General features: G+C 59.4%; 458 protein-coding genes, 7 tRNA genes, 17 pseudogenes and 1 riboswitch (2 of these 483 only partly in view). Of the genes and pseudogenes, 250 read left to right on the forward strand and 232 right to left on the reverse strand.

Features of this window, described 5'->3' with window-relative positions; all coding sequences use genetic code 11:
• From lgt to D3Y57_RS09640, 4 genes are all read left to right on the forward strand, one after another.
• A protein-coding gene (gene lgt / locus D3Y57_RS09625) for a prolipoprotein diacylglyceryl transferase (protein WP_121152801.1) crosses the window boundary here: on the forward strand, window positions 1-413 show its end. Its footprint begins 451 nt before the window's first position; only the last 413 of its 864 coding nucleotides appear in the window; the start codon falls outside the window, past its left edge; the stop codon is at window positions 411-413.
• Between the two features lie 67 nt (window positions 414-480).
• Window positions 481-1,464, forward strand: coding sequence for a class I SAM-dependent methyltransferase (locus D3Y57_RS09630; RefSeq protein ID WP_121155708.1), 984 nt, complete (start codon window positions 481-483; stop codon window positions 1,462-1,464).
• Entirely contained in the window at window positions 1,464-2,228 is a 765-nt protein-coding gene (pgeF, locus tag D3Y57_RS09635; RefSeq protein WP_121152802.1) for a peptidoglycan editing factor PgeF, read from the forward strand. Before D3Y57_RS09630 ends, pgeF begins: the two co-directional genes overlap by 1 nt.
• Before the next feature lie 103 nt (window positions 2,229-2,331).
• Entirely contained in the window at window positions 2,332-3,636 is a 1,305-nt protein-coding gene (locus D3Y57_RS09640; RefSeq protein ID WP_121152803.1) for a cystathionine gamma-synthase family protein, read from the forward strand.
• A 71-nt stretch (window positions 3,637-3,707) separates the two neighbouring features.
• On the opposite strand, the gene D3Y57_RS09645 is transcribed toward D3Y57_RS09640, so the two are convergent.
• Complete coding sequence (locus D3Y57_RS09645) at window positions 3,708-4,379, reverse strand: HAD family hydrolase (protein WP_121155710.1); 672 nt, start codon at window positions 4,377-4,379, stop codon at window positions 3,708-3,710.
• 62 nt (window positions 4,380-4,441) lie between these two features.
• Here D3Y57_RS09645 and D3Y57_RS09650 point away from each other — a divergent pair, with 62 nt between their 5' ends.
• Genes D3Y57_RS09650 through D3Y57_RS09665 form a run of 4 tightly spaced genes read left to right on the forward strand, consistent with a single transcriptional unit; the run spans window position 4,442 to window position 7,939 of the window.
• Window positions 4,442-5,557 (forward strand): ABC transporter permease, encoded by a 1,116-nt coding sequence (locus D3Y57_RS09650; protein WP_121152804.1) that lies wholly within the window; start codon window positions 4,442-4,444, stop codon window positions 5,555-5,557.
• A complete protein-coding gene (locus D3Y57_RS09655; protein ID WP_121152805.1) occupies window positions 5,557-6,387 on the forward strand; it encodes an ABC transporter ATP-binding protein in 831 nt (276 codons plus the stop codon). The genes D3Y57_RS09650 and D3Y57_RS09655 overlap by 1 nt, the downstream gene beginning before the upstream one ends.
• Window positions 6,387-7,340, forward strand: a complete 954-nt coding sequence (locus D3Y57_RS09660; protein ID WP_121152806.1) for an MlaD family protein — start codon at window positions 6,387-6,389, stop codon at window positions 7,338-7,340. Before D3Y57_RS09655 ends, D3Y57_RS09660 begins: the two co-directional genes overlap by 1 nt.
• Window positions 7,337-7,939, forward strand: a complete 603-nt coding sequence (locus tag D3Y57_RS09665; RefSeq protein WP_121152807.1) for an ABC-type transport auxiliary lipoprotein family protein — start codon at window positions 7,337-7,339, stop codon at window positions 7,937-7,939. The genes D3Y57_RS09660 and D3Y57_RS09665 overlap by 4 nt, the downstream gene beginning before the upstream one ends.
• A 182-nt stretch (window positions 7,940-8,121) precedes the next feature.
• On the opposite strand, the gene D3Y57_RS21110 is transcribed toward D3Y57_RS09665, so the two are convergent.
• On the reverse strand, window positions 8,122-8,949 hold the full coding sequence (locus tag D3Y57_RS21110; protein ID WP_121152808.1) for a cold-shock protein: 828 nt from the start codon (window positions 8,947-8,949) through the stop codon (window positions 8,122-8,124).
• A 282-nt stretch (window positions 8,950-9,231) separates the two neighbouring features.
• On the opposite strand from D3Y57_RS21110, the gene D3Y57_RS09675 reads away from it, so the two are divergent.
• From D3Y57_RS09675 to rpoN, 6 genes are all read left to right on the forward strand, one after another.
• Window positions 9,232-10,047, forward strand: a complete 816-nt coding sequence (locus D3Y57_RS09675; RefSeq protein WP_121155712.1) for a TerC family protein — start codon at window positions 9,232-9,234, stop codon at window positions 10,045-10,047.
• Window positions 10,044-10,661: a ribonuclease D gene (locus D3Y57_RS09680; RefSeq protein ID WP_121152809.1), complete on the forward strand. Its 618-nt coding sequence runs from the start codon at window positions 10,044-10,046 to the stop codon at window positions 10,659-10,661. The genes D3Y57_RS09675 and D3Y57_RS09680 overlap by 4 nt, the downstream gene beginning before the upstream one ends.
• 11 nt (window positions 10,662-10,672) lie before the next feature.
• Window positions 10,673-11,317, forward strand: a complete 645-nt coding sequence (locus D3Y57_RS09685; RefSeq protein ID WP_121152810.1) for an LPS export ABC transporter periplasmic protein LptC — start codon at window positions 10,673-10,675, stop codon at window positions 11,315-11,317.
• A 5-nt stretch (window positions 11,318-11,322) separates the two neighbouring features.
• The gene (locus D3Y57_RS09690) at window positions 11,323-11,844 is read left to right on the forward strand and encodes an LptA/OstA family protein (protein ID WP_430739041.1); all 522 of its coding nucleotides are present in this window, start codon (window positions 11,323-11,325) and stop codon (window positions 11,842-11,844) included.
• Between the two features lie 103 nt (window positions 11,845-11,947).
• Window positions 11,948-12,727 carry an LPS export ABC transporter ATP-binding protein gene (gene lptB, locus D3Y57_RS09695; protein WP_121155714.1) on the forward strand — a complete coding sequence of 260 codons (780 nt, stop codon included), beginning with the start codon at window positions 11,948-11,950 and terminating at the stop codon, window positions 12,725-12,727.
• Between the two features lie 2 nt (window positions 12,728-12,729).
• Window positions 12,730-14,175, forward strand: a complete 1,446-nt coding sequence (rpoN, locus tag D3Y57_RS09700; RefSeq protein WP_121152812.1) for an RNA polymerase factor sigma-54 — start codon at window positions 12,730-12,732, stop codon at window positions 14,173-14,175.
• Between the two features lie 62 nt (window positions 14,176-14,237).
• On the opposite strand, the gene D3Y57_RS09705 is transcribed toward rpoN, so the two are convergent.
• Window positions 14,238-14,507 (reverse strand): SWIB/MDM2 domain-containing protein, encoded by a 270-nt coding sequence (locus tag D3Y57_RS09705; protein ID WP_121152813.1) that lies wholly within the window; start codon window positions 14,505-14,507, stop codon window positions 14,238-14,240.
• Window positions 14,508-14,780: 273 nt separating this feature from the next.
• Here D3Y57_RS09705 and D3Y57_RS09710 point away from each other — a divergent pair, with 273 nt between their 5' ends.
• Entirely contained in the window at window positions 14,781-15,209 is a 429-nt protein-coding gene (locus D3Y57_RS09710; protein WP_347400424.1) for a thermonuclease family protein, read from the forward strand.
• Between the two features lies 1 nt (window position 15,210).
• Here the strand turns inward: D3Y57_RS09710 and D3Y57_RS09715 are convergent, their stop codons facing one another.
• From D3Y57_RS09715 to hppD, 3 genes and pseudogenes are all read right to left on the reverse strand, one after another.
• Window positions 15,211-16,218, reverse strand: a complete 1,008-nt coding sequence (locus tag D3Y57_RS09715) for a fumarylacetoacetate hydrolase family protein (protein WP_121152815.1) — start codon at window positions 16,216-16,218, stop codon at window positions 15,211-15,213.
• Window positions 16,215-17,491, reverse strand: a pseudogene (gene hmgA / locus D3Y57_RS09720) (homogentisate 1,2-dioxygenase). The gene D3Y57_RS09715 and the pseudogene hmgA overlap by 4 nt, the downstream one beginning before the upstream one ends.
• Before the next feature lie 185 nt (window positions 17,492-17,676).
• Window positions 17,677-18,729, reverse strand: a complete 1,053-nt coding sequence (gene hppD, locus D3Y57_RS09725) for a 4-hydroxyphenylpyruvate dioxygenase (protein ID WP_205590137.1) — start codon at window positions 18,727-18,729, stop codon at window positions 17,677-17,679.
• 142 nt (window positions 18,730-18,871) lie between these two features.
• Between hppD and leuB the strand changes: the two genes are divergently transcribed.
• Window positions 18,872-19,927, forward strand: a complete 1,056-nt coding sequence (leuB, locus tag D3Y57_RS09730) for a 3-isopropylmalate dehydrogenase (RefSeq protein ID WP_121152817.1) — start codon at window positions 18,872-18,874, stop codon at window positions 19,925-19,927.
• Window positions 19,928-20,035: 108 nt separating this feature from the next.
• Here leuB and D3Y57_RS09735 read toward each other — a convergent pair whose 3' ends face one another.
• Window positions 20,036-21,553 carry a DEAD/DEAH box helicase gene (locus D3Y57_RS09735; protein WP_121152818.1) on the reverse strand — a complete coding sequence of 506 codons (1,518 nt, stop codon included), beginning with the start codon at window positions 21,551-21,553 and terminating at the stop codon, window positions 20,036-20,038.
• 82 nt (window positions 21,554-21,635) lie between these two features.
• Window positions 21,636-21,920, reverse strand: coding sequence for a hypothetical protein (locus tag D3Y57_RS09740; protein ID WP_121152819.1), 285 nt, complete (start codon window positions 21,918-21,920; stop codon window positions 21,636-21,638).
• Between the two features lie 244 nt (window positions 21,921-22,164).
• On the opposite strand from D3Y57_RS09740, the gene D3Y57_RS09750 reads away from it, so the two are divergent.
• On the forward strand, window positions 22,165-23,565 hold the full coding sequence (locus tag D3Y57_RS09750) for an FAD-binding oxidoreductase (protein ID WP_121152821.1): 1,401 nt from the start codon (window positions 22,165-22,167) through the stop codon (window positions 23,563-23,565).
• Between the two features lie 122 nt (window positions 23,566-23,687).
• Window positions 23,688-24,407, forward strand: a complete 720-nt coding sequence (locus D3Y57_RS09755; protein ID WP_239026018.1) for a SapC family protein — start codon at window positions 23,688-23,690, stop codon at window positions 24,405-24,407.
• Between the two features lie 266 nt (window positions 24,408-24,673).
• On the opposite strand, the gene D3Y57_RS09760 is transcribed toward D3Y57_RS09755, so the two are convergent.
• Window positions 24,674-25,489, reverse strand: coding sequence for an N-formylglutamate amidohydrolase (locus tag D3Y57_RS09760; RefSeq protein ID WP_121152823.1), 816 nt, complete (start codon window positions 25,487-25,489; stop codon window positions 24,674-24,676).
• A 108-nt stretch (window positions 25,490-25,597) separates the two neighbouring features.
• Between D3Y57_RS09760 and cpdR the strand changes: the two genes are divergently transcribed.
• Both cpdR and D3Y57_RS09770 read left to right on the forward strand, forming a co-directional pair.
• Complete coding sequence (gene cpdR / locus D3Y57_RS09765; protein ID WP_121155716.1) at window positions 25,598-25,975, forward strand: cell cycle two-component system response regulator CpdR; 378 nt, start codon at window positions 25,598-25,600, stop codon at window positions 25,973-25,975.
• 75 nt (window positions 25,976-26,050) lie between these two features.
• Window positions 26,051-26,125 (forward strand) — tRNA-Val (locus D3Y57_RS09770).
• A 116-nt stretch (window positions 26,126-26,241) separates the two neighbouring features.
• Here the strand turns inward: D3Y57_RS09770 and D3Y57_RS09775 are convergent.
• Window positions 26,242-26,982 carry a hypothetical protein gene (locus D3Y57_RS09775; protein ID WP_121152824.1) on the reverse strand — a complete coding sequence of 247 codons (741 nt, stop codon included), beginning with the start codon at window positions 26,980-26,982 and terminating at the stop codon, window positions 26,242-26,244.
• A gap of 184 nt (window positions 26,983-27,166) precedes the next feature.
• Between D3Y57_RS09775 and D3Y57_RS09780 the strand changes: the two genes are divergently transcribed.
• The 18 genes from D3Y57_RS09780 (at window position 27,167) to D3Y57_RS09860 (ending at window position 41,335) form a co-directional block, all read left to right on the forward strand.
• Window positions 27,167-27,586, forward strand: a complete 420-nt coding sequence (locus tag D3Y57_RS09780; protein ID WP_121152825.1) for a hypothetical protein — start codon at window positions 27,167-27,169, stop codon at window positions 27,584-27,586.
• 62 nt (window positions 27,587-27,648) lie between these two features.
• Window positions 27,649-28,410, forward strand: a complete 762-nt coding sequence (locus D3Y57_RS09785) for a hypothetical protein (protein ID WP_121152826.1) — start codon at window positions 27,649-27,651, stop codon at window positions 28,408-28,410.
• Window positions 28,410-28,763 (forward strand): hypothetical protein, encoded by a 354-nt coding sequence (locus D3Y57_RS09790; protein ID WP_121152827.1) that lies wholly within the window; start codon window positions 28,410-28,412, stop codon window positions 28,761-28,763. Before D3Y57_RS09785 ends, D3Y57_RS09790 begins: the two co-directional genes overlap by 1 nt.
• A gap of 86 nt (window positions 28,764-28,849) precedes the next feature.
• The gene (locus D3Y57_RS20190) at window positions 28,850-29,101 is read left to right on the forward strand and encodes a hypothetical protein (protein ID WP_162987072.1); all 252 of its coding nucleotides are present in this window, start codon (window positions 28,850-28,852) and stop codon (window positions 29,099-29,101) included.
• 13 nt (window positions 29,102-29,114) lie between these two features.
• Window positions 29,115-32,054 carry a phage tail tape measure protein gene (locus tag D3Y57_RS09800; RefSeq protein ID WP_121152829.1) on the forward strand — a complete coding sequence of 980 codons (2,940 nt, stop codon included), beginning with the start codon at window positions 29,115-29,117 and terminating at the stop codon, window positions 32,052-32,054.
• A 71-nt stretch (window positions 32,055-32,125) separates the two neighbouring features.
• Window positions 32,126-32,830 carry a PDZ domain-containing protein gene (locus D3Y57_RS20405; protein ID WP_205590111.1) on the forward strand — a complete coding sequence of 235 codons (705 nt, stop codon included), beginning with the start codon at window positions 32,126-32,128 and terminating at the stop codon, window positions 32,828-32,830.
• Window positions 32,831-32,927: 97 nt separating this feature from the next.
• A complete protein-coding gene (locus D3Y57_RS09810; protein ID WP_162987073.1) occupies window positions 32,928-33,533 on the forward strand; it encodes a DUF2460 domain-containing protein in 606 nt (201 codons plus the stop codon).
• Window positions 33,534-34,400 (forward strand): DUF2163 domain-containing protein, encoded by an 867-nt coding sequence (locus tag D3Y57_RS09815; protein WP_121152831.1) that lies wholly within the window; start codon window positions 33,534-33,536, stop codon window positions 34,398-34,400.
• The gene (locus D3Y57_RS09820) at window positions 34,397-34,840 is read left to right on the forward strand and encodes an NlpC/P60 family protein (protein WP_121152832.1); all 444 of its coding nucleotides are present in this window, start codon (window positions 34,397-34,399) and stop codon (window positions 34,838-34,840) included. Before D3Y57_RS09815 ends, D3Y57_RS09820 begins: the two co-directional genes overlap by 4 nt.
• A 1-nt stretch (window position 34,841) precedes the next feature.
• Entirely contained in the window at window positions 34,842-38,447 is a 3,606-nt protein-coding gene (locus tag D3Y57_RS09825) for a phage tail protein (RefSeq protein ID WP_121152833.1), read from the forward strand.
• Window positions 38,444-38,983 carry a hypothetical protein gene (locus tag D3Y57_RS09830; RefSeq protein WP_121152834.1) on the forward strand — a complete coding sequence of 180 codons (540 nt, stop codon included), beginning with the start codon at window positions 38,444-38,446 and terminating at the stop codon, window positions 38,981-38,983. Before D3Y57_RS09825 ends, D3Y57_RS09830 begins: the two co-directional genes overlap by 4 nt.
• Window positions 38,980-39,261 carry a hypothetical protein gene (locus tag D3Y57_RS09835; protein WP_121152835.1) on the forward strand — a complete coding sequence of 94 codons (282 nt, stop codon included), beginning with the start codon at window positions 38,980-38,982 and terminating at the stop codon, window positions 39,259-39,261. Before D3Y57_RS09830 ends, D3Y57_RS09835 begins: the two co-directional genes overlap by 4 nt.
• Window positions 39,262-39,392: 131 nt before the next feature.
• On the forward strand, window positions 39,393-39,629 hold the full coding sequence (locus D3Y57_RS09840; RefSeq protein ID WP_162987074.1) for a hypothetical protein: 237 nt from the start codon (window positions 39,393-39,395) through the stop codon (window positions 39,627-39,629).
• On the forward strand, window positions 39,626-39,748 hold the full coding sequence (locus D3Y57_RS21115; RefSeq protein ID WP_277873346.1) for a hypothetical protein: 123 nt from the start codon (window positions 39,626-39,628) through the stop codon (window positions 39,746-39,748). Before D3Y57_RS09840 ends, D3Y57_RS21115 begins: the two co-directional genes overlap by 4 nt.
• A complete protein-coding gene (locus tag D3Y57_RS09845; protein WP_162987075.1) occupies window positions 39,738-40,274 on the forward strand; it encodes a lysozyme in 537 nt (178 codons plus the stop codon). The genes D3Y57_RS21115 and D3Y57_RS09845 overlap by 11 nt, the downstream gene beginning before the upstream one ends.
• The gene (locus tag D3Y57_RS09850; protein ID WP_121152838.1) at window positions 40,267-40,560 is read left to right on the forward strand and encodes a hypothetical protein; all 294 of its coding nucleotides are present in this window, start codon (window positions 40,267-40,269) and stop codon (window positions 40,558-40,560) included. Before D3Y57_RS09845 ends, D3Y57_RS09850 begins: the two co-directional genes overlap by 8 nt.
• Entirely contained in the window at window positions 40,557-41,066 is a 510-nt protein-coding gene (locus D3Y57_RS09855; RefSeq protein WP_121152839.1) for a hypothetical protein, read from the forward strand. The genes D3Y57_RS09850 and D3Y57_RS09855 overlap by 4 nt, the downstream gene beginning before the upstream one ends.
• Entirely contained in the window at window positions 41,066-41,335 is a 270-nt protein-coding gene (locus D3Y57_RS09860) for a hypothetical protein (protein WP_121152840.1), read from the forward strand. The genes D3Y57_RS09855 and D3Y57_RS09860 overlap by 1 nt, the downstream gene beginning before the upstream one ends.
• 161 nt (window positions 41,336-41,496) lie before the next feature.
• Here D3Y57_RS09860 and D3Y57_RS09865 read toward each other — a convergent pair whose 3' ends face one another.
• From D3Y57_RS09865 to D3Y57_RS09890, 4 genes are all read right to left on the reverse strand, one after another.
• Complete coding sequence (locus D3Y57_RS09865; protein WP_162987076.1) at window positions 41,497-41,853, reverse strand: hypothetical protein; 357 nt, start codon at window positions 41,851-41,853, stop codon at window positions 41,497-41,499.
• Between the two features lie 188 nt (window positions 41,854-42,041).
• Complete coding sequence (locus D3Y57_RS09875; protein WP_121152371.1) at window positions 42,042-42,635, reverse strand: DUF1643 domain-containing protein; 594 nt, start codon at window positions 42,633-42,635, stop codon at window positions 42,042-42,044.
• Window positions 42,620-42,916 (reverse strand): hypothetical protein, encoded by a 297-nt coding sequence (locus D3Y57_RS09880; protein WP_121152372.1) that lies wholly within the window; start codon window positions 42,914-42,916, stop codon window positions 42,620-42,622. Before D3Y57_RS09880 ends, D3Y57_RS09875 begins: the two co-directional genes overlap by 16 nt.
• 426 nt (window positions 42,917-43,342) lie before the next feature.
• The gene (locus D3Y57_RS09890) at window positions 43,343-44,167 is read right to left on the reverse strand and encodes a hypothetical protein (RefSeq protein WP_121152845.1); all 825 of its coding nucleotides are present in this window, start codon (window positions 44,165-44,167) and stop codon (window positions 43,343-43,345) included.
• A 592-nt stretch (window positions 44,168-44,759) separates the two neighbouring features.
• On the opposite strand from D3Y57_RS09890, the gene D3Y57_RS09895 reads away from it, so the two are divergent.
• The 5 genes and pseudogenes from D3Y57_RS09895 (at window position 44,760) to rfbB (ending at window position 49,932) form a co-directional block, all read left to right on the forward strand.
• The gene (locus D3Y57_RS09895) at window positions 44,760-46,355 is read left to right on the forward strand and encodes an isocitrate lyase (RefSeq protein ID WP_121152846.1); all 1,596 of its coding nucleotides are present in this window, start codon (window positions 44,760-44,762) and stop codon (window positions 46,353-46,355) included.
• Window positions 46,356-46,589: 234 nt separating this feature from the next.
• Window positions 46,590-47,474: a glucose-1-phosphate thymidylyltransferase RfbA gene (gene rfbA / locus D3Y57_RS09900; protein ID WP_121155720.1), complete on the forward strand. Its 885-nt coding sequence runs from the start codon at window positions 46,590-46,592 to the stop codon at window positions 47,472-47,474.
• The gene (rfbC, locus tag D3Y57_RS09905; protein ID WP_121152847.1) at window positions 47,471-48,016 is read left to right on the forward strand and encodes a dTDP-4-dehydrorhamnose 3,5-epimerase; all 546 of its coding nucleotides are present in this window, start codon (window positions 47,471-47,473) and stop codon (window positions 48,014-48,016) included. Before rfbA ends, rfbC begins: the two co-directional genes overlap by 4 nt.
• A pseudogene (gene rfbD / locus D3Y57_RS09910) lies at window positions 48,013-48,869 on the forward strand (dTDP-4-dehydrorhamnose reductase). Before rfbC ends, rfbD begins: the two are co-directional and overlap by 4 nt.
• Window positions 48,862-49,932 (forward strand): dTDP-glucose 4,6-dehydratase, encoded by a 1,071-nt coding sequence (gene rfbB, locus D3Y57_RS09915; protein WP_121152848.1) that lies wholly within the window; start codon window positions 48,862-48,864, stop codon window positions 49,930-49,932. Before rfbD ends, rfbB begins: the two are co-directional and overlap by 8 nt.
• Here rfbB and D3Y57_RS09920 read toward each other — a convergent pair.
• The 12 genes and pseudogenes from D3Y57_RS09920 to D3Y57_RS09975 form a co-directional block, all read right to left on the reverse strand.
• A pseudogene (locus tag D3Y57_RS09920) lies at window positions 49,929-51,241 on the reverse strand (PQQ-dependent sugar dehydrogenase). The gene rfbB and the pseudogene D3Y57_RS09920 overlap by 4 nt on opposite strands.
• Window positions 51,242-51,290: 49 nt before the next feature.
• Window positions 51,291-52,202 (reverse strand): hemolysin family protein, encoded by a 912-nt coding sequence (locus tag D3Y57_RS09925; RefSeq protein ID WP_121152849.1) that lies wholly within the window; start codon window positions 52,200-52,202, stop codon window positions 51,291-51,293.
• A 25-nt stretch (window positions 52,203-52,227) separates the two neighbouring features.
• The gene (gene ybeY, locus D3Y57_RS09930; protein WP_121152850.1) at window positions 52,228-52,731 is read right to left on the reverse strand and encodes an rRNA maturation RNase YbeY; all 504 of its coding nucleotides are present in this window, start codon (window positions 52,729-52,731) and stop codon (window positions 52,228-52,230) included.
• Between the two features lie 21 nt (window positions 52,732-52,752).
• Window positions 52,753-53,748, reverse strand: coding sequence for a PhoH family protein (locus tag D3Y57_RS09935; RefSeq protein WP_121152851.1), 996 nt, complete (start codon window positions 53,746-53,748; stop codon window positions 52,753-52,755).
• Window positions 53,749-55,077, reverse strand: a complete 1,329-nt coding sequence (gene miaB, locus D3Y57_RS09940; protein WP_121155722.1) for a tRNA (N6-isopentenyl adenosine(37)-C2)-methylthiotransferase MiaB — start codon at window positions 55,075-55,077, stop codon at window positions 53,749-53,751.
• Window positions 55,078-55,081: 4 nt separating this feature from the next.
• Entirely contained in the window at window positions 55,082-55,873 is a 792-nt protein-coding gene (locus D3Y57_RS09945; protein ID WP_239026021.1) for a lysophospholipid acyltransferase family protein, read from the reverse strand.
• Entirely contained in the window at window positions 55,845-56,267 is a 423-nt protein-coding gene (locus tag D3Y57_RS09950; RefSeq protein WP_121152852.1) for a Fur family transcriptional regulator, read from the reverse strand. The genes D3Y57_RS09945 and D3Y57_RS09950 overlap by 29 nt, the downstream gene beginning before the upstream one ends.
• A gap of 58 nt (window positions 56,268-56,325) precedes the next feature.
• The gene (locus D3Y57_RS09955) at window positions 56,326-56,751 is read right to left on the reverse strand and encodes a Ros/MucR family transcriptional regulator (protein WP_121155725.1); all 426 of its coding nucleotides are present in this window, start codon (window positions 56,749-56,751) and stop codon (window positions 56,326-56,328) included.
• A 101-nt stretch (window positions 56,752-56,852) separates the two neighbouring features.
• Window positions 56,853-57,314 (reverse strand): GNAT family N-acetyltransferase, encoded by a 462-nt coding sequence (locus D3Y57_RS09960; protein WP_121152853.1) that lies wholly within the window; start codon window positions 57,312-57,314, stop codon window positions 56,853-56,855.
• Window positions 57,311-57,931: a tRNA (adenosine(37)-N6)-threonylcarbamoyltransferase complex dimerization subunit type 1 TsaB gene (gene tsaB, locus D3Y57_RS09965; protein ID WP_239026063.1), complete on the reverse strand. Its 621-nt coding sequence runs from the start codon at window positions 57,929-57,931 to the stop codon at window positions 57,311-57,313. Before tsaB ends, D3Y57_RS09960 begins: the two co-directional genes overlap by 4 nt.
• A gap of 5 nt (window positions 57,932-57,936) precedes the next feature.
• Window positions 57,937-58,527: a malonic semialdehyde reductase gene (locus D3Y57_RS09970; RefSeq protein WP_121155727.1), complete on the reverse strand. Its 591-nt coding sequence runs from the start codon at window positions 58,525-58,527 to the stop codon at window positions 57,937-57,939.
• A 19-nt stretch (window positions 58,528-58,546) separates the two neighbouring features.
• Entirely contained in the window at window positions 58,547-59,116 is a 570-nt protein-coding gene (locus D3Y57_RS09975) for a NifU family protein (RefSeq protein WP_205590112.1), read from the reverse strand.
• A gap of 264 nt (window positions 59,117-59,380) precedes the next feature.
• Between D3Y57_RS09975 and D3Y57_RS09980 the strand changes: the two genes are divergently transcribed.
• Window positions 59,381-60,685 carry a DEAD/DEAH box helicase gene (locus D3Y57_RS09980; RefSeq protein WP_121152855.1) on the forward strand — a complete coding sequence of 435 codons (1,305 nt, stop codon included), beginning with the start codon at window positions 59,381-59,383 and terminating at the stop codon, window positions 60,683-60,685.
• Between the two features lie 157 nt (window positions 60,686-60,842).
• Here the strand turns inward: D3Y57_RS09980 and D3Y57_RS09985 are convergent, their stop codons facing one another.
• From D3Y57_RS09985 to D3Y57_RS10000, 4 genes are all read right to left on the reverse strand, one after another.
• Entirely contained in the window at window positions 60,843-62,411 is a 1,569-nt protein-coding gene (locus tag D3Y57_RS09985) for a cisplatin damage response ATP-dependent DNA ligase (protein ID WP_121152856.1), read from the reverse strand.
• A gap of 7 nt (window positions 62,412-62,418) precedes the next feature.
• Window positions 62,419-62,919, reverse strand: coding sequence for a Dps family protein (locus tag D3Y57_RS09990; protein WP_121152857.1), 501 nt, complete (start codon window positions 62,917-62,919; stop codon window positions 62,419-62,421).
• Window positions 62,920-63,010: 91 nt separating this feature from the next.
• A complete protein-coding gene (locus tag D3Y57_RS09995) occupies window positions 63,011-63,502 on the reverse strand; it encodes a hypothetical protein (RefSeq protein WP_121152858.1) in 492 nt (163 codons plus the stop codon).
• Between the two features lie 4 nt (window positions 63,503-63,506).
• Window positions 63,507-63,830, reverse strand: a complete 324-nt coding sequence (locus D3Y57_RS10000; protein WP_121152859.1) for a hypothetical protein — start codon at window positions 63,828-63,830, stop codon at window positions 63,507-63,509.
• Window positions 63,831-63,987: 157 nt separating this feature from the next.
• Here D3Y57_RS10000 and rpmG point away from each other — a divergent pair, with 157 nt between their 5' ends.
• On the forward strand, window positions 63,988-64,161 hold the full coding sequence (gene rpmG / locus D3Y57_RS10005; RefSeq protein WP_121152860.1) for a 50S ribosomal protein L33: 174 nt from the start codon (window positions 63,988-63,990) through the stop codon (window positions 64,159-64,161).
• On the opposite strand, the gene D3Y57_RS10010 is transcribed toward rpmG, so the two are convergent.
• Window positions 64,162-64,557: a response regulator gene (locus D3Y57_RS10010; RefSeq protein ID WP_121152861.1), complete on the reverse strand. Its 396-nt coding sequence runs from the start codon at window positions 64,555-64,557 to the stop codon at window positions 64,162-64,164. It abuts the gene before it with no gap.
• A 41-nt stretch (window positions 64,558-64,598) separates the two neighbouring features.
• Here D3Y57_RS10010 and D3Y57_RS10015 point away from each other — a divergent pair, with 41 nt between their 5' ends.
• From D3Y57_RS10015 to D3Y57_RS10035, 5 genes are read left to right on the forward strand one after another with little or no spacing between them, the layout of a single operon-like run.
• Window positions 64,599-64,865, forward strand: coding sequence for a DUF3572 domain-containing protein (locus D3Y57_RS10015; protein ID WP_121152862.1), 267 nt, complete (start codon window positions 64,599-64,601; stop codon window positions 64,863-64,865).
• A complete protein-coding gene (locus tag D3Y57_RS10020; RefSeq protein ID WP_121152863.1) occupies window positions 64,862-65,491 on the forward strand; it encodes an HAD family hydrolase in 630 nt (209 codons plus the stop codon). The genes D3Y57_RS10015 and D3Y57_RS10020 overlap by 4 nt, the downstream gene beginning before the upstream one ends.
• Window positions 65,492-65,523: 32 nt before the next feature.
• Entirely contained in the window at window positions 65,524-65,991 is a 468-nt protein-coding gene (locus tag D3Y57_RS10025) for a RidA family protein (protein ID WP_121155731.1), read from the forward strand.
• Window positions 65,963-66,769 carry a glycerophosphodiester phosphodiesterase family protein gene (locus tag D3Y57_RS10030; RefSeq protein ID WP_121152864.1) on the forward strand — a complete coding sequence of 269 codons (807 nt, stop codon included), beginning with the start codon at window positions 65,963-65,965 and terminating at the stop codon, window positions 66,767-66,769. The genes D3Y57_RS10025 and D3Y57_RS10030 overlap by 29 nt, the downstream gene beginning before the upstream one ends.
• The gene (locus tag D3Y57_RS10035) at window positions 66,766-67,929 is read left to right on the forward strand and encodes a GNAT family N-acetyltransferase (RefSeq protein ID WP_121152865.1); all 1,164 of its coding nucleotides are present in this window, start codon (window positions 66,766-66,768) and stop codon (window positions 67,927-67,929) included. Before D3Y57_RS10030 ends, D3Y57_RS10035 begins: the two co-directional genes overlap by 4 nt.
• Here D3Y57_RS10035 and D3Y57_RS10040 read toward each other — a convergent pair.
• Window positions 67,926-68,222, reverse strand: a complete 297-nt coding sequence (locus D3Y57_RS10040; RefSeq protein ID WP_121152866.1) for an SEL1-like repeat protein — start codon at window positions 68,220-68,222, stop codon at window positions 67,926-67,928. The genes D3Y57_RS10035 and D3Y57_RS10040 overlap by 4 nt on opposite strands.
• Window positions 68,223-68,298: 76 nt before the next feature.
• Window positions 68,299-69,138, reverse strand: a complete 840-nt coding sequence (gene panC / locus D3Y57_RS10045; protein WP_121152867.1) for a pantoate--beta-alanine ligase — start codon at window positions 69,136-69,138, stop codon at window positions 68,299-68,301.
• A 97-nt stretch (window positions 69,139-69,235) separates the two neighbouring features.
• On the opposite strand from panC, the gene D3Y57_RS10050 reads away from it, so the two are divergent.
• The 5 genes and pseudogenes from D3Y57_RS10050 to D3Y57_RS10070 all read left to right on the forward strand — a co-directional run bounded on the left by D3Y57_RS10050 (window position 69,236) and on the right by D3Y57_RS10070 (window position 72,499).
• Complete coding sequence (locus tag D3Y57_RS10050; protein WP_121152868.1) at window positions 69,236-70,027, forward strand: division plane positioning ATPase MipZ; 792 nt, start codon at window positions 69,236-69,238, stop codon at window positions 70,025-70,027.
• Window positions 70,024-70,275, forward strand: coding sequence for a J domain-containing protein (locus tag D3Y57_RS10055; RefSeq protein WP_121152869.1), 252 nt, complete (start codon window positions 70,024-70,026; stop codon window positions 70,273-70,275). The genes D3Y57_RS10050 and D3Y57_RS10055 overlap by 4 nt, the downstream gene beginning before the upstream one ends.
• A 75-nt stretch (window positions 70,276-70,350) precedes the next feature.
• Window positions 70,351-71,732 (forward strand): annotated as a pseudogene (gene pgmG / locus D3Y57_RS10060) (phosphoglucomutase/phosphomannomutase PgmG).
• Between the two features lie 81 nt (window positions 71,733-71,813).
• Window positions 71,814-72,161, forward strand: coding sequence for a hypothetical protein (locus tag D3Y57_RS10065; RefSeq protein WP_121152870.1), 348 nt, complete (start codon window positions 71,814-71,816; stop codon window positions 72,159-72,161).
• A gap of 2 nt (window positions 72,162-72,163) precedes the next feature.
• Entirely contained in the window at window positions 72,164-72,499 is a 336-nt protein-coding gene (locus tag D3Y57_RS10070; protein WP_121152871.1) for a DMT family protein, read from the forward strand.
• Window positions 72,500-72,518: 19 nt separating this feature from the next.
• On the opposite strand, the gene dnaN is transcribed toward D3Y57_RS10070, so the two are convergent.
• Window positions 72,519-73,622: a DNA polymerase III subunit beta gene (dnaN, locus tag D3Y57_RS10075; protein ID WP_121152872.1), complete on the reverse strand. Its 1,104-nt coding sequence runs from the start codon at window positions 73,620-73,622 to the stop codon at window positions 72,519-72,521.
• A gap of 114 nt (window positions 73,623-73,736) precedes the next feature.
• Window positions 73,737-74,357: an outer membrane protein gene (locus tag D3Y57_RS10080; RefSeq protein WP_121152873.1), complete on the reverse strand. Its 621-nt coding sequence runs from the start codon at window positions 74,355-74,357 to the stop codon at window positions 73,737-73,739.
• 132 nt (window positions 74,358-74,489) lie between these two features.
• On the opposite strand from D3Y57_RS10080, the pseudogene D3Y57_RS10085 reads away from it, so the two are divergent.
• The 7 genes and pseudogenes from D3Y57_RS10085 to D3Y57_RS10115 all read left to right on the forward strand — a co-directional run bounded on the left by D3Y57_RS10085 (window position 74,490) and on the right by D3Y57_RS10115 (window position 80,422).
• A pseudogene (locus D3Y57_RS10085) lies at window positions 74,490-75,136 on the forward strand (histidine phosphatase family protein).
• Complete coding sequence (locus tag D3Y57_RS10090) at window positions 75,133-75,609, forward strand: hypothetical protein (RefSeq protein ID WP_121152874.1); 477 nt, start codon at window positions 75,133-75,135, stop codon at window positions 75,607-75,609. Before D3Y57_RS10085 ends, D3Y57_RS10090 begins: the two are co-directional and overlap by 4 nt.
• 45 nt (window positions 75,610-75,654) lie before the next feature.
• Window positions 75,655-76,838: pseudogene (rlmN, locus tag D3Y57_RS10095) on the forward strand (dual-specificity RNA methyltransferase RlmN).
• Window positions 76,831-77,589 (forward strand): sulfite exporter TauE/SafE family protein, encoded by a 759-nt coding sequence (locus tag D3Y57_RS10100; RefSeq protein WP_239026022.1) that lies wholly within the window; start codon window positions 76,831-76,833, stop codon window positions 77,587-77,589. Before rlmN ends, D3Y57_RS10100 begins: the two are co-directional and overlap by 8 nt.
• A gap of 61 nt (window positions 77,590-77,650) precedes the next feature.
• A complete protein-coding gene (locus tag D3Y57_RS10105; RefSeq protein ID WP_121152875.1) occupies window positions 77,651-78,400 on the forward strand; it encodes a cytochrome b/b6 domain-containing protein in 750 nt (249 codons plus the stop codon).
• Window positions 78,397-79,158: a molybdopterin-dependent oxidoreductase gene (locus D3Y57_RS10110; protein WP_121152876.1), complete on the forward strand. Its 762-nt coding sequence runs from the start codon at window positions 78,397-78,399 to the stop codon at window positions 79,156-79,158. The genes D3Y57_RS10105 and D3Y57_RS10110 overlap by 4 nt, the downstream gene beginning before the upstream one ends.
• Window positions 79,159-79,189: 31 nt before the next feature.
• On the forward strand, window positions 79,190-80,422 hold the full coding sequence (locus D3Y57_RS10115) for an SAM-dependent methyltransferase (protein ID WP_121152877.1): 1,233 nt from the start codon (window positions 79,190-79,192) through the stop codon (window positions 80,420-80,422).
• A gap of 20 nt (window positions 80,423-80,442) precedes the next feature.
• Here the strand turns inward: D3Y57_RS10115 and fdxA are convergent, their stop codons facing one another.
• Genes fdxA through D3Y57_RS10130 form a run of 3 tightly spaced genes read right to left on the reverse strand, consistent with a single transcriptional unit; the run spans window position 80,443 to window position 83,588 of the window.
• A complete protein-coding gene (gene fdxA, locus D3Y57_RS10120) occupies window positions 80,443-80,781 on the reverse strand; it encodes a ferredoxin FdxA (RefSeq protein ID WP_121152878.1) in 339 nt (112 codons plus the stop codon).
• A 31-nt stretch (window positions 80,782-80,812) separates the two neighbouring features.
• Complete coding sequence (locus D3Y57_RS10125) at window positions 80,813-81,139, reverse strand: RNA-binding S4 domain-containing protein (protein ID WP_430739032.1); 327 nt, start codon at window positions 81,137-81,139, stop codon at window positions 80,813-80,815.
• Window positions 81,132-83,588 carry a helicase-related protein gene (locus D3Y57_RS10130; RefSeq protein WP_121152880.1) on the reverse strand — a complete coding sequence of 819 codons (2,457 nt, stop codon included), beginning with the start codon at window positions 83,586-83,588 and terminating at the stop codon, window positions 81,132-81,134. Before D3Y57_RS10130 ends, D3Y57_RS10125 begins: the two co-directional genes overlap by 8 nt.
• Window positions 83,589-83,786: 198 nt before the next feature.
• Here D3Y57_RS10130 and D3Y57_RS10135 point away from each other — a divergent pair, with 198 nt between their 5' ends.
• Window positions 83,787-85,220: a M23 family metallopeptidase gene (locus tag D3Y57_RS10135; RefSeq protein ID WP_162987077.1), complete on the forward strand. Its 1,434-nt coding sequence runs from the start codon at window positions 83,787-83,789 to the stop codon at window positions 85,218-85,220.
• On the opposite strand, the gene D3Y57_RS10140 is transcribed toward D3Y57_RS10135, so the two are convergent.
• Window positions 85,221-85,922 (reverse strand): RlmE family RNA methyltransferase, encoded by a 702-nt coding sequence (locus D3Y57_RS10140; protein ID WP_121152881.1) that lies wholly within the window; start codon window positions 85,920-85,922, stop codon window positions 85,221-85,223. It abuts the gene before it with no gap.
• 13 nt (window positions 85,923-85,935) lie between these two features.
• Complete coding sequence (locus D3Y57_RS10145; protein WP_121155737.1) at window positions 85,936-87,006, reverse strand: Ppx/GppA phosphatase family protein; 1,071 nt, start codon at window positions 87,004-87,006, stop codon at window positions 85,936-85,938.
• A gap of 141 nt (window positions 87,007-87,147) precedes the next feature.
• On the opposite strand from D3Y57_RS10145, the gene D3Y57_RS10150 reads away from it, so the two are divergent.
• Window positions 87,148-87,221, forward strand: a tRNA-Gln gene (locus D3Y57_RS10150).
• 254 nt (window positions 87,222-87,475) lie between these two features.
• On the opposite strand, the gene acs is transcribed toward D3Y57_RS10150, so the two are convergent.
• The 4 genes from acs to D3Y57_RS10170 all read right to left on the reverse strand — a co-directional run bounded on the left by acs (window position 87,476) and on the right by D3Y57_RS10170 (window position 92,778).
• Entirely contained in the window at window positions 87,476-89,413 is a 1,938-nt protein-coding gene (gene acs, locus D3Y57_RS10155; RefSeq protein WP_121152882.1) for an acetate--CoA ligase, read from the reverse strand.
• Window positions 89,414-89,428: 15 nt separating this feature from the next.
• The gene (locus D3Y57_RS10160) at window positions 89,429-91,447 is read right to left on the reverse strand and encodes a TonB-dependent receptor plug domain-containing protein (RefSeq protein WP_121152883.1); all 2,019 of its coding nucleotides are present in this window, start codon (window positions 91,445-91,447) and stop codon (window positions 89,429-89,431) included.
• Between the two features lie 114 nt (window positions 91,448-91,561).
• Window positions 91,562-92,290, reverse strand: a complete 729-nt coding sequence (locus tag D3Y57_RS10165; RefSeq protein ID WP_121152884.1) for an anti-sigma factor family protein — start codon at window positions 92,288-92,290, stop codon at window positions 91,562-91,564.
• Entirely contained in the window at window positions 92,287-92,778 is a 492-nt protein-coding gene (locus D3Y57_RS10170) for a sigma-70 family RNA polymerase sigma factor (RefSeq protein WP_121152885.1), read from the reverse strand. Before D3Y57_RS10170 ends, D3Y57_RS10165 begins: the two co-directional genes overlap by 4 nt.
• Before the next feature lie 74 nt (window positions 92,779-92,852).
• Here D3Y57_RS10170 and D3Y57_RS10175 point away from each other — a divergent pair, with 74 nt between their 5' ends.
• Together D3Y57_RS10175 and D3Y57_RS10180 are read left to right on the forward strand one after the other, a co-directional pair.
• Window positions 92,853-94,073, forward strand: coding sequence for a S8 family serine peptidase (locus D3Y57_RS10175; protein WP_121152886.1), 1,221 nt, complete (start codon window positions 92,853-92,855; stop codon window positions 94,071-94,073).
• Window positions 94,074-94,141: 68 nt separating this feature from the next.
• Window positions 94,142-94,993 carry a hypothetical protein gene (locus D3Y57_RS10180; RefSeq protein WP_162987078.1) on the forward strand — a complete coding sequence of 284 codons (852 nt, stop codon included), beginning with the start codon at window positions 94,142-94,144 and terminating at the stop codon, window positions 94,991-94,993.
• 69 nt (window positions 94,994-95,062) lie between these two features.
• On the opposite strand, the gene D3Y57_RS10185 is transcribed toward D3Y57_RS10180, so the two are convergent.
• The gene (locus D3Y57_RS10185) at window positions 95,063-96,466 is read right to left on the reverse strand and encodes an amino acid permease (RefSeq protein WP_121152888.1); all 1,404 of its coding nucleotides are present in this window, start codon (window positions 96,464-96,466) and stop codon (window positions 95,063-95,065) included.
• Window positions 96,467-96,572: 106 nt separating this feature from the next.
• Between D3Y57_RS10185 and D3Y57_RS10190 the strand changes: the two genes are divergently transcribed.
• Window positions 96,573-98,324, forward strand: a complete 1,752-nt coding sequence (locus tag D3Y57_RS10190; protein WP_121155738.1) for a DUF885 domain-containing protein — start codon at window positions 96,573-96,575, stop codon at window positions 98,322-98,324.
• Between the two features lie 110 nt (window positions 98,325-98,434).
• A complete protein-coding gene (locus D3Y57_RS10195) occupies window positions 98,435-98,791 on the forward strand; it encodes a YbaN family protein (RefSeq protein ID WP_121152889.1) in 357 nt (118 codons plus the stop codon).
• A gap of 7 nt (window positions 98,792-98,798) precedes the next feature.
• On the opposite strand, the pseudogene D3Y57_RS10200 reads toward D3Y57_RS10195, so the two are convergent.
• Window positions 98,799-101,328, reverse strand: a pseudogene (locus D3Y57_RS10200) (ABC transporter permease).
• The gene (locus D3Y57_RS10205; RefSeq protein ID WP_121152890.1) at window positions 101,325-102,023 is read right to left on the reverse strand and encodes an ABC transporter ATP-binding protein; all 699 of its coding nucleotides are present in this window, start codon (window positions 102,021-102,023) and stop codon (window positions 101,325-101,327) included. Before D3Y57_RS10205 ends, D3Y57_RS10200 begins: the two are co-directional and overlap by 4 nt.
• 17 nt (window positions 102,024-102,040) lie before the next feature.
• Here D3Y57_RS10205 and D3Y57_RS10210 point away from each other — a divergent pair, with 17 nt between their 5' ends.
• The 4 genes from D3Y57_RS10210 (at window position 102,041) to D3Y57_RS10225 (ending at window position 106,912) form a co-directional block, all read left to right on the forward strand.
• Complete coding sequence (locus D3Y57_RS10210; protein WP_205590113.1) at window positions 102,041-102,733, forward strand: arylesterase; 693 nt, start codon at window positions 102,041-102,043, stop codon at window positions 102,731-102,733.
• A gap of 94 nt (window positions 102,734-102,827) precedes the next feature.
• The gene (locus D3Y57_RS10215) at window positions 102,828-104,090 is read left to right on the forward strand and encodes an NRAMP family divalent metal transporter (RefSeq protein ID WP_239026023.1); all 1,263 of its coding nucleotides are present in this window, start codon (window positions 102,828-102,830) and stop codon (window positions 104,088-104,090) included.
• 75 nt (window positions 104,091-104,165) lie between these two features.
• Window positions 104,166-105,599 carry an amidohydrolase gene (locus tag D3Y57_RS10220; protein ID WP_121152892.1) on the forward strand — a complete coding sequence of 478 codons (1,434 nt, stop codon included), beginning with the start codon at window positions 104,166-104,168 and terminating at the stop codon, window positions 105,597-105,599.
• Window positions 105,596-106,912 (forward strand): amidohydrolase family protein, encoded by a 1,317-nt coding sequence (locus D3Y57_RS10225; protein WP_121152893.1) that lies wholly within the window; start codon window positions 105,596-105,598, stop codon window positions 106,910-106,912. The genes D3Y57_RS10220 and D3Y57_RS10225 overlap by 4 nt, the downstream gene beginning before the upstream one ends.
• A gap of 37 nt (window positions 106,913-106,949) precedes the next feature.
• On the opposite strand, the gene D3Y57_RS10230 is transcribed toward D3Y57_RS10225, so the two are convergent.
• The 5 genes from D3Y57_RS10230 to D3Y57_RS10250 all read right to left on the reverse strand — a co-directional run bounded on the left by D3Y57_RS10230 (window position 106,950) and on the right by D3Y57_RS10250 (window position 112,499).
• Window positions 106,950-107,129: a putative glycoside hydrolase gene (locus D3Y57_RS10230; protein WP_121152894.1), complete on the reverse strand. Its 180-nt coding sequence runs from the start codon at window positions 107,127-107,129 to the stop codon at window positions 106,950-106,952.
• Between the two features lie 12 nt (window positions 107,130-107,141).
• The gene (locus D3Y57_RS10235; RefSeq protein WP_121152895.1) at window positions 107,142-108,263 is read right to left on the reverse strand and encodes a glycerophosphodiester phosphodiesterase; all 1,122 of its coding nucleotides are present in this window, start codon (window positions 108,261-108,263) and stop codon (window positions 107,142-107,144) included.
• Window positions 108,264-108,273: 10 nt separating this feature from the next.
• The gene (locus tag D3Y57_RS10240) at window positions 108,274-110,691 is read right to left on the reverse strand and encodes a TonB-dependent receptor (protein ID WP_121152896.1); all 2,418 of its coding nucleotides are present in this window, start codon (window positions 110,689-110,691) and stop codon (window positions 108,274-108,276) included.
• Between the two features lie 113 nt (window positions 110,692-110,804).
• Window positions 110,805-112,250, reverse strand: a complete 1,446-nt coding sequence (locus D3Y57_RS10245) for an oligosaccharide flippase family protein (protein ID WP_162987079.1) — start codon at window positions 112,248-112,250, stop codon at window positions 110,805-110,807.
• Between the two features lie 158 nt (window positions 112,251-112,408).
• Window positions 112,409-112,499, reverse strand: a tRNA-Ser gene (locus tag D3Y57_RS10250).
• A gap of 101 nt (window positions 112,500-112,600) precedes the next feature.
• Here D3Y57_RS10250 and D3Y57_RS10255 point away from each other — a divergent pair.
• Window positions 112,601-113,518 (forward strand): peptidylprolyl isomerase, encoded by a 918-nt coding sequence (locus D3Y57_RS10255; RefSeq protein WP_121152898.1) that lies wholly within the window; start codon window positions 112,601-112,603, stop codon window positions 113,516-113,518.
• On the opposite strand, the gene D3Y57_RS10260 is transcribed toward D3Y57_RS10255, so the two are convergent.
• The gene (locus D3Y57_RS10260; RefSeq protein ID WP_162987080.1) at window positions 113,515-114,027 is read right to left on the reverse strand and encodes a retropepsin-like aspartic protease family protein; all 513 of its coding nucleotides are present in this window, start codon (window positions 114,025-114,027) and stop codon (window positions 113,515-113,517) included. The two genes, D3Y57_RS10255 and D3Y57_RS10260, sit on opposite strands and share 4 nt — an antisense overlap.
• A 95-nt stretch (window positions 114,028-114,122) precedes the next feature.
• Here D3Y57_RS10260 and thrC point away from each other — a divergent pair, with 95 nt between their 5' ends.
• Both thrC and D3Y57_RS10270 read left to right on the forward strand, forming a co-directional pair.
• Complete coding sequence (gene thrC, locus D3Y57_RS10265; RefSeq protein WP_121152900.1) at window positions 114,123-115,514, forward strand: threonine synthase; 1,392 nt, start codon at window positions 114,123-114,125, stop codon at window positions 115,512-115,514.
• Complete coding sequence (locus tag D3Y57_RS10270; protein ID WP_121152901.1) at window positions 115,511-116,380, forward strand: RsmD family RNA methyltransferase; 870 nt, start codon at window positions 115,511-115,513, stop codon at window positions 116,378-116,380. The genes thrC and D3Y57_RS10270 overlap by 4 nt, the downstream gene beginning before the upstream one ends.
• 5 nt (window positions 116,381-116,385) lie before the next feature.
• On the opposite strand, the gene D3Y57_RS10275 is transcribed toward D3Y57_RS10270, so the two are convergent.
• Both D3Y57_RS10275 and ccmA read right to left on the reverse strand, forming a co-directional pair.
• Entirely contained in the window at window positions 116,386-117,027 is a 642-nt protein-coding gene (locus D3Y57_RS10275) for a heme exporter protein CcmB (protein WP_121155742.1), read from the reverse strand.
• Window positions 117,027-117,644, reverse strand: coding sequence for a heme ABC exporter ATP-binding protein CcmA (gene ccmA / locus D3Y57_RS10280; protein WP_121155744.1), 618 nt, complete (start codon window positions 117,642-117,644; stop codon window positions 117,027-117,029). Before ccmA ends, D3Y57_RS10275 begins: the two co-directional genes overlap by 1 nt.
• 34 nt (window positions 117,645-117,678) lie before the next feature.
• Here ccmA and D3Y57_RS10285 point away from each other — a divergent pair.
• Window positions 117,679-117,972: pseudogene (locus D3Y57_RS10285) on the forward strand (4a-hydroxytetrahydrobiopterin dehydratase); the annotation flags it as partial.
• Here the strand turns inward: D3Y57_RS10285 and D3Y57_RS10290 are convergent.
• Entirely contained in the window at window positions 117,969-118,772 is an 804-nt protein-coding gene (locus tag D3Y57_RS10290; RefSeq protein ID WP_121152903.1) for an SDR family oxidoreductase, read from the reverse strand. The pseudogene D3Y57_RS10285 and the gene D3Y57_RS10290 sit on opposite strands and share 4 nt — an antisense overlap.
• A 35-nt stretch (window positions 118,773-118,807) precedes the next feature.
• On the opposite strand from D3Y57_RS10290, the gene D3Y57_RS10295 reads away from it, so the two are divergent.
• The 4 genes from D3Y57_RS10295 (at window position 118,808) to D3Y57_RS10310 (ending at window position 122,774) form a co-directional block, all read left to right on the forward strand.
• Entirely contained in the window at window positions 118,808-119,581 is a 774-nt protein-coding gene (locus D3Y57_RS10295; RefSeq protein ID WP_121152904.1) for an ATP-binding cassette domain-containing protein, read from the forward strand.
• Entirely contained in the window at window positions 119,578-121,107 is a 1,530-nt protein-coding gene (locus D3Y57_RS10300) for an ABC transporter permease/substrate-binding protein (protein ID WP_121152905.1), read from the forward strand. The genes D3Y57_RS10295 and D3Y57_RS10300 overlap by 4 nt, the downstream gene beginning before the upstream one ends.
• Window positions 121,104-122,105, forward strand: a complete 1,002-nt coding sequence (gene galE / locus D3Y57_RS10305; RefSeq protein ID WP_121152906.1) for a UDP-glucose 4-epimerase GalE — start codon at window positions 121,104-121,106, stop codon at window positions 122,103-122,105. The genes D3Y57_RS10300 and galE overlap by 4 nt, the downstream gene beginning before the upstream one ends.
• Window positions 122,106-122,189: 84 nt before the next feature.
• Entirely contained in the window at window positions 122,190-122,774 is a 585-nt protein-coding gene (locus D3Y57_RS10310; protein ID WP_239026024.1) for a GNAT family N-acetyltransferase, read from the forward strand.
• Between the two features lie 9 nt (window positions 122,775-122,783).
• Here the strand turns inward: D3Y57_RS10310 and D3Y57_RS10315 are convergent, their stop codons facing one another.
• The 3 genes from D3Y57_RS10315 to D3Y57_RS10325 are packed head-to-tail and all read right to left on the reverse strand — an operon-like array spanning window position 122,784 to window position 128,415.
• Window positions 122,784-124,046, reverse strand: a complete 1,263-nt coding sequence (locus tag D3Y57_RS10315; RefSeq protein ID WP_239026064.1) for a DUF445 domain-containing protein — start codon at window positions 124,044-124,046, stop codon at window positions 122,784-122,786.
• 50 nt (window positions 124,047-124,096) lie between these two features.
• Window positions 124,097-127,198: an efflux RND transporter permease subunit gene (locus D3Y57_RS10320; RefSeq protein ID WP_121152908.1), complete on the reverse strand. Its 3,102-nt coding sequence runs from the start codon at window positions 127,196-127,198 to the stop codon at window positions 124,097-124,099.
• A 32-nt stretch (window positions 127,199-127,230) separates the two neighbouring features.
• Window positions 127,231-128,415: an efflux RND transporter periplasmic adaptor subunit gene (locus D3Y57_RS10325; protein ID WP_121152909.1), complete on the reverse strand. Its 1,185-nt coding sequence runs from the start codon at window positions 128,413-128,415 to the stop codon at window positions 127,231-127,233.
• Between the two features lie 206 nt (window positions 128,416-128,621).
• Between D3Y57_RS10325 and D3Y57_RS10330 the strand changes: the two genes are divergently transcribed.
• Window positions 128,622-128,882, forward strand: coding sequence for a GlsB/YeaQ/YmgE family stress response membrane protein (locus D3Y57_RS10330; RefSeq protein WP_121152910.1), 261 nt, complete (start codon window positions 128,622-128,624; stop codon window positions 128,880-128,882).
• A 98-nt stretch (window positions 128,883-128,980) separates the two neighbouring features.
• Entirely contained in the window at window positions 128,981-129,700 is a 720-nt protein-coding gene (locus D3Y57_RS10335) for an SIMPL domain-containing protein (RefSeq protein ID WP_121152911.1), read from the forward strand.
• 64 nt (window positions 129,701-129,764) lie between these two features.
• Here the strand turns inward: D3Y57_RS10335 and D3Y57_RS10340 are convergent, their stop codons facing one another.
• From D3Y57_RS10340 to D3Y57_RS10350, 3 genes are all read right to left on the reverse strand, one after another.
• Window positions 129,765-130,022 (reverse strand): GlsB/YeaQ/YmgE family stress response membrane protein, encoded by a 258-nt coding sequence (locus D3Y57_RS10340; RefSeq protein WP_121155749.1) that lies wholly within the window; start codon window positions 130,020-130,022, stop codon window positions 129,765-129,767.
• 154 nt (window positions 130,023-130,176) lie between these two features.
• Window positions 130,177-130,476, reverse strand: a complete 300-nt coding sequence (sciP, locus tag D3Y57_RS10345) for a CtrA inhibitor SciP (protein WP_121152912.1) — start codon at window positions 130,474-130,476, stop codon at window positions 130,177-130,179.
• A 104-nt stretch (window positions 130,477-130,580) separates the two neighbouring features.
• A complete protein-coding gene (locus D3Y57_RS10350) occupies window positions 130,581-130,850 on the reverse strand; it encodes a hypothetical protein (protein ID WP_121152913.1) in 270 nt (89 codons plus the stop codon).
• 81 nt (window positions 130,851-130,931) lie between these two features.
• Here D3Y57_RS10350 and mnmA point away from each other — a divergent pair, with 81 nt between their 5' ends.
• On the forward strand, window positions 130,932-132,053 hold the full coding sequence (gene mnmA, locus D3Y57_RS10355; RefSeq protein ID WP_121152914.1) for a tRNA 2-thiouridine(34) synthase MnmA: 1,122 nt from the start codon (window positions 130,932-130,934) through the stop codon (window positions 132,051-132,053).
• Between the two features lie 48 nt (window positions 132,054-132,101).
• Here mnmA and dapD read toward each other — a convergent pair whose 3' ends face one another.
• Window positions 132,102-132,935: a 2,3,4,5-tetrahydropyridine-2,6-dicarboxylate N-succinyltransferase gene (gene dapD / locus D3Y57_RS10360; RefSeq protein WP_121152915.1), complete on the reverse strand. Its 834-nt coding sequence runs from the start codon at window positions 132,933-132,935 to the stop codon at window positions 132,102-132,104.
• Window positions 132,932-133,603: a pyrimidine 5'-nucleotidase gene (locus D3Y57_RS10365; RefSeq protein WP_121152916.1), complete on the reverse strand. Its 672-nt coding sequence runs from the start codon at window positions 133,601-133,603 to the stop codon at window positions 132,932-132,934. The genes dapD and D3Y57_RS10365 overlap by 4 nt, the downstream gene beginning before the upstream one ends.
• 95 nt (window positions 133,604-133,698) lie before the next feature.
• Between D3Y57_RS10365 and D3Y57_RS10370 the strand changes: the two genes are divergently transcribed.
• Window positions 133,699-135,918: a S8 family peptidase gene (locus D3Y57_RS10370; RefSeq protein ID WP_121152917.1), complete on the forward strand. Its 2,220-nt coding sequence runs from the start codon at window positions 133,699-133,701 to the stop codon at window positions 135,916-135,918.
• Here D3Y57_RS10370 and D3Y57_RS10375 read toward each other — a convergent pair whose 3' ends face one another.
• From D3Y57_RS10375 to D3Y57_RS10415, 9 genes are read right to left on the reverse strand one after another with little or no spacing between them, the layout of a single operon-like run.
• Complete coding sequence (locus D3Y57_RS10375; protein ID WP_121152918.1) at window positions 135,919-136,284, reverse strand: HesB/IscA family protein; 366 nt, start codon at window positions 136,282-136,284, stop codon at window positions 135,919-135,921.
• Window positions 136,281-136,766 (reverse strand): SUF system Fe-S cluster assembly protein, encoded by a 486-nt coding sequence (locus D3Y57_RS10380; RefSeq protein ID WP_121152919.1) that lies wholly within the window; start codon window positions 136,764-136,766, stop codon window positions 136,281-136,283. The genes D3Y57_RS10375 and D3Y57_RS10380 overlap by 4 nt, the downstream gene beginning before the upstream one ends.
• On the reverse strand, window positions 136,763-137,962 hold the full coding sequence (locus D3Y57_RS10385) for a cysteine desulfurase (protein ID WP_121152920.1): 1,200 nt from the start codon (window positions 137,960-137,962) through the stop codon (window positions 136,763-136,765). Before D3Y57_RS10385 ends, D3Y57_RS10380 begins: the two co-directional genes overlap by 4 nt.
• Window positions 137,959-138,633, reverse strand: coding sequence for a SufD family Fe-S cluster assembly protein (locus D3Y57_RS10390; RefSeq protein WP_121155751.1), 675 nt, complete (start codon window positions 138,631-138,633; stop codon window positions 137,959-137,961). Before D3Y57_RS10390 ends, D3Y57_RS10385 begins: the two co-directional genes overlap by 4 nt.
• A 44-nt stretch (window positions 138,634-138,677) precedes the next feature.
• Window positions 138,678-139,421 carry a Fe-S cluster assembly ATPase SufC gene (gene sufC / locus D3Y57_RS10395; protein WP_121152921.1) on the reverse strand — a complete coding sequence of 248 codons (744 nt, stop codon included), beginning with the start codon at window positions 139,419-139,421 and terminating at the stop codon, window positions 138,678-138,680.
• A 2-nt stretch (window positions 139,422-139,423) separates the two neighbouring features.
• Window positions 139,424-139,777: a VOC family protein gene (locus D3Y57_RS10400; RefSeq protein ID WP_121152922.1), complete on the reverse strand. Its 354-nt coding sequence runs from the start codon at window positions 139,775-139,777 to the stop codon at window positions 139,424-139,426.
• The gene (gene sufB, locus D3Y57_RS10405; protein ID WP_121152923.1) at window positions 139,774-141,243 is read right to left on the reverse strand and encodes a Fe-S cluster assembly protein SufB; all 1,470 of its coding nucleotides are present in this window, start codon (window positions 141,241-141,243) and stop codon (window positions 139,774-139,776) included. The genes D3Y57_RS10400 and sufB overlap by 4 nt, the downstream gene beginning before the upstream one ends.
• Window position 141,244: 1 nt before the next feature.
• Entirely contained in the window at window positions 141,245-141,691 is a 447-nt protein-coding gene (locus D3Y57_RS10410; RefSeq protein ID WP_121152924.1) for an SUF system Fe-S cluster assembly regulator, read from the reverse strand.
• 47 nt (window positions 141,692-141,738) lie between these two features.
• On the reverse strand, window positions 141,739-142,605 hold the full coding sequence (locus D3Y57_RS10415; protein ID WP_121152925.1) for an AraC family transcriptional regulator: 867 nt from the start codon (window positions 142,603-142,605) through the stop codon (window positions 141,739-141,741).
• Between the two features lie 314 nt (window positions 142,606-142,919).
• Between D3Y57_RS10415 and D3Y57_RS10420 the strand changes: the two genes are divergently transcribed.
• The 4 genes and pseudogenes from D3Y57_RS10420 (at window position 142,920) to D3Y57_RS20900 (ending at window position 147,547) form a co-directional block, all read left to right on the forward strand.
• Window positions 142,920-143,939 (forward strand): quinone-dependent dihydroorotate dehydrogenase, encoded by a 1,020-nt coding sequence (locus tag D3Y57_RS10420; RefSeq protein WP_121152926.1) that lies wholly within the window; start codon window positions 142,920-142,922, stop codon window positions 143,937-143,939.
• 73 nt (window positions 143,940-144,012) lie between these two features.
• Window positions 144,013-145,920: a gamma-glutamyltransferase gene (gene ggt, locus D3Y57_RS10425; RefSeq protein ID WP_239026025.1), complete on the forward strand. Its 1,908-nt coding sequence runs from the start codon at window positions 144,013-144,015 to the stop codon at window positions 145,918-145,920.
• Window positions 145,860-147,200 (forward strand): annotated as a pseudogene (locus tag D3Y57_RS10430) (AMP-dependent synthetase/ligase); the annotation flags it as partial. The gene ggt and the pseudogene D3Y57_RS10430, both read left to right, overlap by 61 nt.
• Window positions 147,194-147,547, forward strand: a complete 354-nt coding sequence (locus D3Y57_RS20900; protein WP_239026026.1) for a hypothetical protein — start codon at window positions 147,194-147,196, stop codon at window positions 147,545-147,547. The pseudogene D3Y57_RS10430 and the gene D3Y57_RS20900, both read left to right, overlap by 7 nt.
• Before the next feature lie 12 nt (window positions 147,548-147,559).
• Here the strand turns inward: D3Y57_RS20900 and D3Y57_RS10435 are convergent, their stop codons facing one another.
• Genes D3Y57_RS10435 through D3Y57_RS10470 form a run of 8 tightly spaced genes read right to left on the reverse strand, consistent with a single transcriptional unit; the run spans window position 147,560 to window position 153,563 of the window.
• A complete protein-coding gene (locus D3Y57_RS10435) occupies window positions 147,560-147,955 on the reverse strand; it encodes a hypothetical protein (RefSeq protein WP_121152927.1) in 396 nt (131 codons plus the stop codon).
• A 12-nt stretch (window positions 147,956-147,967) separates the two neighbouring features.
• On the reverse strand, window positions 147,968-148,699 hold the full coding sequence (gene gloB / locus D3Y57_RS10440) for a hydroxyacylglutathione hydrolase (RefSeq protein WP_121152928.1): 732 nt from the start codon (window positions 148,697-148,699) through the stop codon (window positions 147,968-147,970).
• Complete coding sequence (locus tag D3Y57_RS10445) at window positions 148,699-149,112, reverse strand: VOC family protein (RefSeq protein WP_121152929.1); 414 nt, start codon at window positions 149,110-149,112, stop codon at window positions 148,699-148,701. The genes gloB and D3Y57_RS10445 overlap by 1 nt, the downstream gene beginning before the upstream one ends.
• 15 nt (window positions 149,113-149,127) lie before the next feature.
• A complete protein-coding gene (locus D3Y57_RS10450; RefSeq protein WP_121152930.1) occupies window positions 149,128-149,883 on the reverse strand; it encodes a tetratricopeptide repeat protein in 756 nt (251 codons plus the stop codon).
• Window positions 149,880-150,605 (reverse strand): alpha/beta fold hydrolase, encoded by a 726-nt coding sequence (locus D3Y57_RS10455; protein WP_121152931.1) that lies wholly within the window; start codon window positions 150,603-150,605, stop codon window positions 149,880-149,882. The genes D3Y57_RS10450 and D3Y57_RS10455 overlap by 4 nt, the downstream gene beginning before the upstream one ends.
• Window positions 150,593-150,844 (reverse strand): DUF6356 family protein, encoded by a 252-nt coding sequence (locus tag D3Y57_RS10460; RefSeq protein WP_121152932.1) that lies wholly within the window; start codon window positions 150,842-150,844, stop codon window positions 150,593-150,595. The genes D3Y57_RS10455 and D3Y57_RS10460 overlap by 13 nt, the downstream gene beginning before the upstream one ends.
• On the reverse strand, window positions 150,841-152,124 hold the full coding sequence (locus tag D3Y57_RS10465) for a dicarboxylate/amino acid:cation symporter (protein ID WP_121152933.1): 1,284 nt from the start codon (window positions 152,122-152,124) through the stop codon (window positions 150,841-150,843). The genes D3Y57_RS10460 and D3Y57_RS10465 overlap by 4 nt, the downstream gene beginning before the upstream one ends.
• 23 nt (window positions 152,125-152,147) lie before the next feature.
• Window positions 152,148-153,563, reverse strand: coding sequence for a UDP-N-acetylmuramate--L-alanine ligase (locus D3Y57_RS10470; protein ID WP_121152934.1), 1,416 nt, complete (start codon window positions 153,561-153,563; stop codon window positions 152,148-152,150).
• Between the two features lie 23 nt (window positions 153,564-153,586).
• Between D3Y57_RS10470 and D3Y57_RS10475 the strand changes: the two genes are divergently transcribed.
• Window positions 153,587-154,411 carry an LD-carboxypeptidase gene (locus tag D3Y57_RS10475; RefSeq protein ID WP_121152935.1) on the forward strand — a complete coding sequence of 275 codons (825 nt, stop codon included), beginning with the start codon at window positions 153,587-153,589 and terminating at the stop codon, window positions 154,409-154,411.
• Here the strand turns inward: D3Y57_RS10475 and D3Y57_RS10480 are convergent.
• Genes D3Y57_RS10480 through D3Y57_RS10495 form a run of 4 tightly spaced genes read right to left on the reverse strand, consistent with a single transcriptional unit; the run spans window position 154,408 to window position 158,012 of the window.
• Window positions 154,408-155,334 (reverse strand): bifunctional riboflavin kinase/FAD synthetase, encoded by a 927-nt coding sequence (locus tag D3Y57_RS10480; RefSeq protein ID WP_239026067.1) that lies wholly within the window; start codon window positions 155,332-155,334, stop codon window positions 154,408-154,410. The genes D3Y57_RS10475 and D3Y57_RS10480 overlap by 4 nt on opposite strands.
• A gap of 7 nt (window positions 155,335-155,341) precedes the next feature.
• Entirely contained in the window at window positions 155,342-155,854 is a 513-nt protein-coding gene (gene ssb, locus D3Y57_RS10485; RefSeq protein WP_121152936.1) for a single-stranded DNA-binding protein, read from the reverse strand.
• 9 nt (window positions 155,855-155,863) lie between these two features.
• Entirely contained in the window at window positions 155,864-157,759 is a 1,896-nt protein-coding gene (feoB, locus tag D3Y57_RS10490; RefSeq protein ID WP_239026027.1) for a ferrous iron transporter B, read from the reverse strand.
• 10 nt (window positions 157,760-157,769) lie between these two features.
• The gene (locus D3Y57_RS10495; RefSeq protein ID WP_121152937.1) at window positions 157,770-158,012 is read right to left on the reverse strand and encodes a FeoA family protein; all 243 of its coding nucleotides are present in this window, start codon (window positions 158,010-158,012) and stop codon (window positions 157,770-157,772) included.
• Window positions 158,013-158,114: 102 nt separating this feature from the next.
• On the opposite strand from D3Y57_RS10495, the gene D3Y57_RS10500 reads away from it, so the two are divergent.
• Window positions 158,115-159,986, forward strand: coding sequence for a CshA/CshB family fibrillar adhesin-related protein (locus D3Y57_RS10500; RefSeq protein ID WP_121155757.1), 1,872 nt, complete (start codon window positions 158,115-158,117; stop codon window positions 159,984-159,986).
• Between the two features lie 35 nt (window positions 159,987-160,021).
• On the opposite strand, the gene D3Y57_RS10505 is transcribed toward D3Y57_RS10500, so the two are convergent.
• Entirely contained in the window at window positions 160,022-160,519 is a 498-nt protein-coding gene (locus tag D3Y57_RS10505; protein WP_121152938.1) for a glycine zipper 2TM domain-containing protein, read from the reverse strand.
• Between the two features lie 116 nt (window positions 160,520-160,635).
• Window positions 160,636-161,286, reverse strand: coding sequence for a COQ9 family protein (locus tag D3Y57_RS10510; protein WP_121152939.1), 651 nt, complete (start codon window positions 161,284-161,286; stop codon window positions 160,636-160,638).
• Window positions 161,287-161,383: 97 nt separating this feature from the next.
• On the opposite strand from D3Y57_RS10510, the gene D3Y57_RS10515 reads away from it, so the two are divergent.
• Window positions 161,384-161,953 carry a urate hydroxylase PuuD gene (locus D3Y57_RS10515; RefSeq protein WP_121152940.1) on the forward strand — a complete coding sequence of 190 codons (570 nt, stop codon included), beginning with the start codon at window positions 161,384-161,386 and terminating at the stop codon, window positions 161,951-161,953.
• 2 nt (window positions 161,954-161,955) lie between these two features.
• Here D3Y57_RS10515 and D3Y57_RS10520 read toward each other — a convergent pair whose 3' ends face one another.
• Window positions 161,956-162,843, reverse strand: a complete 888-nt coding sequence (locus D3Y57_RS10520; RefSeq protein ID WP_488349818.1) for a DMT family transporter — start codon at window positions 162,841-162,843, stop codon at window positions 161,956-161,958.
• Window positions 162,844-162,886: 43 nt separating this feature from the next.
• Here D3Y57_RS10520 and D3Y57_RS10525 point away from each other — a divergent pair, with 43 nt between their 5' ends.
• Window positions 162,887-163,975, forward strand: a complete 1,089-nt coding sequence (locus D3Y57_RS10525; protein WP_121152941.1) for an alkene reductase — start codon at window positions 162,887-162,889, stop codon at window positions 163,973-163,975.
• Between the two features lie 9 nt (window positions 163,976-163,984).
• On the opposite strand, the gene aroC is transcribed toward D3Y57_RS10525, so the two are convergent.
• The 6 genes from aroC to D3Y57_RS10555 are packed head-to-tail and all read right to left on the reverse strand — an operon-like array spanning window position 163,985 to window position 171,209.
• On the reverse strand, window positions 163,985-165,046 hold the full coding sequence (gene aroC, locus D3Y57_RS10530) for a chorismate synthase (RefSeq protein WP_121152942.1): 1,062 nt from the start codon (window positions 165,044-165,046) through the stop codon (window positions 163,985-163,987).
• A gap of 27 nt (window positions 165,047-165,073) precedes the next feature.
• Window positions 165,074-165,877, reverse strand: a complete 804-nt coding sequence (fabI, locus tag D3Y57_RS10535) for an enoyl-ACP reductase FabI (protein WP_121152943.1) — start codon at window positions 165,875-165,877, stop codon at window positions 165,074-165,076.
• Window positions 165,874-166,884 (reverse strand): YihY/virulence factor BrkB family protein, encoded by a 1,011-nt coding sequence (locus D3Y57_RS10540; protein WP_121152944.1) that lies wholly within the window; start codon window positions 166,882-166,884, stop codon window positions 165,874-165,876. Before D3Y57_RS10540 ends, fabI begins: the two co-directional genes overlap by 4 nt.
• Window positions 166,885-166,890: 6 nt before the next feature.
• On the reverse strand, window positions 166,891-167,808 hold the full coding sequence (locus D3Y57_RS10545) for a DnaJ C-terminal domain-containing protein (RefSeq protein WP_121152945.1): 918 nt from the start codon (window positions 167,806-167,808) through the stop codon (window positions 166,891-166,893).
• A 27-nt stretch (window positions 167,809-167,835) separates the two neighbouring features.
• Complete coding sequence (locus D3Y57_RS10550) at window positions 167,836-168,732, reverse strand: transglutaminase family protein (protein WP_121155761.1); 897 nt, start codon at window positions 168,730-168,732, stop codon at window positions 167,836-167,838.
• A gap of 26 nt (window positions 168,733-168,758) precedes the next feature.
• A complete protein-coding gene (locus D3Y57_RS10555) occupies window positions 168,759-171,209 on the reverse strand; it encodes a circularly permuted type 2 ATP-grasp protein (protein ID WP_239026028.1) in 2,451 nt (816 codons plus the stop codon).
• Between the two features lie 157 nt (window positions 171,210-171,366).
• On the opposite strand from D3Y57_RS10555, the gene pdxH reads away from it, so the two are divergent.
• Genes pdxH through D3Y57_RS10575 form a run of 4 tightly spaced genes read left to right on the forward strand, consistent with a single transcriptional unit; the run spans window position 171,367 to window position 174,136 of the window.
• Window positions 171,367-171,945: a pyridoxamine 5'-phosphate oxidase gene (gene pdxH, locus D3Y57_RS10560; RefSeq protein ID WP_121152947.1), complete on the forward strand. Its 579-nt coding sequence runs from the start codon at window positions 171,367-171,369 to the stop codon at window positions 171,943-171,945.
• Window positions 171,918-172,856, forward strand: a complete 939-nt coding sequence (locus D3Y57_RS10565) for a cation diffusion facilitator family transporter (protein ID WP_121152948.1) — start codon at window positions 171,918-171,920, stop codon at window positions 172,854-172,856. The genes pdxH and D3Y57_RS10565 overlap by 28 nt, the downstream gene beginning before the upstream one ends.
• On the forward strand, window positions 172,853-173,644 hold the full coding sequence (locus tag D3Y57_RS10570; RefSeq protein WP_121152949.1) for a PhzF family phenazine biosynthesis protein: 792 nt from the start codon (window positions 172,853-172,855) through the stop codon (window positions 173,642-173,644). Before D3Y57_RS10565 ends, D3Y57_RS10570 begins: the two co-directional genes overlap by 4 nt.
• A 6-nt stretch (window positions 173,645-173,650) precedes the next feature.
• Entirely contained in the window at window positions 173,651-174,136 is a 486-nt protein-coding gene (locus tag D3Y57_RS10575) for a protein tyrosine phosphatase family protein (RefSeq protein ID WP_121152950.1), read from the forward strand.
• A gap of 16 nt (window positions 174,137-174,152) precedes the next feature.
• Here D3Y57_RS10575 and D3Y57_RS10580 read toward each other — a convergent pair whose 3' ends face one another.
• Window positions 174,153-174,722 (reverse strand): TlpA family protein disulfide reductase, encoded by a 570-nt coding sequence (locus D3Y57_RS10580; RefSeq protein ID WP_239026030.1) that lies wholly within the window; start codon window positions 174,720-174,722, stop codon window positions 174,153-174,155.
• Between the two features lie 16 nt (window positions 174,723-174,738).
• Between D3Y57_RS10580 and argH the strand changes: the two genes are divergently transcribed.
• Together argH and lysA are read left to right on the forward strand one after the other, a co-directional pair.
• Window positions 174,739-176,115, forward strand: coding sequence for an argininosuccinate lyase (gene argH, locus D3Y57_RS10585; RefSeq protein WP_121152951.1), 1,377 nt, complete (start codon window positions 174,739-174,741; stop codon window positions 176,113-176,115).
• Between the two features lie 239 nt (window positions 176,116-176,354).
• Window positions 176,355-177,617: a diaminopimelate decarboxylase gene (gene lysA, locus D3Y57_RS10590; protein ID WP_121155765.1), complete on the forward strand. Its 1,263-nt coding sequence runs from the start codon at window positions 176,355-176,357 to the stop codon at window positions 177,615-177,617.
• 46 nt (window positions 177,618-177,663) lie between these two features.
• Here the strand turns inward: lysA and D3Y57_RS10595 are convergent, their stop codons facing one another.
• Window positions 177,664-178,014, reverse strand: a complete 351-nt coding sequence (locus D3Y57_RS10595) for a DUF3147 family protein (protein ID WP_121152952.1) — start codon at window positions 178,012-178,014, stop codon at window positions 177,664-177,666.
• A 65-nt stretch (window positions 178,015-178,079) separates the two neighbouring features.
• Between D3Y57_RS10595 and D3Y57_RS10600 the strand changes: the two genes are divergently transcribed.
• On the forward strand, window positions 178,080-178,838 hold the full coding sequence (locus D3Y57_RS10600) for a precorrin-2 dehydrogenase/sirohydrochlorin ferrochelatase family protein (RefSeq protein ID WP_121152953.1): 759 nt from the start codon (window positions 178,080-178,082) through the stop codon (window positions 178,836-178,838).
• Window positions 178,835-179,788, forward strand: coding sequence for a CorA family divalent cation transporter (locus D3Y57_RS10605; protein WP_121152954.1), 954 nt, complete (start codon window positions 178,835-178,837; stop codon window positions 179,786-179,788). The genes D3Y57_RS10600 and D3Y57_RS10605 overlap by 4 nt, the downstream gene beginning before the upstream one ends.
• Here D3Y57_RS10605 and D3Y57_RS10610 read toward each other — a convergent pair.
• Together D3Y57_RS10610 and ppc are read right to left on the reverse strand one after the other, a co-directional pair.
• The gene (locus D3Y57_RS10610) at window positions 179,763-180,344 is read right to left on the reverse strand and encodes a response regulator transcription factor (RefSeq protein WP_121155767.1); all 582 of its coding nucleotides are present in this window, start codon (window positions 180,342-180,344) and stop codon (window positions 179,763-179,765) included. The genes D3Y57_RS10605 and D3Y57_RS10610 overlap by 26 nt on opposite strands.
• A 60-nt stretch (window positions 180,345-180,404) precedes the next feature.
• Window positions 180,405-183,068, reverse strand: a pseudogene (gene ppc, locus D3Y57_RS21370) (phosphoenolpyruvate carboxylase).
• Window positions 183,069-183,261: 193 nt separating this feature from the next.
• On the opposite strand from ppc, the gene D3Y57_RS10620 reads away from it, so the two are divergent.
• Both D3Y57_RS10620 and D3Y57_RS10625 read left to right on the forward strand, forming a co-directional pair.
• Window positions 183,262-184,302 carry a rod shape-determining protein gene (locus D3Y57_RS10620; protein WP_121152955.1) on the forward strand — a complete coding sequence of 347 codons (1,041 nt, stop codon included), beginning with the start codon at window positions 183,262-183,264 and terminating at the stop codon, window positions 184,300-184,302.
• Window positions 184,303-184,326: 24 nt separating this feature from the next.
• Window positions 184,327-184,950 carry a glutathione S-transferase family protein gene (locus D3Y57_RS10625; RefSeq protein WP_121152956.1) on the forward strand — a complete coding sequence of 208 codons (624 nt, stop codon included), beginning with the start codon at window positions 184,327-184,329 and terminating at the stop codon, window positions 184,948-184,950.
• 1 nt (window position 184,951) lies between these two features.
• Here the strand turns inward: D3Y57_RS10625 and D3Y57_RS10630 are convergent, their stop codons facing one another.
• Window positions 184,952-185,518: an HNH endonuclease gene (locus D3Y57_RS10630; RefSeq protein ID WP_121152957.1), complete on the reverse strand. Its 567-nt coding sequence runs from the start codon at window positions 185,516-185,518 to the stop codon at window positions 184,952-184,954.
• 184 nt (window positions 185,519-185,702) lie between these two features.
• Between D3Y57_RS10630 and D3Y57_RS10635 the strand changes: the two genes are divergently transcribed.
• The 4 genes and pseudogenes from D3Y57_RS10635 (at window position 185,703) to egtD (ending at window position 188,857) form a co-directional block, all read left to right on the forward strand.
• Complete coding sequence (locus D3Y57_RS10635) at window positions 185,703-185,933, forward strand: twin transmembrane helix small protein (protein WP_121152958.1); 231 nt, start codon at window positions 185,703-185,705, stop codon at window positions 185,931-185,933.
• A gap of 9 nt (window positions 185,934-185,942) precedes the next feature.
• Window positions 185,943-186,509, forward strand: a complete 567-nt coding sequence (locus D3Y57_RS10640; protein WP_121152959.1) for a cob(I)yrinic acid a,c-diamide adenosyltransferase — start codon at window positions 185,943-185,945, stop codon at window positions 186,507-186,509.
• Window positions 186,510-186,593: 84 nt separating this feature from the next.
• Entirely contained in the window at window positions 186,594-187,889 is a 1,296-nt protein-coding gene (gene egtB, locus D3Y57_RS10645; RefSeq protein WP_121152960.1) for an ergothioneine biosynthesis protein EgtB, read from the forward strand.
• Window positions 187,890-188,857: pseudogene (egtD, locus tag D3Y57_RS10650) on the forward strand (L-histidine N(alpha)-methyltransferase). It abuts the gene before it with no gap.
• Here egtD and D3Y57_RS10655 read toward each other — a convergent pair.
• Window positions 188,854-189,537: a DUF4893 domain-containing protein gene (locus D3Y57_RS10655; RefSeq protein WP_121152961.1), complete on the reverse strand. Its 684-nt coding sequence runs from the start codon at window positions 189,535-189,537 to the stop codon at window positions 188,854-188,856. The pseudogene egtD and the gene D3Y57_RS10655 overlap by 4 nt on opposite strands.
• Window positions 189,538-189,793: 256 nt before the next feature.
• Here D3Y57_RS10655 and D3Y57_RS10660 point away from each other — a divergent pair, with 256 nt between their 5' ends.
• Window positions 189,794-190,096, forward strand: a complete 303-nt coding sequence (locus D3Y57_RS10660) for a PilZ domain-containing protein (RefSeq protein ID WP_121152962.1) — start codon at window positions 189,794-189,796, stop codon at window positions 190,094-190,096.
• Here D3Y57_RS10660 and D3Y57_RS10665 read toward each other — a convergent pair.
• Window positions 190,093-190,389, reverse strand: coding sequence for a hypothetical protein (locus D3Y57_RS10665; RefSeq protein WP_347400426.1), 297 nt, complete (start codon window positions 190,387-190,389; stop codon window positions 190,093-190,095). The genes D3Y57_RS10660 and D3Y57_RS10665 overlap by 4 nt on opposite strands.
• A 160-nt stretch (window positions 190,390-190,549) precedes the next feature.
• Here D3Y57_RS10665 and crcB point away from each other — a divergent pair, with 160 nt between their 5' ends.
• Genes crcB through D3Y57_RS10695 form a run of 6 tightly spaced genes read left to right on the forward strand, consistent with a single transcriptional unit; the run spans window position 190,550 to window position 194,187 of the window.
• Entirely contained in the window at window positions 190,550-190,924 is a 375-nt protein-coding gene (crcB, locus tag D3Y57_RS10670; protein ID WP_121152964.1) for a fluoride efflux transporter CrcB, read from the forward strand.
• Window positions 190,921-192,033, forward strand: coding sequence for an RluA family pseudouridine synthase (locus D3Y57_RS10675; RefSeq protein ID WP_121152965.1), 1,113 nt, complete (start codon window positions 190,921-190,923; stop codon window positions 192,031-192,033). Before crcB ends, D3Y57_RS10675 begins: the two co-directional genes overlap by 4 nt.
• A complete protein-coding gene (locus tag D3Y57_RS10680) occupies window positions 192,034-192,633 on the forward strand; it encodes an FMN-binding negative transcriptional regulator (RefSeq protein ID WP_121152966.1) in 600 nt (199 codons plus the stop codon).
• Entirely contained in the window at window positions 192,630-193,286 is a 657-nt protein-coding gene (locus D3Y57_RS10685; RefSeq protein ID WP_121152967.1) for an HAD-IA family hydrolase, read from the forward strand. Before D3Y57_RS10680 ends, D3Y57_RS10685 begins: the two co-directional genes overlap by 4 nt.
• On the forward strand, window positions 193,283-193,504 hold the full coding sequence (locus D3Y57_RS10690; protein WP_121152968.1) for a hypothetical protein: 222 nt from the start codon (window positions 193,283-193,285) through the stop codon (window positions 193,502-193,504). The genes D3Y57_RS10685 and D3Y57_RS10690 overlap by 4 nt, the downstream gene beginning before the upstream one ends.
• A complete protein-coding gene (locus tag D3Y57_RS10695; protein ID WP_121152969.1) occupies window positions 193,501-194,187 on the forward strand; it encodes an ATP12 family chaperone protein in 687 nt (228 codons plus the stop codon). Before D3Y57_RS10690 ends, D3Y57_RS10695 begins: the two co-directional genes overlap by 4 nt.
• Here D3Y57_RS10695 and D3Y57_RS10700 read toward each other — a convergent pair.
• The 5 genes from D3Y57_RS10700 to D3Y57_RS10720 are packed head-to-tail and all read right to left on the reverse strand — an operon-like array spanning window position 194,156 to window position 197,594.
• Complete coding sequence (locus D3Y57_RS10700) at window positions 194,156-194,713, reverse strand: hypothetical protein (RefSeq protein ID WP_121152970.1); 558 nt, start codon at window positions 194,711-194,713, stop codon at window positions 194,156-194,158. The two genes, D3Y57_RS10695 and D3Y57_RS10700, sit on opposite strands and share 32 nt — an antisense overlap.
• Before the next feature lie 47 nt (window positions 194,714-194,760).
• The gene (gmk, locus tag D3Y57_RS10705; protein WP_121152971.1) at window positions 194,761-195,402 is read right to left on the reverse strand and encodes a guanylate kinase; all 642 of its coding nucleotides are present in this window, start codon (window positions 195,400-195,402) and stop codon (window positions 194,761-194,763) included.
• 51 nt (window positions 195,403-195,453) lie between these two features.
• Window positions 195,454-195,654, reverse strand: coding sequence for a hypothetical protein (locus D3Y57_RS10710; RefSeq protein WP_121152972.1), 201 nt, complete (start codon window positions 195,652-195,654; stop codon window positions 195,454-195,456).
• Window positions 195,651-197,060: a class II fumarate hydratase gene (fumC, locus tag D3Y57_RS10715; RefSeq protein ID WP_121152973.1), complete on the reverse strand. Its 1,410-nt coding sequence runs from the start codon at window positions 197,058-197,060 to the stop codon at window positions 195,651-195,653. Before fumC ends, D3Y57_RS10710 begins: the two co-directional genes overlap by 4 nt.
• Window positions 197,061-197,114: 54 nt before the next feature.
• The gene (locus D3Y57_RS10720; RefSeq protein WP_121152974.1) at window positions 197,115-197,594 is read right to left on the reverse strand and encodes an SspB family protein; all 480 of its coding nucleotides are present in this window, start codon (window positions 197,592-197,594) and stop codon (window positions 197,115-197,117) included.
• Window positions 197,595-197,673: 79 nt separating this feature from the next.
• On the opposite strand from D3Y57_RS10720, the gene hisB reads away from it, so the two are divergent.
• From hisB to D3Y57_RS10755, 8 genes are all read left to right on the forward strand, one after another.
• Window positions 197,674-198,267, forward strand: a complete 594-nt coding sequence (gene hisB, locus D3Y57_RS10725; protein ID WP_121152975.1) for an imidazoleglycerol-phosphate dehydratase HisB — start codon at window positions 197,674-197,676, stop codon at window positions 198,265-198,267.
• Window positions 198,264-198,875: an imidazole glycerol phosphate synthase subunit HisH gene (gene hisH / locus D3Y57_RS10730; RefSeq protein ID WP_121152976.1), complete on the forward strand. Its 612-nt coding sequence runs from the start codon at window positions 198,264-198,266 to the stop codon at window positions 198,873-198,875. Before hisB ends, hisH begins: the two co-directional genes overlap by 4 nt.
• A complete protein-coding gene (hisA, locus tag D3Y57_RS10735) occupies window positions 198,872-199,603 on the forward strand; it encodes a 1-(5-phosphoribosyl)-5-[(5-phosphoribosylamino)methylideneamino]imidazole-4-carboxamide isomerase (RefSeq protein ID WP_121155769.1) in 732 nt (243 codons plus the stop codon). Before hisH ends, hisA begins: the two co-directional genes overlap by 4 nt.
• A complete protein-coding gene (gene hisF / locus D3Y57_RS10740; RefSeq protein WP_121152977.1) occupies window positions 199,600-200,373 on the forward strand; it encodes an imidazole glycerol phosphate synthase subunit HisF in 774 nt (257 codons plus the stop codon). The genes hisA and hisF overlap by 4 nt, the downstream gene beginning before the upstream one ends.
• A gap of 53 nt (window positions 200,374-200,426) precedes the next feature.
• Entirely contained in the window at window positions 200,427-200,582 is a 156-nt protein-coding gene (locus D3Y57_RS20195; protein WP_162987081.1) for a hypothetical protein, read from the forward strand.
• A gap of 40 nt (window positions 200,583-200,622) precedes the next feature.
• A complete protein-coding gene (locus D3Y57_RS10745) occupies window positions 200,623-200,940 on the forward strand; it encodes a phosphoribosyl-ATP diphosphatase (protein ID WP_121152978.1) in 318 nt (105 codons plus the stop codon).
• A 2-nt stretch (window positions 200,941-200,942) separates the two neighbouring features.
• Window positions 200,943-201,320 (forward strand): histidine triad nucleotide-binding protein, encoded by a 378-nt coding sequence (locus D3Y57_RS10750; protein WP_121152979.1) that lies wholly within the window; start codon window positions 200,943-200,945, stop codon window positions 201,318-201,320.
• Window positions 201,321-201,408: 88 nt separating this feature from the next.
• Complete coding sequence (locus D3Y57_RS10755) at window positions 201,409-203,013, forward strand: amino acid permease (protein WP_121152980.1); 1,605 nt, start codon at window positions 201,409-201,411, stop codon at window positions 203,011-203,013.
• Between the two features lie 139 nt (window positions 203,014-203,152).
• Here D3Y57_RS10755 and D3Y57_RS10760 read toward each other — a convergent pair whose 3' ends face one another.
• The 3 genes from D3Y57_RS10760 to D3Y57_RS10770 form a co-directional block, all read right to left on the reverse strand.
• The gene (locus tag D3Y57_RS10760) at window positions 203,153-204,613 is read right to left on the reverse strand and encodes a glycosyltransferase family 39 protein (protein WP_121152981.1); all 1,461 of its coding nucleotides are present in this window, start codon (window positions 204,611-204,613) and stop codon (window positions 203,153-203,155) included.
• A gap of 159 nt (window positions 204,614-204,772) precedes the next feature.
• Window positions 204,773-205,903 (reverse strand): alpha/beta fold hydrolase, encoded by a 1,131-nt coding sequence (locus tag D3Y57_RS10765; protein WP_121152982.1) that lies wholly within the window; start codon window positions 205,901-205,903, stop codon window positions 204,773-204,775.
• A 101-nt stretch (window positions 205,904-206,004) separates the two neighbouring features.
• Window positions 206,005-206,997 (reverse strand): adenosine kinase, encoded by a 993-nt coding sequence (locus D3Y57_RS10770; protein WP_121152983.1) that lies wholly within the window; start codon window positions 206,995-206,997, stop codon window positions 206,005-206,007.
• Window positions 206,998-207,127: 130 nt separating this feature from the next.
• On the opposite strand from D3Y57_RS10770, the gene D3Y57_RS10775 reads away from it, so the two are divergent.
• Window positions 207,128-207,499 (forward strand): hypothetical protein, encoded by a 372-nt coding sequence (locus D3Y57_RS10775; RefSeq protein WP_121152984.1) that lies wholly within the window; start codon window positions 207,128-207,130, stop codon window positions 207,497-207,499.
• Here the strand turns inward: D3Y57_RS10775 and queG are convergent.
• Entirely contained in the window at window positions 207,456-208,532 is a 1,077-nt protein-coding gene (gene queG / locus D3Y57_RS10780; RefSeq protein WP_121152985.1) for a tRNA epoxyqueuosine(34) reductase QueG, read from the reverse strand. The two genes, D3Y57_RS10775 and queG, sit on opposite strands and share 44 nt — an antisense overlap.
• 104 nt (window positions 208,533-208,636) lie before the next feature.
• Between queG and D3Y57_RS10785 the strand changes: the two genes are divergently transcribed.
• The 4 genes from D3Y57_RS10785 (at window position 208,637) to msrB (ending at window position 212,676) form a co-directional block, all read left to right on the forward strand.
• Window positions 208,637-209,527 (forward strand): ABC transporter ATP-binding protein, encoded by an 891-nt coding sequence (locus tag D3Y57_RS10785; protein WP_121155771.1) that lies wholly within the window; start codon window positions 208,637-208,639, stop codon window positions 209,525-209,527.
• Window positions 209,524-210,774, forward strand: a complete 1,251-nt coding sequence (locus D3Y57_RS10790; RefSeq protein WP_121152986.1) for an ABC transporter permease — start codon at window positions 209,524-209,526, stop codon at window positions 210,772-210,774. The genes D3Y57_RS10785 and D3Y57_RS10790 overlap by 4 nt, the downstream gene beginning before the upstream one ends.
• Before the next feature lie 53 nt (window positions 210,775-210,827).
• Complete coding sequence (locus D3Y57_RS10795) at window positions 210,828-212,105, forward strand: cytochrome P450 (protein WP_121152987.1); 1,278 nt, start codon at window positions 210,828-210,830, stop codon at window positions 212,103-212,105.
• Between the two features lie 76 nt (window positions 212,106-212,181).
• Window positions 212,182-212,676 carry a peptide-methionine (R)-S-oxide reductase MsrB gene (msrB, locus tag D3Y57_RS10800; RefSeq protein ID WP_121152988.1) on the forward strand — a complete coding sequence of 165 codons (495 nt, stop codon included), beginning with the start codon at window positions 212,182-212,184 and terminating at the stop codon, window positions 212,674-212,676.
• Between the two features lie 55 nt (window positions 212,677-212,731).
• Here the strand turns inward: msrB and D3Y57_RS10805 are convergent, their stop codons facing one another.
• The 3 genes from D3Y57_RS10805 to D3Y57_RS10815 form a co-directional block, all read right to left on the reverse strand.
• Entirely contained in the window at window positions 212,732-213,520 is a 789-nt protein-coding gene (locus D3Y57_RS10805) for an SDR family oxidoreductase (protein ID WP_121152989.1), read from the reverse strand.
• A gap of 94 nt (window positions 213,521-213,614) precedes the next feature.
• Window positions 213,615-214,748 carry an acyl-CoA dehydrogenase family protein gene (locus D3Y57_RS10810; RefSeq protein ID WP_121152990.1) on the reverse strand — a complete coding sequence of 378 codons (1,134 nt, stop codon included), beginning with the start codon at window positions 214,746-214,748 and terminating at the stop codon, window positions 213,615-213,617.
• A gap of 4 nt (window positions 214,749-214,752) precedes the next feature.
• On the reverse strand, window positions 214,753-215,925 hold the full coding sequence (locus tag D3Y57_RS10815) for an acyl-CoA dehydrogenase family protein (protein WP_121152991.1): 1,173 nt from the start codon (window positions 215,923-215,925) through the stop codon (window positions 214,753-214,755).
• Between the two features lie 162 nt (window positions 215,926-216,087).
• Between D3Y57_RS10815 and D3Y57_RS10820 the strand changes: the two genes are divergently transcribed.
• Genes D3Y57_RS10820 through D3Y57_RS10845 form a run of 6 tightly spaced genes read left to right on the forward strand, consistent with a single transcriptional unit; the run spans window position 216,088 to window position 223,592 of the window.
• Window positions 216,088-217,371, forward strand: a complete 1,284-nt coding sequence (locus D3Y57_RS10820; protein WP_121152992.1) for an acyl-CoA dehydrogenase family protein — start codon at window positions 216,088-216,090, stop codon at window positions 217,369-217,371.
• Window positions 217,368-218,456 (forward strand): Zn-dependent alcohol dehydrogenase, encoded by a 1,089-nt coding sequence (locus tag D3Y57_RS10825; RefSeq protein ID WP_121152993.1) that lies wholly within the window; start codon window positions 217,368-217,370, stop codon window positions 218,454-218,456. Before D3Y57_RS10820 ends, D3Y57_RS10825 begins: the two co-directional genes overlap by 4 nt.
• The gene (locus D3Y57_RS10830) at window positions 218,453-219,520 is read left to right on the forward strand and encodes a phosphotransferase family protein (RefSeq protein WP_121152994.1); all 1,068 of its coding nucleotides are present in this window, start codon (window positions 218,453-218,455) and stop codon (window positions 219,518-219,520) included. The genes D3Y57_RS10825 and D3Y57_RS10830 overlap by 4 nt, the downstream gene beginning before the upstream one ends.
• On the forward strand, window positions 219,520-220,326 hold the full coding sequence (locus tag D3Y57_RS10835; RefSeq protein WP_121155773.1) for an SDR family NAD(P)-dependent oxidoreductase: 807 nt from the start codon (window positions 219,520-219,522) through the stop codon (window positions 220,324-220,326). Before D3Y57_RS10830 ends, D3Y57_RS10835 begins: the two co-directional genes overlap by 1 nt.
• A complete protein-coding gene (locus tag D3Y57_RS10840; protein WP_121152995.1) occupies window positions 220,323-221,546 on the forward strand; it encodes a serine hydrolase domain-containing protein in 1,224 nt (407 codons plus the stop codon). The genes D3Y57_RS10835 and D3Y57_RS10840 overlap by 4 nt, the downstream gene beginning before the upstream one ends.
• Window positions 221,547-221,564: 18 nt before the next feature.
• Window positions 221,565-223,592, forward strand: a complete 2,028-nt coding sequence (locus tag D3Y57_RS10845) for a 3-hydroxyacyl-CoA dehydrogenase NAD-binding domain-containing protein (RefSeq protein WP_121152996.1) — start codon at window positions 221,565-221,567, stop codon at window positions 223,590-223,592.
• Between the two features lie 53 nt (window positions 223,593-223,645).
• Here D3Y57_RS10845 and D3Y57_RS10850 read toward each other — a convergent pair whose 3' ends face one another.
• Complete coding sequence (locus tag D3Y57_RS10850; RefSeq protein WP_239026031.1) at window positions 223,646-224,836, reverse strand: sensor histidine kinase; 1,191 nt, start codon at window positions 224,834-224,836, stop codon at window positions 223,646-223,648.
• Window positions 224,837-225,110: 274 nt separating this feature from the next.
• Here D3Y57_RS10850 and D3Y57_RS10855 point away from each other — a divergent pair, with 274 nt between their 5' ends.
• Window positions 225,111-225,617 (forward strand): CHAP domain-containing protein, encoded by a 507-nt coding sequence (locus D3Y57_RS10855; RefSeq protein WP_121155777.1) that lies wholly within the window; start codon window positions 225,111-225,113, stop codon window positions 225,615-225,617.
• Between the two features lie 59 nt (window positions 225,618-225,676).
• Here D3Y57_RS10855 and D3Y57_RS10860 read toward each other — a convergent pair whose 3' ends face one another.
• The 4 genes from D3Y57_RS10860 to D3Y57_RS10875 all read right to left on the reverse strand — a co-directional run bounded on the left by D3Y57_RS10860 (window position 225,677) and on the right by D3Y57_RS10875 (window position 229,147).
• Window positions 225,677-225,991: a DUF3297 family protein gene (locus D3Y57_RS10860; RefSeq protein WP_121155779.1), complete on the reverse strand. Its 315-nt coding sequence runs from the start codon at window positions 225,989-225,991 to the stop codon at window positions 225,677-225,679.
• Window positions 225,992-226,031: 40 nt separating this feature from the next.
• A complete protein-coding gene (locus tag D3Y57_RS10865) occupies window positions 226,032-227,162 on the reverse strand; it encodes an extracellular catalytic domain type 1 short-chain-length polyhydroxyalkanoate depolymerase (protein WP_121152997.1) in 1,131 nt (376 codons plus the stop codon).
• A 96-nt stretch (window positions 227,163-227,258) separates the two neighbouring features.
• Window positions 227,259-228,056 (reverse strand): LytR/AlgR family response regulator transcription factor, encoded by a 798-nt coding sequence (locus D3Y57_RS10870; protein WP_121152998.1) that lies wholly within the window; start codon window positions 228,054-228,056, stop codon window positions 227,259-227,261.
• Window positions 228,053-229,147, reverse strand: coding sequence for a sensor histidine kinase (locus tag D3Y57_RS10875; protein WP_121152999.1), 1,095 nt, complete (start codon window positions 229,145-229,147; stop codon window positions 228,053-228,055). The genes D3Y57_RS10870 and D3Y57_RS10875 overlap by 4 nt, the downstream gene beginning before the upstream one ends.
• Window positions 229,148-229,265: 118 nt before the next feature.
• Here D3Y57_RS10875 and D3Y57_RS10880 point away from each other — a divergent pair, with 118 nt between their 5' ends.
• Entirely contained in the window at window positions 229,266-229,862 is a 597-nt protein-coding gene (locus tag D3Y57_RS10880) for an HD domain-containing protein (RefSeq protein WP_121153000.1), read from the forward strand.
• Window positions 229,863-229,922: 60 nt separating this feature from the next.
• Here D3Y57_RS10880 and D3Y57_RS10885 read toward each other — a convergent pair whose 3' ends face one another.
• From D3Y57_RS10885 to D3Y57_RS21375, 6 genes are all read right to left on the reverse strand, one after another.
• On the reverse strand, window positions 229,923-232,934 hold the full coding sequence (locus D3Y57_RS10885) for a TonB-dependent receptor plug domain-containing protein (protein ID WP_239026032.1): 3,012 nt from the start codon (window positions 232,932-232,934) through the stop codon (window positions 229,923-229,925).
• Window positions 232,847-233,245, reverse strand: coding sequence for a carboxypeptidase-like regulatory domain-containing protein (locus D3Y57_RS20905; RefSeq protein WP_239026033.1), 399 nt, complete (start codon window positions 233,243-233,245; stop codon window positions 232,847-232,849). The genes D3Y57_RS10885 and D3Y57_RS20905 overlap by 88 nt, the downstream gene beginning before the upstream one ends.
• Window positions 233,246-233,410: 165 nt before the next feature.
• On the reverse strand, window positions 233,411-234,940 hold the full coding sequence (locus tag D3Y57_RS10890; RefSeq protein WP_121153001.1) for a DHA2 family efflux MFS transporter permease subunit: 1,530 nt from the start codon (window positions 234,938-234,940) through the stop codon (window positions 233,411-233,413).
• A gap of 2 nt (window positions 234,941-234,942) precedes the next feature.
• Entirely contained in the window at window positions 234,943-236,139 is a 1,197-nt protein-coding gene (locus D3Y57_RS10895) for an HlyD family secretion protein (RefSeq protein WP_121153002.1), read from the reverse strand.
• The gene (locus D3Y57_RS10900) at window positions 236,139-237,170 is read right to left on the reverse strand and encodes an efflux transporter outer membrane subunit (RefSeq protein ID WP_347400427.1); all 1,032 of its coding nucleotides are present in this window, start codon (window positions 237,168-237,170) and stop codon (window positions 236,139-236,141) included. Before D3Y57_RS10900 ends, D3Y57_RS10895 begins: the two co-directional genes overlap by 1 nt.
• Window positions 237,167-237,508, reverse strand: a complete 342-nt coding sequence (locus D3Y57_RS21375; protein ID WP_347400428.1) for a hypothetical protein — start codon at window positions 237,506-237,508, stop codon at window positions 237,167-237,169. The genes D3Y57_RS10900 and D3Y57_RS21375 overlap by 4 nt, the downstream gene beginning before the upstream one ends.
• A gap of 164 nt (window positions 237,509-237,672) precedes the next feature.
• On the opposite strand from D3Y57_RS21375, the gene D3Y57_RS10905 reads away from it, so the two are divergent.
• Window positions 237,673-238,299, forward strand: coding sequence for a TetR/AcrR family transcriptional regulator (locus tag D3Y57_RS10905; protein WP_239026034.1), 627 nt, complete (start codon window positions 237,673-237,675; stop codon window positions 238,297-238,299).
• Between the two features lie 3 nt (window positions 238,300-238,302).
• Here D3Y57_RS10905 and lepA read toward each other — a convergent pair whose 3' ends face one another.
• Complete coding sequence (gene lepA / locus D3Y57_RS10910) at window positions 238,303-240,096, reverse strand: translation elongation factor 4 (RefSeq protein WP_121153003.1); 1,794 nt, start codon at window positions 240,094-240,096, stop codon at window positions 238,303-238,305.
• A gap of 128 nt (window positions 240,097-240,224) precedes the next feature.
• Between lepA and D3Y57_RS10915 the strand changes: the two genes are divergently transcribed.
• The 4 genes from D3Y57_RS10915 (at window position 240,225) to D3Y57_RS10930 (ending at window position 243,326) form a co-directional block, all read left to right on the forward strand.
• Complete coding sequence (locus D3Y57_RS10915) at window positions 240,225-241,187, forward strand: CsgG/HfaB family protein (protein WP_121153004.1); 963 nt, start codon at window positions 240,225-240,227, stop codon at window positions 241,185-241,187.
• Between the two features lie 102 nt (window positions 241,188-241,289).
• Window positions 241,290-242,597, forward strand: coding sequence for an FAD-dependent oxidoreductase (locus D3Y57_RS10920; protein WP_121153005.1), 1,308 nt, complete (start codon window positions 241,290-241,292; stop codon window positions 242,595-242,597).
• Window positions 242,598-242,672: 75 nt separating this feature from the next.
• Window positions 242,673-242,749 (forward strand) — tRNA-Pro (locus D3Y57_RS10925).
• 94 nt (window positions 242,750-242,843) lie between these two features.
• Window positions 242,844-243,326, forward strand: a complete 483-nt coding sequence (locus D3Y57_RS10930) for a hypothetical protein (RefSeq protein ID WP_121153006.1) — start codon at window positions 242,844-242,846, stop codon at window positions 243,324-243,326.
• 76 nt (window positions 243,327-243,402) lie between these two features.
• Here the strand turns inward: D3Y57_RS10930 and D3Y57_RS10935 are convergent, their stop codons facing one another.
• From D3Y57_RS10935 to D3Y57_RS10965, 7 genes are all read right to left on the reverse strand, one after another.
• On the reverse strand, window positions 243,403-244,704 hold the full coding sequence (locus tag D3Y57_RS10935; protein ID WP_121153007.1) for a 5-methylcytosine restriction system specificity protein McrC: 1,302 nt from the start codon (window positions 244,702-244,704) through the stop codon (window positions 243,403-243,405).
• The gene (locus tag D3Y57_RS10940) at window positions 244,697-245,821 is read right to left on the reverse strand and encodes a 5-methylcytosine-specific restriction endonuclease subunit McrB (protein WP_121153008.1); all 1,125 of its coding nucleotides are present in this window, start codon (window positions 245,819-245,821) and stop codon (window positions 244,697-244,699) included. Before D3Y57_RS10940 ends, D3Y57_RS10935 begins: the two co-directional genes overlap by 8 nt.
• Window positions 245,818-246,438, reverse strand: a complete 621-nt coding sequence (locus D3Y57_RS10945; RefSeq protein ID WP_121153009.1) for a hypothetical protein — start codon at window positions 246,436-246,438, stop codon at window positions 245,818-245,820. Before D3Y57_RS10945 ends, D3Y57_RS10940 begins: the two co-directional genes overlap by 4 nt.
• Window positions 246,439-246,456: 18 nt before the next feature.
• Window positions 246,457-248,664: a DNA methyltransferase family protein gene (locus D3Y57_RS10950; RefSeq protein ID WP_121153010.1), complete on the reverse strand. Its 2,208-nt coding sequence runs from the start codon at window positions 248,662-248,664 to the stop codon at window positions 246,457-246,459.
• Window positions 248,661-249,752, reverse strand: a complete 1,092-nt coding sequence (locus tag D3Y57_RS10955) for a DNA adenine methylase (protein ID WP_121153011.1) — start codon at window positions 249,750-249,752, stop codon at window positions 248,661-248,663. Before D3Y57_RS10955 ends, D3Y57_RS10950 begins: the two co-directional genes overlap by 4 nt.
• A gap of 175 nt (window positions 249,753-249,927) precedes the next feature.
• Entirely contained in the window at window positions 249,928-250,242 is a 315-nt protein-coding gene (locus tag D3Y57_RS10960) for a hypothetical protein (protein WP_162987082.1), read from the reverse strand.
• A gap of 287 nt (window positions 250,243-250,529) precedes the next feature.
• A complete protein-coding gene (locus D3Y57_RS10965; RefSeq protein ID WP_121153013.1) occupies window positions 250,530-251,573 on the reverse strand; it encodes an IS1595 family transposase in 1,044 nt (347 codons plus the stop codon).
• 106 nt (window positions 251,574-251,679) lie between these two features.
• Between D3Y57_RS10965 and D3Y57_RS10970 the strand changes: the two genes are divergently transcribed.
• Window positions 251,680-252,006 carry a DUF6471 domain-containing protein gene (locus D3Y57_RS10970; protein ID WP_121153014.1) on the forward strand — a complete coding sequence of 109 codons (327 nt, stop codon included), beginning with the start codon at window positions 251,680-251,682 and terminating at the stop codon, window positions 252,004-252,006.
• 292 nt (window positions 252,007-252,298) lie between these two features.
• Complete coding sequence (gene gyrB, locus D3Y57_RS10975) at window positions 252,299-254,851, forward strand: DNA topoisomerase (ATP-hydrolyzing) subunit B (protein WP_121153015.1); 2,553 nt, start codon at window positions 252,299-252,301, stop codon at window positions 254,849-254,851.
• Between the two features lie 83 nt (window positions 254,852-254,934).
• On the opposite strand, the gene D3Y57_RS10980 is transcribed toward gyrB, so the two are convergent.
• Window positions 254,935-256,104, reverse strand: a complete 1,170-nt coding sequence (locus D3Y57_RS10980; RefSeq protein ID WP_121153016.1) for an MFS transporter — start codon at window positions 256,102-256,104, stop codon at window positions 254,935-254,937.
• 97 nt (window positions 256,105-256,201) lie between these two features.
• On the opposite strand from D3Y57_RS10980, the gene D3Y57_RS10985 reads away from it, so the two are divergent.
• On the forward strand, window positions 256,202-257,107 hold the full coding sequence (locus D3Y57_RS10985) for a LysR substrate-binding domain-containing protein (RefSeq protein WP_121153017.1): 906 nt from the start codon (window positions 256,202-256,204) through the stop codon (window positions 257,105-257,107).
• 21 nt (window positions 257,108-257,128) lie between these two features.
• Here D3Y57_RS10985 and ygfZ read toward each other — a convergent pair whose 3' ends face one another.
• Window positions 257,129-257,797, reverse strand: a complete 669-nt coding sequence (gene ygfZ, locus D3Y57_RS10990; RefSeq protein ID WP_121153018.1) for a CAF17-like 4Fe-4S cluster assembly/insertion protein YgfZ — start codon at window positions 257,795-257,797, stop codon at window positions 257,129-257,131.
• Window positions 257,798-257,844: 47 nt separating this feature from the next.
• On the opposite strand from ygfZ, the gene pyrC reads away from it, so the two are divergent.
• Entirely contained in the window at window positions 257,845-258,894 is a 1,050-nt protein-coding gene (gene pyrC / locus D3Y57_RS10995) for a dihydroorotase (RefSeq protein ID WP_121153019.1), read from the forward strand.
• Here pyrC and D3Y57_RS11000 read toward each other — a convergent pair.
• Window positions 258,891-259,691, reverse strand: a complete 801-nt coding sequence (locus D3Y57_RS11000; RefSeq protein ID WP_121153020.1) for an EipA family protein — start codon at window positions 259,689-259,691, stop codon at window positions 258,891-258,893. The genes pyrC and D3Y57_RS11000 overlap by 4 nt on opposite strands.
• Before the next feature lie 165 nt (window positions 259,692-259,856).
• On the opposite strand from D3Y57_RS11000, the gene D3Y57_RS11005 reads away from it, so the two are divergent.
• From D3Y57_RS11005 to D3Y57_RS11025, 5 genes are all read left to right on the forward strand, one after another.
• Window positions 259,857-259,948, forward strand: a tRNA-Ser gene (locus D3Y57_RS11005).
• A gap of 297 nt (window positions 259,949-260,245) precedes the next feature.
• A complete protein-coding gene (locus tag D3Y57_RS11010) occupies window positions 260,246-261,058 on the forward strand; it encodes an FkbM family methyltransferase (RefSeq protein ID WP_121153021.1) in 813 nt (270 codons plus the stop codon).
• Window positions 261,059-261,148: 90 nt separating this feature from the next.
• Window positions 261,149-263,140 carry a threonine--tRNA ligase gene (gene thrS / locus D3Y57_RS11015; protein WP_121153022.1) on the forward strand — a complete coding sequence of 664 codons (1,992 nt, stop codon included), beginning with the start codon at window positions 261,149-261,151 and terminating at the stop codon, window positions 263,138-263,140.
• Between the two features lie 148 nt (window positions 263,141-263,288).
• Window positions 263,289-263,798, forward strand: a complete 510-nt coding sequence (gene infC / locus D3Y57_RS11020) for a translation initiation factor IF-3 (protein ID WP_239026035.1) — start codon at window positions 263,289-263,291, stop codon at window positions 263,796-263,798.
• A 186-nt stretch (window positions 263,799-263,984) separates the two neighbouring features.
• A complete protein-coding gene (locus tag D3Y57_RS11025) occupies window positions 263,985-266,567 on the forward strand; it encodes a TonB-dependent receptor (RefSeq protein WP_121153024.1) in 2,583 nt (860 codons plus the stop codon).
• A gap of 60 nt (window positions 266,568-266,627) precedes the next feature.
• On the opposite strand, the gene D3Y57_RS11030 is transcribed toward D3Y57_RS11025, so the two are convergent.
• The 5 genes from D3Y57_RS11030 to D3Y57_RS11050 form a co-directional block, all read right to left on the reverse strand.
• Entirely contained in the window at window positions 266,628-267,560 is a 933-nt protein-coding gene (locus D3Y57_RS11030; protein ID WP_121153025.1) for a phytoene/squalene synthase family protein, read from the reverse strand.
• A complete protein-coding gene (locus D3Y57_RS11035) occupies window positions 267,557-268,138 on the reverse strand; it encodes an LOG family protein (protein WP_121153026.1) in 582 nt (193 codons plus the stop codon). The genes D3Y57_RS11030 and D3Y57_RS11035 overlap by 4 nt, the downstream gene beginning before the upstream one ends.
• Window positions 268,135-269,616 (reverse strand): phytoene desaturase, encoded by a 1,482-nt coding sequence (locus tag D3Y57_RS11040; protein WP_121153027.1) that lies wholly within the window; start codon window positions 269,614-269,616, stop codon window positions 268,135-268,137. Before D3Y57_RS11040 ends, D3Y57_RS11035 begins: the two co-directional genes overlap by 4 nt.
• On the reverse strand, window positions 269,613-270,773 hold the full coding sequence (gene crtY, locus D3Y57_RS11045; protein ID WP_121153028.1) for a lycopene beta-cyclase CrtY: 1,161 nt from the start codon (window positions 270,771-270,773) through the stop codon (window positions 269,613-269,615). The genes D3Y57_RS11040 and crtY overlap by 4 nt, the downstream gene beginning before the upstream one ends.
• A gap of 88 nt (window positions 270,774-270,861) precedes the next feature.
• Complete coding sequence (locus D3Y57_RS11050; RefSeq protein WP_162987083.1) at window positions 270,862-271,443, reverse strand: PEPxxWA-CTERM sorting domain-containing protein; 582 nt, start codon at window positions 271,441-271,443, stop codon at window positions 270,862-270,864.
• Between the two features lie 500 nt (window positions 271,444-271,943).
• On the opposite strand from D3Y57_RS11050, the gene D3Y57_RS11055 reads away from it, so the two are divergent.
• The 5 genes from D3Y57_RS11055 (at window position 271,944) to thiC (ending at window position 277,025) form a co-directional block, all read left to right on the forward strand.
• Window positions 271,944-272,924: an MlaA family lipoprotein gene (locus tag D3Y57_RS11055; RefSeq protein WP_121153030.1), complete on the forward strand. Its 981-nt coding sequence runs from the start codon at window positions 271,944-271,946 to the stop codon at window positions 272,922-272,924.
• An 88-nt stretch (window positions 272,925-273,012) separates the two neighbouring features.
• Window positions 273,013-273,780 (forward strand): sterol desaturase family protein, encoded by a 768-nt coding sequence (locus tag D3Y57_RS11060; RefSeq protein ID WP_121153031.1) that lies wholly within the window; start codon window positions 273,013-273,015, stop codon window positions 273,778-273,780.
• Window positions 273,781-273,796: 16 nt separating this feature from the next.
• Window positions 273,797-274,138 carry a DUF2141 domain-containing protein gene (locus D3Y57_RS11065; protein WP_205590160.1) on the forward strand — a complete coding sequence of 114 codons (342 nt, stop codon included), beginning with the start codon at window positions 273,797-273,799 and terminating at the stop codon, window positions 274,136-274,138.
• A 57-nt stretch (window positions 274,139-274,195) separates the two neighbouring features.
• Window positions 274,196-275,014, forward strand: coding sequence for a MipA/OmpV family protein (locus D3Y57_RS11070; RefSeq protein ID WP_121153032.1), 819 nt, complete (start codon window positions 274,196-274,198; stop codon window positions 275,012-275,014).
• A 19-nt stretch (window positions 275,015-275,033) separates the two neighbouring features.
• Window positions 275,034-275,141: riboswitch (TPP riboswitch) on the forward strand.
• Window positions 275,142-275,177: 36 nt separating this feature from the next.
• A complete protein-coding gene (gene thiC / locus D3Y57_RS11075; RefSeq protein ID WP_121153033.1) occupies window positions 275,178-277,025 on the forward strand; it encodes a phosphomethylpyrimidine synthase ThiC in 1,848 nt (615 codons plus the stop codon).
• A 173-nt stretch (window positions 277,026-277,198) separates the two neighbouring features.
• On the opposite strand, the gene D3Y57_RS11080 is transcribed toward thiC, so the two are convergent.
• The 5 genes from D3Y57_RS11080 to D3Y57_RS11100 form a co-directional block, all read right to left on the reverse strand.
• Entirely contained in the window at window positions 277,199-277,645 is a 447-nt protein-coding gene (locus tag D3Y57_RS11080; RefSeq protein WP_121155790.1) for a pyridoxamine 5'-phosphate oxidase family protein, read from the reverse strand.
• A 75-nt stretch (window positions 277,646-277,720) separates the two neighbouring features.
• Window positions 277,721-278,035 carry an alkylphosphonate utilization protein gene (locus D3Y57_RS11085; RefSeq protein WP_121153034.1) on the reverse strand — a complete coding sequence of 105 codons (315 nt, stop codon included), beginning with the start codon at window positions 278,033-278,035 and terminating at the stop codon, window positions 277,721-277,723.
• Between the two features lie 2 nt (window positions 278,036-278,037).
• Window positions 278,038-278,166 (reverse strand): hypothetical protein, encoded by a 129-nt coding sequence (locus tag D3Y57_RS21130; RefSeq protein ID WP_277873351.1) that lies wholly within the window; start codon window positions 278,164-278,166, stop codon window positions 278,038-278,040.
• Window positions 278,167-278,203: 37 nt separating this feature from the next.
• Entirely contained in the window at window positions 278,204-278,527 is a 324-nt protein-coding gene (locus D3Y57_RS11095; protein ID WP_121153036.1) for a PilZ domain-containing protein, read from the reverse strand.
• Window positions 278,528-278,702: 175 nt separating this feature from the next.
• A complete protein-coding gene (locus D3Y57_RS11100) occupies window positions 278,703-279,944 on the reverse strand; it encodes a NupC/NupG family nucleoside CNT transporter (protein ID WP_121153037.1) in 1,242 nt (413 codons plus the stop codon).
• Window positions 279,945-280,071: 127 nt separating this feature from the next.
• Between D3Y57_RS11100 and D3Y57_RS11105 the strand changes: the two genes are divergently transcribed.
• The 5 genes from D3Y57_RS11105 to D3Y57_RS11125 all read left to right on the forward strand — a co-directional run bounded on the left by D3Y57_RS11105 (window position 280,072) and on the right by D3Y57_RS11125 (window position 283,561).
• Window positions 280,072-280,716, forward strand: coding sequence for a queuosine precursor transporter (locus D3Y57_RS11105; protein WP_121153038.1), 645 nt, complete (start codon window positions 280,072-280,074; stop codon window positions 280,714-280,716).
• Window positions 280,713-281,612, forward strand: a complete 900-nt coding sequence (gene argB, locus D3Y57_RS11110) for an acetylglutamate kinase (RefSeq protein WP_121153039.1) — start codon at window positions 280,713-280,715, stop codon at window positions 281,610-281,612. The genes D3Y57_RS11105 and argB overlap by 4 nt, the downstream gene beginning before the upstream one ends.
• 176 nt (window positions 281,613-281,788) lie before the next feature.
• Window positions 281,789-282,082: a YggT family protein gene (locus D3Y57_RS11115; protein WP_121153040.1), complete on the forward strand. Its 294-nt coding sequence runs from the start codon at window positions 281,789-281,791 to the stop codon at window positions 282,080-282,082.
• Between the two features lies 1 nt (window position 282,083).
• Window positions 282,084-282,941 (forward strand): bifunctional methylenetetrahydrofolate dehydrogenase/methenyltetrahydrofolate cyclohydrolase FolD, encoded by an 858-nt coding sequence (gene folD / locus D3Y57_RS11120; protein WP_121153041.1) that lies wholly within the window; start codon window positions 282,084-282,086, stop codon window positions 282,939-282,941.
• On the forward strand, window positions 282,938-283,561 hold the full coding sequence (locus tag D3Y57_RS11125; RefSeq protein ID WP_121153042.1) for a MarC family protein: 624 nt from the start codon (window positions 282,938-282,940) through the stop codon (window positions 283,559-283,561). Before folD ends, D3Y57_RS11125 begins: the two co-directional genes overlap by 4 nt.
• A 7-nt stretch (window positions 283,562-283,568) precedes the next feature.
• Here the strand turns inward: D3Y57_RS11125 and D3Y57_RS11130 are convergent, their stop codons facing one another.
• The gene (locus D3Y57_RS11130) at window positions 283,569-285,347 is read right to left on the reverse strand and encodes an AcrB/AcrD/AcrF family protein (protein WP_121153043.1); all 1,779 of its coding nucleotides are present in this window, start codon (window positions 285,345-285,347) and stop codon (window positions 283,569-283,571) included.
• 61 nt (window positions 285,348-285,408) lie between these two features.
• Between D3Y57_RS11130 and D3Y57_RS11135 the strand changes: the two genes are divergently transcribed.
• Together D3Y57_RS11135 and D3Y57_RS11140 are read left to right on the forward strand one after the other, a co-directional pair.
• Window positions 285,409-285,825 (forward strand): GtrA family protein, encoded by a 417-nt coding sequence (locus D3Y57_RS11135; protein WP_121153044.1) that lies wholly within the window; start codon window positions 285,409-285,411, stop codon window positions 285,823-285,825.
• Window positions 285,826-286,554 (forward strand): class I SAM-dependent methyltransferase, encoded by a 729-nt coding sequence (locus tag D3Y57_RS11140; protein ID WP_121153045.1) that lies wholly within the window; start codon window positions 285,826-285,828, stop codon window positions 286,552-286,554. It begins immediately after the preceding gene.
• Here D3Y57_RS11140 and D3Y57_RS11145 read toward each other — a convergent pair.
• From D3Y57_RS11145 to D3Y57_RS11170, 6 genes are all read right to left on the reverse strand, one after another.
• The gene (locus D3Y57_RS11145; RefSeq protein WP_121153046.1) at window positions 286,488-287,504 is read right to left on the reverse strand and encodes a glycosyltransferase family 2 protein; all 1,017 of its coding nucleotides are present in this window, start codon (window positions 287,502-287,504) and stop codon (window positions 286,488-286,490) included. The genes D3Y57_RS11140 and D3Y57_RS11145 overlap by 67 nt on opposite strands.
• Window positions 287,501-289,060, reverse strand: coding sequence for a hypothetical protein (locus D3Y57_RS11150; protein WP_121153047.1), 1,560 nt, complete (start codon window positions 289,058-289,060; stop codon window positions 287,501-287,503). The genes D3Y57_RS11145 and D3Y57_RS11150 overlap by 4 nt, the downstream gene beginning before the upstream one ends.
• Window positions 289,061-289,128: 68 nt before the next feature.
• Window positions 289,129-290,346: an argininosuccinate synthase gene (locus D3Y57_RS11155; protein WP_121153048.1), complete on the reverse strand. Its 1,218-nt coding sequence runs from the start codon at window positions 290,344-290,346 to the stop codon at window positions 289,129-289,131.
• Between the two features lie 51 nt (window positions 290,347-290,397).
• A complete protein-coding gene (locus D3Y57_RS11160) occupies window positions 290,398-290,796 on the reverse strand; it encodes a DUF1489 family protein (RefSeq protein WP_121153049.1) in 399 nt (132 codons plus the stop codon).
• Window position 290,797: 1 nt separating this feature from the next.
• On the reverse strand, window positions 290,798-292,198 hold the full coding sequence (mgtE, locus tag D3Y57_RS11165; RefSeq protein WP_121153050.1) for a magnesium transporter: 1,401 nt from the start codon (window positions 292,196-292,198) through the stop codon (window positions 290,798-290,800).
• 87 nt (window positions 292,199-292,285) lie between these two features.
• Window positions 292,286-293,818, reverse strand: coding sequence for a DHA2 family efflux MFS transporter permease subunit (locus D3Y57_RS11170; RefSeq protein ID WP_121153051.1), 1,533 nt, complete (start codon window positions 293,816-293,818; stop codon window positions 292,286-292,288).
• A gap of 102 nt (window positions 293,819-293,920) precedes the next feature.
• On the opposite strand from D3Y57_RS11170, the gene D3Y57_RS11175 reads away from it, so the two are divergent.
• Together D3Y57_RS11175 and D3Y57_RS11180 are read left to right on the forward strand one after the other, a co-directional pair.
• The gene (locus tag D3Y57_RS11175) at window positions 293,921-294,937 is read left to right on the forward strand and encodes an LLM class flavin-dependent oxidoreductase (RefSeq protein WP_121153052.1); all 1,017 of its coding nucleotides are present in this window, start codon (window positions 293,921-293,923) and stop codon (window positions 294,935-294,937) included.
• A gap of 43 nt (window positions 294,938-294,980) precedes the next feature.
• Window positions 294,981-295,427: a peptidylprolyl isomerase gene (locus D3Y57_RS11180; RefSeq protein WP_121153053.1), complete on the forward strand. Its 447-nt coding sequence runs from the start codon at window positions 294,981-294,983 to the stop codon at window positions 295,425-295,427.
• Window positions 295,428-295,589: 162 nt separating this feature from the next.
• On the opposite strand, the pseudogene D3Y57_RS11185 reads toward D3Y57_RS11180, so the two are convergent.
• A pseudogene (locus tag D3Y57_RS11185) lies at window positions 295,590-296,473 on the reverse strand (LysR substrate-binding domain-containing protein).
• 282 nt (window positions 296,474-296,755) lie between these two features.
• Between D3Y57_RS11185 and D3Y57_RS11190 the strand changes: the two are divergent.
• From D3Y57_RS11190 to D3Y57_RS11205, 4 genes are all read left to right on the forward strand, one after another.
• Window positions 296,756-299,050, forward strand: a complete 2,295-nt coding sequence (locus D3Y57_RS11190) for a CDC48 family AAA ATPase (protein WP_121155792.1) — start codon at window positions 296,756-296,758, stop codon at window positions 299,048-299,050.
• A gap of 166 nt (window positions 299,051-299,216) precedes the next feature.
• Window positions 299,217-300,122 (forward strand): sulfate adenylyltransferase subunit CysD, encoded by a 906-nt coding sequence (gene cysD, locus D3Y57_RS11195; protein ID WP_121153054.1) that lies wholly within the window; start codon window positions 299,217-299,219, stop codon window positions 300,120-300,122.
• On the forward strand, window positions 300,122-302,053 hold the full coding sequence (gene cysN, locus D3Y57_RS11200) for a sulfate adenylyltransferase subunit CysN (RefSeq protein WP_121153055.1): 1,932 nt from the start codon (window positions 300,122-300,124) through the stop codon (window positions 302,051-302,053). Before cysD ends, cysN begins: the two co-directional genes overlap by 1 nt.
• A complete protein-coding gene (locus D3Y57_RS11205) occupies window positions 302,050-302,805 on the forward strand; it encodes a 3'(2'),5'-bisphosphate nucleotidase CysQ (protein WP_121153056.1) in 756 nt (251 codons plus the stop codon). Before cysN ends, D3Y57_RS11205 begins: the two co-directional genes overlap by 4 nt.
• Here the strand turns inward: D3Y57_RS11205 and D3Y57_RS11210 are convergent.
• Together D3Y57_RS11210 and D3Y57_RS11215 are read right to left on the reverse strand one after the other, a co-directional pair.
• Window positions 302,802-303,977, reverse strand: coding sequence for an acyltransferase family protein (locus tag D3Y57_RS11210; RefSeq protein ID WP_162987084.1), 1,176 nt, complete (start codon window positions 303,975-303,977; stop codon window positions 302,802-302,804). The genes D3Y57_RS11205 and D3Y57_RS11210 overlap by 4 nt on opposite strands.
• Window positions 303,978-304,169: 192 nt before the next feature.
• Window positions 304,170-305,780: an FMN-binding glutamate synthase family protein gene (locus D3Y57_RS11215; RefSeq protein WP_239026036.1), complete on the reverse strand. Its 1,611-nt coding sequence runs from the start codon at window positions 305,778-305,780 to the stop codon at window positions 304,170-304,172.
• Window positions 305,781-305,901: 121 nt separating this feature from the next.
• On the opposite strand from D3Y57_RS11215, the gene D3Y57_RS11220 reads away from it, so the two are divergent.
• The 8 genes from D3Y57_RS11220 to D3Y57_RS11250 all read left to right on the forward strand — a co-directional run bounded on the left by D3Y57_RS11220 (window position 305,902) and on the right by D3Y57_RS11250 (window position 311,993).
• Window positions 305,902-306,627, forward strand: a complete 726-nt coding sequence (locus D3Y57_RS11220; protein ID WP_121153058.1) for a DUF2334 domain-containing protein — start codon at window positions 305,902-305,904, stop codon at window positions 306,625-306,627.
• Window positions 306,628-306,630: 3 nt separating this feature from the next.
• Window positions 306,631-307,767: a glycosyltransferase gene (locus D3Y57_RS11225; RefSeq protein WP_121153059.1), complete on the forward strand. Its 1,137-nt coding sequence runs from the start codon at window positions 306,631-306,633 to the stop codon at window positions 307,765-307,767.
• 44 nt (window positions 307,768-307,811) lie between these two features.
• Window positions 307,812-308,759 (forward strand): hypothetical protein, encoded by a 948-nt coding sequence (locus D3Y57_RS11230; protein WP_121153060.1) that lies wholly within the window; start codon window positions 307,812-307,814, stop codon window positions 308,757-308,759.
• A gap of 306 nt (window positions 308,760-309,065) precedes the next feature.
• Window positions 309,066-309,299: a DUF2141 domain-containing protein gene (locus D3Y57_RS21615; protein ID WP_430739042.1), complete on the forward strand. Its 234-nt coding sequence runs from the start codon at window positions 309,066-309,068 to the stop codon at window positions 309,297-309,299.
• Window positions 309,300-309,303: 4 nt separating this feature from the next.
• Entirely contained in the window at window positions 309,304-310,479 is a 1,176-nt protein-coding gene (locus D3Y57_RS11240) for a glycosyltransferase (protein WP_121153061.1), read from the forward strand.
• A 229-nt stretch (window positions 310,480-310,708) separates the two neighbouring features.
• Window positions 310,709-311,446: an ROK family protein gene (locus D3Y57_RS11245; RefSeq protein ID WP_205590115.1), complete on the forward strand. Its 738-nt coding sequence runs from the start codon at window positions 310,709-310,711 to the stop codon at window positions 311,444-311,446.
• A complete protein-coding gene (locus D3Y57_RS20410; protein WP_205590116.1) occupies window positions 311,401-311,580 on the forward strand; it encodes a hypothetical protein in 180 nt (59 codons plus the stop codon). The genes D3Y57_RS11245 and D3Y57_RS20410 overlap by 46 nt, the downstream gene beginning before the upstream one ends.
• 77 nt (window positions 311,581-311,657) lie before the next feature.
• Complete coding sequence (locus D3Y57_RS11250) at window positions 311,658-311,993, forward strand: bactofilin family protein (RefSeq protein ID WP_121153062.1); 336 nt, start codon at window positions 311,658-311,660, stop codon at window positions 311,991-311,993.
• 22 nt (window positions 311,994-312,015) lie between these two features.
• Here D3Y57_RS11250 and D3Y57_RS11255 read toward each other — a convergent pair whose 3' ends face one another.
• Together D3Y57_RS11255 and D3Y57_RS11260 are read right to left on the reverse strand one after the other, a co-directional pair.
• Window positions 312,016-312,312 (reverse strand): glycine zipper 2TM domain-containing protein, encoded by a 297-nt coding sequence (locus tag D3Y57_RS11255; protein WP_205590117.1) that lies wholly within the window; start codon window positions 312,310-312,312, stop codon window positions 312,016-312,018.
• An 884-nt stretch (window positions 312,313-313,196) separates the two neighbouring features.
• Window positions 313,197-313,736, reverse strand: a complete 540-nt coding sequence (locus D3Y57_RS11260; RefSeq protein ID WP_121155798.1) for a hypothetical protein — start codon at window positions 313,734-313,736, stop codon at window positions 313,197-313,199.
• Between the two features lie 119 nt (window positions 313,737-313,855).
• On the opposite strand from D3Y57_RS11260, the gene D3Y57_RS11265 reads away from it, so the two are divergent.
• Complete coding sequence (locus D3Y57_RS11265; RefSeq protein ID WP_121153063.1) at window positions 313,856-315,130, forward strand: MFS transporter; 1,275 nt, start codon at window positions 313,856-313,858, stop codon at window positions 315,128-315,130.
• A 9-nt stretch (window positions 315,131-315,139) separates the two neighbouring features.
• Here the strand turns inward: D3Y57_RS11265 and D3Y57_RS11270 are convergent, their stop codons facing one another.
• Window positions 315,140-316,477: a PAS domain-containing protein gene (locus tag D3Y57_RS11270; protein WP_239026037.1), complete on the reverse strand. Its 1,338-nt coding sequence runs from the start codon at window positions 316,475-316,477 to the stop codon at window positions 315,140-315,142.
• Between the two features lie 266 nt (window positions 316,478-316,743).
• On the opposite strand from D3Y57_RS11270, the gene D3Y57_RS11275 reads away from it, so the two are divergent.
• Both D3Y57_RS11275 and D3Y57_RS11280 read left to right on the forward strand, forming a co-directional pair.
• Window positions 316,744-316,819 (forward strand) — tRNA-Thr (locus D3Y57_RS11275).
• Between the two features lie 307 nt (window positions 316,820-317,126).
• Entirely contained in the window at window positions 317,127-317,801 is a 675-nt protein-coding gene (locus D3Y57_RS11280; RefSeq protein ID WP_162987085.1) for a tetratricopeptide repeat protein, read from the forward strand.
• Here D3Y57_RS11280 and D3Y57_RS11285 read toward each other — a convergent pair.
• The 11 genes from D3Y57_RS11285 to cpaB form a co-directional block, all read right to left on the reverse strand.
• The gene (locus tag D3Y57_RS11285; protein WP_121153066.1) at window positions 317,798-318,310 is read right to left on the reverse strand and encodes a prepilin peptidase; all 513 of its coding nucleotides are present in this window, start codon (window positions 318,308-318,310) and stop codon (window positions 317,798-317,800) included. The genes D3Y57_RS11280 and D3Y57_RS11285 overlap by 4 nt on opposite strands.
• Entirely contained in the window at window positions 318,310-318,783 is a 474-nt protein-coding gene (locus tag D3Y57_RS11290; RefSeq protein ID WP_162987086.1) for a TadE/TadG family type IV pilus assembly protein, read from the reverse strand. Before D3Y57_RS11290 ends, D3Y57_RS11285 begins: the two co-directional genes overlap by 1 nt.
• A gap of 17 nt (window positions 318,784-318,800) precedes the next feature.
• Entirely contained in the window at window positions 318,801-318,977 is a 177-nt protein-coding gene (locus D3Y57_RS11295; RefSeq protein WP_121153068.1) for a Flp family type IVb pilin, read from the reverse strand.
• Between the two features lie 61 nt (window positions 318,978-319,038).
• Window positions 319,039-320,868 (reverse strand): pilus assembly protein TadG-related protein, encoded by a 1,830-nt coding sequence (locus D3Y57_RS11300; protein ID WP_121153069.1) that lies wholly within the window; start codon window positions 320,866-320,868, stop codon window positions 319,039-319,041.
• Window positions 320,865-321,158: a hypothetical protein gene (locus tag D3Y57_RS11305; protein ID WP_121153070.1), complete on the reverse strand. Its 294-nt coding sequence runs from the start codon at window positions 321,156-321,158 to the stop codon at window positions 320,865-320,867. Before D3Y57_RS11305 ends, D3Y57_RS11300 begins: the two co-directional genes overlap by 4 nt.
• Window positions 321,151-322,080, reverse strand: a complete 930-nt coding sequence (locus tag D3Y57_RS11310; RefSeq protein ID WP_121153071.1) for a type II secretion system F family protein — start codon at window positions 322,078-322,080, stop codon at window positions 321,151-321,153. Before D3Y57_RS11310 ends, D3Y57_RS11305 begins: the two co-directional genes overlap by 8 nt.
• The gene (locus D3Y57_RS11315; RefSeq protein ID WP_121153072.1) at window positions 322,081-323,007 is read right to left on the reverse strand and encodes a type II secretion system F family protein; all 927 of its coding nucleotides are present in this window, start codon (window positions 323,005-323,007) and stop codon (window positions 322,081-322,083) included. It abuts the gene before it with no gap.
• The gene (locus D3Y57_RS11320; protein ID WP_121153073.1) at window positions 323,004-324,335 is read right to left on the reverse strand and encodes a TadA family conjugal transfer-associated ATPase; all 1,332 of its coding nucleotides are present in this window, start codon (window positions 324,333-324,335) and stop codon (window positions 323,004-323,006) included. The genes D3Y57_RS11315 and D3Y57_RS11320 overlap by 4 nt, the downstream gene beginning before the upstream one ends.
• Window positions 324,332-325,507 (reverse strand): CpaE/TadZ family protein, encoded by a 1,176-nt coding sequence (locus D3Y57_RS11325; protein WP_121153074.1) that lies wholly within the window; start codon window positions 325,505-325,507, stop codon window positions 324,332-324,334. Before D3Y57_RS11325 ends, D3Y57_RS11320 begins: the two co-directional genes overlap by 4 nt.
• A gap of 2 nt (window positions 325,508-325,509) precedes the next feature.
• A complete protein-coding gene (locus tag D3Y57_RS11330) occupies window positions 325,510-326,847 on the reverse strand; it encodes a type II and III secretion system protein family protein (protein ID WP_162987087.1) in 1,338 nt (445 codons plus the stop codon).
• Window positions 326,844-327,740, reverse strand: coding sequence for a Flp pilus assembly protein CpaB (cpaB, locus tag D3Y57_RS11335; RefSeq protein WP_121153075.1), 897 nt, complete (start codon window positions 327,738-327,740; stop codon window positions 326,844-326,846). The genes D3Y57_RS11330 and cpaB overlap by 4 nt, the downstream gene beginning before the upstream one ends.
• Before the next feature lie 522 nt (window positions 327,741-328,262).
• Between cpaB and D3Y57_RS21135 the strand changes: the two genes are divergently transcribed.
• The 5 genes from D3Y57_RS21135 to galU all read left to right on the forward strand — a co-directional run bounded on the left by D3Y57_RS21135 (window position 328,263) and on the right by galU (window position 332,841).
• On the forward strand, window positions 328,263-328,385 hold the full coding sequence (locus D3Y57_RS21135) for a hypothetical protein (protein ID WP_277873352.1): 123 nt from the start codon (window positions 328,263-328,265) through the stop codon (window positions 328,383-328,385).
• Between the two features lie 226 nt (window positions 328,386-328,611).
• On the forward strand, window positions 328,612-329,730 hold the full coding sequence (locus tag D3Y57_RS11340; RefSeq protein ID WP_162987235.1) for a glycosyltransferase: 1,119 nt from the start codon (window positions 328,612-328,614) through the stop codon (window positions 329,728-329,730).
• Between the two features lie 179 nt (window positions 329,731-329,909).
• Window positions 329,910-331,289 (forward strand): O-antigen ligase family protein, encoded by a 1,380-nt coding sequence (locus D3Y57_RS11345; RefSeq protein ID WP_121153077.1) that lies wholly within the window; start codon window positions 329,910-329,912, stop codon window positions 331,287-331,289.
• A gap of 451 nt (window positions 331,290-331,740) precedes the next feature.
• Complete coding sequence (locus tag D3Y57_RS11350) at window positions 331,741-331,950, forward strand: hypothetical protein (RefSeq protein ID WP_162987088.1); 210 nt, start codon at window positions 331,741-331,743, stop codon at window positions 331,948-331,950.
• Window positions 331,951-331,974: 24 nt separating this feature from the next.
• The gene (galU, locus tag D3Y57_RS11355; RefSeq protein ID WP_121153079.1) at window positions 331,975-332,841 is read left to right on the forward strand and encodes a UTP--glucose-1-phosphate uridylyltransferase GalU; all 867 of its coding nucleotides are present in this window, start codon (window positions 331,975-331,977) and stop codon (window positions 332,839-332,841) included.
• 13 nt (window positions 332,842-332,854) lie between these two features.
• Here galU and D3Y57_RS11360 read toward each other — a convergent pair whose 3' ends face one another.
• The 4 genes and pseudogenes from D3Y57_RS11360 to D3Y57_RS11375 all read right to left on the reverse strand — a co-directional run bounded on the left by D3Y57_RS11360 (window position 332,855) and on the right by D3Y57_RS11375 (window position 335,402).
• On the reverse strand, window positions 332,855-333,466 hold the full coding sequence (locus D3Y57_RS11360; RefSeq protein WP_121153080.1) for a riboflavin synthase: 612 nt from the start codon (window positions 333,464-333,466) through the stop codon (window positions 332,855-332,857).
• A 4-nt stretch (window positions 333,467-333,470) separates the two neighbouring features.
• Window positions 333,471-334,414, reverse strand: a pseudogene (gene ribD / locus D3Y57_RS11365) (bifunctional diaminohydroxyphosphoribosylaminopyrimidine deaminase/5-amino-6-(5-phosphoribosylamino)uracil reductase RibD).
• A 34-nt stretch (window positions 334,415-334,448) separates the two neighbouring features.
• Window positions 334,449-334,850 carry a hypothetical protein gene (locus D3Y57_RS11370; protein ID WP_121153081.1) on the reverse strand — a complete coding sequence of 134 codons (402 nt, stop codon included), beginning with the start codon at window positions 334,848-334,850 and terminating at the stop codon, window positions 334,449-334,451.
• A gap of 60 nt (window positions 334,851-334,910) precedes the next feature.
• Complete coding sequence (locus D3Y57_RS11375; protein WP_430739033.1) at window positions 334,911-335,402, reverse strand: winged helix-turn-helix transcriptional regulator; 492 nt, start codon at window positions 335,400-335,402, stop codon at window positions 334,911-334,913.
• 135 nt (window positions 335,403-335,537) lie between these two features.
• Here D3Y57_RS11375 and D3Y57_RS11380 point away from each other — a divergent pair, with 135 nt between their 5' ends.
• From D3Y57_RS11380 to D3Y57_RS11415, 8 genes are all read left to right on the forward strand, one after another.
• Window positions 335,538-337,631 carry a RelA/SpoT family protein gene (locus D3Y57_RS11380; RefSeq protein WP_121153083.1) on the forward strand — a complete coding sequence of 698 codons (2,094 nt, stop codon included), beginning with the start codon at window positions 335,538-335,540 and terminating at the stop codon, window positions 337,629-337,631.
• 64 nt (window positions 337,632-337,695) lie between these two features.
• Window positions 337,696-339,321: an alkaline phosphatase D family protein gene (locus D3Y57_RS11385; RefSeq protein WP_121153084.1), complete on the forward strand. Its 1,626-nt coding sequence runs from the start codon at window positions 337,696-337,698 to the stop codon at window positions 339,319-339,321.
• A 10-nt stretch (window positions 339,322-339,331) separates the two neighbouring features.
• The gene (locus tag D3Y57_RS11390; protein WP_121153085.1) at window positions 339,332-340,516 is read left to right on the forward strand and encodes an acetyl-CoA C-acyltransferase; all 1,185 of its coding nucleotides are present in this window, start codon (window positions 339,332-339,334) and stop codon (window positions 340,514-340,516) included.
• The gene (locus D3Y57_RS11395) at window positions 340,468-341,073 is read left to right on the forward strand and encodes a sigma-70 family RNA polymerase sigma factor (protein ID WP_239026038.1); all 606 of its coding nucleotides are present in this window, start codon (window positions 340,468-340,470) and stop codon (window positions 341,071-341,073) included. The genes D3Y57_RS11390 and D3Y57_RS11395 overlap by 49 nt, the downstream gene beginning before the upstream one ends.
• Window positions 341,070-341,744, forward strand: coding sequence for an anti-sigma factor (locus tag D3Y57_RS11400; protein WP_162987089.1), 675 nt, complete (start codon window positions 341,070-341,072; stop codon window positions 341,742-341,744). Before D3Y57_RS11395 ends, D3Y57_RS11400 begins: the two co-directional genes overlap by 4 nt.
• Before the next feature lie 101 nt (window positions 341,745-341,845).
• A complete protein-coding gene (locus D3Y57_RS11405) occupies window positions 341,846-342,388 on the forward strand; it encodes a fasciclin domain-containing protein (protein ID WP_121155805.1) in 543 nt (180 codons plus the stop codon).
• Between the two features lie 156 nt (window positions 342,389-342,544).
• Complete coding sequence (gene rpsU / locus D3Y57_RS11410; RefSeq protein WP_121153087.1) at window positions 342,545-342,751, forward strand: 30S ribosomal protein S21; 207 nt, start codon at window positions 342,545-342,547, stop codon at window positions 342,749-342,751.
• A gap of 6 nt (window positions 342,752-342,757) precedes the next feature.
• On the forward strand, window positions 342,758-343,360 hold the full coding sequence (locus tag D3Y57_RS11415; protein WP_121153088.1) for an FKBP-type peptidyl-prolyl cis-trans isomerase: 603 nt from the start codon (window positions 342,758-342,760) through the stop codon (window positions 343,358-343,360).
• Between the two features lie 45 nt (window positions 343,361-343,405).
• On the opposite strand, the gene D3Y57_RS11420 is transcribed toward D3Y57_RS11415, so the two are convergent.
• The 8 genes from D3Y57_RS11420 to pyrE all read right to left on the reverse strand — a co-directional run bounded on the left by D3Y57_RS11420 (window position 343,406) and on the right by pyrE (window position 349,082).
• On the reverse strand, window positions 343,406-343,903 hold the full coding sequence (locus tag D3Y57_RS11420) for a MarR family winged helix-turn-helix transcriptional regulator (protein WP_121153089.1): 498 nt from the start codon (window positions 343,901-343,903) through the stop codon (window positions 343,406-343,408).
• Between the two features lie 34 nt (window positions 343,904-343,937).
• Entirely contained in the window at window positions 343,938-344,906 is a 969-nt protein-coding gene (locus D3Y57_RS11425; protein WP_162987090.1) for a S41 family peptidase, read from the reverse strand.
• A gap of 141 nt (window positions 344,907-345,047) precedes the next feature.
• Window positions 345,048-345,359 carry a hypothetical protein gene (locus D3Y57_RS11430; protein WP_121153091.1) on the reverse strand — a complete coding sequence of 104 codons (312 nt, stop codon included), beginning with the start codon at window positions 345,357-345,359 and terminating at the stop codon, window positions 345,048-345,050.
• A gap of 30 nt (window positions 345,360-345,389) precedes the next feature.
• On the reverse strand, window positions 345,390-346,478 hold the full coding sequence (locus tag D3Y57_RS11435) for an AI-2E family transporter (RefSeq protein WP_121153092.1): 1,089 nt from the start codon (window positions 346,476-346,478) through the stop codon (window positions 345,390-345,392).
• On the reverse strand, window positions 346,475-347,347 hold the full coding sequence (gene lepB / locus D3Y57_RS11440; RefSeq protein WP_430739034.1) for a signal peptidase I: 873 nt from the start codon (window positions 347,345-347,347) through the stop codon (window positions 346,475-346,477). Before lepB ends, D3Y57_RS11435 begins: the two co-directional genes overlap by 4 nt.
• A 10-nt stretch (window positions 347,348-347,357) precedes the next feature.
• A complete protein-coding gene (gene acpS / locus D3Y57_RS11445) occupies window positions 347,358-347,759 on the reverse strand; it encodes a holo-ACP synthase (protein WP_121155807.1) in 402 nt (133 codons plus the stop codon).
• Between the two features lie 13 nt (window positions 347,760-347,772).
• Window positions 347,773-348,510 (reverse strand): pyridoxine 5'-phosphate synthase, encoded by a 738-nt coding sequence (locus tag D3Y57_RS11450; protein WP_121153094.1) that lies wholly within the window; start codon window positions 348,508-348,510, stop codon window positions 347,773-347,775.
• A complete protein-coding gene (gene pyrE / locus D3Y57_RS11455; RefSeq protein ID WP_121153095.1) occupies window positions 348,507-349,082 on the reverse strand; it encodes an orotate phosphoribosyltransferase in 576 nt (191 codons plus the stop codon). The genes D3Y57_RS11450 and pyrE overlap by 4 nt, the downstream gene beginning before the upstream one ends.
• Before the next feature lie 192 nt (window positions 349,083-349,274).
• Here pyrE and coxB point away from each other — a divergent pair, with 192 nt between their 5' ends.
• The 8 genes and pseudogenes from coxB to D3Y57_RS11490 all read left to right on the forward strand — a co-directional run bounded on the left by coxB (window position 349,275) and on the right by D3Y57_RS11490 (window position 355,497).
• Entirely contained in the window at window positions 349,275-350,282 is a 1,008-nt protein-coding gene (coxB, locus tag D3Y57_RS11460; RefSeq protein WP_121153096.1) for a cytochrome c oxidase subunit II, read from the forward strand.
• A 4-nt stretch (window positions 350,283-350,286) separates the two neighbouring features.
• Window positions 350,287-351,960 (forward strand): cytochrome c oxidase subunit I, encoded by a 1,674-nt coding sequence (gene ctaD, locus D3Y57_RS11465; RefSeq protein ID WP_121153097.1) that lies wholly within the window; start codon window positions 350,287-350,289, stop codon window positions 351,958-351,960.
• 71 nt (window positions 351,961-352,031) lie between these two features.
• Window positions 352,032-352,934 (forward strand): heme o synthase, encoded by a 903-nt coding sequence (locus D3Y57_RS11470; RefSeq protein WP_239026039.1) that lies wholly within the window; start codon window positions 352,032-352,034, stop codon window positions 352,932-352,934.
• Window positions 352,931-353,077 (forward strand): hypothetical protein, encoded by a 147-nt coding sequence (locus tag D3Y57_RS20200; RefSeq protein ID WP_162987091.1) that lies wholly within the window; start codon window positions 352,931-352,933, stop codon window positions 353,075-353,077. The genes D3Y57_RS11470 and D3Y57_RS20200 overlap by 4 nt, the downstream gene beginning before the upstream one ends.
• Entirely contained in the window at window positions 353,077-353,634 is a 558-nt protein-coding gene (locus D3Y57_RS11475; protein WP_121153099.1) for a cytochrome c oxidase assembly protein, read from the forward strand. Before D3Y57_RS20200 ends, D3Y57_RS11475 begins: the two co-directional genes overlap by 1 nt.
• Before the next feature lie 44 nt (window positions 353,635-353,678).
• A pseudogene (locus D3Y57_RS11480) lies at window positions 353,679-354,499 on the forward strand (cytochrome c oxidase subunit 3).
• 99 nt (window positions 354,500-354,598) lie between these two features.
• Complete coding sequence (locus D3Y57_RS11485) at window positions 354,599-354,877, forward strand: DUF983 domain-containing protein (RefSeq protein ID WP_239026040.1); 279 nt, start codon at window positions 354,599-354,601, stop codon at window positions 354,875-354,877.
• Complete coding sequence (locus D3Y57_RS11490; RefSeq protein ID WP_121153101.1) at window positions 354,874-355,497, forward strand: SURF1 family protein; 624 nt, start codon at window positions 354,874-354,876, stop codon at window positions 355,495-355,497. Before D3Y57_RS11485 ends, D3Y57_RS11490 begins: the two co-directional genes overlap by 4 nt.
• Before the next feature lie 43 nt (window positions 355,498-355,540).
• Here D3Y57_RS11490 and D3Y57_RS11495 read toward each other — a convergent pair whose 3' ends face one another.
• The gene (locus D3Y57_RS11495; protein ID WP_121155809.1) at window positions 355,541-357,805 is read right to left on the reverse strand and encodes an NADP-dependent malic enzyme; all 2,265 of its coding nucleotides are present in this window, start codon (window positions 357,803-357,805) and stop codon (window positions 355,541-355,543) included.
• Window positions 357,806-357,982: 177 nt separating this feature from the next.
• Between D3Y57_RS11495 and mutS the strand changes: the two genes are divergently transcribed.
• A complete protein-coding gene (gene mutS / locus D3Y57_RS11500; protein ID WP_121153102.1) occupies window positions 357,983-360,544 on the forward strand; it encodes a DNA mismatch repair protein MutS in 2,562 nt (853 codons plus the stop codon).
• Between the two features lie 63 nt (window positions 360,545-360,607).
• Here the strand turns inward: mutS and D3Y57_RS11505 are convergent, their stop codons facing one another.
• The 4 genes from D3Y57_RS11505 to D3Y57_RS11520 form a co-directional block, all read right to left on the reverse strand.
• Window positions 360,608-361,099: an RcnB family protein gene (locus tag D3Y57_RS11505; protein WP_121153103.1), complete on the reverse strand. Its 492-nt coding sequence runs from the start codon at window positions 361,097-361,099 to the stop codon at window positions 360,608-360,610.
• A gap of 94 nt (window positions 361,100-361,193) precedes the next feature.
• A complete protein-coding gene (locus D3Y57_RS11510) occupies window positions 361,194-361,844 on the reverse strand; it encodes a 2OG-Fe(II) oxygenase (protein ID WP_121153104.1) in 651 nt (216 codons plus the stop codon).
• A 70-nt stretch (window positions 361,845-361,914) separates the two neighbouring features.
• The gene (locus D3Y57_RS11515; protein ID WP_205590118.1) at window positions 361,915-362,733 is read right to left on the reverse strand and encodes an RcnB family protein; all 819 of its coding nucleotides are present in this window, start codon (window positions 362,731-362,733) and stop codon (window positions 361,915-361,917) included.
• A 115-nt stretch (window positions 362,734-362,848) separates the two neighbouring features.
• A complete protein-coding gene (locus tag D3Y57_RS11520) occupies window positions 362,849-363,394 on the reverse strand; it encodes a (2Fe-2S)-binding protein (protein WP_121153105.1) in 546 nt (181 codons plus the stop codon).
• Between the two features lie 86 nt (window positions 363,395-363,480).
• On the opposite strand from D3Y57_RS11520, the gene D3Y57_RS11525 reads away from it, so the two are divergent.
• Together D3Y57_RS11525 and D3Y57_RS11530 are read left to right on the forward strand one after the other, a co-directional pair.
• Window positions 363,481-364,278, forward strand: coding sequence for a DODA-type extradiol aromatic ring-opening family dioxygenase (locus D3Y57_RS11525; RefSeq protein WP_121155813.1), 798 nt, complete (start codon window positions 363,481-363,483; stop codon window positions 364,276-364,278).
• Window positions 364,279-364,334: 56 nt separating this feature from the next.
• Window positions 364,335-367,106: a [protein-PII] uridylyltransferase gene (locus D3Y57_RS11530; protein ID WP_121153106.1), complete on the forward strand. Its 2,772-nt coding sequence runs from the start codon at window positions 364,335-364,337 to the stop codon at window positions 367,104-367,106.
• A gap of 7 nt (window positions 367,107-367,113) precedes the next feature.
• On the opposite strand, the gene D3Y57_RS11535 is transcribed toward D3Y57_RS11530, so the two are convergent.
• The 3 genes from D3Y57_RS11535 to maiA all read right to left on the reverse strand — a co-directional run bounded on the left by D3Y57_RS11535 (window position 367,114) and on the right by maiA (window position 368,808).
• Complete coding sequence (locus tag D3Y57_RS11535) at window positions 367,114-367,554, reverse strand: hypothetical protein (protein WP_121153107.1); 441 nt, start codon at window positions 367,552-367,554, stop codon at window positions 367,114-367,116.
• A gap of 161 nt (window positions 367,555-367,715) precedes the next feature.
• Window positions 367,716-368,084 (reverse strand): DUF3597 domain-containing protein, encoded by a 369-nt coding sequence (locus D3Y57_RS11540; protein WP_121153108.1) that lies wholly within the window; start codon window positions 368,082-368,084, stop codon window positions 367,716-367,718.
• Between the two features lie 94 nt (window positions 368,085-368,178).
• Entirely contained in the window at window positions 368,179-368,808 is a 630-nt protein-coding gene (maiA, locus tag D3Y57_RS11545; RefSeq protein ID WP_121153109.1) for a maleylacetoacetate isomerase, read from the reverse strand.
• A 117-nt stretch (window positions 368,809-368,925) separates the two neighbouring features.
• Here maiA and D3Y57_RS11550 point away from each other — a divergent pair, with 117 nt between their 5' ends.
• On the forward strand, window positions 368,926-369,354 hold the full coding sequence (locus D3Y57_RS11550; protein ID WP_121153110.1) for a DUF2147 domain-containing protein: 429 nt from the start codon (window positions 368,926-368,928) through the stop codon (window positions 369,352-369,354).
• A gap of 379 nt (window positions 369,355-369,733) precedes the next feature.
• Here the strand turns inward: D3Y57_RS11550 and nusB are convergent.
• From nusB to hisG, 3 genes and pseudogenes are all read right to left on the reverse strand, one after another.
• Window positions 369,734-370,174 (reverse strand): annotated as a pseudogene (nusB, locus tag D3Y57_RS20420) (transcription antitermination factor NusB); the annotation flags it as partial.
• Window positions 370,171-371,457 carry a histidinol dehydrogenase gene (hisD, locus tag D3Y57_RS11560; RefSeq protein WP_121153112.1) on the reverse strand — a complete coding sequence of 429 codons (1,287 nt, stop codon included), beginning with the start codon at window positions 371,455-371,457 and terminating at the stop codon, window positions 370,171-370,173. The pseudogene nusB and the gene hisD, both read right to left, overlap by 4 nt.
• Complete coding sequence (gene hisG, locus D3Y57_RS11565) at window positions 371,454-372,101, reverse strand: ATP phosphoribosyltransferase (RefSeq protein WP_121153113.1); 648 nt, start codon at window positions 372,099-372,101, stop codon at window positions 371,454-371,456. Before hisG ends, hisD begins: the two co-directional genes overlap by 4 nt.
• Window positions 372,102-372,230: 129 nt before the next feature.
• Between hisG and D3Y57_RS11570 the strand changes: the two genes are divergently transcribed.
• On the forward strand, window positions 372,231-373,268 hold the full coding sequence (locus D3Y57_RS11570) for a DUF2332 domain-containing protein (RefSeq protein ID WP_121153114.1): 1,038 nt from the start codon (window positions 372,231-372,233) through the stop codon (window positions 373,266-373,268).
• 4 nt (window positions 373,269-373,272) lie between these two features.
• Here the strand turns inward: D3Y57_RS11570 and D3Y57_RS11575 are convergent, their stop codons facing one another.
• Genes D3Y57_RS11575 through D3Y57_RS11585 form a run of 3 tightly spaced genes read right to left on the reverse strand, consistent with a single transcriptional unit; the run spans window position 373,273 to window position 375,334 of the window.
• A complete protein-coding gene (locus D3Y57_RS11575; protein ID WP_121153115.1) occupies window positions 373,273-374,160 on the reverse strand; it encodes an alpha/beta fold hydrolase in 888 nt (295 codons plus the stop codon).
• Window positions 374,157-375,053 (reverse strand): pirin family protein, encoded by an 897-nt coding sequence (locus D3Y57_RS11580; protein WP_121153116.1) that lies wholly within the window; start codon window positions 375,051-375,053, stop codon window positions 374,157-374,159. The genes D3Y57_RS11575 and D3Y57_RS11580 overlap by 4 nt, the downstream gene beginning before the upstream one ends.
• The gene (locus D3Y57_RS11585; protein WP_121153117.1) at window positions 375,050-375,334 is read right to left on the reverse strand and encodes a BolA family protein; all 285 of its coding nucleotides are present in this window, start codon (window positions 375,332-375,334) and stop codon (window positions 375,050-375,052) included. Before D3Y57_RS11585 ends, D3Y57_RS11580 begins: the two co-directional genes overlap by 4 nt.
• A gap of 103 nt (window positions 375,335-375,437) precedes the next feature.
• On the opposite strand from D3Y57_RS11585, the gene D3Y57_RS11590 reads away from it, so the two are divergent.
• Window positions 375,438-375,965, forward strand: coding sequence for a J domain-containing protein (locus D3Y57_RS11590; RefSeq protein ID WP_239026071.1), 528 nt, complete (start codon window positions 375,438-375,440; stop codon window positions 375,963-375,965).
• Here the strand turns inward: D3Y57_RS11590 and D3Y57_RS11595 are convergent.
• From D3Y57_RS11595 to D3Y57_RS11605, 3 genes are read right to left on the reverse strand one after another with little or no spacing between them, the layout of a single operon-like run.
• The gene (locus D3Y57_RS11595; protein ID WP_121153119.1) at window positions 375,948-376,421 is read right to left on the reverse strand and encodes an SRPBCC family protein; all 474 of its coding nucleotides are present in this window, start codon (window positions 376,419-376,421) and stop codon (window positions 375,948-375,950) included. The genes D3Y57_RS11590 and D3Y57_RS11595 overlap by 18 nt on opposite strands.
• Window positions 376,422-376,430: 9 nt before the next feature.
• Entirely contained in the window at window positions 376,431-376,784 is a 354-nt protein-coding gene (locus D3Y57_RS11600; RefSeq protein ID WP_121153120.1) for a DUF1428 domain-containing protein, read from the reverse strand.
• On the reverse strand, window positions 376,781-377,239 hold the full coding sequence (locus D3Y57_RS11605; protein ID WP_121155815.1) for a VOC family protein: 459 nt from the start codon (window positions 377,237-377,239) through the stop codon (window positions 376,781-376,783). The genes D3Y57_RS11600 and D3Y57_RS11605 overlap by 4 nt, the downstream gene beginning before the upstream one ends.
• A 72-nt stretch (window positions 377,240-377,311) precedes the next feature.
• On the opposite strand from D3Y57_RS11605, the gene D3Y57_RS11610 reads away from it, so the two are divergent.
• The 3 genes from D3Y57_RS11610 (at window position 377,312) to cobT (ending at window position 380,911) form a co-directional block, all read left to right on the forward strand.
• Entirely contained in the window at window positions 377,312-377,992 is a 681-nt protein-coding gene (locus D3Y57_RS11610; protein WP_121153121.1) for a winged helix-turn-helix transcriptional regulator, read from the forward strand.
• An 85-nt stretch (window positions 377,993-378,077) separates the two neighbouring features.
• A complete protein-coding gene (cobS, locus tag D3Y57_RS11615; protein WP_121153122.1) occupies window positions 378,078-379,082 on the forward strand; it encodes a cobaltochelatase subunit CobS in 1,005 nt (334 codons plus the stop codon).
• Window positions 379,082-380,911 (forward strand): cobaltochelatase subunit CobT, encoded by a 1,830-nt coding sequence (gene cobT / locus D3Y57_RS11620; protein WP_121153123.1) that lies wholly within the window; start codon window positions 379,082-379,084, stop codon window positions 380,909-380,911. The genes cobS and cobT overlap by 1 nt, the downstream gene beginning before the upstream one ends.
• A 70-nt stretch (window positions 380,912-380,981) precedes the next feature.
• Here the strand turns inward: cobT and D3Y57_RS11625 are convergent, their stop codons facing one another.
• The gene (locus D3Y57_RS11625) at window positions 380,982-381,392 is read right to left on the reverse strand and encodes a hypothetical protein (protein ID WP_121153124.1); all 411 of its coding nucleotides are present in this window, start codon (window positions 381,390-381,392) and stop codon (window positions 380,982-380,984) included.
• 366 nt (window positions 381,393-381,758) lie between these two features.
• Here D3Y57_RS11625 and D3Y57_RS11630 point away from each other — a divergent pair, with 366 nt between their 5' ends.
• A complete protein-coding gene (locus D3Y57_RS11630; RefSeq protein WP_277873357.1) occupies window positions 381,759-382,535 on the forward strand; it encodes an esterase-like activity of phytase family protein in 777 nt (258 codons plus the stop codon).
• A gap of 2 nt (window positions 382,536-382,537) precedes the next feature.
• Here the strand turns inward: D3Y57_RS11630 and rpmB are convergent, their stop codons facing one another.
• A complete protein-coding gene (gene rpmB, locus D3Y57_RS11635) occupies window positions 382,538-382,843 on the reverse strand; it encodes a 50S ribosomal protein L28 (protein WP_121153126.1) in 306 nt (101 codons plus the stop codon).
• A 154-nt stretch (window positions 382,844-382,997) separates the two neighbouring features.
• On the opposite strand from rpmB, the gene D3Y57_RS11640 reads away from it, so the two are divergent.
• From D3Y57_RS11640 to D3Y57_RS11655, 4 genes are all read left to right on the forward strand, one after another.
• A complete protein-coding gene (locus D3Y57_RS11640; protein ID WP_121153127.1) occupies window positions 382,998-383,261 on the forward strand; it encodes a hypothetical protein in 264 nt (87 codons plus the stop codon).
• The gene (locus D3Y57_RS11645; protein WP_121153128.1) at window positions 383,261-383,458 is read left to right on the forward strand and encodes a YqaE/Pmp3 family membrane protein; all 198 of its coding nucleotides are present in this window, start codon (window positions 383,261-383,263) and stop codon (window positions 383,456-383,458) included. The genes D3Y57_RS11640 and D3Y57_RS11645 overlap by 1 nt, the downstream gene beginning before the upstream one ends.
• Window positions 383,459-383,477: 19 nt before the next feature.
• On the forward strand, window positions 383,478-383,936 hold the full coding sequence (locus tag D3Y57_RS11650) for a nucleoside deaminase (RefSeq protein ID WP_121153129.1): 459 nt from the start codon (window positions 383,478-383,480) through the stop codon (window positions 383,934-383,936).
• 62 nt (window positions 383,937-383,998) lie between these two features.
• The gene (locus D3Y57_RS11655) at window positions 383,999-385,327 is read left to right on the forward strand and encodes a hemolysin family protein (protein WP_121153130.1); all 1,329 of its coding nucleotides are present in this window, start codon (window positions 383,999-384,001) and stop codon (window positions 385,325-385,327) included.
• Window positions 385,328-385,426: 99 nt separating this feature from the next.
• Here the strand turns inward: D3Y57_RS11655 and D3Y57_RS11660 are convergent, their stop codons facing one another.
• Both D3Y57_RS11660 and D3Y57_RS11665 read right to left on the reverse strand, forming a co-directional pair.
• A complete protein-coding gene (locus D3Y57_RS11660; RefSeq protein ID WP_121153131.1) occupies window positions 385,427-387,244 on the reverse strand; it encodes an ABCB family ABC transporter ATP-binding protein/permease in 1,818 nt (605 codons plus the stop codon).
• A 40-nt stretch (window positions 387,245-387,284) separates the two neighbouring features.
• Window positions 387,285-387,554 (reverse strand): hypothetical protein, encoded by a 270-nt coding sequence (locus D3Y57_RS11665; protein ID WP_162987092.1) that lies wholly within the window; start codon window positions 387,552-387,554, stop codon window positions 387,285-387,287.
• 183 nt (window positions 387,555-387,737) lie between these two features.
• Here D3Y57_RS11665 and D3Y57_RS11670 point away from each other — a divergent pair, with 183 nt between their 5' ends.
• The 4 genes from D3Y57_RS11670 (at window position 387,738) to D3Y57_RS11685 (ending at window position 389,515) form a co-directional block, all read left to right on the forward strand.
• A complete protein-coding gene (locus tag D3Y57_RS11670; protein ID WP_121153133.1) occupies window positions 387,738-388,259 on the forward strand; it encodes a peroxiredoxin in 522 nt (173 codons plus the stop codon).
• A gap of 49 nt (window positions 388,260-388,308) precedes the next feature.
• Window positions 388,309-388,647, forward strand: a complete 339-nt coding sequence (locus tag D3Y57_RS11675; protein ID WP_239026041.1) for a PilZ domain-containing protein — start codon at window positions 388,309-388,311, stop codon at window positions 388,645-388,647.
• A 43-nt stretch (window positions 388,648-388,690) separates the two neighbouring features.
• A complete protein-coding gene (locus D3Y57_RS11680) occupies window positions 388,691-388,897 on the forward strand; it encodes a hypothetical protein (RefSeq protein ID WP_121153135.1) in 207 nt (68 codons plus the stop codon).
• Window positions 388,898-388,963: 66 nt separating this feature from the next.
• Window positions 388,964-389,515, forward strand: a complete 552-nt coding sequence (locus D3Y57_RS11685; protein WP_162987093.1) for an MFS transporter — start codon at window positions 388,964-388,966, stop codon at window positions 389,513-389,515.
• Here the strand turns inward: D3Y57_RS11685 and acnA are convergent.
• The 3 genes from acnA to D3Y57_RS11700 form a co-directional block, all read right to left on the reverse strand.
• Complete coding sequence (gene acnA / locus D3Y57_RS11690; RefSeq protein ID WP_121153137.1) at window positions 389,496-392,168, reverse strand: aconitate hydratase AcnA; 2,673 nt, start codon at window positions 392,166-392,168, stop codon at window positions 389,496-389,498. The two genes, D3Y57_RS11685 and acnA, sit on opposite strands and share 20 nt — an antisense overlap.
• A gap of 109 nt (window positions 392,169-392,277) precedes the next feature.
• Window positions 392,278-392,634 carry a hypothetical protein gene (locus D3Y57_RS11695; RefSeq protein WP_121153138.1) on the reverse strand — a complete coding sequence of 119 codons (357 nt, stop codon included), beginning with the start codon at window positions 392,632-392,634 and terminating at the stop codon, window positions 392,278-392,280.
• A gap of 93 nt (window positions 392,635-392,727) precedes the next feature.
• A complete protein-coding gene (locus tag D3Y57_RS11700; protein WP_121155817.1) occupies window positions 392,728-393,729 on the reverse strand; it encodes a ligase-associated DNA damage response exonuclease in 1,002 nt (333 codons plus the stop codon).
• Window positions 393,730-393,747: 18 nt separating this feature from the next.
• Between D3Y57_RS11700 and D3Y57_RS11705 the strand changes: the two genes are divergently transcribed.
• From D3Y57_RS11705 to pdeM, 3 genes are all read left to right on the forward strand, one after another.
• The gene (locus tag D3Y57_RS11705; protein ID WP_121155819.1) at window positions 393,748-396,165 is read left to right on the forward strand and encodes a ligase-associated DNA damage response DEXH box helicase; all 2,418 of its coding nucleotides are present in this window, start codon (window positions 393,748-393,750) and stop codon (window positions 396,163-396,165) included.
• A gap of 79 nt (window positions 396,166-396,244) precedes the next feature.
• Window positions 396,245-397,162: a retroviral-like aspartic protease family protein gene (locus D3Y57_RS11710; RefSeq protein ID WP_121153139.1), complete on the forward strand. Its 918-nt coding sequence runs from the start codon at window positions 396,245-396,247 to the stop codon at window positions 397,160-397,162.
• 18 nt (window positions 397,163-397,180) lie between these two features.
• Window positions 397,181-397,843: a ligase-associated DNA damage response endonuclease PdeM gene (gene pdeM / locus D3Y57_RS11715; protein ID WP_121153140.1), complete on the forward strand. Its 663-nt coding sequence runs from the start codon at window positions 397,181-397,183 to the stop codon at window positions 397,841-397,843.
• Here the strand turns inward: pdeM and ubiG are convergent.
• Window positions 397,840-398,592: a bifunctional 2-polyprenyl-6-hydroxyphenol methylase/3-demethylubiquinol 3-O-methyltransferase UbiG gene (gene ubiG / locus D3Y57_RS11720; RefSeq protein WP_121153141.1), complete on the reverse strand. Its 753-nt coding sequence runs from the start codon at window positions 398,590-398,592 to the stop codon at window positions 397,840-397,842. The genes pdeM and ubiG overlap by 4 nt on opposite strands.
• A 53-nt stretch (window positions 398,593-398,645) precedes the next feature.
• Here ubiG and D3Y57_RS11725 point away from each other — a divergent pair, with 53 nt between their 5' ends.
• From D3Y57_RS11725 to D3Y57_RS11785, 13 genes are all read left to right on the forward strand, one after another.
• Complete coding sequence (locus tag D3Y57_RS11725) at window positions 398,646-399,911, forward strand: aspartate kinase (protein WP_121153142.1); 1,266 nt, start codon at window positions 398,646-398,648, stop codon at window positions 399,909-399,911.
• Between the two features lie 17 nt (window positions 399,912-399,928).
• Window positions 399,929-400,963 carry an NAD(P)H-dependent flavin oxidoreductase gene (locus D3Y57_RS11730; protein ID WP_121153143.1) on the forward strand — a complete coding sequence of 345 codons (1,035 nt, stop codon included), beginning with the start codon at window positions 399,929-399,931 and terminating at the stop codon, window positions 400,961-400,963.
• An 85-nt stretch (window positions 400,964-401,048) separates the two neighbouring features.
• A complete protein-coding gene (gene ptsP, locus D3Y57_RS11735) occupies window positions 401,049-403,319 on the forward strand; it encodes a phosphoenolpyruvate--protein phosphotransferase (RefSeq protein WP_121153144.1) in 2,271 nt (756 codons plus the stop codon).
• Between the two features lie 103 nt (window positions 403,320-403,422).
• Window positions 403,423-404,262 carry a helix-turn-helix domain-containing protein gene (locus D3Y57_RS11740; protein ID WP_121153145.1) on the forward strand — a complete coding sequence of 280 codons (840 nt, stop codon included), beginning with the start codon at window positions 403,423-403,425 and terminating at the stop codon, window positions 404,260-404,262.
• A 25-nt stretch (window positions 404,263-404,287) separates the two neighbouring features.
• Window positions 404,288-405,244, forward strand: coding sequence for a tol-pal system YbgF family protein (locus D3Y57_RS11745; protein WP_121153146.1), 957 nt, complete (start codon window positions 404,288-404,290; stop codon window positions 405,242-405,244).
• On the forward strand, window positions 405,219-406,196 hold the full coding sequence (gene tilS, locus D3Y57_RS11750) for a tRNA lysidine(34) synthetase TilS (RefSeq protein WP_239026042.1): 978 nt from the start codon (window positions 405,219-405,221) through the stop codon (window positions 406,194-406,196). Before D3Y57_RS11745 ends, tilS begins: the two co-directional genes overlap by 26 nt.
• A 68-nt stretch (window positions 406,197-406,264) precedes the next feature.
• Complete coding sequence (gene ftsH / locus D3Y57_RS11755; protein ID WP_121153147.1) at window positions 406,265-408,211, forward strand: ATP-dependent zinc metalloprotease FtsH; 1,947 nt, start codon at window positions 406,265-406,267, stop codon at window positions 408,209-408,211.
• A 350-nt stretch (window positions 408,212-408,561) separates the two neighbouring features.
• A complete protein-coding gene (locus tag D3Y57_RS11760) occupies window positions 408,562-409,827 on the forward strand; it encodes a glutamate-5-semialdehyde dehydrogenase (protein ID WP_121153148.1) in 1,266 nt (421 codons plus the stop codon).
• On the forward strand, window positions 409,791-410,450 hold the full coding sequence (locus D3Y57_RS11765; RefSeq protein ID WP_430739035.1) for a nicotinate-nucleotide adenylyltransferase: 660 nt from the start codon (window positions 409,791-409,793) through the stop codon (window positions 410,448-410,450). Before D3Y57_RS11760 ends, D3Y57_RS11765 begins: the two co-directional genes overlap by 37 nt.
• Window positions 410,451-410,539: 89 nt before the next feature.
• Window positions 410,540-410,869 carry a ribosome silencing factor gene (gene rsfS, locus D3Y57_RS11770; RefSeq protein ID WP_239026073.1) on the forward strand — a complete coding sequence of 110 codons (330 nt, stop codon included), beginning with the start codon at window positions 410,540-410,542 and terminating at the stop codon, window positions 410,867-410,869.
• A 12-nt stretch (window positions 410,870-410,881) separates the two neighbouring features.
• Window positions 410,882-411,304, forward strand: a complete 423-nt coding sequence (locus D3Y57_RS11775; RefSeq protein ID WP_121153150.1) for a 23S rRNA (pseudouridine(1915)-N(3))-methyltransferase RlmH — start codon at window positions 410,882-410,884, stop codon at window positions 411,302-411,304.
• Window positions 411,305-411,497: 193 nt separating this feature from the next.
• Window positions 411,498-413,261, forward strand: coding sequence for a DNA helicase RecQ (gene recQ, locus D3Y57_RS11780; RefSeq protein ID WP_121153151.1), 1,764 nt, complete (start codon window positions 411,498-411,500; stop codon window positions 413,259-413,261).
• A 14-nt stretch (window positions 413,262-413,275) separates the two neighbouring features.
• On the forward strand, window positions 413,276-413,704 hold the full coding sequence (locus D3Y57_RS11785) for a protein tyrosine phosphatase family protein (protein WP_121155825.1): 429 nt from the start codon (window positions 413,276-413,278) through the stop codon (window positions 413,702-413,704).
• A gap of 130 nt (window positions 413,705-413,834) precedes the next feature.
• On the opposite strand, the gene D3Y57_RS11790 is transcribed toward D3Y57_RS11785, so the two are convergent.
• The 8 genes from D3Y57_RS11790 to D3Y57_RS11825 form a co-directional block, all read right to left on the reverse strand.
• Window positions 413,835-415,292, reverse strand: coding sequence for an ammonium transporter (locus tag D3Y57_RS11790; RefSeq protein ID WP_121153152.1), 1,458 nt, complete (start codon window positions 415,290-415,292; stop codon window positions 413,835-413,837).
• Window positions 415,293-415,308: 16 nt separating this feature from the next.
• Window positions 415,309-415,647 carry a P-II family nitrogen regulator gene (locus D3Y57_RS11795; protein WP_121153153.1) on the reverse strand — a complete coding sequence of 113 codons (339 nt, stop codon included), beginning with the start codon at window positions 415,645-415,647 and terminating at the stop codon, window positions 415,309-415,311.
• A gap of 135 nt (window positions 415,648-415,782) precedes the next feature.
• Window positions 415,783-415,980 (reverse strand): putative signal transducing protein, encoded by a 198-nt coding sequence (locus tag D3Y57_RS11800; protein WP_121153154.1) that lies wholly within the window; start codon window positions 415,978-415,980, stop codon window positions 415,783-415,785.
• On the reverse strand, window positions 415,980-416,897 hold the full coding sequence (locus tag D3Y57_RS11805; RefSeq protein ID WP_121153155.1) for a DUF5996 family protein: 918 nt from the start codon (window positions 416,895-416,897) through the stop codon (window positions 415,980-415,982). The genes D3Y57_RS11800 and D3Y57_RS11805 overlap by 1 nt, the downstream gene beginning before the upstream one ends.
• A 29-nt stretch (window positions 416,898-416,926) precedes the next feature.
• A complete protein-coding gene (tldD, locus tag D3Y57_RS11810) occupies window positions 416,927-418,357 on the reverse strand; it encodes a metalloprotease TldD (RefSeq protein WP_121153156.1) in 1,431 nt (476 codons plus the stop codon).
• Window positions 418,358-418,375: 18 nt separating this feature from the next.
• Window positions 418,376-418,603 carry a zinc-finger domain-containing protein gene (locus tag D3Y57_RS11815; RefSeq protein WP_121153157.1) on the reverse strand — a complete coding sequence of 76 codons (228 nt, stop codon included), beginning with the start codon at window positions 418,601-418,603 and terminating at the stop codon, window positions 418,376-418,378.
• Between the two features lie 54 nt (window positions 418,604-418,657).
• On the reverse strand, window positions 418,658-419,134 hold the full coding sequence (locus tag D3Y57_RS11820; protein ID WP_205590119.1) for a DUF4402 domain-containing protein: 477 nt from the start codon (window positions 419,132-419,134) through the stop codon (window positions 418,658-418,660).
• Between the two features lie 88 nt (window positions 419,135-419,222).
• A complete protein-coding gene (locus D3Y57_RS11825) occupies window positions 419,223-419,747 on the reverse strand; it encodes a DUF4402 domain-containing protein (RefSeq protein ID WP_162987095.1) in 525 nt (174 codons plus the stop codon).
• 111 nt (window positions 419,748-419,858) lie between these two features.
• Here D3Y57_RS11825 and D3Y57_RS11830 point away from each other — a divergent pair.
• A pseudogene (locus D3Y57_RS11830) lies at window positions 419,859-420,784 on the forward strand (ABC transporter ATP-binding protein).
• Window positions 420,777-422,360, forward strand: coding sequence for an L-aspartate oxidase (nadB, locus tag D3Y57_RS11835; RefSeq protein ID WP_121153160.1), 1,584 nt, complete (start codon window positions 420,777-420,779; stop codon window positions 422,358-422,360). The pseudogene D3Y57_RS11830 and the gene nadB overlap by 8 nt, the downstream one beginning before the upstream one ends.
• A gap of 35 nt (window positions 422,361-422,395) precedes the next feature.
• Here nadB and D3Y57_RS11840 read toward each other — a convergent pair whose 3' ends face one another.
• A complete protein-coding gene (locus tag D3Y57_RS11840; RefSeq protein ID WP_121155827.1) occupies window positions 422,396-422,575 on the reverse strand; it encodes a hypothetical protein in 180 nt (59 codons plus the stop codon).
• Between the two features lie 104 nt (window positions 422,576-422,679).
• Between D3Y57_RS11840 and D3Y57_RS11845 the strand changes: the two genes are divergently transcribed.
• Window positions 422,680-423,615 carry a ribose-phosphate pyrophosphokinase gene (locus D3Y57_RS11845; protein ID WP_121153161.1) on the forward strand — a complete coding sequence of 312 codons (936 nt, stop codon included), beginning with the start codon at window positions 422,680-422,682 and terminating at the stop codon, window positions 423,613-423,615.
• On the opposite strand, the gene D3Y57_RS11850 is transcribed toward D3Y57_RS11845, so the two are convergent.
• Together D3Y57_RS11850 and D3Y57_RS11855 are read right to left on the reverse strand one after the other, a co-directional pair.
• Entirely contained in the window at window positions 423,598-424,053 is a 456-nt protein-coding gene (locus D3Y57_RS11850; protein WP_239026043.1) for a VOC family protein, read from the reverse strand. The genes D3Y57_RS11845 and D3Y57_RS11850 overlap by 18 nt on opposite strands.
• Window positions 424,054-424,467: 414 nt before the next feature.
• Window positions 424,468-424,764 carry a hypothetical protein gene (locus D3Y57_RS11855; protein WP_121153162.1) on the reverse strand — a complete coding sequence of 99 codons (297 nt, stop codon included), beginning with the start codon at window positions 424,762-424,764 and terminating at the stop codon, window positions 424,468-424,470.
• 202 nt (window positions 424,765-424,966) lie between these two features.
• Here D3Y57_RS11855 and nhaA point away from each other — a divergent pair, with 202 nt between their 5' ends.
• Complete coding sequence (nhaA, locus tag D3Y57_RS11860; protein WP_121153163.1) at window positions 424,967-426,148, forward strand: Na+/H+ antiporter NhaA; 1,182 nt, start codon at window positions 424,967-424,969, stop codon at window positions 426,146-426,148.
• A gap of 108 nt (window positions 426,149-426,256) precedes the next feature.
• Here the strand turns inward: nhaA and D3Y57_RS11865 are convergent, their stop codons facing one another.
• From D3Y57_RS11865 to D3Y57_RS11880, 4 genes are all read right to left on the reverse strand, one after another.
• Window positions 426,257-427,186, reverse strand: coding sequence for an electron transfer flavoprotein subunit alpha/FixB family protein (locus D3Y57_RS11865; RefSeq protein WP_121153164.1), 930 nt, complete (start codon window positions 427,184-427,186; stop codon window positions 426,257-426,259).
• The gene (locus tag D3Y57_RS11870; protein WP_121153165.1) at window positions 427,183-427,932 is read right to left on the reverse strand and encodes an electron transfer flavoprotein subunit beta/FixA family protein; all 750 of its coding nucleotides are present in this window, start codon (window positions 427,930-427,932) and stop codon (window positions 427,183-427,185) included. Before D3Y57_RS11870 ends, D3Y57_RS11865 begins: the two co-directional genes overlap by 4 nt.
• Window positions 427,933-428,017: 85 nt before the next feature.
• On the reverse strand, window positions 428,018-429,214 hold the full coding sequence (gene sucC, locus D3Y57_RS11875; RefSeq protein WP_121153166.1) for an ADP-forming succinate--CoA ligase subunit beta: 1,197 nt from the start codon (window positions 429,212-429,214) through the stop codon (window positions 428,018-428,020).
• A gap of 76 nt (window positions 429,215-429,290) precedes the next feature.
• Window positions 429,291-429,599 carry a hypothetical protein gene (locus tag D3Y57_RS11880; RefSeq protein WP_121153167.1) on the reverse strand — a complete coding sequence of 103 codons (309 nt, stop codon included), beginning with the start codon at window positions 429,597-429,599 and terminating at the stop codon, window positions 429,291-429,293.
• Between the two features lie 103 nt (window positions 429,600-429,702).
• Here D3Y57_RS11880 and D3Y57_RS11885 point away from each other — a divergent pair, with 103 nt between their 5' ends.
• Window positions 429,703-430,200 (forward strand): sterol desaturase family protein, encoded by a 498-nt coding sequence (locus D3Y57_RS11885; protein WP_121153168.1) that lies wholly within the window; start codon window positions 429,703-429,705, stop codon window positions 430,198-430,200.
• Here D3Y57_RS11885 and D3Y57_RS11890 read toward each other — a convergent pair.
• Window positions 430,197-430,475, reverse strand: coding sequence for a hypothetical protein (locus D3Y57_RS11890; RefSeq protein WP_121153169.1), 279 nt, complete (start codon window positions 430,473-430,475; stop codon window positions 430,197-430,199). The genes D3Y57_RS11885 and D3Y57_RS11890 overlap by 4 nt on opposite strands.
• 96 nt (window positions 430,476-430,571) lie before the next feature.
• Between D3Y57_RS11890 and D3Y57_RS11895 the strand changes: the two genes are divergently transcribed.
• The 5 genes from D3Y57_RS11895 to D3Y57_RS11915 all read left to right on the forward strand — a co-directional run bounded on the left by D3Y57_RS11895 (window position 430,572) and on the right by D3Y57_RS11915 (window position 436,879).
• Window positions 430,572-431,525 (forward strand): isopenicillin N synthase family dioxygenase, encoded by a 954-nt coding sequence (locus D3Y57_RS11895; protein ID WP_121153170.1) that lies wholly within the window; start codon window positions 430,572-430,574, stop codon window positions 431,523-431,525.
• A 12-nt stretch (window positions 431,526-431,537) separates the two neighbouring features.
• Window positions 431,538-432,845 (forward strand): homoserine dehydrogenase, encoded by a 1,308-nt coding sequence (locus D3Y57_RS11900; protein ID WP_121153171.1) that lies wholly within the window; start codon window positions 431,538-431,540, stop codon window positions 432,843-432,845.
• Between the two features lie 55 nt (window positions 432,846-432,900).
• On the forward strand, window positions 432,901-433,872 hold the full coding sequence (gene glpX / locus D3Y57_RS11905) for a class II fructose-bisphosphatase (RefSeq protein ID WP_121153172.1): 972 nt from the start codon (window positions 432,901-432,903) through the stop codon (window positions 433,870-433,872).
• A 120-nt stretch (window positions 433,873-433,992) separates the two neighbouring features.
• On the forward strand, window positions 433,993-436,011 hold the full coding sequence (locus D3Y57_RS11910; RefSeq protein WP_121153173.1) for a transglycosylase domain-containing protein: 2,019 nt from the start codon (window positions 433,993-433,995) through the stop codon (window positions 436,009-436,011).
• A 160-nt stretch (window positions 436,012-436,171) separates the two neighbouring features.
• Entirely contained in the window at window positions 436,172-436,879 is a 708-nt protein-coding gene (locus D3Y57_RS11915) for a Crp/Fnr family transcriptional regulator (protein WP_121153174.1), read from the forward strand.
• On the opposite strand, the gene D3Y57_RS11920 is transcribed toward D3Y57_RS11915, so the two are convergent.
• Window positions 436,871-437,056: a hypothetical protein gene (locus D3Y57_RS11920; RefSeq protein ID WP_121153175.1), complete on the reverse strand. Its 186-nt coding sequence runs from the start codon at window positions 437,054-437,056 to the stop codon at window positions 436,871-436,873. The two genes, D3Y57_RS11915 and D3Y57_RS11920, sit on opposite strands and share 9 nt — an antisense overlap.
• 170 nt (window positions 437,057-437,226) lie before the next feature.
• Here D3Y57_RS11920 and recJ point away from each other — a divergent pair.
• The 6 genes and pseudogenes from recJ to D3Y57_RS11945 all read left to right on the forward strand — a co-directional run bounded on the left by recJ (window position 437,227) and on the right by D3Y57_RS11945 (window position 441,400).
• A pseudogene (recJ, locus tag D3Y57_RS11925) lies at window positions 437,227-438,974 on the forward strand (single-stranded-DNA-specific exonuclease RecJ).
• A gap of 137 nt (window positions 438,975-439,111) precedes the next feature.
• Window positions 439,112-439,186 (forward strand) — tRNA-Glu (locus D3Y57_RS11930).
• A gap of 164 nt (window positions 439,187-439,350) precedes the next feature.
• Entirely contained in the window at window positions 439,351-440,595 is a 1,245-nt protein-coding gene (locus D3Y57_RS11935) for a tyrosine-type recombinase/integrase (RefSeq protein WP_121153176.1), read from the forward strand.
• A 115-nt stretch (window positions 440,596-440,710) separates the two neighbouring features.
• Window positions 440,711-440,899, forward strand: a complete 189-nt coding sequence (locus D3Y57_RS21140; protein WP_277873353.1) for a type II toxin-antitoxin system RelE/ParE family toxin — start codon at window positions 440,711-440,713, stop codon at window positions 440,897-440,899.
• A complete protein-coding gene (locus tag D3Y57_RS21145) occupies window positions 440,896-441,087 on the forward strand; it encodes a type II toxin-antitoxin system RelE/ParE family toxin (protein WP_277873354.1) in 192 nt (63 codons plus the stop codon). Before D3Y57_RS21140 ends, D3Y57_RS21145 begins: the two co-directional genes overlap by 4 nt.
• Complete coding sequence (locus tag D3Y57_RS11945; RefSeq protein WP_430739036.1) at window positions 441,071-441,400, forward strand: helix-turn-helix domain-containing protein; 330 nt, start codon at window positions 441,071-441,073, stop codon at window positions 441,398-441,400. The genes D3Y57_RS21145 and D3Y57_RS11945 overlap by 17 nt, the downstream gene beginning before the upstream one ends.
• 255 nt (window positions 441,401-441,655) lie before the next feature.
• Here the strand turns inward: D3Y57_RS11945 and D3Y57_RS11950 are convergent, their stop codons facing one another.
• The 4 genes from D3Y57_RS11950 to traA form a co-directional block, all read right to left on the reverse strand.
• Entirely contained in the window at window positions 441,656-441,970 is a 315-nt protein-coding gene (locus D3Y57_RS11950) for a hypothetical protein (protein WP_121153177.1), read from the reverse strand.
• 126 nt (window positions 441,971-442,096) lie between these two features.
• Window positions 442,097-442,525, reverse strand: coding sequence for a hypothetical protein (locus D3Y57_RS11955; protein ID WP_121153178.1), 429 nt, complete (start codon window positions 442,523-442,525; stop codon window positions 442,097-442,099).
• A 567-nt stretch (window positions 442,526-443,092) separates the two neighbouring features.
• Window positions 443,093-443,734: a DUF6118 family protein gene (locus D3Y57_RS11965; RefSeq protein WP_121153180.1), complete on the reverse strand. Its 642-nt coding sequence runs from the start codon at window positions 443,732-443,734 to the stop codon at window positions 443,093-443,095.
• A 10-nt stretch (window positions 443,735-443,744) separates the two neighbouring features.
• The gene (gene traA / locus D3Y57_RS11970; RefSeq protein WP_121153181.1) at window positions 443,745-446,681 is read right to left on the reverse strand and encodes a Ti-type conjugative transfer relaxase TraA; all 2,937 of its coding nucleotides are present in this window, start codon (window positions 446,679-446,681) and stop codon (window positions 443,745-443,747) included.
• Window positions 446,682-446,853: 172 nt separating this feature from the next.
• On the opposite strand from traA, the gene D3Y57_RS11975 reads away from it, so the two are divergent.
• Window positions 446,854-447,156, forward strand: a complete 303-nt coding sequence (locus D3Y57_RS11975; RefSeq protein WP_121155833.1) for a conjugal transfer protein TraD — start codon at window positions 446,854-446,856, stop codon at window positions 447,154-447,156.
• Between the two features lie 37 nt (window positions 447,157-447,193).
• The gene (locus tag D3Y57_RS11980; RefSeq protein ID WP_205590121.1) at window positions 447,194-447,430 is read left to right on the forward strand and encodes a conjugal transfer protein TraD; all 237 of its coding nucleotides are present in this window, start codon (window positions 447,194-447,196) and stop codon (window positions 447,428-447,430) included.
• Between the two features lie 4 nt (window positions 447,431-447,434).
• Here the strand turns inward: D3Y57_RS11980 and D3Y57_RS11985 are convergent, their stop codons facing one another.
• The 5 genes from D3Y57_RS11985 to D3Y57_RS12010 form a co-directional block, all read right to left on the reverse strand.
• Window positions 447,435-447,878 carry a hypothetical protein gene (locus D3Y57_RS11985; protein WP_121153182.1) on the reverse strand — a complete coding sequence of 148 codons (444 nt, stop codon included), beginning with the start codon at window positions 447,876-447,878 and terminating at the stop codon, window positions 447,435-447,437.
• Window positions 447,830-448,591 carry a hypothetical protein gene (locus tag D3Y57_RS20205; RefSeq protein ID WP_162987096.1) on the reverse strand — a complete coding sequence of 254 codons (762 nt, stop codon included), beginning with the start codon at window positions 448,589-448,591 and terminating at the stop codon, window positions 447,830-447,832. Before D3Y57_RS20205 ends, D3Y57_RS11985 begins: the two co-directional genes overlap by 49 nt.
• Before the next feature lies 1 nt (window position 448,592).
• On the reverse strand, window positions 448,593-450,134 hold the full coding sequence (locus D3Y57_RS11995) for an ATP-dependent nuclease (RefSeq protein WP_121153184.1): 1,542 nt from the start codon (window positions 450,132-450,134) through the stop codon (window positions 448,593-448,595).
• Window positions 450,135-450,153: 19 nt separating this feature from the next.
• Entirely contained in the window at window positions 450,154-451,893 is a 1,740-nt protein-coding gene (locus tag D3Y57_RS12000) for a hypothetical protein (protein WP_162987097.1), read from the reverse strand.
• A gap of 72 nt (window positions 451,894-451,965) precedes the next feature.
• Window positions 451,966-453,355, reverse strand: the 3' portion of a protein-coding gene (locus tag D3Y57_RS12010) for a hypothetical protein (RefSeq protein WP_121153187.1). 896 nt of this gene lie beyond the right edge of the window; the window shows 1,390 of its 2,286 coding nt (coding positions 897-2,286); its start codon lies off the right edge, out of view; its stop codon occupies window positions 451,966-451,968.

Raw genomic sequence — 453,355 nt, forward strand, 5'->3', positions numbered from 1 at the left:
GGCTCGCGAATTTCGTAAATGGTGAGCTTTGGGGACGCCCAACGACGGTGCCGTGGGGAATCATCTTTCCGGGTACCGGCGACGGCATCCCCCGCCACCCCAGTCAGCTTTATGAAGCAGGACTCGAGGGCGTGGTGCTGTTCACGGTCCTCAGCCTGATGTTCTGGAAAACCGATGCGCGGTATCAACCGGGCAAACTCGTCGGCACCGGCATGATCGGATATGGTATTTCGCGGACGTTGCTCGAAATGGTGCGCCAACCCGATGCCGGGCTGGAACATCTGTGGTGGGGACTGACGATGGGTCAAACCCTGTCGATCCCGATGATTCTGATCGGCATCTGGCTGGTGATGACGGCAAAGGCGCGGCGCGTTCGGGTTGAAGGTACGGCGGGTCTTGCCAGCATCTCCTGAAACCGGCGCACTGCCTGCCAGCGCTTTACCCGAACGTCTCGCCCGCGCGATAACGCTGGGTGGGCCGATGTCGGTCGCCCAATTCATGGCAGCCGCCAACGCCGAATATTACGCGACAAAGGCATCGGTCGGGGCCGCTGGCGACTTCATAACCGCACCTGAAATCAGCCAGATGTTCGGCGAATTGATCGGCGTCTGGCTGACCGATCTATGGGATCGGGCGGGTCGACCTGTGGTCCATTATGTCGAACTGGGACCGGGCCGGGGAACGCTGGCTGTCGATGCGCTGCGGGCTATGGTGCGGAGCGGGCTGGAGCCGGACGTGCATCTCGTCGAAACATCCCCCCGGCTGCGCGCCGAACAGAAACGGGTTTTGCCGAACGCGATCTGGCATGACGATATCGGCACTTTACCCGAAGATGGTGCGCTAATTGTCGTCGCTAACGAGTTTTTTGACGCATTACCGGTACAACAGGTTGTGCGCACGCCCGATGGCTGGCGGCAACGTATGGTCGCTTGTCAGGATACGCTGTTCCTGCCGGTTTCGGGCAAGCTGGTGCCGGATACGATCGTTCCTGAATCGCTAAGGGATTCGCCGGTCGGGAGCATCCTCGAAACATCGCCGCCGGGCGTTGCAACAATTCGCGCGCTTTCTCAACGGCTTGAACGACAGGGTGGCGCGCTTCTGGTCGTCGATTACGGCTATGACGGCCCCGCTATCGGCGAAACCCTGCAAGCCGTCCGCGCACACAAACACGCAAATCCCTTCGACGCGCCCGGCGATGTGGACCTCAGCGCCCATGTCGATTTCGCCACATTGGGCGCGGCGGCGACACTTACCGGCTCCACGGTGCACGGCCCGGTATCGCAGGGCGATTTCCTGGGAACTCTCGGCATCGCCGCACGCGCTGCATCGCTGGCGCGAAAATCCCCCGAACGCGCGGACGAAATTACCGTTGCGCACCAACGCCTTACATCGGAAATGGGAACTCTCTTCCGCGCAATGGCAATCACCGCGAGGGGTTGGCCCACCCCCAGCGGACTCTCCTGATGCCCCTCGAAATCATAATCGCGCCAGCACTCGCCAACACTCCCCACGGTTTCCTCGGTCGCTCCGGCGGAGTCTCAACCGGAATCGTAAACGGCCTCAACACCGGCCTCGGTTCCAGCGATTCCCCTGAAGCAGTAACCGAAAATCGCCGCCGCGCCACCGAAGCCGTCGCACCCGGCTCTCTGCTCACAACGGTTTACCAGACCCATTCCGCTGACGCTGTCACCGTAACAGCTCCCTTCCCCGACGACGCGCGACCACATGCCGATGCGCTGGTCACCGATCGCCCTGGACTGCTTCTCGGCATCGTAACCGCCGACTGCGCACCGATCTTGCTGTCCGATATCGAAGCCGGCGTCGTAGGCGCGACCCACGCCGGATGGAAAGGCGCGCTGAACGGTGTGACCGACGCTGCCATTGCCGCAATGGAGAAACTGGGCGCACGACGCGAACGCATCGCCGCCGCCATAGGCCCCTGCATCGCCCGCGCCTCTTACGAGGTGGATGACGCGTTCCGCCTGCGCTTTGCCGAAACCGACCCAGCCACTGAATGCTTCTTCGCAGACGGCCGTCGCAGCGGGCATTTCCAGTTCGATCTGGAAGCCTATGTCACACATCGGCTGGCGACGGCAGGGATCAAACGGATTGAGGCACTCGGTCTGGATACGTATTCACAGCCCGATCGGTTTTTCAGCTTTCGCCGCGCGACCCATGCTGGCGAGCCCGATTATGGGCGGCAGATTTCGTTGATTGCGGTGGCCTGACTCCGCGAAGGGTCTTCTCGCCTTCCGGTGATTGAGGCGCGGTATCGCCCTGTCGATCCGCGCGTTAGAACCGACTCATGCGAAGATGCGAAGGATTTTAACAATGACAGACGAAGCAGAACTGACGGGTGCCAGCCCGCGCCGCCGTCCCAGGAAAGACATATTGGAAATTGGTGGAAGACGCCTTTCGCCTGAAACTCTGATGATGGGGCATGGCTTCGATCCAGCGCTGTCCGAAGGGTCGTTGAAACCGCCGATTTTCCTGACCTCGACATTCGTTTTCGAAAATGCCGCAGCGGGTAAACGCTTTTTCGAAGGCATCACCGGCAAACGGCCCGGCGGGGCCGAGGGACTGGTATATTCGCGCTTCAACGGTCCAAACCAGGAAATCCTCGAGGATCGACTGGGGATCTGGGAAGATGCCGAGGATGCTCTCGTGTTCTCGAGCGGCATGTCGGCGATCGCAACGGTCATGCTCGCCCTCGTCAAGCCCGGCGACGTCATCGTCCATTCGGCACCTCTCTACGCCGCTACCGAAACCTTGATCGGTCGGATATTAGGCCGGTTCGGCGTGCACTGGCTTGATTTTCCGGCAGGCGCCACACGCGAAGAAATCGACGCGGTGATGGTGGCAGCAAAAGCAAAAGGCAATGTCGCCCTGGTCTATCTGGAAAGCCCAGCCAACCCAACCAATGCGCTGGTCGATGTGGAGGCGGTAAAAGCGTCGCGCGATGCGGCGTTCCCCGACGAAAAGCCGCCGATCGTGATCGACAACACGTTTTTAGGGCCGTTGTGGGCCAAGCCACTGAAACAGGGTGCGGATCTCGTCATCTATTCGCTGACCAAATATGCGGGCGGCCATAGCGATCTGGTTGCGGGCGGCGCAGTCGGCTCGAAGGCAATCATCAATCCGATCCGCATGATGCGAAATACCATCGGTACGATAACCGATCCGCATTCGGCGTGGATGTTGTTACGAAGTCTGGAGACTTTGGAACTGCGGATGAGCCGGGCAGGTGAAAATGCCGCCAAGGTCTGCGAGTTCCTGCGCGAACAGCCGCAAGTCGAAACGGTCGGCTATCTCGGTTTCCTGGAAGCTGGATCGCGGCAGGCCGACATTTACAACCGGCATTGCACCGGCGCGGGATCGACTTTCTCGCTCTATCTCAAAGGCGGCGAGCGGGAGTCGTTCGCATTTCTCGACGCACTGAAGATCGCCAAGCTGGCGGTCAGCCTTGGCGGAACCGAAACTCTGGCAAGCGCACCTGCGGCGATGACCCACATTTCCGTACCGCAAGAGCGTAAGGACGCGCTGGGGATTAGCGATAATCTGGTGCGAATATCGGTGGGTGTCGAAAATGCGGATGACTTGATCGCCGACTTCCGACAGGCGCTGGGCGAAATTTGAAAAGATCGTAATCGGACCGCCTCCCCCAAGCGCCACGGGAGAGGCGGTTTTCCCTGATCTTCCCTCCAGCCTCAGCTCCAGTCGTCGATGTTCCACTTCATGTTCCGCGCGAGTTTCTGCAACGGACCATGCGCATTCACCGCAAAGGCTTCGTCAGCCCATGCCAGCACCGGCGCGTCGGAGACATGGTCGGAGTAAAACCGGATGTGAGCATCTTCACGTGCGACGCCCATGTTTTTCATCCAGGCCGTGACCATCCGTAGTTTGGCGGGGCCGTAGCAGTTTTCGCCATCGATCTTTGCCATGATCCGCGTATCCAGACCGACAAGCGTGTTCGTTGCAATTACGTCGTCGAAGCCCATGCGGGTGCCAATGGCTTCGGCATAAAGACGGTAGGATGCCGTCGCGAGGACGAGAGTATAACCCTCTGCCCGGTCGCTGGCGATACGTGCGACGGCACCCCGGCGAATGTTCTTAACGGCCGTCTTTTCGGCAAAACTATCGACCACTTTTGCCAATCGGGCGGGATCGATCGAGCGGCCCAGCAACAGGCTCTGCATCGTCTCTTTCAGCGTCGCGCGATCGATCAACTTTACCGTGTATAAAAGAATCGCGACCAGAACGACCGGCGCAAGGAGCAAACGCAACGGATTGAGCGTTAGGGCTGCGTGAACAAGAAATGGGGTAAAGGTCGGACGTGCGGTAATCGTCCGGTCCATGTCATAGATTGCAAGGCGTTTCATCACGCCCTCCTAACGTCCGGGCGTCTTGCCGTCGCGGGCATAATGTATCATGTCCGCCATAGATGAGCCAAGCTAGCGAATTCACTGAAGAAGAGCGTGCAGGCAAGCACGAACTTGTTTTTACAGGCGATTTGACGCTCGCGCATTTGGGCGACCTGCCCGCGCGGTTGGCCGGACGCAGCCACGGCAGCGAAGTCGCGGTGATCGACGTGTCCGGCGTCAAACGTGTAGATACGGTCGGCGCGCTAATTTTGCTAAAGCTGGAAAAAGATAGCGGCGCATCGATAAACGGGGCCAGCGGACAAGCTGCGCAGGTGTTGAAACAGGTCGGTGACGCGCAACAGCCGGTCAAGATGCGGCCCGACAATATCAATGCATTCGAACGCGTTCTTGGTGAGATCGGTGCCGCGACAAAAACAGCCGGCGGGACGCTTCTGGGCCTGCTCGGGTTTTTCGGTGGCGTTTGCATTTCGTTTGCGAACACCATTTTACATCCGTCGAAATTCCGCATTCATGCGGTCGTACAGCGGTTCGAGGTTGTCGGTGTCTCGGCGCTGGCGATCATCGGCCTGATGAGTTTCCTGATTGGCATCGTCATCGCGCAACAAGGCGCGGTGCAGCTTCGTCAATTCGGTGCGGAAATCTACACAATCAATCTGATCGGCCGCATCACCACGCGCGAGCTTGGCGTGTTGATGACCGCAATCATGGTTGCAGGACGTTCGGGTTCGGCATTCGCGGCGCAACTCGGCACAATGAAGCTGACCGAAGAAATCGACGCCATGCGGACGATCGGTGTGTCACCGACCGAAGCGCTGGTGTTGCCGCGCGTCTATGCCGCCGTGTTGATGATGCCATTGCTTGGATTTTATGCGTCGATCCTGTCGATCATCGGCGGTGGTCTATTGTGCTGGGTTTCCCTCGGGATACCGCCGGTGACTTATGTCCAGCGCATCCGCGAGGTCGTACCGATGACCGACGTTTATGTCGGATTGATAAAGGCACCCGTGTTCGGGCTGATCATCGCACTGTCCGGTTGTTTTCAGGGTATGCAGGTTAAGGGCAATGCCGAGGAAGTCGGTTCGCGCACGACCGCGGCCGTCGTGCAGGCGATCTTTCTGGTAATCGTGCTGGATGCATTCTTTGCAGTGTTCTTCACGCAAATCGGGTGGAACTGATGGCTGATAACGATCAGGTCGCCAGCATCGCGGCGGAGAACGACGAAATCGCTATTAAAGTGCGCGGGCTGGTCAACAGCTTTGGCGATTTCCGCGTGCACGACGGTGTCGATCTGGACGTTCGCAGAGGCGAGATACTGGGCGTCGTGGGCGGTTCGGGCACAGGCAAGTCGGTGCTGATGCGGTCGATTATCGGACTGCAGATTCCTGATGAAGGCGAGATCACCGTGCTGGGTATCCCGATCGGTGGTGGCGGTGAGCTGGACGATCCATCGCTAAGCAAGCGGTGGGGCATATTGTTTCAGGGAGGCGCGCTTTTTTCGACGCTGACGGTCGCTGAAAATGTGCAAGTGCCCTTGCGTGAATTCTACCCCGACCTTGGTCAGGGACTGCTTGATGAGATTGCTTCGTTCAAGGTGGTGACATCGGGCCTTCCGGTCGATGCCGGGCCGAAATATCCATCCGAACTGTCGGGCGGTATGCGGAAACGTGCAGGGCTGGCGCGGGCGCTGGCGCTCGATCCCGACCTGCTGTTTCTGGATGAACCAACTGCGGGGCTGGATCCGATCGGGGCGGCGGCGTTCGATGAACTGACATTATCGCTAAAGAAAACGCTGGGATTGACCGTTTTCCTTATCACTCACGATCTGGATACATTGTACGCCATTTGCGATCGGGTCGCGGTGCTGGCGGATAAAAAGGTCATTGCCATCGGCACGATCGACGAACTGTTGGCAACCGATCACCCGTGGATACAGGAATATTTCAATGGCCCACGTGGCCGCGCCGCGACCGCCGCGAAAGCTGCGCATGAGAAAGAGGCAGTCTGATGGAAACCCGCTCCAACAATGTGCTCGTCGGCGGCGTCGTGCTTGGCCTGCTGGTCGCACTCGCGGCGTTCATGGTGTGGCTGTCCGGCGTATCGGGCGGCCATATGAAAGAATATGACATCTTCTTCAAACAGTCTGTCGAAGGCCTTGCAAAGGGTTCCACTGTCACATTCTCGGGCGTGCCATCGGGACAAATCATCGAGATCGAACTGTGGAAGCAGAACCCCGAATTCAAGCGTGTTCGTATTCAACTAAAGGATGAAACGCCAATCCTGCAGGGAACGGCAGCGACAATTCTGGGCAGTTTCACCGGACCATCTTCGGTGGTGCTGGACGGAGCCGTTAAGGGTGCTCCACCGATTACAGACGCGGGGCCAATGGGCGTACCGGTCATTCCGACCAAGCAGGGCGGACTTGGCGCGTTGCTGAATTCCGCACCGCAGTTGCTCGAGCGGATTTCGACGCTGACCGAGCGGCTGACCGAGTTGCTTGGTGATAAGAACCAGCAGTCGATTGCCGGAATCTTGGCCAATGTGAACCGCCTGTCGGATTCGCTGGCGGATCGCGGGCCGGAAATTGCGGCCACGCTGGCGCAGGCACGAATTGCCGTGAAGCAAGCTGGCGATGCCGTCGAAAAGATCGGTAATCTGGCGGAAGCGACGAATGGCACGCTGAACGGCGAAGGCAAACCACTGATCGCGGACCTCCGTAAGACCGTGCAGGCAGCGCAGCAGAGCATGGAATCACTGAACGGAGCGGTGAATGACGCACGGCCAGGCATTCAGGCGTTTTCCAAACAAACTTTGCCTGAGGTCGGGCAACTTGTCCGCGATCTTCGCATAATGTCCGAGAGCCTGTCCGCGGTGGCCCTCAAGATTGATCAAGGCGGGGCTGGCAGCATCGTCGGCAGCAGTAAATTACCCGATTATAACGGCCGTGGAGGCAGCAAATGAAGATCCCGCGTATCGCTTCCCTTGGTCGCCTCGCATTGGGTGGCGCTGCCGCGCTTGCGCTGTCGGGTTGCATTAGCTTCGGAGCAAAACCTCCCAAGACACTGCTTACCCTTGTCCCGGCGTCGACAATGACGGCAAACACCGTGCGGCAAGCTGGACCGGGACAGACTTTGACAATCCTGTACCCGACCGCGCCAGCAGCGATCAGCGTGACCCGCGTGCCGGTTTATGAAGCCAGCGGGACGATTTCCTATGTGAAGGGTATCGCCTGGAATGACACGCCGTCGCACCTATTCCAGAATTTGATGTCCGAAGTCGTCGCGGCAAAGACCGGCAAGGTTGTTGTGGACGTACGCCAGTACACGCTGGATCCCGGCACGAGGGTTTCAGGATCGCTTGCGAAGTTCGGTATCGACGCACAATCGATGCAGGCCGTGGTCGTTTACGATGCTATTTTGATGCGATCGGGCGGCACGGCAATCGAAACGCGACGGTTCGAGGGCCATGCTTCGCTGACGTCGATCAATGCGGGAGCCGGGCCAGCGCTCAATCAGGCGGCGAACGACGTCGCGGCTCAGGTTGCTGGATGGGTAGGCTGAACGCTGCCGATCGTTCATTTTCTGGGCGAGCCGAGCGTGAGCCGCAAACCTAAAATCAACAAGCTAATTAATTTTGTCGCCTGTGCCTCGATGGTCGAACTTAGTGAAGCTATAAAAAAACAAAAACCCGGCCTGTTTTCACAGACCGGGTTTGTTAGGTAATTAAGCTGGTCGAAAGTGGCTTACTGAGCCTGACCCGGAACCAGATTAACGGCAGCATGTTTGCCACGACGGTCAACTTCCAGTTCGAATTCGAGCCGGTCACCTTCGTTCAACGTGGTCATGCCAGCGCGTTCGACGGCCGAGATATGGACGAATGCGTCGGGCTGTCCATCGTCGCGCTGAATAAAGCCAAAGCCCTTCATCGCATTGAAGAACTTTACTGTGCCGCTAGCTTTTTCACCGGTCAGTTCGCGCTGTGGTGCGCCACCGAAACCGCCGCCAGCTCCGCCGCGAGGGGCAGGGGCCGCATCGCGATCGCGCGGAGGACCACGATCGGTGACAGCCATCGGCTCGCCGTCGATCTTCAGGTCTGTTGCCGAGATACGGCCGCCACGGTCGACGAGAGTAAAGCCTAGGGGCTGACCCTCGGCGAGACCGGTCAAACCAGCTTGTTCGACTGCGGAAATGTGAACGAACACATCTTCGGCACCATCATCGCGAACGACAAAGCCAAAACCCTTTTGTCCGTTGAAGAACTTTACGATGCCGGTGCCTTCTCCAACAACCTGGGCAGGCATTCCGCCACGAGCGCCGCCGCCGCCAGCGAACCCGCCACCGCCGCTGCCGCCGCCGCTGCGGAAACCGCCGCCACCGCCGCCGCCGCCGAAGCGATCGCCGCCACCGCCGAAACGATCACCGCCGCCGCCGCCGCCGCCGAAACGGTCGCCACCACCGGCAAATCCGCCGCCGTAGCTGCTGCCGCCGCCGCCTTCATCGCCGCCGAAGCTGTCGCGTTTGTCGCGCCCACGTCCGCCGCGTTCACCGCGACCACCTCTATTGAAACCCATGCCCTGCCGTACTCTTTCGAAAATATTCGCCCGCTTGCCGTATCGAGAACATACTACACCGGACGGCGGGCAGCAGTTCCCCGGCGCGAATCCATTAAGCGCCAGTGAGTCGCAATACCCGAACAACGCAAATCCTGCGAGCGATTTTGAGCGCTTAGCCAAAATGTGGCGATTTAGTGGCCCTGAACGGCATTTCCCTAGCAAGGTGTGGCCGATACATCACGTGCTACAGTGGGCGACGGGCTTGCCGCAATGGTTCGGGTCATGCAATTGCAGCCGATCATGACCGACCTCATTACCTTATTCTCCGATCCAGCAGTCTGGGCCGCACTTCTCACGCTGATCGTGATGGAAGTCGTGCTGGGCATCGACAATCTCGTGTTCATTTCAATATTATCGAACAAACTGCCCGCCGAAAATCGCGAGAAGGTCCGTCGCATCGGCATCGGCTTGGCGTTGATCATGCGCCTCGGCCTGTTATCGATGATCGCCTGGATTGTCGGACTGGTCCATCCGGTCTTCGATCTCGGCATATCGGGATCGCTCGACGCGCACGGCACGCCAAGTTTCGAAACCGCTTTTTCGTGGCGGGACATAATCCTGCTGGCCGGTGGACTGTTCCTGATGTGGAAGGCGACGACCGAGATACACCATAGCACAGACGATCATGACAGCGACGATATGCTGGACAAGAATAAGAGTCCGATCGCGCTGGGTATCGGCGCGGCAATCGTCCAGATCGTTTTGCTCGACATCGTGTTTTCGGTCGATTCCATCCTGACCGCAGTGGGCATGACCGATCAACTGCCCGTGATGGTAATCGCAGTTATCGTGGCTGTTACCCTCATGCTCGTCGCCGCCGGGCCACTCGGTAATTTTATCGAACGAAATCCGAGTGTCGTCATGCTCGCGCTGGGTTTCCTGCTAATGATCGGCATGGTTCTGATCGCCGAAAGTCTTGGGATGCACATTCCCAAGGGGTATATCTATGTGGCGATGGCTTTTTCGGGCGGTGTCGAGGGATTGAATATGCGGGCGCGGAATATTCGCGCCAGAAAAGCGGCTGCCCATGGCGCGGCTAATAAGGAAACAATGTGACCGTATATTTTCACGAAGAAGACCTACCTGCCGACGTCCTTGCGTCGGGACCGGTCGCCGTCGATACCGAGACAATGGGCCTGCATCCGGCGCGCGACCGATTGTGTCTTGTCCAGATTTCGGATGGTGGCCCCGACGAACATCTCGTCCGATTCGGACCAGGCAGCGATTTTGCAGCACCCAATCTGCGGGCGGTACTGACCGATCCGGCACGGGTGAAGCTGTATCATTTTGCGCGTTTCGATCTTGCGTCCATCCACGCTTACATGGGAATAATCGCAGGGCCAGTATTCTGCACCAAGATCGCGTCGCGCCTGACCCGGACCTATACGGATCGGCACGGACTGAAGGAACTCGTCCGGGAAATGCTGAGCACAGAGATTTCCAAGGCTCAGCAATCGTCCGATTGGGGAGCTCCCGTGCTGACCGATGCGCAGCGCGAATATGCCGCGTCTGACGTTCGTTATCTCCATCGGCTGAAGGACCAGTTCGAAGTGCGCCTTGCCCGTGAAGGGCGAACCGCGCTGGCTCAGGCTTGTTTCGACTTCCTCCCTGCGCGCGCGATGATCGATCTCGCCGGTTGGGATGAGGTCGATATCTTCGCGCACATCTGACACACGAGACCATGTCCGAACTTGCCGAACAAACCCGCGATCAGCGCCGCCACTGGGCCGCGCCGGGGAGCAACCATGACCGGGTCATCAAGACGGCAATGATTATCCTGCCGTCGGCAATCGGTGCATTGGCAGCGGTTTTACTGATCGCGCCGTTGCTTGCCCGAAGCGAAATCAGCTTTGTGCTGGACAAGGACAAGGTTGCACTGGCGAAAGAGCGGATGCGGGTCAGCGATGCGCAATATCGGGGGCAGGACGACAAGGGGCAGCCGTTCACGCTGCATGCGGGCAACGCGGTTCAGCGGACGTCGCGGGTGCCAGTAGTCCAGATGACCGATCTTTCGGCACGAATGCTATTGGATGATGGCCCGGCTGTTCTGACGACCAAGAACGCGAATTATAATATGACGAACGAAAATATCCGCGTGCCGGGCGAAGTCCTGTTTAAATCACAGGGCGGATATAGCATGATTACGCGCGGTGTTGGCGTTGATATGAAGGCGCGGACGATGGCGAGCGACACGCCGGTAGATGGTCAGATGCCCCTCGGAACTTTCAGCAGTGACCGGATGCAGGCTGACCTGAATGGCCGGATCGTTATTCTGAATGGTCGCGCCCGCTTGCATATCGTTCAAGGTGCGGCCAGAGCAAAATAATGACTATGCGACCTCTTCTCATGCTCGTTTTGCTAACGGCTTCGCCTGCGGCTGCTCAAGCTTTGAAGGGCCATGACACCAACGCGCCCGTCGATTTTGCCGCAGACCGGATCGAGGTTCAGGACAAGGCCAATCGAGCGGTGTTTTCGGGCAATGTGCATGCGATACAAGGTAATATGACTCTCGACGCAGCGCGTATGACAGTTGCCTATACCAATCAGAAACAGGCTAGCAGCCCGAGCGTACAGCGCCTCGACGCTTCGGGCGGGGTAACGGTTCGCAGCCCCGATCAGACCGCGCGCGGAGATTTCGGAATCTACGATCTGAATCGCAAGCTTATCACGATGCTGGGTGCCGTGACACTGGTTCAGGGTACCAATACCGTACACGGTGGCAGGTTGGTGATCGACCTGAACTCCGGACGCTCGGTGATGGACGGCAGCGCAGTCAGTGGCGGCGGCGCAGGCGTTTCGACGGGTGCGGGCGGGCGCGTGACCGGGCGGTTTACGGTGCCTCAGCGCAACTGATCCATGTCGAAAGCATTTCGGACACATCGTTATGCATGAAACCTGCCAATTGCCGCTAAGATAACCTTCGGGTAACGGATGCATGTCACCGGATGGAACTGTAATGGCCGATACCGAAACATTAGACCGCACCCACGCCGCTGCCCCCGATTTATCGCTTGCAGACGGACTTTCTGTGGTTTCCATCGCAAAATCATATGATCGTCGCGCCGTGCTGTCCGACGTGTCCCTGTCTGTGGGTCGCGGCGAAGTGCTGGGGCTTCTCGGACCAAATGGCGCTGGCAAGACGACGTGTTTCTATTCGATCATGGGGCTGGTAAAACCGGATTCAGGCCGCATCTTGCTGGATGGGGCGGATATTACCGGACTACCGATGTATCGCCGCGCGGTTCTGGGGCTGGGTTATTTGCCTCAGGAAACATCGATCTTTCGCGGGATGACGGTCGCTGAAAATATTATGTCGGTGCTGGAACTGGCAGAACCGGACAAAGAGACACGGCTTGCCCGACTGGATGAATTGCTGGGCGAGTTCAGGCTCGACGGGTTACGCGATTCGATGGCAACGGCGCTATCGGGTGGTGAACGGCGACGGTGTGAAATTGCGCGCGCACTGGCGGCGAACCCGTCCATCATGCTGCTGGACGAGCCGTTTGCGGGTATCGATCCGATTTCGATTTCGGACATTCGTGACCTGATCATTCAGTTGAAAAAACGTGGAATCGGTGTGTTGATTACCGACCATAATGTTCGCGAGACGCTCGATATCGTCGATCGCGCCTGCATCATCTATGATGGTCAGGTGCTGTTCGCGGGATCTCCCGAAGATCTGGTTGCCGATGAAAACGTCCGTCGCCTGTATCTGGGCGAGGGTTTCTCGCTTTAATCATGGGTTTGGGGCCGCGCCTTGATTTGAGGCAAAGCCAGTCGCTGGTGATGACGCCACAGTTGCAGCAGGCGATTCGCCTGCTCGCGCTGTCGAACCTCGAGGTTGAGACGTTTCTGGCTGAAGAGATCGAAAAGAACCCGTTGCTAGAGGGAGGACCTGCCGATGAGGGCGACCTCCCAACCGAAGGCCCAGTTCCCGTTGAAGCAGAACCCGTCGCCGACCTGAGCGAGCCGAAACCGGACGATGCGGACTTTTCCGAAGACATTTTCCACCACGACGGCGCGAGCGACGGTGCTGGAGCAAATTCAGGGTCAGCGGGCGAAGACGGCATCGATTTCGACAGCTTCGCCGGCGCAGCTGAAACGCTGACCGACCATCTGATCGCACAGGCGGGCGAAGTGCTGATCGGCGTCGCTCTGTCCATCGCGACCGTATTGATCGATGCCATCGATGAATCTGGCTATTTGACTACCCCCGTGCTGGAAACCGCGCGGCGACTTGGCGTTCCTTTGGGCGAAGTCGAGGCAGTGCTGACGGTCATTCAGGGCTTTGAGCCAACGGGCGTCGGCGCACGCACCTTGTCCGAATGCCTTAGCCTGCAGGCACAGGAGGCCGACCGCTACGATCCGTGTATGAAGACTTTGCTCGATAATCTCGAGCTGTTGGCGGGTGGCAAGATCGCACATCTTCAGCGGCTGTGCGGTGTTGATGATGAGGACATGACCGACATGATCCGCGAACTACGCAGCTACGATCCAAAGCCGGGCCTGCGTTTTGGCTCGGCGCGGGTGGAAACGGTGACGCCCGACCTGTTCGTAAACCGGACGGCAAAGGGTTGGCGCGTGGAGATCAACAGCGCCACCCTGCCCCGTGTTCTTGTCAACCGGCGTTACCATGCCGAGCTGACAAGCAGCGCGAACGATCGTGCATCAAAGGCTTGGCTAAGTGATGCGCTGGCAAGTGCAACCTGGCTGATCAAGGCGCTGGACCAGCGGCAGCGGACGATCATCAAGGTCGCGACCGAAATCGTGAAGGCGCAGGAGGGGTTCTTTCTCCACGGCGTCGCGCACCTAAAGCCGCTGACACTGCGAACGGTGGCTGATGCCGTTTCGCTTCATGAATCGACGGTCAGTCGGGTGACGAGCAACAAATACCTCAGTTGCCCACGTGGTACGTTCGAGCTGAAGTATTTTTTCACCAGCGGCATCGGGTCATCGGATGGCGGCGAGGCGTCTTCCGCATTGGCGGTAAAGGCTGCGATCAAAACGCTGATATCGGCAGAGGCTGCGGATGCTATCTTGTCGGACGACACGCTGGTCGATCTGTTGCGAGAAAAGGGGTTCGATATTGCCCGGCGGACCGTCGCGAAATATCGCGAGGCGCTTGGACTGGGATCATCGGTGCAGCGGCGCCGGGCGCGCGCTATAGAGACGAAGGCCGCTTAAAACGGATCAGCAACCCCCGTTCTGGCCTTAGTGCCGGAACGGGGTGCTAAACTTTTCAGCAATCAGATCTTGCTGAGATGCGCCGACAGATACTTGTTCATTTCGAACATCGTGACCTTATCGCGGCCGAATACAACCTTCAGCTTTTCGTCTGCAACGATCTCACGCTTGTTGGCGGGATTCTGCAGGTTGTGCTTCTTGATGTATTCCCAGATTTTGGAAACCATTTCGCCGCGTGTGACGGTACCATCACCGATCACTGCACCGAGTTCTTTTGAAGGCTTAAGTGGCGTCTGGAGCGCGTTGGGCTTCTTTGCGGGTTCTACGGCCATAGATATTTCCTCCCAAAACAGGTGGCACTTTCTTGTGCTGCGAAGGGGATGTCGGGCCGTCACGCCTTCGTCAAGCACCTCCGAGGAGAAAGCGGCGATTTTGCGGTGATTTGGGGCGATATAGGCCGGAATCGGGTGCAATTGTTACATTCGTAACCACGTTGCTGCACCGGACCGGACGCAACATACAGGTGTTGATGGTCGAAGCGGTGCGGCTTTGAGACGACGGAGGGACGTCAGGCGTTTTAGCGGGCGGGGATGATGAACCATCCTATGCTGCGACATTTCACACTCGCCTGCGTCCTGACCTCCACACTGACAGGGGCTAATTTCGCTATACCCACTCGTATCCAGCAAGCACGCTTTGATTATTGTTTCACCGGAGGCGGTGTGAATTGCGTCGTCGATGGTGACACTTTCTGGGTGAATAGAGAAAAGGTGAGGATCGCCGATATCGACGCACCCGAAACGCATCAACCACGTTGCCCGCAGGAAAGGACGCTTGGCAACGCTGCGACCCGACGGCTGCATGCGCTATTGAACGCCGGACCGTTTCGGTTGGCGAGCATCGATCGCGACACTGATCGTTATGGCCGCAAGCTTCGCATCATCGTGCGGAGTGGGCAATCGCTCGGCGAGAAGCTGGTTGCCGAAGGACTGGCGCGCGAGTGGGACGGCGCGCGCCGATCATGGTGTACGTGAGTTAGATTGTGGCGACGGCCTGTTCGATGACACCGAAGATCGGCCGGTGTTTGTCGTCGTCCATCCAGATGCGGACGGTGTCGCCGCCTTTCAGGAAGGGCGTTTCAGCTTTCCCGCGCAGGATGGTTTCGATGGTGCGGACTTCGGCGATGCAGGAGTAGCCGACGCCGCCGTCGCTGATCGGTTTGCCGGGACCACCGTCGCTACCGCGATTGGAGACTGTGCCTGAACCGACAATCGTGCCTGCTCCGAGACTGCGGGTTTTGGCAAGGTGTGCGATCAGCGTGCCGAAATCGAAAGTCATGTCGATGCCGGCATCGGCACGACCGAAGGGTTTACCGTTGAGATCGACGTTCAATGCGCCGTGGAGTTTGCCATCCTCCCACCGTGCGCCGAGCGCGCCAGGGGTGACGAAGACTGGCGTAAATGCGCTGGCGGGTTTCGACTGGTAGAAACCAAAGCCCTTGCTGAGTTCGCCGGGGATCAGGTTACGAAGTGACACATCGTTAGTCAGGCCGACGAGGCGGATCGCGGCGAGCGCTTCTTCGCGCGATGCTCCCTGTTGGACATCACCCGTCACGACAACGACTTCGGCTTCCATATCGCAGCCCCAGCTTTCGTCGGCCAACGGGATATCGTCGCGCGGGCCGAGAAAGCCGTCGGAGCCACCCTGATACACCAGCGGGTCGTGCCAGAAACTGTCGGGCATTTCCGCGCCGCGCGCCTGACGGACAAGGGCAACATGGTTCACATAAGCGGACCCATCGGCCCACTGAAACGCACGCGGCAAGGGAGCCGCAGCCAGCCGTTCGTGGAAACGGCGCATCGGGATCGCCTCATGCGCCAGATCGGTCGACAGCGCCTCCAGCGAAGGCGACAGCGCGTCCCAATCGTCGAGGGCGGCCTGTAAGGTAGGCGCAATATGCTGCGCCTCCGCATACCAGGCGAGATCGTCCGACACGACAACCAAACGACCGTCGCGTCCATGTTTCAAACTGGCAAGCTTCACTTTATTTTCGCTTTCGGAAAGTCGGCCCATGCCGCGTCGTAATCGGGCTGGGCGGTTTCTAGGGCGTGGGCGGTGGGGCGGAAGGGCCAGCAGCTTTCGACCATGAACGCCATCGTCCCTCTATTTTGTGCGGCTGCAAGTCCGCATCTGTTGCCGCGCGCCAGCTTGCCGCATCGGGGCCGTGCGCGTTCATCATGTTGTGCAACGATAGTCCGCCGGGTGCAAATCCTTCCGCTTTCGCGTCGTAAGCCCCGGTAATCAGGCCCATCGCCTCCGACATGATGTTGCGATGGAACCACGGCGGGCGAAAGGTATTTTCGGCAACCATCCAGCGCGGCGGGAAGATAACGAAATCGGCATTGGCGCGGCCGGGCGTGTCGCTGGGGCTGGTCAGGACGGTGAAGACCGACGGATCGGGATGATCGAAGCTGACCGTGCCGATGGTATTGAACCGCGCAAGATCATATTTCCACGGAACGAGGTTGCCGTGCCATGCGACGACATCGAGCGGACTGTGATCGAGTGTCGTTGTCCAGAGCGAACCCATGAACTTCTGGATCAGTTCAAAGGGCTGATCGAGGTCTTCATAAGCGGCAACCGGGGTCAGGAAGTCGCGGGGGTTGGCAAGGCCGTTCGAGCCGAGTGGCCCAAGTTCGGGAAGGCGAAACAGGCTGCCGTGGTTTTCGGCAACATAGCCATAGGCGCTGCCATCGGGGAGCATCGCGCGGAAACGGATGCCACGCGGGATCAGGCCGATTTCGCCGGGTGAGAGGTCGAGGCGTCCCATTTCGGTGAGCAGCGTCAGGCGGCCCTGCTGGGGGATGAACAGCATTTCGCCATCCGCGTTGAAGAATGCGCGGGTCTGCATGTCGGCGTTGGCGCGGTAGATGTGGACCGCAACGCCTTCCAGACTGGCGGGGTCGCGATTGGCCATCATCGTTGTCATGCCGTCGATCAGGTCGGTCGGCGTGTCGGACAAGGGTAACGGCGACCAGCGCAGGCGGTTCGGAGGCAGCGGGTCTTTCGCGGTGCCGGGCGCGAATTGTTGCGCGGCATGATAGGGGACAAAGGGACGATGGGCGGCACTTGGGCGAAGGCGATAGACCCAGCTTCGACGGTTTTCGTGGCGGGGGGCCGTGAACGCAGTGCCCGAGATTTGTTCTGCATAAAGGCCGAACTGGGGGCGTTGCGGAGAGTTCTGGCCGACGGGCAGTGCGCCAGGGATTGCTTCGGACTGGAAGTGGTTGCCGAAGCCGGATTGATAGTTTTCGATCAAAATGCCCTCCGTTTGTCGCGCTAAATCCGCTGAGCTTTAAATCCGCTTCCCTGCGCCTGTCGAAGGGTTGTCCTGCCGAAAGTTTGAAGAAGGACAGCTCTTCGACAAGCTCAGGGAAACGGAGGAAGATAGGCTCTGGAAAGCGGGGAGATATGTTCGGGGAACCGGTGCTTTGGTTTACATCAGGCGCTTTCTTTGGTCGCCGGGATCACGCCGCGACGGACCTGGTCCAGTTCAAGGCTCTCGAACAGCGCCTTGAAATTACCTTCGCCAAAGCCATCGTTACCTTTGCGCTGGATGATCTCGAAAAAGATTGGGCCAACCATGTTTTCGGTGAAAATCTGGAGCAGCAATCCGCCCCCTGTTTCCGGCGCACCGTCGATCAGAATCCGGCGTTTGCGCATTTCCTCGACATCATGGCCGTGGCCCGGAAGCCGTGCGTCGATCATGTCGAAATAGCTGTCGGGGCTATCCTGAAAGCGGATGCCATTGGCGCGCAGCTTGTCCACCGTGGCAAAGATATCATCGGTGGCGAGCGCCAGATGCTGGATGCCCTCCCCCTTATAATCACGGATGAATTCCTCGATCTGCGAATGTTCGTCCTGACTTTCGTTCAGGGGAATACGGATCTTGTCGTCGGGGGCAGTCATCGCCTTTGAGAAAAGGCCTGTCGATTGCCCCTCGATGTCGAAATACCGGATTTCGCGGAAGTCGAAGATGCGTTCGTAATAATCGCCCCAATAGGCCATCCGCCCACGCTGAAGATTGTGCGTCAGGTGATCGAGCGTGTGGAGTCCGACATCGTGATCGGCAACAGTCGCGCCGGGGACGGGTTCGAAATCTATGTCATAGATCGTCGCGCCGCCGCGTTTATCGACGAGGTACAGATTTGCGCCGCCGATCCCCTCGATCGCGGGGATGTTCAATTCCATCGGCCCGACGCGCCCCTCGACCGGAGTCGCGCCGCGTTCGACGGCAAGTTTCAGTGCGGCATTGGCATCCGCAACCCGGAACGCCATCGCGTTGGCCGATGGGCCATGTTTGCCCCGAAAATCTGCGACTTGTCCGACCGGCTCCATATTCAGCAGGAAGTTGATGTCGCCCTGAGCGTAACGGCGGACGTTTTTCGAACGATGCGTGCCGACATGGGTGAAACCCATTTTGGTGAACAGATCGGCAAGCGCTTCGGGTTCGGAACTGGTAAATTCGACGAATTCAAAACCGTCGAGGCCCATATGATTAACTGCCGGGGCCTTTTGGACACCGTGCGATTGCTTGGTATCGATGGGGGTGAGATCGTTCATGTGAGTCTCCTATCCCCTAACTAACAACTTGCCCTAGGGGTTCAAATCGTGAGTGTGAGAAGAAGGATAGTCAGTGCCTAAATTGCTGTTGTTGCCCGGCGATGGGATCGGTCCCGAAGTTTGCGCCGAAGTGCGTCGTGTCGCTGCCGCGCTAACCCCCGATATCGAGGTCACCGAGGCCATTTATGGCGGCGCAAGCTATGATGCCCATGGAACGCCGCTGACCGATGAAGTGCTGGCGATGGCACTGAGTGCGGATGCCGTGCTGCTGGGTGCCGTTGGCGGGCCACAGTGGGCGAACGCGCCGCGTGCGCTGCGTCCAGAAGCTGGGTTGCTGAAGTTGCGCGTCGAAATGGGCGTGTTTGCAAATTTGCGTCCCGCGCTGTGCTTCGATGCGCTGGCCGATGCGTCGTCGCTGAAGCGCGAGGTGGTTGCGGGCCTCGACATCATGATCGTGCGCGAACTGACCGGCGGCGTGTATTTCGGCCAGCCGCGCGGCATAGAAACGCTGCCCGATGGTCAGAAGCGTGGGTTCGATACGCAGGTTTATACGACGAGCGAAATCGAGCGGGTTGCGCGGGTCGCATTTGAACTGGCGCGCGGACGACGCAATCATGTGACATCGGCGGAAAAATCGAACGTGATGGAATCGGGCGTGCTTTGGCGTGAGGTTGTGACCGAACTTCATGCGCGCGACTATGCCGATGTGACGCTGGAACATATGCTGGCGGACAATGCCGCAATGCAGTTGGTTCGGCGACCGACGCAATTCGACGTACTGGTGACCGACAATTTGTTCGGTGACATTTTGTCGGATGCCGCCAGTCAGGCGACGGGATCGCTCGGGATGCTGCCGTCGGCGGCGCTGGGGATCAAGGGTAAGCCGGGCCTTTATGAACCGATCCACGGTTCTGCGCCGGATATTGCAGGCAAGGGTGTCGCCAATCCTCTGGCGGCGATCCTGTCGTTCGAAATGGCGCTGCGCTGGTCGTTCGGGCGCGGTGATATTGCTGATCGGTTGTTCGCGGCTGTGACGCGGGCGCTGGATGGCGGCGCGCGGACCGGCGATCTGGGTGGGACGATGACCACAGTTGCGATGGGCAACGCTGTGCTGGCGGAGCTGGGTTAACCCAGTTCAACCCGCTTATCTGAGTTTGTCGAAGGGGGCTGCTTGCTTCGTGAGAAGGAGGACAGCCCTTCGACAGGCTCAGGGAAACGGAGGGACAGGAAGTTCCGCTTAGCTACCGAGTTTGAAATTCAGGAAGTCGGGCATCGGGCCGTTCCAGCCGTCATCCGGTCCATCGTCTGAGATGGGGGCTGGACGCGGCGCGGGACGAGCTTCGCGTTCGGGGCGCGGATCGCGATCCTGACGTGCCTGACGTTCTGGCCGAGGCTCACGTTCTGGCCGAGGCTCGCGCTCCGGGCGGGACTCGCGTTCTGAACGCGCTTCACGTTCTGGCCGTGGTTCACGTTCGGCACGGGGTTCGCGCGGCTCGCGTGCTGGGCGCGGTTCGCGGGCTTCCGGAGCCGCAACCTCATTCGACTTTGCGCCGGGTCGTTTGCGGACGCGGGACTTTTTTTCGACAGGCGCTTCGTCGTCGGATACCGCAGCCTTTGAAGGCGCACGGGCAGGAGCGACTTCCGCCTTTGCCACGCGCGGGATCTTGGTCGAGGTCAGCTTTTCGATATTGGCGACCGCTTCGGCATCTTCCGGCGTCGCCAGCGTAAATGCCTTGCCGGTCGCGCCAGCACGGCCGGTACGGCCGATACGGTGGACGTAATCATCAGGGTGCCAAGGCACGTCGTAATTGATGACATGGCTGACGCCCTTCACATCGAGGCCGCGTGCCGCGACGTCGGATGCGACGAGGACGGTGATGTCCCCAGCCTTGAACCGGTCCAGTTCCTTGATCCGGTCGCCCTGATCCATATCGCCCTGAATCTGGCCGGCCTTGAAACCGGCGCGGCTGAGACTGGAAGCGAGATCGCGGACGGTGGTCTTGCGGTTCGAAAAGATGATTGCCGTGGTAACATCGTCAGCGCGCAGGATATCGAGCAGCGCGTCCTTCTTGCCCCGCGCGGAACACTCGACAATGCGCTGTTCGATCTGGAGATTGGCACTGGCTGGCCGCGAAACTTCGATCTGTTTCGGGTTGGTCAGGAATTTATCGGCAAGCTTTTTGATAACCGGAGGCATGGTTGCCGAAAACAGCAATGTCTGGCGATTCGCGGGCAATTTGGTGCAGATTTCCTCGATATCGGGGATGAACCCCATGTCGAGCATCCGGTCGGCCTCATCAATGACAAGCAGCGAACAACCGTTCAGCATGATCTTGCCACGATTGAACAAGTCCATCAGGCGGCCCGGCGTTGCGATCAGGACATCGACGCCCTTTTCAAGCGCGGCCAACTGATCGCCCATCGATACGCCACCGATAAGCAACGCCATCGAAAGCTTGTGATACTTGCCGTATTTCTCAAAGTTCTCAGCAACTTGCGCTGCGAGTTCGCGCGTCGGCTCCAGAATGAGCGAGCGCGGCATACGTGCACGGCTGCGGCCCTCAGCCAGAATGTCGATCATCGGCAACACAAAGCTGGCGGTCTTTCCCGTGCCGGTCTGGGCAATCCCGATAAGATCGCGCATCATCAGCACGCTGGGGATCGCGCTCGCCTGAATCGCGGTCGGTTCCGTGTACCCCGACTCGTTTACGGCGCGAAGGAGCTGGTCGGATAGGCCGAGATCGGCAAAGTTCATGCTGGGCTAATCATTGTTTTGTCCGTGAGGAAGGCGCGTTCGCGTTGTCGGCGGACCCGGCGAAAGTCAAGCAAAACACAGATTAGCGTTGGGGCACCAGCGTTCGTATCTTCACGATTTCGCACTGTCCGCCCGCGCGTGAATGAATGGAATCACGGCCGACGCAGATCCTGCCATCCTCTGTCGGGCGGATATAAAATCCCGAATAAAATGCGATGGACGGGCAATCGTCTTCCAGATGTGCGCGGTACCGCAATCCCCCTTTCAGGAACAGGTCGATGCTGTCGGGCGTGGTGATCGCAAACCCGCCAAGCCCGGTGGTCGGGACACATTTCGGACCCTTTTTTTCTATCCAGCGCTGTCGCATTTCCGGAGGAGGCGGAGGGATAGATCGGGCCGGGGGATACGGATATAAATGCGGCGCTGAATGGTTAGCTGCGCAAGCTCGAGGCCTTCAAGATCGTAGGCCGTTTCGGATTCGGATTCGGATTCCACAACACGCACGTCTCCGGGTGCCGTGGCGGGCACGGTACTTGTCGCCAAAGCGAGCAGGGCGTAGTCAAATATCGTCAATCGCGAGTTTCCACTCCGGCTGTGGCGCATGGGGTCATATGGTTGAACAGACGATTAATTCGATCATTGCGGCTGCAAAAGAATTGATAGGTTCGCGCGGCGTTGTCGAGGATGCAAATGACATCGCGCCATGGCTGACAGACTGGCGCGGCCGGTTTCACGGGAAAGCGGCCGCCATCCTTGCTCCGGCAAACACCGGGGAGGTAGCGGCCATCGTCGCCCTTTGCGCGCACCACGGCGTTCCTCTGGTTCCTCAAGGGGGCAATACGTCGATGGTCGGGGGTGCAACGCCACCGGCAGACGGTTCGGCGCTGATCCTGTCGCTGCGGCGGATGAACCACATCCGCGCACTGGACCCAGCTGCAAACATTGCCGTGGCTGAGGCTGGGGTGATCCTGAGCGCGCTTCACGATGCGGCGGTTGCGCAGGGTCGGCGGTTTCCACTGTCGCTCGGCGCAAAGGGTTCGGCGACGATTGGTGGCCTCGTCTCGACCAATGCGGGTGGCACTCAGGTTCTGCGATTCGGCACGATGCGCTCGCTGGTGCTGGGCGTAGAAGCGGTGTTGCCCGATGGGTCGATCCACGACGGACTGGCTGCGCTCAAAAAGGATAATCGTGGCTATGATCTCGATCAGTTGCTGATCGGGGCAGAGGGTACGCTCGGCATCGTGACGGCGGCGACGCTGCGACTGGTGCCCGCCATCATCGACCGCGCGGTAGCGTGGGTGGGAGTCGATCACCCCGCCACGGCGCTAAAGCTGCTGCGCTATATGGAAAGCCGGTCGGACAACCGGATCGAGAGCTTCGAGATACTGCCCGCCGAATCGCTTCACGCCGTACTGACGCATATTCCGGGCACGCGCGCGCCGCTGAACCGGTCGCATCGGTGGCACATCCTGATCGAATATGTCGGAGAGGGCGCAGCGGAAGCGCTGGCCGGCTTGCTCCAGACCGATTTGATCGAGGATGCAACTGTGTCGGCCAACGAGGCTCAGGCAGAAGCGTTCTGGCGGATCCGCGATTCGATTTCAGAAGCTGAGCGCGCGACCGGTCCGGCGATGCAGCACGACATTTCGGTGCCGGTCGATTCGATGCCCGCCTTCATGATCGACGCGGCGCGAGCCGTTGAGGTCGCTTTCCCGGGAGTCCATGCCAGCGCATTCGGGCATCTGGGCGATGGCAATGTCCATTTCCACGTCCGTGCGCCAGCGGGCGTGGACGGCCCACGGTGGCGGGCGGAGGTGGGGGAAGCAGCCAGTCATATGGTCCACGATCTGGTTACTAAGGCTGGCGGGTCGATTTCAGCCGAGCATGGTATCGGCCAGATGAAGCGCGACGAGCTTATCCGCCTGTCGCCCCCCGCACGCATTGCGACGTTGCGGGCGATCAAAAATGCGCTCGATCCTCTGAATATCATGAACCCCGGCAAGCTGGTTTAGGCAGACGACTTGCGCGCAGGCCGCGCGCACCATAGGGCAGCGCCCATCTTTTCAGTCGTTCGGAGCACGCCGATGGCCAGTCAGGCCCCCAGAATACACTGCCTCTGTTTTACAAAGAATTGGTGCCAATTTCGTCGCAGGAACATGGCACCTGGCGCACCCGCCAGTTGCAGGGCGCACAGTTTGTCCGCACCGAACACGCGGTTCCGATCACGATCGACGAATTTGCCGTCGCTCAGCGATTCTATCCGATCATTTTTGCGACTGGTGACAACCCAGTACCTCTGGCTCTGATGGGCCTGAACGAAGGCGTGAATACGTTTTTCGGCGAAGACGGCATGATGGTGCAGGACGCTTATCTGCCGGCCTATATCCGTCGCTATCCTTACATGCTGGCCCGTCTGCGCCCCGACACGGACGAGTTGTCGCTGTGCGTCGATCCGACCGCAAATGCGATCGGTGCCTTTGACGAGGGAGAACCCCTGTTCGACGGCGATCAGCCAAGCACGGCGGTCAAGGCAATCCTCGAGTTTTGCGAACAGTTCGAACAGGCCGGTCAACGGACCGCCGCTTTCGTTGCGGAACTGAAGGAACTCGACTTGCTGATCGACGGCGAGGTTACGATCCAGACCGACGAGAACTCGCAGCCGTTCATCTATCGCGGTTTCCAGATGGTCGCCGAGGAAAAGCTGCGTGACCTGCGCGGTGACACGTTGCGCAAGATGATGAAGTCGGGATTGCTGCCGCTGGTTCACGCCCATCTGTTTTCGCTAAGCCTGATGCGAGAAATTTTTGGGCGTCAGGTTGCTCAGGGCGCTGTGCCGGAGGCAACTTCAGCCTGATTTCAGCCAGTTAGGGGAAGACGAACTTTTTGGTCAAGTTGCTGCTTGAAACCGGAATGCGCTCCCCTATCTTGGTTTGGACCGGCGCTGCGTTCCCCCCCTTTCGCAGCACGGTCGGCGCATCTGAGGATGCGCCTCCTCCTGAACCTGGCCACCCTGCACGAAAGTGCGGGGTGGTTTTTTTTGGTCGATGCGTGGTTTCATCGGCGAGTCCCGGTCGGCAGGTAACCGGAACCGCTATTCAGCGGCGATTGCCGATGGAGAAATCATCCGCGCTGCCAGGCCATCGACCAGCGTCGCGATAGCCACTTGCAGGCGGAAAAGGCCAGCGCCGGTCTGGTCGAATGCCCCGTCCAGATAGAGGGTGCGATCGACCTCAATCTGCAATGCCTGAATATCGCGGGTGCGATCGGCGTGGTGCGATATGATATGCCCCCCGCATATGGCGCGTTTCGCCCGACGCTGAAGCCCGCATCCGTAAATACCGTTTCAGCAAGTCCGGAAACGTGCGGAGAGGCTGTTCTGCCAAAGCGATCGCCCACAACGATCGTCGGTTTGCCGAAGCCTGCCAGTGGCGGCATCGAGTGGAGATCAAGGAGGATCGCGACTCCGAATCGCGCTTGTGCTGCGGCCAGCATAGCCCTCAGCACGGTGTGATAAGGCCGGTAATGCCCTTCGACTCGTTGTCGCACTTCTTCCCGAGAGAGCGCGACCCGCCAGATATCGCCGACTTCGTTCAGCCTCCGCGGTATCAGGCCCAGCCCGCCCCGCGCCCTTGGGGTGATCATATATCCGGCCGCTGAACGCCCCTCTACCATTGCGGGATCGAGATCACCTTCAGCGCGGTTAAGATCGATGCACAGACGCGGCAGCTTTGAGACGATGGCATTGACCCCGCCAGCAATTGCCCGCTCTGCAAGACGATCGGCATAGCGATCCTCAAGTGCCCGCAACCGTTCGACAGGATGACGCAGCAATTCCGCCAGATCGGGATAATCGCGTCCGGCATGAGGCACCGACACGACCACAGGACTGAGCGGAGTCGCCGGCCCAAAGATTTCGAAAGAGTTGGAACGGTTCATCTTCCATGACGATAAGCGACAGATTGTGTGCCGAACACTGGAAAATATTAACGGGTACGCGCATATTCACTGCCACGGGCGACATGGACAGTCGCTTCGGGGACTATGATGATCCGTATTTTGTTAGCCGAAGATGACGATGCAATGCGTGTGTACCTTGTACGTGCACTGGAAAAGTCGGGCTATTCGGTGGTTGCCTGTGACCGTGGAACAATCGCGCTGGAACATGTCGTGTCAGGCGAAGGGTTCGATCTGCTGCTGACCGACATCGTCATGCCCGAAATGGACGGCATCGAACTGGCGCAGAAAGCCGCGATCGTCGCGCCCGATATGCGCGTAATGTTCATTACCGGATTTTCGGCTGTCACGTTGCGGGCTGGACAAGCTTTACCAAAAGCGAAAGTGCTCTCGAAGCCATTCCATCTGCGCGATCTGGTGCTCGAGGTCGACCGCATGTTCGATGATCGCGCCGTTTACGAACTTTAAGCGGCCATTGTTTTAGCCGTTCGACGTTTAACCAGTTGCCAGCCGGACGGGTGCCGGTTAGGAGCGCCGCAGCGTGGGCGTGTAGCTCAGTGGTAGAGCACTGTGTTGACATCGCAGGGGTCGCAAGTTCAATCCTTGCCACGCCCACCAACTTTCCCCCGGAAATCAGCCATTTTTAAGAACTCCGGGGGGCGCTGACCTGATCGACGCTTGCGGTAAACATGCGGTAAGGTGCCATTTTTGCGGTGTGACGATCGCCTGCGAAATCACGCCACCGCCCTCAAAACAACGAGCCTGAACGCGCCCGGAGCCGCCTTTTCGATATCGTCGATGATGGCCTCCGTTACCGCCAAAGCACGTCCAAGATTGGCCGGATCTGGCAGCGCATAGAAATCGCTGGTTGATGCCTTGTGATGGCCGAGCATCATCTTGCCCTGCACCCAATGCTCCTCGCCAAGCCGCTTGCGCGCGATATGCGATACCGAGCGCCGAATGAGCTTCATGCCCGATTCGCCTGAGCGGGGCAGTTTGAGATCGATCTCCATCGCCTCCCATGCCGACTTCACGCTGGATACCGGGATATATGGCCCTTTGGCAGCTTGGAGGTGCGGCACGAACTGGCGAGGCACGGGAACGGTCGCGCGGTATTTGCGCGTCTGTCGGCGTCCGTCGGGATTGAGCGCCAGCACATGCGAGGTCGGGTGCCACTGACGCCGCTCGCGCCGGGTGTCGATGTCATGGACCGCATCGGGCCGTGCCCAGGTCGCTACCGCGGCGCGCAGGAATCGCAGGAGGTTGTCGCGCTTCTTCTTCGGGGTCATGGCATAGCGGAACATCGCTGCCAGCGTTTCAATGTCGGCGCGGTACTGCGGAGTGCGGACCAGTTCAGTGACCGGGATCGTTCCGAAGGCTGGTGTAACGCCGCCCATTCGGAACGCGGCGGCAAGCTGGATCAGGCTGTTTTCAATAGTACCCGGCGCGCGGACGCGATCGGTGCGCGCTGCCATCCATTTGCGGAACCCCTCAACCCATTGATGCAGCCAAGGCCAAGGCCCGACCGACCGGCGATAGCGACAGGTTCGCCAATGGCACCCCGAAAAAACGCGCGTTCCTCGTCCCGTCGCTGAAGGAATTCGAACAGTCAGGCGCGATCACCAATGGCTTTGAAGCTGCAGCCGAAAGGGCCACCAAATGATCCGCGAGCCGATCTACGCTGCGCTGTTCGATCTCGTGCAGGGTGCACCCGGCCTTGTCACCACAAGCCGCAAGCTCAAGATCTTCACCGACGTGAAGCCCAACCAGCGACCCGCTCTGTTCCAGGCGCAGAAGTCCGAAACCGCAATCCGCAAAACCGGCTTCCCGACGGTCTGGATGATCGACGTCACGCTCTACATTTATGTCTCGACGCAAGGCGCAGTGTCGCCGGGCGAAGTGCTCAATCCGATCATGGATTACCTCGAAGCTCAGCTTTCCGAGCCCGTGCCGGGCTTTTCGCAAACGCTCGGCGGCCTCGTTCAGTGGGCGCGCATCGAGGGAACGACCGTCACATCCGAGGGAACCTTGGGAAATGATGAAATAAGTTTGGTCCCGGTGAAGATCCTCACCGTCTGAAACTCGCCTCTCACCAACCACCCCGCCCCGCCGATGTGCGGGGTTTTTTATGGAGATTTTACATGGCACAGTATAACTTCGGTGCGGGCGCTCTTTGGGGCACCCCCACCACGGATGCGTTCGGCGCAATCATCGCGGTGCCAACGCCACAGCTTCTCGCCACAACGCAGGATGTCTCGATCGACATCAGCGGCGACATCAAAACGCTTTATGGTCAAAACCAGTTTCCGGTTGCAGCCGGTCGCGGCAAAGGCAAGATTTCGGGCAAGGTGAAATACGGCCAATTCAATGGTGCCGTTCTGAACGCGCTATACTTCGGCCAGACGATGACAAGTGCGCTGCTCGCCGATTATGCAGATGTCACTGGATCAGTAATTCCTGCCACACCGTTCACAATCACGCCAACGCCTCCGTCAACCGGAGCATGGAGCGTCGACCTTGGCGTTCGCAATGCGCAGGGCAATCCGATGACCCGCGTGGCATCGGCTCCGACCACTGGTCAGTATTCGGTCACCGCGGGAGCTTATCTTTTTGCTACAGCCGACACGGGGCAGACGGTTTTCATCAGCTATCAATACACAGCTACATCGACCATTGCGAAGACATCGCTCGTGCAGAATATCGCCATGGGTTCGGCACCGACCTTCCGCTGTGACTTCTTCAACCAACTCGGCGGCAACGGTCTTTCGCTCACGCTCTATTCCTGCATTTCGTCGAAGCTGTCGATTGCTACGAAGATCGATGACTTCCTGATCCCGGAGCTTGATTTCGAAGCATTCGCGGATTCAGCTGGTCGCGTAATGTCATGGGGTACGGCTCAGTAATGACAAAGCTGATAATCGGTGGGCGCGATTTCGAGGTCGCGCCCTACAAGATAAAGCAGCTGCGACTTGCGGCCCCCTCGATCGACGCCATCAACGCGCGGGCGGGTGCCGATACACCCATCACGACGCTGACCGAAATGACCGCGATGCTCGTCGATTTCATCGGCGCGTTGATCGTCGGCATCCAGATCGCCGATCCCACCATCACCGTTGACTGGCTCGAGGAAAATATCGGCCTGGGTGACATGGCCGCGCTCCAACGCAGCTTCAAAGATGTCATGGCCGCATCTGGAATGGCAGCCGCATCGGGGGAAGCCGCGGCTCCTCCGGTGCCGGTGGCGGACGGAGCCTAGACGACCGCCTCCGCACGATTGTTTTCGAGCTTGTCGCAGCGGGCATCGAAGGAGGTTCCAAGCGGATCATCGAAGAAGAGTGGGATTTGCACGATGTCTCCGACATTCGGAAACATTGGCGAGAGTGCGGACCGCCAATCCACATCGGTTTAGCGCTCGCTGCCAGCGCCCACGGCATTAAGCTGACCGCCGATGCGGACACACCGGAAGCAGGTAATTTGAAACAGGTCGATCTGCCCGAGGGCGCCGCACAGATCGCCGAAATCGCTGCCGGCATAGCTATGCCGGGGCAGGAATGGATACGCTTGCCGCGTCCAAGGCCATTGCCGATAAAATAATGAAAGGCCGAACATGAGCGACACCGAAGTCAAAGTATCAATCATCGGTGACGCTTCGGCTGTCGCGCCTGCGACTGCGGAAACCAAGGCTCAACTAGAAAGCATCGACGGTGTTCTGGAGAGCCTGAATGCCGGCTTCGCATCCCTTGCTGCCATCATGAAAGAGTCGATGCAGAGCGGCGCGGCCAGCACCGCCGAAATGGTCAGCGAGATGCACAAGCTCGAGGAGGAAACGGAAAAGGAGTCGTTCAGCCTCAAGGAAATGGCTGCCCGCGCCAAGGAAGGCGCAGAGGCCATGGTCGAAATGCGCGAGTCCCTGATGGGCATCGGCGAACTAATCCTTGCTGTGTTCGCTGTTGAGTTCATTAAGGAATGGACCGAGCACATGGCCGAGGCGGCCGAGTTGGTCGAGCACCTCAGCCAGCGGTTCGGAATGGCCACGTCGCAAATTCAGGGATTGCAGGGCGCAGCCCTTGGCACAGGCGTAGCGTTCGACACGATCACAAAAGGTATGGCGATCCTCGATAAGAACTTCGAGAAATCACCTGACAGCTTTGCCAAACTCGGTATCGCTGTTGCTAGCTCCAAAACGCAGATGGATATTCTGCTCGCGACGGCAGATCGGTTCAAAGGCATGGAAGATGGCCCCAACAAGGTTGCACTCGCTATGCATCTTATGGGCCGCAACGGCGCCGAGATGATCCCTTTCCTAAATCAGGGTGCAGATGGCTTACAGGAGCTAATCACCAAGTCCAAAGAATATGGCATGGTCAACGATGACGCCATCGCGAAGGGCATGGCCCTCGCCGAGTCTGTAAACGAAAGTAAGATGGCATGGGCTGGCCTGAAAACGACATTGATGGACGCTTTCGCACCATTGCTCAAAGAGATGGTCGATAACTTCAACAATCTCGTGAAGTCGATGACCGAAAGCTACGAGGCTGGCGGCTTCGTTAAGCAGGCTTTCGAGATCATCGTGACACTGTTCGAAGGTTTGGGCGAAATCATCGATGTGATCGGATCGGCGATTGGCGAATTTTTCTCGCAGACCGGCGCTGACACCGTCGATTGGGCCAATGTTTTCAAGGTAGCGATGGCTGTCGTTGTCGATGCTTTTAAAGCGGTTGCAATCATCTGCGGCTTTCTTAGGCAGGTTCTCGTCGACGCTTTCGAATATATGGCTGTGGTTTGCATCCAGTGGGGCGGCAAGCTTCAGGAAGTTTTCGACGAAATTTCGCTCGGCATAAACGTGCTTGGCGCTTTGATGAAAACCACCGCGATCATCATTGCCGATGCGCTCACAATGCAATGGACCGACATCGCTGCCGACTGGCGCGAAGGCATGAACAGCGTGGATGCCGAGGTGAAGGCCGGTGGCGCCCGGATTGTTGCTGATGCTCGCAAGACCGCCAGCGATGCGAACGCCGAGTTCGCCAAGATTGGCAAGGGTGATGCAGCCTTTCAGGCATGGGCCGACGGCTTGATGAAGCCGGCCGCACCGAAGCCAACCGGCGTCAAGGAGCACGAAGCGCCAAAGGGCGGCGATGCTGGCCCCAACCTCGAGCACACCCCGAAAGCTAAAAAAGAAAAGGACACCGTCGTCTCGGACCTGAACGACATTCTCACCGCCAAGAAGTTGGCGTGGGCAATGGAGCAGGACGCGCAAGGGACCGCCCAGGCATACAGCTTGCAGTCGGAGGCTGATTATTGGGCGCAGGTTCTTACCCGCACGGATCTCAGCACCAAGGATCGCGCGCAGGTCGAGACCAAATATCTGGCTGTAAATTCGCAACTGGTGAAGGAGCGTATCGCGATCGTCATTGACGGTTACAAAGCTGAGTTGGCCGAGGCTGACAAAAACGCGACCGCCAAGCTCGCAATCGCGACCCAAGAGCTTGCTTATGTCGCTCGAATGTATGGGCAAGATTCAGCAGAGTACAAAGCCGCCCAGGCACAGATTGTCACTTTCAAAAAGGCAGCTGCGGCACAGATCCGCGAGATCGATGATATCGCAATCCAGTCGCTCGCTAAATCGACAACAAGCCAGATCAACGCCGCCGACCAAGCCGCTCAGCATCGGGTTGCGATGGGGCGCGAGACAACGGCGCAACTGATTGCCGAGGAACAGCGCTTCGAAGACGCGAAGTATCAGATCGAGCAAGCATCACTGCAACGCGAGAAGGCGCTTATTCCTCCTGGCAGCGATCCGGTTCAAGTCGCTAAGATCAACGCTCAGCTGCTCGTCGCGTATCAAAAATATCAAGATGACAAGACGAAGCTGACCCAGAAGGCAGAGATCGAGCGCACGAAGATCGAAACGACCGCTACGAACGCCACAAAAACCTTGTTTGCGAATAACCTCGCATCAATGCTGACTTTGCAGCAGGGGTTTGGCGGGATGATTACCAGTCTCTACAAGGGGATGGTGTCAGTCATTTCGGGCGCGCTGTCCTCAGTTATTGAGAACTGGCTGTCGCAACAACTGGCGGCGTTTCTGACCAAGCGGGCGATGCAATCGGGCGATGGTGCAATCACAGTGACATCGAACGCGGCCATCGCGGCATCCGCAGCTTTTGCATCGACCGCGGCGATTCCGATTGTTGGCCCCGCACTCGCACCCGCTGCCGCAGCTACGGCGATGGGAGCCGTCATGTCCTTTGCGCCGATGGCGTCGATGGCTGGCGGTAACTGGCAGGTGTCCGACGACATGATCGCCCAGATCCACAAAGACGAAATGGTTTTGCCGGCCCGGCTCGCTGCGCCGCTACGCTCAATGATTAATGGCGGCGGCGGAAACGATAATACCAAAGAGGCCGCCAACTCCAACGGCGACACCCACATTCATCTGAACGTCAACGCGGTCGATGCGAAGTCCGTCAAGCGAATGCTGATGGAGCATAAGGGACCGGTCGCCGACGCTCTCAAGTTGGCATATCGAGACGGCAAAAGGTAAGGCGTGAAGCGCATCGTTTCGGCACGCCGTGTTTAGGCGATATTGACTTGGCGTCCGAAACGATTCCACTGATGCGCATGAGAAAAATACTTTGCGCCATCGCGTTGATCGCGTCGCCTGCTCTGGCGGCCGAACAGGCTCTCACCCAAGCGGACTTCGGGCCTCAACCGACTTTCGCCGATGCTGTCGCAACATCAGAAGCGGCCATCAAAACCCGTTTGGTTGATCCGGGATCTGCGCAATTTAGCTGGCCCTACAACTTCGCGCGCGGCAGCCTCAAAGGGCTCCTTTCGAAGTCGCGCCTCGGATACTGGACGTGTGGGCGTCTTAACTCGCGAAACAAGATGGGCGGATACTCGGGCGAGTCATGGGTCAGGGTCGTAGTGAATGCCGGAATGGCAACGCTGGTTGATATAGGCGAAGATAGCTCGTCGGATCTCACAAACGCATTTTGCGAATATGCTTTGAAGCAGGGCCAGCTTCACCTCGTGGCGAATATGCAAGTCCCTGTTGCGGCTGCCCCGGCTGCGCCAACAGGCCCGCGCCTCGGGGTCGTCTATCAGCCGACACAGATCGGCGTCGTTATCATGACAGTCGCGCCCGGATCGACTGCCGAACGCGCGGGCCTCAAAGTCGGTAACGTGATTTCAGCGGTCAATGGCAAGTCTCTCGCTGGCATGGGGCCGGTTGAAATGACGGCGGCGGTTCGACCGACCGCTTCGACGATGACATATTCCATAATCGGAGCGCCTGACGTGAAGGTCACGCTTCCCTAAGCCTTAGCCCTCAGCCGCTCACCCGGCACACTAAACCAACCCATCAGGGCGGTCAGCAATGGCCGCCCTTTTTCGTGTCCAAAAAGGATCACCTCACTTGTCGAACGCCGTATTCCCCGCGCTTACGGGGCTGACCTTCCCTGTCGTGAAGACCCCGATGTGGTCGACGAAAACGCAGGATTCGGTGTCGGGCAAGGAAACGCGGATCGGCTTTTGGAGCTATCCGAAGTGGAAGTATTCGCTCGCCTACGACATCCTGCGCTCGGACAATGTGAACCTCGAGCTGCAAACGCTGGCCGGGTTCTACAATGCGCGCAACGGCGGCTTCGATACGTGGCTGTTCAATGATCCCGATGATAATTCGGTCACGCTGCAAGGCTTTGGCATTGGCGATGGAGCTTCGACCAATTTCCAGCTGACGCGCTCGCTGGGCGGTTATGTCGAGCCGGTGCTGGCCGTGAACGCAACGTCGGCGCCAGCAATTTATATAAACGGTACGCTCAAGATCGGCGGCACCGATTACACGCTCAACGTCACGACGGGCCTCGTCACCTTCACGACCGCGCCAGCTGTATCAGCGACCCTGACATGGACCGGCAGCTATTACTGGCGCTGCAAGTTCCTCGACGACAGCATCGATCTGAGCAAGTTCATGCAGAACTTGTGGGAGCTTCAAACTCTCAATTTCCAGAGCGTGAAGTAGATGAAGACCATCTCCGCACCGCTCACCGCGCTGTTCAACTCAGGGGCTCAATTTTACAAGGCGGATTTCTACACCTGGAGCTTTGCCGACGGCTCGGTGCTTCGGACCACGAACGCCGATGTCGCGCTGACGTTCGGCGGCTTCGCCTTCGCAAGTTGCGCCCCGATCTGCACGCGCTCGAAGGTGACGCTAAAGATCGGCGTCGAGGTCGACTCGATGCAGGTGACGGTCAGCCCTACGGCAACCGACATGCTGAGCGGACTGCCTTGGCCGCAGGCTGCGCGACAAGGTTATCTCGACGGAGGCACGTTGCTGGTCGAGACGGCGTATCTGACGACCTGGCCAACGGTGATTGGCACCATCCCGATCTTTCAAGGCCAGCTTTCGGACGTTGTGCCGTCGCGATCGGAAATTGCTGTAACGGTGAAGTCAGCGCTCGAGCTGCTGAGCCAGAACTTCCCGCGCAACGTCTATCAGTCGGTTTGCGATCATACTGTTTACGACGCGGGCTGCACGTTGACGAAGTCAACCTACTCATTTGGCTCGTCTGTGACCGGTTCACCCGCTTCGACCACGACCTTTCTCGATACCGGGCTGACGCAGGCTGCGGGTTATTTCGATCAGGGGGTGCTGACGTTCCTCAGTGGTGCGCTCGCAGGCATCAAGCGCACGGTCAAAGCCTATGATGGCGCAGGCGGCTTCACCTTCGCGCTGCCGCTGCCGAGCATCCCAGCCACCGGCGTAACGATATCGGTATTTGCCGGCTGTGATCGCACCAAGGCAACCTGTCTCTCGAAGTTCGCCAACACCATTCACTTTCGCGGAACGCCGTATGTGCCGACGCCTGAATCGGTGCGTTCGAATTGACCGACGCAGCCAAGCGCGCCGAAATCGTTGCCGAGGCGATGACGTGGCTCGGGACCAGTTATCACCATAACGCATCGATCAAAGGCGTCGGCGTGGACTGCGCCCGATTGCCCGCAGCGGTCTATCATGCCGTCGGCCTGATCCCGCAGATCGAGCCCGAATATTCGCCTCAGTGGATGTTGCACCACGATGAGGAGAAGTTCCTCGAATTCGTCATTCCCTATGCCCGCGAAATCGATCGCGCCGCGCTCCTGCCCGGCGACCTCATCATGTGGAAGTTCGGCCGAACCTATAGCCACAGCGGGATCGTCATCGATGACGATGGTCACATCATCCACGCCGTCACCCGCAACCACGCGGTCGTGCTTGGCGATTTCGAACGGGACACTGACCTGACCTCACGCCCTTCGCGCTTCTTCTCATTGTTCGGGAGCAACTGACATGGGCGGTAAAACCATCTCGACCACGGCGACGCAGATTGCGGGCATTGTCATTCAGACGTCGAGCTACGGCATCCCGCGCCCGGTCATCTACGGAACCAATCGCGTATCGGCCAACCTGCTCTGGTTCGGCAACTTCACAGCGATCCCGCACACGACGTCAAGCTCGAGCGGCGGCAAGGGGCTGGGCTCCGTCACGCAAAAGGACACGACCTACACCTACACCGTCGCTGCCATCATGGGCATTTGCGAAGGGCCGATCGTGGGCATTGGATCGGTTTGGAAGGACAAGGACAAGACCACGCTTGCGGCGGTCGGCCTGACCCTGTTCACCGGTACGACAACACAGTCGACGTGGAGCTTCCTGACCGGCTGGAACATATCCACCAACTGGATCTACGATCAGGCGTTCGGCTATGCGGGCCAAGGAACGTCCTTCACCGATCAGGCGATTTCCTATTCGGGCACCGCCTATGTCTGCTCGTCGGCCTATGACCTGGGCGATAGCGCGTCGGTACCGAATCACAGTTTCGAGGTGCAGGGCAAATTCATCTACGGCGGCGCGATCGTTGACGCGAATCCTGCGGTCATCATCCCTGATATCCTGACGGCGCAGGCTTATGGTATTGGGCTGACTTCGGGCCAGATCGCGCCGCTTTCGGGCTATGCGGCATCCTATTCGAATTACTGCATCGCGATGGGCCTGTTCATGTCGCCGGCCTATTCGGATCAGGCGACGGGTGCCGACCGGGTTCAGGAAATCTGTGACCTGACCAACTCCGCGCCATTCTGGTCGGGCGGTCAGCTCAAGATCACCCCGCGCGGCGATACCGCTATCACCGGCAACGGCGTTACCTTCACGCCCGACCTCACTGTTCAGTTTGACCTGAGCGATGATGACTTTCTTGGGGTTGGCGTCGATCCCGTTCGGGTTACGCGCACGTCGCCAGCGGATGCCTACAACCGGATCACGATGGAGTTTTCGAACCGCGTCAACCAGTACAATGCTGAGATTTGCAGCGCCGAAGATCAGACAGCGATTGAAGCCTATGGCCTGAAAACCGGCAGCCAGATCACCGCGCATATGTTCTGCGACAGCACGACGGCCAAGCTCTCGTGTCAGCTGCTGTTGCAACGCAGCCTGTTCGTTCGCAACACCTACGAATTCGAGCTTGGCGCACGGTTCGCGATGCTCGAGCCTATGGATATCGTGACGTTGACCGACGGTCCGCTCGGCATGGCCCGCCTGCCCGTCCGTATCATCGAGATCGACGAGCAAGACGATAGTTTCATGGTGACGGCAGAGGATGCGCCGATCGGCATCGCCTCAGCTGCGCGCTACAGCCATGACAACGGCCTGCGCTGGCAGCAAATCATATCACAGATGCCGCTCAGCTGCGCGGCGCCAATCATCTTTGAAATGCCAAGCCTTGCTGTTGGCGACGGCCTGCACATGGGAATCGCGGTCGGCGGGCAAACGAGCGACCCGCTCTATGGCGGTTGCCGCATCTGGCTTTCGCTCGATGGCACGAACTACACGCAGGAAGGCACGATCTACGGCTCGTCGCGTTATGGGACGCTCAGTGCGGCGCTTGCGGCTCACGCGGCCGGGACCGATACAGCCAGCACCGTTGCGGCGGCGCTCCGATCGAACGCTCAGCTTGTTTCCGCTTCGACGGCGGATCGTGACAAGGGCACGACGCTCATCAATGTCGGCGGTGAATATCTCAGCTATCAGACCGCAACCCTCACGAGCACGAACAATTACAACCTGACGTCGCTGAACCGCGGACTTTACGGCACGACGCCGGGTGGAGCGGCAAGCGGTGCAACCTTCGTCCGCGTCGATGACGCCATCGCTGTATTGCAGGATCTTAACCTCTCGCTGATCGGGCAGACGGTTTTCATCAAGTGCACGGCCTTCGACGTGTATCGGACCTCTGAGCAGGCGTTATCGGCCGCAACGGCCTATTCCTACACGATCACCGGCAACATGAAGGCGCTCGAAACGCCGGTTGATTTTGCTACTGGCGTGGGCGGCATTACCAAGCCAGCGCCTTATGCTGGCACATCACTATCGCTGGTCGATGTTTCCTATTCGGGCACAACGACGATCGTCGCCAATGGCTTCAAGGGTAACGGCTCGGGCGGCGATTGGACCACAGGCGTTGCCGACAAAAACTATTATACGAGTGGCTATGTCGCGGCGCGGATGGCAGGCGTTTCGCAGCGGTTAATGGTGGGCCTGACGTCACAGTCGTCGTTCTCGACAATGATCTACACGAAGATGGAGTATGCAATTTACTCACAGAGTGGCGCAACCGCCTACTTCATTTATGAGCTAGGCAACTCAGTCTATACTGTTCCCACCATCACCACTGCGGCCGGTGATTACTTCGATGTTGTGAACGATGCGGCAGTTGTCCGCTATTACATAAACGGCTCACTGGTTTATAAGTCGCTGGTAGCACCGAATGGCTTGAAGCTACGCGCGTGCATCACCGTTGGGAACGGGTCGCAGGCGACGGCCAACGTCACCGACGTTCAGGCCGGTCCATCGCTCTCCGCCATCGACACGCTGGCAGGCAATGGCGGGCAGAACCTAATCTACAACGGTGGCGCTGAACTCGGCACCACGGCGGGTTGGGTCAAGAACTATGTGGGTGGCACAGGGCCGGTCGCATTTTATACCAACACCACTTACGCACAATCAGGACAGTACTCATTTGTCTTGTCCAAGTCAGCAACAAGCGACCAGATCGGTGCAACCTGCAAGTCGGTCGCCGTCATGCCGGGCGAGATTTACAATATAAAAGTGTTTTTATACGGTATTCTTGGTTCATCAAGCACTGGGCTATACCTCCGAGCCGGAGAAAGCACTACTGACAATAGTCCGACGGGCCCAATAAGCACCCCTGATTTTGTCGCAAACGGACCGGTTACCAGCGGCGCAAGAGTTTACGATCTGGTCTATATCGTACCTGCAGGGGTCTACTTCTTTTCGCTGAATGTCATTGCCTACACCGGTACTCCAAGCATCGCTTTCGAAGCTACTATGTTGAAAACCGTCGACTTCACGAACGGCCTGACCGGCACCGGCAAGCCTGATGCGAACGCGACGAACAGCGCGCTATCCGGCTCACCGATCGGCACGATCACGGCGGGCGCCGTTGCGACAACAATCCTATCGGTCGGTGGCATTGCCAGTGGACAGGTAGGCACGTCGGCCATGGTATCAAACGCCGTTAGCAACGGCTTGATATTGAATAGCGGCACAGTCACAGCCGGAAACAATACGCGCACCTACCACACACTCGTTTCTGGATCGATCACGCTCAGTGTTGCTGGCGTCGTCTATGTGAACTTCACCGCGTCGCAGCAATACTCCACCGGGACCGCGTTCACGTGGGGTGTTATTGTCAATATTGGCGGTTCAGCCTTCAACTCGGCGAGTGGATCGTCCAACGTTCAAACCAATTCTATAGGTTGCTCGGCTGCTGCATCGCTGGCCGCTGGCACCTACACCGTCTCAGTCGTCTATTACGCCGACAATATCTCGGTGAGCGCATACAACGACACCACCTACATCCAAGGGCTGAAAAGATGACGGATTTCGTGAAATATGATCTGGATACCGGGGCTTTCCGCGGCGCTGGGTCAACGTCGGATGACCATGTTGATCAACAGGCATCAACGGGCATCGGCGTGGTCCGCGCTCTCCAAGATGTTCTGATATCAAACACAGTGGACGGCATCACGTTGATCACGGTCGATCTCACTCCTGTTCGCGGCTTCCTGACAGCCAAGATCGATGCCGACGCAGGCGCGTTCCGGGCGCAGTTCATCACCGTCTCGCCGGGGCAAGAGATGACCTATGTCTTCAAAGCTGCCGAGGCAAAGGCTTGGGTCGCAGGCGCTCCCGATGCCGATTTCCCGTTCATGGCTGCGGAGGCCGCGGCAGGCGGGCGAACCATTGCCGATGTTCAGACTGAGGTGGCCTATAGCAGCGCGCTATTCATCAAGCTGGGATCGCGCATCGAAGGCGCTCGGATGGCAGCAAAAGCCGCCGTCACCGCCGCAACCAACATCAAGGACATGGTGGCGGCATCAGCGGTCGATTGGGCCGCGCTGGCAGCGCCATGATCGCCCGCCTGAAAGTCGTCATTAAGGCGATCCTCGTCGGCCTGGATTGCTTCGCCGCATCGCTTTTGTTCGGGGTTGCCTACCTCATCACCAACACTGACCCGGTTAACGGTCGCCAGACCATATCGGGCCATATCGGACGCGCTGCGACGCAGGGGCTTCGCTGGGGCCTGATCGCCGAAACCCCGATCGATTGGCTGTTCGGCCACCTTGGAAGCGCGCCGCTCCATTGCCGCCGCACCTATGCGTTTGAAGTCCGCCACGGAATCCAAAGCTAGCCACCTCCCGTCCCCACATCGCCAAGGAGAATGACAATGCGCACTCTGTTCGCAGCCTCGATGTCGCGCGTCCTGTGACCGTCGGCACCGATCCAACCGAAATCGATAAACCCCAAAGAAGGGATGCGAGCGTGAAACGAGCCGAGTGGGGAGTCGTCGCTTCAATTTGTACCAGTATCGCGACGATGATCTTCACGGTCGGCTTCGTCTATGGCGAGGTTCAGGACCATGGGCGTCGCCTTCTGATCGTCGAAGCCAAGAGCGACGCGATGCAAACAACGATGGCGCGGATCGACGCCAACGTGTCCTTCCTTGCTGACCGCGCCAAGGAAGATCGCGCCACCATCCTCGACCGCGAACGGCGGTGACTGAAGCCGGGGCGCTCGCACTGAGTGCCCTGCTTGCCATCGCCAGCCTGATCTGGGCGGCGATCGTGATCCGGGCCGTTCTGTGGCTCGATGACCAAGGAACCCACAATGACCGATAATCCAATTCTGCCGATGGCAGAGCCGAAGAAGGCTGTCTCGAAGCCAAGCGCGGTCGCTCTCGCCATTGCCGCCGCTGTTGCCATATCGGTGCCGATCACGAGCGGTTGGGAAGGCACGCGGCTCGATCCCTATTGGGACAAGCTCGCCAAGGTCGAAACGGTCTGCCTGGGCGAAACGCGCGTGGCGATGCGCCACTACACGCTGGCTCAGTGCAACGCGATGTTAGCGGATGCTCAGGCGCATACCTACGGCCCCGAGGTTCTCAAGTGCGCGCCCGAGATCATGAATAACCGCTACATCTTCGCGGCCTCGATCGACGCAGCTTACAACGCCGGCAGCGGGGCATTCTGCCGTTCCCCGATGCGCGCGGCCTTCAACGCCCGCCAGTGGCGCAAGGGCTGCGACGCCTTCATCGGCTGGCGCGCGACCGCTCAGGGCGTTCCCGTTCGCGGGCTGGCTCGACGTCGATCAGGCACCCCGAAATCTGAACACGAACTCTGCATGAAAGGATTGCCCAATGGCTGACGCTCAAATCCAGGTCACCGAATCCGCGATGCCCGCGCTGATCGCAATGGGCTTCCGGCAGACCGGCCTGATCGCTGCGGGTGTGACAACCATCGTTGGGCTGGTGAAGTCGCACAACTTCCCTGATATTCTCACCTACATATCGAGCGACAGTGGCAACATATTCATTGCAGCCCTCGCGACCGCCGCCTTCGCCGGATACGGGTGGCTCAAAGCCATCTGGGATAAAGCTACCGCTGTTAAGCTGGTGAACGCCGTTCCTGATAGCGTGGCGGTTCTGAAATGAGCATCATCGAAGACGCGGCTATGTCCGCAATCCCCGGCGTTGGCCAAGCGCGGCTGATATGGGAAGCAGCGAAAAAGCTCCTGCCCGCCTTTGGGATTATCGCCATCGCGGTCTATGCAGCGGTCCAGCACGGTGAGGCGGTGCATTTCCACAAAAAGGCTGACAGCCTCCTCGCGTGGCAAGTCACGGTTTCGCAGGCCGTAACCGACGCGGCGATAGGCGGGCAGGCTAAAAAGCCACTCGCTCCCGCCGATGTCGTACCGCAGGTCAAGGCGATGGGATTGTCGATCGCCAGCCTTCGGGCATCACTCGACGGACAGAACGCGGCCGTCACAGCGCTCGGTGAGAAGTCCGACGCACAACAGGTCGCCGCTCAGGCTGCGATAAAACGGGCAAGGAGCGCCAACGCAGCCACCGAAGCCGCCGCTGCCCATCTTGTGGCTGGCGCGCACGCTGGCGGGTGCAATGCGTCGGCCACTTATGCTCTTGTTCGAAAGGATCTGTGATGCGGTTCATCATACTCGCGGCGTTGCTGCTATCGGGCTGCGGCGTTGCCACCCCTCACCCGGTCGTCGAGCATACGGTCGTCGAAAAGGTGCCGGTCGCTGTCACCTGCTACAAGGCGGCTGATCTGCCGGTCGAACCCGCCAAGGTGGCGAAGGATCTGACCGGCGATGCCATGCACGATCTTGATTTGATCAGCGCCTCGGCGCTCCGCTTGCGCCGGTGGGGCCAGTCCGAAGCTGCATTGCTGGCTGGCTGCACCGTTAAATAATTGCCGATTTCGTCGCGCGAGGCTCACTTCCCTTCGGGGAGGTGGGCCTCTTTTTTTGTGTCTGGCGAAGATGGGGTGGCCGCTAACAAGCCTCTACGTAGCGGCTAATCATGGCAGGTGACGCGACATTGCGACCGGCCAGTCGGGTGCGCGGCGGGCGGTCATAGCGGCTGCTCCAATAAAGCGGCGGCTTCGATCAGTAGCTCCGCCAACCGCTGTTCTCTTTTGGCTATCGCCATCTCTCGCGGTGCAAGTGCCACCGATTCAAAGGCCGTTCCGTTAAACCGGCTGCGGTTTAAGGCGCATATGGCGGAATCGTTCAAAAGGAACGCCTCACCGCGCAGACGGCCAGCCATCGCATTGCGAGGGTCCGACATATGTCGAGCGAGCTTATTCATTTCTCCGGCAATCTGTTCATCGGTAGCACCCGGAACACGGTCAACATGCCAGCGTCCCACGCCCTCCTTGGCATGTCGCGCTTCCATCTCAAGCCATTCTGGGCCGCGCGTTCCGTCCATCACAAACCCCCTCAGCATGAAACACGACCCCAACCAGCGCATCATCGGCGAATTGGCGGATAACCCTAAGACGCGTCGGTTTAAGCAACTCTGCATCTTGAGCGCTGAAAGGCTCTGGATTGGTCATGCGGATTGGCCCGTCTTGGTTAAACGCCGTGCGGCCTTGCCAGTTTGGCGGGATGGTGGTGTCAGGCATTGCATCCTCCATATGGCGAGGGCTTCAAATCGGCGCGCAGGTAAAGCGGATGCGCCGGAAAGCCATGCTTCGTGACCTTCAAGGCGTGGGGGATCGGGTCAGCCCAATGTCCGTCGATCCAGCCAAGCATCGTTTCGTCCTGCCCGATATGTCCACCGTGCGCGCCCCAAGCGCAGACAACTAGGCCCGCGTCATCCAACGCTAATTCGACATGGCGCTGGTTGTCGCGACCGATCGGATCGCCTTTCGCGGTCATCGCCAGAACTTCGCTGGGGTCGGTGGCTCGCCATGCAAACAGATTCACCACCTCCATGCGATCATAACCCCAAGCCTTAGCGAAGGCGACGCAACGCCGGATTGTTGGATCATCCTGTTCGGCGTCGGCGGTAGATGGATTGAGCATGATGAACAGGCACGACTTTGGTTCGCCCCATTGCTCTCCAGCACCATCGACTATCGGCTTACCCGCCTCGTCGGTGAACATATCCCAATGCGGGCTATTACCGAGACGCCACTCTCGCCAAAGCCGATAGCGGTATTTCCCGCAATGGCTGAGAACAGCGCCCGCTTTCAAATATTCCCCCATCTCAAGCCACCCGCGCGCGGGGTGGCTTGAGGAGTGGTATAGCTGATGCGACTGCCACGATTGTTGGCCCGATACTCGACCCGGCGACCATTTTCGTAATCCGCAACAAGGATACGCAGTGCGCCATCATCGTCAAACCAAGCAACGGCCTCGGTTGGGTCTTTGTATTCGGACGGGACACCTTTTCCCCGGAGCAGTCCGCCTGTGTTGCCTCGGCCCATCGAGCAGTGGTCCCACTCTTTGCGGACGCCGATTGGCCTATAGTTTGGGTACAGTGCCATGCTCAAACCTCCCCATCTTCCCGCTCACCATCGAGGCGGGGCGGAGTGGACAGGGCGGGATCAGCGTTTACGTGCACGGCCATGTAATCTCTCCTGTTTCATATTCTTTTTCGCCGTAGGTGCAGCACTTTGGGCAATAGACCTCCACGCGGTATTCATTGCTGAACTGCGACGAAACACTCTCTTGCCAATCATGGGAGCAAATCTGGTTTGGGATGCTTCTCACGTCCTCCTTCTGACTCTCAACGACCTCCGACGCGCCGGACAGGGCGGCGCGGGTGTTCCAAGCTGTGGCTGCGTCGTTTTTGCTGGACCATTTACCGGGGCCGTGAGTGCCGCACTTAGTGCACTTGCCCCAATGCAGATCGCTGTAACCAACTATGGCTACATCACCCGCACAAAACGGACATGTTTTTAGATCGCGGCTCATTTCACCACCTCGACAAACGCGCCGCCGATGCTTTCACCGGGGCCGTGGTCGATGGGATGGGTGCGGATGGCGGCGGCTATCCGATCAGATAGTTCGACTTGAGTATCGCAGCGGCACAAATCACCTAGCGAGCAGTCGCGCACACCGGTTTCTGAACACATAAAGCCTACATTTTCGCATGGCCCCGGTGCGCCTTCTTTTAAGGCAAGCGCAGCACACCGCTCCCGTTCACCCCTGATCGCGGCGTCTATGGTCGGTTGCAGATTGTCCATCGCCCGACCCATCAAGCCAATTGCCCGTCCGATCTCAAAACGCGTTGAAGCGGTCGCGCCATCATCGACTTTGATGCTGTCGAACAAGGCTTGGCGACAGTCGGCCAACAACAAAGAAAGACCGCGACCTGTTGAGGTAGGCCGCATGGCAGTGATGGCCGCTTCGGCTTGCGCGAGGAACAATCTCTGTGTGCCAGCGGGCACGTACTCCCACGCGGTATCGTTCCAGCTATCCTCAATGCCGTGCAAAGCCCGCGCCACCCGCTCGACATCACACTCCCGCGCCTGTTCAATGTCCCCCTCGACAGGCTGCGCGGTGGGGGTGGCTAGGGCGGCGATCCAGTTCGCATCGCCGGCAATCCGATTAAGGCGACTGCGCGCATCCTCCCGCTCAGCAATGACGCGGCTCAGTTCATATCGGAGGCGCGTATGGTCTGCCACAACCTCGTCGACCGCCTGCCGCGATACGCCGACAAGGGTGCCATCGACGTCGAGCTGGCGCTGGTGATCGGTTAATTGGGCGAGCGCCTGGATAATTTGAGTCTTCATTTCGGGTTGTCCTGTTTCCGCCATTCGGCCTGTTGATCTTCGGTGACGTTGGCCATGCCGCCAGCTTGGAGGTTGCGCTCGCGGCAGTAGCCCCATGTCGAGCAGGCCATCGGCGCGCAGCAGTTGCGCGGATCGCCAGTGGTCCAATGGCTGGCGCCTCGGCAGATCATCGTGCGGCCCGCGCGGTAAACCTGCGGTAAACACGCCCGATGTTCGCCCGATGTTCACGGTATTTTGCCCGAACCTTGATTCCAACAATGGCGCAAAACTGCCAAAAACTAGCAACCGCACTGTGTTGACATCGCAGGGGTCGCAAGTTCAATCCTTGCCACGCCCACCATTTTCTCCTCGTATCAGCCAAATATTTCCCCTCGTGGGAACGCACCGGCGCAAATGCCGTCGTTGGAACATTGTAATCCATCTGACCTGCTGGCGAGCCGATTTAAGCCATCAACGCATCTGTAAATCATTTACAGAATATCAGAATAGATCGCCCTATCTGCGACTCGTTGACGCTAATCTCCCTAGCAATACACTGTAAATTTCCGATCCCTTGTCTAATTCCGCTGAACGGTTTCAAGCGGAGCACGGCATGACTTACCAAAACGATATCGGGCGATTGAGCGATCTGATCGGCAGCAAAAACGGGACATGGGATGGCATCGACGCCGAATCCGTATCACGTATGCGGTTGCAAAACCGGTTTCAGACCGGCCTCGACATCGCGCGCTACACGGCAAAGATCATGCGTGCCGACATGGCCGCCTATGACGCCGACGCTGCCAATTATACCCAGTCACTGGGATGCTGGCACGGGTTCATTGCCCAGCAGAAAATGATTTCGATCAAAAAACACTTTGGCACGACCGACCGTCGCTACCTGTATCTGTCGGGTTGGATGGTTGCGGCGCTGCGTTCGGAATTCGGCCCCCTTCCCGATCAGTCGATGCATGAAAAAACTTCGGTGCCCGCCCTGATCGAAGAGCTATATACGTTCCTGCGTCAGGCCGACGCTCGCGAACTCGGCATGATGTTCCGCGACATCGATGCCGCTCGCGATTCGGGTAATCAACTCGAGGAACAGCGTCTGCTCCACGCCGTCGAGAATTATCAGACTCATGTCGTGCCCGTTATCGCCGATATCGATGCCGGATTCGGCAATGCAGAAGCGACCTATCTGCTGGCGCGTAAGATGATCGAAGCCGGTGCGTGCGCGCTTCAGATCGAGAATCAGGTTTCGGATGAAAAACAATGCGGCCATCAGGACGGCAAGGTCACCGTGCCGCACGAAGACTTTCTCGCGAAGGTTCGCGCATGTCGCTATGCGTTTCTCGAACTGGGCGTCGAGGATGGCATCATCGTCACGCGCACCGATTCGCTGGGCGCGGGCCTGACCAAGCAAATCGCGATCAGCCACACGCCCGGCGACCTTGGCGATCAGTATAATGCTTTTCTCGACTGCGAGGAGATCACGCCAGAGAACGCCACGAACGGCGATGTCATCATCAATCGCGATGGCAAGATGATGCGTCCAAAGCGCCTGCCCAGCAATCTATACCAGTTCCGGCCGGGAACGGGTGAAGACCGCTGCGTGTTGGACAGCATCACATCGTTGCAAAACGGGGCCGACCTGTTGTGGATCGAGACGGAAAAGCCGCACATCGAACAGATTGCCGGAATGGTCGATCGCATTCGGGAAGTCGTTCCGAACGCCAAGCTCGTTTACAACAACTCGCCATCGTTCAACTGGACGCTGAATTTCAGGCAGCAGGTTTTCGACGCATGGTCGACGGAGGGTAAGGACGTGTCGGCCTATGATCGCGCTCGCCTGATGAGCGTCGATTACGATACAACCGAACTCGGTAAAGTGGCCGACGAGCAGATCCGCACTTTCCAGTCGGAAAGCGCAAAACGGGCGGGCATATTCCATCACCTGATCACGTTGCCGACCTATCACACGGCGGCGTTGTCGACCGACAATCTCGCCAGAGAGTATTTCGGCGAAGCGGGGATGCTCGGCTATGTCCTTGGGGTGCAGCGGCAGGAGATTCGCCAGGGTATCGCCTGCGTCAAACACCAGAATATGTCCGGTTCCGACATCGGCGACGACCATAAGGAATATTTTGCGGGCGAAGCGGCGCTGAAGGCCGGTGGCGCGCATAACACGATGAACCAGTTCGCGGCCTGATAAGTTGCGAATGACAGACGGCTCCGGCGATCAACGCGGGGGCCGTTTTGTTATGAAAGCGTGAGGCTGGGACGCCGGTTAACTATCAAACCGCGCGAACACTGTCCCGATCTTGTCCAGTTCACGCTCGACTCGGTGTACAAACAGGACGCGCCGTGCGCCCTTGTGCGTCGCAGCACATTGCCCGGTATGATCGATAGCCCTAGACGGGACATCGACGGCAAGGAGCAATCTGTGCGCAAAGGTATTATTCTCGCAGGCGGATCGGGTACGCGGCTTTATCCGCTGACCAAGGGCGTCTCGAAACAGCTGATGCCGGTTTATGACAAGCCGATGATCTATTACCCGCTATCGACCCTGCTGCTGTCGGGCATTCGTGAGATCATGGTGATTACGACGCCACACGATCAGGCGGCGTTTAAAGCTGTGCTGGGCGATGGCAGAGATCTGGGGCTGTCGTTGCAATATGCTGTCCAGCCAGAGCCTGCGGGACTGGCGCAGGCCTATCACATTGGCGCGGATTTCATTGGCACCGATCCATCGGCGCTCGTCCTTGGAGACAATATATTTTACGGTCACGGGCTGGTCGAACTGCTCGAGCGAGCCAGTGCTCGGGAAACCGGCGCGACGGTATTCGGCTATCACGTCAGCGATCCGAAAGCCTATGGCGTGGTGTCGTTTGACGCCGACGGTCGCGCCGAGACGATCGAGGAAAAGCCTGAGACGCCAAAATCGAATTATGCCGTCACCGGTCTGTATTTCTACGATGGCAACGCCGTCGAAATGGCGCGCACACTAAAGCCGTCGCCGCGTGGCGAGCTGGAAATTACCGACTTGAACCGCCTTTATCTGGAGGCGGGGAAACTGGCGGTCGAGATCATGGGGCGCGGTTACGCGTGGCTCGACACGGGCACGCACGAATCGCTGCTCGATGCGGCGCAATATGTCCAGATTACCGAAAAGCGACAGGGTCTGAAAATCTGTTGCCCCGAAGAAATCGCGTGGCGTCAGGGGTTTATCGACGACGCGCAGTTGGAGCGAATTGCCGCTCCTCTCATCAAAAGCGGTTATGGCGCATATCTGATCGGTCTGCTCAACGGCCAGGGAGGCCCGGCGTGAAACTGATCGAGACGGCCATCCCCGGACCGACGATCATCGAACCGAAAGTGTTCGGCGACGACCGGGGTTTCTTTCTGGAAAGCTGGAACGCGCGCGCCTTTCGCGACGCTGGTCTCGACCTCGACTTCGTGCAGGACAATCACAGCCGTTCGGCCAAGGGTGTCCTGCGGGGTCTGCATTACCAAAAACCCAACCCACAGGGAAAACTCGTCCGCGTCACTGCCGGGCGCGTTTGGGACGTCGCGGTCGATATCCGCCGTTCGAGCCCGTTTTTTGGTCAATCGGTGGGAGTGGAGCTGTCCGCAGCCAACAAGCGGATGTTCTGGGTTCCTCCGGGCTTTGCTCATGGATTTGTCAGCCTGGAGGATGGCACCGAATTTCTGTACAAATGTACGGCAACCTATGATCCATCGGCCGAACATTCGTTGTTATGGAACGATCCTGCGCTGGCGATCGACTGGCATCTGGATGGCATGGAACCGCTGCTTGCCGCCAAGGACAAGGTCGGGCTGAAACTCTCTGAAATCGACGCGTTCGAATGAAGGCGCTGATTGTCGGCAGCAAGGGACAGTTGGGACGCGCGTTGGTTGCATCGGCACCGGTGGGCATGGAAATACTCGCCTATGCGAGCGACATGCTGGACATCACCGACGAAGCTGCGGTGAATGCCGCCGTGCAGGTTGCACAGCCAGACTTTGTGTTCAATGCCGCCGCCTACACCGCTGTCGACAAGGCCGAAAGCGACGAAGCCAGAGCACTTGCCGTCAACGCTACCGCCGTTGGCGTACTGGCCAATGCAGCACGGAGCGTTGGCGCGAAGTTCGTCCATGTATCGACCGATTTCGTTTTCGATGGGCTATCGGGCGTTCCTTATTTGCCCGGATCGGCAACCAATCCGGTCGGAGCCTATGGTCGCACCAAACTTGCGGGGGAGCAGCTTGCAGGAGTGGATGCACTTACTGTCAGGACCGCATGGGTTTACGCGCCACAGGGCAATAATTTCGTGCGGACGATGCTCCGGCTGATGGCCGAGCGCCCGGAAGTCAAAGTCGTCGCGGATCAGATCGGTACACCAACCTATGCCCCCGGCCTGGCTGCGGCGTTGTGGAAACTGACTGCGCAGGGTGTGCAGGGCATCCATCACTACACCGACGCCGGTGCCGCAAGCTGGTATGATTTTGCCGTTGCGATTCAGGAGGAAGCTCTGGCTATCGGCCTGCTTGCAAGGGCAGTCCCGGTCATCCCTATCGGGACCGCGGACTTCCCCACCCCTGCCCGCCGCCCGCATTATTCGGTACTGGACAAGTCATCGACTTTTGCCGCCCTGGGTGGTCCGGCCCCCATTGGCGGGCAAACCTGAGACTTATGCTGAGCGAGATAAAGACCAATGGCTAATCTGATCGTCACCGGCGGCGCAGGCTTTATCGGGGCAAATTTCGTTCATCACTGGCGGGCCGTCTCTCCCGATGACAGCATCGTCGTGCTCGATATTCTAACCTACGCCGGAAACCCCGCAAATCTCGATGGGCTGGACGGCGTTGAACTTGTGGTCGGGGATATCTGCGATACCGATCTGGTCAGCACGCTGATCGCCGATCACGCGGTCGACACGATCATCCACTTCGCTGCCGAGAGCCACGTCGATCGTTCGATCACCGGGCCAGATGCGTTCGTGACCACCAATGTCATCGGAACGCACAGCTTATTGAAAGCTGCCAAAACCGCATGGCTCGACAAAGGGTCGGGCAAACCGCACCGGTTCCACCACGTTTCGACCGACGAAGTTTACGGATCGCTGGGACCGGACGATGCCGCATTCAGCGAGACGACCGCCTATTCACCCAACTCACCCTATTCGGCGTCAAAGGCGGGTTCGGATCATCTGGTCCGCGCTTATCACCACACGTTCGGGCTCGAAACGACGACAAGCAATTGTTCGAATAACTATGGGCCGTTCCAGTTCCCCGAAAAGCTAATCCCGTTGTTCATGCTCAACGCATTGTCGGGTCGCCCCCTGCCGATTTACGGCGACGGCATGAACGTCCGCGACTGGCTGCATGTCGAGGATCACTGCCAGGGCATCGAGCGCATCTTGCGCAAAGGACGCATCGGCGAAACCTATAATGTCGGCGGCGGTCAGGAACTGCCCAACATTCAGGTTATCGAGGAAATCTGCCGCGGCATCGATGCGAAATTTTCCGCCGACCCCGAACTGGCAAAGCGTTTTCCCGATGCTCCGGCGGCACAGGGACGACAAACCGCCGAGCTGAAAACCTATGTCGAGGACCGCAAGGGCCACGACCGCCGCTACGCAATCGACGAGCGTAAAATCCGCACCGAACTCAACTACGAACCTGCGCGAGACTTTCAGCAGGGGTTCGCCGAAACACTCGACTGGTATCTCAACCGCGAGGACTGGTGGCAGCCCCTGATCACCAAGGCTAAACTGGCGGCTTAACGAGCGGCGCTGACCCGCCAGATACGGTTGCCGACATCATCGGCAACCAACAGGCTCCCGGCCTTGTCGACCATCACACCGACCGGGCGGCCCTGTGCTTTTCCGTCCTTGTCGAGAAACCCGGTCAGCACATCCTGCATCTTGCCGTCGGGAAAGCCGTGCGCGCCGAAGTGGACGAACGTCACCTTATATCCCGACACGGGCTTGCGGTTCCATGAGCCATGCTGGCCGATGAAAGCGCCATCCTTGAACGACCCAAGCGACCCGAATGCCAGCCCGAGCGAGGCGGTGTGCGGCCCCAGCGCATAATCGGGGCGACGCGTATATTGGAGGAGATCGGGACGCGATTCGACACGAGGGTCTTCATACCCACCCCAATAACTATACGGCCAGCCGTAAAAGGCACCGAGTTCGACCAGCGTCAGATAGTCAGGGGCCAGATCCGATCCGAGCATATCTCGCTCATTCACGACGGTCCAAAGCTGCTTCGACTTCGGCTCCCAACCCATACCGACCGGATTACGAAGCCCGGCGGCATAAATCCGTATCGCATGCGTTTGCAAATTATATTCGAGAATATTTGCACGGTTCTTTTCCGCATCCATCCCGTTATCGGCGATGTTCGTCGATGAGCCGACACCGATATACAGCAGCTTGCCGGTCGGATCGACGACGATGTTCTTCGCCCAGTGATTGCCACCACCGGGCAGCGCGACGATCTTTTCTGCCGGAGCGGTGATTTTCGTATCCCCGACCTTAAACGGATAAGCCACCAGCGCATTGTGATTGCCGACGAACAATTTGTCACCGACCAACGCCATTCCAAACGGCGAATCGAGTCCGGGCCCGGTCAGCAGCACCGATCGAAAATCTGCCACGCCGTCACCATTGGTATCGCGCAAAAGCACGATCCGGTTAGGCGAAACGCCCCCGCCCCAACCTTCGACATCAGGGTCTTCATGATGAAACCCTTGATGCCGCCATCTTCCCGCTTCGGCGAATTGGTCTCTGCGACCAGCACATCGCCGTTTGGCAATTCGTACAGCCAGCGCGGATGATCCAGATCGGAAGCGAAGGCGTTGACCGTCAACCCCGCCGCTGCGACGGGCTTTGCGCCGCCCTGCCATCCAATCACGTCGGCGGTATCGATCGTCGGGATCGTCTGAACGCGCGGACTGGTGATCTGCGGTTTATTGCCGGAGACCGCATCCACGCTCAACCGCGCCGTGTCTGCGCGCCCGAAATAAGCCCAAAGGCCGCCTAAAACGACGAGGATCATAACGACGATGATGAAGATACGGCTGCGAATGGTCATGCGGCCTTTATGGTGATTGCCGACGCGTCTTGCCAGCGGAATGCTACTTGCCCGCGGGTGTAGCGTCCTCGACCATCGGCGGGTGCAGGCGAACGCGCGTTGCCCGCCGCGTATCGCCCTCGGTCACCTCGATCCGCCAGCCGCTCTCATGTGTCAGGCATTCGCCGGGCTGGGGAACATGGCCCGCCAGCACAAAGGCCAACCCACCGATCGTATCCACGTCGCCGTCGACTTCACCCAGACGCGGGTCGATTGCCGCAGCAATATCTTCGAGTTCGGCACGGGCATCGGCTTCCCACAGACCATCGTCGAGTGCGACGATCAGCGCTTCGGGGGCATCGTCATGCTCATCCTCGATATCGCCAACGATTTCCTCGACCAGGTCCTCGATCGTGACCAAACCCTCGGTCCCCGAATATTCGTCGATGACAATGGCCAGATGGACGCGCTGCAACCGCATTTCGGCCAGCAATTCCAATACCCCCATCGATTGCGGAACATAAAGCGGCTGGCGAATCAGACCGGCTATCGTTTCCGGATGCGGCCCCTCACCGGCGAGAATCGCAAACACGTCCTTGATGTGAATCATGCCCACGATGCTGTCGAGACTGGTCTGATAAACAGGCAAACGACTATGGCCCGCGTCTGCGAAACAGGCGACCAGTTCGGCAAATCCGGTGGTGTCGGGAACCGCGATAATATCGCTGCGGGGGACAGCCACATCGTCCACCGTGCGTTCGCCGAAATGCAGCAGGTTGCGCACCATCTGTCGTTCGACGGGGGACAGATCTCCTTCGGTTGTCGGCTCCGGGTCGTCCTCGTGTTCAGCAATCGCTTCTTCGATCTGATCGCGCAAAGTCGGTTCGGAATGTTCCCCGAACAGCATTGCCCGTAACCCGCTGAACAGCCGCCCGTTCTCTACGGGCCTGTTGGTCCTACTATCGCCTTCTTTCATTGGGGGTGGCCAGTCATGCCGGTAATCAGTCCTCGATGGGGTAAGGGTCGTGAAGGCCGAGCGTAGCCATCGCGGCCTGCTCGATACTCTCCATGGCGTCGGCTTGTACGTCGTCCATATGATCATGGCCTAGCAAATGCAGAACGCCATGCACAATCAGATGTGTGGCATGATCCGCCAGCGCAACGCCGCGCTCATCGGCTTCCCGCGCGCAAACGCCATGCGCGAGCACGATGTCACCAAGCAGGATTTCACCATCATCGGTATTGTCGAGCGATTCGATCAAGTCGGCCTGAACCATCGGAAAGGACAGGACGTTGGTCGGCTTGTCCTGCTGCCGGTACTGCTTGTTCAGCGTGTGAACTTCTTCGTCGGACGTCAGCCGGACAGAGATTTCTATTGTGGCGGACGTGGCGGCGAGTTGAGCCTGTGGGCTGGCCTTTAATCCAGCAGCACAGGCGCGCTCGCTCAACGCCTGCCAGTCATGTGCAGGCCAGGGGCTTTCAATGAGTAAAGCAACGTCGATCATCGTTTAAGCATCCGGCATCGTTTAAGCATCCGGCCCTTCATATGCCTGAACGATGCGACCCACGATCGGGTGGCGCACGACGTCGGCAACACCGAAACGCACGGTCGCAATCCCGTCCACGCCTTCCAGTTTGGATACGGCATCGGCCAGTCCCGACTTGGTGATATCGGGCAAATCGATCTGCTTCGGATCGCCGCAGACGACCATCCGGCTGTTTTCACCAAAGCGAGTCAGGAACATCTTCATCTGCGAAGGTGTCGTGTTTTGCGCTTCATCAAGGATGATGAACGATCCCGCCAGCGTCCGCCCACGCATGAACGCGATCGGGGCGATTTCGATTTCGCCACTGGCTATGCGCCGTTCGACCTGTTCGGCGGGCAGGCAATCGTAAAGCGCGTCGTACAGCGGGCGAAGGTAGGGATCGACCTTCTCCTTCATATCACCGGGCAGAAAGCCGAGCCGCTCACCAGCCTCGACCGCAGGCCGCGACAGGATAAGGCGATCGACCGAACCGGTAATGAGTTGCGACACAGCCTGCGCCACCGCGAGATAGGTTTTACCCGTACCGGCTGGTCCAAGGGCAAAGATGATGTCGTGTTTGACCAGCGCTTCCATGTAGCGGATCTGCATGGCCGAACGCGGCACGATGGTTTTCTTGCGCGTGCGGATCATCACCGTCGGCGATTCGGAAACATCGTGGCGGATGATGCCCTCGAGCGTCGGTTCGGACGACATGGCGATAACCGCCTCGACCGCGCCGTTATCGATATCCTGCCCCTGCACGATGCGATTATACAGGCCGGTCAAAACGTCGCGAGCGCGGGCGGCAGCGGACGCTTCTCCCTCGATCTGAAGCTTGTTGCCCCGTGCGGCGATATAGACGCCCAGCTTATTCTCGATGGCGACCAGATTCTGGTCGTATTCCCCAAACACCCGCCCCAGTAATTGCGGTTTATCGAACATTACCTCTAGTCGCGAACGGTCTCCGGCTTTTGCGGGAACGGGTTTACGCGACATTCAGGCCGCCTTTCTTTTCTCAGGGGGAGTCCCGGTAACAGAATTGGGGCCAGCGGCCGTAATTGCAACATCTATTAAATCGCCAACGACGATGCCGGGCTGAACGATATGAACCGACTGCATCCACGGCGACTTGCCGAGCATCTGCCCGGGCAGTTTGCCGGCGCGTTCGATCAGGATGTTCGTCTGCGTCCCCACTGACGCGACATTGAACGCATGTTGCTGCGTATTGATGACTGCCTGCAAACGTTGCAGCCGTTCGCCCATCACTTCCTTCGGAATTTGATCGCACATCGTCGCAGCAGGGGTACCGGGGCGCGGCGAGTATATGAAACTGAACGCCTGTGCGTAACGCACTTCAGCGACAAGGCTCAGCGTGTCCTCAAAGTCCGCATCGGTTTCGCCGGGAAAACCGACGATGAAATCACCTGACAGGGCAATATCTGGCCGGGCAGCGCGAACGCGGTCGAGCAGTTGCAGATAACTGTCGCGCGAATGGCTGCGGTTCATCGCTTTCAGAATGCGGTCGCTGCCCGACTGCACTGGCAAGTGCAGGAACGGCATCAGCTTTTCAACATCGCGGTGCGCGTCGATCAGCCCTTGCGTCATGTCGTTCGGGTGGCTCGTCATGTACCGAATGCGCGCAAGTCCGGGGATTTTGTCGAGCGCGACCGCAAGGCCGTGCAGCCCAATCCCGTTATCGTCCCAGGCGTTCACATTCTGCCCGAGCAAAGTAATCTCGCGCGCACCGCCATCGACCAGCGCTTTTGCTTCATCGAGGATCGCGCCGAACGGCCGTGAAACTTCGGCACCGCGCGTGTATGGCACGACGCAATAGGTGCAGAATTTGTCGCATCCCTCCTGAACCGTCAGGAAAGCAGAGGTCCGTTGCCCCTTCGAACGAACCGGCAATGCGCCGAATTTCGACAGAATGGGCATATCGGTGTCGATCGCCGCCTTGCCACTACGCGCCGCAGTAACGAGTTCGGGAAGGCGATGATAAGCCTGCGGTCCGACGACGATATCCACTTCGCGCGCGCGCTTGGCGACTTCGGCTCCCTCGGCCTGCGCAACGCACCCGGCGACCGCGATCATCGGGCGCGTGCCGTCTTCGCGCTTCAGCGTGCCGATTTCGGAATAAACCCGGTGCACCGCGCGTTCGCGGATGTGACAGGTGTTGAGCACCACCAGATCGGCGGCGTCGGACGTCGTTGCGACCATGCCTTCGCCGGTCAGCAACTCGCTCATGCGATCACCGTCATAGACGTTCATCTGGCAGCCGAACGATTTAACGTGGAATGATTTGGGTTGCGGGCGAGTCAAGATCAGACGGCTATACAATCGCAACGCGGCTCAAGGAAGCGGCGAGCGCATCTGCGATACGTTTTTGTGATTCAGCGGCGATCGCCTTGCGATCAGGGAAGGCAGCGGGGTCGATCGAATCGAGAAATATCACGCAAACCGGGAACGTTCCGCGCCGGCTCAACAGCCGCACCGCGTTCTGACCGACGCCTTCATCATCGACCCAAGCGAACTCTGGCACCATATTTCGATAATCGATCAGCACCGGCTGGACCATCATCGGGCGGGGCGGCGGCGTTACCACGGCGAACAGCGGTGGTTTGAACGGCAACAGGCTTTGCCCATCGGTCGTCGTGCCTTCGGGGAAAACGACTATGGGTTGATGATGATTAAGGGCATCACGCAAGGTTTCGACCTGTTGCGCAATCGTCATGCGATCGGCGCGTGCCACGAATACGGTGCGGTTTAGTTTGGACAGCCACCCGATCAACGGCCAACCCGCAATCGCAGACTGTGCAACGAACGCCGCGCCGGTTGCCCCCGCAAGCACAGGCACATCAAGCCAGGTAATATGGTTGGAGACGTAAAACACATCGGATTTCAGCCGCGCGCCCTGCGTGGACACGACAGCCCCGCAAATGCGCGCCACAGATTTAAGAAAGAGGCGCGGACACGGCGACTGGAAACCGAGCGTTCGAAATAAAAAATGGAGTGGCAGGGCCATTGCCAGAGCGAGAGCAAGAAAAGTCAGCCGCATCGCAAGCCGGAAATTCCCTGCAAACTTCCCGTCGCTGTCAGCCCTTGCGGTCGAGCGCGACGCCATAGAGCTCCATGCGATGATCGACGAGGCGGAACCCCAGCTTTTCTGCGATAATCTTTTGCAGCGCTTCGAGTTCGGGATCGACGAATTCGATGACCTTGCCGGTTTCGACGTCGATCAAATGGTCGTGATGTGCTTCGGCGGCGGCTTCATAGCGCGAACGGCCATCGCCGAAATCATGACGTTCCAAAATGCCGGCTTCTTCGAACAGGCGCACGGTCCGATAGACGGTGGCGATCGAGATACCCTTGTCGATGGCGGAGGCTCGCGAATGGAGCACTTCGACGTCGGGATGGTCTTCTGCCTCGGAAAGAACACGGGCAATGACACGCCTCTGTTCGGTTATCCGAAGACCTTTTTCGGCGCATAGCGCCTCGATATCGATTCTACGTTGCATCGCGGTGACGCTAGCCGAATGCCAGCGTCACCGCAAAAACAAATCGTCTTTATTCCGATCAGCGTGCAGTCGTCGCTTTCCGACGCTTCGTGCCGAGACCGATTTTTTTCGCCAATGTGCGGCGCTGTTCGGCATAGTTTGGCGCGACCATCGGATAGTCGGCGGGCAGGCCCCATTTGGTGCGGTACTGGTCAGGCGTCATCTGATAATGCGTCATCAGGTGGCGTTTTAGCATCTTCAGCTTCTTACCGTCTTCGAGGCACACGACATAGTCGGGCTTGATCGAAGTGCGGATCGAAACTGCAGGCTCCTGCTTGACGGCTGGCGCAGCTACGGGCTGGTCGAGCTTGCTCAGCGCACCATGAACATTCGCAATCAAGGCGGGCAGATCGTTAACCGAAACACTGTTGTTGCTTACATGTGCCGCAACGATGTCGGCTGTAAGAGTGATAAAGGTTTCTTGCATTTCGGACATCTCAGTCATGTTATATTCCATTTCGTGATCTCTGGCGCGCTCGTGAACGATTGTAGTCATTTCCCGTGCTCGCAACCTACGCCATTATTGCGTATGTTAAAGGTGCAATTTTAACGCAGCATGAAGCGATAGGTCTCAGCGTCGAACGTTTCACCTTTATTGCCGCGATAATATCGCAGCCGCAATCCGACTTTCTCGAACCCTGAACGAATATATAGCTCAGTCGCGGGGTTACCGGATCGAACTTCAAGAAATACTGCCGAAGCCTGTTCAGAAGTTGCAATAGAGACAACGTTATTTAACAGACTTAAACCAACTCCCCGTCGTTGCGTGGCCGGATCGACGCCCAACATCATCAGTTCACATTCATCGACGACGGTCCGTATCAGTGCAAAACCGAGCAAAGTTTCGGCGCGGGCAAGTATCAGTCGCGTGCCCGGCATGGTCATCAGCGCAAGGCACTGGCTCGCCGTCCACGCTTCACCAAAGCGTGGATCGAACGCGGCCGTCATAACTGCCATCAGTTCCGGCAGATCATCCGGCGATCCGACGTCGATGCGATGACCGGTCATGACGAGTGCGCCGTGACCGCCATGGGTTTGGCGTCCGCGCCCCGGCCGTAAATCGGAACTGCTGGCAACGCGGAGAGATTTGGCGACAGGAACACCGCATCGCGTGCGTCGGGAGTACGTTCCACCGCCTGTCCTGTGCCGCGTCTATCCACGATGTCAGCAGCGGCATTGCCGACCACGACATTGCACGCGACCGCAACGGCGGCATCGGGAAACAGTGAAGCCAGAGCATCGAGTTCAGCCACCGGCGCACACTCGAAAGACTGGACAAATATTTGACCGTGGCCTGCATTGATCGCGACTGTGACGGCCTCATCCGGGTGCAAAGCCAAATGCCCGGTCGCCAGTAACGCCAGCGACGAAAAACCGCTGACAGACACACCCCAGCCCAGTCCAAGTCCACGCGCCGCTGCGACGCCGACGCGAATGCCGGTAAAACTGCCGGGGCCACAATCGACCAGTATCGAAGATGCCCGGCCTCCATCGGGAAGGGCTGCGATCATCGGAAGCAGTCGTTCGGCATGTCCACGCCCGACATTCTCGTGCGCCGCCGCAACGACTGCTCCATTCTCAATCAAGGCAACCGAACAGACCGACGTTGCCGTTTCGATCACCAGAGTTCTCACTTTATCGTGTTGAACCGTTCGAAGCCCGGACGCGGAAGGCGCTCGAACACGCTGGTCGGCTCACCATATCCGACAGTCGAGATAAAGTTTGACTTGAACGTCGTGCCTGCAAAAAATTCAGCATCGACAGAAGCGTTGTCAAAGCCTGACATCGGCCCGGTATCGAGACCGAGTGCACGAGCAGCCATGATGAGATAGGCACCCTGCAACGACGAGTTACGCATCGCACTGATTTCGATCAGCGCATCGTTGCCGGCAAACCAGCTTCGTGCATCGGCAGGCGGGAACAGTTCGGGGAGGTGATTATAGAACTCCAGATCCATACCGACGATCACCGTCACTGGCGCACTCATGATCTTGGCCCGGTTCGCTTCGCTCGAAAAACTGGCGAGCTTTTCTTTGGCTTGCAGACTCTCACACCAGATCAGGCGCGCAGGCAGCATATTTGCCGACGTCGGGCCGAACTTCATCAGTTCCCAGATGGCGTCCATCTGTTCGTGGCTGACTGGCTTGTCGGTATAACCATTATAGCTGCGCGCGGTGCGGAAAAGCTGGTCGAGTGCGGCATCATTAAGCGGTGTGGCCATATTCATCTGGTCCTTTGCGTCAGACCGCGAAAACCCCGGTCACCTCCGGCACATAGTGTTTCAGCAGCGATTCGATACCTTGTTTCAACGTGGCGGTCGAAGAAGGGCATCCGGCGCAGGCACCCTGCATCTTCAAATACACGTTACCGTTATTGAAGCTCTGGTAAATAATGTCGCCGCCATCTGCTGCTACGGCAGGCCGCACGCGGGTTTCGATCAGGTCTTTGATCTGGTCGATGATGTCGGCATCTTCGGGGTTGTCGGTCGAAGGTGCATCAGAGACCGCGATACCGCCAGCCGTCGCGGGTTTGAACAAGGGCATACCGCCACTGAAATGATCGAGCAGGATCGACAGCACATCGGGCTTCAGGTCGGCCCAGTTGCTTCCGGGCCCCGCCGTAACCGATACGAAGTCGCGACCGAAGAACACGCCCTGGACATCGCCCAGCGTAAACAGCGCCTCAGCCAATGGCGACGCATCGGCTTCTTCCGGTGTTGCAAAGTCGCGGGTTCCCATGTCCATAACGGCGCGGCCGGGCATGAATTTCAGCGTGGCGGGATTCGGGGTTGTTTCGGTTTCGATCAGCATAGGGAGTATGTGGGCCGCCACAACGTCGCGATCAACCCATAGGTTGCAATTCACCTATTAAGCTGCCATATCCTGTTGCAGCGCAGCGAAGCGATACTCGTTTTCGCAGGTTGGCCAGCGTGATTTTCCGTTCATTCGGACAGGCTCAACCCCATGACGCTCTCAGCCAATCGGCTTCCCCTTTCACGCGGGTTGTCACAACCTCCCGCTTGTCCAGCGCGCCCTTTCGGTATGCGCTTGCCACGCCATATTTGAAAGTTACCCATGACTAAATTTTCCGATCTCGGCCTTTCGCCGCAGATTCTCGATGCCCTTTCGGCCAAGGGATATGATGTTCCGACGCCAATTCAGGCGCAGGCCATCCCTTCGCTGCTCGAAGGTCGCGACCTTTGCGGTATCGCGCAGACCGGCACCGGCAAAACAGCGGCATTCGCCCTGCCATCGCTGATGCGTCTGGCTGCCTCGGGCAACAAGCGTATGCCCGGAGCCTGCCGGATGCTCGTCCTGTCGCCGACCCGCGAACTTGCGGCTCAGATTGCCCAGTCGTTCAGCGATTATGGCAAGGGTATGAACCTGGCCGTCGGCGTTGTGTTCGGCGGTATGCCGATCGGACGTCAGATCAAGATGTGCGGACAGGGGCTCGACATCCTCGTCGCCACGCCCGGCCGTCTGATCGATCTGATCGAACAGCGCGCATTGAACCTGCGTCACGTCGAAATCTTTGTTCTCGACGAAGCCGACCAGATGCTCGACCTCGGTTTCATCCATGCGTTGAAGCAGATCGACCGCCTGTTGCCAAAGCAGCGCCAGTCGCTGTTCTTCTCAGCCACCATGCCCAAGTCGATTTCCGAACTCGGCGACCGCTTCCTGACCGACCCTGTGAAGGTTTCGGTGGCTCCGGTTTCATCGACCGCAGAACGCGTCGATCAATATGTGACGTTCGTGAACGCTGCCGAGAAAATGGCGCTGCTGACGATCGTCATTCAGAACGAACCAATCGACCGCGCGCTGGTGTTCAGCCGCACGAAACATGGCGCCGACAAGATCGTGAAGTTCCTGGCCGCCGCCGGCATCCGTTCGGCAGCAATCCACGGCAACAAATCGCAGAACGCCCGCATGGACGCGCTCGACGCGTTTAAAAAGGGTGACATCAAGATCCTGATCGCAACCGACATCGCTGCACGCGGCATCGACGTTTCGGGTGTTAGCCATGTATTCAACTTCGACCTTCCAAACGTCGCTGAACAGTACGTCCACCGTATCGGTCGTACCGCACGCGCCGGAGCCAGCGGCATCGCCGTCAGCTTCGTCGATGGTGAGGAAAAGGGCTGGTTGAAGAGCATCGAACGCCTGACCGGCGTTGCGCTGACACCAACTCCGCTGCCTCCGCAGTTCGATGAGTTGCGCTCAAAGCTGCCTAAGCCTGTCATCACCCGCAATGCGCCGAATGGCCGTGGCGGCACGCGCAGCGACGCACCCCGCACCGACGATACGCGTCGTCATTTCCCACGTCGTCCCGGCGGCGTTGGCGCCCACAAGTCTGCCGTAAAGCGTACCGGCGGGCGGTAATATGATTAGGGTTTGGTGTTTGGGCGAAGAATTCCCAGACTCCAAACCCACTACCGCTTCCCTGAGCTTGTCGAAGGGCTGTCCTGCTTGCTTCGACGAACAGAAGGACAGCCCTTCGACAAGCTCAGGGAAACGAAGAAGTTTTAGCGCGCGGAAGTCACGCAATCATCCGCTTCAGCGTCGCGATCATATCCGCTTCAGCAGCAGGCTTATCCGTCCGAATCCGCGAGATTCGCGGAAACCGCATGGCAATCCCCGATTTATGACGTTTCGATTCATGGATCGAATCGAACGCGACCTCCAACACCAAAGTCTTCTCGACCTCGCGCACTGGCCCAAAGCGGTTGAGCGTGTGCTGGCGAACAAATCGATCCAGCCCTTTCAACTCTTCATCGGTGAACCCTGAATAGGCTTTGCCCACGGGCAATAACGCGCCCTCCTCGGTCCAGCACCCAAACGTATAATCCGAATAAAATGACGACCGTTTTCCATTGCCGCGCTGCGCATACATCATCACGCAATCGGCAGTCAGCGGATCACGTTTCCATTTGTACCAAAGCCCAGCGCGCCGCCCGCCAGTATAAATACTGTCCCGCCGCTTGAGCATAACGCCTTCAATAGCCGCATCTCGCGCGCCAGCTCTGATCGCCTCCAGCGCATCGAAATCCGCAGCGTCGATCACCGCCGATATATCGAACCGCTCTGGGTCGAAGCGCGGCAAAGCCATCTCAAGCCGCGCCCGTCGCTCGGTCCACGACAGGCCGCGCAAGTCCTCCGGCCCGTCGAACAAAATGTCATACAGCCGCACGAACGCCGGATATTCCGCCCGCATCTTGGCCGACACAGTCTTGCGCCCCAGCCTCTGCTGAAGCGCATTGAAACTCGCCGCCTCGCCGCCCTGAACCTCCCCGCGCACCAGCAATTCGCCGTCGAACGCGCCGTCGACCGTCACCGCCTCGGCTACGTCGGGAAAGCTCCCCGTAATATCGTCGCCACCGCGGCTATAGAGCCGCACCTGCCCCCCGGCCCGCACGATCTGGACGCGGATGCCGTCCCATTTCCACTCCGCTGCATAATCAGCCAGATCGACCCGCGCGTCCTCCAGCGGGTGTGCGAGCATGAACGGGCGGAAAACCGGCGTATCGAGCGCGGTCGGCTGCGCAATCCGTCCCTCTGCCCAATCGAATATCGGTGTGTAGGGCGGCGCAATGCCGTGCCAGACTTCCTCGACCGCATCGACATCAAGGTCGAACGCCTGAGCCAGCGCCGTCTTCGCCAGCCGCGACGACACGCCAGCCCGCAGCCCGCCCATCGCCAGTTTCAGCAGCGCAAACCGCTCGTCCGCAACCAGCACATCGAGCATCGCCGCCATCGCAGCAGGCGCTTCGACCCGCCCCAGCGTCAGCAGTCGGTCGATCACATAGCCCAGCTTCAGATCACCGTCCGGCTCCCCCCGCGCAGGCCACAGCAGCGCGACCGTCTCCGCCGTATCGCCCACATAGTCGCGGCTCATGCGGAACAGCACCGGGTCCACGCGCTTCTCGATCAGCGCACGCACGACCGCAGGCTTCACCCCCGGCAAATCCAGTTCACCGGTCAGCGCGGCGAGCGCCCAACCCCGGTCAGGGTCAGGCGTCGTCCGTAAGTAATCACCGATCAGTCGCAGCTTGGTATTGCGGCTCCGCGTATAGATCAGGCGGTCGAGGAGATCGGCAAAGGCACGCATTGGCCCATTAAACGGCCTGAGCAGCCTCGAACAGGAACCATGCACGCTGTTCTGCGTCATCGGTCCAGTTGTCGATAACCGCCGAAGTGGCATTGTCCTTGGCGTCGTCGGCCAGGTCTTTTGCCGCACGCAGCGATTCGACCAGCTTCAGATTGTCGTCACGCAGTTCGGCCAGCATATTGGCTGGCGACACGAAATCCTGATTATTGTCTTTCGAAGTCTGGTGCCGCGAAATATCACCGATCGATCGCAGCGTCGTGTTGCCGGTTTTGCGCACACGCTCTGCAATCAGATCGGTCGTCGCGAAAATCTGCGTAGCCTGATCGTCGAACAGCAAGTGATAGTCGCGAAAATGCGGCCCCGAAACATGCCAGTGAAAATTCTTCGTCTTGAAATACAGCGCAAAGCTGTCGGCCAATATACCGTTCAGCGCGTCAGCCACGGTCGCAACCGCGTTGCTGCCCAGGTCGGTTGGCGTCTTCAGCTTGGATTTAGGAGTTTTTGCCACGTCGGATCATCCCTTCGATATGTTTCGGCTGCATAACCATTTGCCGGACGAAAAGCTCCCTGGCGATCGTCTTTTGTTATCTGGGCGCTCGTCAGACGAGTCGCAATCCGCTCAACACAGCGAATAGTCCCGCGATACACAGAATGATTCCTGCGCCGATGCAAAGACCCCTTCGGACAGTGAATCCCAGCGATCCGACGGCGGCGGCCACGCCCACCCCGATCATCGCCCCCGTCCCCGCGCTGATCGGCGCGGTCATCCATGCAGCGAAAGCAAACGCCAGAAACGGAGCGGGCGAACGATAAAGCGTCATCGCACTTGCCAATATCGTCGGTGTGCCGGTGACGACAGCTCTGCGGCCAAACTGGGCCACGCCTGCGAACAACAACGCCAGCCCAAGCATCAGCAATCGCGCAGGACCAATCAACAGCGCGGCAATCGACCAGCCGCCAATAACCGCGACGACGATCAAAACAATCATGGCGAGTGCAGCCGAATTTCGCCGCTCCCGGCCAAATATCGCCAGAGGACCGCCGATTTCGGCCAGCAACACCGCGACGAATACAGGAATAAGGGCGTTCACGGCTTTACCCGTGGATGCGCAGGCCCACCGATGCAAGGAAGCTCGCCGCCACGGCCGGGTCGATGCTTTCGCACGTTACCGCATCGCTCATCGCTTCGAGAAAGGGCAGCACCATCGTCGCGCCGCTCGATTCGGAAATCGCGTTTTCAAGACCTCGGGCGAGTTCGGCCAAAGGGCGCAAATCATGGTTGGTGGCGGTTCGGCGAATGTCGTCGACGGCAAAGGCCAGCGAACTTGCCGACATTTGCGGCAATGCTTTTGCCAGACTGTCGATGCGGTTGCTCAACTCGGCCTTCACGACCAGTCGGGCGTCTGCTCCCATTCCCATCGAATTTGTCCCTCTTTATCCCTTGAGAGAGAGACTGCGCCTGCCATGGTGAAGAAGGGATTAACGGATTGGACGCGGCTGTTACTTGACTTTTTGCCCCCTGCCCCTCATTGGCCCGCCTTTCCCTACAGACACCAGAATCGAAAGTGCTTCAGGCATGGCCAAGCCGACAACCATTAAAGTTAAGCTCGTCAGCACGGCGGACACCGGGTTTTACTACACCACCAAAAAGAACCCGCGCAGCCTGAACACGACTGAAAAGCTGTCGTTCCGCAAATACGACCCAGTCGTACGCAAGCACGTCGAGTTCAAAGAAGCCAAGATCAAGTAATCAGGCTTCTGTAGTGGCTGGCGCAATCGTTCGGTTGGCCAGCCCTTCGACCGTTTCTATAAAGCGCATCAGCGAAATTGGCTTGGACACATAGGCGTCGGCACCTGCCGCGCGAATCCTGTCCTCGTCCGCTTTTCCTGCATAAGCGGTGACCGCCATAATCGGCATGGTCCGCAATGTTTCATCGGCCCGGATCGCCTCGGTCAATTCAAGACCGGTAACGTGCGGCATCTGGATATCCATGACAATCAGGTCCGGCATGAACGCGCGGGCACGATCCAGCGCCTCCCGTCCATCACGCACCCCCTCTGTTTCGTAATCATGCGCCCGTAGCAGGTCACAAAATAACCGTAGATTGAGTTCGTTATCCTCGACAACGAGCACTCTTTTTGCCACGCGCCTATCAACCCCCTGTCAGACTGGAGCCGACTTAGGCCATGAGCGCGGAACAGACAAATAACGCAATGGATCTGGCGCTTTCGGCGCTGGTCTGGATTTTGCAGGATGAGGAACGCGCCGATCGCCTGCTCGCGCTGACCGGGCTCGATGCCGACGGTATTCGTTCGCGCGTCACTGACCCGACATTGCTCGAAGCCGTCCTCGGCTATCTCGAATCGCATGAACCCGATCTCATCGCTTGCGCAAAGACGCTCGATGTTCCTCCAGTCGCGCTGGTACTGGCGCGTGAAAGCCTTGCTCAATGACACGCCCCCTTTTGATCACCGATTGCGACGAAGTTCTTCTCCACATGGTCAGCCATTTCGGTGAGTGGCTTTCAGAAGCCCACGACATCGACTTTTCTCATGGCACCAGCGACTTTGCCTATGCGCTGAAACGCCGGGGCAATGGTGAACTGGTCCCACGCGAACAAGTCTGGCCGATGCTCGACGCGTTTTTCCATACCGAAATGAACCGGCAGACGCTGGTGCCCGGCGCGCGTGAAGCACTCGCAACGCTCGCCGAACACGCTGACATCGTCATTCTCACGAACCTCAATCATAATTTCAACGAGGCGCGGGCCGAACAGCTCGGCAAACACGGTATCTGGCACCGGGTCGTTACGAATCAGGGTGGCAAGGGCGACCCGGTGGCAAAACTCGTTGCCGAATTTTCACCATCGGCCACCGTGTTCGTCGATGACCTTCCCCAGCATCACGACTCGGTCGCACGCGCGGCACCCAACGTGTTTCGCCTGCACATGATTGCCGACCCTCTGGTCGCATCCATAACGCCGCCTGCTTCCGCCGCTCACGCGCGAATCGATGACTGGAACGACGCGCTGACGTGGATTCAGGCCCGTTTTTCGGGGGTTTCGCTCGAAGCCGCTTGACCGCGACTGCCGGGCGCGCTTTGGCTGGCATCATGAACGACAAAATCGACGCCATCCTCGCCAAACGCGGCCTGAAACTGCCGACGCCTGCAGCTCCGGTCGCCGACTATGTGCCGGCCGTTGAGGTTGGTGGGTTCCTTTATGTGTCGGGTCAGCTTCCCTTCCTCGATGGCGTCGTCATGACCGGTCGCCTTGGCGAAGATCGTGACGTTGCAGCGGGCCAGCAAGCCGCAGAGGCTTGCGGCATCATGCTGGTCGCCCAGATAAAGAAAGCGCTCGGCTCGCTCGATCGCGTCGAACGTATCGTCAAACTCGGCGTGTTCGTTTCCAGCGACCCACGTTTTACCGACCAGCCAAAAGTTGCCGATGGGGCATCCTCGTTGATGGTCGAACTGTTCGGCGATGCGGGCCGTCATGCTCGCGCGGCAGTCGGCGTGCCGGTATTGCCGCTGGGCGCCATGGTGGAAATCGATGCGGTTGTCGCTGTTCGCCCCGCTTGAGGGGCTGATCGCACCCGCGCCGCTTGCGCAGCGCGTTGCATTTCTAAAGACGCAGCCGTTCGCCCATCGCGGACTGCATAGCGCCGCCAGTTCGAAGGGCGCATCGAAAGAGGATTGGCGTGTCGAAAACAGCCGCGCCGCGTTCCGCGCTGCGATCCTGCTGGGTCATGGTATCGAACTCGACGTGCAGGCTGCTTCCGGTGGCGAAGCCTTTGTGTTTCACGATGCCGAACTGGAACGGCTGACGTCCGCGCGTGGCGCGTTCCGAACCAAATCGGCGATCGAACTGGACGCAATCAAGCTGGCCGGAACCGAAGAAGCCATCCCGCGCCTCGAGGAAATTCTGAAACTGGTCGGCGGGCGGGTGCCGGTGCTGATCGAGGTCAAGACGAAGGAACGCCACGTCGCGGCGCTATGTCTGTCGGTCCGCCGCGCGCTGGAGGGATATCGCGGGGCGGCGGCGATCATGTCCTTCAATCCAGAGGTCGGACACTGGTTCAACACCCACGCACCCCGCATCGTTCGCGGTCTCGTCGTCACCGAAGAGGGTGAGGTGACGCGAAAGGAGCGGCTGAAAGGCTGGTTCAAACGCTGGGCTTCGATGGCACGCGCAAAACCCGACTTTCTGGCTTATGACGTTCGTGACTTGCCCTCACGGTTTGCGGTCTCTGCCCGATCGCGCGGCATAACCGTGTTGACGTGGACCGTGCGCGATGCAGCCGACGAACAAGCCGCTTTCGAACATGCGGACGAGGCGATCTACGAGAAGATTGCGTGAGCGAAGGCGATAACAGCGGATACACAGACAGCGGCGCGGTAACCGCTCGCGTCGGCAATGGCGTTGCCTCGTTCGACGCCGCTCAGTGGGATGCCTGCGCAGGCTCCGACAACCCTTTTGTCAGTCACGCCTTCCTCAGCGCCCTCGAACGGTCAGGCAGCGCCACGACCCGCGCGGGCTGGCAACCAGTGCCTATCGCCATCGACGCGCCCGACGGCACGCTGGCGGGCGTTCTGCCTGCCTATGCAAAGAGCAACAGTCAGGGCGAATATATCTTCGACCATGCATGGGCCGACGCATGGGAACGTGCTGGTGGAAATTATTATCCCAAGCTGCTGATTGCGGTGCCGTTCTCACCCGTCCCCGGTCCCCGAATCCTTGCCCGCGACCCGGCACTCGCCCCTGCCCTGATTGCCGCCGCAGAGGCGCTGGTGGACAGCAACGGCCTTTCGTCCGCGCACGCCAATTTTCTCGATGAGGATCAACTCGAGATTTTTCGCGATGCCGGCTGGCTGATCCGCGAGGGAACTCAATTCCACTGGGCAAACGATGGTTACGCCAGTTTCGACGACTTTCTTGCTGCCCTCGCCTCTCGCAAACGAAAGGCCATTCGCAAGGAGCGCGCGGCGGCAGTCGAGGGGCTGGAGATTGTCCACCTGACCGGCGACGAAATCACCGAGGCGCATTGGGACGCGTTCTGGCATTTCTATCAGGATACCGGCGCGCGGAAGTGGGGAACGCCTTATCTGACGCGCGGATTCTTCTCGATGCTGGGTGCGACGATGAGCGACAGGGTGCTGCTGATGCTGGCCCTGCGCGATGGTCGTCCAATCGCGGGGGCGCTGAACCTGATCGGCGCGGATACGCTGTACGGACGTTATTGGGGCTGTTCGGAGGACGTGCCATGCCTCCATTTCGAACTCTGTTATTATCAGGCGATCGACGCCGCCATTGCGCGCGGCTTGTCCCGTGTCGAAGCGGGCGCGCAGGGCGAACACAAGCTCGCTCGCGGTTATGTGCCGGTCGCAACATGGTCGGCCCATTATATCCCGAACGCAGGTTTTCGTGCCGCAATATCGGAATTTCTGGCCCGCGAACGTCGCGCAGTCGAAGAAAACGCCGCTTTTTTGGAAACAATGACGCCCTTTAAGAAGGGTTAGGCGGCCCGCCGGGTCGTCGCACCAAGCCATGCCCGGGCCTGTCGCTGTGCTTCAGCGATCTCGCGTGCCGTCATATCGTCGGCAATCTCTGCCCGGCATTCCTGCGCGCGCTCATTTCCTGAAACGGCGGCCAGATTGAACCATTTATGCGCCTGGATCAGATCTACGCCGACGCCGCCCGAACCCGATGAGTACGCAATGCCGAGTTCGTAAAGCGCACGAATGTCGCCCGCTGCCGCATCGGTCATCCGGCTTTCAAGCAGGAAATCCGCGCTTTTGATACTGTGTGCCATGTTGCCAACCCCTTTTGACGAACTGTCGATTGCCGACTTTCATCCAAAGGGTTTCAACAAATGGTTAACGCGAAAATTACTTTAAGCTTGTGGGGGATACCGCGAAGTTATCGATCAGCCGCGTCGTCCCCATTTTCGCCGCCCCCAACAGTCTTGCCTCTCTCGTCAACGTCGCGACCGGCAACAATTGATCATCGACCAATTCTATATAATCAATAACAAACCCCGCCCCAACCAGTTTTGCGCCAGCACTCGCCAACTCTCGCCCAATCTCTGCTCCCCCTTCGATCGCCGCCACCGCCGCCTTCAAAGCCTGCGGCAAAACCAGCGCCGCCTCGCGCTCCGCCGCCGACAAATAAACATTGCGCGATGACCGGGCCAAACCGTCACCCTCTCGCTCGGTCGGAACCCCGGTGATCTCGATACCGAGATTGAGGTCGATCGCCATCCGCCGGATAACCGCCAGTTGTTGCCAATCCTTTTCGCCAAAATACGCACGGTCAGGACGCACTTGCCCGAACAGTTTTGCAACCACCGTCGCCACCCCATCGAAATGCCCCGGCCGCGCCGCGCCATCCAGAACGTCACCCAGTCCCGACACCGAAACCTTCGTCGCAAAGCCTTTCGGGTACATCGTCGCAACATCGGGCAGCCACAGAATCGCCACTCCTGCCGACTCCAGCAACGCCGCGTCCGCCGCCTCTTGCCTTGGATAGCGCGCCAGATCCTCGTTCGGCCCGAATTGCATCGGGTTCACGAATATCGTTGCCACCACGTGATCCGCGCGCTCCCTGGCGGCAGCAACCAAAGCCAGATGCCCGGCATGGAGCGCGCCCATCGTCGGCACGATCGCGACAGTCCCGGTCAGCTTGGCGCGGGCGGTGCGGAGGTCGTTGAGGTTACGGATGGTTTGCACGGGGAAGGCCGCTCCGATATGGCAAGAGCGATTGCCTTGGCAGAGTCCGGGGCGCGAAATCAAGCTAGCCCGGGGGCGGTCAAGTAAAGTGAAGTCGATGAAACGCGCGCACAGAATCGTCTTTGCCAACGAAAAGGGCGGCACGGGGAAATCCACGACTGCCGTTCACGCCGCAGTTGCGCTTGCAGCAGCCGGGCATAGCGTCGCGGCGCTCGACCTCGACGTCCGGCAAAAAACACTGGTCCGCTATCTCGAGAATCGCGCCGCTACCATGCGTCGTCGGCAACTCGATCTGCCGATGCCGAACCACGGCGTCCTCGACCTGTTGACCCCGGCGGGTCTAGATCAGGAAGTGGCACGGCTTGGTCATGGCTGTGAGTTCATCATTATCGACACGCCGGGCCGCGACGATCCACTGGCCCGCGCGGCCATTTCGCTGGCCGACACGCTCGTCACGCCCATCAATGACAGCTTCGTCGATCTCGACCTGATCGGGCAGGTCGATGCCGAAACCTTCCGCGTCAAGAAACCCAGTTTTTACGCTGAGCTGATCTGGGATCTGCGCAAGGTTCGCGCAAAGACTGACGGTGGCACGGTCGACTGGGTCGTCCTCCGCAATCGTCTCCAGCATCTGGAGGCTCATAATATGCGCCGGGTCGGAGCCGCCCTTACCGAATTGTCGAAGCGTGTCGGTTTCCGCGTTATTCCGGGGCTTGGCGAGCGGGTAATCTATCGCGAACTGTTTCCAAAGGGACTAACCCTGATCGATGTCGGCGCGATCGAATCGGTCGGGCTCAGTCACATCGCTGCCCGTCAGGAATTGCGCGAGATGATATCTGGCTTTGCCCTTCCCGCGCGTGAAGACCAGCCGTTGCAGCTCGCCTTATGATCAAGCTGATCTTTTTCGGCGCGCTCCTGTACGCGCTCTATTATTATGGCAAACGATACATTGCCGTCCCCGGCACGATGGGTAAGTCCGAAGCTGCCAAATTGCTGGGGTTAAGCAGCGACGCGAGCAGCTATGCTGTCATCGACGCTCATCGCCGACTAATCACCAAAGTTCACCCTGACGCGGGCGGAAGTGTGGAACTCGCCTCTCGCATCAATCAGGCACGCGACGTAATGCTCCGTCCGTAAGACGGAGGCCTGCAACGAAATCGTCACTTCTAGGTTATAGCGACGCCCATGAATTCGTTTTGCGAAAGCACATCTATGACCCACAGTTTCAATTCGACCGCCCTCCGCGAATATGACATCCGGGGATTGTCGGCGAAACTTTGGGAGAGGCCGATGCCTATGCAATCGGTCGCGGGTTCGGCACGCGCGTCCGGCGCAACGGTGGCACCCGCGTCGCGGTTGGTTACGACGGTCGGCTATCATCGGTTTTGTTAGAAGGTGAGCTTGTTCGCGGGCTTACCGAAACCGGCATCGACGTGGTCCGCATTGGCCTTGGACCAACCCCAATGCTGTATTTCGCGGAATCCACGCTGGAGGTCGATGGCGGCGTCCAGATAACCGGCAGCCACAATCCCGGCGAGTATAACGGCTTCAAGATGGTGCTTGCCCATGCGCCATTTTACGGGGCGGACATTCAGGACCTCGCCAAACTGGCCGATGCTGGCGACTGGGAAGAAGGCGCTGGTTCGGTCTCGAACTATGTCATCATCGAGGATTATGTGAACCGGCTGGTCGAAAAATACGACGCCGGCCCGTATCGTATCGGCTGGGACGCGGGCAACGGTGCCGCTGGCGAAGTGATCGAGATGCTCGTCAAGCTTTTGCCCGGCGAACACCACACCATCTTTACTGAAATCGATGGCAACTTCCCCAATCATCATCCTGATCCGACCGAAGAAAAGAACCTGGCCGATCTGAAAAAGCTCGTCGCCGACAACAAGCTCGACTTCGGACTGGCTTTCGATGGCGACGGCGACCGTCTGGGCGCGATCGACGGGCAGGGCCGCGTTGTTTGGGGCGATCAGATTCTATCCATTTTGGCTGAACCTGTTTTGCTTGCGGAACCGGGCGCGACAATCATTGCCGATGTGAAGGCATCACAAGCGCTTTATGATCGCGTTGCCGAACTCGGTGGCACGCCGCTGATGTGGAAGACCGGCCACAGCCTCATCAAGACCAAGATGAAGGAAACCCATTCGCCGCTTGCTGGCGAAATGAGCGGCCACATCTTTTTCGCGCATGAATATTACGGGTTCGACGACGCGCAATATGCCGCTGTTCGCCTGATCCGCGCCGTACATCAGCTTGGCGGGTCGCTGACCGCATTGAAGGATGCCATGCCCGCGATGGTCAACACACCCGAAATGCGCTTTCAGGTCGATGAAAGCCGTAAGTTCGCGGTTATCGACGAAGTGCTCGACCGGCTTGAAACCGAGGGTGCCGAAATCAACCGCACCGACGGCGCGCGCGTGAATACACCCGACGGCTGGTGGCTGCTCCGTGCTTCGAATACGCAGGACGTTCTCGTTGCCCGTGCAGAAGCCAAGGATCAGGCCGGACTCGACAGGTTGCTGGCGATGATCGATGCGCAACTGGCCGCGTCGGGATTGGTCCGTGGAGAGCAAGCAGGCCACTGACAGCCTGCTATCTGGCAAACGCGCAACCATCCACAGCCGGCTTCGTTTGTGGATGGGGTATTTTGCAACGGGTAGATTCGCATGAAAACTATCATCTTCACCACGGTCATATGTGGAATCGCGTCGCTTGGCGGATGCACGTCGAACGATCCCAAGGAACGCGCCGCCGACGCAATCGAATCAAATGCCAGCGCACAGGCAAGCGAAATCAAGGCGACGGCCGCACAGCGCGCGGAAGTGCTTCAGAATCAATCGAGCCAGTTAGCAACTGAGGCCGATAAGGCTGGTGGTTATCAAGGTCAGACGCTCAACGTTCGTGCCGATGCGCTGAAAAAAGAAAGCCACATCGTCAAAGCACAGGCGTCCGCTCAAGCAGATGCGGTGAAAGCCGCAGGCGACGCGCAGGCCAAAGCCATCCGTAGCCAATAACCATGCCGACGGTGCTGCTGCTCACGCTGTCGAACTTGTTCATGACGACGGCGTGGTATTGGCATTTGAAAGCTGGCTCGACCAAGCCTTTATGGGTGGTCATCCTGATAAGTTGGACGATCGCGCTGGTCGAATATTCACTGGCCGTGCCCGCCAACCGAATCGGCTACGCCAATGGCTGGAGCGCGGGACAGTTGAAGATCGTTCAGGAAGCCATCGCCCTGATTATCTTCGGTGGGTTCATGTCATGGGTGCTGGGTGAGCCGGTAACGTGGCGGCATCTGGCAGCATTCGGGTGTATAATGGGCGCGGTCGGGTTTTTGTTCGTGGGGAAGTGATCCCCACGAACAGCCAAATTCAAACCCGCATTGGCATCAGTACATAAAGCGCCGCAGCCTTGTCGTTTTCACGCAGCAGTGTCGGTGCAGCAGCATCAGCAAGATGCACCTCGACCGAATCGCCTTCGATCTGCGCCAGAATATCCATCAGATATTTCGCGTTGAAACCGATCTCAAAGCCCGTTGCCGAATACTCGCCGGGCACCTCTTCAGCCGCCGTGCCGTTCTCCGGCGATGTTACCGACAGCGTAATCTTGTCCCGGTCGAGCGCCATTTTCACCGCACGCGTTTTTTCCGACGCGATGGTGGCGACGCGATCGACGCCCTGCATGAAGCTCTTGGGATCGATCTTCAGGATCTTGTCGTTGCCGGTCGGAATCACGCGGCTGTAATCGGGGAAGGTGCCGTCGATGAGCTTGGAAACCAGAACGGCATGACCCAGTACGAAGCGGATCTTGGTGGCGGACAGTGAAATCTCGACCGACCCCTCGACCTCGTCGAGCAGCTTGCGCAGTTCGCCGATGCATTTCCGCGGGATGATGATGTCGGGCATCCCTTCCGCGCCATCGGGCCGCGCCACGGTCACGCGTGCCAAACGGTGGCCGTCGGTCGCAGCCGCCTTCATCACGTCATCGACCACGTGCAGGAAGATACCGTTCAGATAATAGCGAGTCTCCTCTGTGGAGATCGCGAATCGTGTCTTGTCGATGATCTGGCGCAGGGTTGCGGCTGGCAGTTCGAACTTGGTCGGCAGTTCACCCTCTGCAATAATCGGGAAATCATCGCGGGGCAGCGTCGGCAGGTTGAAGTTGGACCGACTGGCCTTGATCGCCATCTTACCGTCCGCAGCGTTCAGCGAAACCTCGCTTCCCTCCTGCAGTTTACGCGCGATTTCGAACAAAGTGTGTGCAGAAACCGTCGTGGTTCCGGCTGTTTCAACCTTCGCGTCGATCGTCTCTAGGATTTGCAAATCGAGATCGGTCGCCATCAGGCGGATGCCGCCTTCGGGCAGCGCCTCGATCAGGACGTTGGACAGAATCGGAATGGTATTGCGCCGCTCGACCACCGACTGGACATGTCCCAGGCTTTTCAACAGCGTCGCGCGTTCGATCGTCGCCTTCATCGGTCTAAAACCCCGGGTCTTCTAAAGCAAAATGCAAGGTTGGACTAATGGACAGAAAAAAGGGCCGGGGCAAGCGCCCCGACCCTCTGATCTCACTTCAATACGATCTGTGCGTCAGAATCGTATGCCGACGCTGCCGACAACCTGATGGCGATCGAAATCGGTATCGATATTTGCGTTACCGATATTCAGGTTCTGATAGTTCGAATAACGATATTCGGCCTTCACGAACCCGCCGGGTCCGAACACCCGGAACTTCTGTTCAATACCGGCACCAAGACGGTAACCATCGGCATTGGCGTGACCGCCCGAAAAGTTGCCGACGCCATCATCATAGCGCTGCCCAAAGCGAGCATTGGTATAACCGCCCTTGATGTACAGCAGCGTTGCAGGAGCAACCGCATAGCCAAGACGTGCACCGACATACAGGTCGCGACCGGCGCTGACCCGCGTGCTGTCACCCGCCACAAGAACGTTGTTAGCCCGAACCTTGTTGGTGGAATCTGTGACTTCGCCTTCGAGCCCGAGGATCACGCCGCCGACCTGAGCATCGTAACCGCCGCCGACACCATAGACGAAACCATCCTTGTGTCCGCCATTACCGTCGCTGCCAGTCAAACGATCCCAACCGCCGGTCACTTCAATGTGCGGTCCGGTAAATGGGGCGCGCTCCTGAGCGAGTGCTGGGGTGGCAAATGCCGACGCCAAAAGCGCGGCTGTGAAAATGGTACGCATTACGCAACTCCTTACTGATCCCCGAACGTGGGGATGATGCTCAAATAGGGAGCCCGATCGTTTGTTGCATGAACCTCAGATAAACAGGAGAAACCGTTGCATTTCTGCCACAAACCGGGGAATGGGCTTGACATGAATTTACCCGGAAAGACCTTTATCGCCCGGCATGGGGAAACCGTTTTCAATGCGGGTCGACGTTTGCAGGGCGATAACCTCCACACGCCGCTCACTCGTGCGGGGTTTGCTCAGGCCGACGCGATGGGAGCAGATCTGCGTAAGATTTTAGGCGTAAAGCCTGCGCTTGAACTATGGTCGTCCCCTCCGGGCGTGCTTTGCAGACGCTGGCGATCATCGCCGAGCATCTGGAACTCGATTGGCACGAAACGCACGTCGACCCACGGTTGGTGGAAATCGGCATGGGCAGTTGGGGTGGGCGTTATTATGCGGATGTCGTCGCCAAAGTTGGCGCGATCGTGGACCCTGCAACGATGCTGCTGAAACCAGCACCCGATGGCGAAACTTACGACGAAATCGCGGGGCGTGTCACCGATTGGGCGAACGACGCTGCCCGCGAAAGTCAAACCTCCGCGCTCCAGGATCGTCTTGTCATCATGCACGGCATCTCGAGCCGCGTTCTTCGCGGTGTGCTGACCGATTTGCCGACCAACGCGGATTACAGCGCACCGATCGCCGCAGGCTTATCGCAAGGGTCGGTGGTCGTCATCGAGAATGGGGTTGAAACGGTCGCCATTCGTGGGACCGGCGGCGGCCACGCATGAAACGGCTGCTGTCTGCGCTTGCACTTCTGGCCTCACCTGCCGCGGCGCGAACATCCCTCGGGACGTTCGAAGGATGGGGCGCGTTTCGTGACGAACAGCCCCTCCGCTGCTTTGCAATAGCCGAGCCATATCGCGGCGGCGGTGGCAAATGGCGACCATTTGCGACTGTATCGACATGGCCTCAGGCGGGCGTGCGCGGGCAGGTTCAAGTCCGGCTGGGGCGCGCGCTGATGATCGACTCTCCGGTGTTGCTCACGATCGGCGCGCAAAGGTTCGTGATGGTCGCAGGCGGTGCCGACGCATGGGCTCCCGACGCCCGCATCGACGCCGCTCTGGTGGCTGCGATGCGCAACGCACAAGGTTTCACCATAAGGGCGCGCGCCGCTACGGGGAGCAGCTTTTCGGAAAGCTATGCGCTGAAGGGTGCGGCGACCGCCATCGACGCCGCTGCGCTGGGTTGCGCACGAAGATAGCGTTTTGGTGGCTGCCGCCCTATATCGCGCGGCATGAACGCCCTGATGCAAAGCCCCGGGAATATAGATCCCGTCACCGTCCCCGCGCGCCTACGCTAAGGGCCGATGGTCGGATCGATCTGGTCGGCCTGACCAAGGACCAGCTTCGCGAACGGCTGACCGATGCTGGAATGGAGCCAAAACAGGCAAAACTTCGCTCCAAACAGGTCTGGCACTGGATATATAATCGCGGTGCCACCGAATTCGCGACGATGACCGACCTCGGCAAAACACTGCATCCGTGGCTCGACGAACGCTTTGTCGTTGGTCGGCCAGAGATTATCGAAGCGCAGGTTTCGTCGGACGGCACGCGCAAATGGCTGCTTCGGTCGCCCGATGCGCAGGACTATGAGATGGTGTTCATTCCCGACGCCGATCGTGGAACCCTATGTGTATCCAGCCAGGTCGGTTGCACGCTGAACTGCCGTTTCTGTTTCACCGGTACGATGCGGCTGGTCCGCAACCTGACCGCCGGTGAAATTGTCGGACAGGTCATGCTGGCCCGCGATTCGCTCGGCGAATGGCCTTCGGGTGAGGAGGGCCGGATGCTCACCAACATCGTCATGATGGGCATGGGCGAACCACTCTATAATTTCGAAGCCGTGCGCGACGGGTTGAAGATCGTCATGGACGGCGACGGCCTTGCCCTCAGCAAGCGCCGCATCACGCTCAGCACGTCAGGCGTGGTCCCGATGATGGCCCGCGCGGGCGAAGAGATCGGCGTCAATCTCGCCGTTTCGCTCCACGCGGTAACCAAGGAAGTCCGCGACGAAATCGTGCCGATCAACCGCAAATATGGCATCGAGGAATTGCTTCAGGCGTGCGCCGACTACCCGCAGGCCAATAACGCCCGCCGCATCACGTTCGAATATGTGATGCTGAAGGGCAAGAACGACAGCGACGATGACGCGCGCGAACTTGTCCGCCTGATTCGCAAATATAAATTGCCGGCAAAGGTCAATTTGATCCCGTTCAACCCGTGGCCCGGTGCGACCTATGAATGTTCCGACCCCGCCCGCATTCGCGCGTTCAGCACGATCGTTTTCGATGCCGGGATCAGCGCACCGATCCGCACACCGCGCGGTCGCGACATCATGGCAGCCTGCGGGCAGTTGAAATCGGCAAGCGAAAAGAAAACACGGGCGCAACTCGACGCGCTTGCAGAAGAAAAGCAGGCTGCGCTTGGTTGACGCCCTGACGCTCGCGCTGGCGGGTGTTGCAGGCATTATCGGCGGTTCGATGAACGCACTCGCCGGTGGCGGGTCGTTCGCAACCATGCCTACCCTGATCGCGCTTGGGTTACCGTCGCCGATCGCCAACGCGACCAGCAATGTCGCGCTGCAACCCGGCGCGGTCGCAAGTGCCTGGGCTTATCGACGCGGCCTCGGCACCATTGCCGGGATGTCGATAAAGCGGCTGTCGATCATCACATTTATCGGCGGACTGATCGGCAGTCTTTTGCTCGTTGCCACGCCTACCCGCACTTTCGACGTTATCATTCCGTGGCTTTTGCTACTTGCTACAATTGCGCTCGCCTTTGGACGCCATGCTGCCGACTGGCTTAAAGCACGGACCTCCATCGGCCTGCGGACGCTGATCGTCGCTCAGTTATCGCTGGGCATTTACGGAGGATATTTCGGCGGCGGTGTCGGGCTGATGATGACCGCGACATGGGGACTGCTGGCCGGAAGCGCACCACATCAGCTTGCCGCCCCGCGTACGTTGATGCTCGCCATAGCCAATGCCGCTGCAACGATGGTTTTCGTAATACTCGGTATGGTAAGATGGAATTTATGCCTGCCGATGCTGGCCGGGGGGATCGTCGGCGGTCATTTCGGCGCAAGACTGGGCCTGATTTTGCCACCCTGGGCGATCCGCGCGTGGACGCTGGCAATCAGCACGGTGACAACAATCGTGTTTTTCTATCGCGCTTATTCGTAACTTTCTCGCGCTTTACAGCGAACTAATGTTGGCGGACAACATAGCCCCGAGGAGATAGTCGATGGCGGTCGGTATAGCGGACGGCGAAGTGAAAGGCGGCGAGCTCGTAAAACGTCACCGGGTTTCGACCCGCGTCTGGCACTGGATCAACGCCATCGCGATCTTCGTGATGCTGATGTCCGGTCTGACGATCTCCAATGCTCACCCCCATCTTTATTGGGGCGAATATGGCGCGAACTTTGACCATGCCTGGTTCAACCCACCGCATTTTCCCGCTTGGACAACCATTCCGTCGAATTACAATCTCGCGCTCGCTCGGGAATGGCATCTGGCCTTTGCGTGGATATTGGCTTTCGGATTGTTGTTTTACCTGATTGCCTCGCTCATCACACGCCACATCCAGCGCGATCTGACGCTGACTAAGGCCGAGATCAGGCCTTCGCATTTGTGGGCTGATATAAAGGATCATGCCCGCCTGCGCTTCCCAACGGGTGCCGCCGCACTTCGCTATAACATCCTGCAAAAGCTGACATATATCGGCGTCATCTTCATTTTGATTCCGCTGTTGATTCTCACCGGACTGGGCCTGTCACCCGGTTTCAACGCGATTTTGCCGATCCCAACCCTGTTTGGAGGCCGGGCGACGGTGCGCTCTATCCACTTCATCTGTGCGGGCGGCATCGCACTATTTATCGTCGTCCACCTGCTGCTTGTCCTGCTTGCTGGTCCTTATAATGAAATCCGTTCGATGATCACCGGTCGCTACCGTATACCGTCCGATCCGATCACGCCCGTAGGGGGTACAGCATGAGCAAAATTCTTACCCGTCGCGCGCTCGTCGGCAGCCTCGTCGCGGGAGCAGGCACGCTGATCAGCGGATGCGATAAACTGGGTGATAATCCTGATTTTCAGAAACTGCTCAAGCAGGGCGAGCGCGGCAATTACGGGCTGCAACGACTGTTGCAGGACAATACCGCTCTCGCCACCGAATACGCTCCTAACCAACGCTCACCGATCTTTCGTTCGAACGGCACGGCAATGCCCGTCGGTGAAGACTATGCTCGCCACGTCGCCGCCGGTTTCGCCGATTGGACGCTTGTGATCGACGGCATGGTCGCCCGGCCGCAAACGATTGCCCTGAACGAAATCCGCAACCTGCCCCACCGAAGCCAGATTACCCGCCATGACTGTGTCGAGGGCTGGAGCGCGATTGCCAAATGGACCGGAACGCCACTGAAACTGTTGCTCGATCGTGCAGGAGTCAGCCCTCAGGCAAATTACGTCGTATTCCACTGCGCCGATGCGAACGACGGCGCGCCTTATTATGAATCGATCGACCGGATCGACGCCGCCCATCCGCAGACGATGCTGGCATGGGCGTTAAACGACCAATATCTGCCGGTCGCAAACGGCGCGCCCCTGCGCCTCCGCGTCGAACGGCAATTGGGATACAAGCACGCCAAATACGTCAACCGCCTCGAACTTGTTTCTTCATTAAAAGGGATACGTGGAGGCAATGGCGGGTTTTGGGAGGACGCTGCCGGTTACCAATGGTACGCCGGGATCTGAAGTTATCTATAAGCAGGTAAATCATCGTCACATGTCTTTGTTCGACAAATATGTTTCCGCCGCCTTTCGTCAGGGCGAACTCACCATCATCGACCACAAGGGGGTTGCAAAGACCTTCGGCAAATCTGTTCCGGGCTTCCCCGACGTAACGGTGCGTTTCGCCGATTCCCGCGTCCCCCGCGATATCGCGCTTGCCCCGGATCTCGGAGCGGGCGAAGCCTATATGAACGGTCGCCTGATCTTCGAACGTGGCGATGTACTTGATCTCATCTCGCTGATCCGATTGAATAATCCGTGGGAAAAAGGGGGAACCACCGGCAACCCCAATATCTGGCGTGACGCACTGCACCGGGTAAAGGGGCGCATCGACCGGATCAACTGGGCGCGCAAATCGAAACGCAATGTCGCACATCATTACGACCTGAGCGATCGGCTCTACGACCTCTTCCTCGACGCCGACCGCCAATATAGCTGCGCCTATTTCACTGATCCAGCCAACTCGCTCGAACAGGCACAGGCCGACAAAAAGGCGCACATTGCGGCAAAGCTTGCGCTGAAATCGGGTCAGCGGGTGCTCGACATCGGTTGCGGCTGGGGCGGTATGGCAATGTATCTGAACCGCGTTGCCGATGTCGAGGTGCTGGGCATCACACTCAGCGAAGAACAGCTAAAGGTCGCGCGCAAACGGGCCGAGGCTGCTGGGGTTTCCGACCGCGTGAAATTCGAACTCATCGATTATCGCGATGTTACTGGCACGTTCAATCGCATAGTTTCGGTGGGGATGTTCGAACACGTCGGACCCCAACATTACGAAACGTTTTTCAAACAATGCCGCAATCTGTTAACCGACGATGGCGTCATGCTGCTCCACACGATCGGCCGAATGGGAGAACCTGGCGTAACCGACACATGGACCGCCAAATATATTTTCCCCGGCGGCTACAGCCCTTCTTTGTCAGAAATCATATCCGCGAGCGAGACGACGCGGCTAATCCCCACCGACATCGAAACGCTGCGCCTGCATTATGGCCTGACGCTTCGCCACTGGTACAAACGCGTGGTCGAAAAGCGTACCGAGATTGAGGCGCTCTACGACGACAGGTTTTTCAGGATGTGGCAATTCTATCTTGCGGGGGCAGCCGTAGCCTTCGAAGGCGGGTCGCTATGCAATTACCAGCTACAATACTCCCGCCGTCGCGACACTTTGCCCATCACGCGGGATTATATTCAGCGAGAAGAAGAACGCCTGCGAAAGCTGGGGTAGGATGGAAACTGAAGCAGGGCTTAGTCGCCCTGGCCCGGCTCCGGTGAGAAGAACTTCTCGAACTTGCCCTCGACACTTTTGAATTCATCGGCATCGGCGGGTGCCGCACGGCTGCGCGTGATGTTCGGCCATTGCGCGGAGAAGGTCGTGTTCAACTCGAGCCACTTCTCCAACCCGTTCTCGGTATCGGGCAGGATCGCTTCGGCTGGGCACTCAGGCTCGCAAACACCACAGTCGATGCACTCGCTGGGGTTGATGACGAGCATATTGTCGCCTTCGTAGAAGCAGTCGACGGGGCAGACCTCGACGCAATCCATATACTTGCACTTGATGCAGGCGTCGGTGACGACGTAGGTCATGGCCGTAAAAACTCCCTGTAATCCGGGACCGTTAGGATTCCGGAGCGGTCCCGTCAATCACCGTTGCCGCTTTTCCGTACCCAACCAGATCCGTATAACATTCCCGCGCCTCTGGAGCAGGCCCACGTCGCACCGGTAGTGTCTCGATCCGTAAGACCCGAACGCGTGGCCCGAGCGGAAACGCGATGACCTGCCCGGCACGGATGGAAACGTGAGCACGGTCGATGGCGCGGCTGTCAATACGGAGGTGGCCACTCGCCGCAATCGCCTGCGCCGCGCTGCGCGTCTTGGTCAGGCGCGCGAACCACAGGAATTTGTCGAGGCGCATCGTGCTGGACGATCGGGAGTTTTCAGACACCGCTTGCCCAGCCCTTCAACGCGGCGAAATGGGGTGATTGTGGTGCCGGTTTCGGTGGAGCGGCGCGTGGACGGCTGCGCCAGACCCAATTGCCTCCGCTCTCCGCCCGAAACCCACAGGCCCGCAAAATATGATCGAATGTCCTCGCATCGACGCCGAACGATGTCGCCAGCGCCGGGTCGGGAATAAACGGCAATCGCGCCTTTCGCAGGTCGTGCAATGCGCGCGCAATCCGTTCGATCAGGTCGATCCGCACCTGTTTTGCGCCGAACTTTCGGAAACCGGGCAGCGGCTCGGGAGCATCGGTTACGGTTGTCCCTGGCGCAGGCAAAGCAGGCATCATCGATTTTGCCCGCACCGCGCGCAGGGCAGCAATCAGGCGCAATGGTTCGGGTTTCAACAGTCGCGCATCGAACAGGTCGAGCGTTCCCACCGTCAGTCCCGCCGCCCGCAATATTCGCCGATCATCGGCATCAAGCGCGTTCAGGGGAGCATCCATTGCGGCTCGCTCAATGCTACCCCCACTCGCAGCGAGCGGCGCCAGAAGAGCGCGCACCCGCGGTGGTGTGAACAGATCGCCGCCCGTCGTCGCCATCGCAATCAACGGCGAAAGATACCGTTGCAGCGTCACCGTCAGCCAGTTCTCGACCCGCTGGCTAACACGCTCACGGTCAGTAGCGGTCAACAGGCCGATCGCTGGATCGGGGATAACACGCGGTTCCAACAGCGCCCGACCAGGAACGAGCCTCGCTACGGTCGTTCCGCGCCACGATATGCCGATAGGCTCTGCGGTCAGCACAAACTCCTTGTCGGGCGCGTCGACCAATGCCTGCGCGCGCCGTGCGCGTTCCTTTGGCAATCGCCGCTCTGCCGCCGCCAGCAACCGCTTGCGTTCACCCACACGAGCCGAAGGATCGACGGTGAACGCAAACCCATCCAACCGCCCGATCGGCTCGTCCTCAACGCTAACGACGCCATCGTCGGCTACTGCCACATCGAGCATAGCCGGATCGGCACCGATCTCGCGCATCAACACCGTCGTCCGCCGATCGACAAATCGGTCGGTCAGCTTTTTGTGAAGAGCATCGGATAGCTTTTCCTCCAGCGCCTCGGTCCGCGCCGCCCAGTGTTTCGGGTCCGCCAGCCAGTCCGCCCTGTGCGCGATATAGGCCCATGTCCGCGCCGCCGCGATCCGGCCGCCCAGCGCCGGAATATCGCCACCGACTTCATCCAACCTGGCAATTTCGGCGGCAAACCAGTCGGTCGGGATATGCCCGGCGCCTTCGGTCAAATGACGATAGATGCGCGCAACCGTCTTGGCATGATGTTCGGGGCCAACCTTGCGGAAATCGGGCAAGCCGCACGCCTCCCACAATCGCGCCACCCGCACCGGATGCCGGGCGCGTTCGGCAACCAGAGGATCGTCGGCCAGCCGCTTCAACACGGCAAGATCGACTGCCTCGGGCGCGGCACGCAATTGTGGCCTTTCGGGCCGTGCCTCCAGTGCCGCTATCAGCGCGGACAGGGTCGAGACATCGGGATCACCGTCGCGCCAGTAAAGATGCTCGATGCGTGGAAAGCGATGCTCCTCGATCGCCTCGACTTCCTCAGGACGGAACATCTCCTCTCCACCCAGCGAACCGAACGTGCCATCACGCTGATGCCGCCCCGCGCGCCCTGCAATCTGCGCCATTTCCGAAAGCGTAAGCCGCCGCTGGCGATGCCCATCAAACTTGTTGAGCGACGCAAACGCGACGTGCGACAGGTCCATGTTCAGGCCCATGCCAATCGCGTCGGTCGCCACCAGATAATCGACCTCACCCGCCTGAAACATGGCAACCTGCGCGTTGCGGGTGCGTGGACTGAGCGCACCCATCACCACCGCCGCGCCGCCCCGCGCCCGGCGAAGCATCTCTGCCACGGCATAAACTTCCTCGGCACTGAACGCGACGATGGCCGACCGTTTGGGCAACCGCGACAGCTTTTTCGCGCCCGCATAACTCAGCGTTGAAAACCGCGGACGCTTGGTAATTTCGGCCTTGGGCATCAGCGCGCGAACCATCCCGCCAAGGCTTTCTGACCCAAGGATCATCGTCTCCTCGCGCCCCCTGGCATGCAGCATCCGGTCGGTGAACACATGACCGCGTTCAGGGTCAGCCCCAATCTGCGCCTCGTCCAGCGCAAGGAAAGCGACGTCACGGTCCATCGGCATTGATTCGGCGGTACACAGAAGCCAGCGCGCCTTCGGCGGCAGGATTTTCTCCTCGCCGGTGATCAGGCCCACCTCGCCCGCGCCTTTTATCGCGACGACCCGGTCGTAAACCTCGCGCGCCAGCAACCGCAGCGGGAAGCCGATCATACCGCTGGAATGCGCGCACATCCGCTCGATAGCGAGGTGCGTCTTACCTGTGTTGGTAGGCCCAAGGACGGCGACCAGCTTCGAATCCATAACCACAAGATGGCGCAGAATTCCTGCGTTGCAAGCCGAAGCTGTGGATCGGTTAGTTTGACATTAACGAAATCTGTCCACAGTGCAGATACCTGGTGCGGCGGCAACGTCGTGGGTGGGCAGCACTCGAGCGTCAGGGGCGCGCAAGACTTGTATCAGGTTAGCGAAGCAAGGTTTGGTAGTCTGGGCAGTGCGGCCGTGCTGTCGCCAGACAATACGCTACCGGCAAATGCTCCACGATTCGGGTCAACATTCGGGCGCGCCGACACCGCTTTTCCGACTCCTTTTTTCGATCGCTTCGAATTCGCTCCCGACCTTGGTGCCGACATCGGTTCGCGCAAATGGTGGCGCGGCCTCGCAACGTGCGCCGCTTTGTGCGCAATGACTTATACGCTGTCGCCGGGCCTGCGCGCCCTGCCCGCGTCAACACCCCCAGCCATGGGCGCCGACGCATGGGAAGCCGCACGTGCCCAATCCATTGCTCCATTGGCGTGGGGCGGAGATACCGGAAGCCGGATGGCGGCAACTGACGCCGTCCACAGCCTGACCGACACCCCCGAACGTCCGACATTGCAGCTAAACGCCACGATCGGACAGGGCGACGGCTTCGCCCGCGCTCTGGAACGTGCGGGCGTCGGCGCGGCTGAAGCGGCTCAGGTCACTCGCATGACGGCTGAAGTTGTCGACCCTTCGCAAATCGCACCCGGAACCGCGCTTGGCCTGACACTTGGCCGCAGAGAGAACCGCAACGATGCACGCCCTCTCGATGATCTGAATTTCCGCGCTCGATTCGATATGAAGCTGTCGTTCACGCGCGTTGGCAACGCACTGTCGATGCAGCGCCAACCGATCGCCGTCGATCACACCCCAATGCGAATTGCCGGCACCGTGAACAACGGGGTTTATGTTTCTGCGACAGGCGCTGGTGCACCACCAAAGGCGGTCGAAACCTACATCCGCGCTATCGCTTCCAAGGTTCAACTGGGAAACCTCGATAACGGCGCACGCTTCGACATGGTCGTCGAACGTGCACGCGCTGCTACGGGAGAGGTCCAGTTCGGCAAGCTACTCTATGCTGGGCTGATTAACGGTAATCAGGCAACCCGGATGATCCAGTGGACCATAGGTGGCCGCACCGAATGGTATGATGCCGCAGGCGTCGGCCAGCAGCACGGGGGCTTTGCAATGCCTGTCATCGGTCACAAGACCAGCGGCTATGGGATGCGGTTTCACCCCATTCTTGGCTATTCACGGATGCACCAGGGCGTCGATTACGGGGCAGTTTACGGGACGCCCATCCACGCCGCCACCGATGGCATCGTGTCCTTTGCCGGATGGCATGGCGGCCACGGCAACATGGTAAAGCTGAACCACGCTGGCGGCCTTGGAACAGGCTACGCGCACATGAGCCGCATCGCAGTCGCGCCGGGCACGCGCGTTTCGCAGGGGCAGATTATCGGTTATGTCGGATCGACTGGCCTTTCTACCGGCCCACATTTGCATTTCGAGGTTTATCGTAATGGCAGCGTCGTCAATCCGGGGTCGGTGAATTTCTCTGCCACCTCGCTATTGAGCGGTTCCGAACTGGTTGCATTCAACAACCGGTTGAAACAGTTCACCGCAACGCGCTGATTATTCTAGGTTCCGTTCTGCGGCACGTTGATTGCGCAATTCTTCGCCCTTGAATCCCTGAGCCACCACATACCATTCGGATGATTCTTTCCGGCTGGCGGCGGGCTTTGCGTGCTTTACAGTCGTGAAATTACGCTTCAGGTCGGCAACCATCGCGCTGTCTGCCCCGCCAGCAAAAACCTTTGCCACGAACGTTCCGCCGGGCTTCAGCACATCATAGGCAAATTCAGCCGCCGCCTCGACCAGCCCCATCGTCCGCAAATGATCGGTCTGGGTATGACCCACCGTGTTTGCCGCCATATCCGACAGCACCAGATCGGGAGCCGAACCGAGCGCGTCGATCAGCAGCCCCGGCGCTTCGTCCAGCATGAAGTCCATCTCAAGGATCGTCACGCCCATTATCGGGTCGACCGGCAACAGATCGATGCCCACGATCGCGGCCTTCGGAACCTGTCTGCGGACGACCAGAGACCAGCCGCCTGGCGCGATGCCGAGATCGACTACAGATCGCACACCGCGCAGAAACCCGAATCGCTCGTCCAACTCGATCAGCTTGAATGCGGACCGGCTACGAAGTCCTTCGGCATGGGCGCGCTTCACATAAGGATCGTTCAACTGGCGCGCGAGCCAGCGATTCGAGGACACCGTGCGTCCCCGCCCCGTCTTTACCCGCGTCCGTCCGCCACTACCGCCTCTGCTCACATTATACCCCTAATCACCGAGCGGACGACGCAATGAGCGCCCGCAATATACCTTCGCGGATACCACGATCGGCAATCCCGACCCGTGGGGCCGGCCAAATATCCAAAATGGCGTCCAGTATCGCGCAACCTGCGACGACGAGGTCAGCGCGCTCGTTGCCGATGCACGCAACCCGCGCACGTTCCGCCACCGTCTGTCCGGCCAGGCTGGCACTGATTGCGCGCAGCGAATCGGATGGAACACGCAACCCATCGACTGCGCGCCGGTCATAAACGTTTAAACCCAGATGCACACTGGCGAGGGTCGTCACCGTCCCGCTGGTCCCCAGCAACCGCAACGAAAAAGGCTCAGCGATGGTTTCCGGACTGACGAAATCGGTAATCGCCTCTGCAAACCGCTCGCGCATACGGTCATAAGCTGCCAGTCGCCCCTCGCGATCGGGTGCATCGTGCGGCTCAACTTCGGAAAGCGACACAACGCCCCACGGCACGCTGCGCCAGGCAACAATGCGCGGCTCATCTTCACCACGCTCAACGCGGACCAATTCAGTCGATCCCCCGCCGATGTCGAAAATGAGCGCCGGACCATCGCCCGGTTCAAGCAAAGCATGGCACCCGGCAACAGCCAGTCGCGCTTCTTCGCCAGCGTCGATGATATCCAGGGCTATGCCGGTTTCCCGGTAAACCCGGTCCACAAAATCTTGCCCGTTTTCGGCGCGACGACAGGCTTCCGTCGCAACCGCACGCGACAGATGAACGCCACGCCGCACCAGTTTATCAGCACACACCGACAATGCCGACATGGCTCGTTCGATTGCCGCATCGCTTATCCGTCCGCTGCCAGCGAGTCCTTCGCCCAACCGGACAATCCGCGAAAAAGCGTCGATAATCGTGAAACCGTCGTTTTCGGCCGGGCGGGCGATCAGCAACCGACAATTGTTCGTGCCAAGGTCGAGCGCGGCAAATGTGCGACGCGCATTCGACCACGGCTGGCGATGCGCAGCCGAAGCCGTTCCCTGATTGGCCGCATTACCGTTCCGTTTCCCACCAGAACCCTGCGGCAACGGGACTGTTACGTCCGCCATGCCGATACCTTCGAAAATCACTCGCGCAAAAGCTCGCGCGCAGCACTTGGGGCGATGCTACCCGAGTGCGATGGATCGAGCAACCGATGCGTCGCACGACCGTTGACTTGAAAACATGTGCGACTTATTGAGCCTCGCAATTGCCCCGTCGTCTAATGGTAAGACACCGGTTTCTGATACCGTTTATCGAGGTTCGAGTCCTTGCGGGGCATCCAGTTTTATCGGCGCTAACGTGCCGCCGCTCGTTTTTTAGGGCGAGCGATTTAAGACGAGGGCCGATTCGAGTAGGTTGGCATCCACACAGCAAGAATCACTGCCACAACCCGCAATTGATCCGCCTGCCCGACTTTGCTTGCGAAGCAATCCTTCGGGGCTTGGGTATCACGCCAAAGATCATGAGTCGCGAGAGGTAGTTTGCCGCCCCCATACGGCCCGGCGAGCAAGAGACCGGGCCGCATCGATCAAAGCTTCAGCTCACCCGGTTTGCGATCAAATCATCGACGACCGACGGATCGGCGAGCGTGGATGTGTCGCCCAGGCTCGAAACATCCCCCTCGGCAATCTTGCGGAGGATGCGCCGCATGATCTTTCCGCTGCGGGTCTTCGGCAGGCCGGGCGTGAACTGGAGAGCGTCGGGCGTGGCGATCGGGCCGATCTCCATGCGAACCCATTTAACCAGCTTCTGACGCAATTCGTCGGTCGGTTCTTCGCCGACGTTCAGCGTCACATAGGCGTAAATGCCCTGCCCCTTGATATCGTGCGGAAAGCCAACAACCGCAGCCTCTGCGACGCTGCGGTGCAGGACCAGCGCCGATTCAACCTCGGCGGTACCCATCCGATGACCGGAGACATTGATAACGTCGTCCACCCGGCCCGTGATCCAGTAATAACCATCGCCATCGCGGCGGCACCCGTCGCCAGTGAAATAAGTGCCGGGATATGTGCTGAAATAGGTTTGGAAAAAACGCTCGTGGTCGCCCCACACGGTGCGCATCTGGCCGGGCCAGCTTCGCGTGATGACAAGGTTGCCTTCTGCGGCACCTTCCAGAATCTTGCCGTCCGCATCCACAAGCTTCGGTTCGACGCCAAAGAACGGCACTGTCGCGCTGCCGGGCTTAAGCGCTGTCGCACCGGGGAACGGACTGATCATATGGCCGCCGGTCTCGGTCTGCCACCATGTGTCCACGATCGGGCAACGCCCTTGGCCGACGACCTCGTGATACCAGCGCCATGCCTCGGGATTGATCGGTTCGCCCACTGTTCCCAACAGTTTCAGCGATGCCCGACTGGTCTGCATCACAAAGCTGTCGCCTTCGCGCATCAGTGCGCGCAGGGCGGTCGGAGCGAGGTAGATCTGGTTGACCTTGTGCTTGTCCACGACTTCCCAGATCCGCGCAGGCGTCGGCCAGTTCGGCACGCCTTCGTACATCAGCGTGGTCGCGCCGTTCGCCAGCGGGCCATAGACGATATAGCTATGACCGGTGACCCAGCCGACGTCGGCCGCGCACCAGAAGATGTCGCCGTCGCGATAGTCGAAAACGAGATTGTGCGTCAGGCTGGCCCAGAGCAGATAGCCCGCAGTGGTGTGGACGACTCCCTTTGGCTTACCGGTCGATCCGCTGGTGTAGAGCAAGAACAGCGGGTCTTCGGCGCTCATCGGTTCAGGTGGGCAGTCCAGCGAGACCGCCGCCATCACATCGGCATAATAATGATCGCGACCTGTCTTCATCGGCACATCGCCGCCGGTCACCTGCACAACGATAACGGCATCGAGACAGGTCACCAGTTCGGCAGCGGCGTCGACATTGGCCTTTAACGGCACGGCCTTGCCACCGCGACGGCCTTCATCCGCAGTGATGACAATGCGGCTGTCACAGTCGGTAATGCGCCCCGCGAGCGCATCGGGAGAAAACCCGCCGAACACGATCGAATGGATTGCACCGATGCGCGTGCAGGCCAGCATCGCCACCGCCGCTTCGGGGATCATCGGCAAATACAGGGTAACACGGTCGCCCTTGCGGACACCCTGCGCCTTCAGCACATTGGCGAGGCGACAGACATCGGCGTGCAGTTCGGCATAAGTGATGTGACGCGGGGCGGCGTCCGGGCTGTCGGGTTCCCAGATAATAGCGACCTGATCGCCGCGCGTTGCTAGATGGCGGTCGAGGCAATTGGCCGACACGTTCAGCACGCCATCGGCGAACCAGCGTACCCCGAAATCGGCCTCGGCAAAGCTGCTCTCATCGGCGAGCGTGGGCGGCGTGATCCAGTTGAGTGTCTTTGCCTGTTCCAGCCAGTAACCGGATGAATCGGATAGCGATCGCGCGTAATCTGCGGCATAGCGTGCTGCATCGATTTTGGCTTCCTGTGCCCAGCTGGTCGGCACCGGATAAATCTCGTCGTTCACTTTGATTCCCTTTACTCAGTTTAGCCGGACGCCGACCCACAAAGTCCGTGGCGTGCCCAAATCAATAGAGCCTGCCTGATTGCGCGTGACCACCGTTTCGTTGAACAGATTTTCTCCGCGAACGACCAGTGCGACATGCTTTGTGATGCCCACTCGTGCAACCCCGTCGACGGTCAGCGCATCGGGCAAAACATCGGTCTGGAGGTCGTCTTCGAATTGCTTGCCGACGTAGCGCACAGTCCCGGACAACAGCCAGTTAGTGCGCGGTACCCAGCCAAAAGTCGCGCTGGCCGCATGGCGCGGGCTTTGCGACGGCGCGAAGCCGTTGAGACCTGCCGATGGGCCAGATCCGTGTACGACACTGTCACTGAACGTATAGGAGGCGTCGAGCGATACCTGTCCGTGCGTGACACCGGCGGTGACCTCAATGCCCTTTGCAACGATCGCATCGACGTTCTGGCGCTGGCGCGTGATCGTGTCGATGGTAACGTTGGCGATCGCATCCTCCAGCCGGTTGTAAAAAGCGGTTATGCTGATCTTTACGCCACGCGCCGGGGTCAGGTCTATGCCGCCCTCAAAACCGCGCAACTTCTCAAGGCCCAGGGCGGCGTTCGCCTTCGTCGTGATAGGAAAGACGACGAACGGGCGATACAGCTCGTTCAGCGTCGGCAGGCGAAAACCGCTATAACCCGCGACGCGTAACGCCACCGCATTGCTCACGTTGAACAAGGCTCCGGCCCGACCGGTTGCCTCCACGCCGTCGCGATCGGGATAACTTTGGCTGGTCGTCAAGCTGCCAGTCGCGTTCCTTTCGCGGAAAAAACCGTTGGTAATCGTCCAGCGATCGGCGCGTACGCCTCCGGTCAGGATCAGCTTGCCGATCGTCCAGTCATCCTCGACAAACAGCCCGGCGGTGCTGGTCTTGCCGCCCGCATTGCGCCGCGTCATAACCAGACCCGCCACGTTATAAGCATCCTCGTACAACTCGCCATCAGCCAAGCGGGCATCGACGCCGATGCGCATCACATGGTCGGGACCGACCGGTGGCCGCACCTCGATCTTGCCGCCGATCCCGGTCGAGGGCGTATTACGCTGATCAAGGGTCAGTCGGAAATTGGTGCTGCTGATCACCTTGTTGCTGAAATTCCGCGCCTGAACATAGGCCAGTGCATCGACCTGCCACCCGCCCCGATGAATGAGGCGGATACTGGCGTCTTCGCCTTCGGAGGAACTGTCTGCCCCTTTGAAACGCAAAGTTCGGTTGTCGCCGAACGACAGGCCGCGAAACTGCAATTCGGTCTGCGCATCGATCGGCGCGACCGCACGCAGGTCAACCGACCAGTCGCGATAACCCGCACGCACTGTGGCCGGAACGCGCTGATTGACCGGCGTCGTGAAAAACCCGTCGCCACGTTCGAAACGACCGGACAGCGTGGCATAGCCGCCCCCGAGATCGGGCGAGACCGAACCCGCCACGCTCATCGCATCATTGCTGCCGTAAAAAGCGCTGCCCGTGTAAACAGGCAGGTTCGCGCGCGTGGCACTGACCAGTTCGACCGTCCCGGCAACCGCTCCCGCGCCGAACGGCCCGGAACCGCCGCCCCGCGTGATGCGCGCGCCGGAAAGCCGGTCGCCCGACAGTGCATTGAACGGGATATAACCAAAGAACGGGTCAGCCAAAGGCACGCCATCAAGCAGCACCAAGGTACGGCTCGACGCGTTGCCACCAAGTGCGCGCAGCGTGACACCCTGCGCAGATGGATTGGCCGAACGGCTGTCCGAACGGCGGAATTGCTGGAACCCTGCGACATCTTTCAGGACGTTCTCGACCCGGTCGGACGCCTCGTCGGTCAACCGCTCGTGGTCGATGACCGACGACCCATAAGCCGGTGTGCCGGGCGCAAGCGGCAAGCCCGTACCGAGCACGACAATTTCACTTTCGCCATCATTTGCCGACGTTGACGGAGGCGCGGTCTGGGCCAGGGCTGACAGTGGGAAAATCAGGAGAAGCGACAGACTACAAAGACTACGCATGAAGGAGGAAAACTTTCGATACGGCCGGAACGACCCAAAGCACGAACCGCTATTTTAGCCGTGAACGAACGCACTGGAATCGTCTACAGACATTGACCGTTTTGCCGTGCGCTATCAGCAACGCGTCGGTCGAACATTGCTGGTCGACGGTGGGCATTTGGTGACCCATTCGGTCAATCGCGCGTCTTGCTCCTCGGCGGCGCTGAGCGGGTCGCCAGCCATCAGGTTTTGTGCCTCGCCCATCAACACGCTGTCACCGGACCCCGCCTGCCGATACGCCGCACTGTCTCGCGAACTCCCGGACTCAGTGCGGATAAGTTGCCAGCCCCCGGGCTTCTTACAGGCAATGCCGTCGAGCGCCTGTCCAGCGAAGACGCGACAATAATCACCGCTCTTGGTGCGAAAGCTGACGAGCATTCGCGGATCTCCCGCAGCGGATGCAACCTGTGTTTCCAATGCTCTGGCAAGTGTCCCAGAGGCGATCAGCATGCCGCCGCCGCTTTTCACCTGATCGCTCTGCCACCGCGTCCCGACCGCAACGCCAGCGACTAGACAGGCGGCCAATCCAGCAACCTTCAACCAGCGCGGCCTCGACGGGCGAGTGTTGACGGGCATTGCGACGACAGTGTTTGACTTGATCATGGCAACAAGCGGATCGGCCAACCGATTGGGTCGCGTATCGAGAGGGTAGGCCGCCGCCATTTTCTCCCTCAGCGATAGGTGCGCAGCGACCCGTTCTGCCACCGCCGGGTCAGTCAAGATCGCCTTCTCGACGCGTTTTGTCGTGATTGGATCAAGCTCGCCATCGGCAAAAGCCATTAACGTCTCGTCGTCAAAGGTCATGCCGCCTCTCCCAATCCGGCGAGCAACGCCTGTCGCCCGCGCACCAGCCGCGATGTGAGTGTGCCCATCGGAATGTCCAGAACCGCCGCAGCGTCCTTATAAGCAAGTCCTTCAACCAGCACGAGCGCAACCGCTTCGCGCTGCTCGTCGGGCAGCTGGCGCATTGCCGCTTCGACATTGGTCAGTTCGACGCGCGCCTCGATGGCTGCATCACCGCGATCACCAACACTCATTCCCGCCTCTTCGCCGACAAAGGTTTGTGCAGCCCGGCTTCGCGCGCGGGCGGTGTCGATCCAGGCGTTGCGCATGATACGGTACATCCAGCTATCCATTCTCGTTCCGGACTGCCACTGCCCGCGACCGTTGAGCGCCTTCTCAACCGTCACCTGACACAGGTCATCGGCATCGGCAGCGTTGCGCGAGAGCGAACGCGCGAACCGTCGCAGTTGCGGCAACAGCGCGACCAATTCATCTTCGAACTGCGTCAAACCGGCTTGTCCTTGTTCGGGGATTAAACGGGCGCCGGTGGTCGTTTAATCCATATGCTGTCATATTTTCCATCATGACCAAACTTAAACTTCTATGCGCCGGGCTCGTTCTGGCTGGTCTGTTGACGGCTGCGGCCAGCGGACAACTGCTTCAGCCCGGTCCGGCACTCGGCGGCGTGATGCGCCAATTGGGGCCAATCGGTGCTATGGTGGACAGCCTGCCAGCGCGCGCGACCGAGACGCTGGCAAATGCGCGCCTCGACCGGATTGGAGCGCTCGTTCGCGCAAATCCTAACCGCATCGCACTCGATCAGAACGGTTTTCCGGCGCGCGCGGGAGAGATTTTGATTGATGATCCCGACGAGGCGCTGCTTTCAGTTGCCACCCAGCACGGATATCGACTGATCGAGCGGAACGATGTGCTGGGCGTTCGCTATGCCCGGATCGCGACCCTTCCCGGCCAATCCCTGACAGCAGCGATCCGCGCTTTGAAAAAACTTGGGGCAAAATCTGTCTCCGCCGATCAGCTTCACCTTGAAAGCGGCATTGCCGGTTCGCCCGTCACCGTCGGCTCAACCGGCAGAGGTGCCCCCATCGGCATCATCGACAGCGGTATCGCCGGTCGGATTACCGCCCAGCGCGGCTTTGCCAGTGGGTCGCCAATGGCCGCCAATCATGGTTCTGCAATAGCTTCGCTTATCACCGGGACGGGGCAGATTCGGGGCGCGTTACCGACGGCGCGTATATATTCCGCTGACGTGTACGGCACCGACCCGGCCGGTGGAAATGCCAGCGCAATCGCACGGGCGATCGGATGGCTGGTCGGCGAAGGCGTGCCCGTCCTGACCATCAGCCTTGTCGGCCCTGCCAATCCAATCCTTGCCCGCGTTGTCGCCGCCGCTCAGGCGCGCGGTGCGATTATCGTCGCGGCGGTAGGCAATGATGGCCCAGCCTCGCCACCAAGCTACCCTGCCTCCTATCCCGGCGTCATCGCCGTCACGGGTGTGGATAGTCGCGACCGGGTGCTGATTGAGGCGGGCCATGCGACGCATCTCGATTACGCAGCCCCCGGAGCCGATATGCTCGCCGCCAACGCAAAGGGGGCAAGTATCGCCGTCAGGGGAACATCCTTTGCCACCCCGCTGGTCGCAGCCACGATTGCAGCAGCTTATCCCGCACTCGATCCGTCGAAACGTCGCGCCGCCTTTGCCAGCGTCGATGCCGGAGCGCGAAAGATGGGAAGCCGCTATGGTCACGGCATCGTATGCGGCAAATGTCGCACGCCGATAAAATAAATTTGCGAACGCGGGATTAAACCACATTCGGCCTCCGTTCTCCTTTCAGAATTCAAAGGAGAATGACGATGACGAAGTTTCTGATCGGCGCTGCGGCGCTTGCATTGCTTTCGGCCAACCCGGCGTCCGCGCAGCTTCTTGGCGGCGGTGGCGGTGGTGGGATGCTCGGCGGCGGCTTGGGTGGCCTTGGAGGCGGCGCTGGCGGCGCGCTCGGTGGTGTGGGTTCGCTTGGTGGCTCGATGGGCGGGATCGGCCGTTTGCCGGATACCGCGACCAACACGGCAGGCAGCACATCAAGTTCAGGTCGCGTCAACAAATCGGTCAATCGTCGCAATGGCCACGTCAGCGCATCGGGCAGCGGGTCGACCGACTCCGCGATCGCCAACACCACATCGGTTGCAGGGCGCTCGATCGGCGGCAACGGTGCCACATCGGCATCGGGAAGCGGCGGCACGAATGCCCAGTTGATCGGCACCGACAATGTGCGCGGCATCGCCGGACAGACCGTCGGCACGACGCGGGGCGCAGTCCAGCAGACACGCGATACAGCCAACTCGGCGGCATCCAGCGCACAGGGCTACACCAGCAACGCAAGCGGCAGTGCGACAGGAACTGGCGCGGGAGCGCTATCGGGCGGAACGGGAATGCTCGCACTGGCCGGGAGTGCCGCGGGTAGCGGGACAAGTGCCTTCAACGTGATGCCGGGCATGAACGTGACCGATACAAAGGGCCATATCATCGGCAAAGTACGCGATCTTAAATCGACATCGACCGGTCAGGTTCATGATGTGGTGATGACGGTCGGCAACCGCACTGCAAGCCTGCCCGCCAGCAACTTCTCCGGTTCGGGCAATGCGCTGGTTTCGGCGATGGGCAAGGGCGATGTCACAAGCGCCGCCAAGGATCAGGCAGCCAAATAAGCCGCTCCCTGTCTGACAAAATCAGGATGCGCATCCGTTCCTCGGGTGCGTATCCTGTTTTAATTCGCCCTATGCCGCGCGGCGCGAACCGACGGCCCGCCACAACGCATAGCAAACCAGACCGATAAGGTTCCAGATCAGGAAGAAACCCTGCGTCTGATGTGGCAGGCTGTAAAATAGGTAGAGGCAGCCCAGAATAGCCAGCGGACCGACAATCCAGGCCAGCGGCGTCCGAAACACTCGCCGTGCATTTGGCTCACGACGGCGTAGGATAAGCATACAGGTCGCCACCGCAATGAAGGCAAGCAGCGTCCCGGCATTGGCAAGCGCAGCAATCTTGGCAAGCGGTGTAACACCCGCCAGCGTCGCCACCACCACCGCCGTCAAAATGGTGATACGTACCGGTGTACCCGTGCGCGCATTGACCTTCGCCAGCCCGGAAGGAAGCAACCCGTCACGTGCCATCACAAAGAAGATTCGGCTCTGCCCGAACAGGAAAGCCAGTATGACCGTGGGCAGCGCAACCACCGCCGCCGCACCGATCAGAACAGCGGCGCTCGGATGTCCCAGCGTCCGCAGTATCAGCGCAAGCGGCTCCGAACTCCCCGCATAAAGGGTATATGACATCGAGCCGACGGCGGTTGCCGCAACACCGACGTAAATCGCCGTGCAGACGATCATCGATCCGATAATTCCGATCGGCAGGTCACGCTCAGGATTTTTGGCTTCCTCGGCCGCAGTCGAAATCGCGTCGAAGCCGTAAAATGCAAAGAAGATAATTGCGGCCGCCGCCATCACCCCGCTTGGCGTGCCATCGACTGTGTGACTGGCAAATCCGTTCGGCAGGAACGGGTGAAAGTGCGCCACGTTGAACGCCGGAACCGCTGCCACCACGAACACGAGCAGGGCAACGATCTTCACAACAACGAGGATCGCGTTGACCGTTGCGCTTTCCTTCGTGCCCAGCGCCAGCAATCCGGCAACCACGAATACGATGATGACCGCTGGCAGGTTCACCAGTCCGCCCGCCGCCGGTCCCGCCAGAATGGCTGCTGGCAACGGCATCCCCAGCGATGCCAGAAAGCCCGCAGCATAGCCCGACCAGCCAACGGCAACCGCGCTGACTACCAGCGAGTATTCGAGGATCAGGCTCCAGCCGACGACCCAGGCAACGCTCTCGCCAATCACGACGTAACTATATGTATAGGCGCTGCCCGACGCCGGGATCATCGTCGCGACCTCGGCATAAGCGAGCGCGGCGCAGCAGCAAACGGCTCCGGCGATGATGAACGACAGGATCACGCCCGGCCCGGCAAGACCCGCTCCGATGCCCACCAGCGTGTATATCCCTGTGCCGACGATCGCCCCGACACCCAGCGCCAGCAAATGCCACCAGCTTAGTGTGCGCTTCAGGTGCGTTTGACCCACCTCTGGCTCCGATGAAATGACCTTGCGATACATCAGACCGGCCATTCGCGTTCTCCCGCTGCTCTCGATCAATGGCGAGATGCCCCTGTCGCAAACCCTATCGCGAGTATCCGTTCGACGCTAGCATCGCGCCAATAACAAGGGGGATATGATGCGCCGTCTTTTATTAGCAGCCGTTTTCGCGATTTCGTCGGTGCCCGCTGCCGCAACACCAACCGATGACCTGCACGGCCTCATCACAGACCATTGGGCCTGGTTCCTGAAATCCAATCCCATCTATGCCAGCGCGCTGGGCGTCCACACTTATGACGACCAGATCGGCGATTTCAGCCTTGCCGAAGCGGACCGCCAGGCGGCGCAGGCGGCGCTGTTCATCAAGCGGCTCGATGCTATCCCCGCGACCCAGCTTTCCCCGGCCGACGTCACCAATCAGGCTATCCTGCGTCGCCTGTTGTCGGAACAGGTCGAAGCCAATAGCTTCGGCGAACGGACAATGACGTTCTCGACGCTCGGCAGCTGGTTCCAGAATTTCGCCGGTCTTGCCGACACGGTCCCGGTGCGTACAAAAGCTGAATTCCAAAGCTATCTCGGCCGCCTCGCGCAGTTTCCCAAAGCGAACGCCCAATCCCTCGACGTCACGCGCCAGGCCGTCGCTGGCGGCTTCATGCAGCCCTGCGTAACCCTCTCAGGCTTCGAACAGAGCATCACCGGCGTCATCACCGCCAATCCCGAAGACTCGCGCTTCTACGCACCATTTAAGGGCAATAAGCCGGTCGGCATCACCGATGCCGAATGGGCGGGCATGAAGGCGCGGGCGGTGACCCTGATCTCCGGCACGCTCAATCCCGAATACCGCAAGATCGACGACTATTACCGCACCAGCTATCTGCCGAAATGCCGCCAGACCTACGGCATTTCGGCGCTGCCCGACGGACAGAAATATTATAATTTCCTGATCCGCCAGCAGACCACGACCACCCTGACGCCCGATCAGATTCACGAAATCGGGCTAGGCGAGGTGAAACGCATCCGCACCGAGATGGACGCGCTCGCAAAGAAAGCCGGCTATGCCAGCCGCGAAGCCTTTATCCACACGCTTCGCACCGACCCGAAATATTACCCGAAGACAGCGGCGGAACTGATGGGCGCGGCGGCATTGCAAGCAAAGATCAACGACGGCAAAATGCCGACGCTATTCGCCACCCTGCCACGCCTGCCCTACGGCGTCCGCGCCATCCCTGCCGAGACCGCAGAGGGCAACACCACCGCTTATTACATGCCGGGGTCGCCCGCCGCCGGAATCGCGGGCACCTATTACGTCAACACTTCGAAACTCGACCAGCGCCCGCTGTACGAACTGGCGGCGCTGACCAGTCACGAAGCGGTCCCCGGCCACCACAACCAGATCGCGCTGCAGCAGGAAATGGACCTGCCCGACTTTAGGAAATACGCTTCGCAATTCACGGCCTATGTCGAAGGATGGGGCCTGTATTCCGAACATCTCGGCATCGAGATGGGCATTTACGACACGCCCGAAAAGGACATGGGCCGCCTGTCATACGAGATGTGGCGCGCCTGTCGCCTTGTGGTCGATACCGGTCTGCACGCAAAAGGCTGGACCAAGGATCAGGCTGTTTCCTTCATGAAGGAAAACACCGCGCTGACCGATGCGAACATCGACGCAGAGGTTAACCGCTACATCAGCAGTCCGGGGCAAGCGCTGGCCTATAAGCTCGGTGAGCTGAAAATCCTGTCATTGCGGCAAAAGGCCGAAACGGCGCTCGGTGCAAAGTTCGACGTTCGGCGTTTTCACGACGCGGTGCTTGGACAGGGAGCCGTGCCGCTCGACGTGCTCGAAGCACAGATTACGAGCTGGATCGCGCACGAAAAGACGGCATCTTGAACAAAATCTGCTAGGTGCCGGGCGACGAGGAAGTTACGGCAACGACCGTGCCCGTTTTGCCTGACCCCCAGCTCCCGCCTCAGCGCCCCTCGCGAAACAGAATTGCACGAATGGGATGGCTGGCGCTGGGCCTGTTGTGCGTCCTGCTCGGCATCATCGGCGCTATCCTGCCATTGATGCCGACGACGATCTTCCTGATCCTCGCCGCCGGATGTTTCGCCCGATCCTCTCCCCGCCTTGAGGCATGGCTGCTCAATCACGCGCGTTTTGGTCCCACGCTCCGCGCTTGGCGGGCGGACGGCGCGATATCGCGACGGGGAAAGATTGCCGCGTGCAGTGGTATCACCATCGGCTTCGTGCTGTTCATGGTCGGCGCTCACCCGCGTCTGTGGCTGGCTCTGACGGTCGCGGCGTTTATGCTGGCATGCGCCTTTTACGTGGTGTCACGTCCGACAGCGACCGACTGAACCCCCGTCAAACCCGCCGCAACGCCTGCGCCGGCCGCAGCGACAGCAACGGCAACGAACCGAGCAACCCGATACCAAACGTCAGGACCGCACCACCCGCCAGCGTCCCCAACACGACCCACCAATCCGGTGCCCATGTGAATGTGAACACTTCGACGATCACATACCACGCCGCGCCGATGCCCAACGCAAACGCGACCAGTGCAAGCAGCGCCGCCAACACCGCATATTCCAGGCCCTGTGCCGCAAGGATCTGCCATCGCGTCGCGCCCAGTGTTTTCAGGATAACGCTGTCATAGCTGCGCGACTGTCGAGACGCCGCAATCGCACCGATCAGCACGGCGATCCCCGCCAATATCGCCACCGATGCAGACAGCATGATCGCGGTCGCCATCTGGTCTAACATGGTGCGGACCTGCCCGATGACTTCGCTGACCGCTATAATCGACGCCGACGGGAATGCGCCAAGCAACGCTCGCGACACCGCACCCTCATGCCTCGCCTGAATATCGATGGTTGATGTCAGGCTGTGCGGCGCTTTTTCCAACGCGTTGGGAGAGAAAACCAGCACATAATTGAAACCCATCGTGTTCCAGTTGACCTTGCGCAACGACGCAATCCGCGCCTCGATCTCTCGCCCAAGCACGCTGACGGTAATCGTATCGCCGACCTTCAGCTTCAGGATATCCGCCGCAGCCTGATCGAGCGAGACAAGGGGTGGCCCGGCATATTGCTTCGGCCACCAGCTTCCTGCGGTCAGGTCGCTGCCCTCCGGCAAAACATCGCTATAAGTCACGCCGCGTTCGCCACCCAGAAACCAAGCTCCTTCGGGGATTTGCTTCAGGTCGGCGACCGGCTGTCCCCCATAAGCGACGATCGTGCCGCGCATCGACGGCACGATGTTCAGTTGCGCTTCGGGGGCAACCCGGCGGACGACATCAACGAACTGGCTGCGCGCTTCGGACGGAATGTCGAGAACGAACTGATTGGGTGCCTTTTGCGGCACGGTACGCGTTATCTCTGCATTAAGGCTGGTCTGGATCGCGGCAAGCGTCACGAACAGCGTCAGCGCCAGCCCTAACGCAACCACCAGCGCAATGGTTTGCGATCCCGGTCGGTGGAGATTGGCGAGGGCAAGGCGCAGCAAGGGGCGGCGCAGACGCGGCAACCGGATCGCCAACCTTCGTATCGCCCAACCGATACCGACCAACAGCAACAGGACCGCCGCAACCGACCCCAGCACGATTCCGCCAAACATCGGCTCACGCGCCGTGCCGAGCGCCAACAGGACAACGAGCGCCGCCGCGCCAAGAACCATCATAACGGTACGTCGGTCGATACGAACGTTGCCATCCACGACACCCCGAAACTGTGCAGCAACAGGCTGCATCCGGGCACGCGCCAACGGAGGAAGCGCAAAGGCAAAGGCGATCAGCAGACCATAAGCGGCGCTGACGGCAAGCGGCATGGGGAATATGCCGACACCGGGCTGAACCGGCAGCACATCACGCGCCAGGGCGATGAGGGCGATCGGCAGGATTGCCCCCAACACCAACCCGAAAACCACCGCCAGCAATGCGACGATACCGATCTGCATCAAATAGATGCGGGAGATGTCGCCCGACGTCGCCCCAAGGATTTTCAGAGTCGCAATGCCATCGCGTTTGATCGCGAGATAGGACGCCACCCCGTTGCTCACCCCGATCCCGGCGATCACCAGCGCCGCAAGCCCGATCAGTGACAGGAACTGCCCCATCCGTTCGAAAAACCGCGTGGCACCACCCGCAGCCCGGTCGCGGTGCTTATATTCCCAACCAGCAGACGGATAATGCGCGTTCAACTGGCCAATCGCTTCGAGCGGCTGGATATCCGGTTTCAGGCGAACACGATATTTCGTCTCGAACAACGCACCGGGCTGCAACAGCTTGGTGCGATTCAACCCTTCGAGCGATACCATGGCAACGGGGCCAAGCGTAAACCCTTCACCCACACGATCGGGTTCAGCGGCGATTATGCCCCAATCCGAAAGTCCGCCTCACCATAACGAAGCGTATCTCCCACCCGCAGCAACAGGCGGTCGGCAAGCGAGCGGTCGATCACCACCGCATCGGGAGCAAGCGGGCGATAACGACCCTGCTCCAACGTCAGCGTGCCATAAAGCGGGTAATGGCTATCGACGCCTTTCAACTCGGTCAGGACGGCCTCCGGCGCGCCGTTACGCGCGGCCCCACGCACCAACACCACCCGTGCCATCGAACGCAGCCGTATCGTATCGCTGACCTGTCCCAATGCCTCCAGCGAAGCGTGTTCGCTCGCCGAGGTCTGCCGCTGCATCATCCCGATCTGGATGTCGCCGCCCAGCAACGTGCGACCCCGCGCGGAAAGCTCGCCGGTGATCGAGGCGGTAAGGCTGCCAATCGCGGCCAGCGTCGTGACACCCAGTAACAGGCAGACGAACAACAGCCGAAGCCCACGAAAGCCCCCTGCAAATCCCTCCGCGCGATCCGCCAGCTTGCACCCCACCCAAGCGCGTTCACGCGGTGCGGTCCGATACGATCCGGCCATCCTGCATTTCGAGAACCCGATCGCATCGCTCCGCCAGTGACGGGTCGTGCGTGATAATCAGCAGCGTCGCAGCGGCAGCAGCCTGTCGCGCAAATAACAGGTCGATGATCGAACCGCTGGTTGCGCCATCCAGATTGCCGGTCGGTTCGTCGGCAAATACGATTTCCGGTCGCCCTGCGACGGCGCGGGCAATGGCAACACGCTGTTGCTCACCGCCGGATAGCTGAACCGGATAATGGTCGATACGATGGCCTAACCCGACTGCCTGCAACTCGCTCGTGGCCCGCGCAAAAGCATCGGACGCGCCCGCCAACTCTAGCGGAATAGCGACGTTTTCCAGCGCGGTCATTGTCGGCAACAGGTGGAAACTCTGAAGGACAATGCCGATCCGCCCGCGTCTCGCACGCGCCAGTGCGTCCTCGTTCAACCCGCGATACCCGACGCCCGCCACGACCACTTCGCCACCGCTCGCCTGTTCAAGACCGGACAGGATAGCCATCAACGACGACTTGCCTGACCCCGACGGTCCAAGGATCGCGACGCTGGCCCCGCGTTCGATGTCTAGGTCGATCCCCTTCAATATCTCGGTCGGGGCTTCACGTGTCCCAAGCGTGAGGGTGACATTGCGCGCACGGATTGCGATATCGGCATCTGAGTTGACTGGCATCGCTGGAGTTTGCGCCCTTGTTCCGAAATTTACCCCCATATGTGGTCGCGCTGCTGCTGCTCCAACCGTTGGCGGGGTGTTCGGATCAAAATAGTGCTGCGAACAGGTCGACAAACGTACAGACTGCCGCTGAACCTACACCAAAAGCGACGGCAAAACTCGTCGTTGCGTTCGGGGACAGCCTTTACGCAGGCTATGGTGTTTTGCCGTCGGAAAGTTTTCCGACTGAGTTGCAAAAGGCGCTGACGGCACGGGGCGTTTCGGTGACGGTGCAGAACGCGGGCGTATCGGGTGATACGAGTTCAGCCGGCTTGCGGCGTCTGGCATTCACTCTGGATGGCCTGACGCGGAAGCCCGATCTGTTCATGGTCAACCTCGGCGGCAATGACATGTTGCGTGGGATCGCCCCTGCGGAAACCCGGACAAACCTCATCGCTATCTGTAAGGAGCTGAAAAAGCGGGGCATCCCAATCATGCTGACAGGCATGGTGGCCGCACCCAATATGGGCGGCGATTACGCACGCGGGTTCAACCCGATCTACGCCGATCTCGCAAAAAAGTTCGATGCCACGCTATACCCCTTTTTTCTGGATGGCGTCGTATCCGACCCGGCGTTGATGCAGGCAGATCGGATGCACCCCAATCCGCATGGCGTGGATGTCATCGTCAACAAGATCACACCGCTGGTCGCGTCCACACTCGGCAAATAACCAAACCATTCTATCGCTTGCAAAAAACTTCGGGACTACGGCAAAAGATGCGCTATGGCCGACCCCGGAGCAGACAAGTGAAGGATTGCCTTACGTGAAGCTCCCCAAGCGCACCCGGACGATCGCCCTGTTCGAGAAATTGGGCCCAGGCCTGATTACGGGTGCCGCCGACGACGATCCCAGCGGTATCGCGACCTATTCACAGGCAGGGGCGCAGTTCGGTTTCGGGTTGTTGTGGACGCTGGTGCTCACCTATCCCCTGATGACGGCGATCCAGCTCGTCAGCGCGCAGATCGGGCGCGTTACCGGCAACGGCCTTGCCCGCAACATGGACGATATCCTGCCGCGCTGGCTTGTAACCGCACTGGTTGCCCTGCTGTTCATTGCCAACACGATCAACATCGGTGCCGATATCGCGGCAATGGGCGATGCCGCCGCGCTGGTGGTCGGCGGCGGCTCTCACATCTTCACGATCGTTTTTGCGATCGGCTCGTTGCTCCTCCAGATGTTCGTGCCTTACCGACACTATGCCAAGATCCTGAAATGGATGACCCTCGTGCTGTTTTCCTATGTTGCGCTGGTCTTTATGGTGAAAGTCGACTGGGCGGCTGCGGGCAAGGGCATGATCTGGCCGACCATCGCGGGAGCGGGGGCCGTCACCATGGTCGTCGCGATTTTCGGTACGACGATCAGCCCGTATCTCTTCTTCTGGCAAAGCTCGCAGGAGGTCGAGGAGATCAACCAGTCCGATGCCATGAAACCGCTCATCGAGGCTCCACATCAGGCAAAACGGGAATTTACCCGGATGCGGCTCGATACGTTCAGCGGCATGGCGATATCGAATGTCGTTGCGATCACGATCATGATCGGGACGGCAGCAACGCTCAACGCCGCCGGTATCACGGAAATCAATACGGCGGCGGATGCAGCTAAGGCGTTGCAGCCGGTTGCCGGGCAATTCGCATTCCTGCTGTTCAGCCTGGGAATCATCGGCACCGGCCTGCTCGCGGTTCCTGTGCTGGCGGGGTCGGCCGCCTATGCGGTGGGCGAAACGCGCGGCTGGAAATCCGGGCTGGAATATACACCCATGCAAGCGCGGGGCTTTTACACCGTGATCGCTGCATCGACGCTGCTTGGAATCGGTATCGACTGGTCGCCGCTTGACCCGATCAAAGCCCTGTTCTGGAGCGCGGTCATCAACGGCGTGGTGGCCGTTCCGATCATGGCCGCCATGATGATCGTCGTTTCGCGAAAATCTGTGATGGGCGCATTCACGGCGACTGGCTGGCTGCTCTTTTTCGGATGGATGGCGACTGCGGTCATGGCCGCCGCTGCGGTTGCCATGTTTTTCGTTTGACCAGGCCATTCGAAACCACTTGATCGGCAGCACTCCCCTCACCTACCCCGTGGCATACGAGTTCGGAGCGCTGAAATGAGAACATTGGGTGCCGCATATCGTTTCTGCCTCAACATCGCTGCCGTCGGCGCCCTTGCGCTAACGCTGGCGGCTTGTGCGGCGTCCTCGGGCCATGTGAAACCCGCATCGTCCGGCCCTGGTATCGGCAAGGGATTTTCGCACGATCCCTACCCCTCCACCTACAAAGCATATCCCGGCATGCCGACGCTGGTGCGTAACGTTACCATATACGATGGCGAAGGCGGCCGTATCGACGGTGGTGAAGTGCTGTTTGCGGATGGTAAGATTGTCGGCATCGGGCACGACATCGCCGCTCCTGCTGGCGCGACTGTTATCGACGGGACCGGTAAATGGATCACCCCCGGCATCATCGACATCCACAGTCATCTCGGTGATTATCCATCGCCCAGTATACGCGCGCTGTCGGACGGCAACGAAGCCACCGACCCCGTCACACCCGAAGTATGGGCCGAACACAGCGTCTGGCCACAAGACCCCGGCTTCGGTCGTGCACTCACCAATGGCGGCGTCACCACACTCCAGATTTTGCCGGGATCGGCAAACCTGTTCGGTGGCCGGTCGGTCGTCCTGAAGAACGTGTACGCCCGCACCGTTCAGGGAATGAAATTCCCCGGCGCACCCTATGGTCTGAAGATGGCGTGCGGCGAAAATCCGAAGCGCGTTTACGGGTCCAGAAACCGGGAACCATCGACGCGGATGGGCAACATCGCCGTCGACCGCATCACATGGGCAAAGGCGGTCGAATACAAACGGAAATGGGACAAATACGAAAAAAATGGCGGTGCCATCCCCGATCGCAACATCGCAATGGACACATTGCGCGGCGTTCTGGCGGGCGAAATCCTCGTCCATAACCACTGCTACCGCGCCGACGAAATGGCCAATGTGATCGATATGTCGAAGGAATTTGGCTATCATGTCACGGCATTTCATCACGCCGTCGAAGCCTATAAAATCCCTGACTTGCTAAAGGTCAACGGCGTCTGCGCTGCGGTCTGGGCCGACTGGTACGGCTTTAAGATGGAAAGCTATGACGGCATCGCCGAAAATCTCGCGCTGCTGCAAAAGGCCGGGGTTTGCGCGATGATCCATTCCGACGATGAAAACGGCATCCAGCGGCTCAATCAGGAAGTTGCAAAAGCACTGGCGGCGGGTCGTCGTGCGGGGATCGAGATTTCGGACGCCGTTGCTTGGGAATGGCTTTCCTTCAACCCGGCAAAGTCGCTCGGCATCGCCGATCGCACGGGTAGCCTGAAACCGGGCAAGATGGCCGATGTCGTGTTGTGGAACGGCAATCCGTTGAGTGTCTATACACGCCCTGAAAAGGTCTGGATTGATGGCGCGCTGCTCTATGATGCCACAAATCCGAAACTTCGACCGGTGTCGGATTTCGAACTTGGCTTGCCCGGATCGGGAGATGTGAAGTGAAGCCTGTCCAGCTTGCCCTCCCAGTCGCCCTGCTCCTGACCGCCCTCATTGCCGCTCCGGTGGAGGCCCAAACCGTCGCAATCGTCGGCGGCACCGTCGCAATCGGTGACGGCTCACAACCTATCACCGACGGCACCGTCGTTTTCCGCGACGGCAGGATCGTCGCCGCAGGAACCGGGGTCGCCGTCCCCGCCGGGGCGACCGTCGTCGATGCACACGGCAAATGGGTTGCGGCAGGCATGGTCGCTGGCTTCACTAATCTGGGGCTGGTCGATGCGGAAGGGATCGAGGAAAGCAATGACGTCAACGCCAAATCATCGGTGTTCGCCGCCGCCATCGACATCGCTCCGGCGATCAACCCCAATGCCGTGGCGATCGCAAACGAACGCGCGGGTGGCATTACCCGCGCACTGGTTTCTCCCGCGACCGCCGGTTCGATCTTTGCCGGACAGGGCGCGGTGATCGACCTCGGTCATGATGCCGATCCGATAACACGGGCGCGCGCGTTCCAGTTCGTCGAGCTTGGCGAAGGTGGTGGCCGGGACGCAGGCGGCAGTCGCCCAGCCGCCTATGCCATGTTGCACGATGCGCTTGCAGAAGCCGAAGATTTCCGCCGTAGCCCCTCCACATTTGGCGGCCGCGAAAAGGCATCGTTGCTGAAACGCGGCGATGCAAAGGCGCTGCTAGCGGTCCTTGACGGGACCGTCCCCCTGCTCGTCCATGTCGAGCGTGCGAGCGATATCCGTTCGGTGATCGCCCTTATACGCACCTATCCAAAACTGAAACTGGTGCTGGTTGGCGCCAGCGAAGGCTGGATGGTCGCAAAGGATATCGCGGCGGCGCACGTGCCCGTTATCGCAGCCGCGCTGGCCGACCTTCCGGCACAATTTGAATCGCTGGCCGCGACCGAATCCAATGTTGGCCGCTTGACTCAGGCGGGCGTGCCAGTCGCGATCTCGACCGTCGGGGCGAATACCGCGCCCGGCGAACACGTCCTGAAACAATATGCAGGAAACCTTGTCGCGATAACAAAGGTGCCGGGTTCGACGGGGCTGAACTGGGGACAGGCATTTGCGACGATCTCGTCCCTGCCCGCGCGAGCTTTGGGCATGGATGGAGAGATTGGCTCGCTCCGTCCGGGGCGTCGTGCCGATGTTGTGTTGTGGGACGGCGATCCACTGGAACTGTCCTCGGCTCCGGTCGCAATCTACATCGACGGCCAGCCGCAGCCTATGCGGTCACGTCAGACCGAATTGCGCGACCGTTACAGCAAGCCGACCGAAGGAAGCCTGCCCAAAGCCTATGATCGCTGAAACCTGTCCGGGCGATGATCCCCGGACATAGCCAACTTTAATCGCGGCACTTGTCCATCGGAACTGACACGTAGTCGAGGGGGACGTCGGAAATCGACAGAACGAGGGGCACGGACAATGTTTTCATATCGGCACCACGCGCCGCAAAGCATTTTAGCGGTACGGCGAGAACATTCCATTCGCCGGACTTTGCAGCATTGATCGTCCGGGTAAGCACCGCAGTCGAGCATTAGCTGTCGACAGCAGCACGGCCGAGAGCAGGATCATCGGTAAAAAAGCCGTCTATGCCTGTCGCCAGATAGCGTTTGATCTCTGCAATCGACCCCATTGGATTGCGTACACCATCGCCGCCTTCATTCTTGAAGTCAGCGGCGAGAAAGTAGTTTTCCGGGCGAAATGTCCAGACGCGAACCAAAAGTCCCGCCTTATGAGCATCCGTCACGATCGACCTTGGTGTTCCGAGTCGCCCTTCAGGAGTTAAAGGGATTACGCCTCGAATTTGGGGTGCGACGACATCGGCATAGGTCGCAATCTCCTTCAAACCAGCGGGGGTCGTCATATCGCCAAAGGTCAGTTTTCCACCCACTGCGACGACATCGGCAGCAACCTGTTTGTCGTCACCGACCAATTGCATCAGCCGAACATTTGCTGGGCGCCCAAGTTTTCGCCGGAGGTATCGCAGATTGGCAATCTCGAACGACTGAATTTCCACAGGCGCACGGCGGGTATATTCATGCGCGCCCAATATACCGAGGAAGCGATCCTCCAGTGGCATTCCGATCCCGGCAAAGAATGTCGAATGTTTCAATTCGGGTACCAACCCCACCGTCCGGCCCCGCGCCGCAGATTCGGCGGCGGTAAAGTCGATGATTTCTTCGAACGTCAGCACCTGAAACTGACCGTCATAGCTTTTGCTTTCCGGTCGCAAACTGCCGAGACGCTCGATCGCGCGCAGGGTTTTTAGTTCATCCAGCGTGAAGTCTTCGACGAACCAGCCAGTCTGTTGCTGACCATCGATCGTCTTGGTCGTGCGCCGTCCGGAAAACACCGGATGTCTCGCGACATCGGTGGTTTCCGCGATATTATTCTCGTGCCGCGCGACCAGTACACCGTCCTTGGTGATGACCAGATCGGGTTCGATATAATCCGCACCATCCTGAATGGCCTTGGCATAAGAACCGAGCGTGTGTTCTGGCCGGAGAGCCGAGCAGCCCCGGTGCCCAAAAACAAGCGGCTTGGCGCGCACGGGCGCCGCAAACGTCGCCCGTGCGCTGAATGATCCGGTGATCAAGGCCGCACCGGCAATACCGGCCGCTGCCTTGATCGTATCCCGACGGCTGAGGGCGTTCATCGAGATTTCCCTAAAATCCAACACTGACCGTCCCGAATACCTGTCGCGGCGCAAGCGGAAACGCGTTGAACGTTCCCGATGCTGCACCAATGCTCAATGTCGATGCCGCTTGCTTGTTGGTGATGTTTGTCACGTTCAAGCTGACCGCCAACCGCTTGATACGCGAGCCGTCCGAGATTGGGATCGTTGCAGCAATCCGACCGGCCAGCGTGAAATATCCGGGTACCGAAAGATCGTTGGTGAACGTGGCAAAGCGTTTGCCGAGATAGTCCCCGATCAGTTGCACGTCGAATATGCTGTAATTTGCAGAGACAACGGTCTTGTTCGTCCATTCAGGCGACCCTGGAACCTTTTTGCCAGCGGTGGGCACGGTGACGGTCGGAATACCGATTTGATAATTATCCTGATAGCGCGAATTATTGTAGGATAGCGCGTTGTAGATCGAGAAGTGCGATCCAAAATGTAGCGTTCCTGCAAAATCGACACCGTCGGTCTTCACGCTACCCACGTTCTTCAAAATTGCCGCACCGCTGATGATCGATGTGATGACCGTCGTCGGACTGATCGCCAGCAGTCGATTGCTGAAGTCAACGTGATAGTAGCTAATCTGGCCTTCGAAGCCAGTGATCGGACCAAAATTAAACGACCGTTGGGTCCGCGCTCCGATTTCATAGGTCCAACTGGTTTCAGGCTGTACGGTATTCTTGAAATCTTCGAATACCTGCTGGCTGCCCAGAGCGAATGGGGACAGTCCCGCGGCCGCACTGGTCTGAAACCGGCGAATATTTTTCTGTGCGTTCACGAAAATTTGATCGCTGCCGGTAACATCCCATAAAGCACCGAGTTGGGGCAGGAAAACCTTGCTGGTGTTGATGCTGCCAATCGGAAGTGCGGTCGAGTTAGAAAAGGAACCTGGGATAGGCTGAACAGGAACCTGCTGGCTGGCCTTTTGAAAAGTGCTTTTGAAGCCCACGAGCAACGTCAGCGTCGGCAGAACGCGCCAGCTATCCTGAATATGCGTCTGAATTTCGTCGACACGCACTTCGCTGCCATATTGCGTAATTAACGGGGTCAACGTGTCACCGGGACGCTGATACGGCGTCGACGGGTTGTTGACATCGAGCGCGTACCAACGCCGGAACGACGACGAGCTTTGATGTTCGTACCAGCCGCCCACTTCGATGTGATGGTTGCCAAGTTCAAGCCGTAGCGTGGAAATCAACCCCCCGCGGTCGATGCGATATTCGGTGGTGCGGGTCGCAAAGCCCGAGCCGCCGAAGATGGTGCTAAGCCGGGCCAGATTGGCGGGCGTCGTCGGAGCGCCGACACCGCCCGGAAAATAGAATGAGAAAAGTCCCGGCAGGCCCGCGACGTCGATTGGTCCCGCAACCACGCCGACACCATCGTCGTGATGATAATAAGCCTGGTTCGACCAGGTGATCTTGTCGGAAATGTTCCAGTCGTATTTGATATAGCCCAGATAATCGGTGCGCTGCGCATCGCTGTAATAGTTGCGATAATTTGACCCCGCCGCCCTATAGGCACCCGATGATAGATAAGTCTGGGCAGCGGCAAAATCGGGATAGAGGAATGGCCGGACATAGGGTGCAGTCGCACGGTTGGCGACGGTGATAACAGTGGCGTCCTCGTTCGGCTCGGTCTTGTCCGAATAGGCGGCGTAGATCGTCAGCTTTCCCGTAGGATCATCATGCACGAACTTGCCATTGGCCTGATAACCGCCCTGTTTACCGTTGAAATCCCACGCACGACCATCCTGCCGCACGCCTGACAGATATAGCGAATTGCCGTTGCCGAAGGTGCCGCTGTCGACGCGGACGAAGGTGCGGAAGCTCGAATAGCTGCCGACCGTCTGATCGATCGTCGCACCCATTTCCGTCTTGGGATCGCTGGAAAAGGTGTCGATCGTGCCGCCCAGATTACTGGTCGAGGCGGTCCCGAGATCGCCCGCGCCCGAAGCCAGCGTCACGCGACCAACATTCTCCGAAATGATCGCGCGCTGCGGCGACAGGCCGTTGTAATTGCCATATTGCTGATCGCCGAGCGGCACACCGTCGAGCGTGTAGCCAAGCTGCTGCTGGTTGAAACCGTGCACGAACAGCGAGATATTCTGTTCGTTATTACCCCATGGGTCGGCGGTCAGGAACGTCACGCCGGGTAATGTTTGGAGTGCCTTTAGTGGGCTGACGCCAGGTAGTATCTTCTGGATTTCAAGACTCGAAACCTGGGTGACCGAACGGGTCGTGCGCCCGGTAACGATAATGTCGTCACTTGCCTGCGAGTCCGCATCGGCTTCAGCATCTGAAGCGGCAGGCGCGGCTGCCGCAGCATCGGCGGCACGAGCAGGCGCGGTCGAAATTATCGCAAGCGAGGCTGCTCCCACGAGCAATTGAATGGCGAGTTTTTGCATTGTTAGTCCCCGGCTTCGCCCGATAAGCCGGACGTCAAAGCGGGACCGCTAGCGGTGCTAAAAGACTGGCTGCCTACAGAAATAAGGCATAAATGTTGCGATGCGAAAAGCGGTTATGCCGAATCTGCGGTTTTTGTGGACAGCTTTGCCACGATCAGCCGGGTAAAGTGGCGCATCTCCATCGCCAGTGGATGCGAACGCGTAAACAAAAGTAGAAACCAGCCGCACCCGCCAAGCAGAACAGCAGCGACAATTTGAATCACGGATGTCCCCGCTGACCAGTCATTCATATACATCAGAACAGCGGCAGGCAGGCACGCAACGACCGTAAGCGAAAACGCTTCCAGATAGATTTTCACCAGTTCGCGATGATTCGAATCCGCCAGTCGGGGCATCATCGGCACATATAAAGCGATCGAAAAGAAAGCAGTCACGACTGTGGATGCTGCCGCCCCGATAATCCCAAAAAAGCAACCGATGGTCTGGGCCATCACGCCGAAAATCGATCGGGATACTTCATATTTCACTTGCAGACCGAGCTTGTCGCGGACTGCAAAGAGTTCCCAGTTCATCGCGAAGGTAAGCGAGATAAATTGCGCGACCATGAGCAAGCTGAGCACAGGCGCAGCGCCAAGCCATTTTTCCCCGTACAGACCGGCTATTAACGGTCGGGCAAGGACCGCGATGCCGATAAGCACAGGCCCCATGAAACCGGCGATCATCCGCAGGCCCAGCAGGAACGTATCCCTGACGACTCCGCGCTCTCTAAAATCCTTGGCGAGTTGGGCGTACACGACCCTCGTGCCTGTTCCGTAGAGATTGCTGAATATCATGTTCGAAAGGTTGGACGCCCGCGAATATAGCCCAAGCGTCGTCAGGCCCAGCAGTCGCCCCAGAACAAGGTCGGAAATGCGAGCGGCAGCGACCGAGACACCACTGACGGACATAATCTGAAAGCCGAACTTCGCTATGGGCCGCCATTGGGCAAGCGAAGTTCGGAAATTGACGTGATGCGGGGCAACGGACACGAAAGCGATCGTGCCAAAGACGGCGGATGCGACTGTTCCATAAGCTGGGCTCATGTAACTGGCCCCCATGGCCGCACTGGCGACCGTGACGATGATACTTATCGCCAGCTTCATCACACCAATCAACGACAGAGCGCCGAATTTCATCTCTCGCTGCAAAACCGTTGCTGGCCGAAATTCGGGAATAGATAATAGCGGGGTAAGCGCAAGCACTTGCAACACCGAAGCAACCGCGCTTTCCCTAAGAAAGATTGCCGTCGGATAACTCGCGCCCGCGATGATGAGCGCGAGCAAGATCGCCAACAGGGTGTTGATCGTGAAAGCGGTGTCGAGCGTTTTCTGCGATAACTCGACTTCGCGAATGACATAGGCACCCACCCCGAACGTAGAGACCAATTGCAAAAGGCCAATCGTCGCCGCGGCAACGGCATAAATTCCCATTTCGCGCGGCGACAACAATCGGGCGACCGCGATCGACCCAACGAATCCGATAAAAAAGGAAGCGAACTGAGCCGAGAAAGTCCAGATCACCGCTCGCCTTACCATCGCACCCTCAAATTTAGACGAGATCGTCGCTGTACAGCCTGTCGCGCCCGGGCACTACACGCGTTTTCACGCGTTTGCACAGCGGGCCTCAGACCCATTCGACCGCAACTAGATCTTTATGATCAATAGCGGCCGAGGGAAAATGGCGGAGCGGCAGGGATTCGAACCCTGGATGGGCTTTTGACCCATACTCACTTTCCAGGCGAGCGCCTTCGACCACTCGGCCACCGCTCCGCATGCACTGGAAGGGGTGCGCCCTAGCTGGCGATAGCTCTGAGCGCAACCGGCAGGGCGAGTGTCTTTTGTTTCAAACACAACAGTGTCAGGATATCGCGATGAAACGCGCCGCCCTCATCGCCGCTGCCCTGCTATTGCCCGCCGCCGCAACGCCTCTTCCTCCTCCTGCTGCTGCCCCCTCCGAAATCATTGCCGCAGCCCCTGTCGCGGATTGGGTCACGATTGCCGACGCTGACCTGCTCATCATGAACCTCGCGTCCAACAATTCGGGCCATGCACGACAGGTAATAATCCAGTTGATGCCAGCACCGTTTTCGCAAGGATGGGTTGCCAATGTTCGCATGCTGGCGGCGGTGCATTGGTGGGACGGGACCTCGGTCAATCGGGTGCAGGACAATTATGTCGCGCAATGGGGTGATGCGACCGGGAAGAAAACATTGCCCAGCGCGCTGATCAAAGTCCCACCAGCGGATTATACCACTCCGCGCACCGACAAATTCGGACAGTCCGCTCAGCTCAGCGCAGACAGCTATGCTCCCGAAACCGGTTTCATTGCAGGATGGCCCTATGCGTCCGATGGCCACGAAGCATGGTCCGTCCACTGTTATGGCATGGTCGGCATTGGGCGCGATATGTCGCCTGACACCGGCTCTGGGGCCGAACTTTACGCAGTCATCGGGCAAGCACCGCGCCACCTCGATCGCAATATCGCGCTGGTCGGGCGTGTCGTGTCGGGTATCGAAAACCTGTCGAGTCTGCCGCGGGGGACTGGCGCACTCGGCTTTTACGAAAAGCCCGAACAGCGTGTGACAATCAAATCGATCAAACTTGCAGCAGAGTTACCCGAAGCCGACCGCCCGCGCTTTCAGTATTTGTCCACCGAAAGCGCCAGCTTCGCGAAATATGCTGACGCCCGCGCCAATCGCCGTGATCCGTTTTTTATCAGACCCGCAGGCGGGGCCGATATCTGCAACGTGCCCGTTCCGATCAGGAGCGTTCCGATCAAATCTCCCTAGCGCAATACCATTCGGTCGCCTGCAATCTGTACGTTGCCGACCCGCCGCAACCAGCTTTGCCCAAGCAACGAAATGTTCATTTTGCTATCCACCACGACGGCATCGACATTGCGCGCCTCAACCGCGCCGATACCGACCCGATCAAGGGTCACAGGTTTCAGCTTGATATCGCCGCCCGCTGTCTGCGCCGTTCCGGTAAAGTCGCCTTCTGAAAATTGCAGCCCCGCCGCCTGAGCATCTGCGCGACTGAGCGCCACAGTTGTCGCCCCGGTATCGACCAGCACATGGATGGTCGCGCCATTGATAATTGCGTCGGCATAAAAATGCCCGTCGGCGGATCGGGTTAACGTCACATCCGCCAGTCCATTACCCGCCGCCTCGGCGACCGGAAGCGCGTGCACCGTCATCACAGCCTGCACGGGCGCAACCGGGACATGCTGCCCGCCGTACGGCGAGATTAGAGCAACGGCGAATGCGGCGCCCACAACCCATAGTGCGAACTTCATCATAGCGATGAAATACCGCACCATCCCTTACGCAGTGTTAAACAGTAACGCTTCCATCCGTTGCGGTCGCGCGCGCTCCCCGCTAGGCGACTTTCACGATGGATTATATCAGCACCAGAGGCAGCGCACCGGCGCTCGGATTCGAAGATGTGACGCTTGCGGGCCTCGCCAGCGACGGTGGGCTTTATGTGCCCCGCGTATGGCCGATGCTTAGCGCCGATGAAATCGCCGGGCTTGCGGGTGCCTCCTATGTCGAGACCGCCATCACCGTCATGCGGCCATTTGTCGTGGGCGCGCTCGACGATGCTGCCCTGCGCGATCTCTGTACCCAGGCTTATGGGCGTTTCAATCACGATGCCGTTACGCCGCTTGTCCAGCTCGATTCGCAGAACTGGCTGCTCGAATTGTTTCATGGACCGACGCTGGCGTTCAAGGACGTCGCGCTGCAACTGCTCGGCCTGTTGTTCGAACGCTTCCTGACGAATCGCGACACCCATTTGACCGTGGTTGGTGCGACGTCCGGCGACACGGGCTCTGCTGCGATCGATGCTCTGGCCGGACGTGCCAAGGTCGATGTCTTTATGTTGCATCCTGCGGGTCGCGTGTCGGACGTTCAGCGTCGTCAGATGACCACGGTATTGTCACCCAACATCTACAACATCGCGGTCGAGGGCAGCTTCGACCACGCGCAAGCCATCGTAAAGGCCATGTTTGCCGACCCGGAAACAACGTCGCGCGTAACGATGTCGGCGGTCAATTCGATCAACTGGGCACGATTGATGGCCCAGGTTGTTTATTATTTCTACGCTGCAGTCCGCCTTGGGGCACCCGATCGCAAAGTCGCCTTCGCCGTTCCGACGGGTAACTTCGGCGACGTGTTTGCCGGTTATGTCGCATCACGTATGGGTCTGCCCATCGAACGGCTAATCGTCGCGACCAACGTCAACGACATCCTTCACCGTGCGCTATCGACTGGCGATTATTCCTGCGGCCTCGTCACTCCCACCGCGACCCCCTCGATGGATATTCAGGTCAGCTCGAACTTCGAACGGCTGTTGTTCGACCTATCGGGACGCGATGGCCTCGCACTTGCTGGAATGATGCGCGGGTTCGAGCAATCGAAGGCCATGACCATACCCGAAAACATGCTGAACGGTGCACGTGGCCTGTTCGCCAGTGCGCGGATCGATGGCGACGACATGGCGAGCGCGATGCGATGGGCGCATGATCGTGCTGGTCAGTTGCTCGACCCGCACACCTCTGTCGGCCTTGCCGCTGCACGCAAGGCAGGCATCGCTTCGGACGTGCCGATCGTCACGCTCGCCACCGCGCATCCGGCCAAGTTCCGCGATGCCGTCGAACGTGCAACCGGTTTCCGACCCGCCATGCCCGCGCGACTCGGTGGCCTGTTCGACCGCGAGGAACGCTTCGATACTTTGCCAGCTACGCTCGAAGCCGTGCGCGCTTATGTGCTTGAACGCTCCAAATGAAGCTAACGACGCTGATCGGCGAACCGTGGAGTGATTACGGCCTGATCGACAGCGGCGACGGTCTGAAGTTCGAACGATACGGACCCTATCGATTCGTCCGCCCCGAACCACAGGCGATGTGGGCACCGGCGCAACCCGCATGGGATAGCGATGGTGCATTCGTGCCGGGTTCGGATGAGGATGGCGGTGGTCGCTGGATCTTCGAACGCGAAACTCCCAAAGCGGGGTGGAAGCTTGGTTGGGACGATATTTCATTCACGGCGCAAACTACGCCCTTTCGCCACCTGGGCTTTTTCCCTGACATGATGCCGGTCTGGGAATGGGCACGCGGAAAGCTAACGGGGAAGGCCGACCCCACATGCCTCAACTTGTTCGGCTATACCGGCGTCGGCAGCCTTGCTCTCGCCAGCGCTGGCGCCATGGTCACGCACGTCGATGCATCGAAAAAATCGGTCGAAGCGGCAAAGGGCAATGCCAGACTTTCCGGCCTGTCCGATAAGCCGATTCGCTGGCTGATCGACGACGCGACCAAATTCACCGCTCGCGAAGTCCGTCGTGGTAAACGTTATGACGGGATCATCCTCGATCCCCCAAAATACGGACGCGGACCAGAGGGAGAAGTCTGGCAGCTTGAAACCGATCTGGCCGCTTTGATCGCCAACGTCCGCGCGCTGGTCGATGAAAACTCGTCGTTCGTGTTCCTGACCGTCTATGCAATCCGGATGTCGGCACTCAGCATCGGTGAGTTGTTGCGCCAGTCATTTGCAGACCTTCCCGGCACCGTTGAATGCGGCGAGCTTGGTGTACGAGAGGAAGCACGTAGCCTGATCCTGCCAACAGCGATCTGGGCGCGCTGGTCGGCCTGACCCGCTTATTCCCGCAATGCCCGCATCGCCGCACCAGCAGCGAACGGCGCAATCCCGACAAGCAGCAACGAAGCAGCCGCCAGTAGTTTCAGACCCCCAACGCCCGATGGTGCAAGGCTCCCCGCTCCAAAAATTAGGATTGGTATGGCGAGCGGCAACATTAAAAGTCCTGCCAGCGCCGAAGTTCCTCGCAACCCAGCGGTTAGCGCCGAGGTCATCAGTCCCAGCGCCGCCAGCCCCGGCGTACCGAGCAACAAGCCGACTTCGACAACCCAAAGCGTTGCTCCGTCCAGTTTCAGCAACCCTGCCGCCGGAACAGCCGCCAGCATCAGCGCAGGTCCGAAACCCAGCCAGTGCGCACACAGTTTTGCCAGCGCCACGACCTCATCGGCGATTCCACGCACCGCAAACTGATCGAGAACGCCATTCGAGACATCTGGCGCGACCAGCCGATCGACCGGCAGCAGCGCCGCCAGCAATGCCGCTACCCACAACACCCCGCCCCCTGTCCGCGCCAGTAAAGGGCCGTCGGGACCCACCGCAAACGGGTATAACGTCGCCACCATAAGAAAGAATATCACCGGCAGAACGATGCCGTTGTTTGCAAATGAACGCGTGAAGTCGCGCACAATAAGGCGAATTATAATCACGCGTTGGTTACTTCGTTTGAGACAAGGGAACCCAGATGAAGAAGCTTGGCACCCGGCACATTCAGTCCCTGATGAGAAGCCACAACCACGATACCGCCACAACCACGGTGCCCGGCAATCAATCGCTCCAGCATAGTCACCGAAGCCACATCCAGTCCGTTGCCCGGCTCATCAAGCAACCAGATATCAGCCCCGCTTGCGAACGTCCGTGCCAAAGTCGCCCGCCGCCGCTGCCCAGTGGACAGCATTCGTACCGGCACCTCGCCCAGATGTGCCATCCCAACCGCGCTCAGAGCAACACCAGCATCACCGCCGTCAAGTCCCACCCAGAACCCCAGCGCACGCCCCAGCGGCAGCGTGAGGTCAAGCGCGGGGTGTTCGTCTGCCAACGCAATCGCGCCGCTCCGTTCGATCCGCCCCTCCGTCGTCTCCAGCAACCCCGCCGCCAGTCGCAACAGGCTCGATTTTCCGACGCCGTTCGGACCACTGACGATCAACGCGTCACCCGGTCCCAGCACAAACGACACATCGGCAAACAGCGTACGCCCGCCACGCCGACAGGCGACACCGTCGAACACCAGATTTGCTTGCGTAGATTGACCCGACCCCTGCATGGCTGCGACATAGCTTAGCAACAGCGAAGGGCAAAACATGATCGAACAATTGAATGAAGCCGAACGGGCGACCGCGCTCGACAGTTTGTGCGAATGGGATTTCGACGAAGCACGCGATGCCCTCACCCGGCAGTTCGCGTTCGCCGATTTCTCCGAAGCATTCGGATTCATGGCACGCGTGGCTTTGCTCGCAGACAAGGCCGACCATCACCCCGAATGGTCGAACGTTTATAACCGCGTCGACATCTTGCTCACCACGCACGACGCGGGCGGACTGTCACACCGCGATGTCGATCTGGCGACCGCGATCGATAAATTAATCGACTAAGCTGTGCCCGGCCCCGCTGCTTTCGCCAACGTGCGTCCACGTTGCATCAGCAGCCCCGGAGCCCAACGCGCAAGAAACGCGATCTTTCGCGCGGTCTTTCCGATGGGCAGGAAAGTATGGTTCCCGTGGGCGGCTTTCCATACCGCCTCGGCAACTTTTTCGACGGGCGTAAACTCCAGACCGGCCGCACGCACCATCTCACGAATGCTGAGGTTTGATCCAGTGCTGCTGACATCCAGCAGCGGCGTGTCGATAAAGCCCGGCATGATCGCCCGCACCTTGATCCCATGTTCCGCCCATTCCTGATCGAGCGACTGGGTCATCGCCCGCACCCCAAACTTGGTCGCCGCATAGCTTGACATCCTGGGGCTGGCGTAAAGCCCGGCTGCCGATGATGTGTTCACCAGCGCCGATCCGGCGGTCGCCTTCAGATATTTGAACCCCGCCTGCGCACCATAAAAGACGCCCTTCAGATTGATGTCGATGATCCGATCAATCTCCTCCGTCGGCGTTTCGCTGAGCGGCCCACCCGCGCCAATGCCCGCATTATTGAACAGCAGATCGATCCGGCCATCGGTTTTTTCCGTAAACTCGGCAAGAACCCGATCCCATTGCTCGCGGTCGCGAACGTCGAGAATATGGCTGGAACTGCCACCGGCGGGCAACAGCGCCGCGGTTTCCGCCATGCCTGCCGCATTCACATCGGCAAGCCCGACAAACCAGCCCTTGGCAGCAAAATATTCCGCCGTAGCCCGACCTATGCCAGATCCGCCGCCTGTAATGAAAATCGCCTTCATCATTGCCTCGCCTTTTTTCTACCTTCACAACGCAGGGCGTGACCGATGGCAACCTAAATCGCGGACCGGGCGTGCGTCTGAAGGATGTCTCGCGGATATACGCCGGACGCGCCGCCGTCGATGCGATTACTCTGGACATCGCGGCAGGCAGTTTTGTTGCGCTGGTAGGATCTTCCGGGTCGGGCAAATCGACTTTGTTGAAAACCATCAATCGGCTGGTTAAGCCCAATACCGGCACCATCGAAATAGACGGCGTCAATCCCACCGACGCAGCCTATTCAGTCCGTCGAAAGATTGGCTATGTCATTCAGGGTACCGGACTTTTCCCACATCTCGATGTTGCTGCCAACATCGCAATGGGCTTGCGCATCGCCCGAGTCCGCGACCCGCAGAGACGTGTGAACGATATGCTGAAACTAGTGGATCTGCCGCTAGATTACGCTTCCAGAATGCCCGACACGTTGTCCGGCGGACAGCGACAGCGGGTCGGTTTCGCCCGCGCCCTTGCCACTGGGCCCGGCCTGATGCTGATGGATGAGCCATTCGGTGCGCTCGACCCCGTCACGCGCGATAACCTTAGCACCGCGTACCGCGCGCTTCATGACAGGCTTGGCCTGACCAGCATTATGGTGACACACGACATGGCAGAGGCACTGCTGATTGCAGACCGTATCGTCGTGCTGGACACCGGGAAAATCGTGGCTGACGCGGCTCCAGTTGACCTTCTGAACAACGGCGGCGGCCCGATTGTCAACGCTCTGATCGCAGTCCCACGCGGCCAGGCCGAACGCATCGCGAAAATGCTGACATGAACTGGTCCTCCGCCTTAGAGCGCCTGCCTCCGCTGCTTGCCTCACACATCCTGCTTGCGGCGTCGGCGCTATTGCTAGGGTTGATCATCGCCCTGCCCGTCGGGGTTTACGCCACCCGGCACCCACGCTTCGGCCGCATTGCGCTGGGCTTTGCAAGTCTTGTGCAGACCATCCCGTCGCTAGCGCTGCTCGCGCTGTTCTATCCGTTGCTGCTGGCGATTTCCGCATTTGTTTCGGTTCCGGCGCTGGGGTTTCTTCCCTCTCTCCTCGCGCTCGCGCTCTATGCTCTGCTACCGATCCTGCGGAATACGGTAATCGCTCTGAATGGCATCGATCCCGAAGTTATCGAAGCCGCCGACGGGATCGGCATGACATCCGCGCAAAAACTCCGCATCGTCGAAGCACCGCTCGCACTGCCGGTTATCATGGGCGGTATCCGCACCGCCGCCGTCTGGACAATCGGTGCTGCGACGCTGTCCACTACAGTCGGTCAGCCTAGCCTTGGCGATATCATCTTCTCTGGCCTCCAGACGCAAAACTGGGTTCTTGTCCTCACCGGCTGCATTGCCGCCGCTGGCCTCGCGCTGGCGGTCGATGGCTTGCTTGCCGTGGCGGAACGTGGACTGGCGACCCGGCGGCGCTGGTTATGGATCATACCGCTTGCCGTGGCAGTCCTCGTCCCGACAGCAATCGCAGTATCGCGCGCAGCCCCGGCTCCAACGATCACCATCGGAGCAAAAAATTTCTCCGAGCAGTATATCCTCGCCCGTGTGATCGGCCACCAACTGGAAGCGGCGGGTTATCGTGTCCGCTACAAGGAGAACCTCGGTTCGGCGGTCGTGTTCGACGCACTCAGCGGCAACGACGTCGATGTCTATGTCGAATATGCAGGCACGTTATGGACCAGCGCGATGAAGCGGAGCGACGTGCCATCGAAACCCGACATGGACCGCGCAGTCGGTCAATGGGTGCTTCGCAACCACGGCGTCACCAGCCTCGGCCCCCTCGGGTTCGAGAATGCCTACGCGCTGGCCCTGCCGGGTGATCTGGCGCGCCGCCGTGGCCTGAAATCCCTATCGGACCTGACCGCAGCGGCGCCCGACCTGACGCTGGGTGCCGACCTCGAATTTCTCGACCGCCCCGAATGGGGTGCGATCCGCCGTGCCTATGCCCTCGACTTCAAGGGAACCCGCGCCTTTGCCCCAACCTTCATGTATGCCGCGCTAAAGAGCCATGATGCCGACGTTATCTCCGCCTTCTCCTCCGATGGACGTATCGCGGCGGACGGGCTGGTCGTTTTGACCGACCCCCGGAATGCCATCCCCGGTTATGACGCCTTGTTGCTTATCGGCCCAAAGGCCAGCGGCAATGCCCGCCTGCTGGCAACGCTCCGTCCATTGGTCGACGCGATCCCCGTCGATGCCATGCGCCACGCAAACCTGATGGTGGATGGCCCTGAAAAGGCGTCGACCGAAGCTGCGGCGGCTTGGCTCGAAGCAGCAATCGCGGCTAAGCCCGCGCGATGACCCCAGAAAGATTCCCAGTCCTTGTCACCGGTGGCGCCGGATACATCGGAAGCCATGCCGTTCTGGCTCTGCGTGACGCGGGCTGGCCTGTCATCGTCATCGACAACCTCAGCACGGGCTTCCGCTGGGCGATTCCTGATGACGTAACGCTGGTCGAAGGCGACCTAGCCGATACCGCACTGGTCGACACCGTTTTACGAAGCCACAAAATCGGCGCGATCATTCATTTTGCCGGGTCGATCATCGTACCCGAATCCGTCGACAACCCGCTTAAATATTATCGTAATAACACCGCCAACAGTCGTGGCCTGATCGAATGCGCGATCGATGCCGGCGTGAAGCATTTCATCTTTTCGTCGACCGCCGCCACCTATGGCATTCCCGAAATCGTGCCCGTTCGCGAAGACATGCCGACGGTTCCGATCAATCCGTATGGCATGTCGAAACTAATGACCGAGGTGATGCTGCGCGATGTCGCGGCAGCCCACCCGATCAATTATTGCGCGCTGCGTTACTTCAACGTCGCGGGTGCCGATCCGCTAGGCCGGACGGGGCAATCGACCGCCGGCGCAACACATTTGATCAAGGTCGGCGTCGAAGCCGCCATCGGCAAACGCGACCATGTCAGCGTGTTCGGCACCGATTATCACACGCCCGACGGCACCGGCGTGCGCGATTACATCCATGTCAGCGACCTTGCCGACGCCCATGTGGCCGCCCTCGATAAACTGATTGCCGACCCAGCGACCAGCCACGTCATGAACGCCGGATACAAGCGCGGATTTTCAGTCAACGAAGTGCTGGATGCCGTCGATCGTGTGACCAACATGACGATCGAGCGGCGCTATGGCCCCCGTCGCGCGGGCGACCCCGATACACTGATCGCCGACAATGCCCGCATATTGGCGACGCTGGACTGGACCCCGAAACGCGCCGACCTCGACGGCATCGTCCGCGACGCTTTGGCGTGGGAACGGAAGCTGGCGGAAAAAGCTTAAATGGACCCACTCAGTCGCCCCGCCTGGCACGCTCTTAGAGGACGACAGGCAGACTTTTGCATCGGAAACGATCGCGCAGTCCGCATGGCCGAACATTTCGGTCCCTTCGGAGCAGCGGCCGACGGATCGACCGAAAACCTAAACGCGCTTGCCGCACTACTTCCTCCAAAAGGCGAAATCTGGTTGGTCGAATCCGACCCCGTCGATCTGCCGCCAAAATTTGCGATCATTCGCGAAGCCCTTTGCGTTCAGATGGTTGCTCCTGAAATCACCCCTTCGTCGTCGCACTTCGAAATCTCACCCCTGACGCAGGCTGATGCTCCCGAAATGCAAACGCTGGCCAAACTGACCGAACCCGGCCCGTTTCACGCGCGAACCAACGAATTGGGCCGATTCGTGGGAATAAAGATCGACGGCAAGCTCGCGGCAATGGCGGGCGAACGATTGCGCCCGCCCGGTCATGTCGAAGTCAGCGGCGTCTGCACATATCCCGAATTTCGTGGGCGCGGATATGCGGCCGCCCTCATGCGCCATGTCGCCCAGCGAATCGTGGACGATGGCGAAATCCCGTTCCTTCACGCCTATGCCAGCAATACTGGCGCAATCGCTCTCTATGAATCGCTTGGGTTTCGGACCCATCGGATGATCAAGACTATCGTCGTCGGTTGAACCTGAACCCTAAAACCACACGTCCACTGCGTGAATGGCGACACCAACCAGCCCGCCGACAACCGTACCATTCACCCGGATATACTGCAGGTCCCGTCCGACCGCATTTTCCAGACGACCAGTAATCGTGTCCGCGTCCCACCCGCGAACCGTGTCCGAAACCAGCCTGACGATCTGGTCGCCGTAGCTAGCGGTAACACCGATCGCAGTGCGGCGAGCGAAGCGATTGATCGTCGAGCGCAGCCGGGCATCCTCCTGTAACGTCGTCCCCAATTGCTTCAGCATCTCACCGAATTTGCCAGCCAGTGCCGCGTCCGGGTTTTTCGCCGCACGCAACATCGCCGCCCGCGCCTGCTCCCACAACCCATCGAGCCAGCGCAACATCGCCGGATTCTCCAGTATCTCGTCGCGAAAACCGGCAACCCGCTCCCGCATCCGCTCATCGAATTGCAAATCGGCAGCAAGTTTCTGCAACCCTTCCTCTGCCTTGGCGCGCAACGGATGTTCGGGATCATTCGCCATATCATCGAGCATTTTTTGCAGCCCGGTAACGATAGCACTGGACAGCGTCTCATCCAGTCCGGTCCAGCGCATGATGCTCCCCGCGCGCTTGTGAACCATGTCGCGAATCAGCGCATCATTGTGCAGTAACGTCTTCCCCGCCCAGCGGATCAAACCGTCGAGCAAGGGCATATGGCGGTGTTCGGCAATCGCAGCACTCAACGCCTGACCCAGCAATGGTGCCAGATCCAAACTGCGTATCCGCGCCGAAATCGCGCCCTTCACCATGCCGCCCAGCCGTTCCTGATCGAGCGATCCGATCATATGGGCAACCAGCCGCGAAGCACCGTCGCGCATCCGCCCGGTGCTATCCGGCGGTGATGTCAGAAACCGGCCTGCTGCGGACGCCAGATCGAGTTTGCGCATCCGCCGACCGACAACGGCGGGGGTCAGGAAATTATCGCGCAGGAACAGTGCCAGCGTATCGCCGATCCGATCCTTGTTCCGCGGGATGATCGCCGTGTGCGGGATCGGCAGCCCAAGCGGGTGCCGAAACAATGCCGTAACCGCGAACCAATCGGCCAACCCACCAACCATCGCCGCCTCGGCGAAGGCCCGGACGAATCCAACTGCCGGATAAACCTGGCTGAACGTGCGTGCGATCGCATATACGACCGCCATCAACACCAGCAAACCGGTCGCAACCATTCGCATACGACCGGGGCCGCCCTGCATGGGAATCAATCTCAAACCGGCGATACGGGTGGCCATCATTTCAATCCAACGCGCGCCCGCGCTGCAGGTTCACCAACGCAGGCGATTCACTCGGCGGGCCGAACGACGGGAGGCTCTATCGGCGGTCCTTTGTCGCCATGCTCGCCGCCATTCGTCAGCTTGCGTGCCAACCAGGGACCGACATGTTCCTCTATCCCGACCGCCATGCTGAAAGTCGCTGGCACGATCAACAATGTTAGCAACGTCGATACGATGAGGCCACCGATTACGGTGATGCCCATCGGCGCACGAAAGCTGCCGTCACCGCTTAACGACAGGGCAACAGGAACCATCCCTGCGACCATGGCCACCGTCGTCATCAGGATCGGCTGCGCACGTTTATGGCCTGCGTCGAGGATCGCCGTGAACTTGTCCACGCCCTTGGACATCTCTTCCAGTGCAAAATCCACTAGCAGAATCGAATTTTTCGCCACGATGCCGAGCAACATGAGGAAACCTATAAGCACCGGCATCGAAATCGGCGTGCCGGTCATTCGCAGGGCCAGTGCGCCGCCAAGGGGTGCCAGCAATAACGAACCCATATTCACGAACGGAGGCATCACGCGCTTGTACAACAACACAAGCACTGCAAAAACGAGGAAGACGCCCGAAATCACAGCGATTATAAAGTTCAAAACCAATTCCGCCTGCCACTTCTCCTGACCCAGATGGAGTTCCTTGATTCCTTGAGGCAGGTTTTTCAACGCGGGCAGCGCAGCAATCTTGGGCATTGCTTCACCTGAAACGAGTCCCGGTGCCAGATCGACACCGATCGACAGTCTCCTGATCTGGTTGGTGCGTTGAATAACCGTCGGGCCAGCACCGAATCCGACATCGGCAACGACATTCAGCGGAACCGAGCCACCGCTCGCCGTCGGCACAGGCAGGTTTTGAATGGTCGCAAGGCTGCGGCGGGCATCTTCACCGATCAGCGTCCGTATTGGAATTTGCCGATCGGACAGTGAGAATTTCGCGGTATTCTGATCGATATCACCCAACGTCGCGATACGGATCGTCTGGCTCAGCGCCTGTGTGGTCACACCCAGCTCGGCGGCGAGATCCATACGCGGATGAATCGTGATTTCGGGACGTTGCAAATCCGCTGCCGTTCGCGGCGCACGCAACTCCGGCAACGTTTTCATCTGTTCGACGATCTTGTTGCCCTGCGCCAGCAAGGCGTCCGGATCATCCCCACCGATAGTGATCGTGATGTCTCGTCCGGTATTGCCCGGGCCGCCCTGCGACTGCGACTGGAACGCGACCCGTGCATCGGGGACGAGGTTCAGTTTGGTCGCCCAACTCCGCTCGAACTGGACGCTGGTCACCGACCTCTTCTTTTTCAAAGTCAGATAGATGTTCGCAGTGCCGACGTTGATATTCGCAAACGCCGATTGCACTTCGGGCGCGGTGGAAATCTCCTTGGTGACGGCATCGGTAACCGCAGTCGTCTGAGCAAGTGTCGATCCGGGAGTCAACTCGATCCGGATTTGGCTGTAATCGGTGTTGATAGTCGGCTGAAACGTCATGGGCATGCCCCAGAACGTCAGGATCGTCGCGAAAAACGCCACGACGCCAACGGTTATCGTTTTCCAGCGATGGATCAGCGTCCAGCGCAGCGTCTTCATATACCAGTCCATCAGCCGCCCCTCGCCATGCGAAGCGGCGCCATGGCTTTTCAGGAAATAGGCGGCGACCATTGGCGTAATCAGGCGCGCAACAGCCAGGCTCATCAGCACCGATGCGACGACCGTCAGACCGAAGTTTTTGAAAAACTGACCCGAAATTCCGGGCATCAGGCCAACGGGCAGGAACACCGCCACGATCGCCATCGTCGTTGCCAGCACCGCCAGCCCGATCTCATCGGCGGCGTCGATCGAAGCCTGATAAGCGGTTTTACCCATGCGCATATGCCGGACGATATTTTCGATCTCGACGATCGCGTCATCGACCAGCACACCGGCCACAAGGCTGAGCGCCAACAAGCTTAGACCGTTCAGCGAAAATCCCAAAAGGTCCATGAACCAGAACGTCGGTATGGCAGACAGCGGGATCGCGAGTGCAGAAATGATCGTGGCCCGCTTATCGCGCAGGAACAGATAAACGACCAGCACGGCCAGCACCGCGCCCTCAACCATAGCCTCGAGAGCCGATATATATTGCTCCTTGGTATAGCCGACGTCAGTGTAAAGTTCGACGAAATGAACCTTCGGATTTTCTTTTTCGAGCTTCACCAATTCCTTTTGGACCGCATCGTAAACAGAAACGTCGGAGGCACCCTTTGCTTTCTCGATCGAGAAGCTCAGCACTTGTCGACCGTTCATTTTGGCGATCTTGCGTTGTTCTGCGTAACTGTCGCGGACCGTCGCAATTTCGGCGAGCTTGATCGTCCGGCCTGCACCGACTGCAATCTGGGTTTGCGAAAGGGCAAAGGCGTTCTTTGCGTTACCGATTACACGAACTGCCTGCTCGGACCCGGCGATCTCAGCACGGCCACCGGCGGCATTGGTATTGACCGCTCGCAACTGCGCGTTGACCTGAGACGCAGTCACGCCATGAGCCTGTAACTTTGCGGGGTCGAGCACGACCTGAATTTCACGATCGACGCCGCCGCTTCGATTGACGGCCGCCAGGCCGGATATGCCAAGAATCCGCTTGGCCACGGTATTGTCGACATACCAGCTCAAATCCTCGATCGTCATATCAGTCGCCTGTGCGGATATGAATGCGATGGGATCGCCCGAAATATCGACGCGGCTCACCTGTGGTTCCAATATGCCGTCGGGTAAATCGGACCGAATGTTGGAAATGGCATCACGTACATCGTTCACGGCGCGATCTATCGGTGTGCCAATTGTGAACTGGACAAACGTCTGTGATGTTCCCTCGCGCACCGTCGAATTGATTTCATCGACGCCGCTGATCCCCCGGATCGCCGCTTCAACCTTTTGCGTTACCTGCGTTTCCAGCTCTGTCGGAGCAGCGCCGGGCTGCGAAACCAGGACGATAGCCGCAGGAAAATCGATGTCGGGATTGTTGTTCACCCGCATCTGCATGAAACTGAAAATGCCAGCCAGAGACAAGGCAATGAACAGCACGATCGGCGCAACAGGATTGCGGATCGACCATGCCGAAATATTACGAAAATTCATTGCCGCAAAAAGCCTTCAACCGGGTACGCGGGCTATTTCGGAACGGTCGCCCGGGTCGGGATTACAGTCTCTCCCGGGTTAAGGAAACCTCCTGCGGAAAGGACAACTTGTTCCTGACCATTCAGTCCACCCAATATGGTAACGCCGGTGTCGCTGACGTCGCCGACTTTCACGTCCCGACGCGCCACCTTTTTGTCGGCACCAATCACATAAACGTAATTGCCCTTTGTATCGCTCTGTACCGCCGATTCTGGAAGCTGCGGCACATCCGCCGCGCCGCCGATGATTCGAGCGGCGGCAAATCCGCCCGGACGCAGTGCCGTATTATACGGTAGTGCGACGCGTGCGATACCTTGTCGCGTCTGCGGATCGATAATCGGTGACACCTGCCAGATTTGCCCTGAAAAACTCTGCGTTGACCCTACCGGCGTAACCGAAGCCTGTTGCCCCACTCGCATCCGCGCAAGATCGCTTTCGCCCAGCCGCGCCAGTAATTCCAGCTCGCCGCCCTTCGCCACGCGGAACAACACGCCCGAAGCGGCACCGACGACTTGCCCCGGCTCAACCGACCGCGTCAGGACAAGACCCGCCGCTGGTGATCGAATGTCCAGACGAGCGGTCGTTGCCTGAGCCTGACCGAGTTGCGCCCGTGCAACATCGACCCGCGCGCGCGCCGCGTCACGGATCGCCGTTTTGCTGTCGACATCGGCTTTCGAGATAAATCCGCGCGAAACCAGTTGCATGGCGCGGTCCAGATTGGACTGGGCAATGCGGGCATCCGCCTGCGCCACGGTAATCGAAGCAGCAAGCGAATTGCCAAGTTGTGTCTGAACCCGACGATCGACGGTTGCCAGTACCTGTCCCGCATTCACCCACTGGCCCGGCTCGACCAGAACCTGCGTCACCATGCCACCTTCACCGGCAACACCTACCGGCATCTCACGGCGTGCGGCCAGATTGCCGGTGGCGGTGACCACGGCATCAACGGTGCTGCGACCCGGCACGACGACGGTAACTGTCGGAACCTGCTTGGCGCTGGCATCCGCATCCACAGGCTTTCCGCTACGAAACATGAAGAACGCTGCCAACAAGACGACCAAGGCGATGACGCCGCCGATTATCAGGTTACGCCGGCGACGCGAGCGCGCGACAACACCATCTTCGGCGACATAAGACCGTGCATCCGTGTCATGGGTAAAACCGGATTCGAAATTCATCGCCAAATCAACCTCGTCGACACGCTACAGCGCAAATTGCACCGCCCAGTGTGTTACCTTAATAAGTCACTGCACTCAATAGGGCGCATCATTTGCAGTCTAATGATCGGTTAGAGGGCGACGGGCAAGTGAAGCCGACCTTAATCCGTGCTTGCTTTCGACCTTTCACCGGCGCAGCTTTCGATCAGCAATAAGGGAGGAAATATATGGACCGCGGTTTCTTTGGTTGGATCGTTATCGGTATCGTTGCGGGCGTACTCGGCAAATTGCTGATGCCTGGTAAGGATCCGGGCGGATTTATCGTCACTATTCTCATCGGTATCGCGGGTTCTCTGCTTGCAGGATTTCTGGGTCAGGCGATCGGATTTTATCGGCCGGGTCAGGCTGGTGGCTGGGTCGGCGCAACCGTCGGCGCGATTATCCTGCTGTTCCTTTATCGTTTGGTGACGCGCAGCCGCACTGGCTGAACGCACGCTGCCGGATCAGTTCATAATCGGTGCAGCCGCGACATGCTTGAGAGCCTTTCGCGCGCTGCATTGATGCGTCGCGTTTTGGGAGTGAAATCATGAAATATCTTATCGCCGCTGCGGCCACGATGGGGACGCTGGCTTCGGTCGCGGCCCCAGAGGCTGCAATGGCCGACGTAGCACAGGCCATTTCAGGGACGAGACTGGACATCGTCGCTCGCGGGGAAGTCACTCGCGTACCCGACATCGCGGTGATTTCGGCTGGCGTAGTGACACAGGCAAAGGACGCCCAGACCGCGCTGAGCGATAACGGCGCACAGATGACCCGCGTCCTTGCGGCATTGAAGCGCGCAGGAGTTGCCGACCGCGACGTATCGACGTCGAGCATCGGCCTGTCCGCGCAATATCGTTATGCAGACAATCAGCCACCTGTTGTCACCGGTTATCAGGCGAACAACAGCGTCTCGATCCGGTTTCGGGACGTCGCCAAATCAGGCACGATCCTCGATGCCTTGGTCGCTGCGGGCGCAAACCAGATCAACGGTCCCAACCTGATGATCGACAAGCCTGCCCCGGCAATCGACGAGGCGCGCGTGCAAGCTATGGCCCTCGCACACAGTCGTGCCGAACTTTACGCAAAGGCGGCCGGCCTCACGGTAAAGCGCATCGTTTCGATCGGCGAATCTGCCGACGAGCAGGGTCCACGACCTTACCCGGTGATGATGATGGCCCGCGATTCTGCGGCTCCAAAAACCCATATCGCACCAGGTGAACAGCAAATTGGCGTTACTTTGTCAGTTACCTTCGAATTGAACTGACTTTCACAAAAAAAGGGGCGCCGGTCACATGACCGACGCCCCTTTTTCGTTAACAGTCGAATGTTTAGCGAACCCGACCGCGACGAATTAGATTGATGATTGCGAGCAGGATGACAGCGCCAAGAAAGGCTGCGATCAGTGCTGGCGCGCTGAACACGTTGTCGTTCATTTCGCCATGACCGAAGATCAGTCCGCCGATGAACGCGCCGACGATGCCGACGACGATGTTGAGAAACAGGCCCTGTTGGCCGTCAGTCCGCATGACGATGCTGGCGAGCCAGCCGATTATGCCGCCGACGATCAGCCACATTAGCAAACCGATCATAGTATTCCCTCCTGCTCCAACACGCGAAGTATTCGCGCGCTTCGTTACAGACTGATAATACGCGCAAAAGCCGCTGCGGTTCCCTTTTGCGTTGCATATGCGCAACGATAGAGCGAACCGAGCGGGAGGACGAACGGTTAATATAAGCTGGTCAGAACTTCTGCTGACGCTCGTAAAGCGATTTATAATGCTGGATACGTGTAACGCGCAGGCCGGGCATCCCCGAACGATCCACTGCACGCTGCCATCCCGCAAACTCCTCGAGCGTCAGGCCATAGCGATCGCAAACATCGTCAACTGACAGCAGACCGCCAGCGACCGCAGCCACGACTTCTGCCTTGCGCCGGACAACCCACCGGGTGGTGCCCGCAGGCGGAAGCGTCTGCATGGTCAAAGGTTCGCCGAGCGGACCGATAACTTGAGCAGGGCGAATTTTCTGGTTCTCGATCATTTAATTCCTCATGCCACTGGAGTGGCGATCACGGTCATTCGCTAAACAGGCTTCTACCGCCCGGGCATTGAACGAACGCTGAAACGCCAAGGTAAACGTGAAGGTCATGATCGTTCACGCGGGTTAACGGGTTTGTCGGAGATTTCGGAAAAGCTGGCCGAAGACGATGGACCCAACTGCGGGCGGTCTGCGGCAAAGAGACTGATTCGCGGATCGTCCTGGGGAACAACCCGTGCTTCATGATCGGCCGATGCCGCTGCGCGCGCGGTCGGGGAAGCCGACTGACGCGCTGCTGCTGCCGATAACAGGCTTTGCAGATCGGGCGTTCCGGCGACCTTTGCGCCTTTGCGGCGTCTGGTAAAACTTAAGTCCATTACCGGTTTATGACAGCGATGGGTGAAGACCCGGTAAACCGCGTGCGAAAACTACCTTCATCGTCTATGAACATTTTTCTTATGCAGGATCTGTTTCAACTTGGTGGCCCGAAAGGGTCTGACGGTGCGGGCAAACGCATCGTTGTCGCGATGTCGGGCGGCGTGGATTCATCAGTCGTGGCTGCACTCGCCGCCAAAAGTGGCGCCGAAGTGATCGGTATTACGCTCCAGCTTTACGATCATGGTGCGGCCACCAAACGCGCGGGAAGCTGCTGCGCCGGGCAAGACATCCGCGACGCACGCGCCGTCGCCGACCGCCTCGGCATCGCGCATTACGTGTTCGATCATGAAACACGTTTCCGCGATTCGGTGATCGACGGGTTTGCCGACGAATATATGGCGGGCCGCACCCCCATCCCCTGCGTACGCTGCAACATGGGGGTGAAGTTTACCGACCTGTTCCGACTGGCGAAGGAACTCGGCGCGGATTGCCTCGCGACCGGCCACTATGTCCGCCGCGTTATGGGTGCCGACGGCCCCGAACTCCACCGCGCCGTCGACCCGGCCCGCGACCAGAGCTATTTCCTGTTTGCAACGACCACCGACCAACTCGACTACCTCCGCTTCCCGCTTGGCGGCATGGAAAAATCCGCCGTGCGCGCGCTTGCTGCCGACCTGACACTCAGCGTAGCGGCCAAGCCCGATAGTCAGGACATCTGTTTCGTGCCCGACGGCGATTATGCCTCACTCGTCAAGAAACTCCGCCCCGAAGCGGCGATCGGTGGCGACATTGTCGATCGCGCAGGTGCCGTACTCGGCAAGCATGACGGCATAGTGGGTTTTACCATCGGCCAACGCCGGGGACTGGAAATCGGCGGACAGGCAGAACCACTATATGTCGTGCGCGTCGAACCCGAAACGCGTCGCGTTGTCGTGGGACCACGTCAGGCCCTTGCGGTCAGCGGCGCGCGGCTTTCCGAAATCAACCTGATCGGTGCACCCGCATCAGGCCCGTTGACCGCCAAAGTGCGTTCGATGGCAAAGCCGGTCCCTGTCACGATGGACGGCGAATGGCTTCGCTTCGACAAAAACGAATATGGCGTCGCCCCCGGACAGGCAGCGGTCCTTTACAGCGGCGAACGCGTAATCGGCGGCGGCTGGATCGAAGAAACCCTGGCCGCCGCGTTGGCGGAGGCTGCATAACCCCTTTCGTCACCCTGAAACCAGTTCAGGATGACGATATTGGGAGGGTCAGTCCCGCAGCAGTTCGTTGATCGACGTCTTCGCGCGCGTCTGGGCATTGACCTGCTTCACGATAACTGCGCACGAAAGACCCGGCCCCGGCGATCCATCGGCCAGCGGCTTACCCGGCAAGAACCCTGGAACCACGACCGAATAAGCAGGCACCCTGCCGACGAAAATCTCGCCGGTAGCTCGGTCGACGATCTTCGACGTCGATGAAATAAATACACCCATAGAAAGCACGGAACCGCGCTCGATCACCACGCCCTCGACCACTTCCGAACGCGCACCGATGAAGCAATCATCCTCGATGATCGTCGGGTTTGCCTGCAATGGCTCCAGCACGCCGCCGATCCCGACGCCGCCCGACAGATGCACATTCTTGCCGATCTGCGCACAACTGCCGACTGTGACCCAAGTATCCACCATCGTGCCTTCGCCGACATAAGCGCCAAGGTTCACGAAACTCGGCATCAGCACGACGTTCTTGGCAATATGCGCGCCGCGACGGACGATGCTCCCCGGCACTGCGCGAAAACCGGCCTCCCGAAAACTGCTTTCATCCCAGCCATCGAATTTCGAAGGAACCTTGTCCCACCAGCTCGACCCGCCGGGTCCTCCGGGGATCATCGCCATGTCGTTCAACCGGAAACTCAGCAGCACAGCCTTCTTCAGCCACTGGTTGACCTGCCAGCCATCACCAACCGGCTCCGCAACACGCGCTTTACCCGAATCGAGCAAGCCCAGTGCAGACTCCACGGCGTCCCGCACCGCGCCCGTCGTCGCGGCACTAACGGTATCGCGCGCATCCCATGCAGCTTCGATGGTGGCTTCCAATGTCATGCTAACTCCCCAGTAAATTTTCCGAGCCAGCGGCTCAGATCGTCGGTTTCAAAATCCACAAACGACGGACAACTCGCCGCGTTCGCCTGCTCGGACCCATTATTGATCCACAATGTCGTCATTCCGATTGCCTTGGCCGGCTTCAAATTCCGAACCATGTCCTCGGCAAACAGAGCCGTCTTCGGGTTCACGCCCCAGCGATCGCACATGCCAGTATAAGCCGATGGATCGGGTTTCGGTACCAATCCCATCGCGTGGATATCGTGGATCGCCTCAAAGCTCCCACCCAGTCCCAGCCGGTCAAGCACCCGCTGCGCATAGGGGGTGTCCCCGTTGGTGAAGACCAGCTTGCGTCCCGGCAAACGTGCGATTGCCTCTACCAGATCCGCGTCGTGGTCTACCCGGTCCAGCTCGATATCGTGAACATATGCCAAAAATTCATGCGGGTCGGTGCCGTGTGCCGCCATCAGCCCGGACAGCGTCGTGCCGTGTTCGTAGAAATACTCTTTCTGCATCCGTCGCGCTTCCACAGCATCGACGCCGAGCAAATTCGATATAAACTGGGTCATTCGCACATCGATCAGCGCAAACAGATCGGTTCGCGCCGGATACAGCGTATTGTCCAGATCGAATATCCAGCTATCGATGTGGTGCAGTCCGGGGTGCATGGGGAGGCCATAGCGGGCGGTCCTCTCATGTAAAGCTTGGCTCGAACATTCGACCGGCTAGCCTGCCGGTGCTTTTCTTCCGGGGGGGATGAAAAATGTTACATTCGCGCGCTTTATTGTCATCCAGCGCCTTATTCTCGTTGCTCGCGCTGACGGCATGCGGCGGAAGTGGTGGCACGCCCGTCGCTTCGACGCCGCCCCCTCCAGTCGATTATAACACTGACGAATATAAACGCTCGAATGCTGCCGTTCAAGCTCAGGCCCTTGCCGCCTATCAGGCTGGATCGACGGGTGCAGGCGTTACGGTCGGCGTTATCGACAGTGGCGTCGATACCACCAGTGCGGAATTCACCGGTCGGATCAGCTCGCTATCCGCCGACCTCGCCGGATCGCGCGGGCTTCAGGACGAGAGCGGTCATGGCAGCGCGGTTTCCGACGTGCTTCTCGGCGCAAAGAACGACGTCGGTATCTCAGGCATTGCTTTCGCTGCGACATTGCTCGTGTTGCGGACCGATACGCCCGGAAGCTGCGCAACAGCAACGGTCGGTGCCGGTTCGGACGGCTGCACGCATTCCGACACCGCGATCGCCCGCGGCCTCGATCTCGCTGTCACAGCACGGGCCCGCGTGGTCAACATTTCGCTGGGCGGCGAAGCGGCGAACAGCAATTTGCGCGCAGCGATCGATCGCGCCACGGCAGCCGGGGTCATCATCGTTATTTCAGCAGGAAACGAAGGCAAGACCGACCCCGGTGCCGCAGCAAACCCCGATCCGCTGGCGCAAATCGCCATCGACCCCATTGCGCGCGGCCTTGTCTTGATTGCGGGTGCCACCAACGCTGCCCAAACGCTTGCCGACTTCTCCAACAAGGCGGGCAATTCGTCGGCATTTTACCTGACCGCGCTCGGAGTTTCGGTTCGCGCCAACAATAACAACAACATGCCCTTCCTCTGGAGCGGCACGTCGTTCTCCGCTCCCGTGATTTCCGGTGCGATCGCTTTACTGGCACAGGCATTTCCCACTTTAACACCAGCGCAAATTGTCGACCTTCTACTCCGCACCGCGACCGACCTTGGCGCGCCAGGCGTCGACAGCACCTACGGCCACGGCGAACTCAATCTGGCAAAGGCGTTCGCACCGCAGGGTTCACTCTCGCTCGCCAACGCCACAGTCCCGGTTTCGCTAACCAACAACGGCACATTGTCGACCGCGATGGGCGACTCCGGGCAGGGTAATCTCGGCGCGGCGATCCACGATGGATATGGACGCGGTTACAGCGTCGATCTGGGCGGAACGCTCCGCGGCGCACCCCGCGCGAATCGCTTGACCGGTGGTCTGGATTTATCCTCGCATACCGCGGCGACCGCATCCGGCCCGACGACCATCGCACTTTCGATCGCCGGAGCAACTGACAGCCAGCCGCTGCGCCTGTCCGGCCGTGACGCGGAGGGGGCACGGGCACTTGCCGCATCCGTCGTCACCCGCATCGACGCCCATACTCAGTTCGCGCTCGGCTTTGCCCAGGGGAGCAACGGCTTGACCAATAGCCTGACAGGTCAAAGCGCCCCCGCATTTCTGGTGTCCGACGGGGCCAGCGGATCACGCGGCTTCGATCTCGCTCCTAAGGGCGCATTTGCCGTCCGGCGCCGCCTCGGTGGCATCGGCTTCACTCTCGCAGCAGAAAGTGGTGATGTCCGGCTGTGGGAAGTCGGCGACAATGGCCCGACGAGCGACCGATATCGTCGCTATGGTTATGGCGATGTGTCGATAGGTATCGACGCCGCGAAAGGGCCGCTTTCGGTTACAGGCCGTCTATCGCACATGAGCGAACGCGATACCGTGCTCGGTGCGCGCTTTTCCGCAGCACTCGGCGGCGGCGGCGCGACAAGCTGGTTCGCTGACACTCAGGCTGCGCTCAAGCTCAGCGAGAGCGCACGATTCAACGCTGGCTGGCGACGTGGCTGGACGCAGGTCGCGTCAGGATCGGTTCGCGCAGGATCGACGTTGATGACTCAGGCGATGTCGTTCGATTTCGAACGTGAAGCCGTACTGAAATCGGACGACAGCATTGCAATCCGCTGGTCCGAGCCTCTGCGCGTGACCTCTGGAAGTTTGGCGCTGACGGGTTTGGGCGAAGACACCGTCCAATTCGGACTCGCGCCCGTGGGCCACGAACGCGACCTGGAGGGCGTCTATTTTGTGCCGATCGGTCCCGGCCAGTTCACCGGCAATGTGTATTGGCGGCAACAACCCGGCAATTACGCCGCCGCGCCCGACGATCTGGGTGCTGCGATCCGCTATACATTCGGATTCTGATCAGACCGTAAAGCTCTCACCGCACCCACAGGCACCCTTGGCATTCGGGTTTTCGAACACAAACCCAGCCGTAAAATCGTCCTCGACCCAGTCCATCCGGCTGCCGATCAGATACAGAACCGAAGCGCCATCGACAAAGAACAAGCCGCCCGGTGTCTCGATCTTCTCATCGAGCGGCGCAGCCTCAGTCACATAATCGACCGAATACGCCAGTCCCGAACACCCACGTTTAGGCGTCGACAGCTTAACCCCGATCGCATCTGCCGGAGCCTTTGCCATCAAATCGGCAATCCGCTGTTCAGCCGTGCCGCTCAGCGTCAAAGCAGCAGGACGCGCCCGCACCGGCTTGGTCATCACGTCGGTCATAGCATCCCCAATTCGAGCTTCGCTTCATCGGACATTTTCGCCGAATCCCACGGTGGATCCCAAACGAGATTAACCTCGGCAACGCCAACTCCCGGCACCGCCCCGACGCGCATCTCAACCTCCATCGGCATCGATTCCGCGACCGGGCAATTCGGCGTGGTCAGCGTCATGTTGACCTTCACATGGCCCTCATCGACCTCGATCCCGTAAATCAGGCCGAGCTCGTAAATATTCACCGGAATTTCCGGATCGTAGATTTCTTTCAGCGCATCGACGACCGCTTCATACAAATCGCCACCGGGCTCACCGCCAGCCAGCTTCGGCGGTTCAGCCTTCAAAAACCCCGCAAGATAATCCTTCTTCCGCACGAAATTCTCGCCCAGATCACTGGCGGGCTTGGAAACATCCTGCAAATCCACGCGCGCTCGGCGGGGCTGCTCGACGCTTTCGACTTCTTCGATCCTGATACCGTTATCACTCATCCGAACAGCTTCCTTACCCGCTCGATTCCCCGGACCAGCGCGGAAATGTCATCCGGTCCGTTATAAACTCCGAAACTCGCCCGCGCCGTCGCATCGACGCCCAGCGCCGCCATCAGTGGCTGCGCACAGTGATGCCCAGCGCGGATCGCCACGCGTTCCTCGTCCAATATGGTGCCGACATCGTGCGGATGCACCCCCTCGACATTGAAACTGACGATTCCGGCGGCGTCCTCCGGTCCATAAAGATGCACCGAATTCAGCGACCGCAGCACCGCGCGCGTCTGAGCAACCAGCGCCGTTTCATGCGCGTGGATCGCGTCCAGCCCAATATCGGCCACATAATCAATCGCCGCGTGAAGCCCCAGCGCGCCGACAATATGCGGCGTCCCCGCCTCGAACCGCGCAGGCGGCGGTGCATAAGTCGTCCGCGCAAACGACACCTTGTCGATCATCGCGCCGCCACCCTGCCACGGCGGCATCGCATCAAGGATTTCAGCCCGCGCCCACAGCACGCCAATCCCAGTCGGGCCGTATAATTTATGCCCCGAAAACACATAGAAATCGCAGTCGAGATCGGCGACATCGACCGCCATACGCGGCACAGCCTGACACCCATCGAGCAGCAATTTCGCACCAACCTTATGCGCCAGCTTCGCCGCCCGCTTGGCATCCAGCACCGACCCCAGCACATTGGAAACATGGCCAAACGCAACCAGCTTATGCTGCTCGGTCAACATGGCTTCCGCCGCGTCCAGATCGATCCGCCCGTCCGCCGTCAATGGGCAAACGTCAATCTCCAGCCCAGCCAACTGCCAAGGCACGATGTTCGAGTGATGCTCCAGCGTGGACAGCAAAACCCGGTCACCCGGCTTCAGCGATTTCGCCCAAGTCTGCGCGACCAGATTAATCCCCTCGGTAGCGCCACGCACAAACACGATCTCGTCCGCGCTGCCCGCCCCGATAAAGTCCGCAATCCGCTGCCGCGCCGCTTCATAGGCAATCGTCATATCCGCCGACCGACTATAAACCCCGCGATGCACGGTCGCATAAGTCTCTGCATAAGCACGCGTAATCGAGTCGATCACAACCTGCGGCTTTTGCGCGGTGGCTCCGGTGTCGAGGTACGACCAGCCCTCTGGAATGGCCGGAAAGTCCGCCACCCGGTCCAATGGCCGCGTCAGGGTAAGCACACTCACGACAGTCGCTCCAAAGCACCCAAAGCCGCAGCCTCCAGCACGTCCTGCGCCTCAACGCCGGCAAAAACCTCCGCCACAAACGCCCGCAGCAACAAAGTCTGCGCCTCGGCAGGCGGCAGCCCCCGGCTCGCCAGATAAAACATCGCCTGCTTATCCAGCTCGCCCACAGTCGCCCCATGCGCGCACTTCACATCGTCGGCGTAAATCTCCAGCTCCGGCTTCGCATTGGCGGTCGCCGTGCGGTCCAGCAACATCGCCTTCACCGACTGCACGCTGTCCGTCTTCTGCGCATCCCGCGAAACCGCGACCTTGCCCAGATAAGACCCCGTCGCCTGTCCACCAAGGACCGATCGCACCACCTGACGGCTCGTCGCGTTCGGCTCGATATGGCGCACCGTCGTGACGATCTCCAGCGTCTGTTCGCCCCCGCCGACCTGCACGCCACCAAATTCAAAATGCGCGCCGTCATGCAACGTCACATCGACCGCAATCCGCCCATAACCAGCGCCCGCGTTCAGGACATGAAAGTCCATCCGCCCGCCCGCACCGATCTCAATCGCATAATCATGGATACCCGGTTCCGCGATCAAATGCTCGACGCGAGTCTCCCCCGCCGCCACCGAAATCGCGGTCGCAGGGCCAACCGGCCACAGCCGCGCGACCGCATCCATGTCGCTGTACCGCCAGGCCTCATCCTTGCGGGTCGGAAGGGTTGTCACGCGGCCAGTTCCTTATACCCGTCACGTTCCAGTTCGAGCGCCAGTTCGGCACCACCCGTCCGCGTGATCCGCCCACCGTCCAGCACATGAACGAAATCGGGCCGCACATAATCGAGCAACCGCTGATAATGCGTGATCAGCAGCACAGCCTTATCGGGCTTGCGCATAATCCGGTTGATGCCATCGCCCACAACCCGCAGCGCGTCGATGTCCAGTCCGGAGTCCGTCTCATCCAAAATGGCCAGCGCCGGGTCGATAATGCCCATCTGCACCATCTCGTTGCGCTTCTTCTCGCCACCCGAAAACCCGACGTTCACCGGGCGTTTCAGCATGTCCATGTCCATGCCCATATCGCCAGCCTGCGCCCGCGCTATCTTCAGGAACTCAGCCCCCGACAACGGAGCCTCCCCGCGTCCTTTGCGCTGAGCGTTCAAACTCTCACGCAAGAACTGCACGTTGGAAACACCGGGAATTTCGACCGGATACTGAAACCCCAGAAACAACCCCGCCGCCGCCCGCTCATGCGGCGCAAGGCTCAGCAGATCCTGCCCCTGAAACGTCACCGACCCTTCAGTAACCTCATACCCCGGCCGCCCCGACAGGACATAACCAAGCGTGGACTTCCCCGCCCCGTTCGGTCCCATGATGGCATGAATCTCACCGGGATTGAGCGACAGCGTCAGCCCCTTGAGGATCGGCTTGTCACCAACATTGGCGTGGAGGTTTTCGATTTTAAGCATTGTCATTTCTCATGCATGAGGACGTTGACCGTCCGACCGCCAGGATCGCGAACGTAAAAGCGCCGAACGCCCCAAGGCTCGCTGGTAAGTGGATAAACTATATCGTGGCCCGCACTCATCGCACGTGCATGGGCATCTTCGACGTCATCGACCTCGATCGAGATTACCGGCACTTCGGTTCCCGCTCCGCCGTGCGTCATAAGACTCAATTGCGGGCGCATGGACTCTTCCGAAGCAAGGTTCACGATGAATCCCTGATCCATTACGACATCGACCCCGAACAAGTCGGCGTAAAAGCGCGCCTGTTGTTGCGGATCATCGGCTTGAAAATTGGGAACGATACGAAGAACCGTCACCCAACCGAACCTTCCAGCGAAATCCCCAGCAACTTCTGCGCCTCGACCGCAAATTCCATCGGCAGTTGCTGCAACACTTCCTTCGCAAACCCGTTCACGATCAGCGCCACCGCTTCCTCCTGCGAAAGCCCGCGCTGCATCGCGTAGAACATCTGGTCCTCCGAAATCTTCGAAGTCGTCGCCTCATGTTCGATCTGCGCGCTCGGGTTCCGCACCTCGATATACGGCACCGTATGCGCCCCGCTCAGCGACCCCAGCAGCAGCGAATCACACTGCGTAAAGTTCCGCACATTCTCCGCCGTCGGCCCGACCCGCACCAACCCGCGATAGGTGTTGTTGCTATGCCCCGCCGAAATCCCCTTCGACACGATGGTCGAACGCGACCCCTTGCCAAGATGGATCATCTTCGTGCCGGTATCGGCCTGCTGGTAATTGTTCGTCACCGCGACCGAATAAAACTCGCCGACGCTATTTTCGCCCGACAACACGCACGACGGATATTTCCACGTCACCGCGCTCCCGGTTTCGACCTGCGTCCAGCTCACCTTGCTGTTTTTGCCCTGACACAGCGCGCGCTTGGTCACGAAATTATAGATGCCGCCCTTGCCCTCGGCGTCGCCCGGATACCAGTTCTGCACCGTCGAATATTTGATCTCGGCATCGTCCAGCGCGACGAGTTCAACCACCGCCGCGTGCAACTGGTTCTCGTCGCGCATCGGCGCGGTGCAGCCCTCCAGATAGGAGACATACGACCCCTTGTCCGCAACGATCAAAGTCCGTTCGAACTGCCCGGTATTCTCCGCATTGATCCGAAAGTACGTCGACAATTCCATCGGGCAGCGCACGCCCTCTGGGATGTAAACGAACGTACCATCCGAAAACACGGCACAGTTCAAAGTCGCAAAATAGTTATCGTGCATCGGTACGATCTTGCCGAGCCATTTGCGCACCATGTCCGGATATTCACGGATCGCCTCCGAAATCGACCGGAAGATAACCCCCGCCCGCTCCAGCTCGGCGCGGAACGTGGTCGCGACACTAACCGAATCGAACACCGCGTCCACCGCAACCCGACGCGCGCCCTCGACACCGGCGAGAACCTTCTGCTCCTCGATCGGAATGCCCAGCTTCTCGTAAACCCGCAAAATCTCCGGATCGACCTCATCCAGCGACCCCAGTTTCGGCTTCACCTTAGGCGCGGCGTAATAATAGGCGTCCTGATAATCGATCGGCGCAATGTCGAGCTTCGCCCAGTCGGGCGCCTCCAGCGTCCGCCACATGCGAAACGCCTTCAGACGCCATTCGAGCATCCATTCGGGCTCGTTCTTCTTGGCCGAAATGAAGCGCACCGTGTCTTCGGTCAGCCCCTTTGGCGCGAAATCCTGTTCGATGTCCGAATGGAAACCCCATTCATAATCCGCCGATTTCGCAGCCGCCGCCTGAGCTTCGAGGTTCTTTGTCGCCATATCAGTTCACCATTTCAATCACCGGTGCCACTCGGGGAGCACCCGACACCGCAGCCAACTGGCTCAGGGAGACACCCGCAAGCGCTCCGCGAACCGCACCGTTCACGACCGCCCAATGCGGCCGGACAGCGCAATGATGGTCGAGCGCACAATCCTCGCGCCCCTCGTCCACACAGGCAGTCAGCGCAATCGGTCCCTCTACGGCTTCGATAATGTCCGCCAGAGAAATTGCCGCAGCGGGTCGTGACAGCGAAAACCCGCCGCCCGTCCCGCGAGCCGAAGTCAGTAACCCCGCCCCAGCCAATTTTTGCATGAGCTTTTGAGCTGTCGGGAGGGGAACATGCGTCTCATCGGCCAGCACAGCCGCCGACAGCCGCGCCCCGCACCCATGGCGGGCGGCTGCGCTCATCATCACGACGGCGTAATCGGCAAGACTCGATAATCGCATAAGTCTATAATCGGACTAAATCAGTCTGATTTCAACCCCTGAGCGGTTCAAGTCCGTATAATCAGCGGGGCCAGCTCTTCGAATTCGGTTCGCTTCAGCGTCAGTTTTGCCAGAACCGAAAACTCTTCGGTGATCTTACCCGGCGTCAGGCCCGTGAAATGCTTGATCTCGCGGATGAAATGCGACTGGTCATAAAACCCGTCATCGACCAGATCCTGGGTAACGCCCTGTCCCTTGGCAAGAGAGATCGCCGCCTTCAGCGCACGATATTTGCGCGCCAGCAACTTGGGGGGCGACCCATAAAATCGTTTGCAGTATCGCTCGACCTGACGCCGTGAGACGCCGGATGCGCGAACCAGCTCCTCGACCTCGGGCGACGGTGACGACGCCAGCCACTGGTCGACAATCCGCGTGAATGCCGAAGCACCGCCCCTGTCCCGCGCCACCATTTCCTGCGCCAAAGCGTTGCCGATCGCCACTCGCTCCTCAAAGCTGCCGGCGTCGCGTAATGCCTGCGCGGTGACGTTCAGCCTGGTACCGAAGACATCGGTCGCATCGATGACCCGATTGACCAGTACAGACGCTTCGAAATCGAGCAGCGCGCCCCAACCTGCGGGAAGCAGGCCGACGCCGAACATATCGACCGGCCCCTCGACCCGCACCGCAGTCGGGCCTGTGGAAGGCCCCAATATCTGGATTGCGGGAGCCGCCATCACCACGCCATCGGTGAAAGTATAACGGCCCTTTCCTTTAAGCACAAAACGGAACTGGGCCAGATCAGCACGCTCGACATCTTCGAATAGCGGTACGTTGGCGCGGAATTCGTAGAACACGGAAAGGAAATCACGGAGCGACTCATCCGGCGTCGCATAGTCGAGCGTCACTGCCCCCGCTGCCGTCCCGTACGTCGTCATAAAAGCGCGCCCGTGTTTTATATGGCTATATAATAGCTTAGTCCAAAAACACGTTAAAAGAAAGCGGCCCGGACGTTTGCACGTCCGGGCCGCAGTTAAAGGTATTCCGGTTACCCAGAAGCCCTTCGGGTCGCGAAAAGGCCGGTACTCGGGGTCAAACGATTCGTATTGTATGGAATCGACATGACGCAAATATTGAACGACACGAGCGGCAACGGAGATTGATTGTTACGCGCCACCTGACCAATTCCGTTCGGATTCGGCGTGGATCGAGAAGAAATACCCATCCGCCGAAAATTCGTTAAAGCGCCGCTATGATCTTCTCCGCTCTCCGCCCGCTGCTGTTCCAACTCGATCCCGAACGCGCCCACCGCCTGACGATCGCAGGACTGCGCCTTTTGCCAGCATCCCCGCCGAGCTTCGATCCGCGCCTGACTATCGAGGTTGCTGGCCTGCGCTTTCCCTCACCGGTCGGCCTTGCGGCGGGTTTCGACAAGGATGCCGAAGTCCCCGACGCCATGCTCCGCCTTGGTTTCGGCTCAGTCGAGATCGGCACGATCACGCCCCTGCCCCAGATCGGCAACCCGAAGCCGCGCCTGTTCCGACTGGCGCAGGATGAAGCGGTCATCAATCGCATGGGGTTCAACAATTCGGGCCAGCCCGTCGCGCACATCCGGCTCGCTGCACGCCATCGAACCGGCATCGTCGGGGTCAACATCGGCGCAAACAAGGACGCCACGGATCGGATCGCCGACTATGCCAAGGGCGTCCACAACATGGCCGACGTCGCGGATTACCTCACCATCAACATCAGCTCGCCCAACACCCCCGGCCTGCGCGCGCTGCAAGATGCGGGAGCACTCCGCGAACTTTTGGCCGCCATCCAGGCCGCACGATCCCCGAACGGCCCGCCGGTATTCCTGAAAGTTGCTCCCGACCTCGAGCCAGCCGATATCGACGACATCACGCGCGCCGCCATCGATCACGGCATCAATGCACTGATCGTCGCCAACACCACGATCAGCCGTCCGCCGCTCCATTCAAAGGATGCAGGCGAAAGCGGTGGACTGTCGGGTGCGCCTCTGAAAACTCTGGCACTGGAGCGCCTGCGCGACTTCCGGCGTGCAACCGGCGGCCAGCTTCCGCTGATCGCAGCAGGGGGTATCGCCAGCGCCGACGACGCCTATGCCCGCATCCGTGCCGGAGCATCGCTCATCCAGCTTTACAGCGCATTGGTCTATCACGGCCCCGGTCTTGCCCGACGGATCACGGCCGGGCTTCTCTCTCGACTCGACAGCGACGGGTTTGCGACCCTTACAGACGCAGTCGGCTGATATCCCTCGCCCATAAAAACATAGTTACAAAACAGCCCTTGCCGCGCGGGCCTCCGGGCTTAGTGTCTGCACGATGAACCGTTCAACCATCGCGCTAATCGCCTGCCTCCTTGCCGCGCCAGTGGCGGCCCCAGCCGCTGCCAAAGTCCCCACAACGACAACAGGCGGCGTCGTCACATCCGCCGATCCCCGCGCAACTGCTGCGGGACAGGAAATGCTTCGCGCAGGCGGAACCGCCGCCGATGCCGAAATGGCGATGATGATCGCACTGACGGTTATCGAGCCACAATCTTCGGGGATCGGCGGCGGTGGCCTCATCCTTTATCACGATGCGAAATCGGGAAAGCTGGAGACCGTCGACGGTCGCGAAATGGCACCCGCTGCCGCTCGCCCCGACCGTTTCCTCGGTCCCGACGGAAAGCCGCTGCCCTTCATACAGGCATGGCCGGGCGGATTGTCAGTCGGCGTTCCGGGCAATATCCGCCTCGCCGCCATGGTCCACCAACGCTGGGGCAGGCTCCCCTGGGCAAAGCTGTTCGAACCCGCCATCCGCCTTGCACCATCCTATCAGGTTAGCGCCAGCATGGCCCAGCGCCTCCACGAAGCCGCAGGCATCATGAAGGACTATCCAGAGGCCCGCGCGCTGTTCTGGGATGGCGATGCCCCGAAACGGGCAGGCGCCACCGTCCATAACCCCGCCCTCGCCGCCATCCTTCGCCGCATCGCGACCGAGGGACCGGATGCGTTTTACACCGGCCAGAATGCAAAGGCGATCGTCGATGCCACGCACCGGACGGCACACAATCCCGCCGACATGACGTTGGCAGATCTTGCCGCCTATCGTGCCAAGGATCGCCCGCCGGTCTGCGCGCCATACCGGCAGTACCGCGTTTGCGGCATGGGGCCGCCGTCGTCGGGCGCGACGACCATCATCCAGATGCTCGGTATGCTCGAACGGTTCGACATGAAAACGCTTGGCCCGAACAGCCCGGTTAGCTGGCATCTGATCGGTGAGGCGATGCAGCTTGCCTATGCCGACCGTGAAAAATGGATAGGTGACAGCGACTTCGTGTCCGTACCGGTAAAGGGGCTGATCGACCGCAACTACCTGAAATCGCGTTCGGCGCTCATTTCGGAAACAACCTCGCTCCCCGCCTATGTCGCGGGCAATCCCCCCGGCGCGCAGCCACGCACCGCCGGGATATCGAGCGAAGTGCACGGGACCACGCATTTCGTTGCCGCCGATTCCCAGGGCAATGTCGCGACAATGACATCCACTGTCGAAAGCCTGTTCGGCAGTCAGCTCATCGCAAACGGCATGATCCTGAACAACGAACTGACCGATTTCACCTTTATCCCCACGCTGAACGGACAGCCTGTCGCCAATGCCGTCGCTCCCGGCAAACGTCCCCTTTCCTCAATGTCCCCCACGATCGTCTATGACGCAAAAGGCCGTGTGATCTTTGCAGTCGGATCGGCGGGTGGAAAGCGCATCATCATGCATGTTATGAAGGCGCTGGTCGGCAAACTCGATTGGGGTCTATCCGCGCAGGACGCCATCGCGCTGCCCAATATTTTCTTCGGCGGAAGCGCGCTTCTGCTGGAGAAAGGCACTTTTCTTGACGAATTGCGCCCCCGGATCGCCCAACTCGGCCAGACTGTAGTGTCGGCCGATCAGGGATCAAAGCTGAATGCCATCGAACGCACGGCTACTGGCTGGCGTGGTGCCGCCGACCCCGTGGCGAGGGTGACGTGCTCGGGGACTGAACAAGATATTGAATCGACATGGGAATACCCGGTCGGTTATTTGGAGGGACAATGCGCGAGTTCGAAAACTTTCCCAATCTGGTGGCAATGTTCTTTGCGCGCGCCAAAGAACGGAATGGCGCGCCGTTTCTCTGGCACCGGGACTCTGGCCGCTGGATTTCGCAAAGCTGGACCGAGGTTGCGTTACAGGTTTCCGCCCTCTCCGAAGCCCTGAAACGCGTCGGCATTGCGCGCGGCGACCGAGTAATGCTGGTCAGCGAAAATCGTCCCGAATGGTGTATCGCCGATCTCGCGATCATGGCGGCAGGCGCGGTAACGGTGCCGACCTACATCACCAATAACGAACGCGATCACCTCCATATCTTGCAGGATTCCGGCGCAAAGGCAGTCATCGTTTCGACCGCAAAGCTTGCCCGTTCGCTGATGCCCGCCGTGCTTCGTTCGACCAATTGCAAGACGGTAATCGGCATCGAGGATATTCGCATCGGCCAATCGGGCGATGTCGCATTCCACGACTGGGCGAAACTGATTTCGGTCGAAATGGCCGACCCCGATGCAACCGCAGCCTCCGCCGACTTTGCCCGCGATGACCTCGCCTGCATCATCTACACCAGCGGCACCGGCGGCGCGCCGCGCGGCGTTCGCCAGCATCATGGGGCGATCCTCCACAACGTCGCTGGATGCATCGACATCATCGCCACCGACTTTGGCTGGGACGAAGAGGTGTTCCTGTCATTTTTGCCCCTCAGCCACGCCTATGAACACTCTGGTGGTCAGTTCTTCCCGATCGGTCTCGGTGGTCAGATCTACTATTCGGAAGGGTTGGATAAACTGGCATCGAACCTGGAGGAGGTACGCCCGACCCTGATGGTGGTCGTGCCACGCCTGTTTGAGGTGCTGCGTGCCCGCGTCATAAAGACCATCGAAAAGCAGGGTGGCCTCGCCCCCGCGCTCCTGCAACGAGCATTGTCGCTCGGCGAAAAAAGTCTCGGCGACGGAATTCCGTTCTGGGATCGCCCGGTCGATTACTTCATCCGCAAGACGCTCCGGCCAAAGGTTCAGGCGAAATTCGGCGGACGGATCAAGGCGCTTGTTTCCGGCGGCGCACCACTCAATCCAGAGATCGGCATTTTCTTTCACTCGCTCGGGCTGACGCTGTTGCAGGGCTATGGCCAGACCGAGTCTGGCCCGGTAATTTCCTGTAACCGACCCAAAGTCGGCTTGAAGATGGACACGGTCGGGCCGCCGATGAAGGGAACAGAGGTCCGCATCGCAGAGGATGGCGAAATCCTCGTTCGCGGTGAACTGGTGATGCACGGCTATTGGAACAACGAGGCCGACACCGCGCTGGCGCTTCAAAACGGCTGGCTGCACACCGGCGATGTCGGCCATATCGACGCGCAGGGCCGGATCGTCATTACCGATCGCAAGAAAGACCTGATCGTCAACGACAAGGGCGACAATATCGCCCCCAAAAAATCGAAGGGATGCTGACACTCCAGCCAGAGATTATTCAGGCGATGGTGGTCGGCGACAAACGCCCGCATCTGGTTGCGCTCGTCGTGCCCGATCCCGAATGGCTGATGGAATGGGCCGTGGCGAACGGGGAAAAGCCCGACTGCCCGGACCTGTGCGCGACGCCAGCGGTTCAGCGGGCCGTGATGGCGGCCGTGGACCGAGTGAACGCCGATGTTTCAACCACGGAGAAAGTGCGCCGCGTCGTCCTGTCCCCCAATGCTTTCACGATCGACAACGAACAACTGACGCCTTCGATGAAAATCCGCCGCCATAAGATCAAGGAGGTTTATGGCGAGCGGCTCGATGCCCTTTACAAAGCCTAGCGCGCCGGGCGCTTATTTAGCGAGCGTCTGATACGGAATGAAGTCTCCGTACGAGCAGCTTCCCGACGGGAAGCCGCTGCCGCGGTCGACCATATTGACGATTTCGCCACGGCAAATCTGCGAGCCGCGCACGTTGGTCACCAGAATATAATCACTCCGTAAAAACGGGCATTTACCCAGATCGTTTACATAGCTCAGCTTGCTGTTGACCCGGTAAACAATAGCGTTGCGAAAGGTCGTGCTATCACGCGTATCGGTCACTGAGATGCAGCTACGTGGCTTTCCGGCTATTTTGCCCGCAATCGCCTTTGCAAAGGCCGTGTCGGGACCCTCATCGCGAGCGGCAACCGTCGTTGCACAGGCCGACGCCGCCAGCAAAATCGCGGTCGAAAAGATACGCATCATCATCGAACGTCTCCTCTACCCTTTGAAACTGTCCTTCGCCGCTCGCCGTTCCGCCAACTGCGCAACACTGGCCGCGCGCATGAAAGGATTTGTAGCACGTTCCAGACCGATCGTCGTCGGCACAGTAGCTTCACCGTTCGCACGCGCCGTATCGACCCGCTTCATCCGCGCGGACAAGTCCATATTGTCGGGTTCGGCGACCAAGGCATAGCGACCATTGCTCTGCGTATATTCGTGCGCGCAATAAACGGCGGTTTCGTCTGGCAGCGCCTCCAGCTTGCGCATATTGTCGAACATCTGTTCAGCGGTTCCTTCGAACAGTCGCCCACAGCCCATGGCAAACAGCGTATCACCGACAAACACGGCCTTCTCTGTGGGCAGAGAGAAGGCAATGTGCCCCGCCGTGTGCGCTGGCACATCGATAACCGTCGCTTCGATCTTCCCAAGCCGCACGATGTCGCCCCCGGCAACTTTCACGTCGAGGGTCGGGATACGCTCCGCCTCTGCCATCGGCCCGGTGACTGTGCAGCCGGTTGCCGCCTTGATCTCGGCATTTCCGCCGGTGTGGTCGGGATGCCAGTGGGTGTTCCAGATCTGCGTGATCTTCCAGCCGCGACTTTCGGCTTCCGCCAATACCGGGGCCGCAACCGCGGGATCCACGACCATCGTTTCATCCGATGCCGCATCGTGAACCAGCCAGATGTAATTATCGCTCAAAACCGGGATACGGACTATTTCAAGACTCATCACCAATGCCCCGTATTCGGCATGGAAAGCCACGGCTCAGCCGGAGCCAGACGACCATCCTGCAACAATTCGACTGAGATATTATCGGGGCTGCGCACAAACGCCATGTGCCCGTCGCGCGGCGGGCGGTTTATCGTGATTCCATTGTCCATCAGGCGCTGACACGTCGCGTAGATATCATCAACCTGATAGGCGAGGTGTCCGAAATTACGCCCTTCGCCATAACCGGCCTCGTCCCAGTTGTGCGTCAGCTCGACCTGCGCCGCCTCATCGCCCGGTGCCGCGAGAAAGATCAGCGTATAGCGGCCAGAGGCATTATCCATCCGATTGACCTCCTCCAGCCCCAGCAGCTCGAAAAAGCGAATTGTTGCGGCAGGGTCCGATACCCGGATCATCGTATGGAGATATTTCATACTGCCGATATAGGTTTACTGACCCAGTCTAGCCAGCGCCTCTGCGGCCGATTTCCCCGAAATACTATCGGGCGCGTTTTTAACCGCCGCTGTCCACGCTGTGCGGGCGGCATCTTCATGCCCAGACAGCAGCGCGATATTCCCGGCCTCCAGCGCGACAGAAGCATCGTCGGGCGAGCGCGCTGCTGCTTCGGCAATGTCCGTCCGAGCGCGTGGCAAGTCCTGCATCTTGCGGGCAAGCGTCGCCGAAAGCAGCCAGCCAAGCGGGTCGGCTGGAACCAGTTTCAGTGCTGCATCCAGATCCACTCGCGCACCCTTCAGGTCGCCCAGCGCCGCCAGCGCCCGCGCCCGATCGAGATGCGCCTCGCCTCCGGCATCGCCGATCAACTGACCGCGCGCCAACGCCGCATCAAGGAAGGATCGAGCCTTTGCAGGATCGTTCGCCGCCAACGCCGCATTGCCCGCCTGCACCCAAAGAATCGCCGCGCGGCCATCTCCCGTCGTTTCCGCGAGCCTTGCCGCACCCTCGAACGCAGCGGCAGCAGCCGGCCAGCGCCGTTGCTCTCCATAAGCCAAGCCAACACACTGACGCGCCAGCACTCCACCACCCTTGAGCTGCCAGCTCGACGCCTGATCAAGCGCCTTGGCCGGATCACTGTCGATCATCGCGACACATGCATCGTACCGCGCTTCGTCCGCGCCAGGGGCGATAACAGGCGCGGCGGCGGGCGGTCCGGCAGCGGCGGCGGCAAGAACTAAAAGCAAGATCATGAAAACTCCGGCAGGGCTTCGATTGTCGCGATCAGCAGCGCAATATCCTGCGGTCGCGACAGACGGTGATCGCCGTCCTTGACCAGTGTGACCTGCACATCCGCTGAACGCAATTGCCCGGCCAGATGCGGCGAGTGATGCCACGGCACATCGACATCGCGCTGACCATGGATCAACCGGACGGGCGCGTCGATGGCGATCGCGTGCTGAAGCAGGCGGTGCGCCTCACCCGACTGCCAGAACGCACGCGTCGTTATCAGGGGCGGCCCATATTCGGAATGTTCGGCAACCTGACCATCGCGGAGCAGCACCAGTTTCTGGTCCTGTGTAAAACCCCAGTCGGTAAAATCGAGAGCAGCCGCCAGGCCGATCAGCGCGGCGACCCGATCCGGTCGGGCCAGCGCCGCCAGCAACATGATCCACCCGCCCATCGACGACCCGACCAGGGTCAACGGTCCCGGCACGCTGTCGATCACCAGCAGCGCATCGCTCAACCAGTCGGCAAGCGTCTGGTCGGCAAACGCCCCTTCGCTCACCCCACAGCCACCATAATCGAACCGCACAAAGCTGCGGCCAGTCCGCTCTGCCCATGCGTCGAGCGCGACGGCTTTGGTTCCGGCCATGTCGGATGCGTAACCGGGCAGGAAAATGATGGTCGGTCCTCGCCCGGATCGGGAGTGTACGGCGATCCGGGTGCCGTCGGCGCGGTTCAGATCACCCATTCGATTGCCAACATTTCGGCCAAGTCGCGTTTCGCCCCGCGCTTTTCCACCATGATCTTATGGAGTTTCCGAATCGTGTCGCTCGCACTCGTCTGGCAAAGGTTTGGGAACACCGCGTGCACCAGTGCCTTCGAACCGCCGATCAACATCTCGATCCCAAAGTGCGATGCGACTCCGAAATGCTCCCAATAACCCTCGCCCACGGTGCGTGGGTGAGCGAGAAAGATGCGGCGAATCATGTTTTGGCTCCATGGTGGGTTGGGGCGTGAGGAGGTTCGACTTCCGGTGCTACGGGCGCGTCGTAAGCACCCTCCCATTTGGCGACGACCGCCGCCGCGACGGCATTGCCGACGACGTTGGTCGCGCTGCGCCCCATGTCGAGGAAATGATCGACGCCGAGGATGAGCAGCAGTCCCGCCTCCGGGATTTTGAACAGGGGCAAAGTTGCAGCGATCACGACAAGGCTGGCGCGCGGCACTCCGGCGATGCCCTTCGACGTCACCATCAGCACCAGCAACATGGTGATTTCCTGCGTCAGCGTCAGTTCGATGCCATAGGCCTGCGCGATAAAGATCGCCGCAAACGTCATATAAAGCATCGAACCGTCGAGGTTGAATGAATAGCCGAGCGGCAACACAAAGCTGGCGATGCGGCGTGGCACTCCGAACCGGTCCAACGCCTCCAGCGTGCGTGGATAGGCGGCCTCCGACGATGCTGTCGAAAATGCCACCAACAGCGGTTCACGGATATAACGAACGAGGTATTTGGCGCGTGGCCCAATGAACACAAACGCCGCGCCGATCAAAACGCCCCACAGGATAACCATGCCGAGGTAAAAACTGCCTATGAACTTTCCATAGGTGAAAAGGATCGAAAGCCCCTCCTTGCCGACGACCGCCGATACTGCGGCAAATACCGCGAACGGCGCGAACCGCATAACATAGGCGGTGACCTGAAGCATGACCTCAACCAGAGCATCTACACCGCGAACGATGGGTTTTGCCTTCTCCCCGACGGCGGTGATCGCGACCCCGATAAACAGCGAAAAGACGACGATCTGGAGGATTTCATTGTTCGCCATCGCGTCGAAGATCGACTTGGGGAAAATGTGCGTGATGAAATTGGAAAGCGTGAATGTAGTCTGCTCAATACCGCTCGATGCAGTGATCGGCGGGATGACGAGGCCAACGCCGATGCCGGGCTTCAATATGTTGACGAGGATCAGGCCGAGGGTCAGCGATGTCAGGCTCGCAGTCAGGAACCAGCCGATCGACCGCCCCCCGATCCGTCCCAGCGCCGCTGTATCACCCATATGCGCGATGCCCGCGACCAGCGTGCCGAACACCAGCGGCGCGATAATCATCTTTATCAGGCGCAAGAAAACGTCGGTGACGATGCCGAAATAGCCAGCAACCTCCGCCAATCGTACAGGATCGGAAATCGACCGGTTGATCGCGAAGCCGACAATGATGCCCAGCACCAGCGCAATCGATATGTAGAGTGTCAGCCGCTTTGCCATAATGCTCCTGTTCAGAGACAGTCTTAGGACGCGGAGAGCGTGTCCAGCAACCCGGCAGCGAAGGTCGATAAAGTATCGTCGCGCGCACCCATGATGACGATGCGATCGCCGGGTCGGGCCAGCGCCATCAAACGCGCACTTATCTCAGGACGCTGAGCAATATGTTCCGCTTGTGGACCGACCATCGCCACCAGAGTGTCGCTACCAATGGACCGATCGACGGTACCACCGAAATAGGCCGGATCGCTGACGATCAGGCGGTCATCGGGCTTCATGTTCGCAATGAAGCTGTCAGCCAGTTCGCGGCTCATCAATTTCAGGGGACCATAGCCGTGCGGTTGGAAGAACAACAGCAAGCGGCCGGGGAAAGCATGGAGCGCGGTCAGCGTAGCAGCGATCTTATCGGGATTGTGCCCGAAGTCGTCGATGACCGTGACGCCATTGGCGGTCCCAACCAGATCCATGCGGCGACGGAGACCCGAGAACGACGCGAGCGCTGAAATAGCCTTCGCCATCGGAACGCCCGCGAGCATCGTTGCTCCAATGGCAGCCATCGCATTGGAAACATTATGGCGACCGGGAACAGCGAGCCGAGCCGCCAGTGCCTCTCCCGAACGGTGGTCGGTAACTTTGAAATCCACACCGTCCGGGCGTTCGGCAATGTCCCCGGCGGTAAGGTCCGCAACAGCGGTCAAGCCAAATGTCACAGCGTTATCAGGTGAGATAGCCACCGCCTCCGCATTGTCGGCATTCACGACGCAGGCCTCGGCACGCGTCAGGAAATCACCGAACAAGATGCGAAGTTCCTCCATCGACTTATGATCGACGGCGACATTGTTCAGTACCGCAACCCCTGGACGATAAAGCGCAATCGACCCATCGCTTTCATCGACTTCGCTGACGAACAAAGCGCCAGCCCCAACCCGCGCGCCGCTGTCGAAATCCTTCATCACCGCGCCGTTCATGATCGTCGGATCGCGACCCGCCTCGGACAATATCCAACCGATCATACCGGTAACGGTGGATTTTCCACTGGTGCCCCCGACCGCGATACTCACCGACGCCGCGTTGAAAAGTTCGGCGAGCAGTTCGGCCCGGCTCAATCGTGCGCAGCCCAGTTCGGTTGCGCGGACGATGTCGGGAACAGTCGCTTCGATCGCGGCAGAGGCGATGACGATCTGGTCGGCCGAAACCACACCACTACCGTCTTGCGCGAACAGTGCGATGCCCTGCGCGCGCATCGCTTCGAACTTCGGCCCAATCCGTCCCTGATCGAGCGCCCGGTCCGAACCGGCAACATGGTGGCCCGCTGCGGCGACGATCTGGGCAAGCGGCATCATTCCAGAGCCGCCGATCCCGCAAAAGAAATATGATTTTTGCACGGCCAACCCATGCCGACTGTCTGTTACGAAGTCGAGCAGCCTGTCTCGACTTCGCATCCTACAAACGGCAGGGTGGCATAATGATGGGGCGCAAGATGCGGATCGCGGTCGTGGGACCAAGCAACATGCTGGCGCACGATGTGCCGCCACGCATCGCTGCGCTGGCAGACCAGCGCTATGGTGCCGATGCGCCCGAAATCGCCTTTCACCCCCAGTGTTTCATGTCGGACGGCCATTTCGCGGGTCCAGACAGCGCGCGCGAAGACGCATTGGTCGAAGTCGCAAATGACCCGGACGTCGATGCGGTTTGGTTTGCGCGCGGGGGCTATGGCGCGAACCGAATCGCCGAACGCGCGATTGGTCGGATGGGCGACGCGGCCCGGAACAAACCCTTCCTCGGCTATAGCGACGCCGGATTTGTTCTCGCCGGACTGCTGGCAAAGGGCATCGGCCGACCGGTTCACGGGGCGATGCCTGCCGATATCAACCGGCCGGGCGGGGAAGCAGCAGTTGCACGGTCACTCGACTGGCTGATTGCAAACAGCGCACGTCAGAACACGCAGGATGCGCAGAAGTACGCAGCGTTCAACCTGACCGTTTTTTCTCAGTTGCTCGGCACTGGTTTGCAGCCTGATTTGAGCGACCGCGTGCTGATGCTGGAGGAGGTGGATGAACCGATGTACCGGATCGACCGCAGCTTTTTCCATGTCACAGGGAACGTCGCGGTTCGCAAAGCTGTCGGACTGATGCTCGGTCGCTGCACACCGATCACCCCGAATACGACCGAATTCGGCATCGATGAAGTCGCCGTCGCACGACACTGGTGCGACGTATCGGGCATTCCGTATCTGGGTCGCGCCGATATTGGGCATGACGCCGACAACAAAGTCGTCGCGTTCGGCTAAACCCGCAATGCAGCCTTTGCGTCGTCGCAATCGCGGGCAATCTGGGCTTTCAGCGAATCCAGATCATCATATTTCGCTTCGCCGCGCAAAAACTCGATCAGTTCGACTTCGACCTCGGCACCATAAAGATTACCGTCGAAATCGAAGAAATACGGCTCGAGCAACTCTTTCGGCGGGTCGAACGTCGGCCGGACGCCGAGGTTGGCAACGCCATCCAAGACGCGACCGTCGGGAAGACGACCACGGACTGCGTAAATCCCATACCGTGGCCGCAGATAATCGCCCATGTCGATGTTGGCAGTCGGAAACCCAAGTTCACGCCCAACCTTGTCGCCATGTTGCACGGCATTCTGAACCGCAAACGGACGCGTGAGCAGTCGTGTCGCGGACCGACAATCTCCCGCCTGCAACGCCTTGCGGATTCGGCTCGATGAAATTGCGCCCTCGGCATCACGAACGGGATCGACGGTTTCACAGTCCATCCCAAGCGGTGGGCCCAATTGCTTCAATGTCGCGACCGAACCCCGCCGGTCCTTGCCAAAGGTGAAATCATTGCCCGTAACGACGCCCGTCGTGCCCGTTTGCCCGACCAGCCAGTCGCAAACGAACGCTTCGGGCGTGACGTTGGCCAGCATCTCGTCGAAGCGCAGGACGAGCATTGCGTCGGCTCCGGCAGCCGCAAACAGGCGCTGACGCTGATCGAGCGTCGTCAGTCGAAACGGTGGCACTTCGGGTCGAAAGTAATGGACCGGATGCGGATCGAACGTCGCGACGATCGCGGGACGCCCTTCCGCGCGCGCAAGATCGACGGCTCGCCCAACCACAGCCTGATGGCCGAGGTGGAATCCGTCGAAATTGCCGAGCGCAATTATGCCGCCGCGTAGGGAATCAGGGACATTCTTGCCCCCTTCAAGCCGCTCCACCAGACAATCAGAACGGGACGTCGTCGTCGAGATCGCTGTCGAACGCCGCCGGACGACCATCGCCGCTGGTTCCGCCGCCACGGGCGCCACCGCCACCGAAATTGCCGCGTGGCGCACTGTCCTGATTCCAGTCGCCGCCGCCACCGCCCGATGATCCGCCGCGCTCACCGCGTTCACCGAGCATTACCAGCGTGCCGTTGAAGCGTTCGAGCACAACCTCGGTCGTATATTTGTCGTTGCCCGACTGATCCTGCCACTTACGCGTCTGAAGCTTTCCTTCGACGTAAACTTTCGAACCCTTTTTCAGATATTGTTCGGCCGTCCGAGCGATGTTTTCGTTGAAGATCTGGACATTGTGCCACTCGGTCTTCTCACGCTTTTCGCCGCTGGCCTTGTCGTTCCAGTTTTCGGACGTGGCGAGCGTGAAGCTCACGACCTTGCCACCGTTTGCGAAGCTGCGCGACTCTGGGTCCTTGCCCAGATTGCCGACGAGAATAACTTTGTTGACGCTGCCAGCCACCGGGATCTCCTATAGACCGGCGAAGACCGCCAGCCAGTATGTTGCTCCGGCTGCGATATAGGCCAGCGCGAAGAGATACAACAGCATGAAGCCCGGCCATTTCCAGCCATTGGTTTCACGACGCACGACGGCGATGGTCGAAATGCACTGCGGCGCGAATACGAACCAGGCCAGAAACGCGAGCGCGGTCGGCAGCGACCATTTGCCACGCAGCGATTGTTCCAGCGTCTGGTCGCGCTTTCCCTCGTCGGGAGTGTCGATCGCGTTGACGGTAGCAAGCGCAGAAACAGCCACCTCACGCGCCGCCATCGCGGGGATCAGCGCCAGCGCGATATCGCGGTTGAAACCGATCGGCTTCACCACATAGGCAAGACCGTTTGCAATCTGACCGGCGATACTCTGGCTGACCTGCGTTCCCGGCGGACTGCCGACCGGCGCGCGTGGAAAACTCAGCAAAGCCCACAAAACAATGGTCGTGAACGCGATGATCGTGCCCGCGCGGTGGAGAAACGCATAGGCGCGGCTCCACAGACCAAGCGCCAGATCGCGCGGGGCCGGCCACTGATATTTTGGCATTTCCATCATAAAGCCTTGCGCCGGCCCCTTGGTAACCGTGCGCCGAAGCAGCAGCGCCGCGAGCAACGCGCCGAGGATACCGGATAGATACAGTGCGAACAGCACCAGCCCCTGCAAACCGATCCCCAGCCCCACGCTGCGCGCCGGGATAAAGGCCGCAATGATGACCGCGTAAACCGGCAGTCGCGCTGAACAGGTCATCAACGGCGCAATCAGGATCGTTGTCAGCCGATCCTTCGGATCATCGATCGTCCGCGTCGCCATGATTCCGGGGATCGCACAGGCAAAGCTCGACAGCAGCGGGATGAAGGCCCGGCCCGAAAGTCCGACGCGCGACATCAGCCGATCCATGAGGAAAGCCGCGCGCACCATGTACCCCGATGCTTCCAAAACGAGAATAAACGCGAAAAGAATCAAAATTTGCGGCAAAAACACGACCACCGCGCCCACGCCCGCGATCACACCATCCACGATGAGCGATCGAAAAATCGTGTCGGGCATCGCTGCGATGACCGCATCCTGCAACGCTTTCATCCCGCCATCGATCATGTCGGCGGGAACCTGAGCCCCTGCGAAAACCGCCTGAAACATGGTGAACAGCAACAGCGCCAGAATGAACGGCCCCGCAATTGGATGCAGCACAACCCGGTCGATCGATTCAGTCCAGCGATGCGCCGGATTGTTTTCGACAGTGACGCTCTGCGCAATCCGCCGGGCATGGCGCTGGCGGTCGATCAACGTGTCGGTGGGTGTGCCCTCGCCTGCCCTCAGGCGTACCGCTCCCTCGCCCAACAATGGAGACAGCGCAGCGATCAATTCCTCCAGTCCACGTTTTCGAACGGCGACCGTCGGTATCACCGGCACCCCCAACGACTGGCTGAGCGCAGGCACGTCAATCGTCAGTCCGTCACGCGCTGCAAGGTCGAACATATTGAGTGCGATGACGATGGGCAGGCCTAGCGCGATCAGTTCGAGCGCAAACCGCAGATGATTGTCGAGGTTGGATGCGTCCAGCACCACGATGATTGCCGAAGGGAGCCGCTCCCCCTCCTGCACCCCTAACACAACATCCCGCGTAACCCGTTCATCAGGGCTGGATGGCGTCAGGCTGTAAGTTCCCGGCAGATCGACCAGTTCGACTGGCCTGCCATCGGCCAGCGAAATGCGACCTGAGTGTCGCTCGACGGTGACGCCGGGATAATTACCAACCTTTTGCCGCGCGCCCGTCAGTGCATTGAACAGTGCCGACTTCCCCGCGTTCGGGTTGCCGACGAGCGCCACCATCGGCAGAGTAGTATTCGCCGCCACAATCGGCATCGCAACGTTCATGCGCGTCGGCTCATGATAGAGGCGCGACCGATATCGCGGCAGCATGAGCGCGCCGGATCGCCACCGTCATCCGACCGATTCGCACCGCGATTGGATCGCGAACCATGAACCCCGCGCCGTGCAGCGGTTCAATGGCGACGCCCTCATCGAAACCGAGTTCACGCAAGCGGCGTCCGTCGCGCTCGGACAGCGAATCCCAGTCGATCGCGGTAATGGTCGCCTCATGCGAAAAAGGAAGATCGTCGAGATGCACTGCGACTGATTATCAATAACCCCGCGTTCCGCTAGTCACTTCGGTATATTGGCCGTTAACCTTTCTATCATATAGGTTTAGCAGCTTTGATGTGGGGTGACGGTGGGCGTCGGCTTAAAAATTATCCGATTCTGGGTGTCGCGGGTTGCTGCTTCGCTGCTTTTCGCCTGCGCTTCACCTGCACTTGCAGCGACGTGCGCACCCGCGACTTCCGCCGGAACCGCAGCGGCCAGTTGGCAAACCTATTGCTGGCTCGATTTCAGTTCGTATGTCGATGCGACCGCACGTTCGGCGTCTGGGCAAAACTTTTCGATCACGCTCACCGACGGTGCCACGCTTACCTTCAACCTGAAGGCGACCAGCACCGGCGCAACTGCGGTTACGGCAGTGGCTTCGCCGTCGTGGAGCGGCGCTGCGGTGGGTAACTCATCCTTCCTCGGTATCCCTGGTAAACCGGTACTATATACCAATATCAACGATACGACCGTCGTCCTGACGATCTCCAAGATTACGATCACGCCACCAGCGGGGGTGACTGCAGCGACATCCTATGCGGTGGTTGCCGCCGATGCCGAATCGACAAACGGAGCCGAATCGCTTTCGTTCACGACAAACGGGGGCAACTGGACCCTCCTTGATTCAGTGCCGGCGATCTCGGGCAGCGCTTATCCCGCGATGACGAATAGCGGCACGACGTTCACTGAAACAGGCGCAGACGGCAATGTCGGCGGCTATATTGTAGGGTCGAACAATCCGACGACGGTGACGACCACGCTCGTTGCAGGCGGACTACAGGGGGCTATGTTCGCCGTCCGCTTTGCATCGCTGGCGCTGAATAAAACGATCACCGGCGTGCGTTTCAATGCCGCGGACCAGTTTACTTATCGTCTTGCGACCACATCGAGTGGCGCGATACTGGCCTCCGGGACAACTTCAGGCACTGCGACCGGACCATTTGCCAATGCGACCGTCAGCTTCGCTTCCGCGCTTCCCGTTACGATCAGCGAAGTCATGGCAACGGGCAGCGTCGGTACGCTGGCCAATTACAATTCCAAACTGACGTGCACCAACGGCAACGGCGCTTCGACAACCGTGCTGCCAACGAATGTGACTACGACATCGTATAACTTTGGGGGACTGGCGTTCGGTGACGCCGTTTCCTGCAAATTTACCAACGCCGTGATCCCGCGACTGGCACTAGCAAAGGCGTTGGGGGGGGCGCGGGTCTTCACCGCCGACCAGTTTGCCATAAACCTGACGACTGGTTCCACGACGACCGCCACCACGACCACGACCGGCACAGGTTCGACAGTTACAAACGGTGCCATTCCCGCCACGGTCGTTTCCGCTGGCACCGCCTATGGCCTTGCCGAAGCGGCCACGGGGACGACAGTTCTGACGTATTATACGGCGGGTATCGCATGTACGAATACCTACACCGCCTCACCTACCGTGTTGCCGACGACGCTGCCCGGGACTGTAACGCCCGGTTATGGCGACAATATCAGTTGCACAATCACCAACACGCCAAAGCCAGCGACGGCGACGCTGACCGTCGTTAAGACATCGACGGTTGTCTCGGATCCGGTCAACGGCACGACGAATCCTAAAGCTATCCCGGGCGCTATCGTTCGGTATGGGGTAACGGTCACCAATACTGGGACGGCGGCTGTCGATGCGAGCACGGTTGTCATCACAGATCCGCTCCCCACCGGTATAAGCCTCTCGGTCGCTTCCCCAACAGTTGCATTTACCGATGGCACGCCGATCAGCGGTCTGCTCTTCAACTCGGCAACAAACGTCACTTATTCGAATCAGGCAGCAGGGGGAGCACCCTTTACATATCTACCAGTGGGCACGGGTTACGACGCGGCCGTCAAAGGCATTCGGATTGCTCCGACAGGCACGATGGCCGGAACGACGGCAGCAGGGTCACCCAGTTTTACAGTCACTTTCCTGACGCGGATAAATTAAAGGCGCCGCGTTTCCGCAGCGCCTCAATTTTACCCTTAGCGACAGGTTGGGCGGTTGTTGCCGCTGTCCCGTCCAATCGCTTGGCCGATTAGCGCACCCGCGCCACCGCCGATAACCGTGCCAAGCACCTTCGACCCACCCGGAGCGATGGTATTGCCAAGCAATCCGCCAGCAAGGCCGCCGATTACAAGCCCCGTCGTGCCGTCGTTTCGGCGACAATAATAGCGATTGTCCTGACCGCGATAAATTCGTTCGTTCGAATTCATCACGCGCGGCCGATACTGATTGCCCTGAACGTAATAACGGTCGGCACGATAGTTTCCATAACGCGGATCCGGGCGATTATAGTCGTATCGACCATAGTTTCGCTGATCATTGCGGCGCGCATCATTGCGATCGCCGCGACGATTGTCGTTACGGTCGTAACGTCCATCATTCTGATTATATTGTGGTCCGCCCTGAGCCTGAGCCGGCGCAACGGCCAAGGGAAGCGTGAACGACGCAAGCGCCGCCGCGAGAATAAACTTACGCATTTCGATCTCCCAACCCCGAATGAGGTATGCGATTAAAACGATACGCCTGCGAAATAGTTGCGTGAACCGAAAACTACAGCCCGTTCATCAGCCAGTCGGAATCGATACCCAGTTGCTCAGACGGCTGGATAGCGCAGCCGGCCAAGAAACCGGGCTAGGCTCAACCGTTCGGGAGCACTGTGCGTGAATCGACCTTTCAGTTTCTCAAATTGCATGACTCCATCGACCCGACGCCCCAAAAACGCCCGTGTTTCGGCAAGCCCTTCGCTTTCGTCATCGAGCATAGCCATGATCGTTGCCGTATAAATTCCAGCGAGCAACGTGCGTTTGGAATAGTGATTCAGGTCAGTCGAAGTGTCACCCGCGGCGCGCCATATTGTATCGGCTGCGCGCCAGCCGAGTTTCGCAGCACGCGGCAGGTTTTGAGGAAGCGCAAGGATCGCGAGCGCGCGGCGCAGCGCCTCGATATCGGGAGCTATCAAGTCGATCCTTGCTTCGACCAGCGCGATGATCCTCGCGCGGACTTTCATTGTCGAAAGCTGTTCGGCCGGGACCGCCAGCGCCATTGCACGATCGACCCCTGAGAACCAGCCATCGATCATTTCAACACCGCCGCCGGGAAAAGCCAGCGTCGCAATTGAAGGGTCGACCCCCGCCGCTCCTGCGGCTATCGCCAGTGCAGCAGGCGTCCAGCCATCGAACGCGGCGTGGCGGGGAAGTTCCGCGCTCAGTCTTTCGCGCATTTCATCGAGCGTGGGGTCGGTCATGCTGGAACCTTTTCGTAGCGGTGACACCCGCGACATGGGATGCTAGACCTCCTCCGTCAATTGCCACTTCAGAGTGGCGCAAAGGGGACGTGAAAGAATGGCAAAGTTTTTCGGAAATTTGAATGCGGTCGTGGCCGTCGGCTTCGTGGGCGCGCTGGCGCTTTTATTCTGGACGAACTCCCTCAACAATCTGCCTGGCTGGATGACTTTCCTGCACGTTATCTCGGGCGTTATGTGGATCGGCCTGCTCTATTACTTCAATTTCGTTCAAATCCCGACGATGCCCGCCGTGCCTGCCGAACTGAAGCCCGGTGTCACAAAGTACATCGCTCCCAAGGCGCTGTTCTACTTTCGCTGGGCAGCTCTGGCGACGGTCATTACCGGTCTTCTGGTCGCGATTCTGAAGGGTTATGCGCATGAAGCGTTCACCTTTCAGGAAGGCTTTCGCCTGATCGGCGTCGGCATGTATCTCGCGCTGATCATGGCGATCAACGTGTGGTTCGTGATCTGGCCGAACCAGAAAAAGGCTCTTGGACTCATCGAAGCTGCGCCTGAAGTGAAAGCCAAGGCCGCTGTTACCGCGATGGTCTTCAGCCGGATCAATACCCTGCTTTCTATCCCGATGCTGTTCGCGATGGTCCTGCAGAACCTTGGTGGCGCGCTTTAGACCTAACTCTTTTCGGGCTGGCGCACGAGCACGAGTGCCAGCCCGATTAAAACCGCACCTACGATATCGGAAGTGCCCAGCCGCTCGCCGAATATAAACAGTCCGATGATCGCGGCAGCCACCGGTTGAGCCAGTAACCCAAGTCCGATGACGAGCGGGCTAAGGCGTCCGAGGACGTAGGTCATCAGTCCCTGACCGAGCAGTTGGCTGCACAATGTCAACAGCAACAGCGGCGTCCAGTTGGTCGGCAATATCCGTTCGCCGAGCGCAAGTGCGAGCAGCAACAGCGGTACAGTGCTGGCCAGCGTCGAGATCGCAAGCAGAGGAAGCGGTGCCAGCGAACTCCGTGCTCGCGCGATCATCACGAAGTAAAAGGTGTAGAACAGCCCGGCCAGAAGGCAGAGCAGATCGCCAAACAGATTCTGGGGCGACAATTCGTACGACCGACCCATCAGCAAGATCGCACCCACCGCCGCGATGCCGAGCGCTCCTCCCTGTCGGCCCGTCGGCCACGCGCGCGCGGCGATAAAACCATAAATCGGAAACATCAGGCTTGCGGAATTTCCGAACAGTGTCGCGTTGGCGAGTCTGGTACGCATGATACCGAGGTGCCAGCTCGCAAGATCGGCCGCGAAAAACAGCCCGGACACGATGATCGCAACAAGCATTCCGCGTGAGAGCTTGATCGGACCACCACGCGAAGCAAGCAACGCAAGGATCGGAAAGGCCAATCCCATCCGCCAAAAGCCCGCAGCGACCGGACCGACATCCGCGGTCCGAACGAACATCGGACCGGTTGCCAACAGTATGTTTGCAAGGACCAGCGCAGCAAAGTCTAGTTTGCCTGGGCGAATAGATTCTAGTTGGTTGGACATCTCGGTCAGCCCCATATCGCAGGTCCGTAATCAAGTCGCGTTTCAAAAGGAAACCTGCATGCCCACGCTGTTCGACCCTATCGATCTTGGTGCGATCAATGCACCCAATCGTATCCTGATGGCACCACTGACCCGCGCGCGGGGTACGAAGAACCATGTTCCGACACCCCGCATGGCGACATATTATGCCCAGCGTGCCTCGGCAGGGCTGATCATCAGCGAGGCCACCGGCATTTCACAGGAAGGTCTCGGCTGGCCGTTTGCGACGGGAATCTGGAGTGACGAACAGGTCGAAGCATGGAAACCGATTACGGACGCTGTACATGATGCCGATGGACGGATCGTGGCCCAGTTGTGGCACATGGGCCGCATCGTACATCCCGATTATATTGGTGGTGCCCAGCCGGTATCTGCGTCAGCCACTACCGCCCCCGGAAAGGCGCATACCTATACCGGCAAGCAACCTTATGTCGAAGCGCGAGCGCTAAGAATCGATGAAATCCCCCGCCTGTTGAGCGAGTATGAGAAAGCAGCAAAGAATGCGATTGCCGCCGGCTTCGACGGTGTTCAGCTTCATGCCGCGAACGGGTATATGATTGACCAGTTCCTGCGCGATAATTCCAACTTCCGCGACGACCAATATGGGGGCCCGATCGAGAACCGCATTCGTTTGCTGGAAGAGGTTGCGCAACGACTGGCCGATACCATCGGTGCAGACCGGACGAGCGTCCGACTCTCTCCGAACGGCGATTCACAGGGGGCAAACGACAGCCATCCCTACGAACTGTTCGGCGCGGCCGCGGCTGCGCTCGACAAGATCGGCATTGGCTTCCTCGAACTGCGTGAGCCGGACTTCAAAGGCACGTTCGGGGCGGGTGAAGTCGAGCCGGTCGCGCCGACAATCCGCAAGGCGTTCTCCGGGCCCCTGGTGTTAAATTCCGATTATACCACGGAAAAGGCGCAGGCGGCGCTCGATTCCGGTGTCGCCGACGCAATTGCATTTGGGCGCACATTCCTCGCCAACCCCGATTTGCCCGAACGCCTGAAGATTGGTGCTTCGCTTACTCCCGACGAGATGGCGACATGGTATGCGCAGGGTGACGAGGGATATATCGACTATCCCGCGCTCGAATCCGTCCCGGCCTAACCGTCGTGTCTAACCAACCTGGCCTCGGTGGCGCAGCTTGTGATCGGCCAGCACCAGCGCCACCATCGCCTCTACCACAGGGGCGCCTCGTATTCCGACACAGGGATCGTGGCGCCCCTTTGTCATGATGTCGGTTGCATCGCCTTCGCGAGTGATGGTTTCGACAGGGGTCAGGATGGACGAGGTAGGCTTGAATGCAACACGGACGATCACGGGCTGGCCGGTCGAGATGCCGCCAGCAATTCCGCCAGCGTGATTGGCAAGGAACTCCGGGCCGTCAGTTCCGGGGCGCATAGGGTCCGCATTTTCCTCGCCGCGTAACCGGGCCGCGTCGAAACCCTCGCCGATTTCCACGCCTTTGACCGCATTAATGCTCATGCAGGCGCTCGCGATATCGGCGTCGAGTTTGGCATAAAGGGGTGCACCCCAGCCCGCAGGGACACCGATTGCAATACATTCCACTATTGCGCCGAGCGATGAGCCTGACTTTCGGGCTTCATCGACGAGGACTTCCCAACGCGCGGCAGCGGCTGCATCGGCACAGAAAAACGGGTTGGCGTCGATCTGGGCCGCATCGAATGTTTCCGCGCGATCGCCTCCGATTTCGACGACGTGCGCAATAATCGTCACTTCAGGGATCACCGCGCGAGCAACCCCACCGGCGGCGACGCGGGCAGCGGTTTCGCGTGCCGACGATCGGCCGCCACCGCGATAATCGCGCAAGCCATATTTCGCGTCATAGGCATAATCCGCGTGGCCCGGACGATAAGCCTTGGCGACCTCGGAATAATCCTTCGAACGCTGATCGACGTTCTCGATCATCAACGAAATCGGAGTGCCGGTGGTCCGTCCCTCGAATACCCCCGACAGGATTTTGACCTGATCAGGCTCCTGTCGCTGGGTAGTAAAGCGCGATGTGCCCGGACGGCGTTTATCGAGGAACGGCTGGAGGTCGGTTTCGCTAAGCGCCAATCCTGGCGGGCAGCCGTCCACGACCGCACCGAGCGCGGGGCCGTGGGACTCGCCCCATGTCGTGAAGCGAAACAAATGGCCGAAACTGTTGTGGCTCATAAACCCCTCTCCTCCCCGGAGAGGCATTTAGACAAGTGCAATATCCGGGGCGTCTTCGGCTTTCATCCCGATAACATGGTAGCCCGCGTCAACATGGTGCGTCTCACCGGTTACGCCGCTTGCAAGGTTGCTCAGCAGGTACAATCCCGCACCGCCGACATCTTCGATCGTGACATTGCGCTTTAGCGGACTGTTGTATTCGTTCCACTTCATGATGTGGCGGAAGTCCCCGATGCCACTTGCTGCCAGCGTCTTGATCGGCCCGGCGGATATCGCGTTGACGCGGATATTATCGCGGCCGAGATCAACGGCCAGATATTTCACCGAAGCTTCGAGCGCCGCCTTTGCAACGCCCATGACGTTGTAATGGGGGATAACCTTTTCGGCACCGTAATAGCTCAACGTCACCAGAGCTCCGCCATCCGGCATCATTGCAGACGCTCGTTTGGCAACTGCAACAAACGAATAGACGCTGATGTTCATTGTCATCAGGAAGTTGTCGAGACTTGTGTCGACATACGTCCCGCGCAGTTCGTTCTTGTCTGAATAACCGATCGCGTGAACAACGAAATCGATCGTCGGCCAACGCGCCGCCAACACTTCGAAACCCTTGTCGAGTTCGGTCATGTCCGACACGTCGCAATCAATCAGGAAATCGCTGCCCAGCGATGCTGCGAGGGGACGGACGCGCTTTTCCAGCGCCTCACCCTGATAGCTGAACGCAAGTTCGGCACCCGCTTCGCTCAGCTTTTGGGCGATACCCCACGCCAGCGAGCGATCGTTGGCGAGGCCCATGATCAGTCCCCGCTTGCCCTTCATCAAACCAGTCATTGTGTCTCTAAATCCCTCCGTTGATCTTTCTTTAGCGTCGAGATGGGCGGTTCCGCCAGTGCTGCGTTAAGATGAGCCCCGATCACAATACCCAATCCCACGAACCAGAAGAAGATCAGTGCGATAATGACGCCCGCCAGACTGCCATAAGTCGCGTCATAATTCGAAAGTTTCGATAGTATAAAAGGCAAGACCGCCAGCGAACCGAACCACCAGACCGCCGTGAAGAGCGCGCCCGGCCACTTCGGACATTTCGAGAACCGATAATGGCTGGGCGTAAGTGACCAGAACAGCAGGTAGAGCGCGACGAATGCGACGAACAATGGCACAAGCCGCGAAAGCTGGATCCAACCAACAAAACGCCCAGCAAACGGAATAACATGATAGATGAACTGTTCGGCGGCGGTCATCACGACCTGCGCTGAAAACGCCAGCATCATCAAAATGACGGCGGCAATGATAATGCCGATCGAAGTCAGCCGATATTGCCAGAATGGATTGGTATAGGCCGAACCATAAGCACGACGAAGAATATCACGGATCGTTTCGATGAAACTACCGGCCGTCCACAGCCCAACTAGCCCACCGATCAGCAACAGCCAGCCAGTCTTTTGCGTCAGGACATCATGGATTGGTTGGCGCAAGAGGGTCTGCACGGTGGGTGGCATTCCAAGCAGGACAGAATTTATCGCGTGGATGCTGTCTTCGCTCCGCCCGAAGACGCTGGCAAGCGCAGCGATGACGATGAAAAACGGGAATAGAGTGAGCAGGGTCAGATATGCGAGATTGCCTGCATGGATGAAACCGTCGCTGAAAACGCCGACTACCACGCGCTTCGAAACCTCATATGCTGTGGCAAACGGACCTAGATTGCCGAGCTTGTGCTCAACCGCCTCTGAATTGCCGGCATCGGCCTGCTCGCGCCGCGCCTCGGGCGACTGCGGCGAGGTATCCGGCGCATGGCAAGCGGCATCTGGGGAGTTCTTCGGGGGGCAATTATCTGACACTCAGCGCTAAACGCCTAATCCAGCGCGCGGGTTGCCGAGGTTTTCACGTGCGCTTTCGGACCAGGTTTTCAACGCTTCGGTGGTCGGATCGTCTGCCGCAGGAACGCTGATCATCAAAGTAACGAGTTGATCGCCCCGCAAGCCGGTTTTGCCCGTGAAGCCGCGCCCCTTCAAGCGGAGAACTTTGCCCGAGGACGACGCCGCGGGAATGTTCAGCATGACGGGCCCATCGACGGTCGGGACTTTGACCGGTCCACCGAGAACAGCCTCTGCAATCGTAACCGGCAAATCGAGGCGCACGGCATCTCCATCGCGCTTGAAAAAGCGGTGGTTGCTGATTTCGATCGTGACGACGGCATCGCCCGGACCGCCGGGGCCGGGTTCGCCCTTGCCGCCGAGGCGCATCTGGGTGCCGGTTTCGACGCCGCTGGGAAGCTTCAGGTCAATCGTCTTGCCATCGCCAAGCGTGATCCGCTGAGGCGCAAGCGAAGCTGCGTCTTCGAAGCTGACGGCAAGACGATAACCGATGTTCGCGCCCTTTGGCGGAGGTGCCGCACGGCCACCGAAGCCACCGCCGCCTCGCCGTCCGCCGAACAGACCCTCGAAAATGTCACCGAAGTCCGCGCCGCCCTGTTGTTCGAAGCCGCCTGGCTGCCCACGGAAGCCGCCACCACCACCGCCATAACCGAACGGAGCAGCCGGGTTGCCGTCGCCGTCGATTTCGCCGCGATCGAACCGCGCACGCTTGTCCTTGTCCGACAACAGGTCATAGGCCTGAGTGACCGTGGAAAAGCGCTCGGTCGCCTTCGGATTGTCCTTGTTCTTATCCGGGTGCAGCTCTTTGGCGAGCTTGCGATATGCTTTTTTAATGTCAGCTTCCGTGGCACCGCGCGCCACACCGAGGGTCGTATAAGGATCAGCCATGCCGGTCAGTTATGCGCTGACCAGCGCTTATGCAACGGAGGCGTGCAGGCGCAACGGTGCGACATCGACGCTGACCGTCATTGTCTGTGCACCAGAGCCAAGAAAGATACCGTCGATGGGCGCGACCTCGGAATAATCGCGCCCGATTGCAGTAACGATATGGTCGCCAGCCATCCAGATGCCGTTGGTGGGATCGACACCGACCCAGCCACGATCGGGACCACACCACAGCAATACCCATGCATGGGTCGCGTCAGCACCGACCAGCCGTTCCTCACCCGGAGGTGGGATGGTGCGAATATAGCCCGAAACATAGGCCGCAGGCAGGCCGGCAGAACGCAGCCCCGAGATCATGATCTGGGCGAAATCCTGACACACGCCACCGCGCTGCGAAAATGCTTCGGCTGGCGTAGTTTCGGTCTTTGTTGCATCGGGATCAAAAGCGAATTCATCTTGTATTCGGCGCGCGAGTTCGATCGCGGCTTCCAGTGAATTACGACCGGGATGCAGGCTTTTAGCGCACCAGTCGGCAATATTCGAGTCGAGCGCGATCATCGGCGATGGAAACAGATAATTGGTCGGCGAAACTGCAAGCACGCTGCGATTGGTGCGCGCAAGTTCGGCGACGGTGGCAAGATCGGGGTCGCTCGCCAGCGGCATCGGAATATCGCGGTTCACATCAATGGTGGCTGTGCTGACGATAGACAGGTCGGTTACCGCTTCCGAAATCACCAGTCGTGTAACATTGGCAAGCGAGGCGTCGGCGCGGGCAAGCGAGAAATGACCGCCGGGTTCGACAGAGAGCGTGTGATCGATGAGCGTCTGTCCCGACCAGATGATCGGCTTCAGACGCAGATTGCAGCGCGCGAAACTAACCGGCCGAGCATAGGTAAACCGCGTTTCGTGGCGGATTTCGTAACGCATCGGGCCACCGATGACTGTGTCGCCGGTCATGCCAGCGTCATTCCGGTCGCGCGGAGAGGAGCTCCACCACGCAGGAAAAAGCGATTGGCAATGGCATCGGACAACGCGAACAGCCGGTTTTCCAGTCCCTGAATCTGGTGGAGATCAAGTGTTGCCGCGGTCAAGGTTGCAACAAACGCGGCGATAGCAGCGGCAGCACTCTGTTGCTCTTCGGCCATGCCATCATCTGACAGGCGCGGCAGAGCATCGAGATGGCCGACCATCGCCGCCACCTGAAACGCAAGGCTGCGGGGGTTTCCGGCGTCGAGCCCAACGAGATCGCGGACCGCTGCTGCGGAAACGCCCGTCGGGTAACGCTGGCGATATCCGATCTGGCTGTTGGTGAGTTCGAGCAACATGGCTAGGTCGTCAGCGGTGGCATCGGGACCGGAGAAGGCGCGAAGCAGCCGGCAGACGGTACCTGCACGTTCGATCCGGCGACCACAGTCTAAAAAGCGCCAGCCAGCCGTGCGGCCCATGTTTTCAGCGGATAACCCAGCGAGGGCAGCGAAACGCTGGTGCATTTCCGACGCACTTTGCCCGATACGGTCGGCATTCGGAAATGGTGCCTCGAGAAGGTGCCAGACATCAGTGGACAGACGTTCACGCGAGCCTTCGCCTATGTCGCGGGCACGGTAGAGTAGTGCACGGACACTGTAGTTTTCGTCCGCATCGCTGAGAGCAGCGCTGGCGAGCGCCACGGTTGTAGGATTTGGACTATTGGCGCGTTTGGTTGCGGCTCCACTTCCGATAAGCAACGATTCGAGACGTTTCAGTGTCGCAGAAGCGATGGGCGCACCGCCATCGACATCAACCGAACCGCCGATGCTGGCACGGACCAGCGCCAACACCCCCTCGGCGCGTTCGAGATAGCGCCCAAGCCAAAAAAGATTGTCGGCGACACGACTGGGCAGAGTGCCCGGATTGCGGCGGATCGCGATGGCATCGGTTGCGGCAACCAAAGTGACGGGCGCAACCGGCTTCGTCCCAACAATGCACACATCGGCGGAAAAGGCTCCCTCCCCCATAACCGCTGCACGAATATCTGTTTCAAGACCGATGCGCGCGAAACCGCCGGGCATGACCTGCCATGCACCATAAGAATCGCGAGTGGCAAAGACACGGATCGTGAAGGGGCGCGGCTCGAGACCGTTCTCGCCAACGGTGGGAAGCGTAGAAAGATGGACGGTTTCCTGCCCAACATAATCAATGCCACGACGATAGATATCGTCGATCAGGTTACTACGTTCGATGGCCGACAAATCGGCACCGATGCGCGCGCCATTAGGGAGGCCGCGCGGATTGGTCTTGAAAGCGGGGGCAATGATGAAGCGATCGAGGCGTTCGATCACCTGATCGCGCTGACGGTCCTGCCCACACCACCAAGTCGCGATGTTAGGAATTCGGAGGTCTTCGCCGGTCATGCGCACCGAAAGTCTCGGCAAAAACGCGGCGATCGCGGATGATTCAAGCACACCTGCGCCGGGCGAATTGGCGATCACGACATTGCCCGCAGCCATCGCGTCGATCAGGCCCGGGACCCCGATGCGCGAACGTGAATCGAATGCCAGTGGGTCGAGCAAGCGTGGATCGACGCGGCGCCACAAAGCATCGACGCGCTTCAGCCCCTCGATCGTGCGGAGGTAAAGCTGATCGTCATGGACCGCGAGATCCTCACCCTCGACCAGCAGCAGTCCGAGATAGCGTGCGATATGCGCCTGTTCGGCATAGCTTTGATTATAGCGGCCCGGCGTCAACAGGCCGATGCGTGGGTCCGAACGGTGGCACGACGCGGCAATCCCGGCGCGAACATCGGCGAAAAACGGGGCCAGTCGCGCGATGTGCAGCCGCGACTGAAGCTGATCGAACACGCGCGACATCGCCAGCCGGTTTTCGAGCGCATAGCCCGCACCCGTTGGCGTGCGCGTATGATCCTCGATCACTCGCCATTCGCCGTCCGGACCGCGCCCGATATCGACCGCGAAGAAGTGTAGGTGCCAACCTCCGGGCGGCTCCAGTCCCATCATCGGGCGCAGGAAATGCGAGCTTCCGTTGATGACAGCAGCGGGGAGCAGACCGCCTTCGGTCAATCGTTGGGGGCCATAAATGTCAGCGAGCAACAACTCCATCAGATTGGCACGCTGGACTACGCCATCGGCGATGCTTTGCCATTCCGGCGCGTCGATCATCACCGGCAGCGGAGATAGCGGCCATTTACGGTCATCCCCATCGCCGGGCAGGCGGAAGCCAGTGCCGATCTCATCGGCTTGACGTTGAATTCGGGCGCGAGCCAGCGACAGGTCGCCACCCGACGCAACGGCGACCTCGGTCAGCATCGCCTGCCACATCTGCGGATTTGCGGTGTCGCGCAACACATCACCGCGCGGCGCGGTGGCACGATAACTGGCAAGCCAGTCGGAGGCGATTTCTTCGCTCACAGGGAGAGATGCAGGGCTGGCCACAGCGTCAAAACGATCCGGTTATCCTTATCGTGCGATGCGCACCCCTGCTTCACCACACCATAAAGGCTGTTGCGTTGCAACACGTCGATAGAGCCGGCTCGACATTTCCGGACCGCAATTCTAGGCCCGGCGCATGAGCACCGATCCTATAACTCTGTTTTCCGAATGGCTTGTCGAAGCGGAGGCGAGCGAACCCAACGATCCCAATGCAGTCGCATTGGCAACAGCGAATGCAGAGGGCCAGCCCGCGGTTCGCATGGTTTTGTTGAAGGGTCATGATGCGACGGGCTTTATATTTTATACCAACCAGCAGAGTCGCAAGGCCGACGATCTGACAGCCGATCCAAAAGCGGCGCTCCTTTTTCACTGGAAATCGCTGCGCCGACAAGTTCGCGTCGAAGGCTCCGTGAGTGTTGTCGACGACGCAACGGCTGACGCCTATTTCGCAAGTCGATCGCGCGTATCGCAGCTTGCCGCATGGGCTTCGGACCAATCACGCCCGTTGCCCGACCACGGCACGCTGAGCGCGCGGTTACAGGAAGTAACGCGGCGTTTTGAGGATATGGACGTGCCGCGCCCGCCGCATTGGTCGGGGTATCGTGTGAGCCCCACAAGCATCGAATTCTGGCGCGACGGTGCGCACCGGCTCCATGAGCGGCGGTTGTTCACTCGTGAAGGCGATAGATGGAGCGAAGGATTGCTGTACCCGTGAACCGATCCACTCTGACGACCCGCGCCGCCCTCGCCAGTGCTTCGGTTGCGCTTGGGCTGCTGGTCCTGAAGGGGTTTGCCGCACACGAGACCGGGTCGGTCGCGATGTTAGGGTCACTTGCCGACACCGGGCTGGACCTGATCGCATCGCTGGTAACTTTGTGGGGCGTTAGACTGGCATCTCAGCCTGCCGATAACGAACATCGGTTCGGACATGGCAAGGCAGAGGCGCTGGCAGCGCTGTTTCAGGTCTTCGTGATCGCGCTTTCCGGCGTGGCAATTTTTGCACGCGCTGTTCAGCAGTTGCTGGCAGGGCAGATCACCACGAACGCTGAATATGGCATCGGCGCTTCGGTGATCGCCATCGTCGCAACAGTCGGCTTGTTGGGTTATCAGAAGTTCGTGATCGCACGGACAGGATCGGTCGCGATCGGGGCCGACCATGTTCATTATCAGTCGGACGTGTTGCTGAACATCGCCGTTATCGCCGCGCTGGCGATCGATCAATATGGCGGCATCAAAGGGGCCGATCCGCTGTTTGGCATCGTAATTGCGCTGTGGTTGATGTGGGGGGCGTGGCGGGCGTCGGCCCAGGCGGTCGATCAGTTGATGGACAAGGAATGGCCCGCCGAACGCCGTGCCGCTTTCCTGAAAGTGGCGGAACAACATCCCGAATTGGTTGGTATTCACGACCTGCGAACGCGGACAAGTGGGACGCATGATTTCGTCCAGTTCCATGTTTGGATGGACCCGAAAATGACACTCGACGACGCGCACCGCGTGATGGACGAGGTGGAGGAGAAGCTGATGCTGGCATTTCCGGGAACCGAGATCCTAATCCACCCCGATCCGGAGGGCCATGTCGATCGTATGAGCCTGCCAATGGAACGGTTTACGGAGACGATACATTGAAACTGCCATTCGTTCAGATCGACGCTTTTGCGGACCGGCCCTTTACCGGCAATCCAGCGGCGGTGATGCCGTTGGAGGCGTGGTTGCCCGACGAGGTGTTGCAAGCGATCGCTGCCGAGAACAACCTTGCCGAAACCGCGTTTATCTTGCCCACGATGGGAGATGCGGATTTCGAATTACGCTGGTTTACGCCCGTCGCCGAAGTCGTGATGTGTGGCCATGCAACATTGGCAAGCGGGCATTATGTGCTGTCGAAGGACGCCGCGCTGGGGGGCGTACGGTTTCGGACGCGGAAAGCCGGGGTTTTATCGGTGGCGCGCGACGGGGTCGGCTATGCGCTGAGCCTGCCCGCGTGGAAGCCTTCGCCCAAGGCAATGCCGGAATTTCTGGCGGCGCTGGGGGTAGAGTCAGCGGTCGAAACCCTTTGGCACGAAAACCGATATGGGGTGGTCGTGCTGGAAAATGCTGCCGCCGTGCGGGCTGTCGCTCCTGATTTTCCGGCGCTGGCGGTTCCGGGCGACTGGCTGACCATTGTGACCGCGCCGGGCGACGACACCGACATCATCAGTCGTGCCTTTGCTCCGGGCGCGGGAATTGACGAAGACCCAGTGACGGGGTCCGCCCATGCGGTCGTCGTGCCTTATTGGGCGGAACGGCTGGGACGGGATCGGATGACGGCGTTTCAGGCTTCGGCACGGGGCGGCTATCTGGATTGCACGCTGACAGGAGACCGGGTGGTGCTCGGCGGCAAATGCGTGACGGTGATCGAGGGCGTGTTTTCGGTTTGAAGGGTTATGCGCGTGAACGATTCCATTGAGATACTGAACTGGAGCCGCTTGAGCGACGCGATCACGACGTCGGGTCAACCGACGGAAGCGCAACTCGCTGCGATTCATGATCTGGGCGTGGTTGAGGTGGTGAACCTCGGTCTGCATACGCATGAGAAGGCGTTAGCGGATGAAGCTGCTACTGTGGTCGGACTGGGGATGACTTACACGCATATTCCTGTGGATTTCAGCAACCCCGTCGAGGCGGACTATCAGCGATTCTGCGATGTGATGGCGGCGGTTGGCGAGCGAACGGTTCATGTACACTGTATCGTGAATGCTCGGGTGACAGCCTTTTTCTATCGATATCAAACCGAAGTTCTGGGGATCGGAGAAGCCAAAGCGCGGGCCATGATGGAAAAGGTCTGGCGACCCGGCAGAGTATGGGCGGCTTTCATCGGCGACGATGGCGCAGCGAATCGTGAGCATCAATATGCACGGCGGGATTATTAGCGCACGTTTCGCGCTCCTATCCCACAAACTCCGCCAATAATGTATTTGCGCGTGGGCCGTCCCAGTCCATCCCGCCGATAACGCGCCACACTTCCTTACCCTTGGCGTCGTACAGTATCGTAGTGGGCAACATCCCGCTGGCATAGGCAAAGCCCAGCGCGTTGGGGCCATCGCGGTAAAGCACCAGATGTGGAAGGGGATGCGCTGCCCACCAGCCGGGAACAGGATCAACAGCCTGTTTCGTATCGTCCTGATTGACCACCAGAACCTGCAATTTGGCCCCAGCGCGGACGGCGAGGCGGTCGAGTGAGGGCAGTTCCTTCACGCATGGGCCGCACCATGTCGCCCACAAATTGACGATAAAAGGCTTGCCGATGAACGCGGAAAGGGTCGTGGGCTTGCCGTCGGGACCGTTGAAGGACTCTGTCGGAGGAGCCTTCCCACGCTGGCTGATGTCGAGCGTCCCTGCGGCCTCGGGTTCGGTTGGTTTTGCAGAATCCGCGACGTTGGCTTGCGGGGCGGTGTTGGTTTGCCTATCGCACGCGGCGAGCAAGGCAAGCGGGAGAAGAGCGATTACGGCGCGCAAGAGCGACTCCAATGCAATGTGGGGCGGGCGCTTCTCCGAAGGCCCGGATGCAGTCATGCGTGCGATAAATGCCTCGCTGCCATTCGACAAGCGTTTGTGGCGGCAGGACATTGCAGGGTCACAGGCCCATGTCGCCATGCTCGGTGCGCAAGGGATATTGTCCGTCGCCGATGCAAAGACGATTTCGGATGGTTTGGCGGCGGTCGCGGCCGAGTATGAGGTCGATGGCCCACCCGACGACCTGAGCCTTGAAGATATTCACATGGCAACCGAAGCACGGCTGGCCGAACTGATCGGTCCCGTTGCAGGGCGATTGCATACGGCACGGTCGCGGAACGATCAGGTTGCGACCGATTTCCGGCTCTGGGTGCGTGATGCGATCGATCAAACCGATGCTGGCTTGCGAGCTTTGCAAGAGGCTTTGGTTGGCCGTGCGGACGAGCACGCCGAGACAGTAATGCCGGGCTTCACCCATTTGCAGAGCGCGCAGCCGGTCACTCTGGGTCATCATCTGATGGCATATTTTGAGATGTTTGCGCGCGACCGTTCGCGGTTTGCCGATGCGCGAGCACGGTTGAATCGGTCCCCTTTGGGGGCTGCGGCGCTGGCGGGAACGGGGTTTGCGATTGATCGCGCGGCGACGGCGGCGGCGATGGGTTTCGATGGACCGACCTCAAATTCTCTGGACAGCGTTTCGGATCGCGATTTCGCCATCGAATATCTGACGGCGGCGGCGCAAGCGTCGTTGCATTTGTCGCGGCTGGCGGAGGAATTCGTGATCTGGGCGTCGCAGCCGTTCGGGTTCATCGCATTACCGGATCAGTGGTCGACGGGGTCATCGATCATGCCGCAGAAGCGTAATCCCGATGCAGCGGAACTGGTGCGCGGGCATAGCGGGCGGATCATCGGTTGCCTGACCGCGCTGATGGTGACGATGAAGGGCCTCCCGCTCGCCTATTCGAAGGATATGCAGGACGATAAGCCGCCGGTTTTCGAGGCACATGACCTGCTGGAACTGTCGCTTGCGGCGATGGCTGGAATGGTCGGCAGCGTAACGTTTCGCGCTGATCGGATGCGGGCGCTGGCGGAAAGTGGCTTTGCGACGGCGACCGATCTGGCCGACTGGCTGGTGCGGGAGGCAGACGTTCCGTTCCGCGAGGCACACCATATTACTGGGCGCGCGGTGAAGGCCGCCGAAGACCGGGCTTGCGGGCTGGCCGATCTGCCGCTCGACGTATTGCAAGAGATCGACGCGCGGATCGACGAGCGGGTGTTCGGCGTGCTGACGGTCGATGCTTCGGTGGCCAGCCGTACCAGTCATGGTGGAACCGCGCCGGTGCGCGTAAGAGAAGCTGTTGCTGCGGCACGTGTTTCGCTAGGGACGCACACATGAAAGCTGTTTTCGCTCTTGCCCTGATCGTCGCGCTGTCGGCGTGTGGTTCGCGCCAGAGGTTGAAACCGGAGGCTGGGCACAGCCTGCCCCAGAAACCCTATGCGGCGAAGACCGTGCCGACGCCTGAACAATTGATGACACCGACTAATCAGGCCAGACCGCAGCGGATCGACGAACTGCTGTCCCATTCGGAAAAGCGCAAAGCCGATCCGTTCGACCTCCCCCACCGGGCTGAATTTATGAACCATTTCGATTACCGTAACGGCATCCTCCACTGCGAGGATGTGCCGCTAACCGACATTGCGCGCCATGTCGGGACACCTGTTTACGTCTACTCACGTGCGACGCTGGAACGCCACGCGCAGGTCTTTCAGAAAGCCGTGGCCCAGGCAGGGAAGGTCGATGTCGCATTTGCGGTAAAGGCTAATCCCAACCTTGCAGTGCTGCGAGTATTGGCTCGGGAAGGCATGGGCGCGGACGTTGTTTCGGGGGGCGAACTGGAACGCGCACTGGCCGCAGGCATGGCACCGGAGCGGATCGTCTTCTCGGGAGTGGGCAAAACCGGAGTCGAACTGGCGCAGGGGCTGGATCGCGACATCGGCCAGTTCAATATCGAATCCGAAGAAGAAGGCATGGAACTGGCGGCAATCGCCGCGGCAAAGGGGCTGGTCGCGGATGCCGTGTTGCGGGTTAATCCCGATGTGGACGCCGGCACGCATGCAAAGATTTCGACGGGCAAGGCTGAGAACAAGTTTGGCGTTCCGATCGGTCACGCGATTGCGATTTACACGCGGCTGGCGGCGCTTCCCGGCCTGAATATGCGCGGCGTTGCACTGCATATCGGGTCGATGCTGGAAAATCTGGAGCCGCTGGCGGCGGCATTCGGTCGGATCGGCACGCTGGTCGAAACGATCCGGAGTGGCGGGCTATCGGTTAGTCACGTCGATCTGGGCGGCGGCCTTGGTGTGCCGTATCGCCCTGGCGAGAATCCACCGACGCCGGAGGATTACGGCGCGATGGTGGCGCGCGTAACCAAGGGCTGGGACGTGACCCTGATGTTCGAGCCGGGCCGCGTGATCGTCGGCAATGCGGGCGTATTGCTGACCAGCGTAATCCGCGTGAAGCCGGGCATCCAGCATCCGTTTGTGATCGTCGATGCGGCGATGAACGATCTGGCACGACCAGCGCTTTACGATGCTTATCACCATTTCGACCCTGTCGCCCAGACGCGCGAAATGATGACAGCCAATATCGTGGGGCCTGTTTGCGAGAGTGCCGACACCTTCGCGATGGCGCGTGAGTGCGGTGCGGTGCGGGCGGGCGATCTGGCGGTGTTCCGGACGGCGGGCGCTTATGGCGCGACGATGGCGAGCACTTACAACAGCCGCGCGCTGGTGCCCGAAGTGCTGGTCGACGGTGGACGGTACGCCGTCGTTGCCGACCGGATTGCGGCGGCGACGATCATGGGTGCGGAGCGTGTGCCCGAGTGGTTGATGTCCTGACAGTGGTGGTTAGTGCTGGCGTGATCGCTATTTCGCTGTAGGACTTTTAGAGGCGCAGTCCGAAGCGTGGGCCGATGAATACCATGGCGAGATAGAGCGCGATTGTGAGCAGGCAGCCGGCACTAAGAGCACTCCAGAACCCGAAACCGTGACGTAAAAGGTACGGAATCAGCAGAAACATCGGCAAAGAGGGTATTACGTACCAGAAAGTGGCTCCGGCATGGGCCGCCATGCGCGTGGCATCATGCGTATCGCGCCACAGCCAGATCATGCCGAGTATCGAGACGAGCGGGAGCGAGGCCACAAGCGCACCGGCCGTCGGGCTGCGTTTCGCGATTTCAGAGATCAACGCGATGATGACCCCGGATATCAACGCCTTGATCATGAGATAGAGCATGACCCGCCTAAAGCATTTTGCGCGGCAACTTGCTACCGGTTCGGTTCTTAGGCAGTCCGGCACCAATGCACAGTCTCCCGATATTTGTTCACCTTGACGGTCGCCCGGTCATTCTGATCGGCGAGGGCGAAGCTGCCGATGCGAAGCGGCGGGTGTTGGAGCGCGCAGGAGCTGTAGTCATTTCTGAAGGCACTGCGGCGCTGGCTGTCGTGGCGCTGGAAGACGATGCGGAGGCAGAAGCCGCCGTGGCCGCATTGAAAGCGCGGGGGATATTGGTGAACGCTGTCGATCGCCCGGCACTATGCGATTTTACCCTGCCCGCCATCGTCGATCGCGACCCTGTCCTGATTGCAATTGGAACCGGCGGCGCTTCGGCGGGACTCGCGAAGATCCTGCGTCAGCGAATCGAAGTTTTGTTGCCGCCCACCGTGGGTCCATTGGCGCGGGCTTTGTCTGCGGCCCGCGCAGCGATAAGGGCACGATGGCCCGATGCAGGGCAACGGCGGCGCGCACTGGATGCGGCGCTGGCGGCGGGCGGTATGCTCGATCCGGTGGCCGGAACGCATGACGTCGCTGCGTGGTTAAAGTCCGACGTGGAGACGGGGGACCGGACGATGACCATTTGCCTGACATCGCCCGATCCCGACGACCTGACGCTGAAACAGGCGCGCTTGCTGGGCGAGGCCGACCGCGTCTATGCCGCCCCTGATGTTCCGCCCGTTATCCTTGCCCGCGCCCGCGCCGATGCCGTTAGGATGAGCGGTCCTCCCTCCTCCTCTCCGGGTCCGGGATTGACCCTCACCATCGAAATGGCCGCTTCATGAGCGCACGCAATTATGTCGTTACCGGAAACAATGCCGCGGCAGTAGGACGCGACGAAGCCACCGCCGCAATGGGAACCGCGGATCTGGTCTGGGTTCATCTCGACGGGAACGACCCCGCATCACTCGACTGGCTGAACACGCAGGATCTGCCGAATATCGTCGTCAACGCGCTGATTGCCACCGAGACGCGCCCACGCACCGATCTGGTCGATGGCGGTGCAATCCTGAACATGCGCGGGCCGGGCGAAGAGGCTGCGGATTTCACCGATATGCTGACTTCGGTTCGGATATGGGCATCGCATAAGCGCGTCATTTCGCTGACGATGCGCGATCTGATGGCGCTGGAAACACTGGATCAGGACATATTGGCGGGAAAAATCCTCGATCCCGGCGATCTGGTCTGCGTACTGGCGACTACGATCACCGCCGAACTCGATCCCGATGTGGCCGAACTCGGCGACACGCTGGACGATTGCGAGGAACTGTTCGACGCCAAAAACGCGTTTTCGATGCGCCGGACCATTGCGGCGACGCGGGCAAAGGCCATTGCCTATCGCCGGTTCGTCGCGCCTCAACGGCAGGCGCTGGAAAAGCTGGCCCGAATCGACGCCGCGTGGTTGACCGACGACGATCGCGCGCATCTGGGCGAAGCTGCGGATCGTGCAGCGCGCATGGCCGAGGAGCTTGAGGCGATACGCGAACGTTCGGCGCTGATGCACGAACAACTGACCGATTTACGCGCGGAATTGATCGACACGCGCAGTCTGGTGATTTCAGTGGTGGCGCTGGTGTTCCTGCCGCTGACGTTTTTGACCGGGCTGCTCGGCATGAACGTCGATGGCATACCCTATGCCCACGAACCCTGGGCTTTCATGACTGTCTGCGCAGTCTGTATCGCAGTAGCCGTCGCCGTCGGCGCTTATTTTATCCGTGCCAAGTGGTTTCGCTGAGCGCCTGATATTGCTGTTGAAGCTCGCGGTGCGCGGCTTCGGCTTCGGCGAGTTCGGCGCGGACTTCGCTCAATTCGACGGCGCGGTGAGCGATTCGCGCGTCGAGCGCGGCGTTGGCGCGGCGCAGTCCTTCGAGTGTGCGCGCACGGTCCAGTAATCGTTCGATACGGGCACCCAGTGTATCGAAATCAAATGGTTTGACGACATGATCGTCGGCCCCGGCTCCAAGTGCGTCGATTGCGGCCCCCGGATCGCTGCGCGCGGTAATCATCAGGACAGGCATATACCGCGTCATCGGCTCGGCGCGGATTTCACCCAAAACCGAGATGCCCGACATCAGAGGCATCGTCATATTGAGAATCATCAGGTCGAAACGTTGCGCCTGAATCATATCGAGCGCGGTAATCGGGCCGTCGACCAGCGTCGTCGCATATCCCATGCGCGTCAGTCGAAGACCCATCACCGAAAGGTTGGTGCGGTTGTCATCGACAACGATAATCTCTCCGCGACCGGTCGCGGGATTGGTCTGGGGCAGGCTAGGGAGAAATTTGTCCATGAACATAAGCTAGACGGAACTGGTTAACACGACGTTGCCTTAATCGTCGTTTTGACGGGTTTAACCACTATTCCGCAAAGCCGTCGCAATCGCGTTGATCGACAACTGAATACCCTCTGCAATGCGGGTATCCTCCTCTCCGGCGCGATGACGTTTCAGAAGTTCGATCTGCAACAGATTGAGCGGTTCGATATAGGGAGTGCGCAGGCGAATCGACACGTCGAGCGAAGGATTAGCCGCCAGCAAACGTGACTGGCCGGTGATCGACAACAGACAATCATGAGCTTTTGCCCAGCCATCGCGAATCGTGCCGAACGTCGCATCGGCCATCGTCCGATCCTCGACCAGCGCCGCATAACGCGCGGCGATGTTCATGTCCGATTTGGCGAGGACCATTTCCATATTGGCGAGGACCGATTGCAGGAACGGCCAGCCCTGCGCCATCTCGGCAAGCAGCCCCTTGTCGGCAAACCCTTCGAGCGCATGGCCGACGCCGTACCAGCCCGGCAGCATGACGCGCGCCTGCGCCCAACTGAAGACCCAGGGGATCGCGCGCAAATCCTCGATCCGGTCCGACTTGGTGCGACTGGCAGGGCGCGAACCGATTTTTAGCGTGGCGATCTCCGCGATCGGCGTCATCTGGTGAAAGAAAGTGCGGAAATCGGGCGTGTCGTACACCAGTCCGCGATAGGCGCGGAAAGAAGCGGCGGAAATTTCGTCCATCGCATCGGCAAACCGTTTCGCGTCGACAGCGGGCAGCAGTTCGGGTTCGAGACTGGCAAGCAAAGTCGCAGCCGCCATCGCTTCCAAATTGACGGCGGCACTCTCTCGCGAGCCATATTTCGCGGCGATGACTTCGCCCTGTTCGGTGATGCGAATGCGCCCCCGCACGGTGCCGGGGGCTGGGCGCGAATAGCGGCGAAGGACGATCCCCCTCCCCGCCCGACTGCACCACCGCGACCGTGGAATAACTGCATCGCGGTTCCGACATTTTCGAAAACGGGGCGAGCGCGAGGCTGGCCTGAAACAAGCTCCATGTGGAAGTCAGATATCCGCCGTCCTTGTTGGAGTCGGAATAGCCAACCATGACTTCCTGATGCCCGCGCGTGACGGCGAGGGTCGCCATTTCGGGAATCGCGAAAAAATCGCCCATGATGCCGGGACCGGCTTCCAGATCGGCGATGGTTTCGAACAGTGGGACAACGCTGACCGTGGCGGATGGCGTCGCGCCGGGCATGTAAAGGCCGACTTCTTTCAGCAGGACATAGACTTCGAGCAAATCGGAGACGCTGTCGGCCTTTGAGATGATCGCGCGGGCAATGGCTTCATCGCCGTAACGAGCCTTGGCATCAGCTGCGGCCTTGAAGATGGCAAGTTCCTTGGCCGTTTCCTCGCCATAGCTCAGGTGCGGCCCTGACAGGGGGCGCGGGCTGACGAGTTCGCGACGAAGCAGGGCGACACGCGCGGCTTCGTCAAGGCTGAGATAGTTGACTTCGACGGCGGCGACTTTCAGCAGTTCGGCGACGACGCGTTCGTGAACATCGCTGTTCTGGCGAAGATCGAGCGTGGCGAGATGGAAACCGAAGATATCGACCGCACGGATCAGACGAGCGAGCGCGCCGCCCGTCGCCAGAGGGCCGCCCGAAAGCGCCTTTGCCAGCGCGTGAAGATCGGCACGAAAGGCTTGCGGATCGGCATAGGCTTCACCGCTCAACGAGGATGTCCGGGCCGGTGCCTTACCGACAATTACTTCGAATGTGGCGCAAAGCCTTGCGTAAATACCGGCGACAGCGCGTCGATAGGGTTCGTCGGCGCGGGTGGCGGACATATCCCCGCTGGCCTCTGCCAGGGCGAGTACGCTTTCATCGACGGTGGCGAGTTCGGTTGAGATCGAAAGCTCGGCGCCAAGGGCATGAACAGCGTCGAGATAAGCGGTCAGGACGGTTTCGGCAGAACGTCCAATAGCAAGTTCGAGCGATGCGGCGACGACATTGGGGTTGCCGTCGCGGTCGCCGCCGATCCAGCTTCCCACGCGCAGGAAGGATGCCACATGCTGTCCCAGCGCGCGGTCCCAGCGGGCATAAAGAGCAGGCAGCGTCGGCAGGAAGACATCGCGCAACCATGCGAGCGCGTTCTCAACCTCATCGGCAACGTACAGTCGTTCACGACGCAACGGACGCGTTTCCCACAACAGCGCGATCTGGTGCGAGATCGCTGCCTCCACTTCGTCGCCATCGACCGTTTCGACAACGCCGGCGTCGCGGAGCCGCATGAGTTCGGCAATGCGATTCCGATGGTCGATCATCGATTTGCGACGGACTTCGGTCGGGTGGGCGGTCAACACCGGCATGACGAGTGCCGATTCGAGCATGGCGGCCACTTTGTCAGCGCCGACCCCATCGTCTGCGAGGCGGGCGAGGACGTGGGCAACATCTGCCCCTCCTCTATCGCGACCCCCTGACGATCCTCTGCCAGATTGGCGAGCATCGAGAAAAGCATGAAGCCCCGAACGAAATTCAGCGTGTCATCGAGTGTCAGGACGCCAAGGCCGTTGTCCACATCTTCCGCGCCGACCAGCCCACGGTGGCGATCGACTGACGCGGACCGGATGTATTCGATCCGCCTGAACAGCGCTTCTCCGCCAAAGCTGCGAATGACATCGCCGAGCAAGCGGCCCAGAAAACGAATGTCGGGATTTTGCGTGATCGGTGCGGATGATGCCATGCCTCATGCTGCACTGCACCGGCAAACCGGTCAATCGTATCTGCGGGGCGATTTGCTTTCGTGACGAGTCTGTTCCAACGCACTAATACGGCACTTCATCGCACGGCGCTCCTGTTCCGGTTGCCCCGCCGCTGGTCAGGACGCACGGCAAGCCATTAACCTCCTTCGTAAAATCAGGGCGCATCTCGACACCATGTATATCCCCAAGTTTTTGAGATTTGCGTCACACGATATGGCCATCGACCTGGGTACGGTGAACACCGTGGTCTATGTGCGCGACAAGGGTATCGTCCTGAACGAACCGTCGGTGGTCGCCATCGAAACCCGCAACGGCGTAAAGCGCGTCAAGGTTGTCGGTAACGATGCCAAGTTGATGATGGGCAAAACCCCCGACGACATTCAGGCGATTCGGCCAATGCGCGATGGCGTGATTGCCGACATCGATGTGGCCGAACAGATGATCAAGTTTTTCATCGACAAGGCATTGGGTGGCCCTGCCACGCTGCCCCGCCGCCACGAAGTCGTCGTTTGCGTGCCGTCGGGATCGACTTCGGTGGAGCGCCGGGCAATCCGTGACGCGGCTTCGAATGCGGGAGCCTCACGCGTGTTCCTGATCGAGGAACCGATGGCTGCGGCGATCGGTGCGGGCTTGCCGGTGACCGAACCTATCGGTGCAATGGTCGTGGATATCGGTGGCGGAACGACCGAGGTCGCGGTGCTGTCGCTGCGTGGGCTCGCCTATAGCAATTCGGTGCGCGTCGGTGGTGACAAGCTCGACGATGCAATCACGTCCTTCATTCGCCGCAAGCACAATCTGATGATCGGCGAGGCGACGGCCGAGCGCATCAAGCACACGATCGGCAGCGCGATGACGCCAGAAGGTCCGGGCACGAGCATGCAAGTGCGTGGGCGCGACCTGATGACGGGGCGGCCGACCGAGATCACCATCACGCAATCGGAAATCGCCGAAGCGATTGCCGAACCGGTCACGCAGATCGTGTGGGCGGTCCGCAAGGCGCTGGAACACACAGCGCCTGAACTCGCCGCCGATATCGTCGATCAGGGCATCGTCCTGACCGGTGGCGGCGCCCTGCTGGGACATATCGACGAGGTTATTGCAGCAGCGACCGGTCTGCCCGTTGTCGTTGCCGAAGATGCCCTGATCTGTGTTGCACGCGGCGCTGGACTCGCGCTGGAAGACCCGGCTTATAAGGGCGTTCTAACACTGGCGTAAATGACCGGTTTGAAGGAGAGAGCCATGCTTACCGTCCACCACCTGAATCAATCGCGTTCGCAGCGGATATTGTGGCTGCTCGAAGAGCTGGGCGCTCCCTATGACATCAAATTTTACAAGCGGGATGCCACGACCAACCTGGCACCGCCCGAACTGAAGGCAATCCACCCGCTGGGCAAATCGCCTGTTATCACCGACGGCGGGGAGACGATCATCGAATCGGGCGCGATCGTCGATTACATCATCCGCAAATATGACGAAGGCCGGTTGCAGCCTGCCGAAAGCAGCGCGGACTATACGTCCTATGTCGAATGGCTGCATTATGCCGAAGGTTCGGCGATGCTGCCCTTGATGCTGAAACTTTACACGGCCCGGCTTGGCGAAGCCGCAGCTGCGCTCCAGCCGCGGATCGACAGTGAGATGGCAAACCACCTTGGCTATATCGATGACGCGCTGAAGGATCGCGAATATCTGCTCGGCGACCTGACCGGGGCCGACATACAGCTCAGTTTTGTCGGTGAGTTCGCATCGGTGTTCGGGCAGCGCGCGAATCATCCGAATATCGACGCCTGGGTAAATCGGTTTCAGGCGCGGCCTGCGTATAAGCGCGCGCTGGAACGCGGCGGACCTTATTCTTTCGCGAATTAAATCAGGCGAGCAGTTCGATGTCCCAGTAAAGCCAGTCGCGCCAGCTCTGATGCAGATAGTTGGGTGGAAAGCTTTTCCCGTGATCCTGCAACTGCCAGCTAGTCGGACGGATGGGTGCGATGTGCAACGGCATCTTGGCTTCTTTCGGCGTGCGGCCCCCTTTTCGCAGGTTGCACGGCGAACAGGCGGTCGCGACGTTTTCCCAGGTCGTCCGCCCACCCTGCGCGCGCGGGATGACATGGTCGAACGTCAGTTCGGTGCCGGTCCCGCAATACTGACACTGGAAACGGTCGCGCAAAAACAGGTTGAATCGCGTGAAGGCGGGATAGGCCGACGGCTTCACATAGGATTTGAGCGCAATGACCGAGGGCAGTTTGATCGAATGCGTGGGCGACCGCACCTCTCGCTGATAATGATCGACGATGTCGACGCGATCGAGGAACACAGCCTTTACCGCAGTCTGCCACGGCCACACACTGAGCGGATAATAGCTTAACGGCGTGTAGTCGGCGTTAAGGACGAGCGCCGGACAACCGTCAGGATGGCGGATAAGATCGGGATGATACATGAGAAACGCCTGTCCCCCTGCCTTCTTTGCCTTGTCGTCCTAATACACCCTTTAAGGCGATTTGAATGACAGCGCCATGACAGCACAGGCAATGACTCGCGGTCAACCGTCGATTTATTCGAGAAGGGCCGATCATCGGCGGTTTGGCATTGGATTTTGCCCTCTGACGGCCTAGATATCATTCATGTCCACATTTCTCGTAATCCTCATCGTGTTGGCCATGGCGGCCACGCTGTTCGCGCTCATCAAGGGGATCGTGACATTCCTGCGAACAACCGAAGCCGATTTGCGGGCCGGTCCCGATGGACCGAGCGTATCGAGCAAACAGCAGAACAAAATGATGTCCGCACGTATCGCGTTTCAGGCGGTCGCAATTTTGCTGGTTGCGTTGCTGTTGCTGATATCCCGCCACTAGGCGGCGACGTTGGTTAAACTCAACAAGATATACACGCGAACGGGCGACGATGGCACGACCGGGCTTGTCGATGGCAGCCGCATTGCAAAAGATGCCTCGCGGATGGCGGCGATCGGCGATGTCGATGAAACCAACAGCTTGATCGGTGTCGCTGCGGCCCATGCAGAGGGCGAAATGCTTGCGCGCCTACGAACGATCCAGAACGACATGTTCGATCTGGGAGCGGATCTTGCAACGCCCGGCGATGATTTCGAGCCGGATGAAATGACGCTGCGAACGCTCGCAGGGCAGGTCACGCGGCTTGAAGACGAGATCGACGCGATGAACGTCGCGCTGACACCTCTGCGCAGTTTCATATTACCCGGCGGGTCGTCATTGGCGGCAACGCTGCACGTTGCGCGGGCGACGGCGCGCCGGGCGGAACGTTCGGCTGTGACGGCCTCGGGTGACGCGGCACTGAACCCACACGCACTCATGTATCTCAACCGCCTGTCTGACTGGCTTTTTGTCGCGGCGCGGGTCGCGAACGCCAATGGTGCCGACGATATTTTATGGGTGCCGGGCGCGTCACGCTGAGTTAGAGGAACCAAACGGAAACGAAATCGCTTTCACTCTTTGGCGTGTCACGCGAGGCTCGCATAACACGGGGCTAGGCTGGCTATGGCGAAGATTTCCCAAGACCTTCTGCACGATTCTGAAATACCGACCGAGGATCTGGCCGCTCTGTTTGCCAGTACTCGTGCGCGAACGCTGGCACTGGCAGACACATTGTCGGATGCCGATGCGACGGTTCAGTCGATGCCTGACGCGTCGCCGGCAAAATGGCACCTTGCGCACACCACATGGTTTCTCGAAACCTTTGTCCTGCGCGATTTCGTTCACGGCTATGCGCCGTTCGACGAATCCTATCATTTCCTGTTCAACAGCTATTATGAGGGCGAGGGAGAGCGTCATCCACGCGCCCGGCGCGGCATGATTACGCGCCCATCGCTCGACGATATCCGCGAATATCGCGAACATGTGGACTATGCGATCGGCACCGTTTTCGACGCGCTGCCCAAGGGGGCGCACGAACTGATTGAACTTGGTTGCCATCACGAGGCTCAGCATCAGGAATTGATGCTGACCGATATGCTTCATCTGTTTGCACAGAATCCCACCGACCCCGCCGTATGGGATCACCCGCGTAACGTACCCGCCCCGATGCCCCAGCCACTCCGCTGGGTCGAGGGGCGACAGGGCACGGCCGAAATCGGCCATGATGCGACAAATTCCAACCAGGGGTTCGCATTCGATTGTGAAGGGCCACGCCATACCGTCTGGCTGCGACGTCACGCGCTGGCGGATCGCCTTATTACAAACAGCGAGTGGCAGGCGTTTATCGAGGATAGCGGATACACGCGCCCCGATCTGTGGCTGTCGGATGGCTGGGCATGGGTGCAGGCGGAAGGCATCGCTGCGCCGCTTTACTGGCGTTCGAGCGATAACGGCTGGCGCGCCTTTGCGCTGGACGGCGTTCACGCGCTCCATCCCGCCGCCCCCGTGGCGCACATCAGCCACTATGAAGCGGATGCCTATGCCCGTTGGGCTGGTGCGCGGTTACCGACCGAAGCCGAGTGGGAAAGCGCGGCACAAAGCTGTGACCCGTGTTTCGGAAACCAGTTGGATACCGCAGGCCCGGTGCGACCGCGCGCCGCGCGCGCCGCAGACGGTTTGCGGCAAATGTTCGGCGATGTCTGGCAATGGACCGGATCGGCTTTCCTGCCTTACCCCGGATTTGCCGCCGCCGAGGGCGCAGTGGGTGAATATAACGGCAAGTTCATGAGCGGGCAGATGGTGTTAAGGGGTGCCAGTTGTGCGACCCCGCGCGGATCATCACGGGTTAGCACGCGCAATTTCTTTCCGCCGAACGCGCGCTGGCAGTTTTCGGGGCTACGGCTGGCCCGAGACCTTTAGATGTTGCGCCACGAAACGCCCGAGATCACGGTGGATGCCGCCTTTCGCAGCGATGTTCTGGCGGGCTTTGCTGCCCGCCCCGCGCCATTCCCGCCCGATGGTTTTACGATCGGGCCGGTTCCGAACTGTTCGAGGCGATCACAGCTTTACCCGAATATTACCCAACGCGTGTCGAAACCGCGCTTTTGGAAAAGCATAGCGGCGATGTTGCGCGAATTGCCGGAGAGGGTCGCGCGGTCGTTGAATTCGGGTCGGGGTCGTCGGTAAAAACGCCGCACCTTCTGCGCGCGGTGTCGCCCGCGGCCTATGTGCCCATCGATATTTCGGGCGATTTCCTGCGCGCATCATCGGCCGAACTGGCAAAGGGGTTTCCGGGACTTTCGGTATTGCCCGTCGAAGCTGATTTCATGAAGCCCTTTGCTCTGCCCGACGCGATTGCCGTCACGCCGAAGCTGGGGTTTTTTCCGGGTTCGACGATCGGCAACATGATCGCGCGGACCAGCGTCGACCTGCTGCGGACGATGCGCGAAACGCTTGGGACCGGCGCAATGTTGTTGATCGGCATGGACCGGGTGAAGGATGAGAACATCCTGACCGCCGCCTATGACGATGCGGCGGGCGTTACGGCGCGGTTCAATCTCAACCTGCTGGTGCGCATCAATCGCGAGCTTGGCGGCACGATCCCGATCGAAGCTTTCCGCCACCGAGCCATCTGGAACGATTATTACGCACGCATTGAAATGCATCTCGAAGCGATCCGCGACGTCGATTTCATGATCGACGGACAGCCATTTGCAATGACCAGCGGCGAAACGATCCACACCGAAAACAGCCATAAATATGGCCCACGCGACGCGCGCGTGTTGTTACGCGCGGGTGGTTGGTCGCCGGTGGCCGAGTGGACCGACAAAAATTGCCAGTTCGCGCTTATCCTTGCCGAGGCCCGGCCTCAACGTAACGCCCCCTAGGTCGCCGGCTTAACGACCTGCACGGGTGCATCGGGCAGTAATTCCATGACATCGAGCTTGGCTTCGGGCGTCGACCCCGGAATCACCATTCGCCAGCGAAAGTCACCGATGTGTTCGACGACCCCAACCTGATTGCTCATTGGGTCGTCGCCATAGGCTGGAAGCGGTCCGTCAGGCTTTGCTGAAACGCTCCCGAGGAAAACCATGCGTGTGTCGCTATCGTCCCATAACCGACCGCCCGGACGATGCGTGCCGGTCCCTTTGGTAAAGGTGAGCAATGGACCTTCGACAGCCACGAAACAGAAGAATGGCTTGAACACCGCCCATGCCTTGGTGCGGTTTTCTTCTGTCAGCCCAAGCCGGACAACACGGCAGTGATAGACACCCGGCGGAGGTGCCGGACGTGGCAATGCAGCTTTCGGATCGAGCAACGCGCCCTCGGCCGCGATCGCTTTCGCGCCGCCATGTGCGCGAACGTCGGCAAGTGCCGCATCCCAGCTTGATCCGATCTTGCCGATACGCGCCGCATCGACGTCGCTCACGATCAACTGCCAATCGTTGGCACGTGGGGCGTCGTCAGATGGCACCACGGCGACCGTCCCTGGAGACTGCACGGTCGCCTTACATCCCGCCAGACTCAGCAGAGTGAGCGCTGACAAAACTGTCAAAGTGCGGAACATAACGCCGATTTCCTTGCCACCACGCTTACTCTGCGTCGCGCTTGAATCATTAACGAAGTATGAAATTAAAAAGTTACCAATTGGTTAACAACTGACTGTTCCCGACCTGACTCCAAAGGAGGCGACTGTCGGGCTTTTACCGAGGCATAGGCAAGCTGTTGTTTTTTCGTAGAAAAAATCTAAGCGCCATTCATAATAATTTATTCACCCCTTCAGGATAGCTTCGTTTCGACGCCGATTGGGTGGGGGATTTAAAATGAAGACAGCACTTTATACGCCGATCATTGAAGACGACCGCCGCATCGACCGGTCGGAGATGGCGATTGCCGCTGGACTGCGTACAGCACGCGGACGCCGCATTGCGATCACCGTGCGCAATATATCGACCAATGGTTTCATGGCAGAGGGCGGCGGCACGATGGTTCCGGGAATTCCGGTCACTCTCGATCTGAACGGGGTCGTACTGGAAGCGCGAATCGTCTGGAAACGCGCAGGCCATATCGGCGGCGCCTTCCTCAGCCCGATTGCCGGCGAAGTTCTAAGCGCGATTGGCGGTTAAAATATACCGCCGCCGAGCAGCAGGCGACCGACACCGACCAGAATGACAATGATATTGAGATTACGGCCCGATCGGTGTGACGAAAACACGCCGAAAACGAGGCCGACCACCGCGATCGGGATTACGAGCCAATAGGCCCAGCCGAGAAATGGCAGGAAGGCCGGGATGGCAAGCAATAGCGCCACGAGGCCGATCAGGATCGATATTACGTTGAACATAATGAGAGATTGGGTGCAGCGAGCCTTGCTGACAAGCCCTGACGGTGCAATTTGTTCTCGTTCGAAGAAATTCATTGCCTATCCTGAAGTTCAGGATCGCAGTCTGCCACGCCGTCCATTCGTTGCGCTGCCGGACGACGCGCGCATCCACCTGATGAGTAACTGCGGGCGCTAAGGGTGGCGGAAATGTGTCTGGCGCGCTAGGCGCATCACCATGCCCCCTCTCGCACTCTCGATGCCCCCACTTGTTCTCACGATGGCGGGCGGCGCTATCGGCGCTGGTGTTCGCTATATCGCGAGCACAGGTGCTCTGCGCGCCTTTGGCATTCAGTTTCCGTGGGGAACCCTCGGCATCAACATCATCGGCGGCTTTTTCATGGGCGTGCTGGTCGCCACCCTGTCGCGGTTCGGTGACAATGGAGAGCCCTGGCGGCTTTTCTTAGGCGTCGGCGTGCTGGGTGGCTTTACGACTTTCTCTGCCTTCAGCCTTGAGACATGGGCTATGATCGAACGTGGTCAGGCAATTCCTGCAATCGGCTATATCGCCGCCAGCGTCATCGGCTCAGTCGCCGCGCTCGCGCTGGGCCTCACATTGGTACGCACATTATGAGCAACGACGTCCGCCAGTTTACCGTCGCATCCGACGACGATGGCATCCGCCTCGATCGCTGGTTCAAGCGGCATTTGCCCGATTCGAGCTTCAATCTGGTTTCGCGCTGGGCGCGGACGGGGCAGTTGCGCGTCGATGGGGCACGGGCAACACCGGGTGATCGGGTTCAGACCGGGCAGGTTATCCGCGTCCCACCCGCCGACGCCGCGATTGCAAAGACCGCGTCCGAACGGCCAACGCGCAAGGTCAGCACACTGACCGAAGACGAGATCGAATTCGCGCAGAGCCTTGTGATCTACAAGGACGATGCCGCCATCGTCATCAACAAGCCGCCGGGCCTTGCGACGCAGGGTGGGACGGGCACGACCGAGCATATCGACAAGCTGCTCGATGCGCTGAACTATGAGTTGAAAGGCCGTCCAAAGCTGGTCCACCGGCTCGACAAAGACACAAGCGGCGCGCTGCTGGTGGCGCGCACGCCAAAAGCCGCCGCCCATTTTGCGACTTCGTTTTCCAGCCGCACCGCGCGCAAGGTTTACTGGGCAATCGTCGTCGGCGTTCCCGAAGTCCACGACGGCATGATCGAGCTGCCGATTGCCAAGCAGCCCGGATCGGGCGGCGAGAAGATGCACGTGGACGAAAAGGAGGGCAGCCCCGCCCGCACCCGCTATCGCGTGATCGAACGCGCCGGAAACGCGGCGGCATGGGTTGAATTGCAGCCCTATACCGGGCGGACGCACCAGTTGCGCGTCCATATGGCGGCAATCGGCCATCCGATCGTCGGCGACGGCAAATATGGCGGCAAGGCGAGCTTCCTGACCGGCACCGTCAGCCGCAAGATGCACCTCCACGCGCGGCGCATCCGGGTGGATCATCCGATCGATGGCCAAATCGACGTAACCGCCGAACTGCCGCCGCATTTCGCCGAAACGATCGACGATCTGGGCTTTGACATGGAACTGGCCGACGTGCTGGTGCTGGATGAAGTCAAATTCTCGCAGACTCCCGAGGGCAAGCGCCGCGCGGCGCTCAACAAGGCGAAGTCGGCGCGCAAGGAACGCAAGGGCGAGCGACGGTCACGCGGTCAGGAAAGAAAGGGAGCACGCTGAGTGCATCCCGACCCCCGGTTCAGGATAAATGACGAAGCCGTAATGCGCGCCGTCGTACTGCGTGAAGGCATGGTGCATCTGTTCGCTGCCACGCCTGCGGGACCGATGGTTGCCCATGTTCCTGTGACGATGACCGATGAAGGGCATTTTCGGTTTCACTTGGCGCGGAGCAATCGGATTGCACCGCATCTGAACGGTGCGCGCGTGCTTGCGAGCGTGATGGGGCCGCATGGTTATATCAGCCCGGACTGGTATGCGGATGGCCGAAATCAGGTTCCGACGTGGAATTATATCACGGTAGAGATCGACGGAACGGTGGTCGAACTCGACCGCGATGCGCTGATCGAGCAAATCGAAACGCTGGCCGATCATTACGAAGCAAAGCTCGCGCCCAAACCCGCATGGACGATAGCGGCAGTCGATCCGGTCCTGCGCGACAAAATGCTGGATGCGCTTTGTGTATTCGAGCTGGGGGTTGAAGCCATTCGTGGAACAGCCAAACTGAACCAAAACAAGAGCGACGCCGATCGGGCGGGCGTGCGGGCTGGCCTGAACGCACAGAATAACCCGGCGTTGGCCGCCATGATGGTGTCATCATGAACCGCCTTGCGCTGTTCGACTGCGACGGCACGCTCGTTGATAGCCAGCACACCATTTGCACCGCAATGGACGATGCCTTCGTTGCTTCGCGCCTCGACCCGCCGGGTCGTGCGGCGACATTGCGCATCGTGGGCTTGAGCATTTTCGAAGCGATGCAGGCGCTTTTGCCCGAAGCCGACGATGCGCTCCACAGACAATTGGCACAGGATTACAAGGCGGCGTTTCACCGAATGCGCGGCAACGGGCTGGTCGATGAACCGCTCTATGACGGAATCGCTGAGACGATCGAGGCGCTGGACGCGGCCGGATGGATGCTAGGCGTGGCAACAGGGAAATCGGATCGCGGACTTGCGCTGTGTCTCGCACATCATGGCCTGTCAGCGAAATTCGTAACGCTCCAGACCGCCAACCGCCACCCATCGAAACCGCATCCTGCAATGATCGACGCTGCCATGGCGCAAGCGGGCGCGTCGCCCGAGACGACCGTGATGATCGGCGATACCAGTTTCGACATGGCAATGGCGGTGGCGGCCGGAACGCGCGCGCTCGGCGTGGCATGGGGTTATCACCCCACAGAGGAATTGCGGGCGGCAGGCGCGGACACCATCGCCATGCATCCACGCGACATATTGACCGAACTGGAACCCGCATGACCGATCCAACCCCCGACCCCGCACGTGCACGGTTCTTTATTCTGGGGCTGGTTCGCCTCAGCGGAGTCGTGCTCGCGTTTCTGGGTATTTCCATAATGGCGAAACACTGGATCGAGCCGGCAGATATTATCGGCGGCGCGTTTATCGTGATGGGAGCCATCGAGGTTCTGGTTGTGCCGCGAATCCTTGCCCGGCAATGGCGATCGCCCACTCCATGAAGCGTTTCTGGAAAGACGTGACGGTCCAGGACCGGGGAATTCGGCTCGACGGTAAACCGGTGCGGACGCCGGGCCGATTGCCGCTGATCCTGCCGAACGACGCGCTGGCGCAGGCCGTCGCCGACGAATGGCGCTCGGTCGAAAGCGAGATCAAACCACATGAAATGCCGCTGACCGGCCTGTCCAATGCGGCGATCGAGCGAATCGCCCCCGATACGGCAACCTATGCAGCGGGCCTTGCAGTTTATGGCGAAACCGACCTGCTCTGCTATCGCGCAGATGCGCCGCCGCCTTTGGTCGAGCGGCAGGAGGCAGTCTGGAACCCGCTGCTCGACTGGGCGCGCCAACGCTATGATATCGCGTTTACCGTGACGACGGGGGTCATTCACACGCCCCAACCACCGGAAACCGTCGCCCGCCTTTCCACAGCGGTCGCCGCGCACGATGCGTTCGAACTTGCGGCGCTATCGCCGATTGTCACGATCGGCGGGTCTCTGGTCATTGCACTGATGATTGCCGACAACGCGATCGACCCCGATGCTGCGTTCGACGCCTGCCATCTCGACGAACTGTGGCAGGCCGAATTATGGGGCGAAGAATGGATGGCCGCCGACACACGCGCAGCCCATCGCGCCGATTTCGTCGTGGGCGCTAAGCTGTTGGCGCTGCTTCGCGCGGCATAAACCAGCGGATCATGACATAGGCACCGACCGAAAACGCGAGGAAGTCGGTCACCGCCAGATAAATCCACCAGTCCCACGGCAGATATTCGTTGAACACGGGCATCGCGATGAGGAAATACAGAACCGTCGCGGTTGCAAAAAGCAGCATCACTTTAAAGCGTGCGGCAAAATCCCGCACGCTGGAAAGCGCCATGCCCACCAGCAACATCATGACGATCGACAGGATCAGCCCTGACCCAAGCGCCGTTACACTCATCGGGGGAAAGCCGCCGGTATTGAAATGGACGAGCGCAACCGGACCATTGCCGAGCATCACCGTACCCGCAGCCGTATCGGGTGATGGAATAAAATAGGTTCCAGTCCCGGTGGGAGCCAGCGTCCGCCTAAGCGCCGCTTGCAAATCCGCAGTTGGGGCATCCCCCACCGCTTTGAATGCCAGCATACCGAGCGGAGTTGCCCATGCAATGGCACCGATAATGAACTGAATCAGCCCTGCAACAACGGCACCGACAAGAATACGGATCATCCAGCCCCTCCTATTTTCTCAGGAGACTACGCCTCTTCAAGAAGTCGTCAAGAAGGCCGCGTCATGCTCCGAATAAAGCCGATCAGAGTTGTCTGGCGGCTGCGTTTCAGACGTTCGGCGGCCAATATCGTCTTTACCTCGATAAAGCAGCGTTCGACGTCATCATTGACCAGCACATAGTCGTAACCGTCCCAGTGGCCGATTTCCGAAGCCGCACGCGCCATGCGGGCGTCAATGACTTCGGGTGCGTCGGTTGCCCGCACGATCAGACGGCGGTGAAGTTCGTCCATCGAGGGGGGCAGAACAAATACGCGGACGACGTCGCCGCCCGCCTGCTGGTAAAGCTGCTGTGCGCCCTGCCAGTCTATGTCGAACAACACGTCGCGCCCGTCGGACAAGATGTCATCGACCGGTTTGTGCGGTGTCCCGTAACGATGATCGAAAACATGCGCCCATTCGAGGAAGTCACCGTTCGAAACCATCTCACGGAACCGCTCGAGATCGACAAAATGGTAATCGACGCCATCGACTTCGCCGGGGCGAATCGGGCGTGTCGTTGCCGATACCGACATTTCCAGCCCATCGTCAGCCGCGAGAAGTTTTCGCGCTATCGTCGACTTTCCCGCACCAGAGGGGGACGAAAGGACGAAAAGCAGGCCGCGGCGGGCGAGCGGAAATGTGACGGGCATGGGCGCTCCTTCCCCAAAGCGCGGGGAAGGTCAACGCCCAGCTTTAAGTTTTCAGGCGTCGGTTGATGCGTTCGCCGTTCGCTTCATGATCGATTTGGCAACAACAACGCCGCCGATCAACAGGGCCAGCGGACCCAGCCTGCGAGCCGCGCCAACGGCCAACGCTCCGATTGCAGCACCTTTTACCCCGCTATCGCCATCGCTCCTGTCGATCTTGCTGCCGAGAATTGCGCCGAGAATCTTGCCGATCATTTGTGAGAACCTTCGTTGTTGCCGATCATGGTCTCAGGACGCACGAGCCGATCAAAGGTTGCGGCATCGACGAGGCTCAGGGCCAGTGCGGCCTCTCGCAATGTCAGGTTTTCGTGATGAGCGTGCTTGGCGATCTTTGCGGCATTATCATAACCAATCTCGGGTGCGAGTGCCGTCACGAGCATCAATGACCGGTCCACCAGTTCAGCGATCCGGTCGCGATTCGGTTCGAGCCCGTCGACGCAGCGCGCCGCAAAACTGTCCATTCCGATCGCCAACAGGTCGATCGAACGCAGCAGGTTCGCACCGATCATCGGTTTGAACACGTTGAGTTCGAGATGCCCCTGCATTCCGCCAACCGTGATCGCAAGATGATTGCCTATCACCTGAGCCGCCACCATCGTCAGCATCTCGCACTGAGTCGGGTTGACCTTGCCCGGCATGATCGAACTGCCTGGTTCATTTTCCGGCAGATTGAGTTCGCCGATTCCCGCGCGCGGCCCAGAACCGAGCAGCCGAATGTCGTTGGCAATTTTGGTCAGCGCAACGGCCAACGTGTTCAGAGTTCCCGACAGGTGAACGATCGGATCGTTTGATGCCAGCGCTTCGAAGCTGTTTTCCGCCGGCAGAAACGGCAGGCCGGTCAGATCGGCAATCGTCGCCGCCATTTCACCGGCAAATCCATGTGGCGCATTCAGGCCGGTGCCAACTGCCGTGCCCCCCTGCGCGAGTCGGCACATTCCGTTTATGATCGCCGGTTCGATGCGCATGTGGCAGCGATAAATCTGGTTGGCGTACCCTGAAAATTCCTGCCCCAAAGTCAGCGGAGTCGCATCCTGCAAATGGGTTCGGCCGATCTTTACAATGTTCCCCCATGCCTTTGACTTAGCCCCGAGCGCGCCGCGTAATCGCTCGAGCGCCGGATAGAGTTTGTGCGTAACCGAAGCCGCCGCCGCGACGTGAAGCGCAGTGGGGAAACTGTCGTTCGACGACTGGCTCATATTGACATGGTCGTTGGGATGGACCGGGGTTTTGCCGCCGCGAACTCCCGACAGCGCCTCGTTCGCGATCCCGGCTACAACTTCGTTCACGTTCATGTTCGACTGAGTGCCCGAACCTGTCTGCCAGATAACCAGCGGAAACTGATCGTCATGCTCGCCTGTTGCAACCGCAGCCGCAGCCGATTCGATCGCATCAGCCAGCTTTGCATCCAGCCCGTGCGCACGGTTCACGCGAGCCGCCGCCTGTTTCACGATGGCAAGTGCGTGGACGATTTCGATCGGCATCGCCTCACGCGCGCCGAACGGAAAATTCTCGATACTGCGTTGTGTCTGCGCGCCCCAATAGGCCGTGGCGGGGACTTCGATAGGGCCGAAGCTGTCGGTTTCGGTGCGGGTGTTGCTCATATGGAAAGGCTCGTCATGCTGAAGCGAATTCAGGGTAGCTGCCTGTGGGGACGGTCACTTCTTCCGCTTGAAGTCCACCGACACGACATTCGATCCATCCTCGACGGGTTCGAACGGGGCATCGTTACCGGCGGCATCATGTTCGGCCGGCCCTTCGCCATCGCCCGCGACCTGAAACTGCAGTGCGAAATTGACTGCCGGATCGACAAAGCCGGTGATCGACGAAAACGGCACGAACAACCGCGCGGGAATTGCATTGAAACTCAGACCCACCTCAAACGCGGCATCATGAACTTTCAGGTCCCAGAATTTATTCTGGAGCACGATCGTCATTTCATCGGGGAAACGCGCGATCAGGTGCGAAGGAATATCGACTCCCGGAGCGCCAGTCTTGAATGTGATGTAAAAATGATGCTCGCCGGGCAGCATCCCCTCATGCTGAATGCTTCCCAGCACACGGCCCACGACGGCGCGCAACGCCTCCTGGACGATTTCATCATAGGGAATCAGGCTGTCGGGCAGAGTGTCGGTCATATGCTGCCTAGGTGAACGCGTGACGCGAAAGGGTCAAGATGCGTTGCACAGCGACGCTCAGCGGTTATAGGCACTCGCCATGCGCACAGGCTCGGTTCATCGCAAGACCAGTGAAACTTCCATCGACGTTGAGTTGAACCTCGACGGCACTGGGATTTACGACGTCTCCACCGGAATTGGTTTTCTGGATCACATGATGGAGCAGCTATCGCGCCATTCATTGATCGACCTGAACCTGAAAGCGGTCGGCGATCTGCATATCGATCAGCACCACACGACCGAGGATAGCGGCATCGCGATTGGTGAGGCGTTCTCGCAGGCGATGGGCGACAAAAAGGGCATCACGCGATTCGGCACCGCTTATGCGCCGATGGACGAGACGCTGACCCGCGTTGCGCTCGATATTTCAGGGCGGCCGTTTTTCGTCTGGAAAGTGAAGCTCGACAGCCCGCGCCTCGGTGAATGGGATACCGAACTGATCGAACACTGGTTCCATTCGTTTTCGCAGAGTGCAGGCCTGACCCTGCACGTCGAAAACCTATACGGGTCAAATAACCACCATATCGTCGAAAGCTGCTTCAAGGGATTGGCGCGGGCGTTGCGGCAGGCGGTCGAGATCGACCCGCGCAAGGCAGACAGCATTCCTTCGACTAAGGGGACGCTGGGCGGATGAAGTCGGTTGCGCTGATCGATTATGGCGCGGGTAATCTTCATTCGGTCGCCAATGCTTTGAAGGCGGTTGGCGCGGACGTTCTTGTCACCGCCGATCCCAAAGATGTTCTGGCCGCGACGCGCATTGTCTTGCCAGGCGTCGGAGCATTTGCGCATTGCATGAGCGCATTGTCCGCAATCCCCGGCATGATCGACGCGCTGGGCGACGCGGTTTTGCGGAATGAAACGCCGTTCCTCGGGATATGCGTCGGGATGCAATTGATGGCTGGCGAGGGTCGCGAACATGGCGTGACTCCCGGCCTTGGCTGGATCGCCGGGAGCGTGGGGCCGGTTGCGCCAGCTCCCGATTTGAAGATTCCGCACATGGGCTGGAACGATGTCGATGTATCCGGGCTGCATCCCGTCCTGCAAGGCGGGGAGGCGTATTTTCTGCACGGCTATGCTTTTACGGCCGATGACCCGGAACAGGTTCTGGCGCTGACTGATCATGGCGGACCGATTGTTGCTGCGATCGGTCGCGACAATATGTTGGGGGTGCAATTTCACCCAGAGAAGAGTCAGGCTTACGGTCTGGCGACGCTGGCGCGTTTTATGGAGTGGCGGCCTTGAGCCTTATCGTATTTCCCGCAATCGACCTGAAGGGTGGGCAAGTCGTCCGTCTGGCTGAAGGTGATATGGATCGCGCAACCGTTTACGGTGACGATCCGGTCGCGCAGGCAATGATCTTTGCCAATCAGGGCGCGGGTTATCTTCATGTGGTCGATCTCGATGGCGCATTTGCCGGGCATGGCGTCAACGCCGACGCGGTAGCGCGGATAGTCGCGGCATTTCCGGGCCATGTTCAGGTCGGTGGCGGCATTCGGACGATGGCTTCTATCGAGGCATGGTTCGCGGCGGGTGTATCGCGGGTGATTATCGGAACCGCCGCGCTGACCAACCCGCAACTGGTGCGCGATGCGGCAAAGGCATTTCCGGGCGGCGTCGTCGTCGGAGTCGATGCGCGCGACGGATTTATCGCGACGCAGGGTTGGGCCGATGTTTCCGATGTCGAGGTGATCGATATGGCGCGGCGGTTTGAGGATGCGGGGGTCGCGGCGTTGCTGTTCACCGATGTTGGGCGCGACGGGATGTTGAAGGGGTGCAACGTTCAGGCGACGGTCGATCTGGCGCGGGCGACCAACATTCCGGTTATCGCGAGCGGCGGTGTCGCGGGGATCGCGGATATCCGGATGCTGGCGATCCACGCGAAGGATGGCATCGAGGGCGTTATCACCGGGCGGGCTCTTTATGACGGGCGGCTCGACCTGAAGGTGGCGCTCGAACTGGCTGCGCTTTGAGCGTTCGGGTCCGCGTTATCCCCTGCCTCGACGTCGCCAATGGGCGGGTCGTGAAGGGCGTGAACTTTGTCGATCTGCGGGATGCTGGCGATCCGGTCGAGGTTGCGCGCGCCTATGACGCGGCGGGGGCGGACGAGCTTTGCTTTCTGGATATCGGAGCGAGCCATGAAGGGCGCGACACGATCATCGATGTCGTGCGCCGGACCGCCGAAGTTTGCTTCATGCCGCTGACCGTCGGCGGCGGAGTGCGGAGTGCGGACGATGCGCGGGCGTTGCTGCTGGCGGGGGCGGACAAAGTAGCGGTCAATTCTGCGGCGGTCGCGCGGCCTGAACTGGTGGCCGATATCGCCGAGCGGTTTGGGAGCCAGTGCGTTGTCGCGTCGGTCGATGCCCGGCGGGTCGGTGACGGCTGGGAAGTCTTCACGCATGGCGGGCGCAAGGCAACGGGGCTGAATGCTATCGAGCACGCGATCAGGCTGGCCGAACTGGGCGCGGGTGAATTGCTGGTGACTTCGATGGACCGCGACGGGACGCGCGATGGTTATGACCTGGAACTGACCCGGACGATTGCCGATGCCGTCGCGGTTCCGGTGATTGCCAGCGGTGGCGTCGGGTCGGTGGATCATTTGGTGCAAGGGGTGTCGAGAGGCCACGCGAGTGCGGTTCTTGCCGCGTCGATATTTCATTTCGGCGACGTAACGATTGCCGAGGCGCGCCGTGCGCTGGGAAATGCCGGGTTTCCGGTTCGGCACTGTCCCGAAACGGCATAGCTTCGCAGATGCAGCAACTGGCGACTCGGGGCGATTCGTGACATGAGCTTTCCATGCTCCGCGCGGTTTCCTTTCTGACAATATTTTGCGTCGCCAGCCCCGCTTTGGCGTTTGGCAGCGTTGAGATCCCCGAACCGGGCGAATTCGGCCTGTTCGCGCTGGGTGTCGTCGGCTTGATAATCGGCCGTCACGTCAGTCGCCGTCCCTAGCAGGCTTGACGTCGGCACCAGTCCGCCGCTTAACAACCCCGTGACCGACACACTGACACTATTATCCCGCACCATCGCCGCGCGCCGCGATGCCGATCCGGCGACGTCCTATGTGGCGAAACTTCACGCCGGTGGCCCACCGCTGATCGCACGCAAGCTGGGTGAGGAAGCTGTCGAAACGGTCGTTGCCGCCCTGACCGGCGATGCGAAGGATCTGACCGGGGAAGCCGCCGACCTGATCTTTCACCTGCTCGTTTTGCTCGATGCCAGGGGCGTCGCGTTTGCCGACGTCACGGCCGAGCTGGACCGGCGCGAAGGCATGTCGGGAATTGCCGAAAAAGCTGCACGAAAGACCTGAGTATGCCCGTCGACGCCACCCTGCCCTATGACGACCAGAACATTTTCGCGAAAATCCTGCGCGGCGAGATTCCTTCGAAAACGGTCTTCGAAAATGAATTCGCACTGGCGTTCAACGACATAGCGCCACAGGCTCCGACACACATATTGGTGATCCCAAAGGGAGCCTATGTGTCGTGGGACGATTTTTCCGCCCGCGCGCCCGACGCCGAAATCCTGGGGTTCGTTCGGGCCGTCGGAGAAGTCGCGCGAGCCGCCGGTCTGGTGACTTCGGGATATCGACTGCTGGCGAACACCGGGCTGGATTCACATCAGGAAGTTCCCCACCTTCATGTCCATATTTTTGCGGGCCAACCGCTTGGGCCGATGCTCATTCGTTAGCGAAAAGCATGGTCCACGCTAAACGCTTGCCTACACGCGATTACTGGCTAGGCTCCCGGCCAATAACAAGATTTATGGGGGCTCCCGCATGATTTTCGACCGCGTCAAATCTCTCGACGCCATTCTCGCTACGGCCGAGAAAAAGGGGCTGCACCGATCATTGGGTGCATTCCAGCTTACGATGCTTGGCATCGGTGCCGTCATCGGAACGGGTATTTTCGTTTTGACATCGGAGGCCGCGCAAAAGGCGGGGCCGGGGATGTTGTTGAGCTTCATCGTGGCGGGTTTCGTCTGCGGCGTCGCGGCACTTTGCTATTCCGAACTCGCCTCGATGGTGCCGGTTTCGGGGTCGGCATATACCTACACATACGCAGTCACCGGCGAACTGCTGGCGTGGATGGTCGGCTGGGCGCTGATCCTCGAATATGCGGTCGGCGCGAGCGCGGTTGCGGTTGGCTGGTCGAACCACGCGGTAGGGCTGTTACGCGGGCTGGGATGGAATTTCCCCGCCGTGTTAAGCAATGGCGACGCCCTGATGGCAAAGGTGTCACTGGCTTTCGGAGCAGAGGCAACGCCCGATCTCATCACCGCGACGCAGGTCGGCGGTTATTTCAACTTGCCAGCCGTTATCATCTCGATCCTCGTCACCGGCCTTCTGATCCTTGGCACGACTGAGAGCGCGCGCGTCAATGCGGTGTTGGTCGCGATCAAGATAGCGGCGCTGACAGCATTTATCGCCCTCACCATTCCCGTTCTGAAATCGGAGAATTTCACGCCGTTCCTGCCAACGGGCGGCACCGGCGTATTGGGCGCGGCGGCTTCAATCTTCTTTGCTTATGTCGGTTTCGATGCGGTTTCGACCGCTGCCGAAGAAACCAAGAACCCACAACGCAACGTGCCGATCGGCCTGATCGCCAGCCTTGGCGTGTGCACATTATTCTATCTGCTGGTTGCAAGCGGTGCCATTGGGGCGATTGGCGCGCAACCCGTCATGGATGCAAGCGGAGCGGTTCTTGCACCGGGTTCCGCCGAAATGGCCGGACGTTGCGCGGCGATTACCGCAAGTGGGATTCTCGAACCGCTGGTCTGTTCGAAGGAAGCACTCGTCCATGTCCTCGACAGCATCGGCTGGCCGGTGATGGGTCGTCTCGTCGGCCTCGCCGCCGTGTTAGCACTGCCTTCGGTCGTGTTAATGATGATGTTCGGTCAAACCCGTGTGTTCTTTGTGATGGCCCGCGATGGTTTGCTTCCCGCAAAGCTCGCCAGCGTCCACCGGAAGTTCAAGACGCCGCATGTCGTGACGGCGGTAACGGGCGTGGTCGTGACGATTGCCGCCGCCGTCCTGCCGGTCGGAAGGCTTGCCGATTACTCGAACTCAGGAACGTTGTTCGCATTCCTGATGGTCGCGATTGCAGTGCTGGTCCTTCGTCGGAAAGACCCGACGCGCAAACGTCCGTTCCGCGTTCCCGCAGTCGGCATCATCGCCCCTCTGGCGATTATCGGCTGCGTCGGATTGTATGTGTCGCTGCCGCTGCTCGCGATTCTGGTTCTGCCGGTCTGGGGCGGGATCGGGCTGATCGTGTATTTCATGTATAGCCGCAAACGCAGCCATGTCGGGTTGGGGCTGGATGATGTCCATGAGGACGATAGCGATATTCCACCCATGCCGGGGGCTGCTCCGCCGGTTTATTGAGGCGGCGGCGGCCCGTTCCGATGGTGTGTCGGGGGCGTTCGAAGGAGATGTCGAACGACCCCTTGCCCAGAATGCGTCATTCATCCGGCTAGGTTGGCATTCTGACAATAGACAGTGGGTTTCGACCGCTGGGGGACTTTCAGCCCACCGGGCGCGACAATGCCATCGTAGGGTTGGGCGCGAAAAGCCGCCTGCCGATTCGGTCCGGTACGAAGCGCGCGAGCCCGATCATGGTGATCATGCGGCCCAACGGCGTCGCTGGCGAAGGATAGTGCGCCACCACAACGGCATTTGCCGGGCGCTCCGCCTCCATCGAGAAATAAAGCGCGCCAACCTGCGGATTGCCTACGGTGATCCCGGTCAGCCCGTTCCAGCCGATCGGCAGCGATGCTCGGTGCAAGATTTCGGCATTCGTTACGATCGGTTGGCCACGATAATCCCGCCCGGCTTGCACAAGGGCTTCGGCAGGCCAGCGCGGAAACGCATTCTCGGCGCTCAACATCAACAGGTTGGCTCCGAGCGCGACGATGAGAATCATCGCACGCGGGGTCGCGCGCATCCGATCCAGCCAGATCGCCACCGCGATCGAGGCGGCAATTGCCGGGAGCACGAAGTAACGAGGATTGAGCACCAGCTTGGTATAAAGTCCGCCAACCAGCAGAAAGGCTGACAGTGCAAGCATGAAGAGGATATGCATCCGGGCGCGGCCCGCAGCATCGAGGCTGTTATGGAAACGCATCGCCACCGCCGCACCCGCCAGCCAAAACAGCAACGCGAAATCATTATTGACCAGCAGCACCAGCAGCGGATCGATCGCTGGATGGACGAGAAAATTGCCTTCGAGATTGGCCGCGCGATCGATGTGGCTGTCGTGATGGAAGGCGAGCGTCCAGCGATTGAGCGGATCACCCGTCAGCAGGAATTGAAACAGAGCCTCGCCAGCGAGCAAAGCAGCGCAGGCCAGCCCCATAAGGATCAGGGAACGGCGCGACACAGGGCGGCCGATCAGAAACAACGGCACAAAACCCAATAGCGCGAGCGATGTCGTCTCCCGGCACAGGATCGCCGTGCCGAACGAAAGGCCGGCAACGATAGGCAGCCACTGTTTATCCCTATCTATCGCGGCATCGCCGATTAATCGGATGCCGAGGACCAGGAATATGGCCTCGGTGAGATCGCACGACACGGTTGTCGCATTGGTGATCACCACAGGCATCGTGCCGACTAGCATCGCCGCCAGCCACCCGGCGCGCACACCACCGATCCGTGTAGCCAGGCTGTGGATAGCGAGCAGGAACATGGCGTACCACAGCAAAGCCGTCATATACATCGCGAGCGCGCCATCGCCGATCACGCCGATCATGGCGGCGAGCGTTAACACCAGCGGGAAGCGCGTCGCCCAGTGGTCATGACCGGGAAAGGGCGCGCGATACAGCCATTCGAGCGCGGCGGCATGATAGGCCGCATCGTCCGACGCCGAATAACCAACCCAGCCAATCGTGAGCGCGACAAGCGCGACAATGAGCAGAAGTGCGGGCCACAATAGCCGTGGCGATACAGGAAACCGCGTCGGCGCAATCCGAGATTCTTGGTCGATCATGCTTGCCGCTCTATGCGGACTGCCGTTAACAAAACGTGGGCCGAACCTCCAAGGACCGTAGCAGCCCGTTTTTCGAGAGCGCTCCTGACGTCTGCTACGGGATAGGCGCCGCCCAAAAGCGGACTGTCGCTTTTCCACCAAGATCGGACGAAGCCAATGTCAGCAACTCGACGCAGCGGGTTTCCCCGCGAACCGATCACCCAGCCAGTTCACCGTCTCGGGCGCCGATCGTTTTGCGACCGACACATGATCGCCCCCTTCGATAGAGATGAACCGCACATTGGCCCGCCGAGCGCAAAGTTTATCGACGAGCGCACGCGTGACTGCCGGTGCGACGATAACGTCAGCGGAACCCTGAACCACGAGCAGCGGCATCGTGAAGCCAGTCGGGGTTACCGAATTCTGCTGCATTAACGCTCCCGAGCGGGGCGATTCCGCGAGGTTCACATTGCGCAACTGACGCGCCAGCCGCAGCATCCCGATCTTCGTGCGAAGCGCAAAACCGTCGAGCGACACGCAGTTCCGGGCGATGGCTGTGATGAGCTTGGCAGTCGCGGGTTTGACGGCGGTCGTCAGCGGCACGTCGTAAACACGCGACCAGCTTTCGGCGGCGTAGGATGTCAGGAAAGCGCGCACGGCGGCGTTGGTGCCGCCGGTCAAATTGGCCTTTAGATCGGTCGGAGGCGCAGCAGCGGCCACACCGACCAGAGTCAGTTCAGGCGCATAGCGGGCGGCGAGTTTGCCCGCCCACAGCACGGAAAAGCCGCCCAGCGATTCACCCCATAGCGCGTAACGCGATGATGCCTTCGCACCCGGAAGCGCGCGGGCCGCCCGAACCGAATCGAGAACAGTATGCGCGCTTGCGGTGCCGACCAGAAACGGGTGCGGGCCGGTGTTACCCAGCCCCTGATAATCGGGCGCGGCGACGACATAGCCAGCCGCCAGCAAGCTGTTCAGCCCCGCGATCTGACCGAACAGCCCCGGTTTGTCGGAAAGCCCGCAATTTTCCGCAATACCCGATGCACCATGCGCCCAGACGACGACCGGACGTCCGCCTGCCGGCGCCGGACCGGCGGGTACGACCATGGCGCCACTGACGACGATCGGGCGGCCATCCTTGTCGGTCGATCGGTAATGAATGCGATAAGCTGTGGCACCGTCGGGCGCGCCGGCGATCCGGGTCGATGAGACTATTTCACCGACCGCAGAAGCCGCTGTCGGCAGGCTAACGGCCCCGATTGCCAACACGCAAAGGGCGCGGCGGATTGCTGGAGGAAACAAGGATGCCATGGCACTTCTCCACTGAACAGCAGTGGAACACCAGTAACGCAGTCACATTCGACGAGCAAACTACACCCCATCCCATAGTGTGGGACGGGGTGCGCGCGGGATTAGCCCAGTCGTTTTGCGACGAGAGCTTTCAGATCGCCCTCTGGACGCGGACCGTAATGCGAGATGACTTCGGCTGCGCAGACTGCACCCATAATCAAACTGTCCTCGAGCGAACGGCCTTGTGCCTGTCCGCTGAGGAAGCCTGACGCGAAGAGATCGCCTGCGCCGGTGGTGTCTACGACCTGAGCAATGGGTTCGGCGGCGATGCGGGCGTGCTGGCCGCCGCAATGCGCTTCGGCTCCGTTGGCACCGTGGGTGACGATGAGGGTGGGAACCTTTGCCGACAGGGCGGTGACGGCGCTGGCGACATCGGCCGTGCCCATCAACGCGTGAACTTCGCCATCATTGGCAAACAGGATGTCGATATCCCCTGCGTCGATCATCTTGCGGAAATCGGCACCGTGGCGGTCGATCACAAAGGCGTCGGACAGAGTGAAGGCGACTTTGCGGCCGTTGGCCTTTGCCGTGTCGATCGCGGCGCGCATGGCGGCGCGGGGCTCTTCAGGGTCCCAGAGATAGCCTTCGAGATACAGGATTGCCGAGTCTGCGATCAGATCATGGTCGATGGCGGCGGCAGGCAGGAATTGCGATGCACCGAGGAAGGTGTTCATCGTGCGCTGGCCGTCGGCGGTAACGAGGATGAGGCAGCGGGCCGTGGGTGGCTGTTGCCCGCGCTTTGCAGTGTCGAAACGGACACCAAGCGCGCGGATGTCATGGGCGAACACTTCACCAAGCTGGTCGTCGGCGACTTGTCCGATGAACGCACATTTCTGACCGAGCGCGGCGAGCCCGGCGATGGTGTTGCCAGCCGATCCGCCGGAAACTTCGCGGCCCGGAGCCATGCGGCTGTAGAGTTCGGTGGCGCGATCGGCGTCGATCAGCTGCATCGATCCGCGCGTCAGGTTTTCGGACGCGATGAAAGCCTCATCCGCGCTTGCGATCACATCGACGATCGCATTGCCGATCGCCACAACATCGTATTTCGCCGTCATAAATGCCTTTGGTATGCGAGCTTGGGTTTTGCACCGTTCGCCCTGAGCCTGTTCAACCCCTGCCTTTACTTGGCTGGTTCAAAAGGGGAAGGGCAACTCGTTCGACACGGCCAGTTCGACGGAGCCAGTAATGCGTTATTTCCCGGTTTTTCTTTTTCCACCGCTGATCCTTGCCGGTTGCGTCTCTACACCGACGGCGCGGCCCGTGGTCATCCCGACACGCAGCGCGCCGATGCGGGCGACCGGGCTGGAGCGCGTGCTGGGCGAAAATGCGCGGGGGCTGGTCGCATTGTTCGGGCCTGCCGATCAGGACGTGCACGAGGAAGGATCGCAACGGTTGCAATTTCGCGGGCCGATCTGCGTGCTGGATGCGTATCTTTATCCCGAAAGCAGGGGGCGCGATCCCGTCGTGACCTATATCGATGCGCGGCAGCCCGATGGACGCGATATCGACCGGGCTAGCTGTGTTGCGGCCCTGACGCGGCGGCGAGAGGCGCGGTAAGGACACTCAGCGCCCAGTGTGCGGCTTCGGCGACGGTTTCGGATTCGTCGTTCAGCAGAAGTTTGAGCGGTTCGATCAGCGCCGTCGAGCCACTGTTTCCCGCAGCCACGGCCGCATTTCGGACCATCCGTTCGCGACCGATGCGTTTGATCGGGCTGCCGGAAAACACCTGTCGAAACCCGGCATCGTCCAGTCCCAGCAGATCGGACAATTCGGGCGCAGCGAGTTCGGGACGACCCAGAAACGCGCGGTTGGCGTGGGCGGCGTCGGCAAACTTGTTCCAGGGACAGACGGCAAGACAGTCGTCGCACCCGTAGATCCGATTGCCGATGGCCGCGCGAAATTCGTGCGGGATCGGCCCCTTATGCTCGATCGTCAGATAGGAAATGCAGCGCCGCGCATCGAGACGATAGGGCGCGGGAAAAGCGTTGGTCGGACAGGCGCGCTGACATGCGTCGCAATTGCCGCAGGTGTCGGCGTGGGGGCTGTCCGCCTCAAGATCGAGTGTCGTCATGATACAGCCGAGGAACAGCCAGCTACCGTGTTCGCGACTGACCAGATTGGTGTGTTTGCCCTGCCAGCCGATACCCGCCGACTGACCAAGCGGTTTTTCCATGACGGGCGCAGTATCCACAAAAACCTTGAGCTGGCCGCCGCCGTTTTCTACGAGCCAGCGGGCAAGCGCCTTCAGGTTGCGCTTTACGACATCGTGGTAGTCCGCGCCCTGTGCGTAGACCGAGATGCGCCCGATGCCGCCCTCTCCGGCCAGCCGCATGGGATCTTCGGCTGGGGCGTAGCTCATCCCGAGCGCGATCACGCTGAGTGCTTCGGGCCAAAGCGATTGCGGTGCGGCGCGTTGGTGGGCGCGTTCTTCCATCCAGCCCATCGTGCCGTGTTGCCCAGCCTCGATCCACGCGCCCAATGCTTCGCGCCCGTCGATGGCATCGGCACGCGTGACACCGCACGCCGCGAAGCCTAGGCGCGCGGCTTCGTCCTTTAAAGCTTTCGTCAGTCCTGTCTTGCTACGCGGCATAGCGTGTCGCTATCACGGCACAGGTCGCCTTTCGCCAAGGAAATTACCGGGTGAGTATCGAATTGGCGGTTTCCGCCCAGGGATTGGTCAAGAATTTCGGCGATATGCGTGCGGTCGATGGCATCGACCTCGCCGTCCCGCCGGGAGCGATTTATGGCGTGCTCGGTCCAAATGGGGCGGGCAAGACGACGACGTTGCGGATGCTGCTGGGCATAATCGATCCCGATGCTGGAACACGCTCTCTGTTGGGATACGACCGCCCGCTGGAGGCCGCGCCGCTGGTCGGGTATCTGCCGGAGGAGCGCGGACTGTATCCAGCGATGCAGGCGCGGGAGGCGATTGCGTTCATGGGCGCGCTACGTGGGTTGCCGCTGGCCGAGGGACGGCGGCGGGCCGATGCGTTGCTGGAAGAATATGAGCTGGGCCATGCCGCGAAAAAGACGATCCGAACGCTGTCGAAGGGCATGGCGCAGACGGTGCAACTGCTCGGCACGCTAATCCACAAACCAAGACTGATCGTGCTGGATGAGCCGTTCTCGGGACTTGATGCGCTCAATCAAGGGCGATTGGAAACGATGATCCGTGCGCAAGCCACAGAGGGCGCGACGGTGCTGTTTTCGACGCATGTTATCGCCCACGCCGAACGGCTGTGCGAGCGGATTGCGATTATCGCGGGGGGCAAGGTCCGGTTCGAGGGGCGCGTCGATGAAGCGCGCGACCGGCTGCGTCCACAAGTGCGGCTGCGGACGCGTGCGACAAGTGGGCCGTGGCGGAGTGCAATCCCGGCGGATGCAGTTCAGAACGGCGCGGACTGGAATTTCGAATTGCCCGATGACGGTATCGAACCGCTGTTGAACGCGCTGATCCAGGGTCAGGCGGGCATCGAAAGCCTGTCAATCGAGCGCCCCGGCCTCCACGATGCCTTTGTCGCGATAGCGGGTGCGAAGGCGGCGGCGGATATGGCGGCACCGACTGTTGCGGAGAAAGTGGCATGAACCGGACGCGCTTTCCAATTCTGGCTTCGATATGGGTGATCGCGCGGCGCGATTTCACCGCCACGGTGTTTTCGCGAACGTTCCTATTGTTTCTGCTGGGGCCGTTGATGGCGTTGGGTTTCGGCGGCTTGTTCGGCGTGGTGGGTGGTCGTGCAGACGATGCGGCGCTGCGTTCGTCGGTCGCGGTTATCGGAACGGCGCGCGACCTTGGTCCCATTCGTCAGGCCTATGATCGACTGAACCCGATAATGAACGGCGCGCTGCCCGACTTGCGCCTGATCGAACCAAAGGGCGATCCAATCGCACAGGCGCGCGGCTTGTTGTCGATGCAAAAGAATGGCGCGACGATCGTGATGACGGGTTGGCCGAAAGCGCCTCGGTTGATCGGCCCCAGTCGCCAGATCGACAGTTTGCAGGACGATGTGCGCCTGATCCTCGACGAAGTGGCAACCGAAAATGCGTTGAAGCTGGCACGGGTGACACGTTCAGAAATCAAGCTGGAGCGGACGGTGATCGACCCGGCGGGCGGCGGAACGTCGGCGGCGCGGCATATCGTCGCACGCGGGGCGCAATCGCTGCTGTTCATGCTGACGTTGCTGCTGGCCGGGATGTTGTTGTCCAACATGGTCGAGGAAAAATCGAGCAAGGTGATCGAGGTACTCGCCGCCGCGGTACCGATCGACGCGATTTTCTATGGCAAGCTGATCGCGATGCTCGGCGTATCGCTGACTGGCATCATCGTGTGGGGATCGGTCATCGGATTGACCGTGGTTAGCTTCATTCCGGCGGGCATTCCGCTGCCCCTGCCCGCGATGGGCTGGCCGTTGTTCATCGCGCTTGGCGCGGCTTATTATATCATGAACTATATGTTGCTTGGCGGCGCGTTCATCGGGATCGGAGCGCAGGCGAATAGCGCGCGTGAAGTCCAGACGCTGTCGATGCCGATCACCATGTCGCAACTTGCAGTGTTCGCGCTGGCGTCTGCGACGGTCAACGATTCCAGCGGGCCGCTGGCGACGTTTGCGGCAATATTTCCCTTGTCGTCGCCGCTGGCGATGCTGGGACGGGCGGCGCAGGATGCGACGATCTGGCCGCATCTGGTCGCGCTCGTCTGGCAGGGATTGTGGGTGGCGATCATCGTGCGCTTTGCCGCCAAACGTTTCCGTAGCGGTGTATTAAAGTCGGGCGGACCGAAACGGAGATGGTTCAAGCGATCCAGGAAGGTTGCAGAGTCGGGCGGCCTTTAGCGCCGTTGACATTCATGTTAATAGGCGCATCCTGATCGCTCAGGAGAGAGATTATGGCGACCATAGCAGCAGGAGTTGGACAGTCGGCTGAGCCCAGGGCATTCGACCCGACGGCCATCGACCCACTCGACGTCACGCGCGCCGAGCTGTTTCGCGATCACAGTTGGCCCGAACCCTTTCGTCGCCTCCGCGCCGAGGCACCGGTCTATTACTGCGAGAACTCGAAGTTCGGCCCCTATTGGTCAGTTTCCACTTACAAGCCGATCGTCCATATCGAGGCTCTGCCAAAGATATTTTCCTCATCATGGGAATATGGCGGGATTACTGTGGCGGGCGACACCAATTCCGTTCTGGAAGCCGAAGTCCGTATGCCGATGTTCATCGCGATGGACCCGCCAAAGCATCAGGCACAGCGGCGCACCGTCGCGCCCGCCTTCACCCCCAGCGAGATCGAGAGGATGCGGATCGAGACTCAGGCGCGAACCGGTGCAGTGCTGGATTCGCTGCCGATCGGTCAGGCGTTCGATTGGGTCGACAAGGTTTCGATCGAACTGACGACGGGTATGCTCGCCAAGCTGTTCGATTACCCCTGGGCAACGCGCCATGACCTGACGCGCTGGTCGGACGTGCTTGGCGATGTCGAGCTGTTCTCTACACTGGAAAAGCGCCAGTTCCGGCTCGGCAATGCTTTCGAAATGGGAACGGCGTTCAAGGCTTTATGGGATGCCAAGGCAAGTCAGCCGCCCGCGAACGACCTCATCTCAGTCATGCTGAATTCCGACGCGATGGCGCACATGGACGAAGGCGAGTTCATGGGAAACCTGATCCTGCTGATCGTCGGCGGAAACGACACGACGCGTAATTCAATGACCGGGCTGGCTTACGGCCTCGACAAATTCCCGGCAGAGCGCGCCAAGCTGGAGAACGACCCGTCGCTGATCGTGAATACGGCAAGTGAGATCATCCGGTGGCAAACCCCGCTTTCCCATATGCGTCGCACGGCCATGGAAGACGCCGAAGTCGAGGGGCAGATGATCCGCAAGGGCGACAAACTGGCGTTGTGGTATGTGTCGGCAAATCGCGACGAGAGCGTGTTCGATGACGGCGATGCCATCCGCGTGGACCGTGAGAATGCGCGGCGGCATCTGTCGTTCGGCTATGGCATCCATCGCTGCGTCGGTGCGCGCGTTGCCGAATTACAGCTTATCGTGTTGATGGAGGAGATGGCGAAACGGCGGCTGCGGGTGAACGTGCTGGCAGAGCCGGAGCGGGTCGCGGCGTGCTTCGTTAACGAGTATAAATCAATGCAGGTCGAGCTTTCGCGTTATTGATCCTCCTCCGCTGGTCACGCGGTGCAACTATCCCGCCTGCCCTGCGTATCTGATTGGACAGAAGGAGAGTTTTTAGATGACGTTTAGCCGCCGCGCTTTCTTGAGCAGTTCGGGCGTTGCCCTTGCCGGTGCGACACTGGCAACGGGGGCTTGCGCGAAACCGACGCCGAAGGGCCGGTACGAAATCAACCTGACCGATGCCGAGTGGAAAAAGCGGCTGACGCCCCAGCAATATGCGACGCTGCGTCAGGACGCGACCGACATTCCGTTCAAGAGTCCGTTCCTGAACGAGCATCGCGCAGGAATTTTTTCCTGTGCGGGCTGCGACCTGCCCGCGTTTTCATCGCGCACGAAGTTCGAGAGTGGAACCGGGTGGCCGAGCTTTTACGATTTCCTGCCGAACGCGATCAAAACCGAAACCGATACGACGCTCGGGTTTTCGCGGGTTGAGGTTCATTGCCGACGATGTGGCGGCCATTTGGGGCACGTCTTTGACGATGGACCCCAGCCCACCGGAAAACGTTATTGTATGAACGGCACCGCGTTAAAGTTTGCACCCAGCAAGGCTTGAAGTTCTCCCTCTCCGCCCCTCGCCCCCTAAGCGGAGAGGGGGAAACCGCAGCTTATCAGGCGTCAATGCTGTTGCCGAGTGAAGCGTTGACGATCCCTCCGTCAACGAAAATCGTGGAACCAACCACATAATCTCCCGCTTTGCTGGCGAGGTAGATTGCGGTCGCCGCCATATCTTCGGGGTTACCGATCCGGCCCGACGGAATCCGTTTTGCAACGTCTTCGCCGTGATCGCGAGCCGCCTTGTTCATGTCAGATGCAAACGCTCCGGGCGCGAGCGAGGTGACGTTGATATGGTCGGTGACAAGGCGCGCGGCGAGGCGTTTGGTCAGATAGATCAGCGCCGATTTCGACGCGTGGTAGCTATAGGTATCCCAGGGGTTCAGCCGCTCACCGTCGACCGAAGAAATATTAATGACCTTTGCCGGTTGATCGGAACGCGCAGACGCTTTCAGCAATTCGTGCAGAGCCTGCGTCAGAAAGAACGGTGATTTCAGGTTCAGGTCCATAACCTTATCCCACCCGCTTTCGGGAAAGGTTTCAAAGGGCGCTCCCCATGCGACCCCGGCATTGTTCACCAATATGTCGAGGGATGTTTCGTGTTCAGCGAACTGAGCGGCAAGCGCCTGACAGCCAGTAACGGTAGAGACATCCTGCGGCAAAGCGATGCAGTTGGGACCGAGTTCTTCAGCCGTTGCAAAGCAGGCATCGGCCTTGCGCGATGAGATATAAACCTTTGCACCCTGAGCGATAAACCCTTCGGCGATCCATTTACCGATGTTGCGCGAGCCGCCCGTGACAAGAGCAACGCGGCCGTCGAGGCGAAAGAATTTGCTGGTGTCCATTGTGCGTCCTTTAGCAGTCGGTTTTGAAGGAGCGGCGCACCGCATCGATCGGGGCATCGAAAAGTTCAGAGTCGAGGTGCACGGGCGTGATTTTTTAATATCCGTTCAGGCGCGCGACCCGATCGGCATGAAAGCGCGCGTCGCCGAAGAATTCCTCCAGCGCCCGGTCGCGTTTCATATAAAGTCCGATGTCATATTCATCGGTCATGCCGATGCCGCCATGCATCTGGACGCCCTCCTGAACCGCGAGCGCGCAGGCGCGGCCAGTCTTTGCCTTTGCCACCGCAACGGCGATTTCGGCGCGGGGGTATTCGGCATCCAGCAGTTGGGCCGCCTTGAGGACGGTGGCGCGAGCAACCTGCATTTCACCGTACAAATGTGCAGCCCGGTGTTGCAGCGCCTGAAATTCACCGATGAGGCGTCCGAACTGCTTACGGGTCTTGAGGTAATCAACCGTCGCGTCGAGTGCCGCACCACCGACGCCGAGCATTTCGGCAGCCGCGCCGACACGACCGGCATCCAGCAATTTGGTCAGCGGCCCCCAGCCGCCATCGACGTCACCGAGCACTGCGTCGGCATCGACCTGCACACCGTCCAAGCGGACATGCGACGCCAGCGAGGAGTCGGCGAGCAGCACCGGGTTGGCGGATAGGCCGGCAGCATCCTTCGGCACCGCAAACAAGGTGATGCCATCGGGTTCGCCAACAGCCCCTGCAGTGCGCGCAGCGACGATCAGCATGTCGGCAACATGGCCGTTGATGACGAAGTTCTTTGTACCGGTCAGTTTGAAACCATTGCCGGACCGCTCGGCTGTCAGGGCGATGCGGTCGGGGCGGTGCTTGGCGCTTTCCTCGATTGCCAGCGCGACGATCGCGTTGCCGCTGGCGATCTTTGGGAGCCATTCTGCGCCAAGCGTTGCAGAAGTCTTGAGCGCTTCGACGGCGGTGACGGCGGTTGTAAGGAACGGCGACGGGGTGAGGTTCCGGCCAATTTCCTCAAGCACGATGCTCGCTTCCACATGACCAAGGCCAAGCCCCCCTTGCGTTTCGGGGACGAGAATGCCCGTAAAGCCCATCTCTGCAAATTGCTTCCACAGGTCGCGGCTGAAGCCGGTCCTGTCGTGCGTATCGCGAAGCTGGCGGAGGTGCTTGACGGGCGCAGCGTCGGCAATAAACGAGCGTGCGGTGTCGCGAAGCATCGTCTGATCGTCGGTATGATACAGTGGCATGGGCTCAGGCTCCGGGCAATTCGAGGATACGTTTGGCAACGACGCCGAGCATGATCTCGCTCGTGCCGCCCTCGATGCTGTTGCCCTTTGTCCGCAACCAGCTACGCGCTTTCACGCCGCCGCCGGATGCTTCGCTATCCCATTCGAGAGCATCCGAACCGCCAGCCGCCATGATAAGTTCAAAGCGTTTCTTGTTCAGTTCGGTGCCGATGTATTTCATCATATTGGGTTCGGCCGGGTGGTTCTTACCCGCCTTCATTTCATCGACGAACTTTTCGCTCATCGCGCGGAAAGCCATAACCTCGACGTCAAAATTCGCCATTTCCGCCCGCAACACGGGTTCGTCGGCAGCAACGTCTTTGAATTGCGCGCCGATCGACATCATGTCGGTGCCGAGACCACCGCCAGAGATCATCTCTCGTTCATGGCCGAGCAGATATTTGGCAACGTCCCAGCCACGATTCAGTTCGCCGACAATCTGGTCCTTTGGCACGACGACATTGTCGAAAAAGGTTTCGCAGAACGGGGAACTACCGCTGATCAACAGGATCGGTTTCGTGCTGACGCCGGGCGTCGTCATGTCGAACAGCAGGAAGCTGATACCCCGGTATTTGTCCGTCTTGTCGGTACGGACGAGGCAGAAAATCCAGTCGGCCTTGTCGGCATAGCTGGTCCAGATCTTTTGGCCGTTGACGACCCAATGATCGCCCTTGTCCTCTCCAAATGTGGCGAGCGAGACGAGATCGGACCCTGATCCGGGTTCGGAATAGCCCTGGCACCAGCGGATTTCGCCACGGGCGATCTGGTTGAGGTAATGGACCTTCTGTTCCTCGGTGCCGAATTTCAGCAGCGCCGGTCCGAGCATCCAGATACCAAAGCTGGACAGTGGCGCGCGACAGTGAAGCGTCGCCATTTCCTGACGCAATATCTTTGTCTGTTCGGGCGTCAGTCCGCCGCCGCCATATTGTTTCGGCCAGTCGGGCACGGTCCAGCCCCTTCCCGCCATTATATCGAGCCACTGTTTTTGCGCAGGCGATTTGAACACAAAATTGCGGCCGCCCCAACATGCATCGGTTTCGTCACGCACCGGCTCGCGCATTTCGGCAGGGCAGTTCGCCTCAAGCCAAGCACGCGTCTCAATACGGAAAGTTTCAAGCGCTTCTTGTGTCTCCGGCATCGTCTCTCTCCAAAGTCGATTCTGAAGGCAAAGCTATGACGGCTTTACGTGCCCGGCAAGCGCGCTCGCAGGAGTGCCGCTTTCCGTAGCGGCAAAGTTTTGCCGGTTGACCGCTCCCGAATCGCTGACCTAGCAAGCTGCAAAATAATGAGGAGAGCGACGATGGATTTCGACCTGACGGAACGCCAGAGTTACTGGCGCGACCGCGTTCGCAGCCACATGGCTTCCCACGTTTTTCCGCGCGCGCAGGACTATTACGATCAGCAGGCAAAGGGCGAGCGCTGGAAGGTCTTGCCCGTGGTCGAAGAGGAAAAGGCACGCGCCAAAGCAGCGGGCATCTGGAACCTGTTCATGCCGCCGACCGCCGGTCGCGCGCACGTCGACGACAGCTTTGAATTCGAAGGGCCGGGACTGACCAACCTCGAATACGCGCTGTGTGCCGAGGAGATGGGCCGGATCGGCTGGGGAGCGGAAGTTTTCAACTGTTCGGCTCCCGACACTGGCAACATGGAAGTGCTGCACCGCTATGGCTCGCGCGGGCAGAAGGACCGCTGGCTGAAACCGCTGATGAATGGCGAAATCCGGTCGGCATTCCTGATGACCGAACCCGATGTCGCATCGTCGGACGCCACCAATATCGAGACTTCGATCAGGCGTGAGGGCGACGAATATGTCCTGAACGGCGTCAAATGGTGGTCATCGGGCGCGGGTGATCCACGCTGCAAGATCGCCATCGTGATGGGCAAAACCGATTTCGAAGCGCAGCGCCATTCGCAACAGTCGATGGTGTTGATGGAGCTGGACGCGCCGGGCGTGAACATCCTGCGCCACCTGCCGGTATTCGGGTTCGATGACGCCCCGCATGGTCATATGGAAATCGAACTGAAGGACGTCCGCATCCCGGCGACCAACATGTTGCTGGGCGAGGGTCGCGGGTTCGAAATCGCGCAGGGACGCCTTGGGCCGGGCCGTATCCATCACTGTATGCGCACCATCGGAACCGCCGAAGTTGCGTTGGAAAAAATGACCAAGCGCCTGCTTAGCCGTGTCGCCTTCGGCAAACGGATTGCCGATCACAGCGTCTGGGAACAACGCGTTGCCGCCGCCCGCATCGACATCGAATTGAACCGGCTGCTTTGCCTGAAAGCTGCCGACATGATGGACAAGGTCGGCAATAAATCAGCACAGGCCGAAATTGCGATGATCAAAGTTTCGGCCCCCAACATGGCGCTGCGGATTCTGGACGATGCCATTCAGGCGTTCGGTGGGGCCGGTGTGTCGAGCGATGCTGGACTGGCCGAGGCCTATGCCCATCAACGCACGCTGCGCATCGCGGACGGCCCGGACGAGGTTCACGCGAGGTCGATCGCGCGGATCGAATTCGGGAAATATGGCGAAAAGGCCACGCGTCCGCTTTCGAGCGGGGACATGGGGGCCACCCGATGAAAGCGGCAGTCCTTTATAACGCAAAGACCCCGCTGACGATCGAGGATCTGCGCGTCGATAATCCGCAGCCGCGTGAGGTGTTGATCCGCACCGCAGCCTGTGGGGTTTGCCGGTCCGATCTGCACTTCATCGATGGATTTTATCCGCACGAGATGCCGTGTGTTCCGGGGCATGAGGCAGCAGGCATCGTCGAAGCGGTCGGGAGCGAAGTCCGCACGGTCAGGGTGGGCGATGCCGTCGTCACATGCCTTTCCGCCTATTGCGGACATTGCGAATTTTGCGTGACTGGGCGGCTGTCGCTGTGCCTTGGCGGAGACACGCGGCGTCAAAAGGGTGCATCACCGCGGATTGTCCGTAGCAGCGACGATACTCCGGTGGCCCAGATGTTTAACCTGTCGGCCTATGCCGAAATGATGCTGGTCCACGAACATGCGTGCGTCCGCATCAACCCCGAGATGCCGCTCGACCGCGCGGCCATTCTGGGCTGCGCTGTCGTGACGGGTGCAGGTGCAGTGTTTCATGCCGCCGATATTACGCCCGGCGATATCGTGGCGGTTATCGGTTGTGGTGGCGTTGGGCTGGCTGCGGTCAATGCAGCGAAGATTGCCGGGGCCGGGCGGATTATCGCCTGTGATCCGGTTGCCGACAAGCGCGAGCTGGCCCTGAAGCTGGGTGCGACCGATACCGTCGATGCCGGAGTAGAGGATGCGGCCAGGCAGATCGTGGAAATGACAAAGGGCGGCGTCGATCATGCGATCGAGGCGGTCGGACGACCTGCTTCGAGCAAGCTTGCGGTCGACATACTGAAACGCGGGGGCATGGCGACAATCCTCGGCATGATGCCGCTGAACGAGAAAGTCGGCCTCAGCGCGATGGATTTGCTGTCGGGCAAAAAACTACAGGGTGCTTTGATGGGGGCGAACCGGTTTCCCGTCGACATTCCAAAGCTAGTCGATTTCTATATGCGCGGGCGGCTCGACCTCGACACGATCATCGCCGAGCGTATCCCGCTCGACCGGATCAACGAAGCCTTCGATACTTTGCGCACTGGTGACAGCGCCCGCAGCGTGGTGGTGTTCGGATGAGCATCGATGCTTCTGTCGATATGGTCGGAACCGTTGCGGTTCCCGAACGCGACCGGCTCGACGAAGGACGGCTGACCGCGTGGATGAACGCCTGTGTCGAAGGCTTTAAAGGGCCACTGACGCTGTCGAAGTTCGCCGGCGGGCAATCTAACCCGACATACCGTATCGACTGTCCCTCGGGGCCTTATGTGCTCCGTCGCAAGCCGTTCGGCGTCCTGTTGCCGAGCGCTCATGCGGTGGATCGTGAATATGCGGTCATATCGGGACTGTATTCGGCGGGTTTCCCAGTGCCGCGCCCTTATGGCCTGTGCACCGACGACGCGGTGATCGGGTCGATGTTCTATGTGATGGGTCTGGTCGTCGGACGGACGATCTGGGATGGCGCTCTACCCGATGTCGCGCACGATCAGCGGCGACCGACGTATGAGGCAATGATCGACACGCTCGCGGCGTTGCACTCGGTCGATTACGAAGCGGCGGGTCTGGGCAACTATGGCAAGCCCGGCAATTATTTCGAGCGCCAGGTCGGGCGCTGGACCAAGCAATATCGTGCGTCGGAAACCGAACACGTGCCCGATATGGAGCGGCTGATCGAGTATCTGCCGCAAACCATCCCGCCGCAAACGCGAACCAGCATCGTGCATGGCGATTTCCGTATCGACAACATGATCTTCGACGCTGCTGAACCAAAAGTGCTGGCGGTGCTGGACTGGGAATTGTCCACGCTCGGCGATCCGCTTGCCGATGTCGCCTATCTGTTGATGAACTGGGTGACTCAGCCAGAGGGGCGTTCGGGATTGCTGGGTTTGGATCTGGTTGCGCTGAACATCCCGACGCTGGATCAAGCCGCAGCGCGTTATTGCGAAAAGACCGGGCGCGACGGGATTCCCGATCTGAACTGGTATTTCGCCTATAACATGTTTCGGTTGGCCGGGATCGTTCAAGGCATCAAGAAGCGCGTGGTCGATGGCACAGCGTCGTCGGCATTTGCTGCCCAAACCGCCAAACGCGTTCCTGCATTGGCGGCGACGGCATGGGGCTTCGCACAAAAGGCAGGTAAATGATGAACGGACGACTGACAGGCAAGACTGCGATTATCACCGGCGCGGGGTCGGGAATCGGCCGTGCGACAGCGATTCTGTTCGCCAGTGAGGGCGCGAACGTGGTGATCGGTGACTTGTCCGACGGCGTACACGCCACGGCACGCGCGATCGAAGCGGCGGGCGGAACGGTGGCGGCGGCCCAGATGGATGCAGGGTCCGAAAATGACGTGGCAGCGCTGGTCGCCGCCGCGATATCCAGACATGGCGCGGTCAATGTCGCCTATGCCAACGCCGGAATTTCGGGCGGGATGCCGGGGATATTCGACCTTACCGTCGAAGATTGGACAGAGATTTTGCGGGTGAACCTGATCGGCCCCTGGCTGATGGTGAAACACGCTGGCCGTGCCATGATGGACGCGGGGAACGGCGGGTCGATCATCTGCACCGCCAGTGTAGCCGGGCTGCGTTCGGGCGCGGGCAGCCCTGCTTATTCGGCATCGAAGGCGGCCGTAATCAATCTGGTACAGACCAGCGCACAACAGCTTTCGGGCACCAACGTTCGCGTCAACGCAATCTGTCCGGGTCTGGTCGAAAGCGGCATGACCGAACGGGCCTTTATCTATGCGCGCGAAAAGGGCGTGATGGAAAAAGTCGGTCGCCTCAATCCCTTGCGCCGCGCGGGTCAACCGGTCGAGATCGCCCAGACGGCACTGTTTCTGGCATCCGATGCGTCGAGCTACGTCAATGGACAGGCGATCGTCGTGGATGGCGGACTGTCCTCGTCGCACCCTGTCACACGGCAGGAAACGGGGAAGAGCGCAGCATGATGCCGACCGTTTCGGACCCTGAAGAGCTTGGTTTCGATGCAAGTCGCCTTGCGCGGATCGATGATCTGTTGCGAAGCAAATATATAGAAGGCGGACGGTTTCCCCATGCCGCTTTGTTGATCGGGCGCGGCGATGAGGTCGCGCATCTGTCCGTAATGGGCGATGCGCGTGCTGGCGAACCCTTGCAGGCGGATGCGATATTCCGCATCGCGTCGATGACCAAGCCGATCACGACGATCGCGTTCATGCAACTGGTCGAACAGGGAAAGATCGCCCTGTCAGATCCCGTGACAAAGGTGCTGCCCGAATTCGCAGACATCGGGGTTTTCGTGTCGGGTGGCGGCAACACACCCTTCGTCACGCGTCCCCCCGCCAACCCGATGAGGATGGTCGATCTGCTGCGCCACACGTCCGGACTGACGTATAGTTTTCAGGACCGCTCGAACATCGACGCCGCTTATCGCAAGGCCGGATTCGAACGGTTCGACGGGGGATCGTTGGAAGAATTCGTGCTAGCTGTGGCAAAGCTGCCGCTAGAGTTCGACCCCGGTTCTGCATGGAATTATTCTGTTTCGACCGACATTGTGGGGGCAATCGTTCAGCGCGTGTCGGGACAGTCGCTCGATGCCTATTTTGCCGAACATATCACCGGCCCGCTCGGAATGGTGGATACGCATTTCCAGATACCCGCCGAAAAACTGGCGCGCGTTCCCGACTGTTACGTCTGGACCCCGGTCAAGCCGATGAAGATGTACGATCCCGGCGAAGGCACAGCCTGGGGGCGGGCACCCAAGCTGCTGTCCGGTGGTGGTGGACTGGCCTCGACACTGGCGGACTATCACCGGTTTGCGCGGATGTTACTCAACGGTGGTGAGTTGGACGGTGCGCGCATCGTATCGCCGCACACCATACGGATGATGACGGCGAACCATCTGCCGGGCGGTCGCGACCTGACGCAAATGTCCAAATCGATGTTCAGCGAGGCCGAAAATGCAGGCGCGGGTTTCGGACTCGGTTTCGGCGTCGTGACCGATCCAACCGCCACGATGTTACCGGGCAATGCCGGTAATTTTTATTGGGGCGGAATGTTTTCCACAGGGTTTTTCGTCGATCCGGTCGATGACATCATCATGGTTTTCATGACGCAATTGATGCCGTCGAACGCCTACCCGGTCCGCGGCGAACTCAAAACAATGGTTTACTCGGCCCTGATCGGCTGATTTTCGGAGAGTTTAACAATGACTTCCCCCGTCACAACCGAGCGCCATGACGATGTTCTCGTCATCATTTCCAATAATCCACCGGTCAACGCGCTAGGCGCGAACGTCCGCATCGGGCTGGACGCTGGCATCAGGGAAGCGTTGGCCGATGAAAGCATAAAGGCTGTCGTCATTCGCTGCGACGGACGCACTTTCTTCGCTGGCGCAGACATTACCGAATTTACCAAGCCTCCGGTCGAACCCGGCCTGCCTGATGTCGTGAACACGATCGAGGCATCGACCAAACCGGTAATCGCGGCGATCCACGGTACGGCACTCGGTGGAGGCTGCGAAGTTACACTGGGCTGCCATTACCGGATTGCCGTGCCTTCGGCGAAAATGGGCACCCCCGAGGTGAAGCTGGGATTGTTACCGGGCGCGGGTGGCACCCAACGTCTGCCGCGCGTTGCTGGCATCGAGGCTGCGGTTGAGATGTGCGCAACGGGAACGCCGGTCGGCGCAAAGAAGGCACTTGAGATCGGGTTGATCGATCGGCTGGCAGGTGAAGACAGCCTTGCGAAGGACGCCATTGCATTCGCGCGTGAAATGATCGCCAAGGGACCACGTCCGTCGCGCAATCTTCCGGTAAAGGGCGATGTTGCCGCCATTGCTGCTTTTGCAAAGGTCAATGCGCGCAAGTTTCGCGGTTTCGAAGCACCCGCCGCCAACATCACCTGCGTCGAAGCGGCGACGCGTCTGCCGTTCGAAGAAGGTCTTGCGTTCGAACGCGAACAGTTTTTCAAACTGATAATGGGCGTTCAATCAGCCGCTCAACGTCACATTTTCTTCGCCGAACGTCAGGCACAAAAGATCGATGGCATCGCGCCGGACGTGAAACCACGAACCATCAACCGCGTCGGTGTGATCGGGGCGGGCACGATGGGTGGCGGAATTTCGATGAACTTCCTGAGCGCAGGCGTTGCGGTGACAATCGTCGAGATGAAGCAGGATGCGCTCGACAAGGGCACCGGCATCATGCGCAAGAATTACGAGGCGAGCGCGGCCAAGGGTCGCATGAAGCCCGAGCAGGTCGAAGCTGCAATGGGCCTGTTGAAGCCGACACTCGCGTTGGAAGAACTGGCCGATTGCGACCTTATTATCGAGGCGGTTTATGAAAACATGGACGTCAAAAAGGAAATTTTCGGCAAGCTCGACAAGATCTGCAAGCCCGGTGCCATCTTGGCCTCGAACACCAGCTACCTCAATATCGACGAGATCGCCGCCAGCACGAGCCGCCCGCAGGATGTGCTGGGAATGCACTTTTTCTCGCCCGCCAATGTCATGAAACTGCTTGAAGTCGTGCGGGGGGCAAAGACTGCACCGGACGCGCTGATGACCGCGATGGGACTTGCCAAAAAGATCGGCAAGGTCGCCGTTGTTGCCGGCGTATGCCACGGCTTCATCGGCAATCGTATGCTCGAGCCGCGTCAAATGGAAGCGATGAAACTGTTGATGGAGGGCGCAACGCCCGCCCAGGTCGATCGGGTCCACGTCGAGTTCGGAATGCCGATGGGACCGTTTCAGATGGCCGATCTGGCCGGCGTCGATATCGGCTGGCACCGCGACCCGACCCGGATTGAAAATATCCGCGATGCGCTCGCCGCAGTGGGGCGCTGGGGTCAGAAAACCGGCAAGGGATTCTATGACTATGATGAAAAGCGTAACCCGACCCCGTCGGTCGAAACACAGCAGATTATCGACGACTTCTCGGCAAAGGCTGGCCTGACCAAGCGCGAAATCAGCGATCAGGAGATCATCGAACGGACGCTATACACGATGGTCAACGAAGGCGCGCGGATACTGGAAGAAGGCATGGCGCAACGGGCTTCGGACATCGATGTTGTGTGGATCTATGGCTATGGCTGGCCGGTCTATCGCGGCGGACCGATGTTTTGGGCCGATACCGAAGGCAATGACAAGATCGTCGCCGGTCTGGAAAAGCATGGCTTCGCAATCGCCCCGCTTCTCAAAAGGCTGGCGGAGACCAAGGGGCGGTTCAATCGATAGAGCGGCACACTAAAGGACGCGCTTTGATAAGCGCGTCCGCTATATTGTAACCATTAAAGTTCGACGCCCTCTCCGGCTGGCATTCTGAATGTAAACCGCGTGGCGGCGTCGGTGGATGTTACGGTTATCGCGCCGCCATGTGCGCTCGCGACCTCGGATGCGATATACAGACCTAGTCCCAGCCCCTGTTGGTTGGACCTGATATCGCCACGCGCAAAAGGTGCGAACAGACGATCCATCGCTTGGGGTGAGATAGGGTCGCCGGCATTTTCAACGGAGAATTCGAAACTATCGTCGATCGTTACCGCGCGAACATGGACCGGGGATTCAGGACTGCCATGTGTAATGGCGTTGGCCATCAGGTTCGAGAAGAGTTGTGCCAGTCGCGCCGGATCGCACAGCAATTTTTCCATTGGCAAGAACTCTTCCGTGATGATCTTGTCCGGAAAAGCGGCGCGCAATTCGGCGGCAACGTGTTGGACCACCTGGCCGATAACAACCGGTTTTCGCTGCACGATGATTCCATCACCCATGCGCGTGCGAGCGAAGTCGAGAACATCATCGATCAGTTTGGACATACGCCGCACCGCGCCCTTGGTGAGATCTATCACGCTTAAGCCACGGGGGCTCAATGAATCACGTCCAAGTGTCTGAATACCTGCGTCGATCGCAGCCAGTGGATTGCGCAGATCGTGACCCAGCACCGCAATGAACTGCTCACGCAACGCCGACATTTCGCGTTCGTTACTAAGGCTCGCCTCGCTAACGGCCACCCGGTCGATCGCATCGAGGTGAAAGGCGATCAGTTCGGCAAAGAGTTTGAACATCGCAACGATTTCGGGATTTTCCAACTGCGCCGGGCGTGGGTCGATGGCGCATAACGTTCCGAAAAAGCGTCCGTCGGGCAGGACGATCGGCATCGAGATATAGCTTTTGAAGCCATAAAGCGCGGGCGTCGGATGTGTGAGAAAGGAGGATTTGTCGACATCGTTAATGATGACAGGTTCGCGATGTTCACGGATCTCATTGCAAATCGTTGTTTCGATTTTAAGCTCGCCGCCGGGTGCCAGCCCAAAAGCGATATCGTCCTTTACGCTGCAGGCGACCCAGCGATCTTCGGTTACGCGAGCAACGGCGGCGAAACCCATGCCAGTCGTGCGACAAATGACGTCAAGGATCGATGGCACTGCGGGTATTCGAGCGATTGCGGCAACGTCGCGCGCAATCCAGTCATCCGCCATCATTCTTCAGCCCCCTGTCGGCTCCAACTCGCTTAAAAGGCCAGCCATAATTACCTAGTGCAGCGTCGCATGATCGTAAATATCCGAAACAAGCAGGATATTCCCGCAGTTTGTCAGGCTGAAAATCGCTTCGTCCTGCTCGTCGCGCGGCTCATCGCGGGCGAGCCCTCCCATCTATTTCCTCTTAACCAATTGCCCGCCACTAAGGTTCCAGAGAACGCAAAAGGGGTTTGCAACAGTGCGGTTTTTGGCACCGATTTTCGGATTGAGCGTATTTATGCTCTCGATATTGACCCCCGCACCTGCTCACGCTCAGTTTTATCAGTGCGTTGCTTATGCGCGCGAAGTCACCGGCGTCGAAATTCGTGGCAATGCCAACACCTGGTGGGGACAGGCCGAGGGCCGCTACCAGCGCGGCAAGGCTCCCAAAGCGGGTGCGATACTCGCCTTCAAATCAATGCATGGTATGCCTGCGGGCCATGTTGCCGTCGTTGCGAAAGTCTTGAACGATCGCGAAGTGCTGCTGGACCACGCCAACTGGTCGAGCCGTGGCCGTGTCGAACACGGGGTACGCGCTGTCGATGTTTCGCCCGAGGGCGACTGGAGCCAGGTTCGCGTATGGTACGCTGGAATTGGCGATCTAGGCACTCGGACCAATCCGACCTTCGGGTTCATTTACCCCGACAGCCGCCCTGCCCCGGTTTATGCCGACGCCGCGCCGCATAAGGCTCGCGGATCACTGGTGAGCCAGGATGTTATTCAACTGGCGATGCTAGAGCGCTGAACCAGCGACTTTACTGTCAAGACGGGTTCGATCAACGAACCCGCTCAACTTAATCTCATTTATTCCGAAGCGTTAGTCTGTTCGGCAGGAGCCTCGGCGTCCCCGGCATCGGCAGACTTATCAGTGCCTGACTTGTCGGCATCCAGATACCAGACCTCGATCGGCCCGGTCAGCTTGATCGTCAGCGGATTGCCCTTGCGGTCGACCTTTTTGCCGAGCGAAACGCGGATCCAGCCTTCGCTGATGCAATATTCGTCGACATCGGTGCGCTCTGTTCCCTTAAAACGCACGCCGATACCACGGCTGAGCAAATCAGCATCGTGGAATGCGCTGGAGGGATTGATGGCGAGGCGATCTGGCGGTGTATCTGTCATGATACGCGCCATGCCCGCGAATGGCGCTTATTTCAACCGATCAGCGCAATAGGCCCGCTGCACGCAGGGCGTCGTCGATGACCTTGTTCACGCTTGTCGCAACGGGCGTGTTCGACCGGGCCATCTTGACGGGCGGCATCTTAGTTTTCGCTGGCACATCGGCACCAGCTTTTGGCCGAGCGCGCTTTGCTGAAGTTTTAGAAGCGGTCGTCAAACCCCAGAACGCCGCAATGTGCCGTGTCGATGCGATACCCGCGTTGAGCATGTAAGGGCCAGCTACACCACCGCCAGCCGCTGCCCCGGCCACGGGATCGAGCGGTGTGCCATGTCCCATCCCGGCGATCCGGTAATCCTCGATAACCGCACGTCCTGCGGCGTCGATCCATGTCCTGCGCGGTTGCCCATCGACAATCTCGGCGTGCGTTGGTTCGGGAGGCAGGTCGTGCAATGCGCGCCATTGATCGACCAACAGCGCGGCATTCGAATGATCGACCGTATTATCGGCATCGCCATGCCAGACGGACAATGTAGGCCAAGGCCCCTTATGCTCAGAAGCGTTTCGCACCAACGAACCAAGCGCCGCAGCATCCGGCCCACGGCTGCCCCGCATACGATCGAACGCTCCCGACATTGTCGTCGCCGTGCCATAGGGTATTCCCGCAATTACTGCACCGCCGGCAAAAACATCGGGGTAAGTTGCGAGCATGACCGCCGTCATCGCCCCACCGGCGGACAGGCCGGTGACATAGATGCGCGCAGGGTCGAGACCATAAGCGTCGATCATGCCGGCGACCATCTGGCGGATCGATAAGGCCTCGCCACTATCGCGCCGAATGTCCTCGGAAACGAACCAATTGAAGCAGACATTGGGATTATTCGCGCGCCGCTGTTCGGGATACAGGACGGCGAACCCGTGCGCATCGGCCAGTTCAGACCAACCGGAACCAAGATCATAAGCCGCACTGTTCTGCGTACAGCCGTGCAGGACCACAACGAGCGGAGCCGACGCGGGCAAGCCTTCAGGAACATAGGTACGCGCGACCAATGCCCCGGGGTTCGATCCGAAGTCGGTCAGTTTTCCAAGGCGGCCTGTCCCACTTGCCACCGACCCGAAGGAATCAAGGCCGCGAAAGGCCGAAAGTCGGGCAATGGTGTCCGACAGATTACGCATGAACGGTCTCCGGCGGCGCTGCACCAAGCGGCAGCGAACGCTGTTCAACGATCACTCTAGCTCATCTATTGCTGCGCTGCACAATAAATATGCAGTCTAATGAACGAATCTTGCCACCACGTCGCGATATGAGCGACTGACTTTTACCTGCGCTCCCGAATCCAGCACCAGAAAGCATTCGCCATTGGTGTGCGGCTTCACCTGTTTGACAAGGTCGAGATTGACGATCGTCGAGCGGTGGATACGCTGGAATCGACGCGGATCGAGGCGTCTTTCGAGATCCTTCATCGTCTCTCGAAGGATCAGCGTGTTATCACCGGTGTAAATGCACATGTAATCACCGGCAGCGTCTATCCGCTCGATCGTGTCCACATCGACACGGAAAATCTGACCGCGATCCTTGATATTAATCAGCTTTTCGAAACGGTTGGCGGCCGGTCCTTCGCTGTCGGCCATTTCCTCGGCCGCATCGGGAGCGTGCTCGGTCAGAGCTTCCATCAGGCGGCCCGCTTCCTCGACACCCTTTTTCTCGGCAAGGCGCTGGCGCACCCGGTCCAGAGTATCGGCAAGACGCGCTTCCTCGACCGGCTTCATCAGATAATCGGTTGCCTGTGCCTCGAACGCGCGGATGGCGTGGTCGGAATAGGCCGTCACGAACACGAACAGCGGCGGCTCGACTTCCATCAGGCCAGACACGACCGAAAATCCGTCGAACCCAGGCATCTGAATGTCGAGAAACACCAGATCAGGCTTATTCGTCTTGATCGAACGGATCGCCTCTCTCCCGTTCATGCACGTATCGACGATTTCCACGTCGGGATGATTGGCGAGCCTAAGCTCCAGACCCTGGATAGCCAGTTTCTCGTCATCGACCAATATTGCTCTGATTGTCATGCGACCTCTTGGCTTGCGTCTTCGACCAGGAACGGAATTTCCACCGTCACGACAAACCCGCTTTCGGGATTATTGCGAGCATCGAAACGGTGATCCGGTCCATAAGCCTGCGCCAGCCTGTCCCGAATATTGGCAAGGCCGACGCCGGTTGAATAGCTGGGGCGGACGCTGCCGTCGTTCAACCCCGGACCGGTGTCGGACACGGTGATCTGCACTCGTTCGCCGACCAGTCGCGCCGCAACGGCGATTTCGGCACCTTCTTCCATCGGCGTCACCGCGTATTTGATGCTGTTTTCGACGAGCGGCTGAAGCAACAAAGACGGAATGCGCGCGCGCGCGGCCAACGGATCAAGATCGAAAGTCGCGCGCAATCGTTCCTCGAACCGCATCTTTTCGATGTCCAGATACAGTTTCAGCGTTTCGAATTCCTGATCCAGCGTCACCTGAAACTGCGGCTCGTTGACCAAAGTGTAGCGCAGGAACGACGACAGCCGACTGAGCATCGCATTCGCGCGGTCAGTTTGCTTCAACAGGACCAGCGTCGAGATGCTGTTGAGCGTGTTGAACAGAAAGTGCGGGTTGAGCTGATAGCGAAGCATGGCGAGTTGTGCCGACGAAGCCGCACCTTCCAGCTTGAAAAGCTGGACGCGCTGATCCTCGGCAATCAGGAAAAAGTTGATACCGTAATAAAGCGCCGACCACGCACCCAGCAGCAGACCATCGATCAGCACCGACGCTAGCAGCAGCGCCCCTTCGAAAGCACCACCGCGATTGACCATCGAAAACACAAAGGCATCGATCACCGAATAGGCAGCGACCGCCAGCACGACCGCAGTCAACGACCCGGTCCAGATGATGATCGGAGGTTTACGGATCAGCAAACGGAACGCCGCAGCAATGACGAGCGTCAGCGAATAGCCGGTGGCGGTCGAGACCAGCACCGGGATGAAGAACGAAATGCTCATCCCGTTGGCAACGCCCTGTGCCGCACGCAGCAGGAGATAACCGGCCCATCCGGCACCCTGAAGCATCCAGAAAGCACGGTTTTTGTCGTCGAAGAATGTCTGGGGTCGAGGTTGAACGGTGGCCATCGCGCCGACGCTAGCGTTTTCAGGAGGCTGGGAACAGTCGGAGCCGCGGAAACGCGATCTATCAGTGACAAAACTGTCGATCGCGCGTTATCTTGCCAAGAGAGAGAGGAGAGCCAAATTGGCCGATACTGAAACTCCGGGCCGGGCCGGGTTCCGCAATTTCAATGAGAGCACGCAGGAAGACTGGTCGATAATCGCGCGCCATTTCCGCGCGTTCGCCGGCGGACTTGCCGATCGGGTGTTGGCCCATCTGAAATTACTCGACGGAGATTACGGCGGCTTTCCGATCGATCGACTGCAACATAGCCTCCAAACCGCAACACGCGCGCACCGTGATGGACGGGGCGAAACTTATGTCGTGATGGCTCTTCTCCACGACATAGGGGACACGCTGGGCGCGTATAATCACCCCGATATAGCAGCCGCTATCGTGCGACCGTTCGTGACTGAGGAGGAACACTGGATCTGTGCCCGACACGGCGAGTTTCAGGGATATTATTATTTCCACTTCCTCGGCGCCGATCGCAACGCACGCGAGGCGTATCGCGGCAATCCATATTTCGAGGCGTGTGAGGAGTTTTGCCAGAAATACGATCAGGCAGCGTTCGATCCCGACTATAATACCGAACCGCTGGGCTTTTTCGAACCCATGCTCCGCCGCGTTTTGTCACGCCCGGTAAATGGCATGATGGCGCGGGCGATCGCCGAGGAATAGCTCAAACGAAAACCGCCGCCCCTTGGGTAAAGGACGGCGGCCTATCGTCGCGATTGTATTTTAGAAGCTGATGCGAGCGCCGATGCGGATCGCGTAAAGCGACGATCCGTTGGCCGTTACCAGCTGGTCAGCCAGAAGGTTGGCCGGGGTCGGTGAAGAATACTGATATTGCGCGCAGGTATTCGCTCCTGCGGCAACACACGTCACACGCACCACGGATTTGTTGTAGTTGAAGGTCGCACGAAGCTGCTGACCCCATTTGTGATTAAGCAGGTTAGTGAAGTTTTCGATATCCCCGAACACCGTGAACTTGCTGCCCAAAGGTAATGGAAGCTCCTGCTCAAGATGCAGATCGATCTTTGTGAACGCCTTCGAACGGAAGGCATTGCGAGGTGCGATCTGGCCCCGATATCCTGCAAGGCCGCTGCCCGTGATGATCGCTTCGACAGCAGCCTGTGTAGCAACGCTGTCATAAGTAACCCGTGGATCGTTTACCGTGGGTACATAAAACAGATAACGCGAGTTGCTTCCGGTCGTGCCAAAGACGCTGCTGCGATTGCCGGTCGCATCCTGGAACGTGTAGCTGAACGGCGATCCGGCACGCGTTTCACCGAACAGGTTGAGCCGCGTGTGATTGTCGCCAAAGAGCTTCCGATCAAAGCCGACGCCATATTTGAATGACCACTTCACCTGATCGTTGGACGGGCCATAAGCCACGACGTTCGGATCGAGATAGGCGCCATTGCTGTAATTCGACAACGCGACAGACGACGTGGCAGGGTTCTGATCCTTTACGTCCTGCCTCGTATAGCTGCCAAAGAAGTTGACGCCGAAGTCGAAGGTTTTCTCAAACCTGACGACACCGACATAGCTCCGACCCAGCTTGGAATTCGTCAGCAAAATATCGTTGTTACCGTCGGTATTGGACACACCGGGAATGGCGTTCTGATAGCGCTGACGACCATCAGGGGTAAACGATCCGGCCACCGGAATCGACCGAATATCGGTGAAGAGGACCTGATTGCGAACCTTCGAATAGAAGAAGTCAGCTCCAAAGTTCCACCCGTCGCCCAACGGGCCGAGATTCGCACGATAGTCGGCCGACAAGGTTGCCCTGAACTGGGAGGGAGCCTTGAAATTCGGATCGAGCGCCGCAGTGCTGGTGCGGTTGTTCAATACGGTCTGTACACCGGCAGAAGGCGATATCTGCGAGATGTTGACGTTGTTCAGGATCGACTGGCCATTTGCTGTCGTCGTGTTCGCGCCATTGACCTGATAAGTACCGCCATTGGTGAGAACTGCACTCAGGCTATTTTGCAGCACGCCGCTGTTGGCAAAGCTGTTCGACACATAGACGTCGGGAGTACCGCCGCCGAAAATACCGCCGCCGCCGCGAATGCTAATCCGTGAAATCGGGTGGAAGTCGAACCCGACGCGCGGCTGAAACAAGCCAAGACCGTTGATGTAACTGGTATTGGTGAACCCATAGCGTGACTGGAAGAACGGGTTAGTGGCAGGCCGACTGGAAAAACCGAACAGATCATAGCGCGCGCCATAAGATACATTAAGCATGTCGTTTACACGCCAGTCGTCCTGAATACCGAACGTGTACGTCTGGTATCGGAAGCTCGCTGCCGCGTCCTGCTGGTTCAGCGAAGCCGCATTGCTGTAGTTAAAGCTTTGCGCATTACCTGCCTGATAGTCGGCAATTGAATCGAAATAATAGGTGCCGTTCCCGGGACTCACGAACAGGTTGAACGTATCGACGTTTTGATAGTCCGCCAGTAACCGCAGATTATGGTCGTTGAGCGAAAGACGCGTGACCAGCGAACCGCCCCATGTCTTTGTGCGCAACACGTTGAACTGGCTCGGACCGCCAGGGCCGATCAGTACGCTGGGCGTTCCAACCGGACAAACTGTAGACAGGTTGGTTTGGGCAGGAAGGCCTGCAGGGTCCGACCGATCGGAGGTCGGCGCAGTGCAGATCGTAAACTGCGCACCGTTGGCGAGCAGGGGTATCTGGCCGCTCTTGTAATCCTTGTACAGAACGCGTGCTTCGGTCGAAAATGACGACGACCATTGCGAGTTTAGCTGGAAAATACCGGCATGAACCCGGTTCGGCTTGGTATAGGCATTGGATTCGAGGCCAAGGGACGTGTTGCTGTTGGTCGTTGCCGTGATCAACGAATCCTTGGTGTAGATATAAGTCAGCGACGCACGCTGCGTGTCAGAAATGTTCGCATCCAGCTTTGCGACCAGGCGGTCGTCCTTATCGCCGTTGCTCCGTAACACGCCGCCAGCATCATAGCCGTATTTCGTTTTGGCGATGCCGACGATCTGGCTGACAATGGCGTCGGTTACGCCAGGAACGGGCGATCCCGCATTGGTTTCAACCGTGCCCGAATTGATCGGCTTGCTGGCGCGGACCCGTTCGCCCGCAACCATGAAGAACAATTTATCGGCGATAATTGGGCCGGAAAGTTCAGCACCAAAGTCGCGATCTTTGTACTTCGGTGAATTGATGATTCCGGTCGTGTTCGTGATGTACGGCTTTGTGCGCGACCCGATCAAACCATCGGAACTGTATGTGTAAAACGCCGTGCCGTGGAAATTGTTCGTACCCGACTTCAGGATCGCATTGACCGTACCGCCCTGGAAAAACCCGTCACGGACGTCATATGGCGCGATCTTCGTCTGGAACTGTTCGATAGCATCGAGTGGCACGGGGCCACGACGCGAGGGAAGTCCATCGGGGTTAAGACCGAAACCGTCCGTGATCGGAACACCGTCGATCGTGAAACGATTGTAGCGCGCATTCTGGCCCGCAAAGCTGACGTTCCTGCCACTGGTGCTGCTGGTGTCGAGCGTTGCAAATGGATCGCGCCGCATCAGATCGCGGATATCGCGGTTGATGCTGGCGATCTGGGAAATCTGCTCACTGCCAAGAACCGTTGCAGGCCCCTTAGAGACCGTTCCGGCATTCGTCACTTTCGAAGCGGTAACGATGATGTCCGCACCACCGGTGGCGATATTGATAGGCAGATTGAACGACTGCCCGGCGACTGTGTACACATCGGTAACCGACGTTCCATTGACCGTAACGGTGAATGGACCGTAACGGTGAATGGACCGCCGACCCGCAGTCCGCTGACGCTGAAATTGCCGTCTGCACCCGTTTTCGCCGTCGAGCGCGTGCCCGATGGAACGTGGGTGACAACGACCTCAGCGCCAGACACTGCGGCGTCACCTTCCGTCACCGAACCCTGTATCGATGACGTCGTTTCCTGCGCACTGGCCGTGTTCGGTGCAACCAGCGTAACGATCGCAAAACCAGGAATCGCGAGCGCAAACAGCGCCGCGCTCGATAAAAGCTGCTTCTTCATAAATATGGTACCCCCAAGTGGACAATGATGCCCCTGCACAACGCCGCCCTGCGTTATGTCATCGCCCTTGGGATCATTCTGTTGCGGTTCAATGACAGCCGCAACACTTTGGTAGAATGAAGTAAAAGACTCTTTTGCTGCGTTGCAAAAAAGCCACGTTTTTGACTAATGGCCGACAGCAGGCGCTCCACCTTTCACACTGGGTGCCATCCACACGACCATTGCGGCAATCAGGAATATCGATGACGCGATCAGGAATACGTTGAGCATACCGAGGGTCGATGCCTGGATATCCACCAGGTGATCCAGCGATGCCCGTGCCTGTTCATAAGTGAGCCCACTCTGCTGCATTGCGCTAACCGTAGCTGCCGGATCGTTCAGTGAAGCAACAGCTTCGGACCGGGACACACGACTCGCATTATCCCATGCTGTCGTCGCCAGAGCCGTCCCGACCGCGCCCGACAATGTCCGCATGAAGCTCATCAATCCCGCAGCCGACACGGTTTCGCTGGGTTTCACACTTCCAAGCGTCAACGCCGTAAGCCCGATGAAAAAGAAAGGCATACCTGCGCCCTGCAAAAGCTGCGGTAACGATAGCGTCCAATAGTCGGCACCCGAGGTCCACCCGGCCCGCAATGCGGAGGTTGCCCCCAAATACAATATTCCTGCGCTGACCATATAGCGCAGGTCGATTTTACCGATCATTCTGGCGGCAAGGGGAGAGAGAAGTACCGCAAACAAGCCGCCCCATGCCACCGTATATCCGGAATCGGTCGCGGTATAACCAACCACCTGCTGGAGCCAGAGAGGAGTCAAAACCACGGTTGCGAAATAGGCGCCGAACCCGAGCGAGATCGCAACAGTGCCCGCCAGAAAACCGCGATGCCGAAAGATGCGGATATCCACGATCGGTTCGTCGGTAGTCAGCTCCCAGATAATGAACGCCACAAATCCGACCAGCGCGATAAGGCCGAGCGTGACGATATAGGCCGAATTAAACCAATCGTTCTCGCGCCCTGTATCGAGCATGATCTGGAACGCGCCGACGAACAGTACGAGCAATGCCAGTCCGCCCAGATCGATACGACGTTTCACCACCGTCGTTTCATATGGAGTGACCAGCCGCGTTACACCGAAAATACAAATGGCGACGACGGGCAAATTGATAAAGAATATCCACGGCCACGACCAGTTATCACTGATCAGACCGCCGAGAATTGGCCCAAGGATCGGAGCGCACGTCGTTGTCATCGCCCATATACCGAGTCCCACCCCGCTTTTATTCTTGGGAAATATCCGCAGCAGCAATGTCTGCGATAATGGCATCAAGGGACCACCGGACAGTCCCTGCAGAATACGGAATGTGATGAGCATCCCAAGCGTACCCGAAACGCCGCACAGGAATGAAAACACGGCAAAGCCGCACAACGATATAATGAACCAGCGCACACTGCCGAACCGCGCGGACAGCCACCCGGTCAGTGGAACGCTGATCGCATCGGCGACGGCATAACTGGTGATGACCCAGGTGCCCTGCGTCGGCGAGACCGCAAGGCCGCCCGCGATGTGAGGCACCGATACGTTGGCAATCGTCGTGTCGAGCACGACGACGAAATTGGCGAGCGCGAGCGCAAATGCGGCAAGCAACAGCTTTGCCCCGGTAAGCGGTTCCGGCTCGGCAGGCGCACTTGCCATGATTATTCGCGCCCTGTGTCGCCGCGCGTATCGATTATTGCATCCATCGACAGGCCGACGCGCAATGGATGATCCCGAAGCTCACGCGCATCGAGCGTGACGCGAACCGGTAAACGCTGGACAACCTTGATCCAGTTACCCGTCGCGTTCTGCGCGGGAATCAACGAAAACGCCGCGCCGGTCCCGCCCGCATATCCGGTTACGCGACCATGATAGACCACGCCGCTGCCATAGAAATCCGACGTCAGTTCGACCGGCTGGCCGATCTTTATCCGCCTGAACTGGCTTTCCTTGAAATTGGCATCGACATAAACCGATGCCAGCGGGACCAGCGTCATGATCGGGGTACCCGCCGCAACCCGCTGTCCGACCTGGACCTGACGGTTCGTCACGACACCATCGATCGGCGCACGGATGATCGTGCGTGACAAGTCGAGTTGCGCCTTGTCCAGACGCGCGCGGGCCGATGCCACGTCAGGCGTAGTCGAAACGTTCGTGCCGCGCGTCAAAGCTTCAGTGGCAGCAACATCGCTCAGCGCCGACGTGCGTGTCGCCTGAGCCGTCGCAATGCCCGCCGCTGCAAGATCGCGATCGGCCTTGGCCGCAGAGTAAGCCGCACGGGCCGATGAAAGCTCTTCGCCCGATACGGCACCGCTACCCACCAAGGCTTCCCGGCGTGACAAATCCACGCGTGCCCGCTCCAGCTGGGCCACAGAATCGGCAGCTTTGGCGCGCGCCTGCGCTATGTCGGCGACGCGAGCATCGACTTTGGCGCGGGCCGCACCGACGTTGGCATCTGCCTGTCCGTATCGCTGCTGCGCTGCGAACAACGCTGCCTGTGCGGTCGCAACATCGACCTTTGCGTCGGCATCGTCGATCACGACCAATATGTCGCCCTTGTGAACGACCTGCGTTCCTCCGACGCGCACTTCCTTGACGGCCCCGGCAACCAACGGCGTGACCTGCGCCGTGTCTGCACCGACATAGGCGTTATCGGTGTGAACGCGGCCCGCCTGCGTTACGAAATACCAGATGCCCCAAAGGATCGCGATTACCGCGACCACGATCGCAAGGATCAGAAACAGCTTTTTCCGTTTTGCGTTGTTTTCCCTTGGGGGAGCCTTGTTCTCCGCCTGATCGTTGGCGGAGGGGCTTTCCTCTTGAGCAGCGGTCATTTCGGATGGGTTTGCGTCGGCCATTATCTGGCTCCTGATGAAATTCGGGTGTCACGGTAACCACCGCCAAGGGCACGGATGAGGGCGATGTCGAGCGAAAGGCGACGCGCTTCCAGATCGGCGACGGCGCGTCTGCTGATCAACACCGTGTCATCGCCGTTCAGCACCGGCAACTGGTTGGAAAGTCCGCCGCGATATCGAAGTGCTGCGATCTTGCGCGCTTCTTCCGCAGCGGCAAGTGCCTGACGCTGATCGTTCAGGCGCACATCTGCCGCTTGCCGGCTCGACAAGGCATCGGCGGTTTCCCGTAACGCCGCGATCAACGTCGAATCGTACCGCGCAACGGCTTCGTCATATTCCCCGCGAGCTCCGCGATAGCGCCCGGCAATCCGGCCACCGTCGAATATCGGCAAGCTGAATGCCGCACCGCCAGTGCCATAGCTGGAACCGCTGTTGAACAATTGACCCAGGCCCAGCGACTGCAAGCCCACAACTGCCGACAAGCTGATGTTTGGGTAGAAATCGGCCTTCGCGACTTTGATCCGCTTGGCCGCGGCTTCTGCACGGAGCCGTGCAGCAACGATGTCCGGACGTCGCCCAATAAGATCGACTCCGGCATTCATTGGCACCCCGGTGGGAGCATCGCGCAGCACGGGCCGTGCAATCTGCAATCCCCGATCCGGCCCCGCACCAAGCAGCGCGGCGAGGCGGTGTTGGGTCAGTACGATCGCCTCGTCCAGCGCGGCGATGTCGGCGCGGGCCGAAGGAACGCGTGACTCCGCCTGCCGCAAGCTACCGCGCGTATCGACGCCCACGGCGACACGCTGCGATGTCAGGTCGACAGTGGACTGACGAACTTTAAGCGCATCGACCGCAACATCACGCTGGACGTAATATTGCGACAGATCGGCATAGGCCGACGCGATGCCAGTGCTGAGCATCAGGCGGGCCTGTTCGAAATCGACGCGTGCGGCTTCGGTTTCTGATGTGGCGGCCGCAAGCGCCGCACGGTCCCTGCCCCACAGATCGAGGTTGAACGAGAACGTGCCGGTCACACGTCCGGTGTCCTGAATGCCTTTCGGAACGAATGCGGGGGGATGCCCAGATTGTAACTCTGCTTGGTTCCGCCAGCCATACCATCGAGCGTTGCACTGGGCAGCAATGCGGCACCGGCCTGCTGTGATAATGCTTCGGCTTGCCGGATGCGAGCGGTAGCTGCGGCGACATCGGGGGAATCCTTCATGCCCTCGTCGATCAGACCGCTTAACGCAGGATCTCCATAAGCGGTCCACCATTCGGTGGTCGGCCAGTCCGAATGCGTGTGCGGCAGGCTGGTCGCCGATGCCAAAGTTTCAGGCGCGCGAATCTGCGGCGTTGCACCGAGGTGCGACACTGTTGCGCACCCGCCAAGGCAGACGAGAATTGAAAGGGCAGAAAACGACAAACGCATAGAGAAATGGACCGTACTATCTGGTACAAAAATTTGATTGCGGCCCACTCGCGCGATTCCGACCAGTTGTCAATTGCAATGATACTCGATAGTACGGAAATATGGTTATGACAGCTTCGCCAATCGAATGTGCGCAAGACGCTCGCCGCAGTGCTTTTGTTACAGCAGCCCGCAACGCGTTCTTTCAGAACGGTTATGCCGGAACCACTATGTCAGCGATCTCGGCGCAGGTCGGTGGATCGAAAACAACTTTGTGGACCTATTTTCCCTCGAAGGAGGATTTGTTCACGGCGGTCGTAGATGATGTCGTCGAGCAATATGGTTGTGCACTATCAGTAGTTTTATCGCCCGAACGCCCGGTTGCAGAGGTGCTCGAACACTTTGCAGCCGCGATGCTTTCGACGATGTTGTCGCCACCGATTATCAATCTGCATCGCGTCGTAACGGGAGAAGTTGGCCGTTTTCCCGAACTTGGCCGCCTGTTCTTTGAACGCGGTCCAAAGCGGGGCAAAGCGCGTCTCGCCGAATATCTCGCTGCAATGATGGACGATGGCCGGCTTCGTAAAGGCGACCCCGCGCTGGCATCGCGGCAGTTTTCGTCGATGTGCCAGTCGAACTCGTTTCAGCACGCGCTTTTCGGCATCGAAGCCCCCGCCCCCGATGCCGTAGCACGCGATATTACGGCTGCCGTCGATAGCTTCCTTCGGGCCTGGGGACCAGAGACTAAGGCCTAAACCCTATGTGTCGTCGCCCATGCGCAGGGCTGCGATAAAGGCCTCCTGCGGGATGCTGACGCTGCCATATTCGCGCATCCGCTTTTTGCCCTCTTTCTGCTTATCCAACAGCTTCTTCTTGCGGCTGATGTCGCCGCCATAACATTTCGCGGTCACGTCCTTGCGCATCGCGGCAATCGTTTCGCGCGCAATCACCTTGCCACCGATTGCAGCTTGAATCGGAATCTTGAACAAATGACGCGGGATCAGATCTTTCAATCGCTCGCACATCCCTCGCCCGCGCGCTTCCGCCGTGCCGCGGTGAACGATCATGCTCAACGCATCGACAGGCTCGGCATTGACCATGATATTCATCTTCACGAGATCACCTTCACGGTGGCCGATCTGATGATAATCAAAGCTGGCATAGCCGCGTGAAATCGACTTCAGCCGGTCATAGAAATCGAATACCACTTCGTTAAGCGGCAGTTCGTAAGTCACCTGCGCACGGCCACCGACATAGGTCAGGTTCTTCTGTATACCACGACGGTCCTGACACAGCTTCAGGATAGACCCGAGATATTCGTCCGGCACATAGATCACAGCCTCGATCCACGGCTCCTCGATAAAGTCGATCCGGCTGGCATCGGGCATATCGGCCGGATTGTGCAGTTCGATCGTTGCCGCACCATGATTCATATGGATTTCATAGATCACGCTGGGTGCGGTCGTAATCAGGTCGAGATCATATTCCCGAGTCAGGCGCTCCTGAATAATCTCCAGATGTAGCAGCCCTAGGAACCCGCAACGGAAACCAAAGCCCAATGCCGCGCTGCTCTCGGTTTCAAAACTGAAGCTGGCATCGTTCAGACGCAGCTTGCTGATGCTTTCCCGCAGTTTCTCAAAATCGTTCGCATCGACCGGGAACAGGCCGCAGAACACGACTGGCTGAACTTCCTTGAAGCCCGGCAGGGCCTCGAGTGCAGGCCGCTTCGAATCAGTAATCGTATCGCCGACTCGGGTCTGTGCGACTTCCTTGATTTGCGCGGTGATAAACCCGATTTCGCCTGCAGCCAGTTCGGGCAAAATCTCCATCTTGGGCCGCATACAGCCGACGCGGTCCACCAAATGCTTGGTGCCGGCCGCCATGAACTGGATTTCCTGCCCTTTGCGCAAGACGCCGTCGATCACGCGAATCAGGATAACGACACCCAGATACGGATCGTACCAGCTATCGACGAGCATCGCCTTTAGCGGCGCCTCTCGATCGCCCTTCGGCGGCGGAATACGCTCGACGATCGCGTCCAGCACTTCCTCGATACCGATGCCCGATTTAGCCGAGGTCATGACCGCGCGCGACGCGTCCAGACCGATGACTTCCTCGATCTCCTTGCGAACCATTTCGGGTTCCGCTGCGGGCAAATCGATCTTGTTGATGACAGGCACGATCTCGTGATCATGCTCAATCGACTGATAAACGTTGGCAAGCGTCTGCGCCTCGACGCCCTGCGCGGCATCGACCACCAGCAGCGCCCCCTCGCACGCGGCAAGGCTACGGCTGACCTCATAGGCGAAATCGACATGGCCCGGCGTGTCCATCAGGTTGAGCTCATAGCCCTTCCATTCCAACCGCACGGTCTGCGCCTTGATCGTGATCCCGCGCTCTTTCTCAATATCCATGTTGTCGAGAACCTGAGCCGACATCTCACGCGCGGTCAGGCCGCCCGTGGTCTGGATCAGCCGGTCCGCCAAAGTGGACTTACCGTGATCGATATGGGCGATGATCGAAAAATTACGGATCTTGTCGAGAGGTGTCATTCGTCAGCGCCTAGCAGGGCATTACGCGCAAGTCAGCCTCTGTACGCGAAGGGTCGCTTTTCCGAATAATTGGCGGCATAGCGAATCGCAAAGGGCGCAACAGATTCACATTCAGGACGGGGAATAAAATGATTAGAAATGCAATGCTTGCCGGAGCGGCGTTCTCGCTCGTGGCAACCTCACCTGCATTCGCGGGCCCAGCCAGACCGTCTGGCACACAACGCACGCAGGAAGCGGCCCTGACCGATGTTCCGCACTGCACACGCAAGCTCGGCACAGTTTCTGTCATGGATGGCGATGATCCATCGGGTTGGACGCAGTTTCAACTGACCGGTCCGCAGAAACTCATCAAAGTTCTGGTTCAGCGCTCGGGTTGTTTCAATCTCGTCGACCGTGGCTCGGGCCTTAGCGCCGCACAACGTGAGCGTGACATCGGTGGCGACCTTGGCCTCCAGCGCCGGTCCAACGTCGGACAGGGCCAGATCAAGGCGGCCGACTATGTTCTCGTTGCCGAAGTTCAGGCTTCGAATCGCAATTCAAGCGGCAGCGGTATTGGCGCTGGCATCGGCGGCCTCGTTGGCGGACGCTTTGGCGGACTGGTCGGCGGAATCGGCAGCAAGAAAATGGAGGCCAACACCGTCCTCTCGCTCACCAACGTTCGCACGACCGAAACGATTGCGGTGCAGGATGGCTATGCCGTCAAGAATAGCCTCAGCTTCGGCGGCGGCGGCGGAATGGGCTTTTTCGGCGGCGGCGCTGCTGCCGTTGGTGGCGGATACGACAATACCGACATTGGTCGCATCGTGACGCTCGCCTTCATTCAGGCCTATTCGAAAATGGTAATGGATCTGGGTCTGGTTCGTCCCGGCAGCGTCGGCACTGCCGAAGCAACCCCGACCAAAACCTATACGGCGATGGGTGCCGTGGCGATGCGCGCAACGGCCGCCCCCGGTGGCCGCGTCGTCCGAACAGCGCCTGCGGGAACGATCCTTTATCCGACAGGTCGCAAAGAAGGCCTGTGGTGGGAAGTCACTGACGAAAACGACAATACGGGTTGGGTTATCAACACGCGATTGACGCCTTCTCAGTAAGTTCAATTTGGCCCCTTCGGTATCATATCGAAGGGGCTGCCTTGCACACCGCCGCAATTGCCTTAGCATCACCTCCGACAATGACGTCGGGAGAGCAAAACATTGCGCCACATTGCCATCATCGGGTCCGGTCCGGCCGGATATTACACCGCAGAAGCCTGTCAGAAGGCGTTCGGCGATGACGTCCGGATCGATATCATCGACAGGATGCCGGTTCCCTATGGCCTGATCCGCACCGGCGTCGCGCCCGATCACCAGTCCATCAAGGCCGTTGCCAATCGTTTCGAAAGCGTGTCGCTCAGCGATAACGTGCGCTTTGTCGGCAATGTCTCCGTTGGCAGCGATATCAGCATTTCCGAACTTCAATCTCTCTATGATGCAGTTGTGCTTGCCACCGGCGCACCTGCCGACCTGACACTTGGGATCCCCGGCGACGACCTGCCCGGCGTCACCGGATCGGCGGCATTTGTCGGTTGGTATAACGGCCACCCTGATTTCGCCGACCTCGATCCACCGCTCGCTGGTCCCGGTGCGGTGGTCGTGGGCAACGGCAATGTCGCTCTCGACGTGGCGCGCATATTGGCCAAGACACGCGGCGAATTCGATGGATCGGATATCGCCGCCCATGCGCTCGATGCTCTCGATCATTCGGCGATATCGCGCGTGACGTTGCTCGGGCGACGCGGGCCACACCAGATTGCCATGACGCCGAAAGAACTTGGCGAACTCGGCCGTCTCGAGCGCGCCCAACCCTTTGTGGCGTCTCATCATTTGCCCCATCCTGACAGCGACGCGCAGTTGGAACCCGGTGTACGCAAATCGGTGGGCCATCTCCGCAACTTCGCGATCATAGAGCCTGCGGGAAAACCCATCGGCATCGACTTCGATTTCTTTGCGCGGCCAATCGCGATCGAGGGCGATGGCAAGGTCGAACGCGTGATCGTCGAACGCACGCGACTGGACGAGGATAACCGATCGGTAGGCACCGGCGAAACCTATGTCGTGCCCGCCAGCCTAGTCGTTGCCTGTATCGGATATCGCACACCACCAATCGACGGCGTGCCCTATGACAAAGCCCGTGGACGCTTTGCCAATGACGATGGCCGCATTCTCCCCGGTCTTTACTGCGTGGGCTGGGCACGGCGAGGTCCAAGCGGAACGATCGGTACCAACCGCCCCGACGGCTATATGATTGCCGATCACATCGTTGCTGATATCGGTGATGGAGCAGGCAAAGACGGACGCGCCGCCCTCGACGTGTTGCTGGACACACGCAAAGTCGAGGTTGTTACATTCCGCGACTGGCAAAAAATCGAAACCGCCGAAGCCGCCCGCGCCCGCGCTGGCGCACCGCGTGAAAAGTTCGTCGATGTCGCCGAAATGCTTGCCGCCGGCCATTCGGAGCAGTGATGATTTGTCAGGCTTGATGGGCCGCAACCGCTCCGCTAAAGCCGCTGCCTTGCCGCGCTTGGCGCGACGATCGGTCGGGGAATAGCTCAGCCCGGTAGAGCACTGCCTTCGGGAGGCAGGGGCCGGAGGTTCGAATCCTCTTTCCCCGACCAGTTTTCCGGTATAGTGTAGCAGACTAACCAAGCTACATTTACCGCCTGGTATGATCCAGCTGCTATGGTCCCACGCACACTACGGTAGGGAATCATGGGCGCGAGCAATCTCCGGGAATCTCTCGAAACCAAGATGGGGCACTGGGCCGCGGAAGCCCGTGAGCATGCGGAAGAGATAGCGCGCATCGAATCGCTGTTTCAGCGCCTCGATGGATTGCGTGACCGGGAAGGTCGTCTTCGACACGTGCTGCAATGCGCGGATGTGGTGATGCAGGAGATCAACCCCGAATGGGTGGCTGGCGCGGTCAAGCCGATCAAGCAGCATGTTCACAAGTCATCGGTGCGTCCAGGTCAGACGACGAGGCTAACGCTCGATATCCTACGGGAGGCGGCGGCTCCGATACCTACTCGCAAGATCGCCTTGGAGGTGTTGAGGCGCAACGGCGACGAAACGCCCGACAAGGCCCAGATACGCAGCACCGTCAATGCCGTAGACTCAACCCTGCGGGCCAAGGAGAAGGACGGCATCGTCAAGCACACAGACGACTACGGTCGAAGCTGGTTCATCGCGGTGTAGCCTCGTGCTGGCGCGCTGACCAGCCGTGCAGAGGCAGGCACCGCGGTTTCAGGTACGGCGATCGGGGCGATCGTCGTTAGGTGGTCGCGATGACGTGGCTTGAAAGGGCGATCACTTCGTTCAGACGCGACCGAAGTCTGGTCATTCCCTGCGGGTGCGACAGGCCCGACACGCCGATTGCGACCGCGCTTAGATTGCCAGTCGGAAGCTCCTCGCGCTGCACGATCTGCACGGGTTCATCGACAGACACACCATCGATGCTCGGATACAATAGGATGGCGTCCTCGGCACCGGTCGCCATCATGAAGGCCATCGCTTCATACCGGTCTGCAGCGGAAATCGGCTCGTAACCGCGTCCATCAGACCTCCATCGGCCTTTATACTTGGCATCGACCACCAATGGTCGACCGACGTCGACAATGGCGTCCGGAATCACCGTAACCGTCGAGATGCGACCGTTCCTGTCTAGCCTACCGAGGCTTGTCTCCTTCTGTAACTCGACACGCGCCGCGCCCAATGCGGCAACAAGCCCGCGCTCGATCAGCGTCTCCCAAGCCCGCCACATGTCCAAGGTGAACTCGAACGTCGCCTGATGGCCGGCACCAGGGCTCATGCTGGCCCCCTGCGCGAGTTCGAAGCACAAATCGTATGGCGATTGCCATACGGACAACCGGGGCGGCAGCAGCCTATGGAACCGACTGGGTGGCGTCGTTGGTCGCCCCCAACGCGTTACCGTATCGCTCAGTCTGGCGGCGATCTCGGCGTTGCGAACGTGAGGCAGCAGAACGAGCGCGCCGCGATGAATGGTTGCCCAATATTCGTTGTCCCGGCTCATGGCGTAGGAATGCTGACGCCATCCTTCCTCACCCGGATTGAGCAACACGTCGGGGTCCATTTCCCCCTCGGGTTCGAAACTCTCGATCGTCCTCGCGCGTCGCGTTCGCAGCGGTGCTCGCTGATTGCGTTCGATCGACAGGATGACGACGCGGGCGACCAGGTCAGCCAGACTGTTCGCCTCGGAAACAAGGGACGATATGGAGGAGGCGGTATCGATGTGTCCATGTCTGGTGATGACGGCAAGAAACACCAGATCAGCGTGCCAATCAGATCCGGGCGCGGCGAACTTCGGCCTGATCTCGAGCTCAATACGCGGGGACAATGCAATCACACCCGCGATGCCTTTAGCGGTCACGCCGTCGCTGCGGATCTCGATCGGGTTTTCCTTAAGCCCGTGGCGACGCTGCAGTCGCTCGCCATGGCGCCTGAGTAGCGCCTCGGCTTCCGATGCTGTTGACCGTGCCGCTGCTGCGATCTCCGCGATTACCGGTTCCGGCGTGCCGTATTCGGCGATGGTGATCCTGACGACGGGGCTACGCACCGGAAACGCGCTTCAGCACGCCGTAGATCGTTGACGGGTCGATGGTTGGCTCCACGATCCGCTGACGCTCGTCCTGACCATATGGGGCGTTGAGCAGCTGATATCCCGCAGGATCGGTTCCGGCGTTCAAAGCCACTCCAACGCCGAGCACGTCGCCGTAGAAGACCTCGCGCACGTGGGTGTGGATCTTGCGCCACCAGCCTGTAGCGAGCTCGAGCGCTTCCTGGATGGTCGCTGGAGCGTTCGGTTGCCCGAGGAAGATGCCGTGCCCAAGTTGGTAGTCGGCGGAACGGCCGATGGTGATCCGCTCGTTCACATGTTCCCATGCGCGGACGGCGGCCTCCGTCACGTGTGCCGGCCCGACTGGAGCTGGCGGCAGCGCAACTCCGACCCCGGCGGCAGCGAGATGAACTCTCGCCAGTGCCGGATCCGGCATGACCGGTATCGTCTCGAAACGGCGAAGGAATGCGACGTCCAGCGGCTCGATCGACGTGTCGGCCATATTGATCGAGGACAGGATGTAGAGATGCCGTGACAGGTAGACCGGCACCGTCGTGCCGCTCTTGTCGAGGACGCGCATAGGCCAGCTGTTCAGCGTCGTCTGATCATTGTGGTCGAGTCGCTTGTCGGTTTCGATCGAGACGATGGCATCGCCGAAAAGCTGAACAGCGGGCCCTCTGTTCAGTTCATCGATCACCAGCAGCGCTGCGCCCCCTGACAACGCCTGATCGTTGGCACGGATCAGAGCGCCAGTCTCGACCATAAAGCCGATCGACGCGCTACCCGACGCGCCCACCATAGGCACGAACGCGCTAGTGAAATCGCGTGCCTTGGTGTTCGCGGAGAAAGCGATGCGCTCGACATGCCTCCCAGACCGTCCCGGACTCGGCATTGTCGGGATCGGCCCCTGTGGGGTGGGTGTGTTCGCCGGGATCGCGATGCGTGCCGAAGCGGAACGAGGGCCGCTGGACGGCGCCACAGGCGCCCAAATTGAGAATGCGTTCGCGACCGCCTGCATCAAGTGCGTTTTGCCACTCGACGGAGGTCCTGACAAAAGGACGTTCTGTCTTTCCGACAAGGCGCGAAGCACCGCATCGATGGTCGGTGTCGCGCTCACGGCTCCTTGGTCCACGACGTCTTGTTCACGAAATCCTTGTATCCCATCACGGCGTTTGTGGTCGCGGGCGTCTCCAACAGCTTCTCGAAGAAGTCGTTGATGCTCTTCTCCCAGCTCTTGGCCTTCACGTCGTGTTCGGTCACGAACGCTATTCGCGGGGTGAGCGCCGTATCGTCCTCGAAGATCAACAGAAAGACTCTGCCCTTGTCGGAAGGCGGGGCAAGGTCGAGCTTGCTCACTTCGCCAAGACGACCCTCGTTGGCGCGGACCTCGGTAGGAGGCCAGTATCTCAATGTCTGGACCAGGTAAGGCTGATTTTCGTGCTGCATCTCCTTGGAAGGATTGGTCCGGTGCGTATCATCGGCGTGGACAGCGATGGGCGAAACGTAGACCGTCAACTGTTCGGTCGTGCCGTCCTTCTTCTTTCTGTTCCTGTGTTCCGGCTTGCCCTTGAACATGGCGTTAAACACGTCGTCGAATTTGTCGTACGGGCTGAACCTCTGGTCACGCGCTCCACCACCGCTTGTGCTGTCGGCGGAGGTCGCGCTGAACTTGCGCAGATCACCAGATTTCAACTCCTTAAAGACGAACCGCTTGACCGCACCGCTACCTGACATTTCAATCCGCTCCCCGTCTTACGATTGCGCGGTATGGTTGGCGGAAGAAGCCTCGCGGTCAAGTTCCACCTGCGATGGAACATAGGCCACAGCGCCGATGCGTTCGGCTTCGGCATTACGCTGCCCCGCTCGAACGCGCTGCCTGCCGGGCAGGGCTGCCAACAGGAAGTCGACCGTAACCGTCGAGCGCCGTTCACCCGGAAGCGCTGGCTGGCTGCGATCGATGCTCGGGAAATCGCGGGCGATCAACTCCAGATCGTTGCCGTCGAGACCATAGGCCCGAAGGCAGATCAGGTCGATGTCGCGCCGTGCCGTTGCGATGATCGACGGGGCGTCAGCGCTGCCGGACACGTCGGCAGCGACGATACGCTTTGCGGCGTCGATAATGCGCCGTGCGGGAAGCGACCCGGGCGTGATCGGTGGCAGCGGAACGCTCTGCAGAAGGAAATAGTTGACCGTCGTCGTGAGCACCCGGCGCAACAGCCAGTCGAATGCCATGCTGTTGACCATTCCGCACCACAGGTGCAGCGCATCCTCGCCGGGGCTATTCGGAAACAGGACCGTGGGAACCTTGTTGCCGCAGGCCGCTCCCGCTGGCACGACCGCGGCGAGCATGGAGCGCTCGTTAGTCTGGCCGGCGATATCGCAGAAGGCGGCGCGAACGGTTCTGGCCCGCGTGCGGCTCGCACCGGACAGATGGACTGGATCGATCCAGAACTGCGGACGAACCGAAGCGGAACCGAGCGGCGCGGCGTCCCAGATCGCCTTGCGGCCCGTCCCGTGGACGTAGCTCTTCGCCCCGAAACGATGCTGATGAACCATCCGCCCTTCGACTAGCGGGAGGGTGTTCTTTGCGCGCTGTTCGAGGAAGTGGCGGCGTTCACGCGTCATATCCACTTCGCGGCAGAACTCCGGATACCACACGTCGCCAGGTGTCTGCCAATCGACGCCCCGCTTGGCCATCTTTAGATAAAGGCGCCATTCTGCCGCATCCTTCACCTCGGGTACGGTCATATCCGGACGCAGGCCACGCAACGTCGTGACTGGAACCTCGGTCGTTTCGCCGACGCTGCAACGGTCATCTAGACCAATTCCATGTTCCAGGGCGATGCGACCTGCGACCCGACGTCCGGTTCGGGCCTCTCCTGTCACGGCCAGAAACTTGAAGCGCGTATCGATCGCGAAGAATCGGGCGCGGTTGTCGAAGATCGTGATGCCGACGCGGTCGTATCGGTCGAGAAGCCGACGACGCAGTTCCTCGGTCCCACGCGATCGGATAAGGCCGGCCGGAAGCAGGGCGGCCATGCCGCCCCCCTCCGCAAGCTCCATCATCAGCTGGGTGAAGCCTGCGAAAAGATCCACCTCGCCGCCGCCGACCTGCATTCTGCCAGCAACCGAACGGGCGTATTCCCTGACTTCGTCCTGCCGGCGGAAGAGGTCGGGCGTTTCGCCAACGGTGTGGGCGGCGCCGTAATGCCTGACCTGCCCGTTCGCCAACGCCTCCTCATGCCGATGGACCTTGAGCTTTTCCCAAGGCGGGTTGCCGATGACTGAGCCAAACCCGGTCGGCGCGCCAGCCAGCCATTCGTCCGCAGGCCGAAGAAGGCTGTCCCCGACATACCATGCGCTGGTCATCGACCGCACGGCGCCGAGATCGCCGGTGAGGGATGCCAGAGAGAGACGCGCACCGCGCAGAGCTTCAGCCGACAGGTCTGCGGCGACGACGCGATCCGCAAGGAAACGCGCCGTTTCCTTGCGATCAGAACCGCAGGTGGCGACGGCCGTAGCGACGAGCAGGATTCCGGATCCTGCCGCCGGATCGATGACCGGGCGACGATCACGGTTAAGGGCCGCGACCTTGCCACCGAGGAACGCGGCCAGCCGAAAATCGGTGTAGTGTGCGCCCGCCTTGCGCTGGTCCTGCGTGGAAAGACGTTCCCGGGCAAGCGCCGCGAGGGCGAGCGACGGATGCATCGGCGCATTCTTTATGAGGTCGAGGATGGCCCCTGCCGTGTCGTCCAGTGCCTCCCACGGCTCGATCGTGTCGATACCGAATGCGGCGTGGTATTCCAGAAGGTCGAAACCTCCGAGGCGGGCGGCTACGGCCTCGATCGCCTGTATGCGTCGTTCCGCGACACCACCCATGCGACGCGTCTGGACGAACGCCTCGAGACGGCGCTCGGCCGGCAGGAGCAACTGCTGTTCAAGCGGCAATGGTGCGCTCATGCCCTCAACTCCTGCATGGTCGTGGTGGCGTCCTGGCGAGTGGCCCGCGCCGCGGCCCGGTGGGCGCGATAGGTGATCACGTATTCCGTAACCGTGTCACCGCGGCTGCTTGCCGTTCTGTTCGGACGATACCGTCCGATCCCATCGATGTCGGTGCACGCCACATCGCCGGTAAGATCGAGTGCGGTAAGCAGATCGTCCAGGTCAACGTGACCTTCGGAACTGTAGGACAGGATTACCTGCCCGCAGGTGTAGCCAGTCACGGTGTCGATCAGAGCCTGCAACGCCTTACGCTTGTAGCAGAAGACGGAAGCCTTGGCATGCCAAGGCCTCAAGCCACTGACGCCCTGCACCTCCGGCTTGTCGTCCAGCACGATGCTCTCAAGGATGTGGTAGTATGACGCATACTGCCGCTTCGTGTATGGCGGGTCGAGATAGACCAGATCGTCTTTCCCCACCTTCAGCCCCTCTGCATTACCGGTAGTCGCCTTCCAATCCACCGGTTGCGTTCTCAGCAGACGCGGCGTCATGGCGAGATCACGAAGAGCGTTGGGCTGCCAGCGCGACATGAAGCAGCCATAGGTTCCGGCAATGTTTGCAACCCTGTTAACCGCGCCGATGAGGTCGCCGAGCAGCAGCGCCTCCTCGTTTTGGTCGATCATCCCCGCAAGGCGCCAATCTGCAATGCGATCCCTGATAGCATCGAGCCGACATGCGTTCGGCTCCGAAAGATACATGCGGGCAATACCACCCCCCTCGGACCGACTGGACGCAGGGCTATAGGTGGCGTGAAAATAGCCGTCCACCGGTGCGAGGCCGTTAAGATCCTCCACGGCGGCCTCGTAACCACCCAATGGCTTGAATTGCGTTTCCGAAGCCGAGAGGAGTCGGGCGTGAGACATGACCATCGCGCTGGTCAGGGCATCGTTGACCCACACTGGCCAGCCTTCATCCGCTGCGGCCGACGCGACGGACCCTGTTCCGGCGAATGCATCGACGAAACGCCCGCCATCCTTCAGGAACGGCCTGATCGCGACTGAGAGTGGCTGGGTCAGCCTCGCCTTCGAGCCGATGTATCGAAAGGTCATGGTCGCTCGTCCTCAATCTGAATGCCTGTTCCGTCGCCGGGAACGACCGTGTGTTGTTCTAGGATGGCATCGCGGCATCCGCAAACGAGCTCGCGGCCCATCAACAAAGAAAACCCCGAGGTCGCAGAGCCACGGTGGGTGCCGTTTTCAATTTCCCGAGATGAACCGCGCACACTCATCGGGACAGATCCATGGTGGTCCGGCCCAGTGACGAATGCGGACTACCGGGCCGTCTGATCTGCTGGGCACGGCGCAACACCGCTATCTGCTCGACGATGAGGCGGGCGTCGTAACCATCGGCGAGATACATGTGAATACCGTTCACCGCTTCGCTGGCGTAATCGCCGACGACTTCCTGGTCCGCTCGCTCCTCGATAGTGGAACGGGCGCGTGGGTCGGATGTGCTGGCCTTGTTGGCATCCTTGGCGCCCCGCCACCTATCACCTGCCTCACTCGCGTGGTGAGCCACGCGCTCAGCGCGGACTCGCATAACTGCATACCTCCGGAGATGCGTGACGCGATCCGTTATGCGGATCAGGCGTCTGTTGGCAGCCCTTGATACGAATGGCTGATCGCACCCGACCTCACGTGCAATCACCTCCTGGACCGGAAGAAACGGACTTTCGAGAAGCAAAGCCAATCGCTTGAGGATCATCCAGGATTTTTTAGGACGAGTCGTCATGATACGAAGAATACCACATAATCCGTATAAAGACTATGCGAATTATGCGGTATTATGGTTTTAACTTCATTTGCGAGAGATAGAGACGCGATGCATCACTGGACCCAGCCCGCGAAAGGATTGTCGTCGGTGCCACGCCACAAGTTGGCGGCACCGAACTGGTAATAGCCGCCGAACGTGCGCGAAGGTGGGGCCTGCATGATGCATCCCAACGCGCGCTCCAGCTTGGCGCGATCGTCGAGCTCGCGGTTGTTCTCGCGCCAGACGCCGTCGCACGCGTAATAGGCGAGATACTTGCCCGAGATGTGGTGGTGGGTGCCGACCTCGAACCGACGGAGACGGGAGAACAGGCTCTCCATCTGGTTCGTGTTGATGAAGCCGTCCTTCTGGTATTCCTCGGAGTGGTTGACCTGCAGCAGCTTGTGCGAGGCGAGCAGATTGTCCCACTGGCCTTCGTCCGAATAGACGGTCGAACTCCGATCGAGGTGTTCACGCAGCCAGGGAATGGATTGCCATTCCTGTTCGAACACGCGTGCGATCGCACGGCCATGGCGCCCGCGTTCACGAGCACCGACGACGACCAGGCGCTTACCGTTGAGGTTCTCCTTCAACCGGCGGTCCACGCGGTTGATCTTGCGGTTCTCGGGCTTGATGTATCCACCGAACCAGGCGCCATCGATCTCGACCTCGCCTTCCAGCGTAATCTCGTCGATGCAGTGCTTCAGGCCGTCACGGAATTTCTGCTGGAGCAGGAACGCCGTCTTATACTGGATCCCGACGTCCTTCATCAGGGTGCTAGTTGCGTTGCCCTTCGACCCGAGGATGAAGGTGCGCAGCGCTTTGAGCAGCGTCGGCAACGGCAGCTTGGTATGGTGGAAACCGGACCCGCTGGTGATACTGAACTGCTTGTGGCAGCCCTTGCACTTCCAGCGCTGTTGGTTCTCGAGCCACCAATGATCGAGGCCCTTGCATTCCTTGTTGGGACAGACCGGCTCACCGTCGGTTTCTGGCCAGCGCATGCGGCGGAAGAGGCGTTCGTAATCCTCCTCCTTCATCGCATACAGGTCGTCGAGCGTGAACGTACGGTTCCGCTTCGCCTGTGTGTGATGTTGTGGCCGTTGCCGGCCCCCGCTTGCCATTGGAGACGTGTTTCCGCTACTGAACGTCGCACATATGCTACTTCAACGCGGCTAAGGCAAGCAGAAAGACGCATATCCGCTACCTTTGGCATCGGAAACGCGACGAATGGCTGACGAATCTGGGATCACTGACGCTGACTGGGAATCGGTCGCGAAGAATCTGCTGCGAGGTCAGCTGATGACCAAAGGGCTATCCTACGCCAAGCTGGCAGAGGCGATGGCTGGCATCGGCGTCGAGGAGACAGAGGTCAGCATCAAGAACAAGGTGGGGCGTGGGCGCTTCACCTTCATGTTCTTCCTGCAGGCGATGACGGCGATCGGCACGAGCAGGATCCTACTGCCGACATTGGCCGAACTGGAGCAAGGTCATGGCGTCGGCCGAGGCGGTGCCCAGACGTTCGCAAAAAAAGTAAGTCTCTCGGATACCGACTGACCGAACGTCGGCCTATAACCACGCGCGTCCCCCTTGACGCGTTACGACATGGTCCGCGCTGGGTCTGGCTTCGCCAGCCCTCAGCTTCAACCATGCCGACTGGTTAAGCTGCTACACTATACCGCAGTTTTCAGATTGTTGTGACGACCGTCATTCACGGCGTAATGATCATGCTCGCTCTACAAGCGGACATTGATGAATGACCCTGTCGCCGGTTGAATGGTCAAGCTTGAAACCCCGGCAATGTGCGTTTTTTAGTGCGTTTTCCGCGTAATTTCCCTATGACCATTCAATGACAGATACACCGACTGATGCCCTCCCCGAAAACGTCCCCAATGCCAATGAATATGGCGCAGATTCCATCAAGGTTCTCAAGGGGTTGGACGCCGTTCGCAAGCGCCCCGGAATGTACATCGGCGATACCGATGACGGGTCGGGCCTGCACCACATGGTGTTCGAAGTTTCGGACAACGCCATCGACGAAGCACTGGCCGGACATTGCGACCGGATAGAGATCACGCTGAACCCAGACGGCTCGGTCACGGTCGAGGATAACGGCCGCGGCATCCCGACCGGCATTCATGCCGAGGAGGGCGTTTCGGCAGCCGAAGTCATCATGACCCAGCTTCACGCCGGGGGTAAGTTCGAGAACACGTCAAACGACAACGCTTACAAGGTTTCAGGCGGCCTGCACGGCGTCGGCGTCTCGGTCGTCAACGCACTCAGCGAATTTCTCGACCTGACGATCTGGCGTGACGGGCAAGAACATTTCATGCGCTTTGCCTTTGGCGATGCCGTGGCTCCGCTGAAACTGGTCGGCCCCGCGCCGGTCGGCAAAAAGGGTACGAAAGTCACCTTCCTGCCGTCGCCCGCGACGTTCAAGATCGTCGAATTCGATTTCGACAAGCTCGAGCACCGCTTCCGCGAGCTGGCGTTTCTGAACTCGGGCGTGCGCCTGTTCCTAATCGATGCGCGTCACGAAGAGCGCAAGGAAGTCGAACTTTACTACGAGGGCGGAATTGCCGCGTTCGTGAAATATCTCGACCGCGCAAAGTCGCCATTGTTCCCCGAACCGATCTCGGTCACCGGCCAGCGCGACGATGTCAGCATCGAGGTCGCGCTTGAGTGGAACGATTCATATTATGAAAACGTGCTGCCGTTCACGAACAACATTCCGCAGCGCGACGGCGGCACCCATCTGGCCGCATTCCGCGCCGCGTTGACGCGCACGCTCAACAACTATGCCGAGAAATCGGGAATGTTGAAAAAGGAAAAAGTTACGCTGACCGGCGACGATATGCGCGAAGGTTTGACCGCGATCGTTTCCGTCAAACTCCCCGATCCGAAATTCAGCAGTCAGACCAAGGATAAGCTGGTTTCATCCGAAGTCCGCCAGCCTTTGGAAAGCCTGATGGCCGACAAGATGGCCGAATGGCTCGAGGAAAACCCCGCTCACGCAAAGAGCATCATCCAGAAGACTATCGACGCCGCTGCTGCGCGCGAGGCGGCCAAAAAGGCGCGCGAACTGACCCGGCGCAAGGGCGTAATGGACATTGCCAGCCTGCCTGGCAAACTCGCCGATTGTCAGGAACGCGACCCCGCGAAGTCCGAACTGTTCCTGGTCGAAGGAGACTCCGCAGGCGGCTCAGCCAAACAGGGCCGCGACCGCCATTATCAAGCAATCCTTCCCCTGCGCGGTAAGATCCTGAACGTCGAACGTGCGCGTTTCGACCGAATGCTGTCGTCGCGGGAAATCGGCACGCTGATCCAGGCGATGGGCACCGGCATCGGGCGGGACGACTTCAACCTCGCCAAGCTTCGCTATCACAAGATCGTCATCATGACCGACGCAGACGTCGACGGCTCGCACATCCGCACGCTGTTGCTGACGTTCTTCTATCGCCAGATGCCCGACATCATCAACGCCGGGCACCTCTACATCGCCCAACCCCCGCTTTATAAAGCGGCGCGCGGACGCAGCGAAGTCTATCTCAAGGACGATGCCGCGCTCGACGATTATCTGGTCGAAGCAGGCGTTGCCGGAACCCGCCTTGAAAGCGCTGGCGGCGCTCGTGCGGGTGAAGATCTGAAGATGCTGGTCGATCATGCCCGCCGGATGCGCGCGTTGATGAAGTACGTCCCACGGCGTTACGACCCTGCCATCATCGAGGCATTTGCCCTGATGGGTGCACTCGATCCGAATCTCGCCACAGAGGGGCGTCAGGAGGCCGCAAACCGTTCGGCACAATGGCTGAACCGCGCCGATCCCGAAGCCAAATGGAGCGCGCGTATTGCGGCAGAGGGAGGCTATCACCTCGAGCGCTTGTGGCGCGGCGTGACCGATCACCACATCATTGAATCCGCGTTCCTGATCTCGCAGGAAGCCCGCCGCCTCCACACACTGGTTGCCGAACAGGCCGAAAGCTATGCATCAATCGCGCGACTGGTGACGATAGCGAAAGCGCCGGCACCATCGACCGTTGAGATCGTGGTTCCGAAAACAGGCGTTGCAGATGGCGACGATGCGGACGTCGAAGTCGAAGACACCGCTCCGATCAATGCAAAGGGCATTCATATCACGCGCCCGTCCGACTTGCTCGACGCAATCCTGACCGCAGGGCGCAAAGGCCTGTCGATCCAGCGTTACAAGGGTCTTGGCGAAATGAACGCCGAACAATTGTGGGAAACCACTCTCGACCCACAGAATCGCGCGATGCTCCGGGTCGAAATTTCGCAAGCCGACATGGCCGACGAGATTTTCACGCGATTGATGGGCGATGTCGTCGAACCACGCCGCGAGTTCATTCAGGAAAATGCGCTTAACGTGGCGAATCTGGACGTCTGAGAATTCAGAAAACCACGCATCCTCGGCCAACTGGCAGATGATGCGTGGCATTCTCGCTACGGCTCATCCCCGTCGCATCGGCACTAGGCCGTAAGTTCTATCGCGGTCCTGCTATCCCGCCGGCGCAGCATCAGAACCAGCGCAAGCCCGCTTCCCGCCATTAACGCACCGGCCAACGAAACTGCCGGATAGCCAAGCCCGGCGCTTATAACGGCCCCGCCGAGCGCTGCACCGATCGCATTTCCCAGATTAAACGCCCCGATGTTCATCGCTGAGGCAAGATTGGGCGCTTCCGCCGCCTCCGTCATCACGCGCATCTGAAGTGGCGGGACCAGCGCGAAACTCGCCACCCCCCACAGGAAAATCAGCACCACCGCGACTGCGGGCCAGTTCATTCCAAAGGCGAACAGGATCAACAGCCCCATCAGGCTCGCCAGCGTCACGATCAAAGTGCCATCGACCGAACGATCGGCATAACGCCCGCCCAGCCAATTCCCCACCGTCAGTCCGATGCCATAGATGAACAGCATCGCCGCAACGAACGCGGTCGAGGCATGTGCCTGCGTCTGAAGAATCGGTGCGATATATGTGAAGACCGTAAACATCGCGCTCGATCCGATTACGGTCAAAGCCAACGCCACCAACACAGGCCCCCGCGCAAGCACGCGCAGTTCGGCCCGCATATCGCTGCCGCTATCTGCCGGGATCACTGGTAACGCGAAGCGCAATGACGCCATCGCTATCAGACCAAGGCCAGTAACTCCCCAGAACACTGTCCGCCAACCGAATTGTTCGGCGGCCCAGGCAGCGAAGGGCACGCCACCGACATTGGCGATCGTCAGTCCCATGAACATCGCGGCGACGGCACCGGCGCGCTTGTTCGGCGGTACCAGACCCGCTGCAACCACCGATCCCACGCCGAAAAATGCGCCGTGGTTAAACGATGTAAAAACGCGCGCGAACATCAACGTCGCATAGCTTTCCGAAAGCGCCGCCAGCAGATTTCCGACGGTGAAAATACCCATCAAGGCGATCAGCAATGTCCGCCGAGGTACCCGCGCGGTCGTCAACGTCATCAACGGCGCGCCGATCAGCACACCGATCGCATAGGCACTGACCAACAGCCCCGCGGTCGGGATCGAAACGCCCAAATCGGTCGCTACGATTGGCAGCATTCCCATTGGTGCAAATTCGGTGACACCGATGCCAAACGCTCCAACCGCAAGGGCCAGAATGGCGGGATTAAATTTCATGGCAATTTCCGTAAATGTTCACGCAGCACAGATGGTCGTTCCGTCCACAACGCGGTAGATCGATTAACGGACCAACAGTTTTGCTGGGAAATCACAAATGAGCCGATCAATGGTGGATCGAGCGGGCGAAATGGAAGCGTTCGACGCGGTCGCTCGCACTGGGAGCTTGTCGGCGGCGGGTCGTTTACTTGGGCTTACCCCATCGGCGCTCAGCCGGATCATATCGCGCATTGAATCCCGGCTGGGTGTGCGCCTGATGATTCGCACAACCCGCACATTGTCGCTCACCCCCGAAGGCGAAGCTTATCGTTTGGCTGCGCGCCGGATTCTGGCGGATATGACGGAGTCCGAAGGCGCGATCTCGTATCAGGCGTCGCCACGCGGGCGACTGCGCGTCAGTGCATCGCTTGCCTATGGTCGGCTTACAATCGTGCCTCTGCTGGGTGAGTTCGTGGCCCTCTATCCCGAGATATTGGTCGATCTCAGTCTTGGGGATGAATTGACCGATGTGCTCGGCGGAAAGGCCGACGTCGCCATCCGGTTCGGTCCGCTGTCCGACAGCCCGCTTACCGCGCGGCGGCTCGGTTCGAACGGTCGCACGATCATTGCGTCTCCTGAGTATCTGAAGCGAGCGGGGACGCCGACCGTGCCAGAAGACTTGCTCGATCATAACTGCCTCAACTTCAACTTCAGGCGCGCGGACCCCGGCTGGCCGTTCATGCGCGATGGTCATCAGATCGCCCTGAACGTCGGCGGAAATATCGAAGCGAACAACGGGGAAACGCTGGTTCAACTGGCGCAACGGGGCGTCGGCATCGCTCGCGTCGGCAGTTTTCATGTCGAGGCTGATATTGCCGCAGGCAATCTCATCGCATTACTGCAACTCTATAATCCCGGTGACACCGAAGACCTGAATGCTTTGTTCGTCGGGGGTGCCAGCACGCCCCGCCGCGTGCGCGTATTCGTGGATTTTCTGGTCGAACGATTGGCCGAGCAACGTTGACCCGGCCGACGTGCTGCAAAATCAGCTGATCCGCTGATGCATCACAGCCAGTTTCAATTCCGGATACCAGGCCCGTGCACCCTCCGGTTCGACTTCGCTTGCGACGACGGCCAACTGGCGATTAACCTTCGAACGGTGATGCATCCGCGCGGTGTTTTCCTGACCGATGTAACAGCCTTTGGTAAAGCTCACCCCGTTCAACTCGCGCGCGTTGGCTTCCAGCCACAGCGTCTTGTCCTGCCCCAGTTCGTCTGCTCCTTCGGCCACGCCCAATGCCAGTCGATGCTCATGCCAGCCGGTCGCAACTCCATCCGGCGCGGAGATCCAGCGATACCCGAGCGCAGAGTTGCGCGGATCCGGCGTCGTTCCCTCGGTCAACGACCAATGCACCGCCAGCCCCGGATCCTTCGCAATCGTAATCGGTCGGCGCAATCGATAGATCGACAGTCGGCGGACCAGCGCATCGGCCTGCGCCGCCTCGCAGTCGATCAGCAGATCGGCACCATCCGACCAGACAATAAAATCGAACAGCGCCTTACCCTGCGGTGTCAGTAGCCCTGCCCAAACCGGCAACGGCCCCGCGACATCGTTCGTCACCAACCCTTGCAGAAACTCGCGGACGTCCTCGCCGGAGAGTCGGATAATGGCGCGGTCTGCCAAAGTCGTGGCGGGTGATGTTGTTTCAGTCATGCCGCTAATCTAGGGACTGGCCAGCGGAAACCCAAACCGGAGCCCCGATGACTGCTCAGCCCGTAACCAATCTGACGATTCGCCGACCCGATGACTGGCACGTCCACCTCCGCGATGGCGCAATGCTCGGCGGGGTTGCGGGCTATACGGCGCGCCAATTCGCACGGGCGATCGTGATGCCGAACCTTGCTCCACCTGTGACCACAGCAGCAGCCGCCGCCGCGTATCGCGCGCGCATTATCGACGCGTTGCCACCGGGCACCGACTTCACACCGTTGATGACCTGTTACCTCACCGATGCCGCCGACCCGGACGAGATTGCGCGCGGGTGGGAAAGGGGCGTCTTCACGGCCGCCAAACTCTACCCCGCTCATGCGACGACCAATTCCGCGCATGGTGTAACCGACATCGGCAACCTGACCAGCACATTGGAGCGTATGCAGCGGATCGGAATGCCTCTGCTGGTTCATGGCGAAGTTACCGATCGCGCGACCGATATCTTTGACCGCGAATCCGTTTTCATCGATCGGACACTCGTCAAACTCATCCGCGATTTTCCCGCGTTGAAGGTCGTTTTCGAACATATCACGACAGCCGAAGCGGTCGCTTTCGTGGACGCTGCCGGCCCACAGGTCGCCGCGACGATCACTCCGCATCATCTGATGCTGAACCGCAATGCGATGTTCGACGGCGGCATTCGCCCTCATGCCTATTGCTTGCCCGTCATCAAGCGTGAGCGTCACCGTCTCGCCCTGCGGAATGCGGCGACTTCGGGTTCGTCCAAATATTTCCTCGGCACCGACAGCGCGCCGCACGCGGTTTCAGCAAAGGAAACGGCCTGCGGCTGCGCAGGTATTTTCAACGCGCCCTATGCACTCGAAAGCTATGCGACCGTGTTCGACGAAGAAAACGCTCTCAACCGGCTTGAAGGATTTGCCTCCGAACACGGCCCACGTTTCTACGGCCTGCCACTAAACGCGGGCACAATTACTCTGGAGCGCGCGCCTGTTGCCATTCCCGCAAGTCTGCGCTGTGGTGAAACCGATGTTTCCCCGTTTCACGCCGGGGAAACGATCGGTTGGCGCTTTATAGCTTAGAACGGCAACCAGCGGCTCTTTTCGGTGAACTTCATATAACCGATATTGGCACCCAACCTCATCCCGACGCCGAGCCTGACCGGGATCAACACGATATTGCCGCGCCGCAGATAGGTCGCAGAGAATCCGCCTACGAAATAAGCCCGTCCTTCGACTTGTGGATATCGGCGGAACAGATCCTGACTGTCATACAGGTTGTAGACGAGCGTAAAGACTTTGGTCGCATCACCGCCGACATCGAAACCGACCGAGGGGCCGGTCCAATACGCCGGTCGCTGGCCTTCGACCTTGTGGCTGAGCGTACCCGAACCGTAGCGCAAGCCGACGACGAACGCTCCTGATGCTTCCCGGCCTGCGATATAGGCGTTCGGTTCGCCCTGATCCTTCAGGATTTTTTCGAGCAGTCCCGCAAGCCCCGCTGCGCCCTTGCCAAACACACCCTCTGCCGCACCGATCAGATCGTCCTTGTGATAGGTTGGCGTGGCCTGTGTCGCGAGCGAACTGGCAGGAGCAGTCCCTGCCGCCCCTGTCGTCTCAACAGGCACCGTCGTTGTGTCCGCAGGCGGAGGTGTTTCGTATTGTGGCCTGTCGTACTGTGGCCTGTCATTCTGTGGCTTATCATATTGCGCCTGGGGTGGCGGCGCTTGTGTCGCATAGCCACGTTCGCCCGGAACAGGTTGAGAAACATCGGCCTGGGCGGCGGCGTTGGGATCGACCGTCCGAACCTGGGCCAGAACGGGTGTTGCTACCAACGCAAATGCGGCGGCGATTAGTGAAAATACAGGCTTGCGTAACATGATCGATCCCCGGGACGCGCTCTTGGTCAGACGGTTAACCGCGTTCGCCCTGTCCGTGCAATGAACGACGCGCTGGTGCGAGTCGATTTTGCGCCAGCTTGCTTATGCCGATGGACGGTTGAATGCTCAGCAAGCCCCCGCTATAGGCGCAGTTCGCTACCAGCCGGAGACGTGGGTGAGTGGCTGAAACCAACGGTTTGCTAAACCGTCGTAGCGAGTAATCGCTACCGCGAGTTCGAATCTCGCCGTCTCCGCCAATAACCATAGTATGCAGATTCGCGCCCGGTGCGGCGGGTGTTCACTTGGTAATGGTGGCCAATCCGAGACCAGCTCAATCGTTATCGATAGTTTTGATCGAAACTTTTGCTATCTTTCACGGAAATAAGCGGCACACTCATCAACAGAGCCAACCAGCCGCAGCTATGGACATATACGACGTGTAGCTGATTTTTGGGCCGCTTTATCGACAACATATTGAAACGGCCGGTCGAAGTCGCAAATGCTCAAGCTTGAGGGGGTGCTGATCACTGAAAGAGTAGGTCAGGGACACTTGCATGAGCTTAGCGCGTAAAGTCGGCGGCAGGATTTTCAAAACATTGCGGGGCGTTCGATCGCCCGTGCCGGATATCATAGGTCATACCGAATACAGGTCTTTGCTGAAGATGCCGCCATTCACCCACGGCAGCGGAATGCTCTTCGATCGGCCCATCGCATTCGCTGACATCACCGGATATCTGCATTCAGTCGCCGAAATCTTTGCCGAAGAGGTGTATCGGTTTAATTGCGAGACAGCCGCACCGCACATCATCGACGCCGGCGCGAACATTGGTCTGAGCGTAATATATTTCAAGCAACTGTTTCCTGGTGCCACCATTGTTGCTTACGAACCCGATCCTGAAATGTTCAGGCTGCTGGCTCAAAACATCAGCAGCTATTCAGGGATATCGCTTCGACAGGCTGCTGCGTGGGTCGAGGATACGGAACTCACTTTTTACACCGAAGGATCGCTTGCTGGGTCGAGCGAGGTAGACTTTCTGAACACTGGGGCCAGCACGACGGTGGCCGCTGTCCGGCTGAAGGACGAGTTGCGTAAAAAGCACGTAGATTTCTTGAAGATCGACATCGAAGGAGCGGAAAATAGCGTCTTGTTCGACATTGAGGACGAGTTGGATAACGTCGGCCTGCTGTTTTTCGAATATCACAGTCCACATACAAAGCCGCAACTTCTTGGTGAGATGCTAAAGATGGTCGCGTCAAAGGGTTTTCGTTATATCATCAATGGCGCACACGCTCCCCGACTCCCCTTCATCGAAAAATTGGCCTGTGGCTTCGACCTCCAGCTCAATGTGTCGTGCTTCCGACCCTGATTACGTCAAACAGGTTTGCGCGAAAGTCGTAAGCACTCGATAACACTCGGCGACTTGCCCCGACGCGTCGCGCCCGGCATACGCGCACCTATGTCAGAACTCCTCAAGATCAGCCTTCCCGACGGTTCCGTGCGCGAAGTTCCACACGGCACAACCCCTGCCGATATCGCTGCCGCAATCGGTCCGGGCCTTGCGAAGGCCGCACTGGCCGGACGCGTCAACGGTGAAGTCCGCGACATCATGCGGCCATTTGATGGCGATGCTACGCTGGCGTTGATCACTTCGCGGGATGAGAGCGACGCGCTGGAACTGGCGCGCCACGACTTCGCGCACGTCCTCGCCGAAGCAGTGCAGAACCTGTTTCCAGGCACACAGATCACGTTCGGACCATCGACCGACGACGGCTTTTATTACGACTTCGCCCCCGCTGGCGAGCAGTTCACCGAAGAGGACCTGCCTGCGATCGAAGCCGAGATGCGCGCCATCATCGGTCGCGACGAAAAGCTCATCCGCGAAGTCTGGGCCCGTGACGATCTGATCGCAAAGTGGCAGGCCGAGGGCGAAAGCTTCAAGGCCGAATGGGCTGCCGGACTTCCGAGTGGCGAGGAACTGACTGTTTACCGTGCGGGCAACTGGATGGACATGTGCCGCGGGCCTCATCTTGCCTCCACCGGCAAACTTGACCCGCAGGCGTTCAAGCTGACGCGCGTTTCGGGTGCGTATTGGCGTGGTGACCAGAACAACGCGATGCTCAGTCGCATCTATGGCACGGGTTGGCTGAACAAGAAGCAACTCGACGCGCATCTCCTCCGTCTGGAAGAAGCCGCCAAGCGCGACCACCGCCGCATCGCTCAGGAAATGGACCTGTTCCACCTCCAGTCCGAAGCGCAAGGCTCTATCTTCTGGCATCCCAAGGGCTACATTCTGTGGCGTCAGTTGGAGGCCTATATGCGCCGCCGCCTCGACGCTGCGGGCTATGCCGAGGTCAAGACACCACAGCTTATGGACGCGCGTCAGTGGGAAGCATCGGGCCATTGGGGCAAATATCGCGAAAATATGTTCGTGGTGCCCGATGAGGTTCCGAATATCGAGGACGAAGGCCCGATCCTGACCGGTGAAGGCGACCTCATGGCGCTGAAACCGATGAATTGTCCGGCGCACGTCCTGATTTTCCGTCAGGGCATCAAGTCGTATCGCGACCTGCCGATGCGGCTTGCCGAATTCGGCTGCTGCCATCGCAACGAGCCGCATGGCGCGCTGCACGGCATCATGCGCGTCCGCCAGTTTACGCAGGACGACGCGCACATTTTCTGCCGTGAAGACCAGATCGTCGAGGAAGTGCGCCTGTTCTGCGATCTCCTCGATGTTGTCTATAAAGATCTCGGGTTCGCCAACTATGCGATCAAACTCGCGCTGCGACCTGAAAAGCGCTTTGGTTCAGAGGAAATGTGGGACCGCGCCGAGAATAATTTGCGCGATGCCGTCCGTCAGGCTGGCCGCGCGGGCGAAGAATATGGCTGGGAAGAGTTACCCGGCGAAGGTGCCTTCTATTCGCCCAAGCTCGAATTCCACCTAACCGACGCGATCGGACGGACGTGGCAGTGCGGCACAATCCAACTCGATTACGTCCTGCCCGAACGTCTCGACGCGTCATATGTGGGAGAGGACGGTGCCAAGCATCGCCCGGTCATGCTCCACCGCGCCATCCTCGGCACGTTCGAACGCTTCATCGGAATATTGATCGAACACCATGCCGGACGCTTTCCACTGTGGCTTGCCCCTGTACAAGCGGTCGTTGCCACGATCGTTTCCGAAACCGACAGCTACGCGCATGAGGTCGTCGCCGCACTCACGGCGGCGGGCATTCGCACAGACATCGATCTGCGGAATGAGAAAATTAACTACAAAGTCCGCGAACATTCGCTGGCCAAGGTGCCGCATTTGCTCGTGGTCGGAAAACGGGAGGCCGATGAGCACACCGTGGCAATCCGGACACTCGGATCGGACGGCCAGCGCATCATGAGTCTCGACGAAGCCGTGGCTATGCTTGCATCGGAGGCTCGCGCCCCCGATATGCAGTGAAGCAATCTCGCCACATCGTCTGTGGATTCGTGCGCGTGGGCTTTGCCAAAATCCCCGCGATCGCGTAAAGATTGATCGACATAACTGAAACACTGGAGTCCGCGCTATACCACCCCCAATGACTCGCCGCCCCATGGGGCAGGCGCCAATGCCAAACAACGGCCCCCGTTTCAACGAATTCATCCAGTCGCAGAAGGTGCGGGTGATCGATGAGAACGGTGAGAATCTGGGTGTGATGCTAACGCGCGAAGCGATGGAAGCTGCGCGTGAAATCGGACTGGACCTCGTTGAAGTGTCTCCAAACGCCGATCCACCGGTCGCAAAATATCTCGACGTGGGTAAGTTCAAGTACGAGGCGCAGAAAAAGGCGAACCTCGCACGCAAAACTCAGCACACGCAAGAGATCAAAGAGATCAAGATGCGTCCGAACATCGACGATCATGATTATGATACGAAGATGAAGAAGATTTTCGAATTCATCGGCGACGGTGACAAGGTGAAGGTTACGCTGCGATTTCGCGGACGTGAGCTTTCGCATGGTCAGCTCGGCATGGCGCTGCTTCAGCGTGTGCAGGCCGATATTGTCGAGATTGCGAAGATCGAACAGCATCCGCGCTTCGAAGGGCGCCAGATGTTGATGGTCGTTGCACCTAAATAATCTAACGGCCCCGATCCCATTGGATTGGGGCCTTCGATTTCCGTAACGTCACCTCCGCAACACTGTTGCAAAAAAGCCGCGATGACATTGAAAATGTGGCCGCATCGGGCACATCGCTAGCACGACTTCTATAAACCAGTCATTCTTTCCTCAAGGGACCAAAGCGTCCAAAACGAGGAGAGAGAAATGTACATACAATCCAGTGGTAAACTGCGTCTTGTTGTATCCACATTCGCTTTGGCCGCAGCGCTGAATGCTATTCCGGCCCTGACTGAATCGGCGGCGGCCCAATCGGCACCCCAGTCAACCGACAACACACCGAATGCCAGCACGTCGCAATCGACGCAGATCAATTCGGTCGATGAAATCATCGTCACCGCTACGAAACGTAGCCAAAGTCTGCAAAATGTGCCGATCGTCGTAACGACGGTCAATCACCAGCTCCTGCAGGATACGGGAGTGAAAGATATCAAGGACCTTGCGCTCCTTGCACCGGGGCTGCTTGTCACCTCTACGAGCAGCGAGGCATCGACCACTGCCCGCATTCGCGGGATCGGAACCGTTGGTGATAACCCCGGGCTCGAATCTTCGGTGGGTGTCGTCATCGATGGCGTCTATCGCTCGCGCAATGGCGTTGGCTTTGGCGATCTTGGCAATGTCGATCGCATCGAAGTGCTTAAAGGGCCGCAAGGATCTCTGTTTGGGAAGTCTGCCACTGCAGGCGTTATCAACATCATCACTGCGCTTCCCCAATTCACCTTCGGTGCCAACGCTGAATTTACGGCGGGAAATTACGGTGCCTATGGAGGCGCTGCTGAAATTACCGGTCCGATCATCAGCGACAAACTGGCCGCCAGCATCTACTTCGCCGATCGTCAGCGCGATGGGTTTTTCAACGTCGACACCGGGCCCGGCCCACGGACGGAAACCAAGGATACCAATCGTAACTTTTACACGATTCGCGGTCAGTTGCTCGCCAGGCCCACACCCGATCTGACGCTGCGACTGATCGGAGACTATTCCAATCGGAAAGAAAATTGCTGCATCGCTGTGATTACACGAGCCAGCCAAGCACCTGCGCCGAACCTCGCCAACAACATTGTCGCGGCGCTCGGCGGCAATGATGGCAATCCCAATACGCCCTATGATCGGAACGCCTATGCGAACCGCCCTGACAATCAGCGAATTCACGATGGCGGTGTTTCGCTTCAGGCAGACTGGAACATTGGCCCCGGCACACTGACATCGATCACGGCATACCGTGACTGGAAAACAACTGGCGGGTTTGACGCTGATTTCTCCACCGCCGATATCGACTATTTACCGTCGGATGACAGCAACTCGTCGCAATTCCGAACCTTCAGTCAAGAACTCCGCTATGCTGGTTCGACCGACAAGCTGGACTATCTGGTCGGCGGATTTTTCTCGAATGAAAAGCTACGTCAGAACACAAGTGTTCTCGTCGGCACTCAGTTTACGCCTTACCTAAGTCTGCTCTTTTCTTCGCTGGTAGAGGGCGCGCCCGATCCGCATTTTCTCCAGACAGGCCTGACATTCCCCTTCGTCGGCGGCGTGAATTATGTTCCCGGATCTGGATCGGTCGACCAATACCGGCAACGTGATAACACCTATGCAATTTTCACGGACAATACATATCATGTAACGAGCAAGTTCGATCTGAATGTCGGCCTTCGCTATAACATCGACAATAAGTTTCTAAACCAGAACAGCACGAACATCGGAGGGGGCGGTGGATGCTCTTCGGCCAATGCTGCCTTTGGAATCCTGAATGCGGTTAATCCTGCGGCAGCCGCTCAATTGGCTGCTGTCAACGGCACTCTGTGCCTGCCGTTCTTAAGCCCGGGTTATAACAACTTCACGAACCAACAATCGAACCACGAGGATGCGCTGTCAGGTACGGCGAAGGCCGCTTATCGCTTTGACAGGAATTTCCTCGTCTACGCCTCATATGCCCGAGGCTATAAGGCAGGTGGCTTCAACCTCGACCGCGTTGAATGCACCGTAGGCCAACCCGGTTGCGCGCCGGGTAGCGCAGCTGTGAATACGCCAATTCTTGACACACGATTTGGAGCCGAACGTAACAATTCATTCGAGATCGGCGAAAAGGCGACACTATTCGATCGTAAGTTGCTGCTGAATGCGACCCTGTTTTACCAAAAGTATAACAACTTCCAGCTCAACACCTTCAACGGTCTCGTGTTTGTGGTCGATTCGATTCCGCACGTTGTCAGCAAAGGTATCGACGCTGACTTCGTCTGGTTCGCCAGCAACAAACTGAGCTTCCAGGGCGGCCTAACCATCGCCGATACGCGCTACGATCTTACGGCTTCCCAACTCGCGGACCTGGAACTGAAAACCGGCTTTCTGGGAGGGAGCCATTCGCGCTTGTCGCTGGCACCACTGTATTCCGCGTCATTGTCGGGAACCTATACTCAGGATCTTGGCGAGCGATATAAAGCGCGCTTCAACATGGGCGCGAAATATTCGTCGGGGTATAATACAGGCTCGGACCTCGATCCCGGTAAATATCAAAAGGGCTATGTTCTGGCGAATGCGCGAGTCGCATTCGGACCGCAAAACGATCGCTGGAGCGTGGAGGTCTGGGCCGACAATTTGTTCGATACCGATTATAAGCAGGTTGCCTTCAACTCGGGATTTCAGAATGTCCCGACCAACGCGACAGGTGTCCTTGATGCCTTTCTTGGAGCGCCCCGGACATTCGGCGGAACGCTTCGTGTGAAATATTGACAGGCGAGCACGCTAACTTGCGGAGCAGCGTACCTCTGGTGTAAAAGGAAATTGCATTTTCTAGCTTTGGGAGAGGCGTGGTCGGGTCCAGAGCCCATCGCGACCGAAGCTTGGGGTAGGTCGAAAGGCCTGCCCCATTGCTTTTACGACCCAGCCAAGCTTTTTACGCTTCGCTATAACTACGCGGCTATCCCACGCGGCTTGATCGAGCGAATCGACCTTTCGAGCAATATCGCCGTAAATCCCCGCTGCCGCCAGCACCGCCCAACGTGACCGGAATGGCAATCGGGCCGCGCCTACCCGCGCCGAGTTTTCATAGTCGCCAACCATATTCGCCAGCCACCACGCCATATCGGCAAGGCGCCCACGAAAATGAGGGCGCATATGTTCGCCGGGCGGAATATCGGCCTCGACCAGCCAGTCCATCGGGAGGTAGCAGCGCCCGACGGCATCATCCTCAGATATATCGCGCGCGATATTCGCAAGCTGGAACGCGAGGCCAAGATCGCAAGCCCGATCAAGGGTTTCCTCGTCATCGGGAGGTACGCCCATGACGACCGCCATCATGCAGCCGACAACGCCCGCAACATGGTAGCAATAAGTTAGTAGATCGTTTTCGGTGCGCGGAGACCAGTCGGCGGAGTCCATCGCAAAGCCAATAACCAGATCGTCAATAAAACGGCGCGGCATGTTGGTTTCACGCACCACCTGCCCGATCGCATCGAACGCCGGATCGCCGGTAGGTTTTTCGGTCAGCGCCATTGCAGTCAGATCGCGGATTTTTGCGATCCTGGCTTCGGGATCGGTAACAGCCGCGCGCGCGCCGCCGTGATCCTGACCGTCGGCAATATCGTCGCACTTACGGCACCAGGAATAAAGCAGCCACGCCCGCTCACGCGTTTGCTTGTCGAACAATTTGCTCGCTATTGCGAACGACTGGGACCCGCGCGCGATGGAAAGCCGCGCCGTTTCGACAAGCGCGGCACGGTTCACAGGTTTGCTGCTGTCATTCGAAAAATCGTTTCGTGCGGATGATAAGCAGCCATTTTAGTCAGCAATCCGTCGAGTTCATCGCCCACTATCAGGATGCCGCTATGCTGGGGCCGGATGAAACCGGTGGCGATCATGTGCGCGTTGAACGAAATCAGTCCATCGTAAAAACCTGCGACATTCAACAGGCCAACCGGTTTTTCGTGGTAACCGAGTTGCGCCCAGCTTACCGCTTCCCACAATTCATCCATCGTCCCGACCCCACCGGGCAGCGTGATGAAACCATCGGATAGTTCGGTAAACAATGCTTTGCGTTCGTGCATATTCTCGACGACGCGCAGTTCGGTGCAGCCACGATGCGCGACTTCGGCATCGACCAGCGCACGCGGGATAACGCCGATCACTTCGCCCCCGGCAGCCAACGCCGCATCGGCGATGGCACCCATAAGGCCCAGCCTGCCACCGCCGTAAACCACGCCGATGCCGCGCTCCGCCAATGTTCGGCCCACGTCACGCGCGACATCGATATAGATGGGATCAGCAGGCGTCGCCGAACCACAATAGATCGCGATACGCTTCATCGAAGATCGGCCATCATTAGCGCAGCGGTGGCTTTCGCACTACCGACGACGCCCGGAATGCCCGCCCCCGGATGCGTGCCTGCACCGACGAAATACATGTTGGAGATCACATCGTCGCGGTTATGGACACGAAACCATGCACTTTGGGTCAGCAGTGGCTCAAGCGAAAATGCACTGCCGAGATGCGCGTTCAGGTCGCGCCCGAAGTCGGCGGGAGAGTAGAAAAACTCGGTCAAGATTCGCGACCGGATGTCGGGAATCAGGCGCTTTTCTATCTCGTCCAAAATGCGCTCTTTCAACACTTCGCCGACATGACCATCCCAGTCGGCGGGGAACTTACCGGTGTGCGGCACCGGGCACAGCGCGTAAAACGTAGAGCACCCCTCTGGTGCCATCGACGGATCGGTGACGGTCGGATGGTGCAGATAGAGCGAGAAATCCTGCGACAGCACGCCGTTTTTATAAATGTCGTCGAGCAACCCCTTATAGCGGGGGCCGAACAGGATCATGTGGTGCGGAATGCCTGGCCACGTCCCTTTGATGCCGAAATGCACCACGAACAGCGATGGCGAGAATTTCTTGTGCGTCAGCGACCGCCCTGCTCGCCGTCCACGCGCCGATCGCTTCAACAAGTCGCGATAGGTGTGAACGATATCGCCATTGCTCGCGACCGCGTCAAAATCGCCATGCCAGCCGCTCGCTGTCGATACGCCGGTTACGACATCGCCCATCGTTTCGATCTCCGTCACCGCATCGCCCAGTCGCAGCGTACCACCGAGCCTTTCGAAATGCGCAACCATCGCCGCTATCAGACGGTTCGTGCCTCCCTTGGCAAACCAGACACCCCCGTCTTTTTCGAGCTTGTGGATCAGCGCATAGATCGCGCTTGTTGTCATCGGATTGCCACCGACAAGTAACGTATGAAACGACAATGCCTCGCGCAGTTTTTCGCTCTGCACGAAACTCGACACCATCGAATAGACACTGCGCCAAGCCTGATATTTGGCGAGAGCGGGCGCAGCTTTTATCATGGAGGCGAAGTCGAGGAACGCGACGCTCCCCAGCTTTTCATACCCCTCGTGGAAGACACCCCCCGCATATTCAAGAAACCGCGCATAGCCCGCCACGTCGTCGGGGTTCAGCTTGGCGATTTCAGCATTCAGCGAAGCCTCGTCGTTTGAATAATCGAAATTCGTGCCATCCGGCCAGTTCAGGCGATAAAACGGCATGACCGGCACAAGTTCAACGTCATTGGACATCTTGCGCCCCGACAATGCCCAAAGCTGTTCCAGACAATCGGGATCGGTGATGACGGTCGGCCCGGCGTCAAAAGTGAAGCCGTCTTTTTCCCAATAATAACCACGGCCGCCCGGTTTATCTCGCGCTTCGATAATGGTCGTCTCTATTCCCGCCGATTGCAGCCGAATAGCGAGCGCAAGGCCACCGAAGCCCGCCCCAATGACCGCCGCGCGCTTCATAATTTTCTTCCAATAAGCAGCGCTTTCATGGCGCGACCGATAGGGACCGGCGGTCGTCCCGCCAAGATACGCATCTTATCCAAAATAGTGGAATGTCCTGAGTAAAAACGCCCTATTAATGCAGGGCGCAGACCATAGAAACGCTGCAACACACGGTATCGTTGCGGTGGGTCGGCAGCTTTGAATAACATTGTTGTCAGCAGTCGATAATAACGACCCGATCGCCAGTGCGTGCGGGCATACGTGTGCGTTGCAGTCGCAAGCGTCGGGCCATCGAATCGCTCGCCTCGCGCCAGATTGACGGCAAAGCTCACTGCGTCGGGCAGAGAATAGCTGGTGAGCGGATGGAAAAGTGCGGCGCGGACCCCCGATTTCGCAACGCCAACGCCCGTCGAATCCCAATAGCACTCGAAATCGCCACCCATTGCGACCGGTAGAACACCTGTTTCCTGACGCTCGGTTGCTGCGACCCGCCAACCCCGTGCTGCTGCATAGTCATCGATCCTTGCGCCCAGTGTTTCCACATCGAGCGTTGGACTATCGCTGTAATAAGTATCCTCGATGAAAACACGATTCGTGTCGAAAGGAAGGAGATAGACGAATCGATAGCCTTCCGCCTGATCAACGGTCGCATCCATCACGACGGGTCCGGTCAGGCCGTGGCCTCCATCGATCGTTAGCAACCGACCCAAGAATTTCTGCCACCCGCAGACCAGCATTGAAAGATCGCCAACCCCGCGCGCGTCAATCACCGCGCCTGCCGATATGGTCCGTCCATCGGCAAGAGTGATGCCGTCCGTCCGCACTTCAATGACATTGCCCCGAATGATGCCGTCGCCCATTGCGCCGCGCACGACTTCATCCAGACGCTCCGACTCAATCGAATTATATCCGGCAGCGAATCGGCGTGAGAATCCCGGAAAGGCCACATCATATTCCGCCCAGCGATGGCCAATCAGTGGATCGACCAGCCAGCGGTCCTCCGGTGCAACGTCGCTGTCGAAAAAGGACCAGATATGATTGCCGCCGATCGTCGATGCTGCCTCGACAATCCCGACGGAGAGTTGCGGCTGCAGCCGGGCAAGTGCCAGCGCAATTAGCCCGCCCGAGAGTCCGCCACCGAGAATCAGAATGTCGAACCGGTCTTTGTCGCCCATCACACGGCATTAGCGGCTGTTGGATGGAGATCACAGACAGCAAAATGCCGCCGGCCCTTCGACCGACGGCATCCTGCTGTCGACTGATTTAGGCGGCTTGTGCCTGCCCATAAGATACGCGGCGGCGACGCAGCGAATAGCCTGCCGCTCCGAAACCAAAGATCATGAAAGCCCATGTCGCTGGCTCAGGCGCGGCAGAGCTAATTGCATTCAGAGTGAAGTTGGCCTTGACCGTGCCGCTACCGCCAATGCCCTCACCTAGGCCACCCAGTCCGAAGTTGAACGACGTATCGTTCAGGTGGACCTGCAATTGGCCGCCATTACCGAAATCGAATACCGCGTTTCCGCCATTATTCCAGTGCACGACGCCATTTTGGAAAAGGCCAAAAAAGGACCGCTCGCCGACGGTCGTTCCGTCAAGAACTCCTCCAAAGGCTGGCGACGTGAAAGTAAAGCCAACCTGTATTGCCTGACCGACCAGATCGTCCGCGCCGACATCTGTCTCGTTCGTGTAAATCTTGAACAAGTCGGAAGAAACAGTCTGGCCGACGTTGTTGAGGGTAAATTGCAAATCAGGTGCCAAGCGCTGCGTGTTGATCAGCAGGCCAGAACCACTGGAATTAACAGTCGTCGAGTAATTTCCCGTAAAGTCCGTGGCATACGCTGGCATTGACCAAGCAAGTGTAAGAATAGCAGCACATGCAAATTTTGAAGACGTTTTCATAAAAAGCTCCCCTTAAGAATCGAAAAATGTATGATTGACGTTCGCTTAACCTGAACATTGAATCAACTGCTTGATCCGGGGCGTTTGTGCCTATTTGGGCCACGCGAGACATTAACCATGTTTCGAAATTGGGGCTTTTAGAGAGATGATATCCTTCTCTTTTTCCGACCGGTCAGCGCCAAAGAGTTAAAATCGCGGCCCTACGGTTGCAGATGGTGGGTGCCAAAGTTAGAAACCTCAGTTACGATAATATGTCAGCGTCGGCTTGCGGGAGTCGATCGAGGTGATGGCAAATTGCAGGGGCCTCGGCCCAACGACAAGCCGAATACTTCGCGCGGACAGGACGTCGGTTATAGTTGCGGTCACGGATTCTCTGATGACACGGGAGCAGTACATGAGGGAAACACACCGGGTGACATCATAACGATTTTTCGGAGGTGGGGAGAGTGACCGTCACGGTGTTGCTTGCTGCGATGTTGTTTGTCACCTCACCAGCTACCCCCGATGCGGTACAATCTTCGCCGTTGGAAATGCCGGGCGGTACGGTATCGAACAACCAGCCTGCGTCGATAACAGCTTTGGGCGCTGAGGTAGCCGCACCTGTGGCTTCGGTTGCGCCAGCGACGGAGCAGACGACATTATCTGCCTCGCCTCCCCTGCCCTCACCAATCGGAACAGAACCACCACCGGTTCATCCCACCGTTTCGGAGGAGCATGACATCGTCGTCCGCGCACGTGCGCACTCCATACCGGGCGATCCGTTGCAAGCGGTCAATGCCAAGTCCTATGCGATCACTCAGTCAGTCGATGTGGCTGTCATTCGTCCGGTTGCGCTGACGTATCAGCGAATTGTCCCCGATCCAGTCCGCAGCGGGATTCGAAACTTCATCAACAATCTTCGCGAGCCGGTCGCCTTCCTCAATTTCATGCTTCAGCTAAAACTCGGCAAAGCAGTGGAGACAGTCGGTCGGTTCGGCATCAACACCACCGTCGGTGCCGCCGGGCTGTTCGACGTGGCACGCCGCAAACCGTTCAAGCTGCCACGTCGGCCCAACGGCTTTTCCAATACGCTGGGCTATTATGGCGTAAAATCGGGGCCGTTCCTCTTCCTGCCGATCGTCGGACCGACGACCGTGCGCGATTTGCTGGGCGATAACCTCGATCGACTGATACTGCCCGTTGCGGTCGGCAAGCCATTCACCAAACTGTACGTCGCTATCCCGTTGGGCGCGTTCAGCTCGCTCGACCAGCGCGCCGAATATGACGAAAAGCTGCAAACAATACGCGAGGGAAGTATCGATCCCTACACCGCGCGACGGGAGGACTATCTGCAAAGCCGCCAGAATGCGATCGATGCGCTTCACAGTCAGAAATGGCGAGACAAGCATCCGCGTGCGTGGCTAAATTTGGTGCCGGGGGTGAAATAAGACCGTCAGTTTTTTCACGTTTGAGGCTGGAATTAGGCCAGTGTAAAGCTAACTCGCGCCTCTCCTTATCACGCGCTAAACTGCGCTCATGCTCGCAATCGCACTTTCTGCCCTCGCAATGACGCTGATTGTCGGCGTGCGCTATTTGTTAACCAGCGGAGCCTTCGCACTGGTCACCAGCCGGGTCCGCCCCGGCCTTTACGATGGTCTGGCCCCACAGATGCGCCGGGAGGTTATGTGGAGTCTAACTTCCGCTGCGATCTATGGCGTCCCGGCCGGCCTGGTTGCATGGGGCTGGCAGAACCGCGGGTGGACTCTGATTTACACCGACGTTCACGCACATCCGCTCTGGTATCTGCCGGTTTCGGTGTTCGCATACCTGTTTGCGCACGATACGTGGTTTTATTGGAACCATCGCTGGCTCCACCGGCCCGGCCCTTTTAGACGCGCGCACGCAGTTCATCATGCCAGCCGCCCGCCGACCGCATGGGCCGCGATGAGCTTTCACCCATGGGAAGCGCTGACCGGGGCTGTGGTTATTCCGTCACTGGTGTTCGCAATTCCGATCCACGTCGGCGCGCTGGCGGTTGTCCTGACGGTGATGACGGTTATGGGTGTCACCAACCATATGGGGTGGGATGCGTTTCCGCGGTGGCTCGTTCATGGGCGGTCAGGAGCTTGGCTGATAACAGCGAGCCATCATCAACGTCATCATGCCGAGTACAGGTGCAATTATGGGCTCTATTTTCGTTTCTGGGACAGGCTTTGCGGCACCGACAAGGGCCTTGGCAGCTTTGGGGATACCCATATTTCTGTGGGCCTCCCTGATCGGCGCGACCGCTCCCGGATCGATTGATGCAGGCGTAGAGGGGTTGCGTTCGGCCAAGGGACAGGTGCTGGTCTGTCTAACAATGCGGCCCGACCATTTCCCCGATTGCCAGGGCGATCCGCAGGCGCGGCGACTGACGGTGCCGACGGCGAAGGCTGCGGCGCTACGGTTCACCGATCTGCCCACGGGTGGCTATGCAATTGCGCTGATCCACGACGAAAATGGTAACAACAAACTCGACACGTTTTTCGGGATACCGAAGGAGGGCTTCGGCTTTTCGCGCAATCCCGTGATCCGATTCGGCGCACCCAAATTCGCGGCGGCGCGCTTCGATGTTGCCAGTGGGAACGTCGATGAAATGGTACGTGTAAAGTATATGCTCTGAAACCAAATGCCCGCTTGGCCGTTACGACCGCGTAATACGACAGGGAAAACAATTAAAATGCGTTATGCTTTTCTGCTTTTGGCCGCCACGACCATAGCTACTCCCGCTCTTGCCCAGGATGCTGGCCCGCCCAAGGATTCGATCACGATCGGCGTTGGAGCAGCCTATGTTCCCCGGTATGAGGGATCGTCGGACAACACCGTCACCCCCGCCGCCGCCGCACGCGGCACGATCAGCGGCATCGGTTTCATGCTGATCGGCACCACGCTCTATACCGATTTCGTGCCTGAGACTTCGGCGACCGGCGGCAAGCTCGTTCTCGGCCCCGTCGTTCACGTTACACTGAACCGCACGAGCAACAAGCGCACTCGCGACTTTCAGGTCGCGGCTCTGGGTGAACTCGACCCCGCAGTCGAGATCGGCGGCCAGATCGGTTATTCGCAGACTGGCGTAATCACATCCGACTACGATACGGTATCGTTGACCGTCGGTGCGGTTCACGACGTTTCGGGCGTGCATGACAGCTATATTATCACGCCGCAGTTCTCCTATGGTACGCCGCTCAGCCCGAAGATCTATGTCGGCCTCAACGTGTCGGCGGATTATGTCGGCGGCAAATATGCGCAGACTTATTTCGGCGTGACACCGGGGCAGTCGATAGCAAGTGGCCTCGCTACTTATACCCCCGGCGACGGCTTCAAGGATGTTTCAGCAGGGCTTGGGGTGAACTATTCGCTGACTGGTGATCTGCGTCATGGCCTGTCGTTGTTCGCTGTCGGCAGTTATGAGCGGCTTCTTGGCGACTTCGCTCGCTCGCCGGTCGTCAACGATCGCAGTCAGCTTATCGGTGCGGCTGGACTGGCCTATACTTTCTGAACCAGCGGCCTTAGACATCTGCCATTCCCCGGGGAGCCGTAAGGGCTGAGAGGTGCGGTGCAAATCCGCGCGACCCGCTGAACCTGATCCAGTTTACACTGGCGTAGGGAGGGAGCGGCAAATGATCCCGCACCCTTTCTCCGCCCGAGAAGGAAACGCAGACATGGCCGATTACGAAACACCGAGTGAGCCTAAAGTAACCACGGGTGCGATCCGGGGCAGTCGCAAAATCAGTGTCGGGCCACTCGGCGTGAAGATGCGCGAGATCCATCTGGAGCCGGGCTGCGGTGAACCGCCCTTGCGGGTTTACGACACCAGCGGTCCCTACACCGATCCCGATGAGCGGATCGACATCAACAAGGGGCTGAATCAACACCGCCGCGACTGGATTATGGCGCGCGGTGATGTCGAGGAATATGACGCCCGCGAATTGCAGCCCGAAGATAATGGACAGACCGGCCCGGACCGCAGCGGCGGCGTTGCGCAGTTTCCAAACCTGATAAAACGCCCGTTGCGCGCCAAAACAGGCCAAAATGTCAGCCAAATGCACTATGCGCGGCAGGGAATCATCACTCCCGAGATGGAATATGTCGCAGTTCGGGAGAATTTGGGCCGTGCGCAGCTCGCCGAAGCAGCCGTCCGCGATGGCGAAGACTTTGGTGCAGAAATCCCCGATTACGTCACGCCTGAGTTTGTCCGCAGCGAAGTCGCCCGCGGCCGCGCGATCATCCCCAACAACATCAACCACCCCGAATCCGAACCGATGGCGATCGGACGCAACTTCCTCGTCAAGATCAACGCCAACATCGGCAACAGCGCGGTCGCATCCGATGTCGCCACCGAAGTCGACAAGCTGGTCTGGTCGATCCGCTGGGGCGCGGACACCGTCATGGACCTGTCGACGGGCCGCAACATCCATGACACGCGCGAATGGATCATCCGCAATTCGCCCGTCCCGATCGGCACCGTGCCGATCTATCAGGCGCTGGAAAAAGTCGGCGGCGTGGCCGAAGACCTGACGTGGGAAATCTTCCGCGACACATTGATCGAACAGGCCGAACAGGGCGTCGATTACTTCACGATCCACGCAGGCGTGCGGCTGGCCTATGTTCCGATGGCGGCAAAGCGCGTCACCGGCATCGTCTCACGCGGCGGCTCGATCATGGCGAAATGGTGCCTGTTCCACCATAAGGAGAGCTTCCTCTACGACCATTTCGAGGACATTTGCGAGATCATGAAGGCGTATGACATCGCCTTCTCACTGGGCGACGGCCTCCGCCCCGGCAGCATCGCGGATGCCAATGACGAAGCCCAATTCTCCGAACTCTATACCCTTGGTGAGTTGACCAAGATCGCATGGAAGCACGACATTCAGGTCATGATCGAGGGACCGGGCCACGTCCCGATGCACAAGATCAAGATCAACATGGAAAAGCAGATCGAAAGCTGCGGCGAGGCGCCCTTCTATACATTGGGACCGCTGACCACCGACATCGCGCCGGGTTACGATCACATCACGAGTGGCATCGGTGCCGCGATGATCGGCTGGTTCGGCTGCGCGATGCTTTGTTATGTGACGCCCAAGGAGCACCTCGGCCTGCCCGATCGCGACGATGTGAAGGTCGGCGTGGTAACGTACAAACTGGCAGCACACGCGGCCGATCTGGCAAAGGGCCATCCGGCAGCCCGGATGCGTGACGATGCCCTGTCCCGCGCGCGCTTCGAGTTCCGTTGGCGCGACCAGTTCAACCTGTCACTCGATCCCGACACGGCGGAAAGCTATCACGATCAGACTTTGCCAGCAGAAGGCGCAAAGACCGCGCATTTCTGTTCGATGTGCGGGCCAAAGTTCTGCTCGATGAAAATTTCGCAGGAAGTCCGCGAGTTTGCGGCCAAGCAGAATGCTGGGGCGGAGACATTTATTGCCGCCGAGGAAGCCGAGGCCGGGATGGCGCGGATGAGCGAGACGTTCAAGGAAAAGGGCGGGGAACTGTATTTGCCTGCGGAGTGAGGGGTTCGAACCATCACGCCATCTTCAAAAAATCTCTCCGCTTCCTTGAGCCTGTCGAAGAGTTGTCCTTCTTGCTTCGATGAACAGAAGGGCAGCCCTTCGACAAGCTCAGGAAAGCGAAGGGCGGAAGCGGGGTGTGGTGGTGCGCCCGCTTACGCTGAGTTGGGCGTTATTTAGACGCCCACAGTCCCCTCATCCTCACCATCCCAATAATGTATCCGCCCGGCACGCACCCGGATCAGTACCATTCCCGGCGTATCGACACCCTGTTCGAACCACTGGTCGAGATCTTTGGTCCAGTGCGCTTCGAATTGCGCCTTGTCGCGGATCAGGTCGGCAATGCCGTCGACGGCAATGAACAAAGGACGGGAGGCCAGGAAACCGGCCTTGCCCTGATAGCTCAACCCGACGGCGGGGTTGGCTTCGATTTCGGGGACCATCAAAGCGGTTTCGTCGGTAAAGAACCAACTGTCACCATCATAGTCGACTTCGCGGTTGTTGCTCATCGGACGCGCGGCGATGCCGCCGGTGCTGGTGTGTGTGTTGAGCATACAGAAATCCACGTCGCGCATCGTTTTGGAAATGTCGGACAAGGTTTTAGTCGTCTGAGTCTTGGTCATCACTGGCTCCCATAAGTTGCCAGCGTTGAACGCAGTGTGCCGCCAGATGATCCATGCCAAATGGCGGCCCGCAGCTTATCGCTTCTTCACGAACTCCGCGCGCAGGACGAGACCCTTGATGCCATCGTAGCGGCAGTCGATTTCCTGCGCGTCGCCGGTCAGTCGGATGCTCTTGATGAGCGTGCCGCGCTTCAGGGTCTGGCCTGCGCCCTTTACGGTCAGGTCTTTGATAAGTGTGACCTGATCGCCGTCGGCCAGCAGATTGCCAACGGAATCACGGACCTCGACGGTGGCGGACTCAAGCTGCTTTACAGCCAGGTCCGCGCCGCTGATCCACTCACCGCTGGCTTCGTCGTATACATAATCGTCGCCAGAATCGTTATCGGCCATGTTTAGCTTTTCAGCGTGACTAGGCCGGACGTTCCGCCCTTTGTGCTGGGGTTCGACACGTTGGTCTTCTTGGCTTTCTCAGCCTTTGGCTTCCGCGTTTCTTTGTTCGACTTTTTCTGGGCTTTGGCCATGACTGGCTCCTCTACGGGCAGGTTGCCCGCCGTCTGTCTATCCGATCGGCACGCCGGGAGCAAAGCGCGCAGCGATCATCGCGACCACGGCCTCGTGCAGCGGTTTTTGAAACATGCAGCCATAGGTGAACACGTTGCGCCACGCGATCACCGCCTCGAACGGGGAGAAGGTCGGGATCGTTACGAACACGCGCTCGCCGATGCTGAGGCCGTAAAAGGTTTCGCAGCGGAATCCGGTGGCTGACAGATCGAGCAACGCAATGTCGAAGCGCGCAGTGCCGGGCACGCGGAGTTGCGCGGGGATCGCAACTGGAGAGCGAGGCGTCTGGCGCATATCATTATAGTCGTGGGCAACGTTCATCACCGTCCTTATCGGCCGTCGGATGGTCCCCTAAAACATTCTTAAACGCCTATGGTTGCTGAGAGCTTAATGAGCGCGCCTTGCAGAGCAACAATCGACACGAATGCACGACCAAACGCAGAGGGTGAGACATGGCGACCCGCGATATCGGTTTAGCGGAGCCAGTGCCAACGCGTTAAGCCGGGATCAACAACCCGGCCAGCGCGGCGGACATCAGGTTGGCGAGGCTGCCCGCTGCCAGCGCCCTCAGCCCAAGGCGCGCGATGATGGGGCGTTGGTTGGGGGCGAGGCTGCCGGTGACCGCCATCTGGATCGCGATCGAGCTGAAATTGGCAAATCCGCACAAGGCAAAAGTGATGACCGCCACGGTGTGGGGAGACAGCGTGTCCTTTGCGTGGCCGAGGTCGATGAACGCCACAAATTCGTTCAACACGATCTTTGTCCCGAACAATCCACCGGCGCGCACGGCTTCGTCCCACGGCACGTTCAACAGGAACATGATAGGCGCAAAGACACCCCCGATGATCGCCTGAAAGTTGAGGTTCGGATAACCGAACCAGCCACCGATACCACCAAGCAAGCCGTTCGCCAGCGCGACCAGAGCCACGAACGCCAGCACCATCGCGCCAACTGCCACTGCCAGCTTTACGCCGGTCTGCGCGCCCTCTGCCGCCGCCATGATGATGTTGGCGGGACGTTCTTCGCCGAACGGAATATCGCCGACGACGCTGGGTTCCTTGCCCTGATCGGCGGGATTATCGGGCATGATGAGTTTGGCCATCAGAACACCGCCGGGAGCCGACATGAAACTGGCTGCCAGCAGATACGGCAAAAGCTGCGGACCGAGCATCGAGGCATAAGCGGCAAGGATCGTACCCGCGACCCCGGCCATGCCAACAGTCATGATGCAGAATAATTGCGAGGGCGTGAGTTCGGCGAGATAGGGGCGGATCACAAGCGGAGCCTCGCTCTGCCCGACGAAGATGTTGGCAGCGGCTCCCAGTGATTCGACCTTGGATATGCCCGTCACATACTGGATCGCGCCACCGATCCAGCGGACGACGAATTGCATCACGCGCAGGTAGTAGAGGATCGAAATGAGTGCCGCGAAGAATATGATGACCGGCAGCGCAGCGAGTGCAAAGCTGTGGCCGCCGAGTTCAGGTTTGGCGAGAGGGCCGAAGATGAAGTCGATCCCCGCCTGCGCATAGCCGAGCAGATTGGTGACGCCATGCGCCATCCCCTCGATCACCGTTTTCCCGAACGGCACATAAAGGACGAGCGTGGCGATACCGGCCTGCAATGCGAAGGCAGCACCAACGATGCGCAGGCGAATCGCGCGGCGGTTCGACGACAGCAACACCGCGATGGCCAAAAGCAATGCAATTCCGGCAATGCCGACCAACAACCTGTTCATTCGGCACGCGCCCCTGTCCTGATGCCGCCAAACGGCAGCGCCGGGACGTTACACGCTCGCCATGGGGCGGCAACCCCCGATGAACCTCGGACTTTCGCTCGGGAGCCAAACCCGATAGCAGGCCGTCATGAACTCTCCGGCGCTCCCGATTTCCCGCTCGCTCTTTGCATTCTCCGTTTTCTATGGCGGGATGGTCTGCATTGCAGGCGTTCTTGGCGTCAAACAGGTCGCGCTGGGGCCACTGGCGGTCGAGGCCGGGATTTTCGCCTTTTTGTTGCTGGTCGTTATGTCGAGCGCGATTGCTGAACTTCATGGGCAAAAAACTGCGACGGCACTGGTCCGAACGGGATTCGTGCCGCTGATCGTGTCCGCGCTGCTGATACAGTTCGTGCTGGTCCTGCCACACGATCCGGGGATGTACCCGCCCGCCATCGACGCGTTTCCAATCGTCGTCGGACAAAGCGCGCGGATGATGATTGCCGGGCTGATTTCCTATGGCACTTCGCAGACGCTGAACGTGTTCATCTTCGACAAACTCCGAAGCAATACCGGCAAGCTGGTTTGGCTGCGCGGCATGATTGCCAGCATCGTGTCGCAAATCGCCGATACGATCTTGTTCATCACCATTTCGTTCTACGGCGAGCGGCCGATCCTCGGGCTGATGGAGGGGCAGATGCTCACCAAGGTTGTGTTGTCGATCGTGCTGGTCCCATTCCTGATTACCGGGTTCGTCGCACTTGGCCGACGGCTCGACCGCGGAGCCATAAAATGAGCCGTCACGATCCAGACCAGACTTTATTGGCGAAAGCCGAAACGCTGACCGAGGCGCTGCCGTATATGCAGCGGTACGCCGGTCAGATCTTTGTCGTGAAATACGGGGGTCATGCGATGGGCGACCCCGTAGCGGCAAAGGGATTTGCCGCCGATATCGTGCTGTTGAAGGCGGTGGGCATCAATCCCGTCGTCGTTCACGGCGGAGGCCCACAGATCGGCGCAATGCTGAAAAAGCTGGGCGTCGAAAGTTCGTTCGTGAACGGGTTGCGAGTGACGGATGCCGAAACGGCCAGCATCGCCGAAATGGTCCTGTCGGGCGCAATCAACAAGGAAATCGTCGGCTGGATCACGCGGGCCGGCGGGCGCGCGGTCGGGCTGTCGGGCAAGGATGCCGGGCTGGTGACAGCAGAGAAGGTCGGCGGCCGCGAAGCCGATCCGACACGCGGGATCGAACGTCATGTCGACCTGGGTTTCGTAGGTGATCCGGTGGCGGTCGATCGCGCGATACTGGACACGTTATCGGCAGCGGGCGTCATCCCGGTGATCGCCCCGATCGCTGCGGGTGTGGACGGCGCGACATACAATATCAACGCCGACACAATGGCGGGCGCCATCGCCGCTGCACTGGGCGCGACGCGGCTGTTCCTGCTGACCGATGTGGCGGGTGTGCTGGACAAGGATGGCGAATTGCTGACCGACCTGACGCCTGCACAGATCGAAGCTCTACAGGCCGACGGGACCGTGACGGGCGGGATGATCCCGAAACTGGAAACCTGCGTCAACGCGGTCAAGGGCGGGGTAGAAGCCGCAGTTATTCTGGATGGGCGCGTTCCCCATGCCATGCTGGTCGAGATATTCACCGCCAAGGGCGCGGGTACATTGGTTCGCGCGTGAGGGCGTTGCGGCGCGTTGCGACAACACACCAACTTCGCTAGAGCGCGGCAAGACAAACTTCTCCGCTTCCCTGAGCTTGTCGAAGGGCTGCCTGCTCCCTTTTCGAAGAGACAGAAGGACAGCCCTTCGACAAGCTCAGGGAAGCGGAAGTGAACTGACGAAACTTAGGAACCGCCATGCTCATTTCGATCGTCCAGATTCTTTATATCCTGTTGAGCATCATCTGGTGGGTCATCGTTATTCAGGCGGTCATGTCGTGGCTGATCGCCTTTAACGTGATCAACACGCACAATGATTTCGTTCGGTCGATCTGGCAGGCACTCGACCGGATTACCGAGCCGCTTTATCGCCCGATCCGCAAGATTCTGCCTGATTTCGGTGCCCTCGACCTGTCGCCGCTCGTCGTGCTGCTCGTACTCTATATTCTCCAAACAGTGGTTCTGCCGAACCTTCTGATGTCGGCAAGCTGAGATGATTATCGACGGCAAGGCTTTTGCTGCCGCGTTACGCGCCGAAGTCGCAACGGGCGTTGCGCTACTGTCACGCGTCCCCGGCCTCGCAGTGGTGCTTGTCGGCAGTGATCCGGCGAGCGCAGTCTATGTGCGGTCAAAGGGGAAAGCCTGTCGCGAAGCGGGCATGGCAAGCTTCGAACATCCACTGCCTGCCGAGACTTCACAGGCCGATCTGGTTGCGCTCGTCCACCAATTGAACGCCGATCCCGCCGTCGATGGCATCCTCGTGCAGCTTCCCCTGCCCGACCATATCGATGCGAATGCCATTATTGCAGCGATCGACCCGGAAAAGGACGTGGACGGCTTTACGCCCGAAAACGCCGGTCGGCTGGCTACGGGGCTGGAGGGGTTTGTGCCCTGCACGCCGCTGGGCGCGATGATGATGTTGAAGGCCACGCGGGGCGACCTGACGGGGCTTGAAGCGGTCGTGATCGGACGGTCGAACATCGTTGGTAAGCCGATGGCGGCACTGTTGCTCGGCGAAAGCTGCACGGTGACGATCGCCCATTCGCGAACGCGTAACTTGCCCGCCGTTGTGCGCCGCGCCGACATCGTGGTGGCCGCCGTCGGCCGTCCGGAAATGGTGCGTGGCGACTGGATAAAACCCGGCGCGACCGTAATCGACGTCGGGATCAACCGCGTCGATGCGGCTGCCAGTGACACAGGCGCTAAAACGAAACTGGTGGGCGATGTCGCCTTTGCCGAAGCCGAAGCCGTCGCGGGCGCGATTACGCCGGTGCCGGGTGGTGTCGGCCCGATGACAATCGCCTGCCTGTTGAAGAACACGCTGACATCGGCGCAGCGGCGCGAGCGGTGATCGCCCTTTTCGTCTCTGCTTTCGTCACGTTCTTTGTGGTTATCGACCCGCCGGGCTGTGCGCCGATCTTTGCCAGCCTGACATCGGGAGCGCCCGCCCAGCATCGTCGCAACATGGCGATCCGGTCGGTTTTGGTCGCAAGCTGCATCCTGTTTGCCTTTGCTTTGGGCGGCAAACCGTTTTTGAAATCAATGGGCGTCAGCCTTGAAGCTTTCCGCGTCGCGGGCGGAATCATGTTGTTCCTGATCGCGCTCGAGATGGTTTTCGAAAAACGCACCGAGCGTCGGGAAAGTCGCGCTCAGGACGTAAAGACATCCGAGGAACTCGACGACATTTCGATCTTTCCGATGGGCATACCGATGATCGCCGGGCCGGGTTCGATCGCCAGCGCCATGCTGTTATGTTCGCGCGTCGATAACTGGTTCGACCGTGGCATCGTGCTGGCCGCGATGGCGGCTATCCTGGTGCTGACGATGGCATCGCTATTGCTGGCAGGACCGTTGATGAACCTGCTCGGCAATCGGCTCGAAGCGATGATTACCCGTGTATTGGGGGTCATCCTCGCCGCACTGGCAACTCAATTCGTGATCGACGGGATCAAGACCAGCTTCGGCGTCTGATCTCGCCTTAACGAATGCGCCACAACAAAAGTGGCGAGCCCGCTGGCAACGGCATCGGTTCGAGCCATGCAAATTTTTCGCCCTTAGCCAAGCGTGAGTAGAACCCGTTGGGCGAACGCGAACGATAGATCGTTGATTCGCTCATGTTCGGACACGTCAGAAGCAATGTTGCGCCATGTTTCACCATGATCGCGTGCGCGGTTTCCGGTGTGCCATCAAAGGCGTGGTGAACATCGAGGATCGCATCGCCATTGCGATGATACGGTCCTGCAATCGCCTTTTGCGGAGTGACGTTGATCAAACGCGGCCCCATATCGACAAAGGTGAAAATCGTGGTTGCGGGCAGCCGCGCAATCGGTGCCAGTGCAGGCAATGTCGCGCAACGCGCGTTTGCCCGACCGATCGCCTTGCTGCGTGCGGTCACCGGAGCGGCGGGGAACTGATCGACGGCCACCGGCACGGCGACCCCTGAAACCAGCAATATCACCGCAACGACGCCCACCGTCCGCATCAGCATCGACCCGCTGTTGCGAAATTTCGGCACCAGATACCAGACCAGAGCCGTCGCACCCGGAACCGCCATCAACTGCGCCGCAGGCCCCTGACGGGTCTGCCACAGCACCAGAAGCAACGAGACAAGCGAAACGAGCGCGACCGGTGCCCATGCTCCGAAACGCCCCTGAGCGCGCGCGTGCCATGCCGTCCAGAAACTGCCGATAACGCCAACCACCGGAAGCGCGACAACCATCACAAATGTGGTCCACGGCTGTGTATAGAGCGGCTTTGCTTCACGGATATTGTTGAACCATTTTGACGCCAACTCAGGCGAAATCTGTTCAGGACGACCGAGGCATTGCGGCCATACCAGCGCGAACGCCGCGACGAGAAACGCACCGCCGATTGCCGCTGCGCCGAGCCGAATCCGGGTGTTGGCCGCGGTCAGATACGACAGGCCGAAAGCAAGAACCCCAGCCGTGACCATCGCAGACAACCAGACCGGCGACAGCACATCGCACCGCGCCACGCTGCTGGCATAGGACGTAAAACCTGCATAGCCGAGCGCGCATCCACCGGCCAAAGCAAGCGCATAGCCACGCAACCGCGCAGCTTCGTCCATGTCCCAGACCCAGCGTAGCACGCTTGCCGCACCCGCGATCACAAGGAACGGCATCAGCTCCAGTCCGATCGTCAGAGATACCGCGCTCGACAAGCCCATCGTCAGGCCACCACGCATCGTGTTCCGATCGGCCAGCCCGGCAATCGTCAGCACCAGCATCGCCAACTGCCACCCGTGATGATCGACGCGCAGGGGCGAAAACATCAGCATCGCAGAGGAGCAACAAAGGATCAGCCCGGCGGCAACCGCGAATGAATCGCGCGCGACAAGCCGACGCACCGCAAGCCCCATCGCAGCCATCGCGACCCATAATGGCAACATCGGCGCGATGGCCGCGGCAGTTTTTTCGGCAACGGCCGTTCCGGCAAAGGGACGAACGAGCAGTTCGATCCCTGCGATCGGCAGATCGACAAGGCGGCTCCAGTGAATGTCGAAGCCGAGCGGCGGATTGAGCTTATACTGGCGAAGGTCGTACCATCCCTGCCCGTTCAACAGCGCGTGCACCTGCGCCATCCGCATATTATCGTCGGTATCGGGCAGGCTGTACCAGTGGATCGCAGCCCAGCGAAAATAGAGCATGAACGCACAGGCGATAATCCAGATCAGCGTCTGCCAGCGCAGCCAATGGTAAATCCGGCCTTCGGGGACGGCATCAGGTATCACGCTCATCACTTCCCCTTAACTCGGTGGCGTCTTAAGGGGTCGCTTCTCATGTGCCAAGCGGACACCGATGCTTAAAACTCTTTCCCTCGACGATAATCAGCGCGCCTTGCTGGCGCAGATACTGCGCTATGCCGTGACGGGCGGGTTCGTGACCGTGCTGGGCGTGGTGGTTTACGCGCTGTTCGTGCGCGTCGTCGGTACGGCGCCCCTCGTCGCCAACGTCGCCGCTTATCTCGTGGCGATGGCCGCCGGCTATTTCCTGCACAGCCGCTTCAGTTTTCGCGATCAGGGCTCGCGCGGTAAACCCGCGCAGGTTGGGGCGAAGTTTTTCATCACATCCGGCATCAGCTTTTCGCTCAACAGCTTTTTCGTCTGGTTGTTCACCAGCATTTTTCACTGGGACAAGCTGACACCGATTGGCGCGATGGTGTTTATTACGCCGGTGATCTGCTTTGTAATCTATCGGAAATGGGTCTTCGTCTGAATGGATCGCTCGATTTATGACGCGATGGCCGCGCAGGACAGCGTCCACTGGTGGTATGTCGCGCGCCGCGACGTGCTGCACGATCTGATCGCGCGGTACATCCCGCTGCCGACGGACGCGCGGATATTGGAGATCGGCTGCGGAACCGGCCACAATCTGGCGATGCTGGCAAAGTTCGGCACCGTCGAAGGAAGCGAACTCGATCCAGCGTCACGCGCGATGGCGATCGAGCGGTTCGGTCCTGTGATCGGCGATGCACGCTTGCCCGAACTCGATGGGATCGCGGACGGGCGTTACGATATGGTGGCGCTGCTCGATGTACTCGAACACGTCGGGGACGACGTTGCCGCGCTGAAGGGGATCGCCAGGCGGTTAAAGCCGGGCGGGAAGATACTGCTGACGGTGCCGCAATATCCGTTCATGTGGTCGGGTCACGACGTCGCCAATCACCACTTCCGGCGCTACACCAAAAAGACGCTGGAAGCTGCGATCGCAGCCAGTGGGTTGCGTCATGAAAAACTGACAAGCTTTAACAGCCTGTTGTTTCCGCTGGCCGCCGCGAGCCGCGTTGCGGCGAAAATTCGGGGCCGGGAAGGCAGCGATGATACGCTGCCCCCTGCGCCGGTAAATGGCTTGTTCCGAACGATATTCGGACTGGAACGTCACCTGATCGGCCGTATTCCGTTGCCACCGGGAATTTCGCTGGCCGCCATCTTGTCGCCCCGATAACCGAGAACTGTGTCCTCACGGGCGGTCCCGATGACATCGGCGACAATATAGAGCGGGCGCTTTTTCGATTCGATATAGAGTCGACCAAGATATTCGCCGATCATGCCGAGAACGAACATCTGGACCGCGCCCAGACCGACGACGACCAGCATCAGTGAGGTCCAGCCCGCCACTGCCGTGCCGGTCAGCCAGCCGACAGCGATATAGGCCAGGATCAGAAACGAGAAGCCGGTCAGCGCCAGTCCCGCGTGACTGGCAAAGCGCAATGGCGCAGTCGAAAAACCCGTCACCGCATCGAACGCAAGGCTCAACATCTTGGCGAAAGGATAATGGGTTTCGCCCGCATGACGTTCCGCGCGATCATAGGCGAAAGGCACCTGTCGGAAGCCGATCCACGCAACCATACCCCGAATGAAACGCGCCTGTTCGGGCATGGCGAGCAGCGCATCCAGAGCGCGCCTGCTCATCAGGCGAAAATCCCCGGCGTCGAGCGGGATGCTGGTATCGGTCAGCTTGTCGAGCAACCGATAAAAAATCGCCGCCGAAGCCCGTTTGGCAAGGCTTTCCCCCGCGCGCTGGCGACGCACTGCATAGACGACATCGGCACGCTGGCTGTCCATCGCGGCGAGCATGTCGGGTAGCAGTTCGGGCGGGTCTTGCAGATCGGCGTCAAGTATCAGGATGCGCTCGCCGCGAGCCAGATCAAGCCCCGCCGTCAGCGCAAGCTGGTGCCCGTGATTGCGCGACAGGTTGATCGCCATGACCTGAGGATCGGCGGCGGCGATGCGGGTCATTGCTGCCCAGGTGCCATCACGCGAACCATCGTCGATCAACACGATTTCATGGTCGTCCCCCGCCACGGCGCGCGCAACCGCCGACACCCGCCGATGCAGTTCGTCGAGACAGGCTTCTTCGTCAAAACAGGGGATCACGATTGAAAGAAAGGTCATGGCGTTGCCTGTAGCACGGCGGGCGCATGTCGCATCGTCCTGTCGTCGATCCGATAAAGCCGATCGCTGCCAGCTTGCCAGATGAGTGTCATGCCCTTTGTCAGCACAGGATCGAACACCGGCGGGTCCATGAGCCAGACGTAATCGAATGCGTCCCGGGGTAAATTTCGCAGCGACCAGTTCAGCGGTCGCCAGCGGTTACGGCATGGCCCGGCGGTTACGACCTGCGAGGGGTCGGCCTTGAAATACAGCGCGTCGGGCTTGTTCGTCGTCAGCAACTGCGCACCGGCCATGTCCCACTGGTCGTTCGAATAGGCGCGTTTTCGGACGATGGCGATCGCGCCAAGATGCTCCATACGATTGGTCGACCACAGATCACGGCAGTCGTGGCCTGAAAAGCTGACCAGCCGCGCGTTTTCAGGGACATAGTTGAGGGCGGTCAGCGCGCGATCAAATCCTGCTGAGGCAATGGCAAAGCTGACGGTGTTCGACGCGATACGCACCCCGAAAAACACCAGCCCTGCAATAGCCAGCGCATTGGCGAACCCTGTCGTGGCGCGTGGTCGCAGCCTGATACCGATGATCGGGATGGCGAGCAGATAGGGAGTCAGTCGCATATCGGCATAGGCGGACCCAAAGACGATGCGCGGCAGGCATATGAAAACGACCAACAGGAACAGAGCCGTCGCACCCAGATTGCGCGAGACTTCGAGCCGACGGCTGCCAATCGCGGCAACGAACAGCGCGCAAAGCACAGCCACCGAAGCCTCGTCAAACCATTGCCAGCGATCGCGCAGGGTCTTCTGGAACCATTCCCATTTGCGCGCCCAATGAAACCAGTCGGCGGTCTGGCCGGTTACATGCCCGCTGCGCCAGAGGATCATCAGCAGTATAGGGGGTGCCAGAGACAGGCACTGGATACCCGCATGAAAAAAGGCGCGGAACCAGCCGACGCCCCGGTCATGCTGCCGGATGAGTTCTGCCGAGAATGCAAGGACACAGAGCATTCCCCAGCCAAACGTGTGCGTCACCCAGATCAGCGGTGCGATCAGGAGGAAAACCGCCGCGCGCAGTTTCTGTCGCCCCAGTCGCGCAAGGCGTAACCAAAGCCCGAAAGCCAGCAACGCAAACGCCATCGACAGTGAAAAGTTGACGAACCCGAACAGGAAAGGGTGGCCGTAAGCCAGCGGCAAAGCAAACAGTGCAGTCGGAGGGATGCGCCCATGAACCTCGCGCGCAATCCACAGCATTCCGGCCACGGTCAAGGCAGGGATCGCCATGACAATCAGCTTGACGCCGAACTCCAATCCGAAAATCTTTGCCATCGGCACGATCAGCAAATCGACGCCAAGGTTGCCGATCAGCGCCCATTGGAAATTGTAGAAATGCCGGATTGCCGATCCGTCACCATCGAGCTGAACACGGTAACGCCCCATGTGCCCCGGCAAATCGACCAGCGGCGCGATCGTCGGCCACAGCAACGGGACCATCGCAAACAGCGTCAGCGCAACAACCGTCGCGCGACGTTCCCACCAATTCAGATCACTTTGCCCCATCGTCGCAGCTTTAGCGGTGAGGTGCGAAGTTCGGCAAGGCGCGTAAAAGACTTTCGTCGTTACGCGGATCAGGGTTGATCGCGCCGTCCAAGCAGGCGCAGGCGCAGGGCGTTCAGCTTGATGAACCCTTCGGCATCGCGCTGGTCATAGGCGCCGGCGTCGTCCTCGAACGTCACGACCTTTTCGCTGTACAGGCTATTCGGCGACTTGCGGCCAGTTACGTTAACGCTGCCCTTGTACAGTTTTAGCCGGACGGTGCCTGAAACCTTCGCCTGCGAATGGTCGATGGCAGCCTGAAGCATCTCACGCTCGGGGCTGAACCACATGCCGTTATACAGCAGTTCGGCATAGCGCGGCGCCAATTCATCCTTCAGATGCGCTGCGCCCCGGTCAAGCGTCAGTTGCTCGATACCGCGATGCGCCAGATGGAGAATCGTGCCGCCCGGTGTTTCGTACATGCCGCGCGATTTCATGCCAACGAAGCGGTTTTCCACCAGGTCGAGACGGCCGATACCGTGCGCACGGCCGAGGTCGTTGAGTTTGGCGAGCAGCGTTGCAGGCGACATGCCGACACCATCGATCGCAACTGCATCGCCGCGTTCGAAATCGACGGTGATCGACTGCGGCGTGTTGGGCGCGTCTTCCGGGTTTACGGTGCGCGAATAGACGTAGTCGGGGACTTCTTCCCACGGATCTTCGAGAACCTTGCCCTCAGAGGAAGTATGCAGAATGTTGGCATCGGTCGAGAACGGGCTTTCGCCGCGCTTGTCCTTGGCAACCGGAATCTGATGCTGTTCGGCAAAAGCGATCAGCGCGCTGCGGCTCGTCAGATCCCACTCACGCCAGGGTGCAATGACCTTGATATCGGGAGACAGCGCGTAATAGCCGAGCTCGAAACGAACCTGATCGTTGCCCTTGCCGGTCGCACCGTGGCTGACGGCATCGGCTCCGACCAGACGCGCGATCTCGATCTGGCGCTTGGCGATCAGCGGGCGCGCGATCGACGTGCCGAGCAGATACAGCCCCTCGTACAACGCATTCGCGCGCATCATCGGGAAGATGTAATCGCGAACGAACTCTTCTTTCAGATCGTCGATAAAGATGTGTTCGGGCTTCACACCCATCATCTGCGCCTTGGCACGCGCGGGTTCGAGTTCCTCACCCTGCCCCAGATCGGCGGTAAAAGTGACGACTTCGCAATTATAGGTCTGCTGAAGCCATTTCAGGATGACGCTGGTGTCGAGCCCACCCGAAAAGGCCAGCACTACACGCTTGATGTCGCTCATCCGTCATTACTCCGCTTAAATTTGATGCCGCCCCTTTAGGGAGGTTAATGCCTAGAGCAAACCCATAGCGGCAAGTTCTCCCGCAAGCGCGGCTGGCATTTCATCGCCTTCCGTATCTCCGGGCCTCCAGTCGGGTGGCGCGGCATCGGCTTCCAGATAGCGCCAGCCCTGATGTGCGCGGCGCGGCATGGGACGCACGGGGATCACTTCGGAACCGATCATTATGTCGATTCGCCCATCCTCACTGTCGGCAAATCCAAGGATTTCACTGCGCGCGACCAGCTTGTGCTTCAATATCCAGAACAACGATCCGCCGATCAGTTCTTCATATCGCTTCGGTCGATACCGCGTCGTCAGGCGAACCGGCCCCATCTCTGCTCGCGCCGCAATGCGGGCGGTCAGAAACTCCAGAGAATCACATCCGAAGGCAACTTTGGTAAGGTAAAGCATGTCAGCCCGACAATCCTACCACCGAGGCGAGCCCGAGGAAACTGAAGAAGCCCATCACATCGGTCATCGTCGTTACGAACACCGCCGATGAAACGGCAGGATCGACGTTGAGTTTTTCCAGTGTGACCGGGACCAATATACCGGACAGGCCAGCGACCATATTGTTGATGACCATGGCTGCCGCGATCACCCCGCCCAATGCGGGATTGTTGAATATGAGGGCAGTACCAGTGCCGATCAGCAATCCAAGGACGAGGCCATTTGCCAGTGCAATCCGAAATTCACGAAAGATCATGCGGACCGTGTTCGAACTGGTGAGCTGATTGGTCGCCAGCGCGCGTACCACCACGGCCAGCGTCTGCGTACCTGCATTGCCGCCCATGCCCGATACGATCGGCATAAGCACCGCAAGCAGCGCGAACTTGCCAATCTCACCCTGAAACAGTCCAACGACCGACGCCGCGAGCATCGCTGTGCCCAGATTGACGACGAGCCAGGTCAAGCGCGTGCGAATCGTCAGCAGGATAGGCTGGTTGATGTCGCCATCACCGGCACCCGACAGTTTCAGGACGTCCTCGCCTGCTTCCTGCTGGATGACATGAACCATGTCATCCACCGTGATCATGCCGACCAGCCGTCCGCCGCCATCGACCACGGCCGCCGAAATCAGCGCGTATTTCTGAAAGCGCAACGCGACTTCCTCCTGATCCATATCGACCGGGATCAGTGTTTGCTCACGCTTCATCACGTCGGACATCGCAATCTCTCGCGGCGTGCGGAGCAGCCAGGAAAGCTGCACCGTGCCGACCGGGCGATGCTGTGGATCAACGACGAAGATTTCCCAGAAGTCAGTGGTCAATTCCGGGTTATCGCGGAGGTAGTCGATGGTTTGACCGACCGTAATATGTTCAGGGACCGCGATCAGCTCGCGCTGCATCAATCGCCCGGCGGATTCTTCCGAATAGGAAAGCGCAGCTTCAATCGCGGCACGGTCGTCCGGGTCTAGCGCACGGAGCACGGCGGCCTGATCGCCGGCCTCCATGTCCTCGATGATCGCAACCGCGTCATCGGTGTCGAGTTCGGATGCCAGATCGGCAACCTGATGCGGTTCCAGCGCGTCGATCAGCCCTTCGCGGACGTGATCGTTCATTTCGGACAGAACATCGCCATCGACAATATCGCCGAGCGCGACCGCCAGCGCTCCCCGGCGATCCTCCGGCGTCAGTTCGAACAAATCGGCGATATCGGCAGGGTGCAGCGGCCCTACGAGATCCCGAGCACCCTGTTCATCGCCATCTTCGACACAGGCCAGCACGTCGCGAACGAAATCCGGCCGAAGCCGATCGTCCTCGTCCAGTTGCGTTTCGTTGATCGTTTCGCCCTGAAGGTCGGTTTCGCTCATCGCGCTGCCTCCATGCTGCAGTCGGGTCCGGGTGCGAGGGCGGTCTAGGCCCGGCTAAGCTGAAAAGGCAATCTCAAACTGGCTACGTCAGTGGCCGTCGGGCATCGGCATTTCCTCGCCGGGTTTCGCGCCTTTTAAAAGTAAGATCAGCGGAATCACGCACAGAGCGGCCCACATCATCAGCCAGTAATCGTCGATATAAGCGATCATCACAGCCTGACGATTAACCTCTGCATCGATGAGCCCCATAACGTCGGCCCCGTTTATACCGACCCGCTCGAGCAGCCCCACCGTGAGAAAGGGTGCGCTGATCGTCGTAATATGCGCGCCCAGATCGGCATGGCTCGTCTGCGTATTGCTCGCGATCAAGGCGGTCATTACGGAAATCGCCACCGATCCGCCGATCGAGCGCGAGAGATTATAGAGCGAGGCAGCCTCGGTCCGCAGGCGGGATGGCAAGGTTGCAAGAGCGAGCAGATTCATCGGCAGCACGACAAAGCCAAAGCCAAAGCCCTGAACCACGCCGCTGGATATCACCAGGCTTTGATCCATGCTGAGGTCGAAGCCCGTCATCATCCACAATGACCCCGATAACAGGGCCATACCGGTAAAAATGAGCAGGCGAGGATCGATGAACTTCGAAACCCGTCCGGCAATAAGCATCCCGATCATCGTTCCCGCCCCGCGCGGCGCGGTTAGCAGTCCGGCAGCCAGCACGGGATAATTCAGTAATCGCTGGAGCATAGGTGCCACGAGCGCCGCACCGGCAACAAGAATCCCGCCGATAACGGTAATGGACATGATCGCCATGACGAAATTACGATCAGCGAACAGTTCGCGGGGCAGGATAGTGTCCTTATTCGTAGCGGTATGGACAATGAACATCCAAAACGCTGAAACGGCAACGCCGAGTTCGATCCAAATTTCCGGCGAATCGAACCAGTCGAGCGTAACCCCGCGGTCGAGCATCAACTGCATACCGGACAGCGAAAGCGCCAGCAGGGTAAATCCCAGCAAGTCGAACTTACGCTTCTCCTTTCTCTCGTTGCTCAATAACAGCCAACTACCGATAGCGGCGCTGATACCGATCGGTACGTTGATGAAAAACACCCAGCGCCAGTCGAAATTATCGGTCAGCCAGCCGCCCAACACCGGACCGGTAACCGGACCGACCATGATGACCATTCCCCAGATCGTCATGGCCTGAACATGTTTGTTCGGCGGATTTATATCATACATGATGGCCTGGCTCATCGGAGCAAGGCAGGCACCGAAGAGCCCCTGGAGTACGCGCGCAGCGACCATCAACGGCAGGGTTGCCGCAACCCCGCAAATCGTCGAGGAAATCGTGAAACCGATGATGGCAAAGGTGAAGAGGTTACGACGACCGAACCTGTCCGAAAGAAAACCCGTCAGTGGCAGCGCGACGGCACTGGCAAGAATATAGCTGGTCAGCACCCACGATATAGTATCGGACGTCGCGCTAAGCGACGCCTGCATATGCGGCAGGGCAACATTGGCGATCGTGGTATCGAGCACAACGATCATTGTCGCAGCCATGACCACGATTGTTACCAGCAGCCGCTGGGTCGGGGCGAGAACGATCGTAGGTTCGGACATCAATGGCGCGATAGTCGAGAAGATCAGCAAAAAGAACAGTCTTCAACAACCCTCTGGAAAGTCGGGGCTGGTTTAGCCCGCCGTGCTCCCTATCTTTCGTCCATGACCTATCGACTGTCCGTTCTAGATCAGACTCCCATCGCCGAGGGTGCGACCGCCGCCGCAGCGCTTGTTAACACACTCGACCTTGCCCGCACGTGCGATGCGCTGGGGTATGATCGGTACTGGCTGGCCGAACATCATGCGTCGCCGGGTCTTGCAGGTGCTGCTCCCGAAGCGCTGATCGGCCCTGTGGCCTTAGCGACAAAGCGCATCCGTGTCGGGTCCGGCGGTATCATGTTGCCACATTATTCGCCGTTCAAAGTGGCGGAGACCTTTGCATTATTATCGGCTCTCGCTCCGAATCGCATCGATCTGGGTGTCGGGCGTGCACCGGGCAGCGATCAGCGTACCGCCTTTGCGCTTCAGCGTGATCGATCGAAACGGATGCCGCACGACGATTTTCCGAACAATCTTGCGGAAATGATCGCCTATCTCGACGATGCGATGCCCGCCGATCACCCGTTTGCCGCACTGGGCAATACGATGCCATCGGGCGGTGGCGAGACGCAGGTCTGGCTTTTGGGGTCATCGACTGACTCCGCAATCTGGGCCGGTGAAGCGGGCTTACCCTATTGCATCGCGGACTTCATTAACTCGGACGGAGTGCCGCTGGCGCGCATCTATCGCGAACATTTCAAACCATCATTGCATCTGGCGAAACCACATCTGATGGTCGCGACATGGGCAATCGCCGCGCAAACCCGTGCTGAGGCGGAGCGCTTGTCGCTGCCAGCGTCGATGATGTTTGCGCACCTTATCCGAGGTGAGCTGATTCAAGTTCCCTCGGTCGAAAAGGCTCAACAATGGTCCGTCGCCAATCCCGCCGCCCCCGCACGTCGCCGGGTGACACTGGGTTCGCCGTCAGAGGTTCGCACTCAACTGGATGCGATGGCTGCGGATTATGGCGCAGACGAGGTGATGCTGGTCAATATTATGTCCGATCACGGCGCCCGCATGCGGTCATATGAGCTGATCGCGGCAGAATATGGACTGGCGGCGCTGGCGCAGGCTGCGTAAGGGCCGCCCCAATCCCTGAAATCAATCAACCGAAGGATGAAACATGGCTGAAACGCTTACACTCACACTCGATACCGGTGAAGTTACCATCAAGCTGCGCCCCGATCTGGCCCCCGGTCACGTCGAACGGATTGCCGAGCTCGCTAACGAAGGCTTTTATGACGGCGTGGTTTTCCACCGCGTTATTGCTGGTTTCATGGCACAGGGCGGCGATCCTACGGGCACCGGCATGAGCGGATCGAAGCTTCCCGACCTGAAGGCAGAATTCAACAAAGAACCGCACAAGCGCGGCATCTGCTCGATGGCCCGTTCGTCGAGCCCGAACAGCGCGAACAGCCAGTTCTTCATTTGCCTCGACGATGCACGTTTCCTCGACAACCAGTACACCGTCTGGGGTGAAGTCACTTCGGGCATGGAAGCCGTCGATGCGCTGCCAAAGGGCGAGCCACCACGGACTCCCGGCAAGATCGTCAGTGCGAAGGCCGTCTGATTTTTTACTGCTCCCCTTCACGGGTTCGTGAAGGCGGGGCGGCATTTTGAAGCGAATGCCCGCTTTCCTGAGCCTGTCGAAGGGCTGCCCTGTTTCAACCTTTAGAAGGGCAGCCTTTAGACAGGCTCAGGGAAACGGTTTTTATACTTAAATTATCGCGACCTAGGCAGACATCGCCCCGACCAGCCAGTCGTGAAACAGCTTAACCGGGCGCGACTCCAGTGCGCGTGGTCGGCACACGAACCAGTAACTGTACGGGCTGACGACTTCGATATCGAACAGCGGAGCAAGCCGCTCGTCACGTGCATCACTTAAATGCGCCTCATGCATGAACGCAACGCCCAATCCCTGCGCGGCGGCGTCGAGCATCAATTGTCCCGAATCATAATGATCGATCGCCGCCGGCTCGATCCCTTCCAATCCAACCGCCTTGCGCCATTCCTCGAATGTGTCGGGCATATCCCGGTGGATCATCACCGTCAGATCTTTAAGCTGCTCGGGCCGCGTAATCGCGCCGGGACCGCTGCGAAAATGACGCGCGGCAATCGCGAACACCATGTTACGGTCGAGTCGCTGTGCATACAGCGCTGGATCGGTGTCGCGTGCGAGAATAATCGCGGCGTCGATCCCGTCACCCAGCCGTGACGCTGCATGAGAAGCGGTGTCGATGTCGAGATGCAGGGTCGGATAAGCTTCCCGTAGCTCTGCCAGTCGGGGATGAGCTTTTGTGCGGCAAACAGTGGCAGCACGCCCAGTCGCAACCGCATAAGATCGCTCTGGGCACTCGCCAGCGATTCGATCGCGTCTGACAATTGATCGAGCGCGGGGCCGACGAGAATCATCAACCGTTCGCCATCCGCGTTCAGGCGCATCGACTGATGACCGCGCGTAAACAGCGAGCGACCCAAAAAACGTTCTAGTGACTGAATTCGGCGACTGAGCGCGGGAGACGACAGCGAAAGTTCGTCCGCAGCCGCCTTCACTGACCCCGTGCGCGCAACCGCAACAAAAGCCTCAACCCCCGACAGTGATGGCAAACGTCGCATGAGCCGCCCCAAATTTGTGCAGCGCATCCATTGTTAACCGCGCTGCCACTCCAGCCACATGTTGCCTCAGTTTGAGGAAACTACAAGATGCAATTTCTGCAAGTGCGATTTTTGTTTTCGCACTTGCAGCATAATATGCTGCAGTGCACATAGAGCAGGCCTTTCAGGCATCCTCTCCTATAAACTTTCAAGGGTCGGCCTCCGGGTCGACCCCTTTTTTTTGCCTATCTTTTTTGTTGGGCGCAGCGTCGCTATCTATCTCACTCACCAGTTGAGGGCATGATGGCAGACAGCGAAATCTCAGGAACGCGGCTACAAGTCGCCAATGCACGCCCCGAAGATGCTGGGCGAGGCCTTGCCCGCGTCCCACGCTCGATCATGGCAGCGATGACGCTGGCCGAGGGCGATGTTGTTGAAATCACTGGCAAGCGCGTCACCGCCGCCCGCGCCGTTTTCCCCTATAGCGAAGACGAGGGTCTGGAGATTCTTCGCCTCGACGGTTTCCAGCGTGCCAATGCCGAGGTCGGTTCAGGCGACTTCGTAACTCTGCGCAAAGTCGAATCGAAAACTGCGCAGCGCGTCGTCTTTGCCCCGGCTCAGCAAAATTTGCGCCTGCATGGTTCGGGCCATGCCCTGAAGCGCAGCTTTGCCGGTCGTCCACTGGTCGCTGGCGACACCGTCGCGACCGCCGGGCAACAGCAAGTCGATCGCACCGACTTGCCGCCACAGCTTCGCCAGATGCTCGCTGCCCCTGCCTATGCGCTTCAGGAAGTACGCCTGACGGTGGTTTCGACTGTACCGAAGGGTATCGTTCACATCGATTCCGAAACCGAAGTCGAATTGCTTGCCGAATATGTCGAGCCAAAGGACAGCCGCCGCGCCGACGTTACCTATGACGACATTGGCGGCATGGGCGACACCATCGACCAGTTGCGTGAAATGGTCGAACTGCCGCTCCGTTATCCCGAATTGTTTCAGCGCCTCGGCGTCGATCCACCAAAGGGTGTTTTGCTGCATGGGCCACCGGGAACGGGAAAGACGCGCCTTGCTCGCGCTGTTGCCAATGAAAGTTCGGCCGAGTTTTTCCTGATCAATGGTCCGGAGATCATGGGTTCGGCCTATGGCGAGTCCGAAAAGAAGCTACGCGAAGTGTTCGAGGCGGCGGCAAAGGCTGCGCCCTCAATCGTCTTTATCGACGAGATCGATTCGATCGCACCCAAACGCGGTCAGGTTTCGGGCGAAGCGGAAAAGCGCCTGGTCGCGCAACTGCTTACCCTGATGGATGGGCTGGAAGCGCGCGTTAATCTGGTTGTCATTGCCGCGACCAACCGGCCCGAGGCCATCGACGAAGCATTACGCCGCCCCGGTCGTTTCGACCGCGAAATCGTGATCGGTGTCCCGGATGAGCGTGGCCGTCGTGAAATCCTCGGTATCCACACCCGTGGCATGCCGCTGGCCGAAGGCGTCGATCTCGCCGAACTGTCGCGCGCGACTTATGGTTTCGTCGGTGCCGATCTGGCCGCGTTAACGCGTGAGGCCGCAATCGAAGCCGTCCGCCGCATCATGCCCAAGCTGAACCTTGAGGAAGGCACGATCCCGCCCGAGGTGCTCGACACATTGTCGGTCACGCGCGACGATTTCATGGCCGCGTTGAAGCGCGTCCAGCCGTCCGCAATGCGCGAAGTCATGGTTCAGGTTCCGAACGTGGGCTGGGACGATATCGGTGGCCTCGACGCCGCAGCCGAAAAGCTGCGCGAAGGTGTCGAACTGCCGCTGAAGAACCCAAAGGCTTTCCGCCGCCTGGGCATCCGTCCCGCCAAGGGCTTTTTGCTCTATGGTCCGCCCGGAACCGGCAAGACGCTGTTGGCAAAGGCCGTGTCGAAAGAGGCTCAGGCCAATTTCATCGCGATCAAATCCTCCGACCTGTTGAGCAAATGGTATGGCGAGAGCGAGCAGCAGATTGCCCGACTTTTTGCCCGCGCCCGGCAAGTTGCGCCGTGCGTAATTTTTATTGACGAACTCGATTCGCTGGTTCCTGCACGCGGCACCAGCGCAGGCGAGCCGCAGGTGACGGAGCGTGTCGTCAACACGATCCTCGCCGAAATGGACGGACTGGAGGAATTGCAGTCAGTCGTCGTGATCGGTGCCACCAACCGCCCCAATTTCGTCGATCCTGCGTTGTTGCGACCGGGGCGTTTTGACGAACTGATCTATGTGGGCGTTCCGGACAAGCCGGGCCGGCTCCACATTCTTGGCATCCACACAGCCAGGATGCCGCTCGACAAGGACGTCGATCTGGCGGCGCTGGCGGAGCGGACGAATCGGTTCACAGGTGCCGATCTGGAGGATCTGACCCGTCGCGCAGGGCTTGCCGCTCTGCGTGGCTCGCTCAAAGCAAAGACGGTGACGATGGCCAATTTCGAAACGGCGCTGATCGATACGCGCGCGTCGGTTACGCCTGAAATGGAGGCCGATTACGCGCGGATGTCGGACACGCTGAAAGTCAATGCGATGACGCCGCAGGGCATCGGATTTATAACGCCGGGGATGCTGACTCCGCGAGGTCCGAAACCCTGATCAGATCACATTGATCGACAATTTTATATGCATATTTTGACAAAGAAAATCCGATTTAGATAAGATGAAGATGAGATTGTGTCGGGCGGAGCATATGTTCGTTGCTCCGCCCGCACACATGGCCATTATGCCCCTGTCACCAAGAGAGTGACGGGAGAGAATTACCTTGCAACAAAACCTTACTCATCTTCAGCGCCTCGAAGCTGAAAGCATCCATATTTTACGGGAGGTTGTGGCAGAGGCTGAAAAGCCGGTGATGATGTACAGCGTCGGCAAGGATTCTGCCGTGATGCTGCATCTCGCACGCAAGGCCTTCTACCCATCACCACCGCCATTTCCACTGCTCCATGTTGATACGACGTGGAAGTTCAAAGCGATGTACGAACTGCGCGAAAAGGCGGCGCGCGATGCGGGGATGGAGTTACTGGTTTACCAGAACCCCGAAGCCATCGCGCGCGGGATCAACCCGTTCGATCATGGCGCGCTGCACACCGACATGTGGAAGACCGAGGGGCTGAAACAGGCGCTCGATAAATATGGTTTCGACGTGGCATTCGGTGGTGCGCGGCGCGACGAGGAAAAGAGCCGCGCGAAGGAACGCATTTTCTCGTTCCGTTCGGCCAGTCACGGCTGGGACCCGAAGAACCAGCGGCCCGAACTTTGGAACCTCTACAATTCGAAGAAGGCCAAGGGCGAAAGCATCCGGGTCTTTCCGATCTCGAACTGGACCGAGCTGGATATCTGGCAATATATTCAGCTGAACAACATCGACATCGTGCCGCTCTATTTTGCGGCGAAGCGCCCAACCGTCGAGCGTGATGGGATGCTGTTGATGGTCGATGATGACCGCTTTCCGCTGAAACCGGGCGAAGTGCCGGTCGATCGTTCGATCCGGTTCCGCACCCTTGGCTGTTACCCGTTGACGGGTGCGGTCGAGAGCGAAGCGGCGACGTTAAGTGAAGTCATTCAGGAAATGCTGCTGACCACCACGTCGGAGCGTCAGGGTCGTGCGATCGACAAGGACGCAGGCGGCGCGGGCATGGAGAAAAAGAAGCAGGAGGGGTATTTCTGATGTCGGACGTTATTCACAGCAACACCCAGGACCTCGACAGTGCCTATCAGGTCGAAAACCTGATCGCCGAAGACATCGACGCCTATCTGGACGCGCATCAGCATAAGACGATGCTGCGTTTCATCACCTGCGGGTCGGTGGATGACGGCAAGTCGACGCTGATCGGACGGCTGCTTTACGACAGCAAGATGATCTTCGAAGACCAGCTTGAGGCACTCGAAGCCGACAGCAAGCGCATGGGCACACAGGGTCAGGAAATCGACTTCGCGCTGCTGGTCGATGGCCTCGCCGCCGAGCGCGAGCAGGGCATTACCATCGACGTCGCCTATCGCTTTTTCTCGACCGAAAAGCGCAAGTTCATCGTCGCGGACACACCGGGGCATGAGCAGTACACGCGCAACATGGTCACGGGGGCCTCGACCGCCGACCTCGCGGTCATCCTGATCGACGCGCGCAAGGGTATCCTGACGCAGACGCGACGGCATTCCTATCTCGCGCACCTGATCGGTATCCGAAACATCGTTCTGGCGGTGAACAAGATGGATCTCGTCGGTTACGATCAGGCGGTCTATGACAAGATCGTTGCCGATTACACCGAGTTTGCAGCGGGTATCGGGCTGACGGTTTTCACGCCGATGCCGATCTCTGGCTTCAAGGGCGACAACATCACCCTGCCCAGCGAGAACACGCCCTGGTACACCGGGCCATCGCTGATGCAGCACCTCGAAACAGTCGAGGTCGATGCGACGGTCAACGCGCAAAAGCCGTTCCGCATGCCGGTCCAGTGGGTCAACCGCCCAAACCTCGATTTCCGCGGGTTTTCGGGCCTGATCGCAACCGGCACGATTGCGCCGGGCGACAAGGTGCGCGTCCTGCCGTCGGGCAAAACCAGCACGGTGTCGCGGATCGTGACGCTCGATGGCGATCTTGAACAAGCAGTTGCCAATCAGTCGGTGACGATCTGCTTCGAGGACGAGATCGATTGTTCGCGTGGCGATGTGATTGCGATTTCGGACAACCCTCCGGAAGTTTCGGATCAGTTCGAGGCGACCTTCGTGTGGATGGCCGACGAGGAAATGCTTCCCGGTCGGCCCTATTGGCTGAAACTTGGCACGCAGATGGTTTCCGCCAATGTTCAGGCACCGAAGTACCAGGTCAACGTCAACACGATGGAACATCTGGCGGCCAAGACGCTGGAACTGAACGCCATCGGTGTCGCGAACCTGTCGACCGACAAGCCGATCGTGTTCGATGCCTACGCCGACAATCATACGCTCGGCGGGTTCATCCTGATCGACAAGATCACCAATGCGACCGTCGCTGCGGGGATGATCAATCACAGCCTGCGTCGTGCGGACAACGTGCATTGGCAAGCGACCGATGTTAGCCGTGAGAACCATGCGGGCCTGAAGAACCAGAAGCCAGCGGTGCTATGGCTGACGGGTCTGTCGGGTGCGGGCAAATCAACGATCGCCAACATCGTCGAGAAAAAGCTGGCGCGCATGAACCGTCACACCTTCCTGCTCGACGGCGACAATGTGCGTCATGGGCTGAACAAGGATCTTGGCTTTACCGATGCCGACCGCGTGGAGAATATCCGCCGTGTGGGGGAAGTCGCCAAGCTGATGACCGATGCCGGTCTGATCGTCATTACAGCGTTCATCTCTCCCTTCCGTGCGGAGCGAGAGATGGTGCGTCAGATGATGGCTCCGGGCGAGTTCGTCGAAGTTCATATCGACACATCGCTTGCCGATGCCGAAGCCCGTGACGTCAAAGGCCTGTACGCAAAGGCGCGCGCAGGACAGCTCAAGAACTTCACCGGGATCGACAGCCCCTATGAAGCGCCGGAGGCTCCCGAAATCCGTATCGACACCTCAGCCTTGACGGCGGAAGAAGCGGCAGATGCCATCATCGCGCGGCTGATCCCATGAGCGACCATGCGATCATCCGCGACGATGCCGAACTGGCGGCCCATCTTGCCGAAATCACGGGCAAGATACTGCTCGAAGTGCGGGACAGTGGTCTGTTCTCGCAAAAGGCACTGGGTAAAGCGGGGGACCAGACCGCTAATCAGTTCCTCGTCCACGCGTTGCGCGAACAGCGGCCCGACGACGGCCTGCTGTCCGAAGAAATGAAGTGCGATGGCGCTCGCCTTGGGATGAGCCGCGTCTGGATCGTCGATCCGGTCGACGGCACCCGCGAATATGGCGAGGGGCGCGAAGACTGGGCGGTCCATGTCGGGCTGGTTATCGACGGCGTTGCTGAAATCGGCGCTGTCGCTCTCCCCGGGCTTGGCCTCGTGTTGCGAAGCGATCGCCCTGCCCCGTTACCTGCGTCACCCAAACGGCTACGCCTCGTCGTCAGTCGAACGCGACCGGCCGCCGAAGCAACGGCAATCGCCGAACGCCTCGGCGCCGAACTCGTGCCAATGGGATCTTCGGGTGCAAAGGCGATGGCGATCATCCGGGGTGAGGCCGACATCTACCTTCATTCGGGTGGACAGTATGAATGGGACAGCGCCGCACCGGTCGCAGTCGCCCGCGCGTATGGCTTGCACTGTTCACGCATCGACGGCAGCCCACTGCTCTACAATCAGGAAGACGTGTATTTGCCAGACTTCCTGATCGCGCGCGAGGAAGACGCGAAAACCGTTCTCGGACTGCTCAAGGAAATGGCGATCTAGGCAGCTTCGCCGGCCACGGTGAGGGCGGGTGAGGTGGCAACCACCTTACCCGCCCCGGCCTTACCACCAGACCGTTTACTATAGGCAACGAACGGTCGCTCGACGAATACGAAACATAGCGTCGCGATCACCAAAACCACACAGCCTCCCACCGCAAGAATGAGCGTGCGTTCGACAAATCCCATTGACTGGACTGTCGCTGGCGAAATGAACAACGTGAAGATAATCCAGATAACCGGGTAGTGCAGGATATAAACGCTATAGCTGATCTCTCCCACAAAGCGGATCGGCTTCCAGCTTAGCGGCCGGAATATTGCGCCCTGAAGTGCGATTGCCGCCAGCATGGGAACCAGCAACACCGCCTGCAATACGGCATTCGTGTGGCTGGCTGTCAGAACAAGCACGGCGATCGATATTATGCTGCCGATTTGCCAGACGGTGGCTGCACGTGGATGGCGCCAGCCCAACGCAGCGGCCGCAACCGCGCCTCCGGTAAAAAAGATGAACGGCCACGAAAAAAAGCTGATCAGCGCCAGTCCCGCAATCAGGACAAAGCGTGAATTCAATCGGCGTTGGGCAAAGGCGAGTATGGGCAGGCTGGCATAAAACAGGATTTCATAGCGCAGCGTCCAAAGCATACCATGAGAGCCGGAAGCATTTACGCCATTGATATCATAGCGCTGTACAAAGTCGAACAAGGTCCACCGAACCATCTCCTTGATAAGACTGAGCGGCGCGACGCGAAGATGAAAACCCGAGATATAGAAAACGGCCGCAACGATAAGAACGATTGATACGATATAAGCGGGTACGAGACGGAAAAAGCGGCGGCGAATAAATGCAAATGTATCCAGCTTGCCTTTGGATGCGAGCAGGCCTCCCCCGAACAGCATTGCAGTTAGCGCAAAAAAGGGCGCGACGAAGAAGCCCGAGGTCACAAGAATTTGAAGTGCACTTGGCAGCGGCTGCCACCCACCATTCTGCAGAACCATCGCTGGCCCGATATTCAGATGATGGGTCAGCACCCATAAGCTCAACAACCCGCGAGCACCGTCCATCGTATGGTTACGCGAGGCATCCTGTTTGCGAACCGTCCAATCCCACACTTTAGGGAAAAATCGGAGCACCAGCGCGACCACGACCAACATGACCATGGGCAAAAAGATGAACAACAGGCCAAGTTCGGTACCGCTTTCGTGCCGAATAATGGCCTCCTTTTAATAGCGAGCCGTCTGATGGCATCCAGAACGGTCTGGCACCAGACATGAAATAGGCCTGAAGTTTCACCATGGGACAGCAAGTTAAGTAAATTCACAGATCCTGCGTTCCATGCTGCTTGCAAAAACCTGCCCCGGCGATTGCAATCAGCCGGTTTCGGCGAAACTATCCGCCCGCGCCCGCGCCCAGTTATCACGGAAATAGGGTAGCTCGCATTCGCCCCGCACCAATTGTCCTTCTTTCAGGAAATGATGGACCTGATCGAACTGACGCACCTCGGTTGTGCTTATCCGGTGGACGAGATGATGTGGTTCCAAATCGTCGGGGTGAGACAGCCCCGCCGCCGCCAGCATATCAGCCAACGCATTGACCGTCCTGTCATGAAAATGAGCCACGCGTTCTGCCTTGTCGGGGACGACGAGCGCCCGTTGCCGCGTCAGATCCTGTGTCGCAACGCCTGTTGGGCAGCGATTGGTGTGACAGCTCATCGACTGGATACAGCCGAGAGCAAACATATAACCACGCGCCGCATTCGCCCAGTCCGCGCCAATGGCAAGCACTGTCGCAATGTCAAATGCGCTGATCAGCCGTCCTGCCGCACCGACTTTGATCCGGTCACGCAGCCCTGCTCCGACCAACGTATTGTGTACGAACAGCAATCCTTCCCGCATGGGCGATCCGATATGGTCGCTGAATTCCACGGGTGCCGCACCGGTCCCGCCCTCGCCGCCATCGATCACGATGAAATCGGGAATGACGCCACTCGCCAGCATCGCCTTCACGATCGCCATGAATTCATGCGGATGACCGACGCAAAGCTTGAAACCGACCGGCTTTCCACCCGACAGCGTCCGCAACTGCTGGATAAACGCCATCATCTCCAGCGGGGTCGTAAATGCCGAATGGCGCGACGGCGATATGCAATCGACGCCCATCGGCACGCCGCGCGTTTCAGAAATTTCCTTCGTCACCTTCTTTGCTGGCAGGATACCCCCGTGGCCGGGTTTGGCACCCTGGCTAAGTTTGATTTCGATCATGCGGACCTGATCGGTGGTGGCCTGTTCGGCGAATTTTACGGGATCGAACTTCCCATTTGCATCGCGGCATCCGAAATACCCGCTCGCGACTTCCCATACGATGTCGCCGCCGTTTTCGCGGTGATAGGTGCTGATGCTTCCCTCGCCGGTATCGTGATAGAAATTGCCTATCGCCGCCCCCTTGTTCAACGCGCGGATGGCGTTGGGCGACAGGGAGCCAAAACTCATGGCGGAAATGTTAAAGATGCTTGCGGAATAGGGCTTGGCGCATTGATCGTTGCCGATGGTGATACGGAACGACTTGGGATCAGCATCATCGGCTGGACGCATAGAATGGACGATAAATTCATAATCGTCCGCATAAACGTCGAGGATAGTGCCGAACGGGTGGTCCGAAGAAACGCCCTTCGACCGGCGATAGACCAGTGATCGCTGCGCCCGTGAAAATGGCGTGGCTTCGTTCTCGTCCTCCAGAAGATATTGGCGGATTTCGGGACGCACCATTTCTACCATCCAGCGGACATGCCCGATCACAGGATAGTTGCGGAGGACCGAATGCCACGGCTGGCAAAGATCCCATATGCCGAGCAGAACCAGCAATCCGGGAATGGCGACGAGTATGCGGCCCCCCAAACCGACCGGAGTCAGCATAAGCCCAAGTGCAAACAGTGCGACGCACAGGACCAAAACCGTGTAGCGCCCGAGCCGAAATTTCACCATCGCATCATTCCCCTGTCGGCTTCCTTGCTAAGCCATATGGTCGCCGCTTCTTCTTGGCGAGTAAACTGTAAGTCACAACGACGCCATTTCACCTCAACGGAAAACCCATTAGGGCCGATTTATGACCCGTCGCCTGCTGGCCTCCATCCATGACGTTGGCCCTCGGTTCGAGGCGCAGATCGACGCACTGACCGACAGGCTCACCGACTTGCTGGGCTGTCGCCGCTTTGCGATGCTGGTTGTCCCCGATCATTGGGACGAAGCGCCTTTGTCAGCGTCCCCCGCATTTGCCGCCAAGTTGAGAAGTTGGGCCGACGACGACGTCGAAATGTTCCTGCACGGCTGGCGTCACCGCGACGATTCGTCGGACAAGGGTTTTGCCCAGCGCCATATGACCGCTGGCGAGGGTGAGTTCGCTGGCCTTTCCAAGGTCGAAGCCGCCGCCCGCATCGCCGATGGAAGAAAGGTTGTGGAGGATGCAATCGGGCGACCTGTGACAGGGTTCGTGGCCCCGGCATGGCTCTATTCACCCGGCGCGATCGAGGCGGTGCAAGAGGCTGGTTTTGCGCTGGCGGAGGATCATATGAAGGTCTGGAACCCGCAGAAGGATCAGGTTCTCGCAAGAGGTCCGGTCATCACCTGGGCCAGCCGCAGCCCCGCACGCATCCGCAGTTCGCTCATGTTTTCAGGCCTGGCGCGCGCAGTTCTCCCTATCATGCCGACCGTCCGCATTGCCGTGCATCCGGGCGACGTTGCCGTGCCTGCGTTGCTGGACAGCATCGATGCGACGTTCAGGCGTTTCACGCGGACCCATGCGCCGTCACGCTATGCCGACCTGCTGCGCTAACGAATGCGGATACTCGTTTTCCTGCACAGTTTCGAACCCGGTGGCGTGGAGCGCGTTGCACTGCGGCTCTGCAAGGCATGGGTCGATAGAGGTGCCGATGTGCACCTCGTGCTTGGTCGCGCCGATGGCGCCATGCGCTGCGAAGCCGATGGACTGACTTACGAGATATTAGCCAACGACAAGATTGCCACCGCACATTGGGAAACGCTGTGGATGATCCTGCGCCTTCCCGGCGTGATCCGGCGCACGCGACCCGATGTGATATTTTGTGCAGGGAATAGTTATTCGATCGTCTCGGTCATGATGAAACTGTTGCTCGGTCGCAAATGTCCGCCGATCGTTGCAAAGATCAGCAACGATCTGGAACGTGCGGATTTTCCTCTTCCGGTACGCTGGCTCTATCATTGTTGGCTCAGGATACAGGCGCACTACATTGACCGGTTCGTTGGCATGGCACCCCCGATGCGTGCTGAAATTGCGGGGGCAACGGGTCTTGCTGCCGATCGCGTCAGTATCGTCGATGATCCGGCGCTCTCGATGGCCGACATCCACCGATTTTCAAAACCTCGAACTCAGTCTCAACAACGCCATCGCTTCATCACCGCTGGGCGCCTTGCCCCACAGAAGAACTACGCCCTGCTTCTCCGCGCATTTGCAAAGATCGCCCGTGACGACGACAGCCTGACCCTTCTCGGTGACGGCCCGGAACGCCCAAAGCTCGAAAAACTCGCCACTGATCTGGGCATCACAGATCGCACAATCTTTGCCGGGCACGTCACCGATCTCGCCCCATGGTTCGCAAAGGCGGACATTTTTGCACTTTCATCCGACTATGAAGGCGTGCCAGCAGTCATAATCGAGGCGCTTGCCGCCGGTCTTGCCATTGTCACCACCGATTCCAGTGTCAGTATGCGCGATATGCTAAGGGGCGGACGATATGGGAGCATCGTCGAAACAAGGGATTTGGACGGGTTTGCCCGTGCCCTCGATCACATTCGCTCTGTCGCGCTGGACACAAGGGGTATGCGATCTCAGGCCGAACGGTTCACTGTCGAGAAAGGAGGCCCAAGATACCTCGAAATTTTTACGAAAACCGTCGATGGGTCCGTGCGACTTACGTCCACGCCGAAAGAGCGCTAAAGCCTAATGCAAGTCGGACCAATTAACACAGGTATGTCGTAGCCGTGAATTCCGATCCCCTGGTGTCGTCGCCCACGGCCGTTTGGCCGGGTGACCCATCACCACTGAAAACACGCGCGAATTTGCTCGTACGGTGGCTGGCCCCGGCGATTTCGCTGGCTATCCTGATTGCCGTGCTCTTTGCCCTGCGCAACGTTCGCTGGCACGAAGTACGCGATGCCATCCCTACTTCGATCGAATTCTGGATCGTTTTTGCGATTTATTATTTCGTTCCGGTTATCCTCGACTGGGCGATATTCCGTTACTTATGGGGCATCCCCGCATCTGGATTCACGGCTCTGTTGCGCAAACTCGTGAGCAACGATCTGCTGTTCGGCTATGTCGGCGAAGTCTATTTCTACAGCTGGGCACGCAAAAAGATGGAGATGGTCGCGTCGCCGTTCGGCGCGGTCAAGGATACCGCCATTTTATCGGCATTGGCGGGCAACATCGCCACGCTTATTATGATGGCGTTCGCCTATCCGCTGGTCCAGCAGCTTCAATTCCACATCATCAGTGAACGGCTTCGGGTTTCGGAAACGATGCTGTGGGTCTCAGTTTTCATGGTCGTCGGCATTCCGACACTGGCGATCGTATTCGGCAACCGCTTGTTCAGCCTGACACGCGTGCAATTGTGGGTCGTTGGATCTTTGCAGATGGCTCGCGTGGTCGCTACCACAGGACTTTCCGCACTGGCCTGGAGCCTGGCGCTCCCACAGGTAGCATTCAGCGAATGGATCGTATTGGCGACCATACGGCTTATTATTTCGCGGCTGCCCTTCGTATCGCAAAAGGATCTCGTTTTCGCAGGAATTGCGGTGCTGACCGTTGGCCGCGATTTTGAAATCGCGGCGTTGATTACGTTCTGGGCCGCCATTCAATTTGTTGCGCACATGTTTTTCGGTGGCGTCCTCGGCATAGGATATTTCGTGAATATGAAGGTGAAAAAGTGAAAAAGCTCGCAATCACCATGGCTTTGCTGACGCTTTCAGTCTCGATTCTCCCCGGCGCAGCCAGTGCCGACGTCCCCCTTCACCCAGTCTGGGCACAGCCGAGGGCCATTGTCGCCCGAATGAACCCGGTCCCGCTTTCCTGCTGACGGTTGTTGGTTTGAAAGACCGGGCTGGCCTGATGAAGGTGGAGCTATATCCTGCTGACGACGACGATTTCCTGAACGACGACAATGTGTTGGTCAACAGCGGAAAGGTGTTTCGTCGCGTGGAAATTTCCGTTCCCCCACCGGCCCGGTCGTACTCTGCATTCGCGCGCCGAAGGCCGGAGCTTATGGCCTGTCATTGCTCCACGATCGGGACAGCAACCGGAAACTTGGCCTGTCGATTGATGGGGTAGGCTTCCCCGGAAACCCTGCAAGTCTCGGCCCGAGTAAACCACGGATAGCAGTGGGGCGCGCGGTCGTTGGAAACGGCCTGACTCCGTTGACCATCCGCCTGTTGTATCGCCGCGGACTGTTTTCCTTCGGACCGATCCGTTAATTCGATGCGGATCGTCGATGTCTGCGCCTTTTACTCGCCCGATGGTGGAGGCGTTAAAACCTATATCGATCGCAAGCTTGCAGCCGGGCCAGTGGCAGGACACGAAATCATCGTCATTGCCCCCGGTGAAACGACGCGGGTCGAAGAACGCGGACCGAACGCACGAATCGTCTATCTGGAACAGCCACGCTTCCCGCTCGACCGAAAATACCATTATTTCCGCGACGAAGTGGCGCTGCACGCGACGCTCGATGAACTTCAGCCTGACATCGTCGAGGCTTCGTCCCCGTGGCGAAGCGCGCGACTGGTCGGGGAATGGAAAGGGCTCGCACCCCGCGTGCTGATCATGCACGCCGACCCATTGTCCGCCTATGCCTATCGATGGTTTGGGAAAGTCGCCTCACGCGGTATGATCGACCGCCAGTTCGGTTGGTTCTGGCGGCATTTGCTTCGGCTGGACAAGCAGTTCGCCGCGACCGTGACCGCCGGGCAAAGTCTGTCGGATCGCCTGATCGAAGGGGGCATGACCGACGTCGTGACCAATCCGATGGGCGTCGCGGATGCGGTGTTTTCCCCGGAACTGCGCGACGCGGGCCTGCGCGCCCGATTACTCGACCGATGCGCGCTTCCCGAAACCGCTACCTTGCTGATCGCGGCAGGGCGACACGCGCCCGAAAAGCGTTGGCCGATGGTTATCGAAGCAGTGACCGCTGCGGGGGCGAATGCGCCTGTCGGTCTGGTTCTGGTGGGCGACGGCAGGGAACGAGCCAAAGTCGTGCGCGCGGCGGCCGATAATCCTCACATTCACCTTGCGTCCTCGATCAATGATCGCCTCGAACTGGCGCGACTGTTTGCGAGTTGCGATGCGCTGATCCACGGTTGCGAGGCAGAGACGTTCTGCATGGTGGCAAGTGAGGCGCGTGCGTCGGGCTTGCCGCTTATCGCGCCTGACGGTGGCGGCGCAGCGGATCAGGCGCGAGAATCGAACGGATGGACCTATGCATCGGGCGACCCTGCATCCGCCGCAGCCGCAATCGCCGCTTTTCTAGCCTCCGACCGGCAAGTAATTCGGACACGTTCTGTAAACAATTCTAACCATGTTCGTACAATGGATAGTCATTTTTCCGACCTATTCAGCTATTATGAAGGTCTGGTTGGCCCGATTCGTCGGGCCGCCTGATCAATGCGCTGAACGGGGGTTTAGTATGACTGCAATTGGAGCAACACGGGGCACAAATCATGCCCGACCTGTTCGCAGAGCATCTATCCCCACCCCTTTGCGAAACACCAGGGCCGCCGAATGCGCCTGTGCCGGCATTGCCGGTCGCGTATTGATGTGGGCAACCCGACACGGCTGACGCTGGACGACACGCGCGCGACACGCCACACTCAATGCCATGATTAAGCCTTTGATCGGTGCTGTTGAACTGGGCGGCACGAAAATCAACGTTGCTGTCGGGACCGGGCCGGGCGACCTGCGCGCCACTGCCCGCATCCCCACGACATCTCCCGATCAAACATTGCAGGCGGTCATCGCATTTTTTCGCGCTCAACCGCCCGTGTCGGCGGTCGGCATCGGGTCGTTCGGACCGGTAAATCTGAACCGGGCCGATCCGGCGTGGGGCAGTATCACAAAAACACCGAAGCCCGGCTGGGCGCATACCCCCGTCGCTGTCACGATCGCCGATGCACTCGGCATGCCGGTGGCCTTCGACACCGACGTCAATGCCGCCGCACTGGCTGAATATCGCTGGGGAGCGCTGGCTGACTGCCAGACGGGACTTTATCTGACCGTCGGCACCGGCATCGGTGGTGGCGTCATTATCGATGGCCGCCCTCACCACGGCCTGATCCACCCCGAGATGGGCCATATTCGCGTTAAGCGAGCCCTGGGCGATAATTTCCCCGGAGTCTGCGCATTCCATGGTGATTGTGCGGAGGGGCTCGCCAGCGGGCCTGCGATCGAAGCACGGCTTGGTGCATCGTTGAGCAAAAGCGCGCCGGACGATCCCCGCCGGGTCCATATATTCGATACTCTGGGTCAGGCGCTCGCCAATTACCTTTTTACATTATCGCCCGACCGGATCGTAGTTGGGGGGGCGTGTCAAAAGCACCGGGTTTTCACGAGGCATTGCGCATCAGCCTGAAACGCTGGGTCGCCGGTTATGTCGATGCGCCGCAACTCGACGGCAACGACTATGTGATTGCGCCGACGCTCGGCGATGAAGCGGGCGTACTCGGCGCAATCGCGCTGGCGCTCGACATGTTAAACGCACGATGACCCAGGGGGATAAATACTATGTTCGGCAAGGGTGACAGAAACACAGGCCGACCCGACGGGGGAGCGGTTTCAGCTTTATCGGCAGCGACGTTATCATCACTGGTAACATCGGGGGCCGCGGCAATCTTCATGTCGACGGACGTGTCGATGGAGACGTAGTTTGCGCCACGCTCACGTTGGGGGCTGATGGCGTCATAGCCGGCAATGTCACCGCCGATGATGCGACCATCGCAGGCGCTATCGACGGGACCGTCGCCGCCAAAATCCTGACCATAGAGGCCACTGCCCGCGTTAATGGCGATCTGAGCTACGACGCGGTAAGCATCGCGACCGGCGCAATCGTGGAAGGCCGGGTCAAGCGACTGACCCGGGAAGACAATGGCGGCGCGCTAAGGCTGATCGCTGGCGAATAACGCGCCGCCCCTGTCGTTGGCGTTAGCGACAGCGGCGCGAACCGCCCCGATCGATTGCGCGACCGGCAAGCGCCCCGAGCGCCGCACCGCCGATGGTGCCGACCGCACGATCGCCACGCGTATCGATGGCCCGGCCCAACAAAGCACCGCCAACGCCGCCGACGATCAGGCCGGTCGTACCGTTGTTGCGGGTGCAATAGCGCTGGTCATGGCGACCGTCCCGCTCGCGATAGTGTCGGCGCGCTTCTGCCGGGCTGCTGATCGCCAGCGTCGGCGCAATCATCGCCACCGCACTCAATACCATTATCATCTTACGCATATTCCGCTCCTTTGGAATGAATCGTTCCCGTAGAGCGGCGTCTATGGCGGGGGCGATCTGAACGACGGACAACCCAGGCGACATGAAACTGTAAGGTTTGCGAAAAACTATCCCCGATATCCTCGTTATCCACAGGCCAGCGGGGCGAATTAAGTCTTTTCCGACTCATCGGACCGTGTCAGCTTTTGTTCGTCAGAAGGAGCGATCGGACGCGGAAACGCAGAGGATTTTAACGGATGATCGAGCCGATAACGAAGGCCTGACAGAGACGCAAGTATCTGAAAAGGCGGTGCGATCGGTTCGGGTTCGGACGATGTCAGGCAAGCGGAATGGCCCGGGAAACCGACCGTCGCGCGACCCGCACGGCAGAAAACGAACCACGCTGCAGAGGATTTTGCGCGAAAGCGTGAATAATCTGGGCAAAACGTCTGGAGTTTATCGTCAGTTTCGACTGCGAGGTCATGAAGCTGCGATGATAAGGTCCGACACTGTGGGGGTCAGCGGAAACGCTGGCCCCTATTTAGTTGGAGCGGAGTCAGAAACCGCCCGGCTTGGAATGCAAAGCCCACAAATGAAAAAGGTTGCCGAACCCGAAGGCCCGGCAACCCCTAACATGGTCAGCGGCCGGAGACATATCTCAAGCGCGGGAGACCATGGGCAGCCATAGGATTAACCCTGGCTGCGCATCCCCCGAACGAAACTACCCGACCCCTGTGCTGAACCATGAGACATCGGATCACCTCCTTTCGCTAGTTGAAAAAGCCGTACCCTGCGTTGGGTACAGGTGAAACATGAGTCATCACGAGTCGCCGATCAAGTCTTGTTAAAAAAAATAAATGTCGTCATGATTCGAGTTCTGCGCTTTTGAACAAGGCCCGTTACCTTCAACCGCGGCAGTCCTCGATTACCCTCGCCACCTCGGGCCAACTCGGCACGACAACATCGACCGCGCCACTCAACCCAACGAGGAACCTCCCGCGGCTGAATGCTAACGCATCAAGCTGCGGATCGGTCGGTGTGAGATCAGCCGCTACATAGGGCACGGTGCCAGCAGTCGGTCTCGCAGCATAGGCCCGGGCACCGCTTGTCGCTCGCAACGTCATCGACCCGGCCACGCTGCCCATCCTCGATATAAAAACGCGCCGCGCCGTTGTGTCACACCGAATACTGAGCACCGCATTGCTCCCGGCGATACCATACAGGGCAAGGCCTCCCCGCGAGTCACGGGTATAAGTCCACCTTCCCGGAGTGAGCAGGCCATTTTCCCAGTTCGCGACAGGAGGCGCAGGAGGTGTCGGTGCAGGACGCACAATCGGCGCAGGCGCACGCGCTGGCGGCGCGACCGGTTTTCCCACGCAGCCAGCGAGAACGAGCGGCACCAGAACGAATGGAGCTCTGACGAGCGTTGTGCGAATGGATGTCATCGCCACGGTCCTAACGCGACCACCCCGCCCCGCCAAGTCGGGCGGGTTGTGCACGGCCATAGCTTCATCGCATAACCGCCACATACTGGCTGCGGGCGAGGCAGCGATAGGGGCAGACGATGTCAATTAACTCCAAACGTCTGAAATCGATTGTCGGCGGATCGGCAGGCAATCTCGTCGAATGGTACGACTGGTACGCCTATTCCGTGTTGACCATCTATTTCGCCCCCTCCTTCTTCCCAAAAGCCGATCCTACCGCCCAATTACTAAATGCCGCCGCGATCTTTGCCGTCGGCTTCCTGATGCGTCCGGTCGGCGCGTGGATCATGGGTATCTATGCCGACAGACATGGTCGCAAGGCCGGGCTGGCGTTGTCGGTAGCGCTGATGTGCGGCGGCTCGATACTGATCGCGGCGTCGCCAACCTATGCGCAGGCCGGTGTTGTCGCACCCGCTCTGCTGGTCTTTGCCAGAATGATGCAGGGTTTGTCGGTTGGCGGCGAATACGGGGCCAGCGCCACTTATCTGTCGGAGATGGCGACGAGGGAGCGGCGCGGTTTCTGGTCCAGTTTCCAATATGTCACGCTCATTGGCGGACAGCTTAGCGCGCTTGCCGTGCTCCTCATCCTGCAAAGTTTGCTGACAGAGGCCCAGTTGGAATCATGGGGCTGGCGTATTCCCTTCGTTATAGGATCGGCGCTGGCGCTGGGCGTTTACATCCTGCGACGTAGCCTTTCGGAAACGGCGGCGTTCGAAGCACAAAAGACCGACCGGCCAAAGTCTTCTTTCGCAAACCTGTGGCGGGATCATCCGCACGAATTCCTGATCGTAGCGGCAATCAGCGCGGGCGGATCGGCCGCATTTTACGCCTATACAACCTATCTCCAGAAATTCCTCGTCAACACCACTGGCTTTTCCAAGCAGACCGCGACCGAGATCATGACCGCAGCATTGATCGTGTTCATGCTGCTCCAGCCGCTTTGGGGGCTGGTTTCCGACCGGTTCGGGCGCAAGCCGCAACTGTTGCTATTCGGGATCGGCGGGATGATTGTCTCGGTACCGGTTTTTACGGCTCTCGGTTCGGCAACAAGTCCCTTTGCCGCATTTGGTCTTGTTCTGATCCCGTTGACGTTGCTTGCCGCCTACACGTCGATCGGGGCGCTCATCAAAGCCGAACTGTTTCCACCGCATATCCGCACACTGGGTGTTGCCCTGCCCTATGCGATCGGCAATGCAGCCTTTGGCGGAACCGCAGAATATGCGGCACTATGGTTTAAAAGCGTCAGTGCTGAGAGCGGCTTTTACTGGTACATCACGGGGCTTATCGGATTGGCGACGATCGCCTTCATCATGCTGCCCGAAACCAAACGAACGAGCCTTATCACCGAAGACTGAGCCCGCTTATTATGCCGTGATTGCCTTCAATGCGCGGTCGAGCATCGGCTTATCGCCATCGACCACGCCGATTACGGCAACGCGTTCGCCATCGACGCGGCGCGCGATCAGAACAATGAACTCATCGTCGCCTGGCAGCGTCAATATCGCCTGACCTTCCAGCGCACGAGCAGCTTCGCGCGTCAGGTCGACCTTGAGCGGCTTGTCGGCGGGCCGACGCTCGCGCCGCTCGGCTGCGACGACCGCCTTCAACCCACCGGGATATTGATCGAGAAAATGACGCATTCCGCCTGCGGGCAATTCGTGCCGCTTTGCATAGCTGAGCGCCGCAGCAAATTCGGTGATGCGGGTCTTGTCATAATCCGACCCAAAAACGAGTTTGACGATCGGAGTCATCGGCGCACGAACCTGCGCAACGATCTGGGTATATTCCAGAAGTTCGGCATATTCATCGGCGCGAACGTCCGCCAGCAGAGCGAAATCATACGCCTGGCCAAGTGCGTGATAGAGCGCAGCACGACCACGACTGTCGGCGGTACGCACGGCATCGGCACTGGCACGGGCCGCAGCCAGCCAATCTGCAAGCCCGGTCCCATCGGGGATAGGAAAGAATTCGAAATCGTCCTCGGCTTGCTCGGGAAAAGGGCCAGAATCAGGCGCGAGTATTTCAGCACGAAGCGGCACGATATTGCGAGCTTCATGTCCCGTAGAGGCACTCGGACCGTCGGCCCAGACCGGCATCGTCGGGCGGTGAAGCTGCGAAGCCAGCGCGGTCGCGATCTCCGTTTCGAGAGCGTCGGCCTGAGGCAAAGACGCAATCTCTTTCCAGTTGATCACACCATAAATAAAATCAATCGTGTCGTCGTCCGAAGACAGTGGCATCAATATGCCACGATACATGGTGTTGTAACCGCGTGAGTTGACGAATTCGGCTTCGAAGCCAACCGGCGCGCGATTGGCGATGATCTGGAGATAATGGTCGGTAAGACGGGATAAGAGTGAACGCGGCGGCACATCGGCAATCGCATCGGCTTCGCCCGGAAGGTCGCACTCGGCGCGCAACTTCTGGCCCAGCCACGCGATCGACGGTGACGATGAACCGCCGGTAAAGTCGAGCAACACGCTGTGCGGGGCGAAATCCTGACCATCCTCAGGGTGAAGATCCTCGACCGAAGGATAGGCGCGACCGTTAAGCAACGATGCCCAGTGGTTATAGGCACGGACATGCATCCGGCGTTCATCGGTGCCGATCACCACCGGCGCGTCGATGCCCTGCTCGATTGGACCTTGATCATAGGCGTCCGAAACATCGGGCGCATAATCTCTGTCATCCCGAAATTCGCGCATTCTGTCCATTCGTTGGTCCCACGGAAAATTAGTCGCATCCTAAATGCCCGAAGGATGGTTATGAACCCGTTAACGCCTGCATTCGACACCTGAAGGGTTGCCGCGCGCCCGGACCACTGATAAGCGCGACCCCGCTATCCGGGCCGCCTTAGCTCAGTTGGTAGAGCATCGCATTCGTAATTAGCGGGTCTCCGCGGAAAAACCGAATGTTTCCAATAAGGTGGCCAGACGGCGAGAAGTTTAGTAGTGGATTAGTAGGGTAATTAGCCGCCTTAGCTCAGTTGGTAGAGCATCGCATTCGTAATGCGGGGGTCGTAGGTTCGAATCCTATAGGCGGCACCACTGCTTTCAGCAGGGAAATCCAAACACATGCGCTGAAAGTGCTCACACGTGGGGACGGGTTTGGATACTGTTTAGCGCGGCGCGGCAGTATCAGGCAGTCGAGGTCACCACGGCGGACAAGGAGCAGCTTGCTCGGCGCTGTTGTGCGATGCCTTTCAAGGATCTACGTTGCCGGCCAGTTCACTTTTGACGATCGCCTATATTTTAATACAGACATCAATGACTTGAGTAACAAGAAATGCGCCACTTCGTCTTCTTAAGTTGTAGTTTTCTTGTCATTGTCTTGACGCTTCCGACGAACAGCACGTTGGCCGCGAAGGCGAATCCTGCGCCCGTTGTCGGAGACGCTGCGGGCAAGTTTCTGCCTGAAGGGCGAAGCGCGCAGTCGCGGGCGTTATATCTCACGCTAATTGACGACATGCGAAAGTCTGGACGCACACATGCTGCCCTGGCCCACCTCGATGCGTTCGAACAGCTTTATCCGCACGGGACAGATGCAGCGGTCATGCGCGGCAACTGCTTCGTCGATATTGGCGCGTTCGAGCAGGCTGCAATCATATATCGCAAGCTCTTGAAGACCAAAGCCGCCGCATCGGCTTATGCAGGGTTGGGCCGGATCGAAGGGCTCAACGATCGCTGGACGGCAGCGGCTGGAGAGTTCAGCCAAGCGGTAAGCCGGATGCCGACTGACCCGGACTATCTCAACGACTATGGGTATGCGCTGCTTAGACAGGGGCGTCTGGAAGAAGCTTTGTTCAGGATCAGGCAGGCGGCAGAACTTGCCCCTGCGAATGTTCGCGTACGTAATAATCTAATTTTGGTGCTATCGGCTACTGGCGACACCGCCGGTTCAAAATCGCTGTTGGACAGTATAGCGGATACCACCGAGCGCGCCGATATACAGGCCGCCCTGAAGGCGCAATCTGCGAAGCTGGTGTTGCAGGCGCCCGACGTAGTGCGGACGCCTGTCGTCGACCGTTAACTTGCTGGTGCGACGATGATCGCCGGTGAAGTCTTGTTGGCCTGAGATACTGTCCCCAAACCGTAAACGACCAGCAGGCCAGCCGCCAGAAATGGCGCAAACGGGATAGCACCACGTAAATCGAGCCGTCGCCACGGAGAACGCGCAACAATAAAGCCCACCGAGAACAGGCTGGCGATGACAAAGACTGCCGTGCTGCCAATAAAGCCGACCCAGAGGCTGGCGGCTGCCAGGAACTTCACGTCGCCAAGGCCGAGCGTTCCCTGTCGGCGCAAGAGCTTCATAATTGCGATGAGGCCGAGAAACAGGGCAATGATCGCGACAGGAGCGGTCAGTCCGATCAGCGCGGCGCGAACCGATGAGGCAGAGATAGTTTGAAAGAGGAAACCGGCGGTCGCCAACAGCACGTTCAGCGCGTTCGGGATGCGGCGTTCCTGTAGGTCAAAATGAACGATCGGGATCAGGATCAGGAGAAGAACCCCGAGAGCGATGAAACTTGTTGCCGGCATCAATAGCCTCCGTTGGCGATTGTCACCGAATATCCGATTTTTTGTGGCTGGGCCGCGTTGCCCTTACCCACGGCGGTAAGCAAATTGTAGAACGCACCGAATTTGAAATCGTTAAGCGGATACTGAACAGTCACTTTAAACATGGCACCCGGCACCGCCTGCGTCTGGACGTTGACGAGGGCCGGTTTCAGCAGCGGTGAATATGCCGTGAAGATGTACTGGACACGGGCCACTGCCAACTGCCCACGTTCGACGTCGCTGATGCCTCCAACCGATGCCCTCGCGCCCTCGTTCGCGCCGTGGATGACGGCGACGAACGTTGCAAAATAGAGCGCGAAGACCATCGTTCCGAATATCAGCAGCAGAAAGAACGGCACGATCAGGGCGAATTCAAGCGCGACGACACCAGCATCGGACGACCAATGCCGCAGCATCGAATGTCTTTTGCGATATCGGATGATCCGTATCTCCATGGTGCCGTTCCTCGCCACTAACCGGCTGGTTTTAGAAGCAAAGCAGAGATCGCATCAAAGGCGGCCTTTAGGCCCGAACCGAAGCTGCCCAAAGCCACAACGATAGCGCTGATGATGAGCACCGCGAGAACCGCATATTCAACTGCGGTCACGCCCTCTTCGTCGCGAACGAACATCCTGAGATAGTTGATCATAATAAAGTCCTGTTTGGGGGATGGGGTGGGTCCACCAGCGCCCCCTGCAACGCTGGTTTATTCATGAAACTAGAACCGGCAGTCCGCAGCGGACTCCGGTGACCGAAACATCGACGTAACCAAGCTGAACACCGAGGGTTTGCAGAAGGCCGTCGAGTACGCTGTCCAGCCCGCTCAGCACGGGATCGAGGACGTTGAACAATGGGCCGACCCCGGCCCCGGTCAGGGTAATCGGCAGCAAGCAAAGGTTAAGTAAGCTTGCCGTACACACCTTTGCCTCTAGCGTTTCGGCGAGGCCACCAAGAAGGTTAGACGTAAAGCCCGTACTGATCGCGCGCGCCCATACGGCGGGGGATGCGGCGACGCCATTAAATGCGGGTCGTCCGATAATGCCCTTCGTGCTCGGAGGAACGGGTTGCACGACGCTGCCCGTCGGTTGCACGAACGTCAGCGCCGTTCCCGGGCCAGTCGTCGATCCAATGGCGACGTGTGCCTTTGCGACCGTGCTGGAAAGCGTCAGTATCCCCGGAAGTCCAATGTTGAGTATTTGGACCGGCGTGATGGCCGAGGCAGCGACGGGCGCGCTGAAGTTGCGCATGGCATCGTCGGTCGGCGCACCGATATAGATATTGGCAACACCGCCATGCGCCGTCACTCCGACCTTTGCGTCTGTTGCCGGAGCACCCGAGCATGAAATCGTGTCGACGCGCGCGTCGCCACTGCCCACTTCGACATAGAGCGGGACTTTGACACCGAGGCCGATCTGAGGGACGAGGTTGAGAACGTCCAAATCCAGCTTCAGACGTACCTGCGCAGTATGAACGCTGATCCCCTCCGGACCAAAGGCAAAATAGCCGCGAACGGGCGGCTCGATTGCCGTGGCGGCAATCTTGATGCTGACAACGCCCGGGACGCCGATTGACGATGCAGGGATGGTCGCGAAGTTGTTGCCATTAGCCAGTTGCAGGCTGAAGGTCGTTAGCTGCCAAAGGTTCAAACCGGCATGAAGCGCGCTGCTCGAGGCGCTGCCGCCGACCGGCGTATCCGCCCAGAGGCCGAGGTCGAACAGCTTGCCGAGTGCAACCTGCTGGTTCCCGGGAATCTGCCCCTTAATAAGGGTCAGCCCGGCGATTGCCGCAACAACATCCGCAGTTTGTTGCTGCTGACCAAGAGCCGCGATCTGGGCACCGATAAGGTCGCCGACACCGATATTGCTATCCAAAACATTCGAATAAGTGCCCGCAGTCAGATTAAGCTTGGTTGCCAGCGCATCGAAGAATGTCAGCGCATCCAATTTGGTTTTGAGCAGACCATCATATTGGACCGCGCTGAGTGCAATCGATCCGCCGGTCAGTGCCGATAGCAGCGCATTGGCAACACCGCCGTTGAGGCTCGCAACGCCGCTGCCAGCTTCAAGCCCGGCCTGATTGACACGCGCAGCCGTTGCGCTGGTTTCGATACGCCGGTTTCCGCTGATCGACATTTTCGACAGGAACAGTGGCGAATCTATGGTTGTCGATATCTGCACTGCCGTGTCGGTGGTTGTCGCCGCCCCCAGGCAACCGCCAGGATGGAAACGATTGTTGACGGTCGTTGCAATGTCCGGGCAATAGCTTCCCGTCTGGACCGCGAGCAGCGCCGTAGGATCGAGGCCATTACTCGTCAGAACCGAAACCGCCTTGGCGCGCGCCATTTGCAAGTTGGCCGCATACGGTGCCGCAGCCAGCGCGGCGGCATCGGTGACACCCTGCAACTGACGCCGTTGCGCAAACCAGACGCTGGTATCTGTCACCATGCCGACCATGCCGATCAAAACCGCCATGACGACCGCAGTCGCGGGCGCAATAACGCCCGCATCTTCGATCAGGCAAAGGCGGCCCGTTCGTTTCATCTGCCGCCGCTGCGCCCGGTGTCGGAATTGTTTTCAACTTCAAGCAACACGCCGATGCGGTTGAGATAGCGATCCTGAATACGTTTGACCTCTGCGCTGTTCAGGCGAACGCCCGTATTGGTATCATGCGCTTCCAGTTGTTTTTCGACGACCATGCGCGCTGTGGCCGGGGCGGCAGGCTCTGGCGTCGCGGGCTGCTTTTTGGCCTCCGCAGCGACCGGAAGCAGACAGAATGTCAGCGCAACCAGTCCGACAAGATGCCTGGATAGATAATTGGCTTTTTCAGTCATGTTTGATGGCCTCTTTAGAAATCTTCTTGAGCGTGCTGCCGAGGGTCGAGACCGCTGGTCCTGCCAGCACGATCATCAGGGCGGGCATCAACAGGACGAGCATCGCGACGGTCATCTGCGTTGTCTTTTTGCCGATCGATTCCCGAGCAACGAAAATGCGGCGCTCGGAGAACTCGCGTGAGAATTCACGGAGCGCGGAGGCCAGTTCGGTGCCGTGATTAAGGGATTGGCGAAGAACCCCGGCAAGTTCGCGCGCGCCGGCAACGCCCAGCCGTTCGGACCAGCGGGCCAGCGCAATGTCATAGGACATGCCGCGCTGGATATCCTCGACCAACAAGACAACCGCTGTCTGAACGATCGGTGCCGCGCGACCTTCCGAAGTCGCGAAAATTCGAAAACATTGATCAAGGCTCGCGCCGCTCTCAACCATCATCACGAAGATATCGAGTGTGAAGGGTAATTCACTGGTAATCTTGCGTGAACGTCGGGCGCTGCTTGCCTTCAGAATATATTTGGACACCAGAAAGATCAGCGAAGACGCCGCGATCGGGATCATGATATTCACGACGGATGGCGGACGCGTCAGTGTCATCGTCACATAAAGCAACAGGCCGGTGCCGACGGTTGCAACTAAGCGGATCAGTCCAAAGTGGAGGATCGTGTTGGTCGGACTATAACCTGCAGCCGCCAGATCCCGCTCGATCTCGGCGCGCGCCTCGCCGCCCCCAGCAAGCAACGTCGCCAGTAGTCCGGGCTGAACAGGCATCCCGTCGTCAACCTGTAACGCTATGTCCGTCTGGAGGAGGTCGAGCCTGTGCCCCAGCGCACGCTCCCCGCTCAACTGCATCGTGCCACCGATAACAAGCCCAAGACTGGTTGCGATTGCGATGCCGACGGCGATGATTTCTATCCAGCCCGACATCTAGAAATCCAGCCGCATCAGGCGACGCATCGTCACCATTCCGAGCGCCTGAAAGCCAAAGCCAAACATCAACAGGTGACGACCGGCCTCCGTCTCCCAAAGGTATTTCATATACCCGAAGTTGATCACTGAAATCAGCACCATGGCGACAGGCGGCAATGCGCAAAGGATGATCGCACTCATCCGGGTCTCGGCGCTCGCGGCAGCAAGTTCGCGGAGCACCCGCGCGCGACTGCGCAGCAGATTGACGAGGCCGGCAAGCGGCGGCCCGACATTTCCGCCAAACCGTGCATTCGTCCGTACCGTTGCTACGATCATATATAGCTCGGGCAAGTCGATGCGTTCGGCTACCGTGTCGATTGCGTCGGGCACCGGTGCACCATTGGCGATGCGACGCATTGCCGGCTGCAAATAGCGCTGGACCGGCAGGCCCGCGTTGTCGGTTGATTTGATCAAGGCCTGCTGGAACGAATTGCCCACAGCGAGAAGTTGACGGATCGAATCGAGATAATGGGGAAGGAGTTCGACGAACGCCGACATGCGCCGCGCCGCGAGCCGTTGAAGATAGAGCGGCGGCAGGATCATGCCCACCATTATGACAACCAGAGGAGCCATCACGCCGTGCCAGCGCAGCCAGAAAAGCGCCGCGAGCGCCGTTACGACAATCGCGTAGATCATCAGCGGTCGCGCCTTGATCGTCACATCGGCACGGGCCAGCGCACGGTGAAACCCTGGCGGCGCTCGAGCGATGAGTTGCCCAATCCACGCAGCCTGCCCCGACGGCAATTCTGCGAGAGAGGGTGTCAGCGTTTGCAGTCGCTCGGTCAGTAGCGCCCCTGCCTCCCGCTGTTCTCGTCCCTCACGCGAGGAAAGGATTACGACCGACGCGAGCAGCACTATGCCGGCAAAAATGATCAACACGGTCATGGCGTGCCAGGGCGCGTTGCATAAGTGATGGGTCGCTTCAGCCGATGTGCAAAAAACGGACGACGCGACATGACCTCGAACACACCGTCGCCGCTTAACGGCGAATCTGGCGCAAACCGGTATAGCTGGTTCAGCGTGATCGTATCGCCTTCGAGTCCGATCACTTCCGTGATGGAAGTGACACGGCGGCGTCCGTCGGTGGTGCGCTGGACATGAACGATCAACTGGATGCTGCTGGAAATATAGCGCCGCAACGTCCGTAAATCGGCCTGTAGTCCGCCAAAGCCGAGCAGCATTTCGATACGGAAAAGGGCATCGCGATCGGTGTTGGCATGGACGGTCGCCATCGAACCGTCATGACCGGTGCTCATCGCCTGCAGCATCTCCACCGCTTCGGCACCGCGAACCTCGCCCAAAATGATCCGATCGGGCCTCATCCGCAGCGCATTGCGTACGAGGTCGCGGGCGTTGACTTCGCGCGTGCCTTCGATCGTCGGCGGGCGTGTTTCGAGACGCACGACATGAGTCTGGCGCAGTCGCAATTCGGCGGCATCTTCAATCGTTATCAAACGCTCGCTGTCGCCGATGAAACCGCTCAGCATGTTGAGCAGCGTCGTCTTGCCCGAACCCGTGCCGCCGCAGATCAGCAGGTTCAGGCGGGACTCGACAGCGTTCGACAGAAAGTCGAGCATCGAGTGGTCCATGGCACCGGTCCGGACATATTCGTCACCGGTTATGGGCTCAGGCCGGAATTTGCGGATCGACAACATCGGGCCGTCGAGCGCAATCGGCGGTATGATGACGTTGACGCGCGAGCCATCGGCAAGGCGCGCATCGACATAAGGGGATGACTCATCGATACGACGCCCGATCGGGCTGACAATGCGCTGAATGATCGTCATCAGATGCGCGTCGTCGCGAAACCGGGCTTGCACGAGTGACAGCGTACCCCCGCGTTCGACGTAAACCCGACGGGCACCATTGACGATGATGTCGTCGATGAGCGGATCACGCAGCAGCGGTTCGAGCGGTCCAAGCCCTGTGATCTCGTGATAGACATCATCGGCGAGCCAGACGCGCTCAAGCGTGTTGAGCGCGAGACCTTCGCGAATGCCATAAGCGTTGATAGCCTCGTCGATCGTCGTCCGGATCTGTCGTGCCGAGCTCGCATCGGCGCTGATATTCTGGTTCTCGAGCAGTTCCAGAACGACGTCGAATATCTTGAACTTGGTTGCCTGATAGGTATCCGACGCGCTGAATGTATCGAGCGACGGAGCGGCTGAATCGACGGAAGCGACAGCCGCAAGACCGAAAGAGGGGCGCATCATACGGGGCGACCTTTCAACCGACCCATCAAGAGCTGGAACAAGCTACGCGACGATTTGGCGACGACGGCAATCTGGTCGCCAGCAGCCGCCCTGATCGCCAGAGCATAAGGTGTTCCGGGCTTAGCGAGAATGTACGGTCTTCCGAAATTGAGGCCGTTTATCAACTCCGTGCGCGATGCCGGCAGGCTGATGACATCGTCGAGTCCCAGTGCCGCAAGCATCTGGGCGGGTGAGAGTGTAATCACCGGATTATACTCATCCACGACCAGAACGATCCGCCTTGCGGCATCGGCTGGCAGAGTCTTCAGCAAAGTCTTGGTATCGCTGAGCGCCGTGAATTTCTGCGGGCAAACAACGTAAATGGTCGAGGCCCATTGCGACAGCGTGTTCAGCAATATGGGTTCGCGGATATCGGCTGCGTTCAATATCGTTTCCGTGAACAACGGCCGGATGGCACGAAGCACCTTTAGAAAGCTTTCCGAGGAAAGGCCGTTATTGGCGTCAGCGTGCAACGAGAGCGGCAGCACCCGCAGTCCCGACGCATCGTGCCGTGCCATTGCCGAAAGCAACAAGGTGCGATCGAGCCGATCAACGTCGCGGACTGCATCAGCCAGCGAATAGGTCAAGGCGATGTTGAGCGCCGCACCGGCTTCGCTTGCCGGCAATTCACAATCAATGAACAATGCTTCGCCGCTGCGGCGCGCGCGCGTCATTGCCAGATTGAGCGCGAATACTCCTGAACCGCCGCCTGGCTGCGCGTTGAAAACAACCGAATACGTGTTGGGCACATCGCGGTCGACCGCAGTCAAGATTGTCAGGCGCCGTGCCAGTCGATCCCGCAACGCACCAAGCGCTTCTTCACGATCGATGAAATCGGCCGAACCTGCGCGGACTGCGGCCAGCACGTCACCAGCATTTTGCGCATTTCCGATGACAACGATGGTGAAACTGACATCGATCGCGGCCAGAGCAGCAAAGCTATCGACCAGGAACTTGGGGTCGTGCTCACCCTCCAATTCGAGCAGGACGAGCGTTGGTGCAATTTCAGCTATAGCCTGAGTGAACGACGCTGGTGCGGCAGGCAGCATCATTACATTGGCCAGGCCATCCGCAGCGGCCTGAATGCGACCGTAGAGGAGTGCGTCGCTGCCCAGGAAAACAATTGTTCGCATCGTTAGCGGCTCAGTCCGAAAGCTGCGGCACGGCGTTCCGTGGAATTCTTGTTCATGATCGTTTCGCTGAGTGCGGGAGATGCGATCGAGGTCGGCAACATCTGCTTGACCTCTTCTTCCTTGAGCGGCGTTACCAATCGCGGTGTTGCGACGATGATCAGTTCGAGCTTCTCGAGACTCCGCTCGGTCCGGCGAAACAGGGTGCCAAGGATTGGAATGTCACCGAACAGCGGCACCTTGCTCTCATTGGTCGTGCCATTGGAGTAATTGAGTCCGGCGATCACAAAGCTCTCGCCGTCGCCAAGCTCGACAGTCGTGTTGGCGGAACGGCGGCGAAATCCGGGTATGTTGAAACCCTGGATCGTGATCCGGTTGGTATAGTCGAGTTCACTGACTTCGGGCGCCAGCTTCAGCACGATGCGCTTGTTGCTCAGGACATAGGGTTCGACACTGAGGCGCACGCCATATTGCCGATATTCGATGGTGATGGCACCCGCCGCGCTTCCGGCCTGCGGAACCGGAATGGGCACTTCTCCGCCCGCAAGAAACTCCGCCTTCTCACCCGAACGGGCCAGCAGCGTCGGTTGCGCCAACACCTGCGACAAGCCCGCGTCGGACAAGGCGCTCAATGTTCCGAGAATGCCGCTGCCACGTCCCGCCAAAAACAGGTTGAAGGCATTTTGCAGCGGAGGTCCTGCCGCGACCTGCAGTCCGCTGGCGGCTGAAAACGATGAACTGGTGAGGCTGTTCGGGCTGACCAGCGCCCATTGAAAGCCACCGGAGAGTTTGGAGAAGTTGAGACCCAGCGACTTGAGCGTCGTGTCGGACACAGCCACGAAACGGACATCGACGGCGACCATCTGGTTGCCCGCGACCTCGATCAGGTCGGTAACATCCTTACCGCCGAGCGCGGTTGCCAAAGCAACGCCGCGAACATGAGCCGCGAGATCGGGCACCGACCCCGACACTATGAACTTGCCGTCGCGACGGTCGACGTGAACGCCTTCCAGATCCGGCTGCGAACCCAGACGACGACGGAGTTCGTCGACATCGCCCGAACCGGCAGCATTAACCCGTATAGCGTAATTCATCTGCCCCTGAGCGGTCACGAGCGTGACTTGCGCCTGCCCCTGCCGAACCCCCGTAACGAGAAGTTGGCGGTCGCCAGGAGCCATGGTTTTGATGATATCGGGTACGTCGATCACAACCTTGGTGATCGGGCTACGCGCGGTAAGTGTACGGCTTCCCCCAACATCGAGATCGATGGTCTGCGCGGCAACGGCAGTGTGAAATCCTATCGTCAGCACAAAAATGCTGAGCAAGCGAAGAAATTGTGTCATCGACGAGTACTCGCTTGCGGATAAAGAATCTGGCGCTGGCCCCCGACGACCAGCTCGATTGCGCGGGGCGATGCTGCGCGGCGTGGCTGGCGGGGGGCGGCTGAAGCGCCACGGACGGCACCGGCGTTGCCACGAAGGTTAGCCAATACGGCGCGTCCGTCGGGAACCGCGTCTCGATCCTCGGGATTGCGCAACAGCAAGTAAAAGTGGCCAAGCTTGCGCGCCAACACGAAGGCAGCGATCTGGTCGGGGTTCATCGCCAGGGTTAGCGCCTTGGCGGTCGGTCGATCCTTGCCGTCTTCGGTCTTGCCACCGGGTTGCCCGAATGTCGGCCCTACGGTCAACACGCGGATGTTTTGCAACAGGGTGCGAGCCTCGCTGCGATCACCGCCCGTAGCCTGACCGGCGATCACATCCTGAGGCAAAACGATCTCAATATCGACGACATCGCCCGGACGAATAAAACCGCCGACCGCAATGTCGTCGGTGACGTCGGTACTGATGACCCGCTGCCCAATCGGAACCAGCATGGCCAGACCAGCTGCGCTGGCATCATTCGAAATCAACGTATCGAGGATTAGCTGATGGGGCTGGATGTCGACGATGGCGATTTTGCCATCCGCCTGTGTCGGCGAGGTCAGGGCACCAACGGGCACGATCCCACTGATGGCCGTCGATGTGAGATCGCCCGACTGGATCAACTGACCCCGGACCAGGGTCTTCGCAGCGGTCATAACCTGCGTGACCTTGGTTGCCGGAAGGGGAACACCCACAACCGGACGCTCGCTCGCGGCAAATCGCCACACTCCATAAAGGATTAGCAAGAAGCCGATAGCACCGCCGAGCCCGACGAGAACGCGCCCTGCGGAAAGTGTTTTCCAGCGTGAGATCATGTGAACCGAATTCGTTGATCAGCATTCGAAATCGAACACACTGAATTCAGAAAGAAAGCCGGTCGTATTCCCGTGGTAAGGCAAGTGTTTTTTGCTATTTTCGTATTGGCGCTTTCAAAAACATCGCTAACAATACGTAATATCATCTTACCACATTTGGGTATTCTCCCGCTATCTCGATAGACCCCGTTGCTACTAATCATATATGCCCCCGCATATGGTAAATCTTTGCCCTGATTGTCATCTAAGTATCAACGATATAAAATTGCAATATGATCTAATTCGGTTACTTAAATTTTAAAGCACTACTAAATTACTCAATTATTTGGAAAAAATCTGTCTAATTTGGATCATTATTTATATTTTTTCCAAAATAACTAATTTTTAATCTATTAATATTTGAAGTATCGATGATATTTTACGTATTTTGTGTTATTTCATTTTTTTGCAGGCAGATTTGTCATCGGCATCTGCAATTTCGCTCTCGCAAGTTCATGATTTCACTGCGGTGAGGATGAGGGCATGGGCGCGGTCTATTCGCGGTGGAAACCGGTCCATCGGCTGCTGACAACGATTTATAAGGACGGCACTCCCAGCGACGCAGCGCACTTTGGCGGCGTTGGTCTGCAAACGGTGCGCGATTGAGTGTTGCGCTTCAACGCCACCGGTCCTGCTAGGCTGATCCCGGCATCATAGTTTTGTGACTATCCAAACAAACCGAGCCACCTCTCATTGCTCTCTGTCGCTAACCCGCTAACAAGCGGCGAGCTTACATTCTTTAAGGGTAACGATGACCGAGGCGCTCGATGACTCACCCGTAGGCGCGAATTCGGTCATCGCGGACGGCAAGAGTTTTGTGTTCGAAACGGGCATGCTACCAGCGGAATTATCCGTGGTAGTGCCCACTTACAACGAAGCGAAGAACGCCCCGCTGATCGTTGCCGCCCTGTCGCGCGCGCTGGTGGGTATTCGCTGGGAAGTGGTATTCGTCGATGACGACTCCCCTGATGGAACGGCTTCCCATGCTCGCGCGCTGGCGCTTGGCGACCCGCGCGTTCGGGTTGTTCACCGATACGGGCGGCGAGGGCTGGCGTCCGCCTGCGTCGAGGGTATTCTCGCGACCGCCGCTCCTTATGTCGCCATTATGGATGGCGACATGCAGCATGACGAAACGATCCTGCCGCAAATGCTGGATCGCCTGTCGAAAGGCGATGTCGATCTCGTTGTCGGCAGTCGCTATGTAGAGGGTGGCGGCATGGGCGACTGGAATAAGCGCCGCGTCGCGATGAGCCGGTTTGCAACAATGCTCGCTAACAGGCTGACAAAAACCGCGATTGGCGATCCGATGAGCGGCTTCTTCATGATCGCCCGCGCCCCATTCATGGCGGCATTACCGGGGTTATCGTCGATTGGTTTCAAGATCCTGCTAGATATCGCTGCCTCATCGCCGACACCGCTCCGCGTGGCAGAGGTACCATTTACCTTTCGGAATCGACAGCATGGCGAAAGCAAGCTCGACGGGTTGGTGCTGTGGGAATATCTCCAGCTTTTAATCGACAAGGCTTTCGGCCACATCGTTCCGGTGCGTTTCATAAGCTTTGCGCTGGTTGGTGGGTCAGGCGTTTTCGTTCACTTTTTCGTACTGACGGTGACTCTGGAAACACTGCTCGCGATTAACGGTGCTTCCCTGGAAGGGCGCTGGTTCGTTATTGCCCAGGGTGCCGCGACGCTTGTGGCAACGACGACCAATTTTCTTTTAAACAACCTCCTCACCTACCGCGATCAACGTCTCAAAGGAGCGAAGCTGGTTTGGGGCTGGATAACGTTCAATCTGGTTTGTGGATTTGGCTTCGCCGCCAATGTCGGCGTCGCGAGTTGGTTGTATCAGCGGCATAATTATCTGATCGTGTCGGCCCTTGCAGGTATCGCGGTCACCACTGTCTGGAACTACGCGATGTCTTCGATATTCACATGGCGCAAGCGGGGCTAATTCCAGTGACTTTATGACGGTTATCGCATTTCTGGCTCCGGTAGCCAGAGCGGCAAACGGTTCTGCTTTGCCATTCTGCCGACACCAGTTATTAACCTCGGATCACGCAAGCGCGAATACGACGTGATTGACCGCACAGACCCGGGTGCAATCTTTATTGGCTATGGAGCGTAATTCTCATGTCCCGTGGCGCTTTTCCCGACGGACGCATGGCATCGCGCGCTCCCCGTTTTGAACGGTATCTGGACGTCGTTCCTACGTTTCGGCTTTCGCCCGAAGCGCTTGCATCTATTGCAATAATGGCATTGAGCCTAACTATCCTCATCGGCACGCTAGGCGCGCTAGTGTTCATATTGAGCACCCTTGCTCTGGCGGCTTACGACCCAGCACGCAGCCTGCAGAATATTGCGCGCTATTCCCCGTTTCTGATTTTACCGATTTTAGCGGTGCTATCGACTTTCTGGTCAACATCTCCAGCAGCTACGATGCGCGGAAGCCTTGAGCTCTTTATTACTGTGGTCGCTATGATCCTGATGGTCTGCAACATGCGAGCCTCGCGGATGATCTTGTGCGTTTTTATAGCCCACTTCATTATCTGCCTGATAATTCTGCCAAGCGTGCCGCATAGTCTGTCTTCTGGAAACGCGCTTTATGTCGGGTGGCTCGGTAGTAAAAATCAGGTCGGCAGTTGTGGGGTAATGTTGGCCGCGATGGCAATGCCGGTCATGATCGACAAAACTCAGCCATTCCTTGCTCGCTTATCGACCCTCATTGCCCTTCCTATGTCCTTACTCATCATATATCTTGCACAATCGGGCGGTTCGATCACATCGATGGTTTTGATGCTGGTGGTTTTCCCGCCACTTGCAGCATTGACGCTCATTAAATTCCCGCTTCGCGTAGGGTTGGTCATCTTCACGCTCGGTATGCTCGCAGTTTGCAGCTTTTTTATAGACGACATCACAAACGCGATCGTCAATTTCAGAGTGAACGTTCTTAATAAGGATGCCACGCTGACGGGTCGAACATATTTGTGGGACTTTGCAGCACGCCTTTCGGCAAACCATCCTTATCTCGGTACGGGATTCAATGCATTCTGGCAGCAAGGAAATATCGAAGCAGAAGGTCTTTGGCGTTGGGGCGGGATCGCCAATCGATCCGGTTTTAACTTTCACAACGCATTTGTCGGAATGCGCGTGTATCTCGGTCTGGTAGGACTTATCCTGCTTATCCTGACTTGTGTCTGCGTGACGTTGGCAGGGCTTTTTCGCCAACTGTGGAAACCCTCTATTCCAATCGCGGGACTGTTGAGCATGTTGGCAGTAAATTATGCAAAATCGTTCGTCGAAGAAGGACTGCTAAACGCCTTTAGCCTGATCACAGTATTATGGCTGGCGACGGGGGTATATGCGTTTCGCCCTGCTGCCGATTCCAAAAACAACAATGAACCAGTCTCGTTCGGGCGTGGTGTAAACCGGAAACGTGTCAGCGAAAAGTTTGGCGCGCGCGAAGCAGCCCATTTGCGCTCTGGCGATAGGCCTTTCCGAATGGTGGAATGACGCACGCGAAGCTTGAAAGGCGTTTCAGCCACCTGACCAAGCGCCTCACTTCGGGGATAGTCATTAGCAATATTGTAACAGCGCCGACGCTGTGACAGTGACGACTGCGATAGCGAGGCAATCACCAAGAAACATGGGTGAGCAAGCGGTCACGACCAGCGTCAGAACAGGATGCCCCGCCGATACCGGATTTTTGCCCCCAAGTCCGACGTATGGATCAGCACCTCCGCAATAAATGCGATGACCCGGAAAAGGTTGATACCAACCAGACGACTGCCCTGTCTCTGTCAAACCCGATCCCCGAGATCTCGCAACTCTGGTAAGCTAATCATTTCAACCTACAATGCTTTCGGCTGCTCTCTCCGGTCACGTACTCAATCGGGAAAGGGTTGACAGTTTCCATGGTCGGGCGTTGGAACGTTACGCTCAGCTTTATGTTATAACGGACGCCATGACCGATCCTAAAAAAATGAAACCTGCCAAACCGGCAAAATCAGAATCTTCCAAGTCGGATCGATCCAACACCCGTTGGGTCGCTGCTGGCGCGGCAATGGGAATTGGTTCGGCAGCGCTTGTTGCCGCATTACTGTATTCGAACCGTGATAAGCGTGACGGTAAGCCGATTGTTAACCATGACGGTCCAAAACCCGAATCCGACTAAAGCGACGCACGTGGGGACAGTTTAGTGAAAAAAATTCGCAAGGCAGTATTCCCTGTCGGTGGATTGGGAACCCGGTTTCTTCCCGCAACGAAATCCATTCCGAAAGAGATGCTGCCGGTGGTCGATCGGCCGCTCATTCAATATGCCGTCGATGAAGCACGAGAGGCTGGCATCGAGCAGATGATCTTCGTCACAGGTCGCGGCAAGTCAGCGATCGAAGACCATTTCGATATCTCCTTCGAGCTGGAAAATTTGCTGACTTCGCGCGGCAAATCGCTCGACGCAATCGAGGATACTCGCTTCAAACCGGGGGAGGTCATTTACGTTCGTCAGCAAGACCCGATCGGCCTGGGTCACGCAGTCTGGTGCGCGCGTCACATCATCGGCGACGAACCCTTTGCCATCTTCCTGCCCGACGAACTGATGGTCGGGTCACCCGGTTGCATGGCACAGATGGTCGCCGCCTACGAAAAGGTCGGCGGCAATCTGGTGTGCGGCTATGAAGTCGCACCCGGTGAGACATCGAAGTACGGCATCATCACCCCGGGCCGTATAGATGGGCAGTTGGTCGAAGTCGTCAATCTAGTGGAAAAGCCTCCGCTGGGCACGGCACCGTCCAATCTGATGATTCCCGGTCGCTATATCCTTCAGCCTGAAGTGATGGCGGTGCTGGAAACGCAAAGCCGGGGCGCTGGCAATGAGATCCAGCTTACCGATGCGATGGCGCAGATAATCGGCAAACAACCCTTCCACGCTTGGGCGTTCGATGGGCAGCGGTACGACTGTGGCGACAAGGCCGGCTTCATCACTGCAAATATCGCGCTGGCGCTCGCTCGCGATGACGTTGGGCCGACGGTGGCTGCGTTTTTGAAAGATCAGAAGATCGTTTGAAGGACGGGCGCGCTTAACGGCGCGCCATCGCCTGTTGCATCCGGGCAAGGTATCGAGCCAGTACGTCGATTTCCAAGTTGACGGTTTCCCCGGCTTTTAGCGCGCCCAGAGTGGTCTTCTCGGCAGTGTGCGGAATAATATTGACCGAAAATCGTGCTGTTCCATCGGCCTGATCGTCGATCCCATTCACCGTTAGTGAAACCCCGTCGATGGTTATCGAACCTTTTTCAGCAATAAATGGAGCAATCATCGCGGGAACAGAAACGTCGATCTTTAACGAATCACCGTCTGGAGAAATATCGACAACCGTGCCGATGCCGTCCACATGGCCGGTGACGATATGGCCCCCAAGCTCGTCACCAACCCGGCAAGCGCGTTCCAGATTCAGGCGCGCGCCCTTTCTCCACATTGCCGATGCCGTTCGGTTCACACTTTCGGCCGATACGTCGACCGTAAAACTGCCCGTCCCCTTTTCCACGACCGTAAGGCAGACGCCTGAGCATGCGATAGACGCACCCATGTCCACCGTTTCCAAATCGTAGCTCGTATCGATGATCAACCGCATATCCCCGCGCGCCTCGACGCTGCGGACGATACCCAGATCTGTAATGATGCCTGTGAACATAAAGCTACTCCCGAAGCCGTTGGTAGATGTCGAGCCGGTCGCTGCCAAGGGTCCGCGAATCGGTTAGGCTCCATCTTCCATGGGCGTTTGCAAGATCATCCAGCCCAATGTTACCGATTGACCGCCCCCGCCAATCAGGATGGGTGCTCGATATACCAAAAGTCGATCGACCATATCTGTCCCAAGAAATGCTGAAGCCGTCCTTGCGCCCCCTTCGACCAGCAGATCATTGCCGGGCAGCCCATCAATCCGATTGGGCGAATTTACGGTCAGCCAGCCACTGGGTGCAGACTTTTGCGTCAGCATGGCACGGGCAGGGCTACGGCTCTCCAGACCGGATAAACGGACATCCAGCGCGGGTACATCAGCGTCGAATGTGCCGCGCCCGATTAGAATAACATCACATCGTGCGCGCTCGAGATGCCCATGTGCACGCGCCTCCGGACCTGTGATCCACTTGCTACGCCCGTCGGTCATCGCGACGCAGCCATCAAGGGATAATGCCAGTTTCAAAGTTACGTGTGGCCTATGGTAGCGACAGCGTATTAGGAAACCGGCCATCGACCGGCGGGCTTCTTCGCGACGGACCCCAGTAACGACGTCGATGCCAGCCGCGCACAACCGGTCGAAGCCGTGCCCGTTGGTTCGCGCATCGGGATCGCCGATCGCTGCGACAAGGCGCGCAATGCCGCGCGCTGCAATGAGGTCGGCACAGGCCGGCCCCCGTTCGCTAACATGAGCGCAGGGTTCGAGTGTGACATACAGCGTTGCACCGCGCGAAGCTTCGCCCGCTTCTTCCAAAGCCATGGCTTCGGCGTGAGGGCGTCCCCCCGGTTGGGTCCAACCACGACCGACGATGCGACCGTTGCGGACGATGACGCAGCCGACGTTAGGATTCGGAAACGTTTGCCCGCGGCCGCGTTCGCCAAGGGCAAGCGCGGCCGCCATGAAACGATCGTCGCTGTTCAACATGCGTCTCGGATCAAATGCCGACGCTGCGAAGGGCATCCCGCGCCCGTTTGAATTGCGCCCGGCGTTCGGCCTGAAATTCTTCGATCTGTTTCTTCTTTGCAAGTTCGGCGGGGAGGTCACGTGCTTGTTGCGCTGCGATTTCGGCGCGTGTCCGCTCCGCCGACCATTGCTGGACGTACATTATTTCTGGCGGGTGCCATTCGGGCGGCCGATTGAATTCGTTGATGAACGCCAGAATGACAAGGATCGGAATGCCTATCGCAAGTGCCGCAAAGACGATCTGATGCGGTCGCCGCTGACGCATGAACGAAACCGCATCGCGCCAGGCGACACGCGGTGAGGTGGGACGAGGAATAAACGACATGTTATGAAGATAGGCGGGCATGGAGAACTGTGCCAGCCCTTGGTTCATGCTGTGGCACCGAAGTGCGATCGAGAGGTGGCGCGATTAACCCCCTCGGCGAAAGTGAGATTAGGCCGCCTGCGCTATTTTTAGACGCACAAGCGGACGGACGTCCTCAGCATGGGCCCAGCACAGATCCGGCAACTCCAGAACCCGTCCATCTTGAGAATAGATCCCGATCGAACGGATTGGATGATGAGTCAGACGATCCACAAGCACAGGTGTCGATGGGCTACCGGACGCCCATTTTTCGCCCCATTGGCGCAGTGCAACGACGGAAGGTAAAAGGGCTTCCCCCTTTTCGGTCAGGCGATATTCCACTTTGCGGCGGTCATGCGCCATCGGTTCGCGCGACAATATGCCATGTTTTACAAGAGTGGCGAGGCGATTGGCGAGAATGTTACGCGCAATGCCCAGCGTGGACTGAAATTCTTCGAAGTGGTGAAGTCCGTTGAAGGCCCCGCGCAGAATCAGAAGCGACCAGCGCTCGCCAACAGCCTCTAACGCTGCTGGCAATGCGCAAACCGCCATGTCGCAGAAGTTATCTTTCACTATCTCCATAATTTTTGGTCTTATATTATTTTTCGTTTTTCGCCAACCCGCAGAGGTTGCTGAATGGTGCATTGCAAAATCTAATTTTCCGATTGGTTAAAGCGCTGCTTGCCAAGCCCATATGCCACCCCCCATCATAGGGAAGTGCTTCGTCAATATGAACTTGTAGAACGGGTTAAATCCTACGACCCCGATGCCGATGAGGCGCTGTTGAATCGCGCCTATGTTTTTTCGATGCAAATGCACGGATCACAAAAAAGGGCGTCAGGTGATCCATATTTTAGCCACCCCATCGAAGTTGCGGGGATCCTGACCGACCTCCATCTCGACGACGAAACGATCGCGACCGCGATCCTTCATGATACGATCGAAGATACGCTGACGACGCACGAGGAGATCGTGGCGAAGTTCGGCCCCGCTGTTGCGCGGCTTGTCGATGGCGTGACAAAGCTCAGCAAGATCGAGGCGCAGACCGAAAACGAGCGCGCAGCGGAAAATTTGCGCAAATTCCTGCTGGCGATGTCCGACGACATTCGCGTGCTGCTGGTGAAGCTGGCCGACCGGCTGCACAATATGCGGACGCTGCACTTCATCCCGGACGAGAAGAAGCGGCGGCGCATCGCCAAGGAAACGATGGATATCTATGCGCCACTTGCTGAGCGCATCGGTATGTATGAGTTCATGAACGAGATGCAGACTCTGGCATTTCGTGAACTCGAACCCGAAGCCTATGCGTCGATCACCAAGCGGCTGGCGCAGTTGCACGAGGGCGGCGGCGACCAGATTTCACGCATCGGATCGGGGCTGAAGCTGGTTTTGAGCCGCGCAGGGATCGAGGCCGATGTCTCTGGCCGCGAAAAACATCCCTATTCGATCTGGAAGAAGATGGCCGAGCGCCATATCAGCTTCGAACAGCTATCCGATGTGATGGCTTTTCGCGCGATCGTGCCCGATGCCGACGCCTGTTACCGCGCGTTGGGCGTCATTCATCGACGCTGGCCGATGGTTCCGGGCCGGTTCAAGGATTACATCTCGACACCCAAGCGCAACGGCTATCGTTCGCTGCACACTGCGGTCATCCATTCGGAAAAGATGCGAATCGAGATCCAGTTGCGGTCGTCCGAAATGCACGCGCAGGCCGAATATGGGCTGGCGGCGCACTGGACCTATAAACAGGGTCAGAAACGCCCCGACGTGCCGGTACGGTGGATCAGCGATCTGGTCGAGATCCTCGATAACGCGGACAGCGCCGAGGAGCTGCTCGAACACACACGCATGGCGATGTATCAGGATCGAATCTTCGCCTTCACGCCAAAGGGCGAATTGACGCAGTTGCCAAAGGGTTCGACGCCGGTCGACTTTGCCTATGCGGTGCACACCACGCTGGGCAATGAGGCCGTCGGTGCCAAGATAAACGGACGTGTCGTGCCGCTGCGCACACAGATCGAGAATGGCGATCAGGTCCAGATTTTGAAATCGAAAGCGCAGGAGCCACAGCCCGCGTGGCTGAACTTTGCTGTGACGGGTAAGGCGCGGGCGGCGATCCGGCGCTTTGTCCGCAACAAGGAACGCGGTGAAAACATCGCATTGGGTCAGAAGATTTACGACGAACTGGTGCACCGCCTGCCCGCGCCACTGGGCAAGGAAGCCATGAATGCCGCGCTTAAGCGCCTGAAGCTGGTCAATGAGGCTGCGCTGATGGAGGCGATCGCACGCCGGACGCTGACCGATGCGCAGGTTCTGGAGGCACTGATGCCGGGTTCGGCGGGTCCGGGGGATGACATCCGCGTGGCCCCGCAACAGCGTGAGGCAATCTCTATCAAAGGGTTGACCGCGGGCGTTGCGTTCAATCTGGCACCCTGCTGCCACCCGGTTCCGGGTGACCGCATCGTCGGGCTTCGGCGCGAAGATGAACCCATCGTCGTCCACACCATCGACTGCCCCAAACTGGCCGACGGCATCGATGCCGACTGGGTCGATCTGGCATGGGGCGATGGGTCAGACGGCGGTGCCGCGCAATTGCTGGTGGTGCTGAAGAACGAACCCGGCGCGCTTGGCGTGATGGCGGGGATATTCGGACAGAATCGCGCCAATATTCTGAACCTGAAGCTGGAAGCACGCGATTCGGGATTTCACACGTTCCGCGTCGACCTCGAAGTGCACGACCTACAGCACCTGACCCGGATATTGGCGGCGTTGCGAGCGGTGGATGCCGTCAGTCAGGCCGATCGGGTCTAGGCAACGGACTCTGTCACATAGGCGACATCAACCGCGCGCAACGGCGGTTTGAGGAGTATTATCGATGATCCGGATCGACCGCCGCCAATTGATCGCCACATCTGCGCTTGGCCTTGGAGGCCTGCTGCTGCCCGGAGGCGCGTTGTTTGCGCAGTCGCTATCGGTCGCGCGCGGCTTCACCCACAATGTCGCCAGCGGCGAGCCTGCGACCGATTCTATCCTGCTCTGGACGCGCTTTGTCGGCGACGGCGATAGTGCGCACATTAAGGTCGAAATTGCCGACACGGCCAACTTCACGCGAATCGTATCGGGCGGTGAGATGATTACCGGGCCATGGCGCGACTGGACGACGAAGATCACCGTCGATGGCTTGTCGCCCGGTAAAACCTATCACTATCGTTTTATCGGTGAGGACGGCAGCAAATCCCCGGTCGGCCGCACCAAGACGCTGCCCACAAGCGGCGTTGAGCAATTCAAGATCGGCATTTTTTCATGTTCGAACCTGCCGGTCGGCGAATTCAATGCTTATGGTCATGCCGCGGCACGCGACGACATCGACATGATGCTGCACCTCGGCGATTATTTCTACGAATATAAGCGCGGCACCTATCCGCCCGAAAGCCCCCGCTGGGATCGTATCCAGCCAGCAGAAGAAGTAGTCGGCCTCACCGATTATCGGCTGCGCTATGCAAGTTATCGCACAGATCCCAATCTTCAGGCTTTGCACAACCGGCACCCGATGATCCTGTCGATGGACGATCACGATTCGGCAAATGACAGCTGGGAGGGCGGAGCGCAGAATCATCGGGCGGATGAGGGCGACTGGACGCTTCGAAAGCTGGCGGCGATACAGGCGTATCGCGAATGGCTGCCCATCGACGATATTCCATACCAGACGTATGACATCGCCGATCTGGCGACCCTGTTTCGAACCGACACCCGATTGCTGGCGCGAAGCCATCAACCATCGACCGCCAGAATGTTCGAATCAGCCGATGTGCCAGCCGCTCTGGCCGCGTTCAAAAAGGGGCCGTGGCGCGATCCGGCGGTGACCATGATGGGAACCACGCAGGAAAATTGGCTGGCTCATGGTTTGAAAGCATCGACGGCAGCGCGAAAAAAATGGCAGTTGGTCGGTGTCGGCACGATTGTTGGAGAGACTTATATGCCACCCGAAGCAAGCGGGTGGCTGGCCGCCGATGCGACGGCATCGTCCAAACGCTACACACTGGGAGGGCTGGAGCTGGCAAAAGCCGGTCTGCCGTTCAACTATGATAATTGGGGCGGCTATCCTGCTGCCAGAGCGCGCCTGTTGGGCGCAGCGCAGCGGGCAAATGCCAATTTGGTGATCGTGTCGGGCGACAGTCACAACGCCTGGGCTTATGATCTCAAAAACGAAGGCAAGCGTGCCGGCGTCGAATTCGCAGGCCACTCCGTATCCTCGAATGGCTATGAATCTTCGACGAAAGGCACCGATCCAAAGACCATCGCAGCAGCAATGGTCCGCGCCAGCCCCGAACTGAAATGGTGTGACACCTCGCAAAGGGGCTATATGATGCTTACCTTGACACCAACGACTGCTACGAACGAATGGGTATTCATGCAGACCGTCGCCACGCCGTCCATTGCCACATCGACACCGCACACCATGCGCGTTCGTGTGGGCAGTGCGATGCTTGAAACAGTATAGAAAGATCGTTTTGACCCAAGATCCAGTTGTTATCGTCAGCTTCGCTCGCACGCCGATGGGCGGATTCCAGGGCGTTTTAGGACCGCTATCGGCAACCGCACTCGGATCGACCGCAGTGAAAGCCGCCGTCGATCGCGCGGGCATCGACGGTGCCGATATCGGTCAGATTTTCATGGGCTGTGTTTTGTCCGGCGCGTTGGGTCAGGCCCCTGCACGTCAGGCAGCGCTGGGTGCCGGCCTTCCGCTTTCGGTAGAGGCAACAACCGTCAACAAAATGTGCGGTTCGGGAATGCAGGCGACAATCATGGCGCATGATGCGCTGATCGCCGGAAGTGCCGAATACATTGTGTCGGGCGGCATGGAATCGATGTCGAACGCGCCATATCTGATGGCAAAACACCGCAGCGGCGCGCGCATGGGCCATGATGTGATCAAGGATTCCATGTTCCTCGACGGTTTGGAAGATGCCTATGAACCCGGTCGCGCCATGGGTTCGTTCGCGGACGAAACGGCAAACGAATATCAATTTACGCGCGAAGCACAGGACGAATATGCGCTGCGTTCGTTGACTCGGGCCAAGGATGCAATCGCATCGGGCGCATTTGCCAAAGAGATCGTCGCCGTCGAAGTGAAAAGCCGCGCTGGCACAACCACGATCGACACCGATGAACAGCCCGGTAACGCGCGCCCGGAAAAAATCCCGACACTGAAGCCCGCTTTTACCAAGGACGGCACGGTCACGGCCGCCAACGCTTCCTCGATCTCGGACGGTGCAGCAGCGCTCGTCCTGACGCTCGAATCGACGGCTAAGGCTCGCGGTCTGGCTCCGGTCGCGCGGATCGTCGCCCATGCCGCCCATGCGCATGAGCCAAGCAAGTTTACCACCGCGCCGGTTCCCGCGATCCGTAAGGTTCTCGCCAAGGCGGGCTGGACGGTCGACGATGTCGATCTGTTCGAGGTCAACGAAGCCTTTGCGATCGTCGCGATGATCGCTGCCCAGGAATTGGGTATTCCGATTGAAAAACTCAACGTCAACGGCGGTGCCACCGCTCTTGGTCACCCGATCGGAGCTTCGGGCGCTCGCATCCTGACGACTCTGGTTGCCGCTTTGCAGGCACGTGGGTTGAAACGCGGCGTCGCTGCACTTTGCATCGGCGGCGGCGAAGCCACGGCAATGGCAGTGGAATTGATCTGACCGGAGACGTCGCCTCGATTGAACGTGCAGCGCTGGTAACGGCGCTGCAACGTGTCGCTGCGGGTGATTCTGGCGCTCTGCAAGATGTGTATCGGCGGACGTCGGCGAAACTATACGGGGTCTGCCTCCGTATATTTCCTGACACCGACGAAGCGGAGGACGCGTTGCAGGACGCCTTTATCAATGTGTGGCAAAAGGCGGGATCGTTCGATCCTGCGCGTGCGAGTCCAATTACCTGGCTCGTCGCATTGACCCGCAACAAGGCGATCGATCGGCTGCGCGCACGCGGAAAACACATCATGGCGCCGATCGACGCCGCTGATGAAGTTGCCGACACGCGCCCCGACATCGAAACCTGCCTGATCGGCGCGCAGGCCGATGCCCGCATCCTCGCGTGTATCGAGGCTCTGCCGCGTGGCGATGCGACGTTGATCAGGACTGCCTTTTTCGATGGTTCTACCTATGCCGATATCGCCGAACGTGCCGGCGCGCCCCTCGGCACGGTAAAGAGCCGCGTGCGTCGAGCGCTGCTGAAACTCCGCGAGTGTCTGGCGTGACCGACGACGACGACATCCTCGCCGCCGAATTTGCCTTAGGGCTGCTCGACCGGGCGGAAAGTGAAGCCGTGCAGTTGCGCGTCAGATCGGATGCAGTGCTGTCATTGCGCATCGCCTGGTGGCGCGATCAATTGGTGCCGCTCGTCGCAGAGGCAGAGGTTGCTCCACCCGAACGGTTGTGGGCAAGGATAGCGAGTCAGCTTCCGGTCAACGATAATTTACCCAGGTTAATGAAGCGCTGGCGGGCACTGGCTATCGGCGCGACCGGTATTGCAGCCGCGCTTGCAGTCTTTGTGGGATCACGCCAGCCGACTCCCCTGCCGCTCACGCTGCAACCGGCACCGATGGTCGCCACTTTGTCCGGTGAAACAAACCCCGCGATCGTCACCGTCAGTTACGATGCAACTTCGGGTCAGATGACGATCGCGCCCAGTGCCCTGACTGCGGGCGCGGGCGATGCCGAATTGTGGATTATTCCCGAAGACGGCAAGCCACGATCAATGGGTGTGATCGACACCAAATCGCCAGCGGGCCATGCCGTGGCGATAGAGCGGCGCACGTTCGTCCATCCGGGCGCGACATTTGCCATCTCGCTCGAACCGAAGGGCGGATCGCCAACCGGGTCGCCGACCGGATCGGTCATTGCGACAGGCAAAATTATAAGGGTCTGACCCGGCATCGATGCATCCATGCCATGGGGTCGTGCGTATCTCTCCGCAGACAGACTGCTTTGCCAAAGAAGCAGCTGCGCTCAGGAAAGAAGGAAGCCCTTATGAAGAAGCTCACATTCCTCGCCGCACTGGCGATTACTGCCGCTGCTGTTCCCGCTTTTGCCAAAAACCCGATGGTTGGCGGCGCTGAGATGTATCCGACCAAGAACATCGTCCAGAACGCAGTCAATTCCAAAGATCACACCACGCTGGTTGCTGCCGTAAAGGCTGCAGGGCTGGTCGATACCCTGTCCGGCCCCGGTCCGTTCACCGTGTTTGCACCAACCAACGAAGCGTTCGCCAAACTGCCCACCGGCACCGTCGACACGCTGGTGAAGCCTGAGAACAAGAGCACCCTCACCTCGATTCTTACCTATCATGTCGTCGCCGGTCGTATGACGAGCGCAGACATTGCAAAGGCGATCAAGGCCGGTGGCGGCAAGGCCATACTGACGACCGTACAGGGTGAGCCGCTGACCGCCACGATGATGGGATCGAAGTTGGTTTTGACCGATGCCAAGGGTGGTAAATCCACGGTAACGATCGCCAATGTCATGCAATCGAACGGCGTCATTCACGTCGTCGACACGGTCTTGATGCCATAATCTAGCGTCACGCGAACGGCCCTGCCCGCTCTTTTACGAGGGTGCGGGGCCACTAGCGGGTTGAAAGTTTTCAAATCGGCTGCTACCCGCGCCTTAACGCCACCGCTTCGTAGCGCGTGGCGATTCTTTTTTGTGAATTCGGAGCCGACCTCTTTTATGCAAATCATCGTGCGCGACAACAATGTCGACCAGGCGCTGCGGGCGCTCAAGAAGAAACTGCAGCGCGAAGGCGTGTATCGTGAGATGAAGCTTCGTCGTCATTACGAAAAGCCATCGGAAAAGCGTGCGCGCGAGCGTGCCGCTGCTGTCCGTCGTGCTCGTAAGCTTGAGCGTAAGCGCGCCGAGCGCGACGGCGTTCGGTAAAAACCAATGTCCGAAATCACCGCCGTGCCGCTTCGCCCCGTTAAAAAGGGTACCATGACGCGGCTGTGGATCGGAGTTGCGGCGGCAGTTGCCATCGCTGGTGGCTTTGCCTGGGCGGGTACGTCGAAGGTCGTCGCGACCACCGGCACCGCCGAACAGTTCCTTAGCTGGCATCAGGGACGCGCAGGCGTCACCACGACAGCTTCGGGACTGCAGTACGAAATCGTGAAGAAGGGCACCGGCCCCACGCCGACCGATGCCGATGTCGTGCTGGTGAACTATAATGGTTCGTTGCGTGACGGTTCGGTCTTCGACAAGGCCGAGCGCGCGCCTTTCCCGGTGACGGGCGTCGTTCCAGGCTTTTCCGAAGCGCTGAAGCTGATGAACCGGGGCGCGAAATATCGTTTCTGGATTCCACCGGCGCTTGGTTACGGTGAAACATCCCCTGATCCAAAGCTGCCCGCCCATTCGGTGCTGGTGTTCGATGTCGAACTGATCGATTTCAAGAATGCCGCCGAAGTTCAGGCGCAGATGCAGCAGATGCAAATGCAGCAGGCTCAGGGTGGAGCAGTCCCCGGAATGCCGGGTGGACCTCCTCCGGGACATTGATCGGTTAAAGGCCTCTATCAGGGGGTCTTTAATGACAAGCGGTGGTCAACGTCCAAAGTCCGGCCCAAGTAATCCTGAAATCCGATCGAATAGCGACGCTCGCGTCAATGCATCGTCGAGGCGATCAAGCAGTTTGACCACATCGCCGGCTTCCTCATTCAACTCTGCGGCTGCCGTGTCGAATGCTGCCCACAGCGGCGCGAGGCTGTGCACAAGCGCCTGACCATCAGGTGTAAGCGATAGCACACGTCGGCGGCCATCGAAGGCGTCGGGTCGCGACACGACGATCCCAGCCGCCTCCAACGAACGCATAGCCTGGCTGACAGACACATGAGTGATACCCAGCCTCGCCGCGATTTCGCCGATCGCCAGCGGGCCGTTCCGAACGATCTGATTAAGGGGACCGAACCAGCGCTGTTCGAAATCTATCCCACGAACAGCATAAATCCGCGTCGCATCCCGATCTATCTGCTCAGATAACCGTCTTAGCCGCGCGCCTAAAGCCTTACTGCCCGCGTCGCGATTAAAATCACGATTGGTCATTGCCGCGCCTCCCCAGGAAAAACCGCCAAATCGATCATTTTTTCGCGCCGTCCTGATTCTTTCGCAGAAATTCCCAAGCCAGCATTTTTGCGTCCTTTGGCCCAGCTTCAATGTCTGGTTGCACACCAACTCCCTCCCAGTCGGTATGACTAAGACGACCCTCATAACGGTACTGGGGAATGTAGAGCGCGAAGCCACCGGGCAATGAGACGGCATCACGCAAAACGTGAGCGGCCCCGGCAGAACGAGTACCGATAATCGTTGCCCGCCTTTCTTCACGTAGCGAAAAGGCCAGCGCCTCCGAACCCGATGCGCTTTCACGGTTGATCAGAACGATCAATGGCATATCCAGCGGGAACCGGGGCCATTCGGGCTCCTTGCTTTCTTCCCATTTGGCAGGCTTTCCCGCCCGGTCAAAAGCCCGCAATGTCGAGGGCGCTCCAATCGGCAGGAACGTCCGTTCCACCAGATTTACAGTGTCACCATCGCCACCGGGGTTACCACGCACATCTATGATAAGGCCGGTAGAGTCCCGGAGCAGCGCAAACGCATTTGCCAATCGCGGTTCGGCCCAAGCTATCGGTGCCCAAGTCGACAGGCGTATGTAGCCAATGCCGCCCGGCAATCTGCTGACATCCTCAATGCCCAGATTATCCACAAGGGCATCGACATCAGGTTTGGCCGGTGGCTCGCTAGACTCAGGAGCGCCGAATGCAACACGGAGATGAAGATCGTTCAGCACACCACGCGTGGCGCGGGTCAATGCAGCCGCTTTGGCAGGACCGTCGCCACAGATATGCGAGACATCACCACGACGCGCGGCAGCCCGAAGCCGGGTTGCCCCTTCCGCTCCGCGTGCAGGCAGAACATATCGACTTTCCAATATCACGGCGATCGCCTCGACCGTCGGGCGGAGATCGGCGCACGATACCGCCAACGTCTCAACTGACACAGTTGGCATAGCCATTGCGAACATCAATGGAATTGCAAGGAAGCCGGTCAATGACATTCTCCGAAAACGCGTGAATATATGTAGTCACCTACATATGTATGCTGATAGCGTCAATACTGGTCGATTGAGATTTCGAGCACACGAGGGGACCCGCCACAAGCTCCGGCTAAGTGGACATCAGCGCCTACGCGATTAAAATGGCACGGACACCGTCGCCATCACGCGATTGGTCGGGATGGGGCCAACATTACCCTGCTCCCCTGAAATTTTACCGCGAAGTTTTCCGAACAGCTTGAATTCGGCTTTAGGCAGGAGTTCTTCGACAGGCATGGCCTTAACAGGGATATCATCCGGCGCACGACGTTTCGCGCATACAATGATTTCTCCACTGGCGGCGGCAGTTTCCGAATTACATCCGGGCGTTGCAGGCGCCATCTTGCCAAGATTGAAATTTAGTACCGGTGAGACGACCGCAAGCTGAGCCAAAAGCATAAAGAGCGACATTGACGACTGCTCCCTCAACCTCTGCGACGATTATGCGGACGGCACTTCAATCTCTCCGGCATTTTCAGCAGCTTTTTTCGACCCGCGTTCCAACCCGACCTTAACCATCGCGACGATGGGGTCGGCAAACATCAGGCCGAGCAATCCGAACAATGCGCCCAACAGCAACTGCGCGCCCAGGACCAGTGCCGGTGCCAAATCGACCGACTTTTTCGCCACCGTAGGCACGACCAGATATCCGTCAACGGTCTGTACCACGGCATAGACACAGAATGCATAAACGCCTGCGTTCCAGCCACCCGAGAAACCCACAACGGTAATCAGGACGCCCGAAACGATCGCGCCAATGTTCGGCAGAAACGCCAGCAATCCGGTCAACACACCGAGCAGCGCCGCCATCGGAATGCCGCCCGCCCACAACAACAACCAGACACCAACGCCCTCAACCGACATGCCGACGAGGCGACCTGCCATCAACCGCCGCAGCGTGAAGCCCATTGCCGACATTGTTTCGTAAAAACTGTCGCGGCTCCGTACCGGGAACATCCACGCGACGCCACGTTCATAAAGGCGTGGTTCGACCGCGAGGAAAATACCGATCACGACGATCATAACACCGCTGGTCAGCGCACCCGCAGCCGTCCCCAGCGCCGATGTCACGCGTCCGATCGACCCCATGACCTGTTTGCCAATTTCACCCGCGCCGCCTGCGTTTTCGAGCAGGTGATTCATCTTTGCCCAGCTCATCAGCTTGTCGACCTGCGTCGTCACGACATTGGTCAACGTTTCGGCCTGCGCCGTCAGTTCACTGCCCGCCAGCATGACCACCCAGACGAGGAATGCGACGACACCAAGCACCACGATCAGCAACCGCCACCCGCGGCCGATCTTTATAACCCGTCCCAGCAACCGCGTGCCGCCATCGAGCATTGCCGCGAACACGACCCCACCGAATATGATGAGCAATGGTTGCGACAACAGGGCGATCAGCGCGACCGCCACGGCCATCCCGATCCAGACCGCCGCGCGCTTCAGTTCCTGCCGCACGAACGGATCGCGCAATTCGTTGGGACCGGGAGCCTCTGGACGTTTGTCGGGTGTGATTACCGCGTCGCTCATCCAGTTGTCCTTTGCGGGTGAAGTGAATTTCCTGCGCGCGATCCCCTGAGCGCAGTCAGCCAGCTAACGGGGTTCCACCACTTGCTGGACCCATCGAGCGAGAACGTGATGAATTCGGCCCGACCACCGATGTTTTCCCACGGAACCGGACCACCAAGGCCCTTTTCCGCCAGCGGGAAACGACTGTCCGCCGACAGATCCCGGTTATCGCCCATCAGGAACACACGATTGGCGGGAATTTTGATAGCGGCGTAATCGTCCGCCCGCCAGTTATAACCCAGATCGACGGTATCATAGCTGCGACCGTTGGGAAGGGTTTCACGAACGATCGGCAACTGACAATATTCCAGTCCATCGCCACCGCGAATCTTTCGTCCCGGATATTCCAGGTCACTGCACGGCTGGTTGGCATCGACCGGAATGCGACGCTCGCCCATATCGACACGTTTCACGGGCGTTCCGTTCAGGATCACCGTCCCGCCGCGCACTTCCAGCGTATCGCCGGGCAAACCGATGACGCGCTTGATATAGTCTTCCTTGCTGCCCGGCGGCGTCACGATGACGACATCGCCGCGTTCGGGGAGGCTACCCAGCAAACGCCCCTTCATGAAGGGCAACAGGTGAAACGTCGCCGACACATAGGACCATCCGTACGGATATTTGGTCACAACCAGTCGATCACCGACGAGTAATCCGGGCACCATGGATTCACTGGGGATATAAAACGGCTTCGCGATAAGGCTGTGAAAGATCAGCACAGCGAGGATCAGCCCGAATATGCCGCGAAGTTCGCCCAGCCAATCGGTCCCAACCTTTGCGGGAGCAGTTTCTTTGGCAGGCGTGAGATCTGTCACAGCGTCGGGCGTCACTCGGGAACCTTCAAACGGGCAACGCTTCGATGATGACAAAGGCCTGCGCCCAAGGGTGATCATCGGTCAACGTCAGATGGATATGGGCTTTATAACCTTCGGGAATCAGGGCGTCGAGGCGCTCCTTCGCTCCGCCGGCTAGTGCAAGCGTCGGCGCACCGGATGGTGCATTGACGACGCCGATGTCTTTCATGAACACACCGCGCTTGAACCCGGTTCCGACCGCCTTGGAAAAAGCCTCTTTTGCGGCAAAGCGCTTGGCGTAGGTTCCGGCGCGCGTGAACGGACGGCGCTCGGCTTTCTTGCGCTCGACCTCGGTAAACACCCGCTTTTCAAAACGCTCGCCAAAACGATCGAGTGACGCCTGTATCCGTTCGATATTGCACAGATCAGAACCCAGCCCGACGATCATCGACCAATACCCTTCATCGAGCAGCATCCATCAATGCGCGCATATGAGCCACGCTGCCCGCAAGGCCGCCGAAGATCGCCTCCCCGATCAGGAAATGGCCGATGTTGAGCTCGGCCAACTGCGGGATCGCGGCAACCGGCGCGACGTTATCGAACGTCAGTCCGTGCCCTGCGTGGGGCTCTATCCCGTTCTTGACCGCCAGCGCCGCTGCGTCGGCAATGCGCGCCAGTTCGGACCCGCGCAGGTCCTCCGTCAGATGCGCGTATCGACCGGTGTGAAACTCCACGACCGGCGCGTGCAGACGGATTGCCGCCTCGATCTGTCGAGCGTCGGGTTCGATAAACAAGCTGACCCGGATATTTGCCGCCAGCAGTTTTTCGATGAACGGCAACAGATGGTCGACTTGCCCGGCGGCATCCAGCCCGCCCTCTGTAGTCCGCTCCTCACGCCGTTCCGGCACGATACAGGCGGCATGTGGGCGATGTTTCAACGCGATCGCCAGCATTTCATCGGTCGCCGCCATTTCAAGATTCAGCGGCAGGTCGATCTCACCCATCAGGCGCGCGATATCCTCATCACGAATATGTCGCCGGTCTTCGCGCAGATGGGCGGTAATGCCATCGGCACCAGCCTCCGCCGCGATTCGCGCTGCCTTCACGGGGTCGGGATGGTCCCCGCCCCGTGCGTTGCGGATCGTGGCGACGTGATCGATATTGACGCCCAGCCTCAGTGTGTTGGGCTTTTGATTCATGCCGCCCGGCTGCCCGGCTTGATCGCCGGGATTGCGCTGAGTTCAGGAGGTAGCGAATCAGCCGCATAAGTAGGCACCGACAATCGAATCAGCGGATAGAACGGCACACCCAGATCGGCATTTCCGTCGGATCGGTCCACCAGCGCGGCCCCGGCAACAACGATTCCGCCCGCCCGGCCGATCGCGGCAATCGCCTCACGCGACGAAAGTCCGGTCGTCACGACATCTTCCATCATCAAAACGCGCTGACCGGGAATCAGCCGAAATCCCCGACGTAATTCGAAAACTCCGTCAGGCCGCTCAAGAAACAATGCCTCGACGCCAAGTGCCCGGCCCATCTCATGCCCCGCGATAACGCCGCCCATCGCTGGCGACACAACGATATCGATGTTCAGGTCGGCGGGCAGCTTTGCCACCAGCGCTTCGGCAAGACGTGCGGCTCGCTTCGGGTCGGACAACACGCGTGCACACTGAAGATAGCGGCTACTGCGCAAGCCCGAAGACAGGATGAAATGTCCTTCGAGAAGCGCCTCTGCAGCGCGAAATTCGTCAAGCACGTCCTCGTCGGTCAAGCGATCTGTTCCTCATCGTATTGGTGGTTGCTGATACGTTGCGACAACCACGGTGACAACGGTTGCAAAACGCGCGTGTGAAAAACGCGGCATCTCACTCTTGAGGCTCGGAGAAACCGAGCGTATAGCGCAGCGCATCGGGGCCACGCTATCCGCAGCATCGCCTCACAGTTCAGGGATTACGCAGCTGCGATGAATGCCATCAAGACAATAATTTTCGCCCTTGGCCTTGCACTGGCCCCCGCTGCGATCGCCCAATCTCCGGCAGTGGCGCCTTCGGCCGTCGTTGCTCCTGCACCGGCGGCGGCCGCGCCCGCAAAACCGGTTTCCAAGGTTGCCGACATTGCGCGCACCGCGCCCGATGCGACAATCGGCCAGCCCGTTCCCCGCGGTTATGAAATCCAGCAGCAGGTGACCCCGATCGGCAAACGCGCCGTCTGGATGCACAATGCCTTGCTGATGCCGATCATCACCGTGATCTGCCTATTCGTCCTCGCGCTGCTCTTCTGGGCATCGTATCGTTATCGCCGCAAAGGCAATCCGATCCCGTCGAAGGTGTCGCACAACACCCTGATCGAGGTGATCTGGACGACCGTCCCGGTGCTGATCCTGCTGATCATCGTTTTCCCGTCGATCAGCCTGCTCGCTGCTCAGTACAAGCCCGTCGGCAAAGACGCGTTGACGATCAAGGCGATCGGCAACCAGTGGTACTGGACCTACGAATATCCCGATAACGGCGGATTCGAGGTGGTTTCGAACATGCTTCCTGACGCTCAGGCGAAGGCGAATGGCGAACCACGGCTTCTTGCTGTCGATAATCGCGTTGTCGTGCCTGTCGGCACGCCGATCCGCTTGCTGGTTACATCGAACGACGTAATTCACGCTTGGTACGTCCCCGCATTCTGGACTCAGATGGACGCCGTCCCCGGTCGCGTGAACGAAGCTTCGTTCACGGTCGAACGCCCCGGCGTCTATTATGGCCAGTGCAACAACATCTGCGGCGCGCGCCATGGCTTCATGCCAATCACGGTTCAGGCCGTCAGCCCTGCGGACTTCGCGCAGTGGATTTCAGCACATGGGGGCACACCAAAGGGTGCAAAACCCGGTGCCCCGGCCGTAGTGGCCCCAAACACTGCCGCTAATACGGCGGCTGCACCGACAACTCCGGCGCCAGCCGCCGCTCCCGTTACCAAGGGCTAAGCCAATGACCGATATCGCTCTCAGCCCAACCGGCGCCAGCGCTTTTCAGGCGCACGCAGATGATCATCATCACGATGCCGATCACAAACCTGCGTTCTTTGCGCGCTGGTTCATGTCAACCAATCATAAAGACATCGGAACGCTGTACCTGATCTTCGCGATTTTCGCAGGGATCATCGGCGGCACGATTTCGGGTATGATGCGCCTCGAACTTGCGCACCCCGGCATTCAGTATCTGACCACCTGGGTAGGCACGGGCAAAAGTCTCGACGAAGCCTATCACCTCTGGAACGTGCTGATCACCGCGCATGGACTGATCATGATCTTTTTCATGGTCATGCCGGCCATGATTGGCGGCTTCGGTAACTGGTTCGTGCCGATCATGATCGGTGCGCCCGATATGGCGTTCCCGCGCATGAACAACGTGTCGTTCTGGTTGCTGGTGCCTTCGTTCATGCTGTTACTTGGATCGACATTCGTATCCGGCGGCACGGGCATGGGTGCTGGCGTGGGCTGGATCCTGTATCCGCCACTCTCGACAACAGGTTCGGCCGGTCCCGCCATGGATATGGCGATCCTGTCTATGCATCTTGCCGGTGCGTCGTCGATCCTGGGTGCCATCAACTTCATCACTACAATCTTTAACATGCGTGCGCCGGGCATGACCCTGCACAAGATGCCGCTGTTCGTCTGGTCGATCCTCGTCACCGCATTTCTGCTGTTGCTCGCACTTCCCGTGCTGGCTGCTGCAATCACGATGCTGCTGACCGACCGTAACTTTGGCACGACCTTCTTCGACCCTGCCGGCGGTGGTGATCCACTGCTGTATCAGCATCTCTTCTGGTTCTTCGGTCACCCTGAAGTTTACATCATGATCCTGCCGGGCTTCGGCATGGTCAGCCAGATCATCTCGACCTTCTCGAAAAAGCCGATCTTCGGTTATCTCGGCATGGTCTATGCCATGGTTGCCATTGGTGCTGTCGGGTTTATCGTCTGGGCGCACCACATGTTCACCAGCGGCCTTTCGGGCAACGTGAAGCTTTACTTCACCGCAGCGACGATGGTGATCGCGGTTCCAACCGGCATCAAGATCTTCAGCTGGATCGCAACGATGTGGGGCGGTTCGATCAGCTTCAAGGTTCCGATGATGTGGTCGCTCGGCTTCATCTTCATGTTCACCGTCGGTGGCGTGACCGGCGTCGTTCTCGCCAACGCGGGTATCGATACTTACATGCACAACACCTATTATGTGGTCGCGCATTTCCACTATGTGCTGTCGCTGGGTGCTGTGTTCTCGCTCTTCGCGGGGTTCTACTACTGGTTCCCGAAGATGAGCGGACGGATGCTCAACGAGGCTCTCGGCCATATCCACTTCTGGGGTTTCTTTATCGGCGTGAACGTCCTGTTCTTCCCGATGCATTTCCTGGGGCTGGACGGTATGCAGCGTCGTATTCCGGATTATACCGACGCGCTGTCATACTGGAATTACGTCGCTTCGATCGGTTACGCGATCATGGCAGTGTCGATGGGCGTATTCTTCATCAACCTGTTCTGGTCGATGTTTGCCGGTAAGAAAGCTGGCGACAGTCCCTGGGGCGACGGCGCGACGACGCTCGAATGGACGTTGTCGAGCCCACCACCCTATCACCAGTTCGAAACGCTGCCCCGCATCGGGTGACGCGCTAAAACCCTCAACCCTCCTCCGTCTCGAACGGGGGAGGGCTTTGAAGCTTTAAAATGACCCCCGTTTTGACCAAGACAGCGACCACAGTTAAATCCCCGGCACTCCCGGCCGAATGGCGCGACTTCCTCGCGCTGACCAAGCCGCGCGTGATGGTGCTGGTCGTCTATACCGGCATCATCGGGATGCTGATGGCACCAGTCGCTTTGCCGCTGGCGCTCGGCTTCACTGCCATACTTTGCATCGCGCTCGCCGCTGGTGCCTCGGGCGCACTCAACCAATGGTATGAGGCCGACATCGATGCGCTGATGAAACGCACGATGAAGCGCCCGCTCCCCGATGGCCGCATGGATGCTCAATCCGCTCTGCACTTCGGTGTTGGGCTTTCGGGCTTTGCCGTGCTCACCATGGGTTTCGCGCTGAACTGGCTGGCTGCTGGCATATTGCTCGGCTCGATCCTGTTCTACGTCGTTATCTATACCGTCTGGCTGAAACGCCGGACCCCGCAGAATATCGTCATCGGCGGGGCCGCAGGAGCTTTTCCGCCACTGATCGGATGGGCTGCGGCAACCGGACAAGTCTCTGCGCTGCCTGTCCTGATGTTCGCCCTGGTATTCTTCTGGACACCGCCGCATTTCTGGTCGCTGGCACTGTTCATGGAGGCCGACTATGGCGCAGCCGGTGTCCCGATGATGCCCAACGTCGCTGGCGAGCGTTCCACACGACGCCAGATCCTGTTTTACACGCTGCCGATGGCGGTTTGCGCGATTGCTCCCTGGGCGCTCGGCATGACCGGTCTGGTTTATGGCATCGCGGCAATCGTACTAACGGCGATATTCGCCGCGCTCGCCTTTCGCGTATCGAAACGTACTAGCGACGCCGCGATGAAGGCTGAACGTCAACTTTTCAAATATTCAATTTTGTATCTTTTCGCGCTGTTCGGCGTGCTTTTGGTGGACAAGTTTATATGACCGACCCCGAAAACCCCGCTGCTCCCGATTTGGATCGCGTCGAATTCGACCGTCGCCGCAAATCGCGCTCGATCGTCACCGGCGTTATTCTGGTCGGGGTGGTCATCCTGTTTTACTTCATCACCATCGCCCGGCTTAGCTGATGAGTGGCATTGCGCTCGATCCCCGGCGACGCACGGCGCTGTTTGCGGCGCTGGCAGGGCTGGCGATGCTCGGTCTCGGTTATGCAGCCGTGCCCCTTTATCGGCTGTTCTGCGTCGCAACCGGCCTGAACGGCACGACACAACGCTCCGTCGATGGTGAAACACCGGGTGCCGTCGATGGCAAAACCATCCAGATCCGGTTCGATGCCAATCATTCGCCAAATCTGCCCTGGGCGTTCAAGCCAGAGATTGCGTTGCAGACCGTCACAATCGGTGCGCGCAACATGGCGTTCTTTACGGCCACCAACAATTCAAGCCATTCGATTACCGGCACAGCGACTTATAACGTGACGCCGGTCTCCGCGGGCCTGTATTTTACTAAGATACAGTGTTTCTGTTTCACCCAGCAAACGTTGAAACCGGGCGAGACGGTGCGGATGCCCGTGATCTTTTACGTCGATCCGAAAATCCTGAAGGACCCGGATGCGAACGATATCTCCGAAATTACGTTAAGCTATACATTCTACCCGGTGGACGAGACGAAGAAGGCGAGTTAATCGCCTCTTTTAAAGACCACCCGACGAACAGGGAATCAGACGTCATGGCCGGTGCCAAGAACCACGAATATCACATTCTGCCCCCAGCATCTGGCCGCTGATCGGCGCGTTTTCTGCGTTGATCTTGGCCTCCGGCGGCATCATGTGGATGCACTCGCAGCCATTCGGTGGGCCTGTGTTCTATCTCGGCGTCGCCGGTCTGGCGTACGTATTCTACAGCTGGTGGTCCGACGTGATCCGCGAGGCAAAAGCTGGCGACCATACGCCGGTCGTTTCGCTTCACCTGCGCTATGGCATGATCCTGTTTATCGCTTCCGAAGTCATGTTCTTCGTCGGCTGGTTCTGGGCATGGTTCGATTTCGCATTATTCCCCTCGGCCGTGGAAGCGGTAGGCGGGACATGGCCGCCAAAGGGCATCGAAGTCATCGATCCATTCGGCTTTCCGCTGCTTAACACACTGATCCTGCTGTGCTCGGGCACGACCGTTACCTGGGCGCATCACGCACTGATCCACGGTGACCGCGATGGCCTGAAAAAGGGATTGTGGGCGACGATTTTGCTCGGCCTGCTGTTCTCCAGCATTCAGGCGTATGAGTATATCCACGCTCCGTTCGCCTTTAAAGGACTGAACTATGGCGCGGCGTTCTTCATGGCGACCGGCTTCCACGGCTTCCACGTCATCGTCGGTACGATCTTCCTGATCGTCTGCCTGCGACGCGCCTATAATGGTGACTTTACACCGCGTCAGCATTTCGGGTTTGAAGCGGCTGCGTGGTATTGGCACTTCGTCGATGTGGTTTGGCTGTTCCTCTTCGTCAGCATCTATGTCTGGGGCGGATGGGGCGCGCCGATCCACGCGGGCTGATAAGGGTGTGACATCGCTTTCATAGCACCATCAATAGGTCGGGCGGCGCTTCAGGGATTATGTCCCCGTTGCGGCGCCCGAACCTTGTTCAGGGGGCTGTTGAAGGTTGCGCCGAAATGCACCGGATGCCAGCTCGACTTCACCACCTTCAATGTCGGTGACGGTGCCACGGTCTTCGGAACACTCATCGTTGGCGGGATTGCCGTCATCGGGGGCGTGACGATGCAGATCCTCTATGATCCGCCACTCTGGCTCCAACTCGTTATCTGGCTGCCCGTGGCGACGATTGGCGTGATCGCATTCCTTCGGATTGCGAATGCCGCGCTGCTAGCTTCGGAATACCGTAATGCCGCGCGAGAAGGGCGATTGCAGCCATGAAGCGAATTCCGATCGTTGCGACGACAGTCGTAACCCTTTGCGTCGCTGCGATGATTGCGCTTGGGATCTGGCAGCTTCAGCGTGCGACGTGGAAAGATGCACTGATCGCGCGTTATTCCACCAACCGAAATCTGCCGCCAATGGCGTTTCCCAAACTCGCCCCCGTGTCGGACGACGCGATGTTCCGAAAATCACAGGTGAATTGCCTGCGGGTTGTCGATTGGCGCACCGATGGCGGGGTCACACCCTCCGGGCAAGCCGGATACCGTCACATCGCCGCCTGTTCGACGGGCGCCGAAGGGCCGGGTGCTTTGATCGACATGGGCGTCGCGGCCGATCCGCAATTCAAGCCAGTCTGGACCGGCGGACTGGTCGATGGGATCATCACCACCGAGCCGTTGCATGAAAGTCTGATCGGCCGGCTATTTGGAAAACATGTACCGCCCCGCCCGATGTTGGTGGCGGATCGTCCCGCACCCGGCCTTGCTGCCAGTGCGCCACCAAGCACCGACGAAATATCGAACAACCACCTCGGCTATGCCGTGCAATGGTTCCTGTTCGCAGCCGTCGCGGCGGTGATCTACGTCATTGCGCTGCGAAAGCGGCAGCAGCGCACTTAAACTCGCCATCCTGAACACGTTTCAGGATGGCGAACCCTCTCAACTATCGAGCGATCCCACCCGCAGCCAGTACGGCCAGCGTAACCAGTTCGCTTGCCGTCGATGACATGGTTGCGATCTGGACCGGTTTTTCCATGCCGATCAGCATCGGTCCGATCACGGCGTCACCCGCAAGCTCACGCAACAGCTTTGCACTGATGTTCGCTGACTGCAGACCCGGCATGATCAATACGTTTGCCGGTCCCGACAGGCGACTGAACGGATAATTCGCCATGACCTTTGGATTCAGCGCTACGTCGGGTGCCATCTCGCCTTCGAATTCAAAGCCGACCCCGCGTTTCTCGAGGATTTCCACCGCTTCGCGCAACGGGTTGAGCCAGTTGCCCGGAGGGTTGCCGAACGTCGAGTAACTGAGAAACGCAACGCGTGGCTCATGACCCATCGCCCGTGCAACCGCGGCGGTACCCTCGGCGATATCGGCCAGTTCTTCCGAAGTGGGCCGCTCGTTAACCGTCGTATCGGCCATGAAAATCGTGTGGCTTTGCCCGACGAGTACGTGAACCCCGAACGGCGTGCGTCCAGCCGCCGGATCGATGACACGGCGCACGTCGCGGATCGACTGCGCATAGGTCCGCGTCACGCCGGTGATCATTGCATCGGCTTCACCCATTTTCAGCAGCAGGGACGCGAAAATATTGCGGTCCTGATTGACCAGACGTTCGCATTCACGACGCAGATATCCGCGCCGCTGAAGGCGCTCATACAGCTTGTCGACCATTGCCGGCACCAGCGGCGAATTGCGGCTGTTGTGCACCTCGAAAGATTCGGGGTTATCGACACCGAGCGCACTGAGGCGTGCATGAACATCGTCGCGTCCAACAAGAACCGGAATGCCATAGCCGCCATCGCGAAAGGCAATCGCCGCACGCAGGACGACTTCTTCTTCGCCCTCGGCAAAAACCACGCGTTTAGGATGGGCCCGCGCGCCTTCATAAGCCAGCCCCAGGACCGAAGTCGTCGGATTTAACCGGCTGCGCAGCGAATGGCGATAAGCGTCCATGTCGAGGATCGGGCGTGTCGCAACACCCGAATCCATCGCCGCCTGCGCGACTGCCGCCGACACAATCTCCATCAGGCGCGGATCGAAGGGGGCAGGAATAATGTAATCGCGCCCGAATGCAGAGGTGCGCCCGCCATAAGCAGCCGCCACTTCCTCCGGCACCTGCTGGCGCGCGAGTTCGGCGATCGCATAGGCTGCCGCGATCTTCATTTCCTCATTAATCGCGGTTGCCCGGACATCGAGCGCACCACGGAAAATGAAGGGGAAGCCCAGTACGTTATTGACCTGATTCGGATAATCCGAACGCCCGGTCGCGATGATGCAATCGGGTCGCACAGCCTTGGCATCGGGGGGCGTGATCTCGGGATCTGGATTCGCCATCGCAAAGATAATCGGGTTCTTCGCCATCTTTTTCAGGAAAGCCGGGGTCAGCGCACCCGCTGCCGACAGCCCCAGAAAAATATCAGCGCCGTCCAGCGCATCTTCGAGCGTGCGAGCGTCCGTTTTCGTAGCGTGGGCCGATTTCCACTGGTCCATGCCCTGTTCGCGACCCTGATAGATTACCCCGCTGCGGTCGCACATGATGACGTTGTCGGGGCGCACGCCCATCGCCTTTATCAGCGCAGTGCACGCGATTGCCGCTGCACCCGCGCCATTGACGACGACTTTGACGTCCTTCAGTTCGCGCCCGGTCAGGAATACGGCGTTGATCAGGCCAGCGGCACTGATGATCGCGGTGCCGTGCTGATCGTCGTGCATCACCGGGATTTTCATACGCTCTTTCAGCGCCTGCTCGATGATGAAGCATTCGGGTGCCTTGATATCCTCAAGGTTGATGCCGCCGAATGTCGGTTCCATCAGAGCGACGGCATTGATGAACGCTTCTGGGTCTTCGGTCGCCAGTTCGATGTCGATCGAATCGACGTCGGCAAAGCGTTTGAACAGGACAGCCTTGCCCTCCATCACCGGTTTGGAAGCCAGAGCACCCAGATTGCCGAGGCCGAGAATCGCGGTGCCGTTCGAGATAACCGCGACCAGATTGCCCTTTGCCGTATAATCATAAGCGGTTGCGGGGTCGGCGGCGATGGCGCGCACCGGAACCGCGACACCCGGCGAATAGGCCAGCGAAAGATCGCGCTGAGTTGCCATCGGTTTCGTCGCGACAATCTCGATCTTGCCGGGCCGACCTTCCGAATGGAACAACAGGGCTTCGCGGTCCGAAAACTGGACGTTGGATTCCTCGGTCATATATTTTCCCATTTGCGCTTCGGTACGACCGACTGCTTCACCCCCCTGTTAGGGGCAGCGGCCCGTCAAGCCAATCACTTCACAAACGAAAACCCGCCTGCACCCCCTTCGCGCGCCAATTAACTCTGTGTATCGAAGGCGCGCATGGCAACGCCGAACACCTCCCCCCCCACACCGATGATGGTCCAATACCTCGCGCTGAAGGCTGAGGCTGTCGATTGCCTGCTTTTTTACCGAATGGGCGATTTTTTCGAACTGTTTTTCGATGACGCCCGCGCCGCCGCTGCCTGCCTCGATATCGCCCTCACCTCTCGCGGTGAACATGATGGTGAAAAAATCCCGATGTGTGGCGTGCCGGTCCATGCCGCCGACGCCTATCTGGCACGGCTGATTCGGGGTGGGTTCCGCGTTGCGATTGCCGAACAGATCGAATCGCCCGCTCAAGCCAAGGCGCGCGGCGGCAAAACACTCGTCGCACGTGCCATAGTCCGGGTGGTTACGGCGGGAACCCTTACTGAAGACACGCTGCTCGATTCGAAATCGAGCAACTGGCTGGTCGCGATTGCTCAGGCCGGTGGCGTCTATGCAATTGCCGCCGCCGACATATCGACCGGTCGCATGGAAATGGGCGACGTTGCCGACGGCGCACTCGAAGCCGAACTCGCGCGCCTTGGAGCCGTTGAAATCATTGTCGCCGAAGGAGTGGCGGTCAGCGGCATCACACGGCCCCGTGCGACCTTTGACAGCGCAAAGGGTGAAGCCGCGCTTAAAGCATTGCACGGCGTAGCTACGCTCGACGGCTATGGCGCATTTTCACGCGCGGAACTGGCAGCGGCGGGTGGTTTGCTCGCCTATCTCGACCATGCGGGCAAGGGAGCGCTGCCGTTTCTGGCCGCTCCCATCCGGCGCACGGTGGGTGAACATCTAATCATCGATGCGGCCACGCGCGAAAGCCTCGAACTTACCTCCACACCTGCAGGGCGATCCGGTAGCCTGCTCGACTGTATCGACCGAACGGTGACGGGGGCAGGTGCGCGGATGCTCGGCGGCGACTTGTCCGCACCGTTGATGGACCGCACCGCCATCGACGATCGCCTGAACCTCGTGTCGCACTGGACCGCAGAAAGTGCAGCACGCGAGCGATTGCGCACCGACCTTCGCAGTCTGCCCGACATTGCCCGTGCGCTGGGTCGTTTGTCGGCCGGGCGCGGCAGTCCACGCGATCTGGCTCATCTTCGCGATGGCTTGTCCAAGGCATGGGATCTCCGCGAGCGCCTGTCGACCATCGACCAACCGCCAGCACTGCTCGTAGCCCTGCTCCCCGCCCTTGCCGGGCATGGGGCGCTGATCGACCGTTTGACCCGCGCTATTGTCGAAAGCCCGTCGATCGACGCGTCACAGGGTGGCTATATTGCTCCCGGTTACGACGCCGGACTCGACGATCTGCGCGACGCAGGCGGCATGGGACGGCGCGAGATCGCCGCGCTGGAAGCACGGTTCAAGGGTGCGACGGGCATTACCGCCCTGAAAATACGGCACAATGGTGTGCTGGGCTATCATATCGAGGTTCCCGCGCGCTCGGCCGATCCGTTGATGGTGGCTGATTCGGGATTCACCCATCGGCAGACACTCGCGGGCGTTGTCCGTTTCAACGCCCCGGAACTCCATGAGGTCGCGTTGAAGGTGACACAGGCCGGAGCACATGCACTCGCCGCCGAAGCCGCGCATTTCGAGGAATTGACGGCTCTTGCACTGGGTTCGGCTGCCGCGATCAGCGCGACTGCCGATGTACTGGCGCGGCTGGACGTGGCCGCCGCCAATGCCGAATGTGCAGTCGAATTGAACTGGTGCCGCCCCACACTGGTCGATCACGCCTGCTTCGAGATTACAGGTGGGCGTCATCCCGTTGTCGAAGCTGCAGTTGCCAAATCGGGCGGGCGTTTCGTCGCCAACGATTGCAGACTTTCGGCCAGCGACCGGCTCTGGCTCGTCACCGGCCCGAATATGGGCGGTAAATCGACGTTCCTCCGCCAGAATGCTCTAATCGCGGTGCTTGCTCAGGCAGGGTGTTTCGTACCTGCTGCCTCTGCGATCCTCGGGCTGGTCGACCGCCTGTTCAGTCGCGTCGGTGCGTCCGACAATCTGGCGCGCGGGCGTTCCACGTTCATGGTCGAAATGGTCGAAACTGCTGCCATTCTGGCCCAGGCGACCGACCGTTCGTTCGTTATCCTAGATGAAGTCGGGCGCGGCACTTCGACCTATGACGGTCTCGCCATCGCATGGGCAGTCGTGGAGGCTGTGCACGAGGTTAACAAATCGCGCTGCCTGTTCGCCACCCATTATCACGAGCTGACGCGCCTTGCGGAAAAGCTGAACAGCTTGTCGCTGCACAATGTTCGCGCACGCGAATATAAGGGCGAACTCGTACTGCTCCATGAAGTCGCCAACGGTCCTGCCGATCGCAGTTACGGGATTGCCGTAGCCCGCCTTGCCGGGATGCCGCCCGCCGTGCTGTCGCGTGCCAAGTCCGTGCTGGCAAAGCTGGAAGCGGGGCGAGCCGCCACCGGGGGGCTTGCCGCCGGACTGGACGACCTCCCACTGTTCGCCGCACTGGTGGAGCAGACTCCGACCGACCCATTGCGCGAAACACTCGCCGCAATTCATCCCGATACGCTCAGTCCGAGAGAGGCGCTCGAGGCGCTCTATCGGCTAAAATCCGTCGAGATCGACGATACATGAAAACGACCCCGACGACATGAAGTCACCGGGGCCGTTTCCTTGGCTTCCTACCTGCGCTGTCTCTTACAGGTAGAAATTGCGAAGCACGTCTATGACCCGGCCACCGCGCACATCGACAAGCAGGACGTCGTTGTAATGGCGAACCCAGCGCTGATTATAACCGGGGCGTGGCAAGCGATAACGTGCGTAATCGTTGATATAATAACGGGGCGCGTAATATCCTGACGTTATACGAAGACCGGGGCTGAACGAGCGGTAACGGAAATCCGCATTCCAGTTGCCGCGCGAGTAAAGCCCCCGATTCGTGTTGCGATATGAACGCCAGTCATCACGACGCCATTCACGGTTATCGTGGCGCAATTCCTGACGAGCATCCTGAAGCTGGCCGCGCTCGTGACGCACGTCGCCCCGATTTCCATTTTCACGCGCACGCTGAACATCGCGCTGTTCCTGGCGAACATCCTGACGATCGTGACGCAATTCGCTGTTTTGAGCGAATGCAGCCGATGGCAGGAGCGTGGCCGCCATCAATGTTGCAAAAATAATCTTACGCATGAAATCTCTCCTTCGTCGTTTCCGTGACAAATGAGGATTTAGATGATTCGCAATGAACGGATTTCGAACGCCGCTGTCAGGAAAATGAAAGGGTTCAGGTTACCCAATATCGTTCACGAAACCATTTCGTGACGACGTTCTTGAGACCTTCGGTGATTGGCAGGCTTTCATGCAGCGCCTGTACATTTTCGGCACCGGTGCGATCCATATTGTTCCATGTCAGGAGCATTGCTGTTCGAGGACTGACTTTCAATCCTCCGGCGCTGAACCAGGTTTCGCCGCCGCTTGTCGGTTCATCCAGATAGATCATTGCCGTCCACGTCCGCTGTCCGCCGCGTTGTTTCTGCTCCGACCAATATGGCTCACCGACATGGAAATAATCATGGTGCGCCTTGAACTGCTGGCCCACGTCATAGCGCTGACCCTGCATCGTTTCACCCTGTCGCGGCTTCATACCCATCAGCGCACAGATCCGTCTGTCAATCCCGTCGACAAACGGATTCCAGCGGTCGAGGTCACAGCTTTCGCTGGTGCGAAACTCGGCATCGTCCGTGGCAGATAGAAGCTTCGACGGCTTGCGATCGGCGTCAATCATCGCGACCAGCCCGCCGCATTCCTCCAACGTCAGAAAATTTTGATAAACGTAAAGGTCGATGCCTTCCCCCGCGACCATCTGGACGGCGGGATTGCGGTTCAGTCGCGCGGCGGTCGCGCGTCCGATTTCGGCTAAACGGTCTTTGGCCATGTCGCCCGCTAACGAAACGACCCGGGATCGCCAAGACCCCGGGCCGATAATCACGCAATAGACAGTCTACTTAATCGAAGATGTCGTAAATCGTATCGACGACATAGCCCGTGTCCTCATCGACCAGCAGGGCGTCGTTGTAATATCTCACCCAATGATAGGGCGGATAGGCTTCGGGAAGGCGATATTCGTAAGGATCGTCGATCCAGTAATTTTGGCTGAACAACACGCTGTCCAGATAGACGCCAATGCCAAACCGCTGATATCCGTAGCCATAGCCGTAGGGGGATTGATAGCGCGGCAAACGATAGAAGTTGCGGTGGCCCGAACGATAGCTCTGCCAATTGTACCGCTGGTCCCGCCGCCAGTCACGATTCCACGATTGCCCGCCACCGCCATTATTGCCACGCCAGTTACCGTCCCGCCCGCCGTTGCGGTTATTGTTTCCGAAGCGCGGGTCGTTGCCGCCACGATTGCCCTGCCAGTTGCGAACGCCGTCGCCGCGCTGTTGCTGAACCTGAGCGGGCGCAGGACGCTGTCCATTCCACTGACCCTGCGGACGTTGCTGTTGGCCCTGTACGTGTCCCTGACCCTGCACTTGCTGGCCCTGCACCATTCCGGGGCGACCGCGACCCTGCCAGTTGGGCTGACCGCCGGGGCGCTGCCCCTGAACCGCTTGTGGGCGCTGCCCTTGTTGTGGAGCCGCTTGCTGCTGATGTGGGGCCTGAGCGGCCTGCGGGCGACCTTCGCCGCCACGATGAGCGCCGCGGTCACCGCCTCCACGCTGTGCCTGACTGTCGTTACCACCGCGCCCACGATCGTCCTGCGCCAAAGCCGGGGTCGCTGCTGCAGCCGCGAGTAACGCGGCTATAATGATCTGCTTACGCATATTCTTCGCTCCAAGCGGATGCGCGAACAAGATCGTCGCTTCATCCTTATGCCCTATTAAACGACACACCGGCTGAGCCGATCCTTAATCACCCTGTCAGCATCCTGAAAGGAAACTAGCGGGTTATCGAGGGCGTCAGTCCCGGAACGGCACGTGCAGCGTCGGCGGGGTCGATACCCGGGGGCGGTGCCGCGACGATCGTTTCCTCGCCCCGGATGGCGGCGGCGGCATGATGAATAGCGCGGCGCACGCGGTTATATGTTCCGCAACGGCAAATGTTGGTGATTGCCGCATCGATGTCGGCATCGCTCGGGCGCGGGTTGTTCTTAAGCAGAACCGCGACCGCCATAATCATTCCCGGCTGGCAAAAACCGCACTGGACGACGCCTTCCGCGACCCAGGCCTGCTGTACAGGATGGCTTCGGTCGCGCGATAATGCTTCTATCGTCGTGACGAAGCTGCCCTCAACCTGACCGATAGTGACCTGACACGATCGCACAGCCCGGCCATCGATGTCGACGGTGCACGCGCCGCAATCGCCCGTCCCGCAACCGTATTTCGTGCCCGTCAGGTTGGACGCGTCACGCAACGCCCATAGCAATGGCGTTTCGGGGTCGAGCGCATAGCGGATCGGCTGATTATTGACGGTGAGCGCAGTCATGGCGGCCGGTCTAAAACAATGTGCGCTTCAAGGAAACGCATCGTTTCGCGCTTGCATCAACCACCGCGCGTGCCGATCTCCACTTCATGAAACAACCCACGCTCTTTATCCCGCACGGTGGCGGCCCCTGCTTCTTCATAAACGAGAACGCGCCGTGCGATCCGATGTGGCAGCCGATGGAAGCCTATCTGAAAACCATCATTGCCGACCTGCCTGAACGTCCGACCGCGATCGTGATTGTGTCGGGCCATTGGGAGGAGCCGCTGTTCACGGTACATGTAGGCGAGAAGCCGGGATTACTATTCGATTACCACGGCTTCCCCGAACACACTTACGATCTGCGCTTCGACGCTTCCGGAGCGCCTGATGTTGCCCGCGCGGCCGCGACTCTGCTCAACGAAGCCGGGTTTGCGACGGCAGAAAACGCGACGCGCGGCTGGGACCACGGCGTTTTCATCCCATTGATGGTTGCCCTCCCCAATGCAGATATCCCGGTCGTACAGCTTTCGCTGCGTGCAGATCTCGACCCCGCCGCACACATCGCCGCCGGTCGCGCACTGGCACCGTTACGCGAAAAGGGCGTTCTGATCATCGGGTCGGGCATGAGCTTTCACAACATGGGAGTACGCGGGGGACAAGCTACGGCTCCAGCCGATCAATGGGATGCTGCCCTGACCGCCGCTGTCACCGACCCCGACCCACAGGCCCGCGCAGCCCGCGTCACCGCATGGACAGACCTGCCGAACGCGCGCTTTGCGCATCCCCGCGAAGAACACCTTCTGCCGCTGATGGTGGCCTTGGGCGCGGGGCAGGACGACACCGCCGTCCAAACCCACCATGGTCACGTTTTGGGTTGGGCAATTTCGGGGCACAGGTTCGGATGACCCGGTTGATGAATTGGCGTTTGGCGTCCGCGCAACGCTTGCCGTAAAGGGGCGCAATGTCTGACCGTTTCGACGCAATCCCCAGCCGCCGCGCCATCATCGACCGGCGGGTGCTTGCCGACACTCTCGCCGCCCTCGACGGTGATACCGGTGCCCTGCGCGGAATGGCCGGAGCGTTGCTGAAACCTGCGTTGGAGGCAGGCCGCGCCGAAGTCGCCCGTCGCCTCGCCGAACATCCCCAACGCGGGCGCGAAGCAACACAGGCTCAGGCATTCCTGATCGACCAGATCGTCCGCCTCGCCTTTGATTTCATCACGCACCGGCTTTACCCCACCAACAATCCGACATCGTCCGAGCGCCTCACAATCGCTGCCGTTGGAGGCTATGGCCGCGCCGAGATGGCACCGTTTTCCGATGTCGACATCGGGTTTCTGACACCGTGGAAGCAGACCGGATGGACCGAGCAGGTCATCGAATCGATGCTCTACCTGCTCTGGGATCTTGGCCTGAAAGTCGGCCAGAGCAGCCGTTCACTGGACGAAATGGTCCGCATGGCAAAAAGCGACCTGACCATCCGGACGGCCTTGCTCGAGGCTCGATATGTGTGGGGCGATCAGGCGCTGTACGACGAAGCCGCCGCGCGCTTCGACGCCGAAGTCGTAGCAGGGACCGCACGCACCTTCGTTTCTGAAAAGCTGGCCGAACGCGATGCTCGCCATAAGCGAATGGGTGACAGCCGCTATGTCGTCGAACCCAATATCAAGGAGGGCAAAGGCGGCCTGCGCGATCTGCACACGTTGTTCTGGATCGGAAAATACGTCCACCGGGTTCGATCAGTCACCGAGTTGGTGGACAAGGGGCTACTGACCAAGGAGGAGCTTCGCCGCTTTCAAAAGGCGGAGAATTTCCTGCTCGCCGTCCGCTGCCACCTCCATATCGTCGCAGGGCGTGCCGAGGATCGCCTGACGTTCGACGTGCAGCCGGAAATCGCGCGCCGTATGCAGTATAACGATCGGCCGGGGCGCTCCGCAGTCGAACGATTCATGCAGCATTATTTCCTGACCGCGAAAACCGTCGGCGACCTGACCGGCGTGTTCCTTGCGCATCTCGACGACAGCATGGCACCCAAGGGTCGGCGCTTTACCCTATCGGGTTTCAGGCGATCCCCGCGCAAATTGTCGGGTTTCGTTCTCGATCGCGGACGATTGGCCCTGCCCTCCGAGGACTGGTTTCAGAAAGACCCCGTCCGCCTAATCGAAATGTTTGCACTCGCCGACCTTCACAATGTCGAGATTCATCCGCAGGCGATGCGGATCGCCAATCGCGATGCTCGCCTGATTACCGCCAAAATACGCAACGACCCGCGCGCGAACGCCCTGTTCATGGATGTACTGACGTCCCCGCGCGACCCGGAAACCGTACTGCGCTGGATGAATGAGGCCACTGTGTTCGGCCGTTTCGTTCCTGACTTTGGCCGCGTCGTCGCCCAGATGCAGTTCGATATGTATCATCATTACACCGTGGATGAACATTCGATCCGCGCGATCGGACTGTTATCGCGCATCGAACACGGCGAGCTGAAACAGGATCATCCACTGGCGACGACGATCATGCAGCAGATCGTTTCCCGCCGCGTGCTGTACGTCTCCGTCCTGCTCCACGACATCGCCAAGGGTCGCGGCGGCGATCACTCCGTGCTGGGTGCCGAAGTCGCAATGAAACTTTGCCCGCGGCTCGGCATGACCCCGGCCGAAACGGAAACCGTGGCGTGGCTGGTTTCAAAGCACCTCATCATGTCGGCCACCGCATTCAAACGGGATCTATCGGATTTCAAGACGATCATCGATTTTGCCGAACAAGTGCAGTCGCCCGAACGACTGCGCCTCCTGCTCGCGCTGACCATCGTCGATATTCGCGCGGTTGGTCCCGGCGTCTGGAATGGGTGGAAGCGCCAGTTGCTCGGAGATCTGTACCAATCGACCGAGGAAGTCCTTCGGCTGGGTCATAAACAGACCGGCCGCGCCGAACGGGTCAGCAATAAACAGCAGACATTGGAAGAGGCACTCGGCTGGGATCAGGCGCGCTTCGATATTTACCGCAAGCGCCTACCCGAAAGCTACTGGATCGCTGAACCCGACGACATCATCGCCAGCAATGCGCGGGTTATCACCGAAGCTGGCGACCGGTCGCTGCACGTCGCCGCACAAGTCTATCCGGCACGGGGTGCCACGCTCGTCACCGTTTATGCCAGCGATCACCCCGGCCTGTTCTACCGGCTTGCCGGGGCCATCCATCTGGCTGGCGGAAGCATCATCGACGCGCGCATCCACACAACCCGCAACGGCATGGCGCTGGATAATTTTCTTGTGCAGGATCCGTTCGGCCGCCCCTTCGATGATGAGGGTCGACTCAAACGACTCGAGGTCGGTATCGAGGACGCGCTTGCCAATCGTAATCGCCTGAACGACCGGTTGGCTGCACGGCCGCTGGCGCGCCCGCGTGCCGATGCGTTTGAAATCGCGCCGAACGTGCTGATCGATAACAAGGCGTCGAACCGGTACACAGTCCTCGAAGTCCATGCCCGCGACCGGCCCGCGCTGCTCAATGCGCTCGCTTATGCGCTGTTCCAGTCGCGCGTGACGATAAGTTCGGCGCACATCGCGACCTATGGCGAGCGCGCGGTCGACACCTTTTATGTAACCGACCTAATCGGCGACAAGATCGAGGGAACGGCGCGGTTAAAGGCACTGGAAAAGCGTCTGCTGGACGCATCGGGCATTCCCGCGACGCTGGCCCCCTCTCCCGAAGGAGAGAAGGCCGTCGCCTGAACGCTCGTTATTTGAGCAAGACTTCCTGAAGCGTCATCGAACCCATTTGGGTCCGCATCGGTCCACGTCCGGCGGATGCAGCATCCATCTGGTGCTCGTCCATCTTCATCATCGCCACGAACTCATCCTGACGACGCTTTGATTCAGCTGTTGTCGGCCAATCCTTGAATTCCATCACGAGAAAAAGATCGGGCTCTCCGGCACGTGGATCGATCGCCGACAGCACGTGATAACTGACCAGATAGCCCTTCTTTTTCGCAAATTCGTTTTGTTTTTTCCACTGGTTCGCCAGGAAATCCATATAGTTTTCGAATTGGCCCGGCAGTACCTTGATCATCGAAATCGAGGTGTAATTACCCGGTTCGCTATTCGATCGCTGAGCCACAGCAGGCGTGACGGCGATTGCAGCTGTCGCGAGCGCGAAGCTGATCAGAGCATGAATTTTCATTATAAACTCCCCATGTTGAAACGCACCGTTTGAGAGGCGCGAGGTTGCAGACGCACGAAACCCGATCGGGATTATGCGCCCGCTAACCCAACATGAGTCGCGTTTACCCGGTCACTCTGGAAAAGAGCATTGAAACGCCAATGTTTCAAGCAACTTGAAAATTATGCGCCCTGGGTTGCCAGACTCTTCATGACTTCGCTGTGAAGCCAGATGTTCATCGTCGCCGAATCATTGGTATCGCCGGTATAGCCAAGTTCATTGGCAAGCTCGGTACGATTGGAGAGGCTTGAATCGAGCCCCAGCAATTTCATCAGATCGACAATCGACGTTTGATAGTTGGATTCGACCCCTTTCGATGCCGCAATCGCGGCAAGGCGGGCATCGATTTCATCTGGAGTCGCAGTGGCGGGTGCAGCTGCAGGAGCCGGTGCGGCTTCTACAGGAGCAGGCGCGTCGGCGGGCGCTTCCGCAGGTGCCGCTGCTGCCGACTGGCCGAAGATCGCGTCTTTGATCGAACCGAAAATGCTCATGGCTTAATCCTGTCTGTTGAGTCGAAAGCGTTAGTGCTGAACGAAACTAACCGCGCAAGGTGAAGGTTGCGAGACCGTATTGATATTCCTTTGCCTAAGGGGCGACCGCATCTGGGTGTGCCGCCTTAAAGGCAGGCAGCGTACACGCCCCCGCATCGATCCGCACCAGAGTCGGATAAGGCGTCAGATCGACAGCCAGTCGCCGCGCATTATACATTTGCGGGATCAGGCAAATGTCGGCCACGCCCGGCGTCGTTCCCGACAAGAACGCCCCTGCTCCCGCAGCCATTGCTTCGAGCGCCGCGAATCCCTCCGTCACCCAATGTCGATACCAGTCGTCCCGTCGTTCCTGCGCAATGCCCAGCGCATCATCGAGATGGCGGAGAACGCGCAAATTGTTCAGCGGATGGATGTCACAGGCAATTACCAACGCCATCGCCAGCACGTGCGATCGTGCGGCCGCATCGCGCGGCATCAGTGGTGGTTCGGGATGTTTCGCGTCCAGATAGTCGATGATTGCGAGACTTTGCGTCAGTTTCAGGCCATCGATCTCCAACATGGGCACTAACCCCTGCGGGTTTTTATCGACAAAGTCCGGTTCTCTTTGCGCGCCCTTGACGATGTTGGTCGGCACCGTTTCATAAATGATATTCTTGAGGTTCAGCGCGATACGAACGCGATAGCAAGCCGAGGATCGAAAATAGTCGTAAAGCCGAACAGTCATCTGGGATCCTTGGAAAAATATTTGAAAAAATACCGATGGCTTGGACCAGACAGTTGCCATTCATGACCACAAGCTATCGCACCGTCGCATCCGTTCGCCAACCCGGAGCCAAGCCCAATGAAATACCGACACCTGCTCGCCAGCGTTATCACAATGCTCGCCGCACCAGCATTTGCCACAGCGCCGATCTCGGGAAAGTGGCTGACCACCGAACGCGATTCGATTATCGAAATCGGACATTGCGACGATGCGCGCGGCGGATCGCTGTGCGGGAAAGTTGCCCATGTTTTCAAAATGGGTGACGACGGCAAGGCAATGCTCGATTTCCACAATCCAGCGACCGAACTGCGAACGCGCTCCATTCAGGGCATCAACGTTTTAACTGAATTAGCGGATAGCGGATCGGATTGGCGCGGTAAAATCTATGATCCAAAGTCGGGCAAGAGCTATAAATCAATTGTAACGCGTAACCCTGACGGAACCTTGCTCGTTCAGGGTTGCGTCTCGTTCATATGTAAAAGCTTTGTCTGGACGCCAGCACGCTGACACCCAGACCTGTCATGAATTATTTGGACCTTTGCAGTGCCTCTTCGGCGGCGGCGTCGAAACCTGACGAAGGCAAAGGGTCACCCGAATCGCCAGGAGCGACTGCTGCTGGCGGATCGGAGGCATCCATCGATTCATCCAGACCGCGATCAAGTTTCGCATCTGGATCGCTGGGATCACGCTTCAGGCGACGAGCGATGTCGGTATCCTGCCCGGCACTCTGATCGGGATGCGTCACCGGTGTTTCTTCACCCGGAGCGACTGATGCCCGCTCCATATCCTTCTCGGGAATAATCTGTGTGTCTGCCATGGCCGTCTCCTCTTCACCGTTAGAACGGTCAGGAGTGTCGGGGTGTTCCACACGGGGATTTATGGTCGGGCGAACGCGTTTCGCCATGCCGTCGAGCAAGCCGTTCACGAACCCCTTTTCGCGCTTGGCATAAAACGCGTCGGCGACATCGACATATTCGTTGATGACCGACTTTACCGGCACATCGTTGCGGGCAAGTAATTCATATGTTCCGGCACGCAGAATCGCGCGCATCGGGCGATCCAGCCGATCCATCGTCCAGCCCGACGCCAGCAGCGCCGTGATATGCCCATCTATCTCGCCCCGCCGGGCATCGACGCCCTTGACCAAATCGTCGAAGAAATCGAATTCGGCCTCGTTATATTCATCATCGCCGATGGTCGCCCCAAGCCGGTGCTGGTGGAACTCATGCAACAGTTTGATAAGAGGCGTTTGCTCCATTTCGAGCTGATAAAGCGCCTGAACCGCGGCTAGCCGCGAGGCGGAACGGGATTTTGAACGAATTTTCATGATAATCGCGCCCTGACCGATGCAGCGTGCGCGGGCAACCCTTCTGCGCCCGCAAGCGCAATTGCCGCCGGTCCCAGATGGGCAATTGCCGCCGCATCACACTGCAAAAAACTGGTCCGCTTCATAAAATCGAGTACCGACAGCCCCGACGCAAAACGCGCCCGTCGCCCAGTCGGCAACACATGATTCGGCCCGCCCAGATAATCCCCGATCGCCTCTGGCGTGTGCCGCCCCAGGAAAACCGAGCCAGCGTGACGCACCCGCGCAAACAGGATTTCGGGTTCGTTTACAGCCAGTTCCAGATGCTCAGGAGCAAGACGGTCGATCAACCCAACCGTATCGCCCAGATCCGCGACCAGAACGACAGCGCCATAAGTTTCCCAACTTGCGCGGGCGACCTTTTCAGTCGCCAGTGTCGGTAAAAGCCGTTCCACCGCCTCGATCACCCGATCGGCGAAATTTGCATCGTCGGTCATCAATATCGATTGGCTGGTTGGGTCATGTTCGGCCTGACTCAAAAGATCGGCTGCGATCCAGTCGGGATCGTTTTCGGAGTCGGCTACTACCAGAATTTCCGATGGTCCTGCTACCATATCGATGCCGACCCTGCCGTAAAGCTGCCGTTTCGCTTCGGCGACCCAAGCATTGCCCGGGCCGACGATGGCATCAACCGGCGCAATCCGGTCAGTTCCGTAAGCCAGAGCAGCGACAGCCTGAGCCCCGCCGATCCGCCAGACTTCGTCCACCCCCGCCAGCGCCGCTGCTGCCAGCACGAGCGGATTGATCTCTCCGCCCGGAGTCGGCGTCATCATTACCAATCGCCCAACCCCGGCAACTTTCGCCGGAATCGCATTCATCAGGACCGAGGATGGATAAGCCGCCCGACCACCGGGAACATAAAGTCCGGCGGCATCGACCGCCGACCAGCGCGCGCCCATCCGCACCCCGACAGCATCGGTCGTTTCCGAATCCGCTGGCCGCTGAGCCTTGTGATAAGCCGTAATCCGGTCGGCCGCCAGTTCCAGCGCACCCCGCAATTCAGGGTCCAGTGCCTTCAGAGCAGCTTGGCATTCCCCCAGATCGACCTGCCAGCCAGTTGCCTCCAGATCATGTCCGTCGAAACGCGCTGTCAGGTCGGTGACTGCTGCATCGCCCTCCGCCCGTACCCGCGCCAAAATCGCGGCAACATCCCGTGAAACATCGGCGTCGCTGTCTCGTCGGTCGTCGACCAGCGCCGCGAATCGCGCTTCGAAATCACTATCCCGCGTGTCGAGCCGAATCACGCGACCGCCGCCCGGAAAGCCTCGATCAGCGGCGCGATATCTTCGCGAGTCTTGAAGGCGGCACGATTGACGATCAGCCGCGCGGAAACGTGTGCGATCACTTCGACCTCGACCAACCCGTTGTCCTTCAGCGTCCGCCCCGACGAAACGAGATCGACAATCCGGCTCGACAGCCCAAGTGTCGGTGCCAGTTCCATCGCACCGTTCAGCTTTACGCACTCCGCCTGTACGCCCCGCGCCTCGAAATGCTGCCGCGTCAGATTCGGATATTTGGTTGCTACCCGCACATGGCTCCAACTCGCCGGGTCGTCGGTTGCCGCCAGATCGACCGGTTCGGCCACCGAAATCCGGCAATGCCCGATACCGAGATCGACCGGCGCATAAACTTCGGAATAATCGAATTCGAGCAGAACATCGGAACCCACGATCCCCAGTTGCGCCGCACCATGCGCAACGAACGTCGCTACATCGAATGCGCGCACGCGGATGATGCTGACATCCGGCCGGTTGGTTGCGAAACGCAATCGCCGATCGTTCTCGTCACCGAACCCGGCTTCGGGTACGATTCCGGCGAGCGCCATCAAGGGGAGAGCTTCGCTCAAAATGCGCCCCTTGGGCACGGCTATGACAATGGGTGTAGACACGCGCGTTCGCTTAGGCGGCGGGCTCGCCCTCGGCAAGTTCGGGGTGACGGCGCATAGACGGAGCAGGGTTACACGGCTCTCTTTCGACGTCGCTCGTCGTCGGGATCGCCAGATTAAGGAAGGCAGACAATGAACTTTCGCCAAGCGATGGAATATCAAGCGCAATTTTGTGAAAACAGCGGCGCGCCGATCACCGCGCGGGTTTGTCGGGCATTGGCAGAGGCGATCGATAGTAAGAGCGCAACTGGCGCGCGAGCGTTGGGCTGGACGGGTAATTACATCGCCGATGCAGTACCATTGCGACTCGTCGCGCCGTTTCATTTTCTGTTTCGTAAGGGGAGTTGCGTGGCTCTCGATCCGCTTTTCAGGGGCGAAGATTGCGACGACGTGGCTGCGATCCACCGTGCTATTGCCGAGCACGATGCGGAAATCCTGCCATGGCTGGATGGGCCGCCGCAAACCAATGAAGCGGCACGTTCGGCCACATTCATGGCCGCACTGCTGGTTCTTGCCGACAGGTTTGGACATGAATTCGAATTGTTCGAAATCGGGTCCAGTGCGGGTCTGAACCTGCTGATCGACCGGTATCGCTACGACCTCGGCGGGGTGTCGGTCGGTCCCGCCGACAGTCGAATCGTCATCAGGCCGGAATGGAAAGGACCACCACCACCGAACGCTTCTATTAGGATCAGCTCATTGCAGGGCGTCGATATCGCGCCGATCGATGTTCGCGATGCTGCTGCGGCCGAGCGGTTGCTGGCTTATGTGTGGATCGATCAAAAAGATCGGTTTGCCCGGACCGAAGCCGCCATCGAAATGATAAAGGCTGACGGTCCCCATCTCGAAAAGGGTGATGCGGCGGACTTCGTGGAAGCAAGCTTAAGCAAACCACAGACCGGGGAGACTACGCGCGTACTCCTGCACAGTATTGTCTGGCAATATTTGCCTGAGGAAACACAGCAGCGAATCACGACGGCGATGGAGGCGGCGGGTGCCAAAGCCACAGTCGAGCGCCCACTGGCCTGGATCGCGTTCGAGGCCGATCGGACTCTGAAACAACACACCGTCCGTTTGCGAATTTGGCCGGGCAATACGGATTCGGTCGTCGGCCTTGCTCATCCCCATGCAAGCTGGATCATCTGGTCCAGCCTTCAGGAAGCATCCTAACCGGTCACCGCAGGAAAGATCGTATCGCCTCGATCACTGCCTGCGGCTGTTCCCAAGTTACGAAATGCCCGGCGTCCGGGATTTTTACGATTTTCAGGTCTGCAACCAGGGCGTCGAGCCCGTCGAGTTGTGCAGGCGTCAGCGCCTTGTCTGCCATGCCCCAAATGACGAGTGTAGGCATTTGCACGACCGGGAACGGTGCGGCCAGATATGCGGGGCGGGCGGGCGTCTCATCCATCGCCGGCACGATGATCTGCGCCGCGCGATACCAGTTCAGCATCGATAAAATCGCGCCTGGCTGTGACCATTCGTCAATATAGGCGGCGCGTTCCTCGGGAGCAGCTGTGCTACCGATACCCGAAGGTCCGAAAATCCGATCGAAAAATGCCCCGAGGTCGGCCGCCAGAAAATTCTCCATCCCCGGCGTTCGGAATGCGCGAATGTATTGCGACCCCTCGCGCTGGGTCATGTCGTCGAACAGGGATTTCTGGAAAACGAATGGATGCGGCGCGTTGAGGATGACGAGCCGTTCGATGCGTGCCGGGTTGCCAAGTGCCGCCCCCCACGCAATCGCCCCGCCCCAGTCGTGGCCGACAAGGGTAAACTTGTCGATGCCAAGCGCATCGGCCAGCGCAAACAGGTCGGCAACCGGTTTGTCGGGCGTATAGTTTTCGACGCCTTCGGGTTTGGACGACCGCGCATATCCGCGCTGATCGGGAGCAACGACACGAAAGTCCCTCGCCAGATCGTCCAACTGAAACCGCCACGTCCGCGCGCTTTCGGGAAAGCCGTGCAAAAAGATGATCGCGGGCGCGCCCTCGGGTCCACCGATGGTGACGTCCAGTTCGACTCCCGTCGATAAAGCAAAGCGTTCGCGGCGCAGTTCGGTCATAAATAACTCACTGTCTTGGCGATCTCGGGGATCGGGATAAACTCCTTGTCGTCTCCGGGCACGGTCGGGAAGCGGCCTGCTTTCCAGTCGTCCTTGGCAACGTTGATCCGGTCGCGCGAGGACGACACGAAATTCCACCAGACATGGCGCGGGGTTGCGAACGCGCCACCGCCCATCAACATCGCGCGAATCGGCGAAACGGCACGCAGGGTCGCCGCGCTGCCGGGCTTCAGCACATAGAGTACGAACGGCGTCAGCGGTTCGCCATCGAGCGTTGCATCGCCTTCGGTAACGAGGATCGCACGCTCGTCCGCATCGGCGTCGATCGGCACGCGGGCTCCGGCCTCTAACGCAATCTCGGCATAAATCGTCGGCGCGTGGCAGGTCGTTGCCGCCGTCTGCCCCCACAACGTCCCCATGATAATCCGCGCCCGAACACCGGGCGTTTCCAGCAGCGGAAGCTGGGCTGGCGCGATCTGTTCGAATGCCGGTTCGATCTCTTCCTTGCCATCGGGCAACGCGAGCCAGGTCTGCATTCCGTAAAATGCCGGACCATCCGCGCGCATCGATTGCGGCGAGCGTTCCGAATGGACGATACCGCGCCCCGCCGTCATCAGATTGACCGCGCCGGGTTCGATGACCGCGTGGCTGCCAATCGAATCGCGATGCTCAATCGCACCCTCGAACAAATAGGATACCGTCGACAGGTTGATATGCGGATGCGGACGAACGTCCATGCCGCGACCGGCGGGCAACCGCGCAGGGCCAAACTGATCCACAAAGATAAACGGCCCCACCATCGTGCGGGTCTTCGCAGGCAACGTCCGCCGCACCTTGAAATCGCCGAGATCGTGCGTGACGGGCAGTATCGTTTCGATCAACAGATCGCTCATTCGCCGGGTGCCTTTGCCTTGATCGCCAGCGCGTGGACGCGTTCGGCCAGCAATTCGGCAAGCGCGCTATTCACCATCCGCTGTCGCGCAACCCGCGACTGGCCGGTGAAGGCATCACTCTCGATTTCGACAGTGAAATGCGATTCGCCGCGCGGGTCATGGCCCGAATGACCAGCATGTTTATCGCTATCATCGATAACGGCGAGCGATATTGGCGAAAGCGCGGCGATCAGCCGCGTTGCGATTTCGGCCGCGACAGGCCCTTTAAGGTTGGTGTCCATCGACCCTATATAGCCCAATTACGCGAAAAAGAGACACTGTTTGCCGATCGAAAACCCCAGACGCCACACCCGCTTTCACGGCAGGGTCGAAAATGCCGCAGCGATGTGTGGAGAGGCAGGCTGTGCCGCGCCGGGCGAATTTCGCGCGCCACTGGAACCGGGTAATTTCGACGGACCAGGGGCTTGGCGCTGGCTGTGCCTCGATCATGTCCGCGAATTCAACGCCCGCTATAATTTCTTCAATGGCATGAGCAGCGACGAGATTGAGCAGCAGCAGCGCCCGTTCGCCGGATGGGAACGCGAGACCCGCGCGTTTTCCTCTGTTGGTGCCGATCGCCCACCAAGCTGGGCCGACTTCACCGATCCGCTCGAAGCCATTTCCGCCCGGTTCAAACGCACCATGCCACAGGACCGCACCGATGGTCGCCCTTTGTCGGGCGAGGACCGCCGCGCACTGAAGGAACTCGGCCTCGACGTAAACGCCGATCGCAAAGCCCTGCGAACGAGCTATTCCGAACGCGTTCGCCGCTTCCACCCCGATCGCAACGGCGGCGACCGGAGCCATGAAGTTGCGCTTCAACGGACAATCGCCGCCTATAACCAGTTGCGAAGCTCAGCCGCCTTTGCCTGAAACAGATTCTGACAGTTCAGCCAACTGATCGGCAACCGCATTCCAGCCGCCAACGAAGCCCATCGCCTCATGCTGCTTCAGGGCAGCCTCGTCCCAATGCCGCGCGCTGCCCCGGTAACATGTCCCTTTGCCGTCAGGGGTGATCTCCATAATGCCCACCATAAACGCCTTCTGCGGCACCCAGCCGCTGGTGAAAGCATCTGTGAAGACAAAGCGCCGATTGGGCGTGACTTCAAGAAACACGCCATCGGATGGCGCTTCTTCGCCATTCGGGCCGCGCATAATCATCGCGGACCGACCACCGGCGCGCCAATCCTGTTCGACGATCTCGGTCATCCACGGCTTGGGACACCACCATTCGGCGGTGCGTTCGGTCATCACCCGCCAAACGATTTCAGGAGGGGCCGCGATGTATTTTTCTACAACGAGTTCATTGATTTGGTGCACGTCAGTCATCGTCTGCCCTCAGGCTGTCAGGTCCACGACAGGTTCGAATCCACCGAAGACCATGCGTTGGCCGTCGAATGGCATCGGTTCGGCCATCATGCGCGGATCGGTGCGCATCTTTGCCATTGCTGCATCGCGTGTCGCCTTGTCGGGCCACTCGATCCACGAAAAACACACCGTTTCGCCCGGCTTTGCCTGAACAGCTTTACCGAAATCGGTTACTTTTCCTGCGGGAACGTCGTCACCCCAGCCCTCGACTATGCGGGTTGCGCCTAGTTCTAGGAATATCCGGTCGATGATATTTGCGTGATCGATAAATTTTTGCCGATTCTCGTCAGACACAGCAATCAGAAAGCCGTCGATATAGCTCATGATGCAGATCCTTTGATCGTCGCCGCGATGGCCCATGTATATCCGAATGGATCTTCGACATGGCCATAGCGGTCGCCCCAGAACATATCGGCAAGCGGCATCTGCGCCGTTGCGCCCGCCTTTACCGCACGGTCGTACCATGTGTCGGCATCATCGACGTAAAGATGCAGCACGATTGCAGCCGGCTTGGGTGACGTCGTGCCGCCATGATATTCCGGGAAGTCGTCGTTCAGGATCAGCGATGCTCCGTTCACGAGCAGGTGCGCATGCATGACGCGGGTATCGTCGGGCGTTTTCGACGGTTCCGGCCCCATGGGTTGGTTCGCAAGAAGCCGAACTCGCTCTGTCGCCCCGAATGCCGATTTATAAAAATTGATCGCCTCTTTCGCGCGATTATCTGGAATAGAAAGGTGAGGCGTCAGCCCGCTCGTTACCTGTGGCGTTGCATCAGTCATGTCATCCTCCATTCGTGAATTTTGCGAATCACTGTTTGACGGTTCTGCCGATCTTAGTTAGAAAACACAACTATGAAGTTAGATAAAGTGACTGAAAAACGCGACCGTTGGTATGATGATGCGTGCGGCACCGCTCATGCGCTTGAACTGATCGGGGAACGCTGGGCATTGCTCATCGTGCGCGAAATGATGCTGGGTGGCCGCCGCTTCGGCGAACTGCGCGCCAGTCTTCCGGGGATCAGCGCGAATGTCCTGACCGTGCGACTGGCTGGCCTCGAACGTGACGGCATCGTTCAGCGTCGCACTCTTCCGCCCCCGGCATCGGCGCAGGTGTATGAACTGACTGAATGGGGATATGAGGCTGAACCTGCCATTCAGATGCTCGGGCGATGGGCAGCACGCTCGCCCGATCATGACGCAACCCTGTCTTTCAGCGCAGTATCGCTGATGCTTTCCCTTCGCACCATGCACAGTCCGGCCAGCGTCGCGGACATGGACGCCCACATCGGCTTTATCCTGAATGACGACCACTTTATCGGCCACCTGACCAGCGCGGGGCTTTCCGTGGAGCGCGGCAACCCTGCGGGAGCCGATGTCGTATTCACCGCCGCGCCGCCGGTCATGGCAGGGGCAATCTATGGCGGCGCACCCCTTGCCTCGCTTGAGGGCGAGGGACTTCTGACGATAGAGGGGAACCGCACGCTGGCCGAACGGTTCGTCACCCTGTTCCCTCTGCCGACAAAAGCCTTTTAAGCGCCGCCTTCCCCTCGACTTCGCGCATATCGGTCGGTTAGGAGGGAAGCGAGTTCCATGCCAGTTCCTCACGGATAACCCGACTATGACCGACATTTCCAACGTCCAGCCCGACAGCCGCACCGAAACGGTGATGGAAGCACCCGACCTGAAAGTCTCGGTGCGTGAGATGTTCGGTATCGATGTGGACATGGAAGTCCCTGCGTTCAGCGAAGCGGACGAGCGCGTTCCCGATCTCGACCCGTCCTATGTATTCGACGCCGACACAACGCTGGCGATCTGCGCGGGCTTTGCCTTCAACCGGCGTGTCATGGTTCAGGGCTATCACGGCACCGGCAAATCGACGCACATCGAACAGGTTGCCGCCCGACTGAAATGGCCGTGCATCCGCATCAACCTCGACGCGCATATCAGTCGCATCGACCTTGTAGGGCGCGATGCCGTTGTCCTGCGCGACGGTCAGCAGGTCACCGAATTTCGCGAAGGTCTGCTGCCCTGGGCTTTGCAGACCCCGACCGCATTGGTGTTCGACGAATATGACGCCGGACGCCCGGACGTGATGTTCGTGATCCAGCGCATTTTGGAAGCAGAGGGCAAACTGACTCTGCTCGACCAGAATCGCGTGATCCGCCCAAACCCGTGGTTCCGCCTTTTCGCCACCGCCAACACGGTAGGCCTTGGCGACACGAGCGGCCTGTATCACGGCACGCAGCAGATCAATCAGGGTCAGATGGATCGCTGGAACGTGGTCGTTACGCTCAACTACCTGCCCGCCGCAGTCGAAGCGCAGATCGTGTTGGCGAAGTCGGGCGAATACGACCAGCCCGATGGCAAGAAGACCGTCGACAATATGGTCAAGGTCGCTGACATGACGCGGCAGGGTTTCATCAACGGGGATATCTCGACGGTGATGAGCCCGCGCACCGTCATCACCTGGGCGCAGAACGCGCTCATCTTCAAAGACGTCGGCTTCGCATTCCGCCTGACGTTCCTGAACAAATGCGATGAAGCCGAACGCAGCCTCGTCGCCGAATATTATCAGCGGGTATTTGGTAAAGACCTGCCCGAAAGCGTCGTCGGCAAGGCCTGATGGCCGACCAGACTCCTCTTGAGGCGTTCAAGGCTGTCCTGACCGGCACGGCACGCGCTTTGGCGCATGAGCCGGAGGTGGAGCTTGCCTTCACCGCCGATGCACCCACTCAGGTGGGGAAGAATATCAAGGTGCCGATGCCCGGTCGCGCGCTGCCCGCCGATCAGGTCGCCGAAGCCCGTGGGTTTGCCGATGGGTTTGCGCTACGGTTGCGGCATCATGATGCTGCGGTTCATGCGAGGAACGCGCCTTCCCCGCCAATCGCCCGTGCGGTTTTCGACGCTGTGGAAACAGTGCGGGTCGAGGCTTTGGGTGGTCGGGCGATGGCGGGCGTTCGGGCCAATCTGAACCATGCGCTCGAAATGCGGATGCGGTCGGACCCGATTGCGCGGGCAAAAGCGCGTGACGAGGTTCCACTATCCACCGCAGTAGCCCTGTTGCTACGCGAACGGCTGACCGGGCAGGCCCCTCCGGCAAATACCGAACACGGCCTGTCGATGGTCCGCGACTGGATCGAAACGGCCGGCGGTGCCGATCTCGACGCGCTGGGGATGGTGCTCGACGATCAGGCGGCGTTCGCGTCGCTGGCAACCAAATTGCTCGAAGATCTTTCGCTTATCGAAGGGGACATGATCCCCGACGATGAACAGGATGATGGCGACGACGACGGCGATCAGGACGGGCAGGACGAAACCGAAACCGGTGAGGATGATGCCGAAGGTGCTGGCGACCTCGATCAGCGCGCCGAAACGACCGAAACCGACGACACCGACGGCGATGGCGAAACCGAAAGTCAGGAGTCTGCGGAGGACGATACCGCAGATGGCGGTGACGGCGATCAAGAGGGGATGCTCCCCGTTCGTCCAAATCGCCCGCCTGCCGACCTGACGCCGGGGTTTGATTACAAGGCATGGACGACGGCGCACGACGAAGTGATCGCCGCCGACGAACTCTGCGACGCCGAAGAACTCGTCCGGCTACGTCAGTATCTCGACCAGCAGCTCATCCATTTGCAGGGAGCGGTGACAAAGCTTGCCAACCGTTTGCAGCGCAAGCTTATGGCGCAACAGTCGCGGTCATGGGATTTCGATCAGGAAGAAGGGATGCTCGATGCCGCGCGACTGGCGCGGATCATCGTCTCTCCGGGCCACTCGCTCAGCTACAAGATCGAACGCGAAACCGATTTCCGCGATACCGTGGTTACGCTGCTGATCGACAATTCGGGATCGATGCGCGGACGCCCCATTTCGATTGCGGCGATCAGCGCGGACATCATGGCGCGCACGCTTGAACGCTGCGGCGTGAAAACCGAAATTTTGGGCTTCACGACACGCGCGTGGAAGGGTGGGCAGGCACGCGAAAGCTGGCTTGCCGCTGGGCGTCCCGCCATGCCCGGCCGCCTGAACGACCTGCGCCACATCATCTACAAGCCCGCAGACACGCCCTGGCGGCGCGCACGGACATCGCTTGGCCTGATGATGCGCGAAGGGTTGCTGAAGGAGAACATCGACGGTGAGGCGCTGCTATGGGCGCACAGCCGCCTGTTGGCGCGACCCGAAGAACGCAAGATCCTGATGGTGATATCGGACGGCGCGCCGGTCGATGACTCAACGCTCAGCGTAAACAGCGGCAGCTATCTGGAAAAGCATCTTCGACAGGTTATCGGCTGGATCGAAAACAAGTCCCCGGTCCAGCTTGTCGCCATCGGCATCGGCCACGACGTAACCCGCTATTATGCAAAAGCCGTGACGATCATGGACGCCGAACAACTGGGCGGCACGATGGTCGAACAACTCGCCGGACTGTTCGACACAGAAAACGCGCGCTGATCAGACATAATTCGGGCCGGACGGTTGCCCGCCCGGCCCTTCCCTCGTTACGCAACCCGAGGGTAATTGATCAGCGACAGTTGCCACTTTTATCGATGGCGCGACCGGCCAGTGCGCCGGCACCCGCACCAAGGATCAAACCCGTACCGCTTGGGCGATTATAGCGCCCGCCACGTCCGACTTCGCGGCCCAGCAACCCACCGGCAATCGCGCCGATGATCGTGCCCGTTGTGCCTGAGCTTTGGCGGCAATCGCGATAGCTGCGGCGATAATCGCGACGGTCGTTGCCGTGCCAGTTGCCGCCACGATCGTAATACCCATTGTCGTTCTGATTGCCGCGGTCCGGATAGCCCCGATCTCCGTTGCCATTGCTCTGATAATAATCGCCCGAACGGTCACGGTCCTGTGCCAGCGCGGGTGTCGCAAAGCCGGTCAGCACGATACTGGCGGCGGCAGCGATTTGGATCAGTTCTTTCTTCATCGCCCGTCTCCTTGGTAACGACAGTCCCGTCGTCGTTGCTCTTAACCGCAAAGCGATCGTTGTTGCATTCGCTCTAAACCGATTCGCATGGAAATTGTCTGAACGGTTCGGTTATCCGATGTTCACAAAGGAACCCTGCGTTAAAGACATTGCGATGCGCTGGACCGTTTTGCTTTATGTTTTACTGCTTGGTCAGTGTGTTCGAAGCTCGACGACACATGACCTGACGCCCGTAAGTTCTGAGCCAGTCGAGATACACGTCGACCCAGTCGCGCTATACCCGGACAATGCGGAGCGCCGCCAGTTGGGAGCGTTGAGCTATCTGGGGGCTGGAAACTCGCCAGCGACAACCCGGCGTTCGGAGGGCTGTCATCGCTGAACGTCGAAGGAAACCGGCTGACCGCCCTCAGCGACGCGGGTGGACTGGTTCAATTTCGCATCGGCCAGTTCGGGCACATTTCACAGGCAAAGATCATGCCGGTGCCCACAGAATGTGGAGGAGGCAAGGAAAAGACCGGTCGCGACACCGAATCGCTGGCCCATGATCCGCAAAGCGGGCGCTGGTGGATGGGGTTCGAATGGCGAAACGTCATTTGCCGAACGAATGAAGATTTTACCGTTGGCGAACGTGTCATACAGCCGCCGGAAATGGCGAACTGGCCCCACACGAAGGGAGCGGAGACGCTGCTGCGACTCAGAGACGGTCGGTTCGTCGTCATTGCTGAAGGTGCGCCGAACGGCGGCCCGATTCGTCCGGTCGTGCTATTCAAGGGCGATCCCGCCGAAACGAACACACCACGCACGCGGCTTGGTTATTTGCCGCCCGATGGCTTTAGTCCGACCGACGCGACCGAACTGCCGGATGGGCGAATCCTGATCCTGAATCGCAGCTTTACCCTGACATCGCTATTCACGGCATGTGTCACGATCATCGACCCGCGCACGGTCCACGCCGGAGCGGTGCTAAAAGGCGCAGTCATCGCCCGCTTCGAACCACCCGCGATCACCGAGAATTTCGAAGGCATAGCATCGGGTACAGAGAACGGCAGGACCGTCGTCTGGATCATATCCGATGACAATTTCGCAAGCTGGCAGCGTACCTTGCTGCTAAAATTCGCCCTGACCGAAGCCAGAGCGAACTAAATTCAGGCTGCTACTGCCGCAGTCGCCGCTACGATGGCCTTAGCCACTTTGCGCTTCAGCCGCTGTGCCTTGAGGCTAAGCTGTGCTTCGCTGGTCTTGTTCAACCAGTTATCCAGGCCACCGACATGTTCGACCGAACGAAGGCCGTGCGTCGAAACGCGCAGCTTCACCGATTCGCCGAGTACGTCGGAGAGCAAGGTCACATTCTGCAAATTGGGCAGAAAAGTGCGCTTGGTCTTGTTGTTAGCATGGCTCACATTGTGCCCTACCATGCGACCCTTGCCGGTCAGTTCGCAAATGCGCGCCATCGCTCGTTCGTCCTGAATTACTGTGTTCTGAAAGGAGGCGCGCCTAACTGCAATGTGGCGCTTCGTCAACCTCTGAACCCTGGGCTCCACCCGTCACGCAACCCTCACGCGATCCGTTCGTTAAGGACCTATCGCTATACAGGGAGAGACGAAAATGCGCGCAATCTTGGGAATTCTGCTGGTGATAGTGTTGGTGGCGATCGCCGCATTCGCACTGGGCTTCATCAACATCGACAAGACCAAGGACGGCAAATTGCCCGCGATTCGCGCCGAAGGTGGTCAGATGCCGGGCTACGCAGTGACGACGGGCAAGCTCGAGGTGGGCACAACCAACACCACTGTCGACGTACCGAACGTCGGCACGCACAAGGAAACCGTGCAGACACCGACCATCGGCGTAAAGAAAGCCGCCGACTGATGGCGGCCGACCTGACGAAAAACGGGCGGGTTCGTCCACTTGCGGTGGTGGTGGCAATCTTTCTGCCACCACTGGGCGTGTTTCTCGACCGCGGGATCGGAAGCTCGTTCTGGATCACCTGCCTGTTGACGCTGATCGCATTTGTGCCGGGTATGGTGTTCGCCTTATACCTGACGCTGATCTCCCCGGCGGGCTGAGCTTCTGCTAGAGCGGGGAATGGTCTTTCCACTTCCCGCCCCGATGAGGCTCGCGCTCGACGCGGCGATTGCGGCAGCAAAGGAGAGTGAAGTCCCGGTCGGAGCCGTCATTACGCGTGGCGAACAGGTCATTGCCGTCGCCGCCAACGCCACACGCACGACCAACGATCCCACCGCCCATGCCGAAATTGTCGCCATTCGCGCAGCCTGCGCAAAGCTTGGCACCGATCGCCTTGTCGGCTGTACATTGTGGGTCACGCTGGAACCTTGCGCCATGTGCGCCGGCGCAATCACCCATGCGCGCATCGAACGCCTCTATTACGCCGCATCCGACCCGAAAGGAGGCGGCGTCGAACATGGCGCGCGCGTCTTTTCCCACTCGACCTGCCACCACAGACCCGAAGTCACTGCTGGTCTGGGTGAGCGCGAAGCGGCCGATCTGCTCCGCGATTTCTTTCTGGAAAGACGTGACCGATAGATGCCGACCACCGCAGTTCTTGTGAATTTCTGTAAAACCCGCCAGGACTGCGGCGACTGACAATGTCCACAACCATCCCCCCAGCCCCCCTCACGCCATTCCCGTGGATCGACGTCGCCATCATCATTGCGCTCGTGATGCTGAACGGTGTGTTCGCGATGTCCGAACTGGCGATCGTTTCCGCTCGTAAGCCCAGACTCGAGGCGATGGCGCGAAAGGGCAAAAGTGGTGCGCGCGTCGCACTGGAACTCAGCGCAAACCCCGGCAAATTATTATCGACAGTACAGATCGGCATCAGCCTGATCGGCGTCGTCGCCGGTGCCTATTCGGGCGCGGAACTGGGTGGCCCGATGGGCGACCGGTTACGCTGGCTTGGCCTGGATGCTCATACGGCATCGACTGCGGGCTTCATCGTCGTAATCGGGCTGACGACGTTCGTTTCCCTGATAATCGGAGAGCTTGTTCCCAAACAATTTGCGCTCCGTAAGCCAGAACCGATTGCCGCGATCATGGCACGCCCGATGCTGTGGCTATCCCGCGCCACCGCTCCGATCGTGTGGGTACTGGACGGCACCAGTGGATTGATTTTCCGCCTGCTCGGCCTCAGTCGCGAATCGGAAAGTCACGTCACCGCCGAAGAACTCCACCTGATCTTTGCCGAAGCCTCGAAATCGGGCGTTATCGAAGAAAGCGAGCGCGCAATCATATCGGGCGTCGTTCGCCTCGCGGACCGGCCGGTCCGCGAAGTGATGACACCGCGGACTGAGATCAACTGGATCGACATCGACGCCGATCACGAAACCCTGCTTACCGTCCTTGCCACAATGCCGCACAGCCGGATGCCCGTCGCAATGGGTTCGGTCGATGAAATCGTCGGTGTCGTGCAGGCGCGCGATATCGTTGCTCGACTGGTCACGGGCGAACCCATCGACCTGCGCGCCCTGATGCGTATTCCGCCGATCGTGCCGGATCAGGTCGATGCAATGGATGCTCTGGAGGCCCTCCGTCACGCTGACGTGCCGATGGCGATGGTTCGTGATGAATACGGCCATCTGGAGGGCATAGTGACGCCTGCTGACCTTCTGGCGGCAATCGCAGGGGCATTTGCATCCGATCAGGACGATGAAACCGATCCGCCGATCTTCGAACGCGAGGACGGTAGCCTGCTGGTATCGGGCTGGGTCGCTGCGGATACTCTTGCCGAACGGATCGGACTGAAGCTGCCCGACGATCGGGATTATGCGACGGTGGCGGGTCTTGCCCTTGCCGAGATGAAACGGCTGCCCAGCGTCGGCGACCATTTCGCCAGCGGCGGCTTTCGATTTGAAATCGTCGACATGGACGGACGCAAGATCGACAAACTGCTGATCGCCGAGATCGAAGAAGCCTAAGAATACGGCCCGTCACCCCGGAGAGAGCCGGAGTCTATACGGGCATCCGAAAGAAATACATCCGCCCTGCCCCCCATCCTTCGGGCCAGTGCCGCAAAACTACTCCGCTGCCGCCATCGCTTCGAGGTCGTGTTCGGCCGCCTGACGCATCCACATTTCGGCATACAGGCCATTTTTTGCCAACAGCGTCGCGTGCGTGCCGCGCTCGCAAACCCGGCCCGCTTCAAGCACCACGATCTCGTCGGCATCCACGATCGTCGAAAGACGGTGGGCGATGACGATGGTCGAACGACGCGCGGCTATCGCCTTCAGCGTTGTCTGAATCTCTGCTTCGGTCCGGCTGTCCAACGCGCTCGTCGCCTCGTCCAGTATCAGGATCGGCGGGTTCTTCAGCAGCGTGCGCGCAATCGCAACGCGTTGCTTTTCTCCGCCCGACAGCTTCAGACCGCGCTCACCGACCTTGGCACTATATTGGTCAGGCAAGGACGCGATGAAGCCGTGGATCGCCGCACCGCGCGCAGCATCCTCGACCTGATCCTGCGTCGAGCCCTCACGGCCATAGGCAATATTATACCCGATGGTATCGTTGAACAGAACGGTATCCTGCGGCACGATTCCTATGGCGGCGCGCAGACTGGCCTGACTGACCTTGGCAATGTCCTGACCATCGATCGTAATCCGGCCGCCGGTCGTATCGTAAAAGCGGAACAACAGCCGCGCCAGCGTGGATTTACCGGCGCCCGATGGTCCAACCACCGCCAGCGTTCCCCCGGCGGGTATCTCGAAATCGACGCCGTGCAGGATCTGGCGATCCTTGTCATAGGCAAATGAGACATTTTCGAATCGCACCACGCCCTCACCGACGATCAGCGGCAAAGCGTTCGGCACATCGACGATTTCGGCAGGCGTATCGATCAACCCGAACATCGCCTCCATGTCGATCAACCCCTGACGAATGGTGCGATAGACCATGCCCAGCAGATCGAGCGGGCGAAACAGTTGCGACAACCAGGTGTTGACCAGCACGACATCACCCGTCGTAAACCGCCCCTTCGACCAGCCCCAGACGACAAAGCCCATCGCTCCTGCCATCATCAGGTTGGTGATTAGCGATTGCCCGACGTTCAGCCATGCCAGCGAGTTCTCCGACTTCACCGCTGCGTCGGCATAGGCTTTCGCAGCGCCAGCATAACGCGCGGTCTCACGGTCCTCGGCGTTGAAATATTTGACCGTTTCGTAATTCAAAAGCGAATCGACGGCCTTGGCAGCAGCCCCGGTGTCCATCGTATTCATGTCTTCGCGAAGTTTCGCCCGCCAGTCGGTCACCGCACGCGTAAACCAGATATAGGCGACGACCATCAGCAACGTCGCGGCAACCAGAATGAAGCCGAATTTCACCCAGAAAAAGATCGAGACGACGATCAGTTCGATCACCGTCGGCGCGATGTTGAACAGCAGGAAATACAGCATCGTATCGATGCTCTTGGTTCCGCGTTCGATAATCTTTGCGACCGCTCCGGTCCGGCGGTCGAGGTGAAAGCGCAACGACAGCGCATGAAGTCGGCGGAACACATTGCTCGCAAGATGCCGGGTCGCATCCTGTCCGACGCGCTCAAAGATCGTGTTGCGAAGATTGTCGAACAGCACGCCGGCAAAGCGCGCGCCAGCATAAGCTACGACCAGCGCAATCGCGATTTGCGCGCTGGCCTCCATGCCCGGCACCATCCGGTCGATTGCCCATTTATAGAGCCAGCCCATCGAAAGCGTGATGCCCTTGGCAACCAGCACGAGCACCAGCGCAATGACGACACGCATACGAAGCGCTCGATCATCGGCGGGCCAGAGGTAGGGCAGGAACCGCCGCAGCGACGAAAACCCGGCGACGGGACTATTTCCAGTTTCAACGACGGGTGGCATGGCGTCGCATATGGTGCGCTTTGCCTCGTTTTGCTACCGATTAGGGCAGGTCGAACACAATCAGTGTGCAGCGCACCGGATTGGCGGCGTCGCAAAGTCGAATGGTGCGCTTGGGCCCGATCGCCATATCTGCCCGCATTGCCAGTTCAAGTCGTGGCGCGTTCGGGCCGATTCGGAGAATAGCAGGCCGCAGGATCGTGGCGCGCGCAACGGCCTGGGCTGACACGGGCCGGTCGGTTTGAGCCTGCGCGGTGGCGATGCCAGATGCGACGGCAACAAACGCTGCAATGGTAAATACTTTGCCAACCATAAACTGGCACTCTGCGAATTTCGCGGCGCTCGCCATCGGTCATTGCGTCGCGGACGTCCCGAATATGGATCGTCCTCGTTCGGCACGAACCAAAAGCGAACCCAAACTGGCCGCGTTAATGTTGGAAGACGTCCATATTGCGTCTAAGTTCGCCCCAATTCCGCCCGCCAAAGGATTTTTTCGATGCGCGTTTTGCTTTCCGCCCTCGCACTCGCTGCCCTCCCCATGCCCGCCCTCGCCGCATTACCGGTCGGAGCGGCAGCACCCGACTTCACCACGATGGGCGCAAAGGGAGGCAAGACTTTCCAGTTCAGCCTGGCAGATGCTCTGAAAAAAGGTCCGGTTGTCCTCTATTTCTTCCCTGCGGCATTCACATCAGGCTGCACCGTCGAAGCCCATGAATTTGCCGAAGCCAGCGATGATTTCGCAAAAGCCGGCGCAACACTGATTGGCGTTGCTGCCGACCCAATCGACAAGCTCGCCAAGTTTTCGGTCGAGGAATGCCGCAACAAATTCGCCGTCGCCGTCGCCAGTCCGGCAATGATTTCAGGCTATGACGTGAAACTGCCCCTGCTCGGCCGTTCGAACCGGACATCGTTCGTGATCGCACGCACCGGCCGAATTGCTTTCGCCTATAGCGCGATGAGCCCAGAGGGGCATGTGTCGGGCACGTTAGCAGCGGTCAGGGCTTTGAAAGCGCGCTGAAATTAACGACCTCGCAACTTCCCCGCCCTAGCCTCCCCATGCATGCGTTGTGCAGGGGACTGAGACGAACATGGGGCGGGAGGCGTTAAATCAACGCGACAATCGTCGCGCAATGCGGCTGGACGTGCGTCTGGCGGCGGGGTTGCGAGAGCCGGGTTCGTCACAGCGGTTCGATGTCGATGTCATCGACTTGTCGGTCGTGGGATTTCGGTGCGAAACCAGCTTCACGCTCGTAACCGGTAGCGCGGTATTCGTGACAATACCGGGGCTTGGTCCCCTGGAATGCACGGTCGCGTGGCGACGGGGCTATATCTATGGCTGCGAATTCGATCGCCCGCTTCACAATGCGGTGTTCGACCATATCGCGGCGCAGCACCGAAAACTTTGAGCACGTTGACGATCCATTAGCCTAACGCTGCTACAGGATAGTAATGTGGCCGTTCACCTCTCGACGCATCATGGGCAATCGCTGGTGGGCGATCGCGTTCGTGATCTTCGTTTGTTATCAGGCCATCGACTTTATCGGCGCGGCTCCAGCAGCAGATAACACCGACAACGCAACAATAACCGATATCTCGGGAGCACCGGTCGATAACGATCAGTTGCACAACGCGGAAGAAGCTCTCAAATCGCTGTAGATGAGACGCGCGCTTGCTCGGGGATTGATCCCTGTCTTCATTGTCCAGTTTTTTGCCTGGACCGGCATGTTCGCGCTATGGATCTACACGACGCCCGTCGTGATCGAGCGCCTCTCCCCCGGTGCGACCAGTGATAGTCCCGAATATCTGAATGGATTGACATGGGTGGGCATATGCTTCGCCTGCTATGCCCTGCTCTCCGCTGTTCTGAACTTCGCGCAACCGTGGGTCTTCGCCAAAATCGGACGGATGCAGGCTTATGCGGCCGCGCTTCTGCTGGGCGCATCGGGCATCGGCCTCGTGCCCTTTGCCGAAGGACCATCCGCTCTGCTCGGCTGCTTCGCCCTGATCGGCATTGCGTGGAGCCTGATCTCCACAATCCCCTATGCCGTCGGGTCCGAACTCGCGCGCGAGGATGAGATCGCGAAGGTGATGAACATCATAGCCTTCTCCGTCGTCATTCCTCAGGTCATCGCGGTCCTGCTGTTCGGACTTGTCACCCGCTCGTTATTCTCAGGCCATGTCGCCGCGACGATGGAACTCGGCGCGGCGTCGATGGCTGTTGCGGCGGTGGCCGTACTTGCGTTGCGGGTCGGGGTTAAGCCGCCAGCTTCCTGAGCACATATTGTAGGATGCCGCCGTTGAGGAAATATTCCAGCTCGTTGACGGTATCGATCCGGCAGCGCGTCTGGAACTCCTCGACCGTGCCATTTGCGCGGGTCAGCGTGACCGTCACGTCCTGACGCGGGCGCAGTTCGGCGACCTTCATGATCGTGAAGCTCTCCGTACCGTCCAGCTTCAGGGTCTTGCGATCGACGCCATCGGCGAACTGCAACGGCAGCACGCCCATGCCAACCAGATTCGAACGGTGAATACGCTCGAAGCTTTCGGTAATGACCGCACGCACGCCCAGCAGGTTGGTGCCCTTCGCTGCCCAGTCGCGTGACGAACCCGTGCCATATTCCTTGCCCGCGATGACGATCAGCGGCGTACCGTCTGCCTTGTGGCGCATCGCTGCGTCATAGATCGGCATAACCTCGCCTTTATAGCTCGTCATGCCGCCTTCGATGCCGGGGATCATTTCGTTCTTGATGCGGATGTTGGCGAATGTACCGCGCATCATCACTTCATGATGACCACGGCGCGCGCCATAGCTGTTGAAGTCGGCCCGCGCGACCTGATGTTCCTGCAACCACGAACCGGCGGGCGAATCCGCCTTGATCGAACCGGCTGGTGAGATGTGATCGGTCGTAATCGAATCGGAAAAGATCGCCAGGGGACGCGCTTCGATGATGTCAGCCACCGGAGCGGGCGTCATCGACATGCCCTCGAAATACGGCGGGTTGGCAACATAGGTGCTGCCTGCACGCCATGTGTAGGTGTCCGACCCTTCGATCTCGATCGCCTGCCATTTGCTATCGCCTGAGAACACCTGCGAATACCGGTTCATGAACATGCCACGGTCGATATTGGCGGCCATCACTTCATGCACTTCGGCATTCGAAGGCCATACGTCCTTCAGATAAACGTCGGTGCCGTCGGTCGCCTGCCCCAGTGGTGTGTTCGTGAAATCCTCGGTCACCGTCCCCTTCAATGCATAAGCAACGACGAGCGGTGGCGATGCGAGGAAGTTCGCGCGCACGTCCGGCGACACGCGGCCTTCGAAGTTGCGATTGCCCGACAGGACCGACGCAGCAACGATATCGTTATTGTTGATCGCATCCGAAATCGGCTGAGCCAGCGGCCCCGAGTTACCGATGCAGGTCGTGCAGCCATAGCCGACGAGGTTGAACCCAACCGCGTCGAGATCGGCCTGAAGACCCGACTTCACCAGATAATCGGTCACAACCTGCGAGCCGGGAGCCAGCGATGTCTTGACCCAGGGCTTCGGCTTCAGACCAAGAGCATGGGCCTTGCGCGCGACCAGACCGGCAGCAACCAGCACGCTCGGGTTCGACGTATTTGTGCAGCTCGTGATCGCAGCGATAACGACGTCGCCATCACCGATATCATGGTCGCGGCCTTCGACGGCGGCGCGCTTGAAGCCAACGTGCTTGTAAACCGACTCCAACTCACTGTTGAAAATGTCATCGACCTCGGTCAGCGCAACCTTGTCCTGCGGGCGCTTCGGGCCTGCAAGCGAAGGCACAACACTCGTCATGTCGAGTTCGAGCGTGTCGGTGAACACCGGATCGGGCGCATTCGAATAACGCCACAACCCTTGCGCCTTGGCATATGCCTCAACCAGAGCAATCGCGCTTTCACTGCGGCCAGTCAGTTGCAGATACGTAAGTGTCGCATCATCGACACCGAAGAACCCGCACGTTGCGCCGTATTCAGGTGCCATGTTAGCAATCGTCGCACGGTCGGCAAGCGACAATGCGTCCAGACCGGGACCAAAGAACTCGACGAACCGTCCGACAACACCCTTGGCACGAAGCATCTGGGTAACCGTCAGCACCAGATCGGTGGCGGTAATACCTTCAGCCAATGTCCCGATCAGCTTGAACCCGACAACTTCGGGAATCAGCATCGAAACCGGTTGCCCAAGCATCGCGGCCTCAGCCTCGATCCCGCCGACACCCCAGCCGAGCACGCCCAGACCGTTGACCATCGTCGTGTGGCTGTCGGTGCCAACGCATGTGTCGGGATAGGCGACCAGATCGCCATTGCTGTCCTTCGAAGTCCAGACCGCCTGTGCGATATGCTCCAGATTGACCTGATGGCAGATGCCCGTTCCCGGTGGCACGACCTTGAAATTGTCGAGCGCCTTCGATCCCCATTTCAGGAATTCATAACGCTCGCCATTGCGGGCGTATTCCAGCTCGACGTTATTATGCGCGGCCTGTGGCGTACCGAATTCATCGACCATGACCGAGTGATCGATGACCAGATGGACCGGAACCAGCGGGTTGATCTTTTGTGCATCGCCACCGAGCGCGTTCATCGCATCGCGCATCGCCGCCAGATCGACGACGCAGGGAACGCCGGTGAAATCCTGCATCAGCACGCGCGCGGGGCGATACTGGATTTCGCGAGTCGATTTCGGATCGTTCTGCCAATCGATCAGCGCCTGAATGTCGGCTATCGTCACCGTTACGCCGTCTTCGAAGCGGAGCAGGTTTTCGAGCAACACCTTCATCGAAAAAGGCAAGCGTGAGACGTCGCCCAGTTTCGCAGCGGCTTTCTCAAGCGAGTAATAAGCAACCGACTGTCCGCCCGCCTCCAGGGTCGTGCGAGTGGCGAGTGTATCTTGGCCGATTGCCGTCATGGATTTTTCCCTGATCCGATGGAGTCGGGGTCGCCTTAGCAAGCAGAGTCACTAACGAAAAGGGAGCCACGTCACCGCAGCTCCCCTTGAATTGCATTATTTGCGATTATCAGGTGCGTTGACCCATGCCACCTGACCCTGCCGATGCGCCGCTCTGCGAATTGGGTCCGTCACCCATTGTCGAACTGAACCCGGAGTTTTTGGGAGCTGTTGGATCGCCCTTTTCCGGGGCTGTCGGATCGGCGTCGATCAGGTCATCCGACGCGCTGCCAGTTGCACCTGCTGTCGACCATGCCGTGCCACCGCCATTTTGCGTCTCGCCGGTGACCTTGGCATCTTCGACCCTCTGATCGAGTCCACCTTTATTACCGTATCCGCCCTGCTGCGCTTGCGTCAGTTTCTCGGTACGGTCGGCACCGTCCCGCATGTCATCGATGGCGCTCGGCTGATTGATATTCTTGCTCATCTTATCTCTCCGCAAATCACCCGCTTCGAAGGATAAAACTGCTGACTCCCTTCGACGTTCCGGCACCGCAAGCGCAACGTCCCGGAAAAAACTCTAGTCGTCCTCATCCTCATATCCGACGAGATCGAGCGCCCGCGCCTTGATCTGCTGTGTCATGCACCAATGCACGATCGCATCCTCACGACCATGTGTGACCCAAACCTCTTTCGGCACGATTTCCAACAGCGTTTCGGTCAATTCGTCCCAGTCGGCATGATCGGATATCACAAGTGGCAATTCCACATTGCGCTGAACCGCCCGTTGGCGAACGCGCATCCAGCCGCTCGCCATTGCAGTAATCGGATCGGGCAGACGACGACTCCAACGATCGTTGAGCGCGGAGGGGGGCGCGATAATTATGTGGCCGCGCATCTCGTCCTTGCTGGCAACCAGTGCTGGCCGCAGCTCGCCAAGGTCCACACCCCACTCGCGATAAAGATCGCAAAGCCGCTGCATTGCCCCGTGAATATAGATCGGCGCATCGTGACCCAGCAGCCGTAACTCCGCGATCACCCGCTGCGCCTTGCCCAGCGCATAAGCGCCAACCAACACACAGCGTTCAGGCTCGGCAGCGAGTGCCGCCAGCAACTTTGTCATTTCGTCGCGGGTTGCGGGATGGCGAAACACCGGCAGGCCGAACGTCGCCTCCGTTATAAAGATGTCGCACGGCACTGGTTCGAACCGCACGCAGGTGGGGTCGAACCGTCGTTTATAATCCCCTGAAACAACGACCCGCTCGCCCGCATATTCCAGCAGGATTTGCGCCGATCCAAGGACATGCCCGGCAGGAACGAAGGTTACGCTCACTTCGCCGATCTGAAACCGCTCGCCATACACAACGGGGTTCGCGCCCGCTTGCTCGCCATAACGTACGCCCATGATCGCCAGTGTTTCGGGGGTGGCCCAAACCTGTTCATGGCCGCCGCGCGCATGGTCGGCATGGCCGTGCGTCACCAGCGCACGCGCAACGGGCCGCGAAGGATCAACCCAGGCGTCGATGATCGGAATATAAATTCCCGAAGGTTGGGGATCGATCCAAGAGCCGAGACGCGCCATCATCCCTATATGGATGCGATGATAAGTGATTCCCAGCTACCACAGGTGCTTAGCGACTGGTTTGCCGCGAAAGGCTGGGCACCACGCAGGCACCAGCTTGAAATGCTGACGGCAGCGCGGGCTGGGCGTAATGCGCTCCTTGTTGCGCCCACGGGTTCGGGCAAAACGCTGGCAGGGTTCATGCCGACTTTGGTCGAACTGATCGAAGCGCCCACGGACGGCCTGCACACGCTCTATATATCACCGCTGAAAGCGCTCGCCGTCGATGTGCAGCGCAATCTGTTGACTCCAATTGCCGAAATGGACCTCGATATCCGGGTCGAAACGCGGACTGGTGACACCCCATCGGATCGCAAGAAGCGCCAGCGCGAACGGCCGCCACAAGTTCTGCTGACGACACCCGAGAGCCTTAGCCTGCTGCTGAGCTATCCTGAGAGCACCAACCTGTTTGCAGGACTAAAGACCGTCGTCATCGACGAAGTTCACGCTTTCGCCACCGGGAAGCGTGGCGACCTTTTGTCGCTCGGCCTGTCACGCTTGCAGACTATTGCCCCAAACCTCCGCCGCGTTGCGCTGTCCGCAACCGTGGCCGACGCCGACGGTTATCGCGCATGGCTTGCCCCCAATGGAGACATCGACAGCGTGACCGCCGTTCAGGGTGATCCGGGGGCCGAACCCGACATCGCAATCCTGCTCCCCGAAGGCCGCGTTCCGTGGGCGGGCCATTCGGGACGATATGCCGCGCCGCAAGTGATGGCCGAAATCGAAACGCACAATACGACTCTCGTATTCTGCAACACCCGCGCTCTGGCCGAACTCATCTTTCAGGATTTGTGGAAGGCCAACGATCAGCAACTGCCCATCGGCATCCACCACGGCAGCCTCGATATAGAAGCCCGTCGCAAGGTCGAAGCGGCGATGGCCGACGGCAGATTACGTGGCCTTGTCGCCACGGCCAGCCTCGACCTCGGCGTCGACTGGGGCAATGTCGATTGCGTCGTCCAGATGGGTGCGCCGAAGGGGTCGTCACGGCTGCTACAACGGATCGGTCGCGCCAACCACCGGCTCGATGAGCCATCCGAAGCGGTCATAGTACCCGGCAATCGCTTCGAATATCTGGAAGCTCAGGCGGCACTCGACGCGGTTGAGGAGGGCGAACTCGACGAAGACCTGTTCCGCCCCGGCGCACTCGACGTTCTGGCTCAACACATCATGGCCTGCGCCTGCGCCGCGCCCTTCGACGAAGACAGGATGCTTGCCGAAATTCAGTCGGCGCTCCCCTACAGTGCGCTCGACCACAAAACCTTTGCCCGCGTTCTCGATTTCATCGCGACCGGTGGTTACGCCCTGCGCGCCTATGACAAATTCCGCCGTCTGACCCGCAATGCAGACGGGTTGTGGCGCGTCGCCCACCCGCGTTTCGTCACGCAGCACCGGATGAATGCGGGCATAATCGTCGAAGCAACGATGCTGACGGTCCGGTTCAGGAACGGGCGCAGGCTGGGCCGTGTGGAGGAAGGTTTCGCCGCCACGCTGACGACCGGCGACACGTTCTTTTTTTCCGGCCTCAGCCTCGAAGTCGAACGAATCGAAACCGAGGAACTGATCGTTCGCGCATCTTCCCGCCCCGCACGCATCCCCAGTTACGGCGGCGCACGCCTCGCGCTTTCCACACATCTCGCAAGGCGGGTTCGCGGGTTCCTCGATGACGAAAGCCAGTGGGCGCGCTTTCCCAGTGATGTCCGTGAATGGCTAGAGATGCAGATGCGGCGCTCGGTCCTCCCGGCACCCGGTCAGCTATTGATCGAAACATTCCCGCACCAGGGCAGGCACTATATGGTCGCCTATCCATTCGAGGGCTGGAACGCGCATCAGTCGCTCGGCATGTTGCTGACCAAACGCATGGAAAACCTTGGGCTGAAGCCGATCGGGTTCGTTGCCAATGATTACGCGCTCGCCACCTTCTCGCTCGAACCGGTCGTCGATCCCCGCCCGCTGTTTTCCGCCGACATCCTCGAAAACGAATTCGTCGACTGGGTGCAGAGTTCACACCTGCTGAAGCGTGCGTTTCGGGAAGTTGCAGTCATCGGCGGCCTTGTCGAACGCCAGCATCCCGGCAAGCGCAAGACCGGGCGTCAGGTCACTTTTTCGACCGACCTGATCTATGACGTCCTGCGCCGCTACGACCCCGATCACCTGCTACTGAAGGCAGCATGGGCCGACGCCCGCGCGCGCATGACCGATGTCGGCAGGCTGGGTGCCCTGCTCGATCGGGCGGCGGACAGCATCCTCCATATCGACCTGCCACGCGTTACGCCGCTTGCGGTGCCGGTTCTGGTGATGATCGGCCGCGAGCATGTTCCGCAGGGTTCGGCCGACGACGAGTTGTTGATCGAGGCAGAAACTCTCGCCGCAGAGGCCATGCACGCAGACTAGCGATTTTACTGTCGCACTTCATAGGTTTGCGGCATATTTTCTCTCGAGGGCATTGCAGAGGCCCGCGGGAGATGGCGATATGGCCACATTCGGGCCTAATTTTCCTTGCTTGTTGGCGCTGTCGCTGGCGGCTCCCCAGGCCGGCCTGGCTCAATCGACGGCACCTCCGCCGGTTCGGCCCACCATAATCAACAGTTCCGCCGATCTGGCGATGCGCATGACCGTTCCGGTTACGATCGATGGCAGCGGCCCCTATCAGTTCGTAGTCGATACCGGAGCCGACCGGTCCGTCATTTCGCGCGAGCTTGCCGATCGACTGGGACTGGCCCCTGCTGGCGAAGCAACGCTTCAAAGCATGGCAGGCGTCGAGCGTGTTCCTACTGTGACGGTCAAACGGCTGGGGGTCGCGGGTTTGATAATTCCCCACATCGATGCCCCCGCGCTCGCCGAGGAGAACCTTGGTGCACAGGGGTTGCTCGGTATCGACAGTCTCCAGAACCGCCGCATCATCATGAACTTTTCCGCGCAAACCCTGACAATCGCAGAACCGGGCGTTCGCGAACCGGTCGATCCCGATACCATCGTCGTCACGGCCCGTTCACGCTACGGCCAATTGGTGCTCGTCGATGCACAAATAGATGGCGTGCCGGTTACCGTCATCATCGATTCCGGCGCGCAGAACACGATCGGCAATCCGGCACTGCGGGCGTTGTTGATGAAACGGCATCGCAAAATGACATTTATATCGACCTACTTGATCGACGTTACCGGAGGACACCTCGCCGCGGATGTCGCGATGGTCAGCAAGGTGAGGATCGGCGGGATCAACCTTCGACAAGTGGTGGTCGCCTTTGCCGACGCGCACCCGTTCCAACGGTTCGGTCTGCAAAACCGGCCTGCCATGTTGCTGGGTATTAACACCTTGCGATCGTTTCGTCGTGTCTCGGTGGACTTTGCCCAGCGCAAGGTGCGCTTTCTCTTGCCGGGCGATGTCTGACGGCATAGTCGCACAGGCATGGTTCCCTTTTCGTTCGCCGGTCATGACCTTGCCGCACTCCCTGGGGGTGCGCTGTTCTGGCCTGCGCGGCGTGCGCTGATCGTCGCCGACCTGCACTTTGAAAAGGCGAGCTGGTTTGCCCGTGGCGGCCAGTTATTGCCCCCCTATGATTCGATCGCAACTCTGACCGATCTTACCGCGCTGACCGTCGTTTGCGCGCCAAAGGAAATCTGGTGCCTCGGCGACAGTTTCCATGATGCCGCCGGATGCGAGCGCCTCCCATCCCGCGCTCAGGTCATGCTGCGATCGCTGACGGGCACGCTCGACTGGGTCTGGATCACCGGCAATCATGACGCCGGCCTGATCGATCATTGCGGTGGGAGGATCGCGGACGAGGCGGAAGTCGACGGGCTGATCTTTCGCCACGAAGCCAACCTCCAAGAACTTCGTCCCGAACTGTCGGGCCATTTTCACCCCAAACTGCGCGTGTCGGTGCGCGGCCGCCGCGTTGCCCGTCGGTGTTTCGTGGCCTCCGCGACAAAGCTGATTCTGCCGGCCTTCGGATCGCTGACCGGTGGCCTCGACGCCAGCCATCCTGAAATCATGCGCGTGGCCGGTCGAACCGCACAGGCGCTGGTGCCGACAGAAAACCGGATGCTGCGTTTTCCCCTCGCCGCCTAAGCGCGGACGGCGGTTACGATATAATCCAGTTTCAGATCGTCCGTCAGAACGAAGCCGCTCAACGGACGATAACCGATGCCCTTTATATCAAGGGTTTTCAGTCCAGCTTCGGCGAACATGGTTTCCAACTCGTCGGGCATCAGAAACTTGTCCCAGTCGTGCGTCCCTTTCGGAATCTGCCCCAGCCCTTCGGCCACTGTTATCATCGCCAGCTTCGACATTGGTGTCCGGTTGGGCGTCGACATGACAAGCATCCCGCCCGGCACAAGCGCATTTGCCAGTCCGGCAACGAACGCCGCCGGATCGGCCACATGTTCGACCACCTCCATGCACGTAATCAGATCGAAACTTGCACCAGCAATGACGTCCAGACCACCCGCGCGATAATCGATTACAAGCCGCGAACTGAGCGCATGGTCTCTCGCCGCTTCGATGTTTTCAACGGCGGCATCGACACCGACGACTTCTCCACCCAGCCGGGCCAGTGGCTCGGTCAACAGCCCGGCCCCGCACCCCATGTCGAGTGCGCGCTTACCCGCCAGCGGACGTCTGGCGGTTGGGTCGCCATCCCAATGCAGGTCGATCGCCGCCCTGATATAGCTGAGCCGGACCGGATTGAGCCGGTGAAGCATCGCCGATGACCCTTTCGGGTTCCACCAGTCGCCCGCCATCGCGCCAAAGTGCGCGGCCTCGTCCAAAACGATACTCGTATCTGCCGTATGCGCCACGGTCGCGGTTGCGTTCGCCATGTCCCCTACCTATCAGGGCCGCGCTGGAAAGCCCAAGGGGGAAGTTACGCCTTATGGCGCGTATCGTGATGAAATTTGGTGGCACGTCGATGGCGGGCATAGAACGTATCCGCAGCGTCGCGGCGCGTGTGAAGCGTGAAGTGAGCGCGGGCAATCAGGTTGCGGTGGTCGTGTCAGCAATGGCAGGGGAAACCGATCGCCTTGTCGGCTTCTGTCGGGAAGCGTCTTCATTATACGATGCCCGCGAATATGACGTGGTCGTTGCAACGGGCGAGCAGGTGACGAGCGGGCTTCTGGCCCTCGCTCTGCAATCGCTCGGCGTTCCGGCAAGAAGCTGGCTCGGCTGGCAATTGCCAATCCGCACAAACGATGCTCATGCCTCTGCCCGGATCGAGGATATCGACACCGCTGCCCTCGACGCGGCGCTTTCTTCAGGCGAAGTTGCGGTCATTCCCGGCTTTCAGGGTGTTTCCGATAACGACCGCATTTCGACGCTAGGCCGTGGTGGGTCAGATACATCGGCTGTTGCCATCGCAGCGGCGATGAAGGCGGATCGCTGCGACATTTATACCGATGTCGATGGCGTTTATACGACCGACCCGCGCATCGTTCCCCGCGCTCGCAAACTGAAGCGCGTGACCTACGAAGAAATGCTCGAACTCGCGAGTGTCGGCGCAAAGGTGCTGCAAACGCGGTCAGTCGGCCTTGCCATGAAGACCGGCGTTCGTATTCAGGTATTGTCGAGTTTCGACGACCCGAACAACAGCGCCACCGCCGATACCCTTCCCGGAACAATGATCGTCGGTGACGACGAAATCGGAGACGATATGGAACGCCAGCTCATCACAGGCATCGCTCACGACAAGAATGAGGCAAAGATCACGCTCACCAGCGTGCCCGACAAGCCCGGCGCGGTCGCGCGCATCTTCAGCCCACTGGCTGCGGTCAACATCAACGTCGATATGATTATCCAGAATATCGCGCATTCGACTGGATCGACGGACGTCACGTTCACCGTTCCCCAGGCCGAACTCAGTCGCGCTCTCGACGTTCTCGAAAAAGCACGTGCCGATGTCGGGTACGAAACGCTCGTTCACGATACCAAAGTCGCAAAGGTTTCGGTGGTCGGCGTCGGTATGCGCAGTCACGCAGGCGTCGCATCGACGATGTTCACCGCACTCGCCGATCGCGGTATCAATATCCAGGCGATCTCTACCAGTGAGATCAAAGTCAGCGTGTTGATCGAAGAGGATTATACCGAACTCGCCGTTCGCGTTCTTCACACTGCTTATGGACTTGATGCGGAGGAAGCCGCTTGAGCCGTCTCAACGCGCTCATGGAGCGCGGAACTGCCTTTTTGGGCAGCGAAGTCGCGATCATGTGCGGCGCGATGTCGTGGATCAGCGAGCGGCATCTCGTATCCGCAATCTCGAACGCGGGCGGCTTTGGCCTGATCGCGTGCGGCGCAATGACACCGGCGCTGCTCGATACAGAGATCGCCGAAACCAAAAAGCGCACGGACAAACCGTTCGGCGTCAATCTCATCACGATGCATCCCGATCTGATGGAATTGATCGCGGTCTGCACCCGACATAACGTCACTCATGTCGTGCTGGCGGGCGGACTGCCCCCGACGGGCAGCATCGACGCAATCAAGGGGTCGGGTGCCAAGCTGATCTGTTTCGCACCGGCGCTCAGCCTTGCCAAGAAACTGATCCGATCCGGTGTCGATGCTCTGGTGATCGAGGGGATGGAAGCAGGGGGCCATATCGGCCCGGTATCCACTTCGGTTCTCGCGCAGGAAATTCTTCCCGAAGTCGCAGAGCAAGTCCCTGTCTTTATCGCAGGCGGCATCGGACGCGGAGAAGCAATGGCGGCCTATCTCGAAATGGGAGCAGCCGGTGTGCAACTCGGCACCCGTTTCGCTTGTGCGACCGAAAGCATTGCTCATGCGAACTTCAAAAAGGCGTTCTTTCGCGCGTCAGCACGCGACGCTGTATCCAGCGTGCAGATCGACCCACGCCTGCCGGTAATCCCCGTGCGTGCGCTGAAAAATGCAGGCACCGAATTGTTCACTGCAAAACAGGTAGAGGTCGCCCGCGCGATTGACGATGGCGGTCTTGCGATGGCCGAAGCACAGCTTCAGATCGAGCATTATTGGGCAGGAGCGCTGCGTCGCGCGGTCATCGACGGCGATGTCGAAAATGGGTCGCTGATGGCGGGCCAGTCGGTCGGCATGGTAAAGACCGAAGAACCGGTCGCCGAAATAATAGCGGCGCTGATCGCCGAGGCCAATAAAGCATTAGACAAGCGTGTTACCATCGCCATCGCAGCCGCGCAGTCCTCTGTTCAGATTGCGGCCGCTCGCTGACTTTCCTCCAGCCGATTGGCGCAATTGGCGAAAATCGGCTGGGCTACCGGTTGGAAGCGCGCGCAGCATCTGTTAGCGCCGCACCATGTCATCTGCTGCCGCCTCCGCCCGCGAAATACTGACCCGCCTTCACGAGGTCATGGCATCGCGCACTGGCGCTCAGGCCAAGCTCAACCAGGTCGCGGGTATCATCGGCGAGGCACTCGAAAGTGAGGTCTGCTCGATCTATCTGTTGCGCGATGGCGAGCTGGAACTTTACGCTACCCGCGGACTGAATCAGGACGCGGTCCACGTCACAAAACTGGCTCTCGGAGAAGGGCTCGTCGGCACGATCGCCGCCAATGTCGAAACCCTGAACCTTGACGAAGCGATCAGCCATCCCGACTTCGCCTATAAGCCCGAAACCGGCGAGGAAATGTTTCACAGTTTTGCGGGCGTGCCGATTGTCCGGCGCGAAGAAGCCGTCGGCGTTCTTTGCGTTCAGCACGCCGATTCACGCCGTTATGCGGAGGTCGAAATCGAAGCCCTGCAAACCGTTGCGATGGTGTTGAGCGAATTGATCGCCAACGCCGGACTGGTCGATGAAAAACGACAGGGGGCCGACCGCATCCTCCAGACCCAGATGGTGCGTCTGCCGGGGCTGAAACTGGTCGAGGGTATGGCGCGTGGTCACGCGGTTTATCACCAGCCGCGAATCATCATCGAACACACCGTCGCCGAAGACACCGAAGCCGAACGCCACCGCGTTTATTCGGCCTTCGACAAGATGCGCGAACAAATCGACCGGATGTCGGCACAAGCTGAATTTGGCTTCGACGGCGAAACGCGCGAAGTGATCGAGACTTACCGGATGTTCGCCTATGACGAGGGCTGGAGCCGTCGCATCAACGAGGCGATCGATTCAGGACTGACGGCAGAAGCCGCGATCGAACGCGTGCAGCAACGCACGCGGATGCGGATGCGCCAGATCGACGACCCGTTGCTCGCCGATCGGATGCACGATCTCGAGGATCTGGCGAACCGGCTGTTGCGCATCGTGTCGGGTCAACTCGGTACCGCAGCGCAGGCTGGATTGCGTCAGGACACGATCCTGATTGCCCGCAATCTCGGTCCTGCTGAACTGCTTGAATACGATCGGCGTCGGTTAAAGGGTGTTATCCTCGAAGAAGGGTCACTTACCGCGCATGTAACCATCGTTGCGCGTGCAATGGGCGTGCCCGTTTTGGGCCGCGTGCGTGATGTCCGGCGCATGATCGTCGATGGCGACGCGCTGCTGCTCGACGGAACAGAAGGCAATGTCGTCGTCCGCGCCAGCCCGGCGATGGAAGAAGCCTTTGATTCCAAACTGGTAATCGGCCAAAAACGCCGCGCGCAATTCGCCGCTCTCCGCGATCAGCCCTCAATTTCAAAAGACGGCACCCGAATCGCACTGATGGTAAACGCCGGGCTACGCGACGACGCGGCAGCACTCGACATCACTGGCGCCGACGGCATCGGCCTGTTCCGCACCGAGTTTCAGTTTCTGGTGTCGGCCACCCTGCCGATGCGCCAGCAACAACAGCGGCTCTATCGCGACGTCCTCGATGCGGCAGGCGATCGGCCTGTCGTGTTCCGCACCGTCGATATTGGCGGAGACAAGGCGCTGCCATATATGCGGCAGGAAGAAGAGCAGGAAGAAAACCCCGCGATGGGCTGGCGCGCTTTGCGGGTCGCGCTCGATCGCGGTGGCCTGATGAAACCACAGGCGCGCGCTCTTCTAGAGGCGGCGGCGGGTCGCACTCTTAACGTCATGTTCCCCATGGTGTCCGAACCCTGGGAGTTCGATCAGGCCCATGCAATTTTCGAGGCGCAACGCACTTGGCTGCTCGCGCGTGGAAAACGTGTGCCCGCAGCAGTAAAATATGGCGCGATGCTCGAAGTACCTGCGTTGGCCGAAGTGCTCGACATCATCCTTCCAAAGCTGAACTTCCTGTCGATCGGAACGAACGACCTGACGCAGTTTCTGTTTGCCGCCGATCGCGCGAACCCGCGGCTCGCCGAACGATATGACTGGCTCAGCCCGGCCATCCTCCGTTTCTTGAGCCGCGTTTCCAAAACTACGCGTGAACACGACGTTCCGGTTACAGTCTGCGGCGAGATGGGCGGCCGACCGCTCGAAGCGATGGCATTGCTCGGCCTCGGAATAGAGCGCCTGTCAATTACGCCTGCAGCGATTGGCCCGGTCAAGGCCATGGTCCGCTCGCTCGACCTGGCGGCCTTACGTGCAGACATGCCCGGTTTTCTAGCCTCTCCTCCATCGGATATGCGAGCGGCGATGGCTGCCTGGGCCAGCGCAAACGACGTCGAGATCGCTTGAACCAATTTTATTTCGGTTAAAGAGCCGGTTGACATCATGGCGTGCGATTGTTGACATAGCGCAGACCGTCGCGCGATGCCGCTACGCGATGGGGAGATAAAATATGGTCGACGGCGAAATCCCCGAAAAAGGCTTGTTCCCGATCTCGGTCGGCGAACGACTTCGGGTTGCGCGTGAAGCAGCGAAGCTCGATCTGAATGATGTCAGCACCCGCACGCGGATACCGTTGCGTCATCTGACCGCAATCGAGAACAGCGATTATACCGCCCTGCCTTCGCAAACCTATGCGCTCGGCTTCGCCAAATCCTACGCCCGCGCGATCGGTGTCGACGAGATTGCGCTGGGGAACGATCTTCGCGCCGAACTCGGCCGGGCGCATCCTGATGCGCGCGATGCCAATGTGTACGAGCCGGCCGATCCATCACGCGTACCGCCGCGCCTGTTGGCGTGGACGGCAGCATTGCTCGCGCTCATCATCGTCGTCGGATACGGTGTATGGCGCGGAGGATATTTTGATAGCGCCGATGTCGCAACGCCTGCTCCCGTCATCGCTCAGCAGGAGACGGTGGCAGCCGCAGCACCGGTGGCAAAGCCTGCCGCGACGGTCGGCCCCGGACAAGTCGTCCTGACGGCAACCACCGCAGTTTGGCTTCGTATCACGGATGGGGCCAAGACTGCGCTGTTTCAAAAAGAGATGGCGGCGGGTGAAACCTATCAGCTACCATTAACCGCGACCGACCCGAAAATCCTGACCGGCCGACCCGACGCCCTAAAGGTGACAATCGACGGTCGTGAGGTCGCGCCATTGGGTGGAGCGAAGACTACTGTTCGTAATCTGGGTATCAGCGCAGCCGCGCTCAATGCCCGAGTGGCAGTCACTCCGCCGCCAGTCGCGGCGGGTACGACGCCAGTTGCAGCCGCTTCTCCGGCTGTGCCACAATAATCGAAACTTGGGTGGGAACTGATTGATGCGATCGAAAATCTGGGCAGCTGTAGCTCTTGCGGGCACGCTGTCGTGGTCGCCCCTCGCGGCCCAATCGAATTCAGGACAATCCGGCTCGGGCAGCGGTCCGCTCGACCAGCGCGTAGGCAAGCTCGAGAAGGAAATGAAAGCGGTCCAGCGCTCGGTTTTTCCGGGCGGGGCACCCGTCCAGCCCGATATCGTCGGTAACACGGGTCCGGCCATACCAGCGGGCAATGCTGCTTCGACGCCGATCGTTGACCTGACCGCCCGCATCGACGCACTTGAAAAAAGCTTGGCTTCACTGACCGGGCAAGTGGAGCAAACCGGCTATCGCGGTCGTCAGGCGGACGAAGCGATCAAGCGCCTGGAGGCACGCCTCGCCACGCTGGAGGGCACCGGCCCCGCTGCGGCAACTGACGAGACTGCGCCAACCGCTCCACTATCGCCCCAATCGTCTGTTCCAACATCGCTGGCGCGCCCACCGGCGGGAGTTGCCAAACCGGCTATAGCAAAAGCTGATCCTACTCACAGGGCAGCGGTCGCAGCCGTGGAAATGCCCTCAACCGGGGATGCGGCTGAAGATGACTACACCTATGGGTATCGCCTGTATGTGGCCAAGCTTTATCCCGAAGCAGAGGCGAAACTGAAAGAGTTCGTGACGAAGTATCCATCGCATCGACGGTGGAGCTATGCGCAGAATCTGCTCGGTCGTGCCTATTTTGACGAGGGTAAGCCTGCGCTCGCGAGCGTCGCCTTTTATGATAATTATCAAAAGGCACCGAAAGGCGAGCGCGCTGCGGAAAGCCTGACATGGCTGGGGCAATCGCTGACCAAGCTGAAAAAGCCTGCCGATGCCTGCAAAGTCTATGACGAACTGCAGGACGTGTACGGCGCGCGGCTGGCACCGGACCTGAAAGCAAAGGCGGCCAAGGGACGTGCAGACGCCAAATGTTCTGCCTGATTCAGCGATCGCGCGATTTCGTGCCGATTTCGCCAAGCTTGTCGGACCAGTCACCGAAGGGCTGATCGGGATCGCGATTTCCGGCGGTCCCGACAGTGTCGCGCTGTTGCTGCTTGCCAACGCTGCATTTCCCGGACGGGTCGAAGCCGCAACAGTAGATCACCGGCTGCGCACCGCGTCGGGGGACGAAGCGGCCTTTGTTGCAAATATCTGTCGCGACTTGGGCTTACCCCATCGGATTATCGTCCTCGAAGAACTGGCGCGTGGCAATATGTCTGCGTCAGCTCGTGAGGCGCGCTACGATGCCTTGGACAATTGGGCTGACGAGCGCGACATCGCCTGGCTGTTGACCGCCCATCATGCCGACGATCAGTTGGAAACGATGGCAATGCGGCTAAATCGGGCATCGGGCGTAGCTGGCCTTGCCGGGATTCGCGCCCGCCGCGGTCGGATCTTACGCCCCTTGCTCGGTTGGCGGCACAGGGAACTTGTGCAGATTGTAGCCGCAGCGGGCATCGTCCCCGTGGACGATCCCTCTAATCGAGACGACCGTTACGACCGGGCCCGGCTCAGGAAAGCTTTGACGGGCGCCGACTGGCTCGATCCGCTTGCAATTGTGCGCAGTGCAGCCGCTCTCGATGAAGCCGATCGCGCGCTCGACTGGGTCGTTCTGAAACTGCGCTCGGAGCGGCTTTTCGATGGTGCCGATACTTGGACCTATGATGCTGCGGGGCTGCCCGCAGAACTGCTAAGGCGTGCGCTAATCGACTGTCTTCGCGTCATAGATCCTACCAGCAGGCCCCGAGGCGCAACGATCGAACGCCTCCTCAAAGCCCTGCAGGGTAACGCCACCGGGACGATTGGCCGGGTGCGTTGCGCCGTGAAGGATGGCCGCTGGCACTTCACGCTGGCGCTGCCCCGTCGTCCCAAAGTGAGCCCCAGGCGGGTTTAGACGCGCCCGTTCCATTGTCATTAATCGAATCCAGCCTATCTTGGGGGCTGGAAGGCGGAACAAGACTCATGAACGACGACAAACAGCCACAGGGTAACCCCTGGATGAAAAGCCTCTTGATCTGGGTCGGCATTCTCGCCGCCCTGGCCGTTTTCGTTTCGATTTTCGATGGTCGCACGCAAACCGCTGCCGCTTCGGGCATTCCTTATTCCGAATTTGTCGCCAAGGTTGAAGAGGGTTCGGTCAAGTCCGTTGTCATTTCGAACAACGAGATTTCCGGCAGCCTGAGCAACGGTGAAGCCTTCCGTACCTACCCCGTCCCCGATCCAGAACTAACAGCACGACTGACCAAGGCGAATGTCGACTTCCGTGGCAAGCCCGAAGAGTCAGCAAGCATCTGGGTATTGCTGCTGTACCAGGCGCTTCCATTCGTTTTAATGATCGGCCTCGCCTTCTTCGTGATGCGCCAGATGCAGAAGAACGCCGGTTCGGGTGCGATGGGTTTCGGTAAAAGCCGTGCCAAGATGCTGACCCAAAAAGAAGGCAAGATCACTTTTGCCGACGTCGCTGGCATCGACGAGGCGCGCGAAGAATTGCAGGAAATCGTCGAATTCCTGAAAGACCCTTCAAAATTCGCACGGTTGGGCGGCAAAATTCCAAAAGGCGCGCTGCTCGTTGGATCACCCGGTACTGGTAAAACCCTGCTCGCCCGCGCAATCGCTGGTGAAGCTGGCGTGCCATTCTTCACGATCTCTGGTTCTGATTTCGTCGAGATGTTCGTCGGCGTGGGTGCAAGCCGCGTCCGCGATATGTTCGAACAGGCGAAGAAGTCTGCCCCATGTATCGTCTTTATCGACGAAATCGACGCTGTGGGTCGTCATCGCGGTGCCGGTCTCGGCAATGGCAATGACGAGCGCGAACAGACGCTCAACCAGTTGCTAGTCGAAATGGATGGCTTCGAAGCGAACGAAGGTATCATTATCATCGCGGCGACCAACCGTCCCGATGTTCTTGACCCTGCGCTGCTTCGTCCGGGCCGCTTCGATCGTCAGGTTACCGTCCCGCTACCCGACATTGGCGGTCGCGAAATGATCCTGCAGGTGCACATGAAGAAGGTTCCAATCGCTCCTGATGTCGATGCGCGCACGCTCGCACGCGGCACACCGGGCTTTTCGGGTGCCGATTTGGCCAACATCGTGAACGAAGCCGCGCTGCTTGCCGCTCGCCTCGGCAAACGATTGGTTGCAATGGCTCAGTTCGAAGCCGCCAAGGACAAGGTTCTGATGGGCACCGAGTGGAAATCGCTCGTAATGACCGAAGACGAAAAGAAAATGACCGCTTATCACGAAGCCGGTCATGCTCTGGTCAGTCTGCTCGAACCCGCAACCGATCCGATTCACAAAGCCACGATCATCCCACGTGGTCGTGCCCTTGGCATGGTCGTATCGCTGCCTGAACGTGACAGTTACTCTTACCACCGCGACAAGATGTACGCCGATCTGGCGGTCACGATGGGCGGCCGCGTGGCCGAAGAACTGATCTTCGGCCACGACAAGGTATCGTCAGGCGCGTCGGGTGACATTCAGCAGGCAACCAAGCTTGCCCGTTCGATGGTCACGCGTTGGGGCATGTCCGACAAACTGGGTCCACTTCAGTACGAAGAGGCACAGGCCGAGACCTTTCTGGGCTATTCACAAAGCCAGCGTTCCAATATGTCGAACGAAACTGCGCAGGTAATCGACAGCGAAATCCGGCGTCTGGTGGATGGCGGCTATAATCAGGCAAAGACGTTGCTCACCGACAATATCGATAAGCTGAAGACTTTGGCCGAAGCGATGCTCGAGTTCGAAACACTTAGCGGTGACGAGATTGCGTCGCTGCTCAATGACGGCCAGCGGCCCGACCGGAGCGGCATCGATCACAACAAACCACGCGCCTTGAACACCGGCGGCTCGTCTGTTCCAAAGACGCGCCGTCCCGGCAAGTTCGGAGACCCGGCAGCGCAGGGAGCCTGATTAGCCCATCAGGCCCATCGCCAACGGCAGCACAGGAAATGTTGCCAACGCGGAAAAAGAAAAGATAGTGAGTGCAACCGTCCGCCAGAGCGCGGACGGTTCGCCGATACAGTAGGCTTCACGCAATCTCACGATATCGTGGCCCAGCGCCCATCAAGAAACGATGGACATGAGCGTTCGCGCGGCAAGCCCTCGCAAAAGGTACCGTTCACCTTTGCTCGAACGTTCAGACACGCTCCATGAACTGGTGCATCCCCGTCGCCCGCGTAATAATCGCTCCGGTTATAATATTCGCCCCGGCTGGTCCGACCTTTTTTGCGGAGTTTTGCAGCTTGTGCTAGCCGCCGCTCATGGCCCGTGATGATATCGATCCAACCCTGTTGATTAAGGACATGGCAACCCGCGCCCGCGCAGCTTCTGCCGTGCTTGCGCGCGAAACAAGTGCCCGCAAGGCGAGCGCGCTGATGGCGGCCGCTAAAGCGATTCGCACTGCCGAAGCTGAAATCCTAAATGCAAACGAGCAAGACGTTGCCGCCGCTCGAGCCAATGGCTTATCCCCCGCAATGATCGACCGGCTCTTGCTCGATTCTGGTCGAATCGCAGCAATCGCCGATGGGGTCGAGACCGTTGCCGGTCTTCGCGACCCCGTTGGCATGGTTATCGACGAGAACCTGCGTCCGAACGGTCTCAAATTATCGCGCGTCCGCGTTCCATTAGGCGTCATCGGCATCATTTATGAAAGCCGTCCCAACGTCACAGTCGATGCCGGTATTCTTTGCCTGAAATCGGGTAACGCCGCTATTCTGCGCGGCGGTTCGGAAGCGATGCGCACCAATCGCGCGCTTCACGCTGCGCTGATCGCGGGGATCACTGAAAAAGGTTTGCCCGCCGATTCGATCCAACTCGTCCCCACGACCGATCGCGCGGCTGTCGGAGCGATGCTCGTCGCACAGGGCATGATTGATATTATCATTCCCCGTGGTGGAAAGACGCTGGTTGCCCGCGTTCAGGACGAAGCTCGCGTTCCCGTCCTCGCTCACCTCGACGGGATCTGCCACACCTATATCGACGCGGCGGCCGACCCCGCCAAAGCTATCGCGATTGCAGTCAACGCCAAGATGCGACGTACCGGCGTTTGCGGCGCAACAGAAACCCTGTTGATCGATCAAGCTTACGCACATCCGGCCGCAGTCGCCGGAGCGCTGCTCGACGCAGGGTGCGCGCTACGTGGTGATGCGCAGGCACAACGCCTTGATCCCCGCATAACTGCCGCATCCGACGAGGACTGGGACACCGAATATCTCGACAATATCTGTGCAGTAGCATTTGTCGATAGCGTGGCCGGCGCGCTGGCGCATATCGCTGCGCACAGTTCGCATCATACCGAATCGATTGTTACCGAAAACGCGGCAACTGCCGAGCAATTTCTAGCCGCGGCTGATTCGGCAATCGTTATGCACAATGCCTCCACGCAATTTGCCGATGGTGGCGAATTCGGACTAGGTGCCGAAATCGGCATCGCCACCGGTCGCCTGCATGCTCGCGGTCCGGTCGCTCTTGAAGGGCTGACGACCTATAAATGGCTCGTCCGTGGCACGGGACAGGTGCGCCCCTGATCCTCACGGGCCTGCTTGGCGGATCGTTTAATCCGGCACACACGGGGCATCGGGCCATCAGTCTTTTCGCAATGGATGCCCTTGCTCTTGACGAGGTCTGGTGGCTCGTTTCGCCCGGAAATCCGCTGAAATCAGGCGTTGAAGACATGGCCCCACTGCCCGCTCGGCTAGCTTCGGCCAGGGCAATGGCGCGCCGTTCGCGGATTCGAGCCACCAACATCGAGGCGCGACTCGGAACGCGCTACACCGTCGATACTATCGCAGCGCTGGTTCGCCGTTACCCGAATCGTCGGTTCATCTGGATCATGGGTGCCGACAATATTGCCCAGTTCCACCGCTGGCGCGACTGGCGGAGGCTGGCACGCAGCGTAACGATTGCGATTATCGCGCGACCGGGCTATGAGTGCTTTACCGCCGCGAGCCCTGCGTCGGTCTGGTTGCGCCGTTTCGTTCGACGTGCAGGCAGTGCGCAACACTGGACGCAATGGAGACCGCCGGCGCTCGTGCTGCTGCACTTCCGCCCCGATCCGAGCTCCGCCACGGCGCTGCGCCGGGCCGATCCCATATGGTATCGCCGTTTTTCAACCCAATCCACGGGACTGCGCACACCGCGTTTTCCCTGACCAAAGGACCGTCCTTGCCCGCAGCTGCCATCAGCCAGCCCCCGTCGCCAACCGAATCGCCAAAGGATTCGGTCGATGCGCTTCATGCCATGATATTGGAGCAGCTCGACAGCGATCAGGCTGTGGAAACTATCTCAATCCCGCTCGAGGGAAAGTCGTCGATCGCCGATCACATGGTCATCGCTAGCGGTCGCTCGACTCGTCAGGTTGCATCGATGGCCGCCAAGATCGCCCAGCGCATGAAGACCGAATTCAAGCGTTCGCCTCGAATCGAAGGTCTGCCCGCTGCCGACTGGGTGCTGATCGATGCGGGCGATGTGATTGTCCACCTGTTCCGCCCCGAAGTTCGCAGCTTCTACAATCTCGAACGGATGTGGTCGCTCACCGACGCCCCGATTGTGGCGGGACCGGCTTTTTAATCGACCGTTCCGTTGAAGCTGCATATCGTCGCACGGGGCCGCATCGGGCGCAGCCCTGAAGCCGACATCGTTGCACGTTATTCCAAGCGGATCGCGTGGCCGCTGGTCATAACCGAACTGCCAGAAACCGGTGGCAAGGTTGCGGACCTGATCGCTCCTGCGCGGATCGTGGCACTCGATGAAACCGGCGACCAACTAGGCTCAATCGCATTCGCGCAACTTCTTGAAGGCTGGCGCGATGACGGTATCCGCGAGGTCCGTTTCCTGATCGGAGCGGCGGACGGGTTGACCGAAGCCGAACGCGCGAGCGCCGACCGCAGGATTGCTTTCGGATCGGCAACCTGGCCACACCTGATGGTCCGCGCACTTCTGGCCGAGCAGCTATATCGCGCGACGACAATTATTGCCGGACACCCATATCATCGCGAAGGCTAGCAGCTTCGACCGTATTCAGTCGGAGGTCGATCGTTTGCTGTTACTCCGGCAATTAAACAAAGCTGTAATGGTGTGAGATCAGACTTGTGTACACTCTCTCCATTGGCCGAACCGTGATGTGCCCGCCTGCAGTCGGCGTCGATGATTCCCCAACCCGCTCGACGCCACCCACCCCCTTTCGCTAAGAGGCCCCATGGCCGACCTGCTCGACACACTCAAAACGACATTCGGCTTCTCCGCCTTCAGGGGTGTTCAGCATCAAGTGATCGACCGCGTCATGGCGGGCCAGCGAACTGCGGCGATCATGCCGACCGGCGCGGGCAAGTCGCTGTGTTATCAGTTGCCAGCGGTGATGTTGCCCGGCACCTGCGTCGTTATCTCGCCGCTGATCGCGCTGATGCACGATCAACTGCGCGCGGCGGAGGCAGTGGGCATCAAGGCCGCCACGCTGACTTCGGTCGATACCAACCAGGCCGAAACTATTGCGCGTTTCAAAAGCGGCGATCTCAACCTTCTCTATGCGGCCCCCGAACGTGCATCGGGAGACGGCTTTCGCGACCTGCTCTCACAGGGAAAACTATCCCTGTTTGCCATCGATGAAGCCCATTGCGTTTCCGAATGGGGACATGATTTTCGTCCCGACTATCGCCTGTTGCGGCCATTGTTCGATCGCTTTTCCTCCGTCCCCCGCCTTGCGCTGACGGCTACTGCCGACGAACACACCCGCGCCGATATATTAACGCAACTGGGTATTTCCGAGGATGGCCTGATCGTTGCCGGGTTCGACCGCCCCAATATCCGATACAACATAGCCCCACGCGCCGGGACAACTCGTCAGATAAGCGACTTTGTTGCCGAAACACCCGGCGCGGGGATTATTTATGCCCAAACGCGGGCGCAGACCGAGAAACTCGCCGCTCAATTGGCTTTGAACGGCCGCCCGACGCGAGCGTACCACGCGGGGCTTGAGGCATCGGTGCGCGCTGCCAATCAGGCAGCGTTCGTTAAGTCCGAAGACATGGTGATGGTTGCAACGATTGCGTTCGGCATGGGGATCGACAAACCCGACGTCCGGTTCGTCGCTCATGCCGGGCTGCCGAAATCGATCGAGGCCTATTATCAGGAAACCGGGCGCGCGGGTCGCGATGGAGATCCAGCGGCAGCGCAACTTTTTTGGGGCGCTGACGATTTTGCGCGCGCGCGGATACGGTTGAGTGAAATCCCCGAAGATCGCATCGCCGGGGAACGGACAAGGCTCTCGGCGCTGGCCAATCTGGTTGAAACCGGGACATGTCGCCGTGCCGTCCTGCTCCGCCATTTTGGAGAAAGCCCGCCGGATAACTGCGGAAACTGCGACAATTGCCTAAATCCCCCAGCCCGCACCAACCTGACCGAGCTCGCGCGTAAATTGCTGTCGGCGGTTTATCGCACCGGGCAGATGTTTGGAGTCGGCCATATCGAAGCTGTGCTGACAGGTCAGTCGAACGAGAAGGTTCTGAAACTCGGCCACGACCGGCTCAGCGTCTTCGGCATCGTGACCGGCGACGAAGCCGAAATGGTAAAGCCCGTTGCCCGCGCACTTCTGCTTCGAGACGCGCTCGGCCAGACCGAACATGGCGGGCTCGAACTTGGTCCCGAAGCGCGTGCCATTCTGAAAGGCGAAGCAGAATTCGCGATTGCGATCCCGCCGCGCCGCGAGGGCAAGCGTCGGCGCAGCAACGACCAGCCCGCCAATCCGGTCGGCGACCCCCTGTTTGAAGCCTTACGGGGCCGCCGCCGCGAACTTGCCGCAGAGGCACAGATGCCGCCCTATGTGATCTTTCACGATTCGACGCTGCGCGAGATGGCAACAGTCCGCCCCACCACATTAGGTGAGCTAGGTCGCCTCGGTGGAGTTGGAACGCGCAAGCTGGAGGCCTATGGCGAGGCGTTTCTAGCCGTAATCAAATCCAACTGACGAGGATGCCAGCTATGTTCAAAACGCTCGATGAAAAGGTGATGGTGTCCGCGCAACTGAGCTTGGCAGACATTGCGAAGGCCAAGGCTCAGGGTGTGAAGCTGATCCTGAACAACCGGCCCGATGGCGAAGCGCCCGACGAGCCTCAGGGTGCCGAAATCGAAGCGGCGGCGCGAGCGGCCGGTATGGACTATCTTGCGGTCCCTGTGGGACAGGGTGGTTTTGGTCAGCCGCAACTCGACGCGATGGCGAAGGCGCTGGAAACCGCCGACGGTCCCGTCCTTGCCTATTGCCGGTCGGGGACGCGCTCGACGTTGCTATGGTCGCTGGCTCGCGCGAAACTCGGCGACAAGCCGGAGACGCTGCACAAAAAGGCAAATGCGGCTGGCTACGACCTCGCGCCGGTCGCTGCGCTGGTCGATATACTCGCTGCCAAAAACTAACCACCTCCTACGCTGAAACGAAAAATGGGCCGGGGCGCTTTGTGCGCTCCGGCCCAGTCGTTCGCAGGAGGAACCTGGTCTGGGCTGGCTACGATCGGGGAGAGGTTCCTTCGTCGCCAGCCCAAGCTCGTTAATAGTGGTAGGCGCGCTCACCGTGTTCAGCGAGATCGAGCCCTTCACGCTCGACATCCACGCTCGGACGAAGACCGATTGTTTTGTCGATGATGAAGAAGAGGATTGCCGAGCCGATACCCGAGAAGAGCAGGGTGAATAACACTGCCTTGATCTGGATATAGACCTGAGCGCCCATGTGGTAATCGCCAGCGGAAAGCGATCCGGGCTTGGCGGCATAGTCCGCAAGACCCTGACCACCGAGCGACGGTGCAACCAGAACACCAGTCATGATCGCGCCAAAGATACCGCCGATGCAGTGAACACCGAAGACATCGAGCGAGTCATCATATCCGAATTTGTTCTTCACCGTGGTGACGAAGAAGAAGCAGATCGGCGACACGAGGAGGCCGAGAACGACTGAACCCATTGGTCCGGCAAAACCCGAAGCGGGGGTTACGGCAACCAGCCCGGCAACAGCGCCAGTAACGGCACCGAGCAGCGATGGCTTACCCTTGACGACTTGTTCGATCAGCAACCAGCTCAACCCAGCGGCAGCCGTTGCCACGAAGGTATTGATGAAGGCGACGCCGGTGACACCGTTTGCTTCGAGATTGGAACCGGCATTGAAGCCAAACCAACCGACCCACAGAAGCGAAGCACCGATCATGGTCATGGTCAGCGAATGCGGAGCCATAACGTCTTTGCCGTAACCCGTGCGCTTGCCGATCATAAGGCAGCCGACGAGGCCAGCGATACCGGCGTTGATGTGAACGACCGTACCACCGGCAAAGTCGAGAGCGCCCATCTGGAAGAGATAGCCCGCTTCGCCATTGACGGCGTCGAGTGCGGCCTTGCCCTTGATCGCGGCGGCGGCGACGGCGTCAGGACCGTCCCAATACCAGACCATGTGAGCCATCGGAAAGTAAACGAAAGTTACCCAAAGCGCGACGAACAGCATCAGGGCGCTGAACTTCACACGTTCTGCAAAGGCACCGACGATGAGCGCAGGCGTAATGCACGCGAACGTCATCTGGAAACAGATGTAGACGTATTCAGGAATGTAAACGCCGTTCGAGAACGTCGCGACCTGCGAGTTGGCATCGACGCCGATCAGCGCCAGTTTGCTTAATCCGCCGGTGAAGGGTGTCGATCCGCCAGTAAACGCCTGCGAATAACCCCAGGTTACCCAAATGACCGAGACAATGCAGACGATCATGAAAACCTGCGTCAGGACCGAAAGCATGTTCTTCGTGCGGACGAGGCCGCCATAGAAAAGTGCAAGGCCGGGAACAGACATCATCAACACGAGTGCCGAGGAGACGAGCATCCAGGCGGTGTCGCCCTTGTTTACGGTCGCTGCCGGGATCGGCGATGCGGCAACTGCGGCGGCGGCTTGAGCCCATGCGGGCTGCACCAGGACCATCGCAGCGCTGAGCGCCCCGAGTCCCAGACCTAGTTTATGCGAAAGTTTCATCTTTCCCCCTGCCCTTCTAAAGCGCGTTGTTGTCGGTTTCGCCGGTACGAATGCGCACCGCCTGACCGATATCGAGAACGAAGATCTTACCGTCGCCAATGGCGCCAGTGTTGGCCGCAGCCTGGATCGATTCGACTACACGCTCAGCAAGGGCGGTGTCGCAGGCGACCTCCACTTTCAGCTTTGGCACCATGTTGGTCGAATATTCGGCACCGCGGTAAATTTCGGTTTGGCCCTTTTGCCGGCCAAAGCCTTTTACCTCGGTCACGGTCATTCCCGTGACGCCAAGTTCGGTTAGTGCTTCACGCACTTCATCGAGCTTGAACGGTTTGATAATCGCAACGACGAGTTTCATGCCACCCCCTTGTGGTTACATTCCAAGGTGCAGTGCAGCAAAGGTCATGCCAATTGGTCGCGCTAGCGATTTTACGACCTCTGGTCGGTTAATGGCTTATGATTGTGCAGAATCTATCAAACAAATGCCTTTTAATTAGGCAATTATGGATTTCGCGAGTTCTAAATCATCATCAAGCACCATGACCCGAACTGGTATTACCCAACCGGCGCTGTCAGCTATATTCATGCCGCCATCGAAAGCGACGCTGTCAATCCCTTCGACCTGAAGGCGTCCACGCACCATCGCCGCCTCCATCGCGTTAGGATAATTGCCGAGTTCAACCAGAGCCATCAGACCTTCCGGGGCTGGCGAGGTACGCCCAGCGGGCATTCGAGCGCCCCACGATCCCAGTTCCCCAGATCGGCAGCGACGTTATATGTCGACTGGCAGAAAGCCAGCAAAGCCTGACGCGGGTCGGACGACGAACGAACATCGTCATACGACAAGATAAACTCATCCAGTTCCGCACTGAAGTGGGCACTGGATGGCTCGACGGCCGCCAGCGCATAGCCATCCGGTGCGGGGTAGGCATAGGCGTAAAAAGCGGCATGAGGATAAGCATCGCTGCCCGGCCAGAAGCCAAGGCTGGATTCTTCATGGCTATAGGCTTCGCACGTCACCGCGTCGGGTAAGCCGGGAACTCCGCCGGAATGACGCGGCGCAATCCGCCCAGAAAACCGGGTCGAAGCGAGGTCAAAACTGCCCCAGAAAAAATGCGTCGGGCTGGCCTTCCCCAAAAAGCCGGTGCGAAAGCCCTTGAACACGCCATCGGTGATAATCAGGGCGCGCCAGAATCGTTGAACGGCCTCTGCATCATAAGGACGCTGGGCATGATCTTCGGCAAAGGGCAGCGCATCAGGTATTTCGCTCGGTTTCCCGTCGAAACCAGCTGGGACGTGCAACCCTTCGAGGGCGAAGATCACCGCGGCATGAAACGAGGCAATGCTCCCCGGCAACAGCGCCACCACCTCCCGCGATCCATCGCTTATCGTCATCACCAATTCGCCGCGCAGGAAATCAAAATCGATTTCGAGCAGCCTGTCTTCGAGCGTGATTGGCGACGTGCCGAATCCGCGCGCAGTAACATAGAGTGGGACATGCCAGCCGTGATTCAGCCACGGTGTCAGTGCTAACCGGACCTTGCCAACGATTTGCGTCATCAGGTGCAAATGCTGCGCAGTCTCCCGCCAGTCGGCCCAATTCAACATGGGCCAATCTGTGGGTGACTGCTTCGGCTTCACGCGCCCGTGCCTCCAACGGTCAGGCGATCGACCAGCAAGGTCGGCTGGCCCACCCCCGCCGGAACAGACTGTCCGCCTTTGCCGCAAATGCCGATGCCTTCATCCAGTTCGAAGTCGTTGCCGATACCGGTGACGCGCGTCAGGACGCTGGGACCATCGCCGATCAGCGTTGCGCCCTTAATCGGTGCACCGATCCGGCCGTTTTCGATTTTGTACGCCTCGGTACAGCTGAAGACGAATTTGCCCGATACGATATCGACCTGTCCGCCGCCGAAACTCTTGGCGAAAATCCCCGACTTCACCCGTGACAGGAGTTCAGCGGGGTCATCGTTTCCGGCACGCATGAAGGTGTTCGTCATGCGGGGCATCGGCGCGTGTGCATAGGATTCGCGACGGCCGTTTCCAGTTGCTGGCACTCCCATCAGGCGCGCGTTCAGACGATCCTGCATATAGCCCTTCAAGATGCCGTCTTCGATCAGGATGTTTTCCTGGGTGGGCGTTCCTTCATCGTCGATCGTGAGCGAACCGCGTCGGTCCGCAATCGAGCCATCATCGATCACGGTCACGCCCGGTGCACCGATGCGCTCACCGATGCGGCCTGAAAATGCCGAACTGCCCTTGCGGTTGAAATCGCCCTCCAACCCGTGCCCGATCGCTTCATGAAGGATGATCCCAGGCCAGCCGGGTCCAAGCAACACCGTCGTTTCGCCAGCGGGGGCAGCCACCGATTCGAGATTGACCAGACCCTGCGCCAAGGCCTCGTCGATCGCGCGATTCCAGGTCACCGGTTCGAAAAGATGATCGTAAAGGTAACGGCCGCCCATTCCGTATGAGCCGCTTTCACGACGACCGTTCGCCTCGACGACGATGCTGACGTTCAACCGGACAAGTGGACGGATATCAGTCGCGATAAAACCATCGGCGCGGACGATTTCGATCACACTCCAGCTTCCCGACAGTGACGCCGAGACCTGAACTACGCGAGGATCGCGCGCACGGGCGGCGGCGTCGATCGTCTGGAGCAACGTCACTTTCCGCTCGAAGGGGATCAGGCTCAGTGGATCGCTGGAAGTATAAAGGTGGCGATTGTTACCCCGTGGTGCGGGCGCGGGTTGTTGTTTTGCGGGATCGAGCAACCGCATGGTTTCCGCCGCGCGCCGGATGCCAGCTTCGCTGACGTCCTGCGAATGCGCAAAACCCGTCGTCTCGCCAGAAACACCACGCAGGCCAAAGCCATGCTCGGTGCCATAATCGGCAGTTTTCAGTCGTCCGTCGTCAAACCCGAAGCTCTCGGTCGCGCGGTACTGAAGGTAGAGTTCGCCGTCATCGCATTTGCCTAGAGCATCCGCAGTCAGCCGCTGGGCGGCATCCGGTGTAAGCTGGTTTTCGCGATACAGGTAACTGCGGGGGTCGGTTGAGCTGGTCATTCCGCCGATATAGGATGGTTATCGGCCGAGCGCATCCTCGCCGTGCTTTGAAATATCGCCCGGTGCATGATCAGCATCGGTGCCGACAAGAACGAAGCGCCGGTCGCAATAGCCGCAATCGACATAGCCACGTTCATCGATCTCGAGCCAGACACGCGGATGGCCAAGGGCGGGCGATATCTCGCCAGCGCCATCACAGACGACGCGGGCGCTATTCGTGCGAATTAGTTCTGGCTGGTCAGTCACGCTGCTGCGCTTAGCAATGCGGCAAACTTCAGTCCAGACACACTGACTATCAGACTAGAAGTAAACGACCGTGACGTTGAACTGACCGGAATAATCCCCGGCCGGCTGATTGGCAGCAACGTTCAATGTTCCACCAACGCGAACATCCAGGATGGCAGTCCCCGGAAAAAGTCGGGTCGCCGGACCATTTGTAGTGATTGCATTGACGGTCATGGTTCCGCCGCCGCCGGTTCGATCCAGCGTGATCGAAGTCGGCAGCGTGACGTTGCTATAGATATTGACAAGACCCAGCGCGACGAACCGTGCGGCCGACGGCGCACCGCCCGCAACAGTTACTCCACCCGCGGTGGTACGCGCATCTGTCGAGGGATCGATCTTAACGGTCCCCGCCATCGACGAGGCAATCAGCGAACCGAAATCGAGATCGTCGGTCTTCACGAGTGTTAGTGGCCGGAGCGTAACCACGCTCGCAGTTGCACTGGCTGTTGCCGCCGTCGCAACGGCAGGTGCGAACGCCAAGGCAATGGCCATAGCCGCAGATTTTGATTTGACGCTCCACATGGTCACGGACGCTACCGTCGATCGATTAACAAGTGCCTTGCGGGCGATGGTGAACACATCAGTAATAGGTCACAATAATTTGAAATGTGCCTGTGTACGCGCCGGGCAGCTGGTTCGGACCAACCGCCAGCGTCGCGCCGACACGGAGATCGAGTAGCCCTGCTGCATTCAGAAAACGCAGCACCGGGCCGTTGAGCGTCAAGCCTGTCACGTTCATCGTTGCGCCACCGCCCACGCGAGCCAGCACGGGCAGCGCCCCGCGATTGACCTGCAAATTCTGGAGTGCTCCTCCATAAGTGTAAAACTTCGCGGCCTGGGGTGTTCCGCCGGCCGCAATCGTTCCGCCGGTGTTCGTCCGCGTGTCGTCATCGGGATCGATCGTCACCGTCCCCGCCGTCGTTCCGGCAATGTTAGTTGCAAAATCGAGATCGGTCAGGTTCAGGAGCGACAGTTTGCGCAACGTGGTGACGCTGGCTTTGGCAGTTGCAACTCCGGCGCAGGCGGGCAGCGACGTGCCGCACCCCAGGATAACGAGCGCACACGCCATGACGCGCAGCCGCGAATATTGATGAAAAGCCCCCACACCGTTGCCATAGCGCTACGTCTTGTAAGCTGTGGTGAACAGCTTTGGTTAATACGTTGGCAGCCGGCCGCTACGCTTTACGCACTCGGTCTGCGCGCGCTAGGGAAAACAATGACCAACGCTGCGATTAAGATCGACTCTCTCGAGAAAACCTATGCCGGGGCAAGCAGGCGCTGAGCGGAGTGACCTTCGATGTTCCGCGAGGACAGATTTTCGGGTTGCTTGGGCCGAACGGCGCGGGAAAATCGACGATCATCAACATATTGTCGGGCATGGTGAAAAAGACCGGTGGCAAGGCAAGTGTCTGGGGCTTCGATATCGACGAACACCCGCGCAATGCCCGGGCGAGCATCGGGATCGTGCCGCAGGAAATTCTGTTCGATCCGTTTTTTACGCCGTTCGAGGCGCTTGAGTTGCAAGCCGGACTCTATGGCGTGCCGAAAGCTCAACGGCGGTCGATGGAATTGCTGCGCGCGGTCCACCTAGAAGACAAGGCGAATGCATATGCACGGACGCTTTCGGGTGGCATGAAGCGCCGGTTGCTGGTGGCGAAGGCAATGGTCCATTCGCCACCGGTCCTCGTGCTCGACGAGCCTACCGCAGGCGTCGATATTGAACTTCGCCAGCAACTCTGGGCGTATGTCCGCGAACTGAATGCGCAGGGCGTGACGATTGTACTGACCACCCATTACCTCGAGGAAGCCGAGGAATTGTGTGACCGCATTGCTATCATCAACCACGGTCGGCTGATCGCCGATAAACCGACGCGCGAACTTGTCGGAATGGCGCTTGAGAAAGTTGTTGAGGTCACGGTCGATCGTGATCTGACCGAAGCCCCCTCATCGCCGGTTTTCGAAAGTGTAACGCTAAAGGGCGATCGGGTGCTGGCGATAACTTATTCCAAGGCGAAGGTTCATGCTGGGGATGTTTTGACGGCGGTTAGTAATGCGGGGCTTGGTATTGTCGATGTTTCGACGCGGGAAGCCGACCTCGAGCATGTGTTCCTCAATCTGACGCGGGCCGGGGCCATTGGTTAAAAATTATGACGTAATTATAATAGGTTCTGGCGCGGCCGGCCTGACGGCGGCGCTGAACCTGGCCCCACATAAACGCGTTGCCGTACTGGCAAAGGGTGGTTTGTCCGACGGTGCGACGGGCTGGGCGCAGGGCGGTATCGCGGCAGTTCTGGAGCCGGGCGACACGTTCGAGAGCCATATAGAAGACACAATGATCGCTGGCGGTGGGCTTAACGACCGCTCAATCGTCGAATTTGTGGTCGAAAACGCACCCAGAGCGATCGAAAGACTCGAAGAACTCGGCGTTCCGTTCAATACCGAGAACAATGTCCTCCACCTGACGCGCGAGGGCGGACACAGCCATCGCCGCATCGTCCATGTCGATGATGCCACCGGATGGGCCGTACAGCAGGCACTGGAACGCGCAGCCGAAGCGCATCCGAACATCACGCTCATCCCCGATATGGCGGCAATCGACCTGATCACCGGGCGCAACGGCGAACGCTATTCGGGCGACGGCCATGCCTGGGGCGTTTACGCACTGAATCGCAAGTCCGGCCATGTCGACGCGTTCGTCGCCCCCGCCACCATATTGGCAACCGGCGGCGCAGGGCGAACCTATCTCTATTCCACCGCCCCGCGCGGCGCGACGGGTGATGGCATCGCAATGGCGTGGCGCGCAGGTGCCCGGATTTCCAACATGGAATTCATGCAATTCCACCCGACCTGCCTTTACAGTCTGGAGGTCAAGAATTTCCTGATCACCGAAGCCGTAAGGGGCGAAGGCGGGCATTTGAAGATCCCCAGCGGCCCCGAAGCCGGTCGCCGCTTCATGCCCGATTTCGACGAGCGCGCCGAACTGGCACCCCGCGATATCGTGGCGCGTGCAATAGATCATGAAATCAAACGACTCGGCCTCGACTATGTTCACCTCGACATCAGCCATATGCCGGCGGAGTTCGTCACCCATCACTTCCCGACGATATACGCAAAGCTGCTGACATTGGGCATCGACATCACGACACAGCCAATCCCCGTGGTTCCTGCCCAGCATTACACCTGTGGCGGCGTCCTGATCGACCGCGATGGCCGCACCGACCTGCCGGGGCTTTATGCCGCGGGAGAGGTCAGTCAGTCGGGCCTGCATGGCGCAAACCGACTCGCGTCAAACTCCTTGCTCGAATGTTTCGTGTTCGGCGAAGCCGCGGCGAAACACATCCTCGCCAATCCGGGCACCACGCCGCCATCCATCCGCGCATGGGATGAAAGCCGGGTCACCGATTCGGACGAGGAAGTGATCGTCCAGCACAACTGGCGCGAAATCCGGCGGTTCATGTGGGACTATGTCGGGATCGTCCGCACGACGAAGCGGCTCGAACGCGCAACGCACCGCATCGCATTGCTACGGTCGGAAGTTGCGGAATATTATGGACATTTCCGGGTCACGCCCGACCTGATCGAACTTCGAAATCTGGTCGAAGTGTCTGCGTTGATCGTGCGGTCGGCCCTATCCCGGCACGAGAGTCGCGGGCTGCATTACACCACCGACTATCCCGATAAATTGCCCGAGGCGGTGGATACGATCCTCGTTCCCTGATCTCTGGCCCCTGATCTCTGGCCCCAATCTTTGGCCTAACGCAGTTTACTGACTTTCAACCCGTCGAGCTTGGCCCGCGCCTGTATCGATTCCTCGCTGCGAGTCATCGCTTTCGCTATTGCTTTCAATGACATCGCCTTTGCGGCGAGGCGGTGAAGCTTCTGGATTTCGTCCGAAGTCCAGGGCTGGCGATGTCGCTCAAACTTTTCGGCCACGGTCATTCTCCGAAATTTGTAATGAAGTTGTAGCAAAAGCCACCTTCCCCATCGCCTGACCCTGTCTAAAGGACCAGCGCAAGGGTTCGGCGGGGGATATTGCCATGAAACTATTGACGGGTAATTCCAATCTGCCGCTGGCGAAAGCCATCGCAGCTTATCTCGACGTACCTCTGACAGAGGCAAGCGTCCGGCGCTTTGCCGATGAAGAAGTATTTGTCGAAATCCATGAGAACGTGCGCGGCGAAGATGTGTTCGTCCTGCAATCGACCGGATTTCCGGCCAACGACAATCTGATGGAGTTGCTGATCTGCATCGACGCCCTGAAGCGCGCGTCGGCCAAGCGAATCACAGCGGTCATTCCCTATTTCGGATATGCGCGACAGGATCGTAAGCCCGGTCCACGTACGCCGATTTCGGCCAAGCTGGTCGCCAATCTGATCACCGTAGCGGGCGCGAATCGCGTGCTTTCGGTCGACCTTCATGCCGGTCAGATTCAGGGGTTTTTCGATATTCCGACCGACAATCTGTTTGCGGCACCAGTGATGGCCGCCGACATTCAGGCTCGGTTTCCGACCGACAATCTGATGGTGGTTTCGCCCGACGTCGGCGGCGTGGTTCGCGCACGCGCCCTCGCCAAGCGACTCAACAACGCGCCCCTCGCGATCGTCGATAAACGACGTGAAAAGCCGGGCGAATCGGAAGTCATGAACATCATCGGCGATGTTGCCGGGCGATTCTGCATCCTGATCGACGATATCGTCGATTCGGCAGGAACGCTTTGCAACGCAGCCACCGCGCTTCGGGCGGCAGGTGCCCTCGATGTCGTCGCTTATTGCACTCATGGCGTGATGTCAGGTGGAGCCGTGGCGCGAGTCGAAGGGTCCGACCTGACCGAGTTGGTGATTACCGACACGATCCAGCCGCCCGAATCGGTGGCCGGTGCCAAGCGCATCAGAATGCTCCCCATTGCGCCGCTCGTCGCCGAAGCGATCAAGCGCATTGCCGACGAAAGCTCGGTTTCAAGCCTGTTCGACTGAGGCGTTCGCGGCGGTATTCGCGGCGTCTGCCCAGGGATCGTAGTTCCCGAAACTCCAGACAACGCCCTCCAGATCGCGCGCTTCATAGCTGCGTCCGCCATAGTCGTTGTCATGCGGTTCGGTGATTATGCGCGCACCAGCGGCTTTAGCCACGGCAAAATGCGCATCCGGGTCGTCAATGACGAGGCAGATGCACATCGGCGACTGACCGTTCAGATTGCCGATGGGCGTCATGTCGAACTGGTTACGACCATCGCGGCTGCCCGATGAGAGCATGACGACGTTGCCATCATAGGCCAGTTGGGCGTTGTGCACGGTCGCGCCGTCGGCGTGGACCGCAAGACGGGTAAACCCGAAAGCTTTGCATATGAAGTCGATTGCGGCGGGTGCGTTATCATAAAGCCGGCACGGCATAATCGCGGGTTTTACGGGCATCATAAACTCCCTTTTGCTTGCTGCATTATAGCAATGGGGCAACGGGAGCACCAACACTCCGAGCAATATCGTCGATTTTGATGTTTGCGGACCGCCAATTGGACCGCAATGCACGTCAACCGGTACAAGCTGGATGGCTTGCCTATGCGGGACGCAGTTCTGCGGATCATCCGGTCGATCGTCATTCTCGATGAAGGTCATCGCGCCTATTCCGAAACAGCGCGTCAAGCGCTTGGGGAGCTGGCGTGAGTTCGACTATTTCGCAGATATACTCGCCGACATTCCTTGAGATAAACTCGCTTATCACGGTGCCGCAGATTTGGTGCTGACCAGCGACGGGGCGGGGCGGGCAGCGGCAATTATAGATCTAACGACTGGCGAGGACTTCGATGTGCGGCGCACCGGCGATGTGATTCGTCAGGCACTGGCGAACCGGATCGACCGCGCTGATTTGGCGCGACGGCTTGGTAGCGTCATTTCAAACGCATGGTTCGCGATGCGATTGATCGAAGCTGCTGTATCTATTTTGCTCGACCGTGTTGAAGGAGATGAAGACGGCTTCTGGCTCTCGAAACCAAAGGCAAACAACTGGACGGTGAGGATACGCAATTCAAACGCGACTTGTTTTCCATGCTTCAGGCCGCTTACATTTCGGGCCGTGACGTTGGCGAGGTTGACCTCATCAACGATGTGCCGAACGAAATGCGTTTCCACGTTTTAATACAGGATCAAGACTGGCAAGCTGAACTCGAACGAGCGGTCGCTTTGAAGGGGCGTGTGTGGTCATCCTCGCCTGAAGTCAGACCTATCGCTATACCCTCCGGCGAAGGTCGGGGCCTATACGCCTCAATTATCGAGCCTCAAGACTAAACAAGGAAGAGGTCTCAGTTGAAGTCATCATGGTCTAAGGAGTGATATGCTGACCCGTCCTCAATCGATCCTGCGCGACTTTCTCAAAACCGAAGCTGCTGGCGGCATATTGCTGATCGGAGCGGCGGCGTTGGCGATGGTGGTCGCCAATTCGTCCGTGGCCCCAGCTTATTTCCATCTCTTGCATCTCGAAACCGGCCCAACCCTCACCTCGCATATCGGCCCGATGACGGTCCATTTGTGGATCAACGATGCGTTGATGGCAGTGTTTTTCCTGCTCGTCGGTTTGGAGATCAAGCGCGAGTTCGTTGACGGGCATTTGTCGACATGGGCCGACCGAAGGCTACCGTTTCTCGCGGCAGCGGCAGGGATGATCGCGCCTGCGATTGTGTATCTGGCGGTCACGCGTGGCGACGCAAGCCTGACGCGCGGCTGGGCGATTCCAGCGGCAACCGACATTGCATTTGCGCTGGGATTGCTGGCTTTGCTGGGCAAACGCGCGCCGACGTCGTTGAAACTCTTTCTGACGACGGTGGCGATTGTCGATGATGTCGGGGCGGTGGCGATTATCGCGCTGTTTTACACGGCGTCGCTGAATTGGCTGGCGCTGGGGGCGGCCGTTGTAATTTTCGGGGCGATGCTGGCGATGAACCGATATGGCGTGGTGCGGGTGCGCTGGTATCTGATCGGTTTTGCGTTGCTTTGGTATGCGATGCTGGTGTCGGGGGTCCATGCGACGGTGGCGGGTGTCCTGGCGGCAGTTGCGGTGCCGGTGACGCGGACGCCGGGTGCGCCCGACAATGTGGAATCGCCGTTGCATCGGCTGGAGCATGGGCTGCAACCATGGGTCGCGTTTGCGATTGTGCCGCTGTTCGGCTTTGCCAACGCTGGCGTTTCACTTGGTGGAACTGGGGTGGCGTTTGCGCCATTGCCGCTGGGAATTGCGCTGGGGTTGTTTGTCGGAAAGCAGGCGGGTGTTTTCGGCGCGGTTTGGGGAGCAGCAAAGATGGGAATCGCCGTGCGTCCGACAGGAGCATCCTGGGCGCAAGTCTATGGTGTGGCGCTGTTGTGCGGGATCGGGTTTACGATGAGCTTGTTCATCGGTGGGCTGGCGTTTGCTACGCCCGAGCAGGCCGATGCGGTGAAGATCGGGGTGCTAATGGGGTCGATCGCTTCGGCTGTTGCGGGGTGCGCGGTGCTGTATTTTAGTGGCCGGGATCGTCCATAAGGGCGTCGATGCTGGCAAATTTGATCGAAGCGGGACTGGACTGAAGTCCATCACACTCAGCGACGAGCCCCCACCTCAAAACGTGTGAGGCGGAGGCTCGCAGTACCCTTACAGTTTGCTTGTCAGTTCCGGTACGATCTTGAATAGATCGCCGACGAGGCCGATGTCGGCAACCTGGAAGATCGGAGCATCATCGTCCTTGTTGATGGCGATGATGATTTTCGAATCCTTCATGCCCGCAAGATGCTGGATCGCGCCCGAAATACCGATGGCGATATAGACTTCGGGGGCAACGATCTTGCCGGTCTGGCCGACCTGATAGTCGTTCGGAACATAGCCCGCATCGACGGCCGCACGCGATGCGCCGACGCCCGCACCGAGCTTGTCGGCAAGAGGTTCGATGATCGTGTGGAAGTTTTCGGCGTTCTGAAGCGCGCGGCCACCGGAGACGATGATCTTTGCACTGGTCAGTTCGGGGCGTTCCGATTTCGCGATTTCCGCGCTGACGAACGTGGCGGTGCCGGCGTCGCCGGTCGAGGTCACGGCTTCGATCGTAGCGCTGCCGCCGGAGCGTTCCGCCTTTACGAAAGCCGTGCCGCGAACGGTGATGACTTTTTTCGCATCCGACGTCTGGACGGTGGCGATCGCGTTGCCGGCGTAGGTCGGGCGCGTGAACGTGTCTGGGCCGTCGATCGAAAGGATTTCGCTGATCTGCATGACATCGAGCAGAGCGGCGACGCGCGGTGCGATGTTCTTGCCGATGGCGGTCGCCGGCGCGAGGAACGCGTCGTGATGGCCCATCAGTTCGACGATCAGCGGTGCGACGTTTTCTGGAAGCGCGTGTTCGAAGGCAGCATCGTCAGCGACATGGACTTTGCCCACGCCAGCGATTTTTGCAGCTTCGGCAGCAATGGCATCGACGCCCTTACCGGCGACAATCAGATGCACTTCGCCGAGCAGCGCCGCGGCGGTGATGACGGGGAGCGTCGCGTCCTTGACCGCGCTGCCGTCGTGTTCGACCCAGACCAGAGTCTTCATGCTACCACTCCCAAAGTCTTTAGTTTGGCGACCAGTTCATCGACATCGGCGACCTTTACGCCGGCGATGCGTTTTGCTGGCTCGACCACTTTCAGCGTGGTCAGGCGCTTGGCGACATCGACGCCGTAATCGGCTGGCGTTTTCTGCGCCATCGGCTTCGATTTCGCCTTCATGATGTTGGGCAGCGATGCGTAGCGCGGCTCGTTCAGACGAAGGTCGGTCGTGACGATCGCTGGCATTTTCAAGGAGACCGTTTCCGATCCGCCATCAACTTCGCGCGTTACCTTTACGGTGTCGCCATTGACTTCGACGGCGCTGGCAAACGTACCCTGTGGACGGCCGAGCAGAGCGGCAAGCATTTGGCCGGTCTGGTTCGAATCGTCATCAATTGCCTGTTTGCCGAGGATGACCAGACCAGGCTGTTCTTCCTCAACAACCTTGGCGAGCAGCTTTGCAACGCCAAGCGGTTCGACTTCGGTTTCGCTGACGATCAGGATCGCGCGGTCGGCGCCCATAGCGAGGCCAGTGCGCAGCGTTTCCTGCGATTTCTGTTCGCCGATGGAGACAACGATCACTTCGGTCGCAACGCCTTTTTCGCGGAGGCGCAAGGCTTCCTCGACAGCGATTTCGTCGAACGGGTTCATGCTCATCTTGACGTTGGCCAGGTCGACGCCCGAACCGTCCGCCTTGACGCGCGGTTTCACATTATAATCGATGACCCGCTTTACGGGGACCAGAATCTTCATCTGCTTCTTTCTCCAATTGATGGGGCCTGTTCACGCGGACAGCCCCATCCCAACACCTCCCCTAAAAGAGGAGGGGCTTAATTCGTTACGCCGCGCGGACTTCGGCGACGATTTTCTTGGCTGCATCACCCAAGTCGTTGGCGGCAACGATCTTCAGGCCCGAATTGGCGAGGATCGCTTTGCCCTCTTCGACATTCGTGCCTTCAAGCCGAACGACGAGCGGGACCGAAAGGTTCACTTCCTTGGCCGCCGCAACGATACCATCGGCGATGATGTCGCACTTCATGATGCCACCGAAGATGTTGACGAGGATGCCCTTCACCGCAGGATCAGCGAGGATGATCTTGAATGCTGCCGTCACTTTTTCAGTGGTCGCGCCGCCGCCAACGTCGAGGAAGTTGGCAGGAAATTCGCCGTTCAGCTTAATGATGTCCATCGTCGCCATCGCAAGACCGGCACCATTGACCATGCAGCCGATGTTACCGTCGAGCTTGATATAGGCGAGGTCGTATTTCGAAGCTTCGACTTCGGCGGGATCTTCTTCGGTCAGGTCGCGCAGTTCCATCAGATCCTTGTGGCGGAACATTGCGTTGCCGTCGAAAGCCACCTTTGCATCGAGGACGAGCAACTTGCCATCATCGGTAACGGCGAGCGGGTTGATTTCGATCTGTTCAGCGTCAGTGCCGATGAATGCTGCGTAGAGTTTTTCGGTGACGTTCGCGGCTTGCTTGGCAAGGTCGCCGGTCAGGCCGAGTGCGGCAGCGACCGAGCGGCCGTGGTGCGGCATAATGCCAGTTGCTGGATCAACCGTGATCGACACGATCTTTTCAGGCGTGCTATGCGCAACGTCTTCGATGTTCATGCCGCCTTCGGTCGAGGCGACGATTGCGATCTTGCCCGAAACGCGGTCGACGAGGAGCGCGAGGTAGAATTCCTTGGCAATGTCGACGCCGTCGGTGACGTACAGGCGGTTGACCTGCTTGCCAGCGTCGCCGGTCTGGATCGTGACGAGCGTGTTACCGAGCATATCGGTTGCAGCCGCGCGAACTTCGTCAGCGGTCTTGGCGAGGCGGACACCGCCCTTTGCGTCGGGGCCGAGTTCCTTGAACTTGCCCTTGCCGCGGCCACCCGCGTGTATCTGCGCCTTTACGACATAAAGCGGTCCGGGAAGCTGGGCCGCTGCAGCGACGGCTTCCTCGACGCTCATCGCGGCAATGCCGGCTGGGATCGGCACGCCGAATTTAGCGAGCAGTTCTTTGGCTTGGTATTCATGGATGTTCACGGGGCAGCGCTCCTGATGGGATGGCTTGAAAAGAGTTGCGGTGCCTAAAGCATAGCTTGAGCCGGTTTGCCAACCTCTAGCTTGAGATTGCACACCGCAATGCAGCGATAGAGACAACTCCAAGGATTTCAGGATCGCCAAGCGCGCGCGTGCGATGGAGAAATTGCGCGGTGGTCAGTTCACCGATTCTCTGATCCCGCAGCGTCGTTATCGACAGAAGTCGGCGAAGCTGGAGGAGCGAGAGTCGATCGACCAGACGCTCTGCCATGCAGCTTGCGACAGGGGCCGACAGACCCGCGCTGATAAGGCCGGTTCGAATCCGCGACTCAGGGGTGGCACACGCAGACAACGCCAGAACGGCGCTTAGAACGATGAGTTTCTTCATGGTTTTGGCTGTACGGGGTCGGGCGTAAAAGAAAAGTACCGCTTCTCAAGGGACCGATGAAGCGGGACTTTAGAACGTTCGACACAATGCCTATAGAATGCCTATGACAATTCCCGGCCCCCTGCTCTTTCTGACCACCATCGTGGCCATGGAAGGCTTTGCCTATGTCGCCCACCGATGGGTGATGCACGGCTTTGGCTGGTTTCTTCACAAATCGCACCATCGCGCCCGCGCCGAACGATGGGAGCTGAACGACCTGTACGCTGTAATCTTTGCCGGACCGTCGATCCTGTTGCTGTTTGGCGGCGTGCAACTGGGATGGGGCGACTGGGCGACTTGGGTGGGCGCTGGAATCGCGGGTTATGGCGCGATCTATTTTGGATTTCATGACGTCATCGTCCACAAGCGCATCGACGCGCGCTATGTCCCACGATCGACATATATGAAGCGAATCGTCCAGGCGCATCGCCTTCACCATGTCGTCGAAACCAAGCACGGCACGGTGAGTTTTGGATTCTTGTGGGCACCCAAGCCCGAGAATTTGAAAGCTGAACTGAAACGCCGAAGGAATGCCGGCATTCGCGAATCGGTAAGTCGCTAAGTAGAGGGTCGATAGGGCTTGGCGTTGGTATCCAATATGTTGTCGATATCGTCAGCCTCGTCCTCCACATCACCGTCTTCAAAGTTCGAGCCGCCCAGATCGGGGGCCATGTCGGTAAGCAAGGTGCCGTCATATTGACCACCGCCCTCAACTTCGGCGACTTCAGCGCGCTGAGTTTCGTCATAGCCTTCGATATCAGGCTCATCTTCCGCACGCGCGCCACCGGGAACGTCGATGCGCCCGTCCAATGGGGCGTCGAATTTGCCTCTTGCCATAATTTACAACTCCATTGGGTGGCTGATTACCATAGATGTTAAGCGCGCGGTGGGCTTCGCAGTTCCAAAATGAAGCCGGATCGCTAGGTTGTTCGCATGACCCACATTACGATCAAGGAACCAACCAGCATTTGCCCACTCTCGCTGGCGCAGCAGGAAAATGATCCGGAAGGTTTCGCGCAGCAAATCGGAGGATCGTTCGAACGATTCGGCTTTGCGATCATTGCCGATCACGGGATCGACCATGTTTTGATTGCCGACGCGTGGGAGTTGACGCGGGCCTTTTTTGCCCAGTCCGAAGCGCAGAAGCTTCCCTATAAATCGCCCAAAGGCGGCGCACGGGGATTTACGCCGTTCGGAGTCGAGATCGCCAAAGGAGCAAGCGAAAACGACCTGAAGGAATTCTGGCACGTCGGGCGCGACCTGCCCGAGGGGCATGAATATAGCGATTCGATGCCGCCGAATATCTGGCCGGACCATCCTGAACGTTTCCAGCCTGTACTAACCGCGCTCTACGCCGAATTCGACCGGGTCGGCGCGCAATTGCTGTCGGCGATCGCGCTGTATCTGGGGCTGGATCGGGACTGGTTCGTGGAGCCGGTGCAGGATGGAAATTCGGTTTTGCGGCTGCTGCATTATCCCCCGGTTTCCATCGACGCGCCGGGAGTCCGGGCTGGCGCGCATGAGGACATCAACCTGATTACGCTGCTGTTGGGTGCCGAGGAGGCAGGATTGCAGTTGCTCGATCGGTCTGGCGCGTGGCTCGCTATCGATCCGCCAAAGGGTGCACTGGTCGTCAACGTGGGCGATATGTTGCAACGGCTAACCAACCACATACTGCCATCGACGACGCATCGGGTTGTAAATCCGCCCCCCGAACGACGGGGCATCGCGCGATATTCAATGCCATTTTTTCTGCATCTGGCGTCGGACTTTCCGATCCGGACGCTGCCCGGATGCGTGAGTGCCGCGCGACCAGACCTGTATCCCGACACGATCACGGCCGACGAATATTTGCAGCAAAGGTTGAAAGAGATCGGGTTGCTCTAGATAGGGCGGCGCATGACTGAATCCCTGAAGACCGAACCCCTGAAAATCGCCCTGGCAGGACTTGGCACCGTTGGCGGCGGCGTTGTGAAATTACTCGATGCGAATCGCGAACTGATTACGCGACGGGCGGGACGGCCGATCGAGGTTGTTGCGATCAACGCACGCGATCGGTCGCGCGACCGGGGTTTCGACCTGAACCGCTTCGATTGGGTGGACGATACGACGGCACTGGCGACGCGCAGCGACGTCGATGTCGTGGTCGAACTTATCGGCGGATCGGACGGCCCGGCACTGACGCTGGCCAAGGCGACGATTGCGAGCGGCAAGGCGTTCGTGACGGCGAACAAGGCGATGATCGCACATCATGGGCTGGCTTTGGCACAAGCTGCGCAGGATGCCGGGACCGCGTTGAAGTACGAAGCTGCGGTTGCTGGCGGCATTCCGGTGATCAAGGGACTGCGCGAAGGTGCCGCGGCCAATGTGCTCTCACAGGTTTATGGAATCTTGAACGGCACCTGCAATTACATCCTGACGCGGATGGAGGCGGAGGGGTCCGATTTCGGCGACGTGCTGGCCGATGCTCAGGCGCTTGGTTTTGCCGAGGCGGACCCCTCGTTCGATGTCGATGGCGTGGATGCGGCGCATAAGCTGAGCATTCTCGCCAGTCTGGCATTCGGAACGCGGATCGATTTCGATGGCGTGCGGTTGGGCGGGATTCGAAACGTATTGGGCGGCGATATTGCGCAGGCGCGGGCGCTGGGCTTTTGCGTGCGGCTGGTCGGGTTGGCGGAGGCGGATGCCAGTGGGCTGTTCCAGCGGGTTCACCCGTGTCTGGTGCCGCTGGGCCACCCGCTTGCCCATGTGCAGGGCGCGATGAATGCGGTTGTGGCCGAGGGTAATTTCGTGGGGCGGCTGTTCTTTGAAGGACGCGGCGCGGGCGAAGGGCCGACGGCGAGTGCGGTCGTTGCCGACCTGATCGACGTGGCACGGGGCGAAGTGGGTCCAGCATTTGCAATGCCGGTGGCGAGTCTGGCCGCGCCGGAAACGGCGGACGCGGGGGCGCGGCGCGAGCGGAGTTATTTGCGCTTCACCGTTGCGGACCGTCCGGGCGTGCTTGCAGAAATCACAGCGGCAATGCGTGATGCCGGGGTTTCCATCGAAAGCATGATCCAGCGCGGGGAGGCACCGGATGGTGGCGTTTTGCTTGTCATGACCACGCATGAAGGGCCAGCGCGGGCGGTGGTGGCTGCGCTTGAGCGGCTTGAGGGCAGCCCGAGCATGACCGGCAAACCGATGTGGATGCCCATTCTGGACGTTTGATTGTTAATTGGCGGTCGCCTATTGCGGCGCAGCACTGAAAAGGAAGAATAGAATCATGGTGATCGCAAGCGACGTTCTCGACCGCGTTCTCGTGCTCGAAATGGTGCGCGTCACCGAAGCAGCGGCGATTGCGGCTGCTACATTGGTTGGCCGGGGCGACGAGAAAGCCGCCGATGCTGCCGCTGTAGAAGCGATGCGTGCTGCGCTGAACGAACTCTATATGGACGGCACTGTCGTCATCGGAGAGGGCGAGCGCGACGAAGCGCCGATGCTATATATTGGTGAGAAAGTCGGTTCGGCGATCGGTACGGGTCCAAAGATCGACATCGCGCTCGATCCTCTGGAAGGCACGACGATTACGGCAAAGGCCGGACCGAATGCGCTGGCGGTGCTGGCGGTGGCGGAACACGGCAATCTGCTGAACGCGCCTGATGTTTACATGGAGAAGCTGGCGGTTGGTCCGGGCTATCCCGAAGGCGTAATCGACCTGCGCAAGACGGCGACCGAGAATATTCACGCAGTCGCCAAGGCCAAGGGTGTCGAGCCGCACGAGATTATCGCGTGCGTGCTGGATCGCCCGCGTCATGAAAAACTGATTGCCGAGCTGCGGCTGGTCGGTTGCGGTGTCATGCTGATCGGTGATGGCGATGTTGCCGGCGTGATCGCGACAACCAATCCCGATACGACAATCGACATTTACATGGGCTCTGGCGGCGCACCTGAGGGTGTGCTGGCTGCGGCGGCACTGCGCTGCGTTGGTGGCCAGTTCAAGGGCAAGCTGATCTTTCGCAACGACGACGAGCGTGCGCGGGCAAAGAAATGGGGCATCACCGACCTCGATTATATCTACGATCTGACCGAGCTGGCGAAGGGCGACTGCATCTTTGCCGCAACAGGGGTGACCGACGGTTCGCTGCTGGCAGGCGTCAAAAAGCTGAAGGGTGGCATGATGACCACCGAAAGCGTCGTGATGCGCGCGAGTTCGGGGACCGTGCGCTGGGTCAAGGGCGAACATCGCAAGGTTTGAGCGGCTGGTTAGCAGAAACCCGTCGATCGGCCCGCTTGCGCCAAAGTGCGCGAGCGGGCCGATGACAATCTTTGCAATTCCACTCGCATCTGCCGTCTTAGTTCGCTAACACACCGGATTATGAGAGAACGTTTCCCCAGTAGCGACGATCTGAGGAACGACACATCCGCCGCTGAATTTGCGCTGCCCCGCGCTGGCGTGCCGCAGCCGTCCAAATGGAAATCTCGGCGGGTCTGGATCAAGCGCGGGCTGTGGACTGCGTTCGCACTGTTCATGGCCCTTTTCGCATGGCTGGCGCTGACGGCCCCTTTGTCGCGGTCGTTGAAGCCGATGGCCCCACCGCGGATCACACTGTTGGCGGCGAACGGGCAGCCGATCGCGCAAAAGGGCGCGGTGGTCGATCGGCCGGTAAAGGCTTCCGAGCTTCCGGCGACCGTCAAACAGGCCTTCATCGCGATCGAGGACAGACGATTCTATACCCATTGGGGCGTCGATCCGCGCGGGATGTTGCGGGCGGCTTGGAATAACGCGCGCGGCGGCGGCACGCAGGGCGGCAGCACGATCACGCAGCAGCTTGCGAAAATGACCTTCCTGTCGCCTGAGCGCAATCTGGGTCGCAAGGCGCGCGAGATGCTGATCGCCTTTTGGCTGGAGGGGTGGCTGACCAAAGATCAGATCCTCGAGCGCTATCTGTCGAACGCCTATTTCGGTGACAATGTATATGGCCTGCGTGCCGCCTCGTTACGTTATTTCAACCGCCAGCCGGAGCGATTGACGCTGGCGCAGGGAGCGATGCTCGCCGGGCTTGTGCAGGCTCCGTCGCGGCTGGCACCGTCGCGCAATCTGGCGGGTGCGCAGGCGCGCAGTCGACTTGTGCTGGGCGCGATGGCGGAAGCGGGGTTTATAACGGCGCAGCAGGCCCTGGAAACGCCGGTGGCGATAACGAACCTGCGCAATGTCAGCGCGCTGCCGACGGGGACATATTTCGCCGACTGGGCAATGCCACAGGCGCGCGCGCTGACCGAACAGGTTTACGGCGACACGCAAGTGACGACGACACTGGACGCGCGGATGCAGAAACTGGCGCGAGCGGCGGTGGCGCGCGCGGCGCTGGGGAACGCGCAGGTCGCGCTGGTGGCAATGCGCCCCAATGGTGAGGTCGTCGCGATGATCGGCGGCCGCAGCTACGACAAATCACCCTTCAACCGCGCGACACAGGCACGCCGCCAGCCGGGGTCGACGTTCAAACTGTTCGTCTATCTGGCTGCGCTGCGTTCGGGAATGACGCCTGACACACTGATCGACGACAGCCCGATCGTCGAAGGCGGCTATCGCCCGAAGAACAGCAGCGCACACTATCGGGGGGAGGTCACGCTGCGCCAGGCATTTGCACGGTCGAGCAATGTCGCGGCAGTGCGCCTGTATCAAAAGCTGGGGCCGGAGGCGATCATACAGGCGGCACGCGATCTGGGCGTAAGCAGTCCCCTGACGGCCGATCCTACACTGGCGCTGGGTTCGTCGGGAGTAACCTTGCTTGAGCTCACGTCGGCCTATGCTTCGGTGGCGGCGAACGATTGGCCGGTCGCGCCACACGGCATTCCCCGCGACGAACCCGGACTCTTCGAGCGGCTGATCCGGCCAAGCCACAGTTTCGATGGGCCGACCTTATCGATGATGCGGGATTTGTTGCGGGCTGTGATCGTTCAGGGAACAGGGCGCGGCGCGGCGCTGGCAATCGAGGCCTTCGGTAAAACTGGCACCAGTCAGGACAATCGCGACGCCCTGTTCGTGGGGTATGCTGGCGACCTGATCGTCGGTGTGTGGGTCGGCAATGACGACAATACGCCCCTAAAAGGGATACATGGTGGCGGGCTGCCTGCAAAAATCTGGCGCGACTTCATGGGCAGCGCAATTCCGGGCGCGCGCCCGATAATTACCCCGGTCACTCCCAAGCTCGATGAGGCTCCGCCCGAAACCGATGACCTGCCATTCGGCCTCGATAACATGCAGGTCAAACTGGGTAATGACAGCGGCCTGACCATAAATACCCAGGTCGCGGGCGTACCATTGGACGTCAAACTGGATCAGAACGGACTGTCTATTCAGACGCCAAAGCCACAGGCTCCTGAAAAGCAATAACAAACACGCTAACCTTGGGCGGTTGTTAGTGCGTAATCGGACCGACCGATTGTCTTAGGTGTCCTAACGTTACGGGCGTATAACGGTGGCATCGGCTGCTGGCTTTAGGGGCGCGGCCGGCTGAGAGATGATTGTCTCCCGCCCATAGCGCGGGGAAATCATGTCAGGCGCAGCACATAACAAGTTTCAGAATGAACTTCTCGCACGACTTTCGCCCACTGACTTGAGTTTGTTTTCGGCAGAACTGGTTCCGATACAGTTCGAAAAGCGCGATCTACTGATTGCTGCCGACAAGACGATTCAACGCACTTACTTTCTTGAATCGGGTATTGCCTCAGTGGTGGCCGCGACCGCCGATGGCACGCAGACCGAGGTCGGCATCATCGGCAAGGAAGGGATGGTCGACATTGCGACCGCGCTGGGCAGCGTAACGGCACCGCTGGAAATATTCGTCCAGGCTTCAGGGCATGGTTACAGCCTGCCCAGCACGGTCTTTCAGGATGCCATGGCCCAAAGCCCCACGTTGCAACACGCGATGCTTGCTTATGCCCAAGTATTTCTGGTGCAGGTTTCACATACTGCGCTTGCGGCGGCTTCGCTTTCAATCAAGGCGCGCCTCGCACGTTGGCTACTGATGTGTGACGACCGAACCGAAGGTACCGAAATTCCCATGACGCACGAATTCCTGTCACTGATGCTGAGCGTCCGTCGTCCGGGAGTCACGGAAGCGGTGCAGGCCGTCGAGGCAACGGGGGCCGTACGCGCCCACCGGGGCATGATCGAAATACGCGACCGATCGATATTGGAGCGGATCGCAGGCAATGGTTACGGCGGACCCGAGGCTTATTCGGTCAAACTGTTAAACTGACAGAGGCCATGGCGCGGCGAGCCGACCGGGAACTGTGGAAAGTTGGGTCACTCTTTCGCGATAGGCTTCGGCCATCTGCCGGTGGATGATCGCGATTTGGGGGCTGCCAATTGACATCGCACGCGCAGCCTCTTCCTCTGCGCGTCGGCAGGAATAGCTCAGATCATCTTCTTGCATCTTCTACCTTCCGGTTCACAATCCCCGAACGCTTGGTCGTGATCGCTGATGGTCGTGATCGCTGAAATGGCAGGTTATTTTGTTTTGGGTGAGTCGGTCTGTCCGGTCGCCGACAAAGTTAATCCGTCAGCCATTTGGTTTGAGCTTTGGCTTGGCTTAGGGAGACTATCGTGAATCCCTTATCCATAACAGCATCGATTACCGGGCAGGCATGGCGGTGGCGTGGCGCGGCGGGCGCGGGACAAAGCGACGATCTGGTGGCGCAACTGTTGTTGTCGCGTGGCTGCCCCCCGAAGCGATAGACGCCCACCGTGATCCGACGATCCGCGCATTCATGCCGAACCCTTCGATCTTTCGCGACATGGATCGTGCGGCTGACCGACTTGCAGAGGCCGTATATGCTGGCGAAGCGGTTACGGTGTTCGGCGATTACGATGTGGATGGTGCAACGTCGGCGGCGCTGCTGATAAAGGTGCTGCGCCATCTTGGACTGAAACCACAGGCCTATATCCCTGACCGATTGATGGAGGGCTATGGCCCATCAGGAGAGGCGCTCGTGCGGATAGCGCAAGGTGGAGCGTCGCTGATCGTGACCGTCGATTGCGGCGCGCAGGCCTTCGAGGCGCTGGCGATGGCGCGTGGGGTCGGGGTCGACGTGATTGTGGTCGACCATCACCAATGCACAACCGCGCTGCCGCTCGCTTATGCGCTGGTCAATCCGAATCGGCTGGATGAAGACGAAGGAGCCGCGCATGGTCATCTGGCGGCAGTCGGCGTCGCATTCCTGTTGGCTGCGGCAGTGGTCCGGACATTGCGCGGGCGTGGGTTCTTTGCCGATCGGGCCGAACCGAAGCTGATGGATTTACTCGACATCGTGGCGTTGGGGACGGTTGCCGACGTTGCCAGCCTGCGCGGGTTGAACCGGGCGTTCGTTGCTCAAGGACTGAAAGTCATGGGGGCGGGCCGAAATATCGGGCTGAACGCGCTCCTGCTGGCGTCACGGTTGAAACGTTCGCCGATTTGCTCGGATCTTGGCTTTGCGCTGGGGCCACGAATCAATGCGGGCGGGCGTGTGGGAAAGTCGGATCTGGGGGTGCGATTGCTGACCACCGAAGATCCCGAGGAAGCGCGCGAAATTTCCGAAGAACTCGATCGACTGAATGAGGAGCGTCGGACGATTGAGGGCGGCGTGCAGGCCGAAGCGGAGGCAGCCTCGATCGGCAAGGGCAATCGTGCGGTGGCCGTAGTATCAGGCGCGGGCTGGCATCCCGGCGTCATCGGGATCGTAGCGGGGCGGCTGAAGGAAAAACTCGGCAAGCCTGCTATCGTCATCGCCATAGACGAACATGGCATCGGCAAGGGCTCGGGCCGGTCGATCCCCGGCGTCGATCTGGGCGCGGCAGTATTGGCGGCCAAGGACATGGGATTGCTGGTCGCGGGCGGCGGCCATGCGATGGCGGCAGGTCTGACGGTCGCCGCAGGCCAGGTCGAGGCATTTGCCGAATTCATCGACGAACGGCTGGCAAGCGACGTTACGCGGGCCAGTGGTGACCGTGCGCTGCTGCTTGATGTCGTAGTGGCCTGCGGCGGGGTGTCACCGTCGCTGGTAGAGGCTCTGGAGGCTGGTGGCCCCTATGGCATGGGCTGGCCTGCTCCACGGGTCGCCGCAGGGCCCATGCGCGTCTTAAAGGCGGACATCGTCGGCAGTGGTGGCCACGTCCGCGCGGTAATGGCGGGTGACGACGGTCGCAGTCTGAAGACAGTGGCCTTCCGAAGCGCGGACAGCCCTTTGGGTCAGGCGCTGCTTGGTGCGCCACGCGATCGGCGACTATGGGTTGCCGGGCGCGCAAAGATCGACGACTGGGGCGCAAGACCGGCAGCCGAACTGCATTTGGACGACGCAGCCTGGGTTGATTGAGCGGATCTACAAGGAACTACTCCGTTGAAAAACGGGATCGACAAGCGATCCCTCTCGTTGAAAAACGGGATCGACAAGCGCTCCTTTTGACAGCCGATTGACTTCTACAACGAGCGTACGTAATTGGCCCCTCGCTTGGCCCCATCGTCTAGCGGTTAGGACGCGGCCCTTTCACGGCTGAAACACGGGTTCGATTCCCGTTGGGGTCACCAACTCACACTCTCAGGGAGTGTCATTTGGTGTCATAAGCGACTGTTTTATAGCACTTTTTTGTGATATGAACGTCTCAGCAAAACTGGCGAAATGTCACCAGGTACCATCAAATTGATGGACCTTTTGATGGTCTCTCGCCGCTCGTTCGGCTGGAGGTCCATCAATGTCACTTGCGGTGGTTTCGATCAAAGCGGCCAAAGGCCGTAACAAACCCTATAAATTAACAGACAGCGGCGGCTTGTATCTGCTCGTGAAGCCGTGCGGGCAGCGCTACTGGCGGATGAATTATCGTTTTCTTGGAAAACAGAAAACTTTGTGCATCGGTGTTTGGCCGGACACAGGACTTGCCGAGGCGCGCGATGAGCGTGACGCAGCACGCAAATTGCTGGCACGGGGACGTGATCCCATAGAGCTTGCCAGGCAAGAGCGGGTCGTCGCAACAATCGCGGCATCCAACGATTTTACGACAGTCGCAGACGAATGGCTTACCAAGATGGAGCGGGAAGGTCGTTCTGCTGTGACCATGAAAAAGCTTCACTGGTTGGTCGATTTCATCACCCTGTCGATCGGCAAACGGCCCGTTGCCTCCATTACAGCGTATGAACTGCTCACGATGTTGCGAAAGATGGAGAGCAAGGGCCGCTACGAGACAGCCAAGCGATTGCGCAGCACGTGTTCGCAGATTTTTCGCTATGCCATCGCGACGGCCCGCGCCGAGCGCGATATTGCCGCAGACCTCCGTGGTGCGCTGATTTCACCCAAGCCCGTTCATCGTGCGGCGATCACGACGGCGCATGAGGCCGGCGGGTTGTTGCGCGCCATCGACGGACTCGATGGATTTGCCAACACAAGGATAGCGCTTCAACTCCTGCCCCACGTGTTTGTGCGACCGGGCGAATTGCGTTTTGCCGAGTGGAAGGATTTTGACTTCGACAAGGCCCTCTGGACGATCCCGCCGCACAAGACCAAAATGCGCCGTCCGCACAGCATCCCGCTTTCCCGCCAGGCTTTGAAGATTCTTGGCACAATCGAGCATGATGCGAAATACAGTTCTCTGCTATTTCCTTCCGTGCGCACTGGAAATCGCCCGATGTCGGAGAATACAATCAATACAGCGTTACGACGGATGGGTTATGCGCAGGACGAAATGACGGGCCACGGTTTTCGCGCCATGGCCGCGACCCTTCTCAACGAAATGGGTCTCTGGAATCCGGACGCGATTGAGCGGCAGCTTGCGCATTGCGATAAAAATGCCGTTCGCCGAGCCTACACGCGGGGCGAATATTGGGATGAGCGGGTACGCATGATGCAGCACTGGTCCGATCATCTGGATTTCCTGCGTGATGGTGCCAAGGTTCTCGAAGGCAATTTTAGGAAGATAGAGGCTGGGCGGGTGCCCGGCCAATAAGCGGCAAGCCGATTCCTACATTTGACTCCCTATTCGACGGGGACGCTTTTCGCTCAGATGAACCATTGAAATATAACGCTATGTGTTATATATTCAGTTCAACTTGGAGGTCGTTTTGATCCGCATCTTCAAGAACGGCTGGTTCGAGCGCTTCGCACGTAAAGAGAATCTGTCGGATTCAGCGCTGGCCGAGGCGGTTACTCAGGCCGAAAGCGGGCTAATCGATGTCGACCTCGGCGTGGTGTCATCAAGCAGCGGGTCGCGCGGTCCGGCAAGGGCAAGTCTGGCGGCTATCGCACATTGATCCTGTTTCGACAGGGCGATCGTGCGATATTCGGTTTCGCCAAGAGCGGGCAGGCAAATATATCAAAAGCGGACTTAGCACTGTTGAGGAAGGCTGCGGGAGAAGCACTGAAATGGAGCGACACGGAACTGGATCGGTTGGTGACGACCGGTGCCCTGATGGAGATCGAGGATGAGCATGAAGACTGACAAAAGCCATCGCAGTGAAATCGCGGGCGCCGCGCATGAGATGATGAGCGATGCTCATGATGCTGGCGTCGTATCGCGCGCGACGTTGCGCAGTTTCGATGAGGCGTGCCTTGCTCCAGCGCCACTACTGGCAGGCGAGGAAATCAAGGCAATCCGCGAGCGCGAGCATGTTTCGCAGCCGGTATTTGCTGCTTATCTCAACGTCTCGCGTAACCTCGTCTCGGATTGGGAACGTGGCGTAAAGCGACCAGGAGGTCCTGCCCTGCGTCTGCTGTCCATCATTCAGCGCAAAGGATTACGGGCCGTCGCGTAGCGCCGGCACGCGCGCCAAATCGCCCTAACTTAGCGTGTGATTTTTGGCCGAGGCATGCCAGCTTGCGGGCATCAGCGATCAACTAGGCCCAAGGTCGCGAGCATGCCGACAATGCTGAGAAAAAAATCCAAGCACGAAGGCGCCCAGTATGGTCCTTTTTTCTGTTGTTCGGCGGTTTTTGCGGACTTGGTGACATCGATCAGCGTTTGGCCGGCCTGGTTGAATTGTCGGATCGCCGCATTGAGAAACTCATAGTCAAGCTCGCGGGCGGTCGGCTTTCAGCTGAGGAATTATCGTCGCTGGCCCGAAAGCCTCACCGAACCGCTCGTCGTAGCCAGCGAGCCTGTTGACGCCTTGAGGTACGGTATGAATCGTCGTGCCGCGTCGGCGCGATGACCTGTCGGCGCGCATAATCGCCATATCTCCGCGAGCGATGATTTCCCTCAGTTCTGGGGTAAGGTCGTACCCGCCCTTCACGTCGATGGCGACGCCACCGTCGGCACATCCCAGGCGGAGATAGGCTACGACGGTCTCCAGCGCGCGACGGGCCTTTTCAGCAGGATCGCTCAATCGGGCACCCCAACGCCGAGAGCTTTTGCAATACGGTGTGCTGCATCGGAAGGCAAAGCCGCCACGCCTTCGCGATTGCTCATTCGAGCCATTTCGTATTCCCGCATGATTTGAACATCGTCCATTTTAGCAGACGTATCGCAACGTTTGAAAATCCTCACGGGCAAAATCGACCGTTCTTCGTGAGAACCGGATGGTGATAGTATAGACACTGTCGTTCTCGACGCGAACATTCGTGACGAGTCCAAAGCTGCCTTTGTTGACGTGGGTATAGTGGTCGTCATTCATCGTTTCGATGAGGTCGCCCAATTTTACCAATCGCCCTGATTCGGACAACAAGGGCCTATTCCCAAGGCGAGCGATCACCAGCTTCTCAGCGGCAAGGAAATTCTCTGCGGCCGTAGTCGCGGTATCACCAGGCAGGACTTCAACAAAAACGTGATCGAAAACGAGCAATGTCTCCACACCGGTCGCGTTTGCATGATCAACCGCCAACTGGACTGCAGTTTCAAAGGATCGCGACGTGACGGCCGGTGTCGTAGTGATCGCGTTCATTAAGATCTCCGATATCCACCTAAATGCCGTACTGCCCCGCTGGCGAGAGCTGCATCCAGCGAAATGATCGGCGATGCTGTCGCGTGACGCACGCGCAACGCCCCAGTAGAATGTCCGGCATCATGGACGGTGATCTGTGTTCGCCGTTGGCATGCTGATCCCGACTGGCATCGAGCGAAGACTTAAAACACCACCGATGCCTGTCACGGTCAATATCACAAGATAAGGAAGGAAGCGCCGGATGAGGCCTTGGCGATGGGCCTTTGCGCGGCGGCGTTCGGCCTGCTTGATCGATGTGACATTGCTGGGTTTGTTGATGTCCATCGCAACGGGATAGCGAAGGCGCGCCGGGAAGGCGACGCACTTTCCCAATTGCTGATGCAAAAAGGGCTTAGGCCAGGGTACCGAGCAGCAAGCCTTGAGTTCGCGCCAACGGAACATCGAAAATGAGGCGTTATACCTTTTCTGACGATCTTTATCGTAATGCGATACTGGGATTGTACCCCAACCTGCTTGCCGTTGCCTGTAGCGAACGATCGATCATTCCGCAGTTTGCCGCTCGTGCTGTTACTGAGTTTCCTTGGCCGCATGTTTTGATTGTAACGCCGCGTATTCCTGCTCGCGTTTTGCGATTGCGTGCCAGGATGCCGGATCATCCTTTCCCATCATGTCTTCGCCTGCCTCCCACATAGTGAGCCCAAGCATACGGGCAGCGATCCGCTCAGGAACCGCCCAGCTGACCGGCAGCGAGCGTGCAATTGCACCGGGGACAATGGCAAAGAACACCATCCCGGCCACCGCAAAAGCGAGGCGGTTGTAGTTCAGTTCCTTCTCCTGCTCGATGACTGTCCGGTTTCGTGCGATCATCGCATCGATGCGGGAGACGCCCTCGCTCATGCTGTTTATGGCGCTATTGAGAAGTTGGCGATCGTGCGCGCGGCTGTCGGTGGCCGCCGCGGAGATATCCTTGGCGAGACTTTCCGGCGTCTGCGTCAACGCCGGCGTTTCCGATATCCGTTTTGTCCAGATACCGATGTTCGTCAGTCGTTTGCTGAGGTTCTCCAGCGTTGGTGTGTAATCGGGGGTTGCGGTTCGCTCGTCGGTCAGTCGTTCGACTGCACGACGCAGCAGGCTGATCTCGGCACGCAGCTCTCCAAATGCCTGTGCGGCAAAGCTGGTGGCGACGCCTTCATTGGTTTCGTAATCCATAAAACAAGGTCTAACGCCCGATTCCACGCGAACGCGAGAGGCCGAGCCAGTCCTGGATTTCCTGGGATATCGACGCCCCGCCACTTACCCTTATTCCGAGCTCTGGAAGGCGTTTTCTGACCAGCGACTCGGCCTGGGCATCACACTCGAGCGACTTGCCCATGGCGCTCATCTGCTGGCCGATAGCGGTTGCACCCTTGTCATTTCCAGCCTGATTGAAGCTGCGGTGCGCTTTGGCAAGCTTCTGCCAATCTTCGACAAAGCGATCGGCACGCCGCTGCGGGCTGACACGCATCTCGGCCTCGAGAGCCATGGCGCGTATCGCGGCGCGGGGTCGGCCCTTGGCCGCCTCGTCCATCAGTCCTTCCTCGCGCATGAAGGCCGCCCGCAAATCACGTGCGCCGTCGGGTCGGCCCCGGTCAATGGCGGCCGCTGCCTTTTCATAGGCGGCTTTCTGATGTTCGAGCTCGGCATAGCCTTGTGAGCGCATCCGCACGATGTCGGCCGTCGCCCGGGCAAAGCGCTGGACCGCAGTGTCGAGACTGACGGTTGCGGGCTGCGGCATTGCGGGGCTCGTCTGGAGCTTCAGTCCATCGAACGTGCCGCGCGTCGGTGCGGGCGATCGCGCAGAGAGCGGGCGCAGGTCGAGCCCCGCGAACGGATCACGCACAAGGGCAGGTCTGACTTTCTCCGGCGTCGGCGTCGGTATGATCTTCTCGATCGCGGGCAACCGGATCTGACGACGTTCGGCAAAGTCACGCGTGTAATCCGATGCCATGTCCTTGGCGCGCTCGCGCGACAGCGTGCGCACCAGTCTCGCGGTATCGGCGAAGTCATCACGACCATAATGAAGGTCGACGCTATCGCGGTGCCGCGAGAGGGCAACATAGGTGGCATGCGCATCCAGACCCGGCGTCGCCAGCACATGCGTGCGGTCAACGGTCACCCCTTGAGTCTTGTGCACGGTGGCCGCGTAGCCATGATCGATGGCGGCATAATCTTTGATATCGAATGCGACGGCGCGACCGTCGTCGAGCAGTACTGCCATGCGAGCACGCGTCACATCCTGGATGGTTGCCAGGGTTCCGTTCTTCACCCCGAGACTGCGCTCGTTCTTCAGGAACATGACCCGGTCGCCGCGCGCAAAAACGTTTGCGCCGCGCTCGGTATGGACGGCCATATCCTCGCCAAGTTCACCCGCTGCCCGCAATCGTTCGCGCGCGGCATCATTCAATGCGCGTACCTCGCCATTGGTGTGCGTCAGGATGATGCGGCTAGCTTCGGGATTGCCGATCCGGTCACGATCCCAGCGCTCGATCAGATCGGCGCGGGCGGCGTCGCGCGTGTCGGCGGCATGGACATGTCCCGTTTGATCATAGGCGTGAACGGCTTCGCCGGTCCGCCCCGTTGCCAGATGTCGCGTCGCATCACGCTGCCAGTCCTCGCGCTGACGCCGAATCTCGGTAATTTCGATGGCGCCATGACGCTCGGCAATTGACCGGAATGCAGCGCCGGCCTCAATGGCTTGCAACTGTTCAGGATCACCAACGAGCACGACTTTGGTCCCGCGCTTTTCGGCTGCGCTGATGACGCGTTCCATCTGACGCGATCCGATCATGCCAGCTTCGTCGATCACCAGCACATCGTGCGACGTCAGCAGATCGCGACCCTGTGCCCATTGATGTTCAAGGCTCGCGATCGTGCGCGACGCAATGCCTGAACCGCCTTCGAGGTTTTCAGCGGCGATACCCGACAGCGCGAGCCCGCGGACGTTATAGCCAGCGCCTTCCCACGCTTCGCGCGCGACACCGAGCATCGCCGATTTGCCGGTGCCAGCATACCCAATGACGACACCGAGACCTTTACCTTGGGTGACATGATCGAACGCGGCATGCTGCGCGCCCGACAAGACCATCCCGCGCTGTCCGGCCAAGGAAATCGCGCGCTCGCGGAAACGTTCGCCGACGCCATGCCGTTCGCGCTCGGCTATCGCAGTGGTTGCGCGCTCAAGCCGCTGTTCGGTTTCGATCATCGCACGGGACGTGAAGCGATCCTCGCCGCGTCCGTCCTTGCCCAAGGCAACAAGATCGGGTGACGCGCGCATCGCGGATGTCACGGCATCGAACTGGTTTCTGTCCTCGCTGTGGCGATGAACGAATATAGCGAGGTCGCGCCTGGTAAACGTCGCCTGCGTCCGCGTGATCGCGTCGAGCCCGATTGCGGGATTGGCGATGATCTTTACGCCGTTCTCACGCGCAATCTGCAACTGCTCTTCGACGCGTTCGGACGACAGTCCCTGTTCGGCCATCCGCGCGGCAGCGGGCCCCATCTTCGGCTGCGGTTCGAGCTCGATGCCTTGAGCTTCAAACGAGCGATGATCGATGCGCGCTTCGATATCCAATTCGGCCAGTCGTTGATTGGCACGCGCTGCCCAGCTTTCGCGCCAATGTTCGAGCAGCGATGTCGCATTCCAGTCGCGGACCTTTGGACCGAATCCCTCATCCGAAATCTCGCGCATCGTCAGCATGACATGCGCATGTGGCTTGGCTTCGCCATCGGCGCCGATATCCCAATGCACATTGAGGTCGGCGATCATGCCGCGCGATACGAATGCATCACGGATAAAGTCGCGTGCGAGCGCGATGCCGTCTTCTTTCGACAGTTCGCGCGGCAACGCGAACTCGATCTCGCGCGCCAGCTGCGCGTCGATCCGCTTCTCCGCCAGCTCGACCGCATTCCACAGGTTTTCACGGTCGGAAAGTTCGGGCGCTGCGCCATCAGGCAGCATCACTTCGGAATGAACAACGCCCGCCTTGTTCGAAAAGTCATGATGCCGGTCGAGTCGTTGGTCGTGCAGCCGCGACGCCGAACGATAGGCAGCCGCTGCGAGCGCGCTCGAACCGGCAGCGCGCGAAATGACTTTGGCCGAGAAATGGTAGATCGCCATGACGACAAACCATCTACACTATAAAGGCGACGTCGGCACGACGTATAAGCGCTCCCTCGACGATTTTCCATCGCCTCGGGACTTCGCCTTCCCATGAAGTGTCAGGCTATTTTAGCGTGACTGCAACTGGGTTATTTACGCAACACTTCGAAATTATCTTCAAGGACTGATGATGCGTAAACCGCGTGACTATGATGCCGAGCTACAGGCGCTGACCGAAAAGGCGAAGGGCCTGAAGGAGCGCAAGGTTCGCAAGCTGGGTGAACTGGTTGTCGCGACGGGTGCCGACGCCCTGCCGCTCGAGATGCTGGCGGGTGTTTTGCTCGCCGCAGTCGAGACCGAGGATGCGAGCGCGAAGGAGGCTTGGCGTACAAAAGGCGCGGCGTTCTTTCAGGGGACACGTCAGTCTCCTGGACATACTGCACCGGACAAGACTGGCGTTGCGACGAACAACGGCGGCGCGGCATCGGATTGAAGCCAGGTGTGCGCGCACTGACACGCGAGACTGGGTGGTGAAGCGTCGCGAGCGCACGCGCCAATTGATCGAACTTGGCGGTCTGATTACCAAGGTGGGGCTGATCGAGCTCACTCGCGATGATCGTGCAATGCTCTATGGTGCTTTGATCGAAATGGCGGCGCAGCTTCGGAATGATAGCGGCGAACAGACCGCCATGTTGTGGCGGCGACGAGGAAAGCGCGCGTTCGATCTGGATCAGCATGGCGACATTGATACATTAGCAAACTTCTAGGCGGTCACATTCCCGTGCGGCGTTCATGGTCGAGCACTTTCAAGCGCAACGCCACGGCATCTTGATGGGCATTGTGCGGCGCTGCGCTTTCGCCAAAACCGAGTAGCGACGGATCGACCAGTTCAAACCTGATACCGCGGATCGGCTTCATCTGACCGGGACCTGTGACCAGCAAGCGTGCGGCATGCGCTATGTCTTCGGGCCAGTCCGCCACAAGCAATGGCTCGGGATCATCGAGCAGGTATGCGGCAAAGCGATTGGCAACTTCGGTGTGGGAGAGTGGCTTGGTTTGCAACGCTGGAATAACATTCATTGCAACCCACAGAGTTGGCTTCGGGCAGGCAATCGCTTCGTAGAAGGGCGCGATGCCCTCATCGGCAGGCACAAGCGCGATCGAGATCAGTTCCCCGCCGAAGCCGTTGAATTCTGTATCGAGGAAGTAGCGCATATGTGAGCCCGACTGTCATTTGCAGCTACTGTTGGCAACCAGCAACGCAGTGTAATCTTTCCGATATGAGCAAAAGGGACATTACGCATTTCAGCGGCTCGAACGGCTGCAAACAGCAATGAATGCCGGACTTCGACAGACAGGTTAGTTGATGAGCTGGGGAGGCAGCACTGATGTTCCGGAAGACCCAGAAGGCGACATTCACGGCACCCCCTGTGGCTTCTGGGCTCCGGAAGCCGGTCGAAGTAGGGATGCAGGAGGGAATGCCGGGCGTCCGCCGGGAGCAGTTCCAGCTTGATGTGGTTGCAGGGGTGGCAGATCGGCACGAGGTTGCCCGGATACACCACCACGTCGTGGTGATGGGCCTGCGGCAGGAAGTGGTCGATCTCGTAGATTTCGCCGTCCAGGCAGAACGGGCAGCTCGAAGTCGAGACGCGCAGGTCGTCGTATGTTGAACGGCAGATGCCATTCGTTGCGACGATGCGCTTCTCGTAGAGCGCCCCTGCGAGCGACTCCTCTGCCGCCGTCAAGGCGATCTGGACCACCGCGTGTGGGCCTTCGGCCTGCATCGTGGCGTCGTAGTCGACGCCCGCCCCCATCATGCGATCCTCGATGCCGGCCAGCACCGCCCTGTCGGCGTTGCGCTGGGTCTGCGAAATCGCCTTTCGATAAAGCGCGCGGTAGTCGATCGCCGGTGGGTTCAGGGCCCGCACGTCAGTCCTTCTTGTAGGTGAGCGCACGCAGCAGCGCGCGGCCCTCCGCACCGATCTGAAAGCCGAAGGTCGCGTCGACCTCTTCGAAGTCGGCGTGGCGGGCCTCGTCGCTCAGCAACTTGTAGAAGCCGCTCTCCTCCACCTCGAGTCCAAACACCTTCCGGGTCAGGACGCTAACGTTCTCGGCGAAGGTCTCCTCCACGGGGCGCTCGGCCCGGAGGGAGCCGCCGCTTCCGAGGAGCCGCCACACCCGCTTCGCCGGAACCTCCTGCAGGACGACCGGGGAGTGCGACGCCACGATCGCTACCGCGTTGATCTCCACGAGTAGCTCGGAGAGCGCACGCATAAACGAGCCTAGCAGGGGCGGATGGAGGTGTGTCTCCGGTTCATCCATCAGCACCAGCGACCGGTCGCTCACATTCTCGATCAGCCGCGTAATGGTGAGGAGAACGATCTTATGGCCTGAACTCATGTGCGGGATCTGCTGCTTCACGCGGTTCCGCGCTGTCGCGCCGTCCTCTCCCGCGACCTCGCTGGCGCGCAGGTCGCGGATGCCGGGGTCCGACGAGAGCGTCGTCAGCGCTCTGACCCAGCGTCCGGTGCGCTTCTCGTCCTGAAAGATCGTGTCGAGCGCCTCTCGAAGGTCATCGTTGAGGTCTTCGGTCGACTTCACTCCGATCTTGTCTGTCGGGTTGCCTTTCTCGTCGTCGAGGAAGCGCTTCACGCCAACATAGTAATAGGGGAGCGACTTCTCGGTGCGTGCACTGCCGCCGGCAATGGGGTCAAACCTGTCGAAAGCGCTAAATGATACGATGACAAGGTTCAGGAAGTCGCTGCTCGGATGGTCGATGTTCTCGTCGAACTCGAACCGTCCGGCTAGGCCGAAGGCCGCGGCCTGATTGTCGGTCAACGCGTCCGCCATCCCGGCCAAGATGCGTGTCTTGCCGACGCCGTTGCGGCCGATCAGGACGTGCAAGTTCGTGGGCGGCTTCTTTCCGGGTACCACCACGAAGCGGAGCGAGAGTGTCGGCGCGGCAGGATCCGCACCGTCCTCGGCCTCTAGCACGTAGTCGAAGGCGAAGGTCGTGAGTTCCGTTTCGCCGCGGAGAATGCGCGGGTAGACGACGAGCACGTCGTTCTCGGACGAGTTTCGCAGCAGCGAGACTTTGAGCGCCGTCTCGCCCTTGAAGCGTTGGTAGCGGTCGGGCTCGAAGGTGAGGTCTCGGAGGCCGCTCAGGATCGCCTGGCGCGGGGCCGGAGGCATCTTCATGAGCCTTAGGTAGTAGTTCCGGTCGTTACCCAGAGAGCAGTGTTTGTCGTCAAGCCCCTCCGTCGGCAGATCTAATTGGACGTAGCCGGCCTCCTGACCCCGGAACATAATCTGGGTCGCACCGAGGTCGTGCTCCAGCCCGTCCTCGTCGTAGGCGGTCACCTCGTGGGTCGTCTTGAAGCCGAAGTCGTCCCACGTGTTCCAGGTGAGATAGCAGACGTCCCGTGTCCCAGCTGGGGTGCCGCCGCGCCGCTCGCGCAGGTAGAATTTCACTTGGTTCCTCCAGCGGTTGTCATCGGCGGACGGACCCGTCGCGAACCGGGCAGACTCTTGCCCCGACTTGTTTTCTGGAGTCACGTTCCAAGCCGGACGGAAGGTCCGACGAGAGGATCGCGTCCTCGTAACCTGATTTCACCATCTTCGCGAGATTGCCTATCGCCATGATCTCCGCTCCCTCGCAGAGTCGTTCGAGCTGTCGTTGATATGCGCTTTGCATCGGTTCCTCACTCCATACGTCCCGGCGCGACATCCTGGACCATAATGTTCGGCCTGGTCCGAACATTACACGACGGCGTCCGTTGTGCGTCTCGTCAATGCCCAGGGGACGATGCGCGACCGCACTGAACACCTGATCGCCGATAATAGCGCTGCAGTATGCGAGGAAGCCGTCGAACCTCTCAGGTGCGTCCGGCTCGGGTCTGAAGTCGACGCGGATGACGCGGTTTGACGCCAGGGCCGCTAGGATCTGGAGGTCGCCCGCCGCATCCTGGACGTCCCCCATCCTGAACTCACCGGGGTCGCGCCCCGCGTCCGCGGCGATCGCCCGCGCGATGCCAGTGCCGAGCGCGATCCAGCTCCACGTCTCGGTCTGCCTGTTCCCTTTCATCCTTATCGCGCCGAGGTCGAGGTCGCTGCCATCGACGTTCACCTGGAGGGCCACGTCTGATTCCGGCTTGCTGGAGATGAGGTGCGCGAAGGCGCTTATCTCGTCGAGCCCGGCGCGGTCGTCAAGCCCGAGCGAGGCCTTGGCCCGCACTCGGTCGCGCGGTCCCACCGTGATGTCGAGGGCGCGCGATGCGACGCGGAAGGCCAGGGCCCCGCCGCTACTCGCGCTATAGAGCGTGGCCGGCAGCGGGACGCCCGCACCATCGGGCATCTCGATCCGCAACGTGCACTCGCGACCTTCGGGCATGAGGTGCAGCTTCACGTTGTGCTCGTCGATCTCCGGCCTGCGCGCGCGGATGCCGAACCGCTCGCTCGTATAGGTAAAGTGCTTCGCCTCGACCTCAGGCCGAAGGCCCAGCTGGACGTCGAGGAGCTCGTCCCCGCTCTGCAGCGCCAGAGTTATGCGCGCGGTCCCCCGATCCGACTCGAAGCCGACGAGGTCGACGAACCGCCTCTTCGTGGCGGCATAGGGTTCGGCCACCGCGTTGATTTCCGACCTGATCCATTCCAACAGCCCGCTGCCGCGCTCATCCTCCGAACCGAAGGTGAGCGAGATCTGGACCTTGTGCGTGGCGGTCACGCCGTCCGCATCCGCCTGGCGTCCGGCCTTGAGCCAGTCCGCGATGACGCTACCCCAGACGTGCTTGGCAAAGTAGCGGGGCTGCACGCCGTCGAGCGCGACGAGCACGATGAACTGCGGAAGGTCTGACGTTGCGTGCCTCAGCGCGTTGGATAGGCTGATGGAGACTGTGCGGGGCGAACCCTCAGTCGTCTTGACCTGCACGGCCGCGACGAGGTGCGCGGGCTGCATGTCGATCGCGGCAAAGGGCGCGGGCCGGGCCGGGAACTCGATCAGCTTGTCCCAGCCGTTGTCGTCCTCGATCGAGCGGTTGCAGGTGACACCGGCGTCGGAACACATGACGTCGAACCTCTTCTCGCCGCGACGTCCGACATGGTGCGCCATCCAGCTGAGCGCGAGGTCGTCGCATCCGTCACCCAGCTGCCGGGTCAGCTGGCGGCCAAGCGCGACGACATCCGCCCAGCCAACCGAGGCATCCGTCGCCGTCGAGGGTGAAGTATCGGACATAGGTTCTGGGCTCCTGGTCTTTCCCGCGCGGACCGTAGCGTTCCAGCCACACCCTTAAGATGAGGCTCCGCTTCAACGCCTTGAGCGTGCCAACGACGTCCTCGAGTGGTACACTAAGGACGCCGCCGTGGTCCAGCCGCTCGTCATGGCGGTCCTCGGGGGTTCGCTCCACGCGGACCACTTCGCGCGGAACGGCGGGCGACCGTCGCCGCTTTCCCACGCTCGTCGGTCCACCGACGCCCGGAGCCGCAGCATGCGTCGAATGACGCGACCCGGGGAATAGGGTCCGGCGAGGTTGCCCGCAAAGGGGTCGAGGCTGTCTATGCCGCCGGTGCGGTCGTCCTTGGCCACCCACGGCGTGACGCGCATCTTCTGGAACCCGAGGTTTATCTCCCCGCCATCCGTCGGGATCCACGGGAAGCGGCCTTGATAGGTCTGAAGCGCGCGCAGCAGGTCGGTGGCGAACTCGGGCCGCACCAGGGCGGAACCTATGGCGCCGTCTTCCCGCGCGAGGCTCCAGTGGCGCGACCATTCTCCCGCGATCCGCAAACCGTCGCTGTCGAGCATCGCGTGCTCAAGGTCTGCGGGGGTGACGAGCCACTCCCAGTCGTCGTCGTCCCGCGGGATCGACGGCTCCGGCCAGCTCGACGTCGGATCGGGATCGCGCAAATCCGACAGCCACTCGGGGGGAGCGGTAAGAAACTGCTCGGCGAGCAAATAGCGGTTATCGCCCGTCAGGTCGGGGGCGGGTCCTTCCCCCTCGAGAAGTTCGCCGATCGACAGGAACAGCCCTTGCCACGCCTCGTATTCCGCGAGAGTCAAATTCTCGGGGCCACCGCGATGCCGGCGGTTGTAGATGCCGAGCGGCGACCGCGGGTCGGCGGCCCACGCACGCACGGGCTCGCAACCGAGCTGTCCCCGGATTGCGCGCCCGGCACGCCTGGCGAGTTCGGCGTGCGAGATGCCGAACGCCCGGGCGATCGGGTTGGCCTCGCGCCGGTCGAAGTCCATCGGGAAGCTGTATTCCTCGCCCTCCACGCTCACAGCGGGAGGCGGGATCGCCGGGCTCGCCGGCGCCCGTTCCATTACCCGCAGCAGTTCGTTCCGCTCGTCCGGCGAAAAAGCGAGCCCTCCTGAGCGTTCCAGTGCTAGGAGTGCCCGGGCGGCCCAGTGTCGCTGCACGACGTGCAGGTTGGAGCGGCTGGCGGTGCGCCTGAGCTCGGGTATGACGTTCCTCAGCGCGTCGGGGGACTCGGCGGCCACGCGCGTGGCGGCAACCAGTAGATGCGTCCGCGCGAGCTCGGCGTAAAACCGAAGCCGCGTGTCAATGAAGGGGCCAGCGTCGTCATCCGGCAGGCGCGCTAGGATGGCGTCCAGCGTGTCGGTCTCGCCGAGCCTCGCGAGGCGTCGGACGACGTGCGTGGCCCGCCAGCGCCGCCTCGGAGCGGGGTCGCCGAGGCTC

The sequence above is a fragment of the Sphingomonas paeninsulae genome, from assembly GCF_003660165.1.
GTDB classification, from domain to species: domain Bacteria; phylum Pseudomonadota; class Alphaproteobacteria; order Sphingomonadales; family Sphingomonadaceae; genus Sphingomonas_O; species Sphingomonas_O paeninsulae.

Excerpts from the sequence above, each read along its gene's own strand:
- D3Y57_RS09630 (WP_121155708.1), top strand. The coding sequence starts at position 481 with ATGTCGGTCGCCCAATTCATGGCAGCCGCCAACGCCGAATATTACGCG.
- pgeF (WP_121152802.1), top strand. The coding sequence starts at position 1,464 with ATGCCCCTCGAAATCATAATCGCGCCAGCACTCGCCAACACTCCCCAC.
- D3Y57_RS09640 (WP_121152803.1), top strand. The coding sequence starts at position 2,332 with ATGACAGACGAAGCAGAACTGACGGGTGCCAGCCCGCGCCGCCGTCCC.
- D3Y57_RS09645 (WP_121155710.1), bottom strand. The coding sequence starts at position 4,379 with ATGAAACGCCTTGCAATCTATGACATGGACCGGACGATTACCGCACGT.
- D3Y57_RS09650 (WP_121152804.1), top strand. The coding sequence starts at position 4,442 with ATGAGCCAAGCTAGCGAATTCACTGAAGAAGAGCGTGCAGGCAAGCAC.
- D3Y57_RS09655 (WP_121152805.1), top strand. The coding sequence starts at position 5,557 with ATGGCTGATAACGATCAGGTCGCCAGCATCGCGGCGGAGAACGACGAA.
- D3Y57_RS09660 (WP_121152806.1), top strand. The coding sequence starts at position 6,387 with ATGGAAACCCGCTCCAACAATGTGCTCGTCGGCGGCGTCGTGCTTGGC.
- D3Y57_RS09665 (WP_121152807.1), top strand. The coding sequence starts at position 7,337 with ATGAAGATCCCGCGTATCGCTTCCCTTGGTCGCCTCGCATTGGGTGGC.
- D3Y57_RS21110 (WP_121152808.1), bottom strand. The coding sequence starts at position 8,949 with ATGGGTTTCAATAGAGGTGGTCGCGGTGAACGCGGCGGACGTGGGCGC.
- D3Y57_RS09675 (WP_121155712.1), top strand. The coding sequence starts at position 9,232 with ATGACCGACCTCATTACCTTATTCTCCGATCCAGCAGTCTGGGCCGCA.
- D3Y57_RS09685 (WP_121152810.1), top strand. The coding sequence starts at position 10,673 with ATGTCCGAACTTGCCGAACAAACCCGCGATCAGCGCCGCCACTGGGCC.
- D3Y57_RS09690 (WP_430739041.1), top strand. The coding sequence starts at position 11,323 with ATGCGACCTCTTCTCATGCTCGTTTTGCTAACGGCTTCGCCTGCGGCT.
- lptB (WP_121155714.1), top strand. The coding sequence starts at position 11,948 with ATGGCCGATACCGAAACATTAGACCGCACCCACGCCGCTGCCCCCGAT.
- rpoN (WP_121152812.1), top strand. The coding sequence starts at position 12,730 with ATGGGTTTGGGGCCGCGCCTTGATTTGAGGCAAAGCCAGTCGCTGGTG.
- D3Y57_RS09705 (WP_121152813.1), bottom strand. The coding sequence starts at position 14,507 with ATGGCCGTAGAACCCGCAAAGAAGCCCAACGCGCTCCAGACGCCACTT.
- D3Y57_RS09710 (WP_347400424.1), top strand. The coding sequence starts at position 14,781 with ATGCTGCGACATTTCACACTCGCCTGCGTCCTGACCTCCACACTGACA.
- hppD (WP_205590137.1), bottom strand. The coding sequence starts at position 18,729 with ATGGGCCTCGACGGTTTTGAATTCGTCGAATTTACCAGTTCCGAACCC.
- D3Y57_RS09735 (WP_121152818.1), bottom strand. The coding sequence starts at position 21,553 with ATGAACTTTGCCGATCTCGGCCTATCCGACCAGCTCCTTCGCGCCGTA.
- D3Y57_RS09740 (WP_121152819.1), bottom strand. The coding sequence starts at position 21,920 with ATGCGACAGCGCTGGATAGAAAAAAAGGGTCCGAAATGTGTCCCGACC.
- D3Y57_RS09750 (WP_121152821.1), top strand. The coding sequence starts at position 22,165 with ATGGTTGAACAGACGATTAATTCGATCATTGCGGCTGCAAAAGAATTG.
- D3Y57_RS09760 (WP_121152823.1), bottom strand. The coding sequence starts at position 25,489 with ATGAACCGTTCCAACTCTTTCGAAATCTTTGGGCCGGCGACTCCGCTC.
- cpdR (WP_121155716.1), top strand. The coding sequence starts at position 25,598 with ATGATCCGTATTTTGTTAGCCGAAGATGACGATGCAATGCGTGTGTAC.
- D3Y57_RS09775 (WP_121152824.1), bottom strand. The coding sequence starts at position 26,982 with ATGGCAGCGCGCACCGATCGCGTCCGCGCGCCGGGTACTATTGAAAAC.
- D3Y57_RS09780 (WP_121152825.1), top strand. The coding sequence starts at position 27,167 with ATGATCCGCGAGCCGATCTACGCTGCGCTGTTCGATCTCGTGCAGGGT.
- D3Y57_RS09785 (WP_121152826.1), top strand. The coding sequence starts at position 27,649 with ATGGCACAGTATAACTTCGGTGCGGGCGCTCTTTGGGGCACCCCCACC.
- D3Y57_RS09790 (WP_121152827.1), top strand. The coding sequence starts at position 28,410 with ATGACAAAGCTGATAATCGGTGGGCGCGATTTCGAGGTCGCGCCCTAC.
- D3Y57_RS09800 (WP_121152829.1), top strand. The coding sequence starts at position 29,115 with ATGAGCGACACCGAAGTCAAAGTATCAATCATCGGTGACGCTTCGGCT.
- D3Y57_RS20405 (WP_205590111.1), top strand. The coding sequence starts at position 32,126 with ATGCGCATGAGAAAAATACTTTGCGCCATCGCGTTGATCGCGTCGCCT.
- D3Y57_RS09815 (WP_121152831.1), top strand. The coding sequence starts at position 33,534 with ATGAAGACCATCTCCGCACCGCTCACCGCGCTGTTCAACTCAGGGGCT.
- D3Y57_RS09825 (WP_121152833.1), top strand. The coding sequence starts at position 34,842 with ATGGGCGGTAAAACCATCTCGACCACGGCGACGCAGATTGCGGGCATT.
- D3Y57_RS09830 (WP_121152834.1), top strand. The coding sequence starts at position 38,444 with ATGACGGATTTCGTGAAATATGATCTGGATACCGGGGCTTTCCGCGGC.
- D3Y57_RS09835 (WP_121152835.1), top strand. The coding sequence starts at position 38,980 with ATGATCGCCCGCCTGAAAGTCGTCATTAAGGCGATCCTCGTCGGCCTG.
- D3Y57_RS09845 (WP_162987075.1), top strand. The coding sequence starts at position 39,738 with ATGACCGATAATCCAATTCTGCCGATGGCAGAGCCGAAGAAGGCTGTC.
- D3Y57_RS09850 (WP_121152838.1), top strand. The coding sequence starts at position 40,267 with ATGGCTGACGCTCAAATCCAGGTCACCGAATCCGCGATGCCCGCGCTG.
- D3Y57_RS09855 (WP_121152839.1), top strand. The coding sequence starts at position 40,557 with ATGAGCATCATCGAAGACGCGGCTATGTCCGCAATCCCCGGCGTTGGC.
- D3Y57_RS09860 (WP_121152840.1), top strand. The coding sequence starts at position 41,066 with ATGCGGTTCATCATACTCGCGGCGTTGCTGCTATCGGGCTGCGGCGTT.
- D3Y57_RS09865 (WP_162987076.1), bottom strand. The coding sequence starts at position 41,853 with ATGGACGGAACGCGCGGCCCAGAATGGCTTGAGATGGAAGCGCGACAT.
- D3Y57_RS09875 (WP_121152371.1), bottom strand. The coding sequence starts at position 42,635 with ATGGGGGAATATTTGAAAGCGGGCGCTGTTCTCAGCCATTGCGGGAAA.
- D3Y57_RS09880 (WP_121152372.1), bottom strand. The coding sequence starts at position 42,916 with ATGGCACTGTACCCAAACTATAGGCCAATCGGCGTCCGCAAAGAGTGG.
- D3Y57_RS09890 (WP_121152845.1), bottom strand. The coding sequence starts at position 44,167 with ATGAAGACTCAAATTATCCAGGCGCTCGCCCAATTAACCGATCACCAG.
- D3Y57_RS09895 (WP_121152846.1), top strand. The coding sequence starts at position 44,760 with ATGACTTACCAAAACGATATCGGGCGATTGAGCGATCTGATCGGCAGC.
- rfbB (WP_121152848.1), top strand. The coding sequence starts at position 48,862 with ATGGCTAATCTGATCGTCACCGGCGGCGCAGGCTTTATCGGGGCAAAT.
- D3Y57_RS09925 (WP_121152849.1), bottom strand. The coding sequence starts at position 52,202 with ATGAAAGAAGGCGATAGTAGGACCAACAGGCCCGTAGAGAACGGGCGG.
- ybeY (WP_121152850.1), bottom strand. The coding sequence starts at position 52,731 with ATGATCGACGTTGCTTTACTCATTGAAAGCCCCTGGCCTGCACATGAC.
- D3Y57_RS09935 (WP_121152851.1), bottom strand. The coding sequence starts at position 53,748 with ATGTCGCGTAAACCCGTTCCCGCAAAAGCCGGAGACCGTTCGCGACTA.
- D3Y57_RS09945 (WP_239026021.1), bottom strand. The coding sequence starts at position 55,873 with ATGGCGTCGCGCTCGACCGCAAGGGCTGACAGCGACGGGAAGTTTGCA.
- D3Y57_RS09950 (WP_121152852.1), bottom strand. The coding sequence starts at position 56,267 with ATGCAACGTAGAATCGATATCGAGGCGCTATGCGCCGAAAAAGGTCTT.
- D3Y57_RS09955 (WP_121155725.1), bottom strand. The coding sequence starts at position 56,751 with ATGACTGAGATGTCCGAAATGCAAGAAACCTTTATCACTCTTACAGCC.
- D3Y57_RS09960 (WP_121152853.1), bottom strand. The coding sequence starts at position 57,314 with ATGACCGGTCATCGCATCGACGTCGGATCGCCGGATGATCTGCCGGAA.
- D3Y57_RS09970 (WP_121155727.1), bottom strand. The coding sequence starts at position 58,527 with ATGGCCACACCGCTTAATGATGCCGCACTCGACCAGCTTTTCCGCACC.
- D3Y57_RS09975 (WP_205590112.1), bottom strand. The coding sequence starts at position 59,116 with ATGCTGATCGAAACCGAAACAACCCCGAATCCCGCCACGCTGAAATTC.
- D3Y57_RS09980 (WP_121152855.1), top strand. The coding sequence starts at position 59,381 with ATGACTAAATTTTCCGATCTCGGCCTTTCGCCGCAGATTCTCGATGCC.
- D3Y57_RS09985 (WP_121152856.1), bottom strand. The coding sequence starts at position 62,411 with ATGCGTGCCTTTGCCGATCTCCTCGACCGCCTGATCTATACGCGGAGC.
- D3Y57_RS10000 (WP_121152859.1), bottom strand. The coding sequence starts at position 63,830 with ATGGGAATGGGAGCAGACGCCCGACTGGTCGTGAAGGCCGAGTTGAGC.
- rpmG (WP_121152860.1), top strand. The coding sequence starts at position 63,988 with ATGGCCAAGCCGACAACCATTAAAGTTAAGCTCGTCAGCACGGCGGAC.
- D3Y57_RS10015 (WP_121152862.1), top strand. The coding sequence starts at position 64,599 with ATGAGCGCGGAACAGACAAATAACGCAATGGATCTGGCGCTTTCGGCG.
- D3Y57_RS10020 (WP_121152863.1), top strand. The coding sequence starts at position 64,862 with ATGACACGCCCCCTTTTGATCACCGATTGCGACGAAGTTCTTCTCCAC.
- D3Y57_RS10025 (WP_121155731.1), top strand. The coding sequence starts at position 65,524 with ATGAACGACAAAATCGACGCCATCCTCGCCAAACGCGGCCTGAAACTG.
- D3Y57_RS10030 (WP_121152864.1), top strand. The coding sequence starts at position 65,963 with ATGCGGTTGTCGCTGTTCGCCCCGCTTGAGGGGCTGATCGCACCCGCG.
- D3Y57_RS10040 (WP_121152866.1), bottom strand. The coding sequence starts at position 68,222 with ATGGCACACAGTATCAAAAGCGCGGATTTCCTGCTTGAAAGCCGGATG.
- D3Y57_RS10050 (WP_121152868.1), top strand. The coding sequence starts at position 69,236 with ATGAAACGCGCGCACAGAATCGTCTTTGCCAACGAAAAGGGCGGCACG.
- D3Y57_RS10055 (WP_121152869.1), top strand. The coding sequence starts at position 70,024 with ATGATCAAGCTGATCTTTTTCGGCGCGCTCCTGTACGCGCTCTATTAT.
- D3Y57_RS10065 (WP_121152870.1), top strand. The coding sequence starts at position 71,814 with ATGAAAACTATCATCTTCACCACGGTCATATGTGGAATCGCGTCGCTT.
- D3Y57_RS10070 (WP_121152871.1), top strand. The coding sequence starts at position 72,164 with ATGCCGACGGTGCTGCTGCTCACGCTGTCGAACTTGTTCATGACGACG.
- dnaN (WP_121152872.1), bottom strand. The coding sequence starts at position 73,622 with ATGAAGGCGACGATCGAACGCGCGACGCTGTTGAAAAGCCTGGGACAT.
- D3Y57_RS10080 (WP_121152873.1), bottom strand. The coding sequence starts at position 74,357 with ATGCGTACCATTTTCACAGCCGCGCTTTTGGCGTCGGCATTTGCCACC.
- D3Y57_RS10090 (WP_121152874.1), top strand. The coding sequence starts at position 75,133 with ATGAAACGGCTGCTGTCTGCGCTTGCACTTCTGGCCTCACCTGCCGCG.
- D3Y57_RS10105 (WP_121152875.1), top strand. The coding sequence starts at position 77,651 with ATGGCGGTCGGTATAGCGGACGGCGAAGTGAAAGGCGGCGAGCTCGTA.
- D3Y57_RS10110 (WP_121152876.1), top strand. The coding sequence starts at position 78,397 with ATGAGCAAAATTCTTACCCGTCGCGCGCTCGTCGGCAGCCTCGTCGCG.
- D3Y57_RS10115 (WP_121152877.1), top strand. The coding sequence starts at position 79,190 with ATGTCTTTGTTCGACAAATATGTTTCCGCCGCCTTTCGTCAGGGCGAA.
- fdxA (WP_121152878.1), bottom strand. The coding sequence starts at position 80,781 with ATGACCTACGTCGTCACCGACGCCTGCATCAAGTGCAAGTATATGGAT.
- D3Y57_RS10130 (WP_121152880.1), bottom strand. The coding sequence starts at position 83,588 with ATGGATTCGAAGCTGGTCGCCGTCCTTGGGCCTACCAACACAGGTAAG.
- D3Y57_RS10145 (WP_121155737.1), bottom strand. The coding sequence starts at position 87,006 with ATGGCGGACGTAACAGTCCCGTTGCCGCAGGGTTCTGGTGGGAAACGG.
- D3Y57_RS10160 (WP_121152883.1), bottom strand. The coding sequence starts at position 91,447 with ATGCGTAGTCTTTGTAGTCTGTCGCTTCTCCTGATTTTCCCACTGTCA.
- D3Y57_RS10165 (WP_121152884.1), bottom strand. The coding sequence starts at position 92,290 with ATGACCTTTGACGACGAGACGTTAATGGCTTTTGCCGATGGCGAGCTT.
- D3Y57_RS10175 (WP_121152886.1), top strand. The coding sequence starts at position 92,853 with ATGACCAAACTTAAACTTCTATGCGCCGGGCTCGTTCTGGCTGGTCTG.
- D3Y57_RS10180 (WP_162987078.1), top strand. The coding sequence starts at position 94,142 with ATGACGAAGTTTCTGATCGGCGCTGCGGCGCTTGCATTGCTTTCGGCC.
- D3Y57_RS10185 (WP_121152888.1), bottom strand. The coding sequence starts at position 96,466 with ATGGCCGGTCTGATGTATCGCAAGGTCATTTCATCGGAGCCAGAGGTG.
- D3Y57_RS10190 (WP_121155738.1), top strand. The coding sequence starts at position 96,573 with ATGCGCCGTCTTTTATTAGCAGCCGTTTTCGCGATTTCGTCGGTGCCC.
- D3Y57_RS10195 (WP_121152889.1), top strand. The coding sequence starts at position 98,435 with ATGGGATGGCTGGCGCTGGGCCTGTTGTGCGTCCTGCTCGGCATCATC.
- D3Y57_RS10205 (WP_121152890.1), bottom strand. The coding sequence starts at position 102,023 with ATGCCAGTCAACTCAGATGCCGATATCGCAATCCGTGCGCGCAATGTC.
- D3Y57_RS10220 (WP_121152892.1), top strand. The coding sequence starts at position 104,166 with ATGAGAACATTGGGTGCCGCATATCGTTTCTGCCTCAACATCGCTGCC.
- D3Y57_RS10235 (WP_121152895.1), bottom strand. The coding sequence starts at position 108,263 with ATGAACGCCCTCAGCCGTCGGGATACGATCAAGGCAGCGGCCGGTATT.
- D3Y57_RS10240 (WP_121152896.1), bottom strand. The coding sequence starts at position 110,691 with ATGCAAAAACTCGCCATTCAATTGCTCGTGGGAGCAGCCTCGCTTGCG.
- D3Y57_RS10255 (WP_121152898.1), top strand. The coding sequence starts at position 112,601 with ATGAAACGCGCCGCCCTCATCGCCGCTGCCCTGCTATTGCCCGCCGCC.
- D3Y57_RS10260 (WP_162987080.1), bottom strand. The coding sequence starts at position 114,027 with ATGATGAAGTTCGCACTATGGGTTGTGGGCGCCGCATTCGCCGTTGCT.
- thrC (WP_121152900.1), top strand. The coding sequence starts at position 114,123 with ATGGATTATATCAGCACCAGAGGCAGCGCACCGGCGCTCGGATTCGAA.
- D3Y57_RS10270 (WP_121152901.1), top strand. The coding sequence starts at position 115,511 with ATGAAGCTAACGACGCTGATCGGCGAACCGTGGAGTGATTACGGCCTG.
- ccmA (WP_121155744.1), bottom strand. The coding sequence starts at position 117,644 with ATGCAGGGGTCGGGTCAATCTACGCAAGCAAATCTGGTGTTCGACGGT.
- D3Y57_RS10290 (WP_121152903.1), bottom strand. The coding sequence starts at position 118,772 with ATGATGAAGGCGATTTTCATTACAGGCGGCGGATCTGGCATAGGTCGG.
- D3Y57_RS10300 (WP_121152905.1), top strand. The coding sequence starts at position 119,578 with ATGAACTGGTCCTCCGCCTTAGAGCGCCTGCCTCCGCTGCTTGCCTCA.
- galE (WP_121152906.1), top strand. The coding sequence starts at position 121,104 with ATGACCCCAGAAAGATTCCCAGTCCTTGTCACCGGTGGCGCCGGATAC.
- D3Y57_RS10310 (WP_239026024.1), top strand. The coding sequence starts at position 122,190 with ATGGCCGAACATTTCGGTCCCTTCGGAGCAGCGGCCGACGGATCGACC.
- D3Y57_RS10315 (WP_239026064.1), bottom strand. The coding sequence starts at position 124,046 with ATGGCCACCCGTATCGCCGGTTTGAGATTGATTCCCATGCAGGGCGGC.
- D3Y57_RS10320 (WP_121152908.1), bottom strand. The coding sequence starts at position 127,198 with ATGAATTTTCGTAATATTTCGGCATGGTCGATCCGCAATCCTGTTGCG.
- D3Y57_RS10325 (WP_121152909.1), bottom strand. The coding sequence starts at position 128,415 with ATGAATTTCGAATCCGGTTTTACCCATGACACGGATGCACGGTCTTAT.
- D3Y57_RS10330 (WP_121152910.1), top strand. The coding sequence starts at position 128,622 with ATGGACCGCGGTTTCTTTGGTTGGATCGTTATCGGTATCGTTGCGGGC.
- D3Y57_RS10335 (WP_121152911.1), top strand. The coding sequence starts at position 128,981 with ATGAAATATCTTATCGCCGCTGCGGCCACGATGGGGACGCTGGCTTCG.
- sciP (WP_121152912.1), bottom strand. The coding sequence starts at position 130,476 with ATGATCGAGAACCAGAAAATTCGCCCTGCTCAAGTTATCGGTCCGCTC.
- D3Y57_RS10350 (WP_121152913.1), bottom strand. The coding sequence starts at position 130,850 with ATGGACTTAAGTTTTACCAGACGCCGCAAAGGCGCAAAGGTCGCCGGA.
- mnmA (WP_121152914.1), top strand. The coding sequence starts at position 130,932 with ATGCAGGATCTGTTTCAACTTGGTGGCCCGAAAGGGTCTGACGGTGCG.
- dapD (WP_121152915.1), bottom strand. The coding sequence starts at position 132,935 with ATGACATTGGAAGCCACCATCGAAGCTGCATGGGATGCGCGCGATACC.
- D3Y57_RS10365 (WP_121152916.1), bottom strand. The coding sequence starts at position 133,603 with ATGCACCCCGGACTGCACCACATCGATAGCTGGATATTCGATCTGGAC.
- D3Y57_RS10370 (WP_121152917.1), top strand. The coding sequence starts at position 133,699 with ATGTTACATTCGCGCGCTTTATTGTCATCCAGCGCCTTATTCTCGTTG.
- D3Y57_RS10375 (WP_121152918.1), bottom strand. The coding sequence starts at position 136,284 with ATGACCGACGTGATGACCAAGCCGGTGCGGGCGCGTCCTGCTGCTTTG.
- D3Y57_RS10380 (WP_121152919.1), bottom strand. The coding sequence starts at position 136,766 with ATGAGTGATAACGGTATCAGGATCGAAGAAGTCGAAAGCGTCGAGCAG.
- D3Y57_RS10390 (WP_121155751.1), bottom strand. The coding sequence starts at position 138,633 with ATGGATGCGGTCGCGCGGCTGTGGCCGGTTGGCCCTGCGACCGCGATT.
- sufC (WP_121152921.1), bottom strand. The coding sequence starts at position 139,421 with ATGCTTAAAATCGAAAACCTCCACGCCAATGTTGGTGACAAGCCGATC.
- sufB (WP_121152923.1), bottom strand. The coding sequence starts at position 141,243 with ATGGCGACAAAGAACCTCGAAGCTCAGGCGGCGGCTGCGAAATCGGCG.
- D3Y57_RS10410 (WP_121152924.1), bottom strand. The coding sequence starts at position 141,691 with ATGCGATTATCGAGTCTTGCCGATTACGCCGTCGTGATGATGAGCGCA.
- D3Y57_RS10415 (WP_121152925.1), bottom strand. The coding sequence starts at position 142,605 with ATGACGACGTACGGGACGGCAGCGGGGGCAGTGACGCTCGACTATGCG.
- D3Y57_RS10420 (WP_121152926.1), top strand. The coding sequence starts at position 142,920 with ATGATCTTCTCCGCTCTCCGCCCGCTGCTGTTCCAACTCGATCCCGAA.
- ggt (WP_239026025.1), top strand. The coding sequence starts at position 144,013 with ATGAACCGTTCAACCATCGCGCTAATCGCCTGCCTCCTTGCCGCGCCA.
- D3Y57_RS20900 (WP_239026026.1), top strand. The coding sequence starts at position 147,194 with ATGCTGACACTCCAGCCAGAGATTATTCAGGCGATGGTGGTCGGCGAC.
- D3Y57_RS10435 (WP_121152927.1), bottom strand. The coding sequence starts at position 147,955 with ATGATGATGCGTATCTTTTCGACCGCGATTTTGCTGGCGGCGTCGGCC.
- gloB (WP_121152928.1), bottom strand. The coding sequence starts at position 148,699 with ATGAGTCTTGAAATAGTCCGTATCCCGGTTTTGAGCGATAATTACATC.
- D3Y57_RS10445 (WP_121152929.1), bottom strand. The coding sequence starts at position 149,112 with ATGAAATATCTCCATACGATGATCCGGGTATCGGACCCTGCCGCAACA.
- D3Y57_RS10450 (WP_121152930.1), bottom strand. The coding sequence starts at position 149,883 with ATGATCTTGCTTTTAGTTCTTGCCGCCGCCGCTGCCGGACCGCCCGCC.
- D3Y57_RS10455 (WP_121152931.1), bottom strand. The coding sequence starts at position 150,605 with ATGGGTGATCTGAACCGCGCCGACGGCACCCGGATCGCCGTACACTCC.
- D3Y57_RS10460 (WP_121152932.1), bottom strand. The coding sequence starts at position 150,844 with ATGATTCGCCGCATCTTTCTCGCTCACCCACGCACCGTGGGCGAGGGT.
- D3Y57_RS10465 (WP_121152933.1), bottom strand. The coding sequence starts at position 152,124 with ATGGCAAAGCGGCTGACACTCTACATATCGATTGCGCTGGTGCTGGGC.
- D3Y57_RS10470 (WP_121152934.1), bottom strand. The coding sequence starts at position 153,563 with ATGCGAAGTCGAGACAGGCTGCTCGACTTCGTAACAGACAGTCGGCAT.
- D3Y57_RS10475 (WP_121152935.1), top strand. The coding sequence starts at position 153,587 with ATGATGGGGCGCAAGATGCGGATCGCGGTCGTGGGACCAAGCAACATG.
- feoB (WP_239026027.1), bottom strand. The coding sequence starts at position 157,759 with ATGAACGTTGCGATGCCGATTGTGGCGGCGAATACTACTCTGCCGATG.
- D3Y57_RS10505 (WP_121152938.1), bottom strand. The coding sequence starts at position 160,519 with ATGCGTAAGTTTATTCTCGCGGCGGCGCTTGCGTCGTTCACGCTTCCC.
- D3Y57_RS10510 (WP_121152939.1), bottom strand. The coding sequence starts at position 161,286 with ATGACCGACCCCACGCTCGATGAAATGCGCGAAAGACTGAGCGCGGAA.
- D3Y57_RS10515 (WP_121152940.1), top strand. The coding sequence starts at position 161,384 with ATGGCAAAGTTTTTCGGAAATTTGAATGCGGTCGTGGCCGTCGGCTTC.
- D3Y57_RS10520 (WP_488349818.1), bottom strand. The coding sequence starts at position 162,843 with ATGGGGCTGACCGAGATGTCCAACCAACTAGAATCTATTCGCCCAGGC.
- D3Y57_RS10525 (WP_121152941.1), top strand. The coding sequence starts at position 162,887 with ATGCCCACGCTGTTCGACCCTATCGATCTTGGTGCGATCAATGCACCC.
- aroC (WP_121152942.1), bottom strand. The coding sequence starts at position 165,046 with ATGAGCCACAACAGTTTCGGCCATTTGTTTCGCTTCACGACATGGGGC.
- fabI (WP_121152943.1), bottom strand. The coding sequence starts at position 165,877 with ATGACTGGTTTGATGAAGGGCAAGCGGGGACTGATCATGGGCCTCGCC.
- D3Y57_RS10545 (WP_121152945.1), bottom strand. The coding sequence starts at position 167,808 with ATGGCTGATCCTTATACGACCCTCGGTGTGGCGCGCGGTGCCACGGAA.
- D3Y57_RS10550 (WP_121155761.1), bottom strand. The coding sequence starts at position 168,732 with ATGCGTTACGAAATCCGCCACGAAACGCGGTTTACCTATGCTCGGCCG.
- pdxH (WP_121152947.1), top strand. The coding sequence starts at position 171,367 with ATGAGCACCGATCCTATAACTCTGTTTTCCGAATGGCTTGTCGAAGCG.
- D3Y57_RS10565 (WP_121152948.1), top strand. The coding sequence starts at position 171,918 with ATGGAGCGAAGGATTGCTGTACCCGTGAACCGATCCACTCTGACGACC.
- D3Y57_RS10575 (WP_121152950.1), top strand. The coding sequence starts at position 173,651 with ATGCGCGTGAACGATTCCATTGAGATACTGAACTGGAGCCGCTTGAGC.
- argH (WP_121152951.1), top strand. The coding sequence starts at position 174,739 with ATGTGGGGCGGGCGCTTCTCCGAAGGCCCGGATGCAGTCATGCGTGCG.
- lysA (WP_121155765.1), top strand. The coding sequence starts at position 176,355 with ATGAACCATTTCGATTACCGTAACGGCATCCTCCACTGCGAGGATGTG.
- D3Y57_RS10595 (WP_121152952.1), bottom strand. The coding sequence starts at position 178,014 with ATGCTCTATCTCATGATCAAGGCGTTGATATCCGGGGTCATCATCGCG.
- D3Y57_RS10600 (WP_121152953.1), top strand. The coding sequence starts at position 178,080 with ATGCACAGTCTCCCGATATTTGTTCACCTTGACGGTCGCCCGGTCATT.
- D3Y57_RS10605 (WP_121152954.1), top strand. The coding sequence starts at position 178,835 with ATGAGCGCACGCAATTATGTCGTTACCGGAAACAATGCCGCGGCAGTA.
- D3Y57_RS10610 (WP_121155767.1), bottom strand. The coding sequence starts at position 180,344 with ATGGACAAATTTCTCCCTAGCCTGCCCCAGACCAATCCCGCGACCGGT.
- D3Y57_RS10620 (WP_121152955.1), top strand. The coding sequence starts at position 183,262 with ATGTATATCCCCAAGTTTTTGAGATTTGCGTCACACGATATGGCCATC.
- D3Y57_RS10625 (WP_121152956.1), top strand. The coding sequence starts at position 184,327 with ATGCTTACCGTCCACCACCTGAATCAATCGCGTTCGCAGCGGATATTG.
- D3Y57_RS10630 (WP_121152957.1), bottom strand. The coding sequence starts at position 185,518 with ATGTATCATCCCGATCTTATCCGCCATCCTGACGGTTGTCCGGCGCTC.
- D3Y57_RS10635 (WP_121152958.1), top strand. The coding sequence starts at position 185,703 with ATGTCCACATTTCTCGTAATCCTCATCGTGTTGGCCATGGCGGCCACG.
- egtB (WP_121152960.1), top strand. The coding sequence starts at position 186,594 with ATGGCGAAGATTTCCCAAGACCTTCTGCACGATTCTGAAATACCGACC.
- D3Y57_RS10655 (WP_121152961.1), bottom strand. The coding sequence starts at position 189,537 with ATGTTCCGCACTTTGACAGTTTTGTCAGCGCTCACTCTGCTGAGTCTG.
- D3Y57_RS10660 (WP_121152962.1), top strand. The coding sequence starts at position 189,794 with ATGAAGACAGCACTTTATACGCCGATCATTGAAGACGACCGCCGCATC.
- D3Y57_RS10665 (WP_347400426.1), bottom strand. The coding sequence starts at position 190,389 with ATGAATTTCTTCGAACGAGAACAAATTGCACCGTCAGGGCTTGTCAGC.
- crcB (WP_121152964.1), top strand. The coding sequence starts at position 190,550 with ATGCCCCCACTTGTTCTCACGATGGCGGGCGGCGCTATCGGCGCTGGT.
- D3Y57_RS10675 (WP_121152965.1), top strand. The coding sequence starts at position 190,921 with ATGAGCAACGACGTCCGCCAGTTTACCGTCGCATCCGACGACGATGGC.
- D3Y57_RS10685 (WP_121152967.1), top strand. The coding sequence starts at position 192,630 with ATGAACCGCCTTGCGCTGTTCGACTGCGACGGCACGCTCGTTGATAGC.
- D3Y57_RS10690 (WP_121152968.1), top strand. The coding sequence starts at position 193,283 with ATGACCGATCCAACCCCCGACCCCGCACGTGCACGGTTCTTTATTCTG.
- D3Y57_RS10695 (WP_121152969.1), top strand. The coding sequence starts at position 193,501 with ATGAAGCGTTTCTGGAAAGACGTGACGGTCCAGGACCGGGGAATTCGG.
- D3Y57_RS10700 (WP_121152970.1), bottom strand. The coding sequence starts at position 194,713 with ATGATCCGTATTCTTGTCGGTGCCGTTGTTGCAGGGCTGATTCAGTTC.
- gmk (WP_121152971.1), bottom strand. The coding sequence starts at position 195,402 with ATGCCCGTCACATTTCCGCTCGCCCGCCGCGGCCTGCTTTTCGTCCTT.
- D3Y57_RS10710 (WP_121152972.1), bottom strand. The coding sequence starts at position 195,654 with ATGATCGGCAAGATTCTCGGCGCAATTCTCGGCAGCAAGATCGACAGG.
- fumC (WP_121152973.1), bottom strand. The coding sequence starts at position 197,060 with ATGAGCAACACCCGCACCGAAACCGACAGCTTCGGCCCTATCGAAGTC.
- D3Y57_RS10720 (WP_121152974.1), bottom strand. The coding sequence starts at position 197,594 with ATGACCGACACTCTGCCCGACAGCCTGATTCCCTATGATGAAATCGTC.
- hisB (WP_121152975.1), top strand. The coding sequence starts at position 197,674 with ATGCGCACAGGCTCGGTTCATCGCAAGACCAGTGAAACTTCCATCGAC.
- hisH (WP_121152976.1), top strand. The coding sequence starts at position 198,264 with ATGAAGTCGGTTGCGCTGATCGATTATGGCGCGGGTAATCTTCATTCG.
- D3Y57_RS20195 (WP_162987081.1), top strand. The coding sequence starts at position 200,427 with ATGCTCCGCGCGGTTTCCTTTCTGACAATATTTTGCGTCGCCAGCCCC.
- D3Y57_RS10750 (WP_121152979.1), top strand. The coding sequence starts at position 200,943 with ATGCCCGTCGACGCCACCCTGCCCTATGACGACCAGAACATTTTCGCG.
- D3Y57_RS10755 (WP_121152980.1), top strand. The coding sequence starts at position 201,409 with ATGATTTTCGACCGCGTCAAATCTCTCGACGCCATTCTCGCTACGGCC.
- D3Y57_RS10760 (WP_121152981.1), bottom strand. The coding sequence starts at position 204,613 with ATGATCGACCAAGAATCTCGGATTGCGCCGACGCGGTTTCCTGTATCG.
- D3Y57_RS10765 (WP_121152982.1), bottom strand. The coding sequence starts at position 205,903 with ATGGCATCCTTGTTTCCTCCAGCAATCCGCCGCGCCCTTTGCGTGTTG.
- D3Y57_RS10770 (WP_121152983.1), bottom strand. The coding sequence starts at position 206,997 with ATGACGGCGAAATACGATGTTGTGGCGATCGGCAATGCGATCGTCGAT.
- D3Y57_RS10775 (WP_121152984.1), top strand. The coding sequence starts at position 207,128 with ATGCGTTATTTCCCGGTTTTTCTTTTTCCACCGCTGATCCTTGCCGGT.
- queG (WP_121152985.1), bottom strand. The coding sequence starts at position 208,532 with ATGCCGCGTAGCAAGACAGGACTGACGAAAGCTTTAAAGGACGAAGCC.
- D3Y57_RS10785 (WP_121155771.1), top strand. The coding sequence starts at position 208,637 with ATGCGTGCGGTCGATGGCATCGACCTCGCCGTCCCGCCGGGAGCGATT.
- D3Y57_RS10790 (WP_121152986.1), top strand. The coding sequence starts at position 209,524 with ATGAACCGGACGCGCTTTCCAATTCTGGCTTCGATATGGGTGATCGCG.
- D3Y57_RS10795 (WP_121152987.1), top strand. The coding sequence starts at position 210,828 with ATGGCGACCATAGCAGCAGGAGTTGGACAGTCGGCTGAGCCCAGGGCA.
- msrB (WP_121152988.1), top strand. The coding sequence starts at position 212,182 with ATGACGTTTAGCCGCCGCGCTTTCTTGAGCAGTTCGGGCGTTGCCCTT.
- D3Y57_RS10805 (WP_121152989.1), bottom strand. The coding sequence starts at position 213,520 with ATGGACACCAGCAAATTCTTTCGCCTCGACGGCCGCGTTGCTCTTGTC.
- D3Y57_RS10810 (WP_121152990.1), bottom strand. The coding sequence starts at position 214,748 with ATGCCACTGTATCATACCGACGATCAGACGATGCTTCGCGACACCGCA.
- D3Y57_RS10815 (WP_121152991.1), bottom strand. The coding sequence starts at position 215,925 with ATGCCGGAGACACAAGAAGCGCTTGAAACTTTCCGTATTGAGACGCGT.
- D3Y57_RS10820 (WP_121152992.1), top strand. The coding sequence starts at position 216,088 with ATGGATTTCGACCTGACGGAACGCCAGAGTTACTGGCGCGACCGCGTT.
- D3Y57_RS10825 (WP_121152993.1), top strand. The coding sequence starts at position 217,368 with ATGAAAGCGGCAGTCCTTTATAACGCAAAGACCCCGCTGACGATCGAG.
- D3Y57_RS10830 (WP_121152994.1), top strand. The coding sequence starts at position 218,453 with ATGAGCATCGATGCTTCTGTCGATATGGTCGGAACCGTTGCGGTTCCC.
- D3Y57_RS10835 (WP_121155773.1), top strand. The coding sequence starts at position 219,520 with ATGAACGGACGACTGACAGGCAAGACTGCGATTATCACCGGCGCGGGG.
- D3Y57_RS10840 (WP_121152995.1), top strand. The coding sequence starts at position 220,323 with ATGATGCCGACCGTTTCGGACCCTGAAGAGCTTGGTTTCGATGCAAGT.
- D3Y57_RS10845 (WP_121152996.1), top strand. The coding sequence starts at position 221,565 with ATGACTTCCCCCGTCACAACCGAGCGCCATGACGATGTTCTCGTCATC.
- D3Y57_RS10850 (WP_239026031.1), bottom strand. The coding sequence starts at position 224,836 with ATGATGGCGGATGACTGGATTGCGCGCGACGTTGCCGCAATCGCTCGA.
- D3Y57_RS10855 (WP_121155777.1), top strand. The coding sequence starts at position 225,111 with ATGCTCTCGATATTGACCCCCGCACCTGCTCACGCTCAGTTTTATCAG.
- D3Y57_RS10860 (WP_121155779.1), bottom strand. The coding sequence starts at position 225,991 with ATGACAGATACACCGCCAGATCGCCTCGCCATCAATCCCTCCAGCGCA.
- D3Y57_RS10865 (WP_121152997.1), bottom strand. The coding sequence starts at position 227,162 with ATGCGTAATCTGTCGGACACCATTGCCCGACTTTCGGCCTTTCGCGGC.
- D3Y57_RS10870 (WP_121152998.1), bottom strand. The coding sequence starts at position 228,056 with ATGACAATCAGAGCAATATTGGTCGATGACGAGAAACTGGCTATCCAG.
- D3Y57_RS10875 (WP_121152999.1), bottom strand. The coding sequence starts at position 229,147 with ATGGCCACCGTTCAACCTCGACCCCAGACATTCTTCGACGACAAAAAC.
- D3Y57_RS20905 (WP_239026033.1), bottom strand. The coding sequence starts at position 233,245 with ATGAAGAAGCAGCTTTTATCGAGCGCGGCGCTGTTTGCGCTCGCGATT.
- D3Y57_RS10890 (WP_121153001.1), bottom strand. The coding sequence starts at position 234,940 with ATGGCAAGTGCGCCTGCCGAGCCGGAACCGCTTACCGGGGCAAAGCTG.
- D3Y57_RS10895 (WP_121153002.1), bottom strand. The coding sequence starts at position 236,139 with ATGGCCGACGCAAACCCATCCGAAATGACCGCTGCTCAAGAGGAAAGC.
- D3Y57_RS10905 (WP_239026034.1), top strand. The coding sequence starts at position 237,673 with ATGACAGCTTCGCCAATCGAATGTGCGCAAGACGCTCGCCGCAGTGCT.
- lepA (WP_121153003.1), bottom strand. The coding sequence starts at position 240,096 with ATGACACCTCTCGACAAGATCCGTAATTTTTCGATCATCGCCCATATC.
- D3Y57_RS10915 (WP_121153004.1), top strand. The coding sequence starts at position 240,225 with ATGATTAGAAATGCAATGCTTGCCGGAGCGGCGTTCTCGCTCGTGGCA.
- D3Y57_RS10930 (WP_121153006.1), top strand. The coding sequence starts at position 242,844 with ATGGGCGCGAGCAATCTCCGGGAATCTCTCGAAACCAAGATGGGGCAC.
- D3Y57_RS10945 (WP_121153009.1), bottom strand. The coding sequence starts at position 246,438 with ATGTCAGGTAGCGGTGCGGTCAAGCGGTTCGTCTTTAAGGAGTTGAAA.
- D3Y57_RS10950 (WP_121153010.1), bottom strand. The coding sequence starts at position 248,664 with ATGAGCGCACCATTGCCGCTTGAACAGCAGTTGCTCCTGCCGGCCGAG.
- D3Y57_RS10955 (WP_121153011.1), bottom strand. The coding sequence starts at position 249,752 with ATGACCTTTCGATACATCGGCTCGAAGGCGAGGCTGACCCAGCCACTC.
- D3Y57_RS10960 (WP_162987082.1), bottom strand. The coding sequence starts at position 250,242 with ATGCGAGTCCGCGCTGAGCGCGTGGCTCACCACGCGAGTGAGGCAGGT.
- D3Y57_RS10965 (WP_121153013.1), bottom strand. The coding sequence starts at position 251,573 with ATGGCAAGCGGGGGCCGGCAACGGCCACAACATCACACACAGGCGAAG.
- D3Y57_RS10970 (WP_121153014.1), top strand. The coding sequence starts at position 251,680 with ATGGCTGACGAATCTGGGATCACTGACGCTGACTGGGAATCGGTCGCG.
- gyrB (WP_121153015.1), top strand. The coding sequence starts at position 252,299 with ATGACAGATACACCGACTGATGCCCTCCCCGAAAACGTCCCCAATGCC.
- D3Y57_RS10980 (WP_121153016.1), bottom strand. The coding sequence starts at position 256,104 with ATGAAATTTAATCCCGCCATTCTGGCCCTTGCGGTTGGAGCGTTTGGC.
- D3Y57_RS10985 (WP_121153017.1), top strand. The coding sequence starts at position 256,202 with ATGAGCCGATCAATGGTGGATCGAGCGGGCGAAATGGAAGCGTTCGAC.
- ygfZ (WP_121153018.1), bottom strand. The coding sequence starts at position 257,797 with ATGACTGAAACAACATCACCCGCCACGACTTTGGCAGACCGCGCCATT.
- pyrC (WP_121153019.1), top strand. The coding sequence starts at position 257,845 with ATGACTGCTCAGCCCGTAACCAATCTGACGATTCGCCGACCCGATGAC.
- D3Y57_RS11000 (WP_121153020.1), bottom strand. The coding sequence starts at position 259,691 with ATGTTACGCAAGCCTGTATTTTCACTAATCGCCGCCGCATTTGCGTTG.
- D3Y57_RS11010 (WP_121153021.1), top strand. The coding sequence starts at position 260,246 with ATGAGCTTAGCGCGTAAAGTCGGCGGCAGGATTTTCAAAACATTGCGG.
- thrS (WP_121153022.1), top strand. The coding sequence starts at position 261,149 with ATGTCAGAACTCCTCAAGATCAGCCTTCCCGACGGTTCCGTGCGCGAA.
- infC (WP_239026035.1), top strand. The coding sequence starts at position 263,289 with ATGCCAAACAACGGCCCCCGTTTCAACGAATTCATCCAGTCGCAGAAG.
- D3Y57_RS11025 (WP_121153024.1), top strand. The coding sequence starts at position 263,985 with ATGTACATACAATCCAGTGGTAAACTGCGTCTTGTTGTATCCACATTC.
- D3Y57_RS11035 (WP_121153026.1), bottom strand. The coding sequence starts at position 268,138 with ATGAAGCGTATCGCGATCTATTGTGGTTCGGCGACGCCTGCTGATCCC.
- D3Y57_RS11040 (WP_121153027.1), bottom strand. The coding sequence starts at position 269,616 with ATGAAGCGCGCGGCGGTCATTGGGGCGGGCTTCGGTGGCCTTGCGCTC.
- crtY (WP_121153028.1), bottom strand. The coding sequence starts at position 270,773 with ATGGGCGACAAAGACCGGTTCGACATTCTGATTCTCGGTGGCGGACTC.
- D3Y57_RS11050 (WP_162987083.1), bottom strand. The coding sequence starts at position 271,443 with ATGCCAGCGTATGCCACGGACTTTACGGGAAATTACTCGACGACTGTT.
- D3Y57_RS11060 (WP_121153031.1), top strand. The coding sequence starts at position 273,013 with ATGCTCGCAATCGCACTTTCTGCCCTCGCAATGACGCTGATTGTCGGC.
- D3Y57_RS11070 (WP_121153032.1), top strand. The coding sequence starts at position 274,196 with ATGCGTTATGCTTTTCTGCTTTTGGCCGCCACGACCATAGCTACTCCC.
- thiC (WP_121153033.1), top strand. The coding sequence starts at position 275,178 with ATGGCCGATTACGAAACACCGAGTGAGCCTAAAGTAACCACGGGTGCG.
- D3Y57_RS11080 (WP_121155790.1), bottom strand. The coding sequence starts at position 277,645 with ATGACCAAGACTCAGACGACTAAAACCTTGTCCGACATTTCCAAAACG.
- D3Y57_RS11085 (WP_121153034.1), bottom strand. The coding sequence starts at position 278,035 with ATGGCCGATAACGATTCTGGCGACGATTATGTATACGACGAAGCCAGC.
- D3Y57_RS21130 (WP_277873351.1), bottom strand. The coding sequence starts at position 278,166 with ATGGCCAAAGCCCAGAAAAAGTCGAACAAAGAAACGCGGAAGCCAAAG.
- D3Y57_RS11095 (WP_121153036.1), bottom strand. The coding sequence starts at position 278,527 with ATGAACGTTGCCCACGACTATAATGATATGCGCCAGACGCCTCGCTCT.
- D3Y57_RS11100 (WP_121153037.1), bottom strand. The coding sequence starts at position 279,944 with ATGAACAGGTTGTTGGTCGGCATTGCCGGAATTGCATTGCTTTTGGCC.
- D3Y57_RS11105 (WP_121153038.1), top strand. The coding sequence starts at position 280,072 with ATGAACTCTCCGGCGCTCCCGATTTCCCGCTCGCTCTTTGCATTCTCC.
- argB (WP_121153039.1), top strand. The coding sequence starts at position 280,713 with ATGAGCCGTCACGATCCAGACCAGACTTTATTGGCGAAAGCCGAAACG.
- D3Y57_RS11115 (WP_121153040.1), top strand. The coding sequence starts at position 281,789 with ATGCTCATTTCGATCGTCCAGATTCTTTATATCCTGTTGAGCATCATC.
- folD (WP_121153041.1), top strand. The coding sequence starts at position 282,084 with ATGATTATCGACGGCAAGGCTTTTGCTGCCGCGTTACGCGCCGAAGTC.
- D3Y57_RS11130 (WP_121153043.1), bottom strand. The coding sequence starts at position 285,347 with ATGAGCGTGATACCTGATGCCGTCCCCGAAGGCCGGATTTACCATTGG.
- D3Y57_RS11135 (WP_121153044.1), top strand. The coding sequence starts at position 285,409 with ATGCTTAAAACTCTTTCCCTCGACGATAATCAGCGCGCCTTGCTGGCG.
- D3Y57_RS11140 (WP_121153045.1), top strand. The coding sequence starts at position 285,826 with ATGGATCGCTCGATTTATGACGCGATGGCCGCGCAGGACAGCGTCCAC.
- D3Y57_RS11145 (WP_121153046.1), bottom strand. The coding sequence starts at position 287,504 with ATGACCTTTCTTTCAATCGTGATCCCCTGTTTTGACGAAGAAGCCTGT.
- D3Y57_RS11150 (WP_121153047.1), bottom strand. The coding sequence starts at position 289,060 with ATGGGGCAAAGTGATCTGAATTGGTGGGAACGTCGCGCGACGGTTGTT.
- D3Y57_RS11155 (WP_121153048.1), bottom strand. The coding sequence starts at position 290,346 with ATGAGCGACATCAAGCGTGTAGTGCTGGCCTTTTCGGGTGGGCTCGAC.
- D3Y57_RS11160 (WP_121153049.1), bottom strand. The coding sequence starts at position 290,796 with ATGCTTTACCTTACCAAAGTTGCCTTCGGATGTGATTCTCTGGAGTTT.
- mgtE (WP_121153050.1), bottom strand. The coding sequence starts at position 292,198 with ATGAGCGAAACCGACCTTCAGGGCGAAACGATCAACGAAACGCAACTG.
- D3Y57_RS11170 (WP_121153051.1), bottom strand. The coding sequence starts at position 293,818 with ATGTCCGAACCTACGATCGTTCTCGCCCCGACCCAGCGGCTGCTGGTA.
- D3Y57_RS11175 (WP_121153052.1), top strand. The coding sequence starts at position 293,921 with ATGACCTATCGACTGTCCGTTCTAGATCAGACTCCCATCGCCGAGGGT.
- D3Y57_RS11180 (WP_121153053.1), top strand. The coding sequence starts at position 294,981 with ATGGCTGAAACGCTTACACTCACACTCGATACCGGTGAAGTTACCATC.
- D3Y57_RS11190 (WP_121155792.1), top strand. The coding sequence starts at position 296,756 with ATGGCAGACAGCGAAATCTCAGGAACGCGGCTACAAGTCGCCAATGCA.
- cysN (WP_121153055.1), top strand. The coding sequence starts at position 300,122 with ATGTCGGACGTTATTCACAGCAACACCCAGGACCTCGACAGTGCCTAT.
- D3Y57_RS11205 (WP_121153056.1), top strand. The coding sequence starts at position 302,050 with ATGAGCGACCATGCGATCATCCGCGACGATGCCGAACTGGCGGCCCAT.
- D3Y57_RS11215 (WP_239026036.1), bottom strand. The coding sequence starts at position 305,780 with ATGGTGAAATTTCGGCTCGGGCGCTACACGGTTTTGGTCCTGTGCGTC.
- D3Y57_RS11220 (WP_121153058.1), top strand. The coding sequence starts at position 305,902 with ATGACCCGTCGCCTGCTGGCCTCCATCCATGACGTTGGCCCTCGGTTC.
- D3Y57_RS11225 (WP_121153059.1), top strand. The coding sequence starts at position 306,631 with ATGCGGATACTCGTTTTCCTGCACAGTTTCGAACCCGGTGGCGTGGAG.
- D3Y57_RS11240 (WP_121153061.1), top strand. The coding sequence starts at position 309,304 with ATGCGGATCGTCGATGTCTGCGCCTTTTACTCGCCCGATGGTGGAGGC.
- D3Y57_RS11255 (WP_205590117.1), bottom strand. The coding sequence starts at position 312,312 with ATGCGTAAGATGATAATGGTATTGAGTGCGGTGGCGATGATTGCGCCG.
- D3Y57_RS11260 (WP_121155798.1), bottom strand. The coding sequence starts at position 313,736 with ATGACATCCATTCGCACAACGCTCGTCAGAGCTCCATTCGTTCTGGTG.
- D3Y57_RS11265 (WP_121153063.1), top strand. The coding sequence starts at position 313,856 with ATGTCAATTAACTCCAAACGTCTGAAATCGATTGTCGGCGGATCGGCA.
- D3Y57_RS11270 (WP_239026037.1), bottom strand. The coding sequence starts at position 316,477 with ATGCGCGAATTTCGGGATGACAGAGATTATGCGCCCGATGTTTCGGAC.
- D3Y57_RS11285 (WP_121153066.1), bottom strand. The coding sequence starts at position 318,310 with ATGCCGGCAACAAGTTTCATCGCTCTCGGGGTTCTTCTCCTGATCCTG.
- D3Y57_RS11290 (WP_162987086.1), bottom strand. The coding sequence starts at position 318,783 with ATGGAGATACGGATCATCCGATATCGCAAAAGACATTCGATGCTGCGG.
- D3Y57_RS11295 (WP_121153068.1), bottom strand. The coding sequence starts at position 318,977 with ATGATCAACTATCTCAGGATGTTCGTTCGCGACGAAGAGGGCGTGACC.
- D3Y57_RS11300 (WP_121153069.1), bottom strand. The coding sequence starts at position 320,868 with ATGAAACGAACGGGCCGCCTTTGCCTGATCGAAGATGCGGGCGTTATT.
- D3Y57_RS11305 (WP_121153070.1), bottom strand. The coding sequence starts at position 321,158 with ATGACTGAAAAAGCCAATTATCTATCCAGGCATCTTGTCGGACTGGTT.
- D3Y57_RS11310 (WP_121153071.1), bottom strand. The coding sequence starts at position 322,080 with ATGTCGGGCTGGATAGAAATCATCGCCGTCGGCATCGCAATCGCAACC.
- D3Y57_RS11315 (WP_121153072.1), bottom strand. The coding sequence starts at position 323,007 with ATGACCGTGTTGATCATTTTTGCCGGCATAGTGCTGCTCGCGTCGGTC.
- D3Y57_RS11320 (WP_121153073.1), bottom strand. The coding sequence starts at position 324,335 with ATGATGCGCCCCTCTTTCGGTCTTGCGGCTGTCGCTTCCGTCGATTCA.
- D3Y57_RS11325 (WP_121153074.1), bottom strand. The coding sequence starts at position 325,507 with ATGCGAACAATTGTTTTCCTGGGCAGCGACGCACTCCTCTACGGTCGC.
- D3Y57_RS11330 (WP_162987087.1), bottom strand. The coding sequence starts at position 326,847 with ATGACACAATTTCTTCGCTTGCTCAGCATTTTTGTGCTGACGATAGGA.
- cpaB (WP_121153075.1), bottom strand. The coding sequence starts at position 327,740 with ATGATCTCACGCTGGAAAACACTTTCCGCAGGGCGCGTTCTCGTCGGG.
- D3Y57_RS21135 (WP_277873352.1), top strand. The coding sequence starts at position 328,263 with ATGGGCGCGGTCTATTCGCGGTGGAAACCGGTCCATCGGCTGCTGACA.
- D3Y57_RS11340 (WP_162987235.1), top strand. The coding sequence starts at position 328,612 with ATGCTACCAGCGGAATTATCCGTGGTAGTGCCCACTTACAACGAAGCG.
- D3Y57_RS11345 (WP_121153077.1), top strand. The coding sequence starts at position 329,910 with ATGTCCCGTGGCGCTTTTCCCGACGGACGCATGGCATCGCGCGCTCCC.
- D3Y57_RS11350 (WP_162987088.1), top strand. The coding sequence starts at position 331,741 with ATGACCGATCCTAAAAAAATGAAACCTGCCAAACCGGCAAAATCAGAA.
- D3Y57_RS11360 (WP_121153080.1), bottom strand. The coding sequence starts at position 333,466 with ATGTTCACAGGCATCATTACAGATCTGGGTATCGTCCGCAGCGTCGAG.
- D3Y57_RS11370 (WP_121153081.1), bottom strand. The coding sequence starts at position 334,850 with ATGAACCAAGGGCTGGCACAGTTCTCCATGCCCGCCTATCTTCATAAC.
- D3Y57_RS11375 (WP_430739033.1), bottom strand. The coding sequence starts at position 335,402 with ATGGAGATAGTGAAAGATAACTTCTGCGACATGGCGGTTTGCGCATTG.
- D3Y57_RS11385 (WP_121153084.1), top strand. The coding sequence starts at position 337,696 with ATGATCCGGATCGACCGCCGCCAATTGATCGCCACATCTGCGCTTGGC.
- D3Y57_RS11405 (WP_121155805.1), top strand. The coding sequence starts at position 341,846 with ATGAAGAAGCTCACATTCCTCGCCGCACTGGCGATTACTGCCGCTGCT.
- rpsU (WP_121153087.1), top strand. The coding sequence starts at position 342,545 with ATGCAAATCATCGTGCGCGACAACAATGTCGACCAGGCGCTGCGGGCG.
- D3Y57_RS11415 (WP_121153088.1), top strand. The coding sequence starts at position 342,758 with ATGTCCGAAATCACCGCCGTGCCGCTTCGCCCCGTTAAAAAGGGTACC.
- D3Y57_RS11420 (WP_121153089.1), bottom strand. The coding sequence starts at position 343,903 with ATGACCAATCGTGATTTTAATCGCGACGCGGGCAGTAAGGCTTTAGGC.
- D3Y57_RS11430 (WP_121153091.1), bottom strand. The coding sequence starts at position 345,359 with ATGTCGCTCTTTATGCTTTTGGCTCAGCTTGCGGTCGTCTCACCGGTA.
- D3Y57_RS11435 (WP_121153092.1), bottom strand. The coding sequence starts at position 346,478 with ATGAGCGACGCGGTAATCACACCCGACAAACGTCCAGAGGCTCCCGGT.
- acpS (WP_121155807.1), bottom strand. The coding sequence starts at position 347,759 with ATGATCGTCGGGCTGGGTTCTGATCTGTGCAATATCGAACGGATACAG.
- D3Y57_RS11450 (WP_121153094.1), bottom strand. The coding sequence starts at position 348,510 with ATGAATCAAAAGCCCAACACACTGAGGCTGGGCGTCAATATCGATCAC.
- coxB (WP_121153096.1), top strand. The coding sequence starts at position 349,275 with ATGAATGCCATCAAGACAATAATTTTCGCCCTTGGCCTTGCACTGGCC.
- ctaD (WP_121153097.1), top strand. The coding sequence starts at position 350,287 with ATGACCGATATCGCTCTCAGCCCAACCGGCGCCAGCGCTTTTCAGGCG.
- D3Y57_RS20200 (WP_162987091.1), top strand. The coding sequence starts at position 352,931 with ATGACCGACCCCGAAAACCCCGCTGCTCCCGATTTGGATCGCGTCGAA.
- D3Y57_RS11475 (WP_121153099.1), top strand. The coding sequence starts at position 353,077 with ATGAGTGGCATTGCGCTCGATCCCCGGCGACGCACGGCGCTGTTTGCG.
- D3Y57_RS11490 (WP_121153101.1), top strand. The coding sequence starts at position 354,874 with ATGAAGCGAATTCCGATCGTTGCGACGACAGTCGTAACCCTTTGCGTC.
- D3Y57_RS11495 (WP_121155809.1), bottom strand. The coding sequence starts at position 357,805 with ATGACCGAGGAATCCAACGTCCAGTTTTCGGACCGCGAAGCCCTGTTG.
- mutS (WP_121153102.1), top strand. The coding sequence starts at position 357,983 with ATGATGGTCCAATACCTCGCGCTGAAGGCTGAGGCTGTCGATTGCCTG.
- D3Y57_RS11505 (WP_121153103.1), bottom strand. The coding sequence starts at position 361,099 with ATGCGTAAGATTATTTTTGCAACATTGATGGCGGCCACGCTCCTGCCA.
- D3Y57_RS11510 (WP_121153104.1), bottom strand. The coding sequence starts at position 361,844 with ATGGCCAAAGACCGTTTAGCCGAAATCGGACGCGCGACCGCCGCGCGA.
- D3Y57_RS11515 (WP_205590118.1), bottom strand. The coding sequence starts at position 362,733 with ATGCGTAAGCAGATCATTATAGCCGCGTTACTCGCGGCTGCAGCAGCG.
- D3Y57_RS11520 (WP_121153105.1), bottom strand. The coding sequence starts at position 363,394 with ATGACTGCGCTCACCGTCAATAATCAGCCGATCCGCTATGCGCTCGAC.
- D3Y57_RS11525 (WP_121155813.1), top strand. The coding sequence starts at position 363,481 with ATGAAACAACCCACGCTCTTTATCCCGCACGGTGGCGGCCCCTGCTTC.
- D3Y57_RS11530 (WP_121153106.1), top strand. The coding sequence starts at position 364,335 with ATGTCTGACCGTTTCGACGCAATCCCCAGCCGCCGCGCCATCATCGAC.
- D3Y57_RS11535 (WP_121153107.1), bottom strand. The coding sequence starts at position 367,554 with ATGAAAATTCATGCTCTGATCAGCTTCGCGCTCGCGACAGCTGCAATC.
- D3Y57_RS11540 (WP_121153108.1), bottom strand. The coding sequence starts at position 368,084 with ATGAGCATTTTCGGTTCGATCAAAGACGCGATCTTCGGCCAGTCGGCA.
- maiA (WP_121153109.1), bottom strand. The coding sequence starts at position 368,808 with ATGACTGTTCGGCTTTACGACTATTTTCGATCCTCGGCTTGCTATCGC.
- D3Y57_RS11550 (WP_121153110.1), top strand. The coding sequence starts at position 368,926 with ATGAAATACCGACACCTGCTCGCCAGCGTTATCACAATGCTCGCCGCA.
- D3Y57_RS11570 (WP_121153114.1), top strand. The coding sequence starts at position 372,231 with ATGAACTTTCGCCAAGCGATGGAATATCAAGCGCAATTTTGTGAAAAC.
- D3Y57_RS11575 (WP_121153115.1), bottom strand. The coding sequence starts at position 374,160 with ATGACCGAACTGCGCCGCGAACGCTTTGCTTTATCGACGGGAGTCGAA.
- D3Y57_RS11580 (WP_121153116.1), bottom strand. The coding sequence starts at position 375,053 with ATGAGCGATCTGTTGATCGAAACGATACTGCCCGTCACGCACGATCTC.
- D3Y57_RS11585 (WP_121153117.1), bottom strand. The coding sequence starts at position 375,334 with ATGGACACCAACCTTAAAGGGCCTGTCGCGGCCGAAATCGCAACGCGG.
- D3Y57_RS11590 (WP_239026071.1), top strand. The coding sequence starts at position 375,438 with ATGTGTGGAGAGGCAGGCTGTGCCGCGCCGGGCGAATTTCGCGCGCCA.
- D3Y57_RS11595 (WP_121153119.1), bottom strand. The coding sequence starts at position 376,421 with ATGACTGACGTGCACCAAATCAATGAACTCGTTGTAGAAAAATACATC.
- D3Y57_RS11600 (WP_121153120.1), bottom strand. The coding sequence starts at position 376,784 with ATGAGCTATATCGACGGCTTTCTGATTGCTGTGTCTGACGAGAATCGG.
- D3Y57_RS11605 (WP_121155815.1), bottom strand. The coding sequence starts at position 377,239 with ATGACTGATGCAACGCCACAGGTAACGAGCGGGCTGACGCCTCACCTT.
- D3Y57_RS11610 (WP_121153121.1), top strand. The coding sequence starts at position 377,312 with ATGAAGTTAGATAAAGTGACTGAAAAACGCGACCGTTGGTATGATGAT.
- cobS (WP_121153122.1), top strand. The coding sequence starts at position 378,078 with ATGACCGACATTTCCAACGTCCAGCCCGACAGCCGCACCGAAACGGTG.
- cobT (WP_121153123.1), top strand. The coding sequence starts at position 379,082 with ATGGCCGACCAGACTCCTCTTGAGGCGTTCAAGGCTGTCCTGACCGGC.
- D3Y57_RS11625 (WP_121153124.1), bottom strand. The coding sequence starts at position 381,392 with ATGAAGAAAGAACTGATCCAAATCGCTGCCGCCGCCAGTATCGTGCTG.
- rpmB (WP_121153126.1), bottom strand. The coding sequence starts at position 382,843 with ATGGCGCGCATTTGCGAACTGACCGGCAAGGGTCGCATGGTAGGGCAC.
- D3Y57_RS11640 (WP_121153127.1), top strand. The coding sequence starts at position 382,998 with ATGCGCGCAATCTTGGGAATTCTGCTGGTGATAGTGTTGGTGGCGATC.
- D3Y57_RS11645 (WP_121153128.1), top strand. The coding sequence starts at position 383,261 with ATGGCGGCCGACCTGACGAAAAACGGGCGGGTTCGTCCACTTGCGGTG.
- D3Y57_RS11650 (WP_121153129.1), top strand. The coding sequence starts at position 383,478 with ATGGTCTTTCCACTTCCCGCCCCGATGAGGCTCGCGCTCGACGCGGCG.
- D3Y57_RS11655 (WP_121153130.1), top strand. The coding sequence starts at position 383,999 with ATGTCCACAACCATCCCCCCAGCCCCCCTCACGCCATTCCCGTGGATC.
- D3Y57_RS11660 (WP_121153131.1), bottom strand. The coding sequence starts at position 387,244 with ATGCCACCCGTCGTTGAAACTGGAAATAGTCCCGTCGCCGGGTTTTCG.
- D3Y57_RS11665 (WP_162987092.1), bottom strand. The coding sequence starts at position 387,554 with ATGGTTGGCAAAGTATTTACCATTGCAGCGTTTGTTGCCGTCGCATCT.
- D3Y57_RS11670 (WP_121153133.1), top strand. The coding sequence starts at position 387,738 with ATGCGCGTTTTGCTTTCCGCCCTCGCACTCGCTGCCCTCCCCATGCCC.
- D3Y57_RS11680 (WP_121153135.1), top strand. The coding sequence starts at position 388,691 with ATGTGGCCGTTCACCTCTCGACGCATCATGGGCAATCGCTGGTGGGCG.
- D3Y57_RS11685 (WP_162987093.1), top strand. The coding sequence starts at position 388,964 with ATGTTCGCGCTATGGATCTACACGACGCCCGTCGTGATCGAGCGCCTC.
- acnA (WP_121153137.1), bottom strand. The coding sequence starts at position 392,168 with ATGACGGCAATCGGCCAAGATACACTCGCCACTCGCACGACCCTGGAG.
- D3Y57_RS11695 (WP_121153138.1), bottom strand. The coding sequence starts at position 392,634 with ATGAGCAAGAATATCAATCAGCCGAGCGCCATCGATGACATGCGGGAC.
- D3Y57_RS11700 (WP_121155817.1), bottom strand. The coding sequence starts at position 393,729 with ATGGCGCGTCTCGGCTCTTGGATCGATCCCCAACCTTCGGGAATTTAT.
- D3Y57_RS11705 (WP_121155819.1), top strand. The coding sequence starts at position 393,748 with ATGATAAGTGATTCCCAGCTACCACAGGTGCTTAGCGACTGGTTTGCC.
- D3Y57_RS11710 (WP_121153139.1), top strand. The coding sequence starts at position 396,245 with ATGGCCACATTCGGGCCTAATTTTCCTTGCTTGTTGGCGCTGTCGCTG.
- pdeM (WP_121153140.1), top strand. The coding sequence starts at position 397,181 with ATGGTTCCCTTTTCGTTCGCCGGTCATGACCTTGCCGCACTCCCTGGG.
- ubiG (WP_121153141.1), bottom strand. The coding sequence starts at position 398,592 with ATGGCGAACGCAACCGCGACCGTGGCGCATACGGCAGATACGAGTATC.
- D3Y57_RS11725 (WP_121153142.1), top strand. The coding sequence starts at position 398,646 with ATGGCGCGTATCGTGATGAAATTTGGTGGCACGTCGATGGCGGGCATA.
- D3Y57_RS11730 (WP_121153143.1), top strand. The coding sequence starts at position 399,929 with ATGGAGCGCGGAACTGCCTTTTTGGGCAGCGAAGTCGCGATCATGTGC.
- ptsP (WP_121153144.1), top strand. The coding sequence starts at position 401,049 with ATGTCATCTGCTGCCGCCTCCGCCCGCGAAATACTGACCCGCCTTCAC.
- D3Y57_RS11740 (WP_121153145.1), top strand. The coding sequence starts at position 403,423 with ATGGTCGACGGCGAAATCCCCGAAAAAGGCTTGTTCCCGATCTCGGTC.
- D3Y57_RS11745 (WP_121153146.1), top strand. The coding sequence starts at position 404,288 with ATGCGATCGAAAATCTGGGCAGCTGTAGCTCTTGCGGGCACGCTGTCG.
- ftsH (WP_121153147.1), top strand. The coding sequence starts at position 406,265 with ATGAACGACGACAAACAGCCACAGGGTAACCCCTGGATGAAAAGCCTC.
- D3Y57_RS11760 (WP_121153148.1), top strand. The coding sequence starts at position 408,562 with ATGGCCCGTGATGATATCGATCCAACCCTGTTGATTAAGGACATGGCA.
- D3Y57_RS11765 (WP_430739035.1), top strand. The coding sequence starts at position 409,791 with ATGGCTCGTCCGTGGCACGGGACAGGTGCGCCCCTGATCCTCACGGGC.
- rsfS (WP_239026073.1), top strand. The coding sequence starts at position 410,540 with ATGATATTGGAGCAGCTCGACAGCGATCAGGCTGTGGAAACTATCTCA.
- recQ (WP_121153151.1), top strand. The coding sequence starts at position 411,498 with ATGGCCGACCTGCTCGACACACTCAAAACGACATTCGGCTTCTCCGCC.
- D3Y57_RS11785 (WP_121155825.1), top strand. The coding sequence starts at position 413,276 with ATGTTCAAAACGCTCGATGAAAAGGTGATGGTGTCCGCGCAACTGAGC.
- D3Y57_RS11790 (WP_121153152.1), bottom strand. The coding sequence starts at position 415,292 with ATGAAACTTTCGCATAAACTAGGTCTGGGACTCGGGGCGCTCAGCGCT.
- D3Y57_RS11795 (WP_121153153.1), bottom strand. The coding sequence starts at position 415,647 with ATGAAACTCGTCGTTGCGATTATCAAACCGTTCAAGCTCGATGAAGTG.
- D3Y57_RS11800 (WP_121153154.1), bottom strand. The coding sequence starts at position 415,980 with ATGGCTCTGGTTGAACTCGGCAATTATCCTAACGCGATGGAGGCGGCG.
- D3Y57_RS11805 (WP_121153155.1), bottom strand. The coding sequence starts at position 416,897 with ATGTTGAATTGGGCCGACTGGCGGGAGACTGCGCAGCATTTGCACCTG.
- tldD (WP_121153156.1), bottom strand. The coding sequence starts at position 418,357 with ATGACCAGCTCAACCGACCCCCGCAGTTACCTGTATCGCGAAAACCAG.
- D3Y57_RS11820 (WP_205590119.1), bottom strand. The coding sequence starts at position 419,134 with ATGGCCATTGCCTTGGCGTTCGCACCTGCCGTTGCGACGGCGGCAACA.
- D3Y57_RS11845 (WP_121153161.1), top strand. The coding sequence starts at position 422,680 with ATGAAACTATTGACGGGTAATTCCAATCTGCCGCTGGCGAAAGCCATC.
- D3Y57_RS11850 (WP_239026043.1), bottom strand. The coding sequence starts at position 424,053 with ATGATGCCCGTAAAACCCGCGATTATGCCGTGCCGGCTTTATGATAAC.
- nhaA (WP_121153163.1), top strand. The coding sequence starts at position 424,967 with ATGCTGACCCGTCCTCAATCGATCCTGCGCGACTTTCTCAAAACCGAA.
- D3Y57_RS11865 (WP_121153164.1), bottom strand. The coding sequence starts at position 427,186 with ATGAAGACTCTGGTCTGGGTCGAACACGACGGCAGCGCGGTCAAGGAC.
- D3Y57_RS11870 (WP_121153165.1), bottom strand. The coding sequence starts at position 427,932 with ATGAAGATTCTGGTCCCCGTAAAGCGGGTCATCGATTATAATGTGAAA.
- D3Y57_RS11880 (WP_121153167.1), bottom strand. The coding sequence starts at position 429,599 with ATGAAGAAACTCATCGTTCTAAGCGCCGTTCTGGCGTTGTCTGCGTGT.
- D3Y57_RS11885 (WP_121153168.1), top strand. The coding sequence starts at position 429,703 with ATGACAATTCCCGGCCCCCTGCTCTTTCTGACCACCATCGTGGCCATG.
- D3Y57_RS11890 (WP_121153169.1), bottom strand. The coding sequence starts at position 430,475 with ATGGCAAGAGGCAAATTCGACGCCCCATTGGACGGGCGCATCGACGTT.
- D3Y57_RS11895 (WP_121153170.1), top strand. The coding sequence starts at position 430,572 with ATGACCCACATTACGATCAAGGAACCAACCAGCATTTGCCCACTCTCG.
- D3Y57_RS11900 (WP_121153171.1), top strand. The coding sequence starts at position 431,538 with ATGACTGAATCCCTGAAGACCGAACCCCTGAAAATCGCCCTGGCAGGA.
- glpX (WP_121153172.1), top strand. The coding sequence starts at position 432,901 with ATGGTGATCGCAAGCGACGTTCTCGACCGCGTTCTCGTGCTCGAAATG.
- D3Y57_RS11910 (WP_121153173.1), top strand. The coding sequence starts at position 433,993 with ATGAGAGAACGTTTCCCCAGTAGCGACGATCTGAGGAACGACACATCC.
- D3Y57_RS11915 (WP_121153174.1), top strand. The coding sequence starts at position 436,172 with ATGTCAGGCGCAGCACATAACAAGTTTCAGAATGAACTTCTCGCACGA.
- D3Y57_RS11920 (WP_121153175.1), bottom strand. The coding sequence starts at position 437,056 with ATGCAAGAAGATGATCTGAGCTATTCCTGCCGACGCGCAGAGGAAGAG.
- D3Y57_RS11935 (WP_121153176.1), top strand. The coding sequence starts at position 439,351 with ATGTCACTTGCGGTGGTTTCGATCAAAGCGGCCAAAGGCCGTAACAAA.
- D3Y57_RS11945 (WP_430739036.1), top strand. The coding sequence starts at position 441,071 with ATGAGCATGAAGACTGACAAAAGCCATCGCAGTGAAATCGCGGGCGCC.
- D3Y57_RS11955 (WP_121153178.1), bottom strand. The coding sequence starts at position 442,525 with ATGAACGCGATCACTACGACACCGGCCGTCACGTCGCGATCCTTTGAA.
- D3Y57_RS11965 (WP_121153180.1), bottom strand. The coding sequence starts at position 443,734 with ATGGATTACGAAACCAATGAAGGCGTCGCCACCAGCTTTGCCGCACAG.
- traA (WP_121153181.1), bottom strand. The coding sequence starts at position 446,681 with ATGGCGATCTACCATTTCTCGGCCAAAGTCATTTCGCGCGCTGCCGGT.
- D3Y57_RS11975 (WP_121155833.1), top strand. The coding sequence starts at position 446,854 with ATGCGTAAACCGCGTGACTATGATGCCGAGCTACAGGCGCTGACCGAA.
- D3Y57_RS11985 (WP_121153182.1), bottom strand. The coding sequence starts at position 447,878 with ATGCGCTACTTCCTCGATACAGAATTCAACGGCTTCGGCGGGGAACTG.
- D3Y57_RS12000 (WP_162987097.1), bottom strand. The coding sequence starts at position 451,893 with ATGTCCGATACTTCACCCTCGACGGCGACGGATGCCTCGGTTGGCTGG.